This is a genomic window from Streptomyces endophyticus (assembly GCF_035798155.1).
Taxonomy (GTDB): Bacteria; Actinomycetota; Actinomycetes; order Streptomycetales; family Streptomycetaceae; genus Streptomyces; species Streptomyces endophyticus.
Genome location: NZ_JAOZYC010000093.1, coordinates 1 through 339,105, shown reverse-complemented (window position 1 = coordinate 339,105; position 339,105 = coordinate 1). Strand labels below are relative to the sequence as shown.

The 339,105-nt window shown below is 71.3% G+C and carries 324 protein-coding genes, 5 pseudogenes and 4 riboswitches; of the genes and pseudogenes, 182 read left to right on the top strand and 147 right to left on the bottom strand.

Going from position 1 to position 339,105, the window contains the following annotated elements:
• Positions 1 to 84: 84 nt before the first annotated feature.
• From OKJ99_RS13175 to OKJ99_RS13160, 4 genes are all read right to left on the bottom strand, one after another.
• Entirely contained in the window at positions 85 to 762 is a 678-nt protein-coding gene (locus tag OKJ99_RS13175) for an AIM24 family protein (RefSeq protein ID WP_326016232.1), read from the bottom strand.
• Positions 763 to 854: 92 nt separating this feature from the next.
• Positions 855 to 1,094, bottom strand: a complete 240-nt coding sequence (locus tag OKJ99_RS13170; RefSeq protein ID WP_407700680.1) for a chaplin — start codon at positions 1,092 to 1,094, stop codon at positions 855 to 857.
• A 59-nt stretch (positions 1,095 to 1,153) separates the two neighbouring features.
• Positions 1,154 to 1,852 carry a nucleotidyltransferase domain-containing protein gene (locus OKJ99_RS13165; protein ID WP_326016231.1) on the bottom strand — a complete coding sequence of 233 codons (699 nt, stop codon included), beginning with the start codon at positions 1,850 to 1,852 and terminating at the stop codon, positions 1,154 to 1,156.
• Positions 1,853 to 1,909: 57 nt separating this feature from the next.
• Positions 1,910 to 3,049, bottom strand: coding sequence for a GDSL-type esterase/lipase family protein (locus OKJ99_RS13160; RefSeq protein ID WP_326016248.1), 1,140 nt, complete (start codon positions 3,047 to 3,049; stop codon positions 1,910 to 1,912).
• Between the two features lie 119 nt (positions 3,050 to 3,168).
• On the opposite strand from OKJ99_RS13160, the gene OKJ99_RS13155 reads away from it, so the two are divergent.
• Complete coding sequence (locus OKJ99_RS13155; protein WP_326016230.1) at positions 3,169 to 3,540, top strand: hypothetical protein; 372 nt, start codon at positions 3,169 to 3,171, stop codon at positions 3,538 to 3,540.
• A 46-nt stretch (positions 3,541 to 3,586) separates the two neighbouring features.
• Here OKJ99_RS13155 and OKJ99_RS13150 read toward each other — a convergent pair whose 3' ends face one another.
• Positions 3,587 to 4,264, bottom strand: coding sequence for a hypothetical protein (locus OKJ99_RS13150; RefSeq protein ID WP_326016229.1), 678 nt, complete (start codon positions 4,262 to 4,264; stop codon positions 3,587 to 3,589).
• Between the two features lie 138 nt (positions 4,265 to 4,402).
• On the opposite strand from OKJ99_RS13150, the gene OKJ99_RS13145 reads away from it, so the two are divergent.
• The gene (locus OKJ99_RS13145) at positions 4,403 to 4,984 is read left to right on the top strand and encodes an HAD family hydrolase (protein ID WP_326016228.1); all 582 of its coding nucleotides are present in this window, start codon (positions 4,403 to 4,405) and stop codon (positions 4,982 to 4,984) included.
• 22 nt (positions 4,985 to 5,006) lie between these two features.
• Here the strand turns inward: OKJ99_RS13145 and OKJ99_RS13140 are convergent, their stop codons facing one another.
• On the bottom strand, positions 5,007 to 6,176 hold the full coding sequence (locus tag OKJ99_RS13140) for a methyltransferase (RefSeq protein ID WP_326016247.1): 1,170 nt from the start codon (positions 6,174 to 6,176) through the stop codon (positions 5,007 to 5,009).
• A gap of 90 nt (positions 6,177 to 6,266) precedes the next feature.
• Between OKJ99_RS13140 and OKJ99_RS13135 the strand changes: the two genes are divergently transcribed.
• Positions 6,267 to 7,172: an aminoglycoside phosphotransferase family protein gene (locus OKJ99_RS13135; protein ID WP_326016227.1), complete on the top strand. Its 906-nt coding sequence runs from the start codon at positions 6,267 to 6,269 to the stop codon at positions 7,170 to 7,172.
• Positions 7,173 to 7,186: 14 nt separating this feature from the next.
• Here OKJ99_RS13135 and OKJ99_RS13130 read toward each other — a convergent pair whose 3' ends face one another.
• From OKJ99_RS13130 to OKJ99_RS13110, 5 genes are all read right to left on the bottom strand, one after another.
• Positions 7,187 to 7,939, bottom strand: coding sequence for an SDR family NAD(P)-dependent oxidoreductase (locus OKJ99_RS13130; protein ID WP_326016226.1), 753 nt, complete (start codon positions 7,937 to 7,939; stop codon positions 7,187 to 7,189).
• Between the two features lie 89 nt (positions 7,940 to 8,028).
• Positions 8,029 to 8,460, bottom strand: coding sequence for an Rrf2 family transcriptional regulator (locus OKJ99_RS13125; RefSeq protein ID WP_326016225.1), 432 nt, complete (start codon positions 8,458 to 8,460; stop codon positions 8,029 to 8,031).
• Positions 8,461 to 8,588: 128 nt separating this feature from the next.
• Positions 8,589 to 8,873, bottom strand: a complete 285-nt coding sequence (locus OKJ99_RS13120) for a tetratricopeptide repeat protein (protein ID WP_407700683.1) — start codon at positions 8,871 to 8,873, stop codon at positions 8,589 to 8,591.
• 134 nt (positions 8,874 to 9,007) lie between these two features.
• Entirely contained in the window at positions 9,008 to 10,450 is a 1,443-nt protein-coding gene (locus OKJ99_RS13115; RefSeq protein ID WP_326016223.1) for a GDSL-type esterase/lipase family protein, read from the bottom strand.
• Between the two features lie 72 nt (positions 10,451 to 10,522).
• Positions 10,523 to 11,929, bottom strand: coding sequence for a helix-turn-helix domain-containing protein (locus tag OKJ99_RS13110; RefSeq protein ID WP_326016222.1), 1,407 nt, complete (start codon positions 11,927 to 11,929; stop codon positions 10,523 to 10,525).
• Positions 11,930 to 12,247: 318 nt separating this feature from the next.
• On the opposite strand from OKJ99_RS13110, the gene OKJ99_RS13105 reads away from it, so the two are divergent.
• Both OKJ99_RS13105 and OKJ99_RS13100 read left to right on the top strand, forming a co-directional pair.
• Positions 12,248 to 13,219, top strand: a complete 972-nt coding sequence (locus OKJ99_RS13105) for an esterase/lipase family protein (RefSeq protein WP_326016221.1) — start codon at positions 12,248 to 12,250, stop codon at positions 13,217 to 13,219.
• A 229-nt stretch (positions 13,220 to 13,448) separates the two neighbouring features.
• Positions 13,449 to 16,667, top strand: coding sequence for an amidohydrolase family protein (locus OKJ99_RS13100; RefSeq protein WP_326016220.1), 3,219 nt, complete (start codon positions 13,449 to 13,451; stop codon positions 16,665 to 16,667).
• Between the two features lie 22 nt (positions 16,668 to 16,689).
• Here OKJ99_RS13100 and OKJ99_RS13095 read toward each other — a convergent pair whose 3' ends face one another.
• Genes OKJ99_RS13095 through OKJ99_RS13075 form a run of 5 tightly spaced genes read right to left on the bottom strand, consistent with a single transcriptional unit; the run spans position 16,690 to position 21,995 of the window.
• On the bottom strand, positions 16,690 to 17,334 hold the full coding sequence (locus tag OKJ99_RS13095; RefSeq protein ID WP_326016219.1) for an ABC transporter permease: 645 nt from the start codon (positions 17,332 to 17,334) through the stop codon (positions 16,690 to 16,692).
• Complete coding sequence (locus OKJ99_RS13090) at positions 17,334 to 18,083, bottom strand: ABC transporter permease (protein ID WP_326016218.1); 750 nt, start codon at positions 18,081 to 18,083, stop codon at positions 17,334 to 17,336. Before OKJ99_RS13090 ends, OKJ99_RS13095 begins: the two co-directional genes overlap by 1 nt.
• Entirely contained in the window at positions 18,080 to 19,045 is a 966-nt protein-coding gene (locus tag OKJ99_RS13085; RefSeq protein WP_326016217.1) for an ABC transporter ATP-binding protein, read from the bottom strand. Before OKJ99_RS13085 ends, OKJ99_RS13090 begins: the two co-directional genes overlap by 4 nt.
• A gap of 23 nt (positions 19,046 to 19,068) precedes the next feature.
• Positions 19,069 to 19,965, bottom strand: coding sequence for an ABC transporter substrate-binding protein (locus OKJ99_RS13080; protein ID WP_326016216.1), 897 nt, complete (start codon positions 19,963 to 19,965; stop codon positions 19,069 to 19,071).
• A gap of 2 nt (positions 19,966 to 19,967) precedes the next feature.
• The gene (locus tag OKJ99_RS13075; RefSeq protein WP_326016215.1) at positions 19,968 to 21,995 is read right to left on the bottom strand and encodes a CocE/NonD family hydrolase; all 2,028 of its coding nucleotides are present in this window, start codon (positions 21,993 to 21,995) and stop codon (positions 19,968 to 19,970) included.
• A gap of 129 nt (positions 21,996 to 22,124) precedes the next feature.
• Between OKJ99_RS13075 and OKJ99_RS13070 the strand changes: the two genes are divergently transcribed.
• Positions 22,125 to 22,919 carry an N-formylglutamate amidohydrolase gene (locus OKJ99_RS13070; protein ID WP_326016246.1) on the top strand — a complete coding sequence of 265 codons (795 nt, stop codon included), beginning with the start codon at positions 22,125 to 22,127 and terminating at the stop codon, positions 22,917 to 22,919.
• Positions 22,920 to 22,943: 24 nt separating this feature from the next.
• Here OKJ99_RS13070 and OKJ99_RS13065 read toward each other — a convergent pair.
• From OKJ99_RS13065 to OKJ99_RS13040, 6 genes and pseudogenes are all read right to left on the bottom strand, one after another.
• Positions 22,944 to 24,317, bottom strand: a pseudogene (locus OKJ99_RS13065) (FAD-binding oxidoreductase); the annotation flags it as partial.
• A gap of 54 nt (positions 24,318 to 24,371) precedes the next feature.
• Positions 24,372 to 25,469 (bottom strand): LLM class flavin-dependent oxidoreductase, encoded by a 1,098-nt coding sequence (locus tag OKJ99_RS13060; protein WP_326016214.1) that lies wholly within the window; start codon positions 25,467 to 25,469, stop codon positions 24,372 to 24,374.
• A gap of 40 nt (positions 25,470 to 25,509) precedes the next feature.
• Positions 25,510 to 26,481, bottom strand: coding sequence for an ABC transporter substrate-binding protein (locus OKJ99_RS13055; RefSeq protein ID WP_326016213.1), 972 nt, complete (start codon positions 26,479 to 26,481; stop codon positions 25,510 to 25,512).
• Positions 26,478 to 27,242 (bottom strand): ABC transporter ATP-binding protein, encoded by a 765-nt coding sequence (locus OKJ99_RS13050; RefSeq protein ID WP_326016245.1) that lies wholly within the window; start codon positions 27,240 to 27,242, stop codon positions 26,478 to 26,480. Before OKJ99_RS13050 ends, OKJ99_RS13055 begins: the two co-directional genes overlap by 4 nt.
• 5 nt (positions 27,243 to 27,247) lie before the next feature.
• Positions 27,248 to 28,132: an ABC transporter permease gene (locus OKJ99_RS13045; protein ID WP_326016212.1), complete on the bottom strand. Its 885-nt coding sequence runs from the start codon at positions 28,130 to 28,132 to the stop codon at positions 27,248 to 27,250.
• A complete protein-coding gene (locus tag OKJ99_RS13040; protein ID WP_326016211.1) occupies positions 28,129 to 29,019 on the bottom strand; it encodes a sulfurtransferase in 891 nt (296 codons plus the stop codon). Before OKJ99_RS13040 ends, OKJ99_RS13045 begins: the two co-directional genes overlap by 4 nt.
• Positions 29,020 to 29,442: 423 nt before the next feature.
• Here OKJ99_RS13040 and OKJ99_RS13035 point away from each other — a divergent pair, with 423 nt between their 5' ends.
• Complete coding sequence (locus OKJ99_RS13035) at positions 29,443 to 30,291, top strand: LysR family transcriptional regulator (protein ID WP_326016210.1); 849 nt, start codon at positions 29,443 to 29,445, stop codon at positions 30,289 to 30,291.
• 46 nt (positions 30,292 to 30,337) lie between these two features.
• Here the strand turns inward: OKJ99_RS13035 and OKJ99_RS13030 are convergent, their stop codons facing one another.
• The gene (locus OKJ99_RS13030) at positions 30,338 to 31,507 is read right to left on the bottom strand and encodes an alpha-hydroxy-acid oxidizing protein (RefSeq protein WP_326016209.1); all 1,170 of its coding nucleotides are present in this window, start codon (positions 31,505 to 31,507) and stop codon (positions 30,338 to 30,340) included.
• 105 nt (positions 31,508 to 31,612) lie between these two features.
• Positions 31,613 to 32,170, bottom strand: coding sequence for a quercetin 2,3-dioxygenase (locus OKJ99_RS13025; protein WP_326016208.1), 558 nt, complete (start codon positions 32,168 to 32,170; stop codon positions 31,613 to 31,615).
• 114 nt (positions 32,171 to 32,284) lie between these two features.
• Here OKJ99_RS13025 and OKJ99_RS13020 point away from each other — a divergent pair, with 114 nt between their 5' ends.
• From OKJ99_RS13020 to OKJ99_RS12990, 7 genes are all read left to right on the top strand, one after another.
• Positions 32,285 to 32,719 carry a MarR family winged helix-turn-helix transcriptional regulator gene (locus tag OKJ99_RS13020; protein WP_326016207.1) on the top strand — a complete coding sequence of 145 codons (435 nt, stop codon included), beginning with the start codon at positions 32,285 to 32,287 and terminating at the stop codon, positions 32,717 to 32,719.
• Positions 32,720 to 32,812: 93 nt separating this feature from the next.
• Positions 32,813 to 33,463, top strand: coding sequence for a GntR family transcriptional regulator (locus OKJ99_RS13015; protein WP_326016206.1), 651 nt, complete (start codon positions 32,813 to 32,815; stop codon positions 33,461 to 33,463).
• 57 nt (positions 33,464 to 33,520) lie between these two features.
• Positions 33,521 to 34,273: a PIG-L deacetylase family protein gene (locus tag OKJ99_RS13010; protein WP_326016205.1), complete on the top strand. Its 753-nt coding sequence runs from the start codon at positions 33,521 to 33,523 to the stop codon at positions 34,271 to 34,273.
• Positions 34,273 to 34,968: a 4-carboxy-4-hydroxy-2-oxoadipate aldolase/oxaloacetate decarboxylase gene (locus tag OKJ99_RS13005; RefSeq protein WP_326016204.1), complete on the top strand. Its 696-nt coding sequence runs from the start codon at positions 34,273 to 34,275 to the stop codon at positions 34,966 to 34,968. The genes OKJ99_RS13010 and OKJ99_RS13005 overlap by 1 nt, the downstream gene beginning before the upstream one ends.
• Positions 34,965 to 36,008, top strand: a complete 1,044-nt coding sequence (locus OKJ99_RS13000; protein WP_326016203.1) for a PrpF domain-containing protein — start codon at positions 34,965 to 34,967, stop codon at positions 36,006 to 36,008. The genes OKJ99_RS13005 and OKJ99_RS13000 overlap by 4 nt, the downstream gene beginning before the upstream one ends.
• Positions 36,005 to 36,958: a catechol 2,3-dioxygenase gene (locus OKJ99_RS12995; protein WP_326016202.1), complete on the top strand. Its 954-nt coding sequence runs from the start codon at positions 36,005 to 36,007 to the stop codon at positions 36,956 to 36,958. The genes OKJ99_RS13000 and OKJ99_RS12995 overlap by 4 nt, the downstream gene beginning before the upstream one ends.
• A gap of 99 nt (positions 36,959 to 37,057) precedes the next feature.
• Positions 37,058 to 38,419, top strand: coding sequence for an MFS transporter (locus OKJ99_RS12990; RefSeq protein WP_326016201.1), 1,362 nt, complete (start codon positions 37,058 to 37,060; stop codon positions 38,417 to 38,419).
• Between the two features lie 74 nt (positions 38,420 to 38,493).
• Here OKJ99_RS12990 and OKJ99_RS12985 read toward each other — a convergent pair whose 3' ends face one another.
• Together OKJ99_RS12985 and OKJ99_RS12980 are read right to left on the bottom strand one after the other, a co-directional pair.
• Entirely contained in the window at positions 38,494 to 40,044 is a 1,551-nt protein-coding gene (locus OKJ99_RS12985) for a subtype B tannase (protein ID WP_326016200.1), read from the bottom strand.
• A gap of 423 nt (positions 40,045 to 40,467) precedes the next feature.
• Entirely contained in the window at positions 40,468 to 41,058 is a 591-nt protein-coding gene (locus OKJ99_RS12980) for a TetR family transcriptional regulator (protein ID WP_326016199.1), read from the bottom strand.
• A gap of 131 nt (positions 41,059 to 41,189) precedes the next feature.
• On the opposite strand from OKJ99_RS12980, the gene OKJ99_RS12975 reads away from it, so the two are divergent.
• Positions 41,190 to 41,948, top strand: coding sequence for a class I SAM-dependent methyltransferase (locus OKJ99_RS12975; RefSeq protein WP_326016244.1), 759 nt, complete (start codon positions 41,190 to 41,192; stop codon positions 41,946 to 41,948).
• 164 nt (positions 41,949 to 42,112) lie between these two features.
• On the top strand, positions 42,113 to 42,274 hold the full coding sequence (locus tag OKJ99_RS12970) for a hypothetical protein (RefSeq protein ID WP_326016198.1): 162 nt from the start codon (positions 42,113 to 42,115) through the stop codon (positions 42,272 to 42,274).
• Positions 42,275 to 42,292: 18 nt separating this feature from the next.
• Here OKJ99_RS12970 and OKJ99_RS12965 read toward each other — a convergent pair whose 3' ends face one another.
• Both OKJ99_RS12965 and OKJ99_RS12960 read right to left on the bottom strand, forming a co-directional pair.
• Positions 42,293 to 44,005, bottom strand: coding sequence for a hypothetical protein (locus OKJ99_RS12965; RefSeq protein ID WP_326016197.1), 1,713 nt, complete (start codon positions 44,003 to 44,005; stop codon positions 42,293 to 42,295).
• A 115-nt stretch (positions 44,006 to 44,120) separates the two neighbouring features.
• Entirely contained in the window at positions 44,121 to 45,326 is a 1,206-nt protein-coding gene (locus tag OKJ99_RS12960; RefSeq protein ID WP_326016196.1) for an FAD-dependent oxidoreductase, read from the bottom strand.
• 85 nt (positions 45,327 to 45,411) lie between these two features.
• Between OKJ99_RS12960 and OKJ99_RS12955 the strand changes: the two genes are divergently transcribed.
• Both OKJ99_RS12955 and OKJ99_RS12950 read left to right on the top strand, forming a co-directional pair.
• A complete protein-coding gene (locus OKJ99_RS12955) occupies positions 45,412 to 46,074 on the top strand; it encodes a TetR/AcrR family transcriptional regulator (RefSeq protein ID WP_326016195.1) in 663 nt (220 codons plus the stop codon).
• 52 nt (positions 46,075 to 46,126) lie between these two features.
• Complete coding sequence (locus tag OKJ99_RS12950; protein WP_326016194.1) at positions 46,127 to 47,125, top strand: NAD-dependent epimerase/dehydratase family protein; 999 nt, start codon at positions 46,127 to 46,129, stop codon at positions 47,123 to 47,125.
• Between the two features lie 7 nt (positions 47,126 to 47,132).
• Here OKJ99_RS12950 and OKJ99_RS12945 read toward each other — a convergent pair whose 3' ends face one another.
• The 4 genes from OKJ99_RS12945 to OKJ99_RS12930 form a co-directional block, all read right to left on the bottom strand.
• A complete protein-coding gene (locus OKJ99_RS12945) occupies positions 47,133 to 47,519 on the bottom strand; it encodes an ankyrin repeat domain-containing protein (RefSeq protein ID WP_326016193.1) in 387 nt (128 codons plus the stop codon).
• Positions 47,520 to 47,522: 3 nt separating this feature from the next.
• On the bottom strand, positions 47,523 to 48,986 hold the full coding sequence (locus OKJ99_RS12940; RefSeq protein ID WP_326016192.1) for a catalase: 1,464 nt from the start codon (positions 48,984 to 48,986) through the stop codon (positions 47,523 to 47,525).
• A gap of 103 nt (positions 48,987 to 49,089) precedes the next feature.
• Complete coding sequence (locus tag OKJ99_RS12935) at positions 49,090 to 50,205, bottom strand: sensor histidine kinase (protein ID WP_326016191.1); 1,116 nt, start codon at positions 50,203 to 50,205, stop codon at positions 49,090 to 49,092.
• A gap of 2 nt (positions 50,206 to 50,207) precedes the next feature.
• Positions 50,208 to 50,960, bottom strand: a complete 753-nt coding sequence (locus tag OKJ99_RS12930; RefSeq protein WP_326016190.1) for a response regulator transcription factor — start codon at positions 50,958 to 50,960, stop codon at positions 50,208 to 50,210.
• Between the two features lie 123 nt (positions 50,961 to 51,083).
• Between OKJ99_RS12930 and OKJ99_RS12925 the strand changes: the two genes are divergently transcribed.
• Genes OKJ99_RS12925 through OKJ99_RS12915 form a run of 3 tightly spaced genes read left to right on the top strand, consistent with a single transcriptional unit; the run spans position 51,084 to position 53,187 of the window.
• Positions 51,084 to 51,776 (top strand): glycosyltransferase family 2 protein, encoded by a 693-nt coding sequence (locus tag OKJ99_RS12925; RefSeq protein ID WP_326016189.1) that lies wholly within the window; start codon positions 51,084 to 51,086, stop codon positions 51,774 to 51,776.
• A complete protein-coding gene (locus OKJ99_RS12920; protein WP_326016188.1) occupies positions 51,773 to 52,411 on the top strand; it encodes a TIGR04282 family arsenosugar biosynthesis glycosyltransferase in 639 nt (212 codons plus the stop codon). Before OKJ99_RS12925 ends, OKJ99_RS12920 begins: the two co-directional genes overlap by 4 nt.
• The gene (locus OKJ99_RS12915; protein WP_407700679.1) at positions 52,387 to 53,187 is read left to right on the top strand and encodes a class I SAM-dependent methyltransferase; all 801 of its coding nucleotides are present in this window, start codon (positions 52,387 to 52,389) and stop codon (positions 53,185 to 53,187) included. The genes OKJ99_RS12920 and OKJ99_RS12915 overlap by 25 nt, the downstream gene beginning before the upstream one ends.
• Here the strand turns inward: OKJ99_RS12915 and OKJ99_RS12910 are convergent.
• Entirely contained in the window at positions 53,085 to 53,549 is a 465-nt protein-coding gene (locus OKJ99_RS12910) for a hypothetical protein (protein ID WP_326016186.1), read from the bottom strand. The genes OKJ99_RS12915 and OKJ99_RS12910 overlap by 103 nt on opposite strands.
• Before the next feature lie 5 nt (positions 53,550 to 53,554).
• On the bottom strand, positions 53,555 to 54,778 hold the full coding sequence (locus OKJ99_RS12905; protein WP_326016185.1) for a molybdopterin-dependent oxidoreductase: 1,224 nt from the start codon (positions 54,776 to 54,778) through the stop codon (positions 53,555 to 53,557).
• A 113-nt stretch (positions 54,779 to 54,891) separates the two neighbouring features.
• Here OKJ99_RS12905 and OKJ99_RS12900 point away from each other — a divergent pair, with 113 nt between their 5' ends.
• Complete coding sequence (locus OKJ99_RS12900; protein WP_326016184.1) at positions 54,892 to 56,253, top strand: hypothetical protein; 1,362 nt, start codon at positions 54,892 to 54,894, stop codon at positions 56,251 to 56,253.
• 19 nt (positions 56,254 to 56,272) lie between these two features.
• On the opposite strand, the gene OKJ99_RS12895 is transcribed toward OKJ99_RS12900, so the two are convergent.
• The 3 genes from OKJ99_RS12895 to OKJ99_RS12885 all read right to left on the bottom strand — a co-directional run bounded on the left by OKJ99_RS12895 (position 56,273) and on the right by OKJ99_RS12885 (position 57,926).
• Positions 56,273 to 56,953: a phosphoribosyltransferase gene (locus OKJ99_RS12895; RefSeq protein WP_326016183.1), complete on the bottom strand. Its 681-nt coding sequence runs from the start codon at positions 56,951 to 56,953 to the stop codon at positions 56,273 to 56,275.
• A 34-nt stretch (positions 56,954 to 56,987) separates the two neighbouring features.
• Positions 56,988 to 57,407: an SseB family protein gene (locus OKJ99_RS12890; protein WP_326016182.1), complete on the bottom strand. Its 420-nt coding sequence runs from the start codon at positions 57,405 to 57,407 to the stop codon at positions 56,988 to 56,990.
• Between the two features lie 105 nt (positions 57,408 to 57,512).
• Positions 57,513 to 57,926, bottom strand: coding sequence for a GNAT family N-acetyltransferase (locus OKJ99_RS12885; RefSeq protein WP_326016181.1), 414 nt, complete (start codon positions 57,924 to 57,926; stop codon positions 57,513 to 57,515).
• Positions 57,927 to 58,079: 153 nt separating this feature from the next.
• Here OKJ99_RS12885 and OKJ99_RS12880 point away from each other — a divergent pair, with 153 nt between their 5' ends.
• Positions 58,080 to 58,820, top strand: coding sequence for a response regulator transcription factor (locus OKJ99_RS12880; protein WP_326016180.1), 741 nt, complete (start codon positions 58,080 to 58,082; stop codon positions 58,818 to 58,820).
• On the opposite strand, the gene OKJ99_RS12875 is transcribed toward OKJ99_RS12880, so the two are convergent.
• Complete coding sequence (locus tag OKJ99_RS12875) at positions 58,790 to 59,491, bottom strand: TetR/AcrR family transcriptional regulator (RefSeq protein ID WP_326016179.1); 702 nt, start codon at positions 59,489 to 59,491, stop codon at positions 58,790 to 58,792. The genes OKJ99_RS12880 and OKJ99_RS12875 overlap by 31 nt on opposite strands.
• Before the next feature lie 191 nt (positions 59,492 to 59,682).
• Between OKJ99_RS12875 and OKJ99_RS12870 the strand changes: the two genes are divergently transcribed.
• The 4 genes from OKJ99_RS12870 to OKJ99_RS12855 all read left to right on the top strand — a co-directional run bounded on the left by OKJ99_RS12870 (position 59,683) and on the right by OKJ99_RS12855 (position 66,614).
• On the top strand, positions 59,683 to 60,153 hold the full coding sequence (locus tag OKJ99_RS12870) for an ATP-binding protein (protein ID WP_326016178.1): 471 nt from the start codon (positions 59,683 to 59,685) through the stop codon (positions 60,151 to 60,153).
• A gap of 167 nt (positions 60,154 to 60,320) precedes the next feature.
• Complete coding sequence (locus OKJ99_RS12865; RefSeq protein ID WP_326016177.1) at positions 60,321 to 61,646, top strand: hypothetical protein; 1,326 nt, start codon at positions 60,321 to 60,323, stop codon at positions 61,644 to 61,646.
• A 165-nt stretch (positions 61,647 to 61,811) separates the two neighbouring features.
• Positions 61,812 to 65,441: a bifunctional glycosyltransferase/CDP-glycerol:glycerophosphate glycerophosphotransferase gene (locus OKJ99_RS12860; protein WP_326016176.1), complete on the top strand. Its 3,630-nt coding sequence runs from the start codon at positions 61,812 to 61,814 to the stop codon at positions 65,439 to 65,441.
• 30 nt (positions 65,442 to 65,471) lie between these two features.
• Positions 65,472 to 66,614 (top strand): hypothetical protein, encoded by a 1,143-nt coding sequence (locus OKJ99_RS12855; RefSeq protein WP_326016175.1) that lies wholly within the window; start codon positions 65,472 to 65,474, stop codon positions 66,612 to 66,614.
• Here the strand turns inward: OKJ99_RS12855 and OKJ99_RS12850 are convergent.
• The 3 genes from OKJ99_RS12850 to OKJ99_RS12840 all read right to left on the bottom strand — a co-directional run bounded on the left by OKJ99_RS12850 (position 66,580) and on the right by OKJ99_RS12840 (position 69,434).
• Entirely contained in the window at positions 66,580 to 67,230 is a 651-nt protein-coding gene (locus OKJ99_RS12850) for a Pr6Pr family membrane protein (protein WP_326016174.1), read from the bottom strand. The two genes, OKJ99_RS12855 and OKJ99_RS12850, sit on opposite strands and share 35 nt — an antisense overlap.
• A 187-nt stretch (positions 67,231 to 67,417) precedes the next feature.
• Positions 67,418 to 68,503 (bottom strand): LacI family DNA-binding transcriptional regulator, encoded by a 1,086-nt coding sequence (locus OKJ99_RS12845; RefSeq protein ID WP_326016173.1) that lies wholly within the window; start codon positions 68,501 to 68,503, stop codon positions 67,418 to 67,420.
• A 127-nt stretch (positions 68,504 to 68,630) separates the two neighbouring features.
• Entirely contained in the window at positions 68,631 to 69,434 is an 804-nt protein-coding gene (locus OKJ99_RS12840) for a nucleotidyltransferase domain-containing protein (protein WP_326016172.1), read from the bottom strand.
• 295 nt (positions 69,435 to 69,729) lie between these two features.
• Between OKJ99_RS12840 and OKJ99_RS12835 the strand changes: the two genes are divergently transcribed.
• Genes OKJ99_RS12835 through OKJ99_RS12815 form a run of 5 tightly spaced genes read left to right on the top strand, consistent with a single transcriptional unit; the run spans position 69,730 to position 76,839 of the window.
• On the top strand, positions 69,730 to 70,971 hold the full coding sequence (locus tag OKJ99_RS12835; RefSeq protein ID WP_326016171.1) for an extracellular solute-binding protein: 1,242 nt from the start codon (positions 69,730 to 69,732) through the stop codon (positions 70,969 to 70,971).
• A gap of 4 nt (positions 70,972 to 70,975) precedes the next feature.
• Positions 70,976 to 71,974, top strand: a complete 999-nt coding sequence (locus tag OKJ99_RS12830; protein ID WP_326016170.1) for a carbohydrate ABC transporter permease — start codon at positions 70,976 to 70,978, stop codon at positions 71,972 to 71,974.
• On the top strand, positions 71,971 to 72,834 hold the full coding sequence (locus OKJ99_RS12825) for a carbohydrate ABC transporter permease (protein ID WP_326016169.1): 864 nt from the start codon (positions 71,971 to 71,973) through the stop codon (positions 72,832 to 72,834). The genes OKJ99_RS12830 and OKJ99_RS12825 overlap by 4 nt, the downstream gene beginning before the upstream one ends.
• Entirely contained in the window at positions 72,831 to 74,255 is a 1,425-nt protein-coding gene (locus OKJ99_RS12820) for a sulfatase family protein (protein ID WP_326016168.1), read from the top strand. The genes OKJ99_RS12825 and OKJ99_RS12820 overlap by 4 nt, the downstream gene beginning before the upstream one ends.
• Positions 74,256 to 74,292: 37 nt before the next feature.
• Positions 74,293 to 76,839: a beta-galactosidase gene (locus OKJ99_RS12815; RefSeq protein WP_326016167.1), complete on the top strand. Its 2,547-nt coding sequence runs from the start codon at positions 74,293 to 74,295 to the stop codon at positions 76,837 to 76,839.
• Here the strand turns inward: OKJ99_RS12815 and OKJ99_RS12810 are convergent.
• Positions 76,820 to 77,242 (bottom strand): nuclear transport factor 2 family protein, encoded by a 423-nt coding sequence (locus tag OKJ99_RS12810; protein WP_326016166.1) that lies wholly within the window; start codon positions 77,240 to 77,242, stop codon positions 76,820 to 76,822. The genes OKJ99_RS12815 and OKJ99_RS12810 overlap by 20 nt on opposite strands.
• 122 nt (positions 77,243 to 77,364) lie before the next feature.
• Between OKJ99_RS12810 and OKJ99_RS12805 the strand changes: the two genes are divergently transcribed.
• Positions 77,365 to 78,030, top strand: coding sequence for a TetR family transcriptional regulator (locus OKJ99_RS12805; protein ID WP_326016165.1), 666 nt, complete (start codon positions 77,365 to 77,367; stop codon positions 78,028 to 78,030).
• Between the two features lie 12 nt (positions 78,031 to 78,042).
• On the opposite strand, the gene OKJ99_RS12800 is transcribed toward OKJ99_RS12805, so the two are convergent.
• Together OKJ99_RS12800 and OKJ99_RS12795 are read right to left on the bottom strand one after the other, a co-directional pair.
• The gene (locus OKJ99_RS12800) at positions 78,043 to 79,647 is read right to left on the bottom strand and encodes an alpha-amylase family glycosyl hydrolase (protein WP_326016243.1); all 1,605 of its coding nucleotides are present in this window, start codon (positions 79,645 to 79,647) and stop codon (positions 78,043 to 78,045) included.
• 83 nt (positions 79,648 to 79,730) lie between these two features.
• Positions 79,731 to 80,543, bottom strand: a complete 813-nt coding sequence (locus OKJ99_RS12795; protein WP_326016164.1) for an endonuclease/exonuclease/phosphatase family protein — start codon at positions 80,541 to 80,543, stop codon at positions 79,731 to 79,733.
• A 177-nt stretch (positions 80,544 to 80,720) separates the two neighbouring features.
• Between OKJ99_RS12795 and OKJ99_RS12790 the strand changes: the two genes are divergently transcribed.
• The 3 genes from OKJ99_RS12790 (at position 80,721) to OKJ99_RS12780 (ending at position 83,563) form a co-directional block, all read left to right on the top strand.
• The gene (locus tag OKJ99_RS12790; RefSeq protein WP_326016242.1) at positions 80,721 to 82,823 is read left to right on the top strand and encodes a glycoside hydrolase family 3 N-terminal domain-containing protein; all 2,103 of its coding nucleotides are present in this window, start codon (positions 80,721 to 80,723) and stop codon (positions 82,821 to 82,823) included.
• Positions 82,824 to 82,951: 128 nt separating this feature from the next.
• The gene (locus tag OKJ99_RS12785; RefSeq protein WP_326016163.1) at positions 82,952 to 83,146 is read left to right on the top strand and encodes an antitoxin; all 195 of its coding nucleotides are present in this window, start codon (positions 82,952 to 82,954) and stop codon (positions 83,144 to 83,146) included.
• Between the two features lie 102 nt (positions 83,147 to 83,248).
• Positions 83,249 to 83,563, top strand: coding sequence for an EthD family reductase (locus OKJ99_RS12780; RefSeq protein ID WP_326016162.1), 315 nt, complete (start codon positions 83,249 to 83,251; stop codon positions 83,561 to 83,563).
• A 33-nt stretch (positions 83,564 to 83,596) separates the two neighbouring features.
• On the opposite strand, the gene OKJ99_RS12775 is transcribed toward OKJ99_RS12780, so the two are convergent.
• From OKJ99_RS12775 to OKJ99_RS12745, 7 genes are all read right to left on the bottom strand, one after another.
• Positions 83,597 to 84,118, bottom strand: a complete 522-nt coding sequence (locus OKJ99_RS12775) for a hypothetical protein (RefSeq protein WP_326016161.1) — start codon at positions 84,116 to 84,118, stop codon at positions 83,597 to 83,599.
• 71 nt (positions 84,119 to 84,189) lie between these two features.
• The gene (locus tag OKJ99_RS12770) at positions 84,190 to 85,386 is read right to left on the bottom strand and encodes a pyridoxal phosphate-dependent aminotransferase (RefSeq protein ID WP_326016160.1); all 1,197 of its coding nucleotides are present in this window, start codon (positions 85,384 to 85,386) and stop codon (positions 84,190 to 84,192) included.
• 14 nt (positions 85,387 to 85,400) lie between these two features.
• Positions 85,401 to 86,195 (bottom strand): alpha/beta fold hydrolase, encoded by a 795-nt coding sequence (locus OKJ99_RS12765; protein ID WP_326016159.1) that lies wholly within the window; start codon positions 86,193 to 86,195, stop codon positions 85,401 to 85,403.
• Positions 86,192 to 86,470 (bottom strand): muconolactone Delta-isomerase family protein, encoded by a 279-nt coding sequence (locus OKJ99_RS12760; protein ID WP_456115185.1) that lies wholly within the window; start codon positions 86,468 to 86,470, stop codon positions 86,192 to 86,194. Before OKJ99_RS12760 ends, OKJ99_RS12765 begins: the two co-directional genes overlap by 4 nt.
• A 24-nt stretch (positions 86,471 to 86,494) precedes the next feature.
• Positions 86,495 to 87,349 (bottom strand): catechol 1,2-dioxygenase, encoded by an 855-nt coding sequence (gene catA / locus OKJ99_RS12755; protein WP_326016157.1) that lies wholly within the window; start codon positions 87,347 to 87,349, stop codon positions 86,495 to 86,497.
• A gap of 42 nt (positions 87,350 to 87,391) precedes the next feature.
• A complete protein-coding gene (locus OKJ99_RS12750; protein WP_326016156.1) occupies positions 87,392 to 88,495 on the bottom strand; it encodes a mandelate racemase/muconate lactonizing enzyme family protein in 1,104 nt (367 codons plus the stop codon).
• Positions 88,492 to 89,400: a LysR substrate-binding domain-containing protein gene (locus tag OKJ99_RS12745; RefSeq protein WP_326016155.1), complete on the bottom strand. Its 909-nt coding sequence runs from the start codon at positions 89,398 to 89,400 to the stop codon at positions 88,492 to 88,494. Before OKJ99_RS12745 ends, OKJ99_RS12750 begins: the two co-directional genes overlap by 4 nt.
• Positions 89,401 to 89,641: 241 nt before the next feature.
• Here OKJ99_RS12745 and benA point away from each other — a divergent pair, with 241 nt between their 5' ends.
• From benA to OKJ99_RS12720, 5 genes are all read left to right on the top strand, one after another.
• Positions 89,642 to 90,997, top strand: a complete 1,356-nt coding sequence (benA, locus tag OKJ99_RS12740) for a benzoate 1,2-dioxygenase large subunit (RefSeq protein ID WP_326016154.1) — start codon at positions 89,642 to 89,644, stop codon at positions 90,995 to 90,997.
• A complete protein-coding gene (gene benB, locus OKJ99_RS12735) occupies positions 90,994 to 91,500 on the top strand; it encodes a benzoate 1,2-dioxygenase small subunit (RefSeq protein ID WP_326016153.1) in 507 nt (168 codons plus the stop codon). The genes benA and benB overlap by 4 nt, the downstream gene beginning before the upstream one ends.
• Positions 91,501 to 91,574: 74 nt before the next feature.
• Positions 91,575 to 92,618, top strand: a complete 1,044-nt coding sequence (benC, locus tag OKJ99_RS12730) for a benzoate 1,2-dioxygenase electron transfer component BenC (RefSeq protein WP_326016152.1) — start codon at positions 91,575 to 91,577, stop codon at positions 92,616 to 92,618.
• Positions 92,615 to 93,391 (top strand): benzoate diol dehydrogenase BenD, encoded by a 777-nt coding sequence (benD, locus tag OKJ99_RS12725; protein ID WP_326016151.1) that lies wholly within the window; start codon positions 92,615 to 92,617, stop codon positions 93,389 to 93,391. The genes benC and benD overlap by 4 nt, the downstream gene beginning before the upstream one ends.
• Positions 93,392 to 93,419: 28 nt before the next feature.
• Positions 93,420 to 96,212 (top strand): helix-turn-helix transcriptional regulator, encoded by a 2,793-nt coding sequence (locus OKJ99_RS12720; RefSeq protein WP_326016150.1) that lies wholly within the window; start codon positions 93,420 to 93,422, stop codon positions 96,210 to 96,212.
• Positions 96,213 to 96,232: 20 nt separating this feature from the next.
• Here the strand turns inward: OKJ99_RS12720 and OKJ99_RS12715 are convergent, their stop codons facing one another.
• Positions 96,233 to 96,958, bottom strand: a complete 726-nt coding sequence (locus OKJ99_RS12715) for an SDR family oxidoreductase (RefSeq protein ID WP_326016149.1) — start codon at positions 96,956 to 96,958, stop codon at positions 96,233 to 96,235.
• Between the two features lie 62 nt (positions 96,959 to 97,020).
• Between OKJ99_RS12715 and OKJ99_RS12710 the strand changes: the two genes are divergently transcribed.
• Positions 97,021 to 97,416 (top strand): MerR family transcriptional regulator, encoded by a 396-nt coding sequence (locus OKJ99_RS12710; RefSeq protein WP_326016148.1) that lies wholly within the window; start codon positions 97,021 to 97,023, stop codon positions 97,414 to 97,416.
• A gap of 37 nt (positions 97,417 to 97,453) precedes the next feature.
• Here the strand turns inward: OKJ99_RS12710 and OKJ99_RS12705 are convergent, their stop codons facing one another.
• The 3 genes from OKJ99_RS12705 to OKJ99_RS12695 all read right to left on the bottom strand — a co-directional run bounded on the left by OKJ99_RS12705 (position 97,454) and on the right by OKJ99_RS12695 (position 99,611).
• Positions 97,454 to 97,747, bottom strand: coding sequence for a DUF1876 domain-containing protein (locus OKJ99_RS12705; RefSeq protein ID WP_326016147.1), 294 nt, complete (start codon positions 97,745 to 97,747; stop codon positions 97,454 to 97,456).
• A gap of 78 nt (positions 97,748 to 97,825) precedes the next feature.
• Positions 97,826 to 98,854, bottom strand: a complete 1,029-nt coding sequence (locus tag OKJ99_RS12700; RefSeq protein ID WP_326016146.1) for a hypothetical protein — start codon at positions 98,852 to 98,854, stop codon at positions 97,826 to 97,828.
• 118 nt (positions 98,855 to 98,972) lie between these two features.
• Positions 98,973 to 99,611 (bottom strand): TetR/AcrR family transcriptional regulator, encoded by a 639-nt coding sequence (locus OKJ99_RS12695; RefSeq protein ID WP_326016145.1) that lies wholly within the window; start codon positions 99,609 to 99,611, stop codon positions 98,973 to 98,975.
• Between the two features lie 83 nt (positions 99,612 to 99,694).
• Between OKJ99_RS12695 and OKJ99_RS12690 the strand changes: the two genes are divergently transcribed.
• From OKJ99_RS12690 to OKJ99_RS12645, 10 genes are all read left to right on the top strand, one after another.
• Positions 99,695 to 100,660 (top strand): aldo/keto reductase, encoded by a 966-nt coding sequence (locus tag OKJ99_RS12690; protein WP_326016144.1) that lies wholly within the window; start codon positions 99,695 to 99,697, stop codon positions 100,658 to 100,660.
• Positions 100,661 to 100,798: 138 nt separating this feature from the next.
• Entirely contained in the window at positions 100,799 to 101,674 is an 876-nt protein-coding gene (locus tag OKJ99_RS12685; RefSeq protein WP_326016143.1) for a universal stress protein, read from the top strand.
• A 275-nt stretch (positions 101,675 to 101,949) separates the two neighbouring features.
• Positions 101,950 to 102,717, top strand: coding sequence for a crotonase/enoyl-CoA hydratase family protein (locus OKJ99_RS12680; protein ID WP_326016142.1), 768 nt, complete (start codon positions 101,950 to 101,952; stop codon positions 102,715 to 102,717).
• On the top strand, positions 102,714 to 103,859 hold the full coding sequence (locus tag OKJ99_RS12675) for a CaiB/BaiF CoA transferase family protein (protein ID WP_326016141.1): 1,146 nt from the start codon (positions 102,714 to 102,716) through the stop codon (positions 103,857 to 103,859). The genes OKJ99_RS12680 and OKJ99_RS12675 overlap by 4 nt, the downstream gene beginning before the upstream one ends.
• 23 nt (positions 103,860 to 103,882) lie before the next feature.
• A complete protein-coding gene (locus OKJ99_RS12670) occupies positions 103,883 to 105,562 on the top strand; it encodes a class I adenylate-forming enzyme family protein (RefSeq protein ID WP_326016140.1) in 1,680 nt (559 codons plus the stop codon).
• Positions 105,559 to 106,458: an acyl-CoA thioesterase gene (locus OKJ99_RS12665; protein WP_326016139.1), complete on the top strand. Its 900-nt coding sequence runs from the start codon at positions 105,559 to 105,561 to the stop codon at positions 106,456 to 106,458. Before OKJ99_RS12670 ends, OKJ99_RS12665 begins: the two co-directional genes overlap by 4 nt.
• Before the next feature lie 75 nt (positions 106,459 to 106,533).
• On the top strand, positions 106,534 to 107,691 hold the full coding sequence (locus tag OKJ99_RS12660) for an acyl-CoA dehydrogenase family protein (protein WP_326016138.1): 1,158 nt from the start codon (positions 106,534 to 106,536) through the stop codon (positions 107,689 to 107,691).
• Positions 107,692 to 107,736: 45 nt separating this feature from the next.
• Positions 107,737 to 108,495, top strand: a complete 759-nt coding sequence (locus OKJ99_RS12655; RefSeq protein WP_326016137.1) for a 3-hydroxyacyl-CoA dehydrogenase — start codon at positions 107,737 to 107,739, stop codon at positions 108,493 to 108,495.
• Between the two features lie 48 nt (positions 108,496 to 108,543).
• Entirely contained in the window at positions 108,544 to 109,704 is a 1,161-nt protein-coding gene (locus tag OKJ99_RS12650; RefSeq protein WP_326016136.1) for a thiolase family protein, read from the top strand.
• A gap of 29 nt (positions 109,705 to 109,733) precedes the next feature.
• Positions 109,734 to 110,234 carry a nuclear transport factor 2 family protein gene (locus OKJ99_RS12645; RefSeq protein WP_326016135.1) on the top strand — a complete coding sequence of 167 codons (501 nt, stop codon included), beginning with the start codon at positions 109,734 to 109,736 and terminating at the stop codon, positions 110,232 to 110,234.
• Here the strand turns inward: OKJ99_RS12645 and paaI are convergent.
• Positions 110,215 to 110,595 (bottom strand): hydroxyphenylacetyl-CoA thioesterase PaaI, encoded by a 381-nt coding sequence (paaI, locus tag OKJ99_RS12640; RefSeq protein ID WP_407700682.1) that lies wholly within the window; start codon positions 110,593 to 110,595, stop codon positions 110,215 to 110,217. The genes OKJ99_RS12645 and paaI overlap by 20 nt on opposite strands.
• A gap of 207 nt (positions 110,596 to 110,802) precedes the next feature.
• Here paaI and OKJ99_RS12635 point away from each other — a divergent pair, with 207 nt between their 5' ends.
• Positions 110,803 to 111,486 carry a GAF and ANTAR domain-containing protein gene (locus OKJ99_RS12635; RefSeq protein ID WP_326016133.1) on the top strand — a complete coding sequence of 228 codons (684 nt, stop codon included), beginning with the start codon at positions 110,803 to 110,805 and terminating at the stop codon, positions 111,484 to 111,486.
• Positions 111,487 to 111,523: 37 nt separating this feature from the next.
• Here the strand turns inward: OKJ99_RS12635 and OKJ99_RS12630 are convergent, their stop codons facing one another.
• Positions 111,524 to 112,654, bottom strand: a complete 1,131-nt coding sequence (locus OKJ99_RS12630) for an NDMA-dependent alcohol dehydrogenase (protein WP_326016132.1) — start codon at positions 112,652 to 112,654, stop codon at positions 111,524 to 111,526.
• A 269-nt stretch (positions 112,655 to 112,923) separates the two neighbouring features.
• Here OKJ99_RS12630 and OKJ99_RS12625 point away from each other — a divergent pair, with 269 nt between their 5' ends.
• From OKJ99_RS12625 to OKJ99_RS12615, 3 genes are all read left to right on the top strand, one after another.
• Positions 112,924 to 113,991, top strand: coding sequence for an AraC family transcriptional regulator (locus OKJ99_RS12625; protein WP_326016131.1), 1,068 nt, complete (start codon positions 112,924 to 112,926; stop codon positions 113,989 to 113,991).
• A gap of 123 nt (positions 113,992 to 114,114) precedes the next feature.
• Entirely contained in the window at positions 114,115 to 115,665 is a 1,551-nt protein-coding gene (locus tag OKJ99_RS12620) for an acyl-CoA synthetase (protein ID WP_326016130.1), read from the top strand.
• Positions 115,662 to 116,684 carry a phosphotransferase family protein gene (locus OKJ99_RS12615; RefSeq protein WP_326016129.1) on the top strand — a complete coding sequence of 341 codons (1,023 nt, stop codon included), beginning with the start codon at positions 115,662 to 115,664 and terminating at the stop codon, positions 116,682 to 116,684. Before OKJ99_RS12620 ends, OKJ99_RS12615 begins: the two co-directional genes overlap by 4 nt.
• Before the next feature lie 13 nt (positions 116,685 to 116,697).
• On the opposite strand, the gene OKJ99_RS12610 is transcribed toward OKJ99_RS12615, so the two are convergent.
• The 8 genes from OKJ99_RS12610 to OKJ99_RS12575 form a co-directional block, all read right to left on the bottom strand.
• A complete protein-coding gene (locus tag OKJ99_RS12610; RefSeq protein ID WP_326016128.1) occupies positions 116,698 to 117,474 on the bottom strand; it encodes an SDR family NAD(P)-dependent oxidoreductase in 777 nt (258 codons plus the stop codon).
• Positions 117,471 to 118,385: an enoyl-CoA hydratase-related protein gene (locus OKJ99_RS12605; protein ID WP_326016127.1), complete on the bottom strand. Its 915-nt coding sequence runs from the start codon at positions 118,383 to 118,385 to the stop codon at positions 117,471 to 117,473. Before OKJ99_RS12605 ends, OKJ99_RS12610 begins: the two co-directional genes overlap by 4 nt.
• Before the next feature lie 44 nt (positions 118,386 to 118,429).
• Positions 118,430 to 119,260: a crotonase/enoyl-CoA hydratase family protein gene (locus OKJ99_RS12600; protein ID WP_326016126.1), complete on the bottom strand. Its 831-nt coding sequence runs from the start codon at positions 119,258 to 119,260 to the stop codon at positions 118,430 to 118,432.
• A gap of 46 nt (positions 119,261 to 119,306) precedes the next feature.
• On the bottom strand, positions 119,307 to 120,665 hold the full coding sequence (locus tag OKJ99_RS12595) for a phosphotransferase family protein (protein ID WP_326016125.1): 1,359 nt from the start codon (positions 120,663 to 120,665) through the stop codon (positions 119,307 to 119,309).
• On the bottom strand, positions 120,662 to 121,855 hold the full coding sequence (locus tag OKJ99_RS12590; RefSeq protein ID WP_326016124.1) for an acyl-CoA dehydrogenase family protein: 1,194 nt from the start codon (positions 121,853 to 121,855) through the stop codon (positions 120,662 to 120,664). Before OKJ99_RS12590 ends, OKJ99_RS12595 begins: the two co-directional genes overlap by 4 nt.
• 37 nt (positions 121,856 to 121,892) lie before the next feature.
• The gene (locus OKJ99_RS12585) at positions 121,893 to 123,506 is read right to left on the bottom strand and encodes an AMP-binding protein (RefSeq protein ID WP_326016123.1); all 1,614 of its coding nucleotides are present in this window, start codon (positions 123,504 to 123,506) and stop codon (positions 121,893 to 121,895) included.
• A 195-nt stretch (positions 123,507 to 123,701) separates the two neighbouring features.
• A complete protein-coding gene (locus tag OKJ99_RS12580) occupies positions 123,702 to 125,528 on the bottom strand; it encodes a PP2C family protein-serine/threonine phosphatase (protein WP_326016122.1) in 1,827 nt (608 codons plus the stop codon).
• 27 nt (positions 125,529 to 125,555) lie between these two features.
• On the bottom strand, positions 125,556 to 126,380 hold the full coding sequence (locus OKJ99_RS12575) for a triphosphoribosyl-dephospho-CoA synthase (protein ID WP_326016121.1): 825 nt from the start codon (positions 126,378 to 126,380) through the stop codon (positions 125,556 to 125,558).
• A 220-nt stretch (positions 126,381 to 126,600) separates the two neighbouring features.
• Here OKJ99_RS12575 and OKJ99_RS12570 point away from each other — a divergent pair, with 220 nt between their 5' ends.
• Together OKJ99_RS12570 and OKJ99_RS12565 are read left to right on the top strand one after the other, a co-directional pair.
• Positions 126,601 to 127,443 carry an alpha/beta fold hydrolase gene (locus tag OKJ99_RS12570; RefSeq protein WP_326016120.1) on the top strand — a complete coding sequence of 281 codons (843 nt, stop codon included), beginning with the start codon at positions 126,601 to 126,603 and terminating at the stop codon, positions 127,441 to 127,443.
• A gap of 300 nt (positions 127,444 to 127,743) precedes the next feature.
• Positions 127,744 to 129,399, top strand: coding sequence for a tetratricopeptide repeat protein (locus OKJ99_RS12565; RefSeq protein WP_326016119.1), 1,656 nt, complete (start codon positions 127,744 to 127,746; stop codon positions 129,397 to 129,399).
• Here OKJ99_RS12565 and OKJ99_RS12560 read toward each other — a convergent pair.
• From OKJ99_RS12560 to OKJ99_RS12550, 3 genes are all read right to left on the bottom strand, one after another.
• Positions 129,371 to 130,135: a hypothetical protein gene (locus tag OKJ99_RS12560; protein ID WP_326016118.1), complete on the bottom strand. Its 765-nt coding sequence runs from the start codon at positions 130,133 to 130,135 to the stop codon at positions 129,371 to 129,373. The genes OKJ99_RS12565 and OKJ99_RS12560 overlap by 29 nt on opposite strands.
• A 113-nt stretch (positions 130,136 to 130,248) precedes the next feature.
• Positions 130,249 to 130,962: a TetR/AcrR family transcriptional regulator gene (locus OKJ99_RS12555; RefSeq protein ID WP_326016117.1), complete on the bottom strand. Its 714-nt coding sequence runs from the start codon at positions 130,960 to 130,962 to the stop codon at positions 130,249 to 130,251.
• A 30-nt stretch (positions 130,963 to 130,992) separates the two neighbouring features.
• Positions 130,993 to 132,198, bottom strand: coding sequence for a serine hydrolase domain-containing protein (locus OKJ99_RS12550; RefSeq protein WP_326016116.1), 1,206 nt, complete (start codon positions 132,196 to 132,198; stop codon positions 130,993 to 130,995).
• 203 nt (positions 132,199 to 132,401) lie between these two features.
• Here OKJ99_RS12550 and OKJ99_RS12545 point away from each other — a divergent pair, with 203 nt between their 5' ends.
• Both OKJ99_RS12545 and OKJ99_RS12540 read left to right on the top strand, forming a co-directional pair.
• Positions 132,402 to 133,286, top strand: coding sequence for a universal stress protein (locus OKJ99_RS12545; RefSeq protein WP_326016115.1), 885 nt, complete (start codon positions 132,402 to 132,404; stop codon positions 133,284 to 133,286).
• Between the two features lie 319 nt (positions 133,287 to 133,605).
• On the top strand, positions 133,606 to 133,827 hold the full coding sequence (locus tag OKJ99_RS12540; RefSeq protein WP_326016114.1) for a hypothetical protein: 222 nt from the start codon (positions 133,606 to 133,608) through the stop codon (positions 133,825 to 133,827).
• A gap of 12 nt (positions 133,828 to 133,839) precedes the next feature.
• Here OKJ99_RS12540 and OKJ99_RS12535 read toward each other — a convergent pair whose 3' ends face one another.
• Positions 133,840 to 134,532 (bottom strand): DUF899 domain-containing protein, encoded by a 693-nt coding sequence (locus OKJ99_RS12535; protein ID WP_326016113.1) that lies wholly within the window; start codon positions 134,530 to 134,532, stop codon positions 133,840 to 133,842.
• A gap of 121 nt (positions 134,533 to 134,653) precedes the next feature.
• Entirely contained in the window at positions 134,654 to 135,409 is a 756-nt protein-coding gene (locus OKJ99_RS12530; RefSeq protein ID WP_326016112.1) for an IclR family transcriptional regulator, read from the bottom strand.
• A 215-nt stretch (positions 135,410 to 135,624) separates the two neighbouring features.
• On the opposite strand from OKJ99_RS12530, the gene OKJ99_RS12525 reads away from it, so the two are divergent.
• The 6 genes from OKJ99_RS12525 to OKJ99_RS12500 all read left to right on the top strand — a co-directional run bounded on the left by OKJ99_RS12525 (position 135,625) and on the right by OKJ99_RS12500 (position 142,564).
• A complete protein-coding gene (locus OKJ99_RS12525) occupies positions 135,625 to 136,749 on the top strand; it encodes a zinc-dependent alcohol dehydrogenase (RefSeq protein ID WP_326016111.1) in 1,125 nt (374 codons plus the stop codon).
• Between the two features lie 93 nt (positions 136,750 to 136,842).
• Positions 136,843 to 138,129, top strand: a complete 1,287-nt coding sequence (locus tag OKJ99_RS12520; protein WP_326016110.1) for a Rieske 2Fe-2S domain-containing protein — start codon at positions 136,843 to 136,845, stop codon at positions 138,127 to 138,129.
• A gap of 79 nt (positions 138,130 to 138,208) precedes the next feature.
• Positions 138,209 to 138,652, top strand: coding sequence for a hypothetical protein (locus tag OKJ99_RS12515; protein WP_326016109.1), 444 nt, complete (start codon positions 138,209 to 138,211; stop codon positions 138,650 to 138,652).
• A complete protein-coding gene (locus OKJ99_RS12510; protein WP_326016108.1) occupies positions 138,649 to 139,614 on the top strand; it encodes a PDR/VanB family oxidoreductase in 966 nt (321 codons plus the stop codon). Before OKJ99_RS12515 ends, OKJ99_RS12510 begins: the two co-directional genes overlap by 4 nt.
• Positions 139,615 to 139,664: 50 nt before the next feature.
• Complete coding sequence (locus OKJ99_RS12505) at positions 139,665 to 140,978, top strand: MFS transporter (protein WP_326016107.1); 1,314 nt, start codon at positions 139,665 to 139,667, stop codon at positions 140,976 to 140,978.
• Between the two features lie 62 nt (positions 140,979 to 141,040).
• Positions 141,041 to 142,564 (top strand): hypothetical protein, encoded by a 1,524-nt coding sequence (locus tag OKJ99_RS12500; RefSeq protein ID WP_326016106.1) that lies wholly within the window; start codon positions 141,041 to 141,043, stop codon positions 142,562 to 142,564.
• Here OKJ99_RS12500 and OKJ99_RS12495 read toward each other — a convergent pair.
• The 3 genes from OKJ99_RS12495 to OKJ99_RS12485 all read right to left on the bottom strand — a co-directional run bounded on the left by OKJ99_RS12495 (position 142,554) and on the right by OKJ99_RS12485 (position 144,569).
• Positions 142,554 to 143,369 carry an SAM-dependent methyltransferase gene (locus OKJ99_RS12495; RefSeq protein ID WP_326016105.1) on the bottom strand — a complete coding sequence of 272 codons (816 nt, stop codon included), beginning with the start codon at positions 143,367 to 143,369 and terminating at the stop codon, positions 142,554 to 142,556. The genes OKJ99_RS12500 and OKJ99_RS12495 overlap by 11 nt on opposite strands.
• Positions 143,370 to 143,451: 82 nt before the next feature.
• Positions 143,452 to 143,703 carry a DUF397 domain-containing protein gene (locus OKJ99_RS12490; protein ID WP_326016104.1) on the bottom strand — a complete coding sequence of 84 codons (252 nt, stop codon included), beginning with the start codon at positions 143,701 to 143,703 and terminating at the stop codon, positions 143,452 to 143,454.
• Complete coding sequence (locus OKJ99_RS12485) at positions 143,700 to 144,569, bottom strand: helix-turn-helix domain-containing protein (RefSeq protein WP_326016103.1); 870 nt, start codon at positions 144,567 to 144,569, stop codon at positions 143,700 to 143,702. Before OKJ99_RS12485 ends, OKJ99_RS12490 begins: the two co-directional genes overlap by 4 nt.
• A 316-nt stretch (positions 144,570 to 144,885) precedes the next feature.
• Here OKJ99_RS12485 and OKJ99_RS12480 point away from each other — a divergent pair, with 316 nt between their 5' ends.
• The gene (locus tag OKJ99_RS12480) at positions 144,886 to 145,344 is read left to right on the top strand and encodes an ATP-binding protein (protein ID WP_326016102.1); all 459 of its coding nucleotides are present in this window, start codon (positions 144,886 to 144,888) and stop codon (positions 145,342 to 145,344) included.
• Positions 145,345 to 145,438: 94 nt separating this feature from the next.
• The gene (locus tag OKJ99_RS12475; RefSeq protein ID WP_326016101.1) at positions 145,439 to 145,816 is read left to right on the top strand and encodes a recombinase family protein; all 378 of its coding nucleotides are present in this window, start codon (positions 145,439 to 145,441) and stop codon (positions 145,814 to 145,816) included.
• Here OKJ99_RS12475 and OKJ99_RS12470 read toward each other — a convergent pair.
• The gene (locus OKJ99_RS12470; RefSeq protein ID WP_326016100.1) at positions 145,791 to 146,960 is read right to left on the bottom strand and encodes an acyl-CoA dehydrogenase family protein; all 1,170 of its coding nucleotides are present in this window, start codon (positions 146,958 to 146,960) and stop codon (positions 145,791 to 145,793) included. The two genes, OKJ99_RS12475 and OKJ99_RS12470, sit on opposite strands and share 26 nt — an antisense overlap.
• Before the next feature lie 77 nt (positions 146,961 to 147,037).
• Positions 147,038 to 148,252: a CaiB/BaiF CoA transferase family protein gene (locus tag OKJ99_RS12465; RefSeq protein WP_326016099.1), complete on the bottom strand. Its 1,215-nt coding sequence runs from the start codon at positions 148,250 to 148,252 to the stop codon at positions 147,038 to 147,040.
• Between the two features lie 143 nt (positions 148,253 to 148,395).
• On the opposite strand from OKJ99_RS12465, the gene OKJ99_RS12460 reads away from it, so the two are divergent.
• From OKJ99_RS12460 to OKJ99_RS12440, 5 genes are all read left to right on the top strand, one after another.
• Positions 148,396 to 149,376: a LysR family transcriptional regulator gene (locus OKJ99_RS12460; RefSeq protein ID WP_326016098.1), complete on the top strand. Its 981-nt coding sequence runs from the start codon at positions 148,396 to 148,398 to the stop codon at positions 149,374 to 149,376.
• A 49-nt stretch (positions 149,377 to 149,425) separates the two neighbouring features.
• A complete protein-coding gene (locus tag OKJ99_RS12455) occupies positions 149,426 to 150,241 on the top strand; it encodes an alpha/beta fold hydrolase (RefSeq protein WP_326016097.1) in 816 nt (271 codons plus the stop codon).
• A 173-nt stretch (positions 150,242 to 150,414) separates the two neighbouring features.
• Positions 150,415 to 151,764, top strand: coding sequence for an MFS transporter (locus OKJ99_RS12450; RefSeq protein ID WP_326016096.1), 1,350 nt, complete (start codon positions 150,415 to 150,417; stop codon positions 151,762 to 151,764).
• A 44-nt stretch (positions 151,765 to 151,808) separates the two neighbouring features.
• Positions 151,809 to 152,693, top strand: a complete 885-nt coding sequence (locus OKJ99_RS12445; RefSeq protein ID WP_326016095.1) for a hypothetical protein — start codon at positions 151,809 to 151,811, stop codon at positions 152,691 to 152,693.
• Positions 152,690 to 153,544 (top strand): HpcH/HpaI aldolase/citrate lyase family protein, encoded by an 855-nt coding sequence (locus OKJ99_RS12440; protein WP_326016094.1) that lies wholly within the window; start codon positions 152,690 to 152,692, stop codon positions 153,542 to 153,544. Before OKJ99_RS12445 ends, OKJ99_RS12440 begins: the two co-directional genes overlap by 4 nt.
• 1 nt (position 153,545) lies before the next feature.
• Here the strand turns inward: OKJ99_RS12440 and OKJ99_RS12435 are convergent, their stop codons facing one another.
• Positions 153,546 to 155,021 carry a DUF6056 family protein gene (locus OKJ99_RS12435; RefSeq protein ID WP_326016093.1) on the bottom strand — a complete coding sequence of 492 codons (1,476 nt, stop codon included), beginning with the start codon at positions 155,019 to 155,021 and terminating at the stop codon, positions 153,546 to 153,548.
• Positions 155,022 to 155,180: 159 nt separating this feature from the next.
• Between OKJ99_RS12435 and OKJ99_RS12430 the strand changes: the two genes are divergently transcribed.
• Together OKJ99_RS12430 and OKJ99_RS12425 are read left to right on the top strand one after the other, a co-directional pair.
• Positions 155,181 to 156,665: a glycosyltransferase gene (locus OKJ99_RS12430; protein WP_326016092.1), complete on the top strand. Its 1,485-nt coding sequence runs from the start codon at positions 155,181 to 155,183 to the stop codon at positions 156,663 to 156,665.
• Between the two features lie 74 nt (positions 156,666 to 156,739).
• Entirely contained in the window at positions 156,740 to 158,821 is a 2,082-nt protein-coding gene (locus OKJ99_RS12425; RefSeq protein ID WP_326016091.1) for a PIG-L family deacetylase, read from the top strand.
• Between the two features lie 18 nt (positions 158,822 to 158,839).
• Here OKJ99_RS12425 and OKJ99_RS12420 read toward each other — a convergent pair whose 3' ends face one another.
• Together OKJ99_RS12420 and OKJ99_RS12415 are read right to left on the bottom strand one after the other, a co-directional pair.
• Positions 158,840 to 160,306: a sensor histidine kinase gene (locus tag OKJ99_RS12420; RefSeq protein WP_326016090.1), complete on the bottom strand. Its 1,467-nt coding sequence runs from the start codon at positions 160,304 to 160,306 to the stop codon at positions 158,840 to 158,842.
• A 1-nt stretch (position 160,307) separates the two neighbouring features.
• Positions 160,308 to 160,985, bottom strand: a complete 678-nt coding sequence (locus tag OKJ99_RS12415; protein ID WP_326016241.1) for a response regulator transcription factor — start codon at positions 160,983 to 160,985, stop codon at positions 160,308 to 160,310.
• A 245-nt stretch (positions 160,986 to 161,230) separates the two neighbouring features.
• Here OKJ99_RS12415 and OKJ99_RS12410 point away from each other — a divergent pair, with 245 nt between their 5' ends.
• Positions 161,231 to 162,538, top strand: a complete 1,308-nt coding sequence (locus tag OKJ99_RS12410) for a glycosyltransferase family 4 protein (RefSeq protein ID WP_326016089.1) — start codon at positions 161,231 to 161,233, stop codon at positions 162,536 to 162,538.
• A gap of 144 nt (positions 162,539 to 162,682) precedes the next feature.
• Here OKJ99_RS12410 and OKJ99_RS12405 read toward each other — a convergent pair whose 3' ends face one another.
• Entirely contained in the window at positions 162,683 to 163,909 is a 1,227-nt protein-coding gene (locus OKJ99_RS12405) for an alpha/beta hydrolase (protein WP_326016088.1), read from the bottom strand.
• Between the two features lie 185 nt (positions 163,910 to 164,094).
• On the opposite strand from OKJ99_RS12405, the gene OKJ99_RS12400 reads away from it, so the two are divergent.
• Positions 164,095 to 165,852 carry a phosphatidylglycerol lysyltransferase domain-containing protein gene (locus tag OKJ99_RS12400; RefSeq protein WP_326016087.1) on the top strand — a complete coding sequence of 586 codons (1,758 nt, stop codon included), beginning with the start codon at positions 164,095 to 164,097 and terminating at the stop codon, positions 165,850 to 165,852.
• A 102-nt stretch (positions 165,853 to 165,954) separates the two neighbouring features.
• Positions 165,955 to 166,470, top strand: coding sequence for a DinB family protein (locus tag OKJ99_RS12395; RefSeq protein WP_326016086.1), 516 nt, complete (start codon positions 165,955 to 165,957; stop codon positions 166,468 to 166,470).
• 25 nt (positions 166,471 to 166,495) lie between these two features.
• Here the strand turns inward: OKJ99_RS12395 and OKJ99_RS12390 are convergent, their stop codons facing one another.
• The gene (locus OKJ99_RS12390) at positions 166,496 to 167,749 is read right to left on the bottom strand and encodes an amidohydrolase (protein ID WP_326016085.1); all 1,254 of its coding nucleotides are present in this window, start codon (positions 167,747 to 167,749) and stop codon (positions 166,496 to 166,498) included.
• 159 nt (positions 167,750 to 167,908) lie between these two features.
• Here OKJ99_RS12390 and OKJ99_RS12385 point away from each other — a divergent pair, with 159 nt between their 5' ends.
• Complete coding sequence (locus OKJ99_RS12385) at positions 167,909 to 168,784, top strand: alpha/beta fold hydrolase (RefSeq protein ID WP_326016084.1); 876 nt, start codon at positions 167,909 to 167,911, stop codon at positions 168,782 to 168,784.
• 14 nt (positions 168,785 to 168,798) lie between these two features.
• Here OKJ99_RS12385 and OKJ99_RS12380 read toward each other — a convergent pair whose 3' ends face one another.
• The 4 genes from OKJ99_RS12380 to OKJ99_RS12365 form a co-directional block, all read right to left on the bottom strand.
• The gene (locus tag OKJ99_RS12380) at positions 168,799 to 169,485 is read right to left on the bottom strand and encodes a haloacid dehalogenase type II (RefSeq protein WP_326016083.1); all 687 of its coding nucleotides are present in this window, start codon (positions 169,483 to 169,485) and stop codon (positions 168,799 to 168,801) included.
• Between the two features lie 140 nt (positions 169,486 to 169,625).
• Positions 169,626 to 170,417: an ABC transporter ATP-binding protein gene (locus OKJ99_RS12375; protein ID WP_326016082.1), complete on the bottom strand. Its 792-nt coding sequence runs from the start codon at positions 170,415 to 170,417 to the stop codon at positions 169,626 to 169,628.
• Positions 170,414 to 171,466 (bottom strand): FecCD family ABC transporter permease, encoded by a 1,053-nt coding sequence (locus OKJ99_RS12370; RefSeq protein ID WP_326016240.1) that lies wholly within the window; start codon positions 171,464 to 171,466, stop codon positions 170,414 to 170,416. Before OKJ99_RS12370 ends, OKJ99_RS12375 begins: the two co-directional genes overlap by 4 nt.
• A gap of 50 nt (positions 171,467 to 171,516) precedes the next feature.
• Positions 171,517 to 172,578 carry an ABC transporter substrate-binding protein gene (locus tag OKJ99_RS12365; protein WP_407700678.1) on the bottom strand — a complete coding sequence of 354 codons (1,062 nt, stop codon included), beginning with the start codon at positions 172,576 to 172,578 and terminating at the stop codon, positions 171,517 to 171,519.
• Positions 172,579 to 172,608: 30 nt separating this feature from the next.
• Positions 172,609 to 172,748, bottom strand: a riboswitch (cobalamin riboswitch).
• Between the two features lie 73 nt (positions 172,749 to 172,821).
• Here OKJ99_RS12365 and OKJ99_RS12360 point away from each other — a divergent pair.
• Positions 172,822 to 173,538, top strand: a complete 717-nt coding sequence (locus OKJ99_RS12360; protein ID WP_326016080.1) for a hypothetical protein — start codon at positions 172,822 to 172,824, stop codon at positions 173,536 to 173,538.
• A 107-nt stretch (positions 173,539 to 173,645) separates the two neighbouring features.
• A complete protein-coding gene (locus OKJ99_RS12355) occupies positions 173,646 to 175,118 on the top strand; it encodes a PepSY-associated TM helix domain-containing protein (protein ID WP_326016079.1) in 1,473 nt (490 codons plus the stop codon).
• A gap of 70 nt (positions 175,119 to 175,188) precedes the next feature.
• Here the strand turns inward: OKJ99_RS12355 and metE are convergent, their stop codons facing one another.
• The gene (gene metE / locus OKJ99_RS12350) at positions 175,189 to 177,522 is read right to left on the bottom strand and encodes a 5-methyltetrahydropteroyltriglutamate--homocysteine S-methyltransferase (protein WP_326016078.1); all 2,334 of its coding nucleotides are present in this window, start codon (positions 177,520 to 177,522) and stop codon (positions 175,189 to 175,191) included.
• Positions 177,523 to 177,715: 193 nt separating this feature from the next.
• A riboswitch (cobalamin riboswitch) is annotated at positions 177,716 to 177,938 on the bottom strand.
• 87 nt (positions 177,939 to 178,025) lie between these two features.
• Positions 178,026 to 178,148, top strand: a riboswitch (cobalamin riboswitch).
• Positions 178,149 to 178,209: 61 nt separating this feature from the next.
• On the opposite strand from metE, the gene OKJ99_RS12345 reads away from it, so the two are divergent.
• The 3 genes from OKJ99_RS12345 to OKJ99_RS12335 all read left to right on the top strand — a co-directional run bounded on the left by OKJ99_RS12345 (position 178,210) and on the right by OKJ99_RS12335 (position 180,585).
• A complete protein-coding gene (locus tag OKJ99_RS12345; RefSeq protein ID WP_326016077.1) occupies positions 178,210 to 178,602 on the top strand; it encodes a (2Fe-2S) ferredoxin domain-containing protein in 393 nt (130 codons plus the stop codon).
• Entirely contained in the window at positions 178,599 to 179,273 is a 675-nt protein-coding gene (locus tag OKJ99_RS12340; RefSeq protein ID WP_326016076.1) for a (2Fe-2S)-binding protein, read from the top strand. Before OKJ99_RS12345 ends, OKJ99_RS12340 begins: the two co-directional genes overlap by 4 nt.
• Before the next feature lie 121 nt (positions 179,274 to 179,394).
• A complete protein-coding gene (locus tag OKJ99_RS12335; protein WP_326016075.1) occupies positions 179,395 to 180,585 on the top strand; it encodes an amidohydrolase family protein in 1,191 nt (396 codons plus the stop codon).
• An 18-nt stretch (positions 180,586 to 180,603) separates the two neighbouring features.
• On the opposite strand, the gene OKJ99_RS12330 is transcribed toward OKJ99_RS12335, so the two are convergent.
• Both OKJ99_RS12330 and OKJ99_RS12325 read right to left on the bottom strand, forming a co-directional pair.
• On the bottom strand, positions 180,604 to 180,798 hold the full coding sequence (locus OKJ99_RS12330) for a hypothetical protein (RefSeq protein ID WP_326016074.1): 195 nt from the start codon (positions 180,796 to 180,798) through the stop codon (positions 180,604 to 180,606).
• Positions 180,795 to 181,088 carry a hypothetical protein gene (locus OKJ99_RS12325; RefSeq protein WP_326016073.1) on the bottom strand — a complete coding sequence of 98 codons (294 nt, stop codon included), beginning with the start codon at positions 181,086 to 181,088 and terminating at the stop codon, positions 180,795 to 180,797. The genes OKJ99_RS12330 and OKJ99_RS12325 overlap by 4 nt, the downstream gene beginning before the upstream one ends.
• Positions 181,089 to 181,180: 92 nt before the next feature.
• A riboswitch (ZMP/ZTP riboswitch) is annotated at positions 181,181 to 181,266 on the top strand.
• A gap of 23 nt (positions 181,267 to 181,289) precedes the next feature.
• Here OKJ99_RS12325 and OKJ99_RS12320 point away from each other — a divergent pair.
• On the top strand, positions 181,290 to 182,159 hold the full coding sequence (locus OKJ99_RS12320; protein ID WP_326016072.1) for a bifunctional 5,10-methylenetetrahydrofolate dehydrogenase/5,10-methenyltetrahydrofolate cyclohydrolase: 870 nt from the start codon (positions 181,290 to 181,292) through the stop codon (positions 182,157 to 182,159).
• A gap of 43 nt (positions 182,160 to 182,202) precedes the next feature.
• On the opposite strand, the gene OKJ99_RS12315 is transcribed toward OKJ99_RS12320, so the two are convergent.
• The 4 genes from OKJ99_RS12315 to OKJ99_RS12300 form a co-directional block, all read right to left on the bottom strand.
• Positions 182,203 to 182,976, bottom strand: coding sequence for a haloacid dehalogenase type II (locus tag OKJ99_RS12315; RefSeq protein WP_326016071.1), 774 nt, complete (start codon positions 182,974 to 182,976; stop codon positions 182,203 to 182,205).
• Between the two features lie 59 nt (positions 182,977 to 183,035).
• The gene (locus OKJ99_RS12310; RefSeq protein WP_326016070.1) at positions 183,036 to 184,169 is read right to left on the bottom strand and encodes an ABC transporter ATP-binding protein; all 1,134 of its coding nucleotides are present in this window, start codon (positions 184,167 to 184,169) and stop codon (positions 183,036 to 183,038) included.
• 17 nt (positions 184,170 to 184,186) lie between these two features.
• Entirely contained in the window at positions 184,187 to 185,965 is a 1,779-nt protein-coding gene (locus tag OKJ99_RS12305; protein ID WP_326016069.1) for an ABC transporter permease, read from the bottom strand.
• 78 nt (positions 185,966 to 186,043) lie between these two features.
• Positions 186,044 to 187,111, bottom strand: a complete 1,068-nt coding sequence (locus tag OKJ99_RS12300; protein ID WP_326016068.1) for an ABC transporter substrate-binding protein — start codon at positions 187,109 to 187,111, stop codon at positions 186,044 to 186,046.
• A gap of 393 nt (positions 187,112 to 187,504) precedes the next feature.
• Here OKJ99_RS12300 and OKJ99_RS12295 point away from each other — a divergent pair, with 393 nt between their 5' ends.
• The 19 genes from OKJ99_RS12295 (at position 187,505) to OKJ99_RS12205 (ending at position 208,415) form a co-directional block, all read left to right on the top strand.
• On the top strand, positions 187,505 to 188,401 hold the full coding sequence (locus OKJ99_RS12295) for a substrate-binding domain-containing protein (protein WP_326016067.1): 897 nt from the start codon (positions 187,505 to 187,507) through the stop codon (positions 188,399 to 188,401).
• Between the two features lie 60 nt (positions 188,402 to 188,461).
• Entirely contained in the window at positions 188,462 to 189,325 is an 864-nt protein-coding gene (locus OKJ99_RS12290; RefSeq protein ID WP_326016066.1) for an amidohydrolase family protein, read from the top strand.
• Between the two features lie 131 nt (positions 189,326 to 189,456).
• Positions 189,457 to 190,491, top strand: a complete 1,035-nt coding sequence (locus OKJ99_RS12285; RefSeq protein WP_326016065.1) for an ABC transporter substrate-binding protein — start codon at positions 189,457 to 189,459, stop codon at positions 190,489 to 190,491.
• A 271-nt stretch (positions 190,492 to 190,762) separates the two neighbouring features.
• Entirely contained in the window at positions 190,763 to 191,557 is a 795-nt protein-coding gene (locus OKJ99_RS12280; RefSeq protein WP_326016064.1) for an ABC transporter ATP-binding protein, read from the top strand.
• A 128-nt stretch (positions 191,558 to 191,685) separates the two neighbouring features.
• Entirely contained in the window at positions 191,686 to 192,333 is a 648-nt protein-coding gene (locus tag OKJ99_RS12275) for an SRPBCC family protein (protein WP_326016063.1), read from the top strand.
• On the top strand, positions 192,330 to 193,220 hold the full coding sequence (locus OKJ99_RS12270; protein WP_326016062.1) for an HpcH/HpaI aldolase family protein: 891 nt from the start codon (positions 192,330 to 192,332) through the stop codon (positions 193,218 to 193,220). Before OKJ99_RS12275 ends, OKJ99_RS12270 begins: the two co-directional genes overlap by 4 nt.
• Positions 193,217 to 194,287: an amidohydrolase family protein gene (locus tag OKJ99_RS12265; RefSeq protein ID WP_326016061.1), complete on the top strand. Its 1,071-nt coding sequence runs from the start codon at positions 193,217 to 193,219 to the stop codon at positions 194,285 to 194,287. The genes OKJ99_RS12270 and OKJ99_RS12265 overlap by 4 nt, the downstream gene beginning before the upstream one ends.
• Positions 194,284 to 195,936 carry a thiamine pyrophosphate-binding protein gene (locus OKJ99_RS12260; RefSeq protein WP_326016060.1) on the top strand — a complete coding sequence of 551 codons (1,653 nt, stop codon included), beginning with the start codon at positions 194,284 to 194,286 and terminating at the stop codon, positions 195,934 to 195,936. Before OKJ99_RS12265 ends, OKJ99_RS12260 begins: the two co-directional genes overlap by 4 nt.
• 5 nt (positions 195,937 to 195,941) lie before the next feature.
• Positions 195,942 to 196,853, top strand: a complete 912-nt coding sequence (locus OKJ99_RS12255) for a substrate-binding domain-containing protein (protein ID WP_326016058.1) — start codon at positions 195,942 to 195,944, stop codon at positions 196,851 to 196,853.
• A gap of 40 nt (positions 196,854 to 196,893) precedes the next feature.
• Positions 196,894 to 198,045: a DUF3500 domain-containing protein gene (locus tag OKJ99_RS12250; protein WP_326016056.1), complete on the top strand. Its 1,152-nt coding sequence runs from the start codon at positions 196,894 to 196,896 to the stop codon at positions 198,043 to 198,045.
• Positions 198,046 to 198,077: 32 nt separating this feature from the next.
• Positions 198,078 to 198,956 (top strand): hypothetical protein, encoded by an 879-nt coding sequence (locus OKJ99_RS12245; RefSeq protein WP_326016054.1) that lies wholly within the window; start codon positions 198,078 to 198,080, stop codon positions 198,954 to 198,956.
• A 62-nt stretch (positions 198,957 to 199,018) separates the two neighbouring features.
• Entirely contained in the window at positions 199,019 to 200,002 is a 984-nt protein-coding gene (locus OKJ99_RS12240; RefSeq protein WP_326016052.1) for an ABC transporter substrate-binding protein, read from the top strand.
• A 43-nt stretch (positions 200,003 to 200,045) separates the two neighbouring features.
• Positions 200,046 to 200,897 (top strand): amidohydrolase family protein, encoded by an 852-nt coding sequence (locus OKJ99_RS12235; protein ID WP_326016051.1) that lies wholly within the window; start codon positions 200,046 to 200,048, stop codon positions 200,895 to 200,897.
• A 75-nt stretch (positions 200,898 to 200,972) separates the two neighbouring features.
• Complete coding sequence (locus tag OKJ99_RS12230; protein ID WP_326016050.1) at positions 200,973 to 201,665, top strand: GntR family transcriptional regulator; 693 nt, start codon at positions 200,973 to 200,975, stop codon at positions 201,663 to 201,665.
• Between the two features lie 26 nt (positions 201,666 to 201,691).
• A complete protein-coding gene (locus tag OKJ99_RS12225) occupies positions 201,692 to 203,281 on the top strand; it encodes a carboxylesterase/lipase family protein (RefSeq protein WP_326016049.1) in 1,590 nt (529 codons plus the stop codon).
• Between the two features lie 14 nt (positions 203,282 to 203,295).
• Positions 203,296 to 204,351, top strand: coding sequence for an ABC transporter substrate-binding protein (locus OKJ99_RS12220; protein ID WP_326016047.1), 1,056 nt, complete (start codon positions 203,296 to 203,298; stop codon positions 204,349 to 204,351).
• A 32-nt stretch (positions 204,352 to 204,383) separates the two neighbouring features.
• Positions 204,384 to 205,250: an ABC transporter permease gene (locus tag OKJ99_RS12215; RefSeq protein ID WP_326016046.1), complete on the top strand. Its 867-nt coding sequence runs from the start codon at positions 204,384 to 204,386 to the stop codon at positions 205,248 to 205,250.
• 35 nt (positions 205,251 to 205,285) lie between these two features.
• On the top strand, positions 205,286 to 206,533 hold the full coding sequence (locus OKJ99_RS12210; RefSeq protein ID WP_326016045.1) for a lactonase family protein: 1,248 nt from the start codon (positions 205,286 to 205,288) through the stop codon (positions 206,531 to 206,533).
• Positions 206,523 to 208,415, top strand: a complete 1,893-nt coding sequence (locus tag OKJ99_RS12205) for a hypothetical protein (RefSeq protein ID WP_326016044.1) — start codon at positions 206,523 to 206,525, stop codon at positions 208,413 to 208,415. Before OKJ99_RS12210 ends, OKJ99_RS12205 begins: the two co-directional genes overlap by 11 nt.
• A 39-nt stretch (positions 208,416 to 208,454) precedes the next feature.
• Here OKJ99_RS12205 and OKJ99_RS12200 read toward each other — a convergent pair whose 3' ends face one another.
• Positions 208,455 to 209,261 (bottom strand): IclR family transcriptional regulator, encoded by an 807-nt coding sequence (locus OKJ99_RS12200; protein ID WP_326016043.1) that lies wholly within the window; start codon positions 209,259 to 209,261, stop codon positions 208,455 to 208,457.
• Between the two features lie 70 nt (positions 209,262 to 209,331).
• On the opposite strand from OKJ99_RS12200, the gene OKJ99_RS12195 reads away from it, so the two are divergent.
• The 11 genes from OKJ99_RS12195 to OKJ99_RS12145 all read left to right on the top strand — a co-directional run bounded on the left by OKJ99_RS12195 (position 209,332) and on the right by OKJ99_RS12145 (position 220,914).
• Positions 209,332 to 210,507 carry a cupin domain-containing protein gene (locus tag OKJ99_RS12195; RefSeq protein ID WP_326016042.1) on the top strand — a complete coding sequence of 392 codons (1,176 nt, stop codon included), beginning with the start codon at positions 209,332 to 209,334 and terminating at the stop codon, positions 210,505 to 210,507.
• A gap of 2 nt (positions 210,508 to 210,509) precedes the next feature.
• A complete protein-coding gene (locus tag OKJ99_RS12190) occupies positions 210,510 to 211,337 on the top strand; it encodes a fumarylacetoacetate hydrolase family protein (RefSeq protein WP_326016040.1) in 828 nt (275 codons plus the stop codon).
• Positions 211,334 to 211,966 (top strand): maleylpyruvate isomerase family mycothiol-dependent enzyme, encoded by a 633-nt coding sequence (locus tag OKJ99_RS12185; protein WP_326016038.1) that lies wholly within the window; start codon positions 211,334 to 211,336, stop codon positions 211,964 to 211,966. The genes OKJ99_RS12190 and OKJ99_RS12185 overlap by 4 nt, the downstream gene beginning before the upstream one ends.
• A 27-nt stretch (positions 211,967 to 211,993) precedes the next feature.
• Entirely contained in the window at positions 211,994 to 213,238 is a 1,245-nt protein-coding gene (locus OKJ99_RS12180) for an FAD-dependent oxidoreductase (RefSeq protein WP_326016239.1), read from the top strand.
• Positions 213,239 to 213,254: 16 nt separating this feature from the next.
• Positions 213,255 to 213,863: a TetR/AcrR family transcriptional regulator gene (locus OKJ99_RS12175; protein ID WP_326016036.1), complete on the top strand. Its 609-nt coding sequence runs from the start codon at positions 213,255 to 213,257 to the stop codon at positions 213,861 to 213,863.
• Positions 213,864 to 214,102: 239 nt separating this feature from the next.
• Complete coding sequence (locus OKJ99_RS12170) at positions 214,103 to 215,107, top strand: phosphotriesterase family protein (RefSeq protein ID WP_326016035.1); 1,005 nt, start codon at positions 214,103 to 214,105, stop codon at positions 215,105 to 215,107.
• A 54-nt stretch (positions 215,108 to 215,161) separates the two neighbouring features.
• Positions 215,162 to 216,118 carry a phosphotriesterase family protein gene (locus tag OKJ99_RS12165; protein WP_326016033.1) on the top strand — a complete coding sequence of 319 codons (957 nt, stop codon included), beginning with the start codon at positions 215,162 to 215,164 and terminating at the stop codon, positions 216,116 to 216,118.
• A 15-nt stretch (positions 216,119 to 216,133) separates the two neighbouring features.
• Complete coding sequence (locus tag OKJ99_RS12160) at positions 216,134 to 217,261, top strand: FAD-dependent oxidoreductase (RefSeq protein ID WP_326016031.1); 1,128 nt, start codon at positions 216,134 to 216,136, stop codon at positions 217,259 to 217,261.
• A gap of 5 nt (positions 217,262 to 217,266) precedes the next feature.
• Positions 217,267 to 218,190 (top strand): alpha/beta hydrolase, encoded by a 924-nt coding sequence (locus OKJ99_RS12155; RefSeq protein WP_326016029.1) that lies wholly within the window; start codon positions 217,267 to 217,269, stop codon positions 218,188 to 218,190.
• A gap of 5 nt (positions 218,191 to 218,195) precedes the next feature.
• The gene (locus OKJ99_RS12150; RefSeq protein WP_326016027.1) at positions 218,196 to 219,149 is read left to right on the top strand and encodes an MBL fold metallo-hydrolase; all 954 of its coding nucleotides are present in this window, start codon (positions 218,196 to 218,198) and stop codon (positions 219,147 to 219,149) included.
• 19 nt (positions 219,150 to 219,168) lie between these two features.
• On the top strand, positions 219,169 to 220,914 hold the full coding sequence (locus OKJ99_RS12145; RefSeq protein ID WP_326016025.1) for a CocE/NonD family hydrolase: 1,746 nt from the start codon (positions 219,169 to 219,171) through the stop codon (positions 220,912 to 220,914).
• A gap of 38 nt (positions 220,915 to 220,952) precedes the next feature.
• Here OKJ99_RS12145 and OKJ99_RS12140 read toward each other — a convergent pair whose 3' ends face one another.
• The 4 genes from OKJ99_RS12140 to OKJ99_RS12125 all read right to left on the bottom strand — a co-directional run bounded on the left by OKJ99_RS12140 (position 220,953) and on the right by OKJ99_RS12125 (position 226,080).
• Positions 220,953 to 222,881, bottom strand: a complete 1,929-nt coding sequence (locus OKJ99_RS12140) for a sulfatase-like hydrolase/transferase (protein ID WP_326016023.1) — start codon at positions 222,879 to 222,881, stop codon at positions 220,953 to 220,955.
• 369 nt (positions 222,882 to 223,250) lie between these two features.
• On the bottom strand, positions 223,251 to 224,066 hold the full coding sequence (locus OKJ99_RS12135) for an ABC transporter ATP-binding protein (protein WP_326016021.1): 816 nt from the start codon (positions 224,064 to 224,066) through the stop codon (positions 223,251 to 223,253).
• The gene (locus tag OKJ99_RS12130; RefSeq protein ID WP_326016019.1) at positions 224,053 to 225,105 is read right to left on the bottom strand and encodes a taurine ABC transporter substrate-binding protein; all 1,053 of its coding nucleotides are present in this window, start codon (positions 225,103 to 225,105) and stop codon (positions 224,053 to 224,055) included. The genes OKJ99_RS12135 and OKJ99_RS12130 overlap by 14 nt, the downstream gene beginning before the upstream one ends.
• Positions 225,106 to 225,204: 99 nt before the next feature.
• On the bottom strand, positions 225,205 to 226,080 hold the full coding sequence (locus tag OKJ99_RS12125) for an ABC transporter permease (protein WP_326016018.1): 876 nt from the start codon (positions 226,078 to 226,080) through the stop codon (positions 225,205 to 225,207).
• 59 nt (positions 226,081 to 226,139) lie between these two features.
• Here OKJ99_RS12125 and OKJ99_RS12120 point away from each other — a divergent pair, with 59 nt between their 5' ends.
• Positions 226,140 to 226,496 (top strand): hypothetical protein, encoded by a 357-nt coding sequence (locus tag OKJ99_RS12120; RefSeq protein WP_407700677.1) that lies wholly within the window; start codon positions 226,140 to 226,142, stop codon positions 226,494 to 226,496.
• 17 nt (positions 226,497 to 226,513) lie between these two features.
• Here the strand turns inward: OKJ99_RS12120 and OKJ99_RS12115 are convergent, their stop codons facing one another.
• Positions 226,514 to 227,140 carry a TetR/AcrR family transcriptional regulator gene (locus OKJ99_RS12115; RefSeq protein ID WP_326016017.1) on the bottom strand — a complete coding sequence of 209 codons (627 nt, stop codon included), beginning with the start codon at positions 227,138 to 227,140 and terminating at the stop codon, positions 226,514 to 226,516.
• Positions 227,141 to 227,228: 88 nt separating this feature from the next.
• Here OKJ99_RS12115 and OKJ99_RS12110 point away from each other — a divergent pair, with 88 nt between their 5' ends.
• Positions 227,229 to 228,194: a quinone oxidoreductase family protein gene (locus tag OKJ99_RS12110; RefSeq protein WP_326016016.1), complete on the top strand. Its 966-nt coding sequence runs from the start codon at positions 227,229 to 227,231 to the stop codon at positions 228,192 to 228,194.
• A gap of 35 nt (positions 228,195 to 228,229) precedes the next feature.
• Here the strand turns inward: OKJ99_RS12110 and OKJ99_RS12105 are convergent, their stop codons facing one another.
• Entirely contained in the window at positions 228,230 to 229,204 is a 975-nt protein-coding gene (locus tag OKJ99_RS12105) for a quinone oxidoreductase family protein (RefSeq protein WP_326016014.1), read from the bottom strand.
• 117 nt (positions 229,205 to 229,321) lie between these two features.
• Here OKJ99_RS12105 and OKJ99_RS12100 point away from each other — a divergent pair, with 117 nt between their 5' ends.
• Positions 229,322 to 229,855 carry a nuclear transport factor 2 family protein gene (locus OKJ99_RS12100; RefSeq protein ID WP_326016012.1) on the top strand — a complete coding sequence of 178 codons (534 nt, stop codon included), beginning with the start codon at positions 229,322 to 229,324 and terminating at the stop codon, positions 229,853 to 229,855.
• A gap of 3 nt (positions 229,856 to 229,858) precedes the next feature.
• On the opposite strand, the gene OKJ99_RS12095 is transcribed toward OKJ99_RS12100, so the two are convergent.
• Complete coding sequence (locus OKJ99_RS12095; protein WP_326016011.1) at positions 229,859 to 230,212, bottom strand: winged helix-turn-helix transcriptional regulator; 354 nt, start codon at positions 230,210 to 230,212, stop codon at positions 229,859 to 229,861.
• A 28-nt stretch (positions 230,213 to 230,240) separates the two neighbouring features.
• Positions 230,241 to 230,837, bottom strand: coding sequence for a TetR/AcrR family transcriptional regulator (locus tag OKJ99_RS12090; protein ID WP_326016009.1), 597 nt, complete (start codon positions 230,835 to 230,837; stop codon positions 230,241 to 230,243).
• A gap of 61 nt (positions 230,838 to 230,898) precedes the next feature.
• Here OKJ99_RS12090 and OKJ99_RS12085 point away from each other — a divergent pair, with 61 nt between their 5' ends.
• A complete protein-coding gene (locus tag OKJ99_RS12085) occupies positions 230,899 to 231,219 on the top strand; it encodes an EthD domain-containing protein (RefSeq protein ID WP_326016008.1) in 321 nt (106 codons plus the stop codon).
• On the opposite strand, the gene OKJ99_RS12080 is transcribed toward OKJ99_RS12085, so the two are convergent.
• A complete protein-coding gene (locus OKJ99_RS12080; protein WP_326016007.1) occupies positions 231,216 to 232,151 on the bottom strand; it encodes an SDR family NAD(P)-dependent oxidoreductase in 936 nt (311 codons plus the stop codon). The genes OKJ99_RS12085 and OKJ99_RS12080 overlap by 4 nt on opposite strands.
• A 41-nt stretch (positions 232,152 to 232,192) precedes the next feature.
• Complete coding sequence (locus OKJ99_RS12075; RefSeq protein WP_326016006.1) at positions 232,193 to 233,080, bottom strand: SDR family NAD(P)-dependent oxidoreductase; 888 nt, start codon at positions 233,078 to 233,080, stop codon at positions 232,193 to 232,195.
• A gap of 71 nt (positions 233,081 to 233,151) precedes the next feature.
• On the opposite strand from OKJ99_RS12075, the gene OKJ99_RS12070 reads away from it, so the two are divergent.
• Entirely contained in the window at positions 233,152 to 234,084 is a 933-nt protein-coding gene (locus OKJ99_RS12070; protein ID WP_326016004.1) for a LysR family transcriptional regulator, read from the top strand.
• Positions 234,085 to 234,150: 66 nt separating this feature from the next.
• Entirely contained in the window at positions 234,151 to 234,594 is a 444-nt protein-coding gene (locus OKJ99_RS12065; RefSeq protein ID WP_326016002.1) for a VOC family protein, read from the top strand.
• Here OKJ99_RS12065 and OKJ99_RS12060 read toward each other — a convergent pair.
• Entirely contained in the window at positions 234,587 to 235,213 is a 627-nt protein-coding gene (locus tag OKJ99_RS12060) for a TetR/AcrR family transcriptional regulator (protein WP_326016001.1), read from the bottom strand. The genes OKJ99_RS12065 and OKJ99_RS12060 overlap by 8 nt on opposite strands.
• A 5-nt stretch (positions 235,214 to 235,218) precedes the next feature.
• On the bottom strand, positions 235,219 to 235,914 hold the full coding sequence (locus OKJ99_RS12055) for a type 1 glutamine amidotransferase domain-containing protein (RefSeq protein WP_326016000.1): 696 nt from the start codon (positions 235,912 to 235,914) through the stop codon (positions 235,219 to 235,221).
• A 135-nt stretch (positions 235,915 to 236,049) separates the two neighbouring features.
• On the opposite strand from OKJ99_RS12055, the gene OKJ99_RS12050 reads away from it, so the two are divergent.
• The gene (locus OKJ99_RS12050) at positions 236,050 to 236,973 is read left to right on the top strand and encodes a LysR family transcriptional regulator (protein WP_326015999.1); all 924 of its coding nucleotides are present in this window, start codon (positions 236,050 to 236,052) and stop codon (positions 236,971 to 236,973) included.
• Positions 236,974 to 237,280: 307 nt separating this feature from the next.
• Here the strand turns inward: OKJ99_RS12050 and OKJ99_RS12045 are convergent, their stop codons facing one another.
• The 4 genes from OKJ99_RS12045 to OKJ99_RS12030 are packed head-to-tail and all read right to left on the bottom strand — an operon-like array spanning position 237,281 to position 242,482.
• Positions 237,281 to 239,269, bottom strand: coding sequence for an alpha-glucuronidase family glycosyl hydrolase (locus OKJ99_RS12045; RefSeq protein ID WP_326015997.1), 1,989 nt, complete (start codon positions 239,267 to 239,269; stop codon positions 237,281 to 237,283).
• A gap of 17 nt (positions 239,270 to 239,286) precedes the next feature.
• On the bottom strand, positions 239,287 to 240,150 hold the full coding sequence (locus tag OKJ99_RS12040) for a carbohydrate ABC transporter permease (RefSeq protein ID WP_326015996.1): 864 nt from the start codon (positions 240,148 to 240,150) through the stop codon (positions 239,287 to 239,289).
• Positions 240,150 to 241,130: a carbohydrate ABC transporter permease gene (locus OKJ99_RS12035; RefSeq protein ID WP_326015995.1), complete on the bottom strand. Its 981-nt coding sequence runs from the start codon at positions 241,128 to 241,130 to the stop codon at positions 240,150 to 240,152. The genes OKJ99_RS12040 and OKJ99_RS12035 overlap by 1 nt, the downstream gene beginning before the upstream one ends.
• Entirely contained in the window at positions 241,127 to 242,482 is a 1,356-nt protein-coding gene (locus tag OKJ99_RS12030; protein ID WP_326015994.1) for an extracellular solute-binding protein, read from the bottom strand. The genes OKJ99_RS12035 and OKJ99_RS12030 overlap by 4 nt, the downstream gene beginning before the upstream one ends.
• 260 nt (positions 242,483 to 242,742) lie before the next feature.
• Here OKJ99_RS12030 and OKJ99_RS12025 point away from each other — a divergent pair, with 260 nt between their 5' ends.
• Positions 242,743 to 245,088 carry a beta-xylosidase/alpha-l-arabinosidase gene (locus OKJ99_RS12025; protein ID WP_326015992.1) on the top strand — a complete coding sequence of 782 codons (2,346 nt, stop codon included), beginning with the start codon at positions 242,743 to 242,745 and terminating at the stop codon, positions 245,086 to 245,088.
• 60 nt (positions 245,089 to 245,148) lie between these two features.
• Here the strand turns inward: OKJ99_RS12025 and OKJ99_RS12020 are convergent, their stop codons facing one another.
• Positions 245,149 to 246,216, bottom strand: coding sequence for a LacI family DNA-binding transcriptional regulator (locus tag OKJ99_RS12020; protein ID WP_326015991.1), 1,068 nt, complete (start codon positions 246,214 to 246,216; stop codon positions 245,149 to 245,151).
• A gap of 145 nt (positions 246,217 to 246,361) precedes the next feature.
• On the opposite strand from OKJ99_RS12020, the gene OKJ99_RS12015 reads away from it, so the two are divergent.
• The 9 genes from OKJ99_RS12015 (at position 246,362) to OKJ99_RS11975 (ending at position 256,442) form a co-directional block, all read left to right on the top strand.
• Positions 246,362 to 247,300 (top strand): sugar phosphate isomerase/epimerase family protein, encoded by a 939-nt coding sequence (locus OKJ99_RS12015; protein ID WP_326015990.1) that lies wholly within the window; start codon positions 246,362 to 246,364, stop codon positions 247,298 to 247,300.
• Positions 247,301 to 247,562: 262 nt separating this feature from the next.
• A complete protein-coding gene (locus OKJ99_RS12010) occupies positions 247,563 to 249,272 on the top strand; it encodes a dihydroxyacetone kinase family protein (RefSeq protein ID WP_326015989.1) in 1,710 nt (569 codons plus the stop codon).
• 91 nt (positions 249,273 to 249,363) lie between these two features.
• Complete coding sequence (locus tag OKJ99_RS12005) at positions 249,364 to 249,882, top strand: ribose-5-phosphate isomerase (RefSeq protein WP_326015987.1); 519 nt, start codon at positions 249,364 to 249,366, stop codon at positions 249,880 to 249,882.
• 41 nt (positions 249,883 to 249,923) lie between these two features.
• Positions 249,924 to 251,324: a GntT/GntP/DsdX family permease gene (locus OKJ99_RS12000; RefSeq protein WP_326015985.1), complete on the top strand. Its 1,401-nt coding sequence runs from the start codon at positions 249,924 to 249,926 to the stop codon at positions 251,322 to 251,324.
• Between the two features lie 115 nt (positions 251,325 to 251,439).
• A complete protein-coding gene (locus OKJ99_RS11995) occupies positions 251,440 to 252,378 on the top strand; it encodes an NAD(P)-dependent oxidoreductase (RefSeq protein WP_326015984.1) in 939 nt (312 codons plus the stop codon).
• 183 nt (positions 252,379 to 252,561) lie between these two features.
• Entirely contained in the window at positions 252,562 to 253,206 is a 645-nt protein-coding gene (locus OKJ99_RS11990) for a GntR family transcriptional regulator (RefSeq protein WP_326015982.1), read from the top strand.
• Between the two features lie 226 nt (positions 253,207 to 253,432).
• Positions 253,433 to 254,455: a LacI family DNA-binding transcriptional regulator gene (locus tag OKJ99_RS11985; protein ID WP_326015981.1), complete on the top strand. Its 1,023-nt coding sequence runs from the start codon at positions 253,433 to 253,435 to the stop codon at positions 254,453 to 254,455.
• A gap of 50 nt (positions 254,456 to 254,505) precedes the next feature.
• A complete protein-coding gene (locus OKJ99_RS11980) occupies positions 254,506 to 254,964 on the top strand; it encodes an RpiB/LacA/LacB family sugar-phosphate isomerase (RefSeq protein ID WP_326015979.1) in 459 nt (152 codons plus the stop codon).
• A gap of 122 nt (positions 254,965 to 255,086) precedes the next feature.
• The gene (locus OKJ99_RS11975) at positions 255,087 to 256,442 is read left to right on the top strand and encodes an MFS transporter (RefSeq protein ID WP_326015978.1); all 1,356 of its coding nucleotides are present in this window, start codon (positions 255,087 to 255,089) and stop codon (positions 256,440 to 256,442) included.
• A 16-nt stretch (positions 256,443 to 256,458) separates the two neighbouring features.
• Here the strand turns inward: OKJ99_RS11975 and OKJ99_RS11970 are convergent, their stop codons facing one another.
• Positions 256,459 to 256,977: a MarR family winged helix-turn-helix transcriptional regulator gene (locus tag OKJ99_RS11970; RefSeq protein ID WP_326015977.1), complete on the bottom strand. Its 519-nt coding sequence runs from the start codon at positions 256,975 to 256,977 to the stop codon at positions 256,459 to 256,461.
• 76 nt (positions 256,978 to 257,053) lie between these two features.
• Here OKJ99_RS11970 and OKJ99_RS11965 point away from each other — a divergent pair, with 76 nt between their 5' ends.
• Entirely contained in the window at positions 257,054 to 257,989 is a 936-nt protein-coding gene (locus OKJ99_RS11965) for a DMT family transporter (RefSeq protein ID WP_326015976.1), read from the top strand.
• A 16-nt stretch (positions 257,990 to 258,005) separates the two neighbouring features.
• Here OKJ99_RS11965 and OKJ99_RS11960 read toward each other — a convergent pair whose 3' ends face one another.
• Positions 258,006 to 258,542, bottom strand: a complete 537-nt coding sequence (locus OKJ99_RS11960; protein WP_326015975.1) for a TetR/AcrR family transcriptional regulator — start codon at positions 258,540 to 258,542, stop codon at positions 258,006 to 258,008.
• Between the two features lie 67 nt (positions 258,543 to 258,609).
• Between OKJ99_RS11960 and OKJ99_RS11955 the strand changes: the two genes are divergently transcribed.
• A complete protein-coding gene (locus OKJ99_RS11955; protein ID WP_326015973.1) occupies positions 258,610 to 259,668 on the top strand; it encodes an aldo/keto reductase in 1,059 nt (352 codons plus the stop codon).
• Positions 259,669 to 259,714: 46 nt separating this feature from the next.
• Here the strand turns inward: OKJ99_RS11955 and OKJ99_RS11950 are convergent, their stop codons facing one another.
• Positions 259,715 to 260,734 (bottom strand): LacI family DNA-binding transcriptional regulator, encoded by a 1,020-nt coding sequence (locus OKJ99_RS11950; protein WP_326015972.1) that lies wholly within the window; start codon positions 260,732 to 260,734, stop codon positions 259,715 to 259,717.
• 183 nt (positions 260,735 to 260,917) lie between these two features.
• Between OKJ99_RS11950 and OKJ99_RS11945 the strand changes: the two genes are divergently transcribed.
• On the top strand, positions 260,918 to 261,799 hold the full coding sequence (locus OKJ99_RS11945) for a phytanoyl-CoA dioxygenase family protein (protein ID WP_326015970.1): 882 nt from the start codon (positions 260,918 to 260,920) through the stop codon (positions 261,797 to 261,799).
• Positions 261,792 to 263,219, top strand: coding sequence for a sugar porter family MFS transporter (locus OKJ99_RS11940; protein WP_326015969.1), 1,428 nt, complete (start codon positions 261,792 to 261,794; stop codon positions 263,217 to 263,219). The genes OKJ99_RS11945 and OKJ99_RS11940 overlap by 8 nt, the downstream gene beginning before the upstream one ends.
• A 22-nt stretch (positions 263,220 to 263,241) precedes the next feature.
• Here the strand turns inward: OKJ99_RS11940 and OKJ99_RS11935 are convergent, their stop codons facing one another.
• Entirely contained in the window at positions 263,242 to 263,769 is a 528-nt protein-coding gene (locus OKJ99_RS11935) for a GNAT family N-acetyltransferase (protein WP_326016238.1), read from the bottom strand.
• Between the two features lie 198 nt (positions 263,770 to 263,967).
• Positions 263,968 to 267,162 (bottom strand): glycosyl hydrolase, encoded by a 3,195-nt coding sequence (locus OKJ99_RS11930; RefSeq protein ID WP_326015968.1) that lies wholly within the window; start codon positions 267,160 to 267,162, stop codon positions 263,968 to 263,970.
• A 344-nt stretch (positions 267,163 to 267,506) separates the two neighbouring features.
• Between OKJ99_RS11930 and OKJ99_RS11925 the strand changes: the two genes are divergently transcribed.
• The 3 genes from OKJ99_RS11925 to OKJ99_RS11915 all read left to right on the top strand — a co-directional run bounded on the left by OKJ99_RS11925 (position 267,507) and on the right by OKJ99_RS11915 (position 268,311).
• On the top strand, positions 267,507 to 267,713 hold the full coding sequence (locus tag OKJ99_RS11925; RefSeq protein WP_326015967.1) for a hypothetical protein: 207 nt from the start codon (positions 267,507 to 267,509) through the stop codon (positions 267,711 to 267,713).
• A gap of 92 nt (positions 267,714 to 267,805) precedes the next feature.
• Complete coding sequence (locus OKJ99_RS11920; protein WP_326015965.1) at positions 267,806 to 268,003, top strand: YlcI/YnfO family protein; 198 nt, start codon at positions 267,806 to 267,808, stop codon at positions 268,001 to 268,003.
• A complete protein-coding gene (locus OKJ99_RS11915; RefSeq protein ID WP_326015964.1) occupies positions 268,000 to 268,311 on the top strand; it encodes a hypothetical protein in 312 nt (103 codons plus the stop codon). The genes OKJ99_RS11920 and OKJ99_RS11915 overlap by 4 nt, the downstream gene beginning before the upstream one ends.
• Before the next feature lie 1,080 nt (positions 268,312 to 269,391).
• On the opposite strand, the gene OKJ99_RS11905 is transcribed toward OKJ99_RS11915, so the two are convergent.
• The 3 genes from OKJ99_RS11905 to OKJ99_RS11895 all read right to left on the bottom strand — a co-directional run bounded on the left by OKJ99_RS11905 (position 269,392) and on the right by OKJ99_RS11895 (position 270,815).
• Positions 269,392 to 269,835, bottom strand: coding sequence for a DUF2267 domain-containing protein (locus OKJ99_RS11905; protein WP_326015962.1), 444 nt, complete (start codon positions 269,833 to 269,835; stop codon positions 269,392 to 269,394).
• A gap of 50 nt (positions 269,836 to 269,885) precedes the next feature.
• On the bottom strand, positions 269,886 to 270,281 hold the full coding sequence (locus OKJ99_RS11900) for a DUF2267 domain-containing protein (protein ID WP_326015961.1): 396 nt from the start codon (positions 270,279 to 270,281) through the stop codon (positions 269,886 to 269,888).
• A 102-nt stretch (positions 270,282 to 270,383) separates the two neighbouring features.
• Positions 270,384 to 270,815 (bottom strand): Hsp20/alpha crystallin family protein, encoded by a 432-nt coding sequence (locus tag OKJ99_RS11895; protein ID WP_326015960.1) that lies wholly within the window; start codon positions 270,813 to 270,815, stop codon positions 270,384 to 270,386.
• 128 nt (positions 270,816 to 270,943) lie between these two features.
• Between OKJ99_RS11895 and OKJ99_RS11890 the strand changes: the two genes are divergently transcribed.
• Positions 270,944 to 271,567 carry a type III effector protein gene (locus tag OKJ99_RS11890; protein WP_326015959.1) on the top strand — a complete coding sequence of 208 codons (624 nt, stop codon included), beginning with the start codon at positions 270,944 to 270,946 and terminating at the stop codon, positions 271,565 to 271,567.
• A gap of 48 nt (positions 271,568 to 271,615) precedes the next feature.
• On the opposite strand, the pseudogene OKJ99_RS11885 reads toward OKJ99_RS11890, so the two are convergent.
• Positions 271,616 to 272,403 (bottom strand): annotated as a pseudogene (locus tag OKJ99_RS11885) (Tn3 family transposase).
• Positions 272,404 to 272,441: 38 nt separating this feature from the next.
• On the opposite strand from OKJ99_RS11885, the gene OKJ99_RS11880 reads away from it, so the two are divergent.
• Complete coding sequence (locus tag OKJ99_RS11880) at positions 272,442 to 272,711, top strand: NADPH-dependent FMN reductase family protein (RefSeq protein ID WP_407700676.1); 270 nt, start codon at positions 272,442 to 272,444, stop codon at positions 272,709 to 272,711.
• Positions 272,712 to 272,736: 25 nt separating this feature from the next.
• Here the strand turns inward: OKJ99_RS11880 and OKJ99_RS11875 are convergent, their stop codons facing one another.
• Positions 272,737 to 273,078, bottom strand: a complete 342-nt coding sequence (locus OKJ99_RS11875; RefSeq protein ID WP_326015957.1) for a VOC family protein — start codon at positions 273,076 to 273,078, stop codon at positions 272,737 to 272,739.
• Positions 273,079 to 273,135: 57 nt separating this feature from the next.
• Entirely contained in the window at positions 273,136 to 273,915 is a 780-nt protein-coding gene (locus OKJ99_RS11870) for an IclR family transcriptional regulator (RefSeq protein ID WP_326015956.1), read from the bottom strand.
• 128 nt (positions 273,916 to 274,043) lie between these two features.
• On the opposite strand from OKJ99_RS11870, the gene hutH reads away from it, so the two are divergent.
• The 3 genes from hutH (at position 274,044) to OKJ99_RS11855 (ending at position 277,248) form a co-directional block, all read left to right on the top strand.
• Positions 274,044 to 275,579: a histidine ammonia-lyase gene (hutH, locus tag OKJ99_RS11865; protein WP_326015955.1), complete on the top strand. Its 1,536-nt coding sequence runs from the start codon at positions 274,044 to 274,046 to the stop codon at positions 275,577 to 275,579.
• 180 nt (positions 275,580 to 275,759) lie between these two features.
• Positions 275,760 to 276,329, top strand: coding sequence for a HutD/Ves family protein (locus OKJ99_RS11860; RefSeq protein ID WP_326015954.1), 570 nt, complete (start codon positions 275,760 to 275,762; stop codon positions 276,327 to 276,329).
• A gap of 58 nt (positions 276,330 to 276,387) precedes the next feature.
• The gene (locus OKJ99_RS11855; RefSeq protein ID WP_326016237.1) at positions 276,388 to 277,248 is read left to right on the top strand and encodes an alpha/beta fold hydrolase; all 861 of its coding nucleotides are present in this window, start codon (positions 276,388 to 276,390) and stop codon (positions 277,246 to 277,248) included.
• 154 nt (positions 277,249 to 277,402) lie between these two features.
• Here OKJ99_RS11855 and hutU read toward each other — a convergent pair whose 3' ends face one another.
• Complete coding sequence (gene hutU, locus OKJ99_RS11850) at positions 277,403 to 279,088, bottom strand: urocanate hydratase (protein WP_326015953.1); 1,686 nt, start codon at positions 279,086 to 279,088, stop codon at positions 277,403 to 277,405.
• Between the two features lie 193 nt (positions 279,089 to 279,281).
• Here hutU and hutC point away from each other — a divergent pair, with 193 nt between their 5' ends.
• Positions 279,282 to 280,058, top strand: coding sequence for a histidine utilization repressor (gene hutC, locus OKJ99_RS11845; RefSeq protein ID WP_326015952.1), 777 nt, complete (start codon positions 279,282 to 279,284; stop codon positions 280,056 to 280,058).
• Here hutC and OKJ99_RS11840 read toward each other — a convergent pair.
• A complete protein-coding gene (locus OKJ99_RS11840) occupies positions 280,025 to 280,906 on the bottom strand; it encodes an IclR family transcriptional regulator (protein ID WP_326015951.1) in 882 nt (293 codons plus the stop codon). The two genes, hutC and OKJ99_RS11840, sit on opposite strands and share 34 nt — an antisense overlap.
• Before the next feature lie 127 nt (positions 280,907 to 281,033).
• On the opposite strand from OKJ99_RS11840, the gene OKJ99_RS11835 reads away from it, so the two are divergent.
• The 3 genes from OKJ99_RS11835 (at position 281,034) to OKJ99_RS11825 (ending at position 286,323) form a co-directional block, all read left to right on the top strand.
• Entirely contained in the window at positions 281,034 to 282,467 is a 1,434-nt protein-coding gene (locus OKJ99_RS11835; protein ID WP_326015950.1) for an amino acid permease, read from the top strand.
• Positions 282,468 to 282,657: 190 nt separating this feature from the next.
• Complete coding sequence (locus OKJ99_RS11830) at positions 282,658 to 283,608, top strand: SDR family NAD(P)-dependent oxidoreductase (RefSeq protein WP_326015949.1); 951 nt, start codon at positions 282,658 to 282,660, stop codon at positions 283,606 to 283,608.
• 171 nt (positions 283,609 to 283,779) lie between these two features.
• Positions 283,780 to 286,323, top strand: coding sequence for an aminotransferase class III-fold pyridoxal phosphate-dependent enzyme (locus tag OKJ99_RS11825; RefSeq protein ID WP_326015948.1), 2,544 nt, complete (start codon positions 283,780 to 283,782; stop codon positions 286,321 to 286,323).
• A gap of 17 nt (positions 286,324 to 286,340) precedes the next feature.
• On the opposite strand, the gene OKJ99_RS11820 is transcribed toward OKJ99_RS11825, so the two are convergent.
• On the bottom strand, positions 286,341 to 286,727 hold the full coding sequence (locus tag OKJ99_RS11820) for a fic family toxin-antitoxin system, toxin component (RefSeq protein ID WP_326015946.1): 387 nt from the start codon (positions 286,725 to 286,727) through the stop codon (positions 286,341 to 286,343).
• The gene (locus OKJ99_RS11815; protein ID WP_326015945.1) at positions 286,724 to 287,035 is read right to left on the bottom strand and encodes a type II toxin -antitoxin system TacA 1-like antitoxin; all 312 of its coding nucleotides are present in this window, start codon (positions 287,033 to 287,035) and stop codon (positions 286,724 to 286,726) included. The genes OKJ99_RS11820 and OKJ99_RS11815 overlap by 4 nt, the downstream gene beginning before the upstream one ends.
• A gap of 160 nt (positions 287,036 to 287,195) precedes the next feature.
• On the opposite strand from OKJ99_RS11815, the gene OKJ99_RS11810 reads away from it, so the two are divergent.
• Positions 287,196 to 287,504 carry a hypothetical protein gene (locus OKJ99_RS11810; RefSeq protein ID WP_326015944.1) on the top strand — a complete coding sequence of 103 codons (309 nt, stop codon included), beginning with the start codon at positions 287,196 to 287,198 and terminating at the stop codon, positions 287,502 to 287,504.
• Positions 287,505 to 287,648: 144 nt separating this feature from the next.
• Here the strand turns inward: OKJ99_RS11810 and OKJ99_RS11805 are convergent, their stop codons facing one another.
• Positions 287,649 to 289,052, bottom strand: coding sequence for an FG-GAP-like repeat-containing protein (locus tag OKJ99_RS11805; RefSeq protein WP_326015943.1), 1,404 nt, complete (start codon positions 289,050 to 289,052; stop codon positions 287,649 to 287,651).
• A 491-nt stretch (positions 289,053 to 289,543) separates the two neighbouring features.
• On the opposite strand from OKJ99_RS11805, the gene OKJ99_RS11800 reads away from it, so the two are divergent.
• Positions 289,544 to 290,095 carry a transglycosylase SLT domain-containing protein gene (locus OKJ99_RS11800; protein WP_326016236.1) on the top strand — a complete coding sequence of 184 codons (552 nt, stop codon included), beginning with the start codon at positions 289,544 to 289,546 and terminating at the stop codon, positions 290,093 to 290,095.
• Positions 290,096 to 290,156: 61 nt separating this feature from the next.
• Positions 290,157 to 291,305, top strand: a complete 1,149-nt coding sequence (locus OKJ99_RS11795) for an LCP family protein (RefSeq protein WP_326015942.1) — start codon at positions 290,157 to 290,159, stop codon at positions 291,303 to 291,305.
• 34 nt (positions 291,306 to 291,339) lie between these two features.
• Here OKJ99_RS11795 and OKJ99_RS11790 read toward each other — a convergent pair whose 3' ends face one another.
• From OKJ99_RS11790 to OKJ99_RS11775, 4 genes are read right to left on the bottom strand one after another with little or no spacing between them, the layout of a single operon-like run.
• A complete protein-coding gene (locus tag OKJ99_RS11790; RefSeq protein WP_326015941.1) occupies positions 291,340 to 291,840 on the bottom strand; it encodes a flavin reductase family protein in 501 nt (166 codons plus the stop codon).
• A 48-nt stretch (positions 291,841 to 291,888) separates the two neighbouring features.
• On the bottom strand, positions 291,889 to 292,686 hold the full coding sequence (locus OKJ99_RS11785) for a creatininase family protein (protein WP_326015940.1): 798 nt from the start codon (positions 292,684 to 292,686) through the stop codon (positions 291,889 to 291,891).
• The gene (locus OKJ99_RS11780; RefSeq protein WP_326015939.1) at positions 292,683 to 293,114 is read right to left on the bottom strand and encodes a RidA family protein; all 432 of its coding nucleotides are present in this window, start codon (positions 293,112 to 293,114) and stop codon (positions 292,683 to 292,685) included. Before OKJ99_RS11780 ends, OKJ99_RS11785 begins: the two co-directional genes overlap by 4 nt.
• Positions 293,111 to 294,514: a purine-cytosine permease family protein gene (locus OKJ99_RS11775; RefSeq protein WP_326015937.1), complete on the bottom strand. Its 1,404-nt coding sequence runs from the start codon at positions 294,512 to 294,514 to the stop codon at positions 293,111 to 293,113. Before OKJ99_RS11775 ends, OKJ99_RS11780 begins: the two co-directional genes overlap by 4 nt.
• A 248-nt stretch (positions 294,515 to 294,762) precedes the next feature.
• Between OKJ99_RS11775 and OKJ99_RS11770 the strand changes: the two genes are divergently transcribed.
• Together OKJ99_RS11770 and OKJ99_RS11765 are read left to right on the top strand one after the other, a co-directional pair.
• Complete coding sequence (locus OKJ99_RS11770) at positions 294,763 to 295,926, top strand: LLM class flavin-dependent oxidoreductase (RefSeq protein WP_326015936.1); 1,164 nt, start codon at positions 294,763 to 294,765, stop codon at positions 295,924 to 295,926.
• A 22-nt stretch (positions 295,927 to 295,948) separates the two neighbouring features.
• Positions 295,949 to 296,539: a helix-turn-helix domain-containing protein gene (locus OKJ99_RS11765; RefSeq protein ID WP_326015934.1), complete on the top strand. Its 591-nt coding sequence runs from the start codon at positions 295,949 to 295,951 to the stop codon at positions 296,537 to 296,539.
• A gap of 25 nt (positions 296,540 to 296,564) precedes the next feature.
• Here OKJ99_RS11765 and OKJ99_RS11760 read toward each other — a convergent pair whose 3' ends face one another.
• Entirely contained in the window at positions 296,565 to 298,913 is a 2,349-nt protein-coding gene (locus OKJ99_RS11760; protein ID WP_326015933.1) for a transketolase-like TK C-terminal-containing protein, read from the bottom strand.
• A gap of 154 nt (positions 298,914 to 299,067) precedes the next feature.
• On the opposite strand from OKJ99_RS11760, the gene OKJ99_RS11755 reads away from it, so the two are divergent.
• The gene (locus OKJ99_RS11755; RefSeq protein WP_326016235.1) at positions 299,068 to 299,577 is read left to right on the top strand and encodes an Lrp/AsnC family transcriptional regulator; all 510 of its coding nucleotides are present in this window, start codon (positions 299,068 to 299,070) and stop codon (positions 299,575 to 299,577) included.
• Positions 299,578 to 299,599: 22 nt separating this feature from the next.
• On the opposite strand, the gene OKJ99_RS11750 is transcribed toward OKJ99_RS11755, so the two are convergent.
• Positions 299,600 to 300,343, bottom strand: a complete 744-nt coding sequence (locus OKJ99_RS11750; protein ID WP_326015932.1) for a FadR/GntR family transcriptional regulator — start codon at positions 300,341 to 300,343, stop codon at positions 299,600 to 299,602.
• A gap of 4 nt (positions 300,344 to 300,347) precedes the next feature.
• Positions 300,348 to 301,676 carry an enolase C-terminal domain-like protein gene (locus OKJ99_RS11745; RefSeq protein ID WP_326015930.1) on the bottom strand — a complete coding sequence of 443 codons (1,329 nt, stop codon included), beginning with the start codon at positions 301,674 to 301,676 and terminating at the stop codon, positions 300,348 to 300,350.
• A gap of 192 nt (positions 301,677 to 301,868) precedes the next feature.
• On the opposite strand from OKJ99_RS11745, the gene OKJ99_RS11740 reads away from it, so the two are divergent.
• The 3 genes from OKJ99_RS11740 (at position 301,869) to OKJ99_RS11730 (ending at position 304,680) form a co-directional block, all read left to right on the top strand.
• Positions 301,869 to 303,197 carry an MFS transporter gene (locus OKJ99_RS11740; protein WP_326015929.1) on the top strand — a complete coding sequence of 443 codons (1,329 nt, stop codon included), beginning with the start codon at positions 301,869 to 301,871 and terminating at the stop codon, positions 303,195 to 303,197.
• Positions 303,172 to 304,110, top strand: a complete 939-nt coding sequence (locus tag OKJ99_RS11735; protein ID WP_326015928.1) for a fumarylacetoacetate hydrolase family protein — start codon at positions 303,172 to 303,174, stop codon at positions 304,108 to 304,110. Before OKJ99_RS11740 ends, OKJ99_RS11735 begins: the two co-directional genes overlap by 26 nt.
• Positions 304,111 to 304,200: 90 nt before the next feature.
• Positions 304,201 to 304,680, top strand: coding sequence for a nuclear transport factor 2 family protein (locus tag OKJ99_RS11730; RefSeq protein ID WP_326015927.1), 480 nt, complete (start codon positions 304,201 to 304,203; stop codon positions 304,678 to 304,680).
• Between the two features lie 3 nt (positions 304,681 to 304,683).
• Here OKJ99_RS11730 and OKJ99_RS11725 read toward each other — a convergent pair whose 3' ends face one another.
• Positions 304,684 to 306,162 carry a glycoside hydrolase family 43 protein gene (locus OKJ99_RS11725; RefSeq protein WP_326015926.1) on the bottom strand — a complete coding sequence of 493 codons (1,479 nt, stop codon included), beginning with the start codon at positions 306,160 to 306,162 and terminating at the stop codon, positions 304,684 to 304,686.
• Between the two features lie 156 nt (positions 306,163 to 306,318).
• Here OKJ99_RS11725 and OKJ99_RS11720 point away from each other — a divergent pair, with 156 nt between their 5' ends.
• Entirely contained in the window at positions 306,319 to 307,332 is a 1,014-nt protein-coding gene (locus tag OKJ99_RS11720; protein ID WP_326015925.1) for a LacI family DNA-binding transcriptional regulator, read from the top strand.
• Between the two features lie 22 nt (positions 307,333 to 307,354).
• Here OKJ99_RS11720 and OKJ99_RS11715 read toward each other — a convergent pair whose 3' ends face one another.
• Entirely contained in the window at positions 307,355 to 308,215 is an 861-nt protein-coding gene (locus tag OKJ99_RS11715) for an SDR family oxidoreductase (RefSeq protein ID WP_326015924.1), read from the bottom strand.
• An 89-nt stretch (positions 308,216 to 308,304) separates the two neighbouring features.
• On the opposite strand from OKJ99_RS11715, the gene OKJ99_RS11710 reads away from it, so the two are divergent.
• The 3 genes from OKJ99_RS11710 to OKJ99_RS11700 all read left to right on the top strand — a co-directional run bounded on the left by OKJ99_RS11710 (position 308,305) and on the right by OKJ99_RS11700 (position 310,866).
• Complete coding sequence (locus OKJ99_RS11710; protein WP_326015923.1) at positions 308,305 to 309,033, top strand: TetR/AcrR family transcriptional regulator; 729 nt, start codon at positions 308,305 to 308,307, stop codon at positions 309,031 to 309,033.
• A 242-nt stretch (positions 309,034 to 309,275) separates the two neighbouring features.
• Positions 309,276 to 310,415, top strand: a complete 1,140-nt coding sequence (locus OKJ99_RS11705) for an LCP family protein (RefSeq protein WP_326015921.1) — start codon at positions 309,276 to 309,278, stop codon at positions 310,413 to 310,415.
• Between the two features lie 142 nt (positions 310,416 to 310,557).
• On the top strand, positions 310,558 to 310,866 hold the full coding sequence (locus OKJ99_RS11700; RefSeq protein WP_326015919.1) for a hypothetical protein: 309 nt from the start codon (positions 310,558 to 310,560) through the stop codon (positions 310,864 to 310,866).
• A gap of 262 nt (positions 310,867 to 311,128) precedes the next feature.
• On the opposite strand, the gene OKJ99_RS11695 is transcribed toward OKJ99_RS11700, so the two are convergent.
• The 3 genes from OKJ99_RS11695 to OKJ99_RS11685 all read right to left on the bottom strand — a co-directional run bounded on the left by OKJ99_RS11695 (position 311,129) and on the right by OKJ99_RS11685 (position 314,467).
• Positions 311,129 to 311,524, bottom strand: a complete 396-nt coding sequence (locus OKJ99_RS11695) for a protein kinase domain-containing protein (RefSeq protein WP_326015918.1) — start codon at positions 311,522 to 311,524, stop codon at positions 311,129 to 311,131.
• A 337-nt stretch (positions 311,525 to 311,861) separates the two neighbouring features.
• Positions 311,862 to 312,422, bottom strand: a complete 561-nt coding sequence (locus tag OKJ99_RS11690) for a class I SAM-dependent methyltransferase (protein WP_326015916.1) — start codon at positions 312,420 to 312,422, stop codon at positions 311,862 to 311,864.
• Positions 312,423 to 312,484: 62 nt separating this feature from the next.
• Complete coding sequence (locus OKJ99_RS11685; RefSeq protein ID WP_326015915.1) at positions 312,485 to 314,467, bottom strand: ABC transporter ATP-binding protein; 1,983 nt, start codon at positions 314,465 to 314,467, stop codon at positions 312,485 to 312,487.
• A 271-nt stretch (positions 314,468 to 314,738) separates the two neighbouring features.
• On the opposite strand from OKJ99_RS11685, the gene OKJ99_RS11680 reads away from it, so the two are divergent.
• The 6 genes and pseudogenes from OKJ99_RS11680 (at position 314,739) to OKJ99_RS11655 (ending at position 318,172) form a co-directional block, all read left to right on the top strand.
• On the top strand, positions 314,739 to 315,290 hold the full coding sequence (locus OKJ99_RS11680) for a hypothetical protein (protein ID WP_326015914.1): 552 nt from the start codon (positions 314,739 to 314,741) through the stop codon (positions 315,288 to 315,290).
• On the top strand, positions 315,277 to 315,594 hold the full coding sequence (locus OKJ99_RS11675) for a winged helix-turn-helix domain-containing protein (RefSeq protein WP_326015913.1): 318 nt from the start codon (positions 315,277 to 315,279) through the stop codon (positions 315,592 to 315,594). The genes OKJ99_RS11680 and OKJ99_RS11675 overlap by 14 nt, the downstream gene beginning before the upstream one ends.
• A gap of 114 nt (positions 315,595 to 315,708) precedes the next feature.
• Positions 315,709 to 315,888, top strand: a complete 180-nt coding sequence (locus OKJ99_RS11670; RefSeq protein WP_326015911.1) for a hypothetical protein — start codon at positions 315,709 to 315,711, stop codon at positions 315,886 to 315,888.
• A 9-nt stretch (positions 315,889 to 315,897) separates the two neighbouring features.
• A pseudogene (locus OKJ99_RS11665) lies at positions 315,898 to 316,249 on the top strand (SDR family NAD(P)-dependent oxidoreductase); the annotation flags it as partial.
• 230 nt (positions 316,250 to 316,479) lie between these two features.
• A pseudogene (locus OKJ99_RS11660) lies at positions 316,480 to 316,806 on the top strand (type II toxin-antitoxin system PemK/MazF family toxin); the annotation flags it as partial.
• Positions 316,807 to 316,903: 97 nt separating this feature from the next.
• The gene (locus OKJ99_RS11655) at positions 316,904 to 318,172 is read left to right on the top strand and encodes an APC family permease (protein ID WP_326015910.1); all 1,269 of its coding nucleotides are present in this window, start codon (positions 316,904 to 316,906) and stop codon (positions 318,170 to 318,172) included.
• An 8-nt stretch (positions 318,173 to 318,180) separates the two neighbouring features.
• Here the strand turns inward: OKJ99_RS11655 and OKJ99_RS11650 are convergent, their stop codons facing one another.
• A complete protein-coding gene (locus OKJ99_RS11650) occupies positions 318,181 to 318,543 on the bottom strand; it encodes a DUF6223 family protein (protein ID WP_326015909.1) in 363 nt (120 codons plus the stop codon).
• A gap of 229 nt (positions 318,544 to 318,772) precedes the next feature.
• Between OKJ99_RS11650 and OKJ99_RS11645 the strand changes: the two genes are divergently transcribed.
• Positions 318,773 to 319,900, top strand: coding sequence for a sensor histidine kinase (locus OKJ99_RS11645; RefSeq protein ID WP_326016234.1), 1,128 nt, complete (start codon positions 318,773 to 318,775; stop codon positions 319,898 to 319,900).
• The gene (locus tag OKJ99_RS11640; RefSeq protein WP_326015908.1) at positions 319,897 to 320,559 is read left to right on the top strand and encodes a response regulator transcription factor; all 663 of its coding nucleotides are present in this window, start codon (positions 319,897 to 319,899) and stop codon (positions 320,557 to 320,559) included. Before OKJ99_RS11645 ends, OKJ99_RS11640 begins: the two co-directional genes overlap by 4 nt.
• A gap of 25 nt (positions 320,560 to 320,584) precedes the next feature.
• On the opposite strand, the gene OKJ99_RS11635 is transcribed toward OKJ99_RS11640, so the two are convergent.
• Positions 320,585 to 320,812 carry a PadR family transcriptional regulator gene (locus OKJ99_RS11635; RefSeq protein WP_326015907.1) on the bottom strand — a complete coding sequence of 76 codons (228 nt, stop codon included), beginning with the start codon at positions 320,810 to 320,812 and terminating at the stop codon, positions 320,585 to 320,587.
• A 9-nt stretch (positions 320,813 to 320,821) separates the two neighbouring features.
• Here OKJ99_RS11635 and OKJ99_RS11630 point away from each other — a divergent pair, with 9 nt between their 5' ends.
• The 3 genes from OKJ99_RS11630 to OKJ99_RS11620 all read left to right on the top strand — a co-directional run bounded on the left by OKJ99_RS11630 (position 320,822) and on the right by OKJ99_RS11620 (position 323,990).
• Positions 320,822 to 321,676, top strand: coding sequence for a hypothetical protein (locus OKJ99_RS11630; protein ID WP_326015906.1), 855 nt, complete (start codon positions 320,822 to 320,824; stop codon positions 321,674 to 321,676).
• A gap of 620 nt (positions 321,677 to 322,296) precedes the next feature.
• The gene (locus OKJ99_RS11625; RefSeq protein WP_407700681.1) at positions 322,297 to 323,067 is read left to right on the top strand and encodes a DUF1206 domain-containing protein; all 771 of its coding nucleotides are present in this window, start codon (positions 322,297 to 322,299) and stop codon (positions 323,065 to 323,067) included.
• Between the two features lie 197 nt (positions 323,068 to 323,264).
• Positions 323,265 to 323,990 (top strand): dienelactone hydrolase family protein, encoded by a 726-nt coding sequence (locus tag OKJ99_RS11620; RefSeq protein WP_326015904.1) that lies wholly within the window; start codon positions 323,265 to 323,267, stop codon positions 323,988 to 323,990.
• Between the two features lie 72 nt (positions 323,991 to 324,062).
• Here OKJ99_RS11620 and OKJ99_RS11615 read toward each other — a convergent pair whose 3' ends face one another.
• Positions 324,063 to 324,794, bottom strand: coding sequence for a dienelactone hydrolase family protein (locus tag OKJ99_RS11615; protein WP_326015903.1), 732 nt, complete (start codon positions 324,792 to 324,794; stop codon positions 324,063 to 324,065).
• 242 nt (positions 324,795 to 325,036) lie between these two features.
• Here OKJ99_RS11615 and OKJ99_RS11610 point away from each other — a divergent pair, with 242 nt between their 5' ends.
• Both OKJ99_RS11610 and OKJ99_RS11605 read left to right on the top strand, forming a co-directional pair.
• Positions 325,037 to 325,255: a hypothetical protein gene (locus OKJ99_RS11610; RefSeq protein ID WP_326015902.1), complete on the top strand. Its 219-nt coding sequence runs from the start codon at positions 325,037 to 325,039 to the stop codon at positions 325,253 to 325,255.
• 124 nt (positions 325,256 to 325,379) lie between these two features.
• Positions 325,380 to 326,543: an FUSC family protein gene (locus tag OKJ99_RS11605; protein ID WP_326015901.1), complete on the top strand. Its 1,164-nt coding sequence runs from the start codon at positions 325,380 to 325,382 to the stop codon at positions 326,541 to 326,543.
• 56 nt (positions 326,544 to 326,599) lie between these two features.
• Here OKJ99_RS11605 and OKJ99_RS11600 read toward each other — a convergent pair whose 3' ends face one another.
• The 3 genes from OKJ99_RS11600 to OKJ99_RS11590 form a co-directional block, all read right to left on the bottom strand.
• The gene (locus OKJ99_RS11600) at positions 326,600 to 327,469 is read right to left on the bottom strand and encodes a SigB/SigF/SigG family RNA polymerase sigma factor (RefSeq protein ID WP_407700675.1); all 870 of its coding nucleotides are present in this window, start codon (positions 327,467 to 327,469) and stop codon (positions 326,600 to 326,602) included.
• 151 nt (positions 327,470 to 327,620) lie between these two features.
• On the bottom strand, positions 327,621 to 328,022 hold the full coding sequence (locus tag OKJ99_RS11595) for an ATP-binding protein (RefSeq protein WP_326015900.1): 402 nt from the start codon (positions 328,020 to 328,022) through the stop codon (positions 327,621 to 327,623).
• 174 nt (positions 328,023 to 328,196) lie between these two features.
• Positions 328,197 to 328,994, bottom strand: a complete 798-nt coding sequence (locus tag OKJ99_RS11590; RefSeq protein WP_326015899.1) for a hypothetical protein — start codon at positions 328,992 to 328,994, stop codon at positions 328,197 to 328,199.
• A gap of 227 nt (positions 328,995 to 329,221) precedes the next feature.
• Between OKJ99_RS11590 and OKJ99_RS11585 the strand changes: the two genes are divergently transcribed.
• Complete coding sequence (locus tag OKJ99_RS11585; RefSeq protein WP_326015898.1) at positions 329,222 to 329,806, top strand: DUF1648 domain-containing protein; 585 nt, start codon at positions 329,222 to 329,224, stop codon at positions 329,804 to 329,806.
• A gap of 1 nt (position 329,807) precedes the next feature.
• Positions 329,808 to 330,038: a hypothetical protein gene (locus OKJ99_RS11580; protein WP_326015897.1), complete on the top strand. Its 231-nt coding sequence runs from the start codon at positions 329,808 to 329,810 to the stop codon at positions 330,036 to 330,038.
• A 57-nt stretch (positions 330,039 to 330,095) separates the two neighbouring features.
• Here OKJ99_RS11580 and OKJ99_RS11575 read toward each other — a convergent pair whose 3' ends face one another.
• Positions 330,096 to 330,440 (bottom strand): carboxymuconolactone decarboxylase family protein, encoded by a 345-nt coding sequence (locus tag OKJ99_RS11575; protein WP_326015895.1) that lies wholly within the window; start codon positions 330,438 to 330,440, stop codon positions 330,096 to 330,098.
• A gap of 152 nt (positions 330,441 to 330,592) precedes the next feature.
• Here OKJ99_RS11575 and OKJ99_RS11570 point away from each other — a divergent pair, with 152 nt between their 5' ends.
• The 5 genes from OKJ99_RS11570 (at position 330,593) to OKJ99_RS11550 (ending at position 334,618) form a co-directional block, all read left to right on the top strand.
• On the top strand, positions 330,593 to 331,486 hold the full coding sequence (locus OKJ99_RS11570; protein ID WP_326015893.1) for a helix-turn-helix transcriptional regulator: 894 nt from the start codon (positions 330,593 to 330,595) through the stop codon (positions 331,484 to 331,486).
• A gap of 2 nt (positions 331,487 to 331,488) precedes the next feature.
• Positions 331,489 to 332,484, top strand: a complete 996-nt coding sequence (locus OKJ99_RS11565) for an aldo/keto reductase (protein WP_326015891.1) — start codon at positions 331,489 to 331,491, stop codon at positions 332,482 to 332,484.
• 77 nt (positions 332,485 to 332,561) lie between these two features.
• Positions 332,562 to 332,996, top strand: coding sequence for a cupin domain-containing protein (locus tag OKJ99_RS11560; protein WP_326015890.1), 435 nt, complete (start codon positions 332,562 to 332,564; stop codon positions 332,994 to 332,996).
• A complete protein-coding gene (locus OKJ99_RS11555; RefSeq protein ID WP_326015888.1) occupies positions 332,993 to 333,850 on the top strand; it encodes an aldo/keto reductase in 858 nt (285 codons plus the stop codon). Before OKJ99_RS11560 ends, OKJ99_RS11555 begins: the two co-directional genes overlap by 4 nt.
• Before the next feature lie 615 nt (positions 333,851 to 334,465).
• A complete protein-coding gene (locus OKJ99_RS11550; RefSeq protein WP_326015887.1) occupies positions 334,466 to 334,618 on the top strand; it encodes a hypothetical protein in 153 nt (50 codons plus the stop codon).
• 251 nt (positions 334,619 to 334,869) lie between these two features.
• Here OKJ99_RS11550 and OKJ99_RS11545 read toward each other — a convergent pair whose 3' ends face one another.
• The gene (locus OKJ99_RS11545; protein ID WP_326015885.1) at positions 334,870 to 335,412 is read right to left on the bottom strand and encodes a hypothetical protein; all 543 of its coding nucleotides are present in this window, start codon (positions 335,410 to 335,412) and stop codon (positions 334,870 to 334,872) included.
• A 605-nt stretch (positions 335,413 to 336,017) separates the two neighbouring features.
• On the opposite strand from OKJ99_RS11545, the gene OKJ99_RS11540 reads away from it, so the two are divergent.
• A complete protein-coding gene (locus OKJ99_RS11540) occupies positions 336,018 to 337,280 on the top strand; it encodes an MFS transporter (protein ID WP_326015883.1) in 1,263 nt (420 codons plus the stop codon).
• 261 nt (positions 337,281 to 337,541) lie between these two features.
• Here OKJ99_RS11540 and OKJ99_RS11535 read toward each other — a convergent pair whose 3' ends face one another.
• Together OKJ99_RS11535 and OKJ99_RS11530 are read right to left on the bottom strand one after the other, a co-directional pair.
• Positions 337,542 to 338,705 carry a hypothetical protein gene (locus tag OKJ99_RS11535; protein ID WP_326015881.1) on the bottom strand — a complete coding sequence of 388 codons (1,164 nt, stop codon included), beginning with the start codon at positions 338,703 to 338,705 and terminating at the stop codon, positions 337,542 to 337,544.
• Between the two features lie 289 nt (positions 338,706 to 338,994).
• Positions 338,995 to 339,105 (bottom strand): annotated as a pseudogene (locus OKJ99_RS11530) (MerR family transcriptional regulator); the annotation flags it as partial.

Below are 339,105 nucleotides of genomic sequence, written 5' to 3'. Positions count from 1 at the left end.
GACTTTTCGGCAACGCCGCGAGCGCGCGTGCCAGACGCCGCGGCGCAGACGGGAGTTTGACGACAGGCCCTAGGCCGTCGCGGCTCAGTGCTGCTGCGGCTTCTGCGGGGTCGCCTCGCTGGGCCGCACGACCACGAACCCCTCGCCTTCGAGCATCAGTTGCACGGCTTCCCCGGATCCACCGCGGATCATCGAGCCCAACGACTGCGAACGGTGCAGTGAGGTACGCAGGTTGGCGCTCCACCCGACGACCGCGTCCGTGTCCACGTACACCGGCTGCTGCGGCGAGACGGGGAAGACGAGCGGATTGCCCTCGCAGACCAGCCCGAGCCGGCCCTGCCCGGTGAACACGCTGTTGAACAGTCCGCCGCCGGTCATCCCGGCGCCCTTCACCGTCTTGATCTCGTACGACAGTGTGGCGTCGAAGCACAGTACGTTGCGGCCGTTGACGGTGAAGACGTCGCCGGGTTCGAGATCCACGACGAACACGTTCTGCGCCTCCTGCGCGAACCAGGCCTCGCCCTGCCCCCGCACCTTCATCACGGGAAGCCCCTCCCCGGTGACGGCCCGTTTCAGCATGCCGCCGACGCCCTGACCCTTCCGCTCGAACTTCAGGTCCCCGCGGTACGCGACCATCGCCCCCTGCCGAGCCATCATCTCGCCGTCGATCACGTACCGGATCGACTTGGCGTTCTGCACGGTCATGCCGGGCGCGGCGGCGGGCTGCACCATGTACTCACTCGCGAAAAGATCACCCTTCATGCGGGCATCGTGGCCCGGAGGGAATCATTCCTACAAGTGGGCAGGCATGCCGAAGCCCCCTCCGACCTTGCGGCGGAGGGGGCTTCGCTGCGTCACTTGTTGACGCAGTAGTTGCCGAGGGCCGGGTTGAGCAGGGCGGCGACATTGACGCTGTTGCCACAGACGCCGACGGGGACGTGCACCGGGATCTGGACCACGTTGCCGGAGACCACGCCGGGCGAATTCTGTGCCACGCCAAACGGGTCGGTGTCCGCGGCGGCCATGCCGGCGGTTCCGAGGACGGCGACACCGGCCGCAGCTGCCGTGAGACCCAGCTTGATCATGGGCTTCATGAAGACTCCTTGAGTGAGACGAGAGGTGACGGATTCGCATTCCGTCACCACCTAGGCACTCACAGTTCCCCTCGGTACGCCTCTCGGGAGGGCCGGCCTGGGTACGGAGACCGAGACGGCCTGACGGTCAGCGCCGTCAGCCACGGGTGCCCAGGGTGTACACGCCCCAGCAAGCCACTCAGGGCGTCCCTCCGTGCCTGCCCCAGCAGCGGCAGTGCCGCGTCGAAGTCCGCCTGGTCCTTGGGGCGCGGCGCCTTGGCTTTGAACAGCAGCACCAACTCGGGTACCAGGTACGGGATTCCGTCCGCCGTCCGCGCGATGATCGCGTCGTACGGCAGCCGCAGACTGTCGTCGCGCCGGTAGATCCATGTCAGGCCTTCGTGGGGCTCACGGAAGACGTCGAACAGGAACTGGTCGCTCGCGGGATCCCGTAGCCAGGTCTGATGTGTCGCTGCCAGCGCCTTGGCCCGTGCTCCCGCCCAGACCCGGCCCGAACCCACCGCGTCAAACACGTACTCGGGGAAGCGGTCCCGAATCTCCGAGAACCCCGCAGCAGGCACCGCGATCTCCAGATCGCCGTGCGGCCGTGACTGCCCACCGAGGAAAAGATCCAGTGCCCAGCCCGCTGCGATGCACCACGGTGTCCTCACCCCGGCCAACCGTTCCGCGACGTGTTCCGGTCGCCAGGCATCCGCCCATCGGGCCTCCAGCTCGTCCGCGCTGAGGGCGACACCGCCAGGCGGCAGGGATTCGGTCATCGGTGCAACCTACCGCTGCGGTCCGACAGGCAGTGAGGCCGAGTGGCGCAGTCGCGGTCAGCCGAAGGGGCCGTCGGTTGCGAAGGCGTAGGCGGCGAAGTGCTTGCCCATTCGGCGGTAGGCGGCGGCTGTGGGGTGGAGGCCGTCGGGCAGGTCGGACGCCTCGGCTGGCCCGAGCAGCTCGCGGCCGTCGAGATAGTGGAGGTGGGGATCGTGGGACTGGCGGGCCGCCACGATCCGGGACAGCTCGGCGCGGACCACTGTCAGTGACAACGCCCCGGCGGCCACGTCCCCCGGGTCGCCCAGGGCTGTGATCTTGCCGTCCGGTCCCGGCGTGGTCGGGCCGGGGGAGTCCTCGAGAGCGGGACAGCTCACCGGGGACATCAGCAGGAGCGGGGTGTCCGGGTGCCCGTCCCGGATGGTGTCGAGGAATCCGTGTACCGCCGGGCCGAACGTCCGCAGTCGGAAGGCGGTCAGGCTCACGATGTTGATGCCTGCCTTGAGGCTGATCAGGTCGGCGGGCATATCGCGGATCGTCCGGGCGACGTACGGGTCGAGCACCGCGTTGCCCGCCTGGCTGAGGTTGATCACCTCCACTCCTCCGAGTGCGGCCGCCACCACCGGCCAGGTGCCGGTCGGGCCGTCGGCCTCGAGGCAGTGGCTGATGGAACTGCCGTGGTGCACCCACCGGCGCCGCCCGTCCGGCAGCGGCGCCAGCACCTCACCGTCCGCGCGCAGTGCCACCAGTTCCGTGGGTGTCTGCTGCGGCAACCACAGCTCGACATTCTTCATGCCGGCAGGTAGCCCGGAGAACCGTACGGTCCCCGGCTCGCCCGGGATCAGTCGCTGTACGGCCCCGGGGCCCGCCATCCGCAGCACGTTGCCCACCGGTGCCTGCCGACGCACGGCCGGGGCGCCGTCCACCACCAGCTCCAGCCTCCCGGTCGGGCGGGGCTCGGGGTCGGTGTCGAGCTGCCCTGTGGAGGTGAGCACGTCGAACTCCAACGCACACGCTTCGGTGCGGAACACCAGCCGCACCCCCGAAGGCATCACGGTCGTCCCGTAGACCGATGGGTCCTGGTACTGCTCCGTGGTCCAAGCGGGCAACCGGCGCGGCATCACTCCCGCCTGCGTGATCTCCAGATCCAGCGCCCCCCGGAATTCCACCGGCCCGCCCACCAACGGAACCGCCCGCATCGCCACCGTCACCGCTCCCGCCTCGGATCGAACATCTCGGGTCCGGATCCTGCCACAGGGCAATCGGCTCCCTGGCTCGTGTGTGTGCGACGCAGGCATGGAATCGTAGAATCGAACGTATGCACGATCAAAGTCCGGCGGAGCGCCTCGCGAAGCACCAGACCGTCAAGGCGTGGCTGATCTACCAGCTCCACCAGACCGAGAAGGAGATCGCCAAGCTGGAGAAGGAGACCGCCGAACGGGAGCGGATGAAGGAGGCCTCGTACCGGGAAAGGCGCTTCACCATCGAGCCGGCCCGCACCGAGGACGAGCCCGACCGGCTGCACCGCGGCGGCTGCCGCAACCAGCCGCCGCCCGTCGACTTCCATCTGCCGGAAGAGCTGCTGTCGGAGCTGGGACAGCGGCAGGTGGCCGCCTGTGCGACGTGCAACCCGCTGCCGGGGCTGCGCGGCAGGTGGATGCCGCGCATCGAGTCCGACGAAGGGGCCTGAGCATCGGCGATTCCCGGCGAGGCCCGCCGGCGGGCGCTCCTTGTTCTCAGTGGGTGGGGCGGTCCGGGCGGAGGATCACTTCGCTTCCGAGCGGGGTGAAGCCGCAAGCCAGGAAGGCGCGCAGGGAGCGCGCGTTGCCGGGGGACACCGCGGCGAAGACCGCTTCGCCCTCGTGGACCAGGGAGAGGGCATCGGCGAGGAGCCCGCGGCCGTGTCCCTGGCTGCCGCCGTTGGGTGCGTGGAGCTCGATGCTCAGCTCGCGTCGCCCGGCGAGGCCGTCGGCGAGGGTGACCAGTCCGCGCTCGTCGCCGTAGACCTCGACATTTGCCCGTAGTTCGCGGGCGTGGCGTACCCGTGGGTGGTCGGTCGTCTCGTGTGTCAGGTCCGCCAGGCGCGGGGTGCCTCCGGTGCCGCGTGCGGTGAGGGTCGCGTCGGTGCAGCCGATCCATCCGGCGGGTCCGGCGAGGCGGCGAAGGAAGTCGGGGGCCAGGGAGGCGCCGAAGCCGTCGGGGGAGTGGGCTTGGACGTCGGCGGTGGGCAGGGCGGTGGCGATGACCGCGTGTCCGGTGAAGGCGATGGAACATTCCAGGCCGCCGGGCAGTGGTGGCAGTACCGTCACGCCGCCGTCGCAGGGCGGGAAGCGGCCGTCGGACGCGCGTGAGAAGTACGCCAGGAGCGGGTGCGGTTCAGGTTCAGGTTCGGATTCGGGTTCGGGTTCGGTCACGGGAGTGCATTGTGGTGTGGTCCCGCCGGTGCCGGCACTCGGTTTTTCGGTGCGTGTTCTACTTCGGGCCATGCCGCTCCTACTGCTGGACCTGCGATCACTCCACGGGTCGACCGCGATGCCGCCTTCCGTTCCGCCGTGGTCGACTTCCTTGCCGAGCACGGCTTGGCTGCCACCGATGTCGATGGGGTGATGGACCTCGATGCCGGTGGTTACGCGGCGCGTGCGGAAGTCGCCGCGGCGATGGCCGATCGATACGGCGATGTGGTGCCCGCCGAGGCCGTCCGCGCGCTGCTCGACGAGGGCGGCGCCGATCGCGTCGTCCTGACGGAGGCCACCCGTGCGGCGCTGGGCAGGGCGCGGGCGGGCGGCTGGACTTGTGCCGTCGTCACCAACGGCCGTACCGCCCAGCAGGGGGCGAAGATCCGAACCAGCGGGCTCGACCGGCTCGTTCAGGGGTGGGCCGTCTCCGAGGGAGTAGGCCACAAGAAGCCGGATCCGGAGATCTTTCGGGCGGCCGCCGCTGCCGTCGGCGTTCCCCTGGAGGGGGCGTGGGTCGTCGGTGACTCGCCCCATGCCGACGTCGCGGGTGCCCACGCGCTCGGGCTGCGGAGCGTGTGGGTCTCGGACGGGCGGACCTGGGCCACGGCCGCCTACCGGCCCACCCACATCGCCGCCGACGTCGCGGCAGCGATCCACCACGTCATCCGGCACGTCTGAACGTCTGAACGCCTGAACGTCCTCAGCCGCGTCGGCCGCGAGGCTCTCGCTTGACCGCCTTCAGGATCACGAACTTCGCGTTGCCGGCGACCAGTTGGCTGTTGCCGAACAGGCGGCGCAGCTTCAGGTGGTAGCCGAGGTGGCGGTTGCCCACCACCCACAGCTCGCCGCCGGGGCGGAGCGCCGCGCGGGCCTGGGTGAACATGCGGTACGCCGTCGCGTCCGTCGTGGACTGGTGGCTGTGGAACGGGGGGTTGCTCAGGATCAGGTCCACGCCGGCGGGAGGTGTGTCGGCGAGACCGTCGCCGACGCGGAAGTCGGCCTTGCCGGGGCGGTCGCCGACGTTCTCGGCGTACGTGGCCTCCGCCGAGGCCACCGCCTGGTGCGACTCGTCCGTGAAGAGGACGTCCGCGTGCGGGTGGGTGAGTGCGGCGCTCGTGCCGACGACTCCGTTTCCGCAGCCCAGGTCCACGATGGTGCGGGCGTCCGTTCCCTGCGGGAGGTGCTGGAGGAGGAAACGGGTGCCGATGTCGAGGTGCTCCGCACAGAACACGCCCGCGTGGTTGACGACCGGGCGGGCCGACAACGGGCCGATGTCCGACGGGAGTTGGTAGGTGAGCGGCCACGGGTTCGGGGCCGGGGCGGCGAGCGCCGGGTCCGGCTCAGTGAAGATCAGACGGGCCTTCTTCTCCGCCAGCGACGTACGCGTCGGGCCGATGATCCGCTCGAACAGGTTCAGCGTCGAGGTGTGGATCTCCTTGACCATGCCGGTGCCGATCACCACCGTGTCGGCGTGCAGGGCGGGGCGCAGCCGGTGCAGTTGGTCCTCAAGGAGAGCGAGGCTCTTCGGGACGTGGACGAGGAGGACGTCGATGCGCGTGGGCGGGGCGTCCTGCGTGGTGAGGAGGCGGGCCGCGTCCGTGTGCCCGTTCCGGGCCAGGTTCGCGTACGTCGCCTGCTGGCCGAGGTACGAGTCCGAGATCAGGGTCGGCGTGCAGCCGGGGATCCCCGTGAGCGCCGTGGCCAGGGCGCCCCAGCGGTCGCCCACCACGGTCACCGTGCCGGTCAGGTCCGTGCCCGTCTCGGCGAGGTGCCGCAGCAGGTACGTGTCCGCGGCGTCCCACGCGCGCAGCTGGTCGCGGGGGTTCTCCGGGAAGCGGGTGAGGTCGACGTCTCCCCAGGGAGTGGTCAGGCGAGGGGCCGGTGCGGGCTGATCTGTGCGGTTCATCGTCCAGCAAGGCTAGCCGAGTCACAGGTCCTGGCTCACCTACTGTGGCTTCCCATGACCGGAGCCGAGATCGAGATCAACGCAGAACTGGTGCACGCCCTTCTTGCGGACCAGCATCCGGACCTCGCGGGGCTGCCCCTCCGCGAGGTGCCGGGCGGCTGGGGAAACCAGATGTGGCGTCTTGGGGATGAGTTGGCCGTGCGCATGCCGCGTATGGAAGGTGTCCCGGAGCTCCTGCGCAAGGAGTGCCGGTGGCTGCCTGTTCTGGCTCCACGTCTCCCGCTCCCGGTTCCGACTCCTGTGCGGATCGGTGAACCGTCCGCGCGCTTTCCGAGGCCCTGGAGCGTGATGACGTGGGTTCGTGGCGAGCCGCTCGACTCCACCTCGATCAGTCGCGGCGACCACGCGGCCGACGCTCTGGCGGGATTCCTCAGGGCGCTCCATGTGGAGGCCCCTGCTGAGGCGCCGGACAGTGCGGACCGCGGCGCTCACCCCAAGAAGTGCACGGACGGCTTTGAAGATTTCTTGCGGGCGATCGCCCCCGGCGGCTTGGCCGCTGACGTCCGGGCGGTCCGGGACGTCTGGGGCGATGCCGTTGCGGCCGCCGAGTGGCAGGGGCCGCCGGTATGGCTGCACGGTGACCTCCATCCCGCGAATGTCGTCGTCGCGGACGGGACGCTCTCGGGGGTGGTCGATTTCGACGCCTTGTTCGCCGGTGATCCGGCGTGGGACCTCGCTGCAGCGTGGCTGCTCCTTCCCGTGGGCGCGGGGTCACGTTTCTTCGAGGCGTATGGGCATGCGGACGAGGCGACGGTCCGGCGTGCCCGGGGGCTGGCTGCCCTGAAGAGTCTCTTCCTCATCCTGATGGGCCAGAACGGCGATCGGGGCCTTCCCGGAGGCAAGCCGACCTGGGGGCCTGCGGGTAGGGCCGCGCTCGATCGCGTTCTGGCTACCAGTTAGACGACAGGCCAGCCCTAGAGCTGGGTGACGCCGCCGTCGACGAGCAGTTCCGCGCCGGTGGTGAAGGAGCTCTGGTCCGTGGCCAGGTAGAGGGCGGTGGCGGCGACTTCGTCGGGACGGCCGACGCGGCCGAGGGGGGTCGGTGCGGCGGGCTCGGCCGCTGCGGACCGATCGGCCTGCGGGAATGCGGCCCGCAGCTCGTCACCGCCGGGGGTCTCGACGTCGCCGGGAGTGAGGGTGTTGACCCGGATCCCGCGGTCGGCGAGTTCGGCGGCCCAGGTGCGGGCGAGACTGCGGATCGCCGCCTTGGTGGCGGCGTAGACGCCCAGGCCCGGAGCGGCGCGCAGGGCCGAGCTGGAGGAGAGCAGGGTCACCGAGGCGCCGGCCGACAGCAGGGGCAGGGCCTTCTGGACGGTGAAGACGGTGCCCTTGAAGTTGATGGAGGTGGTCCGTTCGTACTCCTCCTCGGTGATCGTGCCGAGCGGGCTGTATTCACCGACGCCCGCGTTGGCCACGACGACGTCGAGGCGGCTGCTGCGCTCGGTGATCTCGGCGAAGAGCCGCTCGAGGTCGTCGAGTTGCGACACGTCGCTCTGGATGCCGATCCCGCGGCTGCCGACCTGCGCGACAGCGGCGTCGAGTTCTGCCTTGCGGCGACCGGTCAGGTAGACCGTCGCTCCCTCGGCGGCGAACCGGCGCGCGATGGCCAGACCGATGCCGGTGGAGGCGCCGGTCACCAGGGCGGTCTTGTTGTCCAGCTGTCCCATGAAAGTTCTCCGAATCCGTGAAGTAATAATGTTGGTTACGTTGGAGGGTGAAGAAGAGTGCCACCGGTGTGGTCGGAGGGAGGGTCGGGTCAGGCGGCTTTGAGGACGTCCCGCAGGACGTCCTCCAGGGTGGTTTGTGCCAACTCCTCGCGGAGGGTCGCCTCGATCCCGTCGTAGACGGCGGTCATCGCCGGTCCGATGCCATGGCCCACGACGCACTCGGGGTCGGGTGTCGAGCGGTGCAGGGCGAAGATGGGGCCCGACTCGACCGCGTCGTAGACGTCGAGCAGGGTGATTGCCGCCAGGTCCCGTGAGAGCGTCCAGCCCGCCCCGGCGCCTCGCCGTGAGTCGGCGAGTCCTGCCTTGCGCAGCTCGCCCAGCAGGCGGCGGATCACTACCGGATTGGTGTTCACGCTCGCCGCGATCTGCTCAGAGGTGGCGACCTCGTGGCCGCGGCGCTGATACAGCCCTATCCAGGTCAGGGCGTGCGCCGCGATGGTCAGCCTGCTGTTGGCGCTCACCTCGGACCTCACCTCCGCCGACCTTCGACCTTCAATCCTGTCGTAACAGTAAATGTTACGTCCGTGTACGGCAAGCGGGTCCTGCCCAGAAGGCAGGACCCGCTTGTCTTGTGTGGCGCCCGGTTCGGCTAGTCGAAGTCGCCCGCGAGTGCCGACGCCATCCGCAGATGCGGTGCCGCCTCGTCGTTGCGGCCCTGGCGTTCCAGCGTGCGGCCGAGCATCAGGCGGGCATAGTGCTCCACCGGGTCGCGCTCCACGATGGTGCGCAACTCGGCCTCGGCGCGGCGCAGTTGGGCCGAGTGGTAGTACGAACGGGCCAGGAGGAGGCGGGGGCCGACCTGCTCGGGAACCTCCTCGACGAGGCCGTCGAGGATCCGGGCGGCGTTCGCGTACTCCTTCGCGTCGAAGAACATCTGGGCACGGTCCCAGCGCTCCGCGGCCGTCCCGTGCGTGTAGTACTTCTGCTCCACTGTTGCCTCCTTGCTCGATCGCCTTCAACGGCGGCAAGGGGTGGCGTATTCCCTGGTGAGGAGAGGGGGGCGAACGCTCAGTCGACACTGGCCTTCGCCTGCGGGGACACCGGCGCCACATCCGGGTACGGCCGCGGATAGCGCGCGCCGATGCCGAAGCGGTCCGCGAGGGTGTCGGCGAAGGCCGCGGCGATGCGGATCTCGCCGTTCGGGTTGGGGTGGGTGCCGTCCCAGGTGTGCGCGGGGGCGGAGAACTCGGCCGCGGTCTCCGCGACGACGAGCGGCTCGTCCTGGGAGTCGAGGTCGGCGACCACGGTGCGGATGCGGGCGTTGGTCGCGTCGATCCGCGCCGCGAAGTCCGGCTCGTCCACGGCCTTCTGGCAGTTCAGTACGGTGCCGAGGGCGATGGCGACACCGGGGCGCCCGCCGCGCGCCCGCGACACGAACTCGCGCAGGTTCGCCTCGAACTGGTCGGGTTCCACGCCGTACCAGAACAGGTCGTTGATACCGAGGAGCACGAGCAGGTATTCGGGCTTGTGCTCCTGCGTCTTCGCCTCGATCTCCTCCTTCTCGTGTACGTAGGGCCGGCCCCACTGCGCGTCGTGGTCGCGGTCGAAGTCGGGGTCGGCGTAGGTGGCGTCGTCATCGCCGACCTCGGCCGTGCGGATGTTGTCCAGGCTGTTCTTCGGGCCGACGAGGTCGAGATCGACGTCGTGGGCGCGCAGATGGGTCCACAGGCGGTAGCGCCAGGTCCAGTCGCCGCTGCTGCCGTGACTGATCGAGTCGCCGACGATCATGACGGGGATGATGTGGTCGTCGCTGGTCGGCACGGTGTTCTCCTCGTACGTAGACGGTGCGGGGTGGGCGGGTTCCGGCGCGTACCCGCGCAGGACGCGCGCCGGTACGCCACCGATCAGGCAGTGGTCGGGGAACGTGCCGCGCACGACGGCTCCGGCCGCGACGGCGACGTTCCGGCCGAGCCGGGCGCCGGGCAGGATGACGGCGCCGGTGCCGATCCAGCAGCCGTCGCCGATCGACACCGGGCGGTTGTGCGGCGGCTGGGTGCCGATGGGGTGGTGGGGGTCGGTGTACCCGTGGTTCTGGTCGGTGATGTACACGTTCGGCGCGATGAAGACGCGGTCGCCGACGGTGATGGACTCGTGGGCCACGATGTGCGTGCCCCGGCCGACGACACAGCCACTGCCGACGCGTAGCACCAGGTCAGGGCCGAGGTCCAGGCCGGGGAGCAGCCCGGCGGTGAGTGTCACCTGGCTGCCGACCAGGGTGCCGTCACCGAGCGAGATCCACGGTTCGCCGTAGCGGCAGCCGCCGGGGAAACCGATCCGGACGCCGGGGCCGAAGTACGCGAAGCGATTCGCCTCCGGCGCTTCACCGGTGAGGGCTCCGGTGCGTTCTGCCCAGGCCCAGGCCCGGCGCACCGCGATGCCGCCCAGAGTGCGGGCGCCTTGGCGGGCACGGAGCGTGAGACGGGAGACGCGTCCCGTGTGCGGGGTTCTCACGTGATCAGGTTAGAGAGGGTTGACCAGGCCCGCGCGTCGAGCACTCGCGTGGTGTCCTCGCAGGTCACGGCCTTACGGCTGGGTGTCAGGGCCCTCCGCGCGCAGCGCCGCCTCCAGTTCGAAGCGGGCGTCGGTGTCGGTCAGGGCCGGGCCGAAGAGGCGTTGCAGATGGTGCAGGCGTTGGCGGGCGGTCTGCGGGTGGATATCGAGGCGCTCGGCGAGTTCGGGTGCGCTGCCGTGCGGGGTCTGCAGGTGGGCGAGGAGGGTGTGGGCCAGGCGGTTTCGCTGTTTGGGGGTGAGGCCCGTCAGGGGTGCGAGGCGGCGCGCGGCCATGAGGCGGACGAGCGCCGGGTCGGCGAGCAGCAGCAGGTCCGTGAGGTGCCGCCCGGCGTCTCTGCGGGCACCGGCGGGCCCGTGCTCGCGCAGGGTCCGGGCCCAGCGCAACGAGTCGGCGGCCTGCGCGAGGGGGACAACGGGGCCGATGACACCCGAGCGCTCGTGCAGCAGCCGGTGCAGGCGGGGGTCGGCGAGGCGGGTTCCGGGGTCGGGGACGAGGAGGCAGGGGGTGGGGCCGTCGAGCTCGGCGAGCACGTCCCGGGGGAGCGGCTTGCGGAGGGTGGGGGCGGGATCCGCGTCGCGGGCGGAGGCGGGTGACCGGCAGGGGTCGTGTGTGAGCGGCTCACCGGGGCCGGTGTCGGTGCCGGGTCTGGGTCCGGGTGTGGGTGGTGCGTCGAGGTCGCGTGTGGGCGGTCCATCGGGTCCGGCGTCCGAGCCGGGCGCGGGTGGCCGCGTACCGCCGCGGGTCGGCGAACCCGGACCGGCTCCCGCAACCCACCGGGGCCCCAACGCCACCCCCACCACCGACTCCGGCAACGCCCACTCCGCGTCCCGCGCCGCCTGCTCCAGTGACTCCGGCGACGGCGGCTCCGACGCGATCAGCAACGTAAGGAGGCGATGGCGGCGACGCCCGAGGGTTCCCGCCGCGTCCGCCTGGGCGCGGGCGTACGCGGCGACCGACTCCGCCGCGATCTCGTCGATATGGGTGAACGCCGTCTCCGCGAGCTGCGCCACCGCCTCCGTGCCCAGGGACAGCCGGCGCGCCACCCGCGCGTAGCGCCGCCACGCCACGCGGCCGCCCAAGCGGTACGCCGCCTGCAACGCGTCCAGGCTCCGCCCCTCAGCCAACTCGCTGCGCCCCAGCGCCCGGTAGACCGGAAGGCGCCGCGCGTCGAGTTCGCCGCCGCCCTCCCCGACCCGGTCGACGAATTCGGCGAGAGCGGTCTCCACGCCGTTTCGAATGAATGCACCGAACTTCCCCGACAGTGGCCGGGAGAATTCCGGGATCTGCCGCCGGATTTCATGGATGATCTCGGCCGCCAGGGTGCGGTTCTCCTTGCGCAGCTCGTCTCCGAGGCGCTGCGGAAATACCGTCCACGCGCCGCCGAAAGACGCCATTCCCGCCGTGCCGGAACCGTTCATCCCTTCGCTCCCAGGTCCGTCCGTTCGCCGAGTATGGGCCGAGGTTACTCGCGGGTCAAGGTGTTGACGGGAAGTCAACTACCAGCGCTAGTCGGTCGTTCACCAGCGGTATTGCGGATCACTGGAGCCGTGAAGGGCACGAAGCGCTCACCTGAGTGACACTTTCGCCCGGCCCGGGCGCGGAATCCTGGCACCGTTCTGCGCGCCCGACCCACTGCCTTGTCCACAGCATTGCCGGGCGCCTCTGGGGTCTCCTAGCTTCACGCCGTCCGACGCCGCTCAGTACGCGGCATTCCAGAACAAGGGACGGTACTGGAAATGAGACGCAGGATTTTCTGCACGGCCGCCGCGGGCGCCCTCGGAATCGCGGGACTTGTCTCGCTCGGCTCCCCGCATGCGACCGCCACCGAGGAACAGCGGCCGGTCGAGTACAACTTCACCAAGGGATTCCTGGCCGGAGTCTTCAAGGCCGGCGAGGCGCCGCCCGGCGCGAACGACTGGGGCTGCAAACCGAGCGCCGAGCATCCGAGGCCCGTCGTCCTGATCCACGGCACGCTGGAGAACATGCACGGCAACTGGCGTGGCGCGGCGCCCCTGTTGGCGAACAACGGCTACTGCGTCTTCGCCTTCAACTACGGCGCCGACAAGGCGACATCGCCGATCCAGGGCACCGCCCACGTGAAGGACGGCGCGGCCCGACTCGGCGCCTTCGTGGACAAAGTGCGCGGCGCGACGGGCACGGCCGAGGTCGACCTCGTCGGCCACTCACAGGGCGGCGGCCCGCTGCCCCGCACGTACCTCAAGGACGACCCGAGCGCCGCCGGCAAGGTCGACAAGCTCGTCGGCATCACCCCCTCCAACCACGGCACCACCCTGTCCGGCATCACTGAACTCGGCCGCCAGCTGCACCTGTTGCAGCCGATGAACGGATTCCTCGACAAGACCGCCCCGGCCCTCGTCGAGCAGGAGATCGGCTCGGACTTCAACAAGGCGCTCGACGCCGGCGGCGACACCGTGCCGGGCGTCGACTACACCGTCATCGCCACCAAGTACGACGAGGTGGTCACGCCCTACACCAACGCCTTCCTCAAGGCGGGCCCCGGCGCGACCGTGCGCAACATCCGGCTCCAGGACACCTGCGCCAAGGACTACTCCGACCACCTTGAGGCACCGTACGACCCCATCACCCTCACCCACGTACTGAACGCGCTCGACCCCGCCCACCCCCGCGCGGTGAAGTGCCGGACGGTGCTCCCGCTCACCGGACCCACCGGGCCGGTCGATCAGTAGCGGAAATCCGAACGCCAAGCCCCTGGAAGCCGCCCGCCGCGCCCCACTCCGGCAGGCGGCTTCCGTGTGTCCTTCGACCGGTTCGCGACGTCGGCCATGTTGACTCACTGCGGGTGCCACGTATGTTGCTGTGCGTCCCCTCTCCGACTCGCGCACAGTTCGGTCCCGCAAGGCCCACGGGCCCCCTCGGTCCCGTGGGTCCACATGCCCTCCGTGCAATGGGAGTCTCATGGACACCACCCGCGCCACCACCCCTGTCGCCACCCCCGGCACCACCTCCTTCACCCGCCGCCGCTTCCTGCAGACCACCACCGCCACGGCCGGCGCCGTCGCGGCGGGCGCCGGGGCCCTCCTCGAACCGGCGACGGCCGCAGCCGCCGAGGCCGCCCCCGCCTCGCTCTCCTTCACCGCCGCCACCAACGGAGCCGCCACCCTCGCCCCGTCCGGCGACCGCTTCGTCGCCGAGATCCAGAACATCCTGTGGTCGATCCCGCGCAAGGGCGGCACCGCGAGACGCCTCACCACCCCCGAACTCGAGCCCACCCGCCCCCAGTTCGCCCCCGACGGCAAGCGCCTCGTCGTCTGCGCCTACCAGGGCGGCGGCTTTCACCTGTGGCTCCTCGACGCCGACGGCGGCACACCGAAGCAGCTCACCGACGGACCATGGGACGACCGCGGCCCCGCCTGGTCCCCGGACGGCCACCGGATCGCCTTCGCCTCCGAGCGCGGCGGCGACCCCGAACACGCCGCCCCGTACCGCATCTGGACCATCGACGTACGCGACGGAACCCTCACCCGCCTCACCGGCGCTCCCGGCCAGGAGGGCCCAGGGCAGGGCGGCGCCTGGGAGGACTTCGACCCCACCTGGTCCGCCGACGGCACACGCGTGCTCTTCGTACGAGGCGTGGTCACCGACGCCGGAACCCTCCAGGCGTCCACCCTCGCCTCGGTCGCCGCCGACGGCACCGGAGCCGTCACCACCGAGCACACCGACGGCTCCGGCGCTCAGGTCATGACGCCCGCCGTCGCCCCGGGTCCGAAGGGCCCGCTCGCGTATCTGCGGACCACCGCCGCACCCGCCGCCACCTGCACCCTCGTCGTCGACGGGAAACCGGTCGACGTGCCCGGCGACCTCGCCCCCGTGCCGCCCCGCTGGACCGGCGCGGACACCCTGCTGCTCACCGTCGACGGCCGCTTCCGCCTCGTGCGCCCCGCCGCCCCGAGCGAGGGCGAACAGATCGCGTTCACCGCGACCCTCCCCGTCGACCGCCCGCACTACCGCGTCAAGCGCTACGACTTCGAGGCCGGGGGAGTCCGCCCGGTGCGCTCCCCGCACCTGCCGGCCCTGTCGCCCGACGGCAAGCAGGTGGCCTTCGCCGCCCTCAACTCGCTGTGGATCGGCGCCACTTCGGGCGGCCGCGCCCCGCGCAAGGTCGTACAGGCCCCGCAGACCCGCTACGTACTCGCCCCGACCTGGACCCCCGACGGCAAGGCGCTCGTCTACGCCGACGACCGGGCGGGACTCTTCTCCGTACGCCGTCACGACCTGGGCAGCGGCAAGGAGACGGTGCTCGCCGAGGGCGGGCGTGTGTTCCCCGCGCTCTCGCCCGACGGGGAGCGCCTGGCGTGCATCGACATGTCGGGCAACCTCGTCCTCCGCGATCTCACCGCGGACACTGAACGCGTCCTCGCCGCGCCGATGGGCAGTGGCGGACTGCCCGGCAGACCCTGCTGGTCGCCCGACGGCAGATACGTGGCGCTGTGCGACCGCAGCCGCCTCAACCAGCGCTTCCGCGAGGGCTACAACCTCATCCGCGTCGTCGACACCCAGACCGGCAAGGCGATCGTCCACCAGGTCGCCCCGCATGTCTCGATCGCCGACCGCTACGACTCCGGGCCCGCCTGGTCGCCCGACGGCCGCACCATGGCCGTGGTCGTCGAGTCCGCGCTGTGGCTGCTGCCCGTACGGGCCGACGGCACCCCGGACGGCGACCCACGGCAGGTCACCGACGAGGCAGCCGACCACCCGAGCTGGTCCGCCGACAGTCGGCAGCTCCTCTACCTGAGCGCGGGCAGGCTCCGCCTCCTCGACGTGGCGAAGGGCACCGCCCGTACGGTCAAGGTCCCGCTCGACCACCGCCGCCCCCGCCCCGCCGACACCGTCGTGCACGCGGGCCGGTTCTGGGACGGCACCGGATCCGAGGTCCGTGACGACGTCGACCTCACCGTCGAGGGCGGCCGCATCACCGCCGTCGCCCCGCACCGCGCGGGCGGCCGGACGGCCGCCAAGCGCATCGACGCCTCCGGAAAGACCGTGATCCCGGGCCTCTTCGACGCCCACACCCACCCCTGGCAGTCCACCTACGGCGGCCGCCAGACCGCGCTCCAACTCGCGTACGGCATCACCACCGCGGTCTCCCTCGGCGGCTTCGCCTACGAACAGGCCCGCATCCGCGAGGCGGTGTACGCGGGCGCGCTCGCGGGGCCGAGGCTGCTCGCCACCGGTGAACTGCTCGACGGGCCGCGCGTCGCCTACAGCATGGGCCGCGCCCACCGCACCCGCGCGGGCCTGCGCCGCTCGCTCGACCGGGCCGCCGCGCTCGACTGGGACTTCGTCAAGACCTATGTGCGGGCGCCGGGTTGGGTGATGAAGGAGGCGGCCTCCTTCGCGCACGAGCGGCTCGGCGTGCGCAGCGGCAGCCACCTGTGCACACCGGGAATCCAGCTCGGGCAGGACCTGACGACCCATCTACAGGCAACGCAGCGCCTGGAGTTCGGGCATGCCACGACGGCGAGCGGGCACTCAGGGCAGGACGTCCAGGAGATCTACTCGAAGACCGGCGACTTCCATCTCATCGCGACCCCGTTCACGGCGCAGCCGCTGATCGGCGCCGACCCGGCGCTCGCGGAGGACCCGCGCGTCACGCGGCTGATGCCGCCGTGGGACACCGCCGCCGTGGAGAAACTGGCCACGACCCCGCCCACGGCCGCCCAACTCGCCACCCTGGAGCGGGAGATCGCGGTCTACCGGCGCGTCCTCGCCGCCGGTGGACACATCGCGCTCGGCACCGACCAGCCGCTCGTCCCGGTCGGCCTCCACCTCCACCTCGCGCTGCGCGCCCTGCACCGCGGCGGGTTCTCCGCGGCCCAGGCCCTGCACACGGCGACGCTCATGCCCGCACGGGTCTTCGGGGCGGACGCGGACCTGGGCACGTTGGAGGAGGGCAAGCTCGCCGACCTCACGATCGTCGACGGCGACCCGTTCACCGACTTCGACGACCTGATCCGTACGACGGCGGTGCTGCGCGGCGGCGTCCCCTTCCAGCAGGCCGACCTGGTCGGCTCGTTCGAACCGGTGGCCTCCAGGACACTGAGGGCCACCGGTGACGACTGGCTGGAAGTGGGCCGCCACATGCGCCGCGAGGGCTGCTGCGACGCGGGGATCTAGACGGCTGTTCTAGACGACTGTGCTAGACGCGCGTCCCGCGTGGCGCGAGCCGGTTGCCGACGGCCCCGAACAGGCCGTCGGCGACCAGCGCCAGGACCGCCACCCACAGCGCCGCCGCGATGACACCCGACAGGCCGTACGACACCTGGTTGAGGATGATGTCGCCGAGCCCGCCGCCCCCGGCGACGGCCGCCAGGGTCGCGCTGGAGATCACGTACACGACGGCGATCCTGATCCCGGTGAACAACACCGGGAGGGCGAGCGGCAGTTCGACGCGCCATAGGATCTGCCACTGCGTGAGCCCCATGCCGCGCGCGGCCCGCACCAGGTCCGCGTCCACCTGCTCCACGCCCAGGTACGCGTGCGTAAGCACCGGCGGGATCGCCATGATGACCAGCGCCGTCATGACGTTCACGAAGCCGATGCCGAGCAGCCCCAGGAAGATCGCGATGAGCGCGAGCGAGGGCAGCGCCCGGCCGATGTTGGAGATGCTCACGGTCAGGAACGAGCCCTTGCCGCGGTGCCCGAGCCACACACCGAGCGGCACCGCGATCACCAGGGCCACGGCGACACCGGCCGCGGAGAGCAGCAGATGGTCGACGGTCCGGCTGAGCAGCAGCCCGAAGTGGTCGGCCATGAACGAGAAACTCGCGAGGAAGGTGTGCATCAGACGGTCCTCCGCGTCCTGGCCCACGGCGTGAGCACCCGGCCGAGCAGCACGAGCAGTCCGTCGGCGGCGAGCGCGAGCGCCACGGCCAGCAGACCGGCCCCGATGAACTGCGTGTTGAACGGCGACTGGAGGCCCTGGATGATCGGCGAGCCGAGCCCCTGGTCGATGATGAACGCGGCGATCTCGACCACGCTGATCGTGGTCACGGTCGCCACCCGCAGCCCGCTGATCACGCCGGGCAGCGCGAGCGGCAGCTCGATGCGCCACAGGATCTCGCGCCGGGTCAGGCCCATGCCGACACCGGCCCGCCGCACGTCCTCCGGCACCTCATTGAGCCCGGTGACCGTCGACTTGAACAGCACCATCAGCGTGTACGCGACCAGGGCGATCTCGGCGGTGAGCACCGACAGGCCCGACACCGGGACGAGCAGCGTGAACAGCGCCATCGGCGGGATCGTGTAGAGGAACGACGTCAGCCCGCCCAGCGGCCTGACCAGCCACTTCCGGAAGTGCGCGAGCAGCGCCAGCGGGAACGCGATGAGGAAGCCGATGCCGACCGCGATCAGCGTGAGGCGCACGTGCTGGACGAGGGCGGGACCGAACACGCTGGAGAAGTTCGCGGTGAACCAGTCGACGCAGAACACGCCGTTGTCGCGCACGCACGAACTGACCGTGCCGAAGTCGGGGATGACGGGGTCGGTGCCGGCCGCCAAGGACCCGGCCGCCAGGGACAGCAGGCCGCTCACGCCGCCTCCCGTATGAGCGCGACGGTGACGGAGCCCACCGGCTTGCCGGCCTCGTCCGTGACGGACAGCCGCTCGGCGCCGCCGGCCATCAGCGCCGACAGCGCGGTGCGCAGGGTGTCACTTGTATGCAACGCGCCGTCTCCGGAAGCCTCGTCCGCCGGCTCCAGCTTCAGGTCGCCGAGCGTGCGCAGTGTCAGCGCCTTCAGCCCCCGGTCCGTGCCGACGAAGCGGGCCACGTAGTCGTCGGCGGGCTCGCGCAGGATCCGCTCCGGGGTGTCGTACTGGAGCAGCTTGCCGCCCTTGGCGAGGATCGCGATGCGGTCGCCCATGCGGACGGCCTCGTCGATGTCGTGGCTCACGAACAGCGTCGTCTTCTGCACCTGCTCCTGGAGTCGCAGGAACTCGTCCTGGACGTGCTCGCGCGTCACCGGGTCGAGCGCGCCGAACGGCTCGTCCATCAGCATGATGGGCGGGTCGGCCGCCAACGCCCGTGCGATGCCGACGCGTTGGCGCTGTCCGCCGGAGAGCTGCGAGGGGTAGCGGTGGGCGTACTCCTTGTGCGGGAGGCCGACCAGTTCGAGCAGCTCGCGCGAGCGCTCCGCGATCCTCGGCTTCTTCCAGCCGAGTACCTGCGGCACCGTCGCGACGTTCTCCTCGATCGTCAAGTGCGGGAAGAGACCGGCCTGTTGGATGACATAGCCGATGCCGCGCCGCAGTTCGATGACGTCCTGCTCGCGGATGCTGCTGCCGCCGATCCGGATGTCCCCGCTCGTCAGCTCGGTGAGCCGGTTGACGAGGGTCAGCGCGGTCGTCTTGCCGCAGCCGGAGGCGCCGAGCAGGACGCAGATCTCGCCCGCGGGAACCGTCAGGGACAGCGCGTCGACGGCCGCCTCGTCCGTGCCGTCGTACATCTTGGTGGCCGCGTCGAAAACTATCTCGTCGGCGGCGCCGGCGGTCTGCATCGTGGAATGCTCCTCGGTCACGGTCATATCAGCTTGTTCGCTCTCAGGAACCGGTCGGCGACCTTCGCCGGGCTCAGCCGCATCATCGCGGCGGCCTCGTTCAGTGCCTGCATGGCTTCCTCGGTGAGCAACTCGTCGACGGCGTTCAGCGGTTCGGTGAGCCGCTCGCCGTACTCCTCGACGAGGGACGTGCGCACGACGGGGGAGACGTTCTGGAACCCGAAGATGGCCTGGTCGTCGTCGAGGATGGTGAACTCGTAGCGGCGCAGCTGCGGGTCGGTGGTGAACACGTCGGCCGCGTCCACGTCCCCGTTCTTCAGCGCCGGGTACTGCAGGCCGATGTTGAGCGGCCGCACCTTCATGTCGTGCAGCCCGTACGCCTTGACGATGGCGTCGAAGCCGAGCGGCCCCGTGATGTTGTCGGGGTACTCGGCGTACGAGATCTTCCCCAGCTTCTTCAGGTCACCGACGGTCTTCAGGCCGTGCTTGCGGGCGTCGGCGGTGCGCACGGCGACGGCGTTGCGGTTCTGGAAGGGCGTCGGCGGCAGCAGTGAGATCCCGCGCCCCGCCTCGAACTTCTTCGCCGCGACGTAGGTGTCGCGCGCCGTCGTCGGCATGTGCTTCGGCATCGCGAACGTCTGCAGGACGACGCCGGTGTACTCGGGGTACAGGTCGATCTGCCCGTTGCGCAGCGCGCGGTCGATGAGGTCGGCGCTGCCCACGTTGGACTTGAGGACGACGTCGAAGCCACGCGTGCGCAGGATCTGGGCGTACAGCTCGCCCATCACCCACGACTCGGTGAACTGCTTGGAGCCAACGGTGATGACGGGCCCGGTGCCGGCGGCCGACCCGGTGGCCGTGGCCACCCCGGCGGCCGCGACGACACCGAGCGAGCCGGTCAGGAACGTGCGTCTGCGCATGCTCAGACTCCCTGCCGGGGAATCACTGCGTCCGTGGTGCGATCGAAGACGCGGGTGTCCCCTTCGTAGGCGGTGAGGGTGTTGACGACGGTGAACGCGGAGGCGTCGGCGGTCATCCGGCTGTGCGTGACGACCTTCCAGTGCCAGTCGCCGCGCCCGCCCTCCTCGGTGCGCTCGCACTCCACGACGGCGGAGGACGGGTCGCCCTCGGTGAGCGAGAAGCGGTCGACGGCGTCGCCGCGCTTCCACAGTCCGTCGGTGAGGTCCTTGAACTCCCCGTCGCGTACGACGAGTTCGACGACCGTGCGGCCGGAGACCGGGTCGTGCTCGATGCGCCGCGAGGAGCCGTCACCGGACGTGGACAGCTCGACCGGCAGGTCCGGCTGCGGATCGCCGTAGGGGCGCAGCGCGGCGTCCGCGTCCGTCGTCGGCCTCACCGGCAGGTGCAGCGCGGCGGCGGGGGAGGGGTGCACGGTGACCGTGACCGGCTCGGGGGACGGCCAGGCCAGCGGCCAGTACGAGGACGAGACCGCGACCCGGATGCGGTGGCCGGGCGCGAAGGCGTGCGCGGTCGCCACCAGCGGCACGGTCACGTCGTAGGCCTGTCCGGGCTCCAGCGGCAGCGTCTCCTCGTGGCCCTCGCGGTGCGTGAGGTTGAGCATGCCACGGGTGACGAGCCGCGAACTGCCGTCAGGGGCAACGTCGTTGAGGCGCACCGCGAGCTGCGCGGCGGGCCGGTCGGCGCTCACCCGCAGCGTCACGGACGGCGCCCCGAGGATCTCGGCGCGCTCGTCGAGCGGCGTCGTGGTGAAGCAGTGCGCGAGCCCGTCGTCGCCGCCCTGCGGGCCGAACTGCCCGGCCGCGTCACCGAACTGGAGCCAGCTGCCGCCCGCCGTACCGAGCACGCGCGTGCTGTCGAGGTGTGCGTCGCGAAAGCGCAGCGGGTCGTGCCCGACGGCCTCGCCCGCCGACTCGCCGGCCAGCGCGAACTCCTGCCGCTCGATGCGCTCGGAGGGCCACTGCTGCTCGGCGACCCACCGGCCGGGACGCCGCTCGCGGTCGCCGCCGGGCGCCGCCCACTCCGGCAGCCACGCGCGCAGCGCCGGATCCGCCAGGGCCCCGGTGTCCTTGCCGCGCAGGAACTGGTCGAACCAGCGCACCACTTCACCGTGGAAGTCGATCGCGGGCCCGGGCGCCGCCTGGTGCGGATACGTGTGGGCCCACGGCCCGACGAGCGCCCGCACGGGAGCGTTGCGCACGCCCTCCAGCAGGCGCAGTACGGCCCCGCAGTACGGGTCGTACCAGCCGCCCACCGCGAGCACCGGTGCCTCGATCGCCCCGAAGTCCTCGCACACCGAGCCGTGCTTCCAGAAGGCGTCGCGGGTCTGGTGCCGCAGCCACTCCTCGACGTAGACCGGGGTGTCGGCCATCCGCTCCAGCCACCGCTCGCGCCAGTCGTCGCCGACCACGGCGGGGTCGGCGGGCCGCGCGTTGTAGGCGAGCATCGTCGACGCCCACGGCAGCATCTCCGAGGCGATCAGCGAACCGCCCGTGTAATGCACGTCGTCGGCGTACCGGTCGTCCGTCGAGCAGACCGTCACGATCGCCTTCAGCGCGGGCGGGCGCAGGGCCGCGATCTGCAGTCCGTTGAAGCCGCCCCACGACTTGCCGATCATGCCGACCGTGCCGTCGCACCACTCCTGCTGCGCGAGCCAGGCAATGACCTCGACACCGTCGTCCAGCTCTTGCTGGGCGTACTCGTCGAGCATCAGCCCGTCGGAGTCGCCGCTGCCGCGCAGGTCGACGCGGACGGCGGCGTAGCCGGACGCGGCGAAGCGGGCGTGCAGGCTGTTGTCGCGGTCGGCGGTCCCGTCGTTCTTGCGGTACGGGATGTACTCGAGGATCGCGGGCGCCGGGCGTGCGGGGCCTTCCGGGAGCCAGACGCGGGCGGCGAGCCGGGTGCCGTCGGCGAGCGGGATCCACAGGTGACGCACGAGTTCTGAAGGTGCTTCGGGCAGGTTTTCGGGCAAGGTGAGGTACTCCTGTCGCGCTCCAGCTACTCACTGTCCATTCAGTAGTAGCGGCTGGGCTCCCTACCCCGCGCCCACACCTCGAAACCACCTGTCCCAGGAAGTGGACGGGGTGGGAGAGTGGGACACATGGACACCCCGCCCTTCCGGCTGCACCCCGGCGACCCGTCCTCCCCGGTGCTCCTGCACGTGCCGCACGCCTCCCGCGCGATCCCGGCGCACGTACGCGAGGGCCTGCTGCTCCAAGGGGAGGCCCTGTCCCGCGAACTGGACCTCATCACCGACGCCCACACCGACGCCATCGCGGAACGCGCCGCGCGCGCCGCGTCCGTCACACCCTGGCGGTTCGTCAACGAGCGCTCGCGCCTGGTCGTCGACCCCGAGCGGTTCCCCGACGAGCGCGAGGAGATGCGGGCCGTGGGCATGGGCGCGGTCTACACGCGCACCACACACCACGAGCCGCTGCGCCCCGAACCCCCGGCGGACGAGCACACCTTGCTGGACACGTACTTCCACCCCTACGCGCAGGCCATGACAGCGGCCGTGGCCGACCGCCTGGCCGCGACCGGCCGGGCGGTCATCATCGACGTCCACTCCTACCCGAGCCACGCCCTGCCCTACGAACTGCACGGCAGCGACCCACGTCCGCCGGTGTGCCTCGGCACCGACCCGTTCCACACCCCGGACATGCTCCTGGCCCGGGCCCGCGAGGCCTTCGCCCCGTACGGCGACACAGCCGAGAACACACCCTTCGCGGGCACGTACGTCCCGCTGGCGCACTACGGCAAGGACCCCCGCGTCACGGCCCTCATGCTGGAACTGCGCCGCGACCACTACCTCGACGAACCCGTCACCCCGCACGGCGGGCTGGCGCAGGCCGCCGACGCGCTCGCGAACCTGGTCGACGCGGTGCACACCGCCTGACTGAAGCAGCCCGCCCCGGCGCCACAGGCCCTTTCCGGGGTTGAGGATCCCCCGAGGGTCGAACACCTCCTTGATCCTGCGCTGCAACGCATGGGAGGCGGGGCCGAGTTCCTCGGCGACCCACTGCCGCTTCAGCAGGCCCACTCCGTGCTCGCCGGTCAGTGTTCCGCCGAGCCGCAGCGCGAGCGCGAAGATCTCGCCCGCCGCCTCCCACGCGGCATCCGGGAGCCGGTCAAGGGCCCGGTCCACGACGACGATCGGGTGCAGATTGCCGTCCGCCGCGTGCGCGATGGTGAACACCGGCACGTCGTGGCGCGCGGAGATCGCCCGGATCTCCCGCACCGCCTCCGCGAGCCGGGAGCGCGGCACCGCGATGTCCTCGATGAGCGGGCGGCCCAGCTTCTCCAGCGCCGGCAGTGCCAGGCGGCGGGCGGCCAGGAGCGCCTCGGACTCGGCCGGGTCCTCGGTGGTCTCCACCGACGTGGCGAGCGGGGTGATCAGCCGGGCGATCGCCGCGGCCTCGGCGGCGGCGCCCGCCCCGTCGCACTGCACCAGCAGCAGCGCGGCGCCCCGCTCCCGCAGCGCCGGGTCGATGGCCTCCAGCACCGGCCCGTCGACGAGTTCGGCGAGCGCGGGCTCCACCCCGGCCCGCGCGATCGCATGCGCGGCCTCGGCGGCCGCCTCGAAGGTGGCGAAGTACGCGGCCAGCGTGGCCACCGCCACCGGAACGGGCCGCAGCCGCAGCGTCGCCCCGGTGACCACCGCGAGGGTGCCCTCCGAACCGGTGAGCAGTGCGGTCAGGTCGTACCCGGTGACACCCTTGACGGTACGGCGGCCGGTGGTGACCACCGTCCCGTCGGCGAGCACCGCCTCCAGGCCGAGGACGCTGTCGCGGGTCACCCCGTACTTGGCGCAGCGCAGGCCGCCCGCGTTCGTCGCGATGTTCCCGCCGATGGTGGAGAGGGCCGCGCTCGCCGGATCGGGCGCGTACCGCAGGCCGTGCGCACCCGCCGCCCGGTCCAACTCCGCGGTGATGACACCGGGTTCGACGACGGCCACCTGGTCGGCGGCGTCCAGCTCGACGATCCGGTCCATCCGGGAGAGGTCGAGGACCAGGGAGTCCCGGCCGGCCGTGGCCCCGCCCGACAGGCCGGTGCCCGCGCCGCGCGGCACCACCGGCACGCGCTGCGCGTGGGCGTGCCGCAGAGCGAGCGCCACGTCCCGCGTGCTCCGGGCGTGCACCACGGCGACGGGCTCACCGTCCGGGCGGCTGCCGGAGCGGTCGGTGGCCTGCGCGGCGAGGGCCGCCGGGTCGGTGGTCAGCAGGTCGGGCGGCAGATCGCGGGCGAGCAGCCCGAGGAGGGTGGCGGAGGCGGTGCGCTGCGGCGCGGTGGTCATGGTGACTTCCTGGTTCGACGTGGTGTTCCGCTGCGATCCGGTTTCCCGACCCGGTCAGGCGGCTCGGGTCGTGGCGCGGTGGGCGAGTTCCTGGCGGACCAGCGGCAGCACGTGACGGGCGTAGTCGATCGCGTCGTTGAGCGGGTCGTAGCCGCGGATCGACAGCAGGTCGCAGCCGATGTCGACGTAGTCGAGCAGCGCCTTCGCCACCGTCTCGGGCGAGCCGACGAGCGCCGTCGAGGCACCGGCGGCGTTGGTGGCGACGGCCGGGGCGGTCCACAGGCAGCGGTCGTGGACCTCGCCGCGCCCGGCGATGTCCAGGAGCCGCTGGGAGCCGACGTTGGCGGGACGCCCGGTGGTGCGGTAGTGGCGCAGCAGTTCGGTATTGGCGGCCTGGTCCTGGAGCACTCCCAGCGTGCTGTGCGCCTTCTCCCAGGCCAGCTCGTCGGTGGGCGCGATGATCGGGCGGAACGACACCCAGATCCGCGGACGCGGGCGCCCGGCGGCGTCCGCGACCGCGTTCACGGCGGCGATCTGCTCCGCCGTCTCCTTCAGCGGCTCGCCCCACAGCCCGAAGATGTCACCCTGCTGACCGCCGACCCGGTACGCGTCCTGGGAGGAGCCGCCGACGGAGATCGGCACGAGCCCGTGCACGGGCTTCACGTCCGAGTGGTAGCCCTCGAACCGGAAGTACTTCCCCTCGTGCGACACCGGCCCGTCGGACCGCCACACCTTGCGCAGGATCTGGATGTACTCGTCCGAACGCTCGTAGCGCTCCGTCTTGTTGAGGTAGTCGCCCTCGCGGTGCTGCTCCTCGTCGCTGCCGCCGGAGATGATGTGCAGCGAGAGCCGCCCGTCGCTGATCCGGTCCAGGGTGGCCAGGGCGCGGGCCGCGTGGGTGGGGAAGACGACGCCCGGCCGGTGGGCCAGGATCGGCCGGACCCGCTCGGTGTGGGTGGCGACGAACTGGGCGACCTGGAGGGCGTCCGGTGAGGCCGAGTGGTAGGCGACCAGAGTGTGGTCGAAGCCCCCGTCGTCCAGGGCGCGGGCGTACCTGCGCAGATAGGCGGGGTCGAAGCCGGTGCGGCTCGCGGCGGCGGGACCGGAGGCGCCGGAGTCGGTGTGGACGGCGCTGATGAACTCGACGGGCATGGACAACTCCTGGGCTCGAAACGTCAGTTGCGGGGGTGGGTCACTTGAGCAGCGAGGTGTCCGCCGACTTCGAGACGTCGACGTTCGGGTTCAGGACACCGATGCCGTTCATGAGGTCGGCCACCTCCTGGACGGTCGCGTTCACGTCGGAGGAGACCGGCAGGACCTTGCCGTACGCCGCCGAGGCCAGGCTCTTCGCCACCGAGGGGTCGGCGCCGTTGTGCTCGACGATGGCCTTGGCGTAGGCGTCCTTGTGGCTGCTGGTCCACTTGAGGGCCGTGCCGAGGCGCTTCACGAAGTCGGTGAGCGCGGCCTTCTTCGAGGAGTCGGCCAGGGCGTTGTCGGAGGCGTTGACGAAACCGATGCCGCTGACCCGGCCGTCCTGGCCGTCGACGAGGAGCCTGCCGCCCTGTTGCAGGCCCACGGTCTGGTAGACGCCGAAGGTGGCCCAGGTCTTGATCTTCCCGGAGGCGAAGGCGGCCTGTGCGTCGGTCGGCAGCAGATACTGCACCTTGACGTCCTTGTAGCTGAGCCCGTGCTGCTTCAGGACGTTGGCCAGCAGATACTCCGAGATGCTGCCCTTGGCCGAGGACACCACGACCTTCTGGCCCTTGAGGTCCTTGACGCTGTCGATGCCGGACCCCTTGCGCACGACGATGCCGACGTGCGAGCCGTCGTTCTTCAGCGCGGCGATGTTCTTGATCTTCAGTCCGCCGCTGAGCGCCTGAAGTGCCGGCAGGTCGGCGGAGTACCCGGTGTCCGCGGCGCCCGCCTGCACCGCCTGGTACAGCGGGGCCGCGCCCTCGAACTCGGCCCATTTCACTTGGTACTTCGCACCCTTGAGGGCACCCGAAGCGGCGAACATGGTCTGGAGGTTTTTGGCCTGGTCCCCGATGGTGAGGGTGACCCGGCCGTCCTTGGCCGCGGTGTCCGCGGAGGAGTCCGCGCCGCAGGCGGTGAGAGCCACCAGGGCGGTCAGACTCATGGCGGTGGCTGCGATTCTGCGGATCACGACGGGGTTCCTTCCAGGGAGTGGGTCACGCCGAGCCAGTTCAGGAGGCGGGCGCGCAGGGTCACGAACTCGGGGGCGGTCAGGTCGCGGGGGCGGGGCAGGTCGACGGTGAGCTCGTGGGCGATGCGGCCCTCGTCCATCACCAGGACCCGGTCGGCGAGCAGCAGCGCCTCCTCCACGTCATGGGTGACCAGGAGGATCGCGCAGCCGTGCCGGTCCCACAGCTCGGCCACCAACTGCTGGACCCTGCCCCGGGTGAGCGCGTCCAGGGCGCCGAACGGCTCGTCCAGGAGCAGCAGTTCGGGCTCGCGGACCAGGGCGCGGGCCAGGGAGACGCGCTGGGCCTGGCCGCCGGAGAGGGTCTTGGGCCAGACGGTGGCGCGTTCGCCGATGCCCACCTCGGCGAGGGCCTTGTCGGCGAGCGCCCGGTCGGGGCGGCCCGGCAGACCGAGCACGACATTGCGCCACACCTTCAGCCAGGGCAGCAGCCGCGGTGATTGGAAGGCGGCACTGCGCCGCGCGGGCACGGTCACCTCGCCGGCGATCTCCTCGTCGAGTCCGGCGAGGATCCTCAGCAGCGTCGACTTGCCGCAGCCGCTGTGCCCGAGCAGCGCCACGAACTCGCCCTCGCGCAGGTCGAGATCCAGCTCGTGCAGGACGGTGTGTCCGTCGAAGGCCCGCGAAAGCCCGCGTATCTCCACGCTGTTGGCCGTGGTGTGCACGTCGTTGTCGGCCGTTGTGTTCACGACGGTGTCGGACATGGTGGTCACGCCTCGCCCTCGAAGTTGGCGCGCCAGGTGAGCAGCCGGCGCGAAAGGGTCCGTACGGCGAAGTCGCAGACCAGGCCGAGCAGCGCGTACACGACGAGGCAGAGCACGATGACGTCCGTACGGAAGTACTGCTGGGCGTTGCTCATCAGATAGCCGAGACCGGCGTCCGCGTTGATCTGCTCGGCGAAGACGAGGGCGAGCCAGGCTGTGGACAGCGCGTACCTGAGCCCGACGAGCGCGCCGGGCAGCGCGCTCGGCAGGATCACGTACTTGATCAGGCCGAGCTTGCCGAGCCCCATCATCCGGGCGGCCTCGACGAGTTGGGAGTCGGTGGAGCGGATGCCGCCGTAGATGTTGAAGTACAGGGGATACGTCACGCCGAGCGCGACCAGCGCGATCTTCGGCGTCTCCTCGATGCCGAACCACACGATGAACAGCGGGATCAGGCCCACCCAGGGGATGGCCCGGAACATGCCCATCGAGGAGTCGATGACGTCCTCGCCGAGCCGGAAGAGGCCCGCGAGCAGTGACAGGGCCAGTGCCACCGTGCCGCCGATGAGGAATCCGGTGGCGGCGCGGCGGCCGGACGCGGCGATGGCGTCGGGCAGTTCGCCGCTGCGGGTGAGCTCGACGGCCTGCCCGACGACGTCCACCGGCGAGGCGAGCACGGATTCCGGGAGTACGCCGGTGGCCGAGGTCAGGAACCAGAGGAGGACGAGGCCCACGGGGCCCGCGGCCCGGCGCACGGGGCGGGGCACGGCGAGGCGGCGGCCGGTCTTCGTGGTGTTGCGGAGGGTGACACGGGCAGACGGCGCGGGCGTGTTCTCCGCGGGATCCGCGGGAGGTGACATCACCGCCGGGTCCAGGTGGTCCGTCGTCATGGCCGGTCTCCCTTCGCGGCCGGGCGGTCGGGGTCGGCGGACCAGGCGGACCAGGAGCCGGGGAAGAGAGCGGCCCGGAACCCGGCGATCTCCAGGGCGGCGATCTGGTGGGCCGCGGTGACACCCGAACCGCAGTAGACACCGATGCCGGGTGCGGAATCCGCACCCGGTCGGGCCGCACCCGGTCGGGCCGCACCCGGTCGGGCCGCGTCCGCTCCCAGCTCCGCGAAGCGCTCGCGCAGCTCGTCGGAGGGCAGGAACGTCCCGTCCGCCGCGAGGTTCCCGCCGGTCGGCGCGGACACCGCGCCCGGAATGTGGCCCGCACGAGGGTCGACGGGCTCCACCTCGCCGCGGTACCGCTCGCCCGCCCGGGCGTCCAACAGCAGGCCGGAGGCCGCGAGTTCGGCCGCCCCGTCGGCGTCGGTGACCGGCAGGGCGCCCTCGCGCAGGACGACATCGCCCGGCGGCGGGGCGACGGGCCGGCCCGACTCCAACGGCAGACCGGCGGAGCGCCAGGCGCCGAGCGCACCGTCGAGCAGTGTCACCCGGTCGATCCCCGCGTACCGCAGCAGCCACCAGGCCCGCGCCGCCGCGGTGTTGCCCGCATCGTCGTGGACGACGACGGGTTGGCCCTGCCGCAGGCCCCATCGGCGCGCGTTCTCCTGCAGCTCGGCGATCGGCGGCAGCGGATGCCGGCCGCCCCGCTGCGTCGGCGCGGATGCCAGCTCCGTGTCCAGGTCGACGTACACGGCACCGGGGATGTGTCCCTCGGCGTAGTGCTCGCGGCCGTGCGGATCACCCAGTGCCCAGCGGACGTCGAGCAGGGCGGGGGGAGTGTCGGAGGCGAGCAGCGCGCGCAGCTCGGTGACGGTCGTGGTCACGGTCATGCCAGGACCTCCGCGATCAGGGGCAGTTCGGCATGGGGTGAGGGCATGAGGAGGGGACTCCCGGTTCAGGGCAGGGGGGAATTCAGGAGGCGATCGGCGGTATCAGGGGTGCCGAGGGGGAAAGGCGCAGCGGGCCGCAAGCCTCACGTGCCGCAACGTCACACGTCACACGTCAGCGGATACGTGATCCCGGTGACGCAGGAAGCGGTGCAGGGCCGGAGTGCGGCAGCAGGTCAGCGACAGCGCGCGCTGCACGCCACGCCGAAGTCGATGACTCGGCGCCGCGTCAGAAAGGCAGCGGAAGACGGCGCGTGCAACATGTGCCCATCATGACCGGCGGTGATCGGCCGCGTCCAACGACGAAATCGGATCGAAACCGATCAGGGATCGCGATCGATCGCCCGTGGCGACTACTGTCACGGCATGCCCCAACCCCTCCTGGACATCGTCGCCCTGCGCAGCCTGACGGCGATAGCCGACTGCGGCGGCTTCCACCGCGCGGGCGAGGCGCTGGCCCTGAGCCAGTCCGCGGTGAGCCAGCACGTCCGAAAACTGGAGAAGACCCTGGGGCGGCCCGTCGTCGAACGCCAGGGGCGCGGCACCCGGTTCACCCCCGACGGGCGGCTGCTGCTCGAACAGGCCCGCAAGATCCTCGCCGTGCACGACGAGGCCGTGCGTACGCTGCTCGGCGCCGATGGCTCCACCGTGACCATCGGCTCCACCGAGCACGCCGCGGACCAGTTCCTGCCCCGGCTGACCGCCGCCGTCCAGGAGATGCGCCCCGGCTGTCGAGTTCGCTTCCGCATCGACCGCTCCGCCCGCCTGGTCGAGGCGGTGGAGCGGGGCAGTGTCGATGTCGCGGTGTACGTCACCGAGGCCGCGGCCACCGAGGGCACGCGCGTCGGCGGGCTCCCGCTCAGCTGGTACGCCGTCCCCGGCTGGCAGCCGCCGGCCGCCCCGGAGACCGTCCCGCTGGTGGCCATCGAGGACCCCTGCGCCATCCGCCGCAGGGCCATCGCCACCCTGGCCGCGAGCGGAGTGCCCGCATCGGTCGTCGGCGACGCCGGTTATCTGGCGGGAGTCCTGGACCTCGCCCGCACCGGCCAGGGCGTGGCGCTGCTCGCGGCGGTCGGCCAGGACCCCGACGGCCTCACCCCCTGCGAGGGTCTGCCGGAGGTGGCCCCGATCCCGATGAGCGCGCTGGCCCGGCCGGGCGCGGATCCGGCGACGGTGGAGGCGGCGTTCGCGGCGGTACGGGAGCTGTTGCGCTGAGCCGCGTCCCCACGCCACGTGACGACCCTGGCCCGGACCTCGCTGCTCAATCCCCGCAGGGGATTGATGCCACCAACGCCTCCGGCGTCAGATCCGCCAACGTCGGATAGCCGTCCACCGCCATGATCAGGTCGGCCTCGGCGAGCAGGGAGCGCAGCACGTGCACGAGCCCGTCGTCGCCGCCGACCGCGAGCCCGTACGCGTACGGGCGCCCGACGCCCACCGCCGTCGCGCCGAGCGCGAGGGCCTTGATGACATCGGCGCCCGAGCGGACCCCGGAGTCGAAGAGCACCGGCATGCCGTCGGCCGCCTCGACGACGCCGGGCAGCGCGGCGAGCGCGGGAAGGCCGCCGTTGGCCTGGCGGCCGCCGTGGTTGGAGCAGTAGATGCCGTCCACGCCGCCGTCCCTGGCGCGGCGCACGTCCTCGGGGTGGCAGATGCCCTTGAGGATCAGCGGCAGATCGGTCAGCGAGCGCAGCCACGGCAGGTCGTCCCAGGTGAGCGGGTTGCCGAAGATGCCGACCCAGGAGCGTACGAGGTCCGTGGGGTCGGTGGACGCGGCGATCTCCTGGAAGCGCGGGTCCGAGGTGTAGTTGGCGAGGCAATGACCGCGCAGCTGCGGGAAGTTGGACGTCGACAGGTCGCGCGGGCGCCAGCCGGTGACCCAGGTGTCGAGCGTGACCACGATGCCCTTGTAGCCCGCCGCCTCCGCCCGCTTGACGAGGCTCTCCGCGAGCGCCCGATCGGTGGGTGTGTAGAGCTGGAAGAAGCCGGGTGTGTCACCGAACTCGGCGGCCACGTCCTCCAGCGGGTCGACCGTCAGCGTGGATGCCACCATGGGCACGCCGGTGCGCGCCGCGGCCCGCGCCGTCGCCAAGTCCCCGTGCCCGTCCTGCGCGCACAGCCCGATCACGCCGACCGGTGCCATGAACAGCGGCGAGGCGAGCCGCGTCCCGAACAGGTCCACGGACATGTCGCGCTGCGCGGCGCCCACCATCATCCGGGGCACGAGCCCGTACCGCTCGAAGGCCCGCACATTGGCGCGCTGCGTGTGCTCGTCGCCCGCGCCCCCGGCCACGTAGGACCAGACGGAGGGGGAGAGGGCCGCCTGCGCCCGCTGTTCGAGGGTGGCGAAGTCCATCGGCTGCGTGGGTGTGACGCCCCGCAGTCCGTCGAGGTAGATCTCGAATTGGTAGTCGCCGAACTGCGGGCTCATCACGCACCTCTTCACCAGGGGGTCAGGAGCACCCCAATCTGCCAGGTCAACTGTGCGGCGCAAAGGGGTGGTCGGCCCCCGGCGCCGTCCGCTGCTCGTCCGGTGTCACGAGGTCCGCCACTGGTGGTCCGGCAGGAAGCGCACGTCGTACTCCTGCGGCACGGTGCCGAACTTGTGCGGCGCGGGGACGAACGGCTGGGCGGGCAGGCCCATTTCGTCCACCGGCGTGCCCAGCGACTCGAAGAACCGCTCGAAGGTCCCGCCGGGGCCCGCGGCGACGCCGACGACCTGCGAGTGGTGGCGCTCCATGCGGTAGGCGTGCGCGCAGTTCTTCGGCACGAACCCGAAGTCGCCCGGCGTGAGCAGGCGTTCCAACTGCTCGCCCTCGGGGTCCTCGGCGAAGAGCCGGACGGCGCCCTGCGTCACGTAGAACACCTCGTGGGTGTCCGCGTGCACATGTGCCGGGATGATGTCGCCCTTCGGGCCCTCGACGGTGAAGAAGTTGAAGGTGTTGTCGGTCTGTTCGCCGCCCGCGTAGACGGTGACGAGGTCGCCGAAGAGGTGGGCCCGGTCGCCCTCGCCCTTCTCGATCACGTACGGCTTCGACGGGTCGGCCGGTATGCGGGAGGCGCCGCGATAGCGCGTCGCGAACTCCATGGTCATGTGGATCGCCCTCTCCTGTGTCAGGGTGCCTGACGTTATGTGTCAGGTAGCCTGACACGTGAAGTGTGGTGCGGGCAAGGGTCCGCATCGAAGCGCCCGGGAGGACGGCACCTGATGAGTGAGCCCCGACGTGATCTGCCGCAGCTGCTCGGCGAGGCCAGGCGCTGGTTCGAGGAGGGGCTGCTCGCGGCGCTGGAGGCGGAGGGGGTCGCGCCGGTGACGGCGCCGCAGATACAGCTGTTCGCCGCGCTGGACGAGGAAGGTACGACCGTGTCGGAGCTGGCCCGGCGTACGGGGGTCACCCGGCAGACCGTGCACCAGGCGGTGCACGCGCTGGTGGCCGCGGGGCTCCTGGAGCAGGTGCCCGACCCCGCGTCCGCGCGGCAGCGGCTGATCCGGCGGACGGCGGAGGGGTGCCGCGCCCACGATCGGGCGCGCCGTGCGGTCGCCCGCCTGGAGGCGCGGCTCGCCGAGCGCATCGGAAGCGAGGCCTTCGTGGCGCTGCGGGCCGGGCTTGAGGCGGACTGGGGTGATCCGTCCGCCCGGTGAGCCCGTCGAGGCGTAGCTGAATTGCGAACGAAATCGTTGACAATTCTGTTCGCCTAGATTTAGCGTCGACACGCACTCACTCAGGGAGGGCAGATGCCGGAGGAAGCCCGTCCGGGCTCCGGAGAGCAGGCCAAGCAGTACGCGCTCGATCAACTGCGGAAGGCGATTCTGCGCGGCGAGATGTCACCGGCCCAGCGGCTGGTGGAGAACGAACTCGCCGAGCAGTACGACGTGACGCGGGCGAGCATCCGTGCGGCGCTGCTCGAACTGGCCGCGGAAGGCCTGGTCGAGCGGATCCGTAACCGCGGCTCGCGGGTGCGGGTCGTCACGGTCGAGGAGGCCGTGGAGATCACCGAGTGCCGGATGGCACTCGAAGGGCTGTGTGCGGCCAAGGCGGCAGAGGAGGCCACCGACGCGCAGCTCGACGAGCTCACCGGGCTCGGTGACGCCATGTCCAAGGCGGTCGGAGACGGTGACCCGCTCACCTACTCCGACCTCAACCACGAGCTGCACGCCCGCATCCGGGACATCTCCGGCCAGCAGACGGCCGTGACCCTCCTGGAGCGGCTCAACGCCCAACTGGTGCGCCACCGCTTCCAGTTGGCGCTGCGTCCGGGGCGTTCGCAGCAGTCCCTGAGCGAGCATCTGGCGATGATCGAGGCGATCCGCGCCAGGGACCCGCAGGCGGCCGAGACGGCCGTCCGCGCCCACCTCCGCAGTGTGATCGACGTGCTGAGCTGTTGAGCGCCGACTGACGCGGCTTGGAGGCGGGTGCACACCTGTCACCAAGGAGATGCAGTCATGACCAACGGCCACGCTCCCGCCGCCCCGCCACGATCGACCCTGGTGGTCACCGCGCACGCCGGGGACTTCGTGTGGCGGGCGGGCGGTGCCATCGCGCTCGCCGCAGCCCGCGGCGAGAAGGTGACCATCGCGTGCCTGACGTTCGGGGAGCGCGGCGAGTCCGCCAAGGCCTGGCGGGAGGGCAAGAAGCTCGACGAGATCAAGGCGATACGCCGAGATGAGGCCGAGCGCGCCGCTGCCACCCTCGGCGCCGACGTCCGCTTCTTCGACGCCGGTGACTACCCCCTCGTCGAAAGCGCCGAACTGACCGACCAACTGGTCACCGTCTACCGCGACACCCAGCCCGACGTGGTGCTCACGCACCCGGTCGAGGACCCGTACAACGGCGACCACCCGGCCGCCCACCGCATGGCCCTGCAGGCCCGCGTCCTCGCGCAGGCCATCGGCTACCCCGGCGATGGCGAGATCATCGGCGCCCCGCCCGTCTTCTACTTCGAGCCCCACCAGCCCGAGATGAGCGGCTTCAAGCCCGAGGTCCTCCTCGACATCACCGACGTCTGGGACACCAAGCGCGAGGCCATGGAGTGCCTGGGCGCCCAGCAGCACCTGTGGGAGTACTACACCGACCTCGCCGTACGCCGGGGTGTGCAGCTCAAGCGCAACGCCGGGCCGAACCTGGGCCTCGCCCACAAGACGATGGCCGAGGCGTACATGCGCCCGTACCCGCAGATCGCGAAGGAGCTCGCCTGATGCCCGGCGTCATCGTCACCGACCCGCCCAAGGCCGACCCGAAGGACGTCGAGGCGCTCGCCGGGTACGGAGTCGCCACCGTCCACGAGGCGATGGACCGCACCGGACTCCTCGGCCACCACCTGCGCCCCAACCAGCAGGACACCCGCATCGCCGGCACCGCGGTGACCGTGCTGTCCTGGCCCGGCGACAACCTCATGATCCATGCGGCCGTGGAGCAGTGCGGGGAGGGCGACATCCTCGTCGTCACGACCACATCGCCGTCCACGGACGGCATGTTCGGCGAGCTGTTCGCGACCGCGCTCCAGAAGCGCGGCGTGCGCGGCATCGTCACCAACGCCGGGATCCGGGACACCGCCGAGCTGCGCGCGATGGGCTTCCACGCCTGGTCGGCGGCCGTGTCCGCGCAGGGCACCGTGAAGGCGACCGGCGGCAGTGTCAATGTGCCGGTCGTCATCGGGGGCGAGACCGTCCGTCCCGGTGATGTCATCGTCGCGGACGACGACGGTGTGGTGGTCGTGGAGCGCGAGCGCGCCCGCGCGGCGGCGGAGAAGTCGCAGGCCCGCGAGGAGAAGGAGGCCGCCACCCGAGCCGCGTTCCTGGAGGGTCAACTGGGCCTGGACCGCTACGGGTTGCGCGACACGCTCAAGCGGCTCGGCGTCGAATACCGCACGTACGAGGAACAGACCTCGTGACCGGGCCCGAGGAGCCGCGCTGCATGGTGATGCGCGGTGGTACCTCCAAGGGCGCCTACTTCCTCGCCTCTGACCTGCCCGCCGAACCGGCCGCCCGCGACGACCTGCTGCTGCGGGTGATGGGCAGCCCCGACCCGCGCCAGATCGACGGCATCGGGGGTGCCCACCCCCTCACCAGCAAGGTGGCGGTGGTGTCGCCCTCGGCCGATCCGGACGCCGACGTCGACTACCTCTTCCTCCAAGTCAACGTCGACGAACCCGTAGTGTCGGACCGTCAGAACTGCGGAAACATCCTCGCCGGCGTCGGCCCCTTCGCGGTCGAGCGGGGCCTGGTGGCGGTGGGGGAGAAGGAGACCTCGGTCCGTATCCGTATGGTCAACTCCGGTGACAGGGCGACCGCCACGTTCTCGGGAAGCCCCGCGGCCGGCGTCGACGTGGTCATCGAGTTCCCGCCGGGGGAAGGGCAATTGCTGCCCACCGGGCACCTCCGGGACACCGTCGCCGGCGTCGAGGTGACCTGCGTCGACAACGGCATGCCGACCGTGCTCGTCCCCGCCGATGCCCTCAAGGTCACCGGATACGAGGACCCGGAGGAGCTGGAGGCGGATGCCGAGCTGGCTTCGCGAGTGCGTGACATCCGTCTCGCGGCAGGGGAGTTGATGGGTCTCGGTGACGTCTCCGACACAACTGTCCCCAAAGTGACCCTGCTCGCCCCACCCCGCCACGGCGGCGCCGTCACCACCCGCACCTTCATCCCGGTGCGCTGCCACACCGCCATCGGGGTGCTCGGCGCCGCGAGCGTCGCGGCAGGTCTCCGCATCGAGGGCAGCGTGGCGGACGGCATCGCCCAACTGCCCACGGAAGGCGACCGGTTGCGCATCGAGCACCCCACCGGCTCCACCGACATCGAAAGCAGCATCACCACGGGCCCCGACGGCCTTCCCGCGGCCCGCAGAATCGCCGTCGTCCGCACGGCCCGCAAACTCTTCGACGGCACGGTCTTCCCGCGCCCCGCACGCACGTCAGGAGCACCCCGATGACCCCGCCCCTCGGCGACATCGCACACATCGGCCACGCCCAGCTGTTCACCCCGGACCTGGACGCCAGCGTCGGCTTCTTCACGGACTTCCTGGGCCTGACCGTCTGCGGCCAGGACGGCGACAGCGTCTACCTGCGCACCTTCGACGACTACGAGCACCACAGCCTCGTCCTCACCGCCCGCGACCAGCCCGGCCTGGGCCGGATCGCGCTGCGCACCTCCAGCGCGGACGCACTTCAGCGCCGCGTCAAGGCGGTCGAGGAGTCCGGCGGCACCGGCCACTGGACCGAGGACGAGCCCGGCCTCGGCAAGCTCTACGTCACCACCGACCCGGACGGCCACGAACTCGCCCTGTACTGGGACAGCGAGCACTACCGGGCCCCGGACGAGCTCAAGCCCGCCCTGAAGAACCAGCCGCAGGCCAAGCCCAACCGGGGCGTCGGCGTCCGCCGCCTCGACCACGTGAACTTCCTGGCCTCGGACGTCGCCCTCAACGCCGACTTCCAGTCGGACGTCCTCGGCGCACGCCCCACCGAGCAGATCCGGCTCGACACAGGCCGCATCGCGGGCAAGTGGCTGACCTTCACCAACAAGTCGTACGACGTCGTCTACACCGAGGACTGGACCGGCGCCAACGGCCGCCTGCACCACATCGCCTTCGCGACCGACAACCGCGAGGACATCCTGCGCGCCGCCGATCTCGCCATCGACACCGGCGTGTTCATCGAGACCGGCCCGCACAAGCACGCCATCCAGCAGACGTTCTTCCTCTACGTCTACGAACCCGGCGGCAACCGCATCGAGCTGTGCAACCCGCTCACCCGCCTCGTCCTGGCCCCCGACTGGCCGCTGATCACCTGGACCGAGGAAGAGCGCAAGAAGGGCCAGGCCTGGGGCCTGAAGACCATCGAGTCCTTCCACACCCACGGAACCCCGCCGATCAAGCCCTGACCCCGCACGTCCGTCCCCGCACATCCCCATCCCAACCCATCCCGTCCCAACCCACCCTTACCGGGCCGCCACCGGACCGCCCGGACGAGAGGAACAACGATGTCCTCGCGTTACCGCTCCGCCCTGCCCAAAAACGCCGCCTCCTCCGCCGCCGCGGACCCCTCCCGCCGCAGCCGCGCCATCGTCATCGCCCTGTGCTGGGCGCTGGTGTTCATCGACGGCATCGACACGTTCATCTACGGCTCCGCACTGCCGCACATGCTCGGGTCGAAGGCGCTCGGCCTGACCGACGCCACCGCGGGTGACATCGGCAGCTACACCACCTTCGGCATGCTGGTCGGAACGATCCTGTCCGGCACCGTCAGCAATTGGGTGGGCCGCCGCAAGACCGTCTTCACCTCGGTCGTCGTCTTCACCATCGCCACCGTCGGCTGCGGACTCGCCCAGAGCGCCGGGGTCTTCGGCTTCTTCCGCCTGGTGTGCGGCTTCGGCCTCGGCGCGCTGCTGCCGATCGCCATCTCGTACGGCATGGAGTTCACCACCGGCGCCCGCAAGGCGCTCGCGACCGGTGTCATCATGACCGCCCACCAGACCGGCGGCGCCGTCGCCCCGCTGCTCGCGCTGTGGCTGATCGACGACTTCGGCTGGCGCTCCGCCTTCCTCGTCGGCGCGATACCCGCGCTGATCTTCCTGCCGCTGGCCCTGAAGCTGCTGCCCGAGTCGCCGACCAACCTGCTCACCCGCGGCCGCACGGCGGACGCGCAGGGACTGGCCGGCACGTACGGTCTCGTACTGCCGGAGCCCAAGGGGCACGCCGCCGACAAGCTGGAGAGCATCAAGGCCCTGTTCCGCGGCCGCCAGTGGCTGACGACCCTGTGCTTCTGGCTGACGTCGTTCGCCGGCCTGCTGCTCGTCTACGGGGTCGGCCAGTGGCTGCCGAAGATCATGGGCGACCTCGGCTACGACACCGGTGACTCGCTGCTCTTCTCGACGTTCCTCAACGTCGGCGGCATCGTCGGCATGCTGGTCGCGGGCCGCCTCGCCGACCTCGTCGGCCCGCGCCGCATCGTCATCATCTGGTTCGCGCTGACCGCGGTCTTCGTCTACCTCATGGGCGTACACATGTCGGTGGGCGTGCTGTACGGCGTCGTCTTCCTCGCCGGGCTGCTCCTGTTCAGCGGCCAGACCATGGTGTACGCGACGGTCGGCTCCCACCACATCGAGGAGGACCGGCCCACGGCGCTCAGCTGGGTCTCCGGCATGGGCCGCTTCGGCGCCGTCTTCGGCCCGTGGATGGGCGGCCAACTGCTCGCCGCCGGCCATGCGGACCTGGGCTTCTCGATGTTCGCCGTGGCCGCCGTGTTCGGCGCCGTGATGATGGCGCTGGCCGCGCTCACCATCAGGGCCGGGCTGAACCGGAGGAGCGGGGACCGGAACGGCGCGCCGGTGATGGCCGGTTGACCCCTGCCCGCGAGCCGCTGTGGCCCGGCCCCTCCGAAGGGGCCGGGCCACAGCGGCTCGCGGGTTTCGCGCTTCTACTCCTTCTTGTAGCCCGTCACCTCGGCGATCCAGGCGATGAAGTCCGCGGGATCGGTGTTGGCCCCGTGCCCCTCGTCCCAGTAGTAGAGGTGGTCGACCTCGTCACCGAGCCCGGCCGCACTCGCCGCGATATTGGCGGAGACGGTCAGCGAGGTGTCGCTGTCCTTGGTGCCGAGCCGGATCCACCAGTGCTTGGAGCGGCCCGGATTCCGCCGTGCGAGGTGGTACATCGGGTTCATCAGGTCGAGCTTCTCGGGGATGTCGGATGCCACGCGCCTGCTGTCCAGGCCGCTCGTGTCGTGCCGCGCGCCGTACGCGGTGAAGTGCCGTGCCCCGGTGGTCCCCGCGCCGAACTCGTTGTTCTCGGGCGAGGACAGGTCGAACGGATCGAAGGCGGGCGCGTCCTTCTTGCGCGCGCCCACGTGCGTGAGGAAGTCCTCCCACGTGAACGTGGCCCGCCCGCCCTGCCACGCGATGAACGTGTTGTCGGCGAGGTACGCGGCGCGGTCGCCGTCCGAAAGCCCCTTCAAGTAGCGGGTGGCAGAAGGCTGCAGATAGTGCGTCAGCAGATAGTCGTCGTAGTTCCGGGCCGTCAGCGTTCCGTGACCGTCGATCCTGTGCAGCCTCAACGAGGCCTGGTACTCGGCGAATTGGGCGCGCAGCTGCTTCGATGTCGTCTGGTCGACCTGCTCGCCGTTGCTCTGCTTGTTGGCTCCCCAGTTCCACTCGTACGCGCCGTCGGAGTGTTCGAGGTCGGCTATCGGGCACCAGGCGCCGGTCGCGAAGATCGCGTCGGAGGCGTCCGCGGCGCCGAGCTTTGCCAGGTACGTGGCGTAGATCCGGCTGTCGCCGGAGGCGCCGAGCAGGGAGGACAGGGCGCCGCCCGCGCTGGTGCCAGCGGACACGATGCGGTCGGTGTTGCCGGGGATGCGGCCCTTGTTGGCGCGGACGTAGCGCACGGCGGCCTTCAGGTCGACGATCGCGGCGGGCGCGGTGCCGTAGTACGCACCGTCGTCGTCCTTGAGGGTGCGGCCACGCGCTCCCGGTTCCACGACGACGTATCCGGCGGCGAGGGCGAGCAGCTGGTTGGAGGTGAGCGCACCGCCACCGCCTCCAGGCGCGCCGCCGCCACCGCCGGGCATGCCGCCCCCGCCGATGCCGTCCGCGTCCGCGACGGAGGACGGCATATAGCCCCCGACGGAGTTGGCGAACAGGATGGGTGCGCCCGAGGCATCGATCGCCTTCCCGCCGATCGCGACCGGCACGCTGACGTTGAGGCTCTGGTACGTCTCGTCGACCGGCTTCGCGACATAGGTGATCGCCTTCCAGAAGCGGTACTTCACCTCCTTGTCGCCGTCATCGGTGGTGACGGTCGTGGTCAGCTCCGTGTACGCGTCCGGGTCGAACGCGAGGGCGTCCGAAGGCTCGTCGGGCGCGGTTCCGGCCGACGCCTGTGCCGACAGCGTGAGACCGCCGACGGCCGCCGCGCCCGCGGCTGCCCCGATCCCGATCACGACGTTTCTGCGCTTGATGGCCCTGTGCTTCAACTCGTGGCTCCCCTATGGCTCCTGGGGCGGGGGAGTCCCGCCCCGAGCCCTACGCCACCAAGCGTCAACGTAACTGTCAACAATATCGGCGACATTCTCAGGTGGTGCTCAGGTAAGCGGGGTGCTCAGGTACGCACGGGCGGTGCTCCGGCACGAGAAGGGGCGGCGGTCACGTGGAACACACCCGCACAGTGTTGTGACCGCCGCCGGGACACGGCCGCGCTGTCGCTCGGGCGCGGCGGCGTCCACCGGGGTCAACTCCCGTGCCCCGTGTGAGTGACGGCCGCGCGGACCGTCCCCCTCGGACGGCTGTCCGGTCGAGCGGATGTGCCCACGGGGGCGGGGTGTGGCGGTCTTGTGGGGTCGGTGCGTCTCGCGGGAAAGGATCGACTCCTGGGGCGAGGACGCCGGCGCCTGACGACCCTAGCGGGGCAGCGCCCCCGCGACGGCCGACGTGACGACCCGGCGGACGTCCGCCTCCCCGGGCGGGCCGTCCTCCCGGTTCGCGTACAGCAGGTGGCCCGAGCCGATGAGGGTGAGGCCCAGGGAGTCGATGTCGGCGTCGGGTGCCAACCGGCCTGCCCGCCGCTCCGCTTCGAGGTACGAGCGGAGCATGGCGGTGGCGTCCGCCAGGACCGTGACGCCGGGGCGCCCGGCCGCCCGCAGTCGCGCGCGCAGGCCGTCGCGGAAGGTGAGGAGCCCGACCATGGCGACGACGACCGGAGTGAACAGGTCGGTCAGTGCGTCGGTGAGGAGGTCGACGACGGTGCGGGTGCCGGCGGACGCGACGAGCGTGGCGGCCCGTTCCTCCATGCGGCCCGCGCGGTCGATGACGAGGTCGGCCAGGAAGGCGTCGAAGTCGGCGAAGTGGCGGTGCAGCACGCCCTTGGCGCAGCCCGCCTCCGTGGTGACCGCCCGGCTGGTGAGCGCGGCGGCCCCGTCCCGCATGAGGACGCGTTCGGCCGCGTCGAAGAGCTGCTCGCGCACATCGCGTATGGCCACACCGGTCGGCACCTGCACTTCTCCTTCGTTCGACTCGGGCCACAGTAGAAGAGTGGGCGCCCGCCCACTATGGTGGGCGCATGCCCACTCGTGACGTGAAGCCCTCAGAGGCCGCTGCGAACCAACCGCACAAGGCCCGCGCCATGGCCGAGTCCTTCGGCGCCGACCCCGACCGCTACGACCGCACCCGGCCCCGCTACCCCGATGCCCTGGTCGCCCGGATCACCGCCGCCGCGCCCGGCCCCGACGTCCTCGACGTCGGCTGCGGCACCGGCATCGCGTCCCGCCAGTTCCAGGCGGCGGGCAGCACCGTCCTCGGCGTCGACGTCGACGCGCGCATGGCGGAGTACGCCCGCGGCCACGGACTCGACGTGGAGATCGGCAAGTTCGAGACCTGGGACGCGGCGGGCCGCACCTTCGACGCGGTCGTCGCGGGACAGACCTGGCACTGGGTCGACCCGGTCGCCGGAGCCACGAAGGCGGCCGAGGTGCTGCGCCCCGGCGGCCGCCTCGCCCTCTTCTGGAACGTCTTCCGCCCCGGCCCCGACCTCGCGGCCGCCTTCGCCGCCGCCCACCGCGAGGCCCTGCCCGACGCGCCGCGCAACCCGTGGGCCCGCCCCACCCTCGACGCGTACGGCCCGATCTTCGCGAAGGTCGCCGACGGGCTGCGCGACACCGCCCTGTTCGGCGAGCCCGAGGAGTGGCACTTCGACTGGGAGGCCACGTACACCCGCGACGCATGGCTGGAACAGCTGCGCACCAGCGGTGAGGCGGGAACGTACCGGCCGGAGCAGTTGGCGGACCTGCTGGCGCGCACGGGCGCCGCGATCGACGCGATGGGCGGTGAGTTCACCCTGCCGTACACGGCGGTCGTGGTCACCGCGGAGCGTGCCAGAGTCTGACACGGGGCGGTGGAGCGGCCCGGTGGAGCCCGATTGTCAGTGGCGGGTGCTTCTCTGGACGTGGACGGAAAGGGGAAGCAGCAGCGATGAGTCAGGAAGCTCGGGGTTGGCAGCCCGGTAGGGACCTGTGTGTCCGGCGGCATCCGGACACACAGGTGGAGTGCGTGCTGCCCGACACGCACTATCCGCGCCCGCACCACGCGCTGGACGGGACGACGTGGCACGACGGGCTGTGCGGGGCCTGTCACGGGACGGGGGAGCGTGAGGGGGAGGTGTGCGGTGATTGCCGTGGCGGCGGGTTCTCGCTGCTGGAGGAACAGGAGTGAGCGAGGTAGCGGGGGAGTTCAGGAAGGGGGTCGGGCCTGGCCTGAGCAGCAGTCGTCCTCCTCGGGGTTCGCCGTGTCCAGGCGGCAGTAGCACGACGAGCGGATCGGGACGTCCGCCACCGCGAGCGCCGTCGTCAGCTGCGGGGCGATGATCCGGGCCTCCGCGTCGCGGCCGAGCCGGAGCAGGCACTCGTGGTAGCCGTGCAGCGCCCAGACGTTGTTGGGGTGGTGCAGGGAGCGGGGGAGGGTGTCGTCCAGGCCCAGGTCGGCGGCGTAGACGGCGGCGGCCTCCGCGACCCTGCCCTGCTCCAGGAGCAGCGCCCCGTACGCGTGCCGGGTCGGCTGCATCCAGCCCCACGGCTCGTCGTAGGGGAGCGTGTCGTCGAGGTGGATGGCCCGGCGAAGGTCGGCGAAGGCCCGGTCGAAGTCGCCGGTCCGGTAGGCGAGTTCGCCGTCGAGCATCGCGGCGGCGATGGCGAGGAGGTCGAGGCAGGTGTTGTTGAAGAGGGTGCGGGTCTGTGGCACCCGTTCGACGGCCGCCGTGAAGCGCGCGCGTTCGGCCGCCGCCTCCCGCGTGCGGCCCGTCGCGGCGAGGGCGACGCCCCTGCCGTAGTGGATCATCGCCGTCGTCACGCAGTACAACTCCCGGTCGTGGGGCAGCGGCAGAGCGATGAGGTCCTGCCAGCGGCCGAAGCGGACCAGGGCGTGCACCCGCATGCCCAGGAAGCCCTCCAGCCAGTCGGCCATCGGCGGGGACTCGACGCGCAGCAGCTCCTCGGAGGCCGTCGCTTCGAGCCGGTCCACGGAGTCGAACGCCACCTCCGCCCGGCCCGCGAACATCGCGGCGTAGAGCCGGAAGTGGACGTTGTGGCAGCGGTAGAGCGTGTAGAAGTTCATCGCGCCGCCGCGGGCCAGGGCTCGCTCGTCCGCCTCGATGGCGCGGGTGTTGGCTGCGATGGTGCGCCGGTAGTCGCCGCACAGCACGTCGATGTGCGAGGGCATGTGGTGCAGATGGCCCGCGTCGGGCACCAGGCCGCGGAGCCGGTCGGCGACGGGCAGCGCCTGTTCGGGCGTCGGCGACATCTCCATGAGGTGGATGTACAGGTGCAGCAGGCCGGGGTGGTCGCGGCCGTCGGGCCGTGCCAGCGCGCGTTCGAGCGCCTCCCGGGCCTCGACGGTGCGGGCGCCTTCGGCGGGGCGGCCGGTGGGCGGGTCCCACAGCTGCCAGGGCGTGAGGTTCATCAGGGCGTCGGCGTACAGCGTCGCGACATCCGGGTCGTCCCGGTGGTTCGCGTAGACCTTGCCCATGGCCTGCGCGTACTCCTCGTTCCACACCGACTGGTCGGGCGCGGGGCCGGCCGACGGATAGCGGGACCCGAGGGCGTCGATCAGCGCCTGCTCGGCCGGTGTCGCGCGGGCGGCGGCGAGCGCGGCCCGCTGGACGGCGTGGTGCGTGCGCTCGACGGTCGACGTCAGATCGCGCTCGTCGAACGCCTCCCAGGGCTTGTTGTAGTTCGGCCCCAGGGCGTAGGCGAGACCCCAGTGGGCCATGGCGCACTGCTCGTCGGCCTCGATGGCCCGCTCGAAGCAGGCCGCCGCCTCCTCGTGGTGGAAGCCGTACACCCACAACAGGCCGCGGTCGAACCACAGTTGGGCCTCGGGCGAGCCGGTGGTGATCTCGCGGTGGAAGGATCCCAGGTCGTAGTAGTCGTCATATCCGTCGTCGTTCACGGGCGCCACCTTCGACGAGTGTGCGGGTCCGGCACATTGTCCCGTCAGGGTGCGCGCCGCACCATGGGCGGCGGGGGAGGGGCATCGCCTGCGCCTTTCGGTGGGCTTCGTCGGGTCAGGTCCGCGCGGCGTCGTACGCCGTCTCCGTCTCACGGGCACCGGTGAAGAAGTCGACGAGCGAGTACGGCGCGCGGTCGCCGAGGCACAGGTCCAAGATTTCACGCGCGTCCTCGTAGAAGCCGGAGGTTCGGGCGAACATCGCCGCCTCGTAGGCCGCGAGGGCCGCCTCGACGTCACCGGGGTGCGCGGCGATCGCCCTGCCGAGCTCGGCGCCGTCGAACATGGCCAGATTGGCGCCGTCGCCGGACGGCGGCATCAGGTGCGCGGCGTCGCCCAGGAGGGTCACGCCCGGCACGCGGTCCCAGCGGTGTCCGTCGGGCAGCGTGTGGATCATGCGCGCGACCGGCGCGGACTCGCCGTCGGTGATCAGCGCCGTCAGCTCCGGGGCCCAGCCCTCGAACTCGGCCGCGATACGGGCCTTCGCCGCGTCGGCGTCCGCGAAGTCGATGTCGGCGAACCAGGCGGCGGGGCGCGTCAGTTGGACGTACGTGTGGATGATCCCGCCGGCCTCGCGGTGCGCGTTGATCCCCTTGCCGGGGGAGGGGGCGAGCAGGGCGCCGGTGCTGACCGCCCCGGCGGCCGCCGCGTGCCGCTCGTCCACGTCGTACAGGTACGTCTCGACGAACGTCGTGCCGGTGTAGGCGGGCGTGGCGTCCGAGACGAGGGGGCGGACCTTCGACCAGGCGCCGTCGGCGCCGACGAGGAGGCCGGTGGTGGCGGTGGAACCGTCGGCGAAGGCCAGCTCGTGACGGCCGTCGCCGAGCGGGCGGACGCCGGTGATCTTGTGCCCCCACCGGACCGTGCCCTCGGGCAGCGAGTCGAGCAGGATCCGGCGCAGGTCGCCGCGGAGCACCTCAGGGCGCCTCGCGCTGCCGTCGTCGGGCTCGTCGAGCAGCACCTCTCCGTGCTGGTCGAGCACGCGCAGCGCCTCGGCGCCCTCGTGGATGATCGCGCGGAACTCCTCGGTGAGCCCGGCCGCCGCGAGCGCCGCCTGCCCGTCGGCCTCGTGCATGTCGAGCTGGCCGCCCTGGGCGCGGGAGTCCGGCGAGGGGTCGGCTTCGTAGACCGTCGCGGGGATGCCGTGGACGTGCAGGACGCGGGCGAGGACGAGGCCGCCGAGGCCCGCGCCGACGATCGTGATCGGTGCGGTCGTGTTCGTGTTCGTAGCTGTCGTCGCAGTCGTAGTCGTAGTCGTGTTCATGATCTTGCTCCGTTTCGGTGAGAGTCTGGAACGTTGTTCCAGTAACAGTTTGGAACACCGTTCCAGTCGTGTCAAAATGGGACGCATGGCGACCAGGGCACAGCGCACCGACGCGCTCTCCAAAGAGCGGATCGTCGACGCGGCGATCGAGATCCTCGACACCGAGGGCGAGAAGGGGCTGACCTTCCGCACGCTCGCGGCGCGTCTCGCGACCGGCGCCGGAGCGATCTACTGGCACGTCGCGAACAAGGACGAACTGCTCGCGGCGGCCACGGACGGCGTCGTCACGCGTGTCGTGGCGGACGTGGCCCGCGGAGAGAATCCGCGGGACGGGATCCGGATCCTGGCGCTCGGCGTCTTCGACGCGATCGACGCGCATCCGTGGGTGGGGACCCAGCTCTCCCGCGAGCCGTGGGGGGCCGCACTGCTGCAGATCTTCGAGGGCCTGGGAGGCCGACTCCAGGAACTGGGCGTTCCGCGGGCCCAGCAGTTCAACTCCGCCTCCGCGCTGCTGAATTACGTACTCGGGGCCGCCGCCCAGAACGCCGCGAACGCCCGCCTCGTGCTCCCGGGCGCGACCGACCGCTCGGATTTCCTCGGCGGGATCGCCGCACGGTGGACGGAACTCGACGCCGCGCGCTACCCGTTCCTGCGGCAGGCGGCGGCGGAACTGCCCGAGCACGACGACCGCGAACAGTTCCTCGCGGGGATCGACCTCATCCTGAGCGGGTGTCTTACGGAGTCATGACGCGTCGGCCCGTTGCCGTGGTGTGCGGGGCCGGGGGATCTAGCGTGGCGGCATGCGAGTACTGGTCACCGGCGGTGCCGGGTTCATCGGGTCCCATGTCGTCGAGGCGCTGACCGCGCGCGGCCACGAGCCCGTCGTGTTCGACGTACGGGCGGACCCCGGCGCCGATGTGCGCGACCCCGACGCGGTCACCCGCGCCCTGGCCGGCGCCGACGCCGTGTGCCACCAGGCCGCGAGGGTCGGGCTCGGCAACGGGGTCGCCGACGCCGCCGAGTACGTCTCGCGCAACGACCTCGGCACCGCTGTGCTGCTCGCCGCCATGGCCGACGCCGGTGTGCCGCGGCTCGTGCTCGCCGGGTCGATGGTCGTCTACGGGGAGGGGCGCTACGCCTGCCCGCGGCACGGCGTCGTACGGCCAGGGCCGCGCGCCGCCGCCGACCTGGACGCGGGGCGGTTCGAGCCCAGGTGTCCCGACTGCGGCGCCGAGTTGGCGCCCGGCCTCGTGGGCGAGGACGCCCCCGTCGACCCGCGCAACGTGTACGCGGCGACCAAGCTCGCGCAGGAACACCTGGCCGCCGCCTGGGCGCGGGCGAGCGGTGGGACGGCGGTCTCGCTGCGCTACCACAACGTGTACGGGCCCCGGATGCCCCGCGACACCCCGTACGCCGGTGTCGCCTCCTTCTTCCGCTCCGCGCTCGCCCGCGGCGAGGCACCCCGCGTCTTCGAGGACGGCCGCCAGCGCCGCGACTTCGTGCACGTACGGGACGTGGCCGAGGCCAACGTGGTGGCGCTGGAGGCCGACGCCGAGCCGGGCGCGCTGCGCGCCTACAACACCGGCAGCGGGACGCCGCACACCGTCGGCGAGATGGCGGCGGCGCTCGCGGCGGCGTACGGCGGGCCCGAGCCGGTCGTGACGGGGGAGTACCGGCTCGGCGACGTCCGGCACATCACCGCGGACTCGGCGCGGCTCCGTGCCGAGCTCGGATGGAAGCCCGAGGTGCAATTCGACGACGGGGTACGGGAGTTCGCGCACGCCGCGATGGAACGGTGAGCCCTGGTCAGCCGGTCAGCAGGTGCTCGCGCCCGAACATCGTCGCCGCGGCGCGCGCGGTCGGGGTGCCGGCGTCGAGGTCCGCACCGGCTGCGAGCAGGACCGCGACCACGTCGTCCGCGCCCTTGAACAGGGCCCCGGCGACGGGCGACTGGTCGCGGGCGTTGCGCAGGTCAGGGTCGGCGCCGAGCTGGAGCAGGGCGCGCACCGTGCCGGCGTGGCCGTGGTACGCGGCCAGCATCAGCAGGCTGTTCGCCTGCGGGTCCGTCACGTCGACCGGCAGCCCGTGCTCCACGAACTCCACGAGCTCCGCCGTGCTGCCCTCGCGCGCCAGGTCCAGCGCGAGGGCGATGACCCGCTCCGTCTGCTCGGGCGTCAGTGCGGCACTGTGCACGGCTCAGAGCTCGCCCGCGGCCAGGGCCTCGATCGCCTTGCGGACACCCTCGCCGTAGGCCGGGTCGGCCTGCGTGCAGTTGGCGATGTGCCGCTCGACGGTCGCCCGCGACGCGCCGTTGATCGCGCGCGCCGTGTTCGCGAACAGCACCTGCTGCTGCTCGGCGCTCATCAGCCGGAACAGATTGCCGGGCTGCTCGAAGTAGTTGTCGTCGTCCTCGCGGAAGTTGAACCGGTCGGCGACGGCGCCCACGGCCTGGCTCGGCTCGCGGTAGGCGGGCTGTTCCCGCCAGCGGCCGTACGAGTTGGGCTCGATGCCGGGCGTGGCCCCCTGGTTGCCGTCGACGCGCATGGCGCCGTCGCGGTGGTAGGAGTTCACCGGGTTCTTCGGCGCGTTGACCGGGATCTGGTGGTGGTTCACACCGAGCCGGTAGCGCTGCGCGTCACCGTAGGAGAACAGCCGGCCCTGCAGCATCTTGTCGGGCGAGAAGCTGATGCCCGGCACCACGTTGGCCGGGGTGAAGGCGGCCTGTTCCACGTCCGCGAAGTAGTTGTCGGGGTTGTGGTTGAGCTCCCACTCGCCGACCTCGATCAGCGGGTAGTCCTTCTTCGACCAGACCTTGGTGAGGTCGAAGGGGTGGAAGCGGTAGCTGTCCGCGTCGGCCTCCGGCATGACCTGGACGTACAGCTTCCACTTCGGGAAGTCGCCGTTCTCGATCGAGTCGAAGAGGTCGCGCTGGTGCGACTCGCGGTCCTTGCCGACCAGGGCCTCGGCCTCGGCGTCGGTGAGGTTCTTGATGCCCTGCTGGGTGCGGTGGTGGAACTTCACCCAGAACCGCTCGCCCTGGTCGTTGATCAGGCTGTACGTGTGCGAGCCGAAGCCGTGCATGTGCCGGTACGAGGCGGGGATGCCGCGCTCCGACATCACGATGGTGACCTGGTGCAGGGCCTCGGGGAGGTTGGTCCAGAAGTCCCAGTTGTTCTCGGGGTCGCGCAGGTTCGTGCGCGGGTCGCGCTTCACCGCGTGGTTCAGGTCGGGGAACTTCAGCGGGTCGCGGAAGAAGAACACCGGGGTGTTGTTGCCGACCAGGTCCCAGTTGCCCTCGTCCGTATAGAACTTCAGGGCGAAACCGCGGATGTCGCGCTCGGCGTCGGCCGCGCCGCGCTCACCGGCGACCGTGGAGAACCGGGCGAACATGTCGGTCTGCTTGCCGACCTCGGAGAAGATCTTGGCGTTCGTGTACCGCGTGATGTCGTGCGTGACCGTGAAGGTGCCGAACGCGCCGGAGCCCTTGGCGTGCATGCGGCGCTCGGGGATGACCTCGCGGTCGAAGTGGGCGAGCTTCTCCAGGAACCACACGTCCTGCAGCAGCATCGGGCCGCGCGGCCCGGCGGTCACGGAGTTCTGGTTGTCGGTAACCGGCGCTCCGGCGACCGTGGTCAGCGGCTTCTGGTTGTTCTCGGGCAAGGCTGGCTCCTTCGGCCTGGTGCCGGGGCGCGCTCCTGGGAGCGACCCAGAGTGCTTCAGATCGTGTACAGATCCTAACTTGGACTAAGTCCAAGTCAAGTATCTATCCAGGAGTGGTGCTCGGCAGCGTGACCTCGAAGCGGCAGCCGCCGGGAATGTTGCGGACCGTGGCCCGGCCCGCGTGCGCCTCCACGATGCCGCGCACGATCGCGAGCCCCAGGCCCGCGCCCGCCGGGGGAGTACGTGCGTGGGTGCCGCGCCAGCCGGTGTCGAAGACGCGCGGCAGGTCCTCCTCGGGAATGCCGCCGCAGGCGTCCGAGACCGACACCACCACACCCTCCGGCGAACGGTGCGCGGCGACCGCGACCGTGCCGTCCGCCGGGGTCCGCCGGATCGCGTTGACGAGGAGGTTGCCCAGGACCCGGCTCATCTCCTTGCCGTCGACCTCCACAGGCACCGGCTCCACCCGCTCGCCGACGAGCCGCACCCCGTGCTCGCGCGCCAGTGGGTCCGCGCCCGCCAGCGCGTCGCTGACCAGGTCGTACAGCGACATGCGGGCCGGGGCCAGCGGCAGCGCGCCCGCGTGGATGCGGGACAGCTCGAAGAGGTCGCCCACCATGTCGTTGAGCCGCTCGACGTCCGTACGCATCTGGCGCAGATAGCGGTCCGGGTCGGCGGCGACGCCGTCCTCCAGCGCCTCCGTCATGGCGCGCAGGCCCGCGAGCGGGGTGCGCAGATCGTGCGAGATCCAGGCGACCAGCTCGCGCCGCGAGGTCTCCAGGGCGCGCTCGCGCTCCCGGGAGGCGGCGAGCTTGGCGCTGGTCGCCGCCAGCTCCCGGCTGAGCTCCTCCAGTTCGGCGGTGGCCGGCGCGTCGGGCGCGGCGAAGTCGCCGCCGTCACCGAACGAGCGCGCGGCGACGGCCAGTTCACGGCTGCGGGCCACCACCCAGCGGCCCAGGACGAGCGCGGTCGCCAGCGAGACGGCCGCCGCCATCGCCACCACCAGCGTCACCACGGTCAGGTCGTGCGGGGAGAGGAACATCGCCCACGCCACGGCGAGCGTGCCCGCCAGCATCGCGACGACGCCGACGGTGGCGACCACGGCGATCGAGGCGGTGAGCGAGCGCCGCCGCAGCAGCCGCAGCGCGCCCGCCCCGGCGAGACCCGTGGCGGCGGCGCCCGCGAAGGCGTACAGGGCGATGAGGAGGATGTCGCGCACGGTCAGGCCCCCTGCTCGGCGGGCTCGGAGCGCGGGGCGGGTTCGAAGCGGTAGCCCACGCCCCACACCGTCTGGATCAGGCGCGGGCGCGCCGGATCGTCCTCGACCTTGCCGCGCAGGCGGCGGATGTGGACCGTGACCGTCGACAGATCGCCGAACTCCCAGCCCCACACCTCACGCATCAGGTCCTCCCGGCCGTACGCCCGCCCCGGATGGCGCAGGAAGAAGGCCAGGAGGTCGAACTCGCGCAGGGTGAGGGCGAGTTCGTTGCCGTCCCGCGTGACGCGGCGCGCCGCCGGGTCGACCGTGAGGCCCGCCGCGCGCAGCGGGCCCTGCCGTGCGGTGGCGGGGCGGGCGCGGCGCAGCACCGACTCCACGCGCAGCACCAGCTCGCGCGGGCTGAACGGCTTCGTCACGTAGTCGTCCGCGCCGACCTCCAGGCCCAGGATCCGGTCGTCCTCGTCGCCGCGCGCGGTGAGCATGATGACCGGGACGGGGCCGCGTTCACGCATTCGGCGGCACACTTCCAGGCCGTCCATGCCGGGCAGCATCAGGTCGAGCACCACCAGGTCGGGCCGGTGCGCGGCGGCGCGCGCGAGGGCCGAGGGGCCGTCGTCGGCGCGGTCCACGCGGTAGCCGGCGCGGTCCAGGTAACCCGCCACCACCTCGGCGACGGTCGGATCGTCGTCGACGACCAGGACGCGGGCCGCTCCGCTGTCGGTGGTCGGCCCCGTGGGCTCGTATGGCTGCTGCATGCCACCAGCCTCGCACCGCGCCGGGCCTGCGAGGTCTCCCGGCAGGGGCCGAGCGGCCGACGTCCGTGTTTCGTAAGGATCTCGCACCCGAAATGTCGGAATCGGGCTCGTAGGGTGAGACCCGTGACAAGCCCACCCACCACCGTCGACGTGGTTCTTCCCTGCCTCAACGAGGCCGAGGCGCTGCCCTGGGTCCTCGACCGGATCCCGCCGCACTGGCGCGCCCTCGTCGTCGACAACGGCTCCACCGACGGCTCCGCCGGGATCGCCCGCTCGCTGGGTGCCCAGGTCGTGCGCGAGGAACGGCGCGGATTCGGCGCCGCCTGCCACGCCGGGCTCACCGCGTCCGACGCCGACATCGTGTGCTTCTGCGACTGCGACGCCTCCCTCGACCCGAGCCTGCTCGTCCCCTTCGTGCACGAAGTGCTCGACGGCGGCGCCGACTTGGTACTCGGCCGCCGCCGCCCGACGACGCGCGGCGCCTGGCCCGCGCACGCCCGCGCCGGCAACCTCGCGCTCGCCCGCATGCTGCGCCGCAGGACCGGCCTGCGCCTGCACGACCTCGGGCCGCTGCGCGCCGCCCGCCGCGAGGCGCTGCTCGGGCTCGACCTCACCGACCGGCGCAGCGGCTATCCGCTGCAGATGGTGGTGCGCGCCGCCGACGCGGGCTGGCGGATCGCCGAGCACGACGTGCCGTACCTGCCGCGCACCGGCGCCTCCAAGGTGACCGGCACCTGGCGCGGCACCTGGCAGGCGGTGCGCGACATGAGCCGGGTGCTGGGCGAGGCGCCCGAACGGGCGGGGAGCGCACGGTGAGCACACGCCGCCAACCGCCGGTCGACCTCTTGGTCATCGCCAAGGAGCCGCGCCCCGGCCGGGTCAAGACCCGTCTCACCCCGCCGTTCACACCCCAGGAGGCGGCGGAGCTCGCCGAGGCCGCGCTCGCCGACACCCTCGAAGCGGTCGCCCAGGCCCCGGCCGCCCGCCGCGTCCTCGTCCTCGACGGCGCGCCCGGCCCCTGGCTGCCGCCCGGCTTCGAGGTCGTGCCGCAGTGCGCGGGAGGCCTCGACGAGCGCCTCGCGGCCGCCTTCGCCGGGTGCACCGGTCCCGCGCTGCTCATCGGCATGGACACCCCGCAGATCAGCGCCGACCTGCTCACCGTCGACTTCGCCGGATGCGACGCCTGGTTCGGCCCGGCCCTCGACGGCGGCTTCTGGGCCCTCGGCCTCGCCGACCCCGATCCCGCGCTGCTGCGCGGCGTGCCCATGTCGGTGCCGCACACCGGCGCCGTCCAGCGCGCCCGCCTCGTCGAGGCGGGACTGCGGGTGCGTGACCTGCCGCCGCTGCGCGACGTGGACACCGCCGAGGACGCCGCGGCCGTGGCCGCCGAGGCGCCGCACGGCCGGTTCGCCGCGCGCCTGGCGCGATGTACGACGGGGGTGCACCAGTGAGAGCACCCATAGGCCCCTCGGTGAGCGCGCCGCCACCTGCCGCCTGGGCGGGCGCCGATCCGTACTCCGCCGCCCTGCGCACCGGCCGCGGCCCCCTCTTCCTGCGCCGCACCGACGGCTGGCTGCTGCCACTGGAGGTCGAACGCTGGTGCGCGCGGGCCGACGCCGTCGACCGGCAGGTGCTCGACCGCTGCGAGGGCGCCGTGCTCGACGTCGGCTGCGGGCCCGGACGGCTCGTCGCGGAACTCGCCACGCGCGGTCGCACCGCGCTCGGCGTCGACGTCAGCGACGCCGCCGTCGCCCACAGCCGGGGCCTCGGCGGCCAGGCACTGTGCCGCTCGGTGTTCGACCCGCTGCCCGGCGAGGGCCGCTGGGACACCGTGCTGCTGATGGACGGCAACATCGGCATCGGAGGCGAACCGCACACCCTGCTCACCCGCGTCGCCCAACTCCTCGCCCCTGGCGGCCTGTTGATGGCCGAGGCGGCGCCCGTCGACGTGGACGAACGCGCCAGCGTCCAGGTCACCGACTCACCAGGGAGGGCCGAACCGACGGAACCGACGGGGCAGGCGGGACACCCGGGGCAGTCCGGAGGTCACCCCTTCCCGTGGGCCCGGCTCGGTACCCCCGCCCTGCTCCGGTACGCCGCCGGGGCCGGTCTGCGCCCCGTCGATCAGTGGTCCGTGGGCGGGCGCTGTTTCGCCGCGCTGCGCACCCGCACGCCGAGCAGCAGCGCGGAACCCGCGAACAGTGCGGCCGTGACCAGCAGCCAGTGACCCAGGTACACATCGGCGGAGCGGCCGGTCGCCGACCGGTAGCGCTCGTCCACCGCCCCGCTGATCAGCGGGAACCAGACGAGCAGCAGCAGCCCCGACAGGGCGGCGGGAACCCGCACGTACCCCACCCACTCCCGCCGCCCGGCCGCCGCGAACCCGCGCACGAGCAGCCGGTCCACCCCCGCGTACAGCGGCACCAGCACCAGATCGTGCACAAGGGCGGCCCCCACGAACCACAGGGCCACCCCGAACCAGTCGTCCGCCAGCAGCCGCACCCCCGCGTACCCGGCGAGCGCGAACGAGCAGAGCAGCAACAGCAGTTGAAGCGGGCTGCCCACAGGGATGCGGCGCAAGAGCGACATCGCGGTCACACCTTTCCGAAGGTGAGCCGGGCGACCCACTTGGTGTTGAGCACGCCCGGCGCGGCGGGCACGATCACGCGCGCCGGGTAGCCGTGGTCGGGGGAGAGGGCCTCCCCATTGACGTACAGGGCGAGCAGCGAGCGCGGATCGGCGACCTGATTCGCGCGCAGCGCGGCGTGCCGGAAGGCGCCGCGTCGTTGCAGCGACTCGACGAGCACATCCGGCGGATCGACGTCGTAGCCCACGAGCGCCGCCAGATCGCGCAGCCGCACACCGCGCCACGACTGGTCGGACGTCGACCAGCCCTCGACGCAGGCGATGGGCAACGCCGAGCTGTACAGGGGGAGTTGGGCGAGTTCAGTGCGGCCGAGGCGGACCGTGCGGCCGGAGCGCCCGACCACGACGAGGCGCCACGCGTCCTCGGCCGTCTCCGCGTGGTCGATCCCCGCGTAGGCGGCGGTCTTGTTGATCTGGAAGCCGTTCGGGCCCTGGGCCGGGTCGGCGCCGCCGTGCGGGGCGAGCAGCGCGGTGCGGCGCAGCGGGCCGTCGAAGCTCTGCCCCGCCGTCGTGGCGAACAACAGCAGGGAGCCGCCCCCGACGAACCACAGCGCACCCCGCCGCGACACCGTCGGCGGTTCCGGTCGCGGAGCCACCAACTCGCCCTCCTCGCGCGCCTTTCGCACATTGCGCACCGCCGCCGGGACCTTCAGCACCGCGTGCGCCACGAAAGCGGCGAAGAACACCCACGCCCCGTAGAAGTGCAGCGGATAGAACGAGCCGGGAAAGAGATAGTCGAGCTGCACGTTCAACACCCCCGTGACGAACTCGAAGAGCCCGCCGCCGACCAGGAGCAACAGCGAGACACGTTCGAGCGCGTGCGTCAGCGAACGGGCCGGTGGCAGCGCGAACAGCTTCGGCACGACCGACCACAGCTTCGCCAGCAGTACGGGGATCAGCGTGACGCCGAGCGTGACATGCACGCCCTGCGTGAGCCGGTACAGCCAGTGCGGGCCCGTCGGCCAGGCGAACAGGTAGAGGCCGAGGACCCCCTTGTCCGGGGTCTTGTCGTTGAGCGGTGACAGGCCCGGGTTGTACGCCGCGTAGGAGACGAGGCCCGTCACGAACAGCACGGTGATGCCGACGAGCAGCACGAGGCCCAGCACGGAGGTGAACCAGGGGCCGCGCAGCGGGCTGCGCCAGAAGGAGGGCGAGGCGGGGGTGGTGCGCATGGCTCGACCGTAGGCCGCGCGGGCCGCCCATCGGGGTGCGCGACTCATGACGAAACGCTGACATCAGGGCCGGTCGGCGCAGTGCGGGACGCCTCTCGGCCTAGCGTTCCGGTGTGACCCCCCGCACGAACCCCCGCACCGAACCGCGCGGCACGCGCCGCGACCTGTACGCCGCCGCGGCCGCGCTGCTCCTCGTGCTGATCGCCGTGCTCGTCGGCCGCCACATCGAGGACACCCACGGCACCCTGCACGTCGGCGCGCCCCCGCTGTACGGAAGGTGGCTCCCGCACCTCGGCATCGGCACGCCCGCAGCCCTCGCAGTGGCCGCCGCCGTCGTCGCATACGGGCCCGCCCTCGCGACGCGGCTGCGCTGGCGCGCGCTGCTCGCCACGGCCTGGGCCACGGCCACCGCCTGGATCCTCTCCCTCGCCCTGATCGACGGATGGCACCGCGGCATCGAGCGACGGCTCACCACCAAGTACGAGTATCTGCGGGTCATCGACCGCTTCCACGACATCCCGGCGACCCTGCGCGACTACACACGGCACATCCTCATCGACTCACCCGACCACTGGCCCGCCCACACGGCCGGACACCCGCCCGCCGCCCCGCTCACCTTCGTCCTCCTCGACCGGATCGGGCTCGGCGGCGGGGGATGGGCAGGGCTGTGGTGTGTCACCGTCGGCGCGACGGCGTGCGTGGCCGTGCTCGTCGCCGTGCGCGCGCTCGCCGGGGAGGAACTGGCGCGCCGAGCCGCCCCGTTCCTGGTCGTCGTGCCGGGCGCGGTGTGGATGGGTGTGTCGGCCGACGCCTACTTCGCCGCCGTCGCCGCGTGGGCGGTGGCCCTCCTCGCGCTCGCGGTGAGCGGGCGCTCGGTCCGGTGGGCGGCGGGGGCCGGGCTGCTGTTCGGGCTGACCTGCTACCTCTCGTACGGGCTCACGCTGTTCGCGCTGATCGGACTCGCGGTCCTCTTCCTCGGGCGGGGCAAGGTGCGGGAGCGGCCGGTGGCGCTCGCGGTGCTGTTCTGCGCCGGGCTGGCGGTCGTGCCGGGCGCGTTCACGCTCGCCGGGTTCAACTGGTGGGAGGCGTACGACCTGTTGACCACCCGCTACTACCAGGGCGCCGGAGGCATCCGGCCGTACGGCTACTGGGTGTGGGCCAATCTCGCGTGCACCGTCCTCGTCGTCGGCGTGGCGACGGTGGCCGGCCTGCGGCGCGGGGGCGGGCAGTTGATCCGGCCGGACGACACGGACAGCGGCGGGGCGCGGCTCGCGCTCCTCGCGGGGGCAGCCCTCCTCGCCCTGCTCGCCGCCGACCTGTCCGGCATGAGCAAGGCGGAGACCGAACGCATCTGGCTGCCGTTCGCGATGTGGCTCGTCCCCGCCTGCGCTTTCCTCCCCCGGGCGAGGCCGTGGCTCGCCGCGCAGGTGGCGCTAGCCCTGCTCGTGAACCATCTGGTGCTCACCGGATGGTGAGGCGGGGGCCCGGTGCGGGTCAGCCGCGTCCGCTCTTCTCGTGGCGCTCCTCCTGGGCGCGGAACGCGTTCAGCACGTCCAGCACCTCCGCGTCCAAGACCTGCGGGAAGCGGTCGTAGCTCTCGCTCACGGCGTGGAAGTCCGGCGGCTGTTCGGGGCAGATCACGTCGCCCGTGTGCGCCCGCAGGTCCGCCACGGTCTGCGGGCTGCCGACGGGCGCCGCGAGGGCGAGGCGGGCCGCGCCCCGGCGACGTAGCGACACGAGGGCCGCGGTGGCGGTGAGGCCGGTGGCGAGCCCGTCGTCGACCAGGATCACCGTCCGGTTCTCGACCGGTGGCGCGGGGCGACCGGTGCGGTACAGGCGGGTGCGGCGGTGCAGTTCGCTCCGGGCCTCGGCGACGTCGCGGCCGAGCTTCTCCTCGCTCAGGCCCAGGAGTTCGAGGGCCACCCGGTCGAACAGCGGGGGCTCCTCCCCGACGATGGCGCCGATCGCGGTCTCGCGACGGCCCGGAATACCGATCTTGCGGGCGACCAGGACGTCGAGGGGCGCGTGCAGCGCGTGCGCGACGGGCGCCGCCACGGGGACGCCGCCGCGTGGCAGCGCGAGCACGACCGGGTCGACGAGGTCACTGGAGTCGGCCCACTCCAGCATCCGCAGCGCGAGCTCCTCGCCGGCGTGCGTACGGTCACGGAAGGGCACGGGGCCTCCTCTGTGGTGGGACGGAAGGTCCGGCTCAGGACCGGTGGCCGAGCAACTCCCGTACGCCCTGCCCGTTGAGCGTCAGGGCGTCCGGCGAACCCGCGTCGATCGTCATCGACAGTTCCGTCGGCCAGCGCTCGGCGAGCGCGCCCAGCGGTACCGGCGTGCAGCGCGAGATGAACGGCAGCAGTTCCGACATGCGCAGCTCGGACGTGAACAACGGGACCAGCTGCTCGCCTCCGGGCTGTTCGATGACCGGCAGGGACAGCGCGGAAGAGGCCGAGTCCTGGTCCTCGCCCGTCTCGTCGGGCACGGGCACGAGGACCTCGCACTCGGCGAGGGTGTCGAGCGCGCCCTGGTCCTCTGTGTTCAGGCTGAGGACGCTGAGCGCCTGCTGCGCGGGGGAGGCGCCGTTCTGCGGGGTTGCGTTCTGCGGTGTCGCGTTCGAATCCATGATCAATTCGCCTCTGGTGGATGGACGGGGGCGCCCCGCGTACCCATGGGGCGACGGTCCATGCAAGAGGGATCGGCGGTCTGCGCGGACGCGGCGGCGACCGGCTCAGGCCGCCGCCCGTCTCGCCCAGGCCCGGCCCCACCGCCCCATCATGTGCGGGCACAGCGGCCGTCCGTGCAGCAGCTCCACACCCTCCGTGGCGCCCGTGGCGACGAAGAAGCGGCGGCCCATGGACGACTGGAGCGTGGTCGTCCAGCGAAAGCCGTCACCGACGGCGATCGCGCCGCGCAGCAACTCGTGCCCTATCCCCTCGCGGCGCCACGACTCGTCGACCCAGATCGCCTGAATCCGCCCGACCGCGCAGTCCTCGCACAGCCGGAACCGGACCTCGGCGATCTGCCTGCCGGCCTGGGTGCGGGCGGTGATCCGCCACTGGCCGTCGGCGCCGGGGCGCTGTTCGGCGAGCATCACCACGGTTCCGTCACCGGTCGTGAACAGCCCGCCCGTCCTCCTACGCATGCGGGCCTCCTGCGGGCGTGCTGTGTCGGAGTTGTGCCCGCGCATCCTTTCACGCGGTGGGGCCGTGGTGACAGGGGTGTGCGGGGGTGGCCCGGGGTGCGGCCGTGCGCCGGTCCGGCCGCTCCTCCCCGGTGTTCTGCATAGACTGAATTCGTGCATTCCTCCGATAACGGAAGATTCCGCAGGGCTCTCCTGGGCTGTGGCGACAGCATCCCGGCCGAACGGGCGGCCACGCTGTGCAAGGAAATCCTCGGCCTGGACGCCGTGACGGCCGTGACCGCCGCCGAGCTCGTCGAGCGGGCCGCGGATGCCGCCCCCGACCTGGTGATCAGCGTGACCGAGCTGCCGGACGGCAGCGCGATCGACGTGGTGCGGGAGCTGCGCGGCGGCGGTGACACCGTGCCCGTCGTCCTGCTCACCCGGCACACCGAGTCCAACCGGCGCGTGGCCGCGTTCGCGGCGGGCGCGGACGACTACATCGTCGTGCCGGCCGACGCCACCGAGATCCAGATGCGCATCAGGGCGCTGATCCGGCGCTGCGTCTGGGAACGCGAGGCCGCCGTGCCGAAGGCGGAGGAGCCGCCCGAGGCCGGCGGCGTACACGTCGGCGACATCGCGCTGGTCGCGGAGACCCGCACCGTCACCCGCAACGGAACCGCCGTGGAGATGACCCCCACCGAGTACGGGCTGCTCGAATTCCTCATGGCCCACCCCCGGCAGGTGCTGTCGCGGCAGCAGATCCTCGCCGCGGTCTGGGGCCCGCACCACCAGGGCAGGGACGCCGTCGACACCTACATCCGGTACCTGCGCCGCAAGCTCGACCCGCTGGGCCCGGCCGCGATCCACACCAAGCGCGGGTACGGCTACGTGTTCGACCCCGAACGCGAGGCCTGACCCGCGTCGTCGTCCGCCGCCGCGGCAGGCCCGTCGACCCCCGTGCTCATCCGCTCAAGGAGCGCGACGAACCGCTCGTCGAGATCCCGCACCCCGATGCCGAACTCCTTGGCCAGCGACGAACGCGTCAGTACGTAGCCGTAGTTGACCGACTGAAGGAAGGCGTGCAGCGCGACGGGGTCCACGTCGCCCGCCACGTATCCGCTGTCGATGTCGGTGCGCAGCCGCTCCTGGGTGCGTTCGCGCAGCGGCATCGCCCTCAGCTTGGTGTCGCCGTCGAGCATCAGCAGCATCAGCAGCCGGACCGAGGACGCCAGCCGCACACAGCCGCGCACCGAGCGGGCCACCCGGTCACCGAAGCGCCGCGGCCCCTCCTCGACGAGGAGCCGCTCCCGCCGCTCCGCCGCCGTGCGCTGGAGGGCCGCGCGCAGCAGGTCACGGCGGGAGCCGAAGTAGTGGTAGACGAGGCCTCGGTTCACCCCGGCACGGTCGGCGACCTCGCGCAGGTTCAGGCCCGCCAGGACGCCGTCGCGCTCGATCAGTTCGAGGGCGGCGTGCTCCAGGAGCCTGCTCGTGGCCTCGCTGTCCATGGCGGCCTTCTTGACGGTCTTCTTGACGGCTTTCTCGCGGGGCGCCGCCGCGCCCGTCGTGCCGTTGCCGCTGTCCGCCAAGTCCGCCTCCCGTGACCGCCCCGCCACTCCACTGAGCTGCGCACACCGTACGCGACGCGGGTCGGGGGCACCCTCCCGGCGAACTCCCACAGAACTCCCGGCGATCACGCGCCGGATCCAAGCCGCATTCCCGGCGGCTCCGAATGTCATGGAAGGAGGCCACTCCCACGTACCGATCCGGAGGAACCGTCATGTATGTCTACCGTGCGAACGGGCCGAGCGAGCAGAGCACCTCGGTCAGTGGGCAGGAGCTGCCCGAATACGCGGAGCGCTCCCGCCCGTTGCTGACCTGGAACCAGTCCGTCGAGCTCGCCGCCGCCCACGCCCGCGAGCGGGTGCGGCAGGCGCTCGACGCGTACGCCGTCGCCCCGCACGCAGTCGACGCGGCCGTCCTCGTCGCCAGCGAACTCGTCGCCAACGCCTGCGAACACGCCCGCGGCCCCTACCAGTTGCGCCTCACCGTCAGCCGCACCCTGGGCGTCGAGGTCCTCGACCGTGGCCCCGGACTGCCCGCCGCGGTCCTGCGCCGTGCCCCGGTCGCGCCGGGCTCGGCCGAGCGGGGGCGCGGACTGCTGCTCGTGGACCGGCTCGCCGGCGGGACGTGGGGCAGCCGCTCGGTCGCGGGCGGACACTGCGTATGGGCCGAGATCTCGACGGGCTGAACTTCGGTACGAGGGCCTGACCTTGCATAGATCATTGACGGAACGCTAAACGCTGCCTAGATTCGCGCCATCGTCGGCCCGACCGTCCGGCGGTCCACATGACGTGATTTGGGAGCGCCATGCGATTGAGATTCCTGCTGAGACTGCCCGGACGCCGGAGGCACAGGATGCTGCTCGCCGCCGCGGCGGCCTGCCTGCTGCCCGCGGCCGTCCTCGCCCCGCTCGGCTCCGCCGCGGCCGAGCGCCGCGTACCCGCCACCGCGGACAGCCCCTCGTCCTGCTTCTGGACGGGCCCCTTCACCCCCGACCAGGACAAGTTCAACTTCGCGTACCTCGACACGGGCGCCCTGTACTGGTCGAGCCACTACACGCTCCCCAAGGGCGCGAAGCTGACCCTCGACGGCGCCTACGCGCACGCCCGCTACCAGTCGCTCAACTCCTACGAGCCCACCACGGCCACCCCGCTGACCGCCCTCAACGACCAGCAGATCAAGCCCGATCCGGGCTCGCGCAACCCGTTCCTGGCGGGGGCCAAGCGCACCTTCCCCAAGCGCTCCTGGACGGTCCAGGTCGACCCGGGAACGCCGCCGAAGGACCCGGCGGACCAGCGGCCCAACACCCTGTACGCGGGCAAGCCCGGCAGCAGCGCCCAGTCGCTGGTCTACCGCGTGTACGTGCCCGACCGCGGCCGCGACGCGAGCGGCGGCGTCGGCCTGCCCGAGCCGGAGCTCACCCTGGCCGACGGCACGAGGCTCACCGGTTCGAAGGTGTGCGACGCCCTGGAACCCGGCGAGCAGGGCGGCCCGCGCGTCCAGCCGATCGACGAGTACAACGCGCTGCGCGAACAGCCCGGCAAACCGGTCGGCTTCCCGGCCTCCGACCCGGTCCGCTGGCACGCCTCGTACACCACGCAATGGCTGCGCGACTGCACGTACCACGACCGGTGCACGCCCGCCCCGCCGCGCTCCGTGGGCCAGTACTCCAACCTCGACAACGCCTACGTCTCCGCCCGCCTCAGCCGCGACCTCGGCCCGGTCACCGTCCTGCACGGCAGACTCCCCACCACCCCGGCCACGCACGACGGCGACAAGCGGATGGGCTCCGGGCAGCTGCGCTACTGGTCCATGTGCTCGTACGAGGCGTGGAGCACCCGCGTCGAGGGGAAGCGGAGCTGCCTGTACGACGAGCAGCTGCACCCCGACAAGGACGGCTACTACACGGTCGTCGTGAGCCGGCCCGAGGACCGGCCGCGCAATGCCACGGCCGCGTGCGGCGTCGACTGGATCGCGTGGCCCGAGAAGGGCGACGGCGCCGGGCACGTGAACGACGGCTACGTGCTGATGCGCAACATGCTCCCGGCGAAGGGCTTCACGCACGTTCCGCAGAACACGAGGACCGGAGACGACGAGAAGCGGGTGATGGGTCCGTATCTGCCCGAGGGCAGCCACACCGGCACGGCCGCCTTCGAGAAGCGGGGGTGCTCGGCGGCGTGAGCCCCCGGTCCGCCGGGAGACGCCGTACGCGATTCCCGGCGGACTCCCGGGTGCCGCCGGGACATCTCCCACAGTGGTCCCGGATTGCCCCGCTTTGATGGAAATGGCTGGTCGTAGAGCTTCGGCTCCTGCCCGCGACCGGCATCCGTCGAACCCGGAGAGACCATGAGCGAGGCCGCCCCGCGACTCAGTGTCGTCGTACCGTTCCAGAACGTGGACACCTATCTGGAGGAGTGCCTGCGGTCGATCTCGCTCCAGACCTTCACGGACTTCGAGGTCGTCCTCGTCGACGACGGCTCCACCGACGCGTCCGCCGAGCTCGCCGCCAGGCACTGCGCCGCCGACCCGCGCTTCCGCCTCCTCCGGCAGGACCCGCACGGCCCCGGCCACGCCCGCAACACCGGCCTGCGGGCCATCCACCCGGACGCCGAGTACCTCGCCTTCGTGGACGGCGACGACGTCATCCCGGACTACGCCTACGAGCTGCTGATCGGCACGCTCGCGAAGAGCGGCTCCGACTTCGTCTCCGGCAACGTGCGCATGATGAACTCCCGCACCTCGTGGCCCTCCTCCCTGCACCACAAGCACCTGGCCCGGGACCGGCGCCGCACCCACATCACCCGCCACCGCGACCTGGTCTTCGACCGCACGGTGTGGAACAAGGTGTTCCGCCGCTCCTTCTGGGACCGCACCGGCATCACGTACCCCGAGGGCGTGCTCTACGAGGACGTGTGGGTCAACCTCGTCGCCCACTACAGCGCCGAGCGCGTCGACGTCGTCGGCACACCCGTCTACTACTGGCGGCGCAGGGACCGGGGCGCCGCCCCCTCGATCACCCAGACCAACGAGGCCCTCGACAACATCCGCGACCGCATCACCGCCGTCAGCGACCTGAGCCGGTACCTCGCCGGGCGGGCCCGGGAGTCCGCGGCGTACGTCGAGGAGAAGCGGCACTACGACCGGTCCTGCCTCGAGTCCGACCTCATGATCCACCTCAACGCGCTGCCGGACGCCGACGACGAGGCCCGCGCCTACTTCATGCGGCACGCGGCCGCGTTCGTCGCCGCGGCGGCCGAGGGCATCGTCGAGGAGCTCGGCGCCGTCGACCGCGTGAAGTGGAGCCTGGTGCGCGCGGGCAAGCTGGACGAGCTGCTGTCCGTTCTCCAATTCGAGCGCGGCAACCGCGGCTCGCTGCCCGTGCGCCGCCGACTGCGCCGCCACCTCGCCTACCCGCACCTGGGCGACCGCGGCACCGGCGTGCCCAAGAGCGCCTACCGGATGGGCCCCGAGTTCACCCTGCGCGGCTCCCTGGTCAGCGCCGAGTGGGAGGACGGCAAGCTGCGGCTCGCCGGCCGCGCCTACATCCGCAACCTCGACGTCAGCAAGCGCCGGAACTCGCTCAAGGCGGTCGCGCTGCGGCACAAGAAGCAGGGCCGATTCCTCGCGCTGCCCGCGCGGACCACCTACGCGCCGGAGGCCACCGAGCACTCGGGCCAGCAGCGCTACTCCTACGACTGGTCCGGGTTCGAGGCCACCATCGACCCCGAGCGCCTCAAGCACAAGGGCCAATGGGTCGAGGGCACGTGGGACGTCGCGGTCGGCGCGCTGAGCCGCGGCCTGTTCCGCTACAAGTCGCTCATCGCCGGTGACGCGGGCACCGCCTCCCACCCGCGGGACTTCTACGTCGACAACAACGTCCGCGTCGTCCCGCTCTTCGTGGGCGGCGCCCTCAAGCTCCGCGTGGAGATCGTCCGCGCGCGCGTCACCGGGCACCGGGTCAGCGGCGAACACCTGGAACTGCGGGGTGTGCTCCTCGCGCCCGAGACGCCGGAGACCGCCACGCTGCGGGTGCGCGCGCTGACGGGGGCCGCCGAGCACGACGCGCCGGTCGCGTTCAAGGACGGCGGGGCGGGCTGGTGCACGTTCCGTACGCGGATCCCGCTGGACGCACTCGCGCCGGCCGCCGGCGACGCCACCCCCGAGGTGTGGGGCATGGGCAGCAACGGCTGGAAGACCTCGCTGCACCTACCGGGCCGCACACGTCCGCTGTACCCGGTCGTCGCCCCCGACACCGCCGACGGCGTCCACCCGCTGCCCGACCGGGTGGCGGCGGACCGCGAGATCGTCGTCCTCCGCAACGCCCCCGGCTACCTCGTCCTCTTCGTCCGCGACGCACTGCCGGTCGCCGACCGCTGCACCTGGGCCGACGACGGCAGCCTGACCGTCGAGGGTGCCTTCCCCGGCCAGGAGCAGTTGCCGGCCGATGAGCGCGCGGCCCTGCGCCTCGTCGTGCGTTCCCGGGCCAAGGGCGAGGAGTGGGGCTTCCCCGTGGAGTGTGTGGCCGGTCGCTTCCGGTTCACGCTGGACCCCTCGCGCATCGAGGGACTGAACGGCGCGGTGCCGCTCGCGGCCGGCCGCTGGGACTTCGCGTTCCGCGTGCCGGGCCGCACCCGTGACCTCGTGCTCAAGGCCCGCCGTGACCTCATCGCCGCGCTGCCCACCGAACGAACCACGGCCGGGCGCCGCTTCGAGGTGCAGGCCCAGCAGCACGACCGGTTCACCCTTCGCTCCCACTCCGGCATCCCGCCCGCCGCCCGCGGACCGTACGCACAGCGGCAGTTGCGCACCCGCCACTACCCGGACCTCCGCAAGCGACCGGTGCGCCCCGCGGTCCTCTTCGACAGCTTCCGCGGCACGCAGATCGCCGACAGCCCGCGCGCCGTCTTCGACGAACTGGTGCGCCGCGCCACCGATCTGGACCTCCTGTGGGTCGTCCGCGACGACCAGGTCGAGGTCCCCGAGGGCGCCCGCGCCGTCCGCATGTGGTCGCCCGAGTGGTACGAGGCCCTGGCCCGCTCCCAGTACCTCGTCTACAACAACCACCTCCCGGCCTGGTTCCGCCGCCGCGAGGGCCAGACGGTCGTCCAGACCTGGCACGGCACCCCGCTGAAGAAGATCGGACACGACATCGAGGCGGTGCACTTCTCCGACAGGAACTACCTGGACCGCCTCTCCACCGAGGTCGGCCAGTGGGACATGCTCGTTTCACCGAACTCGTTCAGCACCCCGATCCTGCGCCGCGCCTTCGGCTTCGAGGGCGAGATGCTGGAGACCGGATACCCCCGCAACGACGTGCACCACCACACGGAAGGGGAGCGGGCCGGGCGCGCCGCGGTCGTCCGGGAGCGGATCGGGCTGCCCGAGGGCAAGAAGGTCGTCCTGTACGCGCCGACCTGGCGCGACGACCAGTACCACGCGGCGGGCCAGTACACGCTCGACTTCCGCGTCGACCTCGACGACGCCCGGGCCCGACTCGGCGACGACCACGTCCTGTTGGTGCGCCGCCACCCCAATGTCGTGGACCCGGTGCCGGGAGCGGGCGACGGATTCGTCTTCGACGTCTCCACGTACAACGACATGGCCGACCTGATGCTCGTCACCGACGTCCTGGTGACCGACTACTCGTCCCTCATGTTCGACTTCGCCAACACCGGCCGGCCGATGCTCTTCTTCACGTACGACCTCGACCACTACCGCGACACCCTGCGCGGCTTCTACTTCGACTTCGAGCGCTCCGCCCCCGGCCCGCTGCTGCGCACCTCGCGCGAACTCGTCGACGCCGTACGGGACATCGACGCGCTCAGCGGCACGTACGCCCTCAAGTACCGCCGCTTCAGGGAGCGGTACTGCGATCTGGAGGACGGTTCGGCGTCGGCCCGCGTCGTCGACCGGATGCTCGGCGCGCCGAAACTCCCGGCCCTGCCCTCCCGCACCCGCTTCCGCCGCGCGGCCTGACCCATCAACGAGCAGAGGAACGACTCCCGCATGTCCCGCACCTCCGCGGCCCACGGCCGCCGCATGTTCACCGGCACCGACACGAGCGGCGCCGCCCCCGTCGACTACCGCTTCTTCCACGCCCGGGGCGGCAACCGGCGCCTGGTCGTCGTCTTCGCCAACTTCCAGGCCCCCGACGAGTACGGCTGGTCCACCGGCGTCCTGGACACCCTGCGCGCCAACGTCCTGTGGATCCGCGACAGCTTCGACGGCCACAACAGCTACTACTTGTGCCAGGAAGGGGACTTCGGCATCGAGGACTCCGTCGCCGCACTGATCGACCGCTTCGTTACCGCACTCGACCTGACCCGCGAGGACTGTGTCCTGCTGGGCACGTCGAAGGGCGGCAGCGCGGCCCTGTACTTCGGCCTCAAGTACGGCTACCGCAACATCGTGTCGGTCGTACCGCAGTTCAGGATCGGTTCCTACGTCGAGAACCTCCACCCGCGCACCGCAGCCCACATGCTGGGCCGGGACGCGACCGACGCCGATGTGCGCGCGCTCGACGAGGCGCTGCCGGCCCTGGTGCGCGAGAGCGCGCACCGTGACGCCAACATCTACCTGATCTCCGCGGTCGACGATCCCCAGTACACGACCGAGATCGAGCCGCACCTGACCCTGTTCGCGGGCTACGACAACTTCAACTTCATCCTGACCGACTCCCCGCACGCCCCCGCCCACGACCGCGTGGCCCGCCGCAACGTGCCGGTCGTCATGGCCCTGGTCAACCTCCTGATCGACGGCATCGCACCCCGCATCGGCTTCGCGCGCAACGGCTACGAGGACCCCGACACCCGCCGCCCCGCCGTCGACGCCCACCTCAGGGCCACGGCCGCGCCCGGCACCTGGGTCGAGGCCCCGCAGGTCACGGCGCCCGAGGCGGGCCACGAACCGGTGCGCTTCGCGGGCGTGGCGGCCGGCGCCGCGCAGGTCCAACTCTGGGAGAACGCCCGGTTCCTGGGCAGGGCCCAGGTCGCGGAGGACGGCGCCTGGTCCTGGACGCCCCGCGCCCCGATGGCCCGCGGCGAACACGTCGTCAAGGTCCTGGCCCTGAACGCGCACGGCGCCGACTCGGAGCGCACGGTGGTGCGCTGCCGCGTCAGAAACGATCGGGAAGTGGCAGCGGCCGCTTGAGCCGGCGCCCCAGCCGCCGGTCGATCCACGCGAACAGCCAGGCCAGCACGCCCGCGACCACGAGCACCCCGACGATGTTCCGCAGCGCGAGACCGTACCCGCGCGCGTGCACGTCGAGGAACGGATACGGGTACCAGTCCGTGACCGCGCCGTGCACGAGCGTGTACGCGATCCACAGCGCGGGCCACACGAACGCCCACCCCACGGTCACGCCGTCGATCCGCCCGCGCGGCCCGAACAGCAGCCAGCCGACGAGCGTCATCGGCGGTGCGACGTAGTGCAGCCCCACGGTGATCCACAGTGAGACGCCTTCGAGGTGGATCTGCGGCGCGAGGACGATCGCGAACACCAGGCCGGTGATCGTGATGCCGAGCAGCGCGTCCAGCCGCAGCACCCGCCACCCGGAGCCGTCCCGGCCGGGACGCAGCGCCAGGGACACGGCGCAGGCCAGGACGAGGATGTTGCTCTGGATCGTGAAGTAACTGAGCATGCGCACCAGCCGGGTCACCGCGCCGGCCTGGTCCCCCGTGGTGTCCCCGGCCCCGGCGGCGGACCCACCGCTGAACACGAGCACGAGCTGCGTGACGAGCGCCGCCGCGATGACGACGGCCAACACGCCGTGCCACAGCCTGGAGAGGCCGGGGGTTCGGTCAACGGCTGCTGTGGGCGCGGGTCCTGTGATGGTGATGACGGACTCCTCGATCTGCGACGTTGTGCGTGTTTCATCGAGTATGACCGATATGGGGATGGCGGTGAGGGCGGGGTGCGCGGGACGTCGCGTGCGTCGCCCTCGGGGTCGGCCCTCAGCAGCCGCAACTCGCCCTGCGCACCACCGAAACCGGCAGCGTCAGCGACTCGGGTTCCTTGTTCTCCTGGCCGTTCAGGCGCCGCACCAGCAGCTCCACCGCCTCCTCGCCCATGCGGCGCATCGGCTGGCGGACCGTGGTGAGCGCGGGGCGCACCATGCGGCTGAGCGGGATGCCGTCGAAGCCGGTGACGGTCACGTCCTGCGGCACGCGCAGGCCGCGCCCTTCCAGGGTGTGCAGGGCGCCGACCGCCATCTGGTCGTTGGCGAAGAGCAGCGCCTCGGGGTGCTCGCCGGGGCCGTCGAGCAGGGTGGCGGCGGCCCGCGCGCCCTCTGCCTGCGTCATCATGCCGACGCGCACGTCGGGTGCGTCGGCCACCGCGATCCCGGCGGCGCGACAGGCCTCGGTGTGGCCGCGGAAGCGGGCTTCCACGTCAGGGGAGTCCTCCGCCGAACCCACGTAGGCCAGGCGGCGCAGGCCGTGGTCCTCGATGAGGTGGCGGGTCAACTCGCGCTGGCCGTCGGCGTTCGCGACCTGGATGTGGTCGAGCCGCACCGGGCGGTCGAGCTCGCCGGGTTCGCGCGGGCCCGCCAGCATCACGACGGGGCGGCGGCGCGAGATGACCTCCAGCTCCTCCGTCGGGACGGTGCGGGCGAGCACCGCGAAACCGTCGACGCGCCCCGCCACCTTCGCGACCAGCGTCTCAGGGCCGCTCTTCAGCGAGGCCGCGATCAGCAGCGCGTAGCCGTGCCGGCGCGCGGCGCGCTCCATGCCGCGGATGATCTGGTCGGAGTAGAGCATCGCCGCGTTGTCGTCCGGCTCGTCGCCGACCCCGGCCTCCGCCTCCGACTCGGCGTCCGGATCCGAGTAGTCGGGAAAGCACAGGCCGAGCACGCCGGTCGAACGGCTCGCCAGACCCCGGGCGTTACCACTCGGGACGTAGCCGAGCTCGCGGGCGGCGGCGAGCACCTTCTCGCGGGTCTGCGCGCGCACCGAGTCGGGGTTGCGGTAGACCCGCGACACGGTGGCGATCGAGACACCGGAGCGCTCGGCGACGTCGTACACCGTGGGGGTGGTGGTCATCTGGGCGGCCCCCGAGTCTGCTGCGGGGGCGCCGTGGCCCTCCGACGGATGAAAGCGCATTCACCATAGGCGGGCGGCTGTGCGGGGGGCAAGGTCGGCGGAGTTCGCAGGCCAGGGAGGCAAGTGATCAGTCGCGGCGGTACCCGGCCCAGCACGGCCCACCCGCCGCATCCAGGACCTCCCGCACCACGTCGGCGAAGCGCCCCACGACGGCATCGGCGGCTTCGGTGTCTCCGGCGGCTTTGGTGTCTCCGGCGTCTCCGGTGGCATTGGTGTCTCCGGTGTGTCCGGCAGCTTTGGTGTCTCCGGTGTCCGCCACGCCGGACATGGCCGCCGCCGCGCCGGCCGTCAGCCGCCGGTGCAGCTGCGGGTCCGCGTCCGCGAGCCGACGCGAGAGCCACTTGCCGCCGCCGAGCCAGTGCCCGCCCGCGAGCAGCGCGAGTTCCGAGGCGCGGCCCAGCAAGTGCGCGACCAGGTAGGCGCGTTCCAAGGGGTCGGCGCAGCCTTCGAGGTCGTCGAGGGTGTCGGTGAGGGCGTACCGCCTGTCCTCCAGTTCGCTCTCCGGGACCGGCGGAGGACCGGCCGCCCACCGCCGCCGGGCCTCCGCGCGCAGCGCCGCGCCGATCCCGTCCGCGTCGGACAGCAGCAGGCCCTCGGCGCACATGGCCAGGAGCGGGGACCTGCGGTTCGCGATGTCCTGCTCGACGAAGCGGTGCCAGTCGGCCTCGGTCTGCACGAAGAGTTCCACCGGCCATCCCTCGTGCAGGAGGCTCTCGCGGTAGGGCGCGGGCGGGCCGGAGAGCAAAACCACGATGTCCAAGTCGGAGCGCGGCGTGCGACGTTCGGTCAGGACGCTGCCCGCCAGGAAGGCGGCGCGGGCGTCGGGGAAGCGGTCGCGTACCAGTTGCTCGGCGGTGCTCACGTGGTCCATGGCGGCAGTGTGCCGCCGAAGGGAGGTACCGGGCACCTGGATTTCTTCGTGTGAGGTCCCGGGCACCCGGGACCTCACACGTGCCGCGCACACCCTTCCGACTGCCCTCTCGATGCCGCCAGTTCAGCAGGTTTACCCAAGCGTTACCTCTGTGGCTCTTGAGCTGACCCGAACCGTGCGTCAGGGTCGTGCCTGCATCGTTGTGTAAGCGCATACAGGCAGCGCATACAACGGCTGTTGCCGCTTGCTCGCCGCAGCCCGAGCACCAGCGCGTATTGCGCGTCTAGGAGGAGCCATGTCACGCACCACCCTGTCCACCGGTCTGGCCCTGACCCTCGTGTCGGCCATCGCCCTGACCGGGTGCGGAAGCGGAGGTGGCGAGGAGGTCGCGGCCGACGCCAAGCAGACGCTGACCGTGTGGGCCATGGGGGAGGAGGGCGCGCGACTGAAGCCCGTGGCCGCGGAGTTCACCAAGGAACACCCCAATATCAAGGTGAAGATCACCCCGGTCGGCTGGGACGTCGTGCACCAGAAGCTGGTGTCCTCCCTGGCGGGCAAGAAGCTCCCGGACATGGCGCAGATGGGCTCGACGATGATGGGTGAGTTCATCGCGCTCGACGCCCTCGAACCGGTCGACACCAAGGCCTTCAAGCGCTCCGACTTCTTCCCCGCCACCTGGGACAGCAACGTCAGGGACGGCACGGCCTACGGCGTCCCCTGGTACGCCGACGTGCGCGCGCTGTACTACCGCACCGACCTCGCCAAGAAGGCCGGTGTCACCAAGGCCCCGACGACGTGGGCCGACCAGCAGGCCCTCGCCACCGCGTACAAGAAGCACGGCGCGGAGTACGGCACCCAGTTGCAGCCCGGCGCCACCGGCGCCTGGCAGGGCTGGCTCCAGTACCTGTACTCGACCGGCGGTGAGCTGCTGGGCAAGGACGGCAAGCCCGCGCTCGACTCGCCGCAGGCCGTCAAGGCCTTCAAGGCGTGGGGGAGTTACTTCGACAAGGGGCTCGCCAAGAAGAACTTCACGCCCGGCGAGGACGCCGCCAAGGACTTCTCCAACGGCAAGCGGCCGATGTTCCAGTCCGGCCCCTGGATGGTGCAGAACATCAACGACCAGCACCCGGAGCTGAAGGGCAAGTGGGCCGTCGCGCCCGTGCCCGGCGACAAGTCGTCCACCTCCTGGGTCGGCGGCTCCTCCCTGGTCACCTTCAAGGACAGCGCGCACAAGGCGGCCGCCGAGGAGTTCACCAAGTACCTGGCCACGCCGAAGGTGCAGGCCCACTGGTACGAGGTGGACAAGACGCTGCCCGCCGCGAAGGCCGCCTGGGACCAGCCCGCGATGAAGAACGGCGACAGCTCGCTGCCCGTCTTCGAGAAGGCGCTCGGCTCGGCCGAGGCCGTCCCGCCGGTGGAGAAGTGGAACGAGTTCGCCGTGCAGATCGAGAGCGCCCTGGAGAAGATCGCCCGCGGCGCCGACGCGAGCGCCACCGCGAAGCAGCTCCAGAAGTCCGCCGCGGGACTGGTGGGCTGACACCATGAGCTCCACCACCGCGGCCACCGGCGCCGAAGGCCGCGTGCGCAAGGACCCGGAAGGGGCGGGACGTACCGACGACGTCCCGCCCCGCCCGGGGGGCAACGGTCTGCGCAAGGACCGGCTCGCACGCCACAACCTCGCCGGCTGGCTGTTCTCCACGCCGTTCCTTGCCGTGTTCCTCACCTTCATGGCGTTCCCGATCATCGCCACGCTGCTGATGAGCTTCACCGACTTCGGCCTGCGCAACGTCACCGACCCGCTGTCCGCACAGTTCGTCGGCCTGGACAACTACACGAAGCTGTTCCAGGACGAGAAGTTCGTCCGCGCCCTGCTCAACACCCTGTACTTCGTGGTCCTCGGAGTGCCGCTCACCATCGGCTCGGGCCTCGTGACCGCCGTCCTCCTCAACTCGGGCATCGACCGCTTCCGCACCTTCTTCCGCGTCGGTTTCTACGCCCCCGTGGTCACGGCCATCGTCGCGGTCGCCGTCATCTGGCGCTTCGTCCTCGACCCCAGCGAGGGCCTGATCGCCGGGGTCGGCCACCAACTCGGCTTCTCCACCCCGGACTTCCTCGGCTCCGAGACGCTCGCGATGCCGTCCCTGATCGTGATGGCGGTCTGGCGGAACATGGGCACGGCCATGGTGCTGTTCCTCGCGGGCCTCCAGGCCATCCCGACCGAGGTGCGGGAGGCGGCCCGGATCGACGGCGCGAACGCCTTCCAGGAGCTCCGCAAGATCACGGTGCCGCTGCTGCGGCCGACGATGCTGTACGTCGCCGTGATGACCACCATCGGCTTCCTCAACGTCTTCGAGGAGCCGTTCGTGATGACACAGGGCGGCCCGAACGAGGCCACCATGACGCTGTCGCTCGACATGTACCGCGAGGGCTTCGACTTCTTCCACATGGGCTACGCGAGCGCGATGGCGTACGTCCTGTTCGTGATCGTCCTCGCCGTCACCTCGCTCCAGCTCCGCCTGCTGAAGGACAAGACCTCATGAGCGCCACCACGACCGACACCAGGGTCCGCGGCGGCAGGCCCCGACTCTCGCGCGCGGCCGTCTACGTGCTCCTGAGCGTCGGCCTGCTCGTGATGGTCGCGCCGTTCCTGTGGATGGCGCTGTCCTCCTTCAAGACCCCGCGCGAGCTGGGCGCCAGCCCGCCCGTGTGGATCCCCACCGAGTGGACGCTCGCCAACTTCGGCAAGCTCGCGGACCTGATGGACGTCGGGCAGGCGTTCTTCAACTCGGCCCTCGTCGCCGTCTTCGTCACCGCCTGCAACCTGCTGTTCTGCTCGATGCTCGGCTACGCGCTCGCCAAGCTGAACTTCATGGGCAAGCGGCCGGTGTTCGCCATGGTGCTCGGCGCGCTGATGGTGCCGGACAACCTCATGCTGCTGCCGAAGTTCGTGATGATGAGCGGCATGGACCTCGTCGACAGCTACGCGGCGCTGATCCTGCCGTTCGCCGCCGGCGCCTTCGGTGTCTTCCTGATGCGCCAGTTCATCCAGGCCGTGCCCGACGAACTCCTCGAAGCGGCCCGGATGGACGGCGCCCGCGAGTGGTACATCTTCTGGCGCATCGTGCTTCCGCTGGTCAAGCCCGCCCTGGCGACGCTGACGATCTTTACGTTCCTGGGGTCGTGGAACAACTTCCTGTGGCCGCTCGTCGTCACCAACGACCCGTCGAAGTACACACTGCCCGTCGCCCTCGCCACGTTCGCCACCGACCCGACGCAGGCCGACGGCTCCAACGGCGTGCTGATGGCGGGCGCCTTCCTGGTCGTCCTGCCGGTGCTGCTCGTCTTCGTCGTGCTCCAGCGCTTCTTCACGCAGGGCATCGCCACGGCGGGCCTCAAGTGAGGCCGCGTACCGGGGGCGGCCGCCGACCGAACCTCGTCCTCTTCATGACCGACGACCACGCGGTCCCGGCCATCGGCGCGTACGGCAGCGTCATCAACACCACCCCGGCCGTCGACCGGCTCGCCGCCGAGGGCATGCGGTTCGACAACGCCTTCTGCACCAACTCGATCTGCTCCCCGGCCCGCGCGAGCCTGCTCACCGGCACGTACAGCCACATCAACGGCATGACGACGCTGGAGCAGGCAGGCCAGAAGTTCGACTCCGCGCAGCCGTCCTTCCCCGCGATGCTGCGGGCCGCCGGCTACCAGACGGCCATCATCGGCAAGTGGCACCTCGGGCACGGCCCCAAGAGCGACCCGGTCGGCTTCGACCACTGGGAGATCCTCCCGGAGCACGGCGTCTACCACGACCCGACGTTCGTGACCCGCGACGGGGAGCGCCAGTACCCCGGCTACGTCACCGACATCATCACCGACCTGGCCCTGAACTGGCTCGACCGCCGCGACCCCGACAAAGCGTTCGCCCTGCTCATCCAGCACAAGGCACCGCACCGCCCGTTCGAACCGGCGGAGCGCCACCGCCACCTGTACGAGCACCAGGACATCCCGGCCCCCGCCACGCTCCACGACGACTACAGCCATCGCTCCACGGCCGCCGTCGAGGCGCAGATGCGGATGAGCGACCTCCAGGACAGCGACCTCAAGGCGCCGGTCCCCGAGGGGCTTTCGGAGCGCGAGGAGCGGGAGTGGCGCTACCAGCGGTACATCAAGGAGTACCTGCGGGTCATCGCCGCGCTCGACGAGAACGTGGGCCGCGTCCTGCACCACCTCGACGTGACGGGCGACGCCGCGGACACCGCCGTCGTCTACACCTCCGACCACGGCTTCTACCTCGGTGAACACGGCTGGTTCGACAAGCGGTTCATGTACGACCCCTCGCTGCGGATCCCGCTGGTGGTGCGCTGGCCCGGCGTCGTGGAGCCGGGGTCGGCCTGCGACGAACTGGTCGTGAACGTCGACTACGCGCAGACCGTCCTCGACCTGGCGGGCGCGGAGCCCCACCCGCGCATGCAGGGCCGCAGCCTGCTCCCGCTCCTGCGCGGCGAACACCCGGAGGACTGGCGGCAGGCCGTCTACTACCGCTACTTCGAACACCTCGACGTCTGCCACAACGTCCAGGCCAGCTACGGCATCCGCACCCACACCCACAAGCTGATCCACTACCCGGGCCACGGCTCGGGCCAGGTCGGCGCGAAGGCCGAGCGGCGCACACCCGAGTGGGAGCTGTTCGACCTGGTCCGCGACCCGGACGAACTGCACAACCGCTATGACGACCCGGCGTACGCGGACGTCGTGGCGGAGCTGACGGACGAGCTCACCCGGCTCCAACTGCATTACCAGGACACGCCCGAGCATCTGTGACGGGCGCCGATCCCTTCCTCTTCGCACAGGAGTGTTCATGCCGTCTGCCCTGCCCGCGCCCACGGAGACCACCGGCACCCGCCGCCGCACCGTGCTCGCCGGGATGACCGCCGCCCCGGCCGCCCTCGCCACGGGTGTCGGCACGTCCCCCGCGGCGGCCGCCACGCCCTCGAAGGACGCGAACACCGACGCCGCCGTCACCTTCCGCGACAAGCAGCTGTGGATCGACGGCGAGCCCACCGTGGTGATGGCCGGGGAGATCCACTACTTCCGCCTCAAGCGCGCGGACTGGCAGTCCCGCCTGGACCGCGCGAAGGAGGCCGGGCTCGACACCATCGCCACGTACATCCCGTGGATGTGGCACGAGACCGGCGACGGCAGCCTCGACGTCACCGGACGCACGCGCCCCGAGCGCGACCTCGGAGCCTTCCTCGACCTGTGCCGCGACAACGGCTTCAAGGTGATCGCCCGGCCCGGCCCCTTCACCATGGCCGAGCTGAAGGGCGAGGGCGTGCCCGAGCGGGTCCGCAAGGACCACCCCGCGATCGTCGGCGCGGGCTGGGACGACGCGAAGGCCACCACCGCCGCCCTCGACTACCTGGCACCGGCCTACCTCAAGGAGGTCGAGCGCTGGTACGCCGCCGTCATGCCGGTGCTCGCCAAGCGCCTGCACCGCAAGGGCAAGCCCGGCGTCATCGCCTGCCAACTCGACAACGAGATCGGCATGTTGGCGTGGGTGAGCAACGGCCCGAACCTCACCCCGGGCGCCCTGGCCGACTTCAACGACTGGCTCGACACGACGTACGGCGCCGATCTCGGCGACCGCTACCCCTTCGCGGGCGACCCCGCCGACGCGCGCGACAAGGCGATCCGCTCCCCCAAGAACGCGTACGCCGCCGCCCTCATGCACGACCTCGGAAGGTTCATGCGCGGACGGTTCGCCCGCTACGTGGACGAGTTGAAGAGCTACGCGCACGACGGCGGAGTCCGCGGCATCCCCTTCCTCATCAACATCCACGGCACCGGCGGCGGCACCGCCGAGAACTTCCCCATCGGCATCAGCCAGCTCATGGAGACGTACGCGGGCAAGCCCGGAATGATCGCCGGCTCCGACTTCTACCTCGGCGACCTCGACCTCCACAACGTCACCGACCTCTACCTGATCAACGCCTTCATGGACGCGGTCGGCGACGACCAACAACCGCTGTCCGCCCTGGAGTTCGACGCCGGGCACGCCGACTACGGCAACAGCCTCTCGGCCCAGACCGACGCCGAGAGCACCTGGCTCAAGACCCGCCTCTGCCTCGCCCAGGGCAACAAGCTGCTCAACTACTACCTGTTCGCGGGCGGGTTCAACCCCAAGCTCGACAAGCCGACGGGCGACGGCAACGACCGCATCGGCATCACCGGCGAACGCCACGGCTTCGCCGCGCCCGTCGACCCCGAGGGCCGGCGCGGCGTCAGCTTCGAGCCGACCCGCCGCAGCGCCCGCTCGGTCCGCGCACTCGCCCCACTCCTCGCGACGGCCCGCCCCGAGTACGACGCCGTGGCACTGGCCTTCGTACCCGACCACTACCTGACCGAGTACCACCCGCCGAGGCGCGACTCCGTCGACGCGGTCCTCGCCGACGTCCAGAGCACCCGCGGCTACGGCCCCGGCGGTGCGCTGGCCCGTGGCATGCTCCTCGGCGGCTTCCGCTACCGCAGCGTCGACCTGCAGGCCCGCGACGTCGACCCGAAGGATGTGCCGGTCCTCGCGCTCGCCACGGGCGAGTACCTCCCCGCCGCCCTGCAAGAGCGCCTCGTGCGCTACCTGGAGGCGGGCGGAAAGCTCGTCCTCTCCGGGAAGGTGCCCGGCAAGGACATGGCGGGCGAGCCCTGCACCCACCTCCAGGACGCGCTCGGCCTGAAGCCCGAGAAGACGATGACCGACGCCAACCAATTCTGGCTGTCCGTGTCCGCGCACGGCTGGGCCGATGGCATCGCCGAAATCCGGGTGAGCGCGGCCCAGTTGAGCACGCCGAGCCGAGGCACGACGATCCTGCGCGAGCTCACCACCGGCAAGGGCGGCGGTTTCGACATCCCCGTCGGCAAGGGGCGCGCCGTGGTCGTCGCCACGGACTACCGCTGCGACCTCGACTTCTGGATGGGCGCCTTCCGTGAACTCGGCGCGGCACCCGCCGTGCGGCACTCCGCCACCCGCCCCGGTGTCTTCCTGCTCACCACGCGCGACACCGACGGTGGCCGCCTGCTGCACGCCTTCAACGTCACCTCCGGATACGCGGAAGACGTCGCCGTCACCGAGAAGGGCAAGGCCCTCTTCGGCGGGGAACGCCTCCACCTCCCCGGCCGCAGTTCGGCGATCCTCCCGCTCGGTGTGACGGCGGGCGGGCTGCGCATCGCCTACGCGACCGCCGAGATCACGGGTGTCGGCGACGGCCGGGTCACCTTCCGTACGCTCGGCGACGAGGCCGTGGTCGCCGTGGACGGCCCGGCCCACTGCGAGGGTGCCAAGTCCTCGTCGGAGGGCGGGCGGACGGTGCTGCGGGTGAAGCGGGGGGAGTTCACGGTGCGGAAGGGCTGAGGTCCTCCTCGGCGTCGGGCGCGGGAAGCATGCGGGTGAGTTGGTGTGCGCGGTGCATGCGTCCGTCGTCCGTGAAGTCCGCGAAGAGATGGACGTCGGTGGCGGTGGGGCCGCCCTTCCGGCCGGTGGCGTGGATGGTGAGGCGGGCGGCTATGTGCGTGCCCTCGGCGAAGGCTTCGTGAACCTCGAAGCGCCACCCCGTCACGTTCCTCGCGACCGGCCGCAAGTGATCGCGCAGGCGCTTGTGGTCGAGTCGGATTCCGTCACTGAACTGCACGATGTCCGGGGTGAAGTGGCGCTCCATCACCTCGTCGGGCGAGTCGCCCCGAACGGTCGAGGAGGTGAGGGAATCGAAGAAGGCGGCGATGAACGTCGCGGCATCGGTGTCGGCAAAAGGCGGCATGGCTCCCCGTTGATTCTCGGTTCGGACGCCGGCGCGGCGAGTCGGCGAGCCTTGGTCGGCTACGATCTCTTACAGGTCTGTAAGATATCCCCGATCCGGTAATTTTGACAAGGGTGTAAGAGATGGTTGTCCCCGAGGAACGTCAGCCGCGCCGCCGGGCGGATGCCGAGCGCAGCAGGGCCCAGGTGCTCGACGCCGCGGCCCGCCTGCTCCGGCAGCGCCCCGACGCGGGGATGGCGGCCATCGCGCAAGCCGCCGGGGTCACCCGGCAGACGGTCTACGCCCACTTCTCCTCGCGCGAAGGCATGGTCCGGGCCGCGCTCGACCGGATGACGGCGGAGTCCGTCACCGCGCTCGAAGGCGCGATGCTCGACGAGGGGACGGCCACGGCCGCGCTGCTGAGGTTCCTCGACGCGGCGTGGCGGTCCTTCGAGGACAATGCCCCGCTCCTCCAGGCCTCCGCCGTCCCGTCACCGGAGCCAGGAGACCGGGCCGAGCGGGACCGCGAAGAGGACCAGGGCCGCGAAGTGGACCGGGGCGGGGAGGAGGACCGGGACCGTGAACTGCATGAACCCGTCACCGAACGGCTCACCAGGCTCGTCGAACGGGGCCGGCGGGCCGGTGAGTTCACCTCGGACCTCCCGCCGCACTGGCTGGTCTCCTCGATGGTCGCGCTCGGCCACGCCGCGGGCGATGAGGCGACCTCCGGGCGCATGACGCACGCCGATGCCGAGGCCGCCCTCCGCCTCAGCATCCTGCGCCTCTTCGGGGCCCCGCCCGCGTCGTAGGAGCGGCCCGGCTCAGACCTCGAAGATCCCGAAGCCGAACCCGGCCGCCCGCACCCTTCCGCCGGTCACCTCGACCCCCTGCGCGAGCAGCGGCGTCGCGGCCCGGTCCGCGTACTCGGGCGGCAGGTCGAACGAGGCGTCGGCCCGGCCCGGGTTGACGATCACCAGATGGTGCTCACCCCGTACGTACACCAGCGGGTACCCGTCGTGCAGTACGCGGGCCGTGCCCTGCGAGCCCAACTCCGGACGCGACGTCCGCAGTTCGATCAGGCGCCGGACCAGGTTCAGGAGCGATTCGGGGTCGGCCCGCTGGTCGGCGACGTTCGGCCGGGCAGGGTTCGGGTCGAGCGGCAGGTACAGCTTGTCGGCGGGCGCCGTGGAGAAGCCCGCGTTCACGGTGGCGTCCCACTGCATCGGGGTACGCGAACCGGCGCGGTTGTAGCGCGGGCCGAGCCTGCTGCCCTCGTGGTCGGGCAGACCGGGGACGTAGCGCATCCCGATCTCGTCGCCGTAGTAGATCGCCGGCAGCGTCGGCCAGGTGAGTTGGAAGGCGAACGCGGCGGGCAGTTGCTCCGCGGTGCGCGGGCCGCAGCACAGCCGGGAGAAGTCGTGGTTGGCGGTGGGCAGGCAGGCGAATCCGGCGTCGCCGATGGTGTCGGTGGTCGAGCGCCAGATGTCGAGGAACGTACGCGGGGAGCCCTGCGCCTCCGCCCCGAAGTACGGCTCCAGGGGCTCCCAGGGCTCGCTCACCGTGCCCTCGAAGTTGTTCCAGAGGGAGCGCAGGGCGATGCCGTCTTGGACGGGGCCGAACTGCAGGAAGAAGTCACCGTGGAAACCGGCGGGCACCGAAGTCGCAGGGTCGCCCCACTCGGAGAGCAGCGCGGCGTGCGGGTGCGTGGTGTCCAGCCAGCCGCGCAGCTCCCGCCACAGCGCCGATGTCGCCGACTGGTCGGGGTCGTCCTTGACCAGCGACGCCGCCATGTCGACGCGGAAGCCCGACAGGCCGAGCGACAGCCAGTGGTCCATCACGTCGCGCAGTGCCTGCCGGTTGGCGCGCGGGCCCTCGGCGTCCACCGGGAGGCGCCACGGCTCGGCCGGATCCCGGCGTGCGTAGCCGAAGTTGAGGGCGGGCTGCGACTCGAAGAAGTTCGGCAGGTAGAAGCCGGGGCGGCTGCCGGGGGAGGCGACGAAGCCGTCGGGGAGGGTGGCCGGGTCCTCGGGGTTCGCCCAGATGTAGCGCTGGTCGGCGGGGTCGTTCGCGGACGCCGTGAACCACGGGTGCGCGTCGGAGGTGTGCCCGGCCACGAGGTCGAGCAGCACCCGGATGCCCCGGCCGCGGGCGGCCTCGACGAGGCGGGCGAGGTCGTCGTTGGTGCCGTAGCGGGGCGCGACGGAGAAGTAGTCGCTGACGTCGTATCCGGCGTCGAGGAACGGGGACGCGAAACAGGGGTTGAGCCACACGGTGTTCACACCGAGCCACGACAGATGGTCGAGTCGGGCCTCGATCCCGGCGAAGTCGCCGATGCCGTCCCCGTCGGAGTCGGCGAAGCTCTGCGGATAGATCTGGTAGAGCACGGCGTCGGCGAGCCACTCGGTGGCGGGGCGTCGGTCGGGCAGCGACACGGTGAACGTCCTTCGGGTGCGGGTGCGGGTGCGGGTGCGGAAGCGGGTGCGGGTGCGGATGGAGACGGGCGCTCGGGTCAGGGGCGGGACACGCGCGGGAGCCGGACCTCCGCGCGCACCGGTAGGTGGTCCGTCGGACGCAGGCCGTCCCGCGTGAACTCGTCGAGCACGACCTCGCGTACGCGCGTGCCCGGCGAGACCAGGATCCAGTCGATGCGCTCGCCGTCCGGCTCCGGCGGGCCGTAGTCGTGGAAGGTGCCAAGGGCGGGCCCGCGCCGCTCGGCCGCGTCCCACGCGTCCACCAGGTCCGCCGCGTCGAGCAGCGCCGCGTGCACCTCGCCTCCCGCGGCGGTGTTGAAGTCGCCGGTCACGATGCGGGGGATGCCGGGGGCGAGGGCGTGCAGCCGGTCGGCGAGGAGGTGGGCGGCGCGGGTACGCGCGTGCGCGCTCGCGTGGTCGAAGTGTGTGTTCGCGGCGAGGAGTTCGCTGCCGGTCGTGAGGTCGCGCAGCCGCAGCCACGTCACCATGCGCGGGCAGCCCCCGCCCCAGGTCTCCGAGCCCGCCACGTGAGGTGTGTCGGAGAGCCAGAAGTGGCCGTGCTCCAGGGCCTCGAAGCGCTCGCGGTCGTAGCCGACGGCCATGAACTCGCCCCGGTCGCCGCCCTCCCGGCCCTGACCCACCCATGCGTAGCGCTCGCGCCCGAGGTCGTCGGCGAGCTCGCTCAGCGGCTCCCGCAGACCCTCCTGCGTACCGAGCAGATGGGGCCGCGCGCCACGCAGCAGCTCCGCGACGAGCGGGCGGCGCTCGCGCCACGGGTGGGGTGAACCGGGCCAGTCCACATGCAGGTTGAGCGACATGACCCGGAGCGGGCCAGTCTCGTCCTCCGTCATGGGAAACCTCCGGGAGGCCCGGTGGGGGCCTTGTCGCCACCAATTGAATGCGCTTACATTCATGCCGCGCGAGAACGTTAACTTCGCGGACATCGAAACGGCAACAGGCAGAGAAGGCTCCGAGGTCACCCCGTGCTGCGAGCGTACGAACCACAAGTCAAGGAACTGCTGGACCGGATGACGGTCCAGGAGAAACTGGGGCAGCTCCAGCAGCTGACGTGGACCGGAGAGACAGGACCAGGAGGCGGGCAGACCGCCGAGACGGAGGACGCCGCGCGGGCGGGCCGGCTCGGCTCCGTCCTGAACATCCACGGCGCGGCGCACACCAACGCGCTGCAGCGCATCGCCGTCGAGGACTCCAGGCTCGGCATCCCGCTCCTCTTCGGCCTCGACGTGATCCACGGCTTCTGGACCACGTTCCCGATCCCGCTCGCCCAGGCCGCCGCCTTCGACCCCGAGGTGTCCCGGAGCGACGCCGAGGTGGCGAACGCCGAGACCCGGACGAACGGGGTGCGCTGGACGTTCGCCCCGATGATGGACGTGACGCACGAGCCGCGCTGGGGCCGGATCGCCGAGGGCTCCGGCGAGGACCCGTACCTCAACGCGGCCTACGCCGTCGCCAAGATCCGGGCCCACCAGGGCGCGGCCGACGGCAGCGAACTCGCGCACGACGACCGGCTCGCCGCCTGCGCCAAGCACTTCGTCGCGTACGGGGGAGCGGAGGGCGGCCGCGACTACAACACGGTCGACATGTCCGAACAGCGGCTGCGCAACCACTACTTGCCGCCGTTCAAGGCCGCGATCGACGCGGGCGCGGCCACCGTGATGGCCGCGTTCAACACGGTCGGTGGCGTCCCCGCGCACGGCAACGCGCACACCATGCAGGCGATCCTCAAGGACGAGTGGGACTTCGACGGCTTCGTCGTCAGCGACTACACGGGCGTCCAGGAGCTGATCGCGCACGGCTTCGCGGAGGACGGCGCCGACGCGGCCGCCCTCGCCTTCACCGCGGGGATGGACATGGAGATGGTCTCCACGAACATCACCGAACACGGCGAGAGCCTGGTCGAGTCGGGCGCGCTGCCGCTCGACCGCCTCGACGACGCCGTCGCCCGCGTCCTGCGCCTGAAGTTCGCGCTCGGCCTGTTCGAGACCCCGTACTGCGACGAGTCCGCCGAGATCACCGAACCGAGTCCCGCCGCCCGCGCGGCCGCCCGTGCGGCGGCCGCGCGCTGCATGGTGTTGCTCAAGAACGAGGCGTCGGCGCTGCCGCTCGCGCCGGACCTTGCCTCGGTCGCCGTGGTCGGCCCCTTCGCCGACTCGACCGACCTGCACGGCACATGGGCGGGCCCCGGCTGCCGCCGCTTCCCGTCGGTCAGCGTCGTGGAGGCGGTGCGCGAGGCGGCCCCGTCGGCGACGGTCACGCACGCGGGCACGGACCCGTCGCAGGCGGCCGACGCGGCACGCGCGGCGGACGTCACCGTGGTCGTCGTGGGGGAGGACCCGGCACTCAGCGGCGAGGCCGCGGCGCGCGCCGACATCGCGCTGCCCGCGGGCCAGGAGGAGCTGATCGCCGCGGTCGCCGCGACCGGCAGGCCGTACGTGGTGGTGCTGGTCAACGGCAGGCCACTCGTCCTCGGTGACTGGTACGACGCGGCGCCCGCCGTCCTGGAGGCCTGGCACGGCGGCATCGAGGCGGGCAGCGCGGTCGCCGACGCCCTGTTCGGTGCGGTGAACCCGGGCGGCAAGCTGCCGGTGACGTTCCCGCGCGCGGTGGGCCAGATCCCCGTCTACTACAACCACGAGAGCACGGGCCGCCCCTACGACCCGGACGAGAAGTACACCTCCAAATACCTCGACCTGGAGGACGGCCCGCGCCTCCCGTTCGGCCACGGACTGAGCTACACGACCTTCACGACGTCGGAGCCGACGCCGACCCGCGAGTCGATCACCCGGGACGAACTGGCCGCCGGCGCCACCGTCGAGGTCACCGTCACGGTCACCAACACCGGCCACCGCACCGGCGACGAGACCGTCCAGCTCTACGTCCACGACGTGGCGGCCAGCATCGCCCAGCCCGTCCGCAAGCTCCGCGGCTTCCGACGCGTCACTCTCGCCCCCGGCGCCACCACCACGGTCACCTTCCCCCTCGGCGAGGAGGACCTGGGCTTCTGGACCAACGACCCGGCGGGCACCTTCCGCGTCGAGCGGGGCCGCTTCGACGTGTACGCGGGGACGAGCTCGACGGCGCCCGCGTACGGGACGCTGCGCGTGCTGTGACCTGGAGTGCGCCCGGCTCCGGCTCGCGGGGCCGGGCGCCGCTGCCTGCCGCGGGCCGGTGCGCCCGAATGCGAGCCGTGCCCACAGGCGTGATCCTGGAGGTAGGAGAGGCCTACGAGGAGGTTGCCATGTCCGCGTTGGACAAGATCAAGCAGATGATCAAGGGGCACGAGGCCCAGGCAGGCAAGGGCGTCGACATGGCCGGCGATGCCGTGGACAAGAAGACGAAGGGCAAGTACAGCTCCCAGGTCGACTCCGTCCAGGACCAGGCCAAGAAGCACCTCGGCATGGACCAGGGAAAGGGACAGGACGAGCAGAAGTAACGGGGACTGCTCCGCCCCGACCGGGGAAGGTAACCGTGGTGCGGGAGGGTCGGCCGACACGGCCCTCGCCCTGAGCGGACCGTGCCACGAGGAGGCCGACCGATGTACCGGATGACCGTCATCTACGATCACCCCGCCGACCCCGAGAAGTTCCTGAAGCACTACCGGGAGGTGCACGCGCCGCTGGCCTCGCAGACGCCGGGGCTGCGGTCCTTCCAGTGGAGCGTGTCCGAGATGCCCGACGGCTCCCGGCCGCCGCATTTCGTGGTGGCGGTGCTGGACTGGGACTCCAAGGACGAGGCGCTCGCCGCGCTCGCCTCGCCGGCAGGCCAGGCGGGCGCCGAGGACATCGCCAACTTCGTCGCGCCGGGCGGGCTCAGCATGAGCTTCTCGGAGGTCATCACGTTCCCGCTCTGAGGCGCTGCCCACGCCGTCCGGCGGGCGCGAGGGTCAGTGACCGGCGAGCAGCTTCACGGAGACCACGCCCAGGCCGATCGCGGCGTTGAGCGCCGAGGTCACCGTGGCGTGCAGGGCGCCGGCGCCGGCCCTGCGACCGCCGACGAATCCCCACAGGGCCAGCGTCGCGACCTCGCTGCCGGCGGCGATCCACAGCGCCGTGGTGAGGTCCACGGCCCCCAGGGCGGACACGGCGGTCAGCAGGAGCGGTCCGATCGCGCTGGTCAGCAGAGGACTGCTGGTGAACAGCTCGTGCCGGATGTCGTGCAGGGTGGGTCGGCTGCCGTGCACGACGGGGTGGGCCTGCATGTCCGCGACCAGGGTCGCCAGCCACAGACCGATCGCGGTGGCCGCCACCGCCACTGTCGCCCCCTTGTGGGTGGCGTGCCCGCCCTGCGCGAGGCCCACCAGCACGGCGAGCAGGGTCAACGACGCGTAGATGCGCTCCTTCAGGCGCTCACCGAGCACGGCCGCACGGTCGTACCCGGCAGCCTCCGGAGGTGTGCTTTCGCTCATGATCGAACCCTATAGGGGTGTTGCGAGGGGATTGTTCCCCGCCACTTCCCCGCCACCGCGGCGAGGCCCGATCAGCGCAGGGTGGCCACGAACGTGCCCAACCGCGCCATGCCCTCGCGCAGTTCATCGGCCGACGCCGCGTACGACAGCCGTACGTGGGTGTCCGCCGTGTGCGTACCGAAGTCGCGGCCCGGGGTGAGCGCCACGTGCGCCTCCCGCAGGGCCCGTTCGCAGAACTGCCAGGAGCTGAGACCGGTGCCGCCGACGTCGAAGTAGACGTAGAACGCGCCGTCGGGCGGGACCGGGACGGGCAGGCCGATCCGGCGCAGCTCGTCGAGGACGAGCGCGCGCCGCTCGCCGAACTCGCCGCGGCGTTCCTCGCAGACCGCGAGCGACGCCGGGGTGAAGCACTCCAGAGCGGCCTGCTGGGCGGGGGCCGACGCGCACAGGAAGTAGTTCTGGGCGAGCCGCTCCATCGCGGGGACGAGCGCCTCGGGCGCGATGCACCAGCCGAGCCGCCAGCCGGTCATGCCGAAGTACTTGGAGAAGCTGTTGATGACGATGGCGTCCGGGTCGACCGACAGCGCGCTGCGCGGCGGCCGGCCGTGCTCGTCGTGGTCGCTGAGGTCGAGGTAGATCTCGTCGACGAGCCGCCACGCCCCGCGCTCGCGTGCGAACCGGCAGATCGCGTCGAGCTCGTCGACGGGCACGGAGGTCCCGGTCGGGTTTGAGGGCGTGGCGACCATGACGCCCGACGTCCGGTCCGTCCAGTGCTTTCGCACCGCTGCCGCGTCCAGCTGGAAGCGGGTGTCCGCCGCGGTGGGTACGAGGGTGACGTGTGCGCCGAAGCTCTCGACGATCTGCCGGTTGCACGGGTACGAGGGGTCCCCGATGAGCACTTCGTCGCCGGCGTCGACGAGGGCCGCGGTGGCAAGGACCAGCGCGGCGGAGGCGCCGGCGGTCACGATGACGCGGGACGGGTCGACCTCGACGTGGTGGCGCTCCCGGTAGAAGCCGGCGATCGCCTCCCTGAGGGCGGGCAGGCCCAGCGCCGCCGTGTAGGCCAGCGGCCGTCCGTCCATGGCCTCGCGCATCGCCTCGCGGACAGCCGGGGGAGCCCCGGAGTCCGGCTCCCCGAGGTTGAGTTTGACGACGTGGTGGCCCTGGGCCTCCAGCGCCGCGGCCTGCTTGGCGAACTCCATGGCGTAGAACGGGGCGACGTTCTGCGCGCGCTTCGAGATCTTGATGCGCTCGGTCGTGTCGGGCATGGCGTGATCCTATTTCAGGGGGTCGGTGCGCGGCCCAGGTGCCTCCTCAGCGTCTCCAGCAACGGCGAAGGCGCCTCCGCGGCCAGGTGTCCGCACTCCAGCACCTCCAGGGTGCTCCGCGGGACACCGGCCGCGAGTTCGCGGGCGTGGGGGAGCGGTGTCGCCATGTCCCGCGAACCGCCCACCACGAGGGTCGGCGCGGTGATGTCCGCGAGGCGGTCGCGCAGGTCGTAGGCGGCCAGGGCGTCGCAGCAGGCCGCGTAGCCCGCCGGGGCCGTCGCCGCCAGGGCGTCGAGCAGGCGGCGGCCGGTGCCCGTGGCGGCGAGGGACTCGTCGCTGAACCAGCGGTCCGGAGCGGTGTCCAGCAGTGGAGCCGTGCCCTGGTCGCGGACGAGGCGGGCCCGCTCGCGCCAGGGCCCGGGCGGGCCGAAGTGCGCCGAGGAGCAGACCAGCGCCAGGGACGCGACGCGGTCCGGGTGGTGCGCGGCGAGGTGGGCCCCGACGGCCCCGCCCAGCGAGATGCCCGCGTAGTGGAAGCGGTCCAGGCCGAGGCCGTCCGCCACGGAGAGGACCAGGCCCGCCAGGTCGGCGACCGTGGTGTCACCCGTGTCACCCGTGTCACCCGTGTCGCGCGGCGGGCCGGTGGCGGAGCCGCCGTGCCCCGGCAGGTCGTAGGCGATCGTGCGGAAGTCCCGTGACAGGCCCGGGAGCTGCTGCCCCCAGACCGCCGTGGACGTGCCCAGGGACGGGCCGAGGACCAGCGGCGGCCCGTCCGCCGGGCCGCTCACCTCGTGGTGCAACGGCGTCATCGCACCGGGCCCCCGGCGGCGAGGTCCGACGGGTGCTGGGCGAGCGGTGTCACCTCGATGGACATGAAGGGGAACAGCGGCAGGCCCCACAGGATGCGGTGCAGTGCCTCGTTGTCGGCGACGTCGAAGACACTGAGGTTGGAGTACTGACCGACACACCGCCAGATGTGCACCCACTCACCGGACTTCTGCAGCTCCTGGCAGTAGGCCTTTTCGCGGGTCACCAGGTCGGTGCGCTCGTCCGGCGCGAGGTCGCGCGGGATGTCGACGTCCATGCGTACAGCGAACAGCACAGTGCATCACGCCTTGTCGAGAACGAAGTCGTACGTCACCTCGCGCCCGTCGCCCGCGGCGACCGGCGTCGGTTCGAGGATCAGCTCGGGCTTGACGGCGGAGGCGATGTCGTCGGACACGTGCTCGCCGCCGTTGAAGTACAGCTGGGTGGTGATGAGGTGGTGGCCGGGCGCCGACACCTTGAGGTGCAGATGGGCCGGGCGCCAGGCGTGCCAGCCCGCGGCCGAGATGAGTCGGCCGCAGGAGCCGTCGGTCGGGATCTGGTACGGGGCCGGCTGCACCGTGTGGATCTTGAAGTTGCCCTGCGGGTCGGCGACGACCGTGCCGCGCAGGTTCCACTCCGGCAGGTTGGGTGCGTACTGGGAGTAGAAGCCGTCGTCGTCGGCGTGCCACATCTCGATGGTGGCGCCCGCCAGCGGCGTGCCGTCCACGGTGCGCACCTGGCCCTGGAACAGCAGGGGCGTGCCGCCCTCGTCCTCGCGCATCGGCAGGGTGGCCTCGGCGGGCAGCTCCGGCGCGTCGGGAACGTAGTACGGGCCCTCGATGGTGCCCTTGCTGCCCTCCCGGTCCTCGTTCGCGACCTCCTCGACGACGTGCTCCACCCACACGTCGAGGAAGAGCGGCCACTCGCCGTCCTCGCCGACCTGGATCAGCCACGACTTGAGCGCGTCGTACTCGGCGTAGGTGACCTTGTGGCGGCGGATGATGTCGTGGGTGGCGCCCAGGAGTTCGGAGACGAGGGTGTTGACCCGCTCGGTGTCGGCGGCCGGGGCCCCGGCGCGCTGCTTGCTGCGGAACTGCTCGGTGGCCGCGTTGCCCGACGCGGAGGCCGTGGCCTGCTCGGTGGCGGTGTCGGTCATGGTGTGTCCCATCCTTGGTGAGGTGGAGGTGCGTCGGGTGTGTCAGACGTCCAGGCGGTAGCGGGCCAGCTTCTCGGGGTCGATGGCGATCCCGAGACCCGCGCCCTCACGGACGCGCAGCGTGCCGTCCGCGATCGTGAGCGGCTCGGTGAGCAGGTCGTCGGACATGTCGAGGAAGTTGGAGAGCTCACCCGCGTGCAGCGAGGAAGAGCGGTGGGCGGCGCCGAACGCGACCGAGCACAACGTGCCGATCTGGCCGTCGATCTGATTGCCCATCACCATCTCGACGCCGAGGCCCTCGCACTGGTGCAGCACCCGCTGGGAGGCGGTGAAGCCGGTGCGGGCGGTCTTGATGCTGATGGCCGTCGCCGAGCCGCCGAGCAGCTCGCGGGTGACCTCGGCGGCCCGCGTCGCGCTCTCGTCGGCGATGAAGGGGACCTGGCTCTGCGCGACGAGCCAGCGCCGCCCCAACACGTCGTCGGCGGGGCAGAGTTCCTCCGCGAACGTCAGATCCAGGTCGGCCATCTCGCGCAGGGCGCGGGCCGCGTCGGAGGCCGACCAGCCGCGGTTGCCGTCGACGTAGAGCTCCACGTCCGGGCCGAGGGCCGTGCGCAGCGCCCGGCAGGCGGCGACGTCCTCGGTGTACGGGTTGCGGCCGACCTTCACCTTGAAGGTGGTGATGCCGTACGTGTCCCGGATCCGCTCGGCCTCGGCGACCATCACGTCGGCCGGGGCGAAGCCGACCATGTGGCTGACGCGCATCCGGTCGCCGAAGCCGCCGAGCAGCCCGGACACCGGCAGTCCCGCGCACTGGCCGAGCAGGTCCCACAGAGCCATGTCGACGGCGGCCTTGGCGGCCGGATTGCCCACGGTCCGATCGAGGCGGGCGTGCACGACCTCCCGCTCCAGGACGGTCAGTCCCAGGATCTGCGGCGCGAAGATCTTCTCGATCACCGCGACGACGGAGTCCTGCGTCTCGCCGTACGTGTAGGGGCGGGGCGGCGCCTCCGCCGTGCCCACCAGGCCCTCGTCGGTGTGCACACGGACCAGCACGTGGTCGGCGGTGTGCACCTCGCCGCTCGCGAACCGCAGCGGCTTGACGTAGGGAATGGCAAAGGGAATGGCCTCCACCTTGACGATCTTCATGGCATTCCCTCGATCTCTCTCGCAAACATGTCGTGCCGCTCCAGTACGTCCAGCAGCTGCCGGATCAGCGGCGAGTCGTCGTCGTGGCGCCAGGCCAGCGCCAGCGGCACCGTCAGCGCGTCCTCGATCTCCCGGCACACCACGCCCTCGCGGGGCGCGGAGCGGATCGAGGCGGGCAGCACCGCCACACCGAGGCCGGCGGCGACCAGGGCCAGCGCGGCCGAGGTCTCGGTGACCTCGTACGCGCGGTGCGGATAGAAGCCCGAGGCCAGGCAGGAGCGGACGACGGCGTCGTTGACGACGGAGCCGAGCGTGGCGCCGTACATGATGAAGTCCTCGTGGCGCAGCTGCTCGACGCGGATGCCCTGGGCGTCGGCGAGCCAGTGGCCCTCAGGGACGGCCGCGATGAGCGGCTCGTCGGCGATCAGCCGCTGCGCGATGCCCTCCTGGCGGATGGGCGGGCGCAGCACGCCGACGTCGAGGCGCCGCTCGATGAGGCCGAGTTCCTGGGCGGGCGTCAGCATCTCCGTGTGCACCTCCATCCTCACGTGCGGCATCTCGTGTTTCACCAGCCGTGCCAGGCTGGGCAGTTGGCGGTACGAGGCGGATCCGGTCAGGCCGACCCGGAGCACGCCCTCGACGCCGGTGGCGAACCGCCCCACGCGGGCCACCGCCTCGTCGACGGACGTGAGGATGCGCTCCACATCGGTGCGGAACACCTCGCCCGCGCCGGTCAGGGACACCTGCCGGGTGGTGCGGGTGAACAGCTCCACGCCCAGTTCCGTCTCCAGGCGGCGGATCGCCTGGGAGAGCGGCGGCTGAGCCATGTGCAGCGCCTGCGCGGCCTTGCCGAAGTGACGTGTCTCGGCGACGGCCGCGAAGTAGCGCAGGTGCCTCAATTCCATCCGACTGCCCCTTTGTTGCGGTTCGGTGGGGCCCTCGTTGCGCTTCAGCGTAGGGAGCGGACCCCATACTCCACAAATATCTTGTTGCAGCCTATTGAGATGCCCGCGATATCAATACCCCCCTGGGTCAACCCTGGGGGAATGTCCGGGGCCGACTCTTCACCCGGCTGTCATGGTGCTGAAAAGCAGCCGCAACACGGCCGCCACCAGGCAGGCCTGGCCGAGGCGAAGGGACGGGAACATGGCGGAGGGCACCAGTCGCGCACGGGGCATCCTCGCGGACGCCCTGGAGGAGGACCCCGCCCGCGGGGTCCACCGGATCAGGCGCAGCGTCTTCACCGACGAGGAACTGTTCGAGCTGGAGATGAAGCACATCTTCGAGGGGAACTGGGTCTATCTGGCCCATGAGAGCCAGATCCCGGAGATCGGGGACTACTTCACCACGTACATCGGACGCCAGCCCGTCGTCATCTCCCGTGACAAACAGGGCGAGTTGCACTGTCTGATCAACGCGTGCAGCCATCGCGGCGCCATGCTGTGCCGGCGCAAGACCGACAACCGGACCACCTTCACCTGCCCGTTCCACGGCTGGACCTTCAACAACACCGGAAAGCTGCTGAAGGTGAAGGACCCGCGCGAGGCCGGGTACCCGGAGCAGTTCAACAAGGACGGCTCGCACGACCTGAAGAAGGTCGCCCGCTTCGAGAACTACCGCGGCTTCCTCTTCGGCAGCCTCAACGCGGACGTCAAGCCGCTGGCCGAACACCTCGGGGACACCGCCGTCGTCATCGACATGATCGTCGACCAGTCCCCGGAGGGCCTGGAGGTGCTGCGCGGCTCCTCCACGTACTCCTACGACGGCAACTGGAAGCTGCAGGCGGAGAACGGCGCCGACGGCTACCACGTCTCCGCCACCCACTGGAACTACGCCGCCACCCAGGCCCGCCGCACCTCCGGCGAGTCGGAGAACGACACCAGGACGATGGACGCGGGCGGCTGGGCCAAGCAGCGCGGCGGCTTCTACTCCTTCGAGCACGGCCATCTGCTGCTGTGGACCCAGTGGCTCGACCCGGCGAACCGGCCCCTGTACGAGCGGCGCGAGGAGCTCGCCGCGCAGGTGGGCGCCGAGCGGGCCGACTGGATGATCGGCGTCTCCCGCAATCTGTGCCTCTACCCGAACGTGTACCTGATGGACCAGTTCAGCTCCCAGATCCGGCACTTCAGGCCCGTCTCCGTCGACAAGACGGAAGTCACCATCTACTGCATCGCCCCCAAGGGGGAGCCGGCCGAGCAGCGCGCGCAGCGCATCCGCCAGTACGAGGACTTCTTCAACGCCACCGGCATGGCGACCCCCGACGACCTGGAGGAGTTCCGCTCCTGCCAGAAGACGTACCTCGCCGGGTCCATGCCGTGGAACGACCTCAGCCGCGGCGCCGTGCACCAGATCGAGGGACCCGACGAGGACGCCAAGAAAATCGGCATCAACCCGGTCGCCAGCGGTGTGCGCACCGAGGACGAGGGCCTCTTCCCCATCCAGCACCGCTACTGGCTCGACACCCTCAACGCGGCCCTCGACCTGGAGGAGGCGGCCAAGTGACCACCGCAGTGCAGAAGTTCACGCTGGAGGACGTCCGCCGTTTCCTCTACCGCGAGGCCCGCCACCTCGACGACCGCGAGTTCGAGAAGTGGCTCGCCTGCTACCGCGCCGACGCCGAGTTCTGGATGCCCGCCTGGGCGGACGACGACGCGCTCACCCGCGACCCGCAGACCGAGATCTCCCTCGTCTACTACCCGAACCGGGCCGGTCTCGAGGACCGCGTCTTCCGCATCCGCACCGACCGCTCCAGCGCGACGAGCCTGCCCGAACCCCGTACCGGCCACAACATCAGCAACGTCGAGGTGACCGGCCGCGAGGGCGACCTGGTGCACGTGCGGTTCAACTGGTTCACGCTCTACTACCGCTATCAGAGCACCGACACGTACTTCGGCACGTCGTACTACACGCTCGACATCTCCGGGCCCGAGCCGCTGATCGCCCGCAAGAAGGTCGTCCTGAAGAACGACTTCGTGCACCACGTCGTGGACATCTACCACGTCTGATCCCTGATCCCTGATCCCTGATCCCTGGTCTTTGGACGCCCGCCCCGTTCCCCCTCGCCGAAATGAGCCGCCGCATGTCCTTCCAAGTCGCCCTGAACTTCGAGGACGGCATCACCCGATTCATCGAGTGCCGCCCCGACGAGACCGTGGCCGAGGCCTCCTACAAGGCCCGCATCAACATCCCGCTCGACTGCCGCGACGGCGCCTGCGGGACCTGCAAGTCCCGCTGCGAGTCCGGTGGTTACGACGGCGGCGACTACATCGACGAGGCCCTCACCGACGACGAGGCCGCGGCCGGATACTGCCTGCCCTGCCAGATGACCCCGCACAGCGACCTCGTGCTGAACATCCCGGCCAACTCGGCCGCCGCCAAGACCGGTCCGGCCACCCACACCGCGACCCTCGCCGACCTCAAGCGGCACTCGGCTACGACGGTCGAGTTCACCCTCGACGTCGACGACCGCGACGCCCTCGACTTCCTGCCCGGCCAGTACGTCGACATCGCCGTGCCCGGCACCGACCAGACCCGCTCGTACTCCTTCAGCTCCGGACCGAACCAGCGCCAACTGTCCTTCCTGGTCCGCGTCGTCGACGGCGGCGCCATGTCCGGATACCTCGACGAGCGCGCCCGGATCGGCGACCGCATCGAATTCACCGGCCCCATGGGCAGCTTCTACCTGCGCGACCGGGCCCGCCCCGCCCTGCTGCTCGCCGGCGGAACCGGCCTCGCGCCGCTCCTGTCGATGCTGGAGCGCATCGCCCAGCACCCGGCGGGACAGCCCGTGCACCAGCCCGTGCACCTGCTCTACGGTGTCACCACAGACGAGGACCTCGTCCACCTGGACACCCTTGAGGACTACGCCGAGGTCGTCCCGGGTCTCACCTTCGACCACTGCGTCGCCGACGCCGCCTCCACCGCCCGCAACAAGGGCTTCGTGACCGGCCTGATGGACGCGGCGACCCTGCACGACGGCGCAGCCGACGTCTATCTGTGCGGCCCGCCCGCCATGGTCGAGGCCGTCCGCGGACACATCACCGCCCTCGGGGTGACCCCGGCGGGCTTCCACTACGAGAAGTTCACCCCGGCCGCCCGCGCCACCGCGGAGGCCGCCGCGTGAGCGTGCACATCGACCGGTTCGCCGGGAAGCGGGCCGTGGTCACGGGAGCCGGCCAGGGCATCGGGCTCGCCGTGGCCCACCGGCTCGTCGCCGAGGGGGCGGACGTCGTCCTCGTCGACCGTGCCGACACCGTCCGCGAGGCCGCGGCCGAACTCAAGTCGCACGCCGTCCTCGCCGACCTCGAAACCTACGACGGCGCCCGCACCGCCCTGACGGAGGCCGCCCAACTCCTCGGCGGAGTCGACGTGTTGGTCAACAACGTCGGCGGCGCGATCAACTTCAAACCGTTCACCGAGTTCACCGCCACCGAGATCCAGGCGGAGATCACCCGCTCCCTGATGACGACCCTGTGGTCCTGCCGCGCCGCCCTGCCCGGCATGACGGCCCAGGGCCACGGAGTGATCGTGAACGTGTCGTCGGCGGCCACCCGCGGAATCCACCGCATCCCGTACTCCGCGGCCAAGGGCGGCATCAACGCCCTCACCGCCTCGCTCGCCCTCGAATACGCCGAGGCCGGCATCCGCGTCGTGGCCACCGCGCCGGGCGGCACCGACGCCCCGCCCCGCCGCGTCTCGCGCGGCACACCTTCGCACGACACCGAGAGGGAGCGGGCCTGGTTCCGGGCACACATCGACCAGACCGTCGCCTCCAGCCTGCTCAAGCGCTACGGGACCCTCGACGAGCAGGCCGCAGCCATCTGCTTCCTCGCGTCCGAGGAGGCCTCGTACATCACCGGAAGTGTCCTGCCGGTCGCAGGCGGCGATCTTGGCTGATCAGGTCCCCCTGCTAGCGTTTTGGACCATGAACGGGCGCCCGGAACCGCGGGGCGGCCTCGTCGGACGCACCGGCGAGGCCGCGGCACTGACCCGGGCGCTCACCGCGGCGTGCTCCGGGCACCCCGGCCTCCTGCTCGTCGAGGGGCCCGCGGGCATCGGCAAGACCGCCCTGGTCCAGCACGTCCTGGACACCTTCCGCGCCGACGGCTCCCGGGTGCGTACGGTGTCCGTCTCCGGCGTCCCGTGGGAGGGCGAGCTGCCGTTCGGCCTCGCCCGCCAGCTCGCCCTCGCGCTCGGCGCCGCCCTGCCCGACCCGCAGGACCCGGCGGCCGTCCTGGAGGTGGCCGAACCGCTGCGGCGGCAGTGGGCGGCCCGGCAGGCACGCGACCCCGTCGTCGTGGTCGTCGACGACGCCCACTGGGCCGACGTGGAGAGCCTGCGCGCGGTCGGCTCGGCGCTGCGCAGGATGTCCGACGAGCGCGTCCTCGTCGTGCTCCTCGCACGGGACCGGCCCGACGAACTCGGCGGACCGACGGGGGCGCCGCCCGCCGCCCTGCTGCGCACCCGCGAGTTCCTCGACGGCTGCGAGGGAACCGCCCTGCGCCTCGGCCCGCTCGACCCGCACGACGCCCGCGCCCTCGCACGCGAAGGACACGGTCTCGCGCTGGAACTTCCCACGGCCCGGCACCTGTGCGAGCGCACGCGCGGCAACCCCCGCCACATGTCCCGGCTCCTCGCCGAACTGCCCCGCGACGTCTGGAGCGACTGGCGCCCCGAACTCCCCGCGCCCGCCCGCGGCACCGACGCCGTACGCCACCGCCTCGACCGGTGCGGCCCGGCCGCCCGCGGGCTCGTCGAGGCGTGCGCGGTGCTCGGCGACGAGGCGCCCCTGAGCGAGGCGTCGACACTCTCCGGACTGAGCGGCGACCCGCTGCCCGCCGTCGACGAGGCCCGCGCCGCCGGACTCCTCACCGCCGCCGTCGACCCCGGGCGCGCCCAACTCGCCTTCTCCCACCCGCTCGTACGCGCCGCCGTCCTGACCGGGATCGACCTGACGGACCGGGCCGCCCTGCACCGGCGGGCCGCCGAACTCGTCCAGGACACGGGGCGCGCCCTGCTGCACCGGGTGTCCGCCCTCGCGGCCCCCGACGAGGACCTCGCCGGCGAACTCGACCGGTACGCGACCCGGCGGGCCAGCGCGGGGGAGTGGTCCGCCGTGGCCGACACCCTCGTGCGGGCCGGACGGCTCAGCACCGGACGCGCGAGCCGCGAGGACCGTCTGCTGCGCGCCGTCGACGCCATGATCGGGGCGGGCGACATCCCCCAAGCCGCCATGTTCGCGGCGGAGTTGGAGAGCTTCCCGGCGAGCGCCCTGCGGGACACCGTGCTCGCCTACCTCGCCATCATGCGCGGCAGGCCCGCAGAGGCCGAGTCGCTCCTGAACGCCGCCGAGGCGCACTGCGACGCCGCGCGCAGACCGGAGCTGATGGCGAGGATCAGCCAGCGGCGCGTGCTGCACGCCCTCGCCCGCTGGGACGGGGAGGAGCTCGTCACCTGGGCCCGCCGTGCCGTCGGCCTGGCGCAGGCGGACGACCCGTCCGGCATCGAATCGGAAGCCGTGCTCGGCCTCGGGCTCGCGATGACGGGACGGCACGACGAGGCCGCGGCCGCCTACGAGGAGGCCGCCGCGGGACACCCGGCCGGTGCCCAGCCGCAGCGCTTCCAACTGGGCCTGGGCTGGGTCGACTTCGCCACCGACGCCCCCGAGTCCGCCCGCCGCAGGCTGGAGGCCGCCGTCCCCACCGGGTACCGGATGGGCTCGACCCGGATCTCCCTGTGGGCCCAAGGCTGGCTGGCCCGCACCCAGTTCGCCCTCGGCGCCTGGTCGGAGGCGCTGGAGACGGCGCAGCGCGCGGCCGAACGGCTCTCCGTCGTCCGCATCGAAATCGTGCGCCCGCTCGTGCACTGGACCGCCGCGCAGATCCACGCACTACGCGGCGACGCGGCCGCCGCCGACCACCACGTCGGCGCGGCCCTGGCCGACGTCCACCCGTACGCCTGCATGCTGGTGCCGTCATGCCTGGCGCGCGCCCAGGTCGCGGAGTCGCGCGGCGAGTACGAGCGCGTCGTCGAGGCGCTGACACCGGTGGTGCAGCTCGACCCCAGGGGCTCCGTCGACGAACCCGGCTTCTGGCCCTGGCCCGACGTCTACGCCAACGCCCTGGTCATGACGGGCCGCCTCGACGAGGCCGACCGCTTCCTGCGCCCGCACGAACAGTGTGCCGATGCGCGCGGACAGCGCTCGGCGCAGGCCCGACTCGGCCTCGCACGGGGCCGGTTGACCGCCGCGAGCGGTGACATCGAGGCGGCCCGGAGCCAGTTCGACCGGGCCCTGGCGCGACTCGACGGGCTGCCGCTGCCGTACGACCGGGCCCGCGTGAACTTCGCGTACGGCCAGACCCTGCGCCGGGTCGGCAAACGGCGCGAGGCCGACACCGTCCTGAGGAACGCGCGGGACGCCTACGCCACGCTGGGCGCCCGCACCTACGTCGAACGGTGCGACCGCGAACTCCAGGCGGGCGGCCTGCAATCCGGGAGGGCCACGGCGGGCCTGGCGCGACTCACGCCGCAGGAGCGGGCGGTGGCGAAGGTGGTCGCCGCGGGAGCCACCAACCAGCAGGCGGCACTGGAACTGTTCATCTCCGTGAAGACGGTCCAGTACCACCTGACGCACGTCTACTCCAAGCTCGGCATCCGCTCACGCAGCGAACTGGCCGCGCGCTTCCGGGAGTCGGCCGAGAGCGGTGATCACTTCTAGGGCCCGGTGTGAAGGCAGGCTCACGGCCTGGTGGCGCCCTGTGCGGACAGTTGCGGATACAGAAGGGCCGGGTCCTCGCCCAGCCGGGACTTCCACTGGGCCGTCCGCCCGTCGGCCAGCACTTCGAGGGAACCGGCCTCAAGGCCGTCCAGCGCGGCCTTCGCGATCACATCGGGGTCCGACTTCACGTCGTCGATGCCCGCCATCATTTCGGTGTCGACGCTTGCCATGGCCAGCGCCGTGATCTGCGTGCCCTGTCCGGCGAGTTCGTACCGGATGCCGTTGGTCAGCGCCCAAGCGGCGGCCTTCGACGCCCCGTAGCTGTTGGAGTGCTCGTATGCCATCCACGCCATGACCGACAGTACGTTCAGCACGGCACCGCCGCCGTTGGCGTCCAGGACCGGCGCGAAGGCGCGCACCATGCGAAGGGTGCCGAAGAAGTTGGTCTCCATCTCCAGCCGGATGTCGTCCTCCGCACCGTCGGTGAGCCGGGCGAAGGTCGACACCCCGGCGTTGTTGATGAGCAGGGTGACGTCGTCGGCCAGGTCCGCGGCCCGGGTCACCGACCCGTCATCCGTGACGTCCAGCATCAGCGGAACGACACCGGGCATCTCGGGGATGGTCTCCGGCCGGCGGGTGGCCGCATAGATCTTCTTGGCTCCCCGGCGTCGCAGCTCGGTGACGAAGCTGTGCCCGATACCGCGGTTGGCGCCGGTGACCAGCGCAATCTCGTTTCGAATGTCCATGTCCGCTACGCTAAAACCTCACGTTGACGTGAGGGTCAAGTGCGGACGAGGGGGACGGGGTTGTGAAGATCGGAGAGCTGGCGCAGCGGGCCGGTGTGAGCGTGCGTGCCTTGCGCTACTACGAGGAACAAGGCTTGCTCAGTCCGGAGCGCACCCCGTCGGGACAGCGCACTTACGGTGAAGGCACCGTCGAGGTGGTACGCCTGTTCCAGCAGTTCTACGCGGCCGGCCTCAGCAGTCGGTCCATCGCGGCACTGTTGCCCTGCGTGAACAACGGCCGCACCACCGCCACACAGCGCCGCATGCTCCGCACCGAACGCGACCGCCTCTCGGACAGGGTCGAGGAAATGACTCATACGCTCCACCGGCTCGACCAGCTCATCACCGCCGCCGACCACCGCGGTGGGACAACTCTGAGCCACGCGCCGATGGATGAGACCACCACGGTCGCTTCGTAGCGGACGGCGAGTTCCGGCGAGCGGGTCCCCGCGCCGGTCACGGCATGTGCCAGCCCGGGACGCTCCGCCGCTCAGGGGCGACACTCCCGGCCAGCTCCACGATGTCGTCGACGGCGACATCGTGCACCCGCAGGGCCAGGTCCTCCAGGGCGCGGCCCACGGCGAGTTCGTCACCGATCTCCGGCACCGGCCGGTCGATCGGGTTGCGCCGTGCCGTGCCGTGGCCGAGGACCGTCATGGAGCTCCCCGGCGCGGTGAGTTCGGCACGGGCGCGGGTCTCGTCGCCCTCCTCGGTGATGTGGATCCGGACGGTCCACTCCTTGGCGGTCATGGCGATCACCTGCCCGACTGGGAAGTCCTCACCCCAGAGTGCCCGGTGCCGCGCGGCCGGTCCAGGGACGGGCCGACCTCACTCGTACATCACGTACGACGGGCGCGGGCGCAGGCCCAGGACCTGGTCGGGGGTCATCAGCTCGGTGCCGCCCTCGGTGTCCTCCTCGAAGAACAGCTTGAAACCGGTGCGGAGCCGGTCGGGCAGCGGGTCGACCAGGCGGTCCCAGGTGTGCCGTTTGAGGTCCGGGCTGCCTATGCCGTCGGCGCTCTTGATCACGGCGACTCCCTCGGGGACGGCGAGCGCCTTTTCGTCGTGGACGACCGACTCGGCGACCTGGTGGTAGACGAACGCCTTCTCCGGCAGGTCGTGGCGGTCCACGAGGGAGGCGAGGTGGTCGGCGATCCGGGTGAGTTCGGGGCCGCTGGTGTGTCCGTAGGTGTCGCCGGGGATCTGGCCGGGATCCATCTCCCACTCGGGGTCGAGGGCGATGCCCACGTCCGGCCGCACGAGCCACTTCTCCAGGGCCTTCACCTCGCCGAGCGCGTCCGCGCGGCCGGGCTGGATGTTGAGCAGCAGCAGCGCCTTGTGCCGGCGCGCGGCCTCGTGGAAGGTGCGGATCGTCGCGTCGGGCGTGCGCGTGCGATATGTGCCGTCGGGGCCCGCGCCGGGGTTGGCGACGGTGGCCAGCAGCTCCAGGACGGGCAGCACACGGCGGCCGTCGGCGTACGCGCGCCCGCGCCGTTCGAGCTCCGCGACCCGGTCGTCGAGGTCACCCGTGCCGAGCCGGCCGAGAGCGGTCGCGCCCGGCAGTCCGCAGTAGCCGACGAGCCGGTGCTCGGGGAACAACCGGCGTCCACCGCGCGGCAGTTCGGGGCGGCGGCGGGTGCGGCGAGGTGATGGTGACGGGGACCGTGCGGACTCCGAGGGGCCGCGCCCGGCCTTCTCGGTACTGGAGGGCCGGTCGTCGGCCCCGGACGTGCCGCATCCACCGACGAGCGCGGCGGCGGACGTGAGCCCCGCGGCGAGCAGCGCCCGCCGCCGCGAACCGCCCGCCCCGGGGTCCGTGTCGTCGTCGCGGCCGGCGCTGTGACCGACTGTCCGCATCTGGCCTCCCCACGCAGTGATGATCATCGTCCGTGGGGTGCCTTGCCGACGGGCGCGGGACGAAACGTGTGCGGGGGCGCGTGCGGTGCTGTTCAGCCACAGGGGTGCGGGGGAGGGGCTATCCCGATGTCGCGGCCCCGGTGCCCGCCTTCTCGGGTGGGCGCAGCGCGTCCACCACGAGGTCGAGCAGGTTGCGGACGCGGTCGCCGCGGTCGCCCGCCGTCGTCGACAGGAACACGCCGAGCAGCATGGTGATCACGTCGTCGGCGGGCACGTCGCCGCGCAGTGTGCCCGTGCGCGCGCCGGCGTCGAGGAACGCGGCGACCGCGGCGGTCAGACGCTCCCGGGTGTTCACCGTGACGCCGCGCCCGGAGGCCGGGGCGAGGGTGAGGCTGCCGGCCATCGCGCGCTTGGCCGTGACGAGGTCCGCGTACCGGTCCATCCAGGCGCGCAGCGCGTCCTGCGGCGACAGCTCGTCGAGCAGGGGCTCGACGGCGGCGGTCACGGAGTCCAGCTCGGCGGAGTAGACGGCCTCGACGAGGGCCTCGCGGGTGGGGAAGTGCCGGTAGAGGGTGCCGATGCCGACGCCCGCCTCGCGGGCGATCGCCTCCAGGGCCACCGTCGTGTCGTCCCGGGTGAACGCGGTGCGGGCGGCGGTGAGGAGTCTCTCCCGGTTGCGGCGGGCGTCCGCGCGGGCGGGTCGGTCGGCCTTGCCCGCGCCGGGCGCCGGATTCGGGTCAGAGTGGGACGCAGGCAAAGCGGAGGCTCCTCCGGTTGTGCTACCTTCGGCGTAACGGAGGTTCCTCCGTTTCTTCTATCTTCGCACGAGGCGGGATTCCCATGACCTCTTCCGCGTCTTCTTCTGCTTCCTCTCCCTCCGCGGTCACCGCGAACGGCACCCCGCGCCCCGGCGGCGCCGGACGGCTCATCGGCCGGGACGTCTCGCGCGTCGGATTCGGCGCGATGCAGCTGCCGCGCCTGGACCCGGACCGCGCCACGGCCGTCGCCCTGCTGCGCCGCGCCGTGGAGCTGGGCGTCGACCACATCGACACCGCCCAGTTCTACGGGGACGGCTTCTCCAACGAGATCATCCGCGAGGCGCTGCGCCCCGAGGACGACGTCCTCGTCGTCAGCAAGGTCGGCGCCACCCCCGACTCCGGCGGCCCGCTGCCGCTGCGGCTCGCCCAGCGGCCCGAGGAGCTGCGGGCCGGCGTCGAGGACAACCTCAAGAGCCTCGGCGTCGACCAGGTTCCGCTGGTCAACCTGCGCCGCGCCGAGACAGGACCCGGCCTGCGGGCCGAGGGCGACCAGGTCGTCGACATCGACGACCAGCTCGCCGTCATGACCGCCCTGCGCGACGAGGGCAAGATCGGCGCCATCGGGCTCAGCAACGTGGGCCTCGACGAACTGCGCCGGGGCCTGCCCGCCGGGATCGCCTGCGTACAGAACGCGTACAGCCTCGTGGCCCGCGACGACGAGGAGATGCTGCGGCTCTGCCTCGCCGAGGACATCGCCTGGGTGCCCTACTTCCCGCTGGGCAGCGCCTTCCCCGGCATGCCCAAGGTCACCGACGAGCCCGCCGTCGCCGCGGCCGCCGGGGTGCTGGGCGCGACACCGGCCCAGGTCGGACTCGCCTGGCTGCTGCACCACGCCCCGAACGTCCTGCTGATCCCGGGCACCGCCGACCCCGACCACCTCGCGGCGAACGTCGCGGCGGGCGCGCTCGCCCTCGACGCGGCGACCCTGGCGCGGCTGGACGCCGTGCCGACGCGCTCGGGCGACATCGAGATCGACGGGCACGAGTGAGCGGGTGACGGTGGGCCCGAACGTCACCGCGGGCGAGGCTCCTCCGGCCGCCCCGCCGTGCGACGGGCCGCCTGCCGGGTCAGTCTGGACACGGCAGCCACACGGGCTGGACGGCACAGGCGGCGAGGGAGTGCACACATGGCGGGCCACCTACTGGTCGGAGTCGACGGGTCGGAGTCGAGCCTGGAGGCGGTCGCGGTCGCCGCGCACGAGGCGCGGCGCCGCGGACTCGGCGTGCGCATCCTGAACGCGTTCACCTGGCCGATGCTGAAGTTTCCGCACGGCTCGTCGTCCGAGACCACCGCGGAGCCGGCCCTGCGCCGCCGGGCCGAGGAGACCGTGGCGGCCGCGGTCGAGCGGGCCCGCGCCGAGGAGCCGGACCTCGGCTCGGTGCAGGGCGAGGTCGTCACGGGCGAAGCGCTCACCGTCCTGGCCGCCCGGTCGCGCGACGCCGACCTGCTCGTCGTCGGCAGCCGCGGCCTGGGCGCCTTCTCCGGCCTGCTGGTCGGCTCGATCGCCGTGCACCTCGCCGCGCACGCGGACTGCCCCGTCCTCGTCGTGCGCGGCCGAGCGCATCCGGAAGGCCCCGTGGCGGTCGCCGTCGACGGCTCGGACGCCGCGAAGGCGGCGGTCGAGGAGGGCTTCGACGAGGCCGCGCGCCGCGGGACGGGCCTGCTGGCCGTGCACGTGTGGAACACCTGGAGCGGCACGGGGCCCGCGGGCCCCGGCGGACCCGCGCCGCTCTGGTTCGACACGGACAAGCTGCGCGAGGACAGCGAGCAGGCGCTGTCGGGGGCGCTGGCCGCAGGCCGGGCCCGCCACCCCGACGTCGAGGTCGAGGCGCGCTCGGTGCACGGCCGGGTGCGCCCGAGCCTGATCGAGACGTCGCAGGAGGCGAGCCTCCTCGTGGTCGGCGCGCGCGGCCGGGGCGGCTTCCAGGGGCTGCTGCTCGGCTCGGTCAGCCAGGCGCTGCTGCAGCACGCGGAGTGCCCGGTCCTCGTCATGCGCCGCTGACGGGACTTCGGCACTTCGGCACTTCAGCTTCGGCCCTTCGGCGAGAGCCTCGCCGTTCTTACGCGTCGCCGTTCTTACGGTGCGCCGTGCGCGCGGCGCGAACACCCCTGCCGTCCCCCGGAATTGATCACGGGTCTGGACAGGCCCGCACCCACCCTCGTAGCTTAACGATTGTTCAATGCGGGGTGGGTGAGGCCGAGCCGTGCCGGGCGGAGCGGTCGTCGGCCGCTCCGTCGCAGCGTACGCAGTCCGCGACCCACTCCGGGAGCCACGCCATGACCGACGCCGTGCTCAGCGAATTCCGCGCCGACGGGATCACCGTCATCACGCTCAACCGCCCCGAGGCCCGCAACGCGGTCAACCGGGTCGTCGCCGAAGGCGTGGCCGCCGCGCTCGACGAACTCGACCGCAGGGACGACCAGGTGGTCGGCGTGATCACCGGCGCGGGCGGCAGCTTCTGCTCAGGGATGGACCTCAAGGCGTTCCTCAAGGGCGAGACCCCGAGCATCGAGGGGCGCGGCCTCGCAGGGATCACCGAGGCGCCGCCGCGCAAGCCGGTCATCGCCGCCGTCGAGGGATACGCCCTGGCCGGCGGCTGCGAGATCGCGCTCGCCTGCGACATGGTCGTGGCCGCGCGCGACGCCAAGTTCGGGATCCCCGAGGTCAAGCGGGGGCTGGTCGCCGCGGCGGGCGGGCTGCTGCGGCTGCCGCGGCGCATCCCGTACTCCGTCGCCCTGGAGATCGCCCTGACCGGCGACTTCCTCGACGCCGAGCGCGCCCACACCTACGGCCTCGTCAACCGGGTCACCGAACCCGGCGCCGCCCTCGACGGCGCGCTCCAACTCGCCCGCGCCATCGCCGCCAACGGTCCGCTCGCCGTCCGTGCCACCAAGGAGATCGTCGCGAACGCGCCGAACTGGCCCGCCGACGAGGAGTGGGAGCGCATGCGGGAGATCGCAGGCCCTGTGATGCAGTCCGACGACGCGCGCGAAGGGGCCCGCGCCTTCGCCGAGAAGCGCGCCCCGCGCTGGACCGGCCGGTGAGCGCCGGACCACTCGCCGGGATACGGATCGTGGAGCTGGGCGGCATCGGGCCCGCCCCGTTCTGCGGGATGCTGCTCGCCGATCTCGGCGCCGAGGTCATCCGGGTCGACCGCCCCGCCGAGGCCGGGAGGGACAGCCCCCACCCCGTCATCCTGCGGGGCCGCAGCTCCGTCGCCGTCAACCTCAAGGACGCCGAAGGGGCGGCCGTCGTACGGGAGTTGATCGCTCGCTCCGACGCCGTCATCGAGGGGTTCAGGCCCGGCGTCGCCGAACGTCTCGGCCTCGGCCCCGACGTCCTGCTCGCCGCCAACCCGAAGCTCGTGTACGGGCGGATGACCGGCTGGGGGCAGGACGGGCCCCTCGCCCAGGAGCCGGGACACGACATCAACTACATCGCCGTGGCCGGGGCGTTGCACGCCATGGGCCCCGCCGACGGGGACCCCGTGCCACCGCTCAACCTGGTGGGCGACTTCGGCGGGGGCGGCATGCTGCTCGCGCTCGGACTCGTGAGCGCGCTGCTGCACGCCCGCACCAGCGGCGAGGGACAGGTCGTCGACGCCGCCATGACCGACGGCACCGCGCTGCTGCTCGCCATGACGTACGGGTTCCTGGCCAAGGGCGGCTGGCAGGACCGGCGCGGCGTCAACATGCTCGACGGCGGCGCCCCCTTCTACGCCGTGTACCGCTGCGCAGACGACCGACACGTCGCCGTCGGCGCCATCGAGCCGCAGTTCTACGCGGCGCTGCTGCGCGTCCTGGACCTCGAAGGGGACGAGCGGTTCGCGCGCCAGCACGACCGCGCCAACTGGGCGGCGATGAAGGACGAGTTGGCGCGCCTCTTCGCCACCCGCACCCGCGACGAGTGGGCCCGCGCCTTCGACGGGCAGGGCGCCTGCGTGTCCCCGGTCCTGTCGCTGAACGAGGCGCCCGAGCACCCCCACAACAGTGCCCGCTCGACCTACCGGCGCGGCCCGCACGGCGGCCCCGAGCCCTCGCCCGCGCCCCGGTTCACCACCACACCGCCCGGTGAGCCCGCCCCCGCCCCGTGCGTCGGCGCCGACACCACGGAGGTCCTCACCACGCTGGCCGGGCTCGCCCCCGACGACATCGACACACTCCGCGAGAAGGGAATCGTCGGTTGACGACGCGCTACGTGCCCCCGGGCATGCCCCAGAGCCTCAGCTACCCCGACGCCGCCGTCGGTGACCTGCTCGCCGGGACCGCCCACCGCCACCCCGACCGCACCGCCCTGCGCGACGGCGACCTCACCTTCACCTACAGCGAGGTGTACGACACCGCGCTGCGGCTCGCCGCCGGACTGCGCGCACGGGGCGTCGGCACGGGCGACGCCGTCGCGCTGCACCAGCCCAACTCGGCCTGGTTCACCGTCTCGTACTACGCCATCCTGCTGGCCGGCGCGGTCGTCGTCCCCCTCAACCCGGCCCTGCCGCCCGCGGCACTGCGCGAGCAGCTCGACGAGGCGCGGGCGGTGGCCGCGCTCACCCACCCGGCCACCGCGCCCGCGCTCACGAAGGCCGCCGCGCCGGGCGTCCGCCTGACCGTCCTGGTCCCGGCGACCGCCACCGCGCCCGCCGCCGACGAAGGCGCCGGATCCGGCGGCGTACCGCTTGAGGAGCTGCTGGCCACCGAGCCGGGGCAGCGGGCCGCGGTACGCGGGGACGATCTGGCGCACCTCGCCTTCACCGGCGGCACGACAGGACGCTCCAAGGCGGTCCGCGTGCTGCACCGCAACGTCCTGGCCAACGCCCTCCAGATGGCCTGCTGGCGCGGCGCCGCCGTGCCCGCCGCCGACGAAGAGGGCCGAGTGGCGCTCGCCTCCGTGCCCGCGGCGCGCACCGCGCACACGATGGACCTCGGCACGTCCACCGTCGTGGCGCTCGCCCCGCTCTTCCACGCCATGGGCCTGGTCGGACAGTCCGTCAGCGTGGCCGTGGCCGGCACGGTCGTGATGGCGGGCCGCTTCGAGCCCCGCCGCTTCGTGGGGCTCATCGAGGAGCACGGCGTCACGTCCGTGCCCGGCTCGCCCGCCCTCTTCCACGCGCTGCTCGCGCTGCCCGGTGTCGAGAAGCTCGACCTGTCCTCGGTGCGCAGCGTCAACTCCGGCGCCGCGCCCGTCGACACGGACACGATGCGCCGCCTTGCCGCGCTCTTCCCGAACGCCACGATCGTCGAGGGATACGGGCTCACCGAGGCCACCATGGCGCTCGCCGCGCACCCGCTGGTGGACACCAACCCGGTGCCGGAGGGCAGCGTCGGCGCCCCCGTCTTCGACACCGAGGTCGAGATCAGGGACCTCGGCTGCGGCCCCGCCCTGCCCGTCGGCGACACCGGTGAGGTGTGGGCGCGCGGCCCGCAGATCACCGACGGCTACCAGGGCCACCCCGACCTGACGGCCGAGCAGTTCCAGGACGGCTGGCTGCGCACCGGCGACCTGGGCCGCGTCGACGAGGACGGCTGGCTGTACCTGGTCGGGCGGGCCAAGGACATGCTGATCTACAAGGGGTACAACGTCTATCCGACACCCCTTGAGGACCTGCTGCACCGGCACCCCGCCGTCGCGGGTGCCAGCGTCATCGGCGCGCCGAGGCCCGGCGTCGGTGAGATCCCCGTCGCGTACGTGGTGCCGCGCTCCGGACACCCGGCCGGCCCCGAACTGGCGGAGAAACTCATGGCGTTCGTGGCCGAGCACGTCGCCCCCTACCAGCGGCTGCGGGAGATCCACTTCCTGGAGGCCCTTCCGGTCTCGGCCGCCGGGAAGATCCTCAAGACGGACCTGCGGCAGCGGTACGCGGCCGCCGACGAAGCGGGAGTGACACAGGCGTGAGCGGCGGCATGGTCGACGAGGCGACGACCCGGGGCGCGTCCCGGGAGACGGACGACGCGCCCCCTGTCGCGCTCGGTGAGCTGGGGAAGGGCCGACACGTCCGGGTCGAGGCGGCCGGCGACGGCGCCTACGAGGGGTACTGCCACTCCGGCCGCGCGGCCGCCCGCAGTTACGGCGGCGCCGTCCTCGCCCAGGCCCTGGACGCGGCCCAGCGCAGCGTGGACGCGGACCGGGTCGTGCACTCGCTGCACGCCTACTTCCTGCGCGCCCTGTCGCCGGAGCGGCCGGTGCGCTTCACGCCCGAGGTGGTGCGCGACGGGCGCAGCTACTCGATGCGGCAGGTGACCGGCGTCCAGGACGGCAAGGAGTCGCTCGCCATGAGCGTCTCGTTCAAGCAGCCGCAACCGGGCGGCAGTTGGCGCCAGCCCGGGATGCCGGACGTGCCGGGACCCGATGGGCTGCGCGACGGCTGGACGCACCGCCCGCACGACCATCCGCTGTACACCTCGACCGCGTACCGCGAAGTGCCACTGGAGCGGGACCCCGACGCCGGACGCATCGACCGCTACGCCTGGATGCGCACGGTCGGCGCCATGCCGGACGAACCGGGCCTGCACGCCTGCGTCCTCGCCTACATCTGCGACGCCCCGCTCGCCCCCACCGCCCTGGTGGCCTACGGCGAGCCACGGCCCCGCGGCATCGCGCTCGCCTCGCTCGACCACGCCATGTGGTTCCACCGCCCGGCACGCGTCGACGAGTGGCTGCTGTTCGCGTGCCACAGCGTCGTGGCCGGCGACGGCAGAACGCTGGCGCAGGGCGAATTCTGGACCAGGGAAGGGGAGTTGGTCGCCTCGGTCACCCAGGAGGCACTGCTCCACGTGCCCACTCCCCGGTGACGCGCGCAAGGGTTGTCAGGGCTCGGCACGTCGACGTAACTTAACGATCGTTCTACACAGGCAGAAGGGGCCGCTGTGCGCCGTACGCTGTTCAACGAGGACCATGAGGCGTTCCGCCGGATGCTGCGGGACTTCATCGCCAAGGAAGTCACCCCCGTCCACCAGGAGTGGGAGGAACAGGGGCACCCGCCGCGCGACTTCTACCGCAGGCTCGGAGAGCTGGGCGTGCTCGGCATCCAGGTGCCCGAGGAGTTCGGCGGCGCGGGCGAGGCCAGCCTCAAATTCGCGGCCGTCGCGGTCGAGGAGACGACACGGGCCGGTGTCACCTTCGGCAACTACTCGGTGCACGCGAACCTGATCCTGCCGTACCTGATGCGGTACGCCACGCAGGAGCAGAAGGAGCGCTGGCTGCCCGGCTTCGCCTCCGGCGACCTCATGACGGCGATCGCCATGACCGAGCCCGGCACCGGCTCCGACCTCGCCAACATCCAGACCAGGGCCGAACGCTCCGCCGACGGCACGCACTACGTGCTCAACGGCGCCAAGACGTTCATCACCGGCGGCGCCCTCGCCGACCTGGTCCTCGTCGTCGCGCGCACCTCTGCGTACGACGCCGAGGACCGCCGCGGCGGACTGTCGATCCTCGTCGTGGAGTCCGCGAGCGAGGGCTTCTCCGTCGGCCGCAAGCTCCAGAAGATCGGCCTCAAGGCCTCCGACACCGCCGAACTCGCCTTCGTGGACGTCAAGGTGCCGGCCGAGAACCTGCTGGGCGAGGAGGGCAAGGGCTTCTCCTACCTGTCCCACAACCTCGCCCAGGAACGCCTGATGATCGCCCTGGGCGGCTCGGGGACGGCCGCGGCGGCGCTGCGCTTCGCCACCGACTACGTGAAGGAGCGCACGGTCTTCGGCAAGCCGGTCGCCCACTTCCAGAACACCAAGTTCGTGCTCGCCGAGTGCGCCACCGAGGTCGAGGCCGCGCAGCTGATGGCCGACCGCGCGCTCGAACTGCACGACGAGGGCGAGCTGTCCGTCGCCGACGCCGCGAAGGCGAAGCTGTTCTGCACCGAGGTCGCGGGCCGCGTCATCGACAAGTGCCTCCAGCTGCACGGCGGTTACGGCTATGTCACCGAGTACCCGATCGCCCGCCTGTACGCCGACACCCGCGTCTCACGCATCTACGGCGGCACCAACGAGGTCATGAAGACCATCATCGCCAAGTCGCTCGGCCTCTGACCCTCTTTCCCCCTGCCACTCCCGGCCCCCAAGAAGGGACCTGCCATGCAGCTCGACGCCCAGTCCTCCGTCCTGATCACCGGCGGCGCCTCCGGCCTCGGCCGCGCCACCGCCGAGCGGCTCGCCGCCACGGGCGCCAAGGTCGTCATCTTCGACCTGCCCACCTCCGACGGGGAGAACGTCGCCAAGGAGATCGGCGCCACCTTCGTCGCGGGCGACGTCACCAGCGAGGCCGACGCCACCGCCGCCGTGGAGGCCGCCGTCGCGCTCGCCCCGCTGCGCGTCGCCGTCAACTGCGCGGGCATCGGCTCCGCGGGGCGCACCGTCGGCAAGGAGGGCCCGTACGTCCTCGACACCTTCCGCAAGGTCGTCGAGATCAACCTGATCGGCACCTTCAACGTCATCCGCCTCGCCGCCCAGGCCATGACCGGCAACGAACCGGTCGAGGGCGAGCGCGGCGTCATCGTCAACACCGCCTCCGTGGCCGCGTTCGACGGGCAGATCGGCCAGTGCGCGTACTCGGCGTCCAAGGGCGGCATCGTCGGCATGACCCTGCCCATCGCCCGCGACCTCGCGCGCATGAACATCCGCGTGATGACCATCGCGCCCGGCCTGTTCGAGACCCCGCTGCTCGGTCGGCTTCCGCAGGAGGCCAAGGACTCGCTCGGCGCGCAGGTGCCGCACCCGGCCCGGCTCGGGCAGCCGGCCGAGTACGCGCACATGGTCGACTCGATCGTCACCAACCCGATGCTCAACGGCGAGACCATCCGCCTCGACGGCGCCATCCGCATGGCGCCCAAGTAGACCGCGAACCGGCAGCACCAACCCCTTTACCACGTTGAGGAGTTCACCATGCGTGACGCAGTCATCGTCGACGCCCTACGGACCCCCGTCGGCAAGGGCAAGCCGGGCGGCGCGCTCTCCGACATCCACCCCGTCGACCTCTCCGCCCATGTCCTGAAGGCCCTCGCCGAGCGCAACGGCCTCGACCCGTCCACCGTCGACGACGTCATCTGGGGCTGTGTGTCCCAGGTCGGCGAACAGGCGGGCGGCGTCGGCCGCTTCGCCGTGCTCGCCGCGGGTTGGCCCGAGTCCGTGCCGGGCCTGACCATCGACCGCCAGTGCGGCTCCTCGCAGCAGTCCGTCCACCAGGCCGCCGCCGGGGTCATCGCCGGACAGTACGACATCGCCATCGCGGGCGGCGTCGAGTCCATGTCGCGTGTCCCGATGGGCTCCACGCGCGCGGGCGGCCAGCTCGGCAAGCCGTTCGGACCGCTCGTCGGCGAGCGCTACGACCACGTCGTCTTCAACCAGGGCGTCGGCGCCGAGATGATCGCAGAGGAGTTCGGCCTCACCCGCGCCGAACTCGACCAGCACGCCGCCGACTCGCACGAGAGGGCCGCCCGCGCCATCGACGAGGGCCGCTTCAAGAACCAGATCACCCCGGTCACCCTCGCCGACGGCACGCTCTTCGACACCGACGAGGGCGTACGGCGCGGCACGACGGTCGAGAAGCTGGCCGGGCTGAAGACGCCGTTCAAGGAGGACGGTGTCATCTCGGCGGGCAACGCCTCGCAGATCTCCGACGGTGCCGCCGCCCTCCTCGTCACCACTTCCGAGGTGGCCGCGCGCAACGGCTGGACGCCGCTGGCCCGCTTCCACACGGGCACCGTCACCGGCGTCGACCCGGTCACCATGCTCAAGGGCCCGATCCCGGCCACCGCCAAGGTCCTTGAGCGCGCGGGCCTTTCGCTCGACGAGATCGGCACGTACGAGATCAACGAGGCCTTCGCCTCCGTCTCGCTCGGCTGGCAGCGTCAGATGGGCGCCGACTACGCGCGCCTGAACCCCAACGGCGGCGCCATGGCCCTCGGCCACCCCCTCGGCGGCTCCGGCGCCCGCCTCATGACCACGCTGGTGCACCACATGAAGGACAACGGCATCCGCTACGGCCTGCAAGCCATGTGCGAGGGCGGCGGCATGGCCAACGCGACGGTGCTCGAACTGCTCTGAGACCGCCTCGGCGGGGGAAGAGGTGCACCATGACCGATCACACCGCCCCCGCGTCCGAGCCCGCCACCGCCCGTCCGCCCCTTCCGCCGTTCACCCGCGAGACGGCCGTGCGGAAGGTGCGGCTGGCGGAGGACGCCTGGAACACCCGGGACCCGCAGCGCGTCTCGCTCGCCTACACGCCCGACAGCCAGTGGCGCAATCGCGCCGAATTCCCCGCCGGGCGCGCCGACATCGTCGCCTTCCTCACCCGCAAGTGGAACCAGGAGCTCGACTACCGGCTGATCAAGGAGTTGTGGGCGTTCGACGGCCACCGCATCGCGGTCCGCTTCGCGTACGAGTGCCACGACGACGCGGGCAACTGGAAGCGCGCGTACGGCAATGAGAACTGGGAGTTCGACGACCACGGGCTGATGCGCAGGCGCCACGCCTCCATCAACGACCTGCCGATCGCCGAGGCGGACCGCCGGTTCCACTGGCCGCAGGGCCGCCGCCCCGACGACCACCCGGGCCTCAGCGACCTGGGCCTGTAGCGACGCTGCGGCTGCGCCCCCGGAGTTCGGCGATCACCGAATCCCCGCGCGTCACCCGCACGTCGTACAGGCCGCTGCGGCCGAAGCGGGTGACCTCGCGGGCGGTGGCCACCAGGAGGTCGCCCTCGTACGCGGGCGCGACGAAGGTGATGTCGGCTCCGGAGGCCACGGTGACGGGCCCTTCGCTGTTGCAGGCGCAGGCGAAGGCCGTGTCGGCGAAGAGGAAGACGTAGCCGCCGTGGGCGATTCCGTGGCCGTTGACCATGGACGCCGTCACCTTCATCCGCAGCGCGGCGTGTCCCGCGCCGTGCTCCAGGAGTTCGATGCCGAGGAGCTGGGAGGCCAGGTCCGCGGCGAACATGCGCCCCGCGGGGCCCGGTTCGTCGGATTCCGTCACGTCGGCTTCCCCTCCCGCTCGATGTACCGACCGACCATTCGGTGCGTGGTGGGACCAAGCAATCAAGGCCGGGAAGGTCTGTCAAGGGTGCGACGGGTTCCGACCGGGGCGGGCGTGGCAGGCTGACTACAACGCAAGGGACCGACGTACCCCGAAGTTGAGGAGCGCGACATGGAATGGCGTGAGTTCGCCCTGAACATGGCGTCCATGGCGCGCGAACTCCTGGCACAGGAGTCCGTGGACGCGACGCTGCACAAGATCACCGCATGGTCCGTCGACCAGGTCGAGGGCTGCGACTCGGCGGGCATCCTCGTCCTGCGCAAGGGCCAGGTCGACACACTGGCCGCCACCGATCAGCTCGTCGTCGAGAGCGACCGGCTCCAGGGCCGCCTTCGCGAGGGACCGTGCTTCGACGCGGCCCGCACCGGGCATCCCGTGTTCCGCATCAAGGACCTCTCGACCGAGACGACGCGCTGGCGCTCGTACGCCCCGCGCGCCCACGAACTCGGCGTCGGCAGCATGATGGGCTTCCTGCTCTACACCGAGGACGAGGGCGACCTCGGCGCCCTCAACCTCTACTCCGCCAAGCCCGGAGCGTTCACGGAGGCCAGTGAGACCGCCGGCTGGCTCCTCGCCTCGCACGCCGCCGTCGCCTTCTCCAGCGCCCGCGAACACGCCTCCCTGCACCGCGCCGTGGAGACCCGCCACGTCATCGGCGAGGCCATGGGCATCCTGATGGCCGGCCACGACCTGACCGAGGCGGAGGCGTTCGCCACGCTGCGCCGCTACTCGCAGGAGAACAACGTCAAACTCCGTGAGGTGGCCCGACAGGTGAGCGAAGGGGGCGGCCTGTGACCTTTCAGGACGCGCCCCGCGTCGGTCCTGCGGTGGCTCAGTAGTCGGCCTCGGTGTAGCGGACCACGCCGCGCAGGTTCTTGCCGTCCCGCATGTCCTGGTAGCCCTGGTTGATCTCCTCCAGGCGGTACGTGCGCGTGGTGAGTTCGTCCAGCTTGAGCTGCCCCGTGCGGTACTGCTCAAGGAGGCGCGGGATCTGGGTGCGCGGGCTGATGCCGCCGAAGATGGCGCCCTGGATCCGCTTCTGCATCAGCGCCAGGTCGAACAGGCCGACCTTGGCGTCGATCTGCGTCATGTCCGCGATGGCCGTCACGATCACCTGGCCGCCCTTGGCGGTCATCGCGAGCGCCGGGGCCAGCTGATCGCCCTGGAGCTCGCCGACGGTCAGGATGACGGTGTGCGCCTGGGCGCCCCAGGTCAGCTCCGCGACCGGTCCCGCGGCCTCCTCCATGGAGGCGAAGGTGTGCGTGGCGCCGAACTCCCGTGCCTTGTCCCGCTTGAACTCGACCGGGTCGACCGCGATCACGAACCGTGCGCCGGCCGCCGCCGCGCCCTGCACCGCGTTGATGCCGACGCCGCCGACCCCGACGATCACGACCGTGTCGCCCGGCCGGGTGTTGCCGATGGAGACGGCGGAGCCCCAGCCCGTGGAGACGCCGCAGCCGAGCAGTGCCGCCGCCTCCAGCGGCACATCCTTCTCGATCTTGATGACGGAGGACTGGCTGACGGTGACGTAGGGGGCGAACGTGCCCAGCAGGCACATCGGCGTGACCGGGTCGCCGCCCGCGGTGCGCGTGCGGAAGGTGTTGTCGGCGATGGACTGCCCGGTGAGCAGATTCGCGCCCTGGTCGCACAGGTTCTGCAGGCCCTGCGAACAGGGGCGACACACACCGCAGGCCGGGATGAAGCCGAGGACGGCGTGGTCGCCCACCTCGACGCCGCTGACACCGGCGCCGACCTTCGTCACGACGCCCGCGCCCTCGTGCCCGCCGAGCAGCGGATAGGACGCGGCGAGGTTCGCCCCGCCCCGGAAGTGTTCGTCGGAGTGGCACAGGCCCGAGGCGGCCAGGCGCAGTTGCACCTCGCCCGCGACCGGGTCGCCGACCTCGATCGGCTCGACCGTCCAGTCCTCGCCGGGCTTGTGGAGCAGGGCTCCCTTGGTCTGCATGCGCGTCCTCCCTGCATCGGCACTGCTTGGGCAGACATTGCCGCGCCCGACCGCGCCCTCGTCACCACCATCGGACGGCCGGACGGGGCCGGACACACTTGCCTCAAGCTATGGGGGCACGACCGCGTGCCTCCATGACCAAAGCGGACAACGCCGGGACAGATTCGGACACGCAGCTGGGTTGTGGCCGCCGAGAGCGCCGTGCTGTCATGAACTCCCCTGACGGATAAGGGCGTTGGCAGCGTGACGGCGGGAAACGGAGGCCGGTCATGACCGTGTCGGTGGACACGGCTGCCGCGCAGCCGCAGGTCATCGCCGAGGGCTTCACCGACTGGGACTTTCCGCGCGCCGCCTCGGGCGTCGTCCTACTGCTGGACTTCGCCGCGGAACGGGGCCTCGGTGCGGCCGACTGCCTCGCGGGCTCGGGTATCGACGCGGGCGCGCTCGGCGACCCGCACCATCTCGTCGAGGCCTCGCAGGAGATCGCCGTCGTCCGCAATCTGCTGCACGGACTCGGCAACCGCCCGGGGCTCGGCATCGAGGTCGGGGCCCGCTACCACGTCACCACCTTCGGCCTGTTCGGCTACGCGCTGCTCAGCGCCCCGACGATGCGCGAGGTGTTCCGCTGCGGACTGCGGTACTCGGCGCTCACCTTCGGCTTCGCCCGGCACAGTGCCGTGGTGGACGCGGCGGGTGACGTCCTGCACCGCATGGACGGCGGCCGGATCCCCGCCGACGTGCGGCGCTTCCTCGTCGAACGGGACTGCGCCGCCAACATCGTCCTCGGCCGCCAGGTGTTCGCGGGCGGCCCGCCCGTCCCGCTGCGCCGCGTCGACCTCGCCTTCCCGGCGCCACCGGGCGCCGCGCCGACCACGGTACTGGACGCGCCGGTCCGCTACGGCGCCGGGACGACGGCCCTCGTCTACGACCCCGACTTCCTCGACAGCCCGCTGCCGCACGGGAATCCGCACACCGCGCAGATCTGCCAGGAGCTGTGCGAACGCCTGGTGGCGCAGCGGGCGAGCGGCAGCGGCGCGGCCCGCACGGTGCGCAGGAACCTGTTGGCGGGCGGCGGCCCCGACCCCGGCATCGAGCACATCGCGCGCCGGATGAACATCACGTCGCGCACCCTGCGCCGCAAGCTCGCCGCCGAGGGCACCACCTACCGGCGGCTGCTCGACGACGTGCGGCTCACCCTCGTACAGGACGGTCTGCGGCACGAGCGGCTGTCCGCGGCCGAGCTGGCGCACCGGCTCGGCTACTCGGAGCCGTCGAGCTTCATGCGGGCCTTCCGGCGCTGGACGGCCGCCGACTCTCCCCGGTCCGAGGGGAGTTGAACCGGGCGCGCCCGCCCTGAACGAACGATCAATTCATCGTGTCGTACGTCTTGCTGCCGCCTCGCGGGGTGACTTAGAAAGAGTCCACGGCCCCGGCGTTCACGTCCATGCGAAAGGCGTCCCGTGTATCCAGGTGCCCATGCCCTTCAGTCTCCGCAGCGCCCCGCCGTCATCATGGCGTCGACCGGCGAACAGCTGACGTACGGGGAGCTGGACGAACGCTCCGTCCGGCTCGCCCACGTGTTCCGGGAGGCGGGCCTGCGCCGCGGCGACGTGGTCGCCCTGCTCACCGACAACTCGATCCACGCGTACGAGGTCTACTGGGCGGCGGTCCGCTCCGGCTTCTACATCACCCTCGTCAACCATCACCTGTCCGCGCCCGAGATCGCGTACATCGTGAACGACTCCGGCGCCGCCGCGCTGGTCGTCTCGCACGCCCTGGCCGACCTGGCGAGGGACGTCGCGGGGCAGATCCGCGCGACCGTGCGCGTGCGGCTCGCCTACGGCGGCGATGTCGACGGCTTCGACGACTACGCGGCCGCGCTCGCCGGTGCCTCCGCCGAGCCGCCGGCCGATCAGCCGCGCGGCGCCGACCTGCTCTACTCCTCCGGGACCACGGGACGGCCCAAGGGCATCCGCCCCGAGCTTCCGGACCGCCAGGTCGGTGAGCCGGGCGACACACTCGTCGAACTGCTGCGCCTGTTCTACGGCTTCGACCAGGACGCGGTGTACCTGTCGCCCGCGCCCGTCTACCACGCGGCGCCGCTGCGCTACGGCGCCTCCGTGCACGCGCTCGGCGGCACGGTCGTCATGATGGAGCGCTTCGACCCCGAGGACGCGCTGCGCGCCATCGAGCGCTACCGCGTCACGCACAGCCAGTGGGTGCCGACGCACTTCATCCGCCTGCTGCGGCTGCCCGAGAAGGTCCGCACGGCCTACGACCTCTCCAGTCACCGCGTCGTCGTGCACGCCGCCGCGCCCTGCCCGCCGGACGTCAAGCGCGCGATGATCGACTGGTGGGGTCCGAAGCTGTACGAGTACTACTCCGCGACCGAGGGCATCGGGATGACGCTGATCACCTCCGAGGAGTGGCTGACCAAACCGGGCTCGGTCGGCCGGCCCATCCTCGGACAGCCCAGGATCTGCGACGACGAGGGGCGCGTACTGCCCGCGGGGGAGACAGGCACGGTCTACTTCGCGCGCGAGGGCGACGGTAGTTTCGAGTACCTCGGCGACCCCGACAAGACCAGGGGCGCGCAGCACCCGGAGCACGCGGATTGGGTGACGCTCGGCGACGTCGGACACCTCGACGAGGACGGCTACCTCTTCCTCACCGACCGCAGGACCTTCATGATCATCTCGGGTGGGGTGAACATCTACCCGCAGGAGATCGAGAACGTCCTCGCCCTCCACCCCGACATCACCGATGTCGCGGTGATCGGCGTCCCCGACCCGGAGATGGGCGAGGCGGTCAAGGCGGTGGCGCAGCCCGCGCCGGGCGTGACACCGGGCCCCGAACTGGAGGAGCGCCTGATCGCGTACGTACGCGAACGCATCGCCCACTACAAGGCGCCCCGCAGCGTCGACTTCGTGGACGAACTGCCGCGCACGCCAACCGGCAAGCTGGTCAAGGGAAAACTGAAGGCGCGGTACGTACTGCCGGGGCCGGCGTGACGACCGGCGTCGGCCCCGCGGTCGACGACTGGCTGGCCGCGCACGTCCCCGGCATCGCCCCACCGCTCACCTTCGACCTGGTCTCCGGCGGCCGCTCGAACCTCACCTACCGGGTGACCGACGCGACCGGCACCGTCCGGGCGCTGCGCAGACCGCCGACCGGTGGAGTCCTGAGCACCGCGCACGACATGAGCCGCGAGTGGCGCTTCGTGACAGCCCTCGCACCGACCGAGGTGCCAGTACCCGAGCCACTCGCGTACTGCGTCGACACCTCGGTGACGGGGGCGGAGTTCTACGTCATGGACTTCGTCGACGGCACGGTGGGCGCGGACCGGGACGCCGTGGCGCACTGGCCACTGGACGCCCGGCGCCGGGCGGGCACGAGCCTCGTCGAGGTCCTCGCGGCCCTGCACCGCCTCGACCCCACCGAGGTGGGCCTGGGCGACATGGCGCGCCCCCGCGGCTACGTCGAACGCCAACTGCACCGCTGGCAGCGCCAGGTGCACCGCTCCGGCGCCCCCGACCTGGAGCTCCTCGACACGGTCCACGACGCACTGCTCGCCCGCGTACCGCCGCAGTCGTCGGGCATCGTGCACGGCGACTTCCGCCCGGGCAACCTCTCCTTCGCCCCCGACGGCACGGTGGTCGCCGTCTTCGACTGGGAACTGGCCACCCTGGGCGACCCGTTGGCGGACCTCGGCTGGCTCGTCTCCACCTGGGAACAACCGGGCGACACGGTCCCACCGACGACGGCGGGCCCGACCACGGCCCCCGGCTTCTGCACCCGCACCGAACTGGTCGACGCCTACGCGAAGGCCTCCGGACTCGATGTCTCACGACTGCCGTACTACGTGGCGTTCTCACGCTGGCGCTCGGCGTGCATCGGCGCCGGCGTCGCGTCCCGTTTCGCGGCCGGCGTCATGGGCGAGAACGACCTGCCGGTCGAGGAGCTGCACCGACAGGTGCTGCGGCAGAGCGAGGCCGCGCACGAGGCGGTGCGCGACCTCGACCGTCCGTAGTGCCCGGCCGCCGCTAGAAGATCGAGTACGCCCCGTCGACGACGATCGTGTCGCCGGTCTGGAAGCCGCCCGCGCCGCCCGCCAGATACACCGCGAGGCGGGCGAAGTCGGACGGGGTGCCCCAGCGGCGCTGCGGCATTCGTTTCATGACGTTGCGCTCGAACGTTTCGTTGTGGAGTGTGGCCGAGGCCAGTGGTGTGTCCACCCAACCCACCTGTAGGGCATGGGCGTTGATGCCGTATCGGGCGAGTTCCACGGCGCAGCCCTGTATCAGCGAGGTGAGTCCCGCCTTGCTCGCCGCGTAGGCCTCGTTGCGCGGGCTGCCCTGCACCGACGACAGGCTGGACGTGCCGACGAGGACGCCGCCGCCCCCGCGCTCCACCATGTGCGCGGAGGCGGCGCGCAGCGTGAGGAACGCGCCCTCCAGGTTCACTCGCATGACCCGGCGGAAGTCCGTCAGGCTCAGCTCCGTGAACGGGGTGATCGTGCCGTTGACCCCCGCGTTGGCGAAGCAGGAGTCGACGCGGCCGAATTGCTCCAGGGTCTCGGCGAAGCCCCCGGTGACCGCGTCCTCGTCGCCCACGTCGCAGCGGATCGCGGCCACCCGCGTACCGTGCTTGGCGAGTTCCTCGGACGCGGCGGCGTTGCGCCCGGCGTTGGTGCCCCAGACGCAGACGTCCGCGCCCGCCTCGGCGAGGCCGTGGGCCATGCCGAGGCCGATGCCGGAATTGCCTCCCGTGAGGAGGGCGACATGGCCGGTGAGGTCGAACATGCCGTGCGCCCCGCTCATCGGACGTCCTCCGGCGGCTCGGGCCACGACGGCAGCGTGTCCTCGTGGTCGGCGAGTACGGACGGGAACTTCGCCGGGCGCTTCTCCAGGAACGACATGACGCCCTCGGCGGCGTCAGGGCCCTGGCCGAGGCGCTGCATGGCTGCGGAGTCGAGCCGGTGCGCGTCCCACGGGGAGGGCGCGCCGAGCATCGACCACATCAGGCGGCGCGAGTGGGCGACCGAGACGGCGGAGGTGTTCTCGGCGATCTCGGTGGCCAGCGCGTACGCGGTCGGCAGCAGCTCGTCGTCCGGGACCACGCGCGAGACCAGGCGCCCGGCGAGCGCCTCCGCCGCGTCGAAGACCCGGCCCGTCGCCACCCACTCCATCGCCTGCGAGATACCGACCACCCGCGGCAGGAACCAGCTCGACGCCGCCTCCGGCACCAGGCCCCGGCGGGCGAAGACGAAGCCGAAGCGGGCCGACTCTGCGGCTATCCGGATGTCCGCGGGCAGCGTCATGGTCGAACCCACGCCCACCGCGGGCCCGTTGACCGCCACGATGACCGGCTTCACGCTGGCGGCGATGCGCAGCGCCACACACCCGCCGCCGTCGCGCGGCACCCCGTCGATGGTGCCGAAGTCCGTGCGCCCACCGGCACGCCCGACGGCCTCGTGGTCGAACGTGGCGGCGCCGCCCGCGAGGTCCGCGCCCGCGCAGAAGCCGCGCCCCGAACCGGTCAGGACCACGGCGCGTACGTCGTCGTCGGCGTCGGTGGCGTCGAACGCGGCGATGAGTTCGGCGGCCATGGTGTGCGTGAAGGCGTTCAGGCGCTCGGGCCGGTGCAGGGTGATGGTGGCGATGTGGTCGGCGACCCGGAACCGGATCTCCGTGAAGTCGGTGTCCGTGGCGGCCTGTTGGGCGTCGGTCATGCGTGGGTCCTCAAGCTCTCTGTGGCGTAGGGGGAGTCGGTGCGTCAGATGTCCGTGAAGCGGGGTGCGCGCTTCTCGAAGCGGGCGGCCACCGCCTCGGCCTGGTTCGGGCTGCCGATCAGCGCGCCGATCTCCTTCTGCTCCTCGGCGAACCCGGTCGTGAGATCGGTGCGGCCCGCGAGGTCGAGGAGCCGCTTGGACGCGCGTACGGCGTGCGGGCTCTGCGCGGCGATCCGGCCCGCCGTCTCCAGCGCGGCGGCCACCGGATCGTCCGCCGTGTACGTGGCCAGGCCGATGCGGGCCGCCTCCTCGCCGCCCACGATCCGGGCGGTGAAGGTCAGTTCCTTCGCCACGTCGCGGCCCACGAGCTCGGGCAGCAGCTGGGTCCCCGTCATGTCCGGCACCAGGCCCCACGCCACCTCGAACACGCTCAGCCGGGCATCCGGCGCGACGATGCGGATGTCGGCGCCGAGCGCGATCTGGAGCCCGCCGCCGAGCGCGTTGCCGCGCAGCGCGGCGATCACCGGCACGGGCAGCTCGGCCCAGACGTACGCGGCGCGCTGCCCGGCCGCCTGCGCGGGCCCGTCCGACGGCGGCAGCGCGGCGAGTCCCGAAAGGCGCTGCCCGTCCCGCATCGCTTCGAAGGAGGTGAAGTCGAGCCCGGCGCAGAAGTCCGGCCCCTCGCCGGACAGCACCACGGCCCGGACGCCCTCCTCGGTCTTCAGCCGCTCGCCCGTGGAGACGAGCGCCTCGAACATGGCCGGGTCGAGCGCGTTGCGCTTGTCGGGCCGGTTGAGCCGTACGTCGGCGACGCCGTCGGCCATGGTGACGGTCACCCGGTGGGCCGTGTCGGGGACGGTCCTTGTGCTGGTCATGCGTGTGCTCCCTGGCTTCTTGTTCCTACGGGTTCGGGGGTGGTGCTCACCGTGCGATCTGCCCCGCGTACGCCGGGTTGGCGACCGCCAGCTTGTCCGTGACACCGCCTCGTACGGCTTCGAGGGCCGCCGGGTCGTCCGCCGCCACGGTCCCGTCGCGGATCGCCCCGGCGAGGGCCCGGTCGTCGGCGACGCCGAGCACGGCAAGGCGGCGGGCGTGGGCCTCGGCCTGGGCGGGCGCGAGGAGTGCCTCGCGGCGGGCGATCGCGACGGCGTTGGCCGCCACCTTCGACAGGAAGCGCAGCCGGGGATCGCCCGCCGTCTCCTCGGCGAGGAAGGTCTGGACGGCGCGCAGCAGCGCGTCGGCGCCGGGCCGGTCGTGCGGGGAAGCGGCGGTGGTGTCTTCGCGGCCGGCGAGGGCGTCGGGCACGGTGCCGGGTTCGGTGACGCCGAGCGCGAGCAGCACGTCGTACTCCTGCTCGCAGACCTTGCGCCCCAACACGGCGTACTCGACGGCCTGTTCGGCGCCGGACAGGAAACGCTCCGCCTGCATACGGCACAGCACCGCCCAGCGGAGCGTGCCGTACACCTCCCACCAGTGCAGTTCGTCCGCGCTCGGGTGGACCCCGGCGATCTCGGCGTACCCGGCGAGCAGTTCCTCGCGCGGGGCGAAGCCGCCCACCGGCTCGGCCGACCCGAACCGCCAGGCCTTCACGCACAGCCAGCCCAGGTCCTCGACGGGATCGCCGATGTGGGTGAGCTCCCAGTCGAGGACGGCGAGTACGCCGCTCTCGTCGATCATGAGGTTGCCGTTGCGGAAGTCGCCGTGCACGACGCAGGCGGGGCGGGCGGTCGGCGGGCGGTGGTCGGCGAGCCACCGCAGGCCGAGTTCGACCGCCGGGCGCGGGTCGTCGAACTGGCGGTAGAGGTCGGTCAGTTGGCGCAACGGGTCGACCTCGGGCAGGTCAGGGACGGACGCGACCGGGATCGTGTGGATGCGCGCGAGGATCCGGCCGAGCTCGCGCGCCAGCTGCGGGCGCACGGCCGCGAACCGCTCGTCCCGCAGCAGGCGGCGCGGGATCGTCTCGCCTTCGACGCGCTCCATGAGCAGGTGGGCACGGCCGAGCACCGTGCCGTGGTCGACGAGGCGGGGCACGGGCACCCCGGCCTCCGCGGCGGCGGCCAGGACCGCGGCCTCCCGTGCCATCACCTCGGGACTCGGCTTGACCGGTGGGTCGCAGCGCAGGATCAGGGGGTGCGAGACACCGTCGGCCGCCGTGGCGTCGAGGGAGAAGGTGTCGCGGCTGGCGCCGCCGGACAGCCGCCGCAAGGCCTCGACGGTCACGGGCCCGCCCCACAACTCGGCCAGGCGGGCCCGCAGTTCCTCCAGCAGCGGTTCGCTCACGCGGGCAGCCCCGCCCATGGCGCCCTGCTCACGTCGGCGAGCAGCTTGCGCGCGACGACCATGCGGTGCACCTCGTCGGGGCCGTCGTAGATGCGCGCGTAGCGGGCGCGCCGGTACATGGCCTCCAGTGGGGTGTCGGCGGTGACACCGAGCGCGCCGTGCACCTGGATGGCGCGGTCGACGACGTTGTGCAGGACCTGCGCGCCCCAGAACTTCACCATGCTGATCTCCAGGCGGGCCTGCCCGTCCTGGTCGTAGCGGCGCGCCGCGTCCAGGGTCATCAGCCGGGCGGCCTGGATCTCGGCGGCGGACTCGGCGACGTAGCGCCGGATCTCGCCCTTCTCGGCGAGCAACGAACCGTGTGCGTAACGGGTGTTGGCGCGCTCGACCATCAACTCGAAGGCACGCTGGGCCTGTCCGAGCCAGCGCATGCAGTGGAAGATGCGGCCGGGGCCGAGGCGGCGCTGCGCGATGGTGAAGCCCTTGCCGCGCTCGCCGAGGAGATGGTCGGCGGGGACCCGTACGTCGGTCAGGCGCAGTTCGCAGTGGTCGCCCTCGGTGTCGCCCATCGTCTCCAGGACGCGGGAGATCTCCAGGCCGGGGGTACCGGCCGGGACGATGATCGCGGAGACGGCGGCGTGCGGGTTCGCGGCGTCCTCGTCGGTGCGGGCGAAGACCGTGGTGAAGGCGGCGCGGCTGGCACCGGTGGTGAACCACTTGTGGCCGTTGATCACCCACTCGTCGCCGTCGAGCACGGCGGTCGTCGCGATCCGGGTGGGATCGGAGCCGGCCACCTCCGGTTCCGTGAGTCCGACGCTCGGGCTGATCTCGGCGTTGACCAGCGGCTTGAGCCAGCGCTCGCGCTGTGCACGGGAGGCGTACAGGTCGAGCATGATCGAGTCCTGCATGGTGTACGTGCCGACGGCCAGCTGGCCGTACTCGGAACGCCCGATGATCTCGTTGACGAGCGCGAAGTCGTACAACGGCAGCCCTTTGCCGCCGAGTTCGGCCGGGTGGCCGAGGATCCACAGGTCCAGCTTCTTCGCCCGCTCCTGCAACGCGGCGAGCGTGGCGCGGGCCTCCGGGGTGCGGCCGCCGAGGACCTTCTCGGCGGGGATCACCTCGTCGTTGATGAAGGCGGCCATCCGGGCGCGCAGCTCGGTGAGTTCACCAGGTGTGTCGTCGGGCATGCGGAATCCGTCCTGTCGTCGGGGGTGGGGCGTCCTGTCAGTCGCGGGCGGCCTCGCGCAGCCGCACCTTGAGCACCTTCCCGGCGGCGTTGCGCGGGAGCGCCTCGATGACGACGACCGAGGTCGGCTTCTTGTACGAGGCGAGCCGTTCGCGGCAGTGGTCGGTGATGTCCGCCTCGGTGGGCGGGTCGGCCGGATCCCTCGGCACGACGTACGCGCGCGGGGTCTCCACCCACCGGGGGTGCGGCATGCCCACGACGGCCACCTCGGCGACCTTGGGGTGCTGGTCGATGACGGCCTCGACCTCGGCGGAGTAGATGTTCTCGCCACCCGAGATGATCATGTCCTTCTTGCGGTCGACGACGTAGATGTAGCCCTCGTCGTCCATCCGGCACAGGTCACCGGAGTGGAACCAGCCGCCTTCGAAGGCCTCGGCGGTGGCCTCGGGGTTGTTCCAGTAGCCCAGCATGAGGTTGCCGCCGCGGTAGACGATCTCGCCGACCTCGCCCACCGGCACGTCCCGCATCTCCTCGTCCACGATCCGCGCGTCCACGTGGCGCACCGGCTTGCCGACGGAGCCGAGCTTGCGCACCGCGTCCTCCCCGTCGAGGTAGCAGGTCACCGACGCCATCTCGGTCTGGCCGAAGGCGCTCCTGATGACGACGCCGGGGAACGTGTCGTTCATCGCCTCCAGGACGGAGGGCGGGGCGACGGACGCGCCCCAACTCAGGCTGTTCAGCACGAGCTTGCGGTCCCGGATGCCGGGCACCTCGCAGATCGCCTTCCACTGGCTGGGCACGAGGAAGCAGCCGGTGATCCGCTCCCGCTCCAGCAGGTCGACCGTCTCGGCGGCGTCGAAGCCGACGGTGGCGCCGATGACGGTGCAGGTGCCGTAGAGCATGGAGGCGACGACCGAGTCGACGCCCGCGATGTGGAACATCGGGATGTTCAACAGGCCCCGGTCGGTGGGCTGCGGCGGCTGCACCTCCGCCATGTGCAGGGTGTTCACGACCAGGTTGAGGTGGCTGAGCACGGCGCCCTTGGAACGTCCCGTGGTTCCCGAGGTGTACATCAGGAACGCGGGGTCGTTCTCGTCGACGTCGACCTCGACGGGCCCGTCGTCGTACCTGTCGCGCACCGCGGTGAGGCTCTCCGTGCCCTCGGGTGCGCTGCTCCCGCCCTCCCCGAGGTGCAGCACCCGGCAGTCGGATCCGGCGAGGCGCCGCGCTTCCAGGCCCAGCTGCGTCAGTGGCTCGTCGACCACGAACACGGTCGGTGTGCAGTCGCCGAGGACATGGGCCACTTCGGCGGGCACCAGGCGAAAGTTGACCGGCACGGCGATCGCGCCGAGCCGCAGCGCGGCGAACCAGACCTCCACCGTCTCCATCCGGTTGGTGGTCAGCGCGGCGACCCGGTCGCCCGGTCCGACGCCACGCGCGGCGTAGGCGCGCGCGAGGCGGTTCACCCGCGCGTCGAGGGCGGCGTAGGTGATCTCCCGGTCCCGGTGGCGCAGGGCCGGTGCGTCGGGTGTTCGCCGTGACTGGCGGGCCAGTTGGTGGGCGAGCGAGAGCCGGCGCCCGGCCCGCAGGGACGCGTCGGGCGAGGGGGCGGGTGGTGCGGTGGGACCGGATGCGTCAGATGCGTCGGACACGAAGGACACGCGGGGCTCCCGTCGACAGCTGCCGGGCGGCCCGGGTCACCCCGGCCGTGGCGGCCTGTGCGGGGACCCGATCCAGGACTGATCGAACGTTAAGAGGCCCGCGGTCCTTCGACAACCCCCGCGGCGCGAAACGGGGTTGTTCCGGCCGGGTTCGCGGTCGTCGCGGGGGAGGGTGCTGAGCGGTCGTTAAGGGGACGAGGGGGGCGTCGGGATGCGCCGCAGGACAAGGAGGGTCGCGTCGTCGGACCGGTGCGGACCGTCGAGCTCGCCGACGATGCGCTCCGCGTACTCCTGGAGCGCGTCGTGCCCCGCACCGGGGGCGCCGCCGTGGCACTGCTGGGCCACGTCGAGGAAGCGCTGCGTGTCGAGGTCGGGGTCACTGTCGCGGCGCTCGGTCAGCCCATCGGAGTACATGAGGACGATGTCGTCCACACGCAGGAACGCCTCCGCCGCGGCGTACGCGGTTCCCGGCAGGACGCCCAGGGGGAGCCCGGGTCCGCCCTCGGGGTCCGGGAGTTGGCGGGCCGCGCCGTCGCGGACGAGGACCGGGCGCGGATGGCCCGCGCAGGCCCAGCGCAGCAGGCCGCGCTCCGGGTGGTAGCGGGCGATGATCGCGGTCGCGGTGGACTCGAGGCCGTCGGCGCAGGCCGACTCGTTGAGCCACTGCGTGAGTTGCTCCACGGGCTGCTCGGTGTAGGCCAGGCCCGCCAGCGCGTAGCGGAGTTTCGCCATGAGGGTGGCGGCGGCCAGACCGTGGCCGCGGGCGTCGCCGAGCGCGACGAGGAGGCGGCCGCCGGGGAGCCCGCGCGCCTTGTACCAGTCGCCGCCGACGCCGGCCTCCCGCGCGTCGGGCCGGTACACGGCGGCGGCTTCGAGCCCGTAGGCGGCCAGTTCGTCCTGGAAGTGGGGGAGGACCGCTTCGCGCAGGGCGTTGGCGACCTCGGCGACGGCCTCGGCGCGTTGACGCTGGCGCCGCGCCTCGTGCTCCGCGCGCTCGGCGGACGCACGTCTGCGCCGCTCGGCGGTCACATCGGTGAGCACCGCGCGCAGCGCCCACACCAGGCTGCCGGGGGCGATCCGCACCGGCTCGGCGGTCATCCGGATCACCCGGGATCCGGCCCCGTTCAGGCGCAGTTCACAGATGCCGGTTCGTTTGCGCAGGATGACGTCGTACAGCGTCCGGTACAGCTCGGGCAGGCTCTCCGGGGCCACGGTCGCCGCCAGACCGGACAGGGTGGGAATGTCCGCGTGGGCGTCGAGGCCCAACACCTGGCGGAACCCGCGCGACGGGTCGACCCCGCCGTCGCCCAGGTTCCACTCGGCCCAGCAGGTGCGCACCAGCTGCTGGGCGGCGGCCGCCATGTGCAGGCGGTGTCCGCGCTCCCAGGTGATCAGGAGGTGCTCGCCGCACGGGGCGACCCGGACCTGGTCGTTGATCCGTACCGGTCCGTGCGACGTGGTCATGACCCATTCGATCAGGATGGGCCCCTGCGGGGCGCGCTCGCGCAGGGCCTTGGCCAGCATGTCGGGCAGTGGCGACCCGGCCAGCGAGGGGAACCGCTCGAACAGCGAGGCGGGGCGTTGCCAGCGGGGGACGCCGCCCTGCGGGAGGCGCTCGGTCGCGTAGGCGCGGGCGGCCGTGTTCTGGGCGACGTGGAGTGCGTCCCGGATCCGGCCGTCCTCGCCCAGGAGCGGGGCCACCAGGAGCGCCGGAACGGACAGTGCCTCGAGTACCTCCCGGCCGGAGGGCGTCGGCGGCAGGGGCGTGGACGAGACCGGGGCCGTCGGCGCGGCCGCACCGACGGTCCGGCCCTGGTACGCATCGGCGTAGTTTCTGATCCGTCGCTGCTGGGCCGCCAGGAGCTCCCGGATCGACTGGAGCGCCAGATGGGTGCGGGCGTCCGGCACCGGCGAGGTGGCGTCCATACGGGCGGCATGCCTCCTGTGCGCGACGTGGTCGGTGCCCATCAGCCTCGGTGCCAGGGCCGGGGCGGGCCACTCCGCGTACGCCATGCGGTGCCGTCTCCTGTGGCGCGGAGTTCAGGCCGCGACCGGCAGCGGGCGCTCGACGACGGAGTCCAGGAAGAGCAGCACCGTCAGCAGGGCGCCGCTGGCGGCCGGGCAGATCCCGTAGTGGACCATCTCCTCGTCGAGCTCGGACAGCAGCCGGTGCCCCTCCGCCGTGCCGGAGCCGCCCGCGGCCAGCACGGCGGCGGCGTCCTGCCGGATCAGGCGGACGGCCAGCGGCCCCTTGTCCTGTGCCACGCGGAGGTCGTCGGTGGCCGCGATCAGGGTGAGCAGCGCGTCGAGCTGCGCGGTCTCCTCGGGGATACCGCGCGACCGTGCCGAGCGCAGCTGCGGCAGGGCGGCGAGGGCGGTGGCCAGGTGGCGCCGCTTGTCCTCGACGGGCATGGCGCGGTAGCCGTCGCGGAAGTCCCCGGTGGGCTCGACCTGCCCGTCGAGGTCCAGGGCGAGGTCGCAGGCGTGCTCGGCGCTCCGCGCGCCCTGCCCCCACGCCGCCGACAGCAGGCACAGCGAGCGGGCGGCGACGTCGAGGCCGATCAGGGAGGCGACGTAGGGCACCTGGTGCTGTGCGTCGGCGCAGGCCACCGCGAGCCGGTCCAGGTCGGCCCCGGCGTCGGCGGCGGCGCGGAAGGAGCCGTGCAGCCCGACACCGGCGTCGACGAGGGAGGAGAACACGGTGTCGTCCGGGCTCTGCGCGGTCCGGCAGTCCGGCAGCCCCGGTTTCGGAGTCAGGAACACCTCACGGGTGAAGGCGGCGACGGCGAGATCCGCCAGGCGCTCGGCGGAGCCGTTCGGCCCGGAGGCGGAGGGCGTGGGGTGGGGCGGGTTGCTGGCGAGCATGTTCGGTCGCTTCCACTGGACGGCACGGGTCACGGCCCGGCGGCGGGCCGGACGCATCGGTCGTTCTGCCCGTCCCGAGACGGGCAAACCGGGACCAAAGTCCCATCCGTCGAGGGTCGCGCGGCCCTTGTGCCTGAGATGCACCCAGCGCGGGCCGTGCGTCAGCGGGATCCGAAGCGGGATCCGATGAATTCGGGAGGCGGATCAGGTCTTCCCTGGTATGACCACTGTGAAAGTCAATGACATCGTCCTGGGCGTCGAGTCGTTCGGTGCCGATGACGCGCCCTTGGTCCTGCTCGTGGGCGGGACGACAATGCTGTCCTGGCCCGACGCGCTGTGCGAGCGCCTCGCCGCGGGAGGGCGCCGGGTGGTGCGCTACGACCTGCGCGACAGCGGCGAGTCCACGACCGGGGACCCGGAAGCGCCCGATTACACGCTGCGTGACCTGGCCGCCGACGCGGCGGCCCTGGTCGAGGCGCTCGGCGGCGGCCCCGCGCACCTGGCGGGGATCGGCGTCGGCGGAATGGTCGCGCAGGTGGCCGTGCTCGACCACCCGGGCGCGTTCTCGGCGCTCACCCTGGTCGGCACCCGCGCGGTCGCGCCCGGCCCGGTCGACGCCGACCTCCCCGATCACGACCAGGCGACGATGGGGCGGCTGTTCTCGAGCCCGATGCCCGACTGGGCCGACCGTGAGTCGGTCGCGGAGTTCGCGGCCGCCGGCGCGGAGGTCCTCGGGAACGACCCCGGCGCCGCGCGCTCGGTCGCCGAGCGTGTCTGGGACCGCACGCCCGGCACCGAGTCCCAGGTCCAGATGGCCAACCAGCTGGGCATGGTGTTCTCCCGGCTCGACTGCACACCCCGCTGGCGCGAGCGCCTGCCCGGGATCGATGTCCCCACGCTCGTCGTCCACGGCCGCCTCGACCCGTTCTTCCCCGTGGGCAACGGCGAGGCGCTCGCGCGGGAGATCCCCGGGGCGCGGCTGCTCGTCCTGGAGGAGACCGCCACCGCGCTCCGCGACGCGGACGTCCGTGAGATCGCCGAGGCGATGCTGACGCTTCGATAGCGGGCGCCGCAGTGGGCGCCTGCCCCGTGCTGCGGCGGTCCAGGGCGCCGAAATGCGGCAACACCCGCTCCCCTCCAGCGGGTGCTGCCACGTCCGTGGTCCTCGCCATCGTAGGAGAAGCGCCAAGTGCCGCACAGATCCGTCCAGTTGTCGCGACGGGACCGCGGTCATGGGTGTAGAGGGGGTTCGGTCGCGGTGCCGGAGTGCGCGGTGGGGTGAGGGCGGCTTCTTCTTCTCAATTACCCCTGAAGTAACGGAAGTTGGAGAAGCCGACGCCGCCCGTGAGGAATCATCGGCGCCATGGGGATCGACGATCTGAGGCATCAGTACGACGACAGCGTCCGCACGCTGGGCGAGGATCATCCGCGCACCCTCGCCGCATGCGGAGAGCTGGCCCACGCGTACTACCGGGAACGGAGCTACGTAGAGGCGTTCGGGCAGCAGGAGAGGCTCCTGGCCGGTGTGGTGCGGGTCGTGGGTGCGGACGATCACGTCACCGTTTCCACGCTCGCCAACCTCGCCTCCATCTGGTTCGCCGGATGGCTCGCGGACGAGCGGCCCGAACTGGCGGTGCCGCTCTATGAGTTGGCCGTGGCGGAGCGGCGGCGGGTCTCCGGGGCCGACGATCCCGGCACCCTCTCCGCGCGCAACGACCTCGCCACCGCGTACCTGACGTCTGGTCAGGCCGAGCGGGCCGCCGCGACCTTCGAGCACACCCTCGCCGACTGTCTGCGCGTGCTCGGCGAGGGCCACGCACTGACTGGGACGGTGCGGGACAACCTCGGTTCCCTCGGGTCCCTGCCCATCAGGCGCGAGCGGGACGACACCGCGATGGCCCGTGAGATCGCGACGGCGTTCACCGAGGTACTTGGCCTGCGGCCCGCCGTGGGCGGCGGGTGGGTGAGCGTGGGGATACCGGCGATCGGCGAGACGCTCAGCCTGCCGGTCTGCGACGTCAAGCGCGTCACGAGGAGCCACACCCCGATGGGCGACGCGGCACTCGAGTTCGTGATGATCGACGGCGCCGACGTCAGGCCGCTGATCGTCCTCGCCGACGACGTGGTCTTCGCCCCCGAGGACCCGGTGCGGGTCCTCCAGTCACCGATTCCCGTGGTGATCTCGGACGCGCCCCAGCTGATCAGCCATGCCGAGACCGTCGCCGCCGCCGAGCGCTTCGCGACGACCGCCGCGGAGCCGGGCGCGAACCTCGACACCGTCTCGGCGAAGGGGCTGCTGGTGCGCTGCGAGATCGCGGGCGCGCTCCGGTGCGGTCTGCGGTCACTGAAAGCCGTCGCGTGGTGGCAGCGGGGCTGGGAGGCATGTGCGGACGACTGGAGCCTGCCGCCCTTCCCGAAGGACCCGGTCTGGGACCACCTGGTGCGCTGCGCGTCCGGGCCGGCCCTGGAAACCACTGTCCCGGCGCCGCACACCCACGACAGGGAAGCCACCCGGCAGTTGGTCGCTGCCCTGACGGTCGCGGAGTTCGAGTCGTTGCGGCCGAGGCTGCGCGTCGGCCGGCTGGACGAGGAGTTCGTCGAGATCTGGAAGTCGCTGGTGCCGATCACCCCGGCGATGTTCGCCGACCTGCTCCTGGACCGGCTGCCCGGGGCGCAGGCGGAGGTCGTGCTCTACCCGGACGGCGCGGGCAGCGTGGACCTGGTGCTGCGCGACGGCGGGGAGAACCGGGCCGTGCTCCAACTCCGGTTCGACTTCCGGGAGAAGGACATCACCATGGACGAGGTCCGCATCGCGGCGGACGCGCGGGGGAGCGGTCTCTTTCAGCGCCTGCAGTTCAACACCGAGCGGCTCGCCGGAGCACTCGGTCTCGACGCGATCCGGATCCTGGCCACCGGCGCGGGCAGCCTGGCCTTCGCCAAGGCGGGCTTCCCACGGGATCCCGAGCTGTACGACAAGGTGAACAAGCCGACTAGACAGGGGCCCGCCGGCCGGGCCTAGCCGCGCGCTGCTTCGGTACCAGTTGCCGACGCAGCCGCGCCATCGCCTCCGGCCCCACGGACTCCTTGACGGAGTCCACGAGCTGCCGGCACAGGGCGCCGGCACGCGTCAGTTCGTCCCTGGCGCCGGCCAACTCGTCCCTGACGGCGGGAGCGTGGCGGGTGGCCGCGGCGCGGCTGAGGTCGCGCACCTCGCGGGCGCGCGCGGCGCGCATGCCGTCGCCGATCGCCAGCAGGTAGTCCGTGCGATCGGCGGCCAGCCCGTCCGAGGTCGCGTGGGCCCTGCCGACGGCGAGGACCTCGTCCAACGCCGCCTGCGGCAGAAAGAACAGGGTCGTCGTCGACAGCGCGCTCATCGTGGCCTGTTGCTGCCACCGCGTCAGCAGGCCGGACTTCGCGTCGAGGAACGGCGCGAGCCGCACATAGACCTCCGCGTCGACGGTGGCCAGCAGCTCCTGGCACTCGACGAGGGTGCCGCGCAAGGAGTCGACCGCCTCGGCCTGCACCTGCACGAGGCCCACGAACTCCCGCGCCGCACCGGGCCTGTCGGCACCGTCGACCAGGCCGTCGGCGAGGGCCAGCAGCCGCTCCCCGCGTACGCACAGGTCCTGCAGCGCCACCGCGCAGCGCAGCAGCGCCGCCGCCACGTCGGTGTCCTGCGCGGTGCGCCGCAGCGTGACGAGGCCCGAGCCGAACTGCGCAAGCAACTCCGCGAGCTTGGACAGCAACCCGTACACAGCCCGTCTCCTTCACCCGACTTCACCGGACTTCACCCGGCTTCACCCGACGCCACGATGGTTCGCACCCCATCGTCGTGGATGTCCGGCGGCCGCGGGGCCACTTGCCCCAATCAGGGCTTGTGCGGTGCCCGCAGCTCCACCGCGTCGAGGAGCAGCCCGAGGACCGTCTCGAACTGGTCGTCCTCGTCCGCGGCGGCCAGGTGCGGGGCGACCGACGCGAGGTGCGGATAGGCGGTCGGCGACACGGCCAGGTACTCGCGCCGCCAGGCCAGCCGGTCGCCCTCGCGGGCCGCGCTGTCCAGTGCGGCGACGGCGGCCTCCTGCGCGCCCATGGCCAGGGCGGTGTCGGCGAGCGCGCGGTAGTAGCGGGCGGCTTCCCGGTCGCCGAAACCGGCCTGCCGCAGTGCGCCGATGACGAGGTCGGCGCCCCGGAACTCGGCGTCGCGGCGGGAGACCCGGCCGGCCACGACGGCGGCGACCTGTGGGTGGGTGAGGCAGGCGCCGCGGACGCGGCGGGCCAGGCCGGCCAGGGTCTCGCGCCAGGAGTCGGTCGGCTCGTAGCCCGTGACCGCCTCCTCGATCAGCTGTTCGGCGAGCCCGAGGAGGATCTCCTCCTTGCCGGAGAAGTGGCGCAGCACGGCGGTGTGGTTGGAGCCGAGTTCGGCGCCGAGGCGGCGCAGGGTGAGGGCATCCGGCCCCTCGCGTTCGACGAGGGCACGGGCGGCGTCCAGGATCCGGTCCCGATTGAGGGCGGTGGACGGTGGCCGGCCGCGCCGGGCGGCTCGGGCGGCCGGTGCCGGCGTGTCGGCGCCGTGGTCTGTCATGGCGCCAATCCTATGCACCGGCCGGCCGTGTCACTCCGCCGTGGACAGGTGGGTGACCAGGGACGAAAGCGCCGCCACGGTCTCGGCGTCCCGGTCCGGATCCTCGGCCGTGGGCCAGGCGCTGGTCTTCACCACGACGACGTCCGCCACCGGATCGACCCACAGGAACTGCCCGTAGATGCCGAGACCGGTGAAGGCGCGGTGCTCGCCGCCGAGCGTCCACCACTGGTTCGCGTAGCCGTAGTGCGCGGGGTACTGCTCGCCGAGCGCGCCCGGCCGCAGGAGCTCCTTCCCGCTCCCGCGTCCGCGCTCGACCCACTCCTTCGGGACGACCTGCTCCCCGTCGAAGGACCCGCCGCGCGCCATGAGCAGCCCCACCCGGGCCATGTCCCGCACCGTCGCATTGAAAGAGCCGCCGCCGACGGCGGTCCGCGGACGGCTGCGCGAGAGCCCGTAGTACGCGTCCGTCTCCGCGCCGATCCTGCTCCACAGCCGCTCGGAGGCGTACCGCGCCAGCGGCAAGCCGGTGGCGCCCTCCAGGACCCAGCCGAGGACCTGCGAGTCGAGGGTCGAGTAGTTGAAGAACGTGCCGGGATCCGCACCGGTGTCGACGGAGCGGACCACGTCGAGAACCGATCCCCGCCCGGTCACGGCCCGCATCAGACGGTTGACCGGTGCCTGCGGGTCCTCGTAGTCCTCGACCCCGCCGGCCCCGCTGGTCATGTCGAGCAGATCCGCGACCGTCGGCCCGTCGTAGGCCGACCCGGCCAGCTCGGGGCAGTACGTCACCACCTTGTCGTCGAGCGAGCCCAACGCGCCCTCCGTCAGGGCGATTCCGAGCAGGATCGACGTCACCGACTTGGTGAGCGAGAACAGCTGGAAGCGGCGGGCGGGCCCGCCGAACCGGCCCGGATGGCTCTCGTGCACGAGCCGCCCGCGGTGCAGGACGGCGAACCCCGTGGTGTGCGTGCGCTCGTGCAGCTGCTCCAGGGTGCGGCGCGTGCCCCGGAACTCGTACGTGAATCCGGGCGGCAGTTCGCCCCGTGACAGCGGGCGCACCCGGGCGGCGGCGGGCACGGCCGCCACCGGCAGCACCGTCGACATGTGCGTGAACGTCCACTCGTTCATGGGCCGCCGGAACGCGACCTCCTCCTGGTGCCGCCACAGCCAGGCCATCCCGGCCCCGGCGGCCGCGACCGCCGTTCCGCCTGCCATCCATCGCGCGGTGCGTGCCATACGTGTGCTCCCGAGGGCTCCAACCGATTTATGAACCGATGGTGACACCGGTGGTTCGCCCAGGGCAATGGGGGCTGCGGCAGAGCTTTGCCTCTTGGGGCTCGCCGTGCGCCGCCCGGCGGACCGGGTCACGCTGGGACCGGGCCGCACCGGTGGCCACGGACGGTGACAGGGAACGACAGGGATCGATAGGGAGCGCACGCATGGCAGGCCATGTGCTGGTCGGGGCCGACGGGTCCGAGTCGAGTCTGGAGGCCGTGTCGATCGCGGCCCGGGAGGCGCGGGAGCGTGGCCTCGGGCTGCGTATCGTGCACGCCTTCATCTGGCCGAGGATGCGCGCCGCCGGGGTCGCGGCGGCGGCGGAAGCGCTGCGCGGACAGGCCGATGCCCTGGTGGTGGCGGCCGTCGAGCACGCGCGCGCCGCGGAGCCCGACCTCGCCGACGTCGAGGGCGAGGTCGTGACGGGCGAGCCGCTGACCGTCCTGGCAGTCCGCTCGGCGGACGCGGACCTGGTCGTCGTCGGCAGCCGGGGCCTGGGCGCCTTCACCGGGCTCCTGATCGGCTCGGTCGCGGTGTACCTGGCCGCCCACGCCGAGTGTCCCGTCCTGGTCGTGCGGGGCCGGGCCGACGCGGACGGCCTCGTCGCCGTCGCCGTCGACGCGTCGGGCGACGCGCAGGCCGCGGTCGACGCGGCGTTCGCCGAGGCCGAGCGCCGCGGCACCGGACTGCTCGCCCTGCATGTCTGGAACACGTGGAGCGCCGAGAGCCCGGACCACCGGCCCGGCGCGCTGACCCCGCTGGTGTCCAACATCAGCGAGCTGCGCAAGGAGGCCGGGCAGACCCTCACCTCAGCCCTCGCCCCCGGCCTGGTCGCGCACCCGCACATCTCCGTGGAGCGGCGCCTGCTGGAGGGCAGGGTGCGCCCGGCCCTGATCGAGGCGTCCAAGGAGGCCCGGATGATCGTCGTGGGTGCCCGGGGCCGGGGCGGTTTCAAGGGGCTGATCATGGGCTCGGTGAGCCAGGCCCTGCTCCTGCACGCGGACTGCCCGGTCCTCGTCGTACGGGGCGGCTCGGAGCACCACGCCTGACCGGATCCGGAGGCCCTCGGGCCTGTCGTCAAACTCCCGTCTGCGCCGCGACGCCTGGCACGCACGCTCGCGGCGTTGCCGAAAAGTCCGAGTAGCTCCGCTACTAGGACCTTCCGGCGCCTTGCGATCGCACGCCCCAGACGCCGCGGCGCCGCCCTTCGGGCGACGACGGGAGTTCGACGACAGGCCCGAGCGGGCGCCATGGGCAAGGCCTCTGCGAACCCTCCTCACTGTGCGTGACGTCACAGTTGGACACCCACCGGGCGCGTCTGGCAAGGTCGCCGGTCCGATCCCGTGAAGACCCGATGGGAGGGGCGCGATGACCGAAGTGAACACCATCAGCGTCGAGGAGGCGACGGCCGTCGCACGGCTGCGCATGAACACCACGACGCTGGACATCCCCAAGGACTTCGACCGCTGGTCGCCCGACGAGATGTCGGACTGGCTCGAGCAGACCGAGGACGACCCGGACGTCTCCGACACCGACTTCTACGAAGCCCAGCAGACCGTGCACCGCGTGCTCGGTGTCGAGGACGCCTGACCTCAGCCGGCCTCAGCCGCGCTCCCCGTACGCCGCCGCGATCTCCTGCGGGGACGCCCACCGGCTGTACGTCGGTGACTTGGGCCAACCCGCGGGGGAGTCCTGCCACTCCTCCTGCCGGCCGTACGGCAACAGATCGACCAGGCCGAACAGATAGCTCAGTTGCTCGGTGCCGCGGCCGTCGGTGTGCCAGGTGCGGTACACGGTGTCGCCGTCGCGCAGGAACACATTGACCGCGAACCCGGCGTTCGGCGGCGCGCCGAGGTCGGCGCCGAACGGGCTGTTCGCGGTGGAGTACCAGGTCATCGTGTTGCCGACCTTGCGCCGGTACGCGAGCGCCTCGTCGATGGGGCCCTGCGTGACGATCACGAAGCGGGCGTCGAACTTCTCGAGCCCCGCGAGCCGCGTGAACTGGGACGTGAAGCCGGTGCAGCCGCCGCACTGCCACTCCGCGCCCTCGTGCCACATGTGGTGATAGACGATCAACTGCGGGTGCTCACCGAAGACTTCGGCGAGCCGCACCGGGCCGTCCTCGCCCTCCAGCACGTAGTCGGGCATCTCGACCATCGGCAGCCGGCGCCGCTGCGCGGCGATGTCATCGAGCTCCCGCGTGGCGGCCTTCTCGCGGACCCGCAGCGCCGCCAGTTCCTTCTCCCACGTGACGCGGTCGACGACGGGCGGCAGGGCCTTGCCTGTGGTGGACATGGGGCCTCCGGACGATGGGGGCGCTTGCGCGCTTTCCAGACGTACGGAAGTGTGGACCGCCGGGGTCGCGGAAAGTCATCGGTGGGCCGCCCGAACCGGCACCACCTGAACCGGCACCGCCTCAGCTGCTGAGCGCCTGCGAGATCCGTTCCGCCGCCTCCCGCACCTGCCCCAGCACCGCCTCCCGCTTGCTCTCGTCGAGACGGAACGCGGGGCACGGTGCCGAGAGGGCGGCGCGAGTGATCGGGCCCTCCTTGACGGGGGCGGAGGCGGCCCAGATGCCCTGGTCGATCTCCTCCTGGCTGATGTCCCAGCCCTGTTGGACGGCACGCTCGATGTCCGCGAGGAAGGTGTCGCGGCCGTGTACCGGCGGCGGGGTGCCGGTGGCGAGCGCCCGGTCGACGTAGCGTTCGCGCTCGTCCGCGGGCAGGCCGCCGATCAGGAGGCGGACGCTGGCACCGCGCAGCGGCGGCATGTTCTGGCCGGTCTCGAAGGACAGCCGGAAGGGCCGCAGGCTCTCGACGCGGTGGATGCAGACGGGCAGGCCGTGGACCATGCGGACGAGCAGCACGGACTCCTCGATCTGCTCGGACAGTTCGCGCATGTAGGGCTCGGCGATGTGCACCAGGGGAGTGGCCCGGCGGGCGGCCCGGCCGAGCGCGGCCACCCGCATGGTCAGGTGGTACTGGCCGCGCTCGCGCTCCTCGACCAGGCCCATGTCCTTGAGCAGCGCCACGTAGCGGTGTGCCGTGGGGACCGGGATCTGCAGATCCTCGGCGAGCTGTCGGACCGAGGCCACGGGGCGCTGTTCCGTGAAGGCGAACAGCAGGTCAAGTGCCCTGCGCCCGCTGTCCGCGCCTGCCTTCGAGGCTGCCATGCACTGTCCTTCCGGGCCGTTGCTGATCGGTCGGCCTCACTCTAACCGCGGCATCGCACAGCAAGATCACCATTCTCTCCCAGCGATCCCGTCGTGATCCCACCGCTCAACGTGTCGTTGCCGCGCACCTGTTGACGGGCCTGAATCGACGGCTTACCTTATCGAATCACCAAGCGATAAGGACGTATCGCACAGTGATACTTAGGAGGTAGGTCGTGGACAGCACGGTCGCCACGGCGGTACCGGACTCGGCTCGCGCCAGCGTCGCTCTCCCCGGAGCCCGCAGCGAGGTGCGCCCGCTTGCGACGAGACCCGGGCGCCCCGGCGAGGGCTGGCTGCGCGTCGCGTCCGCGGGCATCTGCGGTACGGACGTCAACCTGTACGCACGGGGCCTCGCCGCCCCCACGGTGCTGGGGCACCACGTCGCCGGCACGATCACGGAGGTCGCCGCCGACCCCGGCGCGCGCTGCTGGTCGGGAGCGGTGGGGGAGCGGGTCGTGGTCGAGGAGTACCTCTCCTGCGGCACCTGCCGGTCCTGCGCCACCGGCGCGTACCGGCTGTGCCCCGACACCGACCTGTGGGGCGGCGGCCGACGCATCGGGACCATCCCCGCCGACGAGGAACCCGGCCTGTACGGAGGCAACGCCGAGTACCTGCTGCTGCCGCCCAACGCCGTGCTGCACCCCCTGCCGAGCGGCCTGTCCGACGAGCTCGCGGCCTGGGTCCTGCCCTACGCCAACGCCCTGGACTGGACGGTCCGCGCGGGCGGCGTCGTCAAGGGCGAGACGGTCGTCGTCCTCGGCCCCGGCTACCACGGCCTCGCCGTCACCGCCGCCGCCCGCCGGGCCGGAGCCGACGTGATCGTCGCCGGGCTCGGCCGGGACCGCGCGCGCCTGGCCATGGCGGAACGGCTCGGCGCGCTCCCCGTAACCGCCGACACCGGCGACGAACTCCGCGAGGGCATTCGGCGCGCCCTCGGCTCCGAGGCCGCAGACGTCGTCGTCGACACCGTCGGCCCCACCCCGCACGTCATCGAGGTCGCCGTCGACCTGCTCGGCCAGGGCGGCAGGCTCGTCCTCACCACACCCAAGAACCCCGCCCGGGTGCCCCTCGACACCACCGCCATGACCCGGCGCAACCTCACCGTCAGCGCCGTCCGCGGCCGGCGCCCCGAGGCGATCGCCGACGCCATCTCCTCCCTCGCCGACGGCACGTCCCTCCTGCAGAACGTGCCCTCGGCCGACACCACGCTCGACGGGACCGGCGACATGCTCGGCCGGCTCGCCGCGGGCACGGGGCCCGAGACCCCGCACGTCGTGGTCCGCCCGCACGCGAACTGACCGCCCCGCAACAGCACTTCTCACCCACGGCCGTGCGGCCCCGCTTCACCGCCGCACGCCCACCTCACCCGTACCACCTTCAGGAGCCACACCATGCTGACCCGTGAACAGAACGAGCGGCTCGTCCGCACCGACCGCGGCACCGAGATGGGCACCCTGCTGCGCCGCTACTGGATCCCGGCCCTGCTCGCCGAGGAACTGCCCGAAGCGGACTGCCCGCCGGTGCGCGTCACGCTGCTCGGCGAGAAGCTCATCGCCTTCCGTGACACCGAGGGCCGCATCGGCCTCCTCGACGAGATGTGCAGCCACCGCACCGCCTCCCTCTTCTTCGGCCGCAACGAGGAGTCCGGACTGCGCTGCGCATACCACGGCTGGAAGTACGACGTGGACGGCAACTGCGTCGACATGCCCTCCGAGCCCCCGGAGAGCCGCATGTGCCAGAAGATCAAGCAGCCCGCCTACCCGTGCGTCGAGCGCGGCGGTGTCATCTGGACGTACATGGGTCCGGCCGAGCTCAAGCCCGAGCTTCCCGAGTTGGAGTGGGCGGGCCTGCCGGACGGCCAGGTGGTGGTCACCAAGCGCCGCCAGATGACCAACTTCATGCAGGCGATGGAGGGCGGCATCGACTCCAGCCACGTATCCTTCGCGCACCGCTTCAACATGGACGACGACCCGATGCACGCCGGCACCGCCGGTATCGAGTACTTGAAGGCCGACACCCGGCCCAAGTTCGAAGTCGTCGAGTCCGACGGCGGACTCCTCATCGGCGCCCGTCGCAACGTGGACGACGAGCAGTACTACTGGCGCATCACCCAGTGGATCATGCCCTGGTACACGATCATCCCGCCCTTCGGCACCCACAACCCGCTCGGCGCCCACGCCTGGGTCCCCATCGACGACGAGACCTGCTGGGCCTGGTCGATCAACTACCACCCCACCCGGGACCTCACCGAGACCGAGCTCGCCGCCGCGCGGAACGGCGAGGGCATCCACGCCAAGTACGTCCCCGGCACCTACGACACCCTCGCCAACGCCGCCAACGACTACCTCATCGACCGCCAGGCACAGAAGGACAAGAAGACCTTCTCCGGCGTCGCGGGCATCGCCGCCCAGGACTTCTCCCTCCAGGAGAGCATGGGCCCGATCGTCGACCGCACCAAGGAGCGCCTCGGCACCTCCGACGCCGCGATCATCCTCGCCCGCCGCCGGCTGCTCGCGGCCGCCGAGATCGCCGGCAAGGACGACCCGGTCCCCGGCGACCGGGCCGCACACCACCGCGTCCGCTCCGCCTCCGTCCTGGTCCCCAAGTCGGTGCCGTTCCAGGAGGGCGCCGCCGACGCGCTCGTCGTCCGCGACGGCGAGGACTTCGCCTCCATCTGACCCACCTCCCAGCTCACGACACGGAGCCCCGCGCCCGTCCGCGTCCGCTCCGACCAGCAAGAAAGGAGAGGTGGTCGCCATGTCGACACACTCCTGGACCCGACGGTCCTACGAAGCCGACGTCCTGCTCGTCCCCCTCGACCCCACGGCCCGCGCCTCGCTCAGCGCCCTGCGAGACGAACTCCCCGGCATCACCGTCGCCGAGGAACGGCCGCCCGCCGACGTGCTCCCGCAGGACGTCGAGCGCGCCGATGTCATCACCCTTCTCGTGCGGGACCTGGCCGCGGTCGACCACGCCACGGTCGCCCGGTTCGGCGAGGCGGCCCACGCCACCGGCACCCTGCTCGGCGCGGTCGTCGTCACACCGGGCCTCGCCTGGAGCGGCGGCAAGGAGAACGCCGCGGCCGCGATGGTGCGCGAACACGCGGACACCGTGGTCGTCGTCCCGGACATGCCGCCGGTCCTGCACCTCCTCCAGGTGCTCAGGGGCGGCAGCCGCGACACCGCCGAGGTGCCGGCATGACCGGGCCGACCCGGGCGCACCCGGATTCCTGGCACGACACCGTCGTCACCGCGGCACGCCTCGAAGCCGAGGGCGTCATCTCCCTCACCCTGGCCGCACGCGACGGGGGCCGGCTGCCCTCCTGGGAAGCGGGCGCCCACATCGACGTACGGCTGCCTTCGGGCACGGTGCGCCAGTACTCGCTGTGCGGCGACCCCGGCGCCGCCGACTACACCGTCGCCGTGCTGCGGGAGGCGAACGGCCGCGGTGGCTCCGCCGAGATCCACGACACCGCCCTCGTCGGCCGTACGCTCCCGATCCGCGGGCCCCGCAACCACTTCCCGCTGCACGCAGCCGAGCACTACGTCTTCCTTGCCGGCGGCATCGGGATCACCCCGGTCCTCGCCCTCGCCCGCGAGGCGGCGAGCCGCGGCGCCTCCTGGGAGCTGCACTACGGCGGCCGGAGTGCCACGAGCATGGCGCTGACCCGCGAGGTGCGCGCCCTCGGTGGTGACATCCATCTCGTCGAGGGCGCACCCCTCGACCTGGCCGGTATCGTCTCCGGGACCCCGGCCGGGACGGCGGTGTACGCCTGCGGGCCCGCCGGGCTCCTGGGCGCGGTGCGGGAGGTGTGCGGTGACACCGGACCGACCCTGTACACCGAGCAGTTCACCGCGGATCCGAACGCCCGGCCGGTCTCCGAAGAAACGGCGAGCCAGGCCTTCGAGGTCGAACTCGCCCGCACCGGCACCACCGTCACCGTCGAGCCCGGCACCTCGATCCTCGACGCGGTGCGCACGGTGAACCCCGATGTCCTCTCCTCCTGCGAAGAGGGCTTCTGCGGAACATGCGAGACCAAGGTGCTCGCCGGCCAGCCCGTCCACGCCGACACCATTCTCAACGAACGGGAACGGGAAGCCGGCACCTCCATGATGATCTGCGTCGGTAGCTGCGCCTCGCGGCGGCTCGTGCTGGATCTCTGACCCGACTTGCGTCCACCCGTCGCAGCACCATCGACCGCGGAGGTTCGACGATGAACCTGCCCTACCCCTCTGTCCGCACCACCAGAAGCACGAGCACCACCAAGGCCCCGGACACGGCACCGCCCTCGCCCTACCGCTGGGTGGTCCTCATAGCGTGCTGGCTGTCCTTCATGCTCACCTCCATCGACCGTTCCACCTGGGGGCCCGCCTCCGTCTTCGTCGGGGACGGCCTGGGCGTGCCCCTCGCCAGCCTCGGTGTGTTCGCCACCGCCTATTACGTCGGGTACGTCATCTCCAACGCCCTCGGCGGCCTCGGCGTCGACCGGTTCGGACCGCGCATCGTCCTGACCGTCTCCCTGGCCGGCGCCGGCACGTTCATGACGGTCTTCGGCTCCACGCCCTCCGCCGCCGTCGGCATCGCCGTCCAGGGCGTCGTCGGCCTCTTCGCCGGGGCCGACTACTCGGCGGGCGTGCGGCTCATCTCCAGCTGGTTCCCGTCCGCGAGCCTCGGCCTTCCCATGGGCATCTTCACCACGGCGACGTCGCTGGGCACCGCGATCGCCAACGCCGTCGTCCCCGCGATGATCGCCTGGCACGGCTGGGGGACCTCGTACCACGTGTTCGGCATCCTCTCGATCGTGGTGGCCGTGCCCCTGTTCCTGCTGCTGCGCAACGCACCGGGCCACGCCTCGAAGGCGGACGCCCCGCAGGAGACAGGTGTGCCGAAAGAAAAGGCCGTCCGCTGCGGCCGGCCCGACCTCGGCGCCATGGCCCGCAACCGCGACTACCTGCTCGTCTGCGTCACCGGATTCTTCGCCTTCTGGGGCCTGTACGGCTTCGTCACCTGGGCCAACGCGCTCATGATCCGAGGGCACGGGGTGTCCCCGGGGACCGCCGGTCTCGTCGTGTCGGTCTTCGCGATCAGCGCGGTGGTGGCCAAGCCCCTCGTCGGCTTCGTCACCGACCGGTTCTGCGGGGGCGCCCGCAAGACGCCCAGCATCATCATCCTCGGTGTCTTCGCGCTCTCCCTCGTCTGGTTCGGCCAGCTCTCCACGCCGACCGCGTTCATCCTGCTGTCACCGCTGCTGGGCGCCGCCGCCTACGGCTGGACCCCGCTGCTCGTCGCGTTCGTTCCCCGGCTGGTGCCGTCCTCCGTGACCGGCACCGCGTCCGGCCTCGCCAACGCCGTCTGGCAGCTCGGCAGCGTCCTCGTGCCCCTTGCGGTCGGCGCGGTGTTCTCCGCGACCGGTTCCTTCAACGCCGCGTTCGTGACGCTCGCGGCGGGGCCCGTCCTCGCCATGCTTGCCATCCTCCCCGTACGGGCCGACCGAACTCGGCGCAGTGTCACGGGAGGTGTCTCGTAGGGTGCCTTCGAGGCCCCGTCGACCAACGGGGCCGGTGAAGGACCGAGCATGGGGGAGGGGCGTTGCGGATACGCGGACATGGCCGGCGCTTCGGGGCGCGGGCCGCGGTGCTGGTGACAGGGGCGCTGCTCGCCATGAGCGGGGCGGCGGTGCCGGTCGTCGCCGCGGAGGGGCCGGGCGGACAGGTCCGGCTCACGCTCGACGCGCCCGAGGAGTCCGGGCTGTACGACCCCGATGAGGGTGCCGGAGCGCGGTTCGAGGCGCCCAAGATGCTGGTGCAACCGCACGGCGGCCTGGCCCGCAATGTCGAGATCACCGTGGACGCCCGGGAGTTGAGGGGCGTCGGGACGGTGACTCCCGGGCGCCGCTGCACGGGCGACGACGCTGTGTTCCGCTGCCGCATCACACCGAGCTCCCTGCGCTACGCGACGCACGTCCTCCCGTTCTACCTGCGCGGCAAGGACGGGGTCTCCCCCGGGGACGGCGGGACCGTGCATCTCACCGCGCGCGCCGACAACGCCGCGACGGTGCGCGCGGACATGCGGATGGAGACCCATCCACCGGATCTGACCTCGGCCGGGACGGAGCGGGTGCCCGGCCTGGTCGAGCCGGGCGAGCCGGTCGCGCTGCGGCCCGGCTTCGCCAACGAGAGCCGCTGGCCGGTCGAGCGGTTCGCGCTGAGCATGAGCGCCTACGGCGACAACCTGACGGTGGAACACAAGTACCGCAACTGCTGGTACCCCGAGGCCGGGGACGACGCCTCGGCCGAGGGACTGGCGGGGACCGAACGCGCCTGGTGCGAGTTCGACACACCACTGCCGCCGCACACCGCCTGGCGGATCGCCCAGCCGATGATCGGCCACCTGGACGCGGACATACCTGTGGAGAGCGTCCGCTATCAACTGCCCTACGGGGTACGGGACAAGGCGGTCTATCCGCACCGGGGAAGCGGCCCGGAGCTGAAGCTCGACCGCGTTCCCACCGGTGACATCAAGGAAGGCAGCAGCGCCTGGGGCGCACTGATCGTGCGCGGCAGCGCGCAGGTCGACTACGCGCCGGTCGTCGAGGGAGCCGTCCGCGGCAAGGTCGGGCAGACCGTGCAGGTGCGCATCGGTGCGCGCAACGTCAACGGGGGCAAGCTGCCCGGCGTCAACCCGGACCGCTTCGAAATCGTCCCGCCCGAGGGCACGACGATCACCGGCACGCCGTACACGGTGGACGGCGACCCCATGAAGAACGCGTGCGACCGCCCGGCCAATGGCTCCCGCGCGTGGCGGTGCGGCCTGAGCAGTGACGCGTTCGAGCAGATCGACGGCCGCAAGGGCGCCCGCACGGCCGTCACCGTCCGCATCCGCATCGACGACGACGTGCCCGGTGCGCGCGGCACGGTCCGCGTCATCGGCAAGTACGACCGCACCCACGGCAACGACAGTGCCGCGCTGTTGACCGACATCAACGGCCGCGTGCGGACCTTCTCCCCGCTCGCCATCGGCGGGGCGGCCGCGGGGGGCGCCGTCGTCGTGGTGGGCGGCCTGGTGCTGGCGCGCCGGTACCGGAGGAACCGGCGCGGCTCGCTCAGTTCTTGATGCCGACGCCCGCCAGCAGGCTGATCTCGGCGTCCGCGATCTCCGTACCGTCCTCGGGGTTGTCGCGGCGCCAGCGGTGGCAGCAGATGATGCCGGGGTCGATCAGGTCGAGCCCGTCGAAGAAGCGGCGGACGTCGCTGTGCGAACGGAACTGCACCGGGGTCCCGGAGTTGGTGTACGCCTCCGCCACCCCGTTCCACGTCTCGGGGTCGAAGTCGGGCGTGCAGTGGTTCATGGCGAGGGCGCTGCCCGGCGGGAGCGGTTCGAGCAGCCGGCGCACGATGGCGTACGGGTCGTGCGGGTCGGTGACGAAGTGCATCAGCGCGTTGAGCGAGAGCGCGATGGGCTTGTCGAAGTCCAGGACCTCGGCGTCCTGCACGGCGTCCAGCAGCGAGTCGGGGTCGGTGACGGTGGCCTCGATGTAGGCCGTGCGGCCCTGGGTCGTGCTGCGCATGAGGCGCTCGGCGTACTTGAGGACGAGCGGGTCGTTGTCGGCGTACACGACGCGGGCCTCGGGCACGAGGGACTGGGCGACCTGGTGCAGATTGGGCTCGGTGGGGATGCCGGTGCCGATGTCGAGCCACTGGCGGATGCCGTGCTCCTGCGCCAGGACGCGGGTGGCCCGGTGCATGAACGCGCGGTTCTCGCGGGCGGTGACAGGCAGGCCGGGGTGGGCCTTGGCGGCGACCATGGCCGCCTCCTTGTCGACCTCGAAGTGGTCCTTGCCACCGAGGAAGTAGTCGTACATCCGGGCCGAGTGGGCCTTGCTCGTGTCGAGGTCCCGGCCGGACTGCCTGGTGGTCATGTGCTCCCCTTCATCGGTGTGACTGTCGGTCCACAGGCCGGGAACGCTAGCGGTGCAGGCGCCCCTCCCGCAGGCCACCGGCTCATCCGGCGGCCAAGTGATCGGCCAGGCCCTGCTTCACGCCACGGACGAACGCGGCGATCTCCTCCGGCGTGTAGATCAGCGCGGGACCGGCCGGGTCGGTCGACTGCCGCACGGCCACGCGGCCGTCGGCGAGCAGTTTCGTCTCGACGCACTGGCCGCCGTTGGGCCCGCTCCAGGGACGCTCCCAGCCCTGCTCCCCGAGGTTGCGGGCCGGCATCCCGTTGTAGACGCCCTCTTCGATCACCGTCATGTTGAGTACTCCTTGCGCATACGGTTCAAGAGCGCCCTGCTGTCATCCGACGACGTCAGCAGCGCCAAACGCGAATGCGCCTCAAGATGGGCGACCACGTCCGCGCGCTGGTCCAAGTAGACGGATGCGGACAGGAGTTCGCTGTAAACGATGTCGGGCAGCTCGGGTTCCTCGAACCGGAAGTACGTGAACGGGGCGCACGCGCCGACATGTGCGCCCGCTGAGAAGGGCACGACGTCCAGGCTGATGTGCGGGAGTTCGGACACCTCCAGGAGGTGCCCGATCTGCTCGTGCATCACCTCGGGGCTGCCCACCTCCTTGTGCAGGACGGCCTCCTCCATGACCACCCACAACGTGGGGGCGTCCTCCTTGTCCAGGAGGCCCTGGCGGCGCAGCCGCAGCTCCACGCGGCGCTCGAGGTCCTCCTCGCTGCCGTTCGGCAGCCCGCCGCGCAGGACGGCGCGCGCGTAGTCGGGGGTCTGCAAGAGGCCCGTGACGTACTGGGGTTCGTAGGTGCGCAGGGTCTTGGCGTCGGTCTCCAGGCTGACGTAGGCCGTGAACCAGCTGGGGACGGCGTCCCGGTAGGAGTGCCACCAGCCCGGCTCGTTGGCCTGCTCGGCCAGGTCGACGAACTCGTCTATCTCCTGGCGGTCCGCGCCGAAGGTCTCCAGGAGCTTCTCCACATAGAGAGGCTTCAGCGCGACTTCGGCCTTTTCCAGCCGGCGGATCGTCAGGGTCTTCACGCGCAGTGCTCTTGCCGCGTCCTCCAGCGAGGCACCGGCAGCGAGTCGCATGTCCTGCAGCCGACGGCCGAGGATCATGCGCAGCACTGTCGGCGCGCTGGTGCCGGAACGGGCCTCACTCACGCCCAACCTCCTGAGTATTCGTCAACAAGACCATTCTTGCAGTGACTTATTGACGACGCCAGGGTGATAGACGCCTTTCTGAAATTATCAGGGAGTCGGTTGCAGCGTGAGCGTGATCACGCGCATAGTTGCACTGTGAGCGGTCACGGCACGGCTCTGACGCAGCATCCGGCCCGGAGGGGGCGCGGGATGCTGATGCCGACGTCGGCGCCCCAACGCCGGGCGCCCGCCCGGGTCCGTGCCTCTCACAGCTCGAGCTGTAGCCCGCACCCCCACACCGCGCCCGCCCCGCGGAAGGCACTGGAAGGCGACATTCGTGACACTCCCCACGCCCCTGGCACCGGCTCCGTCCCCGGCCTTAGCCACCACCGCGCCCGGCCGGGAGTACTGGTTCGGCCTGCCCGCGCTGCGCACGAGCGCGAGATCCGCCCGCGACACCGTGCGCGAGCGGCTCCGGTCCTGGGAAGTGCCCGGCGACACCTGTTGCGACGCGGTGCTGCTCGTGTCCGAGCTGACGACGAACGCGCTGCTGCACACCGGCAGCGATCAGGTCCTGTGCGGCCTCACACTGACCGGCGACGAGCGCAGCCTGCGCATCGAACTCCACGACGACGGCCCCACTCCGGTCCGGCCGCCGGAGCACCGTGCCGGACCCGGCGACGAGGGCGGGCGGGGCCTGTTCCTCGTCCAGCAGCTGGCGGACCGCTGGGGCTCCGCGCGCTCGACGCGGGGCGAAGGGAAGGTCGTCTGGGCCGAGTTGACGGCCTTCTCCTGAGCCCATGGAGACCCGCAGGGGCCGCACGGCCCCGCTCTTTCACCTTCGCGCGGCGAGGAATCCATTCTCCTCGATCCATCTACAGGAGGCGCCCATGACCCCCCACTGCGACACCGCTTCACCCGCCGTGCTGTACGTATGTGCCGACCGGGCCCCGGGCGCGTCCGGGACGGCCACGCAGTGCGCGCAGACGGAAGGCCGCGCGTTCGCCCAGGAACGGGGCCTGACGATCGCCGAGGTCGTCACCGACACCTACGGTGAGCCGGACCCGGCCCGGCGCACCGGCTGGCGCCGGGTGCGACAGCTCGTCCAGACCGGAGACGTCACCGCGGTCCTCGTCCGCTGGCCCTGCGCCATCGCCCCGGAGTCCGCGCACGAACTCCGGCACCGGGAGACCAGCTGGCTCCGGGACCACGGCGTGCGCGTCCGCTACACCTGGGCGCCGCTCACGCGTCCAGGCCCCCTCGCTTGACGAGCTGAGCCGCGATCACGTTCCGCTGGATCTCGTTCGTCCCCTCGCCGACGATCATCAGCGGCGCGTCGCGGAAGTAGCGTTCGACGTCGTACTCGGTGGAGTAGCCGTAACCGCCGTGGATGCGGACGGCGTTGAGGGCGATCTCCATCGCCGTCTCGGACGCGAACAGCTTCGCCATCCCCGCCTCCATGTCGACCCGACGGCCCGCGTCGTACTCCCGGGCCGCGTGCAGGGTCAGCTGGCGGGCCGCGGTGAGCTTGGTGGCCATGTCGGCGAGGTAGTGGCCGATCGCCTGGTGCTGCCAGATCGGCTTGCCGAACGACTCCCGCTCCTGCGCGTAGGCGAGCGAGTCCTCCAGGGCGGCACGGCCGACGCCGAGGGCGCGCGAGGCGACCTGCAGACGGCCGGTCTCCAGGCCCTTCATCATCTGGCCGAAGCCCTTGCCCTCCGTCCCGCCGAGGACGCTGCCGGCGGCGGCGACGTACCCGTCGAAGGACAGCTCGCAGCTCTCGACCCCCTTGTAGCCCAGCTTGGGTAGGTCACGGGAGACGGTCAGGCCGGGACCGTGCTCGACGAGCAGGATCGAGATGCCCCGGTGGGTCGGCTCGGCGTCCGGATCGGTCTTGCACAGCAGGGCGATGAGGCCGGAGCGGCGCGAGTTCGTGATCCACGTCTTGGAGCCGTTCACGGCATACGTGCCGTCGTCCTGGCGGCGGGCCGTGGTGCGCATCGCCTGCAGGTCGCTGCCCCCGCCCGGCTCGGTCAGCGCCATCGTCGCGCGCAGCTCACCGGTCGCCATGCGGGGCAGATAGGCCGCCTTCTGCTCCTCGGTCCCGTAGAGGGTGAGCAGCTTGGCGACGACGGTGTGCCCGCCCATGGCGCCCGCGAGGCTCATCCAGCCGCGCGCGAGCTCCTCGGTGATCAGGACATAGGCGGGCATGGAGACCGGGGTGCCGCCGAACTCCTCGGGCACCGCGAGCCCGTAGATCCCCATCTCCTTCATCTGTTCGATGAGGGCTTCCGGATAGGTGTTGGAGTGGTCCAACTCCTGTGCGACCGGCTTGACGTGCTTGTCGACGAAGTCGTGCACGGTCTCGACGACGAACCGCTCGTCGGTGTCCAGGGCGTCCAGGGTGCTCACGGGGGCTTCTCCTCTGCTTGCTGTCTTGTCGCTGCGTAGATGTGTTGCTGTGTCGCTTTGCCCGGGGAGGCGGAGTCTCAGATCGCGCCCGCGGCGCGCAGGCTCGCGATCTGCTCGGGCGTGCGTCCCCGCTCGGCCAGCAGCCGTTCGGTGTGTTCGCCGAGGGCGGGGACCGGGTCCATCCGCGGGTCGATTCCGGCCAGATCGGCCGGGGGCCGCAGCGCCTGCACGGGGCCGCCGGGCGTGCCGACCTCGTGCCAGCGCCCACGCCCGGCGAGTACGGGGTGGTCGAGGAACTCGGCGACGTCGTTGACACCCGCGTTCGCGATGCCCGCCGCGTCGAGCGCCTCGGCGGCGTCCGCGCCGTCGCACTGCAGGAAGCGCTCGGCGATGAGGACGTTCAGCTCGTCACGGTGGCCGACGCGGGCGGAGCCGGTGGCGAAGCGCGGGTCCGCGGTCAACTCGGGCCGCTTGAGGAACTGTTCGCACAGCGCGCGCCACTCGCGTTCGTTCTGTACGGAGATCAGCACCTGCTTGCCGTCGCGTGCGGTGTAGGCGCCGTACGGGGCGATGGTGGCGTGCTGGGTGCCGATGCGTGGCGGCTGCGTTCCGCCGTAGCGGGTGTAGTTGGCGGGCTGGCCCATCCACTCGGCGAGCGCCTCGAACAGCGACACCTCCACGGCGTGCGCGACGCCCGTGGTGGCGCGGGTGAACAGGGCGGTGAGGACGCCGGTGTAGGCGTACATCCCGGCGGCGATGTCGGCGACCGACACACCCGCCCGCGCGGCCTCCTGCGCCGTGCCGGTGAGCGAGACCAGGCCGGTCTGGCACTGCACCAGCATGTCGTACGCCTTGCGGTCGGCCCAGGGCCCGCTGGTGCCGTATCCGGAGACGGTGCACGGGATCAGGCGCGGGTACTTCTCGGTCAGTGTGGCCGCGTCGAGGCCCAGACGGGCCGCGGCGCCGGGGCCCAGGTTCTGCACGAACACGTCGGCGTCCGCGAGGAGTTCGTCGAGGAGCTCGCGTCCGGCCGGTGACTTCACGTCCAGCGTCAGCGACTCCTTGCCGCGGTTCAGCCAGACGAAATAGCTGGACTCGCCGTGCACCGTGGTGTCGTAGCGGCGGGCGAAGTCGCCGCCGTCGGGTCGCTCCACCTTGATGACGCGGGCGCCGAGGTCGGCCAGCTGGCGCGTGGCGAAGGGAGCGGCCACGGCCTGTTCGAGGCTGACGACGGTGATCCCGGACAGCGGTTGCTGTGGCGGAGCGGCGGCACGGTCGGTCGTCCCGGTCATGCGGTGACCTCCAGGAGCGGGGGGTGGTCAGGTGGTGTGCACGGGGTGGCCGGCAGGCGGCCGTTCCGCGACGACTGACATCATGGGTCTTCATGGCAATGCTCGGGAAATAGCAAATCGTGATGCCGCCATGCGCGGCGCGGATGACAGGCGAGGGGTGGGACGCGGTGGACATCAAACAGCTCAAGGCGCTGGTGACGGTGGCCGAGGTGGGCAGTGTCACGCGGGCCGCGACGGTCCTGCACCTGGTGCAGCCCGCCGTCACCCGCCAGATCCGCACCCTGGAGGAGGAGTTGGGCGTCCCCCTCTTCGAGAGGACCCGGCAGGGGATGCGGCCGACCGAGGCCGGGGCGGCCGTCGTGGAGCGGGCCCGGCGGGCGCTGCACGAACTGGAGCGGGCCCGCGCCGAGGTGCGGCCCACACCCGGTGAGGTGTCCGGCATCGTGACCGTCGGCCTGCTGGAGAGCACCCTCGGACTGCTCGCGGAACCACTGGTGACGGCCATGCGCGAGGCCCATCCGGGGGTGCAGCTGCGCGTGATGACCGCGTACTCGGGCCATCTGCAGCAGTGGCTCGACGACGGTGACCTCGATCTGTCGCTGCTCTACAACCTCGACCGCGCGCCCTCCCTGAACGTACGGCCCCTGGTGCGTGAGCGGCTGTGGGTGGCGGCCCCGCCGTCGGCCGGGCTCCGCGCCGAGCGCCCCGTTCCGTTCGCCGAGGTGGCGGCGCGCCCGCTGGTGATGCCGACGTCCGGGCACGCGCTGCGCGCGCTCATCGAGTCGGCGGCGGCCCGCGCCGGTGTCCGCATCGAGGTGGCGGCCCAGACCAACTCGATGCCCGTACAGAAGCAGCTCGCACGGGCCGGCCACGGCTGGACGGTGCTGCCCGGTGTGGGCATCGCCGAGGACGTCGCGGCGGGGCAGCTCAGCGCCGCTCCGCTGTGCGAGCCCGCGGCGTGGCGCTCCATCGTGCTGGGCACGCCCCGCACCGGGCGCACGCCGCCCGCCGTGAACGTCGTCGCGCAGGAGCTGGTGCGCCAGGTCAACGCCGCCGTCCGGGACGGCAGATGGCCGTCGGCGCGGCTTCCGGAGACGGAGGGCGAGGACGGGTCGGATGAATGAGAAGGGGAGGGCGAGGACACCGGAGATGAGTGAGACAGAGGATCCAGGGATGAGTCAGAACGTGCACACCGAAGAAGCCACCACCACGGCCGCCGACGGCACCGTCCTCGCGTACCAGACGCGCGGCACCGGACACCCGCTCGTGCTGCTGGCCGGGCAGGCCAACAGTCACCACTGGTGGGACGCGGTGCGCGACGACTTCCACTCCAGGCGTCGCACCATCACCGTCGACTACCGGGGCACGGGCGCCAGTGGGAAGCCGGAAGCCCTGGAGGGCTACTCCACCTGGCAGTTCGCGGACGACGTGATCGCCGTGCTCGACGCGCTGGGCATCGAGCGCGCCGACCTGTACGGCACCTCCATGGGCGGGCGCGTCGCGCAATGGGTCGCCGCCCGCCACCCCGAGCGGATCCGGCGGCTCGTCCTCGGCTGCACCTCACCCGGCGGGCCGCACGCGGTGGAGCGCGACGCACAGGTGCGGCACGCGCTGACCCGGACCGAACCGGGCGCCGCCGAGGAGGCGCTGACCGACCTCATGTACACACCCGCCTTCCGGGCCGCCCACCCCGGCCCGTACGGCACGCTCGGCGACCCCGGCATGCCGCCGCACGCCCGCCGCGGACACCTGCGCGCCAGCAGCGGGCACGACGCATGGGACGCACTGGCGCACATCATGGCGCCCACCCTCGTCCTCCACGGCGACCAGGACCGGCTCACGCCGCCGGACAACGTGCCGCTGCTCGCCTCCCGCATCCCCGACGTCACGACGCGACTGTTCCCCGGCGCGCGCCACGCGTACTTCGAGGAGTGCCGGACGGAGGCCGGGACGATGGTTCTCGACTTTCTCAGCGGGGCCCCGCTGTAGGGGCCCCGCTGTAGAGGCACGGGTGCGGATCCGCTTCCGGACGCCCATGCGCGCGACGCATGGGCACATCACCATTTTCTATTGTTCCGCATCCCGCATCAGCGCTCATGATGAGTGGCGTTTTGAGCCGCCCGACCACCTCGTATCGAGCACTGAGTACGGAGACGCCACGGATGAGTAAGACACCAGCCTCCAGCCCACCCTCCCGCGTCACGGCGAACGTCGTGCGCGGCTGTCTGGGCAACCTCATCGAGTGGTACGACTGGTTCGCCTACGCCACCTTCAGCGTCTACTTCGCGCCGGTGTTCTTCCCCGAGGGCAGCCAGACCGCCCAACTCCTGTCCACCGCCGTGGTGTTCGCGGTCGGCTTCCTGATGCGCCCGCTCGGCGGCTGGCTGCTCGGCGCCTACGCGGACCGGTTCGGCCGACGGCGGGCGCTGACCCTCTCCGTGCTGCTGATGAGCGCCGGGTCCCTCGTCATCGCCCTGTCGCCGGGACACGACGTCATCGGCCTGTGGGCACCCGCCCTCCTCGTCGTGGCGCGCCTGGCCCAGGGCCTGTCCGTCGGCGGCGAGTTCGGCTCCAGCGCCTCGTACCTCTCCGAGGTGGCACCGAGCGGGCGGCGCGGCTTCTACTCCAGCTTCCAGTACGTGTCCATCGTGCTCGGCCAGCTCTCCGCGCTGCTCGTGGCGATCGTCCTGCAGAACACGCTCACCGAGGCCCAACTGGCGAGCTGGGGCTGGCGCATCCCGTTCGTCATCGGGGCGGTGGCCGGGCTCACCGTCATGTACCTGCGGCGCACCATGGAGGAGTCCGCGCACTTCCAGAAGGAGCAGGCCCGCGCCGCCGACGGTGAACGCAAGGGGCTCATCGCCCTGTTCAAGGAGTACCCGCGCCAACTGCTCGCCGTGTTCGGCCTCGCCATCGGCGGCACCGTCGCCTTCTACACGTACACCACCTACCTGCAGAAGTACCTCGTGAACACCGCGGGCATCCCCAAGTCGACCGTCACGGTCATCGGCTTCGCCGCCCTCTTCGTGTACATGCTGCTGCAGCCGCTGGTCGGCGCGCTGTCCGACCGGGTGGGCCGTCGCCCCGTCATGTTCGCCTTCTCGATCGGCTGCATGGTGCTCACGGTCCCGGTGATGACCTTCCTGGGACACACCAGCAACCCGTGGGTCGCCTTCCTCCTGATGACCCTCGCCCTCGCGTTCGTCACCGGGTACTCGGCGCTCGCCGCCATCGTCAAGGCTGAGATGTTCCCCACCAAGGTGCGCGCCCTGGGCGTCGGCCTCCCGCACGCCCTCGTCACCGCCACCTTCGGCGGACTGACCGAGCCGATCGCGCTGGCCCTCAAGCAGAACGGCCACGAGACCGTGTTCTTCTGGTACGTCACCGGTTGCGTCGGCCTCACGCTGCTGGCCACGCTCCTCGTGCGCGAGCCGTCCCGCGACTCCCGGCTGGAGAGCGACCTGGACGCCACGGTCACCCCCGCCAAGCCCTCCGCCACGACCCCCGCGTGACACCCTCCCCTCAACGGAAGCCTCAACGGAAGGCAAGCCCCACCATGGAACCCGCCGCCTCCACACCGTCCCTCGGCTCCTACGTGGAGTCCTGGGCGCCCGCCGCGACGACGGACGAGGACGCCCTGCCCCCGGGCCCGGCCGCCGCCCTCTCGGCCGTCCTCGACCTGCCCGAACCGGCCGCGAAGGCGGGTGACCGGCTGCCTCCGCTGTGGCAGTGGCTGTACTTCCTGGAGTGGCCCGCACAGAGCGAACTCGGCCCCGACGGACACCTCAGTGACGCCCGCTTCCTGCCGCCGATCCCCGACCGGCAGCGCATGTTCGCGGGCGGCCGCGTGCGCGTCGAGGAGCCGCTGCGCCTCGGTGAGCCGGCCGAACGCGTCTGCGGCCTCGCCTCCGTCACGCCCAAGAGCGGCCGCAGCGGCGAACTGCTCTTCGTCACCGAACGCCGCGAGTTCCGCCAGGCGGGCCGCACCTGCCTCGTCGAGGAACAGGACATCGTCTACCGCTCGGGCCGCAGCGCGGCGGCAGGACACCCCGCCACGGTCGACAGCACGGCCCTCCCGCACTCCGAGACCCCCTGGCAGCTGCGCGCCCAGCCCGACGAGCGGCAGCTGTTCCGGGTGAGCGCCCTGACCGCCAACGCCCACCGCATCCACTACGACGCCCCGTACTGCCGCGACGTCGAGGGCTACCCCGGTCTCGTCGTCCACGGCCCGCTGCTCGCTTTGCTGATGCTGGACCTGGTGCGCCGCAACTCACCGGAACGACAGGTGAGTTCGCTGACCTACCGCCTGCACCGCCCCGCCTTCGCCGGGGAACACCTGCTGGCCACCGGGACGCCGTCGGACGAGGGCCGGGGAGCCCAACTCGCCGTCGCCACCCACCGGGAGGCGCGGCACGCCTCCGCGGAGGTGACCTTCGTATGACGGACGCACCCGAGGTATCCGACGCGCCCGACGCGCCCGACGGCCGCGAGGCGATCGTCGCCGCCCGCAGTTTCCTCTTCGTCCCCGGTGACCGGCCCGACCGTTACGCCAAGGCGCACGCCTCCGGCGCCGACCTCGTCATCATCGACCTGGAGGACGCGGTCGCCCCGGCGGACAAGGACGCGGCCCGTGCGCATGTCGCCGCCTGGCTGGCCGCGGGGCACCGGCCGGTCGTGCGCGTCAACGCACCCGGCACCCCCTGGTCCGAGGCCGACCTGGCCATGGCGGCGGAGCACGGCTGCCCGGTGATGGTGCCCAAGTCCGAGGATCCGGCGGCCCTTTCGGAGATCGCGGCGCGTACGGCGGGCCGCTGCCCGCTCATCGCGCTCATTGAGACGGCGCGCGGGGTGCTGCGCGCCCACGAGGTGAGCGAGGCGCCGGGTGTGGTGCGCCTCGCCTTCGGCAACGTGGACCTCGCCGCCGATCTCGGTGTCGCGCACGACGACCACCTCGCGCTGGCGCACGCCCGCTCCCAGGTGGTGCTCGCGGCCGCGGCGGCCGGCCTGTGCCCGCCGGTCGACGGAGTCACCACTGCCGTACGGGACGCCGACGCGCTCACCGGCGACGTCACGCACGGCCGTCGCCTCGGCTTCGCCGGCAAGCTGTGCATCCACCCGGCGCAACTCCCCACCGTGGCCTCGGGATTCGCGCCCACCGACGCCGAACTGGCCTGGGCGAAGTCCGTACTTGCCGCGGGTGGCGCCGTCACCACCGTCGACGGCCAGATGGTCGACAAGCCCGTCCTGGAACGGGCCCGACGCCTCCTGGCCCAGGCCGGCCGGACGGGCTGAGTCACGGCAGCTTGTGGGCCTGCTTGATGTGTTCGACGCCGTAGTAGGTGGCGATGCAGGAAGCGGGCCACTTCGCCTTCCCGCCGTGGCGGAACGGCTCGGTCATCCTGCTCTGGGGGAGCCGTTTGTACGGCAGGACCTGGGCGCCCGCCGCGGCCTGGCCGCGCATCCAGCGGTCCTGGCGGTCCCAGTCGCGGGCGTGGGTCTGCAGGGTGGCCCCGAGGCCCGCGAGGGATGCCGTCAGGGCGACGCAGACGACGGCGCACAGCACGCCCCCGGCGGCCAGGACCGGCGCCGTCCGCGACACCCGGCCCCGCACCGCGTGCCCGACGAGTACGCCGGCGAAGGCGAGGAGCAGGAGGTACAGCAGCAGGTAGTCGTTCCACAGCCGGGTCGACGACACCACGTGTTCCTTGAAGACGGGGTACGTGATGACCGTGCACACGTAGCCGGAGACGAGCAGCGCACCGGCACCCGCGACCAGGACCGGCACGGCCTTCCTTCCGGGCGCGACCCGGCCCGTGACGCCGGGGGACACCACGCCCACGACGACACCCACCACGACCGCTCCCAGGTACCACCAGGTGGTGAGCACGGTGGCGGCGATCTCGCCGAATCCGTGCAGGGCGCCGAGCAGCGAGTCGGGGGTGAACATCGTCGAGGCGTGCTTGCGCTCGCGTCGGCGCGAGGCGCCGGGGGAGGTGTACAGGATCAGCGTGCCGAGCACGAGGCTCGCGATGCCGGCCGTGCAGCACAGGCGGAGGAACCGCCGTCGTGCTCCCCGGAAGACATGTCCGCTGATGAGCAGCGCGCACGCCAGGACCGTCGCGGTGACGACGCTCGTCTCCTCCGAGACGAGCCCTAGGGACACCCCGGCGAGGACGACAATGCCCAGCGCGAGGAGCTTGCCCCGCCGCGACGTCGCCAGCAGCACCGGTACGGCCGCCGCGCAGGCGAACACCGGGGGCAGGGTGTGCGAGACGGAGGCGGCCGGCCAGTAGAACGTCTTGTACGTGTTGGGCGAGCCGAAGAGGAACAGGGCCGTCACCATGGACGCCGCCAGAAGCGGGACACACCAAGGGACCCGCAGCCGTGCGGCGCGCAGAACGGCGACCGCGAAGGCCCACAGGAGCGCGAGGACGAGCACGCCGCTGACCGGCGCGAACCACTGCTGGCCCGTCTCGCCGAAGCGCGCGTACGCCCACACCAGCACGGCGTTGACGATCCGTCCGTTGTCGTGGAGGTAGAACTTCTCCACTATCGCGGGCAGTCCGCCGTCGTGGACCACCGGCAGGAAGCACCAGTCGTCCCCGCCGGGACGTACCAGGCGCGCGTTCCATGCCGCGAAGGCGAACACGGCGAGCGGCAGAAGCGCGAGCAGCCCCAGCGGTGCGGCCGTCCGCCACCACGTCCTCCGTGATTCCGGAGCGGCACCGATGCGCTGGTCCAGAACGGCCTTCTCCGGCGCGTGCACCACAGGCTGCCCCCATTCCCAATGAGTGTCGGACAAAAAAGATAACGCGGCACGGGTGGCTCGTGGCGCGTTCGGCCCTGCCTTCTTACCGTTGTCTTGACCAGATGCGTCATGGTGGTGGCCGAGACGGAAATCCCGGAAACACACGTGCTGGGGCAGCGAATGGAAACGTGTCAGATCTCAGTTGTTGTGCCGTGCTTCAACGAGGAAGAAGTGATCAACACATTTCACTGTGCGTTGATGGAAGTCCTGGAAGGGACGGGGTGCTCCTTCGAGATCTGTTACGTCGACGACGGGAGCCGCGACACCACCCGTGCCCAACTGCGCGCCCTGGCCGCCCAGGACAAGCGTGTTCGCTTCACGTCCTTCAGCCGGAATTTCGGCAAGGAACCGGCCATGCTCGCGGGGCTGCGAATGTCCCGCGGCGCGGCCGTGGCCCTCATGGACGCCGATCTGCAGCACCCTCCGGGGCTCCTGTACCGGATGCTGGAACTGCGCCGGCACGGCTACGACCAGGTCGTCGCCCGCAGGGACCGCTCCGGCGAGGGACTGCTGCGCAGGACCGCGAGTTCGGCGTACTACCAGGCCATGGGGCGCTGCATGGACGTGGATGTCGTCGACGGGGAGGGGGACTTCCGGCTGCTGTCGCGCCGCGCGGTGGACGCGGTGCTCTCCCTGCCGGAGGCCAACCGGTTCTCGAAGGGAATCTTCTCCTGGATCGGCTTCGACACCGTCAGTTTCACCTATCACAATGTCAACCGCGCCGCGGGCCGGTCGAAATGGGGCGGTCGTCGCCTTCTCAACTACGGCATCGACGGACTGATCTCCTTCAACAGTCGTCCGCTGCGGCTTGTCATCTACGTGGGCCTTGGACTCGCTCTCGCGGCGTTCGCCTACGCGCTGTGGATCGCCGCCAATGTGGTCATGCACGGAGTGGACGTACCCGGATTCGCCACATTGCTGATCGCCATTGTCGCCCTGGGCGGAATCCAGCTCGCCACGCTCGGCGTGATCGGTGAATACGTCGGCCGGATCTACGGCGAGACAAAACGCCGTCCGCCCTATGTGGTGCGCGAGACCGAGGAGAGCCCGCGCCGGAGCGGCACCGTCCCCGCGCCCGGAACCGAGCGTCCCCTCACCGTGGACACGATCGTGCGGCCGAAGGAGCCGGTCCGGCAGACAGCCGGGCTGCGCACCTTGCGCCAGTTCGTCGTCTTCGGGCTGATCGGAATCGTCAACACCGCCGTGTATATGGCCGTGTACGTGTCCCTCAACCGTTGGGTCCCGTATCTGATCGCGCACGTCATCGGCTTCATGGTCAGCGTCGTCGGCTCCTTCCTGCTGAACAGCTACATCACCTGCCGCACGAAGCCGACCTGGCGGGGCTTCTTCCGCTTCCCCCTGTCGAGCCTCGTGAACATGGTGTTCAGCGGCGCGCTCCTCTACCTCGGCGTGCACTCCCTGGGGATGGACAAGAACATCACGGCGCTGGCCGCGGGTGTACTGGCCACGCCCCTGTCGTTCGTGATCGCCCGGTGGGCCATCAATTCCGGCAGCGCACAGGCCCGGCAGGCGGAGCCCAACTGGGCGCCGATGGCCGACAGTTCGGTCGACCTGTTGAGGCAGAAAGAGCACCAGAGTCAGTAGCGGGCACCATCGCTGGTAGAGGGCGTAGGGTGGACATGGTGGCTCACGAGGCGATGCGTGGTGCGCGAAATGCGGTGACGCGTCGACAGGTGCTCGCAGGGGGTGTCGGTGCTCTCGCGTCCGCTCTGGTCGTCGCGGGCGACTCGAGCGGGCGCGACGGGATCGCACCCGCGCCGGTCCGCGCCGTGAACCCGCGCGCGACCGGATCCTTCGCGGTGGCGGGCAGGAGCCTGCTGCTCCAGGTCATCGCCCACCCCGACGACGACCTGTTCTTCATGAACCCGCAGTGCCGTCAACTGCTGTCCTCCGGAGTGCCGGTGGTCACCGTCGTGGTCACGGCGGGTGACGCCACGGGCCGCAATCGCGCGCCCCACGAGCTCACGCCGGTGCTCTCCAACCGGGCGGGGTACTCCGGCGCCCGCCAGCAGGGCATGCGCCAGGCCTACGCCGAGATGCTGGGCCTGGACCGCTTCACCCGCTGGGAACGCTCGGTCCTGTCGCTGCCGCACGGAGTCGCGGCGGAGACGGACGGCCTCGCGGCGGGGGACCGCAGGGCCCGGCTGATCTTCCTCAACATCGCCATGCGGTGCACCGGGGATGTGCGGCTGCCCGAGCTGTGGAACGTCCCCGGCGCGGTCATGCGCACCGTGACGGCGACCGACTCCCTGGTGTCACGGGCGTACACATACGACCATCCAACCCTGGTCGACGTCCTCGCCCGGCTCATGGACCACTACCGGCCCACCGTCATCCACACCCTGGATCCCGACCCGGACTACCAGGTGCACGACGCGGCCCACCCGAAGGGCAATGACCAGGCGCACTTCTCCGACCACCGGGACCACACCCCCACGGCCCTGTTCACGTGGAAGGCGATGTCCCAGTGGGTGGCCGACGCCGACCGGCGCGACGGCCACGCCCCGCGCTTCACGACCGTGGCCTACCGCGGCTACTACAACCAGCGCTGGCCGCACAACCTGCCGCCCGACGTGCTCGCGCGGAAGGTCCGCTACATCGCCGCGTACGGAGGCAGCCCGCGGTGGGCGTGCGAGGACCCCGCCGGCTGCGGCGACTACAGCCAGGGCGGCAGCCACGCGCTGACCAGCCACAAGGGGTGGGCGCGCAGCACCCATCCGCGCTACCCGGGCGCGTCGCCCGCACCCGCCACCGACCGCCTCGGCCGGATCGTCGCCTACGGAGTGCTCGGCACCCAGGCCGTCAGGTGGCGCGAGACCGCCCCCGGCAGCGGGCGCTTCGGCGCCCCGGCCAACCTCGGCGGCGGACCGCTGGCCCCGAGCCTTTCCGTCGTGACGGATGCCGCCGCCCGGCACGTGATCCTCGGGCTGCGCTTCTCCGCGCTGGAGGGCCAGGGGCGCGCCGACACCCGGGAGATCGTGGTCCTGGAACAGCGCCGGGCCGGTGGGCCGTTCGCGCCGTGGCTCCCTCTCGGCGCCCCCGACCTCGGCCCGGAGCGGGCGCGGCGGGTCGGCTGCCCGGTCGCCGTGGCCGCGCCGGACCGTCGGATCCACCTCTTCGTACGGACCGCCGCGCAGGGACTGGCCACGCGCGTCCGTGAACCCTCCGGCCTGTGGGGGCCCTGGCGCCTGCTGGGCGGGCGGCAGGTGCAGGACGGACCGACCGTCGTCCTTGACCGGGCGGGACGCATCCATGTGTACGCCGCCGGGCGCGACACCGTGCACCACTGGGCGCAGGACCACGTGGGCGGCCCGGTCACCCACCGCCCGCCGACGGCGCTGCCGACCCCGGACGGCCCGCCAGCCGCCGTCCCGCTGCCGGACGGACGCATCGCGCTGATCTACCGCACCCCGGCCGCGACCGCGCCGTTCGCCTACGGCACCGGGCCCGGTGAAGTCGGCGTCCTCCAGCCGCACTTCACCGGTTACGGGGCCATCGGCGCGCATCTGGGCACAGGGCCGACGGGAAGGGTGACGCCGGTGCTGCTGGGCCTGACCGACGACGGCCGCGCACAGATCCAGTACGGAACGTCGGGTGACACCTCTCCGCTGACCGCGCCGGGCCGCCCGGCCCCCGTGGGTGTGCCGTCCCTGCTGGCCGGGCGCGGTCACCCCGTGGCCGTGGTGGCAATGTCACCCGACGCGACCCCCTGGATCTGGCGGCCCGCTGCCCTGGTGTGACGACCGGCCCGTCACGGCTCAGTCGGAGACCGCCTCGCGGGCCGTGAAGCCGATCACCGCTCCGCCGCCGTCCCGCCGCGCCGCGAACGGCACGCCGCCGTGGGCCGCCGCCACCTCCCGCACGATGGAGAGACCGAGGCCCGAGCCGGGGCTGCTGCGGGCGGCCGGGGCCCGGTAGAAGCGGTCGAAGATGCGCTCCGTGTCGACCTCTTCGAGGCCGGGGCCCCGGTCGAGGACCTCCACGCGGACCCCGGCGCCCGGGATGCGGGTGACGGTGATCTCGATCGGGGCGGTGCCGTCGGTGTCGAACTTGGCGGCGTTCTCCACCAGGTTGGTCAGGGCGCGCTGAAGCTGGGTGGGGCGGCCCGTGATGGTGGTGTCCGGATCGGCGCGGACCGTGACGGTGCGGCCGGTGCGGCGGCGGGCCAGGACGGCGACATCCTCGGCGACCTCGGCGAGCGACACCTCGACGGGCGCCTCGTCGTCCTGGTGGCCCGCCGCGAGGTTCACCAACTCGTTGACCAGATCGGTCAGTTCGCGGGACTCGTCGGTGAGGTCGGCCACCAGCTCGGCGCGGGACGCCGGCGGGAGCTCGTCGATGCGGCGCAGCAGGGAGATGTTCGTGCGCAGCGAGGTGAGCGGTGTGCGTAGTTCGTGGCCCGCGTCCTGGGCCAGGCGGCGCTGGTCCTCCTTGGAACGGGCGAGCCGGCCCAGCATCCGGTCGAAGGAGCGGCCCATGCTGCCCACTTCGTCGCGGTCGGTGACCGGGACCGCGACATCGAGCCGCCCGGTCGACGCCACGCGTTCGGCGGTCTCGGCGAGGCGGACGAGGCGTGAGGTGATGCGGCGCGCCAGCCACCAGCCGAACAGGCCGGCCGCGAGGACGACCGCGGCCGCGACCAGCAGCGTGCGCTTCTGCAGCTCCCGCAGCAGGTCCTCGGTGTCACTGAACTCCTGCGCCACCTGGACCGCGCCGCGCCCGTCGCCGAGCGCGACGGTGGCCATCCGGTACTCGTCGTCGCCGACCGGCACGTCGTCGTCCTCGGCGTGGGTGCCGGCGGTGTCCGCGTCGGCGATCCGGCGGGCGTCGGCGTCGACCGGGAGCGGCGGGCTGCCCTTGTCGATCATCGTGCCGCCGGGGCCGAGGACCTGGACGTCGGTGCCGACCGGGCGGGTCAGGTCGTCGCGCGGGCCGTCGTGGTCAGGGTCGGCGGAGGTGAAGTCATCGGGACTGAGCGCCTGCTGGCGCACCTGGGAGCGCAGGTCGTGCACGACCTCGTCGAACACGGCCTCCTGGTCGACGCGGACGAGCCGGGCGGCGGAGTCGTAGGACAGGACGCCGACCAGCGCGGTGACACCGGCCGCGACGAGGGCGAACGCTATGGCGAGGGTCGTGCGCAGGCTGCGGGTCCGCCACCGCCGGGGACGCCGGCCGTCGGGCGCGGACGTCTCCCCGCCGCTCCCGGCGGCCTCGCGGTCCCGCATCTCATGCCTCCCGCAGGACGTATCCGACGCCCCGGACGGTGTGGATGAGGGGCGGGCCCTCGGGCTCGTCGACCTTGCGGCGCAGATAGCCGACGTAGACGGCGAGGTTCTTGGAGCCGGGTCCGAAGTCGTAGCCCCAGATGCGGTCGTAGATGGTGGTGTGGTCGAGGACGATGCCGCTGTTGCGGGCGAGGAGTTCGAGGAGGTCGAACTCGGTGCGGGTGAGTTCGAGTTCGCGGCTGCCGCGCCAGGCACGACGGGCGGCGGGGTCGATGCGCAGGTCGGCGGCGGTGATCCGGTGGTCGGCCGGTTCGTCGGGGGCGGGGGCGGTGCGGCGCAGGAGGGCGCGCAGGCGGGCGAAGACCTCTTCCACGTCGAAGGGTTTGGCGACGTAGTCGTCGGCCCCGGCGTCGAGTCCCGCGATCCGGTCGGGGGTCTCGACGAGGGCGGTGAGCATGAGGATGGGGGTGCGGTCGCCCTCGGCGCGCAGGACGCGGCAGACCTGGAGGCCGTCGATGCCGGGCATCATCACGTCCAGGACGAGGATGTCGGGGCGGGCGCGGTGCGCGGCGGCCAGGGCCTCGACGCCGTCGGCCACGGCGGTGACGGTGTAGCCCTCCAGGGTCAGGGCGCGCTCCAGGGCGTGCCGGATCGCCCGGTCGTCCTCGGCGAGCAGCACCGCGGGCGCGGGCGCCGCGGACGACGGGGCGGCTGGTGAAACGGCTCGTTGCGACACATGCCCCAGTCTGCCCCCGTGGCCTGCCCGGATCGACCGCTCGGCCGCCGACCGGAGGGCTTCTTACCCGCCTCTCACCGGTGAGGGGCGGCTCCCTTACCCACGGCACGCACGCTGTCACCGATATCGAGGGATATCGGGGACGGTACGGGCCCGCATCGTGCGCCCGCCGAGGAAGGCATTTGCACATGAAGATCGCGTTCCTGCTGCACAACGCGTACGCCATAGGCGGAACGGTGCGCACCACGCTCAACCTCGCCGCCGCGCTCGTCGAGCACGGCGGCCACGAGGTGGAGATCGTCTCGATGTCCCGGCACCGGGCGAACCCCCGCTTCGCCGTCGACCCCCGGATCACCCTCGTACCGATGGTGGACACGCGGGCGGACAGCGAGGACACCCGTCTGGCCGCGTTCGGCAGCCCGGCGCGGGACTTCCCGGCCGCGGAGAAGCGCCACAAGCAGTACACGCTCCTGCACGACCAGCGCGTCCGGGAGTACCTGGAGGAGCACTGCGACGCGGATGTCGTCATCGGCACCCGGCCCGGCCTCAACGTGTACCTCGCCCTGTGGGGACCGAAGCGTGCGCTGCGGATCGCGCAGGAGCACCTGCGCCACGACGCGCACAGCAAGAAGCTGCGGGCCGTGCTGCGCCGCCACTACCGCTCGCTCGACGCGGTGGTGACGATGACGGAGGCGGACGCGCGGGTGTACCGGGAGCGGATGCCGCTGCCCGGCGTCGGCGTCCGGTGCGTGCCGAACATCGTGCCGTCGGTGCCCGTCCCGGCCTCGGACGGCACGTCGAAGGTCATCGCGGCGGCGGGCCGCCTCACCCCCGGCAAGCGCTTCGACCTGCTCCTGGAGGCATTCGCCGAGGTATCGGCGCGGGCACCGGGCTGGGAGCTGCGGATCTACGGTGCCGGGGGAGAGGACCAGCGGCTGCTCGAGCTGGTCGCCGCCCTCGGGCTGCGCGGCCGGGCCCGATTGATGGGCGCGGTCGCGCCGATAGAGCCGGAGTTCGCCCGTGCCTCCCTGGTGGTCAGCGCTTCGGACGCGGAGTCCTTCGGGATGACGCTGGTCGAGGCGATGCGCTGCGGCGTCCCCGTGGTCAGTACGGACGCGCCGCTGGGCCCCGGCGAGATCATCACGGACGGTGTCGACGGGCGCCTCGTCCCGGTCGGCGACGCGCGTGCGCTCGCCGCGGCGATGCTCGATCTGATCGGGGACGAGGCGGGCCGCAAGGAGATGAGCGCCGCCGCCCTGGAGTCCGCACACCGCTACGACCCCGAGCCGGTCGTGGCACGCTACGACACCCTCTTCGCGGACCTACGGGCCTCCCGGCACGCTCGCGCCTGGCAACGGTTCACGGCGCGCACGGCCAACTGGGCACGCAGGAAGGCCCGTTCCGCACGCGGTGTGTCGTCCGACGCGGACGGCACACCCCACGGCGGACGCCGTCGCGCCGGCACCCAGGGGGCGGCGCGACCCCGGCTGCCCTAGCAACTTCCCCTTAGCGACTTCCCTCAGCTGCTCGCCCCATTGAGCCCGCCCTCCCCCGCGTGCCGGTGGACGCGAGCAACCGCGGGGCGGGGGTGGGCCGACCTGTCGGTGGCGGTCCACCCCCGCCCCGCACCCGTGCCGGTGTCATCGCCCCCGTCCGGCCGCCTGTGCGGAGCCGTGCGGCGTCGATCCCGGCGTCGTGTGCCGCGTCGTGTCCTGGGGGAACGTCAGCTGCCTGCCCATCCACTCCATCGCCGGGCCGATCTCCCGCCGCCACGTCGTGAAGTGGTGGCTGCCGCGCGGCAGGATGACGCGCGCCGATGTCATCGGCGGCCCGACGGCCCCGAGGAACCGCATCGTCGGCCCGTAGTCGGGCTCGCCGTGGCGCGAGCTCGCCACCAGGACCGACACCCGCGGCACCGGCAGATGCCGCAGCCGCCACACCAGGTCGTGGCCCCGCTGCCGGCGCGCCCCGCGCGCCCCGGATCCGAAGAGGTTGCCCGTGGTCAGGTCCTCGCTCACCCGGTAGTCGGCGGACAGCGCGGCCGCGGACGTGTACACCTTCGGGTCGCGCAGGGCGAGTTGGAGGGCGCAGGAGCCACCGGAGGAGTAGCCGAGCGCGCCCCACGCACTCGGATCGTGCCCCACCCGGTAGGCCGACTCGAGCGCCTCGGGCAGGTCCTCGGTGAAGAACGTCTCCGCCCGCGGGCCGCCCGGCACGTCCACGCACTCGGTGTCGCGCGGCGGCGCGATCGTGGGACGCACCATCACCACCACGGTCGGCTGCATACGGCCCGAGGCCTCCAACCGGCCCGCGGTCTGCGGGACACGAAGAAACCGGGCGAGGTTCATGATGCCGCCCGGATAGCCGCTGATCGCCACGATCACCGGGAAGCGCTGCCGGTGGTACTGGTGCTGGAAGTACTGCGGCGGCAGGTACACGAATGCCGGGTTGACGGCATGGCTGCGCCGCCCGAGGATGCGCACCGACTCGACACGCCCCACCTTCCCGGGCGGCCCCGCGGGCAGCCCCCGCACCTGATCCAGGCCCTGCAGCCCGGCGGCCTGTACGAGACCGCCGTGGGACGCGTACACACGGCCCCCGCCGCCCGATTCCTCGACATGCCCGGGTGTGGTGGGTGGGTGGCCGAGCAGCTCGTCCCAGGAGCCGTAGAAGTCGAAGCGCGCGTTCACCAGGACCGCGCACGTGGCGAGCAGCGCCAGTTGAGTCACCGTGATGACCCCGAGCCGGCCGAGCACGGCCACCGGGCCGCGCCGCGCCAGCCGCGGCCAGAACCGCACCGTGAGCACCACGCACATGAGCGTCAGCAGTGCCGTCGTGTACTCCAGCGCCCGGCTCGTCAGGCCCATGCTTCCTCCACCTCTCGCGCCTCCCGCACCTCTCGACGAGGGCGCACGCAACCGCCGCCCCCGCGGCAGCCTCCACCGGGAAAGAGACCGTGACCGCGAGCCGGGTTGGCGGCGCCGCGCATTCTTACCCTCCTCCTCACCCGCCCTTACTCCGCTGGTGACCAGCAGGCCTACGCTCAGCGGCCGTGAAGCCACGCACCGCCGCCATCGCCGGTCACACCTGCCTGCTCATCGGGCTCGTCGACATCGCGACGGCCGTCTCCCCGCACATGCGCGCCAGCCGCATCGAACGCCTCGCGCCCTACGTTCCCGGCCTCACCGAGGACGTGGCGCGCGCCGCGGCCCTGGTCTCCGGCGTCCTCCTCGTCCTGCTCGCGCGCGGGCTGAGGCGCGGAAAACGGCGTGCGTGGGAGGCGGCCGTCGCGCTGCTCGCCGTGAGCGCGCTGGTGCAGGGGCTGCGCCACCACGCGTTCGTCGCGGCCACCGTCTCGGCGCTGCTGTGCGGCGGACTCGTGCTGCTGCGCGGCGAGTTCCGGGCTCTGAGCGACCCGCGCGGCCGGGCCCGAGCCCTGGGGAACCTGCTGCTGCTCGGCACCATCAGCGTCGGCCTCGGACTGCTCATCGTGGGTGTGCGCGCCGACCACGAGGCCGGGCAGGGCATCTCCTTCGTCGACCGGATCAAGCAGGTCGCGTACGGACTGGTGGGTATGGCGGGCCCGTTGACGTACGACAGCGACCGGATCGGCGACGCCGTCAGCGTGTCCCTGCTCGCCCTCGGGCTGCTCACCGCCTCGACGACGGTCTACCTGGCCCTGCGCCCCGTCCGGCTCGCACCGGGCGACGGCGACGCGCGGGTGCGCGCCCTCCTGGCGCGGGAGGGGCGGCGGGACTCGCTCGGCTACTTCGCGCTCCGCGGCGACAAGGCCGTCCAGTTCTCGGCCACCGGGAAGGCGGCCGTCGCCTACCGCGTCGTCTCCGGTGTCGCGGTCGTCGGCGGCGATCCCCTCGGCGATCCGGAGGCCTGGCCGGGAGCCATCAAGGAATTCCTCGACCGGTGCGCGCGGCACGCCTGGACACCGGCCGTCATGGGCTGCAGCGAACTGGGCGCCCAGATCTGGATGCGTGAAGGCGGCCTGAAGGCCCTGGAGTTGGGTGACGAGGCGATCGTCGACTGCGCCGGCTTCAGCCTCGCGGGCCGCGCCATGCGCAACGTACGCCAGATGGTCAACCGCATCGAGCGCGGCGGCTATTCATGCCGGGTGCGCCGCGTGCGCGAGCTGGCCGACGAGGAGAAGCAGCAGTTGCGGGAGGCCGCGGCGGCCTGGCGGGGGAGCGCCACCGAACGCGGATTCTCCATGGCACTCGGCCGGTTCGGCGACCCGGCCGACAGCGACTGCGTCGTCGTCACCGCCCACCAGCAGGACGCCGACGGCACCCAGCACGTCCGCGCGCTGCTGCACTTCGTGCCCTGGGGCGAGGACGGCCTCTCCCTCGACCTGATGCGCCGCGACCGCACGGCCGAACCCGGCCTCAACGAACTCCTCATCATCGCCGCGCTGCGCGCCGCCCCCGGCCTCGGCATCGCCCGTGTCTCGCTCAACTTCGCGGTGTTCCGGGCGGCGTTGGCGCGCGGCGAGCGGATCGGCGCGGGGCCGGTGCTCAAGGGGTGGCGGGGGCTGCTGGTCTTCCTGTCGCGCTGGTTCCAGATCGAGTCGCTGTACCGCTTCAACGCCAAGTTCCGCCCGCAGTGGCAGCCCCGCTTCGTCGTCTACCCGACCGCCCGCGACCTGCCCCGCATCGGCTGGGCGTGCCTGCAGGCCGAGGCGTTCGTGGTGCTGCCGAGGCCGGCGGAACGGCTGCGGCAGTGGACACACCACCGCTCCGCGGGGATGCGCGAAAGGGGCTCCTCGGCCGCCGACTGCCGGGGAGCCCCCTTTTGGTGACAGCGCCGAGGGGTCGTTGGGCGTTACATGCACGTGCTGCTTGCCGGCTCTCGCCGAAAACCTCAAGACATCCGGGAATCGGGCACGCTAGCGTCCATGGGCATGGCCCCTTCACTCGAACGCCCTCCGTTCCAGGCCGACGAGCGCACGGCGCTCATCGGATGGCTGGACCTCCAGCGGCGGATCCTGCGATGGAAGTGCGAAGGACTCAGCGAGGAGGACGCCCGCCGCAGCGTCGTCCCGACCTCCCCTGCGATGACGATGGCCGGCCTCATCGGCCATATGCGCTGGGTCGAACACACCTGGCTGGAAGTGCTGTTCCTCGGCGGCGACGAGACGGTGAACCCGTCCTTCGGCGAGTCGGACGAGGACGCCGACTGGCGCACCGACGGCGTCCCCCTCGAACAACTCCTGGTCGACTACGAGTCCCAGTGCACCCGCAGCAACGAGATCGTGGCCACGGCCTCCCTCGACGACCTCGGCCGCCACCCCAAGTACGGCGACGGCAAGATCGACCTCCGCTGGATGCTCATCCACCTCATCGAGGAGACCGGCCGACACGCGGGCCATGCGGACATCGTGCGGGAGCTGATCGACGGGGCGAAGGGCTACTACTAAGGCCGCTCAGGCCCCTTGCTCCGTGTCACGGCGTGTCCAGCCAGGTCAGCGCGGCGACGGTGAGCGCCTCCACGCCCGTGCTCAGGGTCGGCTCGATCAACGGCGCGAAGTGGGGGGAGTGGTTGGCCGGCAGGTCGTCGAGCTTGCCGGCCTGCAGCGCGGCGACGACCGTCGCGGTGTCGAGGCCGCCCCAGAACCAGAAGACGGTCGGCACGCCGATCGACTCGCCGAACACCCCCACGTCCTCGCTGGCGCTGACCGGCGGCATGGGCATGATGCGCTGCTCGCCGAAGTGCCCGACGAACGCCGCCAGCGTGGTGGCGGTGGCTTCCGGGTCGCTGACGAGGGCGGGCACGCTCCCGGTCCACGCGAGGTCGGGATCGCGCGTGGCACCGCCCGCCACCGCCTCGGCGCGGACCACGCGCTCGGTCGCCGAGCGCAAGAGATCGCGAGTGGACTGCGTGGTGGAGCGGATGTTGATGCCCAGTTCAGCCGCGTCGGGAATGATGTTGTCCTTGGTGCCGGCCTGCAGACGGCCCACCGTGACGACCGCCGTCTCGGCCGGGGGCACCTCGCGGGCGACGACACCTTGCAGCCGGGTCACCACGTGAGCGGCCATCAGGACCGGGTCGATGGCGGCCTCCGGGCGGGAGCCGTGCCCGCCGCGACCGTGCAGGGTGACATCGAGGGAGTCCGACGCGGCCATCACCGGCCCGCTGCCGTGACCGATGAACCCGGCGGGCAGCGGCCCCACATGCTGGCCCAGTACGACCTTCGGGGCGGGGAAGCGCTCGAACAGCCCGTCGTCGACCATGCCGCGGGCGCCGCACCCCAGCTCCTCCGCGGGCTGGAAGACCAGCAGCAGCGTGCCACGCCACTGCTCGCGCGCCCCGGCCAGCAGGGTCGCCGCCCCGATCAGACAGGCCGCGTGCATGTCGTGCCCGCACGCGTGCATCACCGGCACGTCCTTGCCCTCGCGGTCCACCGCGCGGGCGACGCTGGCGTAGGGCAGCCCGGTCTTCTCCTCCACCGGCAGCGCGTCGAAGTCGGCGCGCAGCATGACCACGGGGCCGTCGCCGTTGCGCACCACCCCGACCACGCCGGTCGTCCCGACGTGTTCGACTACCTCGTCGACGCCTGCGGCCCGCAGCCGCCGCGCGAGCACATCGGCCGACCGCTTCTCCTGCAGTGACAGCTCCGGGTGCTCGTGCAGGTCCCGGTAGAGATCGGCCAGGTCGTCCCGAATTCCCTCAAGCCCTGCGACAACCGCGTGCGTCATGATCCAACCTCTCCACTCCGTATGGTCGGTTCAGTGTCACCCACGGGCGCGGTGGGGGAGTAAGGCGCGGGACCGTGTCGTCGCGCCGTGCTTGCGCGGCTCGGTGCGGGCGGCGAAATTGGTTGGCCAGGGGCTGACGCGGCGTGCGAGGGTCCTGGCATGCCGAGCGAGTTCGAGTCACCCGAGTCCCTCTTCGGGCCGGTCGCATCACTTGAGTCCATCGACGGGACGGCCATCGCCTACCGGCAGTTCGGCTCCGGTCCACCGGTCGTCATGGTCCACGGCTCCGGCGGCGGGCTGCACTCCTGGCAGCCGGTGGCCGAACGCCTCGCTGACCGCTACGAGGTCTGGACGCCCGCCCGCCGCGGCTACGCCCCGAGCGGACCGGGCCGCTCACCCAAGCGGTTCGCGGACGAAGTGGCGGACCTCGGGGCGCTGATCACGAAGATCGGCCGTCCCGTGCACCTGGTCGGCATGTCCTACGGCGCCAATGTCGCCCTGCACGCGGCGACGGCCGGTCTGCCGGTCCGCTCGCTGGTGCTGTGGGAGCCGCCGCTGTACGCGGCGGGCGCCGAACTGGGCCCCGTACTGGCCGAGTTCCAGGAATTGACCGCGCAGGGTGACCAGCGGCGCGCCGACCGGCTGCTGGCGGAGAAGGTGGCCCGGGTCCCGGCCGCGCTCCTGGACATGATGGGTTCGGGCGACCCCGACGACAGCGAACCAGGCACCGGACCAGCCTCCGAACCAGCCACCGAACCAGCCGCCGAACCCGATGAGACGCCCGGCTGGTGCCGCGACCTCGAATCGCTGATCGCCGACTCGGCGGACGTGGAGCGCTGGTCCGACGTCACCGTCCCGACCCTGCTGATGCGGGGCGCCGACACCTGGCAGCCGATGCCGGCGACCCTCGACCGGCTCGCGGCCGCGCTGCCCCACGTCACGTACACGACGCTCCCCGGCCAGATGCACTTCGCGCCGTCACTCGTCCCGGACACCGTGGCGGCGGAGATCGCCGACTTCCTGCCGCGCACCTGAAGTGGGGCCGCCGCTCACGCCCCGAGCTGGGCGGCGAGCCCGGCCAGATCGTCGGCGTACAGGTCGAACCGGTCCGAGGAAGCGGGCGGGTCACCGACAGGACGGGCGACGTAGGCGGTACGCAGGCCGAGGGCCTGTGCCGCGCGCAGGTCCCAGGCATGGGCGGCGACCATCAGCAGCCGCTCCGGCGGTCGCCCGGAGACGGCGACGGCCAGTTGGTAGACCGCCGGGTCCGGCTTGTAGGACCGGGCGTCCTCGGCGGACAGCGCCTGGTGCCAGCGCAGCCCGGCGTGGGCGTTGAGGCCGAGGAGCGCCGTCCGGCTCGCGTTGGACAGCCCGATCAACGGGAACCGCTCGGCGAGCCGGGCGAGCCCCGCCACCGTGTCCGGCCACGGCGGGAGCCTGCGCCCCGCCAGAGCCAACTCCGCCACCGCGCCCGGCTCCTCGACCCCGGCGGCCTCGGCGACGACCCGGGCGGCCTCCCGGTCGAGGGCGTCGCTCGCGAGGTAGGGCCGGTCGCCGTAGAGTACGCGCTGCTGCTCGCGCTCGATGTGCCGCTGCCACAGCGCCACGAGCTTCTCGACTCCGAAGTCGTCGAGTGCCGGGACGAGTTGACGAACACCGGCGCGGATCCCGGCGGGTTCGTCGACGAGCGTGCCCAGCACGTCGAACACGAGGGCGTCGATCTCTGACTCTGACACGAGCTCTGACACGAGCTCTGACATGAGATCTGACATGAGAGAGGTCTCCCGGACGAAGCGGCGGCGTAGGACTGGCCAGCACTGGCCATGGGCGGAACGCTCCCGGCAGCCATCCGGATTCCCGCATCGCACCGGCTGCCCTATCGAAGGCCCCCTTCGTCGCTCGTCAGATACGTCACCTGTGGCCGACGCGTTCGCGGATGGACGGCGACCTCGGCGGTCACCTCGTAGACCTCGGAGAGGAGTTGTGGGGTGAGCACCTCACCTGGTGGGCCCGACGCGACGACCTGTCCTTCCCGCAGCACGTACAGGCGGTCGCAGTAGTGGGCCGCCAGGTTGAGGTCGTGGAGGGCGACCAGGACCGTGGCGGGGAGGCGGCGAAGGGCCGAGAGGATCTCCAACTGGTGGCGGATGTCGAGGTGGTTGGTGGGTTCGTCCAGGACGAGCAGGGACGGCTGCTGGGTCAGGGCGCGGGCGATGAGGACGCGTTGGCGTTCGCCGCCGGAGAGGTGGTCGAAGGGGCGGTGGACGAGGTCCGCGGCGTCGACGGAGGTGAGCGCCGCTTCGATCAGGGCGGCGTCCTCGGCCGTGTCGCCCGCCAGCAGGCGCTTGTGCGGGGCACGACCCATCGCGACGACCTCGCCCACCGTCAGGTCCACGTCGGCCCCCGCGTCCTGCACGACGGCGGCGACGGTGCGGGCCAGCCGGCGTACCGGCAGCGACCACGCGTCGGCGCCGTCCACGCGCACCGTCCCCGCGTCCGGGCGCAGCACGCGGTAGACGGCCCGCAGCAGCGTGGACTTGCCGCTGCCGTTGGGGCCGACGAGCCCGATGGTCTCGCCGGCGCGGGCGGTCAGCGAGACGTCGTCGACGAGCCGCCGCGCGCCCGCGGTGAGCGTGACACCTTCGACGTGGAGATCGGCCGCCGTCATCCGGCACCTCCCGCGTTCCTGCGCCGCGCGTCCCGTCGCATCAGCCACAGGAAGAACGGGCCGCCGCACAGCGCGGTCAGCACACCGACCGGGATCTCCATCGGCGCGGCGACCGTCCGTGCCGCGACGTCCGCCCACACGAGGAACACCGCACCGCCGAGGGCGGCCGTCGGCAGCACCCGCCGGTGGTCGCCGCCGACGAGCAGGCGCACGATGTGCGGCAGCATCAGGCCGACGAAGCCGATCGGCCCGGCCGCCGCGACCAGCACGCCGGTGATGAGCGAGACCAGCACGAACATGCGGGCGCGGAAGCGGGCCACGTCCAGGCCCATCGTGGTGGCGGCCTCCTCGCCCGCGAGCAGCAGGTTCAGGTTCGGCGCCTGCACCATGAGGACACCGACCCCGAGGAGCAGGGCCAGGCCCGGCAGCCACAGCGAGTTCCAGGACACCCCGCCCAGACCGCCCAGCGTCCAGGCGAGGACCGTACGTGCCTCGTTGCCGCGGTCCGTGGTGAGCAGCAGCAGGTTGAGCAGCGCGCTGAGGATCGATGCGACCGCCACACCGGACAGGATCAGGCGGCTGGACGTGATGCGTCCGCCGGTGCGTGCGGTGGCGTAGACGAGGACGAGCGCGCCGAGCGCGCCCGCGAACGCGGCCGCCGACAGCGACATCGCCCCGAACACACCGACCCCGAACACGAGGACCGCGACCGCGCCGAGTGAAGCGCCGGAGGAGACACCAAGGAGGTACGGCTCGGCGAGCGGATTGCGAACCAACGCCTGCAGCGCGGTGCCGACGACCGCGAGTCCGGCCCCGGTCATGGCGCCGAGCAGGACACGCGGCGCCCGCACGTCGAGCACGATCGTCTCCCGCGCCCGCGACCAGCCCGCGTCACCCCACCAGTCGGCGCCGAGCGCGTGCGTCACGATGCCCCACACCTGGCCGGGCGGCACATGCACCGAGCCGATGGCGAGTCCGGCCGTGAGGGAGATGACGAGCAGCGCAGTGAGCAGGACCAGGGTGGCGGTGAGCCGTGCCCCCTGGCCCATGTGCCGTTGCCGCACGCCGTCCGGTCGCTTGTCGATCGCGACGGACGCCGTCACTTGAAGCTCTCCGGGTGCAGGCCACGCGCCAGACCCTCCACCGCGTACGCCGACCGCACACCGACCAGGGTCGCCGTCAACGGCAGCACGACGAACCGCTTGTGCTTGATGGCGGGCACGTCCGCCAGCGCGGGCTGCGAGAGCAGGTACCGCTTCTTCTGCTCCACGCTCTTGTCGCCCGCGTAGTCGTAGATCGCGACGACCTCGGGCTTGCGGTCGACGACCTGCTCCCAGGAGACATCGCCGAACACGTCGTCCAGATCGGCGAAGACATTGCGGCCGCCCGCCTGATGGATCAGCTGCGTGCCCAGGCCCTTACCACCGGCGGTGAAGGCGGACTTGTCGCCGCTGTCGTACACGAACACGGGGACCTCCGGCTCGCCCCTGACGGCGGCGCTCGCCTTCGCGACCCGACGACGGAGGTCGGAGACGAGGGTGTCGGCGCGGTCGGAGACCCCGAAGATCTTGCCGATGGTGCGTATCTCGGCGTAGGTGTCCCGCATTGTCACGTTCTTCTCGCCGCAGTACTCGCGGTTGAGGTACGTGTCGATGCCCGCGTCGGCGAACGCCTTGCGCGAGCGGCCCTCCTTCTCGTCGAACGCGCTGGAGTAGCCGCCGTAGACGAAGTCGGGTTCGGCTTCGAGGACCTTCTCGAACGAGGGTGCCCTCGCGGACAGTTCCGGAACCGACCTGTTGTCCTTGCGCAGGCTCGGCAGGACGGCGGAGTCGGGGAAGGACGTGCCGACCATGCGGTCCTTCAGACCGAGGGAGAGCATGAGTTCGGCGGGGTGCTGATGGATGGTCACCACGCGCGACGGCGGCTTGTCGTACGTCGTCTTGACGCCGCAGTTGTCGATGGTGACGGGAAAGCGCTTGGCGGTCGACGAGTTCGGGCCCTCGGCGCGCTCGGATGCCGACCCGGACGGGCCGCATCCGACGGTGACCACCGTCGCCGACAGTGCGGCGACGACGGCCGTGACACGCAGGACGAAGCGCCGTCGTCGCACACGGGGGAGGGGAAGGGGAATGGCAAGGGGACGGTTCGGACCGTCGTACACGTAAAGCCTCCTGCGGAGTCCGCGCTCCTCGGAACAAGCCCGCGACGGGTCAGTGACCTGACTCCCGGGCAGCGCTGACTCGTGCTGCCCGGTCACAGTGGCGGGACCGTGCCGGATTCGCACCGGCTTCCTGTCTCCCGTCGCGGCGATGACCTGGCGATCCTACGCTGCCGTTACGGTGCGCACACCGGGTTGTGAACCAGCCGGTGATCATGCGGTGGCGGATGCCAAGATGGACCGGCCATGACTACAGGCTGGAATGCTCGCGCTGGACGGGCCGCGGTGTTCGCGGCCGTCTGCGTGCTGCTCACGGCACTCGCGCACACGCTCATGTCCGGTGACACGGTGCCGTGGTGGGCGTTGACCGCCGGACTCGTGGCCATCGGTGGGGCGGCTTGCGCGTCCGCCGGTCGTGAGCGTGAGCTCCTGCCGGTCGTGGGTCTGGCCGTGGCCGCGCAGGCGGTACTTCACCTCTTCTTCTCGTGGGCGCAGGTCCTCGCGCACCCGGCGGCTTCGGGCGGCTCCGTCGCGGGTCGGTGGCTGGACCATGTGTTGTGCCGTGCGCCGATGGAGCCTTCGGGTATGGGCGACATGCACATGGGGCCCATGCCGACCGGCTCCATGAGCGACATGAGCGACATGGGCGCCGTGCATGCGATGGGTGCGGCAGGTCACGACATGAGCGGTATGTCACCGGCAGGCATGCTCACGGCCCACCTGCTGGCCGCCGTGCTGAGCGGACTCTGGCTCGCGTACGGCGAGCAGGCCGTGTTCCGCATCGCGAGGTCCGTCGTCGGCCGGCTCGTCGCGCCCTTGCGGCCCCCGTTCCGCCTTCCCACTCCGCCGCACCGGCCGCGCGTCCAGGTCCGCCGCGCGAGGCGCGACCGTACGCCGCGTGACCTCCTCCTCGCGGACACGATCACCTCCAGGGGCCCACCCGCAGGGAACGCTGTCGCCTGACGACAGCAGGTTCACCCGAGGCTGCGCCGCACCCTCGGGCATCGGCCGTGCGCACGCCCCGAACGGGCCGCGCCGGACTCCGTGCTGCCCGAAACTGGAGAACCACCTTGCCACTTGCTTCCGAAACCTCTGAAAACTCCGACGCCTCCGACGCCTCCGACGCCTCCGATGTCGCAGACGCCTCTGAACCGCGCTCCGCGGAAGAGAGCCGTCAGGGCCGGCCCACCGCCGGATCGGCCTGGGCGTCGCTGCGCCCCCTGGTGCTGCGACTGCACTTCTACGCCGGGGTGTTCGTCGCCCCGTTCCTGCTCGTCGCCGCGGTCACGGGCCTGCTCTACGCGGGCTCGTTCCAGGCCGAGAAGATCGTGTACGCCCATGAGCTGAACGTCCCCGTGGGCACGTCCGAGCTGTCGATCGCCGAGCAGGTCGCCGCCGCCCGCAAGGCCCACCCGGAAGGAGAAGTCAGCGCTGTACGGCCGTCACCCGAGGCTGGGGCGACGACCCGGGTCATGCTCTCCGGCGTCGCGGGAGTCGACGCCGACCACACGCTCGCGGTGTTCGTGAACCCGTACACCGGGGAGGTCCGCGGCGCCCTCGAACAGTACGGATCCACGGGCGCGCTGCCGCTGCGCACCTGGATCGACGAGCTTCACCGCGACCTTCACCTCGGTCAAGTGGGCCGTCTGTACAGCGAGTTCGCCGCCAGCTGGATGTGGGTGATCGCGGGCGGCGGCCTCGTCCTCTGGTTCGGACGGCGCCGCTCCCGTCGCGCCATCCGTGGCACGAACGGCCGCAGGCGGACCCTGTCGCTGCACGGATCGGTGGGTGTCTGGGCGGCGCTCGGACTCATCTTCCTGTCCGCGACGGGCCTGACCTGGTCGACGTACGCGGGGGCGAACATCACCGACCTGCGTGCCGCGCTCGGCCAGACGACTCCGACCGTCTCCGCGGCCGCGGCCCCCGGTGGCGAACACGCAGGGCACGACATGGGCGGATCCGGCCCCGCGGGCGGCGCAGGTGGCGACGGCGTGGGCCTGAACGCCGTGCTGAAGTCGGCCCGCGCCGCAGGCCTCTCGAACCCCGTGGAGATCGTCCCGCCCGCCGACACCTCCTCGGCGTACGTCGTCCAGCAGATCCAGCGAAGCTGGCCGGAGAAGCAGGACGCCGTCGCCGTCGACCCGGCGAGCGGCGACGTCACGGACGAGGTGCGGTTCGCCGACTATCCGGTGCTCGCCAAGCTGTCCCGCTGGGGCATCGACCTGCACACCGGCAACCTGTTCGGCATCGTCAACCAGATCGCGCTCGCCGCGCTCGCCCTCGCGGTGGTGCTCCTCATCGTGTGGGGGTACCGCATGTGGTGGCAGCGCGGGCGCGGCTCCGCCTTCGGCCGGCCCATCGCGCGCGGTGCCTGGCAGCATGTGCCGCCGTACGTCGTGGTGCCGTTGATGGTGGCGATCGCCCTGCTCGGCTACTTCGTGCCGCTGCTCGGCATCCCGCTCGCGGCGTTCATGCTCGGTGACATCGTGCTCGGCGAGATCGCCTACCGGCGGGGGAAGCGCACGTACACGCCCGCCGCCTGAGACGGACCGGTGAGCGCCTCGCCCCTGGTGCCGGAGTCGGCACCAGGGGCGAGGGCCGCAGAATCGCGGCTCAGGGCGCGGTCGTCCCGAGCTCCGCACGGACGATGCGTGCGGCGGCGACGAGGTGTTCCAGAGAGGCGCGTGTCTCGGCCCAGCCGCGGGTCTTCAGCCCACAGTCCGGGTTGACCCACAGCCGCTCGGCGGGGATGGCCTCAAGTCCCGTACGCAACAGGGTGGTTGCCTCGTCGACGCTCGGGACACGCGGGGAGTGGATGTCGTACACGCCGGGGCCGGCCTCGCGCGGATAACCATGGGCGGCGAGCTCGTGCGCGACCTGCATGTGGGAGCGGGCGGCCTCCAGGCTGATGACATCGGCGTCGAGGTCGTCGATGGCCTGCACGATGTCACCGAACTCGGCGTAGCACATGTGCGTGTGGATCTGCGTGTCCGGGCGGACGCCGCTCGTGGTGAGGCGGAACGCCTCGGTGGCCCAGTCGAGATAGGCGGCGTGGTCGGTGGCGCGCAGCGGAAGTGTCTCGCGGAGGGCGGGTTCGTCGACCTGGATGACCGAAGTGCCGTTCGCCTCAAGGTCGTCGACCTCGTCGCGCAGGGCGAGGGCGACCTGCCGGGCGGTGTCGCCCAGTGGCTGGTCGTCGCGGACGAAGGACCAGGCGAGCATGGTGACAGGGCCGGTGAGCATGCCCTTGACCGGACGGCCGGAGAGCGACTGTGCGTACGTCGTCCAGCGCACGGTCATCGGCTCGGGGCGGGAGATGTCGCCCGCGAGGACCGGCGGGCGGACGTAGCGGGTGCCGTAGGACTGGACCCAGCCGTGCTGGGTGGCCAGGTAGCCGCCCAGCTGCTCCGCGAAGTACTGGACCATGTCGTTGCGCTCGGGCTCGCCGTGCACGAGCACGTCGATGCCGGCCTTCTCCTGGAACGAGACGACCTCATGGATCTCGTTCCTGATGCGGTCCTCGTACCCTGCGGTGTCGATGCGCCCGGCCCGCAAGTCGGCGCGGGCTGCGCGGAGTTCACCGGTCTGCGGGAAAGAGCCGATGGTCGTGGTCGGCAGCAGCGGCAGGTTCAGGAGGGCCCGTTGGGCGGCGGTCCGCTCGGCGTACGGCTGCGAGCGGCGCCCATCGTGCTCGGTGACGGCGGCGGCGCGGGCCCTGACCGCCGGATCGTGGGTGATGGGCGAGGTGGCGCGGGAGTTCAACGCAGCACGGTTGGCGGCGAGTTCGGCTCCGATCACGCCGGTGCCTCGGGTCAGGCCCTTGGTGAGGGTGGCGACCTCGGCGGTCTTCTGGCGGGCGAAGGCGAGCCAGCGCCGGATCTGCGGCTCGATGTCCCGCTCCACGGACGCGTCCAGGGGGACGTGCAGAAGCGAGCAGGAAGTGGCAACGTCGACGCGGTCGGCGAGCCCGAGCAGGGTGCCGAGCGTGGCGAGGGACCACTCCAGGTCGTTGACCCAGATGTTGCGGCCGTTCACCACGCCGGCGACGAGACGCTTGCCGGACAGGCCGCCGACGGCGGCGAGTTCCTCCAGGTTGGCGGCGGCGGAGCCGGTGAAGTCGAGGGCGAGGCCGTCGACGGGAGCCTTGGCGAGCACCGGCAGGGCCTCGCCGAGCCGGTCGAAGTACGAGGCGACCAGGAGCTTCGGGCGGTCGGCGAGGGAGCCGAGGTCACGGTAGGCGCGGGCGGCGCTGTTCAGCTCGGCCGGGGTGCGGTCCTGGACCAGCGCGGGCTCGTCGAGCTGCACCCAGGCGGCACCCGAGGCACGCAGGTCGGAGAGGACTTCGGCGTAGACGGGCAGCAGCCGGTCCAGCAGGGTCAGCGGATCGAAGTCGTCGGCCACGCCGGGAGCGGGCTTCGACAGCAGGAGGTAGGTCACCGGGCCGACCAGCACGGGACGGGTGTCCAGACCGAGGGCGAGGGCTTCCCGGAGCTCCGCGACCTGCTTGGTGGAATCGGTGGTGAACACGGTGTCAGGGCCCAACTCCGGGACCAGATAGTGGTAGTTGGTGTCGAACCACTTGGTCATCTCCAGCGGAGCGACGTCCTCGGTGCCGCGGGCCATGGCGAAGTACCCGTCCAGGGCGTCCGCCGCCACGGCGGCCCGGTGGCGCTCGGGCACCGCCCCGACCATGACGGTCGTGTCCAGGACGTGGTCGTAGTACGAGAAGTCGCCGGTCGGCACCTCGTCGATGCCGGATGCGGCGAGTTCCTGCCAGGCGGAGCGGCGCAGTTCGGCGGCGGTGGCCCGGAGCGCGTCGCCGTCGACGCGGCCCTTCCAGTAGCCCTCGATCGCCTTCTTCAGTTCCCGGTTCGGGCCCTGGCGGGGGTAGCCGTACACGGTGGCCCGTGCGGCCGCGGTGTCGGCGGTGGTGGTCCTGGTGGTCACGGAATTCTCCTTCGAGAGACGTATCCCTGAGATCCCGAAGACCCCTGTGGCACGAAGGAGTGACACCACCGGAGCGGCGACCGCGCGCTGCGAGGCACGATCTTCCACCGGTATGTGTGCTCCCCCAGTCTTCGACTGGAGGTGCTCCCCTTGACCCGCCCACGAGGTCACCGAGATGTCCGCGCACGGGCCGTCCGTGCACGGGCAGTTGGCAGGTCTTCGGACTCGCGGGCACACCCACCCGAAAGGGCGGACACCTAGTGACCGTCGCTTCCCAGACCCCTCTTCCGGGGCCCAGTGCGTCTGACGGCGGTCGTTCCCACTCACCGCTGCGGGGCAGTCCCGGATTCCCACCGGGTTCCCTCTTACGACGCCCCGCCTGGCGGACGGGGCGAACCAGCTACGCCGTTCACCCTACGGGGCGTCGTGCGCGACGCGCCACAACGTCCGCCCAGCCGTGGGCCGGATGGCATGATGGCCCTGAACACGGGCGACGGCGGCCCGAGGAAACCGGTGCGAATCCGGTGCGGTACCGCCACTGTGATCGGCGAGCGGATCCCGGAAGGCCACTGCCCCGCGAGGGTGGGAAGGCCGGGACGAGCGCGGACCCGAGAGCCAGGAGACTCACGCTGTCGCCCCCTCGAAGCGATCCGGGGCGGAACTCCCCGGCGAGAGGGAGGATGCGGCATGCCTGAACGGCTCGCCGAAGCGACGGCCCCCGTAACGGACCGGGCGGTTCCGTGCCGCGTGGTCGTGTGCCGCGACTGCTGCTGCGGAACGGTCAAGGTCAACGGCGATCACGCCGCGCAGACGGCGCGGCTGCGCCGGATCGCACCGACGCGGATCTCCGAGTGCCTGGACGTCTGCGAGCAGGCCAACGTCATCGTCGTACAACCCTCGTCCGCGGGGCGGGCGGCCGGAGCGCGGCCGGTCTGGCTCGGCCTGGTGAACGACGCCGACGCCACCGAGGACATAGCGGACTGGGTGCGGACCGGCGGACCGGGCGTAGCGCCCTGCCCCGAGATCCTGGACCTCTATCTCATCGACGCGCCGCGCCGGGCCAAGACCAAGACCTCATGAGCGAGGTGGCGCCGGAACAGGTCGCCGAGGCGCTGCGGGACGTGGCGTCGCGCCTGGGCGGATTCTTCGCCCTCGACACGACGCCGACGCGGCGGCCGCCCGACGCACGACTCACCCACGCCGGTCTCGCCGCACGCGCCCAGACGGTCAACGACCACTACGCCACCGCCGAACCCCGCATCGGCGCCTCCATCGCCCACCTCGGCCTTGCGGCCCGCCTCTGGTCACCGGTCCTCGCCTGCGCGCTCGTACACGGGATCGTGCCGACGATGAGCACGGTGGAATGGTCCGGGGAGGGCTCCGCGCTCCACCTGCCCCGCCCCGAGGGACGACACGCATCGCGGCTCCCCTCGCTCGCCGACGCGGTCTTCGCGGAGGTGGACGGCGTCCTGGCGGCGGTCGAGAGCGGCCTCACCGTCAAGGTGGCTCCGCGCCTGCTGGCCGGCAACTCCGCGTCCGCGCTCGTCGGTTCGGCGGCGCAACTGCTCAGATCCCGGCCCGACCTGCGTACGGACGTCAGGCATGTGACGCAGGAACTACTGGAGACGGGCCGGCTACGGGGAACGGGTCGGATCACCGGCCCCGACCTGGCATTCCGGCGGCGCAGTTGCTGCCTCTTCTACCGCGCGCCCGGCGGCGGCAAGTGCGGAGACTGCTGCCTGGTGCGGTGATCGCCGCACGACACAGCGGAGCCGGGAGAGACCGACATCCACGAACTCCTCGCTCCGTCTGATGTCCTGGCTCCATGCTCCATCAGCTGTCGTCCTCGCATGCGAAAGAGAGCCGCGATTCATGTTGATCACCGCCGCGCGCGCCCTGGCCGGACCTGATCGTCACGTTGTCGCCGACGCGGGTGTCCTCGTACGCGGGGGCGTCATCGCCGGCGTCGGACCACGCGAAGAGGTCGAGCGCCAGGCACGGCCCGATGAGCCCCGGCTCGACTTCCCCGCCGGGACCGTGCTCCCGGGCCTGATCGATGCCCACGTGCACCTCTGCTTCGACGCGGGCCCGGACCCCGTCGCCACGCTCCAGGAACAGGGCGACGAGGCGCTGTTCGCCGAGATGGCAGGCCGGGCGCGGCGGTTGCTGAGCGCGGGGGTCACGGCGGCCCGCGACCTCGGCGACCGCAACGGCCTCACAGTGCGTCTCGCCCAGGACATCCGGGAGGGCTCGGCCGTCGGTCCGCGCGTCGTCCCGGCGACGACGCCCGTCACTCCGCCCGGTGGCCACTGCTGGTTCCTCGGCGGCGAAGTCTCCGGACCCGACGGGATCCGGCGGCTGGTCCGGCGCAACGTCGAGGCCGGTGCCCAGGTCATCAAGGTCATGGTGACCGGCGGCGGACTCACCAAGGGCGGGGCCAAGAGCTGGGAGTCCCAGTTCTCCGACGAGGAGTTGGCCGCGCTCGTCGACGAGGCGCACCGCACCGGACTGCCGGTCGCCGCGCACGCGCACGGCGCGGACGGCATCACCGCCGCGGTCACGGCGGGGGTCGACACCATCGAGCACTGCACGTGGATGACGGCCGACGGATTCGAGGTCCGCCAGGACGTGCTCGACCAGATCATCGAGCGGAACATCTACGTCTGCCCCACGGTCGGCCCGCACTGGCGGATGCTGCCGCAGTTCTTCGGTGCCGAGCGCGCCGAGGCCATGTTCGACGCGGTACGTCGGATGGCCGAGGCCGGTGTACGGCTGATCGCGGGCACCGACGCGGGCGTCCAACGCGCCGGTTTCGACGGCCTACCCGCCGGCCTGACGTTCTACGAGCACCTGGGCGTGCCCAACGACCGCGTCCTCGCCATGGCCGCGACGGAAGCTGCCCAAGCGCTGGGCTTGGACGAGACGACCGGGCAACTCACCCCCGGCTACAGCGCGGACGTCCTCGTGGTGGACGGCGACCCGCTCACGGACATCGGGGCGCTGCAGTCCGTGGAGACCGTGATCGCGGCGGGCAGGCGCCATGAGGTGGGTCGTAACTCCTAGCAGCGGCAGGGGAGTTGCTCAGTTCCCGGACCCCTCGCACGGGTCGTCGCCCGGATCCAGTGGCCGGGTGTCCGCCGCAAGGCAGGAGGAGTAGACGCGCGACGGCGTGGGCTGCGGCTCCGGTTCCGATGCGGCACTCATGGCGATGGCCAACCCGGTGGTGACGACGACCACCACCACCGCCAACGCGGCGAGCCAGACGCCGCGGATCACCGCTCACCGACGAAGTGGTCGCGGAGCGCGTCGTGGCAGTCGTCCTCGTCGGCGCCCCGGACGCGTGAGAACGTCAGTGCCACGTCGTCGCCGCCTTCCTCCTTGGCATCGGCCAACTGCCTCTCGATGCCCGCGATCAGCTCGGCGCACTGGGCGCTGACGGGCTTCTTGGGTGGCGGGTCGGCTTCCGAGGACGTGTTCAGCCCGTACGTGGCGGCGAGGCCGGCCGCGCACAGCACCGCCCATGCGGCAATCCACGCACGGCGGCTGGTCGGTATCGGTCTGGGCACTCCGGCATCCTACGAGCGCAGCAGCGGGCTTTCACCGAATCGAGGCGTGCTCATCGGCGCGTTCCGTGCTGCCGCCCTGTCCACTACAGTTCAACGTGGGCCGTGACTGGCGCTGAGGTGGAGTACCACCGGGGAGCGGTCTGACGAGATGTCGTTGCCGTGCGCCTGGGCGAGTGGTCAGTAACGCCTGGAGGGCAACGAATGTCCGAGACTCGCACGGCTCAGCTCATGGACGGCTCCGGCCTCGCCCAACGCATCGTCGAGGAGACCGCCGCCAGGGCGGCGGAGATCACGGATCGCACGGGGGTCGCCCCCTGTCTGGCGACGGTGCTGGTGGGCGAGGACCCCGCGTCCGCCACGTACGTCCGCATGAAGCGGGCACGTTGCGCGAAGGCAGGCATCACGTCCCGGCACATCGGCCTGCCTGCCACCACCACGACCGCCGAACTCGTCGACACCCTCGCGGAGTTGTCCGGCGACCCCGATGTGCACGGCATCCTGCTCCAGCACCCTTGCGGACCGCACATCGACGAGCGGGCCGCGTTCGAGGCCATCGCTCCGGAGAAGGACGTCGACGGGGTCACGATGCACTCCTTCGCCGCGATGAGCTTCGCGCGGCCGGGCTTCGTCTCCTGCACACCGGGCGGAATCATGCGGCTGCTGGAGGCGTACGACGTCGAACTCGCCGGCAAGCGCGCGGTCGTGGTGGGACGCAGCGCGATTCTCGGCAAACCGGCAGGGATGCTCCTGCTCGCCAAGGACGCGACGGTGACCTACTGCCACTCCCGCACCGACGACCTGTCGGCGATCGTCCGGGAGGCGGACGTGGTGGTGGCAGCCGTGGGGCGGCCTCGGCTGATCCTCGGCGAGGACATCAAGCCCGGTGCGGTCGTGATCGACGCCGGGTACAGCCCCGGCAACGTCGGGGACGTGGACCATGACACCGCCGTCACCCGGGCAGGCCTGATCACTCCGGTTCCCGGCGGTGTGGGGCCGATGACCATCGCGGTGCTGCTGGAGCAGACGGTGCGGGCCGCCGCGAACCAGCTCGGAACGCGGCACCACGTGTGACGGCTGGTTCCGGCGAAGCTGAAGCCGAGGTCAGCCGTCCTGCTCAGGGCCGCCGCCCCGGGGGAAGGAGATGCCGGTCCGCAGTCCAGGGCCGGTCGCCCACGAGCGTCGCCAACTGGACCAGATCTCCCGCGACCACGTCCCAGTCCGCATCGGGCGCCAGGTTCGTCGTCTGCGTGGGCCCGTGTTCCGTCGGCCGTGCGATGAAGGCGGTGCGCAGGCCCGCGTCCCGGGCGGCCCGCAGGTCTTCGTTGTGGGCCGCCGCGAGCATGACCTGGTCGGGGCGCAGCCCCAGGAAGGCGGCCGCCCGCTCGTAGGCCTGCGGTTGTGGTTTGTAGGCGCGGGTGACGTCGGAGGCGACGATGACGTCCCAGGGGAGGCCCGCGTGCTTGGCCAGGCGGGACAGGAGTGCGAGGTTGCCGTTCGACAGCGCCCCGGTCGTGACGCTGCGGGCGAGTTGTTCCAGGCCGGGTGCGGAGTCCGGCCACGCGGGCAGCCGGTGCCACGCCTCGTTGAGCCACGTCAGCTCGACCTCGTCGAACTTCGCCGCGTCGATTCCGTGTTCGGCGAGGACGGTCCGCAGGTTCTCCGCGTGGAGGACGTCGAGCGGAGTGAAACCGCGTTCGCCTGTGCGGATGGGTTCCATGGCCGGCTGATAGAGATCCCGCCAGCGCACGGCGAACGCGGTCGCGTCGAGCGTCAGACCGTGACGCGCCGCGAAGGTGTCGACGGCTGCCGACACTCCGGTCCGCCAGTCGACGACCGTGCCGAAGGTGTCGAACAGCACGGCCTCGACCTGCTGGATTCGCCGTTCCACTGGAGATGACCTTTCGTAGGCGACGAGAGCGGTTGGCACCGAGGGTGGCCGGAATCGGCTCAGTGCGGCAAGTAGCTCGTCGTCGATGGGTCGAACCTCACCGCGACCTCGTCCCCGGGGCGGCAGCCGAGGCTCGGCCGTGCGAAGGCGGTGAGGGGGACATCGGCGGCGCGCAGCACCAGTTCGAGGCGGTCGCCGAGGAACTCGCAGGACTCCACCGTGCCGAGGAACTCGTCCTCGGCCAGGTCGGACGTGTCCGCTCGCACCTCCACGTTCTCCGGGCGTACGCACACGAAGCCGCCGTTGCCCGCACCGTGGTCCTCGCCGTCCGGCGAGCGCAGGCAGAGGACCGGGCCGACGTCGGTCTTCGCGATGACGCCGCTGCCGCCCCGGCGCGGTGAGACGTCCTGCACCGGGATCAGGTTGGCGCTGCCGATGAAGTCGGCGACGAAGGACGAACGGGGGTGGTCGTAGAGGCGTTCCGGGCGGTCGATCTGCTCGATGTGTCCGTGGTTCATCACGATGACCGTGTCCGAGAGCGCCAGCGCCTCGGCCTGGTCGTGAGTGACGTAGAGCGCAGTGACCCCGAACTGGGCCTGGAACGAGCGCAGTTCCTGGCGGAGCTTGGCCCGCAGTTTCGCGTCGAGGTTCGAGAGCGGCTCGTCGAGGAGGAGCACCTCGGGGTCGCCGAGCAGGGCGCGGGCGAAGGCGAGGCGCTGCTGCTGGCCGCCGCTGAGCTGGGTGGCCCAGCGGTCCGCCATGGCGTCGAGGCCGACCTGCTCCAGCATGCCCATGGCCCGCTTGCGGATGTCCTGGCCCTTGCGGCGGTTGCGGCCGTGCTGCATGGGGAAGGCCGCGTTGTCGATGACGGTCATGTGCGGCCAGATGCCATAGGACTGGGGCACCATCGCGATCGGCCGGTCCTCGGGGCGGACATGGACCTTCCGCGGCGCGTCGAACACCATCTGCCCGCCCATCTCGATCCGGCCGCCCGAGGCACGTTCGAGGCCGGCGACGCAGCGCAGCGTCGTGGTCTTTCCGCAGCCGCTCGGCCCGAGCAGGGTGACGAACCGGCCCTTGGGGACGTCGAAGGAGACACCGTCGATCGCGTACGTCGTCTCGGCGCCGGTCGTCCGCTCGTAGGACTTGCGCAGCTCCGTGATGACGATCGAGTTCACGGGGTTCTTGCTCATCGTTTCCACCATCTCTCTCAGACTTCCTTCACGGTGCTGCGGCGGTTGACCAGCCACACGGCGGCAGTGGAGATCACCACGAGGATCACGGACAGGGCGCTCGCCGTCGGGTTGTCGACGCTGGAGGTGAAGGTGTCCCACAGGACCACCACCAGGGTCCGGTTGTCGGAACTGGTCAGCAGCAGGGCGATGGGGAGTTCGCCCAGCGCGTGCGCGAACACCCACAGCCAGCACTTCCACAGCGCCGGTCGCAGCAGGGGAAGCAGCACCGTCCGTGTCACGGTGGCCGGGCGCGCGCCGGTGACACGGGCGGCCTCGATCAGGCCGTCGTCCAGCTGCATCAGCGCCGTCTGCACCATGCGCGAGCCACGGGGCAGGAAGCGGGTCACCAGGGCGACGATGATGATCCATACGGTGCCGTAGATCGGGATGGGCACGAACAGGTAGAGGAACAGCACGGCGGCTCCGAGCACCACGCTCGGGATGCCGAAGACGGAGGACGTGACCTCGAACAGGAGGGTGCTGCCGGGGAATTGGCGGCGCGAGGCCGCCACCGCGATCCATACCGACATGGCGGTCGTCACCGTGGCGGTGACCAGCGAGACCTCCGCCGTGTTCAGCAGGATCGAGCCGATGTCCGGGATGTCGAGGAGGTGCCCGTAGTTGGCGAACGTCATCGAGTGGATCCCCGACCAGGTGATGGGCCGAGTGTGCGGGGAGAAGCTCGTCCACAGCAGCGCCAGGATCGGCAGGACGATGCCGACGAACATGTACGCGCAGACGACGATGAGGACGGGGATCCGCCAGCGCCCCAGGCTCACCCTGGTCTGGCGGTAGCTCTTGCCGACCACGACCCGGAACCGGTTGGTGTCACGGACGCGGCGCCGGTACACGGCGAGCATGATGAGTGACACCGCGAGGATGAGCACACCGTAGGTGCTGGCCTGGCCGTAGTTGGGGACGCCGCCCGGTGGCTGCAGCGAGTACTGGATGAGGCTGCTGAAGACGAAGATCTTGTCCGGCAGTCCGAGGATCGCGGGAATCGCGAACCCTTCGAGCGCCACGACGACCAGCAGGATGCCGGCCGCCGACACCGCGGGCGCGACGAGCGGGAGGACGATGAGACGCAGACGGCGCCACATCGAGGCACCCACCGTGGCCGCGGCCTCCTCCAGTTCGGGATTGAGCCGCGCGAACGCCGGGGCGATCATCAAGTACATGCTGGGCACCCCGAAGATGCCCATGACCAGGATCATCCCGGGGATCGAATAGATGTCGATGTGGATGCCGAACACCTTGCGGATGAGGATGGCCAGGGGGCCGTTGGCGGGGTTGGCCACCAGCGCCCAGGCGATCGCCATCACCGTGACCGGCACGGCCATCGGGGCCAGCGCCAGCGGGCTCAGCACCCGACGGCCGGGTATGTCGGTCCTCTCGAAGAGATAGGCGAGGGCCAGGCTGAGCACGAGGGCGACGACGAGCGAACCGAGCACGTAGACAACGGTGTTGAGGGTGACGGAGCCCAGTCGGCCGGACTCGAGGACGGACTGGAAATTGTCGAGCGAGAAGCCCGGAACCTCGAACGGCAGGTCCGTGGTCGACGGTTTGAGGCTGCTGTAGATCAGGATCGCGAGGGGGACCAGGACGAGGTATCCCACCAGGACGACCATCGCCAGGTTCACAAGGCCACGCGCGGCCGAGGAGACCTTCGGGTGCGGGTGGGCGGAGCGCGCGCCGGGCGGCGGTGGTGGCTCCGCACTCTGTGTCGGTGGGGCTTCTTCCGTGTTCAGGGCCATTGCGGACTCCCCTTGACGGACCGGGTGGTGCCGGTCGCGGTCGGCTCTTCGCTGTCTTCTGTGCGCCCGGCCCAGCGCCTAGCCCACATCGGTCCCGAACTCCTTCTCGGCCTTCGGATAGAAGCCGGAGAGCGTCTTGTACTTCCCGAGGGTCTTGGTGCCGTACCACGTGAGGTCCGCCTCGCACATCGCCTGGAGTACGGGGGTGTCACCCGGGTCCGAGCAGTCGGTGTCGACCGGGATCCGGGAGTTGTACGTCTTGGCGAGCACCCGCTGGGCGGCGTCCGAGGACAGGAAAGAGGTGAGCAGGGCCGCGGCGGCCGGGTGCGGGGCGCCCTTCGGGACGTACAGATAGGACTCGCTCGCGCTGGTCGGCGAGACGGGGGCGATGGCGACGGGCGCGCCCTTGTCCTTCGCGGCGAGGACCAGGCTCGCCAGGCTGGTGCCGATGGCGACCTCGCCGGACTCGATGGGTGCCTCGGCCTGCGTGACGTTCGGCGAGTAGTGCGGTTTCAGGGCACCGAACTTCTTCGCCCAGGCCAGGGCCTTCGTCTCGCCCATCGAGCCGTTCAGGTCCCAGACGGACATGAACGAGGCGCGCGATTCCGCCGAGATCCTGCCACCGGCCCACTTGGAGTCCAGGAGGTCGTCCCAACTCTTCGGCGCATCCGCCGGTTTGACCTGGTCGGTGTTGTACGCCCAGACCTTGGGTGTGGCCCAGACGTAGACGAAGTTCTTGGCGAAGATGTCCTTGTCGGCGACTCCGTACGCCGCCCAGTCGACGTCACCGGCCAGCTTCACCGCCGGGGTCATGGTGAGTCCGCCGGCGTTCGCCACGTCGATCGAGACCTTCCGGGCGGCCTGTTCCACCTTGAGCCGGCTCACCTGGTCCGGCGCCTTGACGTTGGTGTACTTGACCTTGATGTGGGGGTACTTCTTCTCGAACAGGTCGATGGCGGGCTGCATCTGGGCTTCCGGGTTCCAGGACGCCCAGTTCACCACGCCTTCCTGTGCGGCCTGTTTGGCCAAAGCGGCTTTGGACGAGGGCAGTTCGGCCTGCTCCGTACCCGCTCCGCAGCCGGTCGCCGCGGCCCACGTCAGCAGTGTCAGCGCGGCCACCATCGTGGCTCGTCGGGATCTCTCCATGTGGTGACTCATCGCCATCCCTCCTCGGAGGTTCGCCCTCGGCATGTGTGATCCGTACGCCGAGGACGGGGTCCGAGTCGGCGATGGACGGTGATCGATACAGGTACGCACCGGCGGCGGCAGTGCCGGTGCGGGTGGGGCGCTCCACGGCGGCCCCGCGGCTCAGGCGCTTTGTCGAACAACCGGGACCGTAGCACCGGCTCCGCTTGCCGTGAACCCCAGTGACACGGCCGGATTGTTTGACGATTCTGGCTACGAAGCCTTGTCCGGGCCGCGAAACCGCTGTTAGCTTCCCCGCATTGTCTAACAAAGCTTCCGACGAGGAAGGACTGACATGTCCGGCCGACACCGTCGTCACACCACACCTGACCGCCACCCCGGACGGAGCGCGCGATGACGCGCCTGTCGGTGGCACTGCGCCGATACCCCCACACCGAACCGCTGCTCGACGGGACTCTCAAGGTCCCCGGCTGCGAGCTCGACCTCCCCCAAGTCGAGCCGATCCACCGGGCCTTCGCCCCCATGGTCCGCGAGCTGCGCTACGACGTCAGCGAACTCGCCCTCGCCACCCTGCTGCAGGCCGTCGAGGCCGACGTCCCGGTCGCCGCGCTCCCCGTGGTCCTGCACGGAAACTTCCACCACCGGTCGATCTCCGTATGGGGCGGAGAGGGCCGGCTCAGCCCCGAGGACCTGCGCGGACGGCGGGTCGGCGTGCGCGCCTACAGCCAGACCACGGGCCTGTGGGTGCGCGGTGTCCTCAGCGACACCTACGGAGTGCGGGCCCAGGACGTGACATGGGTGACCAGAGAGGGCGCGCACGTGGACGGCGCACCGGAACCGTCCAACGTCGAGCGCACATCACGCCCACTCGTGGACGCCCTGCGCGACAAGGACATCGCCGCGGTCGTCATGGGGGCCCGCTCGGCCGACCACGTCGAGGGACTCGTGCCCGTCATCACGGACTGGAAGGCCCGGCAGGCGCAGTTCCTCGACACCCACGGCTGGGTCCCGATCAATCACCTCGCCGTGGTCCGCAAGGAACTCCTCGAGACGCAGCCCGACCTGGTGCGCGCCGTGTATCGCGGGCTCTGTGCCGGCATCGACGCGGCCCGCCCCTCCGAGCCCACCGGCACCACCCGCGAACTCGTGGTCCAGCACGGTGTCACCGACACCCTCCTGGCCACCCTGCGCACGGCCATCCGCTACGCCCGCGAGCAGGAACTCATCAAGGCGGACCTGGACGCGGAGGACCTCTTCGCCGACTTCCACCGGTACGTGGGCGGGGCCTGACCCCTCAGCGTGGCCGCCCCTTCGTACATCGCTCAACCGACACCACCCCCAGGAGAGTCGATGCGCTATTTCGACACCCACACCCACGCCGTCTCCAATGACCCCGACACCTACCCCGTGAAGCCGCTCGGAGGCACCCGGTCGGAGTGGTCCCGCACCCGCCCCGTGGACATCACCGGTCTGATCCGGCACCTCGACACGGCGGGCGTCGAACGCGCGGCGCTCGTCCACGCCTCGACGGTGTACGGATTCGACAACCGCTACGCGGCGGACGCCCTGGCCAAGTTCCCGGACAGGCTGGTGGGGGTCTGCGCCGTCGACTTCCTCTCCGACTCGGCCGTGCCCGAACTGCGGCACTGGATCGAGGAGCGCGGCTTCAGCGGTGTCCGCATCCGCGTGTCGGACGGAACCACCAAGGTGCCCACGCCGGGCAGCGGACTGTCGGACGACCGGATGGCCGCGGTGTGGGAGTACGTGGAGAGCCGTGGCGTGCCGGTGTGCATCCAGATGCACTCCAAGGACACGGACAAGCTCCTCCAGGTCCTCGACACCCACCCGACGCTGACCGTCCTGCTCGACCATGCCGGACGCCCCGACGCCACCGGAGGGCCCACCTACCCGAAGCTCGGCGAACTCGGGCAGCTGGCCCGCTTCGCGGGCGTCCACCTCAAGATCACGCCACCGGCGCTGCGCCGCCTCGGGGACCAGGAGGGCGTCGACGTCGAGGAGGTGCTGCGGCGGCTCGCCGCGACGTTCGGCGCCGGCCATCTGATGTGGGGATCCAACTTCCCGGCGTCCGAAGGCAGCCTCCAGGAGCTGCGGGACTCCATCGAGGGCCGGCTGTCGTGGATGTCACCGGACGAGCTCGCGGGCGTGCTGGGCGGCAACGCCGCCCGGGTCTACGGCACACCCCCCATCCGCTAGCCGTGCACCGCCCGCACCGCCGGACACGACCCGAGGACACACTCGCCATGAGGCAGGAAAAGACCGGCAGCAGGACAGCCCGGAAGACCGGCAGGACGGCCCGGGGCCGAACGCGGATCACCTTCAGCGCAGTGACCGTCCTGGCCACCGGCGCAGCCCTCACCGGCTGCGGCGCCAGAGTCGAGAGCGCCGACCTCCCGTCGTCGATGAACGCGCTGGTGAAGCAGGCCGCGAAGGAAGGGGAGGTCGAGTGGTCGGTCCCCAAGCCGCAGCAGCAGATGCAGCCGGCCATCGACCTGTTCGAGAAGAAGTACCCGGGCGTCAAGGTCAAGTACAGCAACACCAAGGCGCCCGACCAGGTGAGCCAGTTGCGCATGGAGCAGGCCGCGGGGAAGGTCTCGGTCGACGTGGCCGCGGCCGGCGGGCTCACCGTGGTCCCGTCCGAGGACATGGCGGACGACATCGACTGGTCGGCGTACGGCATCGGCCGGAAGAACCTCTTCGCCAGGAAGCTCGTCTACATCTGGGCGGTTCCCAAGGTCTGGGCGTACAACACCGAGAAGGTCAAACCGGCCGACGTACCCAAGAGTTGGGACGACCTGCTGGATCCCAAGTGGTCCGGCGGCAAGGTGTCGGCGGAGTCCCGGGCCTCGTTCCTCACTCCCTGGGCCCTGGACTCGTCCATGGGGCAGGCGAAGGCGCTGGCGTGGGCGAAGAAGTTCGCCGAGCAGAGGCCGCACTACGCGCCGAACACGACCCAGACGGAGGCGCCGATCGAGTCCGGGGAGGTGAGCCTCGGGACGAGCCTCATCAACCTCGTACTGGAGGCCAAGAAGCACGGCTCGCCCGTCGAGGTGGCCCCGCTCTCCCCGACCAACGCCAACGAGTCCTACCTCTACGTCCCCAAGGGCGCCCCGCACCCGGCCGCCGCGGCGTTGCTCACCTCGTTCCTGTCCTCGGACGCCGCGCAGAAGGCGCTCGCGAAGACCTACAACTCGCGCATCCCGGTCGGCACCGACTGCTCGGACCCGGGGGAGACCCCGGTGCTCCAGGCGATCTGCGAGGCGCACCTGAAGTGGTACCCGACCGCGACGCTCGACGACTACAACCGCCTCACGAGCTTCTTCCCCGAAGGGGAGAAGGCGCTGGGCACCAACGTCGTGTAACCCTCCTTGTCCGACAATGAGTTGAGGCAATTTCACGACAGCTCTCGACGGGCGAGGTTCTTCCTGTGATTTCCAGCAGATTTCTTGTGTCGGCCAGTTGGCGGTGTTAGATTCACGTCACTGGTTGTCGGACAATCTCGACGACGCCAGGACGTAGCACTGTCGCGCAGTCGCGCAGCCGACTGCATCGCTATCCATGACCGCCGTTACGGCGCGAGCGCACGGCCCCGCTCCCATCCCATCGCGAAGAGGGGCGGCCGAGGAGACAGACATGTCGACCACACAGCGCACTACCCACCCCGAGGCCCTCCGTCTCGAGGACGTCACCCTGCAGTTCCCCGGCACCCACCGGCCCGCGATCGAGAACGTGTCGTTCAAGGTGGACCGCGGCAAGGTCGTCGCCGTGATCGGGCCCAGCGGGTGCGGAAAGAGCACCATCCTCAACCTGGCCGCCGGGCTCCTCACCCCCACCCAGGGGCAGGTCCACTACGCCGGCGAACCCGTCACCGCCGTCAACTCCGATGCGGCGTACGTGACTCAGCAGTCCCACCTGCTGCCCTGGCTGAGCGTCCGGGCCAACATCGGCCTGGCGCTCAAGTTCCGCAAGGTACCCAAGGACGAGCGCGAGGAGCGGATCGCCTCCTGGGTCGAGCTCGTCGGCCTCACCGGCTTCGAGGACCACTACCCCCGCGAGCTCTCCGGCGGCATGCAGAAGCGCTGCGCCATCGCGCGGGCGCTGATCTACGACCCGTCCATCGTGCTGATGGACGAGCCGTTCGGGCCGCTCGACGCCATCACCCGCCTCCGCCTCCAGCAGGAACTGCTCAACATCTGGCAGGAGCAGAACGGCACACTCGTCTTCGTCACCCACGATCTGAACGAGGCCCTCTACCTCGCCGACGAGGTCATCGTGATGTCACGCGGCCCCGGCACCATCCGCCGCGTCATCCAGGTCCCCTTCGAACGGCCCCGCACCATCGGATCCCTCGTCGAGACACGTGAGTTCTCCGAGCTCTACAACGACCTCTGGGGCCTCTTCGCCTCCGAGCAGCAGGAAGCCGCCTGACGCGGCAGAGCCGCCGCTCATCCTGCGCCCGCCGCGCGGGCCCCTGCGCACCACCAGCCACCACGCAGTATGTTCCGGCATGCCCTGTGGCCTGCCGTGACACCTGCCGTCGAGTGAGGTTCACAGCGTTGCTATCGATCACGGAAGAGATCGCCGTACCCAGTCCGCCCCCACAGGTGTGGCACGTCATCTCCAACCCCCAGGACGTCGTGTCCTGCATCGGCGGCGCCGAACTCGGCCCGTCGCACGACGACGGGTCCTTCGACGGAACCCTGGTCGTCCGATTCGGCGGCATCCGCGTCAAGTTCGGCGCCCGTGTCGCCCTGGAGCTGGACGAGGCCGCGCGCGAGGGCCGCCTGACCGCCCGCGGCAAGGACGGTCAGGGCGCCACCCGCTTCAGCGCCGAGGCCACCTTCCGCGTCGTCGAGGGCGAGGGCCCGGGCACCTCGCGGGTCTCGGTCGACGGCAAGGTCCAACTCAACGGCAAGCTCGCCAAGTTGATCGAGTCGGGCGCGGGTGCGGTGATCTCCAGGATGACGAAGGAGTTCGCCGACGCGCTGGTCCTCAAATGCGCGGGTCCCGCCGAACCGGCTGCGGTGGCCACCGGCGAGGCAGCCACTCCGGTCCCGTCCGCGCCCCGACCGGCCGGCCTGCTCGCCCGGCTGCGCGCGTGGTGGGCGGGCCGCCGCGCCAAGCGTCAGGGCCGGCCGGTGCGGGCAGCGCACCGACCCGCGAACAAGTCCGCCGAAACAGTCGAGCGAGGAGCGCGACGATGACAACCGACCGTACGGCAACCGGCCGTCTCAACAAGGTGATCGGCGCCCTCGACGCGGGGGAGCACGTCTTCGCCACGTTCTCCGCCGCCGACCCGACGGCCGCCACCGAACTCACCACCACGCACTACGACACCGTCGTGTTCGAGATGGAGCACAAGCCCTGGGACATCAACGCCCTGCGGGACAGCTTCCAGTACCTGCTGAGCCGGCGTCAGGTGTTCGGCGCCGACAGCCTCGCACCGGCCGTCACCCCCATGGTGCGGATCCCCGCGAACGGCGCCGAGAAGGCGCAGTGGCACGCCAAACAGGCCCTCGACCTCGGCGCGTTCGGCATCATCTGGCCGCACATCTCCACCGTGGAGGAGGCCCGCAACGCGGTCGCCGCCTGCCGCTACCCGAGGCTGCCCGACGCCCCGCTGTACGAGCCGGCCGGCCTGCGCGGCGACGGTCCGCACGCGGCCACCCGCTACTGGGGCATTCCGAACACCGAGTACTACGCCAAGGCCGACGTGTGGCCGCTCGCCCCGGACGGGGAGATCCTCGTCGGCCTCATGATCGAGGACCAGCTCGGCATCGAGAACCTGCCGGACATCCTCGACCGGGTCCCGGGCATCGGCCTGATCCTGATCGGCGAGGGCGACATGAGCCAGGAGCTGGGCATCCCGCGCCAGTACGAACACCCCCGCCTCCTGGAGTGCAAGCGGCGGATCCTCGACATCTGCACGGAGCGCGGCGTCGCCGTCGGCCACCCCCACGTCACGGCCGACAACGTCAAACAGGTCCTCGACGACGGCTACCGGTTCCTCATGTCCGCGCCGGTGCGCACCTATCCGGGCCTGGACAGGGCCCGCGAACTGACCGGCCGCGACCTTCGGAGCAAGGCATGATCATCGACAGTCACGGCCACTTCACCACGGCGCCACCGGCGCTCGGCGCGTGGCGACAGCGCCAGATCCAGGCGTTCGAGGAATCGGGCGCGCGCGTCTCACCCGACCAACTGCACATCACCGACGACGAGATACGCACCGCCATCGAGCAGGGCCAGCTGAAGCTCCAGACGGAGCGCGGCACCGACCTCACGCTCTTCTCGCCCGGCGCGGGCAAGATGGCCCACCACTACGGCGACGAGCGCACCAGCCTCGACTGGTCGCGGGTCAGCAACGACCTCATCGCCCGGGTGTGCGGCCTGTTCCCCGAGCGGTTCGTGGGCGTGTGCCAGCTCCCGCAGTCCCCGGGCGACGCCCTCGCCGCCTCCGTGGTCAACTCGGTCGCCGAACTGGAGCGCTGCGTCGAGGAGTTGGACTTCGTCGGCTGTCTCCTCAACCCGGACCCCTCCGACGGCTACTACCAGGCGCCGCCGCTGACCGACCGCGTCTACTACCCCCTGTACGAGAAGATGGTCGAGCTCGACGTGCCCGCCATGGTCCACGTGGCGATGTCGCGGAACCCCGCACTGCAGGGCACCTGCGCCCACTACCTGGCCGGTGACACCGCGGCGTTCATGCAGCTGTGCGAGTCGGACCTGTTCAAGGACTTCCCGACGCTGAAGCTGATCCTGCCGCACGGCGGCGGCGCCGTTCCGTACCACTGGGGGCGCTACCGCGGCATGATGCAGGACCGCGGCCGGCCGCCGCTGGAGGAGTCGATCCTCGGCAACGTCTCCTTCGACACCTGCGTCTACCACAAGCGCGGCATGGAGCTGCTGCTCGACATCATCCCGGCGCACAACGTGCTGTTCGCCTCGGAGATGATCGGCGCCGTCCGCAGCGTGGACCCCGAGACCGGGCGCCGGTTCGACGACACCAAGTACACCCTCGACTCCATCGACACCCTGACCGACACCGACCGGCAGGCCGTCTACGGAGGCAACGCGCTGCGCGTCTTCTCCCGGCTCGACGGCGTCCTGAAAGCGCGGGCGACGGCCGCGGCGAACGTGAAGGAGTTCCGCAAGTGAAGGTCTACGAAGCCCTGGCCGAAGCGTTCGTCAAGGAAGGCACCAGCGATGTCTTCGGCATGATGGGCGACGCCAACATGCACTGGATGGCCGCGCTCGCCGACCGCGGCGTGCGGCTCTACGAGGTGCGGCACGAGGGCTCCGGCCTCGGCATGGCCGACGGCTGGGCCCGCGGCGCCGGACAGCCGGGCGTGGTCACCACGACGAGCGGCCCCGGTGTCTCGCAGCTGGCGACCTCGATGATCGTGGCGAGCCGGGCGCGCACGCCTCTGGTCGCGTTCTGCGGCGAGACACCTCTCGGCGACGAGGGCGCGACCCAGTACCTCGACCAGCGGCGCTTCGCCGCCGCCATCGAGTGCGAGTTCATCCACGTGACACGACCCGAGAACGCCCAGGAGGCCGTGCGCCGCGCCTTCTACCTGGCGCGCACCGAGTCCAAACCCGTCATGATCAGCGCGCCCTTCGACGTCCAGGTCGCCGAACTCGACGACTACGACGAGGAGTACGTGCCGTCCACCGCCCTGATCGAGCGGCCCCGACTGCTGCCGGACCCGGCCGGTCTCCAGGCCGCCTGCGACCTCGTCCAGGACGCCAAGCGCGTGGTCGTCATCGCCGGACGGGGCGCCCGCAAGGCCGACGCCGGCGAGCAGATCCTCGCCCTCCAGGAGACCACCGGCGCCCTGCTGGCCACCACCCTGCAGGCGAAGAACTGGCTCTGCGACCGCACCGACTTCCACGTCGGCCTGTCGGGCCTGTTCGGCGACAAGGCGTCGATGGAGCTGCTCCAGGAGGCCGACTGCGTGATCGCGGTGGGCGCCAGCCTGAACCACTACACGATCGAGAGCGGCTACCTCTACCCGGAAGCCAAGTACATCCAGATCGACACCGCCCCGCACGTGGTGATGGGCAACGGCAAGGTGGCCGACTGCTACCTCCAGGCCGATGCGGTCACCGCGCTCACCGAACTGACCCGGGAACTGGGGGAGCGCTCCGTCCGGCTGGAGGGCTTCCACACCGACGAGGTCAAGCAGCACCTGACGGCCCGGATCCGGCAGCCGGAGTACGTGAGCGAGCCCGGCCGGCTCGACCCGCGCGAGGCGATCTGGATCCTCGACCACGAACTCCCCGGCGAGATGGGCCTGGTGCTCGGCAGCGGCCACCAGACCGACTTCGGCACCATGCTCTTCCAGCGCTCCCGCGACGTGCTGTCCAACTACGGCATGTTCGGCGCCATCGGGCAGGCCCCGCTCATCGCCCTCGGCCAGCTCATCGCCCAGGGCAACAAGCCCGGCTTCGTGGTGGAGGGCGACGCGAGCTTCCTGATGCACCTGTCTGAGTTCGAGACGGCGTGCCGCTACGACGTCCCGCTGCTGGTCGTCGTGATGAACGACCAGGGCCTCGGCGCCGAGTACCACAAGGCGAAGGCCAAGGGCCTCGACCCGGACCTCGCGACGATCCCCACCCCCGAACTGGGCGCGGTGGCCCAGACGTTGGGCGGTGGCGGGGCCACGGTGCGCACCGCGCAGGAACTGCGTGACGCACTCGCCGAGTACGTACGCGAGCCACGGCCCACCGTGATCGACGTCCGTATCACCCGCGAGGTGCTCAGCACCCCCTACCGGCGCATCCAGTACGGCGAGGACGTGTGACCGACATGACCGACACGCAGACGAACACGCCGCTGAGCGTGGTGCTGGGCAACCACCCGCACACCCGCCCACTGAAGGACGGCACCGTCCCCGTGGACGGAGTGGACTGCCACTACCCGGAGTTCTCCCCGCTGCCCCCGGCCTTCGCCCGGATGGTCCGCGAACTGGCCTACGACATCTGCGAGATGCCGATGGCCACCTACCTCCAGGCCCGCGACGCCGGCGTCCCCGTGACCCTGCTGCCGGTGGTCCTGGTGGGCAGCACCCACCACCGCTCCCTGACCCGGCTGCCCGAAGGGGAGGCACTGGACCCCGGCGAACTCGCCGGGAAGCGGGTGGGCGTGCGCTCGTACGGCCAGACCACCGGCCTGTGGGTGCGGGGCTGGCTGCGCGAGGAGTACGGGGTCGAGTCCTCCGACGTCACCTGGGTGACCACCGAGGACGTCCATGTCGCCCAGTACCGCAACCCCTCGTACGTCGAGCGCTCGGACGCCGCACGCGTCGCGGACCTGCTGCGCGCGGGCGACGTCACGGCGGCCGTGCTCGGACCGAAGGCGATCGGCGGGCAGGGCGCGGGACTCGTCCCGCTGGTCAAGGACGCCGAGGACGCCGGAGCGGAGTGGATCGAGCGGCACGGGACGATCCCGGCCAACCATCTGCTGGTCGTGCGCGACGACGTGCTGCGCACCCGGCAGGACGACGTACGCGCCGTGTACCGGGCGCTGCAGGAGGCGATCACGTTGACCGCGGGGGAGCGCGACGACTCACCGGCCGGACGCGCGGTGACGGCCGGCTGGAGCGAATCGCTCACGGCCTGCCTGGAGATCGCCGGACAGTACGCCCTGGAACAGGGCCTCATCGGGGAACCGGTGGACGTCGCGGCGATCGAGGAGAAAGCCGTCTTCCTCACCCGGTGAGGAGCGCGACCGGCACACGACCACACAAGGAGGAGCGTCGATGGTGGCGCTGCGAAATCGGGGAAACGCGCCGACGCGCAAGCCCGATGTCTGGACCCCTGATCTGCTGGAGAAGGTCGCCTGGCGGGTGAAGGCGGCGAACGAGCCCTTCCGGGGCGTGGGAACGTCGGCTGGCATCCGGCCGGACGTGTTCGCGCTGCGCGGCACGGGCGCGGACGTCCGCCCGGTGTACCGGGCCGCGGAGGAGTACCTCGCGGGACTCACGGAGAAGCAGCTCGCCGATGGCCGCTTCCCCGTCGACGACGTGAGCTGGCGGCACTGGAACAACGGCGCCCGCTACTTTCTGCGGCACGGCATCTGCCTGGAGGAACTCGACGACACCCAGCGCGCGCGGGCCATGGCCGTCATCCGCGAGAGCCTCAGCGCGGACGGCTACGGCCAGATGGTCGACCTGATGCATCTCAACCTCACCATCGGGGAGTTGAGCGACAACGAGGACGGCCTGAACGAGTGGCTGTACTGGTTCTCCGTGTACGGGGAGCCCGAGAACGGCGGCCCCTGGGGCTGGCAGCTCGACGGCCACCACGTCAACGTCAACTGCGTCTTCGTCGGCGACCAGATGGTCCTCACGCCCTCCTTCCTCGGCGCCGAACCGGTGTTCGCCGGATCCGGGAAGTACGCCGGGACCGTCGCCTTCCGCCGCGAGGAAGCACTCGGACACGAACTCTTCAGCGACCTCGACCCCCGACGGCGCGAGCAGGCCGTCATCGCGGACACCCTGCCGAGCGACCTGTACGTCGGCGCCTTCCGGGACAACTTCGAACTCGACTACCGGGGCCTGCCGTTGAGCCACATGTCCCCGGGCCAGCGTGGCACCGCGCTCCAACTCCTCGGCCTCTACGTGAACCGGGCCGGCGACCACCACGCCAAGGTGCGCATGGAGGAGGTCCTGGCCCACGAGGGAGACACCCACTTCGCCTGGGCCGGGGACCCGGACGGCACCTTCTACTACCGGTTCCACAGCCCAGTGATCCTCGTCGAGTTCGAGCACATGCCCGGCGTCATCTTCGGCAACGACTACCCCTCGCGCCGGCACATCCACACCATCGTCCGCACCCCGAACGGCGGCGACTACGGCGTCGACCTGCTGCGCCGCCACCACGAGCGGCACCACACGCCCACCTCCGCGTAACCCCCCACGCAGACATGCAGAAGGAGACAGACATGAAGTTGGTGATCGGCCGCGACGATCTCGCGGCGGCCGCCGCGTCCGCGGTCCGCGAGACCGGCACGGAGCCGCAGCGGCTCGGCATCAGCCCGGTGCACAAGGCCTCCCGCGGCTTCGTCAACACCTCGGACGCCGACCTGTGCGAAGTGGCGATCGTGACCGTCCTGCAGGCCGTCGCCCACGACAAGCCGGTGCTGCTGCTCCCGGTCACCACCCTCGGACGCCACCAGCACCAGACCCTCGTCACCCTCGGCAGGCTGTCCGCCGCCGACGTCGAGGGGCACAGCGTCGGCGTGCGCTCCTGGAGCCAGACCACCGGTGTGTGGATGCGCGGATTCCTCAGCGAGCAGTACGGCGTCGACCTGCGCAAGGCGGACTGGACCACGTACGAGGGCAGCCACGTCGACGGCGCCGACGACCCGTCCTGGGTGAAGCGGGCGCCCGAAGGGGCCAAGCTCCAGGCGGACTTCCTGGATGGCCGCCTCGACTTCGGGATCATGGGCAACGGGCTGCCCTCCGACGACCGCATCCGCACCGCCGTCGACCACGCGCACCGCACCGCCGAACAGTGGTCCAAGGACCAGGGATTCATCCCGGTCAACCACGTCGTCGGCGTCTCCGAGCAGGCCGCCGCGGAACACCCCGCCGCCATCCTCGCCGCGTACGACGCGATGCGCCAGGTGCTCACCGCCGGCGCCGAACCCGGCCAGGTTCCGCTGCACCCCGTGGGCTTCGAGGCACTGCGCGGCGCCTTCACCAAGGCGGCCGGCTACGCGCTCGACCAGGGCGTGATCCCGCGCGCCGTGGACTACGACGAACTCGTCCAGCGGTCCTGCGCGGCGCTCGGGGTGGCGCCCGCACGGCTCGGCGGCTGAGCCCGGACACGGGCCGGCCGGACCGAGACACCACACACGTACGGAAGATGGGGAAACAGAGCATGGACAAGCTCACGACGGTCATCGGGGAGTTCCCGCACGGACAGCCGCTGCTGGACGGCGACGTCGAACTCGACGGCTACGTGGTCGACCCGGTGGAGGTCAAGCCGGTCATCGGCGCCTACCGGCGGATGATCCGGGACCTGGAGTTCGACGTGTGCGAACTGGCGCCGGTCTCCTACCTGATGGCACGTCAGGAAGGCATCCCGCTGACCGCGGTTCCGGTCTTCCTCAACCGGCGCTTCCACCACGGCGACGTACAGTGCGCCGCCCGCTCCGGCATCCGCGTACCCAAGGACCTGGAGGGCCGCCGCATCGGTGTGCGCGCCTACTCGGTGAGCACCGGAGTGTGGGTGCGCGGCGTGCTGCGCGACGAGTACGGGGTCGACATCGACACCATCACCTGGGTGGTCGACGACGACGACCACATCGAGGGCCGGGCCCCGGCCAACGTCGAGCGGGTCACCGACGGCCGTTCGCTCGGCGAACTGCTGCGCGCCGGGGACATCGACGCCGCGCTGACCGGCAACGCCGGGACCGGGCGCGCGGGTTCGCCGCGGGCGGGCTGGACGGCGGCGCCCCAAGCGGAGCCCGCCGCCGACGAGGGGCCCTACCCGCTCTTTCCCGAGGCGGACACGCTCGCCGTGGACCACTACCTGCGCACCGGCGTCTACCCGCTGCACTCGCTGATCGCCCTGCGCTCCGAACTCGTGGAACGCGACCCCGGCCTGCCGACCAAGCTGTACGCGGCCTTCGCGCAGAGCAAGAGCCGGCACCTCGACGCGCACCCCGAATGGTCCGCGGTGCCCCGGCTCGCCCGCCAGGGCCGCCAGATCGGCGCCGACCCCGTCCCGTACGGCATCAAGGCCAACGAGCCCAGCCTGAACGCCATGGTGCGGTTCTCCATCGACCAGGGACTGCTGGACCCCGGCTTCTCCGCCGATCCGCGCGCGCTGTTCGCCGAGGGCGACTACCCGGACGCCTGAGACCGCCCGCCCACACCGCATCAATCAAGAGGGAGCACGCGACGTGGACGTCGTCGACGCACACTGCCACATCATCTCCGATGACCCGACCGGATACCCCAAGGCGCCGCTCGGCGGCAAGCAGTCCACCTGGGCCGCGACCCGCCCGGTGACCGCCGAGGGCATGGTCGACCGCATGGACGGGACGGGCATCGACCAGGCCGTCCTGGTCCAGGCCACCACGAACTACGGCTACGACAACTCCTACGTCCTCGACAGCAGCCGGCAGTGGCCGAACCGCTTCGTCGCGGTGGGCACCGTCGACCCGCTGCGCCCGGACGCCGCCGCCTCGCTCAAGGCCGCGGTCGGCGAGGGCGGCCTCTCCGGAGTGCGGCTGTTCACGAGCGGCAGCACGGTGCCCACCCAGGGCGAGTGGTTCGCCGCCCCGGAGACGTACCCCTTCTGGGAGCAGGCAGGGGAGTTGGGCCTTCCCGTCTGCCTCCAGATGCGCCTCGGCGCGGCCACCGGACAGCTGGTCGAACTCCTGGAGCGCTTCCCCGGCGTGACCGTGCTCCTCGACCACATCGGCTACCCCGACATCGCCGCCTCGCCCGCCCGCGCAGGTGCCGACGTCGCCGCGCTCGGCAGGCACCCGGGACTCCACCTGAAGCTCACCCACCGCAACCTCGAACGGCTGCAAGACGCCGGGGAGCGGGCCGCGGACTTCCTCGACCCGGTCGTCGAGGCCTTCGGCGCGCGCCGCATCGCCTGGGGATCGAACTGCCCCGCGGCCGAGCAGTCACTGCCCGAACTCCTCGCCCTCGCCCAGCAGGTCCTCGGGGGGCTGCCGGAGTCGGACCGGCAGGAGATCTTCGCGGGCACATCACGCCGCCTGTACCCGGCGCTGCGCGGATAGGGAGCTGACCAGGCATGCGGTCGGCTACTGTGCCCGCCTCGGCTCTCATCCTCACGGAAGACAAAGGCGGTCAAGGTGAACAGCGAAGGCATCGATGCCGAAATCGGGGCGAAGGCGTCTGGTACCCGCTACAGCCATGCCTACGAGGGGCTGCGCTCCCTGCTGCTGTCGGGCAGCATCCCGCCCGACACCCGGCTGACCGAGGCGGACCTCACCCGGATGTTCGACGTGTCGCGGAGCACCATGCGCACGGCCCTCGCACGCCTCACGCAGGAGGGCTACATCGTCGGCGAGGTCAACCGCGGTGTGCGCACCCGGAGCTTCTCCATCGACGAGGCGGCGGACATCCTGGAGGCCCGCGAGATCCTGGAGGCCGCGCTCGCCGGCAAGGCGGCGGAGCGGGCAACACGCGAGGAGATCGAGGACCTGCGACACACCCTCCACGAGATGGAGGAGGCGCAGTCCCGCGGCGACCAGGACGCCTACTCGCGCGGCAACCGGCAGTTCCACCAGCAGATCAAGCTGGCCGGGCACCAGCACACCCTGGCCCGCGCCTACGACACCCTGCTCTACCCGCTGGTGATGCGGCAGTACCGCAACCTCAGCGCACAGCACCCGCGCACCGGGTCGCTGGAGGAGCACCAGACCATCTTCCTGGCCGTCCTCACCCGCAATCCCGACGCCGCGAGCGCGGCGATGCGCCATCACGTCGGCTCCGCCCGCAGGGCGCTGCTGCTCGACAAGTCCCCGGAGCCGCCCGCCAGTTGACGGGCGGCTGGGGCGGAAAGGCTTTCATGCGCCCCACCGTGGACACCGAGGCGGGCCCCGTCGAGGGCATACCGTGCCGGGACCGCTCCGTCACGGTCTTCCGCGGCATCCCCTACGCCGCGGCCCCGGTCGGCGACCTGCGCTGGCGGCCACCCGTCGTGCCGCCGCGCTGGGAGGGCGTGAGACGGGCCGACCGGTTCGGCCCCATGTGCCCGCAGGCCCCGACCGAGGCGGCCGCGACCGGCGTCGACGTGCCGATGAGCGAGGACTGCCTCAACCTGAACATCTGGACGGGCGCACCCTCGCAGGGCGAGCGGCGCCCGGTCCTCGTATGGATCTACGGGGGCGGCTTTCGCGAGGGCACCGGGGCGCAGCCGCGCTACGACGGCGAGAACCTCGCCCGCCAGGGCCTCGTCGTGGTCACCTTCAACTACCGCCTCGGCGCCTTCGGATTCCTCGCCACCCCCGAGCTGAGCGAGGAGTCCGGGCACGACTCCTCGGGCAACTACGGGCTGCTCGACTGCGTCGCCGCGCTGCGCTGGGTGCGCGACAACATCGAGCGCTTCGGCGGCGACCCGGGCCGAGTCACCATCGCGGGACAGTCCGCGGGCGCCGGGATGGTCAACTTCCTGGCCATGTCCCCGCACGCCAAGGGCCTGTTCCACCGGGCGGTCGCCCAGAGCCACGCCCGGTACTCCCGCGACCCCGAACTGCGCTACCTGTCCACCTCGTACCGGCTCTCGGCCGACGCGGAGCGCGCCGGAGAGCGCTACACACGCGAGCACGGCGCGCGGGACATCCGGGAACTGCGCGCCCTGCACTGGCACAAGCTCGTCGACGGCAACCACCCCGTCGACACCAGTGTCGAGACCGGAGGCACCTCCAGCCCGCCGCTCTTCCGGCCGGTCGTCGACGGCTGGGTGATCCCCGCCGGCTACGACACCACGTACGCCAAGGGACTCCAGAACGACGTCGACTACCTCACGGGGAACAACCTCGACGAAGGCGGCGCGGTGCCCGAGACACTGGTCCCCGCGCTGCGCGCCGGACGGCGTACACCCCGGCCCGGATCGCCGCCGGTCCATGTGACGCTCGAACAGCATCGCACCGCGGCCGTACGGAAGTTCGGCCCGCTCGCCGACGAGTTCCTGCGCCTGTACCCGGCCACCACGGACGACGAGGCGGCGCGCGCCGGCAGCGAAGCGGCGCGCGACAACTCCCGGCTGTCCACGTACCTGTGGGGCCAGGACTGGAGCCGGCACACCACCGGCAGGCTGCACACCTACTTCTGGACCCACCGCACACCGTCGCGCGGCGCGTCGTCCCAAGGGGCCTTCCACGGCTCGGAGATCGACTACGTCTTCGGCAACCCCGCGGGCGGCACCGCCTCGTGGACCGAGCAGGACCACGCGATCGCCCGCACCCTCTCCGCGTACTGGATCAACTTCACGGCCACCGGCGACCCCAACGGCGCCGGCCTGCCCGAGTGGCCCGCCTTCTCGGCGGACGCCGCGACCGTGATGGAGGTCGGCGCGCACTTCCGCCGGATCCCGGTCTCGGACCCGGAGCACATCGACTTCTGGACCCGCTTCTTTCGAGCGCAACAAGCCTGGTGAACAAAGGAGTTCCCATGAACCACCGTATCCACCGCATCCGCCGTGTGAAGCACTCCTCGCTCGCGCTGGCCGCCTCCGCGACGTGCGCGGCCGCGCTGCTGACCGCGTGCGGCAACGACGGCTCGGCCTCCGTCGGCTCGGACGGCAAGACGACCGTCTCGGTCGGGGTGAGCGGCAATGTCTTCGACCTGTCCATACGCCTGGCGGAGGAGAAGGGCTATTTCGACAAACAGAACATCAAGATCAAGTACGTGACGCTGACCGCCGCCACCGGCACCTCGGCCCTCCAGTCGGGTTCGGTGCAGTTCCTCAACTCCAGCCCGACGAGCTATCTCGCGGGCCTGTCCAAGGGACTTCCGGAGCTGTCCGTCGCCCACAACGGCGGCGGCAACCCGCTCGGCATCGTCGTCAGCACGGCGTTCGCGAAGAAGCACGGGCTGACCGCCAAGACCCCCGCGGCGAAGGTGGCCAAGACGCTCGCCGACTCGACGGCGGGCGCCAGCTCCGCCAACACCAAGGCGGAAGCGGGCATCTTCCTCAAGGCCCACGGCGTCGACCCAGCGAAGCTGAAATGGGTGTCCCTGCCGAGCCCGGCCGCAGACAAGGCCGCGCTCGCCAAGGGCGAGGTCGACTGGTTCATCACCTCCGAACCCATCCCCCTCCAGGTCCAGCACGAGGGAGACGGCGTCGTGGTCGCCGACCCGACCAAGGTGCCCGAGTGGTCGTACGAGCAGGCCGGCTACGGCCAGGCCGTGGTGGTCAAGAAGAGCTACGCCAAGACCGACGCGAAGACCGTGAAGGGCTTCGCCACCGCCGTCCAGCAGGCCACCAGCTACCTCAGCTCGCACCCCTCGGACGACAAGAGCGTGCTGGCCGCGTCGCGCAAGACGCTGCCGGGCGTGCCGGACGACGTGCTGAGCGGGGCCGTCGAAGAGGTCGAGTGGCCCAAGAGCGCCAAGCAGGACGAGGCCGGATGGCAGAAGACGGTCGCCTTCGTCAAGGACGGCATCGGCGCGGTGCCCGACGCGAAGGTGACCACCGACAACTGGACCAACACCTACCTGCCGTGAATCGGCGGACCCCAACCGGAACGGAGCAGACCATGGCAACCGTCACCCAGAAGGCCGTGACCGAGCCCGACACCGAACCCCGGGGCCGGACCGCCAGGAAGCGGCGCACCGACGGCCAGAAGAGCTCCACCGTGATCGCGCTCCGCCTGCTGGTGATCGTGGTCGCCCTCGTGCTGTGGCAGCTGATGAGTGGTCCCGTCGTGCCCGAGTACGCGGTCAGCAAGCCCACCGAGGTGTACGACGCGCTCACCGAAATGCTCGGCTCGGCGACCGGATGGAACGACATCCGGGTCACTGCTGTCGAGGTGCTGGCCGGCTTCGGCCTTGGCGTCGCCGCGGGCACCGTGATGGGCCTCGTCCTCGGCTCGTTCCCGCTGCTCGGACGCGTCCTCGAACCGCTCGTCGCGGCCCTCAACGGCATTCCGAAGATCGCCCTCGCCCCGCTGTTCCTGCTGTTCTTCGGCATCGGCCCCTGGTCGAAGATCACCATCGCGATGACCGGCGTCGCCTTCGTGGTCTTCTACAACGTCTACCTGGGCCTGCGGCTGCGGGAGCGCGAACTCGTCGAGGTCGTCCAGGTGATGGGCGGGCGCAGGCACCACGTCCTGGGCTACGTCACGATCCCGACGCTCGCGGCACCCTTCTTCGCCGCGCTCAAGACCGGCGGACCGCTCGCCATCCTCGGTGTCATCGGCGGCGAGTTCATCGCCTCCTCCGAGGGCGTGGGCCACGAGCTGTTCACCGCGGCCCAGAACCTCGACGCCGCCAGCGAGTTCGCAGGACTCATCGTCCTGGTCGCCCTGACGCTCGCGCTCAACGGCGTCCTGAGCGCGCTCGACGCCTACGCCCTCAAGCGTCTCGGCCTCGCGGCACGGCGCCGCCCGCAGCCCAAGGGCTGAGCCCGCCACGACTCCGAGAAAGGCACCTGCCGTCCATGAACGAGCCGCAGCACACCCCGCCCGGCGTCGGGGCAGCAGCACCCCGGCGCCCCTCCCGCAGAACCGTACTCGCCGCCATGACGGCGTCGACCGCGACCGCCCTGCCCCTGGTGTCCACCGCACCGGCCGCCGCCGCCGAACACCCAACCGACCTGCTGTACGTGGGCACTTGGGGCGGGAACCAGGTGCACGCCATCCGCTTCGATCCCGTCCGCGGCACCATGACACCGCTCGGAGTGGTGGCAGAGGTCAGCTCGAACTGGGTCACCGTGCATCCGGCGCGGCCCGTCCTCTACGTCGCCGGCGCGGAGCCGGGCGGGTTCATCCGCACCTTCCGCATCGACGACGCGTCCGGCGCCCTTCACCGGACCGGTGAGCTGCAGACCGAAACGGTTCCTGGCGGCAGCGGGGGCCTCTCGTACCTGGGGCTCGACGCGGACACCTTGCTGGTCGCCGACTTCGCGACCGGCTCCGCGGCGACCGTTCCGATCCACCGCGACGGCGGGCTCGGCGCGGTGGCCTCCACCGTTCGGCACACCGGATCGGGACCCAACCCGCGCCAGGCAGGCCCGCACACGCACCACGTCGTCCTCGACCCGAGCCGCAGGTTCGCACTGGTCGCGGACTTCGGCGCGGACCGCGTCTTCGTCCACCGCCACGACCCCAACACCCGGCGGATGACAGCCAGTTCAGTGGGCCACTACGCGACGGCACCGGGATCGGGGCCGCGACGCCTGGCGTTCCACCCGCGGGGACGGACGGTCCACCTGCTGAACGAGCTGACCGCCGACATCGAAACCCTGTCGTGGGACCCCAGGAGCGGCGCACTGACGTCCCGCCAACTCCTGACCACGAACGCGCCAGGACACACCGGCACCACGAGCGCCGCCGAACTCGCCGTCAGTCGCGACGGCCGCCACGTCTACGTATCCAACCGCGGCGACAACACACTCGTCGTCTTCGCCGTCGACCAGCGGACCGGCCTGCTCACCGAGGCGCAGCGGCTGTCCTGCGGGGGAGTCACCCCGTGGAGCTTCTCCCTGCACCCGCAGGGGCGTTGGCTGTTCGTCGCGAACAAGGCGAGCGGCACGGTCGACCTCTTCCGCGTGGACCCGGCCTCCGGCCGGCTCACCGACACCGGCACATCCGTGGCCGTCCCCGACGCCGACTGCGTCGGTGTCCGCCGGTCACGCGTACCGCTTCCCTCCGTGCACGAAAGGACCCAGGACAGCGATGACACCTGACATCAAGCGCAGAGCCTTTCTCGCCGCCGGCGCGGCCGTCGCCGGCGCCGCGCTCCTGCCCACACCCTTCGCCGTGGCGGCGGCCGCCGACGGCAAGAAGGGCGTCATGCTGATGAACCGCATCGGCCCGTCCGGCTCCACCCTGTACATCTGCGACGCCGACGGCTCCAACGAACGCAAGCTGGTGCAGGACGCCGCCTTCGACCACCACGCGGCCTTCTCGGCCGACGGAGGGTCCGTCTTCTTCACGTCGGAACGGACGGGCGACGGACACTCCTGTCTGTACCGCGCGAAGGCCGACGGCACGGGCGTGCAGCGCCTGGTGGCCGACTCGGCCATGAACGACTGGGCCGTCCCCTCACCCGACGGCAAGAAGGTGGCCTACGTATCCACCAGCGGGGACCACAAGACCCACATCTGGGTGCTCGACCTGGCCACGAACCGCCGCACCAACCTGACGGGCACGGCGGCGCTCGCCGGCGACCCCGCGAGCCCCGACGGCCACTTCCGCCCCGCCTGGTCGCCCGACGGCCAATGGATCGCCTTCTCCAGCGACCGCAACACGACGTGGCGGGGCCACGGCAACGGCACCGGCTGGGAACACACGCAGGAACTGAGCATCTACGTGATCCGGCCGGACGGCACCGGATTCCGCCAGGTGGCGACCCGCGACGGATACTGCCTGGGCTCACCGAAGTGGTCGCCCGACGGCTCCCGGATCGTCTTCTACGAGATCACCGTCGAGGGCACCTGGGGCGCCCACAGGCCCGAGGCCATCGGCACCGTCGAGTCCCAGATCGTCTCGGTGGACGTCGCGACCGGCGCCCGTGTGGAGCACACCTCAGGACCGAATCTGAAGGTCGCGCCCCAGTACGTGTCCGCGACGGAGGTCGGCTACCTGGTAAAGGGCGGAGCGGACGAGGGCCTCGCCTACGTCTCGGGCACCCGGCCGGCCGTCAAGCGGGCCCTGCGCTCCCCGGTCTGGTCGCGGGACGGACAGTCGGTGATCTACGAGAAGCTCGACCACACGACGCGTCCGCTCGACACACCACTGCACAGCTGGGACCCCGACTGGGACTACCGCCACTGCGACGTGTTCCCCGCGCTGTCCGGGGACGGGCGCCTCGCCCTCACCAACAAGCAGCTCGGCAACTCCTCGATCGTCACCATGCGCGCGGACGGCTCGGACCAGAAGGTCGTCTTCGACACCGCCACCTCGGGCCTCGACCCCACGCAGGTGCAGCACGGGCTGGCCGGTGCGTTCCGGCCCACCTGGTCGCCCGACGGCAAGTGGATCGCGTTCGGCCTCGGCGGCTGGTTCCAGACCCGGGCCACGAGCACCGCGAAGCTGATGCGGGTGGCCGACGACGGCTCCTCGCACCAGGAGCTCACGGACGGATCGACCAACGCCGGCTTCCCGAGCTACTCCGAGGACGGCAACCGGATCGTCTACCGCGTGTGGGGCGAGGAGATGGGCCTGCGCATCCTCGACCTCAGGACGGGCACGACGACCGTCCTCACCACCGAGTCCGACAACCTGCCCGACTGGTCGCCGGACGGCAAGCTCATCCTCTTCACGCGGAAGACGAGCGCGACCAACTTCGACGTGTGCACCATCAAGCCCGACGGCAGCGGCCTGAAGACCCTCACGAGCAGCGGCGCCAACGACGGCCACGCGGTGTGGAACCACGACGGCCGCATCCTCTACAACAGCGGCATGTACGGCTTCCGCGAGGAGGCCGCCCTGTACGACGACACCTTCCAGCCCTACGGCCAGATCTGCAGCATGAACGCGGACGGCAGCGGCAAGTTGCTGCTGACGGACAGTCAGTGGGAGGACTCGATGCCGCTCTACCTCACGCAGGACGTTCTGTCCGGGTGAGCCTGTCCGGGTAACGGCCCAGTCCGCCGGCCAGGGCCGTTACCTCCGAGGCGCTGCCTTCGGGTTCTCCGGGGGCGGCGACCCGAACTCCCTGCCCAGCGCCTGCGCCGCCGCCTCCAGCGTGGCGACCAACGGCCGCAGGCGCTGCGGGTCGTAGCGCACGCCGAGCATCGAGACGGACAGGCCTGCCAGCGCCGTGCCGCCCTGGTCGCGGACCGGGACGCCGACGGCGACGAGGCCGCGTTCGGAGCGCTCCTTGTTGACGGCGAAGCCGTTGCGGCGCAGGCGCTTGAGTTCCGTGCGCAGGCGGGGGAGGTCGGGGCGGTCCGCCGGGCGGTCGCGGTAGCGCTCGGCGGCGTAGACCTCCTCCAGTTCCTCGTCGGACAGTTCGGCGAGCATCAGCAGCCCCGTCGTGGTGCGGTGGGCCGGGAAGACCATGCCCTCCCGGTTGCCGACCCGCAGGGACTGCCGGCACTCCACGCTTGCGATGAACCGGACCGTGTCCCCGGTGCGCACGATCAGGTTCGTCGTCTCGTCGAGGAGATCGACGACCCGGTGCAGGTGGTGGAGGGCCGCTGTGCGCAGCCGGGAGACGAGCGACTGGGAGTGGGCGGCCAGTTCCAGCACCGGGCCCGCGCGGTAGACCCGGTCCTCCCCGCGTACGGCGAAGTCCCGGTACACGAGCATCGCCAGGACGCGGTGGGCCGTCGAGCGGGCGACATCCAGGCGCTCCGCGAGCTGCGCCACCGTCGCGCCGCCCTCCATCTGGAGGATGGTCGCCGCCCGCAGCGCGTGGTCCACGCTGGCGATGGGATAGGGCGGGGGAGTCTTCAGCGGCTTGTCCATGGGTAACACCTCGAATTCTGCTGTCCAGAATCTATATGTCCTCATCACAGACGCGCTGCACGCTGAGCCTGTGACCGAGACCTCTTTCACCCAAGACACCGCTGTGGGCTCCCCGGTACGGCTGCAGGCCGTCACCGCGCAGGGGCAGCCCGAGGTCACCCCGGCACTCAAGGAGCTGTACCGGGGCTTCGAGCAGGAACTGCTCATTCCGTTGTGGACCGAGATCGGCGGCCTGATGCCGGCGCATCCGCGCTCGCGCGCCGTGCCGCACCTGTGGCGCTGGGAGAAGCTGCGCGAACTGGCCGCGCGGGCCGGGGACCTGGTTCCCGTGGGCCGCGGCGGCGAGCGCCGCGCCATCGCGCTGGCCAACCCCGCCCTCGACGGACGCCCGTTCGCCACCCCGACGCTGTGGGCAGCCATCCAGTACCTGATGCCCGGCGAGGACGCCCCCGAGCACCGCCACACCCAGCACGCCTTCCGCTTCGTCGTCGAGGGATCCGGTGTGTGGACGGTCGTCGGCGGCGACCCCGTGCCCATGAACCGCGGCGACTTCCTGCCGCAGGCGGGCTGGAACTGGCACGCCCACCACAACGCGACCGCCGAGCCGATGGCCTGGATCGACGGCCTGGACATCCCCTTCCAGTACGTCACCGAGTCCCAGTTCTTCGAGTTCGGCCGCGACGAGATCAGCGATGCCGAGCGCACGACGCCCGAGCGCTCGCGCTCCGAGCGGCTGTGGGCCCACCCCGGTCTGCGCCCGCTGACCGCCGCCCCCGCCACACCCGGCAGCCCGCTGCTGGCCTACAAGTGGCAGTACACCGACGCCGCGCTGACCGACCAACTCCTGCTGGAGAAGGAGGGGTTCGGCGGCACCGTCGAGCCCGGCCACGCCGCCGTGCGCTACTCCAACCCGCACGACGGCTCCGACGTGCTGCCGACGATCCGGGCCGAGTTCCACCGCGTCGCCCGGGGCGCCGAGACCGCGCCGGTGCGCGAGACCGGCTCGTCCGTCTACCAGGTCTTCGACGGCTCCGGCGTCGTGACCGTCGGCGACACCTCCTGGACGGTGACCCGCGGCGACCTGTTCGTCGTCCCCTCCTGGGAGCCGTTCTCCGCCAAGTCCGAGGCCGGCGGCACCGACTCCGACTCCGGCGGCCTCGACCTCTTCCGCTTCTCCGACGCGCCCGTCTTCGAGGCGCTCAAGCTCAACCGCACCCAACCCGACCGCCCCCAGAAGGACGCCTGACCATGAAGCTCGCCACGCTCCGCACCGCCGACGGCACCCGGGCGGTCCGCCTCGACGGCGAGGTCCTCGTCGACCTCGGCCACGCCGACCTCGGCGAACTGTTCGCTACCGACGGCTGGCAGGCCACGGCCGCCGCCGCGAGCGGCACCACGTACCCGGTCGAGGGCGCCGACTTCGCGCCGGTCGTCCCCCACCCCTCCAAGGTCGTCTGCGTCGGCCACAACTACACCAATCACATCAAGGAGATGGGCCGGAACCTGCCCAGCCACCCGACCCTCTTCCCCAAGTTCGCCGAGACCCTGATCGGCGCCAACGACGCCATCGTCAAGCCCGACGAGACCGAAGCGCTCGACTGGGAAGTCGAGTTGGCCGTCGTGATCGGCCGGCGGGTGCGCCGCGCCGACGAGGAGCAGGCCGCCGACGCCATCGCCGGCTTCACCGTCATGAACGACATCTCGCTGCGCGACTGGCAGTTCCGCACCATCGAGTGGACGCAAGGCAAGATCTGGGAGGCCACCACCCCGGTCGGCCCCTACGTCGTCACCCCCGACGAGGTCGGCGGCGTCCGCCCCGCCCTCGAAGTGAGGACGACCGTCGACGGCCAGGTCATGCAGCGGGACGACACCGGCACGCTGCTGTTCGACCCCGTCCTCCTCATCCGGTACATCTCCACCGCCATCACCCTGAACCCGGGCGACATCATCGCCACCGGCACCCCGGCCGGCGTCGGCAACGCCCGCGACCCCAAGGTGTTCCTGATGCCCGGCCAGACCGTGGTCACCGAGATCACCGGCCTCGGTGCCTGCACCAACGAGGTGGTCGCGGCATGACCACCGCCGCACGCACCTTCACCGACGCGCGCGCCTGGGCCCGCACCGGCACCGCGCTCCTGCTCGACGCCGTCGCAGGCCTCGACGAGGACGGCTTCTCCGCCCCGAGCGCGCTGCCGCAGTGGACCCGCAAGCACCTGGTGGCCCACGTCGCCGCCAACGCCGACGCCCTGTGCAACCTCGTGCACTGGGCGGCCACCGGCGAGGAGCGCCCGATGTACGCCTCCGCCGACGAGCGCGCCGAAGGCATCGCCAAAGGCCCCACCCTGTCGGCCGACGAACTGCGCGCCTGGCTGAGCGGATCCGCCCAGCACCTCGCCGAAGGGCTCGACCGCCTCACGGACGAGCAGTGGCGCCGCGAGGTCGTCACCGCGCAGGGCCGCACCGTCCCCGCCACCGAACTGCCGTGGATGCGCGCCCGCGAGGTGTGCGTGCACGCCGTCGACCTCGGCACCGGTGTCACCTTCGCCGACCTGCCGAGCGGCTTCCTGGCCGCGCTGACCGAGGAGATCCGCGCCAAGCGCAGCATCGCCGACCTGCCCGAAGGACCGCTTCCGGAGGTCACCGCCTGGCTGGCCGGACGCCCCCACGGGCTCGTCGGCGCCCCCGAACTCGGCCCCTGGCTCTGAGAGGTGTGTCCCGTGTCCCAACCTGATGTGATCGTCGTCGGCGGCGGCATCGGCGGCCTCGGTGCGGCGTACTCGCTGACCCGCCAGGGCCTCGCCGTCCGCCTGCTGGAGAGCGCTCCCGCCTTCGGCGAGGTCGGTGCCGGCATCCAGCTCGCCCCCAACTGCACCCGCATCCTCGACGACTACGGCCTCCTTGAGGAAGCGAAGAGCCTCGGCGTCGTCCCGGACGCGATGGTGATGCGCGACGCCGTCGACGGCGGCGAACTGACCCGCCTGGACCTGCGCGACCTCGAACGGCGTTACGGCTACCCGTACTTGGTCATCCACCGCAGCGACCTGCACGGCCTGCTGCTGCGCGCCTGCCAACGGGCGGGCGTCGAGCTGGTCAACAAGGCGCAAGTGACGTCGTACGAGAACACCGACGGCGGCGCCCGCGTGACAGTCGCGGGCGGCGAGACCCACGAGGCCGGGCTCGTGATCGCGGCGGACGGCCTGCACTCCACCGCCCGCCGACAGTTCATCGACGACCAGCCGGTCTCCTCGGCGTACGTCTCCTACCGAGGCACCGTCCCCGCCGAGCAGCCACGGGTACGGTCCGTCGACCTCAGCGAGGTCGTGGTGCACATCGGCCCGCACTGCCACTTCGTCCACTACGGCCTGCGCGGCGGCGAACTGCTCAACCAGGTCGCCGTCTTCGAGTCGCCCAAGGCCCTGGCGGGGAAGGAGGACTGGGGAACCCCCGACGAACTCGACGCCGCCTTCGCCGGCACCTGCGACTTCGTACGCGAAGGACTGCCGTTCATGTGGCGCGACAAGTGGTGGCGGATGTTCGACCGCGACCCGGTCATGAACTGGGTCCACGGCCGGATCGCGCTCCTCGGCGACTCCGCGCACCCGCCGCTCCAGTACATCGCCCAGGGCGCCATCATGGCCATCGAGGACGGCTGGGTGCTCGGCGAGCACGTCGCCCGAAACCGCGCCGAGGACGGCACGGTCGACTGGGGCGCCACGCTAGCCGCCTACGAGGCCGTCCGCCCGGAACACTGCCGCCGGGTACTGACCACCTCCCGCAAGTGGGGCGAGCTCTGGCACCTCGACGGCCTCGCGCGCGAGCAGCGCAACGCTCTGCTGCGCGCCCGAGACACCTACGACTACTCCTTCACGGACTGGCTGTACGGGCCCACCGCGCTGACACCGCAGGAGGAGCAGGAGATGTTCACACCGATTCCGCTGACCTCGGCGGACGTCCCGGAGGGCCGGCACGTGGCGTGACGTTAGGATTTCCGCCATGGCGAACCTTCGACAGGCGCAGAAGCAGATGACGCGCCGCCTCCTGCTGGAGTCCGGGCTCGAGCTGTTCACGACGAAGGGCTACGCCGCCACCAAGGTCGACGAGATCGCGACCGCCGCGGGCACCACCCGGGTGACGTTCTACGCGTACTTCCCCTCCCGGACCGACCTGATGAGGGCGCTCATCGACGAGCGGCTCAACGAGGCGCTCCAGCGGGTCCGTTCCCCGGAGCACGGGTCGACGGCCCAGGACCTGGTCGCCACCGTGGCCGGCGGGACGGCGGAGGGCATCGCGGCGTGGCTGCGGCGCACCGCCGACAGCTGGCCCGAGATCCGGCCGATCATCCGTGTCGGCCGGGACGCCGCGGCGGTCGACCTGGAGCTGCGCGATCTCGTGGAGCGGTGGATGGAAGAGGCCATCAGCGACATCGAGGACGGCCTGACCCAGGCCGGTCGCTTCGCTCCTCACCAGCGCCGCTTCAAGGGCGTGCTCGCCATGGCCGAGCTGGACTACGTCGCCCAGCACTGGGAGAGCGCCGACTGGAAGCTCACCCGCGAGCAGCTGCTCGACGAGTTGAGCGCCAGCTGGGTACGCCTGCTGGCCTGACACCTGACACCTGACACCTGACCTCAGAAGCGTCGGTCAGCTCCCATCAAGGCTCCTTCGAGGCCCTTCACGGCCTCGGAGGAGCCTTTTCGTGCTCACACACCACGCCCCTGGCGCAACGCCGTGACCAGTAATTATTCGTGGCGTTTGTTTCCTTGACGCGATGTAAAGCGAATCGCTAGCGTGACGGTATCCACCAGGGCGCACCGCCGCGCCCGCACCGGACACGTGAGGCAGGCATGAGCGTGAACAGCACCACCGTGAACACCGTCCTGGGACCGGTGCCGGCCGACGAGTTGGGCGTCGTCTCCGTCCACGAGGCACTGCTCTCGGTGCTCCCGGGCGCCGAGCACGCCTTCGACATCAGCCTCGACCGCGCTGAGATCTTCGAGACCCTCGCGAGCAGGCTGCGCGACTTCCGCGCCCACGGCGGCGGCACGATCGTCGACAGCACCGGCATGTTCCACGGCCGCGACGTGCGGCTCTACGAGGCCCTTTCCCGCGCCACCGGCGTGCACATCGTCGCCTCGACCGGCCAGGGCCCCGAGGAACTGCTCGGCGGCTACTTCCTCACCCCGCAGACCAACCCGCCCACCCCCTGGCCGGCGGAGAAGTTCGCCGACCTCTTCGCCCGGGAGATCACCGAAGGCATGGTGGTCCCGCGCGTGGAGCGCCGCGGCCCGGCCGGGCTCGTCACCACCGCCGTCACCCGCGCGGGCATGACCGCCACCGACGAGAGCCTGCTGCGCGGTGCCGCCCGCGCCGCACTCGCCACCGGCACGGCGGTCTCCTTCCGGCACGGCGCCGATGCCGTGGACGAACTCGACGTCGTCCTGGACGAGAAGCTGCCGGCCGACCGCGTGGCCGTCGGCGGCCTGGACCGCAAGGACGCCGTCGCGTCCGGTGCACCCGAGAGACTCGCCGCCCGTGGTGCCTACGTCGTCCTCGACCACGTCGGCACCGAGGACGACGGCACCGAGGACGACGGCACCGAGGACGACGCGCACCTCACCGACGCCAAGCGCGCCGCCCTGGTCGCCGACCTCGTGCGCGCCGGACACACCGACCGGATCCTGCTCTCCGTCGGCGCGACCAGCGTGGCCAAGGGGCACCCCGCCAACAACCTGCCGTACAGCCACCTACTGACCGCCTTCGTGCCGCTGCTGGCGGCGCACGGCATCGGCGACGGCGACATACGGCGCATCCTCGTGGCCAATCCGCGCGACCTGCTCGCGGTGCGCTGACCACGCGGCCCGAACCGACCGTCAAGAACTCTTGCGAATCCGAAGGTGAGTGCTGTGTCGCGAGTGAACACCGTCCTGGGGCCGATCCCCGCCGAGGAGCTGGGCTTCGTGGCCGTCCACGAACACATCGGCTACGGCATGCCCGGCTCCGAACTGGACACGCAGTGGTGGCAGACCCCCGAACGGCGCTACGAGGAGACCGTCCCGAAGCTGCGCCGCTTCCACGAACTGGGCGGCGGCACCTTCGTCGACGCGACCGGCATCTGCAACGGCCGCGACGTCGACCACTACAAGTCGCTCTCCGCGAAGACCGGCGTCCACATTGTCGCCTGCACCGGATTCGTCGGCGGCGACACCGCCCTGCCGCACTTCGCCCGAGCCGAAGTCGACTACCTGACACGGCAGTTCGTCCACGAGATCACCGTCGGCATCGGAGGCACCGGCAGCCGTGCCGGTGTCATCAAGGTCGGCGTGAGTCGCGGCGGCCGCATGACCGACCTCGACAAGCGCATCTACCGCGCCGCCGCCCGCGCCGCGCTCGCCACCGGCGCGCCGATCCTGACCCACCTCGCGATCGACGCCGAGAACGCCGTCGCGATCTTCAACGAGGAGCAACTTCCGCTGGACCGCGTGCTGTTCGGGCACGTCGACGACGGCGTGAACGCCGACAAGACGCGCGACGTCTGGATCGCCGAGCAGGGCGGCCGCATCGGCTTCGACACCTTCGGCTACGAGACCGAGCTGCCCGACCCGCCGTTCTGGGCCCGCCCCCGCAAGGAGCGCCTTGACCACTTCCTGCGGTTCATCGACGGGGGCCGCCGCATCGGCCGGGTCCTCGCCTCCGCCGACGCCAACTGCTCCCCGCTGGGCTGGCCCGGCGTCAAGGGCCACACCGTCAGCTACCTGTTCGACGACCTGATCCCGGACCTGCGCGCCGCAGGTCTCGACGAGGCCGCCCTCAAGACGATCTTCGTCGACAACCCCGCCGACTTCCTGACCCTCCAGAAGTAGGAGAGACCCCACCTCATGCAGGACCTGAAAGATCTCAAGATCGCCATCGTCGGAGCGGGCTACGGCGGCGCCGCCGCGGCCAAGGCGCTCAGCCTGCTCGGCGCGGACGTCACCGTGTACGAACAGGCGAGCCGGATCCGCGAGGTCGGCGCCGGCATCGGCCTGCGCCCCGTCACCATGAACCGGTTCCGCGAGTGGGGGATCTTCGACGCGATCGCCCGCGTCAGCTCGCCCAGCGAGTACTTCGAGATCCTCACCCCCACCGGCGAACCCATCATGAAGGAGGCGTGGCCGGCCGACGGCGAGCAGACCCGTACGCACCTGATCCACCGCGGCGACTTCATCGAGGCACTGCTCGGTGCGCTCCCCGAGGGCATGGTGCGCCTCGGCCACCGGCTGGAGAGCGTAGAGGACAAGGGCGACAGCTCCGTCCTGACCTTCGCGGACGGCACCACCGCCGAGGCCGACCTCGTCGTCGGCGCCGACGGCATCAAGTCGGTCGTGCGGCAGCGGCTGTTCAGCGACAAGGACCCGGTGTTCTCCGGCGAGCACGCCTACCGCGCCGTCATCAACGTGGCCGACGCCCGCGGCATGGTCACCGACGACAACCTGCGTATGTACATCGGCCGCGGCACCAAGGTCTACCTGCTGCCGCTGCGCCACCGCGACCAGGTGTCCTTCGACATCACCGCCCGGTGCCCGGACGGCACGTGGACGCCGCGGGTCACCAAGGAGGACATGCTGCGCACGGTCGAGGGCTTCGACGAACGCCTCGTGGACATCACGCGCGGCCTCGACCTGGACACCGTGAACATCCGCGCCGTCTACGACATCGACCCCGTCGGCACCTGGCACTCGGACTCCGTCGTCCTCATCGGCGACGCCGCGCACTCGATGCTGCACCACCAGGGCCAGGGCGCCAACTCGGCCATCGAGGACGCCGGAGCGCTCGCCGACGCCCTGCGCGGTGCGGACTCCGTGAAGGAGGGCCTGGCCCTGTTCCAGGCCACCCGCAAGCCGGTGACGGACAAACTGCAGGCCATCTCGCGGCAGGGCTGGACCGAGGACGAGATCGACGAGGTCTTCCCCGGCCAGGCACCCACGCGCACCCAGACACCCACGGCCACCGCGACCAAGGAGTGACCACCATGCCGCTGCACCCCGAGATAGCGAAATTCCTCGCGACCCTCCCGGCCCCGCCCGAGGGCCCTCTCGACCCGGTGGCGATGCGCGCCGACGAAGAGGCACACGTACCTCCCGTAGCGGAACGCCTGCCGCTGCACGCGGTGGAGGACCTGACCGCACACACCACCGCCGGTGATGTGCCGGTGCGCGTCTACACACCCACCGACGCCGACCGCCACGGCCTGCTCGTCTACTTCCATGGGGGTGCCTTCTTCCTCGGCAGCCTGGAGACCCACGACCACGTCGGGCGCTCGCTGGCGAAGGAGACCGGACTGAAGGTCGTCTCCGTGGGCTTCCGCCGGGCACCGGAGGCCGCCTTCCCGGCCGGACTCGACGACTGCTACGCCGTGACCCGGTGGGCAGCCGAACAGGGCGAGTCGTTGGGCTGGGACGGCACGACCCTAGCCGTCGCGGGCGACAGCTCCGGAGGCACCTTCGCCGCCGCCGTCGCGGCACGCGCGCACGACGAGGGCTTCGACGGGATCACCCACCAGATCCTCTACTACCCCTCCCTCGACCTGGACTTCGACGAGGACCGCTACGCCTCGCTGCGGGAGAACGCGGTCGGCTACGGCCTGGAGACCGCCGGACTCAAGCCGTTCAACGCCTTCTACGTCGACAGCGGCGCCGACCCGGCCGACCCGCTGGTCTCCCCGGTCAAGCGCGAGGACCTGAGCGGACTGCCGCCGGCCCTGGTCGTCACCGCCGAGTTCGACCCCATGCGGGACGAGGGCGAGCTCTACGGCCGCCGCCTGCAAGAGGCCGGAGTGGCGGCAAAGGTGAGCCGCTACGAGGGCGCGGGCCACGGATTCGTCCAGCACTTCTCCTGGATCCCCGAATACCACCGGGTCTTCGCCGAGACCCGCGACTTCCTCACCGGGCGCTGAGGCCCATGACCCACGACGTCACCGTCCACCCGCTGTTCTCCCCGTGGGGCCGGTTCGGTCTGTACAGCTTCTTCATCGACGCACCTGAACCGGCGATCGTCGACACGGGGATCGCCACCTCTCCGGCCGAGGGCATGGCCCCCGCCCTGGAGGCGCTCGGGCGCCGCATCGAGGACGTGCGCTGGATTCTGCTGACACACGGTCACATCGACCACGTCGGCGGCGCACACGCCCTGTGGGAACTCACCGGCCGCCGGGCGCAGGTGGTGATCCACGAGGCCGACGCGCCGATGCTGCGCTCCCGGCAGGCGCACGTCGACGAATACCGCGCGGGACGCGGCCGTTACCTCCGCGATCCCGAGGGCGAGGCCAGGGTCGCGGCGGCCACGAAGGCCGTCATCTCGGGGGAGTTGGAACCCACCCGCCTGGTCAAGGGCGGCGAGACACTCTCCCTCGGCGGAGATGTCACCGTCTCCGTGCACGCGCTCCCGGGCCACACACCCGGATCGGTCGCCTACGTCGTCGATGGACAACGCTCTGTCTTCGTCGGTGACGCCGTGCAGGTCCACGGCGCGGCCAACGGCTTCCCCGGCTACACCGACCCGCCCGCCTACCGCGCAGGACTGAGACACCTGCGCGACGAGGTCCGCCCGCGCCGCCTCTACCTCGGACACCCCTACCGCCGGGCCGACGGCACACCGTACGGCGTCGAACTCGACGAGGCACAGGCCCGGGAAGCCATCGACCAGAGCCTCGCCGCCGAGGACCGGGTCGCCGGGGCGGCCTGCCGTTGCCTGGAATCGGGGCCCACGCCGACGGACTCTCCGTACTCCCCGTTCGCCGACGCCGCACAGGAACTCGGCTACACGGGCGACCCCACCCTCGAACCGTCGCCGTTCTTCACCTCGATGCACGCCTACCGCACACGCGGCGAGGACACGCGCGCCGAGCCCGCGTAGTACAGGAGCCCCGCAGACCATGACCGACCACCACCACACCATCCAGGCGGGCGAGCGGACCATCGCCGTCCGCAAGGACCTCCGGGTGCCGATGCGAGACGGCGTCACGCTGGCGGCGGACACCTACGCCCGCGTGGACGACGACACACCACGCCCCGCCCTCGTCGCCCTGAGCCCCTACGGCAAGGAACTCCAGGCACTCGCCCTCACCACACCCCCGCAGCGCCGCCCCAGCCCGATGTGGGACGGCTGCGTCGAGGCGGGCGACATCGCGCGCGTCGTCCAGGAGGGCTACGTGCATGTCATCGGCGACCTGCGCGGCTCCGGCGCCTCCGAGGGCGCGCACATCGGCAACTACAACGCCGGCGGCGTGCCCCTCGGCCGGGACGCCTACGACGTCATCGAGTGGGTCGCGGCGCAGCCCTGGTGCGACGGCAACGTAGGCATGATCGGCATCTCGTACTTCGGCTCCATGCAGGTACTGGCGGCCGCCGAACGCCCGCCGAGCCTCAAGGCGATCTTCGTCAGCGGCGGCCACTACGACTTCTACGAGACGACGTACCACGGCGGCATCATGTGGCTCATGCCGCGCGCCGCCCGCGAGGGCCGCGGCGGCGACTCCGGCTGGGCGTTCACCGACGGCGTCAAGTCCCGCATGCTGGAGACTTACACGCCCGAGGAGATCAGAAATCGGGTGGCCGATCGCCTCCGGGACCCGGACGTGGCCGCCTGGCCGAACCTGGTCCACGTCCTCAACTACCCCAAGAACCATGAGGCCTGGTTCGACATCGTCATGAACGAGGTCGACGGCGACTGGTACGAGGAGCGCAACCCGATCACCCTCGCCCCGAACATCGACATCCCGGTCTGGCTCCAGATCGACCAGGGCCGAGGCTGGACGATGGACGGCACCATCGACCTCTACAAAGCACTGAACGGCCCGAAGAAACTCTCCATCGGTCCCTACCCGCCAATGCAGTCACGCCCGTTCATCGAGGAACACGACAAGATGTTCCGCTGGTACGAGTACTGGCTCAAGGGCATCGACAACGGAGTCATGGACGAACCGGCCGTCACGGTCCACGTCGAGGGCTCCCGCGAGACCGTCACGGGCACGCAGTGGCCCCCGAAGAACGTCGAGCACCGCCCCCTGTACCTCCGCCCGCGCCGCCAACTCTCCTACGAGCCCGAGCCGATGGGCGCGAAACACGCCGCCCCCGACGGCTTCTACCAGGCGCCCCTGACGGTGACCGACAAGGTGGAGATCCTCAGCTGGAGCACCGCCCCCTTCACCGAGCCCACCGAGATGATCGGCCAGGGCGCGGCCCACCTCTTCGTAGAGATCGACCAGCCCGACACGAACTTCATCCTGCGCATGTGGGACGAGGCACCGACCGGCAAACGGCAGCTCATCACCACGGCCTACCTCAAGGCCTCGCACCGTGAACTCGACACACACCACACCACCGAGGGCGACCCCCACCACCCCCACACCCGGGCGGTCCCGGTCGAGCCGGGCAGGATCGCCGAATACATCCTCCGGATCTACCCGTTCGCGGCGACATTCCTGCCGGGCCACCGCCTGGTCGCGGAACTCTCCAACAACGAACCCCTGGCCGACGAGCACAACGCACTGCTGCCACCGGACGCCTTCCACCTGCCGGTGGGCCGCCCGGTCACGCACAAGGTGTACCGGGATGCCGCGCACCCGTCCCGGCTGGTGCTGCCGTTCACGACGGTGGCGGCACGGTACAAGGCCGAGTGATCGCACCCGGTCGGCGTTGCCGTGCGGCGGGCGCCCGCTCAGCCCGCGGGGACGGGCTCGTAGACGGGTGAGGTTGGGGTGTATGTCCCGTCGAGTACGAGCCTCAGGTACCGGCCCGCGTTGTGCAGGTACTCGTCCTTGCTCGTGGCCGCCGTCTCGATCGCCGCGCGGGCCGGTCGGGCCAGGTCCGGGTCGATGTAGGTGAGCGCGTTGATCGCCTGGAGCCGGACCCGGGCGTCGGTGTGCTCGGTGAGTGTGCGGGACAGGAAATCGACGGCCTCGGAGACACGGTGTCCGCCTCGGATCAGCGTCTCGGCGGCGCTGATCCGCACCTGAGGCGAGGCGTCGGTGCGCAGGGTTCGGGTCAGGCGGGGGAGCGCGGGGGCGGCGTCCCGGCCGAGAATGAGCAGGCCCTGCGCGGCCCAGTAGCGTACGGCTTCGTTCGCGTCGCCCAACTCCCGTACGAGGATGGGGAGATGGCAGGGGTCGCGGGTGATGGCCTGTCGGGCGAGGCGCAGCACGCGGCGCAGCGGGTAGGCGCCGGAGGCGCGGCTCTGCTCCCAGCCCTCAAGAGGGCTCCCCTCCGGGATGAACCCGTTGTCGTGCACGTCCACGATGTGTTCGTCCAGCGCGTGCGAGAGCCGGTCGAGGGTGGGGGCGTGGGCGTGGTCACCGGCCAGGTTGTGGATCTCGTCCGGGTCGGTGCGCAGGTCGTACAGCTCCTCGGCGGGCTTGGTGCCCCAGAACCGGTCCTGCACGGAGTCCAGGGTGCCGTCCAGGTGGGCCTGCTGCCACGACTGGTAGCCGCGCGCCTGCCAGGCGTAGGCGCCGTGCTGGCCCCAGGGGCGGTGCGGGGCGTAGTTGCGCAGGTAGCGGTAGCGCTCGTCGCGGACCGTGCGCACCATGTCGTAGCGCTCGTCCATGCGGTCGCGGCCTCCGAACGCGTAGCGGGCCGACGGCAGTTGGCGTGCTCCGGCGAACGGGTGGCCCTGTACGTGCTCGGGGATGTCGACGCCCGCGAGCGCGAGCACGGTCGGCGCGTAGTCGACGGAGGTGACCGCCCGCCACTCCACCGAACCGGCCGGGCGGGGCGCCAGGTGTGCCCATTTCTCGGGGTAGCGCACGATCAGCGCCGTGCGCATGCCCTCGTCGTAGCAGTGCCGCTTGCTGCGTGGCAGGACACCGCCGTTGTCGGAGTAGAAGAAGACGATGGTGTCGTCGGCGAGTCCCGCCGCCCCCAACTCGGCGAGTTTCGCGGCGACATGGCCGTCCATCGTCTCCATCGCGTCGTAGTAGTGCGCGAAGTCGCCGCGGATGTCGGGGGTGTCGGGAAGGTAGGCGGGGAGCCGGACCTCCTCGCGCCGGGTGCGGCCGTCCTGGGCGGTGAACAGGGCGGATTCGTGGGTCGTCATGTCGTTGAAGACGGCGAAGAACGGGGCTCCGGCGGGGCGGTCGCGGTAGTGCGCGGTCGCGCTGGAGGCGTCCCAGGTGGCGGCCATGTCCACGACGGTGTTGTAGTCGGTCTTGGAATTGTTCGTGGTGTAGTAGCCGGCTTGGCGCAGGTACTCCGGAAATCCCTTGAGGAAGGCGGGAGTTCGGCCGAGGGCCCGCATGTGCTCGGCGGGCCCCGCGCTCTGCGGCGCGACACCGGTCAGCAGCGCGAACCGCGACGGCGCGCACACGGGCGCCGTGGAGTACGAGTTCTCGTAGCGGATGCCCTCGTGGGCGAGCCGGTCCAGGGTCGGTGTGCGCGCGACGGGATCGCCGTACGCGCCGACGAACGGGTAGTGGTCCTCGGCCACCAGCCAGAGGATGTTGGGCCGCTCGGCCGGTACGCGGGGTGAGGCGGTGGTGGCTTCGGCGGCCGGGGCCGTGGCCGTGGCGGCGGTCGCGGCCACCGCCCCGGCGAGCGCGGCGAAGGTGCGGCGGGTGACGGGCACGCCGGAGGAGGTGTGGGACGCGGGCATGGCGAAGCTCCCGGATGCAACGGTGCGGGTCGGCAAGTGCGGTGACGGCAGGCGCTGTTCAGCGAACGGTGCGACACAGGGACGTGGACTGCCGGCCCAGGTCCACGAACAGCCGCCTGACGAGGGGCGGTTGGCTGTACGGACCGGTTGGCTGCATGATCCCGACATCATGCAAGGCGCGCCGCCGCACGTCAACGAACGTCCCTGCGTGCCCGGACCGTGGTGGGGCCAAGGTGGGGCCAAGGCGGGGCGAACGGCCGCCGTTTGTGGCGGCCGCGCCTCGGCCAGGTCGGATCGGGTCGGGTCGGGTCGGATGGGGGCGGGTCCGGTCGGTCGTGGAACCTCCAGCTCTGTCGTGTGTTGAGGAGTTCAGGCCGCGGCGGCCTTGACGGCGTGCGAGACCTGGGCGCGCAAGTCGGTGAATTCGGCGGAGTTGCGCAACTCCTCGGCGTCGATGTCCCCGCGCGGCAGTGTGATCGGAAGGTCCAGGGCGACGGTTCCCGGGCTCTGGGTCAGCACCACGATGCGGGAGCCGAGGAACACCGCCTCGTCCGCCGAGTGCGTCACGAACACGGTGGTGCGGCCAGTCTGGTCGGTCACCTTGCGGAGATCTTCCTGGAGGCGTTCGCGGGTCAGCGCGTCCAGTGCCGCGAAGGGTTCGTCGAGAAGGAGGAGCGGGTTGGCGGCGGCGAGGGCGCGGGCGATGGCGACACGCTGCTGCTGGCCGCCGGAGATCTCCCAGGTGCGTCGCTTCTCGGTGCCTTCGAGGCCGACCCGGGCAAGCAACTCGGCGCGCCGCTCGTCCCATTGGGCGCGGTCGACACCGGCGTAGCGCAGCGCCAGATCGACGTTGCCGCGCACCGTGCGCCAGGGGAACAGCCGTGGTGACTGGAAGACCACGCCGGCCGCCTCGCCGGGGACCGGCCGGGTGCCGGAGACGCGCACCTCGCCCTGGCTGGGTTGCTCGAAGCCCGCGATCAGCCGGAGCAGGGTGCTCTTGCCACAGCCGGATGCCCCGACGAGGACCAGGAACTCCCCACTCGGAACGGTCAGGTCGACCGGTCCCACGGCGGTGACGGCTTGTCCGCCCCGGCCGTACCGGTGAGTGACCTGGTCGAGACGGACGGCCCCAACGGGCGTGGCACCGACCGGTGTTGTCGCGTCTACGGTCTCACTTGACGGCATCGGTCAGCCCTTCGAGGTAGAACGCCTTGCGTACCGCGCCGGCGGACGGTGCGACGTCGATCTGCTTCTGGTCGGCCAGGAACTTGCCGGTGTCGGTGACGTAGGTGAGGAGCTTGCCCGGGCTGTCGTCGGTGCCCAGCCAGTCGGCCGAGACCACCTGCTCCGGGGTGAGGAACACGCCCTGTGAGAGCTGCGCCTTGGCGTCCTTCGTGCTGATGTTGAGTTCGGCCGCGATGGACTTGACCGCGCCGTCCGGGTCGGACTTGATGAGTCGCAGGGCCTCCGCCTCCGCCTTGCGCCAGACGGCGATGGCCTTGGCGTCCCGGGCGATGAGGTCGTCCGAAACGACGGACAGGTCGAGGGTGGGTTTGCCCGCCGCGCCGATCTTCTTGCTGCTGGTGAGCTGGGTGCCGGTCTTGCGGAGTTCGTCCAGCGTGGGCAGCCAGACGTAGGCGGCGTCGATGTCGCCCCGTTGCCAGGCGGCGAGGATCGGCTGCGGCTGAAGGTCGATGAGGTCGACGTCGGAGGGTGCCAGGCCGGCCGCGTCGAGGGCCGCCAGCAGGCTGTAGTGGGACGTGGACGCGAAGGGAGTGGCTATCTTCTTGCCCTTGAGCCCCGCGACATCGGTGATTCCGGTGGACTTGCGAGCGAGGAGCGCCTCGTTCTCGCCCGCCACGTCGAGGATCCACGCGACCTTGTACGGGGTGGGGGAGCTGCCGGACACACCACGGGCGAACGGGCTGGAGCCCAGGGCGGCGATGTCGAGGGACTTGCCGATGAAGGCCTGGTTGACGGCGGCACCGGAGTCGAACTTCACCCAGGTGATGGTGTAGTCCGGCAGCGCCTTCTCCAGCAGTCGTCTGTTCTTCATGAGCAGATCGCCGCTGGGGAAGGCGAAGTAGCCGATCCGCAGCCGCTTGGAGCCACCGGACGCCGACGAGGCGTCGTCCGAGGAGCAGCCGGTGACGGCCGCCGATACCGCGGCCAGAGCGCCGGCCAGGAGGAGCCGGCGGGAGGGGCCCTGTGGGGCTGGAGACATGGGGGAGCCGTTTCTGTGCGGAGGAGCGGAGGAGGGGACTTGGCGGAGGAAGGGACTTGGTGCGGGACGGGACTCGTCAGAGGAAGAGACTGAGGGGGTCTACGCGCGACCGCGCCAGGGAACGGCCGTGCGTTCAAGGCGCAGCAGCAGGCCGTCGATGATCAGGCCGGAGATGCCGATGGCGATGATGCCGACGACGACCACGGGGGTGTTGTTGTAGTTGGCGGCGTCCTTGACCATGCCGCCGATGCCCGGCAGTCCGTTGACCAACTCCGCGGCGACCAGGGAGGAGTAGGCCACCCCCACGGCGAGCCGGATGCCGGTGAGGGTTTCCGGCAGGGCGGACGGCATGACGACGTCCCTGACCACGGCCCATCGTGAGGCGCCGAGCGCGCGGGCCGCCTCGATCAGGCTCTCGGGTACGGCGGTCACGGCGGCGGTGGTGGACACGGCCACGGGCGGGAACGCGGCCACGGCCAGCAGGGTGATCTTGGGCTCCTCGTTGATGCCCAGCCAGATGATGAGCAGGGAAAAGTACGCCAGCGGCGGCAGGGTCCGCAGGAACGTGATCCAGGGCTCGAACAGCGAGCGCAGCCAGCCCACGGTGCCCATGAGCAGGCCGAACACCACCCCGGCGGCGATGCCGATACCGGCGCCCAGCGCGATGCGCCGCAGGCTGATGCCGAGGTGCTCGACGAGCGTGGTGCCGTTGTAGCCGCGCACGCCGTCGTGGGTGGAGGAGATTTCGATGAACGTGTCCCACACCTTGGCGGGCCGCGGAACCAGCGTCTCGCTCCAGGCCCCGCTCACCGCCACCAGTTGCCACAGAGCGAGGAACAGCAGGAGCGAGCCGAACGGGAGCGCGACATTGCGCACGCGGCTCCACACATCACTCAGTCGGGCATGAGGGAGAGGCGTCGCGCCCTCGACTGATGCACCCTCACTTGGCGCATGAGCAGGGGGAGTTATGGACATGGAGCGTCCTCCGGAAGGTACTGGGGCGTGGGCCGGGGCAGCGGTCGACACCGAGACACGTGCGATGTCGGACGGGAAAGGACGCGCGGAGACTACGAGTCAGGGCGCACTGGGGTACGCCCGGCCGGTCCGGCTACACCGACCTGCTCATCGCCCACTGCCGCCACGCCGGGTTCGATCCGCACGTCGAACGCACCGACCGCCAGGGCACCCCGCCGGTCACCGCTGCCATCGGCACCCGCCGGATCGCTTTCGTGACCGCGCCACCCGGTGTCGCCGCGGGCGGCAGAGCACACGTCATCGCCCTCGAACCGCCGGTCCACGCGCCGGTCCACGCGCCGCTCCACGCGTTGTACTCGGCGAACACGACATCCGCCGGTCGAGACATGTTCCTCACGTCCGCGGCACGCCCGTAACCGCCCGTCCGCTTCATTCAGCGTGTGGCCGGGGCAGTGGTGCGCAGGAGCGTCAGAGTCGTGTCGAGGGCGGCTTCCAGGTGGGTGAGGCGGCCGGTGGACATCAGGATGGTCACCCCGCCCTGGATCGCGGCGACGAGCGCGGCAGCGGTGCGGTCGGCGTCCAGTCGCCGGTCGACGTCGCCGCTGTCCTGCAGGTGCCGGATGCCGGTGCGCAGGGCTGCCTGCCACTGGTCGATCAGTCGGGCTGTCAGCGCCTGGGCCGCCGGGGTGGCGCGGCCCACCTCGGTGATCAGTACGCCGAGGGGGCAGTTGACACCCTGCCGCTCGTATCGCCGTACGACGGCGTCCCGCCAGTCCTGCCATGCGGCCCACGTGCGCAGATTGCTCAGGTGCGGCTCCTGGTCCTCCAGGACGCGCTCGGCCTCACGGGAAGCCACCGCCAGCAGCAGCTCCTCCTTGCCGCCGGGGAAGTAGTGGAAGATCTGGCTCTTGCTGGTCGCGGTGCGGGCACGGATGTCGTCGAGAGTCGTCCCGGTGACACCCTGCTCGCGGATCTCCTCCGCCGCGCCCTCCACGATGCGGCGCCGAGTGGCCAGGCCCTTGCTGGTCAGCCGTGGCGCGCCCGCTCCTTCGACGGTCATGGGTCCTCCGCACCTCAGTTTCTGGACTTGCCGGTCCATTTTATGCGAGGGAAGGTCGAGCAGCCAGACGAGGAGAGAGGCGCGCGAGATGCAAGCGATCGTTGTGGAAGAACTGGGTGGCCCGGACCGGCTGCGGTTCACCGGCCGTCCCGTCCCCGAGCCCGGACCGGGGCAGATCCGGGTGGACATCGCCGTGGCCGGGGTGAACTTCATGGACACCGGCTCGCGTCGGTTCGGTACCCCCACCGGCGAACTGCCCTTCGTGCCGGGCGTGGAGGGCGCCGGCCGGGTGAGCGCGCTGGGAGAGGGAGTGTCCGGGTTCGCCGTCGGTGACCGGGTCGCCTGGGTGTACGCCTACGGCTCGTACGCGGAGCGGATCGTGCTGCCCGCCGCCGACGCGGTTCCCGTGCCGGACGACATCTCCGACGAGGTCGCCGCGAGCCTGATGATGCAGGGAATCACCGCCCACCACTTCGTCACCGAGGCCGCCGACGTCAAGGCTGGGCAGATCGCCGCGGTGCATGCGGCGGCCGGCGGCCTCGGCCAGAAACTGACCCAGCTCATCAAGGCACGTGGCGGCACGGTCATCGGCATCGTGTCCAGCGAGCGGAAGGCCGAGATCGCGCGGAACAGCGGCGCCGACCACACCGTGGTGTCCACCGGCGACGCCTTCGTCGAGCGGGTACTGGAACTCACCGGCGGCGAGGGCGTGGACGTGGTCTTCGACGGCGGAGGAGAGACCACCTTCCGCCCCTCGACGGAGGTCCTGCGCCGGCATGGGCTGCTGCTGTACTACGGCGCGGTCATCGGCGCGGCACCGGTGGTGAACATGCGCGAACTGCCCCACAGCATCAAGGTCTGCTATCCGGTCTTCCGCGACCACATCCCCACGCGCGAGGCGTTGTTGCGGCACAGCGCGGACCTTTTCGACCTGGTGCGGCGGGGCGTCCTGATCCCGGACATCGGCCGGCGCTACCCGCTCGGGGAAGCCGCCCGGGCCCACCGTGACATCGAGTCCCGGACGACCCGCGGCAAGCTCCTGCTCCTCCCGTGACAGGAGGCGGCGAGGCGCTGTCACGCCTGTCGACGTCATGTCATCCGAAGGACCACCTTGCCGGTGAGAGCGGAGTCGGCGAGGCGTTCCGCCGCGCGCCCGGCTTCGCTGAGGTCGAAGACCGAGTCGATGACCGGCTCCACGTGGTGGGCACGCAGGAGGGAGGGCAGGTCCCGGCGCAGGTCGGCGTGGAGGGCATGGAGCTCGTCGGCGTCGCGGCCGCGGAAGGTGGTGCCGATCAGCTGGAGGCGGCGTGCGGCGAGCAGTTCGAGGTCGAGGGCGGCGCGGGTCCCTGCGAGCCGTCCAATCTGCACCACCCTGGCTCGGGGAGCCGCCGCGCCGATGAGGTCGGCGAGGACCGCGCCGCCCAGGTGGTCGAGGCAGACGTCGAAGGCGCCGGGACCGAGGGCCGAAGTGATGTCCGTGGTACTCGTGTTGATGACATGGGTGGCGCCAAGGTCGAGCAGGAGCTCCGCCTTCGCCCGGGAGCGGGTGGTCGCGATGACCGTGCTCGCACCGAGGGCGCGGGCGAGTTGGATGCCGATGTGGCCGACTCCGCCCGCGCCACCCGTAATCAGGACACGGTCGGCGGGGCGGAGTCGCGCCGCCACGGTCAGGGCGTCGTACTCGGTGAGCAACGCGCTGGGCAGTCCCGCTGCCAGCGCCGGTCCGAGGGACTCGGGCGCCGTCAGCAGGAGGCGGTGATCGACGGCGACCAGTTCGGCGCAGGCCCCGCCCGTCTGCGCCATGACGTACTGGCCCGGCTCGATCCCGGTGACACGGGCGCCGACCCCGCGCACCCGGCCGGCCATCTCGAAGCCGACGCGGTCCAGTGGCACGTTCCAGTCGGCGCTGGAGGGCGTGTACGCGCCGCTGAGCATCAGCAGATCGGCGTGGTTCAGCCCGGCGGCCGCCACCTCCACCAGCACCTCGTCGGGACCGACAGCGGGCGGCGGGACCTCGGCCACGGTCCACGAAGAGCGTGTGTCGTTGGAGAGCAGTGCGCGCATGAGGTGATTATGGCGAAGGGCCGGTGGAGCGGTCTCTGGGCCTTCTGGGAGTCCACAGGACACTTACTTTTTTGTCCGTACTTACGTGCGCCAAGGGCGTCGATCTACGGTGGGCACATGACACTCAACTCGACGCAAACCCATACCAACCAGGCACTCGCCCAGCCTCCTGGCCGGTCCTTTGACCAGCACGTGCGGTACCTGGCCGACCGCATCGAGATCCAGGATCTGATGGTGCGCTACGCCCTCGGTCAGGACCTTCACGAGGGCGGCGACAACGACGTCCTCGATCAGTGGGACACCGTCTTCACACCCGACGCCACCGTCGACTACTCGGCGGCCGGCGGCGATCCGCTGAAGGACATCTCCTATCGCGCTCTCGTGGACGTGATGCGCGGGGAGGGCGGTTCCATGAGCGGGCTGCTCAAGTGGCAGCATTTCCAGGGGTTTTCCACGGTGGACATCGACGGAGACACCGCTGTGGCGCGCACCCAGCATCTGCACACGCACCAGGGCGACACCGACGGGCGCGGCTGGAATCTCATACAGACGGGGTTCTTCGTCGACCGGCTCGTACGGCGCCCGGAGGGGTGGCGGATCGCGCACCGCACGCTCGAGATCATCTGGATGGACACCTTCCCGACCGCATGACACTCAGCCCGCACTGCACGACTGCACCGCCCAGTCGTGCAGCGCGGTGAGCGACGGGGAGAGCGCCCGCCCGGCGGCCGTCAGTTGGTACTCGACGTGCGGTGGCACCTCGTCGTAATCGATGCGTTGCACGACGCCGTCGCTCTCCAGCGCGCGCAGCTGCTGGATCAGCATCTTCTGGGTCACCTGCGGGATGGCTCGTTCGAGGTCGGAGAAGCGGCGCGGCGCACTGACCAGGAGGTGGTGGATGACCAGCAACTTCCATCGGCCCTGGATGACATGCAGGGCGTTCTCGGTCCGGCCGATCGAGCAGTCCGGATCGGGCGGGCCGTCGTCGGGAGCCGGGGTGACGTCCATGGGCAGATCCGTTCTGGGTGAGTGCACTTCAGGGGTGGCGGGTTGTGAGCGCCGACATCAGTCGGCGGTTGGCTTCCCGTGCGGTCATGCCCCAGTCCCACTCGTCCTTGTGCAGGCGAAGGGAGACCACCCCGTGCCAGGCCGACCACAGCAGCAGGGCGGCGGCGAACGGCATGTCCGGGTCGACCCGGTGGGCGAGCTCCACGATCCGCTGCTGGAGACGGGGCCCGTGCGGGGCCCGCGTGGCGGGCAGCCGGTCGTCGCTCTCGAACAGGAGCTGGTACGCGCCAGGATGCTCCAGGCCCCAGGAGATGTAGGCGTCCCCGGCGGCGACCAGCAGGTCGGCGTCCTTCGGCGCCGCGTCCAGCGCGGCTTCCACGGCCTCGATCAGCGAGGTGTACTCGGCGTCGAGCACCGCTGAGCGCAGATCGGCCTCCGCGGGGAAGTGCCAGTACACCGCCGACGGTGCGACTCCGCAGGCCTTGGCGATCGAGCGGAGTGAGGGTACGGCGACGGTCTGGGGGCGGGCGAGCATCGCCATCGCGGCGGCGACGAGTTCGCCGCGGAGATCCCGGCTGTTCTTGCTCTTGGCTGCGGTCGGCTTCGGCACAAATCCATTGAACACCTGTTCATTGTAGACTTCAATGAACAGGTGTTCAGGGAAAGGGATGCTCATGCTCACGCTCATGACAGTGATCCGTAAGCGGCCCGAGGTGTCCACGGAGGACTTCCGCCGCTTCATGGAGGACGAGTACGGCCCGACGTACGTGGCGCTGCCCCAGGTGCGGGAGTACGTGCAGTACTACCTGTCGGACTCCGGTGGGGACGGCGCCGAGGACCCCATCGACGCGATCGTTCGGATCAGCTTCGACTCGGAGGCGACGATGCGGGAGGCGCTCGCCACGGACGCGTACCGAAAGGCCCACGAGCTGCGGAAGGCATGGATGCGCGACACGTCCGTCGGGATCCACTCGGCCGTACTCGAGCGACGGGTGCAGATGGTCTAGCGCACGGCCGTCGCGGCGAGCAGGTCCTCCGACAGCGTCCACAAACGGCGCGCTCCCGCCGGGTCGACGGCGTAGCGGGCGACGCCGTGCAGGGTGCCGGAGCGGCGGTCGACGAGCTCGGTCTCGTTGCAGTCGGTGAAGTAGCGGCCGCCGATTCCGTCGAGGAGGGGAGAGGTGGCCAGCAGGACCGAGGTCGCCGCGCCCTGCTCGACCGTCTTGATGAGGTCGGCCGGGACCCGGCCGCTGCCCCGGCCGCCGGTGTGGCGCTGGAGGTTGGTGTAGATGGCGCCGGGCATCAGGGCGTTCGCGGTGATGCCCGCGTCGGCCCAGCGGCGGGTGGCCTCCACCGCGAAGAGGACGTTGGCGGTCTTGGACTGGCCGTAGGCGAGCCACGGGTCGTAGGGGCGGAAGGCGAAGTTGACGTCGTCCCAGACGACGGGGGACTGCTGGTGGCCGGTGGAGCTGACCGAGACGATCCGCGCCGACCCGTCCGCGGCGAGCGCCTCGTACAGGCCGGTGGCCAGGGCGAAGTGGCCGAGGTGGTTGGTGGCGAACTGCCACTCCCAGCCCTCGTCGGTGTACCGCTCGGGACAGGCCATGACGCCGGCGTTGTTCACCAGGATGTGCAGTGGGCCCTGCCACGCGGCGGTGAAGGCCCTGATGGAGGCGGGGTCGGCGAGGTCGAGGTGTGCGGTGTGTACGTCCTGGTTGCCGGTGGCCGCGGTGATCTCCTTGGCCACGCGCTCGCCCGCCGCCGGGTCCCGGACGGCCAGCGTCACGCTCGCTCCGGTCGTGGCCACGGCGCGCGCCGTTTCGGCGCCGAGTCCCGAAGAGGCGCCGGTGACGACCGCGCGGCGGCCGGTGAGGTCGACTCCCGCCGCGACCTCCGCGGCGGTGCTGGCGAAGCCGAACGGTGTCGTGACGAGGGGCATGGCGCTGAACTCCTTGCCGAGGGTGGGGTGTTGTCGTGGAATCACGGCGTGAGCAGGCGGTCCTGCTCGACCGGTGGCGTGCCGTCGTGCCAGTCCAGGGCCGCGCCGAAGCGGACCAACTCGCCGTAGTGGGCCGGGTCGACGGTGTCGGCGGAGACCAGGTCGAGCACTGCGCGTGCGGCTTCGGCCGGGGACTTGGCCTGGCTGAAGTCGCTGAACCAGGGGCGGGAGGTGGCGGTGTCGACCATGCCGGGGCAGACGGCGGCGATCAGGGTGCCGCTCGCCAGATCGTGTGCGCGGCGGGTGGCGGCGACGGCGCGGACGGCGGCGACCTGGGCCACCTTCGAGGGCACGTTCAGCCAGCGCGGCCAACCGGCCTCCTCCGCGGTCCCGTTGTGGATGGCGCCGCGCCAGGACTCGACGGCGTACTCGACCTGGTCGAGATCCGCGCCGTCGAAGAGGTGCCGCAGCCGCGGGGTGAGGTGGCCGAGGGTGCCCAGGCTGCTGGCCACGACGAGGAGCCGCCCGCCGGGGCGCAGCACGGGGGCGAAGGAGCGCAGCACGGCGTGTGTCGCGGAGTTCGATACGTCGATGAACTCGTCGGCGCGAGCGGACTGCGAGTCCTCGGGCAGCAGCCGGGCCACGGCGTTGGAGATCACCACGTCCACGCCGCCGTGCCGGAGACGGAGTTCCTCGGCGAGCCGGGCGATCGACTCGGCGTCGGTGACGTCCAGGACGACGCCCTGAACCTGGCTGCGGGTGCCGGGCAACTGGGCCACCTCGTGGGCCGCTTCGGTGACGCGCTGCTGGTCACGGCCGGTGAGCAGGACGAGATCCGCGGGGCCCAGGCGGGCCGCGAGTCCTTCGACGAGGGCGCGGCCCAGGCCCTGGTTGGCGCCCGTGACGAGGGCGATGCGGGAAGTGTTCATGCCCACAACGTTAGGAGCGTGCGTGGCATGAGTCCAACGAAAGTTCGGCACGTGTGGTATGCGTAAACGTCATGGACTTCGCGGATGTGTCACTCACTGCGCTGCGTGTCTTCCGCGCGGTCGCCGAACAGGGAACCTTCACCGCGGCCGCGGCCTCGCTCGGCTACACGCAGTCGGCGGTCTCCCGCCAGATCGCGGCGATCGAGCGGGCCGCGGGCGCCGAACTCCTCGAACGGCGGCGTGGCGGGGTCCGGCTCACCACGGCGGGGCGCGTCGTGATGCGGCGCGCCACGGTCGTGCTCGACGAGATCGACGCGACGGCACGCGAACTGTCCGGACTGCCGGGTGAGGGCGGCACCGTCCGCCTCGGCTGGGTACCCAGCGCCGGAACGTCCTTGGTTCCACGGGCACTTGTGGCCCTGCGGCGCACCGATCCCGGGCTCCAGGTCGTCAGCCGAGAGGGCGGCACACCGGCGCTGGCCCGTGCATTGCGGGCAGGCAGCATCGACCTGGCCCTCCTGGCGTCCGCACCCCCGTTCCGCGCGCCCGACGACGAGTCACCACCGCTGGTGCTGCGCACCCTCACGGAGCGCGCCCTGCGGCTGGCCGTGCCCGCCGCCCACCCCCTCGCCCGCGGCGACTACGTCGACGTGGCCGATCTGCGCGGCCAGCGCTGGATCGCCGGTTCGGTGTCCGGCGCGGACGGCCTCATGGGGGTGTGGCCGGGCCTGGACGAGCGGCCGGAGATCGCCCACGTCGCGCGCGACTGGCTGGCCAAGCTGCGGCTCGTCGCGGCGGGCTTCGGGATCACGACGGTGTCCGCGTCCCTCGCGCCCGCCGCGCCGCCGGACGTCCGCATCCTGTCGGTACGCGGCGGCCCCCGGGAACTGCGGCGCCTCCTCCTGGCCCGACTCCCGCAACCGCCCTCGGAGCAGGTCGACCGGGTGGCCGCCGCGCTCCGGGCGGCGGCGCTCGCCGAGGACTCCTCCAGTGCCGATCAGTAGCCGCCGCACATCCCGATGGCTGGACATGGGGCACGTCGCCCCGTCCTGGATGAGAAGGGAATGCAGATGTCCGTTCGCTACCAGCTGGTGATCGACTGCGCCGATCCCGACCGGCAGGCCCGCTTCTGGGCGGCCGCACTGGGTTATGAACTCGCGCCGCCCCCATCCGGGTTCGCCACATGGGACGACTACTACCGCGACCTGGGACTGCCCGAAGAGGAGTTGACCGGCGCCGCGGATCGGATCAGTGACCCGGAGGGCGGTGGGCCGTCCGTCTGGTTCCATGCGGTCCCGGACGAGAAGGCGGTGAAGAACCGGCTGCACATCGACCTTCACGCCAGCGGCGACCGGACCGACCCGATCGAGACGCGAAAGAACCGAGTGGACGCCGAAGCGGACCGCCTGACGGGCCTGGGCGCCATCATCACCGTGGTCATGTACGAGGAGGGCATCGACCACTACGCGGTCGGCATGAAGGACCCCGAAGGGAACGAGTTCGACATCAACTGACCGGGTCTCCGTGACACCCCTCGTACCGGGTGCCGGCGGGCGGGCCCGCGAGGGCGGACGCGGTGCGGGTCTCGGTGCCGAGCAGACCGGTGAGCAGCGCGTCCGTCGCGGGGCCGAGCAACTCCCGTGCGTCGGTGGAGGATTCGAGCCCGATGACGAGCGCGACGCAGATGTCCGCGGCCTCGGCGGGATCCACGCCGCCGACCGTGCCCGCGTCGGTGAACAGGGCGATGAGCAGGTGCCTGAGATCCGAGGTGAAGGCGGTGCAGATGCCGCCGAACAACCGGGCCTTGTCGTCCAGGAGTTCGGCGGTGTGCGGGGAGTCCCCGGACAGTTCGAGGACCAGACCGAGCTTGGCGGCCAGGACACCGCGGATGCGGTCGGCGTGCGGGGCGCCCGCATCGGCGGCCGCCTGCCGGGCCCGCGCGAGCGCCCGGTCGTGCAGGCGCCCGGCGAGCCGCCGGAAGGCGTCGTCCTTGCTGCGGACGTACTGGTAGACCGCGGACCGGGACACGCCCATGGTGGTGGCGATGTCGTCCATCGTCGTGCGCCGTACGCCGTACCTGGTCAGGCAGTCGTACGTGGCGTCGAGGACCTCGTCGAGCCGGTCGGTGCCCATGTCGCTCAGGCCAGCTTCTTGAGCAGCTGGACGGCCAGCGGCGCGGACGAGGCCGGGTTCTGGCCCGTGACGAGATTGCGGTCGACGACCACGTTCGGCGCCCAGGGCTCGCCGACCCGCACATGTACGCCGGCCTCGGTGAGGCGGTCCTGGAGCAGCCACTTCGCCCTGTCGGCGAGGCCCGCCTGGGTCTCCTCGTCGTTGGTGAAGGCGGCGACGTCGTACCCGGCGAAGGTGTTGGTGCCGTCGTCCTTGGTGGCGGCGAGCAGCGCGGCCGGGGCGTGGCAGACGACGCCGAGCGGCTTGCCGGACTCCAGGGCGAGGGTGAGCAGCTTGCCGGAGTCGGCGTTGACGGCGAGGTCCTCCATCGGGCCGTGGCCGCCGGGGTAGAAGACGGCGGCGTAGTCGTCCAGGCGCACGTCCTCCAGCTTGATGGGGGACCGGATCTCGCTGATCGCGGCCAGGGCGTTCGCGACGCGGTCGGCGTTCTCCTGTCCGCCGTTGACCTCGGGGGCGAGGCTGCCCTGGTCGACGGTGGGGACGACACCGCCCGGGGTGGCGACGACGATCTCGTGGCCCGCGGCCTTGAACGCCTCGTACGGGGCGACGGCCTCCTCGGCCCAGAAGCCGGTCGGGTGCTTGGTGCCGTCGGCCAGCGTCCAGAAGTCGACGCCGGTCATCACGAAGAGGATCTTCGACATGGGGTGGTTCTCCGTTTCGGAAGCTCTGACACTTCGTATGTAGATCGTCAGTGCGGCGATGTCCCCGAAGGTACGGCCGCCCACCCATAGGAATCCAATAGGCTGGGACATGTGAGAGATAGGGAAGCCAATGGGATGACAAGTGCGGCCGGGCCCCGGGCGGCGGGTCTGCCCGACCTGAATCTGTTGCGCACGTTCCTGGCGGTGTACCGGTCGGGCGCCTTCACCGCGGGCGCCCGCATGCTGGGCCTGTCCCAGCCCACGGTCACCACGCAGATCCGCTCCCTGGAGACCCAGCTGGGCCGCGAGCTCTTCGAGCGGCAGGCGCGGGGCGTCGCTCCGACGGCGTTCGCGGACGAACTGGCGGCCCGGATCGTGGAGCCACTGGACGCCCTCGGCGCGGTCGGCGGCCCCGGCGGACTCCTAGAGGAGGGCGAGGCGGGCCCGGTCCATCTGGCGGGCCCCGCCGAGTACCTCTCGCACCGCGTGCTGCCCACCCTCGCCCCGCTGGTCGACAAGGGCGTACGGCTGCGCGTCACGTTCGGTCTGACCGACGCTCTCCTGGAGGAGCTGCGGGCGGGACGGCACGATCTGGTCGTCGCCACCGTCCGCCCGCGTGGCCGCGTCCTCGCCTCGGTGCCGCTCGTCGACGAGGAGTTCGTGCTGGTCGCGGCGCCGGTGTGGGCGGACCGCGTCGGCCCCCGGCTCGCGGCCGACGGCCCGGCCGCGCTGCACGGCGTCCCCCTCGTCTCGTACGCCGATGACCTGCCGATCGTCCGCCGGTACTGGCGCCACGTCTTCGGCAAGCGACTGACCTGCACCCCGGCCGTCACCGTTCCCGACCTGCGGGCAGTGAAGGCGGCCGTGGCCGGTGGCGCCGGGTTCAGCGTGCTGCCTCGCTACCTGTGCGCCGACGAACTGGCCTCCGGCGCCCTGGTGTTGCTGAACGACCCGGACGACGCCCCGATCAACACCGCATTCCTCGTCCAGCGCCCGGGATCCGCGGCCAACCCGCACGTCACCCTCGTACGCGACCACCTGCTGCGCTCCGCCCGCTGACTCCGGGTTACCGAGAAGCCGAGGCACGCGCAGACCTACCAGCAGATCCTCACCACCCTGGCCGGCGCGGGCCATACCCGGTCCGCGACCAGCGGCCCTTCCCCAACCTCAACTAGGAAACGGAATCGTCGGCCAGCGCGGCAGGGGCGCCATCGAGGACAATGGCGCCGGCTCCGGCCAGGGCTACGGCAGCAAGTCGGATACCGCTTGCGCATGCTCATGCCGCAACCCACGCGAACCCCGAACGCCCGACCGGCGGCGACGTCCCAACATCACAGCGTCGAGCGAGCGCAAGCCGGACGGGAGGTCACGTACCGCACTCTCGGCGTTCGGCCCCCCGCTCGTCGGGGATCCCGCTCTTGCGGTGGAAGTAGGCGTTGATCTGGTCGCGCCACTCGCGGGCGCAGCGGACCTGTTCCTCGTAGCGCGAGGCCGTCTCCCGGTGGCGTTCGCCGGGGAGGAGGTGGGCGATGCGCTGCCAGCGCCTCCGGGCCTCCTCCGCCTCCGCGCAGCCCTCGGCGTGGGTGTCGTAGATGTGCTGGATCACCGTTCTGCCGCTGTGCAGGCGGTGGGTGTACGGGACGTGGTGGAAGAAGAGGAGCAGCTCGTCGGGGCAGGTGCCGGGCGAGTCGTACAGGTCGGACCAGGGTTCGGGGTACTGGCCGGAGTATCCCGTGCCGGTGACCGTGGTGCGGTCGACGCCGACGCCGTCGCGGTCCGCGTGGTGGTAGGTGCCCCAGGGGGTGTATTCGTAGCCGTCGACGTCCGGGCCGTAGTGGTGGTGCGGGCGGACCATGAAGCCGACACCCAGTGGGGCGGTGTACTTCTCGTACGTCCGCCAGGAGCCTTCGAGGGCGGAGCGCACGGTGGTGCGTACGAGGTCCGGGGCGCCGGGGTGTGTCAGGTGCGTCCATTCCGCGAGGACGGTGTCCGGGTCCAGGGCCGGGTTCCAGGCCAGGCGGCCGTACGCGTACAGGTTGGCCTGGGCCAGCGGATGGCCGCACCAGAAGGGCGAGTTCCCGGTGTTGGCGACGGCCGCGAACCCGCCGGAGGCGCCGAGATCCGCGATCGTGCGGGCGTCGTCCTCGCCGTACGGGCGGAATCCCAGCACCTCGGACCACATGGGGGCGAGGTAGCAGACGTGCTGCTGCTGGCCCGTGTACTCCTGGGTGGCTTGCACCTCGATGGCAAGACGCGTGCGGGGCATGGCCGCGAGGAGCGGGGACACGGGCTCGCGGGGCTGGAAGTCGATCGGTCCGTGCTTGACCTGAAGGATCACGTTGGCGTCGAACTGCTCGTCCAGCGGGGTGAATTCGTCGTACGCGGCACGGGCCCGGTCGGTGCTGCGGTCGCGCCAGTCCTGGCGGTGGTCGTAGACGAAGGCGCGCCAGTGGACGACGCCGCCGTGCGGGGCGAGGGCGGCGGCGAGGAGGTTGGCGCCCTGGGCGTGGTCGCGGCCGTAGGAGTGCGGTCCCGGCTGGCCTTCGGAGTCGGCCTTGACGGTGTAGCCGCCGAAGTCGTCGATCGCCTCGTACACGGCCTCGGTGGTCCGCTGCCACCAGGCCCGCACGTCCGGGGCCAGCGGGTCCGCCGTCGGCAGGCCGCCGAGCAGGACGGGCGCCGCGTAGGAGACGGACAGGTGGACGCGGATGCCCCAGGGGCGCAGCGCGTCGGCGATCGTGACGACGTCGTCGAGCCGGTCGGTGAGAAGGTGGGCGGCGTCCTCGTGGACGTTGACGTTGTTGACGGTGATCGCATTGATGCCGCAGGAGGCGAGGAGTCGGCCGTAGTCGTGCAACCGCCGCAGTTCCTCGGGGGTGTTGCGGGCGCGGCCGTCGTCCCAGAACAGCGAGCCGCCCGCGTAGCCGCGCTCGACCTGGCCCATGCGCGGGTGGACGGAGAGGTTGTCCCAGTGGTCGAGCTTGCGCAGGGCGGTGTGCGGGCGTTCGAGGCGGATGCCGCCGTCGGCGGGCGGATCGGCCCTCAGCAGGTCGAACAGGCCGTACAGGAGCCCGTGTTCGGACTCGGCCAGGACCACGGTGGTGTGCCCGTGCGTGGTGACGGCGTAGCCCTCGGGGCCCAGGTCGGCCGGGGCGCGGCGGACCGCCGCGCGGGCCGCGTCGGAGGTGTCGGCGTGGTGGCGCAGGGCGAGGACCAGGTCGGGATCGGAGCCCTCGTGCAGTTCGCCGCCCAGTGTGTCGGCGATCGGGCCGCCGTCGGCGAGAACCAGGGCGCGGCGGCCGCGCAGCGCGTGCCAGGCCTCGTCGGGCAGCCAGGCCGGGTCGTACGTGTTCATGAGGTGTCCTGACGCGGTCACTTGCCACCCATTCCTGCCATGCCGGCGATCAGCCAGCGGCGGGCCAGGAGGTAGGCGACGAAGACGGGGAAGGCGGACAGGAGCACGGCGGTCATCAGGCCGGGCATGTCGACGCCGTGCTCGGTCTGGAAGTTCCACAGGTTGAGGGTCAGGACCTGCTGGCTCGCGGACTGGGTGAGGATCAGCGGGAACAGGAAGCCGTTCCACGCCTGGAGCGCCGCGTACACGCCGACGGCGATGATCGAGCCCCGCGACATCGGGACGACGAGGTTCCACAGCGTACGGAACGTGCCCGCGCCGTCCAGGGCCATCGCCTCGTAGTTCTCGCGCGGCACGTCGCGCAGCGTGCCGACGAGGATGAGGATCGCGAGAGGGAGCCCGAAGGCCACCGTCGGCAGGATGATCGCGGCCTTGGTGTCGTACAGGCCGAGGCGGACGATCATCAGGTAGACGGGGATGATCACGGCCTGGGCGGGGATGGCGAGGCCGAGGAGGAACGCCCGGAAGACGGCCGCGACCGTACGGCTGCGGGAGCGGACGATCGCGTACGCGCCGGGTATCGCGCACAGCAGCGTGAGGGCGACGCTGACGACCGTCACGACCAGGGTGTTGACGAAGGCCTGGGCGAAGCCCATTTCGAGGACCCGGCCGACGTTGCCGACGGTGAAGCTGGAGGGCCAGCTGAGCGGCCCCGTCGACAGGAAGCCGTCGCCGCCCTGGACGGCCCAGCTGAGCACGGACCAGACCGGGACGAGGACGATCGCCAGCCAGATCAGTGAGGCGACACCGGCGGGGACGTTCGCCCGCATCCAGGTGGACGTGCGGGCGGAGGCCCGGGTGGTGACTCGGGTGAGAGCCATCAGATCCCCTCCAGGGTGGAGTTCATCTTGGTGAAGCCGCTGAAGCGGACGATGAGCAGCGAGAGCCCCGTACCGAAGAGCACCAGGACGGTGGCCAGGGCGGCGGCGGGCCCCATCTCGAAGGACATGAACGCCTGTTGGTACATGCGGAACGGCAGGATCTGGGTCGCGGTGCCCGGACCGCCGTTGGTGAGGATGAGGATCGTCTCGAAGGTGGTCATCGAGCCGACGACCATCAGCGTGGAGGAGGTGACCACGGTGTTGCGCAGCTGCGGCAGGGTGATCGCGAAGAACTGCCGTACCCGGCCCGCTCCGTCGAGGGTGGCGGCCTCGTACAGCTGCGCCGGTACGTTACGGGCCGCGGCTTGGTACATCAGCATGTGGAACGGCACGAACTGCCAGGCGCCGACGGCCAGTACGCAGGCGAGCGCGCCGCTGGGCGAGGACAGGAAGTCGCCGTCGGAGCCGAACCACGAGCCGAGCTGCCCGGAGAGGCCGAAGGTGGGGTCGAGCAGGGCCTTCCACACCAGCGCGACGGCGGCGCCGGACAGCAGCAGCGGCAGGAAGTACAGCGCGGAGAAGACCGCCCGCAGGCGCTGGGTGCCGGCCGCCCAGACGCCGAGCAGCAGCGCGAGGGGCGTCTGGAGGAGCCAGCCGAGGGCCGTGAGGATCAGGGTGACCTTCAGCGAGGACCAGGTGGCGGGGTTGGCGAAGAGCTGCTGCCAGTTGTCCAGGCCGTTGAAGGCGGGATTGCCGAGGCCGTTCCAGCTGGTGAAGGAGAGCGCGGCGACGCCAATGAGCGGCAGCAGCGCGAAGACGCCGAAGACGGCCAGGGCCGGCAGCAGATAGCCGATGCCGGGCCGGGGGAGCGCGCCGTCGTGGGCGCGCCGGGTCGCGGGGCGCGCGGCGGGCGGCGGGCTCGCCTCCTCCAGGTCAGGAGTGGCAGCGGGCGCGGCGGTGGCGGTGGTCGTGGGGCTCACAGCAGGGCCTCCATGGTGTCGACGAAAGAGGAGGGCGAGGTGGTGCCGAGGAAGACCTCCTGCAACTGGGCGAGCATGGCCTCCTTGAGGACCGGCTGGAGGGCCTGGTCCCAGGAGAGCGTGAAGCGCTCGGCCCCGGCCACCGTGTCGTACACCCAGCGGGAGAAGCGCGGGTCGGGCGACTTCGCCTCCAGCCGGTCCTCGATGCCCGCCGCGGCGGGGACCTCTCCCGCGGCGATCAACGTGTCCACGTAGCCACGGGAGTTGAGCCGGTCCTTGAGCATCTTGATGTGGTCGGCGGCCAGGTTGCTGCGGGAGGAGACGGAGAAGTAGTTCGTGGGGTTGCCGACCAGGGCCCCGGCCCCGCCGGCCCCCGAGGGCATCTGGGGGAAGGAGCTCCACGCGAGGGACCGTGCGGCGAACTTCTTGTGGTTGGCGTTGAGGTTGGTGTACTCCCAGGTCCCCATCAGGTGCATGGCGGCCCGGCCGGTGGCGAACAGGGCCGTGGCGGTGCCCGAGCCGTACGACACGGATCCGAAGGTCCTGCCGAAGGCGCCCCGTTCGACCAGGTCGCGGACGTACTTCAGGGACTCCTCGACGGGTCCGTCGCGCCAGCTCCCGCGCGTGCCCCGGAACAGGGCGTCGATCTGCTTGCCGCGGCCCAGGCGTTCGGCGAGGAACTCGAACCACATCAGCTGCGTCCAGCTCTCGGCGCCGGCCAGCGCGATGGGTGTGACGTTCTCCTTCTTCACACGGTCGACCGCGCGCAGGAAGGAGTCCCAGGTGTCCGGGGCGGCCAGGCCGAGGTCGTCGAACATGTCCTTGTTGTAGAAGAGGACGACGGGTTGCATGCCCTTCAGGGGCAGCCCGAGAAGCTTGCCGTCGCCGGTGCGGGCCGAGCCCAGAGAGGCCGGCAGGAAGGCCTTCTCCGCCCAGCCGCGGGGGAGATGCTCGGCGAGGTCGACGACCATGCCCGCGTCGTCGTACGGACCGACGCTGGCGCCGCCCCAGTTGAAGAAGACGTCGGGGCCCTTGGAGGTGCCCATCGCGATGCGCAGTTTCTGCGTGTAGTTGGTGTTGGGGAAGACGGCCAGCCTGCGGCGCGGGGTGCCGGGCTCCAGGTACTTCGTCTGAATGGCGTTCTGTACGGGGTCGGTCAGCGCCCACACCTCCGGCGTCACGGTGGCCGCCGACGCCTCGGTCGAACAGCCGGTGAGGAGCGGGGACGCGGCACCGGCCGCCGCGAGGGACGCGATACCGGCGAGGAAGCCGCGTCTGCCGGTGCGGCGGTCCGGGGCGGGCGGGGATCCCTGGGGCCTGGTGGGGTCCGACATCTTTGTCGCGGTGGTCATGCCACTCCTCAAGGAATTTCCGAGAGACTTTCGGAAAGTGGTGGGGTGGGGCGCACCCTAGGCAGCGCCGCGCGAGCGCGTCAATCACCTGTGAATGATGAGGCCTTGGAGTGATCAAGGCGCTGAGCTCGCACTATAGTGAGGGCCGAAAGTTTCGGAAACCCTTGTGCAGTTTCCGCTTCGGGACCGGCCGTTCCCCGCCCCGATCGCCCCCGTATCTCCGTATCTCCGTATCTCCGTTACGACGCAAGGACGACGCCATGGCCAGCACCCCGGCAGCATCCGCCCCGCAAGCGCCCTCCTCCGCCAGGGCGCACGAGCCCTGGCGCGACCCCGCCCTGCCCGCCGCCGACCGCGCCCACGACCTCGCGGCCCGGATGACGCTAGAGGAGAAGCTCGGACAGCTCGTCGGCATCTGGGTCGGCGCCACCGTCGACGGCCGCGGCGTCGCCCCGCACCAGGACGACCTCGCCGGCGAGACCCTCGACTGGGACGAGGCGATCCGGCACGGACTCGGCCAGCTCACCCGCGTCTTCGGCACCCACGCCGTCGAACCCCTCGCCGGTGCCCGTGCGCTCGCCGCGAGCCAGGAGGCCGTCCGCGCCGCCTCCCGCTTCGGCATCCCGGCGATGGCGCACGAGGAGTGCCTGGCCGGGTTCGCCGCCCACCGGGCCGCCGTCTTCCCCGTGCCGCTGTCCTGGGGCGCCACCTTCGACCCGGACCTGGTACGGGAGATGGCCGCCGTCATCGGCGCCGACCTGCGCGCCGCCGGGGTCCACCAGGGCCTCGCCCCGGTCCTCGACGTCGTACGCGACCTGCGCTGGGGCCGCGTCGAGGAGACCATCGGCGAAGACCCGTACCTGATCGGCGAGTTGGCCGCCGCCTACGTCGCCGGCATCGAGTCCCAGGGCGTCGTCGCCACCCTCAAGCACTTCGCCGGCTACTCCGCCTCCCGCGCGGGCCGCAACCTCGCGCCCGTCTCCATGGGGCCGCGCGAGTTCGCCGACGTCCTCCTGCCGCCCTTCGAGACGGCGCTGCGCAAGGGAGGCGCGCGCTCGGTGATGCACGCCTACACCGACATCGACGGCACGCCGTCCGCCGCCGACGAGCACCTGCTCACCACCGTCCTTCGCGAGGAGTGGGGCTTCACCGGCACCGTCGTCGCCGACTACTTCGGTGTCTCCTTCCTGCATCTGCTCCACCACGTCGCCGAAGGACCCGGTGACGCCGCCGCCCAGGCCCTCACCGCGGGCGTCGACGTCGAACTCCCCTCCGGCCGCTGCTACACCGAACCGCTCGCCGCCGAGGTCCGCGCCGGACGCGTCCCCGAAGCCCTCGTCGACCGCGCCCTGCTCCGCGTCCTGACGCAGAAGGCCGAACTCGGCCTGCTCGACCCGGACTGGCGGCCGAACGCCCCCGAGCACCTCGACCTCGACACCGACCACCACCGCGACCTCGCCCGCCGCCTGGCACGCGAGGCGATCGTGCTGCTCGCCAACGACTCAGGCGTCCTCCCGCTCGACGCCTCCAGGCCGCGCCGCCTCGCCGTCGTCGGCCCCGTCGCCGACGACCCGATCTCCCTCTTCGGCTGCTACTCCTTCCCCGCCCACGTCGGCGGCCTCGGCGTCGAGGCCCCCACGGTCGTGGACGCGCTGCGCGAGGCGCTGCCCGGCTGGAGCGTCGAATACGTCGCCGGGTGCGATGTCCGCGAGCCCGGCACCGACGGCATCCCGGACGCCGTACGCGCCGCGCGGGAGGCCGACCTGGTGCTCGCCGTCGTCGGTGACCGCCCCGGCATGTTCGGCCGCGGCACCTCCGGCGAGGGCTGCGACGCCCCCGACCTGTCGCTGCCCGGCGAGCAGGGCGCGCTCCTCGACGCCGTCCTCGACGCGGGCACGCCCACGGTCCTCACCGTGCTCAGCGGCCGCCCCTACGCCGTCGGCGGTTACGTGGAGCGGGCCGGCGCCGTCGTCCAGGCGTTCTTCCCCGGTGAGGAGGGCGGCCGGGCGCTCGCCGACCTCCTCACCGGCGCCGCCGAACCCGCGGGCCGGCTGCCCGTGTCCGTCCCCCGCGACCCCGGCGGCCAGCCCGGCACCTACCTCACCGCCCCTCTTGGCCGGGCGAGTTCGGTCTCCGCCCTCGACCCGACCCCGCTCTACCCCTTCGGACACGGCCTGGCCTACACCACGTACGCCTACGAGGATCTCGCCCTCAGCCGCCCGGAGATCGAGACCGACGAGGAGGTCGAGATCGCCTGCACCGTGCGCAACACCGGGGAGCGGGCGGGGCGGGAGACGGTGCAGCTGTACGTGTCCGACCCGGTCGCGCAAGTCGTGCGTCCGGAGCGGCAGTTGGCGGGCTTCGCGCGGATCGCGCTCGCCGCGGGCGAGGCCCGGCGTGTGACCTTCCGGCTGCACGCGGAGCGCACCTCCTTCACCGGGCGGAACGGCCAACGCGTCGTCGAGCCGGGGGAGTTCCGCGTGCTGGTCGGCCGCTCCAGCGCCGACACCCCGCTGACCGGCAGCTTCACGGTCAGCGGTGAGAAGCCGCGGCCGGTGGGCCACGACCGGGTCCTCGACACACCGGTGACGGTCACGCAGGCGTGAGCCGAGGCAGGAGGGGTGGGGCCGGGGGAGCGGACCCCGGCCGGGGGAGCAGACCCGGTCCTATCCCTCCGGCGGCGGAGCCGTGCTGCCGCGCACCACCAGCTCGCTGGCCAGTTCCATCTGCGTCACCTCGAACGCGCCGTGTTCGCGGTGATGCAGGATCATCCGCAGGGCCAGCGCGGCCATTTCGGAGACCGGCTGGCGCACGGTCGTCAGCGGCGGCTCCGAGGTCCGCGCCGCCGCCAGATCGTCGAACCCCACGACGCTCAGCGCGGCCGGTACATCGATCCCGAGGCGACGGGCGGCGCGCATCACCCCGATCGCCTGCTGGTCGTTCCCCGTCGCGACGGCCGTCGGCCGTTCCGGTCCGCTCAACAGCTCAAGGGCGGCCTCCTCGGCCGACTCGGCGTGGAAGTCGCCGGGAAGGATCAGCTCCTCGTCGACATCGAGACCCGCCGCCCGCAGCGCGGAGCGGTAGCCGTCCACGCGGGCCGCCGAACACCGCAGGTCGTCACGGCCCGCGATGCAGGCGATCCGCCGGTGGCCGAGCTCGGTGAGATGCGCGGTCGCGGTGTAGGCGCCCTGCCAGTTGGTGACGCCGACGGTGGCGGCGTGCGGATGCGGCGTACCGGTCGCGTCGACCGCGACCACCGGGATGCCCAGCTCGTGGACGCTCGTCGCGAAGGCGGGCGCGAGTCCGACCACGGCCAGCACCACGCCCGCGGAGCCGCGCGCCCTGACCTGTTCCAGCCAGCGGCGCTGGTCGGCCTCGTCCTCCCGGAAGGCGTTGACGACGACACCGATCCCGGCCTCGTGCGCCACGCGCTCGGCCCCGCGCAGCACCGCGAGCGCCCACTCGCTGTCCAGGACCGGGAAGACCAGGTCCGCGATGAGCGGCCCGGTGGTCCCTGCGCGGGCCGGCACGGCGGCCGGCTTGCGGGGCCTGCGCGGGTACGCGTGCCGTTCGAGCAGTGACTCGACCCGCTCCCGAGTGGCCGGTGCGACGTGTGCGTGCCCGTTGAGGACCTTGGACACGGTCGGCACGGAGACGCCGGCCTCGGCGGCGATCTCCTTGATCGTGATGCGCGGTCTGGCCTGCGGTGCGGACCCAGTGCCGGAAGTGGACACCTGAAGTCTCACCTAAACCTTTCGGGAAACACGTCGGAAAGCCCCAGCCTACGGGGTGCGGTCCGAGCGCGTCCGGGTGCGATGTGGATCACCCTTGACAGCTGCCGAAGTCATAGATCATATAGAAAATAGAGAAAGGGAGCCGATGCTGAACCACACCGCAGAGACCTGGCCTATCGCCGCCGCCCTGCTGCAGTTTCCGAACACCGGACCTGATGGTGTCTCCACCCAGGACCAGACCGCCGAACAGTGGGCGCAGAGCCTGCGGGAGGTGGCCGACGCCGGGTTCACCGAGGTCGATCTGACCGACGGCTGGCTGCGCCCAGGCGACCTCGCCCCGGACCGGGTCGAGGAACTGCGCGCCACGATCGCCAAGGTGGGCCTGACCGCCCCCGCCATTTCCGCGATCCGCCGCAGTGTCATCGACCCCGTCGACGGCGACGACAACCTCGCCTACTCGCACCGCACCATCGACGCGGCCGCCGCCCTGGGCGTCCCGCTCGTCTCCTTCGGCCTGCACCGTCCGCTCACCCCCGAGCAGCAGGCCGTGCTCTGGTTCTGGACCGTGCCGGGACCCCAGGACCCCGTCGGGGACCAGGAGATGTGGCACAAGGCCGTGACCCGGCTGCGCGAACTCGCCGACCACGCCGCCTCGGTGGGCGTCGAGCTTTCGCTGGAGATGTACGAGGACACCTACCTCGGCACCGCGGACTCGGCCGTCGCCCTGCTCACGGACATCGACCGGGACAACGTCGGCCTCAATCCGGACCTGGGCAACCTCATCCGCATGCAGCGCCCCATCGAGTCCTGGGAGTCGATGGTCACCAAGACGCTGCCGCACGCCAACTACTGGCACGTGAAGAGCTACTACCGCGTCGAGGACCCCGCCAGCGGCACCGTCCTGACCTCCCCCGCCCCCATGGAGTCCGGGTTCGTCAGCTACCGGCAGGCCGTCAAGATCGCCCTCGCCCACGGCTTCAACGGCGCGTTCTGCGTGGAGCACTACGGCGGCGACGGCCTCAGCGTCTCCGCCGCGAACCGCGAGTACCTGCGGCGCATCCTCCCGAGCGCGCCCACGGCCTGAGGTGAGCCCGGCCGGTTCGATCCGGCCACGGCCTGAGCCGGGCCCCGCCGGATCGAACCGGCACCGGCCCCCATCGGCGCACCGCCGCCATTGGCGCACCGCCGCCATTGGCACATCGCCTCCATCGGCACACCGCCGCCCGGACCCGCCACCGGTCCGGGCGCGCTGGGCCCACCTCGGGCCCCGTCCCCGATCCCAGCCCCCGATCCCAGCCCCCGCGCGCACCGCCGCGCCCCCGCCTCGCGACAAGGAACCACCCGCCATGACCAGGCTGTACGCCGACCCCGCCCGCTTCAGCGAGGACCAGCTGCGCGGATTCGCCGCCGCCTACCCCGAGCACGCCACCCTCGTGCCGGGCGGCGTCATACGCAGCACGCCGCTTCCCCCGGGGCAGGTCGCCGTCGTCGTGGGCGGGGGCTCGGGGCACTACCCGGCCTTCAGCGGCCTGGTCGGCAGCGGACTCGCCACGGGCGCCGTCGTCGGGAACATCTTCACCTCGCCCTCCAGCCGCCAGGCGGAGTCGGTCGCACGCGCCGCCGACGCCGGCGGGGGAGTCCTCTACTGCTTCGGCAACTACGCGGGCGACCGCATGAACTTCGGCATGGCACAGGCACGGCTGCGCGGCGCGGGCGTCGACACCCGCACCGTGCTCGTCACCGACGACGTGGCCAGCGCCCCGGCCGAACGGGACGGCGAACGGCGCGGTATCGCGGGCGACTTCACGGTCTTCAAGGTCGCGGGGGCGGCGGCCGAGGAAGGCCTCGCCCTGGACGCCGTCGAGACCGCGGCCCAGCACGCCAACGCCGCCACGTACTCCTTCGGCATCGCCTTCGCCGGCTGCACGATGCCCGGCGCCGACGCCCCGCTGTTCACCGTGCCCGAAGGAAAGATGGCCATCGGCCTCGGCATCCACGGCGAACCCGGCGTCGAGGACGCCGACATGGCCGACGCCCCGACCATCGCCCGCATCCTCGTGGGCCGGCTGCTCGCGGAGCGTCCTGCGAAGTCCGGCACACGCGTCGCCGCGATCCTCAACGGCCTCGGCGCCACCAAGTACGAAGAGCTGTTCCTGCTGTGGGGACATGTGTCGCAGGCCCTCGGCGCGGCCGGGCTCACCGTGGTGCGCCCCGAGGTCGGCGAACTCGTCACCAGCCTGGACATGGCCGCCTGCTCCCTCACCCTGATGTGGCTCGACGAGGACCTCGAACGCTGGTGGTGCGCGCCCGCCGACGCCCCCGGCTTCCGCCGCATCCCGCTGCCCGAGGTACCGGCCGCGCCGCGTGTGTTGCCCGAGGCCCTGCCCGGCACCCCGATCATCCAGGGCGACGAGCCCTCAATCCGCGCCGCGGCCACGATCCTCACCAGCCTGCGCGCCCTGCGGAGCGCGCTGCACGACGCCGCCGCCGAGCTCGGCCGCATCGACGCGGTGGCGGGCGACGGCGACCACGGGCGCGGCATGACCAAGGGCATCGACGCCGCCGTACGCGCCGCCGAAACAGCCAACTCCCGTGCGGCAGGCGCCCGTTCGCTGCTCAACGCCGCCGCCGACGCCTGGGCCGACGAGGCGGGCGGCACCTCCGGAGTGCTGTGGGGCGTGGGGCTGCGCGCCCTCGCCCAGGAACTCGGCGACACCGGGCCGGTCGACGCGGTGCGCGCGGCCACGGGCGCCCGCGCCGCCTTCGACGCCGTCACCTCCCTCGGCGGCGCCAAGCCCGGCGACAAGACACTCGTCGACGCCTTCGCCCCGCTCGTCGACACCTTCACCGCGGCCATCGGGCGCGGAGACGACACGGTGACCGCCCTCGGCCTGGCCGCCGCGGAAGCGAGCACCGCCGCCGAGGCGACCGCCGCCCTCACCCCACGCCTGGGCCGCGCCCGGCCCCTGGCCGAACGCAGCATCGGCACGCCCGACGCAGGCGCGACGTCGCTGGCCCTGTGCGCGCGCACCGTCGCCGAGCTGCTGGCGAAGTAACGCCCCGTCAGAACCGGGCAGCGGCACGGCCGAACACCACCCGGCCGCCCCACCGATCGCGCAATCCCGCATCCCAAGAACAGGAACGACGATGGGTCACCCCGACCACACCACCCCTGCCCCGCTGCACATCGTCATCGGCAGCGACGACGCCGGCCACGCGTACAAGGAAGCCCTCAAGGCCGACCTCGAAGCCGACCCGCGCGTCGCCTCCGTCAAGGACGTCGGCGTCGGAGCGGACGAGCACACCGACTACCCGCACATCGGCGTCGCGGCGGCACGACTCGTCGCGGAGGGCGGAGCCGACCGCGCACTGCTGTTCTGCGGCACCGGCCTGGGCGTCGCCATCAGCGCCAACAAGGTGCGCGGCATCCGCGCCGTGACCGCCCACGACAGCTTCTCCGTCGAGCGGGCCGTGCTCAGCAACAACGCCCAGGTACTCACCATGGGCCAGCGCGTGATCGGTATCGAACTGGCCCGCCGCCTGGTCCGCGAGTGGCTCGGCTACCGGTTCGACGCCTCGTCGCCCTCCGCCGACAAGGTCCGGACCCTCGACGCCTACGACACCGGCGCCACCGACCAGGCGGACGAGGCCCGCTCCGGCTGCTGACGCCGTCCACCCCTCTTACAACGACGTAAGGACAACCCCGCATGCTGGCCCCGCTCGCCGTGCCACTGGCGGCCGCACCCTGGACCGGGCACGACACACGGCTCATCACCATGGTGGCCGTCGCCATCGCCGTGATCGTCTCGCTCATCACGCTCTTCGACTTCCATCCCTTCATCGCCCTGATCGCCGGGTCCCTCGTGCTGGGCGTCGGCTCCGGCAGTGAACTGGCCAAAGTCGTCGAGTCGTTCAGTACCGGCATGGGCGACACCCTCGGTTCCACCGGCGCGTTGATCGCTCTCGGCGCGATCCTCGGCAAACTGCTCGCGGACTCCGGAGGCGTCGACCGCATCGTCGACACCATCGGCTCACGCTCGGGACCCCGCGTCCTCCCGTGGTCCATGGCACTGATCGCCGCGATCATCGGCCTGCCCATGTTCTTCGAGGTCGGCCTCGTGCTGCTGATCCCGATCATCGTGGTCATGGCCAAGCGCACCCATACGCCCCTGGTCCTGCTGGCCGTGCCGGCCCTGGCCGGACTCGGCACGCTGCACGCGTTCGTGCCGCCGCACCCGGGACCGCTCGTCGCGGTCAGCGCGCTCAAGGCCGACATCGGCACGACGCTCGGGCTCGGCCTCGTCGCCGCGATCCCCACGGTCATCGTCGCGGGCCCGCTGTACGCGAAGTTCATCGCCCGGCACGTACGCACCGAGGCGCCCGCCGAACTGGTGAAGGCCCTGATGACCGCCCGCGAGACGGACGGTACGCAGGCCCGCACCCCCGGATTCGGCACCTCGCTCGGCGCGATAGCCCTGCCGGTCGTCCTGATGCTCGCCAAGTCGATCGCCGACATCGCCTTCCCCGGCGACGCCTGGTACAACCACGTGCTCGACTTCCTCGGCACACCGCTCGTGGCGATGTTCCTCGCCGTGCTCGTCGCCATGGCCGTCTTCGGCTGGGGACTCGGCCGGAGCAAGGCCGAGGTGCGCACCATCGTCACGGCGGGGCTGCCTGCCGTCGCCGGCATCCTCCTCATCGTCGGCGCGGGCGGCGGCTTCAAGCAGCTGATCGTGGACACCGGCGTCGCGGACGCCATCGGCAAGGCGGCCGCGGAGGCACACATGCCGACCCTGGTCCTCGGCTGGGTGCTGGCCGTCCTGATCCGGCTCGCCACCGGCTCCGCGACCGTCGCCACCACGGCCGCCGCCGGCATCATGGCACCCATGGCGGCGGGCGCCCCGCCGGTGGAGGCGTCCCTCATCGCACTCGCCGTCGGCGCGGGATCGCTGTTCTTCTCGCACGTCAACGACGCCGGATTCTGGCTGTCGAAGGAGTACTTCGGCATGAGCGTCGCCCAGAACATCAAGACATGGTCCGTCCTCTCGACGATCGTCGCCGTGATGGGCCTGGCCATGTCGCTCCTCATGTACGCCGTCCTCGTCTGACACCGCGACGGCCGCGACCCCTGTCACCGGGGGTCGGGGCCGACGCCCACCTGACGCGGAGAGAAACTGTCCCCGCGGCCCCGCCCGGCCGCAGCCCGCACGAAAGAAGCTCCTCATGTCCACTGACACCACCGCCACCACCCCTGTCACCGCGGTCCTCGGCCTCGGCGCCATGGGCCTGCCCATGGCCACCCGCCTCGCCGGTGCCTTCCCGGTCCACGCCTTCGACGTCTTCGAGGAGCGCCGCACGCTCGCCGCCGAGTCCGGCGCCACTCCCGCCACGACCCCCGCCGACGCCGCGAAGGGCGCCGACGTCGTCGTCATCGCCGTACGCGATCAGGAGCAGTTGGAGTCCTGCCTGTTCGGTGGCGGCCTCGTCGAGCAGGGTGCCGCGGACACGCTGCGCGCGGGTGCGGTCGTCGTCGTCACCTCCACCGTGGGTGTCGACGCCGTCCAGGCCGTGGCCGCGCGCCTCGCCGAGCAGGATGTGCACCTCGTCGACGCGCCCGTCAGCGGCGGCGCGGTGCGTGCCGGTACGGGCGACCTGCTGATCATGGTCGGTGCCGAGAACGCCGCCCTCGACACCGCCCGCCCGGTCCTGGACCGGCTCGCCTCGACCCTGCACATCGTCGGGCCGCGCACCGGCGACGGCCAGATCATGAAGACCGTCAACCAGCTGCTGTGCGGCATCCACACCGCGGCCGCCGCGGAGTCCCTCGCACTGGCCCGCGCGCTCGGCATCGACCTGGACCGCGCCGTCGACGTCCTCGGCCAGGGCGCGGCCTCCTCGTTCATGCTCGCCGACCGCGGACCGCGCATGGTCCAGCAGTACGAGGCCGCGGAGGACGGCACCGGAGGTCCCGAACTGCGGTCCCGGCTCGACATCATCCGCAAGGACATGAACATCGTGGTGTCCCTCGCCAAGAAGGCCGGAGTGGCCACCTCGGTCGCCGCCGCGGCCGACCAGCTGTACCAACTCGCCATGAGCCAGGGCCTGGGCGCACAGGACGACTCGGCACTCGTGACACTGCTCTCCCCGCGCACCGCGAAGTGAGCCGACACCGGCAGGTCCCCGCACGGGGCGGCCGCCTCCGCCGGATAAACTGACGGGCGCGGCATGGGGGCGCGTTCAGCTGGGACAACAGGCCTGAAGCAGGGGCCACATCGGAAAGAGGCGACGACGTTGGGAGCAGTCGGCAGGAAGGCCCGTCCGGAGGGGCTCGGCAGGACCGTCCTGATGGACGAGGCATATGAGGCCCTGTTGGCCCTCATCCTCGACGAGGGCCTGGATCCGGGGACGCCGCTGCGCATCGACACCATCGCCAAGGACTGGGGTGTCTCGCCGACACCCCTCCGTGAGGCGCTGGCCAAGCTGGAGCACACGGGCCTCGTGCAGCGTGTGCCACACCGCGGCTACACGGTGGCGCCGCTCCTGGACGACAGGGGGTTCCGTGAACTGATGGCGGCGCGGCTGCTCATCGAGCCCTACAGCGCGCGTCAGGCCTGCGAAGTGGACGCGGCCGCGACGACCCGGGTCCTGGCCGAGCACCACCGCGAGATGACCGCGGCGGCGGATCAGCAGGAGACGGACGACTTCCGCGTCTACCTACAGGCCGACTCCGCCTTCCATGCCGCCATCGCCGAGGCCGCGGGCAACCGCTTCCTGTCCGCGGCCATCGATCCGCTGGGAGCCCACATCCAGCGGTTCCGCCGCTTCACCGGCGGGCGCATCACCGACACCGAGGAGGCGCTCGCCGAACACTCCGCGGTGCTGCGTGCCTTCGAGGAGGGCGATGCGGCGGCGTGCGAAGCGGCGATGCGCAAGCACTTGCAGGGTGTGGCGCACCGGTCGTTCGGCCACGGCGTGGCGGATCCGGCGTAACCGGCTGCCGGGTCGGTGTTGCCGGGTCGGTCGCTCCGACCGGTCGCGGCGCGGCCGCCCGTGCGGCGGGCTCCCTGAAGCGCCCGTCTCCTGAAGAGCCCGGCCGCCCCCTGAGTCGCCCGTCTCCTGAAGAGCCCGCCCCCGAGGCGCCCGCCCCCGCCAAACCCTTGCCCCGGGCGCAGCCCGTATGCGATCTTAAAGTCATCCATGCTATGGAAACGTTTCCATGGAATCCGAGGAGGTGGAGCAACGGATGGCCACGATCAAGGACGTCGCGGCGCGGGCCGGGGTCGCGCTGGGGACCGCGTCGCGGGTGCTCAGCGGGAGCAGTCAGACCTCGGCCGATTCGCGGGCCCGAGTGCTGGCGGCGGCGGCCGAGTTGGGCTACATCGCCAACGGGCCCGCCCGTGCCCTGCGGCGTGCGCGGACCGACGTACTGGGGCTGCTCGTCTCGGACATCCGCAACCCGTTCTTCTCCGAACTGGCGCACGCCGCCGAGCAGGAGGCCCGCCGGCACGGCTACACCGTCCTGCTGGCCAACGCCAACGAGGATGCCGACCAGGCCGACGCCTACCTCCAGACCTTCGCCTCCCAGCGCATCGACGGCCTGCTGTTCGCGCCGCAGAGCACCGTCTCGCCGCAGCTCGCCGCCACGGTCGCCTCCGGCCTGCCGCTCGTCTTCCTCAACCGCACCATCGAGGGCATCGACGCGCCGATGTACGGGACGGACAACGCCCAGGGCGTCGGGCAGGTCCTCGACTGGCTGCGACGGCGCGGGCATCGCGACGTCGCCTTCATCGGGGGCCCCGACACCATCTCCACCGGCGCCGAGCGCCGCGCCGCCTACCTCGCCGGGCGCGAGCAGCACGGCATCAGCACCGACGAAGGGCTGATGGAGGCTGGTGACTTCCTCGCCGACGGGGCGGCCAAGGCCATGAACCGGGTCCTCGACCGCGGTGTCCCGTTCACCGCCGTGTTCGGCGCGAACGGCCCGACCACGCTCGGCGCCGTGCGTGCGCTGCGCGAGCGGCTCGGCGTCGAGCAGGCGGCCCGGATCGAGGTCGTGTCCGTCGACGACCTCGACTGGTTCGAGTTCGCCTCGCCGCCCATCAGCGCGGTCCGCCAGGACGCGGCGGAGATCGGCCGGCTCGGCGTACGAGGGGTCGTGGACCTCATCGCCGGGCGCGAGGCGTCGGGCCAGCGCGTCCCCACGACCTTCGTCGACCGGTCGCCCCAAGCCCAACAGTGAGTGTCCGCACGGCACTTGCGCACACTGGAATTCGAAAGGCAGGACACCACATGAGGGTCGCCCTCGGAGCGGACCACGCCGGTTTCGCGCTCAAGGACACCGTCCGGCAGGCCATCGAGGCGCTCGGGCACGACATCGTGGACTGCGGCACCCACGGCAGCGAACCCGTCGACTTCCCCGACATCACCCGCGCCACCTGCGAGCCGGTGCTCAGCGGCGCCGCCGACCGTGCCGTGCTCGTGTGCGGCACCGGACAGGGCGCCGTCATGGCCGCCAACAAGCTGCCCGGCATCCGCTGCGGCCTCGCCCACGAGCCGTACTCCGCCCATCAGTCGGTCGAGCACGACGACGCCAACGCCATCGCCATGGGCGCCTGGCTCGTGCCGCACGCGCTCGTGCCCGACATCGTCCGCGAGTTCCTGGACGCCACCTTCGACGACGATGCGGACACCCGCCGCCGCGTCGCGAAACTCAACGCCCTCGACGAGCTGACACCCACCACCGTCTGACGCACCCCCCGCCGCACCACCCCGCTCCTCCCGCACCGCACCCCACCCAACGCCCGCGCACACTCCGCGCCGCGCGTCCCCTCGGCGTACCCGCACGTGCCCCGAACCCGCAGGAGATCCCCATGTCCACCCGCACACCCGCCGGGCAGCCAAGCGTGCTCGGCTCCAAGGACCGCGTCAAAACCGCGATCGCCGCCGCCTTCGGCACCAGCGTCGAGAACTACGACTTCATCGCCTACGGCACCGCGTCCGCCCTCTACTTCGGCGCCGTCTTCTTCCCCGACAGCGACCGCTTCGTCGGCACACTGCTCTCCTTCGCCACGCTCGCGGTCGGCTTCGTCATGCGCCCGCTCGGCGGTGCCGTCGGCGGCTACTTCGCCGACAAGTTCGGCCGCAAGCCCGTCCTCGTGGCCGCGATGATCGTCATGGGTGCGGCCACCTTCCTCATCGGCACGCTCCCCACGTACGAACAGGTGGGTGTGCTCGCCCCGATCCTGCTCACCGTGATCCGCATGGTGCAGGGCCTCGCGTTCGGCGCCGAATGGGGCGGGGCGATCACCATGGCGTACGAGCACGCGCCCTGGCACCGGCGCGGCATGTTCGCCGCGATACCCCAGTCGGGCAACCCACTTGGCATCGCCCTGGCCAGCGGTGTGTTCGCCTGGAGTTCCACGCTGGAGGGCAGCTGGCAGTGGCGGACCCCGTTCCTGGTGAGCGCCGTCCTCGTGATCGCCGCGCTGATCGTGCGCTCGCGGCTCTCGGAATCCCCCGAGTTCCAGGAGGCCCGGGCCGAAGGGAAGACGGAGAAGAATCCCTTCCTGGCGACGCTGTCGGGGGACTGGCGCGGCATCCTGCGGGTCATCGCGCTGCGTGTCGTCGAGTCCTTCGCCTACTACTCCACAGCGACCTACCTGCTCAGTTACATCACCGACCACCACCCCGACCTGCGGCCCGTCGCCCTGGGCGCGATCACCGTCGCCAGCGTCCTGGCCATCGGTGTCACCTTCCTGGCCGGCGCGCTCACCGACCGCATCGGACGCCGACCCATCTACATCGCCGGGTGCACGGCGGCCATCCTCTTCGCGTTCCCCATGTACCTGCTCACCAACTCCGCCCAACCCGCCCTGGTCGTCACGGTGTTCATCATCGGCATCGGCCTCATCCACGCCTCGCTCACCGGCACCCAGGGCTCCCTGCTCACCGAGCAGTTCCGCACCGCGACGCGCACGTCGGGCGCCTCGCTGGGCTACCAGGTCGCGGCGGCCATCGGCGGCTTCGCGCCGCTGCTCGCCGCCGTCCTCGTGGGCGCCTTCGGCTGGCCGGGCGCGGCGCTCCTCTACCTCGGCGCGGCGGTGATCGGGCTCGTCGGCATCCTGGTCACGAAGGAGACCTGGGGCCGCGCCGAGCGCGAGCGGGTACGCGGCCTCGTCGCCGAGGAACTGGGCGCGGCGCCGACCCCCGCGTCCCCGGTGGCCTGAGTTCCCGGCGGGCGCGCTACGGCGTCGGCGGCTCCAACTGCGCGAGCCACGAGGTCAGGAGGTGTTCCAGGGCCGCGGCCTCGGACGGGGGCAGCGCGGCGAGCAGCCGGTGTTCGTTGCGGATGTGGTCCGTGAACGCCCGGTCGAAGAGGGCGCGGCCCGCGTCGGTGAGGGCGACGACCCGGCCGCGTCCGTCACCCGTGGCGCGGCGCCGGGCGACCAGGCCCGCGCGTTCCAGGCGGTCGATGCGCTTGGAGATGGCGCCGGTGGTGACCATGGTGTGTGCGGCCAGTTCGCCGGGAGCGCGCTCGAAGGGGGCGCCCGCGCGGCGCAGGGCCGCCAGTACGTCGAACTCGCCCTCGCTGAGGTCGTATCGGCCGTAGACCGTGCACAGCTCCTGCGTGAGCAGCGTCGCGATCCGGTGCAGCCGGCCGATGACACCCTGCGGCGCAACGTCGAGGTCCGGGCGTTCTTGACGCCAGGCGGCCTGGATGCGGGCGACGTGATCCATGTGAGCCGTGCCGGGATGAGCCATGTCCGCGTGATTCCTGTCCGCGTGATTCCTGTCCGCACTGGACGGGTTATCTTCCATGGAAGCTATATTACCTTCCATGGAAACTACGTACCGGTGGGGCGCCGTCGCGGCGCTCGCCCCGGTGGCCTGGGGCGCCAACTACTTCGTCACCCATCAGTACCTCCCGGCCGACAGTCCCTGGTGGGGCGCCGCGCTGCGGGCCCTGCCGGCGGGATGTCTGCTGCTGGCCCTGTCCCGCAGACTCCCGCGGGGCGCCTGGTGGTGGAAGTCCGCGGTGCTCGGGCTGCTCAACACCAGTGCGTTCTTCCTGCTCGTCTACCTCGCCGCCCACCTGCTGACCACGGCGACCGCCTCGACGCTGATGGCGCTGTCACCGGCGGCCCTGATGCTCAGCGCGTGGGCCCTGCTGTCCGAACGGCCACGGGTGGCGCCGATGGCCGGTGCCGCGATCGGGTTGGGCGGTGTGGTGCTGATGCTGGCCGGCCAGGCCGGTGCGCCCAGCGTTCCCGGCCTGCTCGCCTCGGCGGGGGCCCTCGCCTCGTCCTCGGTCGGCTACGCGCTGTCCAAGCGCTGGGGTACGGGGGCCGGGGTCCTGGCCAGTACGGCGTGGCAACTCACGTTCGGGGGAGTGCTGTTGCTCGTCGCGGCCCTTGTCTTCGAGGGCGGGCCCCCGCCGCTCACCGCCCCCGGCGCGGCGGCCCTCGCCTACACGGCCCTGATCGCCACGGCTCTCGCGTTCGTCGCGTGGCTCACCGGCCTGCGTCACCTGCCCGCCGCCACGGTCGGCCTCATCGGGCTGCTCAACCCGGTCACCGGCGTGGCCCTCGGTGTCGCACTCGGAGGCGAGCCCCTCGGTGTGCCCCAGGCGGCGGGCATGGCCCTGGTCCTGGCCGGCATCGCGCTGGGCCGACCGGGAGGCGGACGAACCAACTCCCAGTCCACGACTCGGAGTTCTACGACTGGGACCTCTGCAACTGGGACTTCTGAAACCAGGAGTTCTACGACTCCGTGACCTACGACTCCGTGACCTACGGCTCGGTGATCGCGACCAGAGCCTCCGTGAACGGGGCGGGGTCGACGTCGCCCCGTACGGCGAGTTGCTGACTGTAGCCCTGGCAGAGGGCCACGAAGGCCTCGGCGATCCGGCCCGCGCGCGCGGGGTCGCCGTCCGGCAGCAGCGCGACGACCGCCGCGCGCAGTTCGCCGAGCTGGCGGTCGACGAGCGCGGCGAGGCTCGGCGAGACGGCGGCCTCGGCGTAGATCTGGGCGACCAGTCGGGCGTGGCCCTCCTCGCGCGCAAGGGTGCGGATGTGCTCAAGGAAGTCCTGGACGGCCTCGGCGGTCAGCTCCGCGGGGAACGCCTGGCTCGACTGTTCGCAGATCGCGGCGACGATCTCGTCCTTGCCCTTGAAGTACCGGTAGATCGCCCCGGTGGAGAGCCCGGAGGCCCTGACGATGTCGGGCATGGACGTCCGTGCGAAGCCGTCGGTGGCGAAGCGGGCGCGGGCGGCGTCGATGATCTGCTGACGGCGGGCGTCGAGGTGGGCCTGACTGACCTTCGGCATAAGAGAATGACCATTCGTTTTACGTGTTAGTGTCGTCGACCGTACCGCAGAATCCGAGGAGGATCCCATGCGTTACCAGACTTTCGGACGACACAGTGGCCTACGGGTGTCGGAATACGTGCTGGGCACGGCCAACTTCGGCTCGGCTCCGGCCGCGGCCGGGGTGGAGGGGGCCAGAGCGATCTTCGAGTCGTTCGTGGCGGCCGGCGGCACCACCTTCGACGTCTCGAACATCTACCAGAACGGCGAGGCCGAGACCGTTCTCGGCGAGTTGCTGGGCCGCGAGCGCGACGACTACGTCGTGATCACCAAATACAGCGGGACCCGAAGCGCCCAGGTCCGCCCCGGCACCACGGGCAACAGCCGCAAGACGATGATCCGGTCCCTGGAGGAGAGCCTGCGGCGGCTGGGGACCGACTACGTCGATGTCTTCATGCCGCACATTCCCGACGGGGTGACCCCGCTGCCGGAGATCATGGCCGCCTTCGAGGATCTGATCCGGGCGGGCAAGATCCGCTACGGCGGACTGTCGAACTTCCCGGCCTGGCGGGTGGCGGGCGCCGCCGTCAGGTCGGAGCTGAGCGGGCGCATGCCGTTGGTCGGCATCCAGAGCGAGTACAGCCTGGCCGAACGCTCCGCGGAACGAGAGCTCTTGCCGATGGCCGAGGCGCACGGACTGGGCGTTGTCCTCTACTCACCGCTGGCCGGCGGCCTGTTGACCGGGAAGTACCGTCACGGCGAAGAGGGCCGACTCAGTGCGCGGGCCGCGGCCGGCGGTACCCCCGGCGAGGGCAGTGAGCAGCGCACCGTCGTGCTCGACGCCGTCCTCGCCGTGGCCGAAGAGCTGGGGACGGGCCCGGTCCAGGTCGCACTGGCCTGGCTGCGTCAGCGCGCGGCGCGGGCCCGGACCTCGCTGCTCCCCATCGTGGGACCCCGCACACCGGCCCACCTGGCGGGCTACCTCGACGCCCTGAACGTCGAACTCGCCCCGCACCACTACCAGAAGCTGGACGAGGTCAGCGCGATCCGGTTCGGCGCCCCGCACGAGGACGTGGCCGCGGCGCTCGCCCACGGCACCGACGGCGACCGGAGCCTCCTCGACGACCCGGTCGTCCCGGTGGTCTGACACACCGACCGGCGGTCCCGGGGTCGGGGCTCGGGCCGCTTTCGCCTCACGCCGTCCCCCGCACGACCAGCCGGTGAGGAACCGTCAGATCCTGTGCGGGCACGGCGTTGTCGGGGCTGTATATGCGGTCGGCCAGGCACTGCAGGGAGCGCAGCGCGATCTGATGCTTGTCCGGCGCGATCGTGGTCAGCGGGGGATGGCTGTAGCGCCCGTCCTCGATGTCGTCGAAGCCGACGACCGCGATGTCCTCCGGCACCCGCAGCCCTCGCTGATGGGCCATGTGCAGCGCGCCCAGGGCGAGTTCGTCGCTGAAGGCGAACACCGCGTCCGGACGCTCGGGTCCGTCGAGCAGTTCGGTCATGGCGCGGGCGCCGTCCGCCCGGTGGAGCGCGGCGACCGGCCGTTGCAGGGCCTCGGCGGGGCGAGGGTGGCCGGCCCGCTCCAGTGCCCGGTGGTAGCCCTGCGCGCGTTGCTGCGCCGTGCCGTTCTGCAGGTGCGGCTGCAGGCCGATCGCGGCGATGCGCCGGCGGCCGATGCGGAGAAGGTGGGTGGTGGCGTCGTCGGCGGCGGCGACGTTGTCCACGGCGACGCGGTCCAGGGTGCCGCGCGGGCTGCGCTCGCCGAGCAGGACGAGCGGGACCGCCGGGGCGGTGGTGGCGGCGAGTTCGGTCAGCTCGGCCGGGTCCAGTGCCCAGGGGCTGATGATGAGTCCGTCGACCACGCGGCCGCCGCCGCGCGTGAGCAGTCGGCGCTCGGCGTCGGCGTCGCCGCGGGTCTGGTCGATCACTACAGTCCAGGAGCGGCGCTGCGCCTCCTCGACGAGCAGGCCCGCGAGTTCACTGAAGTAAGGGGAGTGCAGTTCGGGGATGGCCAGGCCGATGATCCCGGTGCGGCCCGCGCGCAGGCTGCGTGCGGCCAGGTTGGGCCGGTAGCCCAACTCCTCGATGACTTCCTGCACGCGCTGTCGGGTCTCGGCGGCCACCGTCGCGGATCCGCTGACGACGTTCGACACCGTGCGCACGGAGACCCCGGCCCGTGCGGCCACATCCTTCAGACGGCTGCTCACCGGCTCATCCTTTCACGCGGCCCGCGTGGCACCCGAGGTGCGTGGCTGCCGTGGTCGTGGCGCCAAGCCCGCGCTGATCGGCACCGACCCGTTGTCTCGAAATTCCTTGCCAGAAGGGTATTGCAACGTTGCATGCAGCGATGCAAACCTGTGTGCGGAAGTTCTGCTTGCAAGGAGGCAAGGATGGCTGTGCACGCTTCGACCGGCGTCGTATCTCCCGGAGGCGCATTCCCCGGCGTCGTTCCCGCCGAGCTCGACATCGACGTGTCCGGGGATGTCGAGAACCTGTACACCGACGGCATCACCGCGCGGAAGGGCGCCTTCACCGTCGAGTGGGCGGACCGGCTGCGCGAGGACATCGAGACGGCCTACGAAGAGGCGCGCGACCGACCCGGCGGCGCCGTGGGCCGCGGACCGAACCGCTACTACGTCGAGATCCACCCCGAACAGCTGCGCGGCTTCGTCGACCTGGTCGACCACCCCTGGGTGCGCTCGGTGGCCACCGCCGCACTCGGCCCCGACTACCGCATCGTCGAACTCGGCTTCGACGTACCGCTGGAGGGCGCCGTCAACCAGCCCTGGCACCGCGACTTCCCCATCCCGGACGAGACCCGCACCGAACGGCGCCTGACCTCCCTCGCGTTCAACGTCACCGGCGTCGACACGAAGGAGGACATGGGCCCCTTCGAGATCGCCCCCGGCACCCAGTGGGACGACGAACCCGACTTCGAGCACGGCATGTTCCCGCCCCGCGAGCACTACGCCCGCTACGAGGGGCGCGCCGTACGCAAGTACCCGCAGCGCGGCGACATCTCGGCCCGCACCGCACTCACCATCCACCGGGGCACCAAGAACGAGTCGGCCACCTCCCGGCCGGTGCTGATCCTCGGCATCGACGGCCCCGAAGCCACCAACGGCGACCGGCACGACACCGCCGTCACCCGGGCCTACTGGGAGGCGCTGCCCGAGCGCGTGCGCCGCCACCTCGACTGCCAGGTCGTCGACGAACTGACGCCGGTCACGCAGAAGCACACCATCGAAGGTCTGGTCATGGGCGATGCCTGAGCCGACCGCGGTGGCCGCGCGGCCACCGGAGAAGGACAGCGGCAAGGGGCGCACCCCCGGCCTTGTCTACGCCGTCGCCGCCGTCTCGGCCCTGGGCGGTCTGCTCTTCGGGTACGACACCGGCATCATCTCCGGCGCCCTGCTCCACCTCCGTGACGACCTCGACCTGAGCTCGCGCGAACAGGAGATCGTGGTCAGCGTCATCCTCCTCGGGGCGATGGTCGGCGCCGTCGTCTCGGGCCGCGCCGCCGTCCGGCACGGACGCCGCAGAGTGGTCGCCGCCGTCGCGGTGATCTTCGCCCTGGGGGCGGTCGCGGCCGCGCTGGCACCCGGGGTGGCGACACTGATCGCCGCCCGCTTCGTGCTGGGCCTCGCGGTGGGCGGCGCGTCCAACATGGTGCCGGTCTACATCGCCGAACTGTCCCCGCCTGCGATCCGCGGCCGCCTGATGGTCGTCTTCCAGCTCATGGTCGCCATCGGCCAGCTCATCGCCTACGTATGCGGATGGGCGCTGAACGACAGCGGAGGCTGGCGGGTGATGTTCGCTCTCGCCGTCGTCCCGGCCGCGGCGCTGGCGATCGGGATGGCCTTCCTGCCCGAAAGCCCCCGCTGGCTGATCGAGAACGGCCGGACCGAAGCGGCGTTGCGCACGCTCGGGCGGCTGCGTCCCGCGGGCACGGATGTCGCGGCCGAGGCGGCGGAGATCACGGCCGTCACGGCCAGCGCCCCCGCGCACGGCGGCAGTTGGCGGAGTCTGGGGCAGCGCTGGCTGCGGCCCGCCCTGCTGATCGCCGTGGGCATCGCCGCGTTCTCGCAGCTGACCGGCATCAACGCGATCGTCTACTACGCGCCCACGATCCTGGCCGACGCCGGATTCGGTGACTCGGTGGCCCTCCTCACGGGCATCGGCATCGGCACGATGCTCGTCGTGGCCGGAGTGGTGGGCGCCATCGCCGTCGACAAGACCGGCCGCCGCCGCACGATCCTGTGGTTCCTGCCGGGTTCCGCGCTGGCGATGACCGTCCTCGCGCTCGCCTTCGGCGTCCTCGGGGACTCCGCCACCCAGCGCTGGACCGTGATCATCGCGCTGTTCGCCTACATCCTGTTCAACGGTGTCGGCATGCAGGCCGTCGTCTGGCTCATCGGCCCGGAGATCCTGCCGCTGAGCGTCCGCGGCCAAGCCACCAGCCTGGCAACGGTCTGCCTGTGGGGCTTCGACCTGCTCATCGCCATGACCGCCCTGACCGCGATCAACACCATCGGCCGCTCCGGCACGTTCCTCTTCTACGCGCTGATGAACGTGGCCTGCATCGCCTTCGTCGCCGTGAAGGTGCCGGAGACCAAGGGGCGTTCACTGGAAAGCATCGAACAGGCACTGCACAGCCCGCTGCCGTTCCGGAAGGCGCTGGAAGAACGGTGAGAGGTGCGCGGCCGTGCCCGGCTCAGCGCAGGTCGAGCAGCATCACGTCATGGAGGTCCACGGCCGCCTGGCCTCCCGGTCGGCCCTGTCCGATCTTGCGGTATCCCCACGAGCGGTAGGCGGCCCGCGCCGCCCCGCTCGCCGGGTGGACGTTCAACAGCACCCGCTCGGCGGCGATGCCGTCGAGCAGCAGCGTGTGCAGACTCCGTGCGACCCCCTGTCCGCGCCATGCGCCGCGCACCGCGAGTTCCATGAGCCCGAAGGTGCGCTGCCCGTCCTCGCGCCGCATGTCGTCGGACACGGGCTCGGTGAGCTCGTCCCACCACACCGCGTCGGGCGGGAGCGGGTGGCCGTACGCCATGCCGATCGGCTCGCCGTCCTCGGTACGGGCCAGGACGGCGCGGAAGCCGCGGTAGCCCGCCCGGGCCGGGAAGCGGCGGAAGGCGGCGTCGACGTCGTGCGCGGACTCGTGGAACGGGGGACCGGCGAACGCCTCGGCGTAGACCAGCTTGAACGCGCCCTCGGCCTGTACCGCCGCGACCCCGTCCATGCGCTCCGCCGTGATGCGACCGTGCTGCGTGGTGTGTGTCGTGTACGCGCCTCTTTGGCGGTCATCAGTGGCATCCGGCATGCACCACACCGTGCAGTGCCGCGGGACCACGCACAGCCGAAGTGCCGCGATCGTTACGCGATGTCGCGCGGCGGCGACCACTGGTCCCGCCAGTGGCCGCCGCCGGTCAGTCGCCGGTCAGCCGGCGGACACGTCCGCCACGGTGTACGGCACGACCGACACATCGCCGGTCAGGCCGTAGTCCTGCGGCCCGCCCTGTGTCTCGTAGCCGCGCTGGAGCAGGCGGTTGGTGAGGGTCGTCGCGACGATGACCTCGACCGTGTTCTCGCCGTCCTCGCGCAGCAGGTCCGAGATGTCGACCTGAAGGGTGCGAAGGTCGAGCCCGGGCGCCTGTCGGCCGTTGACGAGGACGCGGGCCTGGTCGCCGTTGGTCGAACCGATGCGCAGGTACGCGCCGTTGGCCTTGGTCCAGCCGCGCGGGAGCCGGAACGTCGTCTCGTACGTGCCGATGCCGGAGACGTGTGCCATCGACGGGTCGTCGCCCGCGAGCCGCGACAGCTGCGCGTCCGTCGCCGGGAGGTCCTTCCACGGCACGAGCCGGCTGTCGGGGAAGGACAGCTCCGTCTTCTTGGTGGTGTAGTACACCTCCTTCGTCTCGTGGCCGAACTTGGTCTCGGTGTTGACCTTGCGGTCGCCCTCGTTCCAGTCCTGGACGGTGATGTCCCAGCGTTCGAGCGGTATCGGCTCGGGCACCCGCACGCGGCTACGTGCCTTGCGCCCATCGCTCAGCGTGGTGGTGTACGTGCCGCCGCGGGTGGCCAGGATGGACATCCGCGCCCCGTCCTCGATGACCCGGTCCGCCGTGGTGGTGACCGCGTGCGTGCGCGGGGCGCGGTCCTTGAGGTCGAGCGTGATGACGGCGGCCTCGCCGGGCTTCAGCGACAGCTCGACGTCCGTGCGCCCACCGCTGACGTCATAGGCGCCCACCGGCTCGATGGCCCCCGTCCAGGCGTCGATGGTGTGCGGCTTGCCCCGCGCCGCCATGGAGAGGGTGAAGGCGGTGGCGTCCTTGCCCTTGTTCTTCTCGAACTTGAAGTTGTAGGCGAAGGTGTAGAGGACGTTCGCCTTCTCGTCGAGCCGGGAGATCGTCATGATCGTGTCGTTCGGCGCGGCGTAGGCGACCCGCGGTGCGACGCCGAGCTTCTTCAGCGCCGCGAGGGCGTCAGCGGCTTGCTCGACCTCGGCGACATTGCGCAACGCCTTGATGCGGGCGACGACCCGGCCCAGCTCCTCCTCGTCGTCCTGCACGAACCGCGTCGTCGAGGCGGCCTTCTCGTACGCGACCTCGGGCCCCTCGTGGGACCTGATCTCGGAGGTGTTGTTGACGAACAGCACCGGAAGCCCGCCCTTGGCGATCGCCAACAGCCGTTTGGCGGCGGAGAGTTCAAGCGAGTCCTGGTACAGGATGACGGCCTGGTAGCCCGGCCCGTCCGGCTGCAGCTCGTCCCGAGTCCACCGGACGTTCCCCTCGTCCTCCAGGAGCTGCGGAGAGAAGTAGTCGTAGGTGTAACCGGCGTGCTGCAACGCGAGATCGCGCCAGAAGTACGGCTTGTCGTTCATGAAATAGCTGTTCTCGGCAGGCGTGTTGGCGCGCGGCTGGCCGTAGGAGATGAACGCGTTGTCCGTTCTGAGGATCGCGATGTCCCGGCGCGGCTTGCCCTGCCGCAGCACCTTCTGGATGCGGCCGAGCATCTCGGTCCACTCCGGGTACATCATCGACGCCGGCTGACGGCCGCCGAACCGCTCGGAGAAGAACGAGTACATGCCTTCGTGTCCGGGCCAGTGGGTGTCCGCCTCGGAGCCCTCGATGGCCGAATAGCCGTGGAACACCGTGCGGTTGACGCCTCCCGCGAACTGCAGATAGGCGATCCGCGTCCAGTAGTCCATGTCGTAGTAGTAGTTGTGGCCGCCGACGGCGCCGGTCTCGCTGGAGAAGGGGCGGCCGTACATGTGCGCCGACCCGAGCATGCCGCGGTAGACGTCGAGGTCACCGTTCTGCGCGAACGTCTCCGTCTCCACGCCGTCGAGGTACTTCGCGGGCGTGGAGATCTCGTACACCATCCCGTACGACGGCTCGGCACGGAGCTTCATGCCGAGTCCGTGGAGCCACGCCTGCAGCGGCTTCAGGACGTTCTCCTCGTAGAGCTCGGAGAACGTCTGGTTGGCATCGTTGCGGATCTTCTGTACGCGGGCGGTGTCCGCGTCCCGCGCGACGGCATAGTCGAACTCCGGTGGTGTGCTGGAGTCGTGGCGCGTCTTGTCCCAGGAAATGACCGGGAGGTACGGCGTCACGTCGTAGCCGCGCCGCGTACGGAACTCGTCCTTGAAGTGATGGCCCCACAGCACACCTGCCGCGCCGTAGCTGGCGAGCTCCAGGGAGTCCATGTAGATCTCGCCGCGGCCGTTCCGCCGCATGGTGTCCTTCAGTTCGGGCGTGAGGGCATTCGCTTCCCAGTAGTCCTTGAGCGCGTCGATGCCGTACCGGTCGACGTAGTTGATCGTGTAGTTCTTGCTGGTCGAGGGCTCGAAGATCTCGCCGGTGCCGTGCATCCAGTAGACGAAGAGGGCGTACCGGCCGTCGTCCGGGGCCGTCCAGTTCAGCGAGTACGTGTCGCCGTCCCGCACGACCTTGTCGGAGAGGTCGGTGAGCGAGCCGAAGTCGAGCTCCCCGGTGCCGGTGCCCTGGCCGTACCCGGGCGCCTGGCCGCTGTCGGCGCGGGGCTTGGTGACCCTCGCCGCGACGACTCCCTCGAATACGTTCTCCTTCGAGTCCGCCGACTGCTTCGGCTTCACGGCACGCGGCAGCGCGCCGTCGAACGCCTCACCGGAGTCCAACAGCACGGTGGCGTAGTCGAGTTCCTTCGAGGCCGCCTTGTTGTCGTAGTCGAAGGTGGCACCGCCCCACGTGAACGTGTCGGGGAGGTTGGCCGTCGCCCAGTGCGTCCCGCTGGTCAGGCTGAAGCCGAGCCCGCGCGCCGTGGCCTCCTCGATCACGAGCCGGGAGTCGTGCGTCCACTCGTCCGAGCCCCAGCCGTAGGTCTTGTCGTCCGCGCCCTCCTCCGGCATGGCGAGGAACTCCGCGGCGCCGAAGCCGAGATCGGCGATCTGCTTGACGTTCCCCCGCAGCGTGGCATCCGTGTTCAGCCCTTCGGCCAGCCACCACCGCACCTCGGGCCGGAACTCGATCCCGACGCCGCCGTACGCCTGCCGCATCCGGTCGGCGAAGGCGTACGCGGAGCCGGAGCCGGGCCCGGCGGCCGCAGCGGTAGCGGCACGGGCTGCGGGCAGGGACCCGAGGGGCCCGGTCGCCACGGCCCCCAGGACGGCGGCGGTCCCTGTCAGGACGCTCCTTCTACTGATCACGATGACCTCGCAGCGTAGGTGAATCGATTTAAGCGGACGGTATGGGTGGGGCTGCGGGGCGTCAATGAGGTGGGCAGGAGTTTCCGGTGCGCGGAGGGAAGTTGGGTGCGTGCGTGTGTACTTGGCGGTGTGGGGAAGGTCGGCGCGATGTGAATTGAACGCTTTCAATCGCCGGGTGGTGAGCGGTCGAGCAGAGGAAACCGGCTGCCGCCGGACTGTGCCCATTCGGTGAGGGCGGGATAACGGTTCGGGCAGGTGTGCACCCTTGCGTGGCGAAGTGTCGTTTCCCCGGTATGAGCAACATCGTGCGCGCCGAGGAACTGGCCGAGCTGACCGATCCGTACTGGCTCGATTCACCCGTGCTCGGGCACGGGCGGACCGCCTGTGAGTGCGAAGACTCCGAACCGTCGTGGGGCCGGGCGGGGGCTCTGCGCCTTGTTCTCGTCGGCTTGGCGAGCGGGCTGATCGTCGTGGGGCTCGCCGTGGCCCTCATGGAGTAGACCGGTTGATCCCGAACGTCGCGCCGGGGCCGCCGCCTCGGGATCACCGCAACCAGGTGACGCCACCACATTCCGGTGGCTAATGTGGTGCCATGTCGACTACCGCGATGACGCTCCGCGTCCCCGACGAGCTCGCTCCCTCGATCAAGCAGGCCGCGGATGCGGCGGGCCTGAGTGTGAACGCGTATGTGGTGCGCGCCGCGCGCCGGGCCGCGACGCTGGACGCGGCCCGCCAGCTCGCCGGGCTCGGCCTCGGTCAGGATCTCGCGGGTGAGGGCGACGCCCTGTGAGTACGGAGATCAAGCGTGGGGAGGTCTGGACGCTCACGGACGGCCGTGACGTGCTGATCGTCTCCCTGACCGGGCTCGACGAGGCGTTCGGTGCCGTCCTCGCGATCGTGCTGCACCCGGCCGGGCGCTACCCGGACACCGCGATGTCCGTTGAGATCACCGAGCCGGTCCACCGCACCGCCGTCGCCATGAACATTCAGCAGCTCCACGTCGCCGGCCGTTTCAAGGACGCCACGCTGCGTGGCGACATCGGCCCCGACGCGATGAACCGCGTCAGTGCGGCCCTCCGCGCCGTCCAGGACCTCTGACCCCCGGCGCCCGCCCCCGCGCCCGCATTGGCCAGATTCTTTCACCCCATGGCCGTCTGGCCACTGACGCCGTACGGCGACGGAGGGGCTCTGCCCCTTGCGCTTGCCGGTGGGGATGAACAAGTCGGGCTGGATCTGCTCGACGGACTGACCCAGTGCCCGCCTGCGGAGCACGGTGTGCAGCATATCGTCGGTGATGACAGGTGGCCGGCCGCCGTGCTTGCCCTTGCGGGCCGCGGTGTCGAGCCCCTCCAGCGTCGACTCCCGGATGTTCTCCCGCTCCGTCTCCGCCATCGCGGCGAAGAACGCGAACAGCAGCTTCCCCGGGGCTCGTGGGGTCGTAGACGCCGGGCAGGGGTCCGGCGAGCATCTCCAGGACCAGGCCGTGGGCGGTGAGGTGGTCGGCGAGCACGGTGAGTTCGGCGGCGTCGCGGCCGAGCCGCTTCATCTCGTACACGGTGAAGAGGACACGACAGTGCGGGGCGTACGCCTTGACCTCCCGCGCCGTCCTCAACGCCCCTTCGAAGCGGGGGCGGACCCGGACGTGGGTGCTGATCTTCTCGCTGAAGATCTTGCCGCGCGAGCGGCAGGGCGAGTCGGGCTGTGCGCCGCACTTCGGACAGGCGTGCTGTTCGACGTCGTCCACGTCCGACCGGTCGGTTGGGGAAGAGTGCTGAGGGGCCGTCATGGGCCCGGGTTTTCGCACAATGCAAGTCTCAGAGGGGGGCCCGAGCCGGTTTTGAGTGAGAACGGGTTCTGAGAACCGATCGGGGATCGGCGGGGGTTCGGCAGCCTGTTGTCGATCTCGCTCGGGCAAAGGACCGTTTCTGAGAATCACCGCGCGCGGCGGTCATCACGCACAGCTACACGTCGGCCGGGCGACAGTGAGCGATCCCCGAGCTCGCGCATCAGCGCGCCCTGCTCGTCCGGGGGGATCGCGACGAGGAGCGGCCGACGGGGCCGGGATGGTGACAGCAGGGACGGAAGTCCCCCATCGCGCGGATCGGGGACTTCACCAAGCGAGCCGACCGGAGAGATCGGGGGCGGGCCCTGTTGCGGTCCTGGGGGCCGGGTGCCCGTTTACGTGGCCGGGGTGAGTTCGGCTTGGCCGAACAGCAGGGCCCAGCCGGTGGGGAGCTGGTGGAGGATGCGGGTGATCAGTTCGGGGTCGGCGTGGGCGGCGACGGCCGCGAAGACGGAGCCGGTGTCCCAGCGGGTGGTGGCCAGGGAGGCGCCGGAGCGGGCGGCGAGGTCCTTGACGAAGGCCCATCCGGTCAGCGGCTGAGTGTCGGGGATTTGCGCGGTCAGCACGCGAGCGGCCTCCCGGGGCAGGCAGCGCGCCAGGTCGACGCGTTCGTCGCCGATCAGCTGGCGTCCCAGCCCCGAAAGGACCAGGCGGACGGCTTCGTCGGCTCGCTCGCGGGTGGGGTAGGCGCCTTCGTAGCGGACCTTATCCAGCATCTGCCCGTACGCCGCCGTGTACGGCTGTTGGTGCTCAAGCGGTACGCGCACGTCGGTGATCACTGCGGTGGATGCCTTTCGTGGAGCGGTGGTGCCGTACGCGGCACCGATGGTCAGGTGGGTTGGGGGCGGCCGAAGAGCAGGTCGTAGTCGACGGGGAGTTGGATCAGGATCTGGCCCAGCAGGTCGTCACCGGCGGTGTCGGCGACCGTGGACAGCACGGCGCTGACGTCCCAGGTCGCGGTCTGCTCGGTGGCGCCCTCGATCCAGGCCGCGGTCGCCCGCACGAACCGCTCCGTCGACAGCGGTTCGGCGCTCTGCAGCGGGTTGAGCAGGATCAGGGCGAAGCCCTCCGGCAGGCGGGCTGCCAGCTGGGCGCGGACCTCTCCGACCAGGTGCGCGCCGAGCAGGGCGAGCACCACACGGGCCGCGCGCTCGGCTTCCTCCACCGTGCCGTACCCGCCGCGTTCCTTGACGTGGTCGAGGAACGCTTCGCGTCGCAGAGTCATCTCGGCCGCCACCCCTTCTTGTCTCTTCGGATGCCCGCAGGGGTGCGGAGGGCGGGTGAGGGGGAGATCAGGTGCCCGTCCTCCGCACCTTGCCGGCCGGTGTCAGCCGGAGATCTCCTTGTGGCCGGTCCCGACGCCGACGGAGATCTTGCGGGGCTTGGCGCGCTCGGCGATCGGGATGCGCAGGGTGAGCACGCCCGCGTCGTAGTCGGCCTTGATGTGCTCGGTGTCGAGGGTGTCGGCCAGCACGATCTGGCGAGAGAAGACGCCCAGCGGCCGCTCGGACAGCTCCATCTGCACGTCGTTGGCCTTCGCCACCGGCCTGCGCTCGGCCTTGACGGTGAGCATGTTCCGCTCGACGTCGATGTCGATCGCGTCCGCGGTGACGCCTGGGAGGTCGAAGGCCACCACGTATTCGTCGCCCTCGCGGTAGGCGTCCATCGGCATCGCCGACGGCTTCGACCAGGTGCCCGGGCCCATCAGCTGCTGTGCCAGCCGGTCCAGTTCACGGAAGGGGTCAGTGCGCATCAACATCGTGAAAACACCTCCAGAAGGTTCAGGCAGTTGCTGCCAATGCGCTTCGCTGACACTGTTGTAGCATGTCATCCAATGGATGACAAACAAGATGTCGTCTACTCGATGACAACCTGAGGGAGGTGTCCGTGACCGTGGCAGACCAGCCGTTCTCGCCCAGCGCCGACGCCCACAGCCCGGTGTCGTTCCTTGCCGCCGCCGCGGCCCTTGACGCCATAGACGACGCCCTGCGTGAAGCCCAGCACGAGACTCCAACTGCCCCCGCCCCCGGTCCGGAACAGGCCCTGGCCTCCTTGTCGCTGCTGCGGCAGGTACGCGAGCAACTCGCCGGATGGGAGACCGGCCTGATCGAAACCGCCCGCGACGCGGGCGCCAGCTGGGCCGACCTCGCCTCCCCCCTGGGCGTCGCCAGTCGCCAGGCCGCCGAGCGCCGCTACCTGCGCGGTCGCCCCGGCCCGGCCGGGACCACTGGCGAGCAGCGCGTGACGGCCACCCGCCAGGCCCGCGCCGCCGATCGCACCACCGCCGCCTGGGCCCGCCGCAACGCGGCCGACCTGCGCCGCCTCGCCGGCCAGATCACAGCACTCACCGACCTTTCCCCCGCCGCCCGCCACCCGGTCAGCGAGCTGCACGCGGCCCTCGCACACGACGACCCCGCCGACCTCATCGCCCCCCTGACCGCCACCCGCCCCCACCTGGGCGCCGCCTACCCCGACCTCGCCGCCCGGCTAGACACACTCACCACCCCGTAGTACGGGTCAACGATCCAGCCGCCCGCCGGCGACGCCGGCCTGTGGTCTTCAGGATGCCGACCCGGCCGCCGCCGACCATGCGGTTTCCGCCTCGGGCGGAGTGCGGGGGCCGGGCAGCGTGGCCGCCGCGACGGCGAGGGCGAGGCGGGAGTTCATGTCCAGCTCGAACCGGCCGTAGGGGTTCACGTGCGTCCAGAACAACGGGGACAGGGCCCGCCGGCCGGCGTCGGTGAGCCGCTTCTGCCACTTCTCCTCGCTCAGGATGCCCTGAAGGAGCAGGGTGTTGACGTGCACCAGCGCGGACTGGAGCAGGTGCAGCGCGAGCATGGACACCTCCTGGGACTCCTTGTCGGAGCCGGGCAGGTCGTCGCCCTTGCCGTAGAACAGGTCGTGGTTGGCGCTGTTCCAGTTCTCCACGACCTGGAGCCCGTCGTTGATCTCCCGGCGCAGGTCGGCGTCCGCGAGGTAGACGCAGGTGAACGCCGTACGCACCGCCCGCCCCAGTTCCTCGATCGCCGGTACGTGGGGTGCTTCGGCCCGCCGCGGGTGAAGCGGCGCAGGACCTGCTCGGCCTCAGCGGTGCCCAGGTGCAGTGCGGTGGTGTACTTCACGATCTGGTCGTACTGCTGGCGGATCAGGTCACAGTCGATCGTCTTGGTCGACAGCACCGGCGCCAGGTTCGGCCACTTCTCGTCCTCCCCGGCCGTCGGCCGGTACAGGCGCGCCGAGCCGACGTTCTTCAGCCGGGGGAACAGGTTGAAGCCGAGCATGTGGGCGAAGGCGAGCCCGACGATGAAAGCGCCGTGCGTGTCGGTGTACTGCCGGTCGATCTCCACGTCCGTCCGGCTTCGGGCCGCGCGGGATCCACGGGCGGATGGACGAGGTGCTGTTCCCGCTGTTGCACGGCACGTTCTGGTACACGGGGATGGCGCCGCTCGAACCCTTCGTGACGTACGGCGCGGACCGGCACGACGCTGCGGACTACGCCCGTACGTCCGCCGCGCTGCGGGAGCGGCTGCGCACGCTGCCCGACGAGGAGCCGCTGGCGTACCGGTCCGAGGCGGGCGGTGAGTACGACGAGGAACTCGTCCTGCGCCCCGATCTCGCGCCGGGCCGCGAGGGCCTGGCGGTTCACCAGAGGTGAGGGCGGCCCGTGAACTCCGGGAGCGTCAGCCCGCTCCGCCGCCGTAGCTGATCTCGTTGCCGTCCGCGTCCCGGTAGCTCACCTTGGTCACGCCGCCGTCGTAGGTCTCGCGCTTCGTGGCCTCGATGCCGCGCCGAGCGATCGCGTCGACCCGGGTGTCGAGGTCGTCGACGAACGACAACACCAGGGCGTTCCCGGCTCGTTCGGGATCCTCCACGATGTAGATGTAGCGGTGTTCGGCCACCTCCCACACCGCCTCGATGTCGTTCGGCAGGAACGACGGTTCCCCGCCGAAGAACCGTGCGTACCAGGGGAGCGCCGCGGCGTAGTCGGTGACAGGGATGCCGGCGAAGAGGTCGAGGGGCATGGCGTTCTCCATGGGGGTCGAGGTGTTGTCCTTATTGACCGCGGCAGTGTCGAAAAGTCATCGTTGTCCGCCTTGCCGCGTCGCCCCGCCCACCCGCCGCGTCAATTCCCGCGCCGTCTGCGCCACATGGCCCGCTATCCGCCGCTGCTCCGCCTCGTCGACCGTGTCGTCGGGGAAGGTCACCGCGATCCCGGCGATCGGGTGGGCGTGGTGGTCGAGGACGGGTGCGGCCACCGAGGACAGGCCCGGGGTGACCTCGCCCTCCTCCGTCGCGTAGCCGCGGCGGCGCGCCTGGGTGAGCAGCGTGCGCAGCGCGGTGAGCGTCGCCGGGCCCGCCCCGTGGCGCTGCACGAAGGCAGAACGGTCGGGGAAGAGGGCGCGCACCTGCGCGGGCGGGAGGAGGGCCAGGATCGTGCGTCCGCTCGCCGTCAGGTGGGCGGGCAGCCGGACGCCGACCTCGCTGATCAACGGCGGGCGGCCCGGGGCGCGTTCCTCGATGACGTAGATGACCTCGCGGCCGTGCAGCACGGCCAGGTTCGCGTTGTGCCCTGTGCGGTCGACGAGCGCGGCGAGCGGGGCCCGGGCCAGACGCTGGAACGGTGCCTGGCGCTCGTAGCCGGAGGCGAGTTCGAAGGCGCTGACCCCGAGCCCGTAGCGCCGCTCCTCCGGCAGATGGACCACGAAGCCGTCCGCCGCCAGGGTGTCGAGCAGGTGGTACGTCGTCGAGCGTGGCAGTCCCACGTCGCGGCTGATGGCGGCCGCGGGGACGGGGGCCGCCTGGCGGGCGAGGTAGCGCAGGACGGCCAGGACCTGGGCGGCGGCCGGGACGATGCTCATGGGGCGAGCGTAGACCAGAGATCCCGTAAACCATCTGTCTGGTATCCCAGATGCAGTGTCTTGGATACCAGACACAAGACGTGTCGTACGACTCGCGGAACCCTGCCCGCCTGCGGCTTCATAGGGGCATGAACGTTGTTGTTGGTGTCGGTGCCCTCGCAGCCGACGAAGTTGTATCCGTTGCCCGTCACGGCGCCCAGGTGGCCCTCGCCCCCGAGGCCCTCCAGGAGATCGCCCGCAGTCGCGAGGTCATCAAGGCCCTCGCCGACGACGTCAAGCCCCACTACGGCGTCTCCACGGGCTTCGGCGCCCTGGCCACCCGCCACATCCCCACCGAGCTGCGCGCCCAGCTCCAGCGCAGCCTCGTGCGCTCCCACGCGGCGGGTTCGGGCCCCGAGGTCGAGCGCGAGGTCGTGCGCGCCCTCATGCTGCTGCGTCTTTCCACCCTCGCCACCGGCCGCACCGGCGTCCGCACCGAGACCGCCGAGGCCTACGCCGCGCTCCTGAACGCCGGCATCACCCCGGTCGTCCACGAGTACGGCTCGCTCGGCTGCTCCGGCGACCTGGCCCCGCTCGCGCACTGCGCGCTCGCCGTCATGGGCGAGGGCGTCGTGCGCACCGCCGACGGTGAGAAGAAGCCCGCCGGCGAGGCCCTCGCCGCCGCCGGCATCACCCCGGTCATCCTGGAGGAGAAGGAGGGCCTCGCCCTCATCAACGGCACCGACGGCATGCTCGGCATGCTCGTCCTCGCCGCCCACGACCTGCGCCGGCTGCTGAGCACCGCCGACATCTCCGCCGCCATGAGCGTCGAGGGCCAGCTCGGCACCGACGCCGTGTTCGCCGCCGACCTGCAGGCCATGCGCCCGCACCCCGGCCAGGGCGACAGCGCCGGCAACCTGCGCTCCCTGCTTGCCGATTCGGCCATCATCGCCAGCCACGCGGGCCCGGACTGCACCTATGTGCAGGACGCCTACTCGCTGCGCTGCACCCCGCAGGTCCACGGCAGCGCCCGCGACACCCTCGGTCACGCCGAACTCGTCGCCTCCCGCGAGCTCGCCAGCGCCGTCGACAACCCCGTCGTCACCCTCGACGGCCGCGTCGAGAGCAACGGCAACTTCCACGGCGCCCCGGTCGCCGCCGTGCTCGACTTCCTCGCGATCACCGTCGCCGACGTCGCCTCGATCTCCGAGCGCCGCACCGACCGCTTCCTCGACCCGGCCCGCAACCGCGGTCTGAACGCCTTCCTGGCCGACGACCCGGGCGTCGACTCCGGCCACATGATCGCCCAGTACACGCAGGCCGCGATCGTCTCCGAGCTCAAGCGGCTCGCCACCCCGGCCTCCGTCGACTCGATCCCCTCCAGCGCCATGCAGGAGGACCACGTGTCCATGGGCTGGTCGGCCGCCCGCAAGCTGCGCCGCGCCATCGACGGCCTCGGCCGCGTCCTCGCCGTCGAGCTCTACACCGCCGCCCGCGCCCTGGACCTGCGCGCCCCGCTGACCCCCGCCCCGGCCACCGCCGCCGTGCGCGACGGTCTGCGCGAGACCGTCGAGGGCCCCGGCACCGACCGCTGGCTCGCCCCCGAGATCGAGGAGGCCGTCCAGTACGTCGCCTCCGGCCGCGCCCTGGCCGCCGCCGAGTCGGTCACCGGCTCGCTGGTCTGACCCGGCCGCTCTCCCTCACACCTCCGGGGTCCCGCGGGACCCCGGAGGTTCGGCGCTCCTGCCCGCGCTGACGTGCACGGCGGCCCCGCAGGCCCGCACCCCTCCGCCTCCCGAGCGCCGCGCCCGACGAACTAGGCTCTGACCAGGCCGCCCGTACGGAGACAAGGACAACTCACCTTCATGGCACCCCAGATCCTGCGCGCTCACGAACGCACCCCCGCACCGTGGAAGAACGGCGGCGGCGTCACCACCGAGGTCCTGGCCCACCCCGAGGGCTCCGGCACGGACGACTTCGCGTGGCGGATCAGCCTCGCCGACGTCGCGGGCAGCGGACCCTTCTCCGCGTTCGAGGGCGTCGACCGGATCATCACCGTCGTCGACGGGCCCGGCATGGCCCTCACCGTCGACGGCACGGAACACGTCGTGGACACCCGCTTCGCGCCCTTCGCCTTCTCCGGCGACGCCACCACCGACTGCCGGCTCCTCGGCGGCCCCCTGGTCGACTTCAACGTCATGCTCCGCCGCACCGAGGCGAAGGGCGACGTACGCATCGAACGCGGCCCGACGCGGCTCGAACCTGCCCCCGGCACCCGCGTCCTGGCGCTCGTCCTGGACGGCACCGCGAGCCTGCACAAGGACTCCGTCCACCTCGACCGCCTCGACGCGGTCCTGCTCCAGGACGACGAGGACCCCGCCGACATCGCCGTCGACGGGGTGCTGGCGGTCGTGTCCCTCACCGAGGTCCGCTGAGCGCTTTAACCCTTGGCGGAGCCTCAGCGGGATCGGTAGGTTCTCCGCGGTGACCTTGATGGAGACGCGGGGCCTCGCGTCGATGACCGACGGGGCCCGGTTGAGCTGGACAGCGCTGGGGGACAGGGCCCGGAAGCCGCCCGTCGTCATGTTGCACGGCGGTCCGGGTCTGCCGGACTATCTGGGCGAGGTCGCCGCCATGGTCGGCGACCTCGCGCCCGTGTACCGCTACGACCAGCGGGGCACGGGCCTTTCCGCGTGGCGGGGTCGGCATTCGCTCGCCCGGCACGTCGACGATCTCGCTGAGCTGCTCGACACCTGGGACGCGGCACGGGCCGTGCTGATCGGGCACTCCTACGGCACCGACCTGGCGAGCCGGTTCTGCCTGGCGCACCCCGACCGGGTGGCCGCGATGCTGCTCATGTGCGGGCCGTTCGTGGGTGATTGGCGTCCCGGGTACCGGGCGGAGAGAGGCCGCCGGATGGCCGCGGCGCAGCAGGCGCGGTACCAGGCGTTGGAAGAGGTGCCGGACCGCACGGAGGAGCAGGAGGTCGAACTGCTCACGCTGGCCTGGTTCACCGACCACGCCGATCCCGAACGCGGATGGGACTGGGCCGCGCAGGGTGCCCGGCGGCGTCGCCCCGTCAACTGGGCCATGAACGCCGAACTCGGCGGGGACGGGCGCGCGGATCCGCTCGATGAGCGTCTGGACGAGCTGCGGGCGTGCCTGCCCGCGCGGACGGAACTCCTCGGCGGCGCCGAGGACCCGCGCCCCGTGTCGGCTCTCGCGTCCCTCGCGCTCCGGCTCGATCTCCCGCTGACGCGGATCGAGGACGCCGGCCACGAGCCCTGGCTGGAGCAGCCCGATGCCGTGCGTGCGCACCTGCGCCGGTTCGTGCGGGGCGCGGTGGGCGGATAGCGGGCCTGCCGGTCAGGACCAGCCGTCCCTTGCTGCGGCGCACGCTCTCGTCGCCGGCGAACCCGGCGCCGAGGGGCGTCGTCCCGGCCCGACCAAGGCCGGGCCGGGACGACGGTTACCGGGAGAGCGCCCTCCCGGAACTCTGGGGCCGTACCTACGCGGAGTGGCCCTCGGCCTCCGTCATCGGAACGCGCACACCGCGCTCCTTGGCGACGGAGGAGGCGTGCTCGTAGCCCGCGTCGACATGGCGGATGACGCCCATGCCCGGGTCGTTCGTCAGGACCCGCTCCAGCTTGCGGGAGGCGAGCTCGGTGCCGTCGGCGATGCACACCTGCCCGGCGTGGATGGAGCGGCCCATGCCGACGCCGCCGCCGTGGTGGATCGAGACCCAGGAGGCGCCCGAGGACGTGTTCACCAGGGCATTGAGCAGCGGCCAGTCCGCGACGGCGTCCGAACCGTCGAGCATCGACTCGGTCTCGCGGTACGGGGAGGCCACCGAACCGGAGTCGAGGTGGTCGCGGCCGATCGCGACGGGCGCGGAGAGCTCGCCGCTCGCCACCATCTCGTTGAACTTCAGGCCCGCGAGGTGGCGTTCGCCGTAGCCGAGCCAGCAGATGCGCGCCGGCAGGCCCTCGAACGCGACGCGGTCGGCGGCCATGTCGAGCCAGCGGTGCAGGTGCTTGTTCTCGGGGAACAGCTCCTTGATCGCCTTGTCGGTCGCGGCGATGTCCTTCGGGTCACCGGACAGGGCGGCCCAGCGGAACGGGCCCAGGCCCTCCTCGAACAGCGGCCGGATGTGCGCGGGCACGAAGCCGGGGAACGCGAACGCCCGGTCGTAGCCCGCCTTGCGGGCCTCGTCGCGGATCGAGTTGCCGTAGTCGAAGACCTCGACGCCCTTGTCGAGGAAGCCGACCATCGCCTCGACATGCAGGCGCATCGACTGCCGGGCCTTGTCCGTGAAGCCCGCCGGGTCGGCCTCTCGCTCCCTGTGCCAGTCCGCGACGGAGATGCCCACGGGCAGGTAGGCGAGCGGATCGTGCGCCGAGGTCTGGTCGGTGACGATGTCGATCGGCGCGTCCCGCTCAAGGAGTTCGGGGAAGATCTCGGCGGCGTTGCCGACGACGCCGATGGACAGGCCGCGGCGCTCGTCGCGGGCCTGGACCGCAAGCTCCATGGCGTGGTCGAGGTTGTCGGCCTTCACGTCGAGGTAGCGGGTGCCGATGCGGCGGTCGATACGGGTCTCGTCGACGTCGACGCAGATCGCGACACCGTCGTTCATGGTGACCGCGAGGGGCTGGGCGCCGCCCATGCCGCCCATGCCGGCGGTGAGCGTGATGGTCCCGGCGAGCGTGCCGTCGAACTTCTTGCGCGCGACCGCGCCGAAGGTCTCGTAGGTGCCCTGCAGGATGCCCTGGCTGCCGATGTAGATCCAGGAACCGGCCGTCATCTGGCCGTACATCATGAGGCCTTCGGCCTCCAGCTTGCGGAAGTCCTCCCAATTCGCCCAGTCGCCCACGAGGTTGGAGTTCGCGAGGAGCACGCGCGGCGCCCACTCGTTGGTCCGCATCACACCGACCGGCTTGCCGGACTGCACGAGGAGGGTCTCGTCGTCCTCAAGGGTCTTGAGCGTGCGCACGATCGCGTCGTACGCCGCGTGGTTGCGGGCGGCCTTCCCGGTACCGCCGTAGACGACGAGGTCCTCGGGGTGCTCGGCGACCTCGGGGTCGAGGTTGTTCATGAGCATCCGCAGGGCGCCCTCCTGCTGCCAGCCGCGGCAGTTCAGTTCGGTGCCGCGCGGGGCCCGGACGACGCCCGGCGCTTCGTGGGAAGGGCTGGTCATGTGTGCTCCTCAAGGAGGTCGAGGCGTTGTGCACCGTCATGACACGCGAGCGCGGGAGCCGGGACCAGCGCCGCCGCCGGTATTTCTCGGATCCGAGACGCTGGTGCGCGAGCGGGACCGTCGGCCCGTTCGCGGGCGCCGCCGCCCCCATAGGATTCGATGTACTCAGCAGCAGCCGGTAGCGGGGGAGTGGATGGCGAGGACAGTGGGCGATGTGACGGTGGAGCAGGCCGAGCTGGCCCGCTGGTACGAGCAGGGCGCGAGCGGCGCCGTGCCCGCCTACCAGCGCGTCAAGGAGCTCGTCGAGCGGCAGATCAGGGACGGCCACTGGCAGGAGGACGACGCCCTGCCCTCGGAGAGCCAGTTCGTCGAGGCGCTCGGCCTGTCCCGGATGACGGTCAACCGCGCGCTGCGCGAGCTCGCCGCGGACGGGCTCATCCGGCGGGTCATGGGCGTCGGCAGCTTCGTCGCGGAGCGCAAGGCCAGCTCCGCGCTGCTGGAGGTCCACAACATCGCCGACGAGGTGCACCACCGCGGCCACCGCTACTCGGCCCGCGTGCTGTCCCTGGGTGAGGAGAAGGCCGACGAGCGGACCGGCGCGCACCTCGGCCTCGGCAAGGGGCAGCCGGTGTTCCGCTCGCAGGTCGTGCACTACGAGGACGGGGTGCCGCTCCAGTTGGAGGACCGGTACGTCAACCCGGCCTTCGCGCCCGGCTATCTTGAGCAGGACTTCACGCTCCAGACGCCGTTCACGTTCCTGTCGAAGGTGGCGCCGCTCGGCCGTGGCGAGCACATCGTGGAGGCGGTCCTGGCCTCGCCGGAGGAGTGCGCGATCCTCGACGTGGGTCCGGCCGAGCCGTGTCTGCTGATCCAGCGCCGCACGTGGTCGCGGGACGCCCTCGTGAGCATCGCGCGGCTGCTGCACCCGGGCACCCGCTACCGGCTCGAGGGCGCGTTCGCCACGCACTGACCGGGTCGGGCGGCCCATCCGCCGCCCGTCGCAGGGATGTGTCCGGAGAGCGCCGTGGTCAGCCGTGCCGCGCCCTGGGCGAGCGCCTCGCGCACCTCTTCGGTGTCGTGCGGGGCGTGGTGGCGGCGCCAGGTGGTGCTGATCGCGGCGACGGGCCGCTCGTTGTGGTCGAAGGCGGCCGCCCCCATCGAGCAGAAGCCGGGTGACACCAGCTCCACCTCCTGCGACCAACCGCGCCGACGCTCCCGGTCGAGCTCGGCGGTCAGCTCCTTGAGCGAGCGCGGGCCGCGTCCGGTGCGGGTGGTCAGATCGCCGGGCCGGGAGAACAGGGCGCGCAACTGCGCCTCGGAGGTGTGCGCGAGGATGGCGCGCCCGTTGGCCGTCAGATGTGCGGGCAGCCGCACGCCGACATCCGTCACGAGTGCGATGTCGATGTCCCCGGTGCGGGCCGGCGGCCGTTCCTTGAGGAGATAGACCGTCTCCGCGCCGTGCAGGATCCCGAGGTGCACGGTCTGGCCGAGACGGCTCGCGACGGTGCGCAGGAGGGGCCGGGCGAGCCGCTCCAGGGGCTCGTGGCGCAGATAGGCCGAGCCCACCTCGAAGGAGGAGACACCAAGTCCGTAGGCCTGCTCGGACGGTACGTAGGTGACGAAGCCGCGGTCGGCCAGGACCGTGAGGATGTGATAGGCCGACGAGCGCGGAACGCCCAGGTCACGGGCTAGAGTAGCGGCTTGCACCAGGCCAGGTCGGCCGGCGAGGTACAGCAGTATGTCCAGGGCGCGTCCCACTGCCGGGGACGCGCTCGACGCGGTTCCGGGGGGGCCGCTCGGGACCGTTCGTGCGCTCACTCATCGGACCACCTCTTGACGCACCTGTATAGACAGGAATATACAGGCTGCCGTTCGTCATAGGGAGCCCGGACGTCAGGTCATCCGGAACGTCCGCCGGCCCCACCCCGAAGAGGGAGACACTCGTTTGCGTACCGAAAAGGCCGGCCTGAGCCGAGGGCTCAACTCACGGCACATCCGCTTCATCGCGCTCGGCTCCGCCATCGGCACGGGGCTGTTCTACGGCTCCTCCGAGTCCATACAGGCGGGCGGTCCCGCCGTCCTGCTGGCCTACCTGATCGGCGGCGCCGCCGTCTTCCTCGTCCTGAGATCCCTGGGCGAGATGGCCGTGGCATCGCCCACGGCCGGCTCCTTCGGCGAGTACGCGAACCGGTACCTCGGCCCGCTGGCCGGCTTCGTCACCGGCTGGACCTACGCCTTCGAGATGGTCATCGTGGCCGTCGCCGACGTCACCGCCATCGGCGTCTACATGGGCTTCTGGTTCCCCGATGTGCCCCGCTGGATCTGGGTCCTTGCCGCCGTCGTCATCGTCGGCGCGCTCAACCTCGTCAGCGTGAAGGTCTTCGGCGAGCTGGAGTTCTGGCTCTCCCTCGTGAAGATCGTCGCCATCGTCGCGATGATCCTCGTCGGCATCGCGGTCATCGCCTTCGGCCTCGGCAGCGGCCACGTCCACGTCGGCCTGGACAACCTCTGGAACAACGGAGGCTTCTTCGCGGGCGGCATCGACGGCTTCGTCATCTCCTTCGCCATCGTCATGTTCGCCTTCGGCGGCACCGAGATCATCGGTGTCACGGCGGGCGAGGCGCAGTCCCCGGAGAAGACGATCCCGGGCGCGGTGAACACCATCCCGCTGCGCATCATCCTGTTCTACGTCCTGACCCTCGCGGTGATCATGTCGATCACGCCCTGGCAGCAGATCGACAACTCGGGCAGCCCGTTCGTGCAGATCTTCGCCGGGGTCGGCCTCAAGTCCGCGGCCGCCGTCCTCAACGTGGTCGTCCTGACCGCCGCCCTGTCGGCCATCAACAGCGACATCTTCGCCGCCGGACGCACGATGTACGGCCTCGCCGAGCGCGGCCACGGCCCCGCCGCCATGCGCCGCACGACCCCCAACGGCGTGCCCTGGGTGACCACCCTCGTCATGATCGGCGCCCTGCTCTTCGGCGTCGTGATGAACGCCGTCGTCCCCGGCGAGATCTTCCTGATCATCTCCTCGATCGCCACGTTCGCGACGGTCTTCGTCTGGGTGATGATCATGCTGACCCACGTGAAGGCCCGCAGCCAGATGTCGGCCGAGGAGTCCGCGGCCCTGAAGTTCCCGGCCCCGTTCTGGCCCTACGGCCAGATCATCACGCTCGTCTTCATGGCCGCCGTACTGGTCCTGCTCGGCTTCCACGAGGACACGCGCGTGGCGCTCGAGGTCGGCGCGGTCTGGCTGGCGCTGCTCACGGTGGTCTACGTCCTCGCGGTACGCCGCCGGACCGGTGCGGGCCCGCAGTCCGCACCGGCCGGGGCGGAGGCCGGTACGGACTCGGAGGAGCGGGCCGGGGTCGCGGGCTGACCTGCCGGAAACTCCTGCGGCCCGCTCACGGCCCGGACTTCATGACGTCGACCGCCACGCGCGACTGACGTCATGGTCCGGGCCGCGGTGTGTCGGAGACCTGTCGGCGACATGTCGGTAGCGCCTGCCACCCTGGGTGCATCGGTGCTCCCCCGGAGCACGCCGCCCAGACCGCAAGGAGCCCGACACCGTGTCTTCCGCATCCCGGCGCCGGCCGTGGGACGTTCACCGGCTGCCGTCCGCCGAGGGCAGCACCTTCCTGGTCACCGGGGGAAACGCCGGAATCGGCTACTTCACCGCGGAGCAGCTCGCCGCCACCGGCGCGCACGTCGTCCTCGGCAGCCGGGACCGCGCCAAGGCCGACACCGCCATGGCCTCGATCCGCTCGCGCGTCCCCGACGCGCACCTGAGCCACCTTCCCCTGGACCTCGCCGACCTGGCGTCCCTGAAGTCGGTGGCGGACCGGCTGGACCTCGACCACCTCGACGCGGTGGTCCACAACGCCGGGGTCGCGCTCGACGACCCGCCCCGCCGGGAGACCGGCGACGGCCACGAGCTCATGTTCGGCACCAACCACCTCGGCCACTTCGCCCTGACCCAGTGGCTGGCGCCCCTGCTTTCCGCGGCGCCGGCGGGCCGCGTCGTGACGGTGGGAAGCTTCGCTGCGCGCTCCGAACGCCTCGACCTCGACGATCTTCAGTCGACCCTGGACTACCGGCCCAAGCGCACCTACGGCCGCTCGAAGCTCGCGCAGATGTCCTTCGGCTTCGAACTCGACCGCCGACTGCGGGCCATCAACAGCACGGTGCTCAGCGTGGTGGCCCACCCCGGCGGCGCACTCGACTCCCTCACCCCGTCCCGCCCACCGGTGTCCGTGACCACGGCGGCCGAGCGGCTGCGCGCCCTGCCCGCCGCGCTCCTGGTGCAGGGCAAGGACGCCGGAGCACGGCCCGTCGTGCGTGCCGTCCTCGACCCGGAGGTACGGGGAGGGCAGCTGTGGGGGCCGCGGGTCTTCGGCCTGCGCGGCACACCGCGGTGCGAGCCCGTCCCCGCGCACATGGCCGACGCGGAGGTGGCCGCTCGCCTCTGGGCCGCGAGCGGGGAGTTGACCGGAACCGATCCGGACCTCGGCTTCCGGTAGGGGCGGAGCCGATCCGGACCTCGGGTATCAGGTTTTGGCGAGGGCATGTCGGCGTATTCCTTCGAGGAGTACGAGGAGTACGAGGAGAAGCGGAACACGAGGAGCGGACGAACGTCAGGTACGTCATTACGGAGAGCACCGGTGACCGGCGCGCCGGGGGAGGACGGTCGCATGACGGACGCTGTTGCCCGGCAGGTCGAGGGCGTGGAGCCGGGCGTGAGGCCCGGTGTGACCCTCGACCGACTCGGCCTCGGGAGCGGACGACTGGCCGCGGCCCACGCGGTCATGGGCGAGGTCGAAGCGGTCACCCTGGCCCGCGCACGGTGGTCCCTCGACATCGTCGCCGCGACCCGGCTGGCGACCGAGAAGGACGACACGTTCCGCCTCGACACCTCACAAGGCGAGCGATTCGTCGTCAAGGTCTCCCACCCGGACGAGGACGACGACGAAGTCGCCTTCGAGACGGAGCTGATGCGGCACGTGCACGAGTCCGGGTACGGGGTGCCGGTCCCCGAGCTGCTGCCCTCGGACGGCGGCCGGCTGCTCGAACCGGTGAGGGACGGGTCCGCCCGGCGCCGCCTGGCACGCGTCATGACCTTCGCCCCGGGCACACCGCTCGACGCGACCGGGACGTCCGCGCCGGAGCGGGAACGCGTGGGGGAGATGCTGGCCCAACTGCGGCACGCCACCGCCGACTTCCGGCATCCGGCGGACGACAGGGTGTGCGCCTGGGACGTCCGTCACCTCCCGGCGCTGCGCCCGCTGCTCGACGAGGTCCCGGACGCCGCGCAGCGCCAGGCCCTGACCACCGGCCTGGACCGCTACATGGACGTGGTCGTGCCCCACCTGCCGTCCTTGCGCGGCCACGTGCTGCACAACGACTTCAGCACCTCCAACCTCCTCGTCGACCACGACGCCGCCGAATTCGTCACCGGTGTCATCGACTTCGGCGACGCCGTGCACACCGCGATCGCCGTGGACGTCGCCACCGCACTGCTCAACCAACTGCCGCGGGACGCCGCGCGGCGAGTGGTGCCGGACCTGTTCGCCGGGGCCCGCGACGTACTGCGCGGATACCTGCGCTCGGCCGACCTCACCGAGACGGAACGGGCGCTGCTCCCGCACCTCGTGATGGGCCGGGTGGTCGCCCGCGCGCTCATCACGCTGCACCGCGCGTCGCTGATCCCCGGCAACACCACCTACATCCTGCGCAACACCGCGCCGGGTTGGGGGCAGTTGGCGTGGTTCCTCGACCGTACGCCCGACGAGATCTCCTCGACGTTCCTCTGGCCGAGCCGCCGATCCACTCAGCGGCCCACCGCACACCCAAGGACGCGCATGAGCACCCGAGAGACCAAGGCCACACACCAAACCAAGACCCGCGGAAAGATGAACAACGCCTTCGACCCGAACGCGGCGGAGGGACTCTCCCGGTCCTCCCGCCAACTCGTCGAACGCCGCGAGAAGTTGCTGGGACCGGCCTACCGCCTCTTCTATCAGCAGCCACTCCACATCGTGCGCGGCGAGGGCTGTCGGCTCTGGGACGACGAGGGAAACGAGTACCTCGACGCGTACAACAACGTGGTCTCGGTCGGCCATGCCCACCCGCACGTCGTCGAGGCCGTGCACCAGCAGATGCAGACGCTGTGCACCCACACCCGCTACCTGCAAGAAGGCGTCCTGGACTACGCCGAGCACCTGCTGGCCACCCTCACCGGGCCGGTCGCCGACGGCCACGCCATGTTCACCTGCACCGGCTCGGAGGCCAACGACCTCGCGCTGCGCATCGCCAAGTACCGCACCGGCAACCAGGGCGTCATCATCACCTCGGAGGCGTACCACGGCAATTCGGACCAAGTGGCGGGGATCTCACCGGCGATGGGGGAGAACGCCGTGCTGGGCACCTGGGTCCGCCGCGTGCCGACCCCGGACTCGTACCGCATTCCGCACGAGGGGATGGGGGAGTGGTTCGCTGGCCATGTGCGCGAGCAGATACGCGAGTTGGAGCGCCACGGAGTGGGCGTGGCCGCGCTCGTCGTCGACTCGCTCTTCAGCTCCGACGGCCTGTACGCCCAGCCCACGGACCTGCTCGGCCCGGCCGTGAAGGCGGTGCAGGAGGCGGGAGGGCTGTTCATCGCGGACGAGGTGCAGTGCGGGTTCGCGCGCTCGGGGGAGCGGATGTGGGGCTACCAGCGCCACGACGTACACCCCGACATCGTCACGATGGGCAAGCCCATGGGCAACGGCTACCCCGTCGCGGGCCTCGCCGTCACCCACGACGCCGTCGCCGAATTCGGCCACGACATGCGGTACTTCAACACCTTCGGCGGCAACTCGGTCGCCATCGCCGCCGCTCAGGCGACCTTCGACGTCATTCGGGACGAGAACCTGCTCGACAACTCCCACAGGGTCGGCGAGACCCTGCGCGCGGGCCTGACCGACCTGAGCAAACGCCACCCGGCCGTCGGGGACGTCCGCGGCGCGGGCCTGTACGCGGGCGTGGAACTGGTCACCGACCGAGACACCAAGACCCCGGACCAGGCACTGTCGACCGCGGTGGTCAACGGCCTCCGCGAACGCAGGGTCCTGATCTCGGCGACGGGAACGCACGGCAACGTCCTGAAGATCCGCCCCCCACTGGTTTTCGACACGAACGACGCGGACCGTCTGCTGAGCGTCCTGGACGAGGTCCTCACGGACAGCGCGGGGCGGTGAGATCCCGAACCATGCGGTCAGGTGGTGGTCCAGTCGCGGAGTTGGCGCGCGATTCCGGCGACGCCGAGGCGGGACGATGCGGCGTCACGCACCAGCTCGACCGCCGCTTTGGGTGGGTAGTCGAGGTGCTGGCCGTGGAGCAGCAGGTAGGCCTCGGTGGAGTGCCAGGTGAACGCGGCGTTGGAGTGTTCCAGGCAGGGGAGTCGGGCCAGCGTCTGAAGGAGGGCGGCCGCCTTCAGGTTCAGTGACCCGTAGATGTCGTGCTCCAAGGCTCGCGCGTTGACGCGCGCGACCGCTGCGTACAAGGTCCCGTAGTCGTCGACCTGGGGGTCGCCGTCGAGGAGTTCGGCCGCGTGGAGGAGGAACTGGACGTCGAGCGGGTGCCGGGGGCCGGGCTTGCTCACGCGGCGTGCCCCTGCTCCGGCTGCTGCGCGTCGAGTTCACGTCGCGCACCCTGTTCGGCGGCGCGCCGGTCGGGGCTCGGGTCCAGATCGTCGGCGTCCTTGAAGGCGGCTCCGCTGTGCGCCATGGACGCCTGGAAGGCGCTCAGGTAGGACCGCTCGACTGCGGTCGCCCTGTCGTAGGCCGCCGACAGGATGTACTCCTGCAGCGACATGTTCTGCTGCCTCGCCGCGGTCTCGATGGCCTCGCGCTGTGCCGGGTCCGGGAACCTCAGGTTCAGGGCCTTCTTCGGGCTGCTGCTATTCGGCATGGTACCGATGGTACTCCTGGCCCCACAGCGGATCCAGCGCGCAAGCCCGGCCGGCTCAGGTGCCGGAGGGGGCCTGGGAATTGGATCTCTTCATATACAGTGACAGATCGTCATCAGCCCCCCAACAGGGCTGTGCAACCCCCCACTTGGAGACAGAACCTTGCCTCGTCGTTTCACCACACTCGCCGTGTCCGCCGCCATCGCGGGCGGCGTCCTGTTCTCGGCCGTGCCCGCGCAGGCCGCCCCCGCTGCCGACCAGACCAGCGTGTCGGCCCGTGGCCCGATCACCTGCAACATTTCCAAGATGCGCCAGCAGGTCGCCAGCCATAAGTCCAAGGCCAGCAAGCTGGACGCTCTCGGCTACCACAAGTCGGCCGCGAAGGAGCGCGCAAAGGCGCGGGCGATCCAGGCGCGGATCCAGCAGTGCCAGGACGCCGACGACAACAACCCCGGCCCGATCGGCGGCTGAGGTTTTCACCGCTTCACCGCTTGACTGCTTGACCGATTGACCGCTTCGGGGCGGCCCGCAGGCGGCCCCGAAGATGAGCGAGCCCCCGTCCGGCAGAACACTCGCCGGGCGGGGGCCTCTTGGTGAGACGCGGGCTCTGAACCTTTAACGGGTCGTGGCGCCCAGCGCCGAGCCGAAGCGTGCCTTGGCCGCCGGGTGGTCCAGGTCCTCCGGCGTGAAGAGGATCGAACCCTTGCCGGTCGGGCCGTCCGCCGAGCCGGGGATGACGCTGACCGCGCCGGTGCCGAGGTACTTGCCGGGCGCGCCGACGGTGAGGTCGGCCGTGCCGTCCGCGTCGTAGTCGCCGGCGGCCACCGCCGAGCCGAAGAGGTCGTTGCCCTCGCTGGAGCCGGTCACGCCGGGCGTGGCCAGGGTGATGGTGCGCGCGCCCTGTGCGTCGAGGCCGGAGTCGGCGCCGGGCACGACGGTGACCGCCCCCGCGTTGTTGAACCCGTCCGGGTCGGTGGCGGTGGTGTCGGCGGTGACGAGGTCGGCGTGGCCGTCGCCGTCGAGGTCGGCGAGGACGCCGGCGCGGCCGGGCTGCGCCTCGCCTTCGTACGTGACGCCCGCGCCCATCCCCGAAGCGGTGCCCGGGAACATGCGCAGCAGGAAGTCGTCGGGGCCGTCCGAGAAGCTGGTGTCCACGACGATGTCGTCCTTGCCGTCGCCGGTGACATCACCGGCGACGATGCTGTAACCCGCGAACGGCAGGCCCGTCTTGCCCAGTGTCGTACCGGTGAGGCCCGTGGCCGACCCGGCCAGGACACCGAGGGTGCCCTCGTCGGCCGCGTCGTCGGCGTAGGCGACGGTGGCGAGGTCCTGGTATCCGTCACCGTTGACGTCGGCCGCCGCGATCCGCCCGGTTCCGGCGCCGCCGCCGGGCGGGGTGAGGGCCTTCATGGCCGGCTTCGGGGTGTCGCGCAGATGGGCGGCCCCCTTCACCACGTGCACCTTCGTCCCGGCCGCGACCGCGATGTCGGCGCGGCCGTCGTGGTCGAAGTCGCCGACGGCCAGCTTGTCGCCGAAGGCCTGGCGGGCCGTCGGGGTCGGGGCGTGGAAGGCGATCGCGTCCGCGCTCAGCCCGCCCTTCGCGCCGAAGACGACGGTGACCGAGCCGGCCCCCTTGACGGAGCCGATGGCCTCCCCGCCGGCTCCGATGACCAGGTCCGCGTACCCGTCGCCGTCCACGTCCCCGACGGCCGTCGCCGAGCCGAACCGGTCGCCCGCCTCCGGGGTGCCGGGGATGCCCGCGGTGCGCTGGGTGATGCCCTTGTGGCGAGTGGTGCGCACGCCCTGCGCGGTGCCGTAGGCCACCGAGACGTAGCCCGCCTTCGCGAACCCGGCGATCGTCCCCTCCGGCGCGCCCACCGCGAGGTCGCCGAAGCCGTCGCCGTCGAAGTCACCCGCGGGGTCGGCCGCGGCGCGAAGCTCGGGCTGCGCCTGCGCGGGCCCCGCCACCAGCAGCACTCCTCCCGTGACCGCCAGCGCCGTCGCGCACGCAGCGAGCATCCGTTGCCGTCTCATGCCGTTCACACACACTCCCGATGTCCTGTCGCCGTGGTGCCGATGCGCGGAGCCTTCCTGCGGAATGCGGCGCAGCGTCATCACAGCAGACCTCTGAGAGGGGTGACTGGTTGTACACGCCGGGGTGGAAGTGGCGTGAACGCCGGAGGGCTCCCCGGTGCCACCGAGGACGGCGGCGGACGGGCCCCGCGGACCGCTCCGGCTGTGAGCCCACCCATATGAGCCACGGCACATGCTAAGGGCGGTAGTAATCCCGGCCCGCGGCGAAGGCCGCCGCCCGGCCCCTGTCCGAAGTGCCCGATCTGCCGGTTCTTCGTACCCGGGTAGTACGTCACACCTTTGCGTCCACCCACGGTGCGCCGCTAACCCTGACTAAGTCCCGATCAGCCGGGAGCGGCCGGAAGACACCGGCACCGGCTCGCGCCGCACGACGCACTTCGTGCACCACCCCGTTCGAGAGGCGCCCCCTCATGCTGATGCCCTTTGCCCCGATGCCGGCGCGCACCGCCGACCGCACCGACCGCATGCGCAGGATCTCCGTCGCCGGTATCGCGACGGCGGGCGCCGCGGCGGTGGCCCTCACCCTGGTGCCCTCCTCGCCGGCGCAGGCCGCCGAGCACACCGGCACGGCCGCCAAGAGCACCACGGCCGCCACGTCCACGAAGGCCGCCACGTCGACAAAGGCCGCGGCGTCCGCCAAGACCTACTCCGACAACCTCGACGGCTGGATCCGTGAGTCCCTCGACATCATGAAGTCCAAGGGCATCCCCGGCACGTACGAGGGCCTGCACCGCAACATCATGCGCGAGTCCTCCGGCAACCCGAACGCCGAGAACGGTTGGGACGTCAACGCCCAGAACGGCGTCCCGTCCAAGGGCCTGCTCCAGGTGATCCAGCCCACCTTCGACACGTACCACGTCTCGGGCACGGCGAACGACCTGACGGACCCGGTCGCCAACATCACCGCGGCCGCCAACTACGCCGCCGACCGCTACGGCTCCATCGACAACGTCGACTCGGCCTACTGAGCCACCCCTCAGCGAGGGCCGAGCACCGAGCACGCAGTACTGAGCAGTGAGGAAGACCCCCATGCCGCACGAGAGCGGGAACGAGCACCAGGCGCACCCGGCCGATGAGCCCGCGGCACCCGTGGTGCCCGCCTACGGCCCCGCCCGGTTGCGCCGCTCCCGGCACCGCAGGCGCAAGCGCGCCCTGCGCTGGATCGCGGGTGGCGCCCTGGGTCTGACCCTGGTCGGTGGCGGCGGTGTGGCCTACGCCTGGCAGCACCTCAACGGCAACATCAAGGGCACGGACGTGGACGCCGCCCTCGGCTCCGACCGTCCGGACGACCAGCACGACGGCGCGATGAACATCCTCCTGCTCGGCTCCGACTCCCGGGCGGGGACCCACGGCGAGTATGGCAGCGGTGTCATGGGCGCCCGCGCGGACACGGCGATGGTCCTGCACGTCGACAAGGACCACAAGAAGGCCTCGGTCGTCAGCATCCCGCGCGACACCGAGGTGGACCGCCCCACTTGCAAGACCTCGCACGGCGACGTCGAGGCAGCCCACAACGCCGTGTTCAACTCCTCGTACGCGCTGGGCGGGCCCGCTTGCACCGTGAAGACCGTCGAGAAGATGTCGGGCGTCCGCATGGACCACTACCTCGAAGTCGACTTCAAGGGCTTCCAGAAGATGATCGACGAGCTCGGCGGCGTGGACATCACCACCCGCAACGCCATCCACGACAGCAACAGCGGCCTCTCCCTGGACTCCGGGAAGCACCGCCTGAAGGGCAAGGACGCGCTCGCCCTCGTACGCACCCGGCACGGCGTGGGCGACGGCAGTGACCTGGGCCGCATCCAGCTCCAGCAGGCGTTCATCAAGGCCCTGATCCACCGGGCCGACACCGTCGACCCGCTCGGCAGCCCGAGCAAGTCCTACGCCCTTGCGGACACGGCGACCAAGAGCATCAGCGCCGACTCCGAGCTGGCGTCCGCCGACAAACTCCTCGGCCTGGCCAAGGAGTTGAAGGGCATCAGCCCCGACCGCACCACCATGGTCACGCTGCCGGTCACCTACGACGCGCAGGACGCGGGCCGCGTCCTGCCCCTCGACAAGGCCTCGCACAAGGTGTGGAAGGCCGTGCGCCACGACCAGCCGATCCCGAAGAAGGCGACGCAGGGCTCGGTGGGCGACCGAACGGACTCGCCGGTGGTGTCGGGCGCCGGAGCCTGACCGCCGCACTCTCGGGTCGGCGCGCGCTCGCGGGTCAGTGCACGGACCGGGACCCCAGCCCGGTCATGCCCGCGTAATGGCCGCGGTGGAACAGCAGGGGGCGGGCGTGCAGCGCGGCGCCGAGGTCGTCGACCGCGCCGATGACGATGAGGTGGTCCCCGCCGGGGTGCACCGCCGCGACCGTGCAGTCGAGCCACGCGCAGGTTCCGTCCAGTCGGGGCAGTCCCGACGGGGACCGGGTCCAGGCGACGTCGGCGAACTTGTCGATGCCCGATGTCGCGAACGTGGTGCTGAGGGCCCGTTGATGGTCGGCGAGGATGTTGACGCAGAACCGGCCGCCGGCCGCGATGCGCGGCCAGCTCGTCGACGAGCGTCCGGGCAGGACGATGACCTGCGGTGGATCCAGCGACAGTGACGAGAACGACTGGCAGGTGAAGCCCACGGGGCCGTGCTCGTCGAGGCCGGTCACCACGGTCACGCCGGACGCGAAGTGGCCGAGGACATCGCGGAACGACGGCAGCTGCTTCGTTTGCATAGGTGTCTCTCCTGGTCCGTGCGGAGGTCCCGGCGCGCGAGGCATGGGTCAGAACGTGGGACCGGTCGCGTGGTGGGTGAAGTCGAATCGCGCGATCTCGGCCAGCTGCTCACCGAGCTGCGCGGTCATCGCGGCGAAGGCCCGCCGGCCGGCGTCCGCGGTCGCCTGCGTCGGATCGCCCAGGTAGCCGTCGGGACCGAAGTCGTCCGACAGCCAGCCGAAGCTCACGCTGCCGCCGAAGCGGACGTGCGTGTTCTTGTTCAGGCCGCGGGGCAGGCGTGGTGCGGCGGCGTCCATGTCGACGAGATCCGGGCGCAGATGCAGCATGAGCGAGGTCTCGCCCGCCCCGCCGTGGATTCCCTGCCCCTGCTCGATACCGGCGAACGGATCCTCCTCCGGCGGCGGGAAGGCGTTCACGGCGAAGGTCAGCAGGCCGTGGGCGCGGCGGAGGTCGCGCAGCATGGTCTGGATCTCGGAGGTGTTGCCGCCGTGCCCGTTGACCAGCACCAGCCGGCGGATCCCGGCCGTGGTGACGCTGCGGCCGAGGTCGGCGAGGACGGCGGCGAACGTGCCGGTGGACAGGGACAGCGTCCCCGGCGACCACTCGTGTTCCACGGACCGGCCGTAGGACAGCGTCGGCAGGAGCCACAGATCGAGCGCCTCACCGTGGTGCTCCACGAGCGCCGCGCCCGCGGCCTCCGCGACGAGCGCGTCGGTGATCAGCGGGAGGTGCGGGCCGTGCTGCTCGATCGCGCCGACCGGCAGGACCGCGACGGAGTCGGCGGAGCACCGCTCCTTGACCTGGGCCATGCTCAGTTCGGCGAAACGGTGCGACGGGGACGTCATGAACCCTCCTGCGGGGTCGGATCGGGGAGGTGGGCGATGGCCCGGATCTCCACGCGCATCGCCGGGGTGGCCAGGCGCGGATAGATCAGCAGGGACGCGTAGTCGCGCCGGGCGTACAGGCCGGGGCCGTGCTCGGCGAGCCAGTGGTCCCTCACCCGCATGTACGCGGCCCGCTCGGCGGGATCGGCCAGGTACTGGTCGAGCGCCACGATGTCGTCGACGGCGCATCCCGCGTCGGCGAGGATCGTGCGGATGCGTTCGAGAACCATGAGCGTCTGGGCCTCGACGCCGGACAACGCGGCCCCGGACTCGTCGACGACGCCGTCGACTCCACTGGTGATGACCCAGCGACCGACCGCGGCGCCACGGCTCCAGGGCTGCTGGGCCGCCCCGTAGTACAGCGGGCCGAGCCCGCGCTTGGCCGTCACACCGGGCTCCGGTCCAGGGCGGTGTCTGCCGCGTGGGCCCGCGCCGACCAGGACGGGCGGGCGCGCCGGATCGCCACGTAGGCCAGCGAGGCGACGGCCCCGCCGATCCAGTAGGTGATGTCACCGAGGTACGGGTACCGCGCGGCGACGGGGCCGACGTACAGGGTCTGGTTCATGAACGGGACCGACACCAGGACGCCGAGGGCGAAGGCGGGAAGTCCCGGGCCGATCCGCCAGCTCCGGTCGTAGAACCAGGCCGCGCGCACCCCGTCGCGGCGCAGGGACATCAGGTGGTCGGTGAGTGTCACGCCGAGCCAGGGGCCCACCCAGTAGCCCATGACGAACAGGAAGTTCTGGAAGTGGGCGAACGCCGCGTCGCCCTGTCCCGCCCACCAGGCAAGCGAGCCCCCGGCGACTCCGGTGGCCAGGGCGGACACCCAGCGTCGCATCGGGAGGTCGGCGATGAGCAGGGCGAGCGAGCCGGAGTAGATGTCGATGACACCGGCGGCGACGGTCGAGGCCAGCAGCGGGATCAGCGCGATGACCGCGACGACCGGGGGCGCGATGGCGGTGACGAGGTCGGTCGGGCTCTGCGGGAAGATCACCGAACCGATGGCCGCGCCGAGCAGGTGCATCCAGAGCCCCGCCACGACGGCCCCGAGGAAGGTGGCCCCTGTGACCTTCCTGCGGCTGGTGTCGGTGGGCAGATAGCGGGTGTAGTCGGAGGCGCAGATCGCGAAGCCGAAGGTCCGCGACGAGCTGAGCGCGACCGCCGTGAGCATGGCGCCGACGACGCCGTGCTCGGTGCCCTTGCCGGGGGCGGTCAGGTCGCCGGCCATCAGCCCGTACACCGTCACCACGACGAACAGCGCGCCCATGATCGGGACGAGTGCCCGCTCGACCTTGTGGACGAGGTCGTGGCCGATGACCACGATGACCATCTGGAAGCCGGCGACGAGCACGACGGCGCCGAGGAACGGGATGCCGAACAGGTAGCGCACGATGTAGGCGCCGAGCGCGGTGTTCACGGCGAAGAAGCCGAAGCCCGTCATGAACAGGAGCAGGGTCGGCAGGAAGTTGCCGACGTACCCGAACGGGCCGCGGGACTGGACCATTTGTGCCGTTCCGGCCCGCGGTCCCATCGCCGAGGTGAGTCCGAGCAGCAGGCTCCCGACGAGGGTGCCGACCGTGAGCGCGAGGGCGGCCTGGCCGAAGCTCAGTCCGAGGAACGCCGTGGGCAGTGCGCCGACGACGATGGCCGAGTACTGGAGATTTCCCGAGAACCAGAGCGTGAACGACGAGGAGACCTTGCCCCGCCGTTCGTCCTCGGCGACATGCTCGATCCCGTTGCTCTCGACGGGGAAACTCTGGTGCCGCGGAGCTCCGGAACTACCACCCATGAGGCCCTCCAAGGCTGGAGCGGTGTGTGTCGCCGAGCGGCTGTGTCGCGCCGATTCCGGCCAACTGCTCACATCCAGGCGACTGTTGATGTCACGAACATCTGGGAACGAGAGTCAGACCCAAAGGCGCTGCTGTCAAGGCCTCAAGGCTCATGCGAAGGCCTTGACGCGGACGAAAATGTAAGTATCACTTACAAGGACCGTCGAGGCGGGCCCCGCTCGACGACCCCGCTACTGGGAGGTACGGCGTGCGATACGGCGTCTTCTACTTCGGATCGATCGAGATGGCCGATGTCCAGAACGGGCAGTGGCTCCCGGCAGGCCAGCGCCGGGCCTCCAGGGAGGAGGTGTGGCACGCGACCGAGCGCCTGCTCGAACTCGGCGTCCTGGCCGAGGAACTCGGCTACGACAGCTACTGGCTCGCCGAACACCACTTCCAGCACGAGGGATACGAGGTCGTCCCCAACTCCCTGATGCTGGAGGCGAATCTGGTCGCCCGCACCCAACGCATCCAGGTGGGCGCGATGTTCAACATCGTTCCCCAGTGGCATCCGCTGCGCCTGGCCGAGGACTTCAGCACGCTGCTGAACCTCTCCGGCGGGCGCGCCGTGCTCGGGGTCGGCCGCGGAACGGTACCGCGCGAACTGCGCAGCCTCGCCCTGCACCAGGCCGACATCCACCTGGCCGAGGGCGATGCCCGAGCTGCGGCCGACGAGCAGAACCGCGAGGTGTTCGCCGAGTACATGGAGATCATCCGCACCGCGCTTGCGAACGAGACCTTCTCCTACAAGGGGAAGTTCTTCGAGTTCCCGCCGCCGGGCACCACAGGCCCGGACGGCCCGGTCGAGACGCTGTCACTGCTGCCGGGACCGCTGCACCCGGTCGACATCTGGCAGGCCGTCACCAGCCCACCGACACTGAGCTACGCGGCGGAGGTCGGGCACGGCTGCGTGTGGTGGAACCAGCACCACTCGTTCATCGAGTCGCAGTGGAAGCGCTACGCCGAGCTCTACGCCGAGCACCACGGCGTCGAACTGCGCCCCGGCGAGAAGCGCATCCTGGTGCTCCCCTTCCACATCGGGGACACCCACGAGCAGGCCTGGACGACGGGCCGGCGCGGCCACGACGAGTTCTGGAACCTGCTCGCGCCGTTCGGCTGGAGCCGTGGCTACATGGGCCCCGACGGCAAACCGGCGCCTCCCGGCCTCGTCCCCACGCTCGAGGAGTCGACCGCGCAGAAGACCTGGGCCGTGGGGACCGCCGAGGAGGTCGCCGAGGTCGTCGCCCACCACCGGGACGCCCTGGGGCTCGAACACCTGGTGCTGTTCCCGCACTTCCCCGGGCACACCTACGACATGGCCGCCGACCAGATGCGGCGCTTCGCCGAAGACGTCGTGCCGATGCTCGGCTGACGGCGGTAGGTACTCTTCTCCCGTGGCACGCAAACCGGTCGCCGACGGCCCCCGCCCCGAGGACGACCACCTCATGCGGCAGGTGGGCGTGCGGATCAGAGCCCTGCGTCGGGCACGGAAGCTGACGCTGCAACAGCTCGGCGAGGGCTCCGACCTGTCGCACGCCTTCCTCAGCCAGCTCGAACGCGGGCTCACCACGGCCAGCATCACCACGCTGAACCGGATCGCACGGACCCTGGACACCACCATCTCGGCCCTCCTCGCCCACCCGGCCGAGCAGGAAGTCGATGTGCTCCGCGAGGCCGACGCGATCCGGGTGCCCCGGACCGACGCGCCCAACGGGGCCGTCGTGCGCTCGCTGACCCGGCACGACTGGCCGGTCCAGCCGATCGAGTACACAGGCGGCCCCGCCGAGTTCGAGGAGTACTTCCAGCACCCCGGTCACGAGCTGATCTACGTCGTGACCGGGCGCATCGAGCTCGATTTCGAGGGCGGACGCAGGGAAGAGCTCGGGCCCACGGAGGTCGTCAGCTACCCCGGGTCGCTCCCGCACCGGTGGCGGGTGCTGGACGACTCCGAGGTACGACTGCTTCTCATCGTCTCGCGGCAGTGAGCGCCCGGCGGGCGGTCCCGCCGCGTCAATCGACGAGGTCCAGGGCCGCGGCGACGATGCTGTCGGCGTCGATGCCGTGGTGGCTGTGGACGTCCTCCAGCGATCCGGACTGGCCGAAGCGGGTCACGCCGAGGGTGGTGACGGGGGTGTTCCGGATCGTGCCGAGGAAGGCCAGGGTGTGCGGGTGGCCGTCCAGGACGGTGACCATGGGGGTGGCGCGCTCAGCGGGGAAGACCTGGTCCAGGACCCACTGCTGGTCCCTTTCCCGGCCCTGGCCGCGGCGCGCCTGGCAGGCGCGGAAGAGCAGGTCGGGGCTGGTGACGCAGACGACGTCGGCGCCGTGGCCGAGGGCCGCGAGCCGGTCGGCGGCGGCAAGCGCGTCCGGGACCGCGGCGCCCATCGCCGCCAGCGTGACGACGGGGGCGGCGTGCTGTCGCAGGCGGTACGCGCCGGCGGTCACCTGACGGCGCCGGCGCTCGCGCGCCACCGAATCGTCCGGCACGGCGGCGAGGGACTGGTCCACCGGCCGGGTGGAGAGCCGCACGTACGCCGAACTCCCCTCCGGCTTACCGAGGTTGCCGAGCGCGGCCAGCAGGCACCACTCGGTGTCGATGGCGAAGGCGGGCTCGTAGCCCAGGCAGCCGGGCTGCTCGATGGCGAGCGAGGGCGTGGTGATCGACTGGTGCGCACCGCCTTCCGGGGCGAGCGTGACGCCCGACGGGGTGCCCACCAGGACGGACTGCCCTCCCGCGTAGATCCCGAAGGACCAGGGCTCCAGGGCCCGGTTGACGAAGGGGTCGTAGATCACGCCGATGGGCAGCAGCGGCTGGCCCCAGCGCTCCCAGGTGGTGCCGAGTTCGCCGAGCAGGCCGACGAGGTTGGTCTCGGCGATGCCCAGTTCCAGATGGCGGCCGGTGGGCCGCTCGCGCCAGTGCAGGATGGTCTCGGCGTCGTCGGCGAACCAGTCGGCGTGCTCCGTCGGGGACCAGACGCCGGCCTTGTTCAGCCAGCCGCCCAGATTGGTCGTGGAGCTCACGTCCGGGCTGACCGTCACGATCCGTTCCGCGGCCCCGGGCGCCCGGCGGGTCAGGTCCAACAGCGTCCGGCCCAGGGCCTGTTGGGTGGTGCCGGTCCCGGTGGGGGCCGGGCGCCCGAGGTCGGACGGGACCTCGGGTGGTGCCTGGAGTGCGCGGGCGGGGCGCCGCAGCCGGTCCGCGGTCGCCGCACACAGCGCGGATTCCTGCGAGCCCTCGTCGAAGCGGGACCAGGGGTGCTCCAGATCCGTGCCCAGGCGCTGCGCGAGCGCGGCCATCTGATCGGCCGTCAGAAGGGAGGAGTGGTTCTGCGGGTGCCCCTCGGTGGGCAGTCCGTGGCCCTTGACGGTGTAGGCGAGGACGACCGTCGGGCGGGTGTCGTCGATGGCCTCGAACGCGTCGAGCAGCGCGCCGAGGTCATGCCCGCCCAGGTTGCGCAGCGCGGCCAGGAGCGACGCGTCGTCCAGCGAGGCGATCAGCTCGGCGATCGGTCCCGCGGTGGACCCGGCACCGGGCAGCCGCTCCCGCAGCTCGGAGGCGGTGCAGCGCAGCAGGCGCTGGTACTCGGGGTTGCCCATCGCGTCGATGCGGGTGCGCAGCGGCTCGCCGCCGGGGCGGGCGAACAACTCCCGCAGCAGGCTTCCGTACTTGAGGGTCAGCACCTGCCAGCCCGCTGCCGCGAACATGCCCTCCAGCGCGTCCGCGGCGATGCCCGGGATCACCCGGTCAAGGGACTGGCGGTTGAGGTCGACGATCCACACGGCCTCGCCCAGGTTCTGCACCATCGGGTCCCGCAGCGCTTCCCAGACGGCGCCCTCGTCCAGCTCGGCGTCGCCGAGGAGCGAGTACTGCCAGCCGGTGCCCGCGCCGCCGAAGTGGCCGTCCACGTAGCGGCGGGCGATGGCACCCCACAGCGGTGCCGTCGCGCCGATGCCGACGGATCCGGTGGAGTAGTCCACCGGGTCGGGGTCCTTCGTGCGGCTGGGATAGCTCTGCAGGCCACCGAAGGCGCGCAGGGTGGTGAGCTGGTCGTCGTCCAGTTCCCCCAGCAGATAGTTGATCGCGTGGAGTGCGGGAGAGGCGTGGGGTTTGACCGACACCCGGTCCTCGGCGCTCAGTTGCCCGAACCACAGCGCCGTCATGATCGAGGCCATCGAGGCGCTGGACGCCTGATGCCCGCCGACCTTCAGCCCCGACCGGTTGGGGCGCACCCGGTTCGCATGGTCGATGATCGCGGTGGACAGCCACAGCACCCGCCGCTCGATGGCCTCCAGCGCCGTCAGTACGTCCTCGCGGGCGCGCCCCGCCTCTTCCGCGTCGGCCGGCGTGCTTGGAGACACCACAACGAACCACCTCACTCGTGCACCCAGCACGCTGGGTTTGGCTTTGTGATCCCGCAGTAGATATCCGGCCCGTCGCCTGCACAAGATGTCGGTCCCGGATTGAGCATTGTGCTCAACTTCGCGTGTCGCTAAGGGGAATGACTTGAGCACGATGAACACCCAGCAGACGCTCGACGGCACCGACGCGCAGATCCTGCTCGCCCTCTCGGCCGAACCCCGTGCGACGGTCGTCGCGTTGGCCGAACGACTGGGTCTTTCGCGCAACACCGTCCAGGCACGACTGGCGAAAATGGAGCGCAGCAGCGCGCTCGGCGCCTTCGAGCGCAGGATCACGCCCGGAGCGCTGGGATACCCGCTGACCGCCTTCGTCACCGCCCGGGTCGACCAGCATCGACTGGCCGAGGTCTCCGGGGCGTTGGCCGGGATCGCCGAGGTGGTGGAGGTCTTCGGCCTCAGCGGCGACACCGACCTGCTGGTGCGGGTGGTGGCGGCCGACGCCGAGGACCTGTACCGAGTGGCGGGCAGGATCCTCGACATCCCGGGCATCGAGCGGACGAGCACGGCCCTGGCCATGCGTGAACTGGTGCCCCACCGCCTGACACCGCTGCTCCGTCGCGCCGACACGGGCGGCCATCGCCGCCCGCACCCCGGAAACCCGTGAGCCGGCGCTGGTGTCCTCCCGGTCAGGCGGGCTCGCGGATCGCGTCCAGTCGTTCGCGGACCCATGTGTCGACATCGGTGACATGCCGGTGGGCCGCGGCGAAGGCGCTCAGGGAGTCGTGGGCCCGCAGCGCCCGGTAGATGTCCAGGTGCTGCTCGTGTGTCCATGTGACGACGTCGCACTTGACCAGGGCCCGCCAGATACGGGCCCTGGCCGTGCGCTGGGCGACCGTCTCCAGCAGCGACACCAGGGTGCGGTTGCCCGTCGCCGCGACGATGTCGGTGTGGAAGGCCAGGTCCTCGCGGACCAGTTCCTCGGCGTCCTGGAGGGTGCGCATCCGCTCGATGCGCTCCTGGAGCCGGTCCAGGGTGGCGGCGTCGATCCGGGTCGCCGCGAGCGCCGTGGCGCCCGGTTCCATGACCTTGCGGCACTCCAGCATCTCGTCGAGCCCGGTGTCGCCCGCGAGGTCGAGGAAGCCGACCGCCGCCCGCACCAGCCGGTCCGGGCGCAGATCGGTGACGAACGTCCCGTCGCCGCGGCGCACTTCGAGCACCCCGGCCATGGCGAGGGCGCGGACCGCCTCGCGCAGGGACGGGCGGGACAGCTCCAGCTCGTGCGCGAGCACGGTCTCCGGAGGGAGCCGGTGGCCGGGGCTGAACTCGCCGCTCTCGATGCGCTTCTTGAGGCGGTTGATCGCCACGTCGACGACGCTGCCCGTCGCGTCGCCGGAGCCGTCCGCGGCCGGTGTGGTGGGTGTGAGGGGCATGGGCTCAGGATGCCATCCGGGGACCGCTCCACCGCGGGCCGTCGGGGAAGCGGTAGTCGGCCAGGGTCTCGCGGCGGATCTGCGCGCTGTAGCCGGGGGCCTCGGGCACCAGGTAGCGGGAGCCGCGGATGCGGACCGGGTCGTGGAAGTGCTCGTGGAGATGGTCCACGTACTCCACCACGCGGTCGTCCATGGAGCCGCTGACCGCCACGTAATCGAAGATCGACAGGTGCTGGACCAGCTCGCACAGGCCCACGCCGCCCGCGTGCGGGCAGACCGGCACGTCGTGCGCGGCGGCCAGCAGTAGGGCCGCGACCGCCTCATTGACACCGCCGAGCCGGCAGGCGTCGATCTGGCAGATGCCGATCGCGTCGGCCTGCAGGAACTGCTTGAACATCACGGCGTTGTGGGCGTGTTCACCGGTGGCCACGTGCGTGGGCGCGATGGCGCGGGCGATGGCGGCGTGCCCGAGGATGTCGTCCGGACTGGTCGGCTCCTCGAACCACCAGATGTCGAACTGGGCGAGCGCCTTGGCCCATTCGACCGCCTCGGCGACGCCCAGGGTCTGATTGGCGTCGATCATCAGCCGTCGGTCCGGGCCGATGATGTCGCGGGCGATCCGGCAGCGCCGGACGTCGTCGTCCAGGTCGGCGCCGACCTTGAGCTTCACCGAGTCCCAGCCCGCGTCGACGGCCTCCTGGCACAGCCGGGCGAGCTTGGCGTCGTCGTAGCCGAGCCAGCCCGCACTGGTGGTGTACGCGGGGTAGCCCATCTCCAGTACGTGGGCCTCGCGTTCGGCGCGGCCGGCGGCCCGCGACTCGAGCAGCGCGAGCGCCGCGTCCGGGGTCAGCGCGTCCTTGAGATAGCGCCAGTCCACCAGGTCCACGATCTGCCGCGGTGACATGTCGGCCAGCAGCTTCCACACCGGCTTGCCCGCCAGCTTGCCGGCCAGGTCCCAGGCTGCGTTGACGACCGCGGCGGTGCCCAGGTGGATGGCGCCCTTGTCCGGGCCGAGCCAGCGCAGTTGGCTGTCGGCGAGGAGATGGCGGGAGAAGCCGCCCAGGTCGCCGACGATCTCGTCCACGGACATCCCGACCGCCCGCTCGCCGATCGCCCGGGCGGCGTGCACGGCGAGGTCGTTGCCGCGCCCGATGGTGAACGTGAACCCGTGCCCCTCAAGGGCGTTCGTGCGCTCGTCCCCGCCGTCCACGTGCAGCACCACGTAGGCCGCCGAGTAGTCCGGCGCGTCGTTCATCGCGTCGGAGCCGTCGAGCGACGCGGAGGTCGGGAAGCGGACGTCGATCGTCTCGACATCGACGATACGGGCGGTCATCGGCAATCACTCCAGTCCGAGCACGGGAGGCCCACGGCCGGCAGCCGCGGGAACCGGCCCCAACATGTCAGATGTCTGTGTCGGTGGCCAGACGTTTCGACAAGGTCAAATTCTTAAATCTCGGGTATTGCAAGGGGGTTGCTCGATCACTACGGTCCACAGGTCAGATGTCTGGCGACCGCAGGAGGTCCGATGAGTACAGCGACCACCGTGCAGGGCGTGCGCCGCAAGGTGTCGCGGCGCCTGCTGCCACCACTGTTCGTGATGTTCGTGCTGAGCTTCCTCGACCGCACGAACGTGGCGCTGGTCAAAACCCACCTGGAGACGGACGTCGGCATCGACGCGGCCGCCTTCGGCCTCGGCGCCGGCATCTTCTTCGTCGGCTACGCCGTCCTCGGCGTGCCCTCGAACCTGGCCCTGCACCGCATCGGCGCCCGCCGCTGGCTCGCCGGACTGATGTTCGTCTGGGGCCTGCTGTCCTGCGCCATGGCACTGGTCAGCAGCCCGACCACGTTCTACGTCCTGCGCTTCCTGCTCGGCGCCGCAGAGGCCGGCTTCTTCCCCGGCGTGATCCTCTACATCACCTACTGGTTCGCGGGCCCGGACCGCGGCAGGGCGACGGGCATCTTCCAATCGGCCGTCGCCGTCTCCAGCATCATCGGCAACCCGCTCGGCGGCTATCTCATCGGGCTGCACGGCCTGGCCGGGCTCGACGGCTGGAAGTGGATGTTCCTGCTGGAGGGCGCGCCGACCGTGGTGATGGCCCTGGCCATCCCCTGGCTGCTCACCGACCGCCCGGAGCAGGCCACTTGGCTCACCGACGACGAGCGCCGCCTGCTCATCGACCGCATCGAAGCGGACCGCCCGGCCGCGGACGCCGACGCCCCGCAACGGGCGGGCGACATCCTGCGCGACAGCCGCGTACTGCGCCTGATGTTCGTCTACTTCGCGATCCAGATCAGCGTGTACGGGGTGACGTTCTGGCTGCCCGCGCTGGTCGGCCGCATCGACGGCCTCGACGACGTCGGCATCGGCTTCGTCTCCGCCCTGCCCTGGGTCTTCGCCCTCGCCGGGGTGCTGATCCTGCCCTGGTGGTCGGACCGCACCGGCGACCGCCGCGGCCCGCTGCGCCTCGCGCTGCTCCTCACGGTCCTCGGACTGCTCGGCGGCGTACTGCTGCCGCCGGTGCCCGCGGTGGCCGCCCTGTGCGTGGCCGCCTTCGGATTCCTCGGCGCCCAGCCGGTGTTCTGGACGGTGCCGCCGACGATCCTCGCCGGCGTACAGATCGCCGGAACCATCCCGCTGATCTCGGGCTTCGGGAACCTGGGCGGATTCGTGGGCCCGTACGTGATGGGCGCGGTCGAATCGGGCACCGGATCACAGTCCGGCGGCCTGTACCTCATCGCGGTGCTCGCCGCCGCCGGCGCGCTGGTGGCTGCCACCTTCCACTGGGTGGGGCAGAAGAACAGCACAACGACTCAAGAAGGGACGGCCGATGACACACATCGTGCGCTTCGCTGACGAGAACGGGACCGTACGCACCGGGGTCGCCGACGCGGCGGGCACCGTACGGGCCTTCGCGGGAGAGCGGCGGATCGCGGATCTGCTGCGACTGCCGCTGGACGAACTGCGGGCCCTGGTGGACGGACCCACGGAGGCGGTGGGCCCGGTGCTGCTCCTGCCCCCGATGGACGGCCTGATGGAACTGTGGGCGGCGGGCGTCACCTACGAACGCTCCCGTGACGCCAGGGTGGAGGAGAGCACCGAGCAGTCGGTGTACGAGCGGGTCTACGACGCCGAACGCCCCGAGCTGTTCTTCAAGTCGCAGCCGTGGCGCGTGGTCACGGACGGCGAACCCATCGCCGTACGGGACGACTCGGAGCTGAACGTCCCCGAGCCGGAACTCGGCCTCGTCCTCAACCGCCATGGTCAGACGGCCGGTTACGTCGTCGTGGACGACGTCAGCTCGCGCTCCATAGAAGGGGAGAACCCCCTCTACCTCCCGCAGGCCAAGATCTACGCTGGGGCGTCCGCGGTGTCCGCGGGCATCGTCCCGGCGTGGGAGGTCGCGGACGCGAGCGCGCTGAAGATCAGCATGCTCGTCCGGCGGGACGGGGACGTGACCTTCGAGGGCACGACCACCACGGCCGCCTTCCACCGCCCCCTCCAGGACCTGGTCGACCACCTGTGGCACTGCCAGCCGTTCCCCGACGGCGCGGTGCTGTCGACGGGCACGGGCATCGTGCCGGGCCTCGACGTCACCCTGGCCGACGGTGACACGGTGGCGATCGCCATCGACGGCGTCGGTACGCTCACCAACCCCGTGCGCGCGGGGCAGGCCGGCCTCGACTGGCTGGTGGCGGCGCTCGACGACCCGCGTGTGCGGCGGGCGCACCGGGTGACGGCGTCGCTCGGTGACGCGGACACTCGCTAGCTTTGCCGAAGGCCGGGGCCTCCTTGACCTCAAGTGCGCTTGAGGCGGGAGGCTCCCGTCATGAACACCGAAGACATGAACTCTGCAGACATGAACACCGAAGAGATGCGGCGACAGTTGCGGGCGCTGACCGACCGCGCCGAGATCACCGACCTGCTGGACCGTTACATGCGGTCCCTGGACGACGGCGTGTTCGACGAGGAGTGGGCGCGCGCGTTCCACACCGAGGATGTCACCGCCGAGATGCCCATCGGCACCGTCCATGGCCGCGATGCCGTGCTGGCGCGTATCCGGGGAGGAATGGCGCTGTTCGACCGGACCGTGCACCTGGGCACCAACGCCGTGATCGAGATCGACGGTGACCGGGCCACGGCCCGAGGTGCCCAGTTGAGCACCCACGTGCTGGCCGACGGCTCGGGCAGCGTCTTCATCTCCGCCGGTCACGCCGACACCGGACTCGTCAGGACGGCCGACGGCTGGCGGATCTCCGCGTCGGCACTGCGGGTGGTGTGGACGCAGGGACCGCCTCCGCGGCTGCCGGCCGGATTCGGCGCCGCTCAGGCCGTGTAGATCTCAGTCCGTATAGACCTCCGCCCGGTCCACGCTCACGAACGCACCCGAGGAGTCGGCGTTGCGGTCGCCGGTCACCCGGACCCGTACCGTGTGGGGCCCGTTCGAGAGGCGTGGGCTGAGGTACTGGAGGGTCTCGCCGGTGCGGATCGCGCCGTAGAAGTCGACCCGCTTCTCGGGGCCGCCGTCGACGCTGATCGCGGCGATGCCGTTGCCGGTGTCCTTCACGGACAGCAGGGCGATCCGGGTGCCGGTGAAGGAGTACGTCGCGGTGTTGCCCGCCGTATCGCTCCAGTGGTCGTCGCTCCAGAAGCACTGCGTCGCGCAGCCCGTACCGGACTTCCACGTGCCGGTGTACTTCACGGAGCCGGACCCGCTGGAGCGGCTGTCGTCGTTGATCCAGTGGTTGCCGGAGCCGGGGTCGCCGGAGGGCAGGTCCTGGGTGGCGCCCATGGCGAGCGGGGTGCCGAGGTTCGGGCTGCCGTCGGCGTTCCAACCGATCTTCTGGGCGCGGGTGGTGCGGTTGCTGTAGGTGTTCGTCGAGGTGGTCTTGGCGTGGTAGATCAGCCAGTCCTGCTTGCCGTCGGGCGACTTGAAGAAGGCGTGGTGGCCGGGGCCGAACACGCCGCGGTCGTCCGCGCGCTTGAAGACAGGACCGTCGTGCTGCTTCCAGTTGCCGGGCACGAGCGGGTCGGCGCCGTCCGCGAGCGACATCATCCACACCTGGTAGTCGGGCTTGCCCGTGTCGCAGGTCGAATAGGTCATCCACGTACGGCCGTTGCGGTTGAGGAACTCGGGACCCTCGCGGACCTCTGGGCAGCCCCCGGCCCCGTCGAGGGCGACGGCGTCGCCCGAGACGGTGTACGGGTTCGACAGTGGCGCGATGTTGAGACCGTTGTGCTGGTAGGCGTTGAGGCCGCTGTACGCGAGGTAGAGCTTGCCGTTGTGCTGGAGGATGCCCGCGTCGATGGCGAAGTCGTTGGCGTGGTTGGGCGGGGCGAGCTTGGCCTTGAAGTGGTACGGGCCCGTCGGGTCGTCGCCCTCCGACTCCAGGACGTAGAGGCGGTGGTGCTCGTCGGTGCCGTCGTCGGCGGTGTAGTACATGTACCAGCGCTCGCCGAAGCGGTAGAACTCCGGTGCCCAGATGTGCTGGTTGCGCGAGGCGTCGCTGTCCGTCCACACCGTCTTCGGGTCGGCGTCGAGGAGCGTGGCCAGGGACGGCGAGCTCCACATCTTGATGCTGTCGCCCTGGGTGGTGGTGAGGTGGTACTGACCCTTCGCATGGGTCAGGAACGGGTCGGGGCCCGTGTTGAGCGGATTGCGGAAGGTGTTCGAGGCGGCGGCGGCCGGTGCCGGCTTCTTCGCGGCAGCCGGTGCGGGCTTCTCCGCGGTGGCCTGCGTCGCGCCGACCAGGCCGGCGAGCAGGGCGAGTAATGCGGCGGCCAGAGCGGCGACCAGAGCGGCACGGGGTCGTGCGCGCATGAACGACTCCTTACATCGATGTAAGTCCCAAGGCTTCTGGACGGTAGGGAAGGGGCCAGGGCGTGTCAACGCGGCGGCTGGGACGGCGAGTCGGTCTACCGGCGCGGCCGGGTGGATACGCTCTCGGGCGGCGGGCGGAGCGAAGGGAGGAGCGGCGTGGCGGCCAGAGCCAGGATCAAGGACGTGGCGGAGTACGCGGGCGTCTCGCCCAAGACCGTCTCCAACGTGATCAACAACTTCGAGCAGGTGTCGGACCGGACCCGTGAGGCCGTCAAAGAGGCGATCGACGTGCTCGGCTACCGGGTCAACATCGCGGGCCGGCAGCTGCGCCAGGGCCGCACCGGCATGATCACCCTGGCCGTGCCGGAGCTCGACGTCGCGTACTTCGCGGAGCTGGCCACGCTGGTGATGGCCGAGGCGGACCGGCGCGGGCGGACCGTGCTTCTGCACCAGACGAACGGGGCGCGCGAGCGTGAACTGGCCGCGCTGCACGGCTTCGACGCCCGGTTCACCGACGGCGTCGTCCTCAGTCCGCTCGCGCTGCACCCGCGTGACCTGGCCACCCGTGACCGCAGTCTTCCCGTGGTCCTGCTCGGCGAGCGGCCCGCCGGGGGCGGCACGGACCACGTCGCCATCGACAACGTGGCGGCGGCGCGCGAGGCCACCGCACACCTGCTGTCCCGGGGCCGGCGTCGTATCGCCGTCGTCGGCGGCAGGGTGAGCGGCCGGCAGGGCACGGACCGGCTGCGCACCGACGGCTACCGCCAGGCGCTGAAGGAGGCCGGTGTGCCCTTCGACGGCGACCTCGTGGTGCCGGTCGACGCCTTCCAGTGGCGCGACGGCGCACGGGCCGCGGCCACGCTCCTGGACACGGACCCGCGCCCCGACGCCCTGCTCTGCCTCAACGACCACCTCGCTCTGGGCGCGCTGCGGGCGCTGCACGAGCGGCGGGTGAGCGTGCCGGGGAGCCTCGACGTGGTGGGCTTCGACGACATCGAGGCGACCCGCTTCAGCGTGCCGAGCCTGACGACGGTGGCCCCGGACAAGCAGGAGATCGCGCGGGCCGCCGTGGAACTTCTGCTCGACCGCATCGACATTCCGGGGGAGAGCCCGGCACGGGACCATGTCGTCGGGCACGCGCTCATCGTGCGGGAGAGCACGGGGGGTTGAGGGGGTTGAGTCCTCTCGGGACCTATTCGGCCCAGGTGCGCTCCAGCAGGGCACGGAAGCCGGCGGGTTCACGGCCGATCAGCTCGGCGAGCGTCGGGTCGACGGCGTTGAACTCGCCGCCTCGCGCCGCGGCGAAGATGCTCAGCATCAGGTCGACCATCGCAGCGGGGGCGCCGTGCGCCACGGCCTGCTCGCGGAAGGCGTCGTCGGGGACGACGGTGCGGGTGAAGGGCCGCCCCTCGGCCTTGGCCGCGAGCTCGGCGACGGCGGCGAAGTCGAGCGCCGCCGGACCGGTGAGCGGGGGAGTGGGCCCCTCGAAGCGGCCCTCGTCGGTGAGGATCGCGGCGGTGGCCTCGGCGAGGTCGTCGTGGCCGGTCCAGGTCACGGGGCCGTCGGCGGGCAGGGCTATGTCGCCGCTGTGGCGGGCGGGCTCCAGGAACTGCAGGGCGCTGGCGGCGTAGAAGCCGTTGCGCAGCGAGGTCCAGGGCAGGCCGGTGGCGCGCAGCAGGTCCTCGGTCCGTGCGTGGTCGCAGCACGGCTGGAAGAGCGAGTCGTGGGCGGCGCCCATCTGGCTGGTGTACAGGATGCGGCCGACGCCGGCCTTCACGGCGGCGTCGATGGCGGTGCGGTGGCCCGCGACGCACTCCTCGCCGGTGCGGTCGAGGGAGACGAGGAGGAGCTGCTCGGCGCCCTCGAAGGCGTGCACGAGGGAGGCGGGGTCGTCGAAGCTGCCCTGCCGTACGCGGACGCCCCGGTCGGCGAGGTCCTGGGCCTTGCGGGGGTCGCGGACGCTGACGCCGACGCGCTCGGCGGGGACACGCTCCAGGAGGTGCTCGACGATGCGGCGGCCGAGCTTTCCGGTGGCTCCGGTCACGATGATCACGGGGTTCTCCCAACGATGTTTCCAGTGGAATCACTACAACGATAACACTGGAACTAACACTGGAACCGAAATGTCGTTACCATCGATACATGCCGAGCCGTGACACCGCAGACAGCCCCCGCCGCCGCATCGTCGAAGCAGCCGTCGAGCTGCTGGAGAGCGGGGGGCCGGACGCGGTGAGCACCCGCGCGGTCGCCGCCGCGGCCGGGATGCAGCCGCCGGCGATCTACCGCCTCTTCGGCGACAAGGACGGACTCCTGGAAGCGGTCGCCGAGCACGGCTACACGCAGTTCCTGGAGAGCAAGCGCGCCCAGCTCGACCCCGCGCCGGAGGACCCGGTGGAGGAGCTGCGCCGCGGCTGGGACACGGTGGTGGAGTTCGGGGTCACGCGCCCCGAACTCTTCGCGGTGATGAACAGGGCCACCGGCCAGGAGGCGGACGTGGCGCACCACGCGGGCCTGGAGATCCTCCGGGGCCGGGTGCGCCGGCTCGCGGCCGCGGGGTGGCTGCGGGTTGACGAGGAGCTGGCGGCGCAGATCATCCAGGCGACCGGCCAGGGCGCGGTCCTCACGTGGCACGCCACTGCGGCGGAACGCCGCGACCCGGCACTGCTGACCGTCCTGCGCGAGTCCATGGTCGCCGCGATCACTCGCGCCGAACCCACCTTCTCCGCCCCGGAGTCCGGCCCTGCCCCGGCGGCCCGCGCGCTGCGCGCCGCACTGCCCGACAAGGTGGACGTCCTCAGCGAGGCCGAGCAGAGCCTGCTGCGCGAGTGGCTCACCCGCCTGGCGGCGGACGGCGGCACGACGCAGGGGTAATTCCGTGCCGGCCGCCTTCGCGTGGGGCGCATGCGGGATGAACCTCAAGGGACATTTCCTTGCGCCTCTGTGAGCGTTTGGGGGAGAGATGTGGACATCGGGCGTGAGAACCCGGCGTCCCGTTGTCGGAATTGAGGCGTGAACCCCCATTTCCGCAGACGGGTTGTAGGGCAACGCCGCTTTTGTGACGCCGTCTTCGTCGACTTGCTCCCGGGGGCGGTGCGGAATGCACACTGCCCCGCATGAATCAGAGGCGCGGCGTCCAGAACGTCGATTTCCAAGATCGGTACGAGCGCGGATACGCGGCTCCTCGCCCGGACGGTATGCGGGGCATGGAACCGCAGGGTCCGATGGTGCCGCCACAACAAGGTGGCGGCGTTCCCTACGATTCAGGCAGGCCCCGCCCCCGTCGCGGACGCAGAATCAGAAGGCTGCTGATATCGGTCCTCGTACTTCTGCTGCTGGTTGTGGGCGGCACCTATTTCTGGATCGATTCCAACCTTCGTAAGGAAGTCGACCTCGGCAAGGTCGTCGACCGGCCGGGCGGGGGAGAGGGAACCAACTACCTCATCGTCGGCTCCGACAGCCGTGAGGGCATGTCCAAGCAGCAGGAGAAGGACCTGCACACGGGTGCGGCCGAGGGCAAGCGCACCGACTCGATGATGATCCTGCACGTCGGCGCGGGCGACTCGACGCTCATCTCCCTGCCGCGTGACTCGAACGTGAACATCCCGACGTTCCGCGGCTCCGAGTCCGGGCGGATGCAGCCCGCGATGGGAGCCAACAAGCTCAACGCCGCGTACGCCTTCGACGGGCCCCAACTGCTCACGCGGACCGTCGAGTACAACACCGGCCTGCGCATCGACCACTACGCGGAGATCGGATTCGCCGGTTTCGCGAACGTCGTGGACGCCATGGGCGGCGTCGACATGAACCTCGACAAGGGCTTCCAGGACAAGTGGTCGGGCGCCGACTTCCAGGCCGGCGAGCAGACCCTGGACGGCAAGCAGGCCCTCGCCTACGTCCGCACCCGGCACGCCTTCACCGGCAGCGACCTGGACCGCACCAAGAACCAGCAGAAGTTCCTGTCCACCCTCTCGAACCAGGCGGCGTCCCCGAGCACGGCGCTCAACCCGTTCAAGCTCTACCCCCTCATGGGCGCCGGGCTCGACACGCTCGTGGTGGACAAGGACATGAACCCCTATCAGCTCGGTCGGATGTTCCTCGCCATGAAGGACGTCAACAGCGGACAGGGCAAGTCCATGAACATGCCGATCTCCGGCAGCGTCGGCGGCAACCTCGCCTGGGACATGCCGAAGGTCAAGCAGCTCGTGAACGAATTGCGCAGCGACGACCCGGTCACGGTCACCAGCGACCGGTAGGCCTCGCGTATCCGGCGGCCGGTGTAACACTTTCCGGCCGCTGGGCGCAGAGGAACAAAGCAGTCGACGTACCACTCGTCAGAACGGAATTCTCGTGAGCAACATGGACCCGGTTTCGGGATACCCCACGCACCGTCAGCCCATGGATGACGAGCGCGGAGTGCGCCACCAAAACGGTGCGCGGCGCACGGCGCTGATCGTCAGCACCATCGCGGATGTCGCGGCAGGGTTTCTGGTCCTGTGGATCCTGCTTTTCCTGCTCGAAGCCAACCAGGCGAACGTATTCGTCGAATTCGTGCACGGCACGGCCGACTGGCTCGGCTGGTGGGCGCAGGACATATTCACCATGGACACAGAGGGCGTACGCGTCGTCCTGAACTACGGCCTCCCGGCCGCCATTTATCTGCTGCTCGGCCACGGAATCGCCGCCCGGATCAATCGCGCGGCCTGACGCGCCGCGCCTTCGCTCCTCCCTCGCCACCGCGCTCGTGCGTCGACGGGGTGGCGGTCGGGAGGACCGAGGGAACCGCGAACGGGGTGGGTGCGGGAGTGCGCCCCGGCGCGGGGCCCGCCGGGCCGCCGGGCGGGATCGGCGGCGCTCGCCGGGGCGGCGTCCCTGACCACAGGATCGGATGCCGGGCGGTGCCCGGCGAACCAGTCGGCCGCCTGCTCGGCGGTGGGCCGTCGGGCGGGGTCCTTGGCGAGCAGCCGCATCACGTAATCGGACAGCAACTGCGGTATCTCGGCGCGTAGTTGGCCGGGCGGTGGCGGGACGGCGTCGACGTGCTGCTGGTGGCGGTCAGCGTGCCGGCCGCGTCGGTGAACCGGGCGATCCCGAAGTCCGCGATCTTGGCCGTGCGCCCGGCGGTCAGCAGTACGTTGGCGGGCCTGATGTCCCGGTGGACGACGCCGTGCCGGTGGGTGGCGGCGAGCCCGGAAGTGATCTGGGCGGCGATGCCGACGGCCTCCGCCGCGGGCAGGGTGACGCGCAGGGCTTCGAGCGCCTGGTCCGCGGCCCGCCACACCTCGCCCATCGCGCCGCGCCCCAACAGGCCCTGTAGCCGGTACCGGCCGACCAGCTGCCCCGGCACTCCCGTCCCGCCCGCCATGCCGTTCACACTCCCCGTGGTCCGGCCCCGAAGGGACCGGTCGGCGCCGCCGGATTCTGGGTGCGGAGGCAGGCCGATGTCGGGGGGAGAATCGGCCTGCCTCCGCATGTCGGCGTCTGCACCTCCGACCTGAGGGTCGACGCCATGACCCGCTCGGGGGTCACTCTTGTCTGCGCGCCGTGCGCCGGAACTGTCACGGGGGAACGGCGATGTGCACGGGCTCGACACGACCGTGAAGACGCGCACTCAATACGACCCCACCGTGTTCCGCGGGATGACACCTGGGCTCGCAGCCCTTCCCCGATGCCTCGGCCACGGGAGACGAAGTCATCCGTGGCTAGGCACGACGCAGGGCGAGGAGTGCCATGCCGGGGATGTCCGTGCGCTCGACATGGGCCCAGTCGGCTCCCAGTTCCCGCAGCTCCTCCTCGTCGAGGGCGATGCCGCGGCGCTCCGCGGGTGTCTCGGTGGCGAGCGGGGTGATGACGACCAGGGTGCCGCCGGGCCGCAGCCGGTGACCCAGCGCGTGCAGGGTCCGTGCACGGTCCTCCAGGAACGCGACCACGAGTCGCAGGGTGATGAGGTCGTACCCGGACTCGTGCAGCGGGCCCCAGTCGTCCCGTTCGATGTCGAGCTTCAGCCACCGTTCCACCGCGGGGTGGTGTGCCGCGCCCTCGGCGAGTGCGTGCTCGGCCCAGTCGGTGGCGTCCACGGTGTAGCCCAACGACGCGAGGTGTGCGGCGAGTTCGCCGGTTCCGCAGCCCACGTCGAGGGCCCGGGGGTCCGTCGGTGGTGCGGGCACGTGGGCGGCGAGCCAGGACCGCTCGGCGTCGTCCAGTGGGCGATAGCGCCGTCCGTCGGCATAACCGTGGTTCCAGTCGTCCTGTGTGGCGAACACGGGGTGGTCCCTTCTGCGGCGGGGCCGGCGGGGCCGGCGGGGGGCGGCGGAGCGGGATGGGGTCAGTTCGGTTCGGCGACGGCCGGCCGGGCTGGGCCGGGGACCGGGTGGTGGGGGAGGTGTTCGTACTGTTCCGCCTGGAGGCGGTACATGTGTGCGTAGCGGCTGGTGGGCTCGGCGGCGAACAGCTCGGCGTGACTGCCCTGTTCGATCAGGCGGCCCTCGTCCAGGACGAAGATGAGGTCGGCGTGCCTGACCGCCGCCATCCGGTGCGTGACCAGAACGATGATGCGGTCCGGTCCCGCGAGGGCGAGGATCTGGTCGAACGCGCGCTGCTCGGCGTCCGGGTCGAGCGCGGACGTCGGTTCGTCCACGATGATCATGCAGGCGTCGCGGAAGTGCGCGCGGGCCAGACCGATCTTCTGCCACTGGCCGCCGGAGAGATCGCTTCCGCCGCGGAACTGCTTGCCGAGCAGGGTGTTCATGCCGCGGGGCAGCGCCGCGATGTCACGGTCCGCGCCCGCGTACGCGGCGGAGGTGCGCAGCTCGTCGTCGGTGGCCTCGCGGCCGGGCTGGCCGATGCGGATGTTCGCCGCGGCCGTGAACGGCCAGCGTTCGAAGCTCTGCGTGAGCAGGCTGACGTGCGCGAACAGTTGGTGTCGGTCGGCTTCGGCGATGTTGATGTCATCCCAGTGGATGTGTCCCTCGCCGGGCAGGTGTAGTCCGCACAGCAGGCGGACCAGCGTGGACTTTCCGGAGCCGTTGGGCCCGACCAGGGCGATGACGCTGCCGAGCGGGATGGTGAAGGAGACGTCCTTGACCGCCGGTTCGTCGCGGCCGGGATAGCGGAAGCTCACCATGTCCAGGCGGATGGACCGGGGCCGGTCGGGCAGGGGGAGGCCGCCGTCCGGGATGGCCCAGTCGTCGGCCCTCACGAGGAAGTCCGCCAGGTCGTGCACGTACAGGGACTGCTCGTGGAGTTGGCTCATCGTGCTGACCAGGGCGCCGATCCCGGCGGAGCCCGAGTTGAGCGCCATGGCGGCGGTGCCGAAGGCGGCCACGCTCATGTGCCCCGACAGGCACAGCCCGATCATCAGCATGAAGGTCAGCAGGTAACCGACCCCCTGGAGGGCGGACGCGGCCAGTTCGGTACGGGCCTTGTCCTTGGCCAGGCGCTCCTGCTCGGACTCGGCGGAGTGCGACATCCGGTGGAAGTGGCGCAGCAGGAAGCCGCCCACACCGTGCACGCGCACCTCCAGCGCGGCCGTGACCGAGGTGAGGAGGGTGGACAGCACGCGGCTCGCCCGCAGGTGCTCGATCCAGGTCATGGTCGAGAAGTACCGCTGCTGGGCCACCCGCATCACGCCCCAGCCCCGCGGCGCCACGATCAGGATGAGCATCGGCAGCAGGACCGGGTTGAGCGCCAGCAGCACCCCGCCGGAGGCGATCAGCGAGAACACACTGTTGATCGCCGAGACACTGGAGCCGATCATGTGCCGCGCCTCGTTCGCCCCGTACTGCGCCCGGTCGATCAACTCGCGGAACGCGCCGTCCTCGATCGCCGCCATCTCGACGCGCTCGCAGGCCGCCAAGTACTGCTCGGACGCGGCACGTTCGACCTTGGGCTCCAGGCTTCCCGCTGCCGAGGTCGACCAGGACGCCAGGACGGCGTTGACACTGTTGACGACGACGAGCACGGCTCCGGCGGGCAGCGCGTGCCGCAGGCCGCGCACATCGGCACCGGCCGCGAGCACCGCGTGCAGGGCCGCGTTGACGGCGAGCAGCTTCAGCGCGGCCGCGATGCCCTGACCCACCTCGGTCGCACCCACGGTGACCAGTGAGCGCCGGTCGGCACGCCACGCCAGGGCGATGGTGTGTCCCACGAGGCGGGGCAGGGACTTGAGCGCACCCCACAGGGTGAGGTCGAGGCGGGCGTACTCGTGCTTGCTCCAGCCCATGTCGTAGCGCAACGGGCCGCCGAACAGCTCCAGTTCGGACTCCGAGACCTTCGGCTCCTCGATCCGCGGGCGCCGCAGAATCCTCATCCGTCCGCCTCCCGCGTCGCAGGCACCTTCGTTTGACGCCGCATGCGGCCTCCTCGTTCAGCGAGCCGGACAGGTGCGCACCTGCCGCTACGGTGCGGCTGCCCACGGGGCGCATTGGCCGGTTCGCCGAAATGCGAAACGTCAGCGACGAACGAGGTCCACGGGACGCGCGTCCCGCACTTGACGGGGCCCGCACTTGACGTCCCAGGTCCGGGAAACTACTTTCCTCTCAGGAAACAAGTTCTGCTGGAGCACATCGATGGAGGGTCCCATGCCCGAGCCCCACGAGCCCACAGCCCACGAGCCCACGGCCGACGAGGCCGCCAGGGCGGCCCAGGCGTTGCAGAGCATCGAGCAGCGCCGCGCCCAGGCCCACGACGGCACCGGCGCGGCACGCTGGGTGGACGTGGTGTTCGGCGTCCTCACCTTCGCGGTGCTCGCCGCTCCCGACTTCTTCGGTTCCGGTGTCACCGGCTGGACCACGCCCGCGTTCTCGGCGCTGGCCGTCCTCTACGTCGTGCTGCTCAACACCCGCCGCGGCTCGGCGATGCTCGGGCAGCGCGCCCGGCTGCGCAGGAGCGAGATCTCCGGACGCTTCGCCCTGGTCTCCCGGCTGGTGCTCCTCGTGCTCGCCGCGGCCGGCATCGCATTCGCCCTGCTCCAGCCGGACTTCGGCGTCCACGTGCCGTACTGGCGGACGGCGCTGGGCGTGGTCCTGGGCGGCGCGCTGATCCTCTTCGGAGGGCGGATGCAGCGCGCGCTGGCATCGTCGGCGACACGCGAGCCGCACACCACGGGAAGCACCCTCAATGGCCACATTTGAGTACGACGCCGTCCTCCTCGACCCGACCCGGCTGACGATCGTGTCGCTGCTCGCGGGCGTGGAGTGGGCTGAGTTCGGCTGGCTCCGCGAGGAGGCCGACGTCTCGGCGTCCGCCCTGTCCAAGCAGGTCAGCACCCTGGAGACGAAGGGGTACGTCGAGGTCAAGAAGGGCTACGTCGGCAAGCGGCCGCGTACCTGGGTGAGTCTGAGCGACGCAGGCCGGGGCGCCCTGGAGAACCATGTCGCCGCACTGCAGCAGGTCGTCGAGGCGTCCCGGCGGCGCGCCGACGGGGCCGGTACGTGACGCGGGCCATAAGCAGGCCCGATAGCCCCCTCGCGGATTCCTGCCTTCCGCCCCCGTGAGCCCCGTGTTTCTCTCACATGTACTCACGCCGTGGTGAGAGTGAGAGGAACCCCCGTGACAGCACTGCATACCGCGATAGCCATCCTCGTGGTTGTTCTACTCATTCTGGTGCCGAAAGTGGAACCGGTGATCGCCCTGGTCATCGGCTCGCTCTATCTCGGCATCGCGACCGGCCTCGTCGCCGGGCTGCTGCATGTGCCGCTCAGCACGATGCTGGTATACGGCTTCGTATGAGACGCCGCCGACGATGCGATCACCGACACCATCGCCTCCGGAGACACCGGAGCCACCGGCACAGTGCTGACGGTCAAACACCTCCTCCCGCTGCTACGCCCCTCTGTCGGTGCGGACGTGGTCAAACTGGTCTCCTCGGCCGCGGAAGCCCGTAACCACCGATCCCAGGCACACCCCGCGTTCTACGCGGCCAAAGCCGCCCAGGCCGGCTTTCGCCGACATCCTCTTCCACCGGTTCCGCCCTGAGCGCATCCGTGTCATCTCGCTCTACCCGCCGGACTTCATGGACGGCGACCTCCTGTTCGCGATCGGCCAACCGCGAGACTGCTTCATCCGCTCCTTCTACTTCGAGCAGAGGTAGTCATCCGCCCAGCCCCAACGCCCACAGTGCGCACCAGCGCTCCTTGCTTGCTGGGACAACCACCTGAGGAGCGCGAGCGGCCCTGGCCCTCGGCGCCGTGTCTGACTGCGGCAGCGGCCTACCCGCAGCACCGCCCGCCTTCCCCCTCGAAGGACATCCGCATGCATGGTGGAAAGATGCCTGAGAAGCAGCCGCGTTCAGTGGATTCCGCGGACGAGCCAGGAGGTCACATGCGGCGCGGAGAGATCTGGTGGGTCGAGTTCGACGAGCGACGCCCGGTCGTGCTGCTGTCCGGCCAGACGCCGTCCGGGTTTCGGGCGATGCAGGTCGTCACACCCGCGGGAGTCGACATCAGCGAACTGGGCATCGAGGTGGTGATCGGTGCGGCGGAGGGACTGCCCTTCGAGGGCGCGGTCAGGGTCGCGTTCCCCCGCCCGGGTTTCACCCCGTGCACCTGGCTGACCACCGTGACTCGCGAGGACCTGATCGAGAGAGCCGGTGCCCTGTCCGCCGCAAAGCTCAACGCGATCGACGAAGCCCTGCGCATCAGCGGTGAGGTCTGGTGACTGCGGCGCGAGGGCTCATATGACGTTATATCGTCAGCCGATATCGGGGCCCGTAAGAGATGCGGCTGCGTCGCCGAGGGGTGAGTCCATGAGCAAGCCATCGACGGCAGGGCCGCAGGAGTTGCAGCGGCGGCTCGGGGTGTCCGACGCCGTGGTGATCGGCCTGGGGGCGATGATCGGCGCGGGCATCTTCGCCGCACTCGCGCCGGCCGCGCTCGCGGCCGGTTCCGGGCTGCTGATCAGCCTGGCCTTGGCCGCGGTGGTCGCGTATTGCAACGCCACCTCCTCCGCCCGGCTCGCCGCCCGCTACCCGGCCTCGGGCGGCACCTACGTCTACGGCCGCGAGCGGCTCGGCGACTTCTGGGGCTACCTCGCCGGGTGGACCTTCGTGGTGGGCAAGACCGCTTCCTGCGCGGCCATGGCCCTCACGGTGGGCTGGTACGTGTGGCCCGGCCAGGCGCATGCCGTCGCGGTCGCGGCGGTGGTGGCGCTGACCGCGGTGAACTGTGCAGGGGTGCAGAAGTCGGCGCTGCTGACCCGGGTGATCGTGGCCGTGGTCCTGACGGTGCTCGCCGCCGTGGTGGTCGCCTCCCTCGCCTCTTCCGCGTCGAGTGCGGCCCAGCTCGGTGTCGGGGACGACGCGACCTTCGGCGGGGTGCTCCAGGCGGCGGGCCTGCTGTTCTTTGCCTTCGCCGGGTACGCGCGCATCGCCACCCTCGGCGAGGAGGTCCGCGACCCGCAGCGCACCATCCCCCGGGGTATCTCGATCGCCCTCGGTATCACCCTGGTCGTCTACGCCGTCGTCGCCATCTCCGTGCTGAGCGTCCTCGGCCCGAAGGGTCTGGCACAGGCCGCCGCGCCCCTGTCGGACGCGGCCCGAGCGGCGGGCGCCGACTGGCTGGCGCCGGTGGTGCGCGTCGGTGGGGCGGTGGCCGCGCTCGGCTCGCTGCTCGCGCTGATCCTCGGCGTCTCGCGCACCACCCTGGCCATGGCCCGCGACCGGCACCTGCCCCACGGCCTGGCCGCAGTCCACCCGAAGTTCAACGTGCCGCACCGAGCCGAGCTCTTGGTGGGCGCCGTGGTGGCCGTGGTCGCCGCGACGGCGGACATGCGCGGGGCGATCGGGTTCTCCTCCTTCGGCATCCTGGCGTACTACGCCATCGCCAACGCCTCCGCCTGGACCCTCACCCCGGACGAGGGCCGCCCGGCCGGAGTGGTCCCTGTCCTCGGGCTGGCCGGCTGCCTCATCCTGGCCTTCGCCCTCCCGCTGTCCTCGGTGATCTGGGGTGCCGCGGTCCTGGCCATCGGCGCCGCCGCCTACGGGGTCCGGCGCGCGGTGGCCCCCCGCACGCCGTGACCCGGCGGTCATCCGGTCGGCTGGGCGGCGCGGCGGAAACGGGTCAGCGCCCGGCGGCCGAGGAACACTGCGCCCAGCCCCAGCGGGACGGCCACGACGGCACCAACGAGCCCGTTGCCGGTACCGGGCCCCCCGCTGGAGGTGGCCAGGTGCAGCACCGCGAGGACCGTGCCGACAGCCCCTACCGCGATGGCCGACCTACCGCCGGTGCGCGCGCTGCCAGTGCCGGTCCGGCCGCCGGCGCGGGCCAGGGCCAGCCAGCCGATCACCAGACCGAGCAGCCCTGCCCCGAGGGCCAGGTTGGCTCCCGTCCGTCCGTCGCCGATGATCCCGCCCTCGGCTGCCGCTATCAGTACTGCCGAAGCACTCATACCGCTCTCCTCCTTCTCCGTCGCTGACTCCGAGCCGTGATGCGCCTTGAGAATGCGCCCCGGCCCCCCTGCCGGTCGTCCCGCAGGCGCAGGCACTTTCCCCTGCCGCAGGTGTGGCAGCCAGGTACTGCGCTTACGGCAGGAGGCGCGCATGTACCGCGCCCGCAGCAGTCGTCCGCTCGTCCGTGAGCCGGGCTCGCCCGCCACCGCGTCCGGCTACGGTGCCTCCATGAACAAGGGGCGGTTCACTGTTCCGGCCAAGGTCACCGACTGGTCGATCGCTGTGGGGGTGGCGGCACTTCTACTGGGCACCGGGCTGTCCGGGCCCCACCCGTCCGGGGGCCGCGAGGCGCTCGGCCTGGCGCTGCTGGCAGCCGGCGCGCTGGCGCTGGCCGCGCGCCGCCAGACACCGCTCGTCGTGCTGGCCGTCGCCGGGCTGTCCGCGGTGGGTTACCAGGCGGCCGGGTTCGAGGTGCTCGCCGTCTCCTACCTGGTCGCGGTGTACAGCGCCGTACGCGCCGGGCACCGCGCCGTCACCCTGGCCGCGTCCATTGGCCTGCTGGCCGCACTCCTCCTCACCTCTCTGGTCTTCCCGGGCGGTCCTGCGCGCGAGGTCGTGACACAGGCCCGGACCACCCTGGAGATCGCCTGGCTGATCGCCGCTTTCGCCGCAGGGGAGGCGGTGCGGCAGGCCGAACGGCGGGCGGACGAAGCCGAGCGCACCCGCGAGGAGACCGCCAGGCGGCGGGCCGACGAGGAGCGGCTGCGCATCGCGCGGGAGCTGCACGACTCGCTCACCCACCAGATATCGGTCATCAAGGTGCAGTCCGAGGTCGCCGTCCACGTGGCCCGGCGGCGGGGTGAGCAGGTGCCGGAGGCCCTGCTGGCGATCCAGGAAGCCGGCCGGGAGGCGAGCCGGGAGCTGCGCGCGACCCTGGAGGTGCTGCGCGACGACGACCTCACCCCACCGCACGGACTCGACCACATACCGGACCTGGTGAAACAGTTCCAGACGACCGGGTTGGAGACGGCGCTGAGAGTCGAAGGGCACCCGCACGCCGTGCCGGCCGCGGTAGGCCGCACCGCGTACCGGATCGTTCAGGAGTCGCTCACCAACGTCTCCCGGCACGCCGCCGCCACCACCGCCTCTGTCCTGATCGACCACCGGCCAGGCGCCCTCGCCATCCGCGTCGACGACGACGGAAAGGCCACGCCGGACATCGCGCCGACGCCTGGCCTCGGGTTGCGCGGCATGCACGAACGCGTCACCGCCCTGGGCGGCCGCCTGCGCACCGAGCCGCGCAGCGCGGGCGGCTTCACCGTCCAGGCCGAACTCCCCTTGGGCGGAGCCTCATGATCCGGGTCCTGCTGGTCGACGACCAGCCGCTCCTGCGCAGCGGCTTCCGCGCGCTGCTCAACCTCGAAGACGACATCGAAGTGGTGGCCGAGGCCGCCGACGGCGAAGAGGGCCTGGCGCTCGCCAGGAAGCATCTGCCCGATGTCGCGCTCATCGACATCCAGATGCCGGTCATGGACGGCATCGCAGCAACCCGGCGCATCGCCGCAGACCCGGCTCTGGCCGGCGTACACGTCGTCATGCTGACCAACTACGGCATGGACGAGTACGTCTTCGACGCGCTGCGCGCCGGCGCCGCCGGGTTCCTCGTCAAGGACATCGTCCCGGAGGACTTCCTGCACGCCGTACGCGTCGCCGCCCGCGGTGACGCCCTGCTCGCGCCCGCGATCACCCGCAAACTCATCGACCGGTACGTCACCCAGCCACCCCCCAACCGCGCCGGCGACGGCCTGGAAGAACTGACCAGCCGCGAACGCGAGGCGGTCGCCCTCACCGCACAGGGCCTGTCCAACGACGAGATCGCCGCCCGCATGGTCATCACCCCGCTGACCGCCAAGACCCACATCAACCGGGCCATGACCAAGCTCCACGCCCGCGACCGCGCCCAACTCGTGGTCCTCGCCTACGAATCCGGCCTGGTGGCCCCGCGCACCTCCTGACCCCGCGCCGCTGACCGGCCAGGCGCTACGGCACCTCGTCGCCCAGTACCTCGCGGGCCAGCTCCCTGAGTGCCCGGCGGTCCTCCGCCAGAGCCTTCTTCCCAGCCTCGGTCGCCCAGTAGACGCGTCGGGTACGGCCGTCGACCACCCGCTGCTCGGAGACCAGCAGCCCATCGACCTCCAGCCGGTGCAGCGTCGGGTAAAGGGTGCCGGGGCTGATCCGGTAGCCATGGGAGGCCAGTTCCTCGGTCATCCACGCACCGTGAATCTCCTCCTCGGCCGCGTGGTGCAGGATGTGCAGCCGCACCGCGCCCCGCTGAAACTCCCGCACCTGGGCACCTCCGGCAGTGACGAAACCGATATCGGTATCCGATCCTATGTCGATGTCCCGATCCGGACACTCCACCGGGTGCAGCCGCCGCTGCTGCTACGGTCCAGCGCCATGAACACTGACGACTGGACGGCGTTCAGCGCCATTGCTGGCGCGGTCGGGGTGGTGGTCGCCGCGGTCATGGCGTACTGGACGACCCGCAAAGCGGCGGCGGCCGCCGCGGACTCGGCTTACACCGCGCGAGAGGTGGCGAAGATCGAACGCGACCGCTGGCACCGCGAGCTGACTCCCGAGCTGACCTTCAGCCTGATCCGCGTGGGCCCCAACCGTCTGAGGCTCACCACCACACTCGACGGCCCGGTCGGCCTGGATCACCTCGACACGATCACCCTCACGGTGCGCGACGAGGCCGGACGGGATCACTCAGCCAGACCGCATGACGACGAAGCAATGCGTACGGAGCTGTCGTCGGTGATCTGGGGGGGGGCCGCCCGATTCAGCCCCGGGGTCGACGGGGTTGCCGCGCCCGGCCGCAAGAGCACTATCCGGAGCCTGGAGCGCGGCAACTTCGTGTACCGGCAGATGGACAACTCCGAGCCGCCGAGCTGGTTCCAGGACCCGGGAGACTGGGTGGACGGGTACTGGGACGCGAAACTGCGCCTGCACGCGGTCTGCGAGGTGAAGGGGCATAAACCCTGGATCGTCGTTGCCGAGGTCGAGAACCCGGGGATGGAGTACATCTCCGACGGCTCGGACCAGATGGAAATTCCGGAGCAGTACCGCTGAACCACGGCTGCCCGGCGGCGAGGCCCCGGCGGCCCCAGCGGCGCCACAGGATCCCGGCGGCAGGCCCTCGCCGAGCGGACGCGTCACCAGCCCTACCGCACCTAGATCCACGCCGGGTACGACCGGCTCGTAGCGACGGACCTTGTCCGGCGAGATAAAGAAGTAGCCCCCGTGGTCCCCGACTGAGACAGGTAGCGAACCTGGACCTAACCGGTGACGTTCACGTCGACGCTGTGGTCGCAGTGGTGCGCGTGAAGGACGTGCTCCTTCGTGGGGGCCGCGGTCAGCCCGCTGTCGTACGTGATTGCCCAATCCCTCGTGGACCACAGTGGATACGAACAGGCTCCCGTTTCAACCCGGACGGGCGCCAAAGAAACCCTCAACGGTCGCGGGATACCGGTCGGCCGACGGGGCGGGCCGTGGGCAACGAGGCGCACCTGCAGGAGATGCCCAGCAGACCGGGTGACGGACACACAGGCATTCGCTGCCTGGCATGCCCCTTTCCGAGCAGGTTCTGAGTGCGAAAACAGGGGCATTCGGCTGTCATGGGAGCTTCTGGATCGGTGACGGCGCAAGGTCTCGGACGGGCTCGACGCGCGGCGAAGGGCCCCGCGGTCGCGATGGCGGCCCGCGCGGGCTTTGCGGGGCGCGGCGTCCTCTACCTCCTGATCGGATTCCTCGCCCTGCGTATCGCCTTCGCCGACGGCGGTGGCAAGCAGGCGGACCGCACCGGCGCGGTGGCGGAGATCGCTGAGAAGCCCTTCGGCATGGGCCTGCTGTGGCTGCTCGGTGTCGCGGTGGCCGGAATGGCCGTATGGCGGTTGTCCGAGGGGGCCTTCGGCCAGGCCGGGCCGGACGGGAGGAAGGCGAGCAAGCGGGCGATGGCCGCGGGCCGCTGCGTCTTCTACGGCTTCGTCGCGTACTCCGTGCTGTCCTTCGCGGGCGGGGAGAAGTCGAGCGGCGGAACGAGTTCCGACGAGAGCTCCAAGGACGTCACGGCGAAGGCGCTGGAATGGCCGCACGGGCAGTGGATCGTCGGCGCCGCCGGGCTGGCCGTCGCCGCGGCCGGCGTCTGGATCGCCGTACGGGCGGTCCTGCGCACGTTCCACAAGCACCTGAAGATGTCCGAACTCTCCTCCCGGGCCCGCAAGTGCGTCGACCTCCTCGGCGTATTCGGCGGCACCGCCCGCGGCGTGGTCTTCACCGTCGCGGGCGCCTTCGCCGTCACCGCCGCCGTGCGGCACGAGCCGGGCCGGGCCAAGGGCATGGACGACACGCTGCGCTCCTTCACCGACACCCCGGCCGGCCCGTGGCTGCTCGTCCTGATCGCCGCGGGGCTCGTCGCCTTCGGGTTCTTCTCGTGGACCAACGCGAAGTGGCGCAAGGTCTGACGGGACGTGCCGGATGGCACGCGTAGCCTTCCGCGCACGACGACCTCGCACTCCAAGAGGCGCGCGCAGTGGTGGCGGCCGGCGATCCGGCTCACCTGCTTGTCCGTGTGCGGTCCCGGCGCGAGCTTCTGCCGACGGCTCTGCCGACGGCAGAACACCGGCCCGACCGGGCCCGACGATCACTACAGTCCAGGCTCATGACGACGGTTACCACGCGCACGATCGCATACGCGGCCGACGGCCTGACGATGATCGGGCACCTCGCGCTCCCGGCCGGTGTCGACCGCCGGCCCGTGGTCCTGGTCGGGCCCGAGGGGGTGGGGCTCAGCGACGTCGAACGCCGCCGGGCCGATGCCCTCGCCGAGCTGGGATACGTGGCGCTGGCCTTCGACCTCCACGGCGGGCGCTATCTGGGCGACCCCGAGGAGATGCTGGCCCGTTGCCTGCCGCTGCTCGCCGACCCCGACCGGATGCGGGGCATCGGCCACGCGGCACTCGACGTCCTCCGCGCCGAGCCGCGGGCCGACCCGGACCGGATCGCCGCCGTCGGCTACGGCACCGGGGGCGCGATCGCGCTGGAACTCGGGCGCGACGGCGTCGACCTGCGCGCGATCGCGACGGTCAACGCACTGACCACGGGCCGACCGGGCGAGGCGGCGCGCATTCGCTGCCCGGTGTGGGCCGGGGTCGGGTCGGAAGACCCGATCATGCCGCCCGCGCAACGGGACGCATTCACCGCCGAGTTGCAGGCTGCGGGCGTCGACTGGCGCCTCGTGGTCTACGGCGGCGCCCTGCACGCCTTCCATCACCCACCGGTCGACCACATCGTGCGCCCCGGGGTCGGCTACCACCCGCAGCACGCGCAGCGAGCTTGGCGGGACGTCGTCGACCTGCTCGCCGAGTGCCTGCCGATAACGGAGTGATCCGGTCGTCAACCACGATCCAGGACAGCACACCAAGCCGGCCAGAGCAGGTGTCAGAGACGGATCTGAGCCCTACGCGCCGTTCAGGGTGCCCAGCAGGGGCAGCAGCCGCTCCCGGTGCAGCTTCAGCCCGGCCGGGCTGAAGGCCTCGGTGTCGGCCATGGTGAACCCGTGGACGGTGCCGGGGTAGATCTCGGAGGTGTAGGTGACCCCCGCGGCATCCAGCCCACGGTTCAGCCCGCCCAGTGCGTCGGGCGTCAAGTCGCCCTCGGCGTGCCCGAGATGGACCCGCGCGGTGACGGTCTCGAAGAGCCCGGGTCCGTCGACGCCGACGGGAGCGTGGAACGCGGCGAGGGCGCCGACCCGCCCCGGAAAGGCCGCGGCGGTGCGCACGGCGTACAGCCCGCCGATGCAGTACCCGGTCACCCCGACAGGCCCGGCGGCGACCTCGGCCTGGGCGCCGAGAAACCCGAGATAGCCCTCGGCATCGCGCAGCACACGCTCGCGGGTGTGCGCCTGGATCAAGGGCATCACCGCACCCATGACCCGCTCCCGGTCCTGCGCCCCGATGAACTCGGGAAGCTCGGCCACCGGCGCGGGCCCGTGCCGGTAGAAGACATTCGGCACGAGCACGTAGTACCCGTGCTCCGCCAACTCCTCGGCCATCTCCCGCAGTACGGGCCGAATCCCGAACCCGTCCGGGTACATCAGCACACCCGGGTGCCGGCCACCGCCCCCGGGAAAGGCGGCGAACCCGTCGGCCACGCCGTCCGCGGTCGAAATCTCCAGCGTCTTGACTGTCATGAACTCTCCTACCGTCGTTGCCAGTTGAACCTGCGGTCAACACGACGAAGGCGGAGCTCGTGCAACGGGGCCCGCACCGGCCCGTACGGCGCTCAGTGGAGCACCGGGTCACCGATCCGTGCGTGGCGCGAAGCCGTCCCGGTAGTCATGGCCGTGGAGCCTAGCCCAGGTCATCAGCCTGGCGCCACGGTTTCCACGGGCGGGCCACGCGGCCAGCGCCCGTGGTCGTGCACAATGCGGCGATGGACGAACCCAAGTTGGAACTCGCGCTGCAGAGGTACCAGGACGCCGTCGCCGCCCTCGATGCGGCCCGCACGGATCTGGAGGTCGAGGCGGCCGCGGCGCTGCGGTCGAGTGGGGCGACGCCCGAGGACTGGTCGCATGTGTCACGGCTGACCGGCTGGACCGAGCAGGAGCTGCGGCGCCTGGTCGACGCGGCTCACCAAGTCGACCTGCCGTAGGGCTTCCTCGGTCTCATCGACGCGGCGCGCCGACCGAGCAAGGTGGGCCCGGCCTTTCGCGGTCGGGCCCACTCTTTTGTTCTGATGGAGGCGAAGCGGCACACGGAGGGGAAAGGCGGAGCACGTGCGGAACCGGATCCGAAGCTGTGGTCAGTGGTCGGCGAGGGCGGTTCGCTCGTCCGGGCACGAGCGCGACACCGTGCTCTTCGTGGGCAAGTGCGCGCTGGCCGCGACACTGGCGTGGTGGGTCGCACACGATGTCATGAAGGCGATGTCTCCGGCGTTCGCGCCGTTCTCCGCGGCGCTCACCATGAACGCCACGATCTACACATCCGTGTGGCAGGCGCTCCGTTACGCCGGTGCTGTCACGGTCGGGGTGGCGGTGCAGGCCGCGATCGGCTTCACCGCGGGACCCGATCTGCTCGCCTTCGTACTCGTCGCGCTGATCGCCCTGACCATCGCCCAGTGGCCGGCGCTGGGGGAACAGCGCTCCCAGGTCCCGACGGCCGCCTTCTTCGCCTTCTCGACCTACGCCGCGGCCACCACCACGGCGGACAAGGCGAGCCAGCTCGGGCAGATCATCCTGCTCGTTCTCGTCGGCTGCGGGATCGGCCTGATCGTGCACCTGTGCATCGCGCCTCCGTTGCGCTACCGCAGCGCGGAACACGGCCTGCGCACCCTGGCCGCCGAGCTCGAGGCGCTGCTCGACGACGTGGCGGACGGCCTGTGCAGCGGCGACGTGGACGCCGACCGTGCCGAGCAGTGGCAGACCACCGGCGGCCGTCTGCAGGACGCGGTCGAGAATGCCCGGGGCGGGCTCAGCATGGCCGAGCACAGCCTGCCCTTCAACCCGCGACGCCTGCTGCCCGCGCACCGGGGCTACCTGTCGTTCGACCGCTACCGGGACTCGCTCGACGCGCTGGAGCGCGCGGTCTACCAGCTCGGCTCACTGACCCGCAGCCTCGGCCGGTGGCGCGAGAAGGAGGACGCGTACACCTACGCACCGGTCCTCGAGAGGTACGCGGACTTCGCACGCCGGCTGCGCGACATCGCCCATGTCGTCGCCGAGATCGACAGCGACACCCTCGCGGAGCAGGCCGACGAGATGTGCAGGCTGGCGGGCGCGGCCCAGGAGGCGCGGGAGCGGATCGCGGAGGCGGCGAGGCAGCACGACCTGCCGCTGGCCGACGCCACCCGCCCCTACGGCGTCCTCGTCGTCGAGGCAACCCGCTTGATGGAGGAGTTCCAGCACACGTGCGACGTCCTCAAGGTCACGGCCGACAAATAAGCGGGCCCACGGTGCGATCCCCGCCCACGTAGGGTCGCTCAAGGGCGAAGACGGGCCTACTCGGTGGCGAGCAGCTCGGCGCGAAGCTTCTTCAGAACGCGCGAGATGAGACGCGAGACATGCATCTGGGAGCAGCCGAGCTCGTCGCCGATCTCCTGCTGGGTGCGTTCCTCGACGTAACGCAGATGCATGATGGTGCGGTCCCGTTCGTCGAGTTCGGCGATGAGCGGAGCCAGAGCGTGGAAGTTCTCGACGAGTTCGAAGCGTTCCTCGTCGAAGCCGATGAAGTCGGCGAGCGCGGTGCCGGTCTCGTCGTCCTCGTTCATCGCGGCGGCGTCCAGTGACACGGCGCTGTAGCCGTTGACCGCCTTCTGTACCTCGGCGACCTCGGCGGGCTCCAGCTGCATCAGCTCGGCGAGCTCCTGAGTGGAGGGCGATCGGCCGAGCCGGGTGCTCAACTCCTCGGCGGCGCGCGCCAGTTCGACCCGTGCCTCCTGCAGGCGCCGGGGCACGTGCACGGCCCAGGTCGTGTCGCGGAAGAACCGCTTGATCTCGCCGGTGATGTACGGCACGGCGAAGGAGGTGAACTCGACCCCGCGGGCCAGTTCGAACCGGTCGATGGCCTTGATCAGGCCGATCGTGCCGACCTGGATGATGTCCTCCATCTCCTCGTGCCCTCTGTGCTTGAAGCGCGAGGCGGCGTACCGCACCAGGGAGAGATTCATTTCGATCAGTACGTTGCGGGCGTACTGGAACTCGTGTGTGCCTTCCTCGAGTTGGGTGAGGCGCTCGAAGAAGTGCCGGCCGACCTCGCGGGCGTCCATGGGAGTGACGGACCCTGGATCGGTATAGGCGCGCTCGATCAGACTCTGCTGGGTCCGTGAGGCCGGGTACCTGGTGTGTGCGGACGCGGTCACGGTGGTCATCGCGGGTGTCCCCTTCGCTGGTTCGGACGGGTACTTCGCTGACCCTCTGTGTTCCCAGGTGCGGCCCGGGCAATCCTGGGGACCCTCCATATTCTCCGGCGAGTTCGTTCACTCGTCGGTCACAGGCCCGCCGGTCCCGGCCGCCCGCGGGCTACGGGGCGGGCAGCCGAGCGGCGTCGAGTGTGACCGTGACGGTCTTGCCTTCGTCGCCCAGCGCGACGTCGACGTGGCTGCTCAGGTGGCGGACGATGCTCCAGCCGAATCCGCCGGCCCGTTCCGGCGCACGGGGCAGCCGGCGCGGCGGGGCGGTGCTGTGATCGCTGACGCGCACCGTCAGCACCTGGTCGTCGACGTGGGCGTCGAAGTCGCTGACGCCGCCGCCGTGCAGCATGGCATTGGTGATCAGTTCACTGGTCACCAGGCAGGCGTCCTGGCGCAGTTGGTCCGCTCGGCGAGCGGGCAGCTTCTCGCACAGGGGCTGGAGCATCGACCTGACCCGATTACGGGCTTCGGGGCAGGTCACGCGCTCCGCCTGTGCCGTTGGAGCGCTCATGGGTTAGCCGTCCCTTCTTCGTGCAGATCGTGGCTCTCGCTGAGTGTGCTGTTCGCATGCCCGATCCCCGGCGCCGAAACCTGCGCCGGCCATCGCGACCGAAAACGACACCGCGACGCACGGGGGACGCGGGCCGGGGGTTCCTAGTGGTCGGCCGGTTCGCCGACCACGCCCCTAGTTGTGCTCTTCGTCGATGGTGACGGCGGCGCCGTTGTCGAGCTTGACGACGACCCGCACGCCGCCCTTCTTCGCAGCGGCCTCGAGCTCGCCCTCGGTGCAGCGCTTCATTTCGCCCCCGGCCTCGCCGCAGATCCAGCCGTTGCCGTTGATGTTCGTGGCGGTGGCGCTGAAGAAGGAGATGGTGTTCCCGTCGCTGTCGAGCAGCGAGTACTTGCCCGGGGCCAGGTAGCCGAGTTCCCCGGAGCGGAGGCCGCTCGGCTTGCCGGTGTCCGAGTCACTGCCGCCACCGCTGCTGGAGTGGTCCTCGACGATGCTGACCGCCGTGCCGTTCTCGATCTTCACCGTGGCGGAGACGCCCTTCTTGGCCGCGGCCTCGAGCTCGTTCTCGCTGCACGGGGTGGCCGCCTGGCCCTCGGCGTCGCCGCAGATCTCGCCGGCACCCTGGATGTCGGTGTCGGTCGAGGTGAAGAAGGCCTGCTCGGTGTCCTTCAAGTCGGTGACGGTGTACTTGCCGGGCGCAAGGTAGGAGACGTTGCCGAACCAGGTGCCGCTCACGCCCTTGCCCTGCGACGAGCTTCCCGAGCCGCTGCCGGCCTGGGACCCCGTGCCGTCTGCCGAATCCGCCCCGTCGTCGCCGGACTTGCCCTTCGCGTCAGAGGCCGCGGTCGACGACCCGGAACCGCTCGCCTTGTCGCTTGCGTCCGCGCCTCCCTGACAGGCCGTCAGCAGAGTGGTCGTGGCCATCAGAGCGGCGGCGGTGAGGACGGCCTTGCGGCGGTGATTGCGAAACATGATGTGGTTCCCCCGTTGCTGTGTGGATGTACGGCCGGTCGATCGGCCGGGCTGCACCCTTGATCGATCTTGATCCTGCCTGACCGGATGTGCTCGGGGGAAGCGCGGTTACGAGGTGATGACGATCTCGGCGTGCCCCTGATACACCGGGCCGACCGCCGGCGGATGCGGATCGTCGCCGGGGACGTGAAGGATCATGCGGTCCGCGGTGCCCCCACAATGGGTGCATGCCGGAAGCCTCGTACACCCCGCCGCGCTTCCCCTGGGCCTGGCTCGCGGCGAGTGTGTCGCTGATGGCCGGGATGGTGGCCTGGGGCCTCACCGTGTATCCGCGCCTGCCCGCCCGCATCCCGCAGCACATCGGCGGCGGTGGTGTGGACGCCTGGACGGACAAGTCCGTGGGCAGCGCGTTCATGCTCGTCTTCGTCTACGTGGGGGTGACCGCGCTGTTGTCCGTCACCGCCGCGCTGCTGCTGCGGGTCACGCCGGCCTCCGAACTGCCCGATGGCGAGCCTCGGTTCGCCATCACAGGCAGCCAACGCCCCGCGACGCGCACCGGAGCCCGCCGGATGGCCGTGGCGGTGCTCGTCACCAACTTCGGGGTCGGGCTGTCCTTCGTCGTCTGCCACCTCGTGCAGTGGCGTACGACCGTCGCGGCCGAGGTCCCGTGGTGGTTCTTCGTCGGCATATTGGCACCGATCTTGGGCGGGGCGACCCTTACGGCGGCCGTGGGTCTGCAGGACCGCAGGGCGGGCAACAGGCTTCGCACCGCCGCCGGTTCAGCGCACAGCGCCCGCTCTATCGGCACGTGACGTGGGGGCAGACATCGACTGCGGCGCGCTCTGCAAGAGGGTGGAGGACGTCCGAACTGCTCGACGGTCGTCGGCCGGCCCGCTGGTGACGCCACCGCCCACCGCCCTGCTGCTGGATCACGTACTCGCCGAGCAGACCGGGACCGGCAGCGGTGCCTTCAGCCCCAGCCGCCAGATCGGAGGCGCCCTGGCCAGCAGGAGCCCGGGCACCGCCCGAGGCCGCGAGCTGTGATCGTGGATGCCGTCGCCGACCATCCGGCCGACGCGGCGGGCGCGCCCTGGGGCCTGCTCAGTCCTGCTGCTCGACGATGCTCTTCAGCACGCTCGTCGCTCCCATGCCGTTGGGCCAACCAGAGTAGAACGCCAAGTGCAGCAGAGCCTCCTGCAGCTCCTCGTCGGTGACGCCGTTCTGGCGGGCGAAGCCGAGGTGGAACTGCAGCTGGTCCATCTTCCCGAGCGCGGTCAGCGCGGCGATGGTGACGAGGCTGCGGTCGCGCTTGGACAGGCCCTCGCGCTCCCAGACCTCGTCGAAGAGGACCCTGTCGGTGTAATGGACCATCCCCGGAGCGAAGTCGCCGAAGGCATTCTTCCCTCCGGTCCAGCCGGTCCAGCCCGTGCCTGTGTTCTCAGCCATGATCGCTCCCTGCCTGCGTCGACGTCCGTCGGTGGATCTCTGAAGGTGTAACGCCCATGACATCGCCGCACATGTCGAGCGAGGGAGTCCCCGGTGAGGGGCGTACTGGCAGGGCATCCCTCACAGCGGCTTCGCGTCGTAGCGTGGAAGCCATGGACGCCAGGAACGATGCACGGGAGTTCCTCATGTCCCGTCGAGCGAACCTCACTCCCGAGCAGGCCGGCCTGCCGGTTTCCGGTCACCGGAGGGTGGCGGGCCTGCGCCGCGGCGAGGTGGCGATGCTCGCGGACGTGAGCCCGGAGTACTACGCCAAGATCGAGCGCGGCCAGCTGGCCGGTGTCTCCGACGCCGTCCTGGAGTCGCTCGCCCGGGCGCTGCAACTGGACGACGCCGAGCGCGAGCACCTCTTCGACCTCGCCCGGTCGGCCAATGGCGCGGCCCGGCCCGTGCGCAGGCGCAGGTCGAAGAAGTGGGTGCCCCGGGACAGCCTGACCCGGGCGCTGCACGCCGTCGACCACGGGCCCGCGTTCGTGCGCAACGGACGGATGGACGTCCTCGCCACCAACGCCCTCGGGCGTGCCTTCTACGACGAGGTCCTCGACGGCCCCGGACAGGGGAACCTGGCGCGCTACTGCTTCCTCGACGAACGGGCCAAGGCGTTCTACCCGCACTGGGAGGCGGCCGCGGACATCACCGTGTCGATCCTGCGCACCGAAGCCGGCAGGGACCACCGGGACAAGCAACTGCACGACCTGATCGGTGAGTTGTCCACGTGCAGCGACGCGTTCCGCACCCGGTGGGGAGCACACAACGTGCGCCGCCACGGATCGGGCACCAAGGAGTTCCACCACCACGAGGTCGGCGACCTCACGTTGACCTACGAGGGGATGGAGCTGACCGCCGAGCCGGGCCTTTCCTTCCTCATCTACACCGCCGAGCCCGGCTCGCCCAGCCAGGAGCGCCTGCAACTGCTCGCGAGCCTCGCCGCGATGTCCACCGCAGGAGAGCCCCGCAGCGCGCACCCGACCACGATCCAAGAAAGCTGACCATGCACACCAGAACACTCGGAACACTCGGACAAGGCCTGGAGGTCTCCGCGATCGGGCTCGGCGCGATGGGCATGTCCCAGAGCTACGGCCCCAACCCGGGCAGCCGCAACGACATGATCGCGGTGCTGCGCTCCGCGGTCGACGAGGGCGTGACCTTCTTCGACACCGCCGAGGTCTACGGTCCCTACGTGAACGAGGAGCTGGTCGGCGAGGCATTCGAGCCGATCCGCGACCAGGTCGTGATCGCCACCAAGTTCGGATGGGACATCCAGGCCGGCCGGAGCGTCGGCCTCAACAGCCGTCCCGAGCAGATCCGCCGCGTCGCGGAGGAGTCCCTGAAGCGGCTCCGTACCGACGCGATCGACCTGTTCTACCAGCACCGCGTCGACCCCGACGTACCGATCGAGGACGTCGCGGGAACGGTCGGTGAGCTGATCGCCGAGGGGAAGGTCAGGCACTTCGGGCTCTCCGAGGCCTCGGCCGCCACCCTCCGCGCCGCACACGCCGTCCACCCCGTGACCGCACTCCAGAGCGAGTACTCGCTGTGGACACGGGACCCCGAGGCCGAGGTGCTGCCCACGCTCGCCGAGCTCGGCATCGGGTTCGTGCCGTTCAGCCCCCTCGGCAAGGGCTTCCTCACCGGCACCGTCGACACGTCCGTGACCTTCACCGACGGAGACATCCGCCAACGGGTCCCGCGCTTCGAGGCGGAGAACCTGGCCGCGAACCAGGCGCTCGTCGACCATGTCCGGCGGCTCGCCGAAGGCAAGGGCGCGACGCCGGGCCAGATCGCCCTGGCATGGCTGCTCGCGCAGCATCCGTGGATCGTGCCGATCCCCGGCACCCGCCGCACGGCCCGCATCCAGGAGAACAACGCCGCGACGGCCCTCGCGCTGTCCGCGGACGAGGTGGCCGACCTCGACGGCCTCGCCCAGCGGGTCGGCGTCAGCGGCGATCGCTACAACGCCGAGCACATGGGCTACGTCAACCGCTAGGCGGAACACGCTGAAACAGCGCGACGCACCGAAACAGCGGGACGTGACGCACCGAAACAGAAAGAAAGCACGAGCAAATGACTGCCAACGGACTCGACCAGATCTTCCCGCTCGGCGAGAAGAACGACGCCTACGCCCAGTACTTCACCGGCCAGAGCTACCTGGCCCCGCTCGCCTCGGGAAGCGTTCCCGTCAGCAACGTCTCCTTCGAGCCGGGCTGCCGCAACAACTGGCACATCCACCACGGCACGGGCGGCGGCGGGGACCAGATCCTGCTGTGCACGGCGGGCAGCGGCTGGTTCCAGGCCGAGGGCGATGATCCCGTCAGCATGGAGCCGGGAACGGTGGTCCGCGTCCCGGCGGGCACGAAGCACTGGCACGGCGCGAAGGCCGACTCGTGGTTCTCCCACGTCGCCTTCATCACCCCGGGCGAAGACGTCAGCAACGAATGGCTCGAGCCCGTCACCGACGAGGTGTACGGCGAGCTGCCGAGGAACGGAGCGACCGCATGACCATCCTGAACGAGACCTACAAGCTGTCCAACGGCGTCGAGATCCCCAAGCTGGGGCTCGGCACCTGGTTCATCGACGACGACAAGGCGGCCGAGGCGGTCCGCGCGGCCGTGGAGCTCGGCTACCGCAACATCGACACCGCCCAGGCCTACGGCAATGAGCGCGGCGTCGGCGAGGGCGTGCGCAGCGCCGCGGTACCCCGCGACGAGCTCTTCGTGTCGACGAAACTCGCCGCCGAGATCAAGGACTACGACGAGGCGGTCGCCTCGATCGACGCGTCACTTCAGAAGCTCGGCCTCGAGTACATCGACCTGATGCTCATCCACAGCCCGCAGCCGTGGAACGACTTCCGCGGCGGCGACTACGCCGAGGGCAACCGGGCAGCATGGCGCGCGCTCGAAGAGGCGCATCAGACCGGCAAGATCCGCTCCATCGGGGTGTCCAACTTCCAGCAGCAGGACCTGGAGAACATCCTTGAGGGCGCGACCGTCGCGCCGCACGTGAACCAGCTGCTCGTCCACGCCGGCAACACCCCCTCAGCGCTGCTGGACTACTGCGAGGGCAAGCAGATCCTCGTCGAGGCGTACTCGCCGATCGCCCACGGAGCGATCCTGAAGAACGCCGAGGTCCAGGCGATGGCGGAGAAGTACGGTGTGTCCGTCCCGCAGCTGTGCATCCGCTACACCCTGCAGCTGGGCACGGTGTCGCTGCCCAAGACGGCGAACCCGGAACACATGCGCTCCAACGCCGAGGTCGACTTCGAGATCTCCGGCGATGACATGGACGCCCTGCGGGGCCTGCGCGACGTGGACTACGGCGAGCACAGCGCATTCCCCGTCTACAGCGGCAAGTAATGCGGGACGCCGCCGCCCCACGACGGCCGCCTACAACGGCAGCGCACCGCGCTGGCACGGGTCGGCCATGACGCAGCGAGTCGGGCTCATCCGCCTCTGCAGGCAGTCGTCGAGCATCCGCCTCACCTGGCAGTTCCGCGCCGCCGCGTCCGGCCATCGCGGTCGACGCGCGGGCTTGTCGCTCCCGTGTCGAGGGCTAGGCTGACAGTCGTCGAAGCCCCGCCGCGCTCAGGCGCGTGCCGTTGCAGGCTTCTGACGGCCCCCGGTCCCCGGGCCACTGCGAAGACCGAAGACCACTGTCGGGGTGGTCCGGGCCGCCGTGCGCCGACTCACGGCGGCCCGGCCTCCGTCCTCGCGGTTTCCGGCCCAGGCGCTCCCGCGCGCCTCGGCCGGCCGAGGACGGATTCGCGCGAGAACGACGCGGTGAAAGGGGAGTAGCCGCGCCGTCCCCGCACTAGCGGCCGCCGCCCGGGGCATGCCCCGGACGGCGGCCGCCGCCCATGCCCAGATATCTGTCGTCGCGAACGTACTCCCCAATGTTCCTGCTGGCCTAGGCTGAAGGCAGGTGCTTCTCGCTGTGCCCCGGCCCGGCGCGCCCGACCCCGAGGGGGCGTCATGGCAACGCCTGCAGCGGAGAGCAAGGCGGTGGCGCTTCAGATGCGCGTGGGCCTCGCCGGAGTGCGGGAACGTGCACTCCAGCAACGTCAACAGGCTGAGCGGATGCGCGAGAAGGCCGCCCTGATGCGTACGCACTGTGGGTCGGTATGAACCGGTTCCGGTTTGGTTGATGGCCCCGTTGAAGGCGCGCCGGTCGACGGAAGCAGGCCCGTCGCCACGGGTACGGCGACGGCCTGGGGGCTTGGAAAGCCATCGCCGTAGGTCAAGTCCCGTACTGGTATGGGTTGATGACTCCGCCGAGGAGGCGTGTGCGCAGGAGCTTGTACTGCGTACCCAGGGACAGGACTGGCGGTGCTTCCGGGACTTCGGGTGGCTGTTGGTCTCGTGCCCTGTGCGGGCGTTCAGATCACGTTCAGGGTGTGGTCTGCATTGAGTTCGGACACGGTGCCCCCGTTGAGCGTGCACTCGGTGATCTCGGGCGAGAGGGCGGTCATGGTCTCCACGAAACCGTGCCCGGCGAGCAGGCCGTCAGTGATCTTGCCGGTGAACGTATTCGTGAACACGGCGCCGACCAGGTTGGAGACCCGGTGGGCGGAGACCTTGCTGGTCTTGCCGTTGTTCCACTTGATCTCCCAGGACACGTCGCCCTCCGAGCCCAACTGAAGACAGGACCGGCGCGTCACGTTGCTGTCCTTGTGCGTTCCACTCGTGACGCCTGCTGCCGCACCGGTGCCGACGCACCCCGTGTACTTCTGGTCGATGGTGCGGGTGGTGTCGACTTCCGTCCGTGAGATGGGCGGGTCGTAAGTCGTCTTCGATGTTCCGGTCGGACAGTGCAGCGTGTCGAGAGACGCGGTGTCGGCCGAAGCCGGGGTGGCCGCCATGCCGGCGGTGCAGACGGTGAAGACGGTCGATGCGATCGCGAGAGAAGCGAACCGGGACACTGGAGCTACCTCCGGGACTGTCGAGTTTGCGGAACACATCCATACCTCGCGATCAAGACGCCATACCGCGAAACGCAAAGCCTCTGCCCAATAGGCGCAGAAGGTAGTTGCGTCCCGGCGGGCCGAGAGAGGGGCGACGCACATGTGGGCCCCCGGAGACAGTGGACCGGAACGCCAGGCGAGCATGGCGCGATGCGCGGTCTCCAACACCATCCGCGGTGCGACGTCCAGTCCTGCGGCGGCAGATGGTTCGCTCGCGGTGTCACGGGATCGCCGCCACTGCTCGAGGAGGCATCCCTCTGGTCTGGCGGCTGCCCGACAGCACGCACCGGGTCCGGCCGTCGTGGTCGTTGACCGTGGCAGGAGCAACTGGGTGCGGCCAGTGGTTCAGATCAATTCAACCATTGATTCGCTGAAAGTTGTCATTCATGATGTGCCTGGCGTCATCACCGATCTCCGTCAGCCCGTCACTGCCGCCACGCGCCGCGCCTCCCAGTACCCAGGAGACAGCTTTGAGTTCTGCCGTGCACACCCCTCCTCCTGGCGGGACACGGACGTCCCGGCACGCACATGCCGAGGAACCGTTCACCAGGTTCCACCTGAAGGTGACCGCCACCACGTTCGGCGCCAACTTCTCGGACGGCTACGCCCTGGGAGTCATCGGCGCAGCACTGCCTGTCCTGAACACCACGATGGGCCTGTCCGGTGTGTGGTCGGGACTGCTGGGCGCGTCGGCACTGATCGGGCTCTTCCTGGGGAGCGTCCTGCTCGGCTCGGTGGCGGACCGGATCGGCCGACAGCAGCTCTACCTGTACAACTTCGTCCTCATCACGATTGCCTCGGCACTGCAGATGTGGGTCCACGACCCGGCCTGGCTCTTCGTACTGAGGCTGCTCATCGGGTTCGGCCTCGGAGCCGACTACGCGGTCGGGCCGACCCTGCTCTCGGAGTTCTCGCCACAGCGGCTGCGCGGGCTGCTCCTCGGCTCGCTCACCGTGCTGTGGACGGTGGGCTACGTGACGGCGAACGTCTTCGGCGCCCTCGTCCCCGCCACCGACCAGGCCGCACATCTCCTGCTCGCCAGCGGCTCGCTGCCCGCACTCCTCGTACTGCTCGTGCGGATCGGCATCCCCGAGTCACCGAGCTGGCTGGCCACCCAGGGCCGCTACACGGAAGCTGCCGAGATCCGCCGCAAGTTCCTCAAGCAGGACATCGACCCCAACGCTGCGCCGCCGACCCCGAAACAGGGCGCCCCCAAGGTCCGCTACCGGGCCCTGTTCGCCCCCGGACAGGCCACCAAGACCTGGTTCGGGATCGTCTTCTACAGCGCCCAGGTTCTTCCGTACTTCGCGATCTACACCTTCACCGCGCAGATCCTCGGGACGCTGAACATCGGCGACACCACCATGCAGAACATCGTCATCGACGTCGCTCTGCTGTGCGGCGGAGTGCTCGGACTGTGGCCGATGATGCGCATGGGGCGCCGCCCCTTCACCATCCACAGTTTCCTGATCCTGGCCATCGCGCTCGGCGCCATGGCGGTGCTCAGCAACGCGGGCAGCTGGGCCCTGATGATCCCGTTCGTCATCTACACCTTCGTCATGGCCGGCGCGTCGAACATCACCCAGGTCTACCCGGCCGAGCTGTTCCCGACGGCGATGCGTGCCTCGGGCGTCGGCTTGCTCAACGGCAGCAGCCGGATCGCCTCCGCCCTGGGAACCTTCCTGCTCCCGGTCAGCCTGGACTCCCTCGGGGTCAGCTGGACCATGGCCTGGATGACCCTCGTCCTGCTCGCCGGCTGGGCGGTGAGCCTCGCCTGGGCACCGGAAACCCGCGACACCTTGACCGCGGAGGAGTGGCACCACTGAAGCAACGCACCGGCACACACGCGTGCTCGTGGGCGGCGTCCTCACCGCGGCCCACGTCACCGCGGTCGCCGACGGCCTGGCCGATGTCACCGTTGTCTGGATCCGCCGACTGCCGCCCACGCTCCTGGTCGCCCTCGAAGCCCGCTGGCACTGCTCCCTCACTCGCCACGTACTGTCCGACCCTGGCCCCGGCCGGCACACCCGTGGTGTCCATCGATCACTAGACGGGTCTTGCCCCCTGCAGGGGGCAAGATGTCAGTGCTACGAGTCCGCCTCGCCGTCCCGTTGGTCATCGCCGGTCGGCGTGGCCATCGCGTAAGGATGCACGTAGCGGCCTTCGTTGAAGGGTGTGAACCAGTCGGCGAGCCCCAGCGGAGCGACCCTCGGCGCCCTGCCGATGGGGCTGTCCTCGATGCCGTCCGTGGCGTCGTCGTACAACCACGCGTGGTCCATGTCCTCGTACACCAGGTCGGCGAAGCAGTCGAGGGCCTGCTCGACGCCGGTGTCGAGCAGGCCGAAGGTCTCCAGGCAGACCTTGGCCTCAGTGAGGAGGAGCCGCAGGGCCAGTTCCTCGGCGACGCAGCTCAGCTCGGTGAAGGTGCCCTGAGTGAACCGGGTGGTCATGGCGATCACGGTGACCAGGAACCGGCGCGCGAACTTGGCGTCATAGCGCAGGGCGTAGCGGTTCGGAAGGCCCTCCAGGTGCCACAGCACGTCCTCGCACTCGGCGACGTTGGTGTGCCCTTCCGTCAGGGTGTGGACGTCCATGAACAACTGATCCACCAACACGTCCGTGGCCCACATCAGGGACCCGGCGGCCAGCTGCGCATCCTGATCGGTGGTGCCCTCGCAGCCGCCCACCCCCTCGTCCTCAGCGTCCTCTTCGCTGAGCACGCCGAACGGGCCGGGCCCGAACGCCTTGAGTCCGGCCGCAAGAGCCAGCATCTGATGGCGAACCTTCTCAGCATCCGCCGCGATTTCCGCCGGGCTCGCGGCGGTTGACCCGGGTGTCTGGGCGAGGTGCGCGCGGCGTGCCGCCGGGTCGGCCGGCGGGCTGTTCGGGCCTGTGGCGGCGTCGAGGCTCTCCTGGGCGAGGTCGGGGTGGAGCTGTACCTCGCACTTGTCGATGGTCCAGTCCGAGAGCAGGTCGGAGCGCTCCAGGAGTTCCTCCACCAGCGACCGAACTGCTTCCTCCGCGGTCTCCAGCGTGGGGGCGTGCGTGAACACCTTCAGCACGGCGCCGCCTGGGTAGACGGCGACGACGGAATCGATGACCTCGACCTCCACCGCCGCTCCGTCCGGGCCTTCGATCCCGTCCACCGCGTCGAACCCCTGCTCCAGCAGAGCGATCGCTCCCACGCGCTGCAACTCGTCCATCTCCGGGGCCCCACCGGCGATCCGGGCGTCCACTGTCACGGCATACATCACACGACCAGCCTCGCAGGACCGGCCGGAGGGGAGGGGGTGATTGCGAGGAAGGGAAGGTGCGAACTGTCCCTCGCCGGCTCGTCGGCTCGTCGGCTCGCCCCGCATCTGCGACCGTGCCGTCTCCGGCTCGCGTGTCGCTCCGTGCCATGGGTTTCGTCGATGCTCCGTGTCAGCGCGCCGAACGGGAGACGGGGGGCCGGCCTGGCGACCGTCTGCACGTGGCCCCGGACGTTCCCCTGGCCCGCGTGAGGAGTGGCTGCTGCGTGCGGTTGGGTAGTGCAGCGCCTCAGGCCGGGGCCGTGGGCTTCTTCGATTCGGCCGATTCGGCGGCGCGGTATTGGGCGTTGATGCGTTGGGCTTCTTCGAGCTGGTCCTCGAGGATGATGATGCGGCAGGC

What these genes read in the sequence shown, in the direction of transcription:
- OKJ99_RS13175 (WP_326016232.1), bottom strand. Translation starts at nt 762, where the DNA reads ATGAAGGGTGATCTTTTCGCGAGTGAGTACATGGTGCAGCCCGCCGCC.
- OKJ99_RS13170 (WP_407700680.1), bottom strand. Translation starts at nt 1,094, where the DNA reads ATGAAGCCCATGATCAAGCTGGGTCTCACGGCAGCTGCGGCCGGTGTC.
- OKJ99_RS13165 (WP_326016231.1), bottom strand. Translation starts at nt 1,852, where the DNA reads ATGACCGAATCCCTGCCGCCTGGCGGTGTCGCCCTCAGCGCGGACGAG.
- OKJ99_RS13160 (WP_326016248.1), bottom strand. Translation starts at nt 3,049, where the DNA reads ATGCGGGCGGTTCCGTTGGTGGGCGGGCCGGTGGAATTCCGGGGGGCG.
- OKJ99_RS13155 (WP_326016230.1), top strand. Translation starts at nt 3,169, where the DNA reads ATGCACGATCAAAGTCCGGCGGAGCGCCTCGCGAAGCACCAGACCGTC.
- OKJ99_RS13135 (WP_326016227.1), top strand. Translation starts at nt 6,267, where the DNA reads ATGACCGGAGCCGAGATCGAGATCAACGCAGAACTGGTGCACGCCCTT.
- OKJ99_RS13130 (WP_326016226.1), bottom strand. Translation starts at nt 7,939, where the DNA reads ATGGGACAGCTGGACAACAAGACCGCCCTGGTGACCGGCGCCTCCACC.
- OKJ99_RS13120 (WP_407700683.1), bottom strand. Translation starts at nt 8,873, where the DNA reads ATGTTCTTCGACGCGAAGGAGTACGCGAACGCCGCCCGGATCCTCGAC.
- OKJ99_RS13110 (WP_326016222.1), bottom strand. Translation starts at nt 11,929, where the DNA reads ATGAACGGTTCCGGCACGGCGGGAATGGCGTCTTTCGGCGGCGCGTGG.
- OKJ99_RS13105 (WP_326016221.1), top strand. Translation starts at nt 12,248, where the DNA reads ATGAGACGCAGGATTTTCTGCACGGCCGCCGCGGGCGCCCTCGGAATC.
- OKJ99_RS13100 (WP_326016220.1), top strand. Translation starts at nt 13,449, where the DNA reads ATGGACACCACCCGCGCCACCACCCCTGTCGCCACCCCCGGCACCACC.
- OKJ99_RS13095 (WP_326016219.1), bottom strand. Translation starts at nt 17,334, where the DNA reads ATGCACACCTTCCTCGCGAGTTTCTCGTTCATGGCCGACCACTTCGGG.
- OKJ99_RS13085 (WP_326016217.1), bottom strand. Translation starts at nt 19,045, where the DNA reads ATGCAGACCGCCGGCGCCGCCGACGAGATAGTTTTCGACGCGGCCACC.
- OKJ99_RS13080 (WP_326016216.1), bottom strand. Translation starts at nt 19,965, where the DNA reads ATGCGCAGACGCACGTTCCTGACCGGCTCGCTCGGTGTCGTCGCGGCC.
- OKJ99_RS13070 (WP_326016246.1), top strand. Translation starts at nt 22,125, where the DNA reads ATGGACACCCCGCCCTTCCGGCTGCACCCCGGCGACCCGTCCTCCCCG.
- OKJ99_RS13060 (WP_326016214.1), bottom strand. Translation starts at nt 25,469, where the DNA reads ATGCCCGTCGAGTTCATCAGCGCCGTCCACACCGACTCCGGCGCCTCC.
- OKJ99_RS13050 (WP_326016245.1), bottom strand. Translation starts at nt 27,242, where the DNA reads ATGTCCGACACCGTCGTGAACACAACGGCCGACAACGACGTGCACACC.
- OKJ99_RS13045 (WP_326016212.1), bottom strand. Translation starts at nt 28,132, where the DNA reads ATGACGACGGACCACCTGGACCCGGCGGTGATGTCACCTCCCGCGGAT.
- OKJ99_RS13040 (WP_326016211.1), bottom strand. Translation starts at nt 29,019, where the DNA reads ATGACCGTGACCACGACCGTCACCGAGCTGCGCGCGCTGCTCGCCTCC.
- OKJ99_RS13035 (WP_326016210.1), top strand. Translation starts at nt 29,443, where the DNA reads ATGCCCCAACCCCTCCTGGACATCGTCGCCCTGCGCAGCCTGACGGCG.
- OKJ99_RS13030 (WP_326016209.1), bottom strand. Translation starts at nt 31,507, where the DNA reads ATGAGCCCGCAGTTCGGCGACTACCAATTCGAGATCTACCTCGACGGA.
- OKJ99_RS13025 (WP_326016208.1), bottom strand. Translation starts at nt 32,170, where the DNA reads ATGACCATGGAGTTCGCGACGCGCTATCGCGGCGCCTCCCGCATACCG.
- OKJ99_RS13020 (WP_326016207.1), top strand. Translation starts at nt 32,285, where the DNA reads ATGAGTGAGCCCCGACGTGATCTGCCGCAGCTGCTCGGCGAGGCCAGG.
- OKJ99_RS13015 (WP_326016206.1), top strand. Translation starts at nt 32,813, where the DNA reads ATGCCGGAGGAAGCCCGTCCGGGCTCCGGAGAGCAGGCCAAGCAGTAC.
- OKJ99_RS13010 (WP_326016205.1), top strand. Translation starts at nt 33,521, where the DNA reads ATGACCAACGGCCACGCTCCCGCCGCCCCGCCACGATCGACCCTGGTG.
- OKJ99_RS13005 (WP_326016204.1), top strand. Translation starts at nt 34,273, where the DNA reads ATGCCCGGCGTCATCGTCACCGACCCGCCCAAGGCCGACCCGAAGGAC.
- OKJ99_RS12995 (WP_326016202.1), top strand. Translation starts at nt 36,005, where the DNA reads ATGACCCCGCCCCTCGGCGACATCGCACACATCGGCCACGCCCAGCTG.
- OKJ99_RS12990 (WP_326016201.1), top strand. Translation starts at nt 37,058, where the DNA reads ATGTCCTCGCGTTACCGCTCCGCCCTGCCCAAAAACGCCGCCTCCTCC.
- OKJ99_RS12975 (WP_326016244.1), top strand. Translation starts at nt 41,190, where the DNA reads ATGGCCGAGTCCTTCGGCGCCGACCCCGACCGCTACGACCGCACCCGG.
- OKJ99_RS12960 (WP_326016196.1), bottom strand. Translation starts at nt 45,326, where the DNA reads ATGAACACGACTACGACTACGACTGCGACGACAGCTACGAACACGAAC.
- OKJ99_RS12955 (WP_326016195.1), top strand. Translation starts at nt 45,412, where the DNA reads ATGGCGACCAGGGCACAGCGCACCGACGCGCTCTCCAAAGAGCGGATC.
- OKJ99_RS12950 (WP_326016194.1), top strand. Translation starts at nt 46,127, where the DNA reads ATGCGAGTACTGGTCACCGGCGGTGCCGGGTTCATCGGGTCCCATGTC.
- OKJ99_RS12930 (WP_326016190.1), bottom strand. Translation starts at nt 50,960, where the DNA reads ATGCAGCAGCCATACGAGCCCACGGGGCCGACCACCGACAGCGGAGCG.
- OKJ99_RS12915 (WP_407700679.1), top strand. Translation starts at nt 52,387, where the DNA reads ATGTACGACGGGGGTGCACCAGTGAGAGCACCCATAGGCCCCTCGGTG.
- OKJ99_RS12910 (WP_326016186.1), bottom strand. Translation starts at nt 53,549, where the DNA reads ATGTCGCTCTTGCGCCGCATCCCTGTGGGCAGCCCGCTTCAACTGCTG.
- OKJ99_RS12905 (WP_326016185.1), bottom strand. Translation starts at nt 54,778, where the DNA reads ATGCGCACCACCCCCGCCTCGCCCTCCTTCTGGCGCAGCCCGCTGCGC.
- OKJ99_RS12890 (WP_326016182.1), bottom strand. Translation starts at nt 57,407, where the DNA reads ATGGATTCGAACGCGACACCGCAGAACGCAACCCCGCAGAACGGCGCC.
- OKJ99_RS12885 (WP_326016181.1), bottom strand. Translation starts at nt 57,926, where the DNA reads ATGCGTAGGAGGACGGGCGGGCTGTTCACGACCGGTGACGGAACCGTG.
- OKJ99_RS12870 (WP_326016178.1), top strand. Translation starts at nt 59,683, where the DNA reads ATGTATGTCTACCGTGCGAACGGGCCGAGCGAGCAGAGCACCTCGGTC.
- OKJ99_RS12865 (WP_326016177.1), top strand. Translation starts at nt 60,321, where the DNA reads ATGCTGCTCGCCGCCGCGGCGGCCTGCCTGCTGCCCGCGGCCGTCCTC.
- OKJ99_RS12860 (WP_326016176.1), top strand. Translation starts at nt 61,812, where the DNA reads ATGAGCGAGGCCGCCCCGCGACTCAGTGTCGTCGTACCGTTCCAGAAC.
- OKJ99_RS12855 (WP_326016175.1), top strand. Translation starts at nt 65,472, where the DNA reads ATGTCCCGCACCTCCGCGGCCCACGGCCGCCGCATGTTCACCGGCACC.
- OKJ99_RS12845 (WP_326016173.1), bottom strand. Translation starts at nt 68,503, where the DNA reads ATGACCACCACCCCCACGGTGTACGACGTCGCCGAGCGCTCCGGTGTC.
- OKJ99_RS12840 (WP_326016172.1), bottom strand. Translation starts at nt 69,434, where the DNA reads ATGGACCACGTGAGCACCGCCGAGCAACTGGTACGCGACCGCTTCCCC.
- OKJ99_RS12835 (WP_326016171.1), top strand. Translation starts at nt 69,730, where the DNA reads ATGTCACGCACCACCCTGTCCACCGGTCTGGCCCTGACCCTCGTGTCG.
- OKJ99_RS12830 (WP_326016170.1), top strand. Translation starts at nt 70,976, where the DNA reads ATGAGCTCCACCACCGCGGCCACCGGCGCCGAAGGCCGCGTGCGCAAG.
- OKJ99_RS12825 (WP_326016169.1), top strand. Translation starts at nt 71,971, where the DNA reads ATGAGCGCCACCACGACCGACACCAGGGTCCGCGGCGGCAGGCCCCGA.
- OKJ99_RS12815 (WP_326016167.1), top strand. Translation starts at nt 74,293, where the DNA reads ATGCCGTCTGCCCTGCCCGCGCCCACGGAGACCACCGGCACCCGCCGC.
- OKJ99_RS12810 (WP_326016166.1), bottom strand. Translation starts at nt 77,242, where the DNA reads ATGCCGCCTTTTGCCGACACCGATGCCGCGACGTTCATCGCCGCCTTC.
- OKJ99_RS12805 (WP_326016165.1), top strand. Translation starts at nt 77,365, where the DNA reads ATGGTTGTCCCCGAGGAACGTCAGCCGCGCCGCCGGGCGGATGCCGAG.
- OKJ99_RS12795 (WP_326016164.1), bottom strand. Translation starts at nt 80,543, where the DNA reads ATGACGGAGGACGAGACTGGCCCGCTCCGGGTCATGTCGCTCAACCTG.
- OKJ99_RS12790 (WP_326016242.1), top strand. Translation starts at nt 80,721, where the DNA reads ATGACGGTCCAGGAGAAACTGGGGCAGCTCCAGCAGCTGACGTGGACC.
- OKJ99_RS12785 (WP_326016163.1), top strand. Translation starts at nt 82,952, where the DNA reads ATGTCCGCGTTGGACAAGATCAAGCAGATGATCAAGGGGCACGAGGCC.
- OKJ99_RS12780 (WP_326016162.1), top strand. Translation starts at nt 83,249, where the DNA reads ATGTACCGGATGACCGTCATCTACGATCACCCCGCCGACCCCGAGAAG.
- OKJ99_RS12775 (WP_326016161.1), bottom strand. Translation starts at nt 84,118, where the DNA reads ATGAGCGAAAGCACACCTCCGGAGGCTGCCGGGTACGACCGTGCGGCC.
- OKJ99_RS12770 (WP_326016160.1), bottom strand. Translation starts at nt 85,386, where the DNA reads ATGCCCGACACGACCGAGCGCATCAAGATCTCGAAGCGCGCGCAGAAC.
- OKJ99_RS12765 (WP_326016159.1), bottom strand. Translation starts at nt 86,195, where the DNA reads ATGACGCCGTTGCACCACGAGGTGAGCGGCCCGGCGGACGGGCCGCCG.
- OKJ99_RS12760 (WP_456115185.1), bottom strand. Translation starts at nt 86,470, where the DNA reads ATGGACGTCGACATCCCGCGCGACCTCGCGCCGGACGAGCGCACCGAC.
- catA (WP_326016157.1), bottom strand. Translation starts at nt 87,349, where the DNA reads ATGACCGACACCGCCACCGAGCAGGCCACGGCCTCCGCGTCGGGCAAC.
- OKJ99_RS12750 (WP_326016156.1), bottom strand. Translation starts at nt 88,495, where the DNA reads ATGAAGATCGTCAAGGTGGAGGCCATTCCCTTTGCCATTCCCTACGTC.
- OKJ99_RS12745 (WP_326016155.1), bottom strand. Translation starts at nt 89,400, where the DNA reads ATGGAATTGAGGCACCTGCGCTACTTCGCGGCCGTCGCCGAGACACGT.
- benA (WP_326016154.1), top strand. Translation starts at nt 89,642, where the DNA reads ATGGCGGAGGGCACCAGTCGCGCACGGGGCATCCTCGCGGACGCCCTG.
- benC (WP_326016152.1), top strand. Translation starts at nt 91,575, where the DNA reads ATGTCCTTCCAAGTCGCCCTGAACTTCGAGGACGGCATCACCCGATTC.
- OKJ99_RS12720 (WP_326016150.1), top strand. Translation starts at nt 93,420, where the DNA reads ATGAACGGGCGCCCGGAACCGCGGGGCGGCCTCGTCGGACGCACCGGC.
- OKJ99_RS12715 (WP_326016149.1), bottom strand. Translation starts at nt 96,958, where the DNA reads ATGGACATTCGAAACGAGATTGCGCTGGTCACCGGCGCCAACCGCGGT.
- OKJ99_RS12705 (WP_326016147.1), bottom strand. Translation starts at nt 97,747, where the DNA reads ATGACCGCCAAGGAGTGGACCGTCCGGATCCACATCACCGAGGAGGGC.
- OKJ99_RS12700 (WP_326016146.1), bottom strand. Translation starts at nt 98,854, where the DNA reads ATGCGGACAGTCGGTCACAGCGCCGGCCGCGACGACGACACGGACCCC.
- OKJ99_RS12690 (WP_326016144.1), top strand. Translation starts at nt 99,695, where the DNA reads ATGACCTCTTCCGCGTCTTCTTCTGCTTCCTCTCCCTCCGCGGTCACC.
- OKJ99_RS12685 (WP_326016143.1), top strand. Translation starts at nt 100,799, where the DNA reads ATGGCGGGCCACCTACTGGTCGGAGTCGACGGGTCGGAGTCGAGCCTG.
- OKJ99_RS12680 (WP_326016142.1), top strand. Translation starts at nt 101,950, where the DNA reads ATGACCGACGCCGTGCTCAGCGAATTCCGCGCCGACGGGATCACCGTC.
- OKJ99_RS12670 (WP_326016140.1), top strand. Translation starts at nt 103,883, where the DNA reads ATGCCCCAGAGCCTCAGCTACCCCGACGCCGCCGTCGGTGACCTGCTC.
- OKJ99_RS12655 (WP_326016137.1), top strand. Translation starts at nt 107,737, where the DNA reads ATGCAGCTCGACGCCCAGTCCTCCGTCCTGATCACCGGCGGCGCCTCC.
- OKJ99_RS12650 (WP_326016136.1), top strand. Translation starts at nt 108,544, where the DNA reads ATGCGTGACGCAGTCATCGTCGACGCCCTACGGACCCCCGTCGGCAAG.
- OKJ99_RS12645 (WP_326016135.1), top strand. Translation starts at nt 109,734, where the DNA reads ATGACCGATCACACCGCCCCCGCGTCCGAGCCCGCCACCGCCCGTCCG.
- paaI (WP_407700682.1), bottom strand. Translation starts at nt 110,595, where the DNA reads ATGTTCGCCGCGGACCTGGCCTCCCAGCTCCTCGGCATCGAACTCCTG.
- OKJ99_RS12635 (WP_326016133.1), top strand. Translation starts at nt 110,803, where the DNA reads ATGGAATGGCGTGAGTTCGCCCTGAACATGGCGTCCATGGCGCGCGAA.
- OKJ99_RS12630 (WP_326016132.1), bottom strand. Translation starts at nt 112,654, where the DNA reads ATGCAGACCAAGGGAGCCCTGCTCCACAAGCCCGGCGAGGACTGGACG.
- OKJ99_RS12625 (WP_326016131.1), top strand. Translation starts at nt 112,924, where the DNA reads ATGACCGTGTCGGTGGACACGGCTGCCGCGCAGCCGCAGGTCATCGCC.
- OKJ99_RS12610 (WP_326016128.1), bottom strand. Translation starts at nt 117,474, where the DNA reads ATGAGCGGGGCGCACGGCATGTTCGACCTCACCGGCCATGTCGCCCTC.
- OKJ99_RS12605 (WP_326016127.1), bottom strand. Translation starts at nt 118,385, where the DNA reads ATGACCGACGCCCAACAGGCCGCCACGGACACCGACTTCACGGAGATC.
- OKJ99_RS12600 (WP_326016126.1), bottom strand. Translation starts at nt 119,260, where the DNA reads ATGACCAGCACAAGGACCGTCCCCGACACGGCCCACCGGGTGACCGTC.
- OKJ99_RS12590 (WP_326016124.1), bottom strand. Translation starts at nt 121,855, where the DNA reads ATGCCCGACGACACACCTGGTGAACTCACCGAGCTGCGCGCCCGGATG.
- OKJ99_RS12580 (WP_326016122.1), bottom strand. Translation starts at nt 125,528, where the DNA reads ATGGCGTACGCGGAGTGGCCCGCCCCGGCCCTGGCACCGAGGCTGATG.
- OKJ99_RS12575 (WP_326016121.1), bottom strand. Translation starts at nt 126,380, where the DNA reads ATGCTCGCCAGCAACCCGCCCCACCCCACGCCCTCCGCCTCCGGGCCG.
- OKJ99_RS12570 (WP_326016120.1), top strand. Translation starts at nt 126,601, where the DNA reads ATGACCACTGTGAAAGTCAATGACATCGTCCTGGGCGTCGAGTCGTTC.
- OKJ99_RS12565 (WP_326016119.1), top strand. Translation starts at nt 127,744, where the DNA reads ATGGGGATCGACGATCTGAGGCATCAGTACGACGACAGCGTCCGCACG.
- OKJ99_RS12555 (WP_326016117.1), bottom strand. Translation starts at nt 130,962, where the DNA reads ATGACAGACCACGGCGCCGACACGCCGGCACCGGCCGCCCGAGCCGCC.
- OKJ99_RS12550 (WP_326016116.1), bottom strand. Translation starts at nt 132,198, where the DNA reads ATGGCACGCACCGCGCGATGGATGGCAGGCGGAACGGCGGTCGCGGCC.
- OKJ99_RS12545 (WP_326016115.1), top strand. Translation starts at nt 132,402, where the DNA reads ATGGCAGGCCATGTGCTGGTCGGGGCCGACGGGTCCGAGTCGAGTCTG.
- OKJ99_RS12540 (WP_326016114.1), top strand. Translation starts at nt 133,606, where the DNA reads ATGACCGAAGTGAACACCATCAGCGTCGAGGAGGCGACGGCCGTCGCA.
- OKJ99_RS12535 (WP_326016113.1), bottom strand. Translation starts at nt 134,532, where the DNA reads ATGTCCACCACAGGCAAGGCCCTGCCGCCCGTCGTCGACCGCGTCACG.
- OKJ99_RS12530 (WP_326016112.1), bottom strand. Translation starts at nt 135,409, where the DNA reads ATGGCAGCCTCGAAGGCAGGCGCGGACAGCGGGCGCAGGGCACTTGAC.
- OKJ99_RS12520 (WP_326016110.1), top strand. Translation starts at nt 136,843, where the DNA reads ATGCTGACCCGTGAACAGAACGAGCGGCTCGTCCGCACCGACCGCGGC.
- OKJ99_RS12515 (WP_326016109.1), top strand. Translation starts at nt 138,209, where the DNA reads ATGTCGACACACTCCTGGACCCGACGGTCCTACGAAGCCGACGTCCTG.
- OKJ99_RS12510 (WP_326016108.1), top strand. Translation starts at nt 138,649, where the DNA reads ATGACCGGGCCGACCCGGGCGCACCCGGATTCCTGGCACGACACCGTC.
- OKJ99_RS12505 (WP_326016107.1), top strand. Translation starts at nt 139,665, where the DNA reads ATGAACCTGCCCTACCCCTCTGTCCGCACCACCAGAAGCACGAGCACC.
- OKJ99_RS12495 (WP_326016105.1), bottom strand. Translation starts at nt 143,369, where the DNA reads ATGACCACCAGGCAGTCCGGCCGGGACCTCGACACGAGCAAGGCCCAC.
- OKJ99_RS12490 (WP_326016104.1), bottom strand. Translation starts at nt 143,703, where the DNA reads ATGACGGTGATCGAAGAGGGCGTCTACAACGGGATGCCGGCCCGCAAC.
- OKJ99_RS12475 (WP_326016101.1), top strand. Translation starts at nt 145,439, where the DNA reads ATGACCCCCCACTGCGACACCGCTTCACCCGCCGTGCTGTACGTATGT.
- OKJ99_RS12465 (WP_326016099.1), bottom strand. Translation starts at nt 148,252, where the DNA reads ATGACCGGGACGACCGACCGTGCCGCCGCTCCGCCACAGCAACCGCTG.
- OKJ99_RS12460 (WP_326016098.1), top strand. Translation starts at nt 148,396, where the DNA reads ATGACAGGCGAGGGGTGGGACGCGGTGGACATCAAACAGCTCAAGGCG.
- OKJ99_RS12455 (WP_326016097.1), top strand. Translation starts at nt 149,426, where the DNA reads ATGAGTCAGAACGTGCACACCGAAGAAGCCACCACCACGGCCGCCGAC.
- OKJ99_RS12450 (WP_326016096.1), top strand. Translation starts at nt 150,415, where the DNA reads ATGAGTAAGACACCAGCCTCCAGCCCACCCTCCCGCGTCACGGCGAAC.
- OKJ99_RS12445 (WP_326016095.1), top strand. Translation starts at nt 151,809, where the DNA reads ATGGAACCCGCCGCCTCCACACCGTCCCTCGGCTCCTACGTGGAGTCC.
- OKJ99_RS12440 (WP_326016094.1), top strand. Translation starts at nt 152,690, where the DNA reads ATGACGGACGCACCCGAGGTATCCGACGCGCCCGACGCGCCCGACGGC.
- OKJ99_RS12430 (WP_326016092.1), top strand. Translation starts at nt 155,181, where the DNA reads ATGGAAACGTGTCAGATCTCAGTTGTTGTGCCGTGCTTCAACGAGGAA.
- OKJ99_RS12420 (WP_326016090.1), bottom strand. Translation starts at nt 160,306, where the DNA reads ATGCGGGACCGCGAGGCCGCCGGGAGCGGCGGGGAGACGTCCGCGCCC.
- OKJ99_RS12410 (WP_326016089.1), top strand. Translation starts at nt 161,231, where the DNA reads ATGAAGATCGCGTTCCTGCTGCACAACGCGTACGCCATAGGCGGAACG.
- OKJ99_RS12405 (WP_326016088.1), bottom strand. Translation starts at nt 163,909, where the DNA reads ATGGGCCTGACGAGCCGGGCGCTGGAGTACACGACGGCACTGCTGACG.
- OKJ99_RS12395 (WP_326016086.1), top strand. Translation starts at nt 165,955, where the DNA reads ATGGCCCCTTCACTCGAACGCCCTCCGTTCCAGGCCGACGAGCGCACG.
- OKJ99_RS12390 (WP_326016085.1), bottom strand. Translation starts at nt 167,749, where the DNA reads ATGACGCACGCGGTTGTCGCAGGGCTTGAGGGAATTCGGGACGACCTG.
- OKJ99_RS12385 (WP_326016084.1), top strand. Translation starts at nt 167,909, where the DNA reads ATGCCGAGCGAGTTCGAGTCACCCGAGTCCCTCTTCGGGCCGGTCGCA.
- OKJ99_RS12375 (WP_326016082.1), bottom strand. Translation starts at nt 170,417, where the DNA reads ATGACGGCGGCCGATCTCCACGTCGAAGGTGTCACGCTCACCGCGGGC.
- OKJ99_RS12370 (WP_326016240.1), bottom strand. Translation starts at nt 171,466, where the DNA reads ATGGGCCAGGGGGCACGGCTCACCGCCACCCTGGTCCTGCTCACTGCG.
- OKJ99_RS12360 (WP_326016080.1), top strand. Translation starts at nt 172,822, where the DNA reads ATGACTACAGGCTGGAATGCTCGCGCTGGACGGGCCGCGGTGTTCGCG.
- OKJ99_RS12345 (WP_326016077.1), top strand. Translation starts at nt 178,210, where the DNA reads ATGCCTGAACGGCTCGCCGAAGCGACGGCCCCCGTAACGGACCGGGCG.
- OKJ99_RS12340 (WP_326016076.1), top strand. Translation starts at nt 178,599, where the DNA reads ATGAGCGAGGTGGCGCCGGAACAGGTCGCCGAGGCGCTGCGGGACGTG.
- OKJ99_RS12335 (WP_326016075.1), top strand. Translation starts at nt 179,395, where the DNA reads ATGTTGATCACCGCCGCGCGCGCCCTGGCCGGACCTGATCGTCACGTT.
- OKJ99_RS12320 (WP_326016072.1), top strand. Translation starts at nt 181,290, where the DNA reads ATGTCCGAGACTCGCACGGCTCAGCTCATGGACGGCTCCGGCCTCGCC.
- OKJ99_RS12310 (WP_326016070.1), bottom strand. Translation starts at nt 184,169, where the DNA reads ATGAGCAAGAACCCCGTGAACTCGATCGTCATCACGGAGCTGCGCAAG.
- OKJ99_RS12305 (WP_326016069.1), bottom strand. Translation starts at nt 185,965, where the DNA reads ATGGCCCTGAACACGGAAGAAGCCCCACCGACACAGAGTGCGGAGCCA.
- OKJ99_RS12300 (WP_326016068.1), bottom strand. Translation starts at nt 187,111, where the DNA reads ATGGAGAGATCCCGACGAGCCACGATGGTGGCCGCGCTGACACTGCTG.
- OKJ99_RS12295 (WP_326016067.1), top strand. Translation starts at nt 187,505, where the DNA reads ATGACGCGCCTGTCGGTGGCACTGCGCCGATACCCCCACACCGAACCG.
- OKJ99_RS12290 (WP_326016066.1), top strand. Translation starts at nt 188,462, where the DNA reads ATGCGCTATTTCGACACCCACACCCACGCCGTCTCCAATGACCCCGAC.
- OKJ99_RS12280 (WP_326016064.1), top strand. Translation starts at nt 190,763, where the DNA reads ATGTCGACCACACAGCGCACTACCCACCCCGAGGCCCTCCGTCTCGAG.
- OKJ99_RS12270 (WP_326016062.1), top strand. Translation starts at nt 192,330, where the DNA reads ATGACAACCGACCGTACGGCAACCGGCCGTCTCAACAAGGTGATCGGC.
- OKJ99_RS12265 (WP_326016061.1), top strand. Translation starts at nt 193,217, where the DNA reads ATGATCATCGACAGTCACGGCCACTTCACCACGGCGCCACCGGCGCTC.
- OKJ99_RS12255 (WP_326016058.1), top strand. Translation starts at nt 195,942, where the DNA reads ATGACCGACACGCAGACGAACACGCCGCTGAGCGTGGTGCTGGGCAAC.
- OKJ99_RS12250 (WP_326016056.1), top strand. Translation starts at nt 196,894, where the DNA reads ATGGTGGCGCTGCGAAATCGGGGAAACGCGCCGACGCGCAAGCCCGAT.
- OKJ99_RS12245 (WP_326016054.1), top strand. Translation starts at nt 198,078, where the DNA reads ATGAAGTTGGTGATCGGCCGCGACGATCTCGCGGCGGCCGCCGCGTCC.
- OKJ99_RS12240 (WP_326016052.1), top strand. Translation starts at nt 199,019, where the DNA reads ATGGACAAGCTCACGACGGTCATCGGGGAGTTCCCGCACGGACAGCCG.
- OKJ99_RS12225 (WP_326016049.1), top strand. Translation starts at nt 201,692, where the DNA reads ATGCGCCCCACCGTGGACACCGAGGCGGGCCCCGTCGAGGGCATACCG.
- OKJ99_RS12220 (WP_326016047.1), top strand. Translation starts at nt 203,296, where the DNA reads ATGAACCACCGTATCCACCGCATCCGCCGTGTGAAGCACTCCTCGCTC.
- OKJ99_RS12215 (WP_326016046.1), top strand. Translation starts at nt 204,384, where the DNA reads ATGGCAACCGTCACCCAGAAGGCCGTGACCGAGCCCGACACCGAACCC.
- OKJ99_RS12210 (WP_326016045.1), top strand. Translation starts at nt 205,286, where the DNA reads ATGAACGAGCCGCAGCACACCCCGCCCGGCGTCGGGGCAGCAGCACCC.
- OKJ99_RS12205 (WP_326016044.1), top strand. Translation starts at nt 206,523, where the DNA reads ATGACACCTGACATCAAGCGCAGAGCCTTTCTCGCCGCCGGCGCGGCC.
- OKJ99_RS12200 (WP_326016043.1), bottom strand. Translation starts at nt 209,261, where the DNA reads ATGGACAAGCCGCTGAAGACTCCCCCGCCCTATCCCATCGCCAGCGTG.
- OKJ99_RS12190 (WP_326016040.1), top strand. Translation starts at nt 210,510, where the DNA reads ATGAAGCTCGCCACGCTCCGCACCGCCGACGGCACCCGGGCGGTCCGC.
- OKJ99_RS12185 (WP_326016038.1), top strand. Translation starts at nt 211,334, where the DNA reads ATGACCACCGCCGCACGCACCTTCACCGACGCGCGCGCCTGGGCCCGC.
- OKJ99_RS12175 (WP_326016036.1), top strand. Translation starts at nt 213,255, where the DNA reads ATGGCGAACCTTCGACAGGCGCAGAAGCAGATGACGCGCCGCCTCCTG.
- OKJ99_RS12170 (WP_326016035.1), top strand. Translation starts at nt 214,103, where the DNA reads ATGAGCGTGAACAGCACCACCGTGAACACCGTCCTGGGACCGGTGCCG.
- OKJ99_RS12160 (WP_326016031.1), top strand. Translation starts at nt 216,134, where the DNA reads ATGCAGGACCTGAAAGATCTCAAGATCGCCATCGTCGGAGCGGGCTAC.
- OKJ99_RS12155 (WP_326016029.1), top strand. Translation starts at nt 217,267, where the DNA reads ATGCCGCTGCACCCCGAGATAGCGAAATTCCTCGCGACCCTCCCGGCC.
- OKJ99_RS12150 (WP_326016027.1), top strand. Translation starts at nt 218,196, where the DNA reads ATGACCCACGACGTCACCGTCCACCCGCTGTTCTCCCCGTGGGGCCGG.
- OKJ99_RS12145 (WP_326016025.1), top strand. Translation starts at nt 219,169, where the DNA reads ATGACCGACCACCACCACACCATCCAGGCGGGCGAGCGGACCATCGCC.
- OKJ99_RS12140 (WP_326016023.1), bottom strand. Translation starts at nt 222,881, where the DNA reads ATGCCCGCGTCCCACACCTCCTCCGGCGTGCCCGTCACCCGCCGCACC.
- OKJ99_RS12135 (WP_326016021.1), bottom strand. Translation starts at nt 224,066, where the DNA reads ATGCCGTCAAGTGAGACCGTAGACGCGACAACACCGGTCGGTGCCACG.
- OKJ99_RS12130 (WP_326016019.1), bottom strand. Translation starts at nt 225,105, where the DNA reads ATGTCTCCAGCCCCACAGGGCCCCTCCCGCCGGCTCCTCCTGGCCGGC.
- OKJ99_RS12125 (WP_326016018.1), bottom strand. Translation starts at nt 226,080, where the DNA reads ATGTCCATAACTCCCCCTGCTCATGCGCCAAGTGAGGGTGCATCAGTC.
- OKJ99_RS12115 (WP_326016017.1), bottom strand. Translation starts at nt 227,140, where the DNA reads ATGACCGTCGAAGGAGCGGGCGCGCCACGGCTGACCAGCAAGGGCCTG.
- OKJ99_RS12110 (WP_326016016.1), top strand. Translation starts at nt 227,229, where the DNA reads ATGCAAGCGATCGTTGTGGAAGAACTGGGTGGCCCGGACCGGCTGCGG.
- OKJ99_RS12105 (WP_326016014.1), bottom strand. Translation starts at nt 229,204, where the DNA reads ATGCGCGCACTGCTCTCCAACGACACACGCTCTTCGTGGACCGTGGCC.
- OKJ99_RS12100 (WP_326016012.1), top strand. Translation starts at nt 229,322, where the DNA reads ATGACACTCAACTCGACGCAAACCCATACCAACCAGGCACTCGCCCAG.
- OKJ99_RS12095 (WP_326016011.1), bottom strand. Translation starts at nt 230,212, where the DNA reads ATGGACGTCACCCCGGCTCCCGACGACGGCCCGCCCGATCCGGACTGC.
- OKJ99_RS12085 (WP_326016008.1), top strand. Translation starts at nt 230,899, where the DNA reads ATGACAGTGATCCGTAAGCGGCCCGAGGTGTCCACGGAGGACTTCCGC.
- OKJ99_RS12080 (WP_326016007.1), bottom strand. Translation starts at nt 232,151, where the DNA reads ATGCCCCTCGTCACGACACCGTTCGGCTTCGCCAGCACCGCCGCGGAG.
- OKJ99_RS12075 (WP_326016006.1), bottom strand. Translation starts at nt 233,080, where the DNA reads ATGAACACTTCCCGCATCGCCCTCGTCACGGGCGCCAACCAGGGCCTG.
- OKJ99_RS12070 (WP_326016004.1), top strand. Translation starts at nt 233,152, where the DNA reads ATGGACTTCGCGGATGTGTCACTCACTGCGCTGCGTGTCTTCCGCGCG.
- OKJ99_RS12065 (WP_326016002.1), top strand. Translation starts at nt 234,151, where the DNA reads ATGTCCGTTCGCTACCAGCTGGTGATCGACTGCGCCGATCCCGACCGG.
- OKJ99_RS12060 (WP_326016001.1), bottom strand. Translation starts at nt 235,213, where the DNA reads ATGGGCACCGACCGGCTCGACGAGGTCCTCGACGCCACGTACGACTGC.
- OKJ99_RS12055 (WP_326016000.1), bottom strand. Translation starts at nt 235,914, where the DNA reads ATGTCGAAGATCCTCTTCGTGATGACCGGCGTCGACTTCTGGACGCTG.
- OKJ99_RS12050 (WP_326015999.1), top strand. Translation starts at nt 236,050, where the DNA reads ATGACAAGTGCGGCCGGGCCCCGGGCGGCGGGTCTGCCCGACCTGAAT.
- OKJ99_RS12045 (WP_326015997.1), bottom strand. Translation starts at nt 239,269, where the DNA reads ATGAACACGTACGACCCGGCCTGGCTGCCCGACGAGGCCTGGCACGCG.
- OKJ99_RS12040 (WP_326015996.1), bottom strand. Translation starts at nt 240,150, where the DNA reads ATGGCTCTCACCCGAGTCACCACCCGGGCCTCCGCCCGCACGTCCACC.
- OKJ99_RS12030 (WP_326015994.1), bottom strand. Translation starts at nt 242,482, where the DNA reads ATGACCACCGCGACAAAGATGTCGGACCCCACCAGGCCCCAGGGATCC.
- OKJ99_RS12025 (WP_326015992.1), top strand. Translation starts at nt 242,743, where the DNA reads ATGGCCAGCACCCCGGCAGCATCCGCCCCGCAAGCGCCCTCCTCCGCC.
- OKJ99_RS12015 (WP_326015990.1), top strand. Translation starts at nt 246,362, where the DNA reads ATGCTGAACCACACCGCAGAGACCTGGCCTATCGCCGCCGCCCTGCTG.
- OKJ99_RS12010 (WP_326015989.1), top strand. Translation starts at nt 247,563, where the DNA reads ATGACCAGGCTGTACGCCGACCCCGCCCGCTTCAGCGAGGACCAGCTG.
- OKJ99_RS12005 (WP_326015987.1), top strand. Translation starts at nt 249,364, where the DNA reads ATGGGTCACCCCGACCACACCACCCCTGCCCCGCTGCACATCGTCATC.
- OKJ99_RS12000 (WP_326015985.1), top strand. Translation starts at nt 249,924, where the DNA reads ATGCTGGCCCCGCTCGCCGTGCCACTGGCGGCCGCACCCTGGACCGGG.
- OKJ99_RS11995 (WP_326015984.1), top strand. Translation starts at nt 251,440, where the DNA reads ATGTCCACTGACACCACCGCCACCACCCCTGTCACCGCGGTCCTCGGC.
- OKJ99_RS11990 (WP_326015982.1), top strand. Translation starts at nt 252,562, where the DNA reads ATGGACGAGGCATATGAGGCCCTGTTGGCCCTCATCCTCGACGAGGGC.
- OKJ99_RS11985 (WP_326015981.1), top strand. Translation starts at nt 253,433, where the DNA reads ATGGAATCCGAGGAGGTGGAGCAACGGATGGCCACGATCAAGGACGTC.
- OKJ99_RS11980 (WP_326015979.1), top strand. Translation starts at nt 254,506, where the DNA reads ATGAGGGTCGCCCTCGGAGCGGACCACGCCGGTTTCGCGCTCAAGGAC.
- OKJ99_RS11975 (WP_326015978.1), top strand. Translation starts at nt 255,087, where the DNA reads ATGTCCACCCGCACACCCGCCGGGCAGCCAAGCGTGCTCGGCTCCAAG.
- OKJ99_RS11970 (WP_326015977.1), bottom strand. Translation starts at nt 256,977, where the DNA reads ATGGCTCATCCCGGCACGGCTCACATGGATCACGTCGCCCGCATCCAG.
- OKJ99_RS11965 (WP_326015976.1), top strand. Translation starts at nt 257,054, where the DNA reads ATGGAAACTACGTACCGGTGGGGCGCCGTCGCGGCGCTCGCCCCGGTG.
- OKJ99_RS11960 (WP_326015975.1), bottom strand. Translation starts at nt 258,542, where the DNA reads ATGCCGAAGGTCAGTCAGGCCCACCTCGACGCCCGCCGTCAGCAGATC.
- OKJ99_RS11955 (WP_326015973.1), top strand. Translation starts at nt 258,610, where the DNA reads ATGCGTTACCAGACTTTCGGACGACACAGTGGCCTACGGGTGTCGGAA.
- OKJ99_RS11945 (WP_326015970.1), top strand. Translation starts at nt 260,918, where the DNA reads ATGGCTGTGCACGCTTCGACCGGCGTCGTATCTCCCGGAGGCGCATTC.
- OKJ99_RS11940 (WP_326015969.1), top strand. Translation starts at nt 261,792, where the DNA reads ATGCCTGAGCCGACCGCGGTGGCCGCGCGGCCACCGGAGAAGGACAGC.
- OKJ99_RS11935 (WP_326016238.1), bottom strand. Translation starts at nt 263,769, where the DNA reads ATGGACGGGGTCGCGGCGGTACAGGCCGAGGGCGCGTTCAAGCTGGTC.
- OKJ99_RS11925 (WP_326015967.1), top strand. Translation starts at nt 267,507, where the DNA reads ATGAGCAACATCGTGCGCGCCGAGGAACTGGCCGAGCTGACCGATCCG.
- OKJ99_RS11920 (WP_326015965.1), top strand. Translation starts at nt 267,806, where the DNA reads ATGTCGACTACCGCGATGACGCTCCGCGTCCCCGACGAGCTCGCTCCC.
- OKJ99_RS11900 (WP_326015961.1), bottom strand. Translation starts at nt 270,281, where the DNA reads ATGACTCTGCGACGCGAAGCGTTCCTCGACCACGTCAAGGAACGCGGC.
- OKJ99_RS11895 (WP_326015960.1), bottom strand. Translation starts at nt 270,815, where the DNA reads ATGTTGATGCGCACTGACCCCTTCCGTGAACTGGACCGGCTGGCACAG.
- OKJ99_RS11880 (WP_407700676.1), top strand. Translation starts at nt 272,442, where the DNA reads ATGGACGAGGTGCTGTTCCCGCTGTTGCACGGCACGTTCTGGTACACG.
- OKJ99_RS11875 (WP_326015957.1), bottom strand. Translation starts at nt 273,078, where the DNA reads ATGCCCCTCGACCTCTTCGCCGGCATCCCTGTCACCGACTACGCCGCG.
- OKJ99_RS11870 (WP_326015956.1), bottom strand. Translation starts at nt 273,915, where the DNA reads ATGAGCATCGTCCCGGCCGCCGCCCAGGTCCTGGCCGTCCTGCGCTAC.
- hutH (WP_326015955.1), top strand. Translation starts at nt 274,044, where the DNA reads ATGAACGTTGTTGTTGGTGTCGGTGCCCTCGCAGCCGACGAAGTTGTA.
- OKJ99_RS11860 (WP_326015954.1), top strand. Translation starts at nt 275,760, where the DNA reads ATGGCACCCCAGATCCTGCGCGCTCACGAACGCACCCCCGCACCGTGG.
- OKJ99_RS11855 (WP_326016237.1), top strand. Translation starts at nt 276,388, where the DNA reads ATGGAGACGCGGGGCCTCGCGTCGATGACCGACGGGGCCCGGTTGAGC.
- hutU (WP_326015953.1), bottom strand. Translation starts at nt 279,088, where the DNA reads ATGACCAGCCCTTCCCACGAAGCGCCGGGCGTCGTCCGGGCCCCGCGC.
- hutC (WP_326015952.1), top strand. Translation starts at nt 279,282, where the DNA reads ATGGCGAGGACAGTGGGCGATGTGACGGTGGAGCAGGCCGAGCTGGCC.
- OKJ99_RS11825 (WP_326015948.1), top strand. Translation starts at nt 283,780, where the DNA reads ATGACGGACGCTGTTGCCCGGCAGGTCGAGGGCGTGGAGCCGGGCGTG.
- OKJ99_RS11815 (WP_326015945.1), bottom strand. Translation starts at nt 287,035, where the DNA reads ATGCCGAATAGCAGCAGCCCGAAGAAGGCCCTGAACCTGAGGTTCCCG.
- OKJ99_RS11805 (WP_326015943.1), bottom strand. Translation starts at nt 289,052, where the DNA reads ATGCTCGCTGCGTGCGCGACGGCGCTGGCGGTCACGGGAGGAGTGCTG.
- OKJ99_RS11800 (WP_326016236.1), top strand. Translation starts at nt 289,544, where the DNA reads ATGCCCTTTGCCCCGATGCCGGCGCGCACCGCCGACCGCACCGACCGC.
- OKJ99_RS11795 (WP_326015942.1), top strand. Translation starts at nt 290,157, where the DNA reads ATGCCGCACGAGAGCGGGAACGAGCACCAGGCGCACCCGGCCGATGAG.
- OKJ99_RS11790 (WP_326015941.1), bottom strand. Translation starts at nt 291,840, where the DNA reads ATGCAAACGAAGCAGCTGCCGTCGTTCCGCGATGTCCTCGGCCACTTC.
- OKJ99_RS11785 (WP_326015940.1), bottom strand. Translation starts at nt 292,686, where the DNA reads ATGACGTCCCCGTCGCACCGTTTCGCCGAACTGAGCATGGCCCAGGTC.
- OKJ99_RS11775 (WP_326015937.1), bottom strand. Translation starts at nt 294,514, where the DNA reads ATGGGTGGTAGTTCCGGAGCTCCGCGGCACCAGAGTTTCCCCGTCGAG.
- OKJ99_RS11755 (WP_326016235.1), top strand. Translation starts at nt 299,068, where the DNA reads ATGAACACCCAGCAGACGCTCGACGGCACCGACGCGCAGATCCTGCTC.
- OKJ99_RS11750 (WP_326015932.1), bottom strand. Translation starts at nt 300,343, where the DNA reads ATGCCCCTCACACCCACCACACCGGCCGCGGACGGCTCCGGCGACGCG.
- OKJ99_RS11745 (WP_326015930.1), bottom strand. Translation starts at nt 301,676, where the DNA reads ATGACCGCCCGTATCGTCGATGTCGAGACGATCGACGTCCGCTTCCCG.
- OKJ99_RS11740 (WP_326015929.1), top strand. Translation starts at nt 301,869, where the DNA reads ATGAGTACAGCGACCACCGTGCAGGGCGTGCGCCGCAAGGTGTCGCGG.
- OKJ99_RS11735 (WP_326015928.1), top strand. Translation starts at nt 303,172, where the DNA reads ATGACACACATCGTGCGCTTCGCTGACGAGAACGGGACCGTACGCACC.
- OKJ99_RS11730 (WP_326015927.1), top strand. Translation starts at nt 304,201, where the DNA reads ATGAACACCGAAGAGATGCGGCGACAGTTGCGGGCGCTGACCGACCGC.
- OKJ99_RS11725 (WP_326015926.1), bottom strand. Translation starts at nt 306,162, where the DNA reads ATGCGCGCACGACCCCGTGCCGCTCTGGTCGCCGCTCTGGCCGCCGCA.
- OKJ99_RS11710 (WP_326015923.1), top strand. Translation starts at nt 308,305, where the DNA reads ATGCCGAGCCGTGACACCGCAGACAGCCCCCGCCGCCGCATCGTCGAA.
- OKJ99_RS11705 (WP_326015921.1), top strand. Translation starts at nt 309,276, where the DNA reads ATGAATCAGAGGCGCGGCGTCCAGAACGTCGATTTCCAAGATCGGTAC.
- OKJ99_RS11700 (WP_326015919.1), top strand. Translation starts at nt 310,558, where the DNA reads ATGGATGACGAGCGCGGAGTGCGCCACCAAAACGGTGCGCGGCGCACG.
- OKJ99_RS11695 (WP_326015918.1), bottom strand. Translation starts at nt 311,524, where the DNA reads ATGGCGGGCGGGACGGGAGTGCCGGGGCAGCTGGTCGGCCGGTACCGG.
- OKJ99_RS11685 (WP_326015915.1), bottom strand. Translation starts at nt 314,467, where the DNA reads ATGAGGATTCTGCGGCGCCCGCGGATCGAGGAGCCGAAGGTCTCGGAG.
- OKJ99_RS11680 (WP_326015914.1), top strand. Translation starts at nt 314,739, where the DNA reads ATGCCCGAGCCCCACGAGCCCACAGCCCACGAGCCCACGGCCGACGAG.
- OKJ99_RS11675 (WP_326015913.1), top strand. Translation starts at nt 315,277, where the DNA reads ATGGCCACATTTGAGTACGACGCCGTCCTCCTCGACCCGACCCGGCTG.
- OKJ99_RS11655 (WP_326015910.1), top strand. Translation starts at nt 316,904, where the DNA reads ATGAGCAAGCCATCGACGGCAGGGCCGCAGGAGTTGCAGCGGCGGCTC.
- OKJ99_RS11650 (WP_326015909.1), bottom strand. Translation starts at nt 318,543, where the DNA reads ATGAGTGCTTCGGCAGTACTGATAGCGGCAGCCGAGGGCGGGATCATC.
- OKJ99_RS11645 (WP_326016234.1), top strand. Translation starts at nt 318,773, where the DNA reads ATGAACAAGGGGCGGTTCACTGTTCCGGCCAAGGTCACCGACTGGTCG.
- OKJ99_RS11640 (WP_326015908.1), top strand. Translation starts at nt 319,897, where the DNA reads ATGATCCGGGTCCTGCTGGTCGACGACCAGCCGCTCCTGCGCAGCGGC.
- OKJ99_RS11635 (WP_326015907.1), bottom strand. Translation starts at nt 320,812, where the DNA reads ATGACCGAGGAACTGGCCTCCCATGGCTACCGGATCAGCCCCGGCACC.
- OKJ99_RS11625 (WP_407700681.1), top strand. Translation starts at nt 322,297, where the DNA reads ATGGCGGCCCGCGCGGGCTTTGCGGGGCGCGGCGTCCTCTACCTCCTG.
- OKJ99_RS11620 (WP_326015904.1), top strand. Translation starts at nt 323,265, where the DNA reads ATGACGACGGTTACCACGCGCACGATCGCATACGCGGCCGACGGCCTG.
- OKJ99_RS11615 (WP_326015903.1), bottom strand. Translation starts at nt 324,794, where the DNA reads ATGACAGTCAAGACGCTGGAGATTTCGACCGCGGACGGCGTGGCCGAC.
- OKJ99_RS11610 (WP_326015902.1), top strand. Translation starts at nt 325,037, where the DNA reads ATGGACGAACCCAAGTTGGAACTCGCGCTGCAGAGGTACCAGGACGCC.
- OKJ99_RS11600 (WP_407700675.1), bottom strand. Translation starts at nt 327,469, where the DNA reads ATGACCACCGTGACCGCGTCCGCACACACCAGGTACCCGGCCTCACGG.
- OKJ99_RS11595 (WP_326015900.1), bottom strand. Translation starts at nt 328,022, where the DNA reads ATGAGCGCTCCAACGGCACAGGCGGAGCGCGTGACCTGCCCCGAAGCC.
- OKJ99_RS11590 (WP_326015899.1), bottom strand. Translation starts at nt 328,994, where the DNA reads ATGTTTCGCAATCACCGCCGCAAGGCCGTCCTCACCGCCGCCGCTCTG.
- OKJ99_RS11585 (WP_326015898.1), top strand. Translation starts at nt 329,222, where the DNA reads ATGCCGGAAGCCTCGTACACCCCGCCGCGCTTCCCCTGGGCCTGGCTC.
- OKJ99_RS11575 (WP_326015895.1), bottom strand. Translation starts at nt 330,440, where the DNA reads ATGGCTGAGAACACAGGCACGGGCTGGACCGGCTGGACCGGAGGGAAG.
- OKJ99_RS11570 (WP_326015893.1), top strand. Translation starts at nt 330,593, where the DNA reads ATGGACGCCAGGAACGATGCACGGGAGTTCCTCATGTCCCGTCGAGCG.
- OKJ99_RS11565 (WP_326015891.1), top strand. Translation starts at nt 331,489, where the DNA reads ATGCACACCAGAACACTCGGAACACTCGGACAAGGCCTGGAGGTCTCC.
- OKJ99_RS11560 (WP_326015890.1), top strand. Translation starts at nt 332,562, where the DNA reads ATGACTGCCAACGGACTCGACCAGATCTTCCCGCTCGGCGAGAAGAAC.
- OKJ99_RS11555 (WP_326015888.1), top strand. Translation starts at nt 332,993, where the DNA reads ATGACCATCCTGAACGAGACCTACAAGCTGTCCAACGGCGTCGAGATC.
- OKJ99_RS11550 (WP_326015887.1), top strand. Translation starts at nt 334,466, where the DNA reads ATGGCAACGCCTGCAGCGGAGAGCAAGGCGGTGGCGCTTCAGATGCGC.
- OKJ99_RS11535 (WP_326015881.1), bottom strand. Translation starts at nt 338,705, where the DNA reads ATGTATGCCGTGACAGTGGACGCCCGGATCGCCGGTGGGGCCCCGGAG.